The sequence below is a fragment of the Rossellomorea sp. ABR4_004 genome, assembly GCF_056159585.1.
Genome location: NZ_JBSWVM010000001.1, coordinates 457,383 through 918,755, shown reverse-complemented (window position 1 = coordinate 918,755; position 461,373 = coordinate 457,383). Strand labels below are relative to the sequence as shown.

The following is a 461,373-nucleotide window of genomic DNA, read 5'->3' as shown; positions in this document are numbered from 1 at the left end:
ATACCGGTGTTTCTCTTGGGGAAATCGAGGAAGCATTCAATGCCGAAGTGGCCATGCTTGTAGATGGGGTCACAAAACTTGGAAAGATTAAATACAAGTCACAGGAAGAGCAGCAGGCTGAAAATCACCGGAAAATGTTTGTGGCGATGGCTCAGGATATCCGTGTCATCCTGATTAAATTGGCAGATCGTCTGCATAATATGAGAACGTTGAAACATTTGCCACAGGAGAAGCAGCGAAGAATTGCCAATGAAACACTTGAAATCTTCGCTCCATTGGCACATCGATTAGGAATTTCGAAGATTAAGTGGGAATTAGAGGATACGTCGTTAAGGTATTTAAATCCTCAACAGTATTACCGTATAGTCAATCTTATGAAGAAAAAGCGTGCGGAGCGTGAAGAGTATTTAGAGGACGTCGTCAATGAGGTTAAGGATAAGTTAGGCGACGTGAAAATCGTGGCTGAAATATCCGGGCGACCTAAGCATATTTACAGCATTTATCGTAAAATGGCTCTTCAAAACAAGCAGTTTAATGAAATATATGACCTACTCGCAGTGCGTGTAGTAGTAGACAGCATTAAGGATTGCTATGCCGTTTTGGGTATCGTCCACACGTGCTGGAAGCCAATGCCTGGCAGGTTCAAAGATTATATTGCCATGCCTAAACCTAATATGTACCAATCTCTTCATACAACTGTCATCGGTCCAAAAGGGGATCCTCTTGAAGTGCAAATCAGAACACTTGAAATGCACCAAATCGCTGAGTACGGTGTGGCGGCACACTGGGCATATAAAGAAGGAAAAGAAGCGAACGAAACGGTATCCTTCGAAAAGAAGCTCTCATGGTTCAGGGAAATATTAGAGTTCCAAAACGAATCTGCCAATGCGGAAGAGTTCATGGAGTCTCTTAAGATTGATCTCTTCTCTGATATGGTCTTTGTGTTCACACCTAAAGGAGATGTACTTGAACTGCCATCGGGGTCTGTTCCAATTGACTTCTCTTATCGTATTCATTCAGAAATCGGTAACAAAACGATCGGTGCCAAGGTAAATGGGAAGATGGTCACTCTTGACTATAAGTTGAAAACGGGGGATATCATTGAAATTCTCACGTCCAAGCATTCATACGGCCCCAGTCAGGACTGGTTGAAGCTTGCCCAAACATCCCAAGCGAAGAATAAGATCAAGCAATTCTTCAAAAAGCAGCGAAGAGAAGAAAATATTGAAAAAGGCCGGGATTTAGTAGAAAAAGAAATCAAGAATCAAGATTTCGATGTGAAAGAAATCCTTACTCCTGAAAATATTAAACGTGTATCTGAGAAGTTTAACTTTTCAAACGAAGAAGATATGTATGCAGCCGTTGGCTATAACGGGATTACGGCAGCTCAAATCGCCAACCGCTTAACGGAGAGAGACCGGAAAAAACGTGAGCAGGAAGACAGCCTGGAAGAAACGATGAAGGAATTGAATGCCCAACCGGTTAAACGTAAAAAAGATGCCGGTGTCCAGGTAGAGGGCATTGACAATCTTCTTATCCGTTTATCCCGTTGCTGCAGCCCAGTTCCGGGGGATGAGATTGTAGGTTTTATCACGAAAGGCCGTGGGGTTTCTGTACATCGTTCTGACTGTACAAACGTAATGGCGGATGAAGTAGAGCAGCGTCTTATTCCAGTGTCATGGGAAAGTGATAGAAATGACCGTAAAGAATACAATGTGGATATTGAAATCTCCGGTTACGATCGCAGAGGCCTTTTGAACGAGGTGCTTCAGGCGGTAAACGAGACGAAGACGAATATTTCGGCCGTAAGTGGAAGATCCGATCGAAATAAAGTGGCAACCATCAATATGTCCATTTCGATTCACAATATATCCCACCTACACAAAGTCGTGGAAAGAATTAAACAGATTTCAGATATTTATGCTGTAAGAAGAATCATGAATTAAAGGAGATTTCTTTATGAAGGTTGTACTGCAAAGAAGTAAAGAAGCCTCCGTCACTGTTGATGGAGAAGTAAAGGGAGCCATTCGTTCAGGTGCTGTATTGCTCGTGGGGATCACCCATGAAGATACGGAAGAAGATGCTCGTTATGTTGCAGACAAAGTAGTGAACCTGCGTATTTTTGAAGACGAAGAGGGGAAGATGAATCATTCTTTGCTGGATGTAGGAGGCGAGATACTCTCCATCTCTCAATTCACACTTTACGGGGACTGCCGTAAGGGAAGAAGGCCAAACTTCATGAGTGCAGCGAAGCCCGATCACGCAGAGTCTGTTTACAATTACTTTAATAAGGTATTAAAAGAAAAAAGTATTAAAGTGGAAACGGGCGTATTTGGAGCCATGATGGACGTGAATTTAACGAATGATGGTCCTGTTACGTTAATGATAGAAAGTAAATAAAGAAAAGCTGATCCTGCAAATGTCAGGATCAGCTTTTCTTATATTTATTCCGATAGCATGTTATTCAGATCTCAGCATCAGTCGGAGAAATAATCCCCTAATCCATGATAGATAGCCGTTGCTGCCAGGTCTTGGAAATATTGTGTATTGACATTGGCTTCCTCTGCCGGATTACTTAAGAATCCCAGCTCCAAAAGGACAGCCGGCTGATTGTTTTCACGAACAACGTGATAATCTCCTACCCGTACACCGCGGTCTTTCGTCGGTAACCGATCTGCCAGGCTTCCATGAATTTCATCTGCAAGTTCCTTCTGGTGATCTTGGTAATAGTAGGTAGTATGCCCGACGATAGAGGAATCTAGAATGCTGTCAAAATGGAGGCTGATAAAGGCATCAGCCTGATAATAATGAGATAATGATACCCTTGATGGTAATGAAAGATATTCATCGTTTTTCCTTGTCAATACCACTTCGGCTCCAGCGCTCTTTAGTTTTTCGGCAAGGAGTTCCCCGGTTCTCATGGTAAGGAGCTTTTCCAATGTCCCGCTTGCTCCGGTCGTTCCGCTGTCCCTGCCTCCATGCCCCGGATCAATGACCACGACTTTATCTTGTAAGCCGCCGCTCCGCTTGCGTGAAGGAGTGGTGTTTTCCCCTGTGCTGGATCGGATGGACACTACCCAGCCGGCAACAAAACCTGCACTGCCGTCCTCTAATTTAATTTCATACCAATCTCCGTTTTTGCTGATAACGGGGAAGGTGTCACCACTGGAGCCCCGTTCGATGACGCTGGACCGGACGTTTGCTTCACTTCTGATATTGGTACCGTTGTAAAGGACTGTGACGTTCTCATTTTCTGAAGATGGTTCACTCTCATGAGCGGAGGCAGTTACGGTCTTTTGGACATACCAACCGGCAATCCAGCCTTTTTTCCCATTTGAGAGCTTAATCTGGTACCAATTGTTCTTCTCTTTTAATAAGGAATATTTCTCTCCTTTTGAGACCTTTCCAACGACACTCCCGTTTAAAGAGGTTTCATCACGGACATTTAAACCATGAACCGTAATGATTCCAATAAGATCTGTGGACGGGGAAGAATTCTCTTCTTCATCCGCCCTCGAAGAGAATTCTACATATGCATCATTCACCCAGGCCTTGTCACTGCCAAATTGAATCTCGTACCATCCGCTGACACTTCCTGTTACATCTACGTGATCACCCTTGTTTAATACTCCAAGGACTGAACTTTGAAGAGAAGGGGAGGTTCGAACATTAAGGGAGTTGTCGGTGATGATCCCTTGTTTATTCTCACTTTTTTTCGATGGGGAGGAAGTTGTGTTGTTTTCCGACACGTATTCCTCATGCACCCAGCCGCTGTCATTTCCCCATTCGATAAACAGCCAGTCCCCCTCTTCGTCGGAAACGGATACACTATCCCCTGTGTTTAGAACCGACACGACCCCTTCAGAGGTGCTTGGCCCTTTTCTGACGCGTAACCCATCTGTGATCACCCGGCCTTCCTGTTTGGGAGAAACGTTGGAAGCAGCAGATTTTACCGATACTAACCATTCGGCTACCCAGCCCTCACCACTATCGGTCCTGACCTTATACCAATCATTTTGTGTGTCTACTATACTGTACTCTTCCCCTCTATGTACCTTTGTCAGAACCGGGTAACTGAGTCCTGGACCTGTACGAACATTCAGAGTCGAAACACTGATCGTGGCTGTGCCTGTTTCTGCATGTGCATAATCAGCTTCGAGTGACTGAAAAGGAATGATCATGAGCACAATCAGTATCGATGCAATTATCTTCTTAATCATCTTCACCTCCTGTTAGAAATACCAACACCAATAGTAATATCGGACCTTTTCACTGAGATATTGATTGAAATTTAGAAAATTCATCGAAAAAATCCCTTATTGTTTTTAATACGATAAAAAAAATTAAATTCCTCTAAAACGAAATAAAAATAGGTAATTGGAAATGATAGAGTTAAGGATTGTTTTGAAAGGGTGAAGGAAATGAGGTCAAGTGAAAAAGGGTTTATGAATGCAAATGGTGATAACCAGCTGTTCGGTGTGGATTTTCATCAGTTTCTAGAACGTGAGAAAGATGCATTAAATGTGGAACTTGCTTCCGAGTTCGGGTTATCGTTGAAAGAAGTTAAGCTACTGAAAAAGAAAATGGAAAGATCGTAACGAAATTTTCTTTAACCTCTTGACATGAACTGACGGCATCCGTATCATTATAGAAATAAAATAACATTTACAAAAACCGTTGATCGAGCATAGTAGCTGACACCCACGTGTAAAGAGAGGAAATGCCTTGGCTGAGAGCATTTCTACAATGTGACTTAGTGAATGAACACTCAGGAGGTTTCTCTCTGAAAAAGTTTCTTTAGTAGGAGATGAACGTACCAGGCGTTAACTGGCTAAGTGGAGGTCTATATAGACTTCAATTAGGGTGGCACCACGGGAATAACAGCTCTCGTCCCTTGTATGATATACAAGGGATTGAGGGCTTTTTTTATTTACATAAATATCAATGTGCTTGATAAAAGGAGGAAATCAACTTGTCCATTCAGATTCCAAGAGGTACACAGGACATTCTACCAGGTGAAGTAGAAAAGTGGCAGTATGTAGAGGAAGTGGCGAAGAATCTTTGCCACGTCTATCAGTATAATGAAATCCGCACCCCTATCTTTGAGGCGAGCGAGTTGTTTACCAGAGGCGTAGGAGATACGACGGATATCGTTCAAAAAGAAATGTATATGTTTGAAGATCGCGGAGGCAGAAGCTTGGCGCTTCGACCTGAAGGAACCGCTTCTGTGGTTCGCTCCTTTGTAGGAAATAAGATGTTCGGGCATCCAAATCAACCAACGAAGCTCTTTTACTCAGGCCCTATGTTCAGGTACGAAAGACCTCAAGCCGGCCGCTATCGCCAATTTGTACAGTTCGGGGTTGAGGCATTGGGAAGTGAAGACCCTGCGATTGATGCAGAAGTGATTTCATTAGCGATGGGGATTTATAAGAAACTGGGACTTACTCAATTAAAGCTAGTCATTAATAGCCTTGGCGATTCGGGTAGTCGAAATGCTCACAGAGAGGCGCTCATCAATCACTTTAAACCAAGAATCGATGAATTCTGTGGAGACTGTCAGAATCGTTTAGAGAAGAATCCATTACGCATTCTGGATTGTAAAAAAGACCGTGACCATGAATTAATGTCTACAGCACCCTCGATTCTCGAGTACTTAAACGACGAATCGAAAGCCTATTTTGAAAAAGTCCAAACGTACCTAACAGGGATGGATGTTGATTTCGTAGTCGATCCGACTCTTGTTCGAGGCCTTGATTATTATAATCACACAGCTTTTGAAATCATGAGTGACGCAGAAGGTTTTGGAGCCATCACGACCCTTTGTGGTGGAGGACGTTACAATGGATTGGTGGAAATGATCGGTGGTCCGGAAACTCCAGGAATCGGTTTTGCCTTTAGTATTGAAAGACTCCTTTCCGCACTAGAAGCTGAAAACGTTGAACTTCCAATTGAACAAGGCGTCGATTGTTTTATCGTTTCAATGGGAGAAGAAGCGAAGGACTATTCAGTTAAGCTTCTTCACAATTTAAGGCAGGTTGGAATTTCTTCAGAGAAGGATTACTTGGATCGTAAGGTGAAAGGTCAATTTAAAGCGGCGGACCGTTATGAAGCGAAATATGTAGCCGTCATTGGCGACAATGAATTACAGGAAAATAAAATCAACCTGAAAGATATGTCCACTGGTGAGCAGGAAAAAGTAAGTCTTGATTCTTTTGTAGAGAATGTGAAAAGCAAACTTGGTAAATAGAACCCGTTGATTTTGACAAGGAGGAGAACATGATGACGAAAAGAACAGCATATTGTGGAGATATTACAGAATCATACATCGGTGAAAAAATAACGATTAAAGGCTGGGTACAAAAGAGAAGGGATCTGGGTGGATTAATCTTCATCGACCTTCGTGACAGAGAAGGAATCGTACAAGTCGTCTTTAATCCGGATTTATCAGAAGAAGCCCTCGCCCTTGCGGAGAAAATTCGTAATGAGTATGTACTTAGTGTGACAGGTACTGTCGTGGCAAGAGGAGAAGGAACCGTCAATCCTAACCTGAGAACGGGGAAAGTTGAAATTCATGTAGAAGAGGTTCAAATCATAAATGAAGCGAAGACCCCTCCTTTCATGGTTGATGATCAAATGGAAGTGTCGGAAGATGTCCGCTTGAAATATCGTTACGTAGACCTTCGCCGCCCAGCGATGATGGAAACGTTAAGAATGCGTCATAATGTGACGACATCGTTCCGTACCTTCTTAAACGAAAACGGATTCCTGGATGTGGAAACACCGATTTTAACAAAGAGTACGCCTGAAGGTGCCCGTGATTACTTAGTGCCAAGCCGTGTTCATCAAGGTGAATTTTACGCGCTGCCACAATCACCGCAAATCTTCAAACAATTGTTGATGGTTTCCGGCTTCGACCGTTATTATCAAATTGCCCGCTGTTTCCGTGACGAAGATCTTCGAGCAGATCGTCAACCGGAATTCACTCAGATTGATATGGAAATGAGCTTTATGGATACAGAACAAATCATTACCCTTGTAGAGGATATGATGAAGAAGCTGATGAACGATGTGAAGGATCACAATGTTCAATTACCATTCCAAAGAATGACGTATGATGATGCCATGAGTCGATACGGCTCTGACAAACCGGATACGCGTTTTGGAATGGAACTGATCGATGTATCGGAAATCGTGAAGGAGTCCGGATTTAAAGTATTCGCAGGCGCAGTAGCAAGCGGTGGTCAGGTGAAACTGATCAACGTAAAAGGCGGGGCTTCCCAGTATTCCCGTAAAGACATCGATGGGTTAACTGAGTTTGTTTCCCGTTACGGTGCAAAAGGACTTGCCTGGTTAAAGGTAGAAGAAGAAGGCTTAAAAGGACCTATTTCCAAGTTTGTAACAGAAGAAGATGCTTCCCAAATCTCTGCTTCAGCAAATGCAGAACCGGGAGACTTATTGCTTTTCGTGGCTGATAAAAAATCAGTAGTGGCAGATGCCCTTGGTGCTCTTCGCCTGAAATTAGGGAAAGAGTTGAAACTGATCGATGAAACAAAATTCAATTTCTTGTGGGTGACCGACTGGCCGTTGTTTGAATTTGATGAAGGCGAGAATCGTTATTATGCTGCCCACCATCCATTCACAATGCCGGTGAGAGAAGACCTGGAACGTTTCGATACGGACCCTTCTTCTGTCCGTGCCGAAGCATATGACCTTGTATTGAATGGGTACGAACTTGGAGGGGGATCCCTTCGAATTTATGAGCGTGATATTCAAGAAAAGATGTTTAAAGTACTTGGTTTCTCAAAAGAAGAAGCAGAAAAGCAGTTTGGGTTCCTATTAGAAGCCTTTGAATATGGAACACCTCCACATGGTGGGATTGCACTTGGTCTAGACCGTTTAGTTATGCTTCTTGCAGGGCGCACAAATCTTCGCGATACGATCGCCTTCCCTAAAACGGCGAGTGCAAGCTGTGTATTGACGGATGCTCCTGGTGAAGTGAGTGAAGCTCAGTTAAAAGAGTTATCCTTGTCGCTGGATGTAGAATAATGTAAATAAGTTCCGGGGGTCATTCGTTGAAATCCTCAAGGTGATATGATATTATTTAAACAATCACAAACGAGTCCTGATGTGTGCGACGTTTTTACCTAACAGTTTTGACCGAACACTTCAAACTTTGGGAGCTTGACGTTTCTGCTAGGCGTTCATGCCTCATGCCGAGGACTAACAAATAGTGGAATAAAGCACCCACCTGCCGAGAGCGGGTTCAAAACGAAGGAAATGATGGCGGCGGCACGATTGGGACTCGTCCCAATACGATTTTAATTGAAGATCCTATAGAATGAAGAGTCAGGCTGAAAGCAGCCTGGCTTTTTTTTTGAGTCTAAACCTTCTCTTAATAGGGTAAACGATAGAGGAGGGCAACATTTCATATTGATTTTCGTTTCTCTATCCTTTATTCTAATTCAGTATAAACCTAGTTGAATACTTATAATGGAGTTGATTATTTTGCTACACCAGTTTTCAAGAAATGAACTAGCGATCGGTAAGGAAGGTCTTCAAACCCTTAAGAATAGTACGGTGGCAGTACTCGGAATCGGGGGAGTGGGATCCTTTGCAGCTGAAGCTTTAGCCAGGTCAGGTGTAGGCCGTCTTGTATTAGTGGATAAAGATGATGTGGATATTACAAATGTGAACCGTCAAGTTCATGCATTGCTTTCTACAGTAGGTCAGCCGAAAGTCGATCTGATGAGAGACCGCATCATGGATATTAATCCGGACTGTGAAGTCATCGCCTTAAAGATGTTCTATACGGAAGAAACCTACGAAGAATTCTTCAATCAAGGATTGGATTACGTCATAGATGCTTCTGATACGATTTCGTATAAAATACACTTAATGAAAGAATGTTTAAAGCGCGATATACCATTGATTGCGAGCATGGGAGCGGCGAATAAAACCGATCCGACACGCTTCAAAATTGCCGATATCAGCAAGACGCATACGGATCCGATCGCAAAGGTGATCCGTACCCGCCTGAAGAAAGAGGGCATTAAAAAAGGTGTAACGGTTGTTTTCTCTGATGAGAGTCCCATCGTCATCCGTGAAGATATCAGAAAAGAAGTAGGGAAAGATGATGCAAAGATTCGTAAAGCCCAACTACCCCCTTCTTCAAACGCATTTGTCCCATCGGTTGCAGGTCTTATTGCAGCAAGTCATGTGATGAACCAGCTGTTGAAGCATATTGAAATCAAAAGAGTAAAAGACAAATGATGGTCATGTAATTGTAAGGACTGGATCCATTTTCGGATTCAGTCCTTTTTATGTAGCGAAGAATCAATGAATAATAAGAGACTTCCAATATTAGTTGATCTTCTTCTTCCTCAGTCCAAAGTCTTTTTTTCTTTCCATTTCCCATCCTCCTCTCTTCTTATCTTTACACACACCAGCAAAAAAATAATTCCATTAATTAGGTGAATAAGGTATTGACGGTATAATGTGTCATAGTGTACTATCTAACTAGAACACTAAAACACGTTATGAAGGAGTGCAAGTATGAACGCATTCAAAGGTCTTCTTTGGAAAGACTTCAAAACCTCCAAGGTTTGGTTCTATGGCTGGATTGGCATTGTTTTTCTGATTTACATCATAGGAATGGTGATCGGAAACTTTGTCAACGAACCTATAATCGTTCAAATATTCATTATCATGATCGGTGTGTTTCACTTTGCGTTTCTACCGGGCATTGTCTTGTCCATGCTTCGATTGGAAGGAAAGACGCAGCTTTGGCTCCATAGTCCTTATAGTGGATTCATTCTTTTATTACCGAAACTGATTATTGCCATTATCTATTCTACGGCTTCACTTCTATTAGTGGATCTTTTAGGTGTTATCACCTTGGCTGCCTTTCCTGAGGATTCTCTTTTTTCCTATTGGCCAATCAAAGAAGGAATCCTATTTAATTTGGGAGTAACAGTAGTTGGTCTATATTTTTCCGGATGGACGATATTCTTGTGGACCTTCTACCACTCACTTTCAAAGTTTCCATCCATCAAGAATATACGATGGATGTTTGTAGCTGGTTTTATCATTGTGTATCAAAGTGTTGTTGCATTTCTTATGAGCATTAAATGGGTGGAAAACATACTCTTCAATGCTTTTACAGTTGAAGTGAGTTCGGGTGTCTTTCTCTCGGTTGGTTCTAATGAGGCGAATGCCGGTTTTGACCCTGAAATGATCCAGCTGCCCTTGTTGCCGTTTGTATTCGAAGGAATGGTCATGATAATCGTATTTATCATTTCCTGCTGGCTATTAGATCGTAAGGTTGAGGTGTAATACATGACAGAAGAATATACAGCCTCCAAGCCGATATACCTGCAAATAGCTGATCGTATCATACGTGAGATTGTAAGAAAAGAATTATCTCCGGGTGACAAACTGCCTTCTGTACGGGAAATGGCCGTTCAATCCGGAGTGAATCCAAATACCATTCAGCGTACGTATAGCGAATTAGAGAGGATGGACATTGTGGAGACGAGGAGAGGGCAGGGAACATTTGTCACGGAAAAGGAAGAGGTTCTTTCGGTTTTGAACGAAAAGCTCCAAGAGGAAGTAATCGAGTTGTTCATTAAAAACATGAAAGAACTGGGGTTATCAAAAGAACAAATGATAAAAAGCGTCGAGAGATATCTTGCCGAAAGAGGGGGGGAATAGGGTTGGTTGTGAAATTTGAAGCTGTGACCAAGAAATACGGAAATGAATTGGCCTTGAAGAATACGTCGTTTCACTTCGAAAAGGGGAAGATTTATGGTCTTCTAGGCCCAAATGGCAGCGGGAAATCGACCACTTTAAAGATGATAGCGGGATTGGTTCTTCCAAGTGTTGGTTCAGTGACCATGAACGGTAAGCCGATTACCCGGAAACGAGCCGATGAAGTGGCGTATTTAACAGAGTTGGATATGTTTTATGAAGCATTTACTGTTGATGGGATGATCCGGTTTTACTCTTCTCAGTTTTCGGACTTTGATATACAGCGGGCACATGAGCTGGTGGAATTCATGGAACTGGACAGTGTGAAAAAAATCAAGCATTTATCAAAAGGGAATCGCGGCAGGCTGAAGCTTGTTCTTGCCCTGTCCAGAAATACCGAGGTCCTGCTCCTGGATGAACCATTTTCAGGATTGGATCCCATGGTAAGGGACTCCATCGTGAAAGGTCTCTTATCCTATATCGATTTCGGGAATCAGACAGTGATCATTGCAACCCATGAAATCGATGAAATTGAAGGGATTCTGGATGAGGCGTATATCATCATTGATGGTGAAATGAAAGGGCACTGTCAGGTAGAAGAGCTTAGAGAAATAGAAGGATTGTCTGTCCTGCAGTGGTTGAAGCAAACATCAACGAAAAAAGAAGGGAAGATGAAATGATGAAGACGGTTGTGCAATTACAGGGTGTCTCAAAAGTCATTAAAGGCAAGACTATTATCGATAATTTATCCTTTGATGTGTATGAAGGGGAAGTATTCGGTTTTCTTGGACCGAATGGAGCAGGAAAAACGACGACGATCCGAATGATAGTAGGATTAATGAATATTTCAAAAGGAGACGTCCTGATTTCTGGGAAAAGCATCAAAAAAGATTTCGAAGGTGCCATTAAGGATGTTGGTGCCATCGTTGAAAACCCGGAGCTTTATAAGTTCATGTCGGGATATCAAAACTTAAAACATTTTGCCCGCATGCAAAATGGAATCACCGAAGAAAGAATGAAGGAAGTCATCGAACTGGTCGGTTTAACCGACCGCATCAACGATAAAGTGAAAACCTATTCGCTTGGAATGAGACAGCGCTTGGGTCTGGCGCAATGCCTGCTCCATAAACCAAAGCTCCTCATACTCGATGAGCCTACAAATGGCTTGGATCCTGCCGGTATCCGCGAAATTCGTGCGTATATCAGAAAGCTTGCCCAGGAAGAGGGTATGGCGGTCATCGTATCTAGTCACTTATTATCCGAAATGGAAATGATGTGCGATCGAATCGGGATCATCCAATCCGGAAAGCTTGTGGATGTACAGCAGGTACGTGATTTCGTCGAAGGTTCCGAACAGGTTTACCATTTTGAGGTGAATGATGTAGATAAAATCAAAGCTGTACTCAAGAAGTTCGATCCGAAAATCAAATATGAAACGAAGGGTTCGGAAGTACAGGTCGCTTTAACGAAGGATCAAGTACCGAATGTCATACGGGCATTTGTGGAAGCAGATGTTCAAATCTATAGTGTCATGCCAATTGCCAAGACACTGGAAGATAGATTCTTGGAAATCACGAATGAAAAAGGAGAGGTCGTGCATGCTTAGTCTCATTAGAAATGAATGGACAAAAATATTCAAAAGGGTCGGAACATATGTCATGCTCGGATTGCTTATTCTCATTATTGGAGTGACGGCAGCTTTTACGAAGTATGATGACGGGAAAGCAAAGGAATCGGAAAACTGGAAGCAGGAACTCTCAGCACAAGTGGAAGCAGATAAACAAATGTTGTCGGAAAATCCAAATATGAACAAATTCATCGAGAAAGACACGGAACGAAGAATTGCGTTAAATGAATATCGCATTGAAAATGACATTCAGCCGAAAGTGAAAGAAACGGTTTGGACGTTTGTTGAAACGAATGCCTTTTCCGTACTTGTTGTAGGTCTATTTGCCATCATTGTGGCAGCGGGGATTGTCGCAAGTGAATTCAGCTGGGGTACGATCAAGCTTTTGCTCATTCGTCCCATCTCAAGGACAAAGATCCTTCTATCCAAGTACTTCACCGTCATCTTATACGGAATGAGCATGCTAATGGTATTATTCGTCGTATCATTCCTGATCGGGCTTCTATTATTTGGCGGAACAGATCAGTCCACCCACCTGGCGTATGTGGATGGAAAGGTAGTCGAACAGAACATTATCGGGTACTTGATCAAAACGTACTTATTGAAAACCATTGATGTCGTGATGATGGCTACAATGGCCTTCATGATTTCAACTGTGTTCAGAAGCAGCTCACTGGCTATCGGGATATCCTTGTTTCTATTATTTGTGGGAGCCAATGCAACGAGCCTGCTGGCCCTTCGATTCGACTGGGCGAAATTCAGTTTGTTCGCAAACACAGATCTGACTCAATACACAGGTTTCACTCCACCGCTAGTGGACGGAATGACCATGGGCTTCTCCATCACCATGCTCATCATCTACTTCATCATCTTCCAGCTTCTTGCATTCATCGTCTTTAATAAGAGAGATGTGGCGGCATAGAAAAGCGGAGGCGGCTTGGTCAGACCCGACAAGCATAAGGCGAACATCCCGGAAAGGTGCCCTTTGCCTTTTTGGGAAGTTTGACTTATGACCTCGAGGGTCTAGCCGCCGTAGCTGGACAAAGAAAAGCGGAGGCGGCTTGGTCAGACCCGACAAGCATAAGGCGAACATCCCGGAAAGGTGCCCTTTGCCTTTTTGGGAAGTTTGACTTATGACCTCGAGGGTCTAGCCGCCGTAGCTGGACAAAGAAAAGCGGAGGCGGCTTGGTCAGACCCGACAAGCATAAGGCGAACATCCCGGAAAGGTGCCCTTTGCCTTTTTGGGAAGTTTGACTTATGACCTCGAGGGTCTAGCCGCCGTAGCTGGACAAAGAAAAGCGGAGGCGGCTTGGTCAGACCCGACAAGCATAAGGCGAACATCCCGGAAAGGTGCCCTTTGCCTTTTTGGGAAGTTTGACTTATGACCTCGAGGGTCTAGCCGCCGTAGCTGGACAAAGAAAAGCGGAGGCGGCTTGGTCAGAACCGACAAGCATAAGGCGAAGTTCCCGGAAAGGCGTCCTTTGCCTTTTGGGGAAGTTTGACTTATGACCTCGAGGGTCTAGCCGCCAGAGCTGGACAACTAAAAAGCAATAAAAAGTGACGGACTCATCAGAGTGCGTCACTTTTATGCATACCGGTATAAATCTGAGAACTTCAAACGTGTGACTTGTTGAAGGAGAAAGGCTGATTCAGTGGCATCTTTTTTTCGAAGAGTATTTAAAGCTTCTATCATTTCATCATGAGTCATGATTCCCACACCGTGCCCAAAATACTGATCCTCTTCTAAAAACACAGCATTTTCCCCCATCCATATCGGATCGTCATAGTCAGGGTTAGAGAAATAGTATACATCCCCTGGAATATAGTCCACGCCTTCATAGGTGACCATACTCATATCATCGTCATAATTATGTCCCCAGACTAATAGGGGAGAGAACAACTGATTAAAATAAGAAGTCCTGATCGTATCAAGAATCGATTTATAGTATATGAGGACAATGCTGGTGACGCATTCGAAGCTATAGGCTGAGCTATTTGTGAATATATCTTCAATGGCCTCTGATGGACGCTTCGAGTCGCGAAGTCTATATCCGTATGGAGTCTTGATCCAAAAAGTAGAGTTAAAATAGGAGTGTTCAAAGGCAGCAAATTTAGCGTCGCCCTCACCCATGCTCCTTGCATTGACAATGAATCGTTCCCGCAACTTCAACTCAAATCTGAGCTCGCCCAAGTCACGGTAGCGATACTCCGTAGGGCTGCTATCCAGCGCTTTAACGATGCTTTCTTCTACAGGTGATAGATTCTTCAGCCCTTTGCTGGACAAACCATTTTCAATGATAATCAATCAATACACCTCCAGGCCTTTTTACTAATGTATGATGGGGTGGAGAGATATGGCATTGACACGTTAAAAAAAGAGCTTATCCCTAAAATAAACCTGCCGGAAAGTGAGAATCACTTTCCGGCAGGTTCGCCTTATGCTTGTCGCCTCTGGGCGAGCCACCTCAGCTTTTGTGTCATCCAGCTCCGGCGGCTAGAGGCTCGAGGTCATAAGTCAAACCTGCCAAAAAGGCAAAGAACGCGCCTTTCCGGCAGGTTCGCCTTATGCTTGTCGCCTCTGAACGAGCCGCCTCCGCTTTTGTTAGTTCATCTGCTTATTAATTTTCTCATACACCTGAGCAATCGCCTGTTCAAACTTGCCTGTCGATTTAGGAGTGTAGTATTGGGCGTTCTTAAGTTTATCTGGTAAATAGGTTTGGGGTACCCACCCTGATTCATAGTTGTGTGGATACTTGTATTCGATCCCTCTACCAAGTTCTTTTGCCCCTTGATAATGGGCGTCTTTCAAGTGATCCGGAACCTCACCGCTTTTTCCCTTACGGATATCACTGAGTGCAAGGTCGATGGCCGTGATCGCCGAGTTCGATTTAGGTGAGAGACAAAGCTCTATGATCGCGTTGGCTAAAGGAATTCTCGCTTCTGGAAACCCGATTTTCTCAGCTGTTTCTACTGCTGCCAGTGTTCTTGGTCCCGCTTGGGGGTTGGCAAGTCCGATATCCTCATAGGCAATCACCAATAGTCTGCGGGCGATGCTCGGAAGGTCCCCGGCTTCAACGAGTCTGCCTAAATAATGAAGAGCGGCATTCACGTCACTCCCGCGGATCGATTTCTGAAACGCGCTTACGACATCGTAATGAGCGTCTCCATCTTTATCGTGTGAAAAACTTTTCTTTTGCAGACACTCTTCCGCGATGCTGACATCAATATGAATCACACCGTCCTCATCCGGTGAAGTGGACATGACCGCCAGTTCCAATGCATTCAGCGAACTCCTCACATCTCCGAAGCTGCTGCTTGCAAAGTGGTCAATCGCTTCGCAGGTTACATCAAGTGAATATCCACCTAAACCACGCTCTTCATCTCCAATGGCCCGCTGCAAGGCGATTTTCATTTCATCGATCGTCAGCGGCTTTAACTCGAAAATTTGGCATCTGCTTCTGATCGCTGGATTAATGGCATGGTAGGGGTTGCTCGTCGTTGCACCTATCAATGTGATCATACCGTTCTCCAAATAAGGAAGGAGAAAATCCTGCTTCCCTTTATCCAAGCGATGGACCTCATCCAAAAGAAGGATCACTTTCCCGGACATTTTGGCTTCTTCTGCTACAATTTGAATATCTTTTTTATTATTGGTTACGGCATTCAGTGTTTTAAATCGGTATTTCGTACTTCCGGCAATGGCGCTCGCGATGGATGTCTTTCCGATACCCGGTGGACCGTATAAGATCATGGATGACAGCTGCTTCGCTTTTACCATCCTGTCTATGATTTTTCCTTCTCCAACTAAATGCTGCTGCCCGATGATCTCATCAATAGTCTTCGGTCTCATCTTAAAGGCAAGTGGTTTAATCGACATGAAACATCTCTCCAAACTGACGTTCTAGTTAAATTCACTTTATCATAGGAGGTTCTCTTAAGGAAATATTGTGGCTGGAAAAAGGGGGGAAGTGTATGAAGCCGCCCCTTTCACAGTGAGAGGACGGATATGCTATAATAACAAAAGTCAATATAGTAGAAAAATACGTCCCGATAAACGAGAGGTTATTAAATATAGTAGAGGTGCTGGACATGAAGATATCAACTAAAGGCCGATACGGTTTAACGATTATGATTGAATTAGCAAAACGCCATGGTGAAGGGCCGACTTCACTGAAAACAATCGCACAGCAGCATGAGCTGTCGGAACATTATCTTGAACAACTGGTCGCCCCACTGCGTAATGGCGGTCTTGTTAGAAGTATCCGGGGGGCTTACGGGGGGTATGTGTTGGGACATGATCCATCTGAAATCACAGCGGGAGATATTATTCGGATCCTTGAAGGGCCAATTAGTCCTGTAGAAGGAATTGAAGATGAAGAACCGGCAAAACGTGAGCTATGGATCCGGATCCGGGATGCCGTTAAAGAAGTACTCGACAATACAACGATCGAAGATTTAGCCAGTCATTCAGATGACGGTGAATCAGATGCATACATGTTCTATATCTAGGAGGTAACGAAAAATGGAAAGAGTGTACCTGGATCATGCTGCAACGTCTCCCATGCATCATGAAGTAATTGAAGAAATGACTTCAGTGATGAAGGAGTCCTTTGGTAATCCATCGAGCATTCATTCATTTGGCCGTGCATCACGTCATCTTGTCGACCGTGCACGTACCATTATCGCTCAAAGCATTCATGCAGATTACAATGGCATCATTTTTACAAGCGGAGGAACTGAAGCGGATAATTTAGCCATTATCGGTTCAGCCCGGGCGAATAAAGGAAAAGGAAATCACATCATTACGACACAAACCGAGCATCATGCGGTTTTACATGCGTGTGAATTTCTCGAATCTCAAGGATTTGATGTGACCTATCTACCGGTTGACCGTACTGGCAGGATATCAGTGGAGGAACTGCAAAGGGAACTTCGAGATGATACGATACTTGTTACAATTATGTTTGGGAATAATGAGGTAGGAACGATTCAGCCGATTAAAGAAATTGGACAGCTCCTTCGAAATCATCAGGCTTATTTTCACACAGATGCTGTACAAGCGTTTGGCTTGACACACATTGACGTGAAGGAGCTTGGGATCGATATGCTTTCGGTTTCGGGTCATAAAATAAATGGTCCTAAAGGAATAGGCTTTCTTTATTCACACAAAAATGTGGAACTTCAGCCTGGATTACATGGTGGAGAACAGGAAAGAAAGCGCCGAGCAGGTACAGAAAACGTCCCGGCCATTGTGGGTCTTGGAAAGGCTGTAGAAATTGCTCGAAAAACCATTGAAGAGAAGAATTCTCAATACCCTCGTTTCAAGGCTTTACTGAAAGGGACCTTAGCCGGAGAAGGCATTGATTTTGAGGAGAACGGATCTCTTGAGCATGGATTGCCCCATGTGCTAAACTTAAGCTTTCCCGGCACGGATGTAGAGTCCATGCTGGTGAATTTAGATATGTCAGGTATCGCTGTATCAAGCGGTTCTGCTTGTACGGCTGGATCTATAGAGCCTTCACATGTATTGGTCGCGATGTTTGGCAAACAGTCAGGGAATTCAAGGAACTCCATCCGTTTCAGCTTTGGTCAGGGGAACACGGATGAGCAGATTGTCTGGACTGCCCATGAAGTCGCAAAAATCGTGAAGCGATTAACATCATAAGATTGTTGTCCGCAACGGACAAATGACGAATAAGGAGGTGGCGTTAGTGAAAAAAGAACCAAAGGATACAAGAGTGGTCGTTGGGATGTCTGGTGGAGTAGATTCTTCTGTGGCCGCATTATTATTAAAGCAACAAGGCTATGAAGTCATCGGGATTTTCATGAAAAACTGGGATGATACCGATGAAAATGGAGTTTGTACCGCAACAGAAGATTACAACGATGTGATTCGGGTATGTAACCAAATTGGTATTCCTTACTACGCTGTGAATTTTGAAAAACAATACTGGGATAAAGTGTTTACGTATTTCCTTGACGAATATAAAGCAGGAAGAACACCAAACCCGGATGTGATGTGTAATAAAGAAATTAAGTTCAAAGCATTCCTTGATCATGCACTGAAGCTTGGTGCAGATTATCTGGCAACCGGCCACTATGCACAGGTTGAATACCGTGATGGAGAATACAAGATGCTCCGCGGTGTCGACAACAATAAGGATCAAACGTACTTCCTCAATCAGTTAGGCCAGGAGCAACTTGAAAAAGTGATGTTCCCACTAGGAGGCATCGACAAGAAAAAGGTTAGGGAAATTGCTAAGGAAGCGGGCCTTGCGACTGCTGCCAAGAAAGACAGTACGGGGATTTGCTTCATCGGTGAACGCAACTTCAAAGATTTCTTAAGCAATTACTTACCTGCCCAACCGGGAACGATGGAAACATTAGATGGTAAAGTGATGGGAAAACACGATGGATTGATGTACTATACGATTGGCCAACGTCATGGACTGGGTATAGGTGGAGCAGGTGAACCCTGGTTCGCCATCGGTAAGGACCTGGAAAGGAACGTGCTCTATGTAGGTCAAAGCTTTGAGCATCCTGCCCTCTATTCAGATTCCATTCTCGCAACGGATGTCCACTGGACTTCAAATGGAGAGAAACCAGCTGAATTCGCCTGTACGGCAAAATTCCGTTACCGTCAGGATGATAACAACGTAACGGTCATTCCTTTAGAAGATGGTAAGGTGAAGGTCATCTTTGACGAGCCTATACGTGCTGTTACACCAGGACAAGCCGTTGTTTTCTACAACGGTGATGAGTGTCTGGGTGGAGGAACGATCGATACCATTTATAAAGATGAGAAAAAACTTACGTATGTAGGTTAAGATAATCCACAAAAAGGACTGAGAAGAAGAGATGTACAACCTCTCTTCTCTCAGTCCTTTTTTTATCATTGATGGATATCAATATTGAGAGTACCTTATGTTATACTAGAAGCGATACGCGGGAAAGAACCTTACTCAACTTGCATACATAAATCATAACAATATAGAGGTGTTTGAATTGGATAAGAACTTAAAAGGAATTGAGTTATTACAAGAAGGAAAAGTAGAAGAGGCAGTGAAGCTTTTTACAGAAGCCATCGAAGAAAACCCTAAGGATCCTGTCGGATATATTAATTTCGGGAACGTGTTAATGTCAGTTGGAGACAATGAAAAGGCAAAGAAGTTTTTCGAACGGGCGATCTCGATCGACGACAATGCAGGGGCAGCATACTATTCCCTGGGGAACCTGTACTTTAATGAAAATAACTTTGATGAAGCAAAGGATCAGTTTGAAAAAGCTGTTTCAAAAGGTATGGAAAATGCCGACGTTTACTTCATGCTTGGAGTCAGTTTGTTCCAATTAGAGCAGCCGAGACTCGCACTTCCTTACTTACAACGAAGTGTCGAACTGAATGAAGAGGACATAGAGGCACGCTTCCAGTTAGGTCTATGCTTAGCGAAGGTTGAAGCATACGAAGAAGCGATTGCGCAATTATCTCAAGTAGTGGAAGCAGATCCAACACATGCCGATGCTTACTACAACTTAGGGGTTGCCTATGCTGGTCATAAGGATGATGCAAATACGGCACTGATGTATTTTAATAAAGCAATCGAAGTTCAACCAGATCATATGCTGGCGGGTTATGGCATCAAGATGATCGAAAAGCTTAAAAATGAACAAAGTGAATAGTTAGGAGGTTCACTGATTTGAGCCAGCAAGATTCTTTAAAGCTGTTTGGTGAGGAAGAAATCTATATAAAAGGAAGGCACCTTGTCACGATTTTTCATAATGAGGAAAATCTCTATACCGTCGTTCGGATCCGGGTGGACGAAACGAATGATTCTTATGAAGACAAAGAAGCGGTCGTAACCGGGAATTTTCCCAAGATACATGAAGATGAGACCTACGTGTTTTACGGGAGGTTTCAAGATCATCCAAAGTTTGGCATGCAGTTTCTTGCAAAGCATTTCAAAAAAGAAATCCCACAAACCACACAAGGTGTCGTCCATTACTTATCAAGTGATTTATTTAAAGGGATCGGGAAGAAAACAGCTGAGAAAATTGTGGAGCATATCGGGGAAAATGCCATCACGAAAATACTCGAAAATCCAAGCCTCCTTGATGAAATTCCAAAGCTTCCAAAGGAAAAGGCGAAAAGTATTTATGATACGCTTTCCGAGCATCAAGGCTTGGAGCGGGTCATGATCATGTTGAATGATCTGGGGTTTGGGCCCCAAATCTCCATGAAGGTCTATCAAGCCTATAAAGAGCAGGCTCTTGAGATCATTCAAAATAACCCCTATAAGCTCGTGGAAGATATTGAAGGAATCGGCTTTACACGGGCCGATGAGATTGGTTCAAAGATTGGTTTGACAGGCAGTCATCCCGACCGGATCAAAGCAGGCTGTTTGTACACCCTTGAACAAACATGTGTAAAGCAGGGCCATGTCTATCTCGAGGCAGAAGAACTCATTGTAACGGTGAAGGAGCTCCTTGAGAAAAGTCAGCCCGAAAAGGTCGATTACACTGAAATATCCAGTCAACTGGTTTCCTTGGAGGAAGAGGGGAAAGTCATTGGAGAAGGCACAAAAGTGTACGTTCCTTCTCTTTACTTCTCTGAAAAAGGGATCGTGACAAACATTGAAAAGATTTTGTCTCAAACCCAATATGAAGATCAATTTCCTCAATCCGAATTTCTACTGTCACTTGGAGCACTTGAGGACCGTCTGGGAGTGCAATACGCACCTTCCCAAAAACAAGCCATCGAAACAGCATTGATGTCCCCCATGCTCCTGTTGACCGGAGGACCCGGAACAGGTAAGACGACCGTCATTCAGGGGATTGTCGAGCTGTTTGCTGATCTCCATGGCTGCTCCTTGGATCCAAAGGATTACAAAGATGAACCCTTCCCTGTCTTACTGACAGCCCCGACTGGTCGAGCGGCGAAGCGAATGACAGAATCCACGGGGCTACCTGCCATGACGATTCACCGTCTTTTAGGCTGGAACGGTCAAGAAGGATTTCAGAGTGATGAAGAACGTGCGATTGAAGGGAAGCTGTTAATTGTGGATGAAGTGTCCATGGTCGACACATGGCTTGCCCATCAATTATTGAAGGCCCTGCCTGAGGATATTCAAGTGATATTTGTCGGAGATGAGGATCAATTACCGTCTGTAGGTCCCGGGCAGGTACTAAAGGACCTTTTGAAATCGGAAGTGGTACCGACAGTCAGGTTAACGGATATTTATAGACAGGAAGAGGGATCTTCCATTATTGAACTTGCTCACTATATGAAAAGGGGACAGGTTCCTGCAGATCTGACCAAACAGCAAAAGGATCGATCCTTCTTTCCATGCAGAACCAATCAGATATCCGAAGTCGTTCAAAAAGTCGTTGAGAACGCCAAGAAAAAAGGGTACTCCCCGAAAGATATACAGGTCCTTGCTCCTATGTATCGAGGCCCTGCAGGTATTGATCGATTGAATGAACTCCTTCAAGAAATCTTCAATAGCAATGACGGTACCCGCAAAGAGATCGCCTTCGGAGATGTGAAATATCGTATTGGGGATAAAGTTCTTCAACTGGTGAATCAACCTGAAAACAATGTTTTCAACGGAGACATCGGTGAAATCGTCTCGATCTTTTATGCGAAAGAAAACACCGAAAAGCAAGATATGATCATTGTTTCATATGAAGGAAATGAGGTCACCTATACGAGGCAGGATCTCATGCAAATTACCCATGCGTATTGCTGCTCGATTCATAAGTCACAAGGAAGTGAGTTTCCCATTGTGATTTTACCTGTCGTGAAAAGCTATTATCGAATGCTGAGAAGGAATCTTCTTTACACTGCCATTACCAGGAGCAAGCAATTCCTCATTCTTTGTGGAGAGCTTGATGCTTTTAAGCTTGGAGTGGAGAGGGAAGATGATTTTCTCCGCAAAACATCTCTAAGCGAAAAACTGAACGGTTTAACCGCTGGAGAAGAGAATACGGCAATCTCTTCTGAAGAAGGTTTATCCATTGAAGAAATCTTGCTGAATGAGGATCCAATGATTGGAATGGAAGGGATCAGCCCCTATGATTTCATGAAAGCATAAGGTCAACGAATGAAAATTTCTCCTGCAGAAATGAGTCATTCGTTGACCTTTTCTATTGGTTTACTGTCTCGCCCACTGGTTTTGCACATCTTTCAAATAAGTGAATTTGTGTTTTAGATGAAGGTGGGAACATAACGAGGACCGTTCCTTTCCGCTCCAGGCACTTGCTTTCCGCGGGGAGGAAGTCAAGCCTCCTCGGGCTTTGCCCTGCGGGGTCTCGACCTTTCCTCTATCTCCCGCAGGAGTCAAGTGCCTTCCGCTGCAATCCACTCTGTGCTACTACCTTGTTTCTGCTTGTATGTATAGATAAACAAATTTTCTACGAAAGAGTACAAAAAAATGTGTGTTAACTCATAATTAGGAAAAGCATATTGAACTAACTTTCAAATGGATCAGACAATTCATTTGGTCTATATTTGGTAGCAAATGTTAACTGCATAAATAGCTATATCTTTTCCTTGAATGACAAAAAATAGTTCGAAAATCAAAAATCACTCTTTTCTGTAGATAATCTTTTTTGCTCCGCGGTAAATAACCTTTAGTGAAGAGTAGTGGTCGATCTTCAATAGTGTACTGAAATTCTGTTTTCTATAGTTTGTTTTTGTCACTTTTAATCTCTGTCAGGCGAATTTCTTATAGATGGTGAGGGGAACTGCATAGACTCCTGCGGAAGTACGGGCGTGCCGAGACCCCGTTCGGCTAAGCTGAGGAGGCTCGGCCGAACGTCCGCGGAAAGCGAAGCGGTTCCCCTCACCATCCAGCACACACTAATGGACAGAGCCTAAGCAGATCTTCAGTTTATAAATATAAACAATCATTGCGAAATGAGCCTATTGATAACAATAATTGTTAACGTAAAAATAAATTAAGTTGACATATATTCAAGGAAAGCGATATCCTTATCTTGTAGAAAAAAGACAGATGGGGGAAGACAGATGAATAGAAAGTTAAGGACAATCGATCTTACACTGGCAGGGATGTTTGTTGCACTTATGGCGATAGGTGCCAACATCACGACATTCGTACCTTTTATGGTAGTGGGCGGTGTTCCCATTACGTTACAAACGTTCTTCGCCATTTTAGCAGGAGCGATCCTTGGAAGCAGGGTCGGGGCGATTTCCATGACAGTATACGCACTGGTAGGACTAGTGGGTGTTCCGGTATTTGCACGATTTGGAGCAGGGTTATCCTCTATTGTGAGCCCGACATTCGGATTTATCGTTTCGTTTATTTTCACAGCATACATTACCGGTAAAATCGTAGAAAAACATAAAGGGATCAAGGTCTACATTTTTGCGGCACTAGTCGGGATGACTGTTAATTATGTGGTCGGTACGAACTGGATGTATGCAGCATACAAGCTTTGGGCTGCAGCCCCTGAAGGGTTTACATATAAACTTGCATGGGCCTGGATGGTGGTTCCTTTACCGAAGGATATCATATTAGCCGTATGTGCTGGAATAATGGCTCATCGCCTGGAGAAATCGGTCTTATCAAAGAGTACATTCAAGAATATAAAAAGAGCGGCATAAAAGGGGAGGAATTTCACATGAAAACGTGGAAGGAACTGGCACTTGGAGTGATCGAGGGAGAAGAAATCACAAATGAAGAGGCTTTATCGATTTTACAAAGTCGGGATGATGAGCTTCTGGAATTATTGCATAGCGCTTACCTGATTCGAAAACATTATTATGGGAACAAAGTGAAATTAAATATGATCATCAATACGAAATCAGGTTTATGCCCTGAAAACTGCGGCTATTGTTCGCAGTCCATTGTTTCGAATGCTCCGATCGAGAAATATCGCATGGTGGATAAAGAGACGATATTAAAAGGGGCCAAAAATGCTCACCAGCTTAATGTGGGAACGTATTGTATTGTGGCGAGTGGAAGGGGACCGAGCAATCGTGAAGTCGATCATGTGGTTTCGGCAGTAAAGGAAATCAAAGAGCAGTATAACTTAAAAGTATGTGCATGTTTAGGCTTATTAAAAGGCGATCAGGCGAAACGGTTAAAGGAAGCAGGGGTGGACCGTTATAACCATAACATCAATACTTCAGAGAACCATCATGAAAACATCACCACTTCCCATACCTATGAAGACAGGGTGAATACCGTTGAACAAGCGAAAGCACAAGGGATTTCTCCCTGTTCCGGAATCATTGTAGGCATGAAAGAGACATTGCAGGATGTGGTTGATATGTCCCGCAGTTTAAAGGTGCTGGATGCCGACTCCATTCCAGTGAACTTTTTACATGCTATAGATGGTACACCTCTTGAAGGAACAAACGACCTCGATCCGAGATATTGTTTGAAGGTTCTTTGTTTGATGCGCTTCATCAACCCGACAAAAGAGATCCGTATTTCAGGGGGACGGGAAGTGAATCTTCGCAGCTTACAGCCACTGGGACTTTATCCAGCCAACTCGATTTTCGTTGGTGATTACTTAACGACAGCCGGCCAGGAAGGGACAGCCGATCACCAAATGCTTGAAGATCTGGGGTTTGAGGTTGATTATGTGAAGGAAGTAAGTGAGCAGGCAACCTAATAAATAAATTTAGGTGGGTGCTTTGGAAAAGGTTACTCTTTATAAAATCAAGAAAATATCCCACACTATATAAGAACGGTGATTAAACATCGTTTGGGCGGATATTCTCATTGAACAAGTATAAAACGAGCTCGGATTGGTCATGATGGTAGGGAATACACACCAGGTTTGGTGTAATAGAGGTGAACCTTACCGATGAAGTGTCCAAATTGTCAGAGCAAAGATATCGGAAAGATCGGCATCAACCAATATTATTGTTGGGGTTGCTATATAGAGCTTTCCTTGTCCAAGGGAGTCATTCATACTCATCAAGTGGAAGAGGATGGATCACTGAGCTCCTTAGACGACTTGTTTGATGAGGAAGAACGCCGACTAAGCTAGGAAGAGGTGTCTTTCTTGAACAAAACATTTGCATCCATCGTTGGTTTTGGAGCAGGAATCGCTGCTTCTATCTATTCTCAAAGATCCAATATGATGAACCAAAGACAAATGAAACGAATTCGTAAACAAGTAAAGAAACTTTTTTAACAGCTAAAAAGGCTGACTCTCGGGTCAGTCTTTTTTTATGTTAACCTAAATGAATAAAACACCCTTCCATCATCCAACAATATAGAAGAGAAGGGAGTGTTGATGATGGAAAAGAGACCCTATGCCAAATGGTTGTACCGACTTTCAATAGCTCTTATTCTTTCTTTATTCCTATATATTCTGTACTTATTAAAGCCTGTATGGCATCCGGTTCTGGAGGTTTTGTTCTTTTCGCTCCTACCCTTCTTGATAGGGGGGTTCATTGCCTATTTACTTCATCCAATAGTAGAGAAAATCCATGAGGCGGGTATTCATAGAGGAATAGCCATCATGCTCATCTACATCCTTTTCTTCGGAGGATTAGGATACGCGGTATATAAAGGAACACCAATCATCATACATCAGCTGAAGGATTTATCTGAGAATGCGCCACTTTTTACAAAACAATATCAGAGATGGCTGGACTATGTGCAAAGCGAGACTTCCACTTGGCCTGACGGAATACAATCTCAATTAGAGGAAAGAATTGACGGGATCGAAGCCTGGTTGACTGGACTTGTCGCAGTCGTTCTGGCCACTGTGATGAAGTTTATGAACAGCTTGCTGCTTGTTGCGATCATTCCCTTTGTATCCTTTTATTTATTAAAGGATATGACGAAAGTGAAAAAATTTCTGTGGCAGCTTACCCCCAAAAAATGGAGGAATAGCGCGATTTCATTTTCAAAGGATGTGGATGAATCGTTGGGAGGCTATATCCGGGGACAGCTTTTAGTTTGTTTGATCATTGGAGGACTTTCCGCATTAACACTCTGGTTGGTTGGTATGAAGTATCCCTTGATCCTCGGTTTGATCATTGGAGTAACCAATGTCATACCCTATTTCGGACCGATTATCGGAGCGGTTCCAGCTGCCATTGTGGCAAGTACGATCTCCGTCAATATGATGATATATGTCGTCATCATGGTCGTAGTTCTCCAATTCCTGGAGGGCAATATCTTATCGCCCCTCATTGTCGGAAAAAGCCTTCATATGCATCCACTTTTTATTATGGCTGCCCTTATCATTGGTGGTGAAGTAGGTGGTGTGATCGGCATGATTGTTGCAGTCCCTTTTTTAGCTGTGGTAAAAGTAGCGATTTTACACGGACGAACCCATTTCATTCATGCAGCAGGGAAAGATTAACTGAAAAAATAAGAATCAACATTGACAAATACAGTGAATATTTCTATAATCCAACATATACAAGTATTCGTATAAAATAAAAGCAATGAAGGATCGAGTACGTTATAGCCCATCTACCAGAGAGGAATCCCCCAGGCTGTAAGGGATTTTAGATGAAGGATAACCGAATGCTAATCCTGAGTGCAGGTAAAGCCTGCCGTCTATCCGCGTTAAGGTGTTTTGAGGGATGAATATAAGAAAAGCGGAAGTGCTTTCCTTTATTCATAACCAGGGTGGTACCGCGAGAAACAGCTCTCGTCCCTGTTTTAGGGATGAGGGCTTTTTTGTATTCTTTTTTAACCATACATATAAAGGAGGAAGCTTGACATGAACAAATTAACAGGCGCAGAAATTCGTCAGAAGTTTTTAGATTTCTTTCAGGAAAAAGGACACGGGGTGGAACCAAGTGCATCATTGGTTCCGCATGAGGATCCGTCCCTTTTATGGATCAATAGTGGGGTAGCGACATTAAAGAAATATTTTGACGGACGTGTCATCCCTCAAAATCCAAGAATCGTGAATGCCCAAAAGTCAATTCGTACAAATGATATTGAAAATGTAGGGAAAACAGCACGCCATCACACGTTTTTCGAAATGCTTGGAAACTTCTCGATCGGAGAATATTTTAAAGTAGAAGCAATTGAATGGGCTTGGGAATTTTTGACCGACGCGAAATGGGTCGGATTTGACCCCGAGAAGCTTTCCGTTACCATTCACCCCGAAGATCATGAAGCATTTGACATCTGGAACAAAAAAGTAGGCGTACCAGCTGAACGAATCATCCGCATTGAAGGGAACTTCTGGGATATCGGGGAAGGTCCAAGTGGCCCGAATACAGAAATTTTCTACGATCGCGGGCCGGAATATGGGGACAATCCTGAAGACCCTGAATTATATCCGGGTGGAGAAAATGATCGTTACCTTGAGGTATGGAATCTTGTGTTTTCACAATTCAATCATAACCCTGACGGAACGTACACTCCGCTTCCTAAGAAAAATATCGATACCGGAATGGGACTTGAACGTATGGCATGTGTTGTACAAGAAGTACCTACAAACTTTGATACCGATTTATTCATTCCGATCATAAAGGCGACAGAAGAGATTTCCGGTAAGTCTTACGGAAAAGACAGTGACATCGACGTAGCGTTCAAAGTCATCGCTGATCATATCAGAACGGTTTCCTTCGCCATCGGTGACGGAGCTCTTCCTTCCAATGAGGGCCGCGGCTATGTATTAAGAAGACTGCTTCGCCGTGCAGTTCGATTTGCGAAACAAATTGAAATCAATCGTCCATTCATGTATGAATTGGTCCCGGTTGTTTCTGAAATCATGGTTGATTTCTATCCTGAAGTGAAGCAAAAGGCGGAATTCATCCAAAAAGTAGTGAAAAATGAAGAAGATCGCTTCCACGAAACATTGAACGAGGGGCTAGCTATTCTTTCTTCCATCATCAAGGTACAAAAATCTGAAGGTAACAAGATCGTTCCTGGTGAGGATGTCTTCCGTTTGTATGATACGTACGGATTCCCGGTTGAATTAACGGAAGAATATGCAGAAGAAGAAGGATTAACAGTTGATCATGATGGTTTTGAGAAAGAAATGGAAGCTCAGCGTGAAAGAGCGAGGTCGGCTCGCCAGGATGTAGGAAGCATGCAAGTGCAGGGTGGAGTCCTTAGTGATATCACGGTAGAAAGTCGCTTTGTAGGGTATGATACTTTAGAAACGACTGCTACTATACTTGAACTGTTGGTTGACAATGAGCGCCAGCCGAAAGTAGATAAAGGACAGGAATGCCAATTCATCCTTGACCAGACACCTTTCTACGCAGAGAGCGGCGGACAAATCGGCGATAAAGGATACATTGAAGCTATGGGTGTGAAAGTTTTGGTGACAAACGTCAAGAAAGCGCCTAATGGCCAAAACCTTCACTCTGCCATCGTTGAAGAAGGTACATTAGAGCAACATGCACAGGTGCTTGCTAAAGTATCCCGTGAATCCAGAACAAGAGTCGAGAAAAATCACACAGCTACACACATCCTTCATCAGGCATTGAAAGATGTTCTTGGAGATCATGTAAACCAGGCAGGTTCATTAGTGGAACCAGATCGCCTGCGATTCGACTTCTCTCATTTCGGTTCTGTTTCCCAGGAAGAGATTGAGAAAATCGAAACCATTGTCAATGAAAAGGTTTGGAAGGCTATTTCAGTGAACACAGCCCTGAAATCATTATCAGAGGCAAAAGGGATGGGGGCTATGGCTTTATTCGGTGAAAAATACGGCGAAGAAGTTCGCGTCGTATCGATTGGAGAATATAGCTTAGAACTTTGTGGTGGCTGTCATGTATCGAACACGTCTGAAATCGGATTATTTAAGATTCTCTCTGAAAGTGGAATCGGAGCAGGCACGAGAAGGATTGAAGCTGTTACAGCAGAGAATGCTTATAAAGTGTTAAATGATCAGGTTTCTCAACTGAAGGATGTAGCAGGCAAACTTAAAGCGAATCCTAAAGAAGTCGTCAACCGCGTGGACTCTTTATTAGTAGAAATGAAAGAGCTTCAGAGAGAAAATGAATCATTATCCGCAAAGTTGTCTAACATAGAAGCAGGTAGCTTAACGGATCAAGTCAAAGTCATTGACGGGGTGAATGTTCTTTCCGCGAAAGTGGCTGCTGGAGATAGCAATGGATTACGTACAATGATGGATGATCTTAAACTGAAATTGGGCTCCGGGGTTATTGTGCTGGCAACAACTGGAGACGACAAAGTTACGATCATTGCAGGAGTTACGAAGGATTTAGTCGAAAAAGGATATCATGCTGGAAAACTTGTTAAAGAAGTGGCTTCACGCTGTGGTGGAGGAGGCGGTGGCCGTCCGGACATGGCTCAAGCCGGGGGGAAACACCCGGAAAAAGTAGAAGAAGCCCTGCAAATTGTAGAAGAATGGGTCAAATCCATTTAACTCCGTGTTAAAGTGGTGTACAATGTAGGTAACGATTAACAATTCGGTTGTCAAAAAGACAAGCCTAAAGAGAGGTGCTAAAAATGAGTTCTTTTGACAAAACGATGCGATTTGATTTTTCAGAGGAGCCGTTCGAACATGACGTGAAGGAAGTACTCCTGCAGGTTCATGATGCTCTTCAAGAAAAAGGGTACAACCCGATCAATCAAATCGTAGGGTACTTATTATCTGGAGATCCTGCTTACATTCCTAGACATCAAGATGCCAGAAATATCATCCGACGTTTAGAACGTGATGAGATCATCGAAGAATTAGTCAAATCGTATTTGAAACAGCACAAAGAGGGATAATACATGCGTGTAATGGGTTTAGACGTCGGATCTAAGACAGTGGGAGTCGCAATTAGCGATGAGCTTGGTTGGACCGCTCAAGGAATTGAAACGATTAAGATTGACGAAGATCAAGGGATGTTCCGGATCGACAGATTAAAGGAACTTGCCGAAGAGTACCAGGTGGATACAGTTGTAGTCGGATTGCCTAAAAACATGAATAACTCAATTGGTCCCCGGGGAGAAGCGTCTAAAGCTTATGGAGAATTGATTCAGCAAGAGTTATCCCTTCCCGTTAAGTACTGGGATGAACGACTGAGTACAATGGCTGCGGAACGAGTCCTTTTAGAAGCCGATGTAAGTAGGAAGAAACGTAAGAAAGTAATTGATAAAATGGCGGCAATGATGATCCTCCAAGGATATCTTGACAGCCAAAAATAATGAGGTGAATGTTCATGGAACACGGAGAAAAACAAATTACAGTAGTTGACGAACAAGGAAATGAACAATTATGCGAGGTTCTTTTCACGTTTGAATCAGATAAATTCAATAAATCATATGTCCTTTATTATCCACTGGGAGCAGATGAAAACGACGAAGAAGAAATTGAAATTCACGCTTCTGCTTTCCTTCCGGGAGACGAAGGTCAAGAAGGCGAATTAAAGCCGATTGAAACTGAGGAAGAGTGGGACATGATCGAAGAAATGTTAAACACTTTCCTAGACGAAGAAGAAGACGCAGAATAAGCATTAAGCTATAGTTTCATAAGAAACAGGGACCGCAAAAAGGGACAAAAAATTCACCTTTTTGCAGGTCCCTGTTTCACTTTGTGCAAAATATTGTATAATAGTGGAGATGATGTCGAATTACCTTTAACGGATATCCCGCTTTTTTGCTCGAAAGGGGGAAATATAGCTTTGGAAAAGAACAAAAATATAAAAGAGACACTTATGAAAAAACTGCTGGAAAGACAAGAGGAGGCAAAGGTCATTAGAAAAATAGTAGGACTTGTCATTCTTTGTCTTGTCATCATTATTGGAGGAACGGCCATTGGTGGGTACCTTTACGTGAATTCAGCATTAAAACCCGTCGATCCGGACAATACGAAACCAGTAAAAGTCGAAATACCTATAGGCTCCGGAGTGACATCCATCGGGAACATTCTGGAGGAAGAAGGAATCGTTAAGAATTCAACAATCTTTAAATACTATGTGAAATTTAACAATGAATCAGGTTTTCAAGCAGGTTCTTACGACTTGACACCTTCCATGACATTAAATGAAATTGTTAATAGCTTAAAAACTGGTAAGGTAATGAGAAAAGCAGAATTTAAGATTACCATACCTGAGGGACTGCAATTAGATCAAATCGCTGAGCTTATTGCGGAAAAGTCCCCATACAAAAAAGAAGAAATTGTTGATAAATTAAATGATAAGAAATGGCTCGAGCAATTAAAACAGGAATATCCGGCATTGATAACTGATGAAATATTGAAGAAAGAAATTAAACGTCCTTTGGAAGGATATCTATATCCTGCCACGTACCCTTTCTATGAGAAAAATCCTTCATTAGAAGCGATATTAACGAAGATGATTGCTCAAACGAACGAAGTCCTCGCTCAATATGAGGGAGCAATGGCAGATAGGGAATACACAGCCCATGAACTTCTTACGTTATCTTCGCTCATTGAAGAAGAAGCAACAGAAAAAGCAGACAGAGGGAAAATCTCAAGTGTCTTCTATAATCGTATTGAGGAAGGCATGCCTCTCCAAACCGATCCCACAGTGCTTTATGCATTAGGTAAGCATAAAAAAAGAACCGTCTACAAAGATCTTGAAGTGGATTCACCTTATAACACTTATAAAGTGAAGGGGTTACCACCAGGTCCGATCGCGAATGCAGGTGTGTCTTCGATTGAAGCGGCTTTAGAACCGGAGGATACAGAGTATTACTATTTCCTGGCTTCTGCCAATGGATCCGTCTATTATTCTGAAACATTAGAAGAGCACAACGAGAAAAAGGCGAAGTACATTACAAACAAAGAAGAATAGAGCGGTGAGAAGAGGAAAGAAATATTCGCTTTCCTCTTCTCTATGTGATAAAATAGTACAAGTTATTTTTATATACGGGCGATATCTTTATGAAGATGTGTGTGAAGTAGAAAGCTCATTGTAGCTTTCTTCTTTTCATGTTGTCTGAGAATGGATCCGTTCCCCGAGACCACTTATGAACATGATCGTGAGGCTTATTTATGAACGAACAGGTTATTCACTATATAGAATCAATCGTGAAAGAACGTTCCCCTTTACTTGCTGAGATGGAACAGTACGCAGAAGCTCATAACGTTCCGATTATGGAGCTGGTAGGGATTGAAGCATTGCTGGGGATGTTACGTATACAACAACCGAAACGCATCTTGGAAATTGGGACTGCCATTGGGTATTCCGCTCTCAGAATGGCGGAGGCTCTTCCTCACACGACAATTGTTACCCTTGAACGTGACGAAGAAAGATTCGATGCAGCTCACAGTTTTCTCTCTCGTTCAGAGAATGGAAAGAGGGTCGTAACTTTATTCGGTGATGCCTTGGAGCTCGGCGATGAAGTGGAAAAGCACGGGCCTTTTGATGCCATATTTATAGATGCCGCCAAGGGTCAATACCTTAAATTCTTTGAACTCTATTCTGAAATGCTTTCAGAAGAAGGGGTCGTCTATTCGGATAATGTCCTGTTTAAGGGACTTGTCGCCCAAGAAGAGGTAGAACAGAAAAGAATTCGAAACATGGTCAAAAAATTAAAGAATTATAATGAATGGCTCATGAATCATGGGCAATTTGATACGAGTATTTTACCCGTTGGAGACGGCATTGCCATCAGTAAAAAAAGAGGTGATCGCTCATGAAAAAACCAGAATTACTCGTGACTCCTGTCTCTGTTTCTGATATTGAACCGTTAGCATTGGCGGGAGCGGACGCGTTTATGATTGGCGAACAAAGGTATGGTTTAAGACTTGCAGGAGAGTTTTCAAGAGAAGCTGTAGCAAAAGCAATCAAAGTTGCACACAAACACGGTAAAAAAGTGTATGTAGCCATGAACGCGCTCTTCCATAATGATAAAATTTCAGAACTTGACGACTATATTGCATTTCTTCAAGGAGCCGGCGCGGATGCGATTGTGTTCGGGGATCCTGCTGTGTTGATGGCTGCACGTGAAGTGGCACCTGAAATGTCTCTTCATTGGAACACGGAAACGACTGCCACCAATTGGTATACATGTAATTATTGGGGCAGAAAAGGGGCGAAACGCGCTGTTCTGGCCAGGGAATTAAGCCTGGATACCATCGTGGAGATGAAAGAGAATGCAGAAGTTGAAATCGAGGTCCAGGTCCACGGAATGACCTGCATGTTCCAGTCAAAACGCTCTTTACTTGGTAACTATTTTGAGTATAGAGGCAAGGCGATGGAGATTGAAAACCGTAAAGAACAACGTAATATGTTCCTTCACGATGAAGAACGTCATAATAAATACCCAATCTATGAAGATGAGAATGGAACTCATATTATGAGTCCGAATGATATGTGTATTGTCGATGAACTGGGTGAGATGATCGAGGCCGGTATTGATTCCTTCAAAATCGATGGTGTCCAGAAATCCTCAGACTATATACTTGGAGTGACGAAACTATATCGAAAAGCCATTGATCTATGCATAGAAGACGAAGATCAATATGACGAGCAGAAAGACGGGTTTTTAGAAGAAGCGAAGGAACTTCAACCTGAAAATCGTCCATTGGATACGGGATTTTTCTTTAAAGAAACGGTGTATTAGAACGAAATGAAGATTGATCAGAACGGAGGAGTGACGATGACCACGGTTGTAAAAAAACCAATATCCAAGATAGTAGATGGAAGACGTGTCATTGTGAAGAAACCTGAGTTACTGGCTCCTGCCGGTAATCTGGAGAAATTGAAAATAGCTGTCCATTACGGTGCAGATGCAGTTTATATTGGTGGACAGGAATACGGTCTGCGCTCAAACGCCGAGAATTTCACCTTCGAACAAATGAAAGAAGGCGTGGATTTTGCGAGAAGTTATGGCGCAAAGATTTATGTAACAACCAACATCTATGCCCATAATGAGAATATGGACGGCCTTGAAGACTACTTACGTGGACTTCAGGAGGCGGGAGTCGCTGGGATTATTGTCGCTGATCCACTCATCATAGAAACATGCAGAAGAGTCGCACCAAATGTGGAAGTCCATTTAAGTACACAGCAGTCCCTTTCAAACTGGAAAGCAGTCCAGTTCTGGAAGGAAGAAGGACTTAATCGAGTGGTATTGGCGCGTGAAGCAAGCGGCGACGAAATCCGTGAAATGAAAGAAAAGGTAGATATTGAAATCGAGACCTTTATCCATGGGGCCATGTGTATTGCCTACTCAGGCAGATGTACTTTAAGTAACCATATGACGGCCCGTGACTCAAATCGTGGCGGTTGCTGTCAATCATGCCGTTGGGATTACGATTTATATGAAATCGACGGAGAAAATGAAAATCCTCTATACGGCAATGGTGATGCACCATTTGCCATGAGCCCGAAAGATTTAAAGCTGGTTGAATCAATACCGAGAATGATTGAATTGGGCATTGACAGCTTGAAAATCGAGGGACGTATGAAGTCCATTCACTACGTAGCCACTGTCGTAAGCGTATACCGTAAAGTGATTGACGAATACTGTAAAGATCCCGATAACTTTACGATTCAGCAAGAATGGCTGAAAGAGCTTGATAAATGTGCAAATCGTGAAACAGCTCCAGCGTTTTTTGAGGGAGTTCCAGGCTTCAAGGAGCAAATGTTTGGTGTTCATAATAAGAAAAACACAAATTATGAATTTGTCGGACTCGTGTTAGATTACGACGAAGAAACGAAAATCGTCACCCTGCAACAAAGAAACCATTTTAAAATAGGACAAGAAGTAGAATTTTTCGGTCCTGAGATCTCAAACTTTACGCAAGTTGTGGAGATGATGTGGGATGAAAAAGGAAATGAGCTTGATGTTGCACGTCACCCATTACAAATTGTGAAATTCAAGGTTCATCAGAGAGTATATCCTGATAACATGATGCGAAAGGAGAACACCTAATACTTATGAAGCATAAACCCGTTGTGATTGGTGTAGCAGGAGGATCCGGCTCAGGTAAAACTAGTGTTACCAAAGCCATATATGAACAATTTCAAGGTCATTCGATTTTAATGCTGCAACAGGATTATTATTATAAAGATCAATCGAATCTACCTTTTGAGGAACGTCTAAAAACGAATTATGATCATCCATTGGCATTTGATAATGATCTATTAATTCAACATTTGCACGGTCTACTAGATCATCAGCCCGTAAATAAACCGGTCTATGATTATAAAATGCACACCCGTTCTGAGGATACGATTCTCGTTGAACCGAAAGATGTTATTATTTTAGAAGGAATTTTAGTATTAGAAGATGAAAGATTGCGTAACTTAATGGATATTAAGCTATATGTAGATACAGATGCGGATCTTCGTATCATCAGAAGAATGCTGCGCGATATTAAAGAGCGCGGTCGTTCCATCGATTCCGTCATCGATCAATACATCACAGTCGTTCGTCCTATGCATAATCAATTCATTGAACCAACAAAGCGATATGCCGATGTGATCATTCCAGAAGGCGGGCATAATCACGTGGCAATTGATTTAATGGTAACAAAAATTCAAACAATTCTTGAACAAAAGTCATTTTTGTAATACGATAGCATAGATAAAGACATATAGGTAGATTTTACATTTTCCCACATTGTAAAGAAGCAGGGAATGGAGAGAGAATGAATTCTCTCTCCATTCCCTACCTTTACATAACTAGCAAATGAACATTTACATAAAGAGTATGGGGAAACTCTTAGATAGCAGAAGGAGTGAAGAGGGTCATGAGTACAGATAAAGTATTTCCGATGACAACAGAAGGTAAAGAGAAGTTAGAAAAAGAACTGGAGAATTTGAAAACGGTTAAACGGAAAGAAGTGGTTGAGCGTATTAAAATCGCCCGCAGCTTTGGAGATTTATCCGAGAACTCAGAGTACGACGCAGCGAAAGATGAACAAGCATTTGTTGAAGGTCGTATATCTACTTTAGAAAACATGATTCGCAATGCGAAAATCATTCAAGAAGATGATATGAATTCAGATACAGTACAATTAGGTAAAAAAGTAACGTTCGTTGAACTGCCGGACGGAGACAAAGAAACATACACAATCGTTGGTAGTGCAGAAGCGGATCCGTTTGAAGGTAAAATTTCAAATGATTCACCAATCGCGAAAAGCCTTCTTGGTCATAAAGTAGGCGCGGAAGTAAGCGTTCAAACTCCAGGTGGAGAAATGAATGTGAAGATTGTGGAAGTAAGCTGATCATGTAGGAGGGGCTCATTAGCGAGTCCCTTCTTTTTTTATGCTGTGAATAAGATTATTTCACATGAATCTCGTCAACAATGGGGACGAGGTGACAAAATGAAACGAAAACGAATCAGGTTACTCAGTATCTTTTTATTACTTGCTCTTTTTGCGCTAGCAGCTAGACTGATGCAATTGCAATTATTCCAAACAGAATCTTATTCGAAACATCAAATCAATCTTCTCGAAGAAAGTGTCTCTCAACGAACGCAGCAATTGGTGATTGATGAAGGCAGGGGAGAATTTCTCGATCGGAACGGGGAGCCACTTACGTATACGGAGAAAAATGTTCTTGTTCTTTTTCCTTTCCTGAAGAAAATGGACTGGCCTGCAGAAAAAGTGGCGGATATTCTCCATGTACCACCTCAAACAATCCTATCAAAGCTTGAGGAAGCGAAAGGACCGATCATCTTTGGCGGAAAAGAACCGTTACAGCTGACGGAAAGCCAAATGGGTGACATTAATGCCCTTGAAATTCAGGGAGTGTTCGCACTCACTAAAAAGTTCAAAAGCACCGAAGTCCCTGCGTCTCAGTTGATCGGCGTAACAGGAGAAAATACAGAGGTGTTTCATGAGCGTTATCCTGATAAAGTAAAAGGAGCGAATCAGAAAATTGGTGTGTCAGGTCTTCAAGAAAGCTTTGACGAGTGGCTGGTCGCAGAGGAAGAAGCAAAGCTGATCTATCATGTGGATGCCATCGGTGGTCCCCTATTCGGTGTAGACGTGAAATATCTGGCCCCAGCCAATCCCTTCTACCCCCTTAATGTGAAAACGACAATCGATGCCAGCATGCAGCAAGCATTGGAGGAAGTAGCCGATACGTATAACATTCAAAAGGGAGGCTTACTGCTCCTTGATATCGAAAAAAGTGAAATCGTTGCCAGTGTATCAAGACCTTCCATGAGCAGTAAGGACCCGTTTAGTGGCGGGGCAACGAATTACATGCTGAAAGCGTTGATCCCAGGCTCCGTGTTTAAGACCGTTGTCGCCGCTGCAGCCATGGACGAAGGCATTGTGGATGAAAGCAGGCTGTTTGCATGTGATGAAGGTATCAGAGGGGCTCCAGCCGAAAAGCCACACGGTAATATCAATATTAAGACGAGTCTTGCCGTCAGCTGTAACCGTACGTTTGCCGATTTGGCCAATCAGCTGACGGAGAAGGATGCTCATATTCTGGATGAATATGCTGAAAAGATTGGGCTGCTCGGGGATATAACATGGAAAGGGAACGTCTTTCATTATGAAAGTTTTCCTCAGCTTCAAGTAAGCGATGGAAGAATCTTTTCCTCAGAGAAAGATAGAGAGGATAAAAATCTAGTTTCATTAACAGGTATCGGACAAAAAGAAGTTCGAGTAACCCCCCTTGGTATGGCCAATATGATGGCCACTATCGCCAGGGGAGGGGAAAAATATCAAGTTAGTGCCGTATCCGCAGTCGAGTACCAAAACGGAACAAGGATGTTTTCCTTCCCCAAACAGGAGGCTAAGGGTGAGACAATCACTCCATATACAGCCATGAAGCTTCAGCAGTATTTAAGGGGAGTGGTGAACTCCCCTGAAGGAACAGCTCCATACCTGCAGACAGCTGCCTACACGATTGCCGGGAAAACGGGAACGGCTCAAACAGGGAATTATCGGGGAGAAGAAACGAAGGAAAATGAATTATACAATAAATGGTTCGCCGGATATTTTCCCTTTGAAAATCCTAAATACTCCCTCGTTGCCGTCAACATGGATGTGAAGATCGATGAGGGCGGGATCTACCCGATTTTCAAAGATAGCGTAGACGCCATTTATAATCTTGAAAATAATCAGCCATGATGTACATTGGTCCTGCGACCTTTTTCCCTTTCTTATGAAAGGAACCAAAACCAGCTGAGATGGATAATGTTTCGCTTTATTCTTTTCCTCTAATCATGTTAAAATGTTTAGGATAATAGGGAGGGAACGTAATGGCGAAATACCAATCTCGATTAGATAAACGATCCAAGAAGAATTCTAATAAAATTTTGAACATAATGATCGCAGTCGTACTTTTATTAATTGTCGTTGTCGGAGCAACAATAGTGATGGGAGACGGCGATGAGAAGGCATCATCTAACGTTGCTGATACAGAAACGAAAGGCTCAAGCAATAAGGATGCTGAAAAAGACGACAAATCTGTTTCTTTAGATGAGGATAAAAAATCTGAGGAAAAAGATAATGAAGATAAAAAAGAAGAACAAAAGAAGAGCGATGAAGAGAAACAAAAAGACAAAGCTTCTGATGAAGAGGACACTGTTGCATTAGAGGGTGAAGACCAAAGCGAATTAAAAGTGGAAGAAAGTGACGAACCCAATGTGAAGAAAACAATGGTGCATCCTGACTGGAAGCCGGTTGGAACTGAGCAAACAGGTGAACACGTGTCTGTTTATGATGAAGGCACAGTAGACTGGCAGGAAAAAATCAAGGCTACTTCTTATGCGACAGGCATTCCGGAAGACAACATGACCGTTTGGTGGATGGAAGGGAATGGCGGACCTCAGAAATCCATGGCTACGGTAACGGCTAAAGATACAAAAACCCCGTACAGAGTGTATCTCCAATGGGTGGACGGCAAAGGATGGCAGCCAACCAAAGTACAGGAATTAGTGGAAAATGATAAAGATTAATTTGTGATGAATAAGGCTCTCCTTTTAATAGGGAGAGCCTTTTTTGAATCATTTCTTCACTTTAAAATGAACCGCCGCGCTATACAATCTTCTCCCATTTTCATCAATGGAAACGGCATGATTTACATGATGAACGCTCAGCATGATCGCTTTATTATGCTGGATTTGTTCATCCACCTTCTTTTCCAATGTTCGTAAACTATCTGCTTCAAAAAACTCTACTTTATCTTCTATTAAGTCAAATGAAATATTCATATGTTTATCCTCCTCTTTTACTGTGATCCCCTTACAGACAGGTTATCTCCCCTTATTTTAGAGCCGGAAAACGGATTTTACAATTATTAATTGTTGAATTCATTCAAAGAATATGATAATTTAATAACAGTTTTTATTTTAATTCATAGTATGTTTATAGGAATTATAAACTTAATGTAGCTGAGGTGCTTAACCATGGGTAGAGAATTTTTGGATTTGTTCCAGGATTGGGCAGATTCTTATGACGATACAGTAACGGGGAAAGACGTTGAATATCAAGCGGTTTTCGAGGACTATGAATCCATTCTTGACGAAGTAGTTTCGCGGTCAAAGGGAAGAGTCGTTGAATTTGGTCCCGGGACAGGGAATCTGACCAGAAGATTACTGGACGGAGGACTTGAAGTGGTACCATTTGAACCTTCCCCTGAAATGAGGGCCATTGGAATGCAGAAGCTTGGAAAAGAGGTAACGTTCATGGATGGAGATTTTCTCGACTTTTCTTTAGAAGGAAAGGCAGATTCCATCGTGAGCTCCTATGCATTCCATCACTTAACAGATGAAGAAAAGGGAAAAGCTTTTCGCATATATGGAAAGCTCCTAGCACATGGTGGTAAAATAGTATTTGCAGATACGATGTTTGAAACGGATCAGCACTATCAAGCCGCCATATCCCAAGCAATCAAAAAAGAGTATTACAACCTTGCTGAAGATTTAAAACGGGAATATTACACGACCTTGGATGTTCTAAAGGAATTATTGGACCAAAATGGGTTTTCAGTCACTTTTAAGCAAGTAAATACCTTTGTGTGGATTATGGAGGCGACTAAACAGTAGAAAGAGGTTTTAGTAATGAAAATCGCCATCATTGGAGCAATGGAAGAAGAAGTAGCCTTACTGAGAGAAAATATTTCAAACCCGACAGTGGAAACAATCGCAGGGTGTGAATATACAAGTGGAACGATGAAAGACAAAGAAGTGATCTTACTTCGCTCGGGAATCGGAAAGGTGAATGCAGCGATGTCAACAGCCGTCCTTCTGCAACACTTTAAACCGGATTGTATCATCAATACAGGGTCAGCCGGAGGATTCGATCCTTCGCTAGATGTTGGTGATGTTGTCATCTCAACAGAAGTAAGACATCACGATGTGGATGTGACGGCTTTTGGATATGAATACGGTCAGGTACCGCAGCTTCCTGCCGCATTTACAGCAGACAAGAAATTAATGCAGACAGCCATTGATAGCGTGAAGGAACTAGGAGATGCACAAGTGGTGTCAGGGTTGATCGCCACGGGAGATTCATTTATGAATGATCCTAAGCGTGTAGAAGCGATCCGTGACAAATTCACCGGTTTACAGGCAGTTGAAATGGAAGCAGCCGCGATTGCGCAAGTGGCTCATCAATTCAACGTACCATTTGTCATCATTCGCTCACTTTCTGATATTGCAGGTAAGGAATCAGATGTTTCCTTCGAACAATATTTAGAAAAGGCAGCCCTCCACTCTGCCAAAATGGTTATGAGCATTGTAAAGTCTGTTTAATACGAGGAAAATAAAGCTGACCCGGGTACCAATTTTCTCATCAAAACATACGGAACGGATGTGTTCAGGCGAGCCCTCCAATCGTATGTATTTGAGGGTAGGAGAGGTGCATGGAGTCAGCTTTTGTGATGAAGGGGGACTGAATACATGGACGTGTATAATAGCGTACATGACCTGATTGGGAATACACCGATTGTCGAGCTTACAAACTTCCCATTAAAGAAGGGAGTTCGCCTCTTTGCTAAGCTGGAATTTTTCAATCCTGGAGGTAGTGTGAAGGATCGTCTGGGCAGGGAATTATTAGAAGATGCCATCCGTAACGGTAAAATAGAACCGGGAGGCACTATAATCGAACCGACTGCAGGGAACACGGGAATCGGTCTGGCTCTTGCAGCTGTGAATTCCGGATACAATGTCATGTTCTGCGTACCAGAAAAATTCAGCTTAGAAAAGCAGGAGCTTATGAAAGCATTAGGCGCCAAAATCATTCATACCCCAACCGAGGAAGGAATGAAGGGGGCCATTGCAAAAGCAAATGAACTGGTAAAGGAAATCCCGAACTCTTATTCTCCGCAGCAATTTGGGAATGCGGCCAATCCGGAAACATATTACAAAACATTGGGACCTGAACTATGGAATCAGATGGATGGCAACATTCAGACATTTGTTGCAGGAGCAGGGACAGGGGGTACCTTCATGGGGACTGCTCAGTACCTGAAGGAAAGAAATAGCGACATCAAAACAGTCATTGTTGAACCTGAAGGCTCCATCTTGAACGGTGGACCATCAGGACCTCATAAAACAGAGGGGATCGGCATGGAATTCTTACCTCACTATATGGATCCAAGCTATTTCAATAGCATCCATACCGTGACGGACGACAATGCTTTCAAACGAGTAAAAGAGCTTGCGCTGATGGAAGGCTTGTTGGTCGGAAGTTCTTCTGGTGCAGCGCTGCATGCAGCATTACAGGAAGCGGAAGCAGCTGAGCCGGGAAGCCATATCGTCACGATTTTCCCGGACTCCAGTGAGCGCTATTTAAGTAAGAAAATATATGAAGGAGGACTCTAATCATGAAAAAGAAAACACAACTAATTCACGGCGGTATCCCTACAGATCCTCAAACAGGTGCTGTATCCACTCCAATCTATCAGGTGAGTACGTATAAGCAGGATGAAGTAGGAAAGCATAAAGGCTTTGAATATTCACGTTCAGGGAACCCGACAAGACATGCCCTTGAAGAGTTGATTAAAGATCTGGAAGGCGGAGAAAAAGGCTTTGCCTTTGGATCGGGAATGGCAGCTATTACGGCAGTTATGATGATGTTCAATAGCGGAGATCATATTGTCATGACAGACGACGTGTATGGCGGAACGTATCGTGTCATGACCAAGGTCTTAAACCGAATCGGCATTGAATCCACTTTCGTTGATTCAAGTGATATCGGCAATATTGAACGTGCCATTCAGCCGAATACAAAGGCTGTCTACATTGAAACACCAACGAATCCACTGCTGAAAATTACCGATATTGAGGCAGCGGCTTCCTTAGCCAAGAAGCACAATCTATTGACCATTGTAGATAATACATTCAGCACGCCTTATTGGCAAAACCCGATCAGCCTGGGAGCAGACATCGTTCTTCACAGTGCAACGAAATACATCGGCGGACACAGTGACGTGGTTGCAGGACTGGTCGTTGTGAATTCCGAAGAGCTTGCTGAAGAGTTATTCTTTGTACAGAATTCAACGGGTGGGGTTCTTGGACCACAGGATTCATGGTTACTGATTCGAGGCATAAAAACCTTAGGGCTGAGAATGGAAGAGCATGAAGAAAACACGAAGAAAATAGTCGAGTATCTTACATCACACCCGAAAGTATCGAAGGTTTACTATCCAGGATTAGAAACGCATCCGAACCATGACATTGCCAAGAAACAGGCATCCGGCTTTGGGGGAATGGTTTCATTTGATGTAGGAAGTGAAGAAAATGCCGATCGTCTGCTTACGAACACCAAATACTTCACATTGGCAGAAAGTCTTGGGGCTGTAGAAAGTTTAATCTCGGTACCTGCGCGCATGACTCACGCGTCCATTCCGGCAGATCGCCGAAATGAGTTAGGGATCACCGATGGTTTGGTACGTATCTCTGTCGGCCTTGAAGACGTAGAGGACCTGATTGAAGATATTGACAATGCCCTTTCCAAGTAATACGACTACTGGCAGAACTGGTATCAATTACATGGTAGCTGATATGCTTCAGTATGTTACCATAGAATGAGAGTTTACTAGTTCTAAAGTAGGTGAATGCACATGAAGAACGCAAAAAAAAGAACCATTCAACAAAAAATGAACGACTTCAAACGATTTGGTTTTACGTTACTTGCACTTAGTGTCTTTATGTATTTAGGGGTCATTATTCCAACAGAAACCGTCACACCAAGTAAAACGATCACCCTCATGACAGGCACCGTTGTTTTACTCGGATTGTCACTTTTATTTTTTACAAAAGCGATCAAATACAAAAAAGATATGCAATCTATAGATGAGTAAATATGTAAAGCGGGTTCTCTTTGAGGACCCGCTTTCTTTTTGTTCAAAACTGCCTTATAGACGAATTCGTTTATTATGTGGAAATTTGTAGAAAAAATAGTGAGGAAAGTGGTTTACTTTCCTGTGAAAATTGGATATACTAACCAATGTAAGAAAAAAATCACAAAAGGGAGGTCGAAGAACATGTTCGTGCTTAATGGAAAAAAAGACACAACTTCATATTGTTTTCATCATTCGACCACTTGTGGGATGCTTTACGCTTAATTTTAAATCCATTAAATGATAGCCACAGGGAGAATGAAAGTTCCTGTGGCTTTTTTGTGCCACAAGGATCGGTCTCTTTGTGGCTTTTTAGTATGCCTTGCAACTCACGAGGCACTTTGAAAGGGGTGATACGTATGACACTTAATCTTTTATTTATAACGGTAACGTTCAATAAGAAACAAGAAACATTTGAAGAAGCTACACACAATGAAACGGTTTTAAAATCTTATGAAGAAACGAAAACCAAGAACCAATACATGTCGCAATGGTTCTAAGGATATCTGAAAATGGAGAGGAGAATGAAAGATGATATATGTACAGGAGAAAATGCTTAATGCGCTATGGGTAGAGAAGGATACTGCCTAACGAAACAAAAGGTGGGTGGAACGATGTTTTTAAATATTGTTTTTTGGTCGGCTTTCTTCCATAAAAAGAAGAAGCAGGATAAGAAGTAGAATGAATAAGGAGGATGCCTTTTTTTGAGGGTGTCCTCCCTTGTTTTTATTGGGGATAAGAGGGAGTTAAGACAGACACAGTTCTGTCAATATTTAGTAATAAGTTGTTCACGAATGACAGGGGAAAATCAGGCTTTTCGTGATACATTAATAATAAGAAGAGCAGGTACTAATGACTGCAAAAGAGGGAGTGAGATTACGATGTTTTCAATGATAATGGGTCTTGTCGTAACATCTGTGATTGGTCTGATTATTGCCGCTGAAGTCAGTGTAGAATAGAGAATGAAAAAAAGCGATCCGAGTCTGGATCGCTTTTTCATGATTTATTCCTTTTTTCTTTTTCCTCACGATAAAATTCATGAAACATCTTCATGAGAGCCCTTTTCTCGATTCGTGATACATAGCTTCTTGAGATTCCTAATTCCTTGGCAATTTCCCGTTGGGTTTTTTCCTCTTTCAGGTCTAAACCGAATCGTCCGACGATCACTTCTTTCTCCCTCTCGTCGAGCACGCAAATGTATTTTCTTACCTTTTCAAGTTCCATGCTTAATTGAATCGTATCGATGACATCATCACTCTCAGACTTTAAGATATCAATTAAGCTGATTTCATTTCCTTCTTTATCTTGACCGATAGGATCGTGGAGAGAGACATCTTTTTTCGTTTTCTTGAGTGCACGAAGATGCATAAGGATCTCATTCTCGATACAACGTGCCGCATAGGTTGCAAGTTTCGTGCCTTTTCCTTCTGAATAACTTTCAATTGCCTTTATCAATCCGATGGTCCCGATGGAAATTAGATCTTCTGGATCTTCCCCTGTGTTTTCGAATTTCTTGACGATGTGAGCAACCAATCGCAGGTTATGTTCAATGAGCATATTACGGGCATGCTCATCTCCTTCTGCCATCAGCCTTAAATATTTTCGTTCATCTGCTGCAGATAGAGGTTGAGGGAATGCATTGTTCTTTACGTAAGAAACGAGGAAAATTAACTCTTTAAAGAAATACCCCAGTGCCGTTAGAACTCCAGACATATTCACACCTCCATGAGGACTTAAGCCTATACTCATTCATATGATAAGAAAGGGATGTCCTTGCATGTCCCTGGAAAGTAATCAAAGAAAACGTAAACTTTCTTTCCAAGGGATTCAGGTAATAATGTTGGAAACTGCCTATACGCTATTTCCCTATGTACATATACTAGTAGTAAAAGTAGGTGAGGAGGTATTGCAATGCCGTATGGATACCCTTGTTATGGACCAGTCTATCCAGGTTATTATGGTGGTGGCGGATTCTACTTCGCTCTAGTCGTTGTATTACTAATCTTACTTTTCCTATTTGGTGGATGGTGGTACTACAATAACTGTTAGCCTGACAAGCACAACATTTATAACCTGAGAGAGCCCTGTTCACCTTGTGAACAGGGCTCTCTCATACCTCTTACATCTTCTTCAACGTAAAAGGACTTACCATTAATACAGCTAGAGTGATTGTCATACATAAAATCAGCACACCTGATACAAACGGGATAGCCAGGTAGCACAGAGTCAGTAAGCATCCGGCTACGGTGATCGGCAATCCTGTAAAGTAGCCATCGTTTTCTTGAATATTGAAGCGGGCTAACCGAAAAGCTCCACATCCAATATAAAATATGGTGAAAAACATCCCAGGAAAGTCATACTGATTTAGAACGGCTATATACAGGAGCAGGGCAGGAGCTATGCCGAATGAAATAATATCACTCATGGAATCCAGCTGTTTTCCTAACTCTGACTCAATATGCATTTTCCTTGCAACCATCCCATCGAAGCGGTCTGTTAAGGCAGCGATGAAAATCAATAACAAGCTTAGGTTTAATTGATTATGAAGTATGGAAATAATAGCAAATCCACCTAATGATAAGTTGGACAAAGTAATGAGGTTGGCCGTTTGACTTTTAAGCTTTTTAAATGTTTGGTCGACGACTTCGGAGAGAAACAATCATCACTCACTCCCTTTGAATAAGTTTGTTCACTACTGAACATGTTTTCTGGCTAACCTTTTCGCTTACATACGTTTGCAGACACAGTTGGAATGGTAACAACAATATATGTTACATCCCACAGTGAAAAAAGATTCTTTTAAATATAGTATATAATAATATTTTATTATATACTTATTAAACTGTTAAAGTTAATCGTTTTTTTTAAAATTTGTGAGGGATATTAATGAAGCAATCTATATATCGTCTATTTATCGAACTAACAAATAAAAGATGGTCCTCTTATATGATCAGGAAATTTGTACAGTCTCCGTTGAGTCGTCCGTTTATTTCATCATTTATTAAAACGTACAAAATAAATGTGGATGAAATAGAAGGCCAAGTGGCTGATTATAAAACGCTGCATGATTTCTTTATCAGAAATCTGAAAGAAGATGCAAGGATAGTGAACTATAGTGAGGAACAAGCGGTCAGTCCAGTTGATGGATTATTGGCCGATACCGGCAGCATATCCGATGACCTTGTCATTGAAGTGAAAGGAAAGCCCTACTCCATTCTTGATATGCTTGGCAGTGAAGGGAAAGCTTCTGATTATAGTGGAGGGGAATTCGCAGTATTTTATTTGAGCCCTGCGAATTATCACCGGATTCACAGCCCAGTATCAGGTACGATTCTAAGCAGGTGGTCACTGGGACAGCACTCCTACCCGGTCAATGAACTTGGATTGATGTACGGAAAAGAAGCCCTTTCAAAAAACTTCCGCTCTATTACAGAGCTGAAGCATGTAAAAGGGAAAGTAGCTGTCGTAAAAGTAGGTGCCATGTTTGTCAACAGCATTGATTATGTTCATGAGGAAAAAGAATGGACACAAGGCGAAGAGGTCGCATACTTCAGTTTCGGCTCCACCGTCATTCTCCTTTTTGAAAAAAGTACGTTCCGATTCTCGCCGAATAAAGAAGTACCTAGAAATGTGACAGTTGGGGAAACGGTTGGAGATTTCATTAAATAACACTGCTTTCTAAAAATAAAGCGGAAATCGACCACTACTTGCTTAGTCACATCGTTACGAAAACATCCTTATATAAAAAAGAGGACGGATTTTAAACAAATCCGTCCCATTTCATGTTAGTATTCTACGATGAAGCTTTTATTTTATTAGTAAGAGATCGACGGTGAATTTCCATTTCGATGAGGCGAATGAATTCTGTATTGAGTTTCAACTCCAACGCTTTGAAATAAGAATCAATCAACAGTTCGTCCGATAATTTCCTCATTAATGCCACCTCCAATAACCATCATCTTTTTGTATTTCGATACATAATGTCAGTACGTTTTTAAGTAGTAATTAAACTTTACCAAAATTGTTTTTTCAGAACAAGCGTTCCGTTATCCACAGTTCACGGTGGATAAGTTGTGACTAACTTGTATATAACTGGTAAATAGGCGATGTTTATGTCTTGTATAATGTGAATAAGGTTATCCACAACCATGAAAGCATCTGGAAATTTGTCGAAAAATATTTATTCTCCTTGGGAATATTTATGGATTTCCAGGAATATATGTGATTTATTTTGAATCTGCAGGAAAAATTGGTTATCATTAATCTGTTATAGGTTAAAAGATACTATAGAGAGAATCGGCATCCGCAGAAACAATGGACGTTTGACTATACGACTAAGAAGAAAAGTAAACATTAAAGTATATAAATGATAATGAAATTTGAGGTGCTGCAAGTGATAAAGCAATTTTTACCCGATGAACAGGTTCAGGATATTTTCAGTATCAGACCGGAGTATTTAAAAGAAAAAGGAATTAAAGCGATCATAACAGATTTAGATAATACGTTAGTGGAATGGGATCGTCCCAATGCCACCCCTAAGTTAATCCATTGGTTTAAAGAAATGCAGGAGCAAGGAATCCTTGTGACCATTGTGTCCAATAATAACAAAAACCGGGTAGGGGCATTTGCAGAGCCTTTGGGCGTTCCATTTATATTCCAGGCCCGTAAGCCAATGGGACGTGCTTTTAAAAGGGCGATTCAGGAAATGGGTGTGAAGAAGGAAGAGTCGGTAGTTATTGGAGACCAGCTGTTGACAGATGTTTTAGGCGGAAATCGAAACGGCTTCCATACGATATTGGTTGTTCCCGTTGCACAATCAGATGGGTTCATCACAAAGTTCAATCGTCGTGTAGAACGAAGAATAATGAAGTTTTTCAAGCGTAAAGGCATGCTTGAGTGGGAGGATAAGAAGTGAGTCAAGTTGTATGTATAGGATGTGGCGTTGAAATCCAGACGGAGAATAAGGAAGGAATGGGGTATGCACCACCTTCAGCTCTTCAAAAAGAAGAGATTATTTGCCAACGTTGCTTTAGATTAAAGCATTATAATGAAGTCCAGGATGTCCCCTTAACGGATGATGACTTCTTGAAAATATTAAATGAACTTGGGAATTCAGAAGGGTTGATTGTCAAGATAGTCGATATATTTGATTTCAATGGGAGCTGGCTGCCTGGTTTGCATCGTTTCGTAGGATCTAACCCGATTCTGCTCATAGGTAACAAGGTGGATCTGCTTCCTAAGTCTGTGAAACCGTCCAAGCTGATTCATTGGATGAAACATGAAGCAAGTCAATTAGGGTTAAAGCCTATTGATGTTCAGTTAGTGAGTGCCGCAAAAGGTCAGGGAATTACTGATGCAATTGAAGCGATTGAACATTTTAGAAATGGAAAAGACGTGTATGTAGTAGGGTGTACAAACGTAGGAAAATCAACGTTTATAAACCGTATTATCAAGCATGTATCAGGTGAACAAGATGTCATTACGACGTCTCACTTCCCTGGCACGACTCTCGATATGATTCAAATTCCACTTGATGACGAAGAGTCATTAATAGATACGCCGGGAATTATTAATCATCATCAGATGGCCCATTTTGTTGATAAGCAGGATTTGAAAATCATTACTCCTAAGAAAGAGATCAAGCCGAGAACCTTCCAGTTGAATCCAGAACAAACCCTTTTCTTCGGTGGTTTGGCACGTTTTGACTTCATGGCTGGTGATCGTCAGGCATTTACCTGTTATTTCTCAAATGAGCTATCCATTCATCGCACAAAGATTGAGAAAGCCGATGAGCTCTATAAGAATCATGCAGGAGAACTGTTGCAGCCGCCAAGAAAAGATGATATGGACACATTCCCTCCACTTGTGAGGCATGAATTCAGAATTAAAGAAGCAAAAACGGATATCGTCTTCTCAGGTTTAGGATGGATTACAGTGAATGACAGAGGGGCTACCATTGCTGCCCATGTTCCTAAAGGCGTTAGTGTTTTCTTGAGAAAATCATTAATCTAGGAGGGATACTGTGGCTCTGTATGGTGTTATAGGAGATCCGATTGCCCATTCTATGTCTCCCGAGATGCATAAAGCTGCGTTCCAGGAATGTGGAATGGATTCTGCTTACATGAAATTTCACGTGAGAAAAGAGCACCTTTCCAAAGCCATTGATGGAATAAAGGCGTTGGGAATTCAAGGAGTGAATGTGACTGTTCCCCATAAGGAAGATGTCATGCCTCTTTTAGATGAAATTGATCCATTGGCAGAAGCAATCGGGGCAGTAAATACGATTGTCAATGAAAATGGCAAGCTGATCGGTTATAATACTGACGGTCTTGGCTTTGTGGAAGGCTTGAAAAATATAGCGGATGAACAACTTGAAGATAAATCGATGCTGATTATCGGTGCCGGTGGTGCTGCGAAAGCCATTTATTATTCCCTTGCTTCTCTTGGAGTGAAGAGAATAGATGTGACCAACCGGACGGCACTGAGAGCTGAAAAGATGATTGAAGCGTGCCCTTTCGATTTGAACTCAGGCTGCCTAACTCTAGAGGCTGCTGAAAACACATTGGACCAATATGATGTGATCATCCATACAACATCTATAGGAATGTTTCCTCATATAGAAGACAGTCCATTGACGATCAAAGAGTTAAAAGAGGGATGCATCGTTAGTGACATTATCTATAATCCTTTGGAAACAACATTATTGAAACAAGCGAATCAGAAAGGTGCCCGTACTCAAAATGGTCTTGATATGTTCGTGTACCAGGGAGCCCTTTCCTTTGAAAAGTGGACGGGAATCTTTCCACCATATTCGATTATGAAAAACACCGTTTTACAACAACTAGGAGGTCAACATGTTAACAGGTAAACAAAAAAGATATTTACGTTCAGAAGCTCATCATTTAAATCCGGTTTTTCAAGTAGGAAAAGGCGGAGTCAATGAAAATATGATCAAAACAATCGGAGAAGCGATTGAAGTAAGAGAATTGATGAAAATCAGTATTCTTCAAAACTGTGATATGGATAAGTCCGAGGTTGCTGACGAATTGTCCAAAGGTGTAGGGGCGGAAATCGTTCAAATCATTGGAAATACAATTGTCCTGTACAAGGAATCGAAAGAGAACAAGCAATTAATCCTCCCACGATAAGGATTGATAAAATGAAGAAAAAGGTTGGACTCCTGGGAGGGACATTCAATCCTCCTCATATGGGCCATTTGGTTATTGCGGAGCAAGTTTTAGAGAAGGCGAATTTGGATGAAATACGATTTCTACCGAATCACGTTCCTCCTCATAAACAGGCGGATAAAAGTGTATCAGTAGAACAGCGTCTCTTCATGCTGCAACAAGCGATTAAGAGCAACCCTCACTTTTCCATCGAACGGATTGAACTTGAAAGAGAGGGTGCCTCATACACTTACGACACCATTAAGCTATTAACCGAGAGGGAAGAGGACACCGAGTTTTCATTTATAATAGGCGGGGATATGATCGAATATCTCCCGAGGTGGTACCGGATAGAGGAACTTCAGGAAATGGTCAGGTTCATTGGTGTTAATCGCCCTTCCTATTCACATGATACTACGTTTAATGTTCAATTGGTTGAAGTACCTGCCATTGATATTTCTTCTTCCTACATTCGCAACACAGTGAAACAGGGGCAATCGGTACGCTACTTAGTCCCCGAGGATGTGTATCGATTCATAAAGGAGGAGAAATTGTATGAATAGGGAAAAAGCCTTGGAAATCGTGAAAGAACATTTAACGGAACATCGCTATATACACACTTGTGGAGTCATGGAAACAAGTATAGAGCTTGCAAAGCGATATGGAGCTGATGAGAAAAAGGCAGAAATAGCCGCGATTTTCCATGACTATGCGAAGTTCCGGGATAAAGAGGAAATGAAAACAATCATTGTAGAAGAGAAGCTGGCTCAGGATCTCTTGATGTACAATAGCGAGCTTTGGCATGCACCGGTAGGAGCGTTACTTGTTCAGCGTGAAGTGGGTATACAGGATGAAGAAATATTAAATGCCATCCGATCCCATACTTCGGGTAAGGAAGGGATGACCATCCTGGACAAAGTGATTTATTTAGCTGATTATATCGAACCGAATCGACAATTTCCCGGGGTGGAAGAAGTAAGGGAACTCGCAAAAGAGTCATTGGATCAAGGCTTGTTGAAGGCACTTCAAAATACGATGACGTTTCTAATGAAAAAAAACCAAGCCATCTACCCAGATACATTTCGCTTTTATAACGGATTAATTTTAAACAAGAGGAGATGAAGGAATGGAACAAAATTTAGTAAAATTAGCGTATAATGCCGCTGATGATAAACGTGCTGAAGATATTGTTGTATTAGATATGAAAGGTGTTTCTTTAATTGCGGATTATTTTCTGATCTGTCATGGTAACTCAGACAAACAGGTGCAGGCCATTGCACGAGAATTAAAGGACAGAGCAGAAGAAAATGGCTATACAGTCAAACGGTTGGAAGGCTTTGATCAAGCACGCTGGATCTTAGTTGACTTAGGTGATGTCGTCGCTCACGTGTTCCATAAAGAGGAAAGAGGCTACTATAATCTAGAGCGTTTATGGGGAGATGCATCATTCGTCGAAGTTGGACAAGGTGAGAGTCACTAAATGAGTTATGAACGTTTTGCTTATGTGTACGATTATTTAATGCAGGACGTCCCATATGACGGCTGGTTGGAGTTTGTCAATAAACAAGCTAAAGCTTATTCAATCCAAGGGGGGAAAGTCCTTGACATCGCTTGTGGCACCGGGGAATTATCACTTCGCCTTGTCCGGGACGGCTACGATGTGACCGGTGTCGATCTCTCTCAGGATATGCTGTTGGTAGCACAGGAAAAGGCTTTGGAAATGAACGTAAAGCTTAATCTGTTTCAACAGGATATGTCAAAGCTTGATTCCCTTGGTGAATACGATCTTATTACGATTTTTTGTGATTCCCTGAATTACCTGGAAGACGAAAAAGATGTGAAAAATACGTTCAAAAGTGTATATGCTCATCTTAAGCATGATGGCTTATTCTTATTTGATGTGCATTCCATTTATAAAATGACGCAAATATTTATTAACCAGACATTTACCCTTTCAGATGAGCATGTCTCGTACATTTGGGATTGCTTCCCTGGAGAAGTTCCCAATAGTGTAGAGCATGAACTGACTTTTTTCGTGAAAGATAAGGGAACGAATCAGTACGAAAGAGTAGAAGAGCTTCACAAACAGCGCACATACCCTATCCTTACCGTAAAAGAGTGGTTGAAGGATGCAGGGTTCGAAGTGTTGAACGTTTCCGCAGACTTCACACAAGAAGCGCCTACAGACCAAAGCGAAAGAATTTTCTTTACGTGTAAGAAAAAATGATTAAAGCCGGATCGTCTATTAGAAAGAGATTGATCCGGCTTTTTTATGACTTTATAAAAGATTTACTTAAAAAGAAGGGAATTATCAATTTGTGTCGAAATATAAAAAAGGAGCCTGTCTAGACTCCAAATTGTGATTTCGTACCTTCAATATCATCCACGAACTTTTCCTGTGTGGCTTCAAATAATTTCTCGAAAACATCTCCCAGCTCTCTTTCCATTACGGATATCCCTATTCCGGTCACTCCGCCTTTCACACAAACTTTTTCTTGAAGTGTCGGTAATGTATAAATATTTTTCTTCAATAAGTCCCCAAGACCAACAAGCATTTCAGATGCCAAAACAGTAGCTGTTTCCCTATCTATTTCTGTCACTTCTGCAGCAGCGTTGATAAATCTTTGAGTAACATAACTGAAAAAAGCAGGTCCACAGCTCACAATGTCAGAAGCCACTCGTGTCACATTTTCATCAATGACTACCGGTGTGGAGATATGGTCAACCAGTTTCTTTAAATCCTGCCTCCATTTATCTGAACAATGACTTCCATACGTTAAAAGTGACACTCCGCTTAATGCACGATTCGTAATGCTTGGAATGAATCTGGCACAGGAACTGGTCAGGATCGATTCTAATTGTTCCACGCTTACTGGACTGGTTATTGAAACCACACATTTATCCCTGGTAAAACTTTTTTTATTCTCCTGAATCACATCATACACATCATGAGGTTTCACACAAATGAAGATTAAGTCAGATGACTTGATCACTTCTTCATTTGAATGGCTTACATTCACATTATTCCATTTTTCTTTTATATCATCTGCTTTTTCTAATGAACGATTCGTAATATGAAGATGTGAAGGAGAAATCGCCTTTGATTCAATGAGAGCTTCAATAATGATCTTCCCCATGTTCCCCGTTCCAATGATACCCACTTTCATGTGCAGCCCTCCTTCTATCACACTCTCTCCTAAAACTTATGAATTCCTTTCAACGAATATTCCATCAGAGGTGATTTCCCGTGCAATCCTTTTTTGAAAAATATAGAACGGTTCTTGTGATTCTTGCGATTTGTGCCATTGTCCTGATTGCATATATATTAAAAAATGCTACCGCCCCTCCTGTGAAAGAGGCTTCTTTTGCTGCCGCTCCCGTTAAAAAAGAAACGGAGCCTGAAGAATTGAAAATGGTCGAAAAAGTATTTGTAGACATAAAGGGAGAGGTGGTGAAACCTGGATTGTATGAGGTCAGACAGGGTGACAGGTTGAAGTTTGTGATCGATCGAGCCGGTGGGTTTACAGCAGAAGCAGATAAAAAAGTGATCAATTTAGCGGTAAAGGTATCAGACGAAATGATGATTTATGTCCCGAAGATCGGAGAAACAGAACCGCCGCTGCTGACTTCTCCAATGCCCGGGCACGATTCGGGAAAGGATCGTATTAACATTAATACAGCCACTCAACAGGAATTCGAAACACTGCCCGGAATTGGACCTGCGAAAGCGTCAACCTTTATCCAATATCGCGAAGAACATGGTTCGTTTGAGACAATAGAAGAGATTCAAAACATCTCTGGGGTCGGAGAAAAAACGTTTGAGAAATTAAAAGAATATATTTATGTCCAATGAATTGACGAAACATAGGAAGTCTTTATACACTTAAACAAGCAAATGAAAATGCACCTAAAAACATAGAAGGGGGAATGGTGATGGAAAGAATCGCTTGGCATCAATATTTTATGGCCCAAAGTCAACTCCTTGCCCTGCGCAGCACGTGTACAAGACTGGCGGTGGGGGCAACCATCGTTCGTGAAAAACGAATCATTGCAGGAGGCTATAACGGCTCTATTGCAGGAGGGGATCATTGTATAGATGAAGGGTGCTATGTGATTGACAATCACTGTGTGAGGACCATTCATGCCGAAATGAATGCCCTGCTGCAATGTTCAAAGTTCGGGGTCGGAACGGAAAATGCGGATATTTATGTTACTCACTTTCCCTGTCTTCAATGCTGTAAGGCACTTATCCAGGCAGGAATCAAAACGGTTTATTATGCAAAAGATTATAAAAATCATCCTTATGCCATTGAACTATTCCAAAAGGCAAACGTCCATGTAGAGAAGGTGCCCTTTCAAGAGAGCAGCATCGACGTAAAACACAATGAAAAAGCCTCCATGATGCTTCAATTAATCGATGACTTGAGAAATCAAGGTGCTGAAGACCAGAAGCTCGCTTACTATGAACAAGAATACATAAAACTATTCAATGAATAGGGGAATCTGCCTTTACCTGGCCTTTTCAGTTCTTTCGGGGACGCTACTTGCACTTCAATTCCATTGGGGTGCAGTCGTTCTTGCTCTTCTCCTTCTATCCCTTTTCCTCAGAAAAAAGACCTCCACCATCTTTTTTATCTGCCTCCTATTTCTCTTTATTTCCTTTCTTAACACCACTATTCAAGAAAAGAGACAGAAAACCGTTCTGTCATCAGAACCTGAGCCGGTCGACTTACAAATTATGATCAATGACATTCCATCCATCGATGGGAATGCCTTTGTTTCCCTCGTTCAAATAAAGAATGAGAAGGTTCTCATGCGCTATTATTTCTCTTCAGAGGAAGAGAAACGAAAATTCCAACATATGAAACCTGGTTTCCTGTGTGAAGTGAAGGGGGAGTTAACAGAACCCAAACCGAATAAAAATCCAAACTTATTTCATTATAAGAATTATTTGGCTCATCGGGGAGTTTATTGGATACTTGACGTTCAAACTTATAAGGGATGCGTGGATCAAAGCGAATGGAAACACGCCCTCATACATCTAAGGTTTGATGGATTGAAGAAAATCGAAAGGGAATTCCCGTCTACAACAGTAGGCGTGACCCAAGCGTTACTGTTTGGAGAAACAGGGATGATCGCGGAAGACACGATGAAGGCGTTCAGAGAGCTGGGTGTCGTTCATTTACTGGCAATTTCAGGCCTGCACGTTGGGTTGATCTTTGCGATTCTTTACTATTTCCTATTAAGGATCGGCGTCACAAAAGAATCGGTGACATGGATAGGTATTGTTTTTCTTCTGTGTTATATCGTACTGACGGGCGCATCTCCTTCCGTGATGAGGGCAGCTGCCATGCTGATCGTGATTCTGCTCAGTAGGAAAGTGGCAAGTAAGTTAAGTACAATCGACAGTTTGTCCCTTGTATTTGTAGTGTTCGTTTTATATGATCCATATTTTGTATTCAATGTTGGATTTCAACTGTCATTTTTGGTGAGTTTTTCTCTTGTAGTATCTTCAGCAAGTATTCTAAATACTTCTTCATCCATTGCACAATTGGTGAAAGTAACAATTGTTGCCCAGTTGTCTTCGTTACCAATCATCATCTATCATTTTTATGAATTTTCTTTGATGGGCTTTCTCACGAATCTTCTTTATGTACCCCTATTCTCAGGCATTGTTCTTCCCTTGACCATCATCGTCTATATTCTGTCAGTTGAGTGGTTGATTCTGCTCCATGAATATCTTATGGATGGAATACATTGGGTATCTACCATTATCGCTTCTTTTCCATTCAGCACAATTGTGATGGGAAAGCCTCCATTTCTGATCTTGATTGGTTACCTTATCGCTATATATGTTGTGTTTGTTTGGTATGAAAAGAAAAAGTATATACTTTCCATGCTGCTCTTGATTGTCTGGGCATCCATTCACATGCTAGTCAACACTTATAATCCTTATGGAGAGATTGTATTCATGGATGTTGGGCAAGGGGATGCTACATTGATCAAGCTTCCGTACAATCGGGGAACTTATCTTATCGATACAGGTGGGGAAGTCCAGTTTCCGAAAGAAGAATGGGAAGAAAGAAAGAATCGTTTTTCTGTAGGGGACGACATCGTCGTTCCTTTTTTGAAAAGTAAAGGTATCAGGTCCATTGACGCCCTGATCTTAACACACGGAGATCTCGATCATATTGGCGGATCAGAGGCGGTTCTTGAGGAGATGAAAGTGAAGGAAATCCTGATTAGCCCTAACAGCGAAGAGAAAGGAGAAATGAGGAAAATCATGAAAATCGCCCGACAAAAGAGAATTCCTGTTAAAGAAGCCCATTATCCATACAGCTGGAACGGTGATAATGATGGATTGCATATTGTTTCCCCCCAGGATGAAGAGTATGAAGGAAATAATGACTCCATTGTATTATATGGAGAAATCGGGTCATTGAAATGGTTATTTACTGGAGATTTAGAAGAGCAGGGGGAGAAAGAGTTCATCCGAAACTTCGATCTGCCGATTGATGTGTTAAAGGTAGGTCATCATGGTAGTAATACGAGTACAACTGAGGAGTTCCTCGTTGAAACGAATCCGTCTGTGGCGGTGATCTCTGCGGGTGAAACCAATCGTTTTGGGCATCCGCATCCTGAAGTAGTGGAACGATTGAAGAGAAGAGGAATAACTATATATAGCACGGGGGAAAATGGGGCGATCACCTATCGTTTTTGGGATAAAACAGGAACGTTTTCAGCCCACCTGCCATAGGATGTATGACAAAACAAATTAAGCGCTAATGAAAAAGGGGCAGACCTATCACAAGGAGTCAGGCACCTTCAAGCCATCTGTATGATACACCAGTACCATATGTGGAAGTTGAAGAAACCGGAATCTTTAAGGTCTGCCTCCTATATTCATTAAGAGCCGATTAACTGAATAACAGTTGCAATAACGAACATTGTCGCAAAGAATCCAAAAGAAACAATAAATCCAACGCCTGAATCTACTGCATCATTTCTTTTTGATTGTACATTCTTTTCAAATTGGTTCACAACTACCCCTCCTATTTCTATTCTAGTATAGAACATCGCTAATGAAAAATCTATACTTCCCTTTACTTTTTCCTTTACTGACAAGAGTTGTCACCTATAAGTTTCCCGAGCACAGGTGACACTAATCAATACAAAGGAAATACCGCTTGATGGAGATGGTTCCTAGGTCTTCTCCGTTAACGTTAATATAGATATAGGGGGTGTCCTATATGAGGGATGTCCCCTTTACCCCTTGCCAAAACCAAAAAGCTTTTTTACCATAGAGTAGAGAAAAGACTTAATGGAGAGTGCTGACTTGGTTATTGATATCTGGAAAAAAATAGAGAAATCTCAATTCGGAGCTATGTATTTAGTTTACGGAAATGAGTCATTTATTATTAATGAAACAAAACAAAGAATTGTTTCAAGCGCCCTTTCAGAAGAAGAAATGGATTTTAATTTTTCCAGTTATGATCTGGAAGAAACTCCTGTGGAAGTGGCGATAGAAGATGCAGAAACCTTTCCATTTATGGGGGAGAGAAGGGTCGTCATCCTACAAAACCCTGTTTTTTTGACAGCTGAAAAAACAAAAGAGAAGGTAGAGCACAACATTAAACGACTGGAACAATACATACAATCTCCTGCTCCCTATACGATTTTGGTCATTACAGCGAATTACGAAAAACTGGACGAACGTAAGAAAATTACAAAGTCCTTGAAGAAACTGGCAGAAGTGGTAGAGGCCAAAAAGCTGAACGAGCATGAATTAAAGTCCTGGGTAAGAGAACGTGCTGCCTCTAATAGTGTTCAGATAGATGAAGATGCGATTGAACTTTTACTGACTCTCGCTGGCACAAATTTAATGATGCTCACACAAGAGCTGGACAAACTTTCTTTATATGCAAGCGATACAAACAGAATCGATGTAGAAGTGGTGGAACGATTAACAGCCCGGTCCCTGGAACAAAATATTTTCACATTAGTGGACAAGGTCGTTCACAGAAGAATCGATGAGGCATTGAGAATTTATTACGACCTTCTCAAACAAAATGAAGAACCGTTGAAGATTCTATCAATCCTGGCAGGGCAGTTCAGATTGATATATGGAACGAAGGAACTATCACGAAGAGGATACGGTCAGCAAAAGATTGCTTCCTACCTAAAAGTACACCCTTTCAGAGTGAAACTTGCAGCAGGACAGGCAAAGCACTTCAATGATAAACAACTCGCCCATATCATCGAATTGCTATCTCAAGGAGATTATGAAATCAAAACAGGGAGAATCAAAAAGGAATTAATGATAGAAATGTTCCTTTTTAAACTTCATGATCAGAGCTTTACGTGATTTTGGGGTCATGACGATAAAAATAATGAGGAAAAGAAAAACCACCTGGCCATGGGCAAGGTGGTTTTTTTCAATTAGTTCGCTTTTTTCATAAGGCGAGACTTTTGACGATCCGCAGCGTTTTTGTGGATAAGACCTTTTTGAGCTGCTTTGTCTAATTGACGAACCGCTTCTGTTGCTAATTCTTTAGCGTTATCTGCGCTGTTTGCAGCTGCAGCTTCTGCTTTCTTGATAGCAGTACGCATTGTAGATTTCACGGCAGCGTTTTGAGCGTTACGCTCGTTGCTAGTTTTTACACGCTTGATAGCTGATTTGATATTTGGCATTCCTGTCACCTCCTATAAAAGGATCGAGATTCTATGTGACTCGATTTAAATTCCTAAACAATAAGAACAAATGATATTTTATCAAACGAACAGTGATATTGCAATACTATGTAGTGAAATTAAACGAGTGAATGAACCCATACGAAAAAGGTAAACATAAAAAAATAGTAGATATCATCCCAAGCCTGGAGGTAGAGTCGAAATGAAAAAAGAAGAAATTGATTACAGTAAATATTCCATTCGTACCGATCTTGCCGTTGAAGCAAGAGAAATGGTCGTCACTGATAAAGCGGAAGATACGTCATCCATTCAAGGAGTCATGATCAAAGAGAAAGAAGAGGATGGGGTAAAAGTTTCCCTTGTCACCGTTACACCAGAAGGAGAAGAGAAAATCGGTAAAAAACCTGGTAATTACTTAACCATCGAGGCTCATGGAATTCGCCAGGAAGATGCAGAACTGCAACAAAGAGTTGAAAAAGTATTTGCAAATGAATTTAATCAATTTTTAATTAATAATAAAATCAGTAAAAATGCAAGCTGCTTAATTGTTGGACTCGGTAACTGGAATGTAACCCCCGATTCATTAGGGCCGCGCGTCTGTGAAGACATCATTGTGACGAGACATCTATTTGAACTGCAGCCGGAATCTGTGGAGGAGGGCTATCGACCGGTCAGTGCCCTCGTGCCTGGTGTGATGGGGCTCACGGGTATTGAAACGAGCGATATCATTTTCGGAGTAGTGGAGAAATCCAAACCCGACTTCATCATCGCCATCGATGCCCTGGCATCCCGTTCCATCGAGCGTGTCAATTCAACCATCCAGATTTCGGATACAGGCATCCATCCTGGGTCGGGAGTAGGGAACAAGCGAAAAGGCTTGGATCAGGAAACGTTAGGGGTTCCGGTTATTGCCATCGGCGTTCCGACCGTACTCGATGCTGTCACGATCGTAAGTGATACAGTCGATTTTCTTTTAAAGCATTTTGGGAAAGAAATGAGAGAAGGGGACCGTCTATCCAGATCCCTTGCCCCGGCAGGATTGAGCTTCGGTGAGAGGAGGAAATTAACAGAAGAAGATCTTCCGGAAGAACAACATCGTCAAGCCTACATGGGAATTGTCGGAACACTCGAGGATCATGAAAAACGAAAATTGATTCATGAAGTATTGGCTCCCATCGGGCATAATCTGATGGTCACACCTAAAGAGGTCGACGTGTTCATGGAAGATATGGCCAACCTTATCGCAAGCGGCTTGAATGCTGCACTGCATGATGCGGTTGATCAGGAGAATACTGGATATCAGACGAGATAGATTGAAGCTGATGATAACGCCTTGAGGAGACGAAACTCAAGGCGTTATTCTTCATTCTAGAGAAATTTGTCATATTACGAAAATATATCATCACATCCCCTAATACAATTGGATTTTCCGTATTTCACTCTACCTCCTTGTCCCTATTAAATCCGACTTCTATCTCCATCCCCTTCCAGACCACACTAAAAATAATAGATTCTCCCGTTTAACTTTTCACCAATAACCTCATAATGACTACTAAATATAGTTCTACTATCTCTAGTAATGACATACGTTGTACTAGAGTAGATGAATGGAAAGGGTGGGAGAATGAGGTCGTATAAAGCGCCTAATTATGTAGTAGCGATTAATATGACAACGATACTGAAAGGGATGTTGATCTTCATTGTAGGGTTGCTCTCGATTTTTTCGATAACGGGCATCCTCACTTCCTTGAACCCTGAGTATAGAATTACATCGAATTCATTGAATCAAGCGGCTTCCAATGTGAAGGGTGATGCATTATATAAGATCTTGGCATTAGAAAACCGATCTTTTAATCAAATTTTGACTGAAGAAGAGCAGGCTTTACCGAATGTGTCATCCCTCCTTTTTCAGGTGGCTACCAATGTGAGCTTTGATGATCCCCGAAGTTTCCTGGGGAGAGAGCTTCCGGGATTCTCGATTTTCGACGGGGATATCCTTGTGGCCGGGGAAGGAACGGATTTTACGAATATGCCGATTGAGTCGGTCCCTCCTCCTGAAGCACTGGAAGCAGGAAATGAGGCACCACTTAAGAATGTTGAGAATCTTAAAGCCCCGAATCAAAAGAGTGGGGATGTGGCACCTCCATTGTCCACAGGGAATAAAAAAACCGTTCATCTTTATTTCACTCATACCCGTGAATCCTATCTCCCTTATTTGGACGGTGTGACCAATCCGGATGCAGCTATGCACTCAGAAGTCAATGTCACAAAGGTGGGAGACATGGTGAAGAGGAACTTAGAGGACCAGGGTATTGGAACGAGCATTGATAAAACCGATGTGATTCAGACCTTAAACAAAAAAGGATTGGATTATTGGGCTGCTTACCAGGAGTCGAGACCTTTGGTGCAGGCTGCCATGACAAGTAATAAAGACTTGCTGTATCTTATTGACATTCATCGAGATTCTCAAAGAAGAGGTGTCACGACAGGAACGATCGAAGGAAAATCGTATGCCAAGCTCGCATTTGTCGTTGGGGAAGAGCATCCGAATTACGATCAGAATTTAAAGGTGGCCACAGAGCTTCATAAGTTATTGGAAGCGAACTATAAAGGGATTTCACGTGGAGTGATTGCGAAGAAGGGAAGCGGGACCAATGGGAAGTTCAACCAGGATCTTTCAAGCAATGCCATGTTACTGGAGTTTGGTGGAGTCGATAATACATTCGAGGAATTAGAACGATCTGCACAGGCTTTCGCTGAAGTATTCGCTGAATATTATTGGCAGGCTGAAAAGGTGAATCATACACCTGTCACTCCTGCTTCAAGTCAGTAGTAAAAAGGATGAAGGAACCAATGACAAAATTCTTTTTTAAATGTGCATTACTTATATCTGCATTGTTTATCGGGGTACTGATCGGAATGCAGTATGCGAATGAAGGCATCGTAGAGATGAAAGGACATGAACAACAAAAATTCACTTCGCCGGTGGGAGTGAGTCAGGACGGGGAAGGAAACGTGGAAGCGTCTTTCCTTGGGAATGAAGTAGAATCGAAAACGTTAAGCGAGAAGAAAGAGAAATTAGAGGAAATGAAAGCCTTTAATGCGTTTTCCTCGATCGGAAAGGCGCTGGCGAATATAATTGAAAGTATCACCAATGAAATAGTGAACTTTATTGCTTCGTTAATTTAAGAGAGGGCTTATGGAAATGTTCCAGCCTTCTCTTTTTTTGTGGATTTGTCTCTAATAACTCTATTGATTCCTTTCTAAAATGGACAATTCCCGTATAGCCCTTTAGTTTACATTGAATAATATATAGTCTACTGCTATAATTCAAAATAGTGTACATGTGTGGAAATAACAGGAGTTGAACGTATAATGAACCGTGAAGAGAAATTAGAAAGACAATCGAGAATTAGAAACTTTTCAATTATTGCTCATATAGATCATGGGAAATCTACCCTTGCCGATCGTATTTTGGAGAAAACGAAAGCACTGACGGCGCGTGAAATGAAAGAGCAATTACTGGATTCAATGGATCTTGAGAGAGAACGTGGAATCACAATCAAATTAAATTCTGTGCAATTAAAGTATCAAGCGAAGGATGGAGAAGAATATATCTTTCATCTGATTGATACACCAGGGCACGTAGACTTTACATACGAAGTATCTCGTAGTTTAGCTGCTTGTGAAGGAGCCGTCCTTGTTGTGGATGCAGCTCAAGGGATTGAAGCACAAACATTGGCAAACGTGTATCTTGCCTTGGATAATGACCTGGAAATCCTGCCGGTCATCAACAAAATCGACCTTCCTGCAGCAGATCCTGAAAGGGTTCGACAGGAAGTGGAAGATGTCATCGGTTTGGATGCATCTGAAGCAGTCCTGGCATCAGCCAAAGCAGGTATCGGAATTGAAGAGATCCTCGAGCAGGTGGTTGAAAAAGTACCCGCTCCGCAGGGAGATCCAGATGCCCCGCTAAAAGCCCTTATCTTTGACTCTTTATATGACGCATATAGAGGTGTCGTTGCCTACATCCGTGTGATGGAAGGAAGTGTCAAAGTCGGAGATAAAGTCCGTATGATGGCAACAGGGAAAGAGTTTGAAGTAACGGAAATCGGTGTCTTCACTCCAAAACCGACGGGACAAAAAGAATTAACGGTCGGGGATGTTGGGTACTTAACAGCAGCGATCAAGAATGTTGGGGACACCCGGGTGGGGGATACCATCACTCTTGCGAAAAACCCTGCAGAAAAAGCATTACCAGGTTACCGCCGCTTAAACCCGATGGTATATTGCGGTTTATATCCAATCGATTCAAATCGCTACAACGATCTTAGGGAAGCACTTGAGAAGCTTGAATTGAATGATTCGGCACTTCAATATGAGCCCGAAACATCTCAAGCGTTAGGGTTCGGGTTCCGTTGTGGATTCCTTGGACTCCTTCATATGGAGATCATTCAGGAACGCATTGAGCGCGAATTTAAAATCGACCTTATTACGACTGCACCAAGTGTTATCTATCATGTCAAATTGACAGATGGTCAAGAAGTGAAGGTGGATAACCCGTCCATGATGCCTGATCCGCAAAAAGTGGATCATGTTGAAGAGCCTTATGTAAAAGCCACAATTATGGTTCCGAACGACTACGTTGGTGCCGTAATGGAGCTTTGCCAAGGAAAACGCGGAAACTTTATCGACATGCAGTATATGGATGATACACGAGTGAACATCGTCTATGAAATCCCGCTTGCTGAAATCGTGTATGACTTCTTCGATCAATTGAAGTCGAATACGAAAGGGTACGCTTCATTTGATTATGAGCTGATCGGATACAAGGAATCCAAACTTGTGAAGATGGATATCCTGTTGAACGCTGAAAATGTCGATGCCCTTAGCTTTATCGTTCATCGTGACTTCGCTTATGAACGCGGGAAGTTGATTGTTGAGAAATTGAAGGAACTAATTCCGAGACAACAATTCGAAGTACCCGTCCAGGCAGCGATTGGACAAAAGATTGTCGCAAGATCGACTATTAAAGCTATTCGGAAGAACGTTCTGGCAAAATGTTACGGTGGAGATATTTCACGTAAACGTAAACTTCTTGATAAACAAAAAGAAGGTAAAAAACGTATGAAGTCCGTAGGTAATGTAGAAGTTCCACAAGAAGCCTTCATGGCCGTCTTGAAAATGGATGACACGGATAAAAAATAATTGTCTTGATGATAAAGGGGGAAAGTGGCTTGTACAAAACAAGCACTGCTTACCCCCTTTTCTCTATGACTGCCCCAAAAGGAGGGATATTCTTGGTAAAATCAGCTTATATTCATATACCTTTCTGTGAACATATCTGTCACTATTGTGATTTCAATAAAGTATTTTTAGAAGGACAGCCTGTAAATGAATATTTAATCAGCCTGGGCGATGAAATGAAGCAAAGAGTCATGTCACCTGACAAGCTTGATACGATTTTTGTCGGTGGAGGCACTCCGACGTCATTGAATGCGAGCCAACTCGATACATTATGCGAATCGATCAACACTCACCTGCCTTTTGAGCAGGGGGAATTCACATTTGAAGCAAACCCCGGCGATTTGACGGAAGACAAACTTCGAGTGTTAAAGGACCACGGTGTGAATCGATTGAGTTTTGGTGTTCAGTCATTCAATGATGAGCTCCTAAAAGGAATCGGACGGACACATAGAAGCGAAGATGTGTACACGTCTGTGGAAACGGCTCAGAAAGTAGGATTCTCCAATATCAGCATTGATCTGATTTATAGCCTTCCTAAGCAAACAGAGGAAAATTTTCAAGATACATTGAAGAAAGCACTGGACCTTGACCTTCCTCATTACTCGGCTTATTCACTCATCGTAGAGCCGAAAACGGTCTTCTACAACCTGATGAGGAAAGGGAAGCTTTCATTGCCTTCTCAAGATCAGGAAGCGGCTATGTACGAAATTCTGATCGAAACGATGGAGAAATACGGGATCAATCAATATGAAATCAGTAACTTTGCTAAACAGGGATTCGAAAGCAAGCATAATCTCGTTTATTGGGACAATAATGAATATTATGGTTTAGGAGCCGGTGCTCACGGATATATAAACGGAGTACGTTATTCCAATTACGGTCCCCTGAAAAAATATATGGACCCGATTGCAGAAGGTTCACTGCCTACCATCCAGCAGCATGAAGTCACCAAAGCCGAAATGATGGAAGAGGAAATGTTCCTCGGATTACGTAAGGTAGATGGCGTGAGTAAATCCATATTCCAACAGAAATTTGATTGCAGCGTGGAGTCAGTCTTTGATACCTCCATTACGGAAATGGAGAAACGAGAACTGCTTTTAGTTAATGAAGAGCGTGTGGCACTTACGAAACAGGGCCGCTTTCTGGGAAACGAAGTATTTCAATCTTTCCTTGGTGTAATTTAATGGATGTATTCTACAGCAAGTAACTCATGCTTAGAAAGTTGATTGGAGGGGAAGATGCTCGACTCCTGCGGGAATAGCGGGAAAGTACTAAAAGCGGAGGCGGCTCGACCAGCTCCGACAAGCATAAGATGAATGGACCGGGAAGGCGTTTTTTGCCTTCTTGGGCCATTTAGCTTATGACCTCGAGGGGCTAGCCGCCGGAGCTAGACAGTTGAGACCCCACAGGGCAAAGCCCGAGGAGGCTCAACTCACGCCCCGCGGAAAGCGAGCACCTGGAGCGGAAATCAACCACTACTCGCTTTTTCAAAAACAACTGCCTTTACGAAAAGAGCCAATCTAATATATTGACATCCCTTTTCTGATTTGATAATTTATTAATTAGATTTAGCACTCATCTTGATAGAGTGCTAACAGGGGTGATGAATGTTGTTAACAGATCGACAACTTCTAATTCTTCAAGTGATTATTGATGATTTTATCCTGTCAGCTCAGCCTGTCGGTTCGAGGAGCTTGTCCAAGAAGGATGAAATTTCCTTCAGCTCGGCGACGATTCGAAATGAAATGGCTGATTTGGAGGATTTGGGTTTTATCGAAAAAACGCATACTTCTTCAGGACGTGTTCCATCTGAAAAGGGTTATCGTTATTATGTGGATCACTTGCTAAGTCCACAGAAATTAAAGAAGAATGACGTGCATGCAATTCGTTCCATCTTCACTGAACGTATATATGAGTTGGAGAAAGTGGTCCAGAAGTCGGCAAAGATTCTTTCCGAGCTGACGAATTACACGACCATCGTATTAGGTCCCGATTTGAAGGAAAATAAGCTGAAAAAGATTCAACTTATTCCTCTGAACAAAGATACAGCGATTGCCATCATCGTGACGGATAACGGACATGTTGAAAATAAACTGTTCCATATCCCTCCTACAATGGATGCTGCGGAGCTTGAGAAGCTTGTGCACATCTTGAATGAACGGTTATCGGGTGTTCCTATCAGTGAGTTAAATGATAAAATTTTCAAGGAAGTCGCTCTTTTACTAAGAGAGCATATTCAGAACTATGATTTTATCCTTCACTCGATTACGGATTCCTTTAATCCAACAGTCACGGATAAGCTGTTCTTTGGTGGGAAAACCAATATACTCAACCAACCTGAGTTTAATGACGTCCATAAAGTTCGCATGCTTCTTGAGATGATTGAACAAGAGGAGAGCGTCTACAACTTGATTCGTCCATCCGCTACTGGATTGAACATTAAAATCGGGAAAGAAAATGATCATCTTGCTATGGAGAATTGCAGTCTCATAACCGCTACTTATTCTATCGGTAAAGAACAATTAGGATCCATCGCGATTATCGGACCTACCCGAATGGAGTATTCCCGTGTCGTGAGTTTACTTAATTTCTTTTCAAATGATATGTCCAAGGTTCTTACGAAACTGTATCAAAGTGAAGATTAGTGGACATATTGTATAAAGGAAAATAGGGCCAGGAAGCAGGTTTAATGGCCTTCTGGCGCCTTGTAATGGTCGCAGATTTTTAAGGAGGTGAATGTTATGTCTGAAGAAACAAAACAAGAACAGCATGATGCGAAAGAAGAAAACAGCGATGTGGTAGAAGAAGTATTCGCTGAAGAACCTCAAGCAGAGGAAGTAGCAGAAGGACAACAAGAATCAGATGAGCTTTCACAATTGGAAGATAAGCTGAATGAGTCTGAGAATCGTTATCTCCGTTTAAGAGCTGATTTCGATAACTTCCGCCGCCGCGTCAATGTAGAAAACGAAGCGAAGGAGAAATATCGTGCTCAAGGACTGATCACTGAACTATTGCCGGCACTTGATAATTTCGAGCGTGCTTTAAATATAGATGCTGATAATGATCAAACAAAAACACTGCTTCAAGGAATGGAAATGGTTCATAGAAGTATTGTTGAAGCCCTTAAGAAAGAGGGAGTAGAGCCAATTGAAGCGGTAGGTCAAGAGTTTGATCCACATTTGCATCAAGCAGTTATGCAAACAGAAGATGAAAATTTCGACAGCAATGTAGTGGTTGAAGAATTCCAAAAGGGATACAAACTGAAAGACAGAGTGATTCGTCCTTCCATGGTGAAGGTCAATCAATAATAAAGACATTACATATACAAAATAGGGAGGTTTCTTACTATGAGTAAAATTATCGGTATTGACTTAGGTACAACTAACTCATGTGTATCAGTACTTGAAGGCGGAGAGCCAAAGGTTATTGCAAATGCAGAAGGAAACCGCACAACTCCATCAGTTGTTGCGTTCAAAAATGGAGAAAAGCAAGTTGGGGAAGTAGCGAAGCGTCAAGCGATCACAAACCCGAACACGATCATCTCAGTGAAACGTCATATGGGAACAGATCACAAAGTAGAAGCGGAAGGAAAAGAATACACTCCACAAGAGATTTCAGCTATGATTCTTCAACACTTAAAATCATACGCAGAAGACTATCTTGGTGAAAAAGTTGAAAAAGCAGTCATCACAGTACCTGCTTACTTCAATGATGCAGAACGTCAAGCAACAAAAGACGCTGGTAAAATCGCGGGTCTTGAAGTTGAGCGTATCATCAACGAACCAACTGCTGCGGCACTTGCATATGGTCTGGATAAAATGGATCAAGACCAAACCATCCTGGTATATGACCTTGGTGGCGGTACATTCGACGTATCCATCCTTGAACTTGGTGACGGGGTATTCGAAGTACGTTCTACTGCCGGCGACAACCGTCTGGGTGGAGACGACTTTGACCAAGTGATCATCGATTATCTTGTAGCTGAATTCAAAAAAGAGAACGGCATCGACCTTTCTAAAGATAAAATGGCTCTTCAACGTCTTAAAGACGCTGCTGAGAAAGCGAAAAAAGATCTTTCAGGAGTGACTTCAACTCAGATCTCACTTCCATTCATCACGGCTGGAGAAGCAGGTCCTCTTCACTTGGAAGTGACTCTTTCAAGAGCGAAATTCGATGAAATCTCTTCAGATCTTGTAGAGCGTACAATGGGACCAACTCGTCAAGCGATGAAAGATGCGGGTCTTTCTGCAAGTGAAATCGATAAAATCATTCTTGTTGGTGGATCAACTCGTATCCCGGCTGTACAAGAAGCGATCAGAAAAGAAACTGGTAAAGAGCCATCTAAAGGTGTTAACCCTGACGAAGTTGTAGCGATGGGTGCTGCGATTCAAGGTGGAGTTCTGACTGGAGACGTTAAAGATGTTGTCTTACTTGACGTTACACCACTTTCCCTTGGTATCGAAACAATGGGTGGCGTATCAACGAAGCTGATCGAGCGTAACACGACGATTCCAACATCCAAATCTCAAACATTCTCAACTGCCGCTGATAACCAGACAGCTGTTGATATCCACGTATTACAAGGTGAGCGCCCAATGGCTGCTGATAACAAAACGCTTGGTCGTTTCCAATTAGCTGACATCCCGCCGGCACCACGTGGAGTACCACAAATCGAAGTAAAATTCGATATTGATAAAAACGGTATCGTGAATGTAAGCGCGAAGGACCTTGGAACAGGTAAAGAGCAAAACATCACGATCAAATCTTCTACAGGTCTTTCAGATGATGAAGTAGAACGCATGGTGAAGGAAGCAGAAGAAAATGCCGAAGCGGATAAACAACGTAAAGAGGAAGTCGAACTCCGTAACGAAGCCGATCAACTAGTTTTCCAAACGGAAAAAACGTTAAAAGACCTTGAAGGCAAAGTTGAAGAAGATGAAGTGAAAAAAGCGGAAGATGCGAAAGCTGAATTAAAAGAAGCAATCGAGAAAGATGATTTAGCTCTTATCCGTGAAAAGAAAGATGCATTACAGGAAATCGTTCAAAGCTTAACAATGAAGCTTTATGAGCAGGCTCAAGCAGAAGCTCAAGCAGCTCAAGGAGCAGAAGGCGAAGCTTCGAAAGACGACGATGTAGTCGATGCTGAATACGAAGAAGTAAACGACGACAAGAAATAATTTAGTATGAACGAAAAAGTCAAAGTCAGGGCGGTTCTTGGCTTTGACTTTTTCTATGATTGAAAAGAGTGGAAGAAGATTCATTCATCTAACAGACACAATCAATTAGAAGGAATGTTGAGTTTTTATTGATAATAGTCGAAGCTCAATGTTAAAATAACCTTTATGCAAAGGATTCGGGAGTGGTGTTTTAATGAGTAAACGGGACTATTATGAGGTTCTTGGGGTCGGAAAAGATGCCTCAAAAGACGAAATGAAGAAAGCATACCGCAAGCTCTCCAAAAAATATCATCCGGATATTAATAAAGAAGCGGATGCGGATGAAAAATTTAAAGAAATATCAGAAGCCTATAAAGTATTGAGTGATGATCAGAAACGTGCACAATATGATCGTTTCGGACATACGGACCCTAACCAAGGTTTCGGCGGTGGTGCTGACTTTGGCGGCGGCGGTTTCGGTGGTTTCGAAGACATCTTCAATACATTCTTCGGTGGCGGCGGTGGCCGCAGAAGAGATCCGAATGCACCAAGACAAGGTGCCGATCTTCAGTACACGATGTCACTGACATTTGAAGAAGCAGTCTTTGGAAAAGACACAGAAATCGAGATTCCGAGAGAAGAAGAATGTGACACCTGCCATGGTTCAGGTGCAAAGCCGGGAACAAAAGTCAATACATGTTCTCACTGTAATGGATCGGGTCAACTAAATGTGGAACAGAATACACCATTCGGCCGCATCGTGAACAGACGCGTTTGTCACTACTGTAACGGTACAGGTAAACAAATCAAGGAAAAATGTTCAACTTGTGGCGGTGCCGGAAAAGTACAGAAGCGCCGGAAAATATCTGTTAAAATCCCTGCTGGTATCGATGATGGACAGCAGCTGCGTGTGACTGGTCAAGGTGAACCGGGTATAAATGGCGGACCTGCCGGTGACTTGTACGTTGTATTCCACGTTCGCTCACATGATTTCTTTGAGCGTAACGGAGATGATATCTATTGTGAAATGCCAGTGACGTTTGCACAAGCGGCATTAGGTGATGAAATTGAAGTGCCGACCCTGCACGGAAAAGTAAAGCTGAAAGTGCCTGCAGGAACTCAAACAAGCACGAGATTCCGTTTGAAAGGTAAAGGAGTACCGAATGTCCGTGGATACGGTACAGGTGATCAGCATGTTCAGGTGAAGGTGGTTACCCCTTCTAAATTAACGGATAAGCAAAAGCAATTATTAAGAGAATTTGCTGATATTAGCGGACAGGTTCCAGATGAACAGCATGAAAGCTTTTTTGATAAAGTAAAAAAAGCCTTTAAAGGCGAATAACTAAAGAACGGAGTTGGTAGATCAATGAAATGGTCAGAAATCAGTATTCTTACTACGAATGAAGCGATTGAACCTATTTCAAACATTCTTCATGAATCTGGAGCAAGCGGTGTGGTCATTGAAGACCCGGCCGAATTAATTAAGGAAAGAGAAGATATGTTTGGAGAGATCTACCAACTCAATCCTGATGATTATCCAAGTGAAGGTGTCTTAGTCAAAGCGTACTTACCCGTAAATAGCTTTCTTGGTGAAACCGTTGACGAGATCAAGCAGGGCATTACGAACCTGGTGACCTATGATATCGACATTGGTGAAAACAAAGTGGAGATTTCAGAAGTGAACGAGGAAGAATGGGCAACGGCCTGGAAGAAATACTACCACCCTGTTAAGATCTCCGATAAATTTACGATCGTACCTACTTGGGAAGACTACACACCGGTTCATAGTGACGAACTTATCATTGAGCTCGATCCAGGAATGGCATTCGGGACAGGGACGCATCCGACAACAGTCATGTGTATCCAGGCCCTTGAGCGAATTGTTCAAAAACACGATACGGTCATCGATGTAGGAACAGGTTCAGGTGTATTATCCATTGCTGCTGCACAGTTAGCTGCAGACAATGTAAGAGCATATGACCTAGATGAAGTGGCTGTTCGTTCAGCAAGACTGAATGTGAAGCTGAACAAAGTGCAGCAAACTGTAACGGTTGACGAAAATAATTTATTGAATGGTGTTACAGGGCAAGCGGATGTGATTGTAGCGAATATTTTGGCTGAAATCATTTTACGCTTTACACTTGATGCCTTCGAGCTTGTGAAACCGGGCGGATTTTTTATCACCTCTGGGATTATCCAGCCTAAGAAGCAAGAAGTACGTGATGCATTGGAGTCTGCCGGATTTATAATAGAAGAAATTATGGTCATGGAAGATTGGGTCGCAATTATTGCCAAGAAGCCTATGTGAATTTAAGTAAAAAGCGGTGGAGTTGAAACTGTATGCAACGATATTTTATCAATGACATATATCGAGAAAATGATCCGATTACGATAACAGGGGATGACTATCATCATATCGTTCGTGTGATGAGAATGAAGGAAGATGATGAAGTCTATGCTGTATTTAAGGATCAAGCATCAGCCATTGCCCGTATTGAAACGATTTCCAGTGACTCGGTAGAACTATCAATAGTAAAATGGGAAACAACGACGAAAGAATTACCAATTAAAGTAACCATTGCGAGCGGACTGCCGAAAGGGGATAAATTGGAGTTGATTTTCCAAAAGGGGACAGAGCTTGGAGCCACTCAATTTATCCCTTTTAATGCGGATCGCTCCATTGTGAAGTGGGACGATAAAAAAGCAAAGAAAAAGGTGGAACGATGGGAGAAAATCGTCAAGGAAGCAGCGGAACAGTCTCATAGACTCCTTGTTCCCGACGTATCTGCCCCCATTTCATTGAAACAATTAATACAAGCACAGTTTGATTACAAACTGATCGCATATGAAGAAGAAGCAAGAGCCGGAGAAAAAGGAAATCTATCAAAGGTGTTATCGACGATCGAAAATGGACAAAGTGTCCTTGTCGTATTCGGCCCTGAAGGTGGATTGACAGATAAAGAAGTAGAGATGTGTAAGAGCGAGGGCTTTATTCCATGTGGTCTGGGCCCAAGAATCTTACGTACGGAGACTGCTCCATTGTATGTCCTCTCAGCCATCAGCTATCAATTAGAACTTATGAGGTGATTGTAATGCCATCAGTAGCGTTTCACACTCTAGGGTGTAAAGTGAACCACTACGAAACAGAAGCCATCTGGCAACTTTTTAAAGAAGAAGGATATGAACGTGTAGAATATGACTCGATTGCAGATGTGTATGTCATTAACACGTGCACGGTAACGAATACAGGAGATAAGAAAAGCCGACAGGTCATTCGTCGTGCCATCCGTAAGAATCCTGACGGAGTCATTTGTGTAACAGGATGCTACGCTCAAACCTCCCCTGCTGAAATTATGGCGATACCGGGCGTTGACGTTGTGGTTGGGACGCAGGACCGAAGAAAAATGCTAACATACATTGAAGAATATAAACAAGAACGCCAACCAATCAATGGCGTTACAAACATTATGAAGAATCGTGTCTATGAAGAGCTGGATGTTCCGGCATTTACGGATCGTACCCGTGCCTCTCTTAAAATCCAGGAAGGGTGCAATAACTTCTGTACATTCTGCATTATTCCATGGGCCCGTGGACTGATGAGATCCCGTGATCCTGAAGAAGTCATTCATCAAGCTCAGCAGCTAGTGGATGCCGGCTATAAAGAGATTGTCCTGACAGGAATTCACACAGGTGGATACGGAGAGGACATGAAAGACTACAACCTTGCCATGCTTCTTAAAGACCTGGAGCAAAAAGTGAAGGGTCTGAAGAGAATCCGTATCTCTTCCATCGAAGCCAGTCAATTGACGGATGAAGTCATTGAAGTGATTGATCAATCAAATATTGTTGTCAGACACTTACACATTCCACTTCAATCAGGGTCCAATACGGTTCTTAAGAGAATGCGCAGAAAATATACGATGGAATTCTTTGCAGAGCGCTTGGAAAAGCTTAAAAAAGCTTTACCGGGACTTGCCGTTACATCTGATGTCATTGTCGGTTTCCCTGGTGAAACGGAAGAAGAATTTATGGAAACATTTAATTTCATCAATGAACATAAATTCTCGGAGCTTCACGTGTTCCCTTATTCAAAGCGAACAGGTACTCCTGCAGCACGTATGGACGATCAAATCGATGAAGATGTCAAGAACGAACGAGTTCATCGTTTAATTGAACTTTCTAACCAATTAGCGAAAGAATACGCTTCTCAATTTGAAAATGAAGTATTAGAAGTGATCCCTGAAGAAATTTACAAAGATGATCTTTATGTTGGATATACGGATAATTATTTGAAAGTGGTATTCCCTGCAACAGAAGACATGGTAGGAAAGCTTGTGAAAGTGAAGATCACAAAAGCAGGTTATCCCCTAAACGAAGGCCAATTCGTACGTGTCCTTGAAGAAACAGAAGAAAAAGCAGCAATTTAATAGATCAAGGCACCTGACAATGGTTGGGTGCCTTTTTGTTTTTGCACAATATTACTTTGTAAACACTTTCTTTTTTTGCTTAGAATCAATTTATCTATTGATAAGTGAAGAAGAAGGTTGTAAACTATTAATGTCAATATAATAAATGAAATAGGTCTTTTTTTTAAACTAATAGTGCAAACGATTGCATTAAATGTAAGCGTTTGTATCTTACTATACTTTAATGAGGTGTTACAATGAAAAAGGCATGGCGTAAAGAAGCGGTAGGCTATCAAATCTATCCGAGGAGTTTTCAGGATTCAAACGGCGACGGAATTGGTGACTTGCAGGGCGTGATTCAACGGTTGGATTATATTAAAGAATTAGGTATCGATGTGATTTGGATTTGTCCAATGTATAAATCACCTAATGATGATAATGGATATGATATTTCTGATTATCAGGATATTATGGAAGACTTCGGTACGATGGAGGACTTCGATCAATTACTCAATGAGGTTCACAAGAGAGAGATGAAACTGATCATTGACCTTGTACTTAATCATACAAGTGATGAGCACCCTTGGTTCATTGAGTCTAAGAGCTCTAAAGAAAATCCAAAACGTGACTGGTATATTTGGAGAGATGGCGTAAAAGGCAAGGAGCCGAATAACTGGGAAAGCATCTTTGGAGGATCGGCATGGGAGTATGACGAAGAAACAGATCAATATTTCCTTCACGTATTCTCTACGAAGCAGCCGGATTTGAACTGGGAAAATGAAGAAGTCCGCGACGCTCTTTATGACACAGTCAACTGGTGGCTTGATAAAGGAATTGATGGCTTCAGAATCGATGCCATCAGCCATATTAAGAAACGTGCCGGTCTGCCTGATATGCCAAATCCGAAAAAGGAAAAGTATGTTTCTTCTTTCGATATGCATATGAATCAAAAAGGGATTCATACGTTCTTGCAAGAATTCAAGGATCGGACGTATGCTAACTATGATGTCATGTCCGTTGGGGAAGCCAATGGTGTAAAAGCCGATGAAGCGGAATTGTGGGTTGGAAAAGAAAATGGAAAGATGGATATGATTTTTCAATTCGAACATCTTGGTCTCTGGGACGCCGAAACCAACCCGGACCTTGATATTGTCGAATTGAAAAAAGTGCTCACTCGCTGGCAGAAAGACCTTGAAGGCAACGGGTGGAATGCCCTATTCATCGAAAACCATGATAAACCACGAGTTGTATCTACTTGGGGGAATGATGAACAATACTGGAGAGAAAGTGCCACAGCCATGGCGACCATGTACTTCTTAATGCAGGGGACTCCATTTATTTATCAAGGGCAGGAAATCGGTATGACAAATGTCCAATTTCCATCCATTGAAGATTATGATGATGTAGCGGTCAAGAATCTATATCGTCTGAAGCGTGAAGAAGGAGTGCCTCACCAAGACATCATGGACATCATCTGGGCTTCTTCCCGTGACAACAGCAGAACACCGATGCAATGGACTGACGAGGTAAACAGTGGATTCACAAACGGCAAGCCTTGGATGAAAGTGAATCCGAACTATAAAACAATTAATGTAAAAGCTCAGGAGAAGGATGAAAGCTCCATTCTGAACTTCTATAAAAAAATGATTCAACTTAAGAAACAAGAAGATGTCTTCACCTACGGGATCTATGATCTGCTTCTTGAAAAAGATAAGCAAATCTATGCGTATACCCGCACAGGAGAAAATCAATCCATGATCGTGATCACAAACCTTTCCACTGAGGATGCCGTTTGTGACCTTGGTGAATTGGAAGTCTCCTCGTCTAATCTTTTGTTGAATAATTATTCTGTAGACAGCCATGGAATTCTAAGCAAGATAACCCTTAAGCCATACGAGGCGAGAGTGTACCGTTTAAAATGATAATTTCCCACCCCTGGCAAATATTGCCGGGGGTGTTTTTATTTTCTTATAAAATATGAAAAGGTTTTCTTTTTTTGGAGATGCTAATAAGAAATGCTCGTCTTTTTCTCTTTGTTTTGTTATGATAAGAGAGGTACGGACAACTGTTGAAGGAGAGATAATGAATGACTACGAACATTGCAAGTATGATTGATCATACTTTACTTAAACCTGAATCAACGAAAGACCAAGTAGAAGTACTTTGCCAGGAAGCGAAAGAATTTACGTTTGCTTCTGTATGCGTTAATCCGACATGGGTACAATATTCAAGCGAATTATTAAGCGGCACTGAAGTGAAAGTGTGTACGGTTATCGGATTCCCACTGGGAGCTTCTACGCCAGAAACGAAAGCATTCGAAACAAAGGATGCAATCGAAAAAGGTGCTACAGAAGTAGATATGGTCATCAATATCGGCGCTTTGAAAAGTGGCGATCATGAGTTGGTTAAACGCGACATTGAAGCTGTTGTGGCAGCATCTAAAGGTAAAGCACTTTCAAAAGTGATTATTGAAACGTGTCTGCTGACAGATGAAGAAAAAGTGAAGGCTTGCCAATTAGCTGTAGAAGCTGGAGCAGACTATGTAAAAACATCTACAGGATTCTCTACTGGGGGAGCGACTGTGGAAGATATCGCTCTTATGAGAAAAACAGTCGGACCTGATATCGGTGTGAAAGCTTCAGGAGGCGTTCGTTCTTCTGAAGATGCTCAAGCAATGATTGATGCTGGAGCTACTCGCTTGGGAGCAAGCTCAGGTGTAAAAATCGTACAAGGTTTGACAAGCGACTCTGATTATTAATAAGAAAAAAGCTGAACGGGTATCTCGATCCTTGTTCAGCTTTTTTTTGGCTGGTGAATTCTTTCAATAAATCGGGCGAATTGATTCGCAAATGGCAACACAAAAATCGAGCATAAAATGTTAAATATGACACTGGCATGTGCCAATTGTAAATCGGGGGAGCCTGCCAAAGATCGAACCACCAATCCGAGAAGTGGAATGAGGGGGATGAAAAGAGCGACCCCAATAACGTTAAGCCATATATGAGCGTACGCCGTCAGTTTCGCTTGAATTCCTCCACCGATGCTTGCAATAAAGGCAGTAATACACGTCCCGACGTTTGCGCCAAGCATAATGGCGATTCCTGCATGAAGGTCGATGGAACCTGCTGCCAGAAATCCCATCGTAACCCCTGTCACAACGGTGCTGGACTGGATGATCGCCGTTAATACACAACCAATAAGTAGGGCGAGTACGACATGCTCGTTCACTTCTATGATATACGTGCGCAAGGATTCGTGAGTCGTTAATGGGGTAGCTAACCACTGAATCGCGCGGATCGACGTAAAGATTAACCCAAACCCGATAAATATCATTCCAGCACTTCTGATGGAAGGAGAGCGGAAAAAATATAGGATGCATCCGATGACCATGGATGGGACAATAAGGTAATTCATATCCAGTGTGAACATTTCAAGAGTGAACGTTGTCCCGATATTCGATCCAAGCATGATTCCGATAGTCTGTCTGAACGGTATCAAGCCGGATGAGGCCAGTCCCACTGTGAGGACCATAACGGCAGAACTGCTATGGATAAGTGCTGTCACGATCGTTCCTGTAAGAACACCCTTAGCGGGAGTGCTCGTTAAATAATGAAGCCATTTCTTTATTTTCTGATTGGCAATATTAAAGAGCCCTGACCTCAGCCAAGTCATCCCCAGTAAAAAACAAAAAATAAAAAAAATAAAGGCGATTCCATGTAAAATCATTCCATTCCTCCCACACACAGCCTGCTTTATATAAATGTATGGAAGAAAAGAGTGAGACATGCCTATTTATGTGACCAGTTTTATGATAAATTGTTGACCTATTACATATCATATATTATAATGGCAAAGTACATGGATTTCTTTATGTTAATAAAGAATTCATCCAAGAAAGACATACACTTTCTGTCCCCTTGTGACAATGATCCAAGGGCAAAGCCATAACCTATTGGTGAAGTAAAGGACGCTAGAAAAATCTGCGTCTTAAGAAAATGGTACAAACCATTTCTTGACTTGAACATGTAAGTGTAGTGTGTTCGGAGGGAGGGAAAGAGAGATGTCAAAAACAGTTGTTCGTAAAAACGAATCGCTTGAAGATGCTCTTCGTCGCTTCAAACGCTCAGTTTCTAAAACAGGAACTTTACAAGAGTTTAGAAAGCGCGAATTTTATGAAAAGCCAAGCGTAAAACGCAAAAAGAAATCAGAAGCTGCAAGAAAGCGTAAGTTCTAAGAGAGGGTGTAAGCATGAGTCTTCTCAATCGTTTAAATGATGATATGAAACAAGCGATGAAAAATAAAGAAAAAGAGAAACTTTCTGTCATTCGCATGCTTAAAGCCTCACTTCAAAATGAAGCGATTAAACATGGGAAACAGGAACTCTCTGAAGACGAAGAGTTGACTGTCCTTTCTCGAGAAGTGAAGCAACGGAAAGACTCCCTCCAGGAATTTCAAAACGCTGGTCGTGAAGACCTCGTTGAGAAAATTCAAACAGAACTGACTTACGTCGAAATATATATGCCGAAGCAGCTTTCAGAAGAAGAGGTCTCTGCTATTGTTCAACAGACGGTAGCGGAGGTAGGTGCTACTTCTAAAGCCGACATGGGCAAAGTGATGGGAGCAATCATGCCTAAATTAAAAGGGAAAGCCGATGGAGCTCTCGTCAACAAACTTGTTCTTCAACATTTATCATAAGATTAAAGAAACCGGAAAGCCATAATGCTTTCCGGTTTTTTTATTCGCGTCATAAAGGGTGTGCTCCATGAGGGGGAGGTTTGAAATTAAGTTGGGGAAAGGTAAAATTAAGGGTTGAAGGTTGAAAATAAACTTGAGCAAGTTGATAATGAAAAGGAAAGAATGGTTAAAAATAAGATCAGCCCATCAAAAAACATCCTTCCTTATTGAATTTTTTTACTATATTAATAAATTCCACGCCAACAACATAATATTCTTAAAAAAGTTGAAACTATTTTAATAGGTCAATCGTACATAGAGTATCAAGGAATATTACCTGAAACGAGGGGGTTGCGTTGAAAAAAGGTCTACTTATATTTTTCATGATGATTCTTGGGTTCAGTTTTCTACAGCCCTTGTTAAGCTCTGCTGAGAGTACAAAAAAAGTATACGTTATTCCTATTCACAAAGAAGTTGAAAAAGGTCTTCATGCTTTTCTGGAGAGAGCGATAAGTGATGCAGAGGAAAACAATGCCGAACTGATTGTTTTTGATATTGATACACCTGGAGGTCTGGTCACTGCAGCTGGTGATATTGGTCAGCTCCTTGACAGTGTAGAAACAAAAACGGTTGCCTTTGTGAATAATCATGCTTTATCGGCAGGTGCTTTCATCTCCCTTCATGCAGATGAAATCTATATGGTTCCAAATGGTCAAATCGGTTCTGCGGCTGTGATCGATCAAGCAGGAAATGCCGCTGATAAGAAAGCTCAGAGCTACTGGCTTTCTGCCATGAAGAGTGCCGCTGAATCAAATGGGAGAGATCCTCAAGTTGCTTTAGCCATGGCGGATGAATCGGAAGTAATCGAAGAATTGGGGATTGAAAAAGGGGAATTATTAACCCTGGGTTCAAAAGAAGCCAAGCAAGTCGGCTACTCTGAAGGCACCGTCGCGGATCTGGATGAGTTATACGAAACCCTTGGTGTCGATGAATCTTCTGTTGTAAATGTTGAAGAGACATTTGCAGAGAAACTGGCACGATTTATAACAAATCCGGTCGTGGTGCCAATCCTTCTTTCGTTGGCAAGCCTTGGATTGATTGTCGAATTGTATTCACCAGGATTTGGCATTGCCGGTTCTATCGGGTTGATTTCACTTGTATTATTCTTTTATGGACACCTGGTGGCGGGACTTGCCGGATACGAAACGATCATCCTCTTTATCATCGGAGTCGCTCTTGTCGTTGCGGAATTTTTCCTCCCTGGGGGCATTGCAGGCGGACTTGGCATCGGGGCGATACTCGCAAGTATTATGCTGGCAGGGGGCGATGTAGTGCAAATGGGAATTTCTCTTCTTATCGCTTTACTTATAGCCGTTGCGACAATGATTATATTTGTAAAGGTGTTTGGTAAAAAAATGAAATTTTTTAACAAAATCATTTTAAAAGATTCAACAAGCACAGAAAGTGGATATGTATCAAACATCAATCGATTAGAGTTGATCGGTAAAGAAGGGGTAACGAAAACTCCTTTAAGACCTTCCGGTACCGTAATTGTTGATGATGAAAGAATTGATGCAGTGACAGAGGGCGGCTTTATTAAAGCTGGCGAAAGAGTTAAGATTGTGAAAGTAGAAGGTTCAAGGATTGTTGTAAGAGACATTTCATAATTACTTAGGAGGAAAAGAATATGGTTATAGGACCAAGTACGATTTTATTGCTCGTTGCCATTGTGGTGGGAGTGATTGTATTAGCAGTTTTATTTACATTTGTACCAGTCATGCTGTGGATTTCAGCGATTGCAGCTGGAGTAAGAATCAGTATTTTCACACTAGTGGGAATGAGGTTGAGACGTGTTATCCCGAGTCGTGTGATCAATCCTTTGATTAAAGCCCATAAAGCAGGAATTACAGTAACGATCAATCAGCTGGAGAGTCACTATTTAGCTGGTGGTAACGTAGACAGAGTGGTCAATGCACTGATTGCAGCTCATCGTGCGAATATTGAACTGACCTTTGAGCGTTGTGCGGCCATTGACCTTGCTGGACGTGACGTACTTGAAGCGGTTCAAATGAGTGTTAACCCTAAAGTAATCGAAACACCTTTCATTGCCGGTGTTGCAATGGATGGAATTGAAGTGAAAGCCAAAGCACGTATTACGGTCCGTGCGAATATTGACCGCCTTGTCGGGGGGGCCGGGGAAGAGACGATCGTTGCCCGTGTAGGGGAAGGGATTGTATCCACAATCGGTTCATCCGACAATCACAAGAAAGTATTGGAGAATCCAGATCTGATATCTCAAACGGTCCTTTCAAAAGGCCTGGATGCAGGTACGGCCTTTGAAATTCTCTCGATTGATATTGCGGACGTTGATATCGGCAAGAATATCGGGGCAGAACTGCAAACAGAACAAGCGGAAGCTGATAAGAACATTGCTCAAGCGAAAGCGGAAGAAAGAAGAGCGATGGCCGTTGCCAATGAGCAGGAAATGAAAGCAAGGGTAGAAGAGATGAGAGCGAAGGTTGTGGAAGCAGAAGCAGAAGTACCGCTTGCTATGGCTGAAGCGCTTCGATCAGGCAATATCGGTGTGATGGACTATATGAACTTAAAGAATATCGACGCTGATACGGAAATGAGAGACTCGATCGGGAAACTAACCGGGGATAAAAATGATCCGAAAAATTCTAAAGATAAGTAATATCCCCTTGTGAGAAAGGAGTTTTCTCCATGGAACCTTTAATCATTGCCATACTGATCGGACTTATCACGTCGATTTTCAATAAAGTGAAAGAGTCGCCTTCAAATAAACCGGTAAGGCAAAAACCGATTCAAACGGCATCTCCCCCTCCATCCGAACCTCATGCAAGAGAGAGAGAAAGGGAGAGAGAGAGACCGGCACGGAGCAGAGTGCCGAGAGAATATAAAGAACCATTGAAAGACGCAGCCTCTTCCATTCAAAGCCGATTTGAAGAAAAGAAGAAGGAAGCGGAATCAACTTATGCAGACTTGCAAAAGAAAGAGGAGCGATATTCCCGCAGACTTGAAGCTCATCAAACAAGGGCAAATAAGATACGGGAAAAAAGTTCAACACTCAACCTTGATTTCAACAAGGAAGATGATATCATAAAAGGATTTATTTTTTCAGAGGTATTCGGACCTCCGAGATCAAAAAAACGGCATCATCAAAAATAAGAGTGATGAAACCCCTTTTCATTTCATACATATGAGATGAAAGGGGGTTCTTTTTTATGGCAAAAAGCTTTTTACAACACATGCGTAAATGGATGACCCAGAAAATGGATTTACCTGAAGATGTCATGATGGACCTTCCTCGCGTCACAATGATTGGACAAATTCATATCTATATAGAAAACCATCGTGGTCTGTTAACGTTCACAGATCGAGAGGTGCGACTTCTGCTAAAACAAGGTCAACTTTTAATAAAAGGTGAACAATTTGTCATCAAGATGATTCTTCCGGAAGAAATTCTTCTTCAGGGGAAGATCGTAGAAGTGATCTATTTAGAACAATAGGGGGGACGGATTTGAAGAATCAATGGTTCACCTTTCTAAGGGGAAAGGTATTTGTGAAAATGGAAGGCAGACTAGTGGAGAGGGTCATCAATCAATTGCTTCGGGCGGGTATCACGATTTGGAATGTGAAGAGAGCTGGAACAGAGACCATCACATTTTACTTATCCTTAGAGGATGTACATAACTTCAGAAGAGCTGTTCGGACATCCGAGTGTAAAGTGACATTTCTAAGAGGTCAGGGAGTTCCCTTTTTGTTTAAGCGCTCCCTGAAGAACTCAGGGTTCATGATTGGTGGACTTGCTTTTTTCATCATCGTGTTTTTGCTCTCCAATATGGTGTGGGACATCCAAATTAAGGGGGCGTCACCGCAAACGGAGCACAGTATAAGAAAAGAGTTGGAAGAAATGGGAGTATCTAAAGGGAAACTGCAATTCTCACTCCCGGATGTAGAAAATATTCAAAGAGAGCTATCCTACAGGATGAACAATATTACATGGGTAGGGGTGGAATTGCAAGGGACAACCTTTCACTTTCAAGTGGTTGAGAAGAACGCCCCTGAGCCTTCTGAATCTTCTGGTCTGCAGCATATTGTAGCGAAGAAGAAAGCGATCATCACTCAAATGTTCGTAGAAGAAGGAGATCCTCAGGTGAACGTCAATGATTATGTGAATAAAGGTCAGCTCCTTGTATCCGGTTTGATCGGAAATGAAAAAGATCCTAAAGGGGTCCCGGCCAAGGCGAAAATCCTGGGGGAAACATGGTATAAATCAAACGTTAATCTACCTTTGAAATCCCAGTTTGTGGTTTTTAGCGGCGATGAAAAGAGAAAGCATTATGTCGGAGTCGGCTCTTTCAATATTCCGGTTTGGGGATTCGGTAAAGTTGAGTATAAAGAGTCTATCGTGGAAGAGAACAAAAAGAACCTTCGTTTCTTGAAGTGGGAGCTGCCTATATATTACATTGATAAAAGCTTTAAAGAGAAAGAAGATGTAGAGAGAACTTATACGAAATCAGAAGCCATCGATGCGGCGAAGAAGCTGGCCAAGAGTAATTTGGAGTCCGCCCTACCAGAGGATGCAGAAGTCATAGGTGAAAAAATTTTGCAAGAAAAGGTTGAGAATGGTAAAGTTAGGGTAACAATTCACTTCAAAGTATTAGAAAATATTGCAGTAGGACAACCAATTATTCAAGGAGACTAACGAATGTCAGATGAAATCTTAATGAAATTACAACTTGAAAACCCTAATGAAGCCATCGCTTTGTTTGGTGTTTCAGATTCTCACCTTAAATTAATAGAACAGGAATTATACGTTTCGATCGTAACAAGAGGCGAAGAATTGCTGGTTTCAGGTAAGGAAGAAGATGTAAGTCTCGCTCTAGATGTTTCAGATCGACTCGTAGCTGTAATACGTAAAGGAATCAATATTGGCCAAAGAGATGTCCATTATGCACTGGAAATGGGCAAGCAAGGGACACTTGAATACTTTACAGACTTGTACAATGAAGAAATAACGAAAAATGCAAAAGGTAAATCCATCAGGGTGAAAACCCTTGGGCAGCGCCAATACATTCAGGCTATCAAAAAACACGATATGGTGTTTGGGATTGGTCCGGCAGGTACGGGGAAAACCTATCTTGCTGTGGTGATGGCGGTACATGCGTTGAAGAATGGGCAAGTAAAGAAAATAATTCTCACAAGGCCTGCTGTTGAAGCGGGAGAGAGTCTTGGCTTCCTTCCGGGTGACCTGAAGGAAAAAGTGGACCCTTATCTACGTCCCTTATATGATGCTTTGCATGATGTGTTTGGGGCTGAGCACACAGCTCGGTTGATAGAACGAGGAACCATTGAAATCGCTCCTCTTGCTTATATGAGAGGCCGTACACTGGATGATGCGTTTGTCATCCTCGATGAGGCTCAAAACACAACGAAAGCACAAATGAAAATGTTTTTAACCAGACTTGGCTTTGATTCGAAGATGATTATTACAGGAGATCGGTCTCAAGTGGACTTACCGAGGGGAAGCGAGTCAGGGCTGATTTCTTCTGAAAAAATATTAAAAGATGTAAAAGGCGTATCGTTTATTTATCTTGATCAAGCGGATGTGGTTCGTCACCCATTAGTCGCTAAAATCATCAATGCCTATGAAACAATTGAAAAGTAAAACACTAAAGAGATTGATCCAATGTGTTCGTCCCACCTGTTAATACAGGTGGGGAATTCAGGGATCAATCTTTTTTTATCGGGTTCAACATGGATAATTAAGAGAAAAACTGTTATCATTTTACATAATTGCTAGATTGTTTTTTCTTATGCTTTCTGTGAGCTCTTTATACCTTGATCTGGTTGAAATTGTACTTACATAACAGGGGGTTCTTTATGCAAACGCACCCATTTTCACTCAAAATAAGGAGCTTTCTTAGCTACCGACTCTTTACTAATCTCTTATTTGTGTTACTTGGCATTATTGTTTTTGGGGTTTTATTTGGAAATGTAAAACCGAAAACCCTGGATATCAATCTGTATGAAGAAGCTCCTACTACGATAAGGGCTCCTAAGAAATTCGTTGATGATGAGGCTACCGAGAAGAAGAAGGAAGAAGCAAAGGCTGAAGTAGCGAATGTTTATACCACGAAAGAAGGAGCGATAGACAACTCCATCTCCCTTCTTCGCTCATTGATTGAAAGTGTAAATGAAGTGAAGAAAGAATCTTCACCACAGGCAGGTGAAGAAGATGATCTAAAGCCTTCCCAAAATACCGCTATCGATGATCAGCTGAAACTTCTGAAAGCAAAATTGCCTAAGGATAAAAATAATAATATAACCAACAGTTTAAGTGATGACGTGTTAAAGATACTACTTGTGGCTTCAGAGGATGACTTGTCGCGGCTAGAAACCATCGTTTCCACACAGATGAAAATCATCATGGAAAACGGGGTGAAAGAGGAAGAACTAAACGAAGCAAAATTGAACTTAGAACAGCGGATCACCAACTACACTTTCGAAGGTGATTTATCCACTGCTGCCGTCAAATTGGGGAAAGTCGCTTTGGAGCCGACACTTTACTATGATGCTGAAAAAACGGATGAGTTAAAAAAACTTGCCGAGGCGAATGTACAAAAGGTCGAAATTATCGAAGGCGGCGTCATCGTGGAAGATGGGGAAATGATCACCTCTAAAAAATACAGTATCCTGAAGTCGTTGGGTATGGTGGAAAATACGTTCTCCTTCCGCCCATACATTGGATTGGCGCTCTTTGTGCTTGTGGTGATCAGTTCATTGTATTATTTCTTCTACACATTGGAAGTAACCGAGGAACGAAAACAAAATTATTTAATCCTCACGAGCATCGTGTTTGTGATCTCACTCTTAATCATGAAGATTGTGGGACTCATAGAGCAGTTGGAAATCAATGATATAGCCTTTATATTCCCTGCAGCGTTCACCGGGATGATACTGAGGATCTTACTGAATGAGCGGATCGCTATGATGATGGTGTTTATCCTTTCTGCGTGCTCGAGTATCGTATTTCATCAGCAGTTTTCAGGATCAATCGATATTGAAATTGCGATATATACGCTATTTAGTGGCGTATCCGGAATTCTTTTCCTGGTGAACCGTAATCAGCGCTCCAATATATTAAGAGCGGGGATTTACGTAGCGCTTGTGAATATTTTGATCCTCGGGTTCTTGATTCTATTAAGCGGAACCTCATATTCGAACAGTGAATATGTGTATTATCTCGTGTTTGCCCTGGTATCGGGAATCAGTTCCTCTATATTAACAATCGGTTTTCTGCCGTTTTTCGAGGCAGGGTTTGGCATACTTTCTTCCATGAGGCTGGTAGAACTTTCAAGCCCTACACAACCATTATTGAAGAAGCTGCTGACTGACGCACCTGGTACATATCATCACAGTGTCATGGTAGCGAATCTTGCAGAATCTGCATGTGAATCCATTGGTGCAAACGGACTATTAGCGAGAGTCGGCTGCTACTATCATGATGTCGGAAAGTCAAAAAGGCCACACTTTTTTATAGAAAATCAGCTTAATATGGAAAATCCTCATGATCGGGTCTCGCCTGAGACGAGCAGGGATGTTATTATAAGTCATGCTTCAGATGGTGCAGACATGCTGCGGAAGCATAAGCTGCCAAAGGAAATCGTCGATATTGCCGAGCAGCATCATGGGACAACCTTGTTGAAATTCTTTTATTATAAGGCTAAGGAACAAGGGAAAGATGTTAAAGAAGAAGATTATCGATATCCCGGTCCCAAACCACAAACAAGGGAAGCGGCCATTATTAGCATTGCGGATAGTGTAGAAGCGGCTGTCAGATCGAAGAAATCACCCACGCAGGGAGAGATTCAACAGCTTGTTCATTCCATCGTACAAGACCGCCTGCAAGACGGTCAGTTTAACGAATGCGATATTTCATTGAAGCAATTAGAAACAGTCAAGAAGTCTCTTTGTGAGACTCTGAATGGAATCTTTCATCCGAGAATAGAATATCCGGAACTTAAAGCAAAAGGAGAAGAAGCATGACATTATTGATCGACTTTATTGATGAAACTGAAAAATTATCCGAAGAGGAAACAAGTTTGGTGCAAAACATCTTGAACTTTGCGGCAAAAAAAGAAGAGGTCGAAGATGACAGCGAAGTGTCGGTTACGTTTGTGACGAACGAAAGGATTCAGGAAATTAACCGTGAATACCGCCATAAGGACCAGCCGACGGATGTCATTTCCTTTGCTCTTGAAGAACTGGGAGAGGACGAAGTCGAAATAGTAGGTGGTCAAATTCCCCGGGTACTCGGTGATATCATCATATCCATCGATCGAGCCAAAGAGCAGGCTGAAGAATACAATCATTCATTTTCCCGTGAACTGGGTTTTCTTGCTCTTCACGGATTCCTGCATTTATTAGGCTATGATCATATGGAAGAAATGGATGAAAAGAAAATGTTTCAGAGACAAAAGGATATTCTAGATGAGTATGGACTCAAAAGGGACTAAGTTCGGCCTATTCAGGTTCTTGAAGTCTTTTGGATATGCGGCAGATGGGATTAAATCTGTATGGTCCACGGAGCAGAATTTCAGGATTCACTCATGTGTAGGGATCATTGTTTTTATCTTAGGGTATCTGCTTTCCGTATCTACCATGGAATGGATCATCCTGATCATATTGGTGTTTTCCGTACTGGCACTTGAAACCATGAATACGGCTATCGAAAAGGCAGTGGATCTCTCAATTTCAGACTACCACCCCTTGGCGAAAGCGGCAAAGGACCTTGCTTCGGCGGCTGTCTTACTCTTTGCCGTTTGTACAGCGATTGTGGGTGCCATTATATTCATCCCAAAGCTGCTTGGACTTATCACTGCTCTTTAATGAGACTCAGAGAAGATAAGAATACCTTAAAAACAAAGGCTGTAGGAGAGAAATTGAACGATTTCTTTCCCGCAGCCTTTAATTCATTTGAAAACGTTCTTATACTTGTATAGAATAAGTGGAGCAAAGGACAAAATCGATAAATAGTTTGAATTATCTAACTATTTTATTACAAAATGATAACAGCCCATTTTCTTTTATGAAAATTGTAGTAAAATGAATTTGTAAGGGTTAAAAGGAGAGTTAAACGAATGAATGCAGAACAATTGATACAAGAAGCTAAACTAGCGAGAGAAAAAGCATACGTACCATATAGTAAATTTAAGGTTGGAGCGGCCCTTCTGTCTAAGGATGGTAAGGTATATCACGGTTGTAATATCGAGAATGCAGCCTACAGTATGTGTAATTGTGCTGAAAGAACAGCCCTATTCAAAGCATACTCAGAAGGCGATACAGACTATTCAATGATTGCGGTTGTAGCAGACACGGCAAGACCGGTGCCGCCATGTGGAGCCTGTCGTCAGGTCATTTCAGAGTTATGTCCGAAAGAGATGAAAGTCGTACTGACAAACCTTAAAGGCGATGTGGAAGAACTAACCGTTGCAGAACTATTACCAGGAGCTTTTTCACCGGAGGATTTAAATGAGTAATATAGGCAGTAATACAGAATACAAATCAGGCTTTATTTCCATCATCGGACGGCCGAACGTAGGGAAGTCCACTTTCCTGAACCGTGTAATCGGTCAAAAGATTGCGATTATGAGTGATAAGCCTCAAACAACACGAAACAAAGTTCAGGGAGTTTTCACCACAGATGATGCACAAATGATATTCATCGATACTCCAGGGATACACAAACCGAAACATAAACTGGGAGACTTCATGATGAAGATTGCTCAGAACACTTTAAAAGAAGTGGACGTCATTTTGTTTATGGTCAACGTAGAAGAAGGTTTGGGAAAAGGAGATCACTTCATCATCGAGAAGTTAAAAGGGGTCAAAACGCCTGTTTTCCTTATTCTTAATAAGATTGATCAAATTCACCCTGATGCGCTATTGCCGATGATTCAACAATATAATGACCTGTTTCCTTTCGCGGCGACTGTTCCGATTTCAGCACTTGAAGGAAATAATGTAGATAACCTTCTACAATTATTAAAGGATCAACTGCCAGAAGGACCTCAATTTTATCCTGCTGATCAAATTACAGACCATCCTGAACGTTTTATCGTTTCAGAACTCATACGTGAGAAGGTCCTGCACCTGACAAGGGAAGAGATTCCCCACAGCATTGCAGTCGTGATCGATAAAATGGAGCGAAAGCAAGAGAAGGACCTTATTGACGTGATCGCAACCATTATTGTGGAGAGAGACTCGCAAAAAGGGATTGTCATAGGAAAACAGGGATCGATGCTAAAGGAAGTAGGAAAGCGCTCCCGTGTCGACATTGAGAACCTGTTGGGATCAAAGGTTTATCTTGAGCTATGGGTGAAGGTACAGAAGGATTGGAGAAACCGATCTTCTACCCTGCGTGACTTTGGATTCAGCGACGAGGAATATTGATAGCCGAATTAACAATATTTAGGCCGCATCTTTTAGAGAGAAAATGCTCATTCTAATCACAAGAAAGCTTATGAAGTCTTGCTAGTTTAAATCCAGAAAGGTGGGTTTTTTATGTTAGACTTAACATGGAAATTTTTTTCGCAGACAGGAAGTATAGACACCTATTTACTTTTTAAGGAGCTTGAAAAGGAGACGGTAGAGGATCCTTACAGCTTTGAAGAAGAAACAGCGGAAGTTGATTTTCCTTTAACGTGATAAGCTTGTCATCACCCGGATGGATTGATGTCGGGAGGTGGCTATATGCTGCAGAAGTGTGAAGGAATCGTTATCAGAACGAATCATTACGGTGAGTCGAACAAGATTGTTACCATATACACACGAGAATTCGGAAAGATAGGATTGATGGCTAGAGGGGCAAAGAAACCTAATAGCCGTCTATCCGCCATTTCACAATTGTTTACATATGGTTATTTCCTTTTTATTAAAGGAAGTGGGCTGGGTACACTCCAACAGGGAGAGATGGTTGAATCGTTAAGGCATGTGCGGGAAGATCTGTTTAAGACGGCTTATGCCACTTACATCGTCGACCTTCTGGACAAAGCGACAGAAGACCGGAAACCGAACCCATTTCTATTTGAATTGCTTTATAAGACCATTCACTATTTAAATGAAGACTATGATCCCGAAATTCTTATGCACATATTTGAAATGAAGATGCTCCCTGTATTAGGGTTGTATCCTCATTTGAATGGATGTAGTGTATGCGGGGAGGCGGATGGTGAGTTCGCTTTCTCATTTAAAGAAAATGGATTCATCTGTCATCGTTGTTTAAGTGAAGATCCTCATCATTTTCCGATCTCGCAGAGCACTGTGAAGCTTCTGAGGGTATTTTACTATTTCGATATCAATCGATTGGGAAATATATCGGTGAAAGATGAAACAAAGAGTCAATTGAAGCGGGTAATCAGGACTTATTACGATGAAAATTCAGGTCTGACATTAAAATCCAGGAGGTTCCTAGACCAAATGGATAACCTTAAGGACTTATTCTAGCTTATAATGCTGTTTGTGATTATATAGAAAGGGCCCATTCACCATGGTGAATGGGCCTGTTTTTTATGGGGTTTTGTTTCCGCTTTAGGTGTCTGCTAGCTCCGGGGCTTAGAGGCTCGAGGTCATAAGTCAAACATACCAAAAAGGCAAAGAACGCCTTTCCGGTATGTTCGTCTTATGCTTGTCGCCTCTAGGCAAAGCCCCTCCGCTTTAGGTGTCTGTTAGCTCCGGGGCTTAGAGGCTAGAGGTCATAAGTCAAACATACCAAAAAGGCAAAGAACGCCTTTCCGGTATGTTCGTCTTATGCTTGTCGCCTCTAGGCAAAGCCCCTCCGCTTTAGGTGTCTGCTAGCTCCGGGGCTTAGAGGCTCGAGGTCATAAGTCAACCCTGCCAAAAAGGCAAAGAACGCCTTTCAGGCAGGGCTATCTTATGCTTGTCGCCTCTGAACGAGCCGTCTCGCTTTAGGTTTTAGAATTTAATCTTCTCTTGCAAGAACGCCTTTACTTCGCTGATCGGCATTCTTACCTGATCCATTGTGTCACGGTCACGTACGGTCACTTGGCCATCTTCAACCGAGTCAAAGTCAAATGTGATACAGAATGGTGTACCGATTTCATCTTGACGTCGGTAGCGTTTACCGATTGATGCTGTTTCGTCGAAGTCAATCATAAGATCCTGTGATAATTCTTCATACACCTTGATTGCATCATCAGATAACTTTTTCGAAAGGGGCAGGACCGCTGCTTTAAATGGAGCCAGTGCCGGATGGAAGCGGAGCACTGTACGTGAATCATTTTCAAGCTCCTCTTCTTCAAAGGCGTCACATAGGAATGCAAGAGTGACACGGTCTGCACCTAGGGATGGTTCAATACAGTATGGTACATACTTTTCATTTGTTTGAGGATCCATGTAGTGGAAGTCCTCATTCGAATGTTCCATATGACGCTTCAGGTCAAAGTCAGTTCGATCTGCTACACCCCAAAGCTCTCCCCAACCAAATGGGAATTTGTACTCAATATCCGTAGTTGCATTACTGTAATGTGATAATTCATCTTGATCATGATCGCGTAAACGCATGTTATCTTCGTTCATTCCGAGGTTAAGCAACCAATTTTTACAGAACTCACGCCAGTAAGAGAACCATTCGAGGTCTTCTCCCGGTTTACAGAAGAATTCCAGTTCCATTTGTTCAAATTCACGTGTTCTGAATGTGAAGTTACCAGGTGTAATTTCATTTCGGAAGCTTTTTCCGACTTGAGCAATACCGAAAGGCATTTTCTTACGCATGGAGCGCTGAACATTCTTGAAGTTAACAAATATACCTTGTGCTGTTTCTGGGCGTAAATAGATTTCATTTGTAGAAGATTCTGTCACACCTTGATGAGTCTTAAACATTAAATCGAATTGACGGATATCGGTGAAATCCTGGCTTCCGCAATCAGGGCACACGATACTGTGCTCTTTGATGATTTCTTCCATTTTTTCAAATGAAAGTCCATCCACTATCATCTCGATGCCTTTTTCTTCAAGGGCATTTTCGATGATTTTGTCTGCACGATGGCGTGTTTTACATTGCTTACAGTCGATCATTGGATCGTTAAAGTTCCCAACGTGACCAGAAGCTACCCAAGTTTGCGGATTCATTAAGATACTTGCATCAAGACCCACATTGTAAGGGGATTCCTGAACGAATTTTTTCCACCATGCTTTTTTAATATTGTTTTTTAACTCTACACCTAGTGGACCGTAATCCCACGTGTTAGCAAGTCCACCGTAAATTTCAGAACCCGGGAAAACAAATCCGCGATGCTTCGCTAAATTTACTACTTGTTCCATTGACATAAAAGTCACTCCTTTTCATCTTGTATGTAATAAAATAAAAAAGCTCGTCCCTAGGCTTATAGCCTAGGGACGAGCTTGATACTCGCGGTTCCACCCTAGTTGATATACGTCATGTATACCCACTTTTAAATGTAAAATAGCTCGGGATTGCCGTTTCCCTGCTTTCCAGGCTTTCACCGTCCCTGGTCGCTTGAATGCAGCAAGTACTTATTGATCCGTCATAGCATGATTGAATATAAGATGAAGACATTTTATCATGATAAAGAAATAAAAACAACTACTGATCAGTAGAAGGGAAAAGATTTGAAGTTTGTATCAAAAAAAGATAATCTGTGTTAGGTGAAATTTAAAATATAGTGTTGACACAATTGAATGATAATATGCTCTTTTCATTTTCTTTAAATAGTATATAATATTTCATATAAAGTATAACATAAATCGTTTGTCCGTTAGGTGGTGAGTAACAATCGAACTTAATAAGCGTCAAGAACACATCTTACAAATAGTTAAAGACAACGGACCTATCACTGGTGAACAAATCGCGGATCAATTAAACTTGACCAGGGCGACTCTCAGACCTGATCTAGCCATTCTAACCATGGCGGGTTACCTCGATGCCCGTCCCAGAGTGGGATATTTCTATACAGGGAAAACTGGAACGCAGCTGTTGACAGAAAACCTTAACAAAATATATGTTAAAGATTATCAATCGATTCCTGTAGTGGTGAACGAAAATGTTTCTGTGTATGATGCCATTGTTACAATGTTCCTTGAGGACGTAGGAACATTGTTTGTAGTGGATGCCAATACGTACTTAGTTGGCGTTCTGTCCCGTAAGGATCTATTAAGGGCGAGCATCGGGAAGCAGGAACTAAGTACCTTGCCGGTGAATATCATTATGACGAGAATGCCTAATATCACGGTCTGTGAAAAGGATGACCAGCTAATAGGTGTGGCCAAGGACTTGATTCATAAGCAAATCGACTCTGTACCGGTGATTAAGAAAACAGAGAAAGGCGATTTAGAGGTCATAGGCAGAATTACAAAAACCAATATCACGAAAGCATTTGTAGCGTTAGCAGATGAATATTAGAAGGTGGTGAACGATCGTGAAAGAACCGATCATCTATGTTGTATCCGACTCGGTGGGTGAAACTGCTGAACTAGTCACAAAAGCGGCAATTAGCCAATTCAATGGTTCCAATACGGTCATTAAGCGCTTTCCGTATGTAGAGGACTTAGAGCATATCGATGAAGTGATTTCCCTGGCGAAATTAAACCAGGGCCTGATCGTGTACACTCTCGTAAAGCCGGATATGCGTGCTTATATTAAAAAAGAAGCTGAAAGAGAAGAATTGTATGCATTTGATATTATCGGTCCATTAATGGATAAATATCAATCAGCTTACCAAAAGGAACCGTTGTTCGAACCGGGAACGGTAAGAAAGCTGGATGATGATTATTTCAAGAAAGTGGAAGCGATAGAGTTTGCCGTCAAGTACGATGATGGCCGAGACCCCCGCGGCATCCTTAGAGCGGATATTGTACTTGTAGGTGTCTCCAGAACTTCAAAGACGCCGTTATCACAATATCTTGCCCTGAAGAGAATTAAGGTTGCCAATGTACCACTAGTACCTGAAGTCGATCCACCAGAGGAATTATTTATGGTTTCTCCGAAGAAGTGCTTCGGATTAAAGATTAGTCCTGAGAAGTTGAATACGATTCGCCGGGAAAGATTAAAGTCATTAGGGTTGAATGATCAGGCGAGCTATGCAAACATCCAACGCATTGAAGATGAGCTGAAATATTTCGAGAAAATAACGAATCGCATCGGTTGCCATGTGATTGACGTAACGAATAAAGCTGTAGAAGAAACAGCCAATGTCATTACGAATATATACCAGCACTCAAGCAATTAACTTGTAAAAAAGAATGATCCTCTCCCTGAACTGAAAGGGAAAGGATCATTCTTTTTTGGTGGATCCAAAAGGAAACAATCAAAGGTTTTATAAATTGAGTTTTTATAGTGGTCAAACTTGTCCGATTATACTATAATAAAAAATTGTGATAAAAATATTTAAAATAGGTTTAGACTAAACTCTTAAGGAATAAACTAATTATTGTGATATGTCAAGTCTCGTCTTAATTAAAATTCGACAATTTTTATCAATTCTCTAGGAATATTCATAAACAGAGAAGGATAATACGGAGTGATGTAGAATAGTTAGTATTAGCGAACATAAGTCTACCGTATATGTAGATGCAGATGCTTGCCCGGTAAAACAGGAAATCATTAAAATTACCAGAGGATATGGCTTTGAAGTTGTTTTTGTTGCTTCTCATGCCCATAGAAAGAACACACCTGATCAAGGTAGATGGGTATATGTCGATAGTTCCAAAGAAGCGGCGGACTTATACATCATGAACCATGTTAAATCACATGACGTACTGGTTACCCAGGATATTGGATTGGCGTCATTGGTTTTACCCAAAAAAGTTTATGCCATCTCTCCCAGGGGAAAAGCCTACAGGGAAGAGAGTATAGTCACGGCACTCGATTATCGATACGTTGCAGCAAAAGAACGCCGTAGAGGCAACTATGGGAAAGGTCCTAAACCTTTTACAAATGAAGACAGAGAAACTTTTTGTATTCGCTTCGATAAAATCTTGTCGGAAATTGCAGGAGAATCGGAATAAGTACAGAATGGATTAAGAGGGTAAATAAAAACAGGTGATAAATCGTGTCTGAAAGAATCCCTGAAGATAAGTTAAATAAAATATTATCGTCAACCGATATCGTAGATGTCGTCAGTGATTATGTACAACTGAAAAAGCAGGGACGCAATTATTTCGGTTTGTGTCCGTTTCATGGAGAGAATACTCCATCTTTTTCTGTTTCCCCTGACAAACAAATATTTCACTGTTTCGGATGTGGGGCCGGGGGAAATGCGTTTACGTTTCTAATGGATGTTGATGGTTTAAGCTTCCTGGAAGCAGCGCAAAAGCTTGGATCTAAAGTAGGAGAAGAAATCTCCATACAGACATCTTCGTCTGAAAGGGAGCTTCCCCCTCAAGAAGATGAAAAACAAATGATGGAAGCTCATGGATTATTAAGTAAATTTTACCATCATCTCCTTCTAAATACAAAAGAAGGTCAGGAAGCTCTCGAATATTTATTGGCTCGGGGGTTTACGACTGAAAGCATTACTAAATTTCAGATTGGATGGTCGCTTCCAAGCTGGGATTTCACGGTTAAGTTTCTTCAGAAGAGAGGCTATTCCCTGGAACTGATGGAAGCGGCGGGTTTACTCGTTAGAAGGGAAAGAGACAATTCCTTCTTGGATCGCTTCAGGGGAAGAATCATGTTCCCTATAGTTGATACGAAAGGGAATACGGTCGCTTTTTCAGGAAGAAGCATCGATGTGAATGATGAACCGAAGTACTTAAACAGTCCTGAAACGAAAATTTTTAACAAAAGCAGCATTCTTTATAACTATCACGGCGCACGTTCAATGATTAGAAGAAAACAGCAGGCCATTCTGTTTGAAGGATTTGCCGACGTCATATCAGCCAGTGAAGCAGAGGTGGAAAATGGCGTAGCCACTATGGGTACATCATTAACAGAGCAGCAAATCGGACTGCTTAAACGCCTGACTGATTCCGTGATCATATGTTATGACGGTGATTCTGCTGGAGTGGAAGCCGCATTCCGTGCTGGAAATCTTCTGCACAATCATCAGCTGAACATTCGTGTCGCAACAATACCGGAACAATTAGACCCTGATGACTACATTTCAAAATATGGTCCAACAAAGTTTCAACAAGATGTAATAGGGGCAAGCTTAACGTTCATGGCATTTAAACTTCGGTACTATAAGCTGAATAAAAACTTAAATGATGAAGGAGATCGCCTTAAGTATATAGAAGACATACTTAAGGAAATTACCCAACTGAGTAAAGCGGTTGAAAAGGATTATTATTTAAGGTATTTAGCAGATGAGTTCCAATTATCTCTTGATGCTCTTCAACAGCAGCTCTTTGAACTGGAAGGCCCTGACAAACGGAATTCCAAACCGCCTAAACAGGTAGGTATGCAAGGCAATTTCTCGAGGAAGACTCAGTCAAAACTATTACCCGCTTATCAAACGGCTGAGAGAAGATTGATTGCCTATATGCTTAAGGACCCGAACATCGCTTATAAGATTCAGGAGTGGCTTGCAGGTACTAACCTTAATATTGATGAACATCAGGCTATTATTACTTATTTATTGGGTTATTATGAAGAAGGTCTGCCTCCAAGTGCCAGTGCCTTTATCGGGTATCTTCCCGATGAGAGGTTAAGAAGGATCGTAACGGACATTGAAATGATGTCAATAAGCGAAGAAAGTACGGACCAGGAATTAGTAGATTATGTCAATCAGGTGTTAAAACATCAAAAGATGTTGAGAATAAAAGAAAAAGAAGTGGAAAGAAAAGAAGCAGAACGACTAAAGGATTACCGAAAAGAAGCACAAATAGCAATGGAAATCTTACAGCTGCGTAAGTCTCTATAAAGTTTTGTAAGGAAGTTGGAAGGAGGGGAACAAATGGCTGAAAAGTCAGCGCGTTCCAAACAAATAGCATCAGAATTAACAGTTGATCAGGTGAAAGAATTTTTAGTTAACCAAGGTAAGAAAAGAGGAGTCCTCACATACGAAGATATTGCTGATAAATTATCAGGGTTTGAGTTAGATTCCGATCAAATGGATGAATTCTACGAACACTTAGGTGAACAAGGTGTAGAAATTATCAATGAAAATGACGAAGATGATGATCCGGGTGCTACAGAGTTAGAGAAAGAAGAGGAAGAAGAATTCAATCTGAATGATTTAAGCGTTCCTCCAGGAGTTAAAATAAATGATCCTGTCCGTATGTATCTGAAGGAAATTGGAAGAGTTGATCTCTTATCTGCAGAGGAAGAGATTAATCTCGCCAAGAGGATTGAAGAAGGCGATGAGGAAGCTAAGCGACGTCTTGCTGAAGCGAACCTGCGACTTGTTGTAAGTATTGCCAAGCGTTACGTTGGTCGAGGTATGCTATTCCTAGATCTTATCCAAGAAGGAAATATGGGTCTGATTAAAGCGGTAGAAAAGTTCGATTACCGTAAAGGGTACAAATTCAGTACGTATGCAACCTGGTGGATTCGTCAAGCCATTACCCGTGCGATCGCTGACCAGGCCAGAACGATTCGTATCCCGGTTCATATGGTGGAAACCATTAACAAGCTTATTCGTGTACAAAGGCAGTTATTGCAAGATCTAGGGCGTGAACCGGCACCGGAAGAAATAGCAGAAGAAATGGATCTGACACCTGAAAAGGTTCGGGAAATCCTTAAGATCGCTCAAGAGCCTGTATCCCTTGAAACGCCAATTGGTGAAGAAGACGATTCTCATCTTGGTGATTTCATTGAAGATGCAGAAGCTCAATCTCCATCAGAACATGCTGCCTACGAACTATTAAAAGAACAGCTTGAAGATGTTCTGGATACTTTAACAGATCGTGAAGAAAATGTTCTTCGATTACGCTTTGGTCTGGACGATGGAAGAACCCGCACACTAGAAGAAGTAGGGAAAGTCTTCGGTGTAACAAGGGAACGTATTCGTCAAATTGAAGCAAAAGCTTTAAGAAAACTGCGTCATCCAAGCAGAAGCAAACGATTAAAGGACTTTTTAGAATAGAAACCCTATTTACTGCCTCTATTGTATAGAGGTGGTTTTTTTTGCTCTAAATAAAGGGTTTTTCAACACCTTTGACGAATGTAGCTAAAAGATTTAAGAGTTAAAGGTGTGACAACAACTGTGAAAAGAGTAAAAAAATCAAGAAAAGAATTGATTGTGAATGAAATACAACTTTGGAAGCAAGCTAATATGCTGCCAGAGCACTATTGTGACTATCTCCTTGCATTATATACCGAAGGAGATGGTATGGAACACAGTACTCATAAGACTGCCAAAAAGAAGATATTGCTCAAAGACTTCTTAAATTCTATTTGTGCGATATTGATTTCATTATTTGTCATTTATTTTACTGAATTGTCAATCGTTTTGCAAACAACGATTTTGGCAAGTTTTGTCGGATTATTAGTAGCGACAGGAATTTATTATACTAAAAAACAATTTTCTCCTTTGCTCTTGTATATGACTGCCGCTTGTATACTTCTTCTGTCCTCCATAGAAATAACAGAAGAGTTATTCGGCAGGAGTTCTGTCGGAATGTACATAACCCTATTTCTGAACTGTTTCCTATGGATAAGTGCAGGTTTGAAATGGAAGCTGGGTTATCTTTCCCTTTCCGGTATGGCAGGGGGAGTTCTACTAATTATTTTTATATCACTATAACTTCTGAAAATTTAAAAGTTTTTTAAAGTTGAGAAAATTCACTATTCCCTTTTATAATAAGAATGAGAGCGCATTCATAGAGTGCAGTGATTATGTTTGAAAGCGCTATTATGGAAATGGAGTTAGGGCTTTCAGTCATCAAAGTTAGACAAGGGGGATAAGGATGAATTTCGACTTAACACAAGAACAAACAATGATTAAAAAGACAATCAGGGAATTTGCTGAGGAAGAAGTGGCTCCCGGTGCATTGGATCGGGACCGCACTAAGGAGTTTCCTAAAGAAATTTTCAAGAAGCTTTCTGATCTGGGGATGATGGGTCTTCCGTTTCCCGAGGAATATGGAGGGGCAGGCGCCGACACGGTCAGTTTCGCAATTGTAACCGAAGAGCTTAGCAGAGCATGTGCATCGACAGGTATTACGTACTCTGCTCATATTTCTCTCGGTGGAGCACCCATTAACTTATTTGGATCTCATGAACAAAAGCAGGAATACTTAACGCCGATCTGTACAGGGGAATCATTTGGTGCTTTCGGCCTGACAGAACCTAATGCAGGTTCCGATGCAGGCGGCACCCAAACCACTGCAGAAGATAAAGGGGATAAATGGGTCATTAACGGTAATAAATGCTATATTACCAATGCAAGCTATGCGAATCATCTCGCTTTAACAGCGATTACTGGTAGAAACAATGGGAACAAAGAAATTAGTGCGATTATCGTTCCGACTAAAGCAAAAGGATTTACGGTAATCGATAATTATGAAAAAATGGGCCTTCATTCATCAAACACGACTGAGTTGGTTCTTGAAGATGTGGAAGTACCTAAAGAAAACCTGTTAGGAAAGCAAGGAGAAGGTTTCAAGCAGTTCCTTGTCACCCTGGACGGTGGAAGGATTGGAATCGGTGCTATGGCTGTTGGTGTGGCTCAGGCTGCTTTTGATAAAGCACTGCAGTATTCCAAGGAAAGAAAGCAATTTGGCAAAACCTTATCACAGTTTCAAGTCACGCAATTTAAGCTTGCTGACATGGCAATGAAGATCGAACTGGCAAGGAATATGGTTCATAAGGCAGCGTGGCTGAAAGATCAAGGTAGACCATTTTCGAAGGAAGCATCCATGTGTAAGCTTTACGCTTCGGAAATCAGTATGGAAGTAGCGGATGAAGCCATTCAGATTCATGGTGGATACGGTTACATGAAAGAATATCACGTGGAAAGATATCTACGGGATGCCAAGCTCCTTGAAATCGGTGAAGGGACCTCAGAAGTTCAGAGAATGGTCATTTCAAGGCTGATAGGATGTCAATAAGGTGAAAACATCATAATAGCAATCAGGAGCTCTATTGGTCCGTTCTTGGGGCAGTAGGGCTCTCCTTCTTTTACTGAAAACTTTCCTTTTTTCACACGAAATGTGTCTAATTTGTGAGAAAGATGGAAAAGTTAATTGATAGTACTTTTACTTTGTCGTTTTTTACAGTAAAATATAAAGTGTTGAAAAGAGCACTATTTTTGGATGTTGTACATAAAGGAGGTTAAAATCATGAATCGTAATCCAATTATTCCATTCGTACTTATCATGGCTCTTGGAATTGGTCTTGTTTTCTTCTTATCTTTAGAAGGCCTTAATAACGCTGATGAAAAAGCAAAAGAAGAAGGTCACGGAGAAATGGAAGGTAAAGAAGGCGAACAGGCTTCAAGCGGAGAATTCGATCCGGAAGCTAAGTACAAAGAGTCTTGCGTATCTTGTCATGGTGGAAACTATGAAGGTGGCGCCGGTCCTGCTCTAAAAGGAACAAAGCTATCTAAAGACGAGATTAAAGAAACGATCAAAAACGGTAAAGGTATGATGCCGGCTGGTCTAGTAGAAGAAGGAAATCTGGATGCTATGGCAGACTGGATTAAATCACTTAAATAATCAATGATTGAAAAAGGTTCTTTGTCTTTTGGGCAAAGGACTTTTTTTATTGTGTAAAGTTGGTTAGAATGATTATCGTATATGATTTACCCAATAAAAATGATTAAAGGTGAACGAATGAATATTCAACAGTTATCAAAACGACTAGAAACAGTTGTTTCATACATACCCAAGCAATCGAAAATCGCTGATATCGGTTCGGATCATGCATACTTACCGTGCTACGCTGTCAATAAAGGCATTGCATCCTCTGCCATCGCAGGAGAAGTAGTGAAAGGGCCATATCTTTCTGCCAAGAAACAAGTGGAAGATGCCAAATTAACTCAAAAGGTCGAAGTAAGATTAGGGAATGGGCTGGAAGTGATTTCTCCAGGTGAAGTGGATTGTATTACGATCGCCGGAATGGGGGGGACATTGATTGCCTCTATCCTGGAGGCGGGTAAAGCAAAGCTAACCAATCAACCCAGGTTAATTCTTCAGCCCAATGTGAGTGCAAGGTCCATCCGGACGTGGCTTATGGATAATGAATGGGACTTAATAGGGGAAGAAATTCTTGAAGAAGATGATAAGGTGTATGAAATTCTAGTGGCGGAAAAAGGAAAGCCGAGACGTCACTACTCTGGTGAGCTTGAAAAAGAGTTGCTGCTCGGTCCATTTTTGATGAAGGAGCGTAACGATGCATTTTTGAAAAAATGGAATCAGGAGCTTCATCAATGGAAGAATATATTGAATAACATGGAAAAAGCAGAAAAAACGGATGCGTTGGAAGAACGAAAACGGGAACTCATTCAAAAAATAAAAATGGTGGAGGAGGTTCTGATCCTATGAAAACAGTAAACGGCCATGAGATCATTCAGCTGTTTGAGCAATTTTCACCAAAACATTTAGCAGAAGATGGGGATCCCATTGGTCTTCAAATTGGTAAGTTGAACGAAAAGGTTGAAAATGTGATGATCACCTTGGATGTATTGGAGAATGTGGTGGATGAAGCAATCAAAAACAATGTGAAATTAATCATTGCACACCACCCACCGCTTTTTCGTCCACTAAAGTCACTGCAAACGGATACGTATCAGGGACGGATGATCGAGAAGTTAATCAAGCATGATATTGCGGTGTATGCGGCTCACACGAATCTTGATGTGGCGACAGGGGGAGTGAATGACCTTCTGTCCGACATGTTACATTTGCAGGATACGTCTGTACTCGTCCCTACCCACCATGAGGAGCTCCGTAAATTGGTCGTTTATGTGCCAACAGAAAATGCAATGGAACTCCGGACTGCCCTCGGTAATGCGGGAGCAGGACATATCGGAAACTATTCACATTGCAGCTTTTCGACTGAAGGAAAGGGGAGATTCCTTCCTGAGGAGGGCACGAACCCTCATATCGGGAAGCAAGGCACCCTTGAGGAAGTAGCAGAAGAAAAAGTGGAGACGGTTTACCCTGTTTCTTCAGAGAAAAAAGTGTTGAAAGCCATGTTTACCCATCATCCTTATGAAGAAGTTGCCTATGATATCTATTCCCTTAAAAACGGATCACCCGCTTTAGGCTTAGGTAGAATCGGACACCTACAAAATGAGATGAGTCTTAAGGAATTTGCTTTAGTTGTAAAAGAAACATTTGGTATGGACGGAATCAGAGTCATCGGTGATGGGGAAGCAAAAGTGAAGAAAGTAGCGGTGCTTGGCGGAGATGGAAATAAGTTTATCGGAAAAGCGAAAAGACAGGGGGCGGATGTATTCGTCTCAGGAGATATCTATTACCATACCGCCCACGACGCCATGATGATGGGTCTGAATGTCGTAGATGCAGGTCATCACATCGAAAAGGTCATGAAGGATGGAGTGGCCAGTTATTTAGCGAAAAAATCCTCGGAAAAAGGGTATATCGTCAATATATTCGCGTCAAAAGCTGAAACCAACCCATTTACTTATATGTAAAGATGAAGGCCCCTTAGAAATTCTAAGGGGCCTTTCACTTATTTTGTTCCCAATTTAGCTTTTCGTACCTTAGGGAGAATCTTATTTAATGGAACATTACGCTCTCTTGTCCAAGTGGATTCATCATTTGGATTAAAAGCTTCAAGGAATTTAATGACTTCTTTTACGATTGGAGTAGGTGTGGATGCACCGGCTGTTACAGCAACGACGCCCGCATCTTTTATCCATTCTATATCCAATTCACTAATGTCTGAAATGCGATGTGCAGGAGTACCTGCGATATCCTTTGATACCTGAGCAAGGCGGTTGGAGTTATTACTCTTAGGATCTCCTACGACGATGAGAACATCTGCATCACCAGCTTGTTCAGCAACTGCTTCCTGACGAACCTGGGTAGCCAGGCATATTTCTTTATGCAGTTCAACGTGAGGATACATTTCCTTCACTTTATCCATCGTATCCAATACATCCCATTGACTCATGGTCGTTTGGTTTGTCACAATGATTTTTTCGTTTTCAATAGAAAGTTTTTCTACATCTTCAGCTGTTTCCACGAGATGCACGATATCGGGTGCAACCCCGACAGCTCCTTCAGGCTCTGGATGTCCTTTTTTACCGATATAGATCACGTCGTAACCTTCCGCTTCTTTAGCGCGAATCAGATCATGTGTTTTCGTTACATCGGGACACGTTGCGTCAAGTGTGACAAGTCCTTTTTGTTTGGCTATTTCTTTCACTTCAGGAGAGACTCCATGAGCGGTGAAGATAACAGTTCCTTCGTTAACTTGCTCGATGATTTCTTTTCTGTTGCTGCCATCCAGGGTAATGATCCCGTCTTCTTCGAATGCGTCAGTCACGTGCTTGTTGTGAACGATCATGCCTAAAATATAAATTGGACGAGGAAGCGATTTGTCTAATGCAGCGTTTCTTGCAATGACCATTGCATCTACAACACCGTAACAATAGCCTCTCGGAGTAATCTTAATAATTTCCATCTATGAATATCCTCCTACATGAGAAAAGGTTTTGTCTTCATTATAAAGGAGAACAGTCCTCCTGACAAAGAGAACGATAATAATGTGATCCTTTCCTTATCGAAATGCCTTTGATTGGGCGTTAAAAAAATCCCTAAATAGGTGATTCAGTACCTTTAGGGATCCCGGTCTTAAATATACAGTTTGGGCTTTGATCCTGATTTAGACTGTGATGGTGCCTGGTTATCATCAGGATCTTCACTTTTCTCTGAATTTTCTACTGATGGTTTCTTTTTCTTTTTTCTCTTAACGGTGGATTCAACTTCAGGGATGTCGATATCCTCTTTCTTGTCTTCGTTTTTCCCGTCGTCGGACGCATCATCGGCAGACATATCTTTGAATCCACGATATAACTTCCATAGTGACGGGATATTTTTCACCATAGGTCCATATTGTTGGAACATCGGCCCCAGTTGTTGAGCGGTCTGGAGCATTTGCTGTGTATTGGATAAAAAGGAATTCACATTACCGGGGTTCAATAAGCTCTGGAGGATTCCGCCGGCTGCCTGTGGAGATCGTTCAAAGCCAGTCGTGTTGGAAGGTGAATCCCCTCTGGAAAATTGTTGTAATAATCCTCCGCCTGTATTCTGGTTATCCCCCTTTTTAAGAAGCTTAGACAATAAACCACCTTTACCTGTACCCCGGCTTTTTCCTCTCTGGTTCATCCCCATATTGAATCCTTGATTTTGGCGTTGTCCTCCAAACTGAAACGGAGGTGGCTGCGTCTGCCCCTGCGTCTGCCCCAGTCCAAAGCCATTCCTTTTAGGCTGCTGCATTCCGAACCCGTTGAATCCCCGCTGCTGTCTCATCCCGAAAGGATTTCGCATATCCTGGCCCTGATTCCTCATTCTTCTAGGCGGCATTATGACAGCCTCCTTTCATTCGAATAAATTCCTCGTCAGTATAGAGTATGCAATAGGTGAAAAAAGGGTATTCATACAATATCATCTCAAATTAAAATAAGTATGAACTAGATGTTTTGCCAAAAAAATATTATAATGGTTAGATGTTCTTTAAATATGACGCTTGCTAACGTTAAGATAAAATCACTCGTGGTGATAAAGTGATCCGTAAATTTTATATATATCTATGGTGATTGATGTGTTCGACTTTGCATCCATCCCGATGACAGCGTAAATAAAAGGATATTTTGATAAAAGGAGATGTAAAGAATGAAAAAGAATTTATTTCTACAATTCGGTTTCCAGTCTTTCATTAATGAAGCTGTAGAAGAACTGGGTTTCTACGAACCAACAGAAATTCAAAAGAAAATGATCCCACTGATTTTAAAAGGGCAAAGTGCGATTGGTCAATCCCAGACAGGAACGGGAAAAACACATTCATATCTATTGCCGATCATTGAGAAGGTGAATTCAGATTCTGAACAGGTACAAGCAGTGATTACTGCTCCAACCCGTGAACTTGCACAACAGATTTATCAAGAAATACTAAAGATCACGAAGGATAGCAACATTGTTTCCCGCTGCTTTATTGGTGGAACGGACAAGCAGAGAACGATTGAGAAATTAAAACATCAGCCTCATATTGTGGTTGGGACTCCCGGCCGGATCAATGATTTAGTGAAAGATCAAGCCTTATTTGTTCATACTGCCAGTTTACTGGTTATTGATGAAGCGGATCTGATGCTTGATATGGGATTCATTGAAGACGTGGATCAGATTGCAGCTAAGATGCCTGAAAAATTACAAATGCTTGTATTCTCTGCGACGATTCCAGAGAAACTGAAGCCATTCTTGAAAAAGTATATGGAAAATCCACAATATGCACATGTAGAGCCCGAACAGCTATCTGCAAAGAATATCCAACATGTGATCGTCCCTCTTAAGAGTCGCGATAAAATTAACCTATTATACAATATTTTAGTGGATATTAATCCATATTTAGGTATCGTTTTCACCAATACTAAACAAAAAGCAGATGAAGTGGCAGATGCTTTGATCGCTAAAGGATTAAAGGTTGGACGGATTCACGGTGACCTTTCTCCACGTGAGCGTAAGAAAATGATGAAGCAAACGAGAAACTTGGATTATCAGTACATCGTAGCGACTGATTTAGCAGCAAGAGGGATCGACATTGAAGGTGTAAGTCATATCATTAACTTTGAGCTGCCACAAGATCTCGATTTCTATGTTCACCGTTCCGGCCGTACAGCGCGTGCAGGTAATACAGGGATTGCCTATACCATTTATACACCTTCGGATGAAGATGCATTGAATCGTCTGGAGAAGCTCGGAATCAGCTTTGCTCATCAAGACATTAAGAAAGGGGAATGGTCTGAGTTACCACCTCTGAACAAACGTAAGAACCGTCAAAAAACGAATGTTGATGAGATTGATGAAAAAGCGAAATCAATGGTTCGAAAACCGAAAACAGTCAAGCCGGGCTATAAAAAGAAAATGAAATACAAAATGGATCAAATCAAGAAACGTGAGAGAAGAAAGAAAAACAGAAGTAAATAAGTGTTTTAACGTGATTCATTTGTACACATTCGATACAATATAGAGAGATTTTCTTAGGAGTTGAGAAGAATGGTTAAGATTGGATCCCATGTTTCAATGAGTGGTAAAAAAATGCTATTAGCCTCCAGTGAAGAAGCCGTTTCTTATGGAGCGAATACTTTTATGATTTATACTGGTGCTCCTCAAAATACGAGAAGAAAAAAAATCGAAGACTTAAATATTGAAGCGGGAATCGCTCACATGAAAGAAAATGGGATAGAGGACATCGTTGTTCATGCTCCCTATATCATCAACATAGGAAATACCACGAACCCTGCTACATTTGAATTAGGTGTCAATTTCCTCCGTTCTGAAATAGAGCGCACAGAAGCTCTGGGAGCGGGGCAGATTGTGCTTCACCCGGGTGCTCACGTAGGTGCAGGAGCAGATAAGGGAATCGATAAGATTATAGAAGGTTTGAATGAAGTGTTAACAAAAGATCATAAAGTGCAAATTGCATTGGAAACAATGGCAGGGAAGGGTTCTGAATGTGGAAGGTCTTTTGAGGAATTAGCTCAGATCATCAATGGAGTAGAACTGAATGATCGCCTTTCTGTTTGCTTCGATACTTGTCACACCCATGATGCAGGATATAATATTGTGGAAGATTTCGATGGAGTCTTGGAAGAATTCGATAAGATTGTCGGGATTGATCGCTTAAAGGTTCTGCACATTAACGATAGTAAGAATGAACGTGGAGCCAGTAAAGATCGCCATGAAAATCTAGGATTCGGACATATCGGATTTAAAGCACTGAACTATATTGTTCACCATCCACAGCTGAAAGAAGTACCTAAGATTCTGGAAACACCATATGTAGGGGAAGATAAGAAAAATAAAAAACCTCCTTACAAGTTCGAAATTGATATGCTTCAGAGTCAAACATTCGATGAAGATGTATTAACGAAAATACTGAATCAATAAAAAAGGTAATAGAGGAGGTCATCTCTCATCAATAGGGACGCCTCCTCTTCTTTTACTATCTGATAAGCTGCAAAAAGAGTTGGTTGATTTCCTTTGCCTTGGAAGGACCTATGATCCTGGCTAAGTCCTTCACCAATTTACTGCGTCTCTTGTCATCAAAAATATTGATGTTCTTTCCTTTAACACTAGCGACGATGCTTGTTGCCTGCTGGGACGTCAATGAAATGTTATATTGATTGGCGTACTTTAATAATTCTTCATTTGTGATATTGTTGATTTTGTGATTAATCACGTTTTGTAATAGCTTCATGTTTATCACTCCTCAAAAGATACATATGTAACTCGTGATCAGAAAGTGACATTTTTATAAGAAAATAAAGTGAAAGGAAAGGAATTGCCGATGACCCAAAGAGTGCATAAAAAAGAAAGTCCCCTTCATTTTATTTACCGATTGATCTTTATTACGATCGGAGCAGCCTTAGCTGCTATATCCATTGAGTTGTTCCTTGTTCCAAATAATATCATCGATGGTGGAATTATTGGTGTTTCGCTGATATTGGATTATTTAGTTTCAGACACCATTCCATTTGTAAACTTTGCAACCCTGCTCGTTCTCCTTAATCTCCCTTTCATGTATTACGGGTATAAACATATCGGGAAAACCTTTGTCGTTTCTTCTTTGTTTGCCATTATCGCACTGGCAGGTATCGAAAGCCTTTTACACCATATTGATCCGTTTGTAACAGAGAAAGTGTTAGCCACTGTTTTCGGAGGATTGACTCTTGGAGTTGGGGTCGGCCTGGTGATACGCCATGGTGGATCTCTGGATGGAACTGAAATCCTTGGTATCCTTTTAACGAAGAAGCTTCCGTTTTCAGTGGGGGAGTTTGTTATGTTCATCAATATTTTCATTTTCGGCTGGGCAGCATTTGTCTTCGGACTTGAAGAAGCGATGTATTCCGTTATGACCTACTATATAGCCTTTAAAACGATTGATACGGTGATTCAGGGAATGGATGAAACGAAGGCAGTTATCATTGTTTCTGACCATTACCTTGATGTATCCGACGCAATACTTAAGAGACTTGGCAGGGGAACAACGATGTTAAAGGGTCGTGGAGGATACACAGATAATGATAAAGAGGTCATTTATGTCGTGGTCACCAGACTTGAAGTAACAAAGTTGAAATCCATCGTTTCTGATGTGGATCCCAATGCCTTCATTACGATTATGAGTACACAGGAAACGAAGGGTGCACGATTTAAGTCTGCGATTCATTGATTTAGCATACAAATAAAGGACTGCTCACTCAAATTGAGCAGTCCTTTTATATGGTATTAGGGCCTGAATGATTTACAATTGTGCACTCATCATGTATACTACCCTATGTACTTTTAAATCGTAATGATTCTTATAAAGAGAGATGATTAAAATGGATACTACAAATCCTATTATAAAATTAGAAGATGTGAATTTCAGATATGAGCGGGAAAGAGTGCTCGAAGATATAAACCTAAGTATTCCGAGAGGGGCATTCCTTGGGATCGTCGGACCTAATGGTTCAGGAAAATCGACATTACTAAAGCTTGTCCTTGGCCTTTTACGAGTAAAACAAGGCAATATTGAGCTATTTGGGATCCCCCAGCATAAATTCAAACAATGGGATCGCATTGGATTTGTTTCCCAGAAGGCTAATAGCTTCAATACAGGCTTTCCAGCCACGGTATATGAGGTGGTGGCGAGCGGGTTAGCGAAAAAAGCTGGCTTGTTCAAGAGGATTTCATCTAAATATAAACAAGATGTTTACGGTGCCATAGAATCGGTTGGGATGAGTCAATTTACTAAACGTAACATTGGAGAATTATCAGGTGGACAACAGCAAAGGGTGTTCATTGCCCGGGCCCTCGTCAGCCAGCCTGATGTACTGATCCTTGATGAACCGACAGTTGGTGTGGACAGTCAAAACGTCCAAAACTTCTATGATATGTTAGAAACCTTAAATAAAGATTTAGGGATAACTCTCGTTCTTGTCACTCATGATATAGGATCGATTTCGAACAAAGTGACTCATGTCGCTTGTTTAAATAAACATTTACATTTCCATGGCAAAACAGAAGAGTTTGAGAAGCTAAAGGAAAATCAGCTTTCCTCTTTTTATGGTCATGATGTACATTTTTTAAATCATGAACATGAACATCATCATTCATGATCGATTGGAGGGAAGACAATGCTACAAGCTATTTTTCAATATGAATTTCTACAAAATGCTTTTCTAACGGGGATTCTCATTGGAATCATCGCCCCCTTATTAGGAGCATTCATTGTCGTAAGGAGGCTTTCTTTAATTGCTGATGCCTTGAGTCACGTCACTCTGTCAGGTATTGCAGCGAGCCTGTATTTAAGTAAAACAATGCCTGCTTTTTCGGGATTGAATCCACTCTACTTTGGAATGGTATTCTCTGTCATGGGCTCATTGTTCATAGAACGTTTGCGTATGTTATACAAGCATTATCAGGAGCTTGCGATACCAATCATCCTATCAGGGGGAATCGGGATAGGGGTCATCTTCATTTCGCTGGCAGACGGTTTTAATACAGATTTATTTAGTTATTTGTTTGGAAGTGTCAGCGCAGTCAGCAGAGGAGATTTGTATCTGATTGGAGGAATCAGCGTTCTTGTCATAGCCGTGATTTTCCTGCTTTATAAAGAATTGTTTCTTCTATCCTTTGATGAAGACCATGCAAAGGCGTCAGGTATCCCTGCTAAGGCGATCCACTTTATCTTTATGGTCATGGTGGCACTTGTGATTGCCGCTTCCATGCGCATCGTCGGGATCCTGCTCGTTTCGTCTCTTATGACATTACCGGTTGCTGCAAGTATAAGAATTGCCAATGGATTTAAACAAACGATAGGGTTTTCACTGTTATTCGGTGAAATCTCTGTTATTGTTGGATTGATCAGTGCCTTCTATTTGAATCTTGCACCAGGTGGTACGATTGTCATGACGGCTATTTTAATCCTTCTCATTACAATTGTGATAAAAAAAATAAGAACGTCGAGTCATTCTTCTAGAGTTGAGGTGTAGAAAATGAATGTTACGGAAGCAATGGACCTGTTAAAATCAAAAGGTTATAAGCATACAGGAAAACGCGAGCAATTATTAGAGTTGTTTTCCAGTTCTAACAAATATTTGACGGCTAGGGATGTTTTGGAAAATATGAAAGCTGATTACCCGGGGCTCAGTTTTGATACAATCTACCGTAATTTGAGCTTGTTTGTTGAACTTGAAATCTTGGAAGAGACTGAGCTATCAGGTGAAAGACATTTTCGATTTACATGCGAAAGTCATCACCATCATCATCACTTCATTTGTATGGATTGTGGGAAAACGAAAGAAATTCACACATGCCCAATGGAAGCATTAAAAGAAAATTTAACGGACACAGGGTATGATATATCCGGCCATAAATTCGAAATTTACGGCAAATGCCCTCAATGTCAGTAGAGAGATCCTTTTTAGGGTCTCTTTTTTCTTTTACAGAAACGTCCAAAGTTTAAGTAAAGGAAAAAGAGGGAAAAAATGCATTTATATATGAAAGAAACTGAGAGGAGATGCAGCCATGGAAACAGTGCCTTTTACTCACTGCCCGACGAATAAAAAAAACTGTGTGAGCACAATTGATCTCACATTATATCATCGGATAGCACCACTTCCCATCAGTGGAAGCATAGAGGATACGAAGGAGAGCATCCGTAGTACCCTAAGCAAGTTCGATCATGTAGAGATCAAGGAAGAGAAGTCACATTATGTGCATGCGGTTTTCACATCAAAATGGTTGAAATTCAAGGATGATCTCGAACTCTATATTGATGAAAGTACACATCTTCTACATATCAAGTCGGGTTCACGTCTCGGATATTATGATTTTAAAGTGAATCGGAAACGGGTGGAACAATTTAAAGATTTATTTAATAAGTAATGGAAAAAGCCTCCTACGATCAGAGGCTTTTTCTTATGATTCATTTTGAAGCCAGGTTTGAACCCAGGAGTTCGCTTCCTGCCAGTCATTTACGCGAATGACTCCATTAGGGATCGGTTGTTGATTGTAAGGTGTGTTAAATAACAGAACGGGAATCGATAGTTCTTCAGAAATCGCTACTGCATTATCATGTTTATCCTCAAAGAAAATATCGACACCGTGTTTTTTTGCTGTTGAAATTTTGTCATGTGAACCGATTAATTCGATGTGATGATACATCAAGTCCTGGGTATTGAACCATTCTTTGGTTAATTGGATGAGATCGGATCTTCTTGCACTTATGAAATAAAGCTCATGTATTTCTTTCCATTGATCCAATATTTTCTTTGCGCCAGGAGCAAGGGGGGATTCTTTGTAAATGGTTGGTTCCGCTTCCTTGAACCATTTCCCGAACGTTTGAGGTGAAATATTCAGAACTTCAGTCAGCTCGTATTGAGTGATGTCTTGTAAGGTTAAATTCAACTTAAAATAATCATTTATGTGAGGCAGTAAAGATTCAGGTGACGTAACTGTCCCATCAATATCGATTCCAAAACGTTTCATTCTTTATCATGCTCCTCTTTATAAAAACTCCTTCAAGTTTATCACATTTCTGACCAGTAGATAAACGATGTTTTCAAAAAGCAATGAATGGTTTAAAAAGTGAAAGTAAGCTAACAAAAATGACAAACATTAGCATAGTAAATATAGTGAATTGACACACAATAAGAAGGCTCCCAAACACAGAAAGTGAGGGATTGCTGTATGAATGATGAACGACGCGAATTAAACAGCGTTGATCGAAATCTACAAGATATCGACGTGTATTACGACAATCCGGAAACAGATGTGAGTAGAGAATACCGTGAAGAAACAGCAGCAGAAATTGCTGCTCCAATGAGTGTAAGCCGCGACTTTGAAGAGGATACCGCCGAAGATACGACAACATCAGGTCGTGTATTGGGTTACTCTGCACTAGCTCTATCCATTCTTTCCTTATTTATTCTCCCGGTTATCATGGGGGCTGCAGGGATTGTTCTTGGATTTGTGGCAAGAAGAAGAGGAGCAGAAATGCTCGGTGCCTGGGCAATCGGAATTGGGGCCGTATCGATAATTATCGGATTATTTGTACTGCCGTTCTTTTAAGAATCATGCTTTTTCTTGAAATTGGGAGCATTTCAAGAAATAAAAAAAGAGGACTGATCTAAGATCAGTCCTCTTTACATGCATTTATACTTCTTGTTCTTTCTTCTCTGCTTCTTGCTGTGCAAAATATTCTTCTGCGATCTTGTCGATTTCTTTCTTTAATTCCTCAACCATCGTCTCTTCAGGAACTTTCCGGACAGTCTTTCCTTTTCGGAATAAAAGTCCTTCACCACGAGCCCCGGCAATGCCGATATCCGCTTCTCTGGCTTCACCTGGTCCATTAACTGCACATCCAAGGACAGCGACTTTGATAGGTGCTTTTATGGTGGAGATGTATTCTTCCACTTCATTGGCTATTGAAATTAAGTCGATTTCGATACGTCCGCATGTCGGACATGAAATTAAGGTAGCTGCATTGGAAGCTAATCCAAACGACTTTAATAGTTCTCTGGCTACCTTCACTTCTTCAACAGGGTCAGCACTTAACGAAATACGCAGTGTATTTCCAATGCCAAGACTTAGAATCGCCCCTAGACCTGCCGCACTCTTAACTGTTCCTGCAAATAATGTACCTGATTCAGTGATTCCAAGGTGAAGCGGGTAATCAAATGCTTTAGCTGCTTTCGTGTATGCTTCGATGGCCAAGTTTACATCAGATGCTTTCATGGAAACGATTATGTCATGAAAATCTAAATCTTCCAGGATCTTGATGTGGTGAAGGGCACTTTCTACCATACCGTCAGCCGTTGGGTATCCGTACTTTTCAAGGATTTTTCTTTCCAAGCTTCCGGCATTTACCCCTATTCGAATGGGAATCCCTTTTTCTTTCGCTGCTTTGACAACTGCTTCCACTTTTTCACGGCGACCGATATTTCCTGGATTGATCCGGATTTTATCGGCTCCGCCTTCAATGGCTTTTAAGGCTAGTTTATAGTCAAAATGTATATCGACAACAAGTGGAATATTGATTTGTTTCTTAATATCAGCTATCGCGTCTGCTGCACGTTCATCTGGACAAGCTACCCGGACAACCTGACAACCTGCTTCTTCGAGACGGTGAATCTCTTTAACCGTTGCTTCAACATCATGTGTCTTTGTAGTAGTCATACTTTGAATAACAAGTTCATTGTTACCGCCAATAGTTAAATCTCCGACTTTGACCGGACGTGTCTTTGAACGATGTATAATTTCACTCAAGTGTAATTCGCTCCTTTAGAAAGGTTCTAAAACCATTCATTATAAAGTAATACGAAGTTATTGTAACAGTGTTTTGTGTAAAATGACAAGAAATAGGTGTATTTTGCATGTCTGAATTATTGATAATTCGGGATTTTGTATGTTTTTCCAATTTGAATCTTTGCAGGGGGCACATCATTTAATTCTTCGAAATCGGTAATCACACGTTCGATGGGAACAGGTATAGACCCATCAAGAAGATCTTCTACAAGACTTAAGACTGTATCGCCGGGCTTTACCTCCATTTCCACGTAAGGCATGGAGGAGGGATCTTCCTCTGCCGTTTCCTGTGGCACGGTTGGAGACGCCTGATTAACCTGTGGCTGGGCTGTTGCGACAGTGGATTCTTTATAAAGCAGCCTTAAGGTTCCTTTATTTAAGTCATAATAGATACTATAAAGAAGAATGATAATACCAAAGAAAATAGCCATTCTTTTCATATATACTTTCCTCCCGGGTTTTTTAGAATGAATATGACTATGAAGGGGTTACGAATCATGACGAATAGGCTTCTCCAACTGGTAATCGGATTACTGCCCATATTAATGGTACTGGGAAATTCTATGCTTATTCCCATTCTCCCGAGTATTGAGGCAGATTTACATTTGAATAGCAGCTGGTCCGGTTTTATCTTAAGCTCATTCACGATACCTGCAGCAGTGGTGATTCCGTTTGTGGGGATGTTGTCGGATCGTTTCGGTCGTAAACGAGTAATCATTGTTTCACTATGGATAATGATTCTGGGAAGTGTACTTTGTGTTGTGAGCGGAACAGCAAATGAAACGGTTAGTCTCTTCATGATTGGCCGAGGTTTACAGGGTGTAGGGGCCGCTGGAACGACACCTCTGGCCATGGCATTGATCGGTGACATCTTTCAGGGACGGGAACGCTCAAGGATGTTAGGCTCTTTAGAAGTGTTTAATGGGGTAGGCAAGGTTGTCGCACCCCTTGCCGGTGCCACACTGGCTATCCTTGTCCATTGGAATCATGCATTTTGGGTGTTTCCTGTCTTGTGCCTGGTGATTTTAATTGGAATCAGAAAAACGGTTGAAACGAAAGAGGGTTATCACAAGGCTGACAAAAAGGACCTGTACTCCATCCTTATTTCAAAGGGACGCTTATTATTTCCACTATATGCGATTGGGGGGATAGGCTTATTTTTATTATTCGGCATTCTCTTCTTCCTTTCCTACCACATTGAAGATACTTTTCATATTGATGGTTTTTTCAAGGGATTTACATTTATCTTTCCACTTGGTGCGATGACCATTTGCTCTTACTGGTGTGGGGGGAGGATAAAGACGGATGAGGAACTAGGGTGGACGTATATGAAATGTGGGTTGTTCATGATGTCGTTCCCTTTAGGCTTTCTGATCTTTTTTTCATCATTGGGATTTTTGATGTTCTTTATTACGGTCAGCTTTGGTGGATTGGGCTTAATGCTGCCGGTCATTAATACCTTTATTACGGGGAGTGTTTCGGAGCATGAAAGGGGATTTATTGTCAGTATTTATGGAGCTGTTAGGTTCGGTGGGGTTGCCCTTGGACCTATTGCTTACAGCCTTTGGAAACACGATGTGTTGCAAATGTATTTGATCACCTTTGCATTTTCCCTTCTTAACTTCATGTTATTTATGCTTCTGTCAAACCGTAAGCAGGGGGTCTTTCGTCCTAAAATTCAATAAACCTTTACACAAGCTTTACATTTCCTTCATCTTTCTTTGAGAAAATGAAATGTGGAAAGATTAGGGAAGGGTGTATGAATTTGTCGAAAATATTGAACTTCTTAAGAAAACGGCCTCAGCGGATTAAAAGGGTTCTAAAATGGAAAATGACTGTTCCATTTTCCAAGAGTTTGACATTAAAGCATCGATTATTGGTAGTCATTTTACTCCTGGTTGTCATTACTGGCTCAACAATTGGAGGGATATCTTATTTAAAGTCGAAACAGGCTACGATTCATCTTATGGAACAGCGTTTGGATCGAGAAGTGACCTCGATGAGTGATATCGCACAAAGCTTGATGCTCATTTATGTCGGTAAACAGGACCAGTTTGAGAAAAAACTGAATGATGTGATCAAGAAACAGGATACAGCATTGATCCAAGATAATATTGAAGCACAATTCTATTTTATTAAAGATTCTGTAGCTGTACCATTTTCAGTTAGTAAAGGTTCTGAATTGCAATTTGGGAAACCTCTAATAGATGAAATCGAAGAACTTGAAAAAGGGACTATCGAAACAACCATCGAGGGAGAAACCTATACGATGGCTTTTCATTCGATTCAAGAGCTGCAAGGTGAATACGTGATCGTTGTACCTCAGGAAGAGTATATGCAGGACATTCGGTCGATGGCTGTCTATACACTGGTTATGATTGGTCTTAGCGTTGGGATTGCCTTTATCATTGTTTTATTTTTTGTGAACCGGTTGACCTTACCGATCGCTCAATTGCGTGAATCGATGAAGAAAATAAGGGATGGTGATCTGGCTGCCAACATCCCTGTCGAAACGACGATGCCGGAAATCGTTTCCCTTCAAAAGAGTTTTGATTCGATGACACTGAAAATGAAAGACTTGATACATAATATTCATCAAACAACAGACAGCCTAGCATCCACAGGGATACAGCTTCAAACCTCTTCATCTGAATTATTGAAAGAAAATGAGTATATGGTAGAAACGGTAAGAATGGTGAAAGGGGGGGCAGAAGAAACGGCAGGTACTTCCGAAGTAAGTGTCAACCACTTCCAAGAAATGAATATGACCGTAAAATCCATATTTATGAAAATGAATTCTGTCTTTGAGAAAACAAAGGATATGAATGATTCTGCGGGTGACGGGGAGTACAAGGTTGATAAAATGGTTGGGGGGTTGAACAGGGTATCCGGAGACTTCAAGCAAATGAATAAGATCATTAAAGAAGTCCATGATCAATCGTCCTCCATTGTCACAGTGATTTCATTGATTAATCAAATTGCTGAACAAACGAAACTCCTCGCCCTCAATGCCACGATTGAAGCCGCAAGGGCGGGTGAATCCGGTCGTGGATTTGCGGTTGTCGCCAATGAAGTGAAGAAGCTTGCAGATCAATCATCAGTTGCTACCAAGAATATTAGTGAAACCATTCATACTATGGAGTCAATAACCTTAAATGCTTGCAGTCAATTCGATCAATTTTTCAAAGAATTTCAGTACTACGTATCAGAAGCTACTGAGACACGGGAATCGTTTGATCAGTTGAAAAATGAAATAGATGGTGTTACGACGGATCTGCAAAATATGAAGGCGGACTTGAGCTATTTAGAAATATCTCTCCCAAAGGTGGAGGCTTCAACAGAGGCGTTTTCTTCCGTTTCACAAGAAACGTTAGCGGGAACGGAGCAGATGCTTGCTGCCTTTGAAGAGCAACACGAAAAGGTTAGGAATACACATGAAGTAGGAGAAAAGCTATTGAATGCTTCTAACCAACTAAAGGAATTAAGCAGGCGATTCAAGTTATAGGATGTAACCGAATGGTTCCTATAAAAATGAAGTAAAAGGGTAATCCCTGTCTCCGGGTGAGACAGGGATTCTTATTATGCCCGGATCCTCTTTTGAGGGATCTCTTTCACGACTAAGTAAAGAATGACGGTGATTACAAACCAATCCAATATCGGGGCTGCAGGAATATAGGTTTGCAGCATTTCCATTAGGGTAAAAAATAACGTGGAAACCGTCGCGGAATAGGCGGTGATGCGAAAGCTTTGCCGGTAGTTAACATTTCGTTTAAGAACATTGGCAAACGTAACACCGATTATGGCGAAGAGAGTGATCTTCAAGAACGTCATTCCGGAAGTGAATAAGTATAGAAAAAATAACGCTACGGGAAGGAGAATCCATTTCATATCTATTAACGAATCCAATAGATCAATTAAGCCATCCTTTGTAAGAGCTGTATCGCCAAATAAACTATAGGAAGAAGATTGGACATTCCCTTGATTGATGACTACGAAACTCTTTTCCAAAAAGGCTATCGTATCATCGTTTGCGTCAAGTTTTTCTTCTTTGAGTTCGCCTGAACTGTCAAAGATGATCGTGATGCCTTCCTTTTCTAATGTGATCGGTTCTGATTGATCGGAAGATAACGAACCATTTTCGATTGTAAATGGTGGAAATTCAGCTTCCACTGATTCTCTTACATTGTCGATGGCACTAATCGCAAACGATATAAACTGTACAGCCACTGGTAAAATAGATATTAGTGCCAGTAAGAAAACGTAACGGATCGTCTTGCCAATTCCCTGAAAGCGGAATGTTGCAATGTCTTTTGGGGAATAGATACTTTTATACAATTGTTGAAATACATTCATTTATACTCTTTCTCCTTTCGTGCATACCCTTTCTATTTTATGCTTGTCTTTCATTTGCATCAAGTATGGAGAATATAAACAATTTGGAATGATTATACTTTGTAACATAATTGTAATAAAAGTCGAGTTTTATTAACCTATTGTAAATTTAGAGTAAAAAGTATTTACCTTTTCTATAGAATATATTAAAAATGATATGGGGTTTTTGTTGTTTAATGTCGAAAATTTATGTAGGGGTTGAAAAAATGGAATTAAATTGGCAAGAGATGTTGTTTCAGTTCTTTGGAGGATTAGGGATTTTCCTCTTCGGGATAAAGTATATGGGGGACGGACTACAAAAGTCTGCAGGTGAACGCCTGAAAGAAATTCTTGATAAGTTCACGACCAACCCATTCATGGGCGTATTGGCAGGTATTTTTGTTACAGTCTTAATACAGTCCAGTAGTGGAACAACGGTTATCGTAGTCGGATTGGTAAGTGCAGGCTTCATGACACTCAGACAAGCGATCGGTGTCATCATGGGTGCGAATATCGGTACAACGGTAACAGCGTTTATCATCGGGATCGATATTGGTGAATATGCATTACCAATTATTGCAGTAGGAACAATTATGTTATTCTTCTTTAAGAATAAAAAAGTACACAATTTTGGACAAATGATTTTTGGTTTCGGTGCATTATTCTATGGATTGGAATTAATGGGTGGAGGAATGAAGCCACTGCGTTCACTTGAAGCCTTTCATGACTTAACTGTAAGTATGAGTACAAATCCAATTCTTGGAGTGGTAATTGGAACTCTATTTACTGTAATTGTACAAAGTTCATCTGCAACAATCGGTATTTTACAAGAGCTATACAGTTCAGATTTAGTGGATATCCAGGCAGCACTTCCTATTTTATTCGGGGATAATATCGGAACGACCATTACGGCAGTTCTGGCAGCCTTGGGTGCTTCAGTCGCTGCAAGAAGAGCTGCAGCAGTCCATGTGCTCTTTAATCTGATTGGCTCGACAATCTTTTTAATCATATTGCCATTTTTCACAAAGTTTGTTCTGTTTTTACAATCTTCATTTAACCTGAATGAACCGATGACAATCGCTTTTGCTCACGGCTCATTTAATATAACGAATACGATTATTCAGTTTCCGTTCATCGCCCTATTAGCAGTGATCGTAACGAAATTGATCCCAGGGCAGGATTCACTTGTTGATTACAACTCTAAACATTTAGATCCAATGTTTATTGAACAATCACCTTCCATCGCTTTAGGTCAAGCGAAGGAAGAGGTACTGCGAATGGGTAAATTCGCTGTCAAGGGATTAGAAGAAACCAATGAGTTCTTAAAGTCAAAGAGCTCTAAAAATGCTGAAGCAGCTTATCAAATTGAAGGTGCCATTAATAATCTTGATAAGAAAATCACGAATTACCTGGTTGATTTATCTTCAGCTTCTTTATCTGAAAACGAATCAGAAAGACACTCTATCCTAATGGATACCGTTCGCGACATCGAACGTGTAGGAGATCACTTTGAGAATATCGTTGAACTGATTGAATACCAACAAACCAACAAGGTTAAAATTACAGATGATGCAATGAACGACCTTGAAGTAATGTTTAATCTAACCATTGAAACAGTGGAAAAAGCGTTGAAATCTTTAGACTTAACCGATACTGATATTGCAAGGGAAGTTGCTGAAAAAGAAGATCAGATCGATAAAATGGAAAGAAAGCTTCGCAAACAGCATATTCTGCGTATGAACGAAGGAAAATGCTCGGGACAAGCAGGAATCGTGTTTGTTGATATCGTCAGTAACCTAGAACGTATCGGGGATCATGCAGTCAACATTGCCGAAGCGGTTTTAGAAGTAGAGTAATACAATGTGCTGACTCATTTGATGTTTGTCAAATGGGTCAGTATTTTTTATACTTTATAGGAGGTGTTAAAAGATGGAAATTGTTTATTGGAGTATTATCATCGTATTAATGATTTTAGCCTTTGTAGGATTGATATATCCGATCTTGCCGAGTGTCGTCTTTCTGATTGGAAGCTTTATTTTATATTGTGTGTTATTCAGCTTTGAACCCTTTAGCTGGTTATTCTGGACTGTGCAAGTATTGTTTGTGATGCTTCTATTCGGTGCAGATTATATGGCGAACCTCATAGGGGTAAAGAAATTTGGTGGCACGAAAGCCGGAATCTGGGGAAGTACGATCGGTTTGCTTGTCGGCCCTTTTGTCATTCCTGTCATCGGAATTTTGATCGGCCCGTTTTTAGGTGCGATCATAGGGGAATGGGTCGTGCATAGATCCAATCTAAAGACCGCCGTAAAAGTGGGGGTTGGATCAGTCGTTGGATTCATTTCCAGTGTAGTGACAAAAGGAATCATCCAGATTGTCATGACTGTATATTTCTTTTTGGTTATTTGAGGGGAAAAATATTCTTATGACTAGTAATGAAAATATAGGGGATTTTATTCTTGTATGAGAAAAAGTGAGAAATAGAAGGCAAAATATTTGAACAGATATAGTAGTTTTGGTAATCTTATACTGAAACGGCCTGAATTCATTGTTCAGGAAACTATACATAGGGAGGAATTTATAATGGCTTACGAATTACCGCAATTACCTTACGCATATGATGCATTAGAACCTCATATCGACAAGGAAACAATGAACATTCACCACACGAAACACCATAACGCATATGTTACGAAAGTGAATGATGCACTTCAAGGTCACGATGATTTACTAAGCAAATCCATTGAAGATCTTGTTTCTAACTTAGACGCTGTTCCTGAAGGTGCTCGTACTGCAGTACGCAACAATGGTGGCGGCCACGCTAATCACTCTCTATTCTGGACAGTATTATCTCCGAATGGTGGAGGCGCTCCATCTGGAGAGCTGGCAGATGCCATCTCTTCCAAGTTCGGTAGCTTCGATTCATTTAAAGAAGAATTTGCTAACGCTGCTGCTACCCGCTTTGGCTCAGGTTGGGCTTGGCTAGTGGTAAACAACGGTGAATTAGAAGTAACAAGCACACCAAACCAGGATAGCCCTCTAATGGAAGGTAAAACTCCTGTTTTAGGTCTTGACGTTTGGGAGCATGCTTACTACCTGAATTATCAAAACCGTCGCCCTGACTACATCGGTGCGTTCTGGAACGTTGTAAACTGGGATGAAGTAGCGAAGCGCTATTCAGCTGCTAAATAATTTAATCGTACGAGGAGAGAGGTTCTTTCAAGAACCTCTCTTTTTTTTGTATAACTTCCCTCCCTTTTTCACAAGATAGGGGTACGTTAAAGGGGAGTTTTTCAAATGAGTAGCTATAAAAAGTTATTAGGCGATATTGATTTAACAAGAGATCTTACTCTGCTGCTGTTGATTGGCGGACTATATTCTTTGAGTATTGCGCTCTCAAACACATTTGTAAACATCTACTTGTGGAAGCAATCAGGTGAATTTATTGATTTAGGCATCTATAATTTAACCGTTGTCATCTTTCAGCCATTAACTTTTATATTAGCTGGAAGGTTGGCAAAGAAAGTAGACCGGGTGATTGTATTACGCTTCGGGGTTATTTTTTTGGCTCTATTTTACATATCTGTACTCTCGTTCGGGGAGTCGGCCGAAAGTTACCTGGTTGTGTTAGGGGCGTTGCTCGGTATCGGCTACGGCTTCTATTGGTTAGCGTTTAATGTACTGACCTTTGAAATTACGGAACCTGAAACGAGAGATTTCTTCAATGGTTTCCTCGGTACATTAACGTCAGCTGGAGGAATGATTGGCCCGATCCTCGCAGGTTTTATCATCTCCAGATTTGCTTCGTATAAGGGCTATACCATTGTATTCGGTTTATCTCTCCTGCTATTTGCCATAGCCGTTCTTTTAAGCTTCTTTCTAAAAAGACGACCTGCGTCGGGGCGATATCTATTCCTCAGAATTCTGGAAGAAAGGAAAAACAATGCTAACTGGCGCTTCATTACAAACGCCCACTTCTTCCAGGGGTTGAGAGAAGGAACGTTTATCTTCATTATTTCTGTGTTTGTGTTCATCAGTACAGGAAGTGAATTTGCCATCGGTACATTCGGACTCATAAACTCAGGGATCGCATTCGTAGGCTATTACATTGCATCGCGGGTCATTAAAAAAAAGTTTCGAAAAAAGGCCATATTATTAGGTGGAATCCTTCTCTACCTGGCAATATTCTTGATTGTGTTTGATGTCACTTACACGAAGTTGTTGCTCTATGCCGGGGTGATTGCCATTGCATATCCCATCCTTTTGGTGCCTTATATTTCAATGACATATGATGTAATCGGAACCGGATGGAACGCCGCTGAAATGAGAATCGAGTATATTGTCGTGAGGGAGATTTTCTTGAATTCAGGAAGGATTGTGTCAGTCCTGGCTTTTATCATTGCCGTCACATTTTTTAACCACGAAGAGAGTATCCCCATCCTCCTATTAATGCTTGGAGCGGGCCATACCCTCATATATTTCTTCGTGCGAAAAGTGGACTTACCCATTTAGGATATGTAAGCAAAGGGAGGGAAAGATTTCCTCCCTTTGCTTATGTCTAGATTATCCTTGTATTTTTCTATAAAATAAGAAGGGATGGTAACGATATAAAGATATTTTTACATAGAGGAAGGGTTGGAAAAGGTTGAAAAGAAATAAGAGAAAAAGAAAGACGCATGTTCCCGTTCGGATGAATCTGCTGTTTTTTGCCGTATTCTTATTATTCTCTCTTCTGGTTCTTAGACTGGGACTCGTTCAAATAGTGAACGGAGAAAGCTACAAGAAGGAAGTAGAAAGAACAGAGGATGTTGTCGTCAATACAGGTGTGCCAAGAGGGAAAATGTATGACCGTTATGGTAATGTGATCGTTGATAATGTACCGTTAAATGCGATTACGTATACACGTGCAAACAACACCAAGGTCGAAGAAATGATGGAGGTTGCAGCCAAGCTTTCTGAGTACATTGAAAAAGATACCAAAGAAGTGACAGAAAGAGACAAGAAAGATTATTGGTTATTAAACAATAAAGAACAAGCAGACAAAAAGGTGTCAGAGAAGGAAATTAAAAAGCTTCAAGGCAATGAAGAGTTATCTGAAGACGATGTGAACGCGAAAGTGTACCAAATGAGACTAGATCGGATCACAGAAGACGAGTTAGCGTCACTGACTGAAAAAGATTTAGAAATCATTGCGATTTATCGAGAATTCTCCAGCGGATATGCATTAAATCCACAAGTTGTGAAGAACGAAGGGGTCACCCCGGAAGAATTCGCCGTCGTCAGTGAACATCTTAGTGAACTTCCCGGCATCAATACCACTACAGACTGGAAGCGGTCCTACGTATTCGATGATACATTGAGGACGATCCTTGGGAACGTTTCTTCCTCAAGAGAAGGTTTGCCGAAGAACCTGGTAGATTCCTATTTAGCGAAAGACTACAACCGGAATGATCGTGTAGGGAAGAGTTACGTTGAGTTAGAATATGAAGATGTCCTGCAAGGCCAAAAGGAACAAATCAAAAACGTCACTAAAGGCGGTAGCGTATTGGAATCTGTGCTCGTTCAAGAAGGTCAACGAGGAAAAGATATTGTTCTGACAATCGATATGGAGCTTCAACGTGAAGTCGAAAAAATTATAGAAGAAGAATTACAAAAACAGATTGTGAATCGAGGTGAGTCTCCTAACCTGGATCGTGCTTACGTGGTCATGATTGACCCGAATACTGGGGAAATATTAGCCATGGCCGGAAAACAGTATGTGAAAAACTCTGAAACAGGCAAGTACGAGATGAGAGATGCTGCATTAGGGACCTTTACCTCTTCTTATGAAGTTGGATCTGTGGTTAAGGGTGCCACCGTATTAACCGGTTATATGACCGGGAATTTAAAACCTGGAGAAGTGTTGATCGATGAACCATTAAAAATCAAAGGGACAAAGCCCAAGTCATCATGGTTCAATAGATACCAACGAATTCCCATGTCAGACTTGTTTGCTCTGGAGAAGTCTTCTAATTCATACATGTGGAAGGTTGCCCTTAAAGTAGCAGGGGGTCAGTATGTACCGAATGAGCCGATTGTGAATAATCCGGAAGCCTTTGACATTTTTCGGAACCACTACGCTCAATTCGGATTAGGTGTGCCGACTGGAATCGACTTACCTGGTGAGTCTTCCGGATTGACAGGTACAGACACCACTCCTGGTTTCTTGCTGGATTTAGCGATTGGGCAGTTCGATACGTATACAACGATGCAATTAGCGCAGTACATTTCTACGATTGCCAATGATGGTTATCGTGTGCAACCACACATCATGAAAGAAATAAGAGAGCCGACAAATGATCAAGAAAGCCTGGGACCGATCCTGTTTGAAAAGGAAACGAATGTGCTGAATCGTATCGATGCAACACAAGCCCAGATTGAGCACGTCCAACAAGGATTCTATCGTGTGTACCACTATCCGGATGGTACGGCGTATGATCAATTCAAGGATGCACCATATAATGCGGCAGGTAAATCGGGTACCGCTGAGACGTATGTGGATGGAGAGCTGAACTACAACACGACTCTTATCGGATACGCCCCATTTGATAACCCTGAAGTGGCGTATGCCACGATGGTTCCAGCTTCTCATATCCAAGCAAGCGGAGTAGCCGATCCTTACGTGAATAAATACATTTCCAAACGTGTGATGGATACGTACTTTGAACTAAAGAAGAAACGAGCAGAAGAAGTGAAAGATCCCACTTCAGTTAACAAGAAGGTAGAAAACGCTGAAGAGGCAGAAGAACAAATGCAAGAGGAAAGAGAACAGAATAACTAAACAAACGTTAGCTGATTTCCACGAAATAACTTTCTGGGGATCAGTTTTTTTATTGTGGTATTTAAGTCTTTTTACTTAAAATCAAAGGATCATTTTTATAATAAAAATGAGAATCAAGGTCAAATCGATAGATATTTGACCTTTTTTAATGGAAGCTACATAATTTGCAAATCATTGTCTAATACTATGTTTAATAAGGGTTTGACGAGATTTTTCAGGTTATGGGAAGGTCTAAAGATGAAGAAAAATGTCGAATTTACAAAACCTTTACAAACGGTTAAAACCTCATTAACACTCATCTATTAATCTATTACTCGTAGGACAAAACAACCAAGTTTCTTAGGGGGAATTTAGGAATGAAAAGCTTTAAGTATCTGGCAATGTCAGCAATGATCGGATCAGCTCTTGTATTAGGAGCATGTGGTGCTCAAGGTGGAGCAGAAGGCGGCAATGGTGAAAATGCGGAGCAGTTATCCGGAAATGTAAAAATGGATGGTTCATCAACAGTAGCTCCAATCATGGAAGCTGTTAACGAAGAATACGCAGCTACACAGCCTGATGTGAAAGTATCTATCGGTGTTTCCGGTTCTGGTGGTGGATTTGAAAAGTTCATCGCAGGTGAAACTGATCTTTCAAACGCTTCCCGTCCAATCAAAGACGAAGAAAAGCAAAAGCTGGAAGAAGCTGGTATAGATTTCACTGAATTCGAAGTGGCTAAAGATGGTCTTACAATCGTTGTTAACAAAGAAAATGACTGGGCAGAAGACATGACAGTTGAAGATCTTCAAAAGCTTTGGGTAGAAGATGGAAAGACAAAAAAATGGTCTGATATCAACCCGGAATGGCCCGATGAAGAAGTGAAATTCTATTCTCCTGGTACTGACTCGGGAACATATGATTATTTCAACGAAGTCATTTTAGAAGAAAAAGATATGGTTAAACAAAACATTCAGCTTTCTGAAGACGATAATGTTCTTGTACAAGGTGTAACGGGTGATAAAAACGCAATCGGATTCTTCGGTTATGCTTATTACCTTGCAAATAAAGAAGAACTTAAAGCAGTGAAAATCGGCGGAGTTGAGCCGAATAACGAAACAATCGAGAGCGGGGAATACACTCCACTATCACGTCCATTGTTTGTTTATGCTAAAAACGCTTCTGTTAAAGATAATGAAGCTGTATATGATTTCATGAAATTCACTCTTGATAACTCTGCTGAAATGGCAGAAGCAGTTGGATATGTAAGTCTTCCTGAAGATAAAATCAAAGAAGCTACTGAAAAATTAGAAGGTCTTAAATAAGTATTAATCGTTGTTAAAGTCAAAATGAACGGATGAGAAGCGATTACTTGCTTCTCATCTTGTCATGTGGATGAAAGGGGTTTGCATTATATGGCTACAAATTCAAAAGGATCATCATACTCTGTTTCAGAGATGATTGCACAAAAAAGTGGTAAAGGCATAAATCGTTCTGTTGAAAAGTCTATACCATGGATCTTGTTTGCAATAGCCGGGGTTTCAGTATTAACAACCATAGGTATCGTATTTACTCTTATCTTTGAAACATTTACATTCTTTTCAAGAGTATCCGTATTTGAGTTCATAACAGGAACAGAATGGTTTCCTTTTTCCATTCAGAATCCAAGTTACGGAATCATTCCTTTAATCTCGGGCACATTGAAGATTACCGGAATAGCTGTAGTGGTAGCAGTACCGATAGGACTTGCTTCCGCCATTTATTTGAGTGAGTACGCAACGGATCGTTCAAGACGGTTCATCAAACCGATATTAGAAGTGTTAGCGGGGATTCCAACGATTGTATTTGGATTCTTTGCTCTAACATTTGTTACTCCTTTATTGAAGTCATTTATACCTGGATTAAGTATATTTAATGCATTAAGTCCTGGAATTGTAGTGGGGATCATGATTATTCCCATGATTGCTTCTCTATCTGAAGACGCGATGTCGTCTGTTCCGAATTCCATACGTGAAGGTGCACAGGCATTAGGGGCAACTAAATTAGAAGTGGCACTTAAGGTTGTTTTGCCCGCTGCTGTATCAGGCATCGTTGCATCGATTGTTCTTGCCATCTCCCGTGCAATTGGAGAAACCATGATTGTAACGGTTGCTGCAGGAGCTTCTCCAAACCTTTCTTGGAATGTTACTGATTCCATCCAAACGATGACAGCGTACATCGTTCAGGTAAGTACAGGAGATGCAGGGTATGGAACGACGATTTACTATAGTATTTATGCAGTAGGTTTCACATTATTCTTATTCACGCTTGGTATGAACCTGCTTGCCCAATACATCTCTAAGCGATTCAGAGAGGAGTATTAATCATGAAGTATATCAATCATGAAAATGTCTTAAAGAAGATGTCTTCCAGACTAATGGTGAATAGCGTCTTTAAAGGGCTTTTCTTCCTGGCGACTTTATTTGGCTTAGTCGTGTTAGCTGTACTTTTATATCGGGTATTCACTCAAGGAATTGGATACTTGGATCTGCAATTTTTACAAAATGTGGGATCGAGGTTCCCCGAAAAAGCAGGGATTTATGCAGCCTTTATGGGAACGATCTGGCTGATGTTCGTTGTTGTCATCGTTTCATTCATATTAGCAGTGGGAACGGCCATTTATTTAGAAGAATATGCTAAACAAAACAAAATCAATAAATTTATCAAAGTTAATATTTCTAACCTTGCAGGTGTTCCTTCCGTTGTATTTGGTCTTTTAGGTTTAACGATCTTTGCCCGGGCTTTTGCCCTTGGTCAAAGTGTACTGGCAGCCGGTTTGACGATGAGTTTGCTTATTCTGCCTGTCATTATTGTTGCAGCACAAGAAGCGATTCGTTCTGTACCAAGAGAGTTAAGGGACGCATCGTATGGTATGGGAGCTACAAAGTGGCAGACTATTACTAGAGTCGTATTACCAGCCGCAATTCCCGGAATTCTGACAGGAAGCATTTTAGCGTTTTCCCGTGCAATCGGAGAAACAGCTCCACTCGTCGTTATTGGGGTACCAACGATTTTACTATTTACACCAGGTTCCATCTTGGATACATTTACAGCACTTCCAATGCAAATTTACGATTGGACGAAACGGCCACAAGCAGATTTCCATGATGTAGCAGCAGCAGGTATTATTATCCTGTTAGGCTTACTGTTACTAATGAACTCGATCGCAGTGTTGATTCGTAATAAATTTCAAAAAAGATATTAATATCTCTTATTTATTGGTTTTTAATGGATGAAGGAGGCTTTCAATTATGGAAACAACAATGGTGAACAACAATAATAAAGGAAAGATCAATAGTTCGGTAAGTAAAGAGCCCGTTTATCAGACAAAGCAGCTTAACTTATGGTACGGTACGAATCACGCGTTAAAAAATATTGATTTAGATATTATGGAAAATGAAGTGACGGCCATCATCGGTCCATCCGGTTGTGGGAAATCCACTTATATTAAAACATTAAATCGTATGATCGAGCTGATTCCAAGCGTAAAAACTTCAGGCGATATCTTTTATCGTGAGCGTAATATTTTTGATCGTAATTATCGTGTCGAGGAATTAAGAACAAAGGTGGGAATGGTCTTCCAAAAACCTAATCCGTTCCCTAAGTCGATTTATGACAACATTGCGTACGGTCCCCGTATCCATGGAATTAAAAACAAAAAAATGCTGGATGAAATTGTGGAAAAAAGCTTAAGGGGAGCAGCGATTTGGGATGAAGTCAAAGATCGCCTGAATCAAAATGCATATGGTCTATCGGGTGGACAACAGCAGCGTATCTGTATAGCAAGATGCCTTGCTATTGAGCCGGACGTCATTCTGATGGATGAACCTACGTCTGCTCTGGATCCGATTTCTACATTAAAGATTGAAGAACTGGTTCAAGAGTTAAAAACAGAATATAGCATTATTATTGTTACTCATAATATGCAACAGGCTGCACGTATTTCAGACCGCACAGCTTTCTTCCTGAACGGGGAAGTAATTGAATTTGACAAAACAGATAAAATCTTCTCTACTCCATCTGATAAGCGTACAGAAGACTATATCTCCGGTCGTTTCGGTTAATTCACATTTGAAGAAGGATAAATATCACTGGATGTTTAATTCCTACTATTGAGAAGCTTAAGTGTTGAAAGAGGAAGGGGTATAATCATGGCAGTAAGAGGACAATTTGATGCGAATTTGAAAGAGCTGCAAACCAAACTAATGGATTTGGGTAATATTGCGAAGATTGCACTTGAGAGAAGTATCGTGGCGTTAGAAGAAAAGGATGTTGATACGGCGCTTGCCATTATCGAAGGAGACCAGAAAGCCGATGATCTGGAAGAGGAAATCAATGATTTAGCCATTCTGACTATAGCTAAGCAACAACCGGTGGCAACTGATTTAAGAAGAATCATCGTGGCTATCAAAATTGCTTCAGACTTGGAAAGAATCGCAGATTTCGCTGTGAACGTAGCGAAATCAACGATCCGTATTGGTAATGAACCTCTGATCAAACCGATTCATCATATTAAAGAAATGCATGCCATCACATCTGAAATGATTCAGCTTACATTAGAGTCATTTGTCGAAGAAGATGTGGCGAAAGCAAAGAAAATCGCTGATATGGATGATAAGGTGGATGACTTATATGGTGAAACGATTGTAGAGCTTCTGACTCTCAATAAAGAAAAGCCTGAATTCACGGCTCAGATTACCCAACTTTCATTCATCTGCCGCTATCTTGAAAGAGCTGCTGATCATTCAACGAACATTGCAGAAGGTGTATTCTATTTAGTGAAAGGCCGTCGTTACGACTTGAATGAATAGACACTTTTAAAAAAAAGCTGTCCCACAAGGACAGCTTTTTCTATGCATTCTATTGAGTATCATGTTAGTCAGTGAATGTAAGGTTCATTCATGACCATCTTTTTATAGCTTCGAAATAAGTTGCTGAACTTCATATTTAGAAAGTGCAGATTGCTTTGCGATTTGTTCGACAGGTATCCCTTGTTGATACAGTGCAATGACTTGATTTTTCACAACCTCATGAATGGGTTTCCTGACAGGTGATGTTCGTTGTAAAGGAGCATCGCCATTCACCATCAACTCTTCTTCCAGTACCCTTATTCTCTTCTTTAATTGATAATGCTCTTGAAGAACATTCATTGACAATTCTTCTATGTCTTTTTCAATATCACGATACCGATCCCGTTGGAAAAACGAAATGACAAGTAATAGGATAGAGAAGCTTACTAATCCAATGAATAGTAAATCCACTATATCACCTCATGCAGTATTATTCTCCTTTAGTTATAGCATAGATAATGGCTTATCTCTATAAGATAGAAGGATAAATTTGTGGAAAGAACCAATATTTTGTCGAATCCCACTGGTCAATTATGAAAGAATCTTGTCGTTCAGATAATGTAATCGCTTTAATATCATTCCAGCATAATAATTTGTAAAAAAAATGCATGATAAACCCCACTATCTCCACGTATAACAAGATACGACAAAATGCGTTTATTGTAGGTTTTTGAATAGGGTGTTACGATGAAATTATAGATAATTGTCATAATTTTTAGATTGAAAATATATAATATTTGGTTACTCTTTAGGAGGAATTGTTTTGATCACAGAAATCATTCGGTTAAAAGAACAAGGAGTGTCATTCAGGAAAATTGCCAAAGAGCTGAATACTACCGTCGGTAAAGTTCAGTATCAATGGGTGAAGTACCAGAAGGCTCAGGGAAACTCTACTGCAAATGAGGTTGCCCCTGTAGAAGTGATTGAGCCGAAAATACCCAAAAAACGGGTTGGGAGAGCTTCCTTTGGAAGAAAGATGCCTAAGCCCCGTGCGAAAAACCCACGAGCCACTGAATTATCGATCATGTTCTCTACGTCATCCAGAATCTACTGCTATTGGAACATTACTCAAGAATGGATTCGCCATGTGAAAAGCCATTTTAAAATGAATGCTGACCCTCAACCATTTGTCCTTCGTTTATATGATATTACATCGATTTCTTTTAACGGACATAATCATCACACATACTCCGATTCATATGTTCCCCATACGGAGAGTGATTGGTTTGTAAATGGCCTAAAGGAAAACAGAAGCTACTGTATGGAAATTGGATTACGCATACCATCAGGTGACTTTGTTGCATTCACCCGGTCCAATGTACTCCACACCCCTAGAACGTCCCATCAGCAGGAGTATCATAGTATGAAAGAGTTATTTGAATATGAGCAAGGATTAATTAAAGAACCGAAATGGGTGGAGCATGTGAGCACCTATTCGTATTATGTAATGAATCAGGAGGAAAAGGCATGAAAGGACTTTCCGCAGTGATGATTTATCCACAATTTAACGAACTGGCTTTTTCACAATGGAACGAACGGGAAGACATACTCACTTCTATCCTTCTCGAAAATAGTGCATTGGTAGATCTTCTGCAGCGTAACGGAGCATCCTCAATACCAGTCGTGATGAACCCTATCCTCTTCTCACTTTTTATGAGTGAAGAGTTTAAGGAGAAAGCTCACTCAATCATTCAATCCAACCTTCTACAAGCAAAGCCGCATGAAAAGAGTAAATGGCAGCTGGTCTATTCACAGTGGTCGACCCATGACATGAATTTCGTACAAGCCTATAAGAGTCTGGTGGTAGAAGGTAAAGCTACCGTGATTCCTACGACTGTAAGCTCATTTCCACTGACACATTACAGGACTCCGAGGGCGATTGAATCTCAGGTGCGCATGAGTACATTATTGTATAAGCAGTATTTCCAAATGATTCCGAAGTTTTTTTGGTTACCACGTGCAGCGTATGTTCCTGGAATTGACCTATACCTTACTAAACAAGGAATCGAATTCACATTTATTTCCTCATACTCGTATGAACATAGTGAAAAAGAGAAGGACAGCGGTGTCATTAGAACACCTAGGGGGTTAAAGTTAATACCGGTTTCAGAAGGAAGAATCGGGGCATTAGAAGAGAACGGTCATTCACTCTCCGTTGTTTTCATCGAGGATCATTCAAGCTATGATGAATGGATAAAAGGGGAGTCCACACACTCATTAGAGGAGAAGATGGATTCTTCCACTGCTCTTTCCAGAGTAGGTTTCGGATATCTTGGGATGGAGAAGCAAACCCCTATTCTTTCTGACACGGCCATGAAGAATATTCGAATCATTCATCGTATGGAAGAGAAACTTGACGATCTGTATTCATCTGCAGGACAGACAGAGGTCGCACATCAACTAATGAGGGAATGGATCGCTAGCCTGGAAGGGACGAATATCGAGTCTAGCCTGACGACTATTCATTTTGACAGCTTACTTGATATGGTAACGGAAGGTCTGGTTGATGAACACTTATTCCTTCATCGTAAGAGGGTCGTTCCATTTCCATCTGATGAAGTCCTTGAAAAGCTTTTCGCAGGCAATGTAGAAGAAAAAGGAATGAAACAGGATTCCGTTCTGATCCTCTCATGGGAATACCCGCCGAATATCGTGGGGGGACTCTCGAGGCATGTGTATGATCTGGCAAATAATCTTGTGAAAAAAGGGAAACAGGTGCATGTACTTACAACGAAAGCCAATGATGCCCTGGCTATTGAAAGAATGGAAGGTGTGACGATTCACCGGGTGCACCCCCTGCATCCATATGAAGAAGACTTCTTTAAATGGGTATTTGATTTAAATCAGGCGTTCATTCATTACGCTCATGATCTAATAAGAGATGAAAGAATCACTCATATTCACGCCCATGATTGGATTGTCTCCACTTCAGCAATGAAACTGAAAGAGTACTATAGGGTTCCTCTCATCACAACCATTCATGCTACAGAACATGGACGCAATCAAGGAATATATACCGATTTGCAACACAAGATTCACCGGGAAGAGCAGCTTCTCATTCGTGCATCTGACCACCTTATTGTGTGCAGTGAGCATATGAAGGACGAAATCAAGAGCTTATTTACAATCGAAGCACCAGTCGCTGTAATACCAAATGGCGTGGAGTTAGAGAAGCTCTATCAATCTTCTCCTTATAGCATTGAACGGCCATCCACCCCGTATTTCTTTTCGATCGGGCGGATGGTTCATGAGAAAGGGTTCGACACGATAATCAGGGTAGCCTCACAGTTAAAGAGAGAAGGATTCAACATCTCTTTTGTCATAGCAGGAAAAGGACCGATGTTAGAGCATTATCGACAAATGGTAGCCCATGAAGACCTGAGTGATTGTGTGTCCTTCATCGGATACATTTCTGATAGGGAGCGGAATGACTATTTGAAAAATTGTTTAGCGGTCATTTTCCCAAGCCTGTATGAGCCATTCGGCATTGTTGCCCTGGAGGCGATGGCTTTCCGTAAAGGAGTGGTAGCATCCAATACAGGAGGACTAAAATCAATCGTGAAACATGAACAAACCGGCTTATTATTTGAGCCCAATCATGAACAAAGCCTTTATGGACAATTGGTCTCATTAATTGAAAACCCTTCAAAATCGGAGCAATTAGGGAATCTCGGTTTCAAAATGGCTGAATCCATGTTTAGTTGGGATCGGATCGCTGAACAAACCATCCACGTATACGATGATGTACTGCTTCAATCAAAAGTAGAAGGCATAAAAAGATGAAGGCCGTGATATTGGCAGGTGGAGAAGGCAAGCGGTTAAGGCCCTATACAATGTCGATTGCAAAGCCGATGGTTCCGATTTTGAATAAGCCAATTCTGGAATACAGCATCAACCTCCTCAGGTCCTATGGCATTAAAGATATTCTCATCACGACCTGTTACAAAAGTGAAACGATTAAAGACTATTTTGGTGATGGGAAGCGTTTCAATGTAAACATTACCTACCTTGAGGAAAAATCCCCACTTGGAACAGCAGGAGGGATCTTCCTCGCCAGGCACAGACTTCGTGAACCGTTCCTGGTGTTAAGTGGAGATGCATTCACGAATATTCCAATAGATAAAGTCATTGAATTCCATTACGAGAAAAGAGCGGTAATGACCGTTGTCTCAAAAGAAGTTGAGAACCCAAAAGAATATGGGATTTGTCATACAGACGAAAATCGTAAATTGGTTAACTTTACTGAAAAGCCGGAAGAGTGGGTAGGAAATGAGGTGAATACGGGGGTATATATGTTAGATCCACGATTGCTCGATCGCTATGCTCATTTAGGAGCGAGGGATTTCGGTCAGGATTTCATTCCTCAGCTTCTTACGAACAATGAGGAGGTCTATGTTTTTAAAACAAATGCTTATTGGAGAGATATCGGAAACCCGGAAGAATATAAATGCGCCCGTGATGACCTCATGAGGGGACAATATTCTCCCCCCTCCTTAAAAAAAGGCCTCCACCATTCTAAAGACTTTATTGAGCCTTTCATCACCAGACTTCAAGTAGCGTGTCCAAATGGTAAAAAGCCCATCGTCCTTGCTAAATTACTGGAAACCGTTCCGTCTTCCTCCAGTCAGAAAGAGATCGTTTTTGACCATAGAGATGGCGGCCGAACGAAAATCATCAGTGATCCAAAAAGAGGATTCATCATTTATTCCAAAGCTGACAGACGAAATCTGGCAAGGGAGCTTGCCAGATATTATGGAAAAAAAATAAAAATCTGGCAAAAGGTGTAGAGGCTAATGAAGGAGAATCCGAATGGAAAATTCCATATACAAGGAATAGCCTGGACCAGGAATAATGAATATGTACCCCTTTACTCAGAGAAACTAACCTCTCTTACCGGCATAAGTGTGAACATTCATGAACATATTGAAGGATGGGGGGAATCCTTGGCCTTTGAAATGGAAAATACCACAAAGGAAAGCAGGCATCTAAAGGTTTTCTTTCTAATTGAATGGCTCGCCTGTAAAGAAGATGGAGTTGGGGTATTATCACTATCCAAGGATACGTTCTGGAATTACAGTGGTAAACTTGTTGCCATCACGAACATTGTTTCCTGCGCGGGCTCTGTTAAGAAATCCATCTATCCCCTCAACTTGAAAGGCTTACAATTATGGAAGAAATCCCTGAGTAACGGAAGCCTTTACTACTATCCGATCACCAATGGCCTTAATATGATGGTCTATATGTTAGACTTCTCATTCAAGCCTTTTGAAGTGAAACAAGGCAAAGTGTATGCCATTGAAGGAGCATTGGAGGAAGAGGTTTCAAATTTAAGCGATAGAATAAAAAACGGACTAGCATTTCCGAAAGAAAAGTGATATTATAGAAAAGTCGTATGAATAGTAGAAGATGTATATGTTTGGAGGGAAACAATAATGCGTGTAAACATTACTTTGGCTTGCACAGAAACTGGTGAGCGTAACTATATTACTACAAAGAACAAGCGTAACAACCCAGACCGTCTTGAGCTAAAAAAATATTGCCCGAAATTAAAGCGTGTGACTCTTCACCGCGAAACGAAATAAGCAGCCGGATTTTATCCGCTGCTTTTTTTTATGCTCATAACTGTTACAACATCGCAATTACATAGAGAATCCATTAAAATAATATCTGTATAGTAGTATGGAGGGATAGTATGTCTAAAAAAGAACTACGGAATCTTCAGCTTCAATCATTAAAATCAATCAATCATATCGCGTTTCAACAAAAGTGTTTTAGAATAGAACAATTACTCTTTGAATCTCCTGAGTGGAAGAAGTGCAACACCGTAGCGGTGACCATTTCAAAGCCTCCGGAAATCAATACGTGGACTATTATCAAACGGGGTTGGGAGGAAGGGAAAACGATAGTAGTCCCTAAATGTTTTCCAAAAAACCGTGAATTAGTCTTCTTTGAGCTTCATGATTTCCACCAGCTCGAACAATCCTATTTTGATTTGTATGAACCGAATCCCGACAAGTCAACCATTGTACATAATGATGTTATTGAATTGATGATCGTTCCAGGTTTAGCTTATACAGAAAAGGGCTATCGTCTGGGGTTTGGCGGCGGATATTATGACAGGTTACTCTCAAGTTATTCAGGTCTGACGATGTCTCTTGCCTTTGTGGAGCAAATGGTCGATACATTGCCAATCGAATCTTTCGACATTCCCGTAGGAACGATCTTGACGGAAAAGGGACGAATCGATTGTGATGAATGAGTATTTCTTTCTTCTCCTTATTATTTTCACTATCGCCATAGCAGGATGGAAAACCAGTAATTTAAGTCTTTCAGGCGCTGTAATGGCCATAATGGTAGGCCTGGCTATTGGATGGTCATATGGGTTTAGTGGGCTGTTTATATTAGGCGTATTCTTCCTGTCATCGAGTATATGGTCTCGCCTTTTTAAGAAAAGCAAGCTAGGAATCGAGGAGCGCTTAGCGAAAACGTCCATTAGGGACTGGCAGCAAGTGTTGGCGAATGGTGGACCTGCAGCCCTCTTTGCCATATTATTCAGTGTAACGGGAAACGAAGTCTGGACACTCGCCTTCATTGCGTCAATCGCGGGGGCAAACGCTGATACATGGGCCTCTGAAATCGGTCCTCTCAGTCATAAAATGCCGTTTTCCATAAGAACGTTCACGAGAGTTCCCAAAGGCACATCGGGTGCTGTTTCCGGCCTTGGTACAGCAGCGGCTATCTTTGGAGCAGCCCTTATCTCACTAGCATCATTGATTTTGTTGAATGTCATGGATGTATCGCTCTTTTTGCTTCTTCTCCTTTCAGGCTTTTTAGGAAATATCCTGGATACACTACTTGGCGCGTTCGCACAGCTTGAGTACCGGTGTAAGGTCTGCGCACTTCGAACAGAGTCATCCGTACATTGTGACCATCACACAGAAAGGACGAAAGGGTTCCCGCTCATGAACAATGAGACAGTGAATGCGCTTTCGAGTCTTTTTGCAGGAGCACTTATGCTCATATTCTATTGACGGTAACGAAAGAAAGTATCGTTTCCTTGTAATTTAGTGGGATAAGCTTCTCTATATTGATCCAAACTACTAGCAGGAGGGATCATCATGAACGGATGGACAAAATGGTTAGTGCTGGGCGGTTTGGTTCTTTTTCTGATTCCGAATCGATATCGACTGTTGAATGTACTTCTAGGGAACTTTCTGATCAGAAAATTTGCTGTGAAAGCAGCGATGGGCATACCTGGTATCCGCTCTAAATTCATTCAAGGTGCATTCAGAGGATAACAGTCAAAAAGACTGTAAGGGGGGAAATCCCTCTTACAGTCTTTTTGTTTTACAGTTTAAGAAAAGGTTCGGTATAGTAGGGGGAGAATAGGATTCCTTAAAAAAGAAAGTAGTGGATGATGTGGATTTACGTTATCATTATTTGTTTTGGAAGATAGCTTACCATTTGGTTGAGAATAAACGCTATAGAATTCTTAATCTCTCACCCAATCAGGATGAAATATGGCTTGAGAACACCGGAGAGAAAGAAGCGAATGTCATTCGAATGGTCCTGAAAGATCTGGATTGGGGAAACTGGGTCAAGAGGGATATGGAATTGACGTCGGTGAATGGGGAGAAAATCAGAAAATCCCTTGGAAAAAGGCAGCTTCAAATGAAGAATATCTATGTCTCTACTTATCCGCCTGTAGATGCAAATCCGGATTTATTCCAGGAATCCCTGAACTATCAAAAGACATCCGTTCAGCCACTTCTTCTTCATGGTGATCACAGTATAGAAACGCTTAGGAATGACCCATTTTTCAATGAAGGGGAATGGGAGCTCCCCCCTGAAGTATTGGATGCCAATGTAGAGTGGATTAAAAGCATGACCATGACTTCTTCTTCCAAACAGATACAAAAGGAAAGGCAGCTGTTTGAAAAAGGAAAGCCGCTTTTTACCTATTTCTTCATTGCACTCCAATTGATCATGTTCTTAATTCTTGAACTAAATGGTGGAAGCAAGGACCCACAAACACTGATTGAGTTCGGTGCGAAGTACAACCCCCTCATGATTGAAGGGGAGTGGTGGCGCCTTGTAACCCCGATCTTTCTCCATATAGGAATACTTCATTTACTTATGAACACACTTGCACTATTTTATTTGGGAATGGCAGTGGAGAAAATGTTCGGACGTCTCAGATTCATCTTCATTTATATGCTATCGGGAATCACGGGATCTCTGGCCAGCTTCCTTTTCACTTCCAATCTCTCTGCAGGAGCCAGTGGAGCAATCTTCGGCTGTTTCGGTGCACTGCTGTATTTCGGTGTATTATATCCGAAGGTTTTCTTTAGAACGATCGGTACCAATATTATTGCGGTCATCCTGTTGAATTTAGTCCTGGGGTTTACTATCCCGGGAATTGATAATGCCGGCCATATCGGAGGGTTGGTGGGAGGTTTTCTAGCAGCAGGAATTGTCAGCTTGCCGAATAGTCACCGCCCACTGCGTCAATTGCTTTTTCTGGTGGGAAGTATCCTGCTTGTTGGAGTTCTTGTATCGAGGGGTATTGGTGCAGATCCAACCTCTTGGGACGTTAATACCGTGAATGGCGTGGCTCAAGAAAAGATTTCCAATCAACAGTGGGAGGAAGCGGAAACGATCCTTCTCCCGGTGGTTGAAGAAGGAGCGCCAAATGCACAGACATATTTCTACTTATCATACGCTGAAATCAAGCTGAACAAATTAGCACTAGCAAAAGATCATTTGAGAGCTGCGATCGAAGAAAATGGTGAGTTTCATGAAGCTCACTACAATCTTGCGTTAATTCTCATCGACTCAGGTGACAGAAAGGAAGCTCTTGTTCATGCAAAAAAAGCCTATGAATTAAATAGGCAGGATGAAAATTATGAAAAACTTTATAAAGAGTTACAGGAGAGCACTTAAATGGAAATCTGTTGTTTAAGTAAAGAAGCTTCTCCGTTTTTATCAATCAGTAACACGAGAACTTCCTTTCGATCTTTTTTCACTAATATAAGTGGGATGGCACTGTCTATCGACTCAATGACAGAGCCGTCCTCTTTTTTAATTCCTAAATAATAGTTTTTATAAAGTCCTTCCCATAGGTTTCCTATTACACGTTCCCATTCTTGCTCCGTGAATCCTTCCAAAGGTTGATTTTCTAATGTAGGGAGTTGAGTTAACGGAAAGGATGTATAGTCTTCCATAGGGATTTGCATGGAAGCAATTGCCTTTTCCCAAAGATAGTCTAGTTGTTGAGAGGTCACTTTGTCCAGTATCTTCTTCCATTCTATTTCTGCATCTGTACCGGGTTGTCGGAAGGCGTTTAAAGGGCTGAAATTAGAGTCAATTACGTACAATGTATCTTCAGACATTTTCTGGGCACTCGTAAAATCTGTTTCCGTTTCATGAATTTCAGAATAATGGAAAGACACAGCTTGAAGGAGGCTGCTTTCTTTTCCCTTTATGGTTGACTCCTCAACAATTTGATCGGTGTCCTGTTCCCATTCGTTCATGAGCCCTTTTAGTCTTCCGTTCATAAATAAAAAGCCGACATCCTGACGTAAATAGGCAGGTGTATCAAGCTTTGAAGATACCTTCCAGTTTACCTCATAATGATCATTTTTCTTCTCGGGTTGAAGCATCAGAATGGTAGTGGCAGATTCATAGGAAACATGTTCATTTATCGGGAAAAAAATAATGCTTTCCTCCGTTTGGGGCTTGTAAACAAATTGAATCCCAAGAGCAACAATGCACATGATGACAAGAAAGGGCATGGCTTCTTTTAGTCGTTGTTTCATTTCGTTCACTCCAGTAGTATGTCCATTTAGTAAATAGTATGAAGCTCATGATATCAATATGATAGGATGTATGTTTTCTAGCTGCTTTGTCTAGGATGGTAAAGATGGAAATTCATGTAAAGGTATTGGGAGTGAAGGCTAATGACAAATCAAAAGAAAAAGCCTGTGTCTACTCAGATTGAAGAAAACACCAATTATCTAAGGGATACCTTAGCAGTAGACAAAAGCTTTGATGTCATTCAATTGGATTTGGAGTATGCTGAGAGAAAAATGGCGATGTTTTTAGTGGATGGCTTTGTTAAAGATGATATTATGCATTATCTGATGAAGCTTTTGTCGGGACTTAGTCCTGAACAATTAGAAGAAGATACGTTAGAAAAATTATTGAAGACGTACATTCCTTACATAGAGATCGAGCAAGTGGATGATCTGAACCAAGTGATTGATTTAGTATTGGCAGGTCCGACAGCCCTTGTGGTGGATGGTATTGACAAGGTCATTATGATTGATGCAAGAACGTATCCAGTCAGAGGACCTCAGGAACCCGATATCGAACGGGTGGTGAGAGGTTCAAGGGACGGGTATGTCGAGACGATAGTGTTTAATACCGCTTTGACAAGAAGGAGAGTTCGTGATCCTTCGCTTCGAATGGAATATATGCAAATTGGGAGAAGATCCAAAACCGATATAGTCGTCAGCTATATAGAAGATATTGCCGATCCAAATTTGGTCCATAAAATCAAAGATGCCCTATCGAAGATCGACACAGATGGACTTCCCATGGGAGAGAAGACACTGGAAGAGTTTATTGCCGGGCGCCACTGGAATCCATATCCCATGGTCCGTTATACGGAAAGGCCGGATACAGCTGCAGCACACTTATATGAAGGACACGTCATTATTATGGTGGACGGCTCACCGAGTGTCTTGATTACGCCGACAACTTTTTGGCATCACCTCCAGCATGCAGAGGAATATAGGAACAAGCCCTCAGTTGGAGCCTACTTGCGTTTTGTCAGATTTATCGCTGTGTGGTGTTCGATTTTCTTACTGCCGTTTTATTATTTATTTGCGATTCATCCCGAGCTATTGCCGGAAGCATTGAGTTATGTGGGGCCAAATGATGTAGGGGAAGTACCATTATTCCTTCAATTTTTAATCATTGAAGTCGGAATCGATATATTAAGGATGGCTGCCATTCATACCCCTTCTTCGTTAGCTACGGCTCTTGGTCTCGTTGCTGCGTTAATGATTGGTCAAGTGGCGGTGGAAGTTGGTCTCTTAATTAACGAAGTCATTCTTTACCTCGCCATTGCAGCAATCGGTACCTTTGCAACGCCAAGCTATGAGATGAGCTTAGCCAACCGGTTGGTCAGGATTTTCTTATTGATCTGCACTGCATTATTTGGAGTGTACGGATTTGTTGTGGGTATACTGCTATGGATTATTATGCTTTCAAGAATGAACTCCTTTGATATTCCCTATATGTGGCCATTCATTCCGTTTAACCTGAGAGCATTCCGCGACGTCTTCCTGCGTTCGCCAATGCCCTTAAAAAACAGACGACCACGATTCCTACACCCGAAAGATCCCGATCGTTAATATAAGTTGAAGAGATTTCCTTATTGAAGATTCCATTAAGGAGGTCTTTTTTTGTTTGTTAGATAGGCTATGCTCTGTTCATGAATTTTTTCTTGTATCAGTTTTTTGCGAACAAAAAATTGACCGTTCCTTTCCGCTCCAGGCACTTCCTTTCCGCGGGGAGGAAGTCGAGCCTCCTCGACGTTCCGTCTGTGGGGTCTCGACCTTTCCTCTATCTCCCGCAGGAGTCAAGTGCCTTCCGCTACAATCCACTCTGTGCTATTACATTCAAACTGCCTATAAATATAGATAAGAGATCACAAAAATAGCTCATATTGTAGAAAGTTTGTTCATAAAAAGAAACTTCCTACTAGAATACAAAAACACTACTACAAGGTGGGATTTAACCAGAAATGAAAACGCACATAAATAATGTGGTGGAACATTGGACGACTATTCTCTCGATTGCTAATCATGCCCCAGTGTTTTGAAAGTCGTAACCAAATTCTTAGAAAGGCTGTTATCATTTTAATTGTTTTTCTCACTATTAAACTCTGTTATGAAAAACTATTAAAGATGGTGAGGGGAACTGCGTAGACTCCTGCGGAAGTACGGGCGTGCCGAGACCCCGTTCGGCTAAGCTGAGGAGGCTTCGCCGCACGCTAGCTGCAAGCGGAGCAGTTCCCCTCACTATCCAGCACACTCTGGTTGACAGAGTCATATCTCCCTTTGTTATTTAACAACAACCTTCGTGAAAAGAACCTAGAAGGGATATTTGACAGCTGCGTATTGAGAAGAAAGGGATTTTCACTTATACTTTAATGTGAATGATAGAAAGCAGGGTGTATGTTATGAAAACGATTTATGATATCCAACAGTTATTAAAAAGTTATGGAACCATTATCTACGTTGGGCATCGTCTTTCCGACCTGCAACTAATGGAAGGCGAACTTATAGAACTTTATCAATCCCAGCTGATCGACACGCGGGATTTTCAAACAGCATTGTTTTTGTTGCGACATGAAATAGAAATTGAAAAAGAAAAACAGGACAGGTGATAAAGATGACAGAAAAATGGTTGGTCGGTGTAGATTTAGGAGGGACGACGACAAAAATTGCGTTCTTGAATAAATACGGTGAGCTCTTACATAAATGGGAAATCCCTACTGATAAATCAGAAAATGGTAAAAATATTATTGTAGATATTGCTAAAGCGATTGATAAGAAGCTTGAAGACCTGGATCAGTCAAAAGATAAGCTGGTCGGAATCGGAATGGGTGCGCCGGGACCTGTCGATATGGCGAAAGGGATTATTTACGAAGCCGTTAATTTAGGATGGGACAAAAATACGCCATTAAAAGATTTACTTGAAATGGAAACAGGATTATCAGCCGTTATTGACAATGATGCAAACTGCGCGGCACTGGGTGAAATGTGGAAAGGTGCAGGAGACGGAGCGAAGGATATTGTCTGTGTGACACTTGGAACAGGTGTTGGCGGGGGAGTCATAACAAATGGAGATATCGTGCACGGGGTGAAAGGTGCAGGTGGTGAAATCGGGCATATTACCGTTGTTCCTGAAGGTGGATTCCAGTGTAACTGTGGAAAGACAGGTTGTTTGGAAACGGTTGCTTCTGCGACTGGAGTCGTTCGTCTTGCAAATGAAAAACTGGATGCGACCACGAAAACGTCTGTCCTGCGTGAAATAAGAGAATCTCATGGAACAGTCAGTGCAAAGGATATTTTTGATGCAGCCAGAGAACATGATGAACTTGCCCTGGAAGTCATTGATCAATTATCCTTCTATTTAGGGTTGTCCCTCGCAAATTTAGGGAATGCACTGAATCCTGAAAAGATCGTCATTGGTGGAGGAGTATCCAAAGCGGGTGAGATCTTATTAACCCCTGTCGTGAAATATTTCAAGCAATTTTCATTCCCTACCGTCCGTACTTCAACAAACTTGAGTATTGCTACACTTGGAAATGACGCAGGTGTGATCGGTGCAGCCTGGTTAGTTAAGAATAAAATCTGATTAGATAAGTTGCATAATTATTTTTTAGAAAGAGCTTTCCTGTAAGGGAGGGTTCTTTTTTCTTGGATTCTACTAAAAGTCAAAACTGGTCTTTTTGGCATAGGGACGAAGGAACCGTTTTAATAAAATATAGTTATTTTGAAACTTTCAACGGTTTCAATCGTCTAATAGTATGGGTAAGAGAATAAGACTTAAATATTTATTGTACATGATCAATGTGAAATGGAGTTTGACGTTTTGTAAAAAAAGTATTAAGATAGGTCAAGGTTGCACGTCTGATTTTACCTGATTTTACCATTACAAATATTACATGAATTTGTTACATACGAATGAACCGTTTGTAGCAAGGAGGTTGATTAAATGAAATTAAAAAAGACACCAAAGGCTTCTCTTATTATCATCGCTGCATTGCTCCTTTGGGTTAAAACGTACATTGTCTATAAAACTAGTTTTGATATAAAGATAGAAAATACACTCCAAGAACTTATACTCTTCATCAATCCACTAAGTTTCTTACTATTTATCTTCGGAGTAGGATTACTTCTTAAGAAGGATAAGTCTCGCACCCGCTATATTATCGCTGCAAGCTTCGTCCTTTCGTTTATCCTTTACGGAAACGTTGTTTTCTATCGATTCTTTGATGACTTTTTGACACTCCCAGTCCTGTTTCAAACAAGCAATTTCTCTGATTTAGGTACAAGTGCCAGCGCAATTATGAGCTGGAAGGATTTGTTCTATTTTACAGATGTCATTGTGTTAATTCTGATCATCAAGTTAAAACCAACATGGTTCTCTCTGCAAAACTATAGCAGAGCCAATCGACGTGCGTATTTCCTGGTTGCCACGGCCCTTGTTTTCTTTAACCTTGGCTTGGCAGAATCGGAACGACCACAGCTGCTGACAAGAACGTTCGATCGTGAAATGTTAGTAAAGAATATTGGAACGTATAATTACCATGTGTATGATATTTTCTTACAATCAAAGTCTTCCGCTCAACGAGCAATGGCAGACGGCAGTGAATTAGCGGATATTGATAATTATGTTCGCGCAAGTTATATCGAACCTGATAAAGAAATGTTTGGTGTAGCAAAGGATAAGAACTTGATCATGGTATCACTTGAATCACTACAGAATTTTGTCATTAACAGCGAAATGAACGGTCAGGAAATTACACCTTTTCTGAATGACTTTATTGGAGAAAGCTATTACTTCGATAATTTCTACCATCAAACTCAGCAAGGGAAAACGTCAGACTCAGAGTTTTTACTCGATAATTCTCTTTACCCATTGAACAGGGGAGCAGTATTCTTCACTCATTCAGGAAATGAGTTTGAATCCATGACTGAAAAGCTAGGTGAAAATGGATACTATACAACCGCTATGCATGCTAACAATAAAAGCTTCTGGAATCGTGACATTATGTATGATTCCCTAGGATACGAACGTTTCTATTCTTTACCTGACTATGAGGTAACGGAAGAGAATTCTGTTAACTGGGGTATGAAGGATATTCCGTTCTTTGAGCAATCAGTTGAGCATATGAAAGAGATGCCTCAACCTTTCAGTACGAAGATGATCACACTGACGAACCACTATCCCTTCACATTAGATGAAGAAGATAAGCTTATCGATCCTTACACATCCAATGACGGTACGGTCAATCGTTATTTCCAAACTGTCCGTTACATGGATGAAGCTGTAAAGAACTTCATTACAGACTTAAAGGAGTCAGGTTTATATGAGAACTCTGTTATCGTGATGTACGGAGATCACTACGGCATTTCCGAAAATCATAATAAGGCCATGAGTCAATATCTTGGCAAGGAAGTTACACCAGTTGTAAGTACACAGCTTCAAGAGGTTCCTTTAATCATCCATGTTCCTGGACAGGAAGGGAAGACCATTTCTAAGGTTTCCGGGCAAATCGACTTAAAACCAACGATTATGCATCTGTTAGGAATCGATACCAAGGAAGATATCCAGTTTGGGTCTGATATATTCTCCAGTCAGCATGAAGATCTGGCCATTCTGCGTGACGGTCGATTCATCACAGAAGACTATGTTTTTGCAGGTGAAAAGTGCTGGAATAAAGAATCCGAAGAAACAACGGATATGAAATACTGTGAGCCTTACAAAGAGCGTGTAAATGAGGAGCTGGAATACTCCGATAAGATCATTAATGGAGACCTCCTTCGCTTTTATGGTGAAAATGAAGAAGATGATGAATAAGTAAGGAAGAGCTTGCGAAGAGATTCGCAAGCTTTTTTTGTCATGAATTATAGAACCATTCATACATGTAAATAAAGACGTATGTATAGGGAGGTTCCTTCATGAAAGTGAAAGTTCGTAGTGGCGATTCTCTTTGGTACTATAGCCAGTTGTTTTATATTCCAATCCAATTAATCATTGATTCGAACCCCTCTGTTGATCCGAATGGATTGAAGATTGGTACAGAGATAGAACTTCCTGGATTCAAAAAAGAAAGCCATACAATTAAAAGAGGCGATTCCTTTTGGACGCTTGCCGAACAGTGGAATATTGGAGTGGATTCCTTACTCCTGCTGAACGAAGGAGTTAATCCTAACCGTTTACAAATAGGGTCAAGCATTTTTCTGCCATCAAGAGTGGTATATCCGGTAGTCAATGGGAAACAAGCCTATAGCTCCGAAACATTCGAAGAAGATGTAAAAAAATTAAAAGAAATCTATCCGTTCATTAAGTTAAACTCGGTCGGCGAAAGTGTCCTTGGAAAAGATCTCATTGAAATGAGAGTCGGAACTGGAATGAAAAAGGTTCACATAGATGCTTCTTTTCATGCAAATGAATGGATTACCACTTCCATCTTAATGACGTTCATCAATGACTATTTAATATCGTTAACGAATGGAAATCTCATGAGAGGAATTCAAACCCTCCCTCTATATGAAGTCGTGACCATATCGTTTGTACCTATGGTTAATCCGGATGGAGTGGATCTCGTCTTGAATGGTCCGCCGAAAGACAAACGAAAAGAGTTGATCGAAATCAACCGGGGAAGTTCCGACTTTACAGGCTGGAAGGCAAATATAAGAGGAGTAGACCTGAATAACCAATTCCCTGCCAAGTGGGAGCTTGAAAAAGAAAGAAAGGAAGAAAAAGCTCCTGCTCCGAGAGATTTCCCAGGATATAAGCCTCTCTCAGAACCTGAAACAGTTGCTATGGCAAAACTGGCCAGACAGGAAAAGTTCGACCGGCTGCTTGCCCTCCACACTCAAGGGAAGGAATTCTATTGGGGCTATGAGGGTTTAGAGCCGCCGGAAGCTTCGAAGCTTGCAGAAGATTTTAACAGAGTAAGCGGATATGAATCTGTCAGATATATTGATAGTTACGCGGGTTACAAGGATTGGTTCATTAAAGAATTCAAGCAAGCAGGGTTTACGATAGAGCTAGGAAAAGGAATAAATCCTCTTCCCCTCTCTCAATTCAACGAAATTTACCAAGACATGCTCGGAATCTTCCTCGTATCCATCTACCGCTGGTACTAACAAAAGCGCAGGCGACTTGTTCAGCCCCGACAAGCATAAGATGAATTGGCCAGGAAGGCGTCCTTTGCCTTCTTGGCCAATTTAGCTTATGACCTCGAGGGGCTAGCCGCCGGAGCTGGACGAAACAAAAGCGCAGGCGGCTCGATCAGCCCCGACAAGCATAAGACGAACCTGCCGGGGAGGCGTTCTTTGCCTTCTTGGCAGGTTTGACTTATGTCCTCGAGGGGCTAGCCGCCGGAGCTGGATGAAACAAAAGTTCAGGTGGCTTGTTCAGCCCCGACAACACTGTATGAATTTCGACTTCATACAAAAAATGACTCGAAAAATCTTTTGACAGGTTCCATAAATAACTATTGTAGAAAGTGAAAATCAGGAGTAAAATAAATCATCATCCTATTTAAAGAATAACCGATCGTGGTGACCCAAATGGTGTGTGAGTGAACATCTGGTCATCACTTTTTTGAATTTTTGTAATGTTTTTTTAATAATTTTGAAACATTTTCTGCTTTGAAACGTACTAATTATCATGGAGTAAATTGAGGGAGGGAGAAGGATTTTGAATAAGAAAAAGGTAAGTGTTTTGCTGTTATTGCTATTAAGTATACTATGGCTGTCAGCTTGTCAATCCGAACAAACTCAAACTTCTTCCCCCGAGAAAGAGAAGACTGAAAACAAGGAAGTTGTTTCAGGAATTCTTGCTCAAGACAGTTTTGTAGAAAACATAGGCTGGCTTTCAGATTCAGAGATTCTATCCGTACAAAATGATGGTGATCTATCCTCTTTATATATATATAATCTCTATGATGGAAGCACTAAGAAGATCTATGATATTCCTTCGTCATTTGTGAGTGCAAGCATTTCACCCGATAAGAATAAAATACTCATCCACTCTGCACCAGCGTCTTATTCAGCCCGGGTGACGATTATAGACAGAGCAGGAGAGGTGCTATTTCAAGAAGACATCCCATCCTACGAACTGACTCATTCCTGGAACAAGTTTGATGACAATGCATTGCTTATGACTAGCTTCAGCGAAGATTGGAGCTTTCAAGTCTTTCATATTGATGTAGAAGAGGGAACAATGGACCCTATTGAAGTAGAGCAGCCATTTGTGCAATGGCAATCGAAATCTTCCATTCTTTTTCAAGATTGGAATACGGAAGAAATAAGCATTGAGGCTCCACTCATATCCCAGAATATTCAGGGTGGCGGGAAGGAAATGATCGTGGATACAAGCGTCCACTTCAATCAATTTAACAATTCTCTTTTATCTATCTTTCCTCGTGAAGAAGAAGGTCCTTTTTCGTATCAATTCATTACTTCAAATGGTGAGATTCAGTCAGAATTTACAGTAGATCTGTTAAGTCGTTATTCTGATTGGTTAATTCCTCATTATGATATGATAGAAGGGAAGGGGCAGTTGATTACTTTCGTGGCAAATGAACCAGGTTCCTTTGATACTTACTCTGGTACATTCTCATTAGAAAAATGGGACACGGTTTCAGGAAAAGACAGTGTTCTTTTTGAAGATCTTCCTTTGGAACCTATTCAGTGTTCACCAAATGGGAATTATTGTTTATATGGAAATCAACTTGAGAAAGTAATCGATATGACAAACCCAACCATCATTCAACTACTGAAAGAAGGGGCAGATTTATAATGGCAATCGTTGATGTTACAGTCATTCCAATCGGTACGGAATCACCAAGTGTAAGTTCCTATGTAGCGGACTTACATAGAATACTTAAAGAATATGAGGAAAAAGGGAAAATCCGTTTTCAACTAACTCCGATGAATACCATCATCGAGGGGGATCTTCCTGTTTTGTTTCAGGTCATACAAGACATTCATGAATCTCCTTTCCAACAGGGGATCAAACGGGTAGCAACAAATATTCGAATTGATGATCGCCGTGATAAGGAGACGACATTGGAAGGAAAGCTATCTTCTGTACAGCGTCGACTCGAACAATAAGCAACTAACAAGGGGTGAGTATCTTATAGATACTCACCCCATTAGTTTCCTGGACTATGCTTCCTCACTATCCACCAATACTTCGCTTTTGTCAGAATAGGTTTTCTCAATATGCTGTTCTCCCCATTCACATAACATATCTAAAGGTCCTTTTAACGACCATCCATACTCAGTTAATTCGTATTCTACTTTTGGGGGAACTTGATTGTAAATAATTCTATTGATGACTCCATCTGCTTCGAGCTCTCTTAGCTGCTGCGTCAGCATTTTCTGAGTGATTCCAGGCATTAGTTTCTTCAATTCACTTGTTCGTCGTTTGCTTTTAATCAAATGACAGAGAATCACAACTTTCCACTTGCCCCCGATGACTTCTAAGGAGGCCTCCACAGGTATATTATATTTTTTCACGGGTAAACCTCCGTTCCAGAACGATTATTTCCATATAGGATGGACTGCTACACTGGCTATTATCCTGATCGGCTAAATATATTTCCATTATAACGTACCCATTGTAAAGGTCTATAGGGTACTTTTTAGTGCCTACATAACTAATAATTTATTTATCATCAGTGGTAGTGTGAAAACATGGACCGTTCCTTTCCGCTTCAGGCACTTGCTTTCCGCGGGGAGGAAGTCGAGCCTCCTCGGGCTTTGCCCTGTGGGGTCTCGACCTTTCCTCTATCTCCCGCAGGAGTCAAGTGCCTTCCGCTACAATCCACTCTGAGCTACTATATTTTAACTTTATAATGATGGATAGACATTCACAAAAAAGCTCCTATTGTAGAAAGTTTTTTAGTGGTTTCCTCTTGTACTAGAAACTATTTTTATTTTCTATAGATTTTTTGTCCCGCTCTGTCACGAAGATTACTTATAAATGGTGAGGGGAACTGCGTAGACTCCTGCGGAAGTACGGGCGTGCCGAGACCCCGGAAGCGAAGCTGAGGAGGCTCGGCCGAACGTCCGCGGAAAGCGGAGCGGTTCCCCTCACCATTTAGCACACACTGTTTGACAGAGCGCTTGCAGATCTTATTTATAAAACCGAATGTTTACTAATAGAGCCAAAGTAAAAAAGCCGTCCGTTATGAAACGGATGGCTTTTTTATGATGATTCATTTGTTTAATTAATGCCCACCTGGGTAACCAGAGTGAAGGACAGTCATAATTGTAAACCAACCAAAAACACCTAATGTTGCCAGGGAGAAAAGAATTCCCATAGCGTTCTTGTTTTTGAAAGTGCTTACTACCGCAAACAAAGCTAATAATGTAACCAATGCTGTAATAATTACAAAGCCCATTTATATGACCCCTTTCATTAAGATGCGTTTTACTACCACCATATGTACATAAATGCACTCATTAACATTTTATATTTTTTTCCTCTGTTTGTCGAGGTCAAAAATTTGACACTTCTATGGCGCTCTTGCCACCATGTTTTTATGATGTGATAAGTTCTGCTACAATAATAGTATCACATTTGGAGGTGGATAACGTTGCAGTGGAAACAAATTCCTTTAGGTCCCTTACAAACCAACTGCTATATTCTATGGAACACAAAAAATGAATGCCTGATCGTGGATCCGGGTGGAGAAGGGGAGAAGCTGATTCAGTGGTTAGAGAATCATTCGTTAACCCCGTTAGCCATTCTCCTTACTCATGCCCATTTTGACCATATTGGAGCAGTTGATCAAGTTCGCGACAACTATAGCATACCAGTATATATTCACGAGAAAGAAGCTAAGTGGTTACTGGATCCTGCTCTAAACGGATCTCAATTATTCATGATGGGTGATCTGATCCGACTTAAGCCTGCTGATTACATATTAACAAATGAAAAACAACTGACCATTGGCGATTTTCAGCTAGAACTATTTGAAACGCCTGGTCATTCACCAGGTAGTATTTCTTATTATGTACAAGAAAGTGGAATCGTATTAGCAGGAGATACGTTATTTATGGGTAGTATCGGGCGATCCGATTTACCTGGAGGAAATCATAAAGAGCTCTTGGCGAGCATTCATGAAAAGTTGTTATCGCTGCCTGAGGCCACGACGGTCCTACCTGGTCACGGACCGGAAACATCGATCGAAGGAGAGATGGATTCCAATCCATTTTTAAATGGATTTTAATTCAAAAAAAAATTCCCTTTAGCCATAAGCTAAAGGGAATTTTTTTAGTGTCCTCCTGCACCCGGAGTCATCATAAAGGTCGTCCAATAGGTAAATCCAGCAAAGAACACTGTTAAGTAAGCACCAAAAATGTAAATATACATACGTTCGGACAGTTTTAAATAGCTAAGCATAATGAAGAATCCTGTTTGGCCTAAAAAGATTAATGATGTCGTGGTCATATCACCAAGATAGAACATTACAGCAAAAATACCAGTCCAAAATCCAAGAACTCTAAACATACGATCCATATGTAACCCTCCTTTGCACCCTAAGTCCATCATTCAATATTATAAATGAATACTACCATAAAAGTAAATATCCGTTTGCTTTTAGTTTGTGACGATTACGTGATATCTACACGTGGAACAGTCATTTATCATATTTTCTTCTTGTTTAAATTCTTCCACTGAGTATAGAGTTTCAAACATTCCTTTTAATAATGCATTGTGTAAACCACATATGAACACCGGTTCCAGCTGAGCATTCTCAAAAAAAGGGCAATGATCATAGTGGAACTTGATTTGATCTGAATCACTGATTGCCTCATCTAAAGTAAAGCCGATCGATTTGGCGATTTCTGATAATACATGCAGCTTTTCAGCATGAGTTAACCCAACTAAGGATAGGTTACGGCTTTCAAGGTAGTGGTCCACCAAACTTTTACCGTACTCATATCCTGTCTCCACCAGAACCCTAAAACCTTCTTCTCCCAGCTTGGCTAGTGAGGCAATGGTGAGGTCGCTAAGTAAACGGAAGTCTCGAGGAGGAAATGATAACTGGACGAGTTCTGCAGATGGAATATATCGTTTGCCTGGCCTGCCACCTTTGCCGGTCTTAACATATTCTGATTGCAACACTCCAATTTCCTCAAGCTTTGATAGGTGTAGACGGGCAACATTCGGATGAATATGAAACGTCTCGGCGATGTCTTGAACTGAAAGCTCATGTTTTCTCTCATTAATGTACAAATAAATGGAATACCGGGTCGGGTCTGAAAGTACGCTTGTAACCTTCAGTGTCATATCCATTAATAAAACACCTCAATATTGTAGTTAATAACTCTATTATAAGCCTCACGAAAAAGAATGGATATGAAGGGAAAGCCTATTATAGCTTGCTTCATTCATTGTTTATAAAAAGTTCACAAATCTCCAAGGGATATTACTATACAAATGTTATACAACTGATGTACAATATGTTTAATATATCGTAAACATGCAAGCTCAAATTTAAGGAGGTCATGAAAGTGAATAACCTGACATTTTTTACTTATCCAAGCTGTACCTCTTGCCGAAAAGCCAAAAAATGGCTAACTGCCCATTCCGTTGATTTTGATGAAAGACATCTATTCAGAGAGACACCTACCCATAGAGAGCTAATGGAGCTACTATCTCTCACCACCGATGGACTTGATGAAATATTGGCTACAAGAAGCCAAACCTTCAAAGACTTAGGCAAAGATGTGAACGATTTACCTCTATCAGAAGTGATCAAATTAATTATTGATGAGCCAAAACTTCTTCGCAGGCCTTTATTAACAGACGGTAAAAAGCTGGTGGTCGGATACAATCCAGAGGGTTTACAAAGCCTTGCGAACAAGAACAGATCGTTGAAGAAAAGCAGCTGAATGTAATAATAAAAAAGGTTTGATTGAAAACGGCAGGCACTTTTCACAAAGTGCCTGCCGTTTTCAATGTAGAAGTGGGGCTGAACGAGCCGCCTCCGCTTTTAGATTGTCCAGCTCCGGCGGCTAGTCCCTCGAGGTCACAACTGAGAAATCCCATAAGGCAAAGAACGCCTTTTGGGATTTCCCAGTTGTGCTTGTCGGGCCTGAACAAGCCGCCTCCGCTTTTAGATTGTCCAGCTCCGGCGGCTAGCCCCTCGAGGTCATAAGTCAAAGCTGCCAAAAAGGCAAAAAGCCGCCTTTTCAGCAGCTTCGCCTTATGCTTGTCGGGCCTGAACGAGCCGCCTCCGCTTTTCTAACTGGGCTAGCTGGATTCGAACCAACGCATGTCGCAGTCAAAGTGCGATGCCTTACCGCTTGGCTATAGCCCATTGTCGTCTTTACAAAATATAGTATGGTTGTATTTTGCCATTCTATTCATTCGTATTTTAAAAAAGTTCCTCCAGGTTTTTAAAAGGTTTTTGGAATGCACTGACGATAATAACAAGGGTTTGGCTGATATTGATAATGGTAAGGGGAATAGGCGAAATGGGATTGTCGTTGAGGTACATGCCTTTCTGGTTCTAAGCAGCCAGGACCGATGTAAGTACTTGGTTTCACTTTTTCTGTCGTTTTGATCCACTCGGATTCATCCATACAATAATTGTAAGCCATGACGCTTGAAGGGGTGAATTTTAAGATGTCAGAGCCCAATATCACCTCAGGGGTAGATGCATTAAATATGGCTAAAAGGTGAGTTTGATCTTTCGTTGCTTCTTCATAATGCCACCAGCCTTGTGGAACATTTGCCACCTGTCCAGGTGAAACACGGAAATTCAAGACTTCCTTAGTATATGGATTGAGCATGGAAACAACAGCTCCACCAGAAATGCAATAAACCAGTTCAGCTGCGTTCTGATGGTAGTGTGGTTCCACAAAATTATGTTTACTTAAATAGATATCAAGCAGGGAAGAGTTATCCAACGTATTCAACTGATTTACCCCTAAGATATTGATTAAATTTTGATTGTCTTTTTTAAACAAGGGATTTTTATTAACATCAAAAAAAAATTGAGCTTCCGGAGAGGTGTAATCCATGTATTTACTCATGGGATATTGTCACCACTTTCGATTTTATGATTTTTATTCTTTTTATGTATATGGGCGAGGGGGGAATGTGTGAATGACTGAATGACTGAATGACTGGGGTTGGGTTTAGTCGTGGAAGAAATGATTTCAATTATCCTTGAGTATGTGGCGAGAAAAATTCAAAAGAAAAAGAAGGATTTTGTAAGTTAATGTCGTATACCTTAAGTTAAGAAAACAGAAAGGTGGTGCACATGTATATTTCACTCAGTAGAATCCCTATCGGAAGTAATGATTGGAGAAGCTTTCGGCGTTGATGCGACAGATGTTCATGTCATACCGAGAACGAAAGATTACTTGATTCAGTTTAGAAAGCTCGGGGTATTAGTACCGTTTCAGACCATTGATTCGGATCAGGCAGAACGATTAATAGCCCATTTAAAGTTCATGGCTTCCATGGACATTGGAGAAAAACGAAAACCTCAAAGTGGCTCCTTCAGTCTTACCGTTCGAAGTACACCTCTATCACTCAGAATTTCTACCTTACCAACCACTCATTTAAAAGAAAGTCTCGTCATTCGAATACTCCCTAAAAAGTATCAAATACCAATCGATAAAATGTCCCTGTATCCTTCATCTGCAAAAAAATTACTCGCTCTACTTATGTATTCTCATGGCCTCATCATATTCACAGGTCCAACTGGTAACGTGACGTAAATACTAATAAAACAAAACATTAGAAATAACGATCAAATCCTTACCCTTAAGGTGTTTATCCGGTCTTTTTGGAGGCTGAGGGATTAAGTTGAATTCAATCTTTTTCATGAATCGTGATATGAATTCTTTTTTTTCATCGTTTGTGAGTAAAAAGAAAGTCTGATTAAAAGTGAACACTATGTCTTGAATTGCCTTTGTGTCTAACAACACAGGGGCTTTTATTTTTTTTAGTTTCTCTTTAATAAAGTTGTAGGATTCCATCGTTTCCTTCATACGTTCCTCAAACTCATTATCAGTAATTAAATCATTTGCCCATGCTTTCTGGAACTTTTCTCTTTTCTTCTCGATAATTTGCTGCTGCTTAATAAGGTCATCACGTTCATCGTCTTTGCTTTGTGGTGCTTCTATATCCGTAATTACTACATCCTTCATGTAATCCTTAAGAGCATCTAATACACGGTTCTCACCAATGGAGACCATCTTCAAACCTTTCTTCCAACATGCCTGGCACTTATACAGCGCACTTTGATAGGAGGTGTCATCTTTCTTTTTTTTCAAATATCGATTGACTGATAATGGCCGGTCACACTCCGGGCATGCCAAAATTCCTTGAAATAAATAAGTATTCTTCACTTCCCGGCGGTGGTGAACAGTACGATCGGCAAGAATGTCTTGAATCTTATTAAACTCCTGTTTAGATATCAATCCCTCATGAGTATCTTCAAACACCTTATCATTCCATCGGGTTGCACCGTAAATAGCTGGATTTCTGAAAATTCGAAGGACCCCTTGAGCATGCCATCTTCGGTGATCGTAACGAAGGTTCAAATGATCAGCTATTCTTTTTGCTGACATACCTGATTTCAATAAATCAATCATTTCTAATACGATTGGAGATTGTTCATTCTTTACCAGTTTTTCATCTTCAGATAAATCGAAACCAAATGGTACATTACCAACGCGCTCTCCATCGGATACTTTCTCTTCAAGTGCCATTTTGACACGCTCAGAGAGATTCTCACGCTCCCATTGAGCCAGTAAGGCAACCAAACCTATAAACATCCTACCCATAGCATTAGAGGTGTCATAGAGCTCTGTTGCAGATTTAAAGGCACACTGGTGCTTATCTAAAAAGTCGAGAAGGGTATAAAGGTCCATAACTGATCGAGTAAACCGGTCTAGTCTATATACCAGAATCGTTGCAATCGTTCCGGCCTTCACATGGTCCAGGAGTAATTGTAATTGTGGGCGGTCGGTATTCTTAGCTGATATCCCTTCATCCACATAGAACTTGTATTCAGTCCACCCCTGGGCGGCGCAGTATGCAGTCAGTCTTTCTCTTTGTGCAGCGATTGAATATCCTTCTTTAGCTTGCTCTTGTGTACTTACTCTTATATAAATTCCTACAGTCATGATAAAACCTCCCTAGTTTGTGTTAATTGTTACTTTTATGTAAAAAAGCGGTAGATAAAAGGGTATAGCAAGTTTATAATTAAAAACACGTTCGTATTTGTTGCGAACATGCACTTGGCGGTCGGGACGGTGCAAAGAAATCTTCCCGTCCTATCCTCTGGCAGACTTATTAGTGGTCTTTTTTCCACTCATACAGATCTTCCATGTAACACCCAAAAACAGCAGCTATATTTTTTAGATTTTTCAAATCAGGCCTACTCACTTCTTGCTCATATTTTGAGATGTTAGAACGATCAACACCTGATTTGTTTGCTAAGTCACTTTGGGTCATATCGAACTGTAGTCGCCAGTCACGGATTTTACACCGACCGACCGTATACAACCTTATCACCACCTTACAAAACATAAAATGGGGGATAAACACTATGAAAAACCTTTCAACAAACACCTTACATAAGATGATTAAATTAATCGCAAAAAGCGAAAACTTGAAAGAAAATAAAAACCACTCTAAGGTTCAAAAATAACTTTTACTACTTTACCTATAATTCTTGAAGTTTTTTTGAAAGGGATAGGTGCGTATTTTTCGTTTGTAGAAACAAGCCATACTGACCCATCTTCATATTTCTTTACTTTTTTGAGAGTGGCATCTTCGCCATTCACATTGATAACAGCAATTTCACCGTTTTCCACTTCAGGTTGCATCTTTACTAATACCTTATCTCCAGGATATATTCGGCTCCCTCTCATTGAGTCACCTTTGACGATTAACATAAAATGATCTTTATTAAATTCTCCTGGTACCTCTTCATAATCAATAATATGTTCATCTGCAAATATAGGTTGACCAGCTGCAATATAACCTAATATAGGTACTCTTACACTGCTCTCAGTTAGTTCAACATCATTCTTTGTATAATAATTTTCTTTGCTTTCAGCTTTATAAAAATTTTCATTTTGAGGTTGATAAATTGAACTAATATTTACATCTTTTTTTAACAGTAAAAGAAACTCTAATTTTTCTTGAAAAGTTAAGTTGTTAAATAACTCTTCCCAAAAACTTCTCTTTTTCATATTTTCTTCGCTAAAATACTCTTGTAAATTTGAATCCATTCCAGATACATTGCCTAGAAATGAATCTCTGAATGCCTTGATTACTTCTCCATTATCAGATATACCGTTGAAAAATTGTTCAAATGCATATTTAAATACTTCTTCTATATCCTCTAATTTCAATAACTCTAAAGCTTCATCGTTAATATCTTCTGTAATATAACCAGCCATTCTCATCAATTCTGTATATGTAACACCAAGATGCGGAGCTAACTTCTTAATAATCTCTGGAGATGGTTTACCTCGTTTGCCGTTTTCTAATTGAGATAAGTATGCATTGGAAACACTAGATAGAGATTCAAGTTCTCTAATCTTCAATCCTTTGTTCTGTCTCAGTTCTTTTAACTTTTCTCCAAACTTCTTTTCATCAAATACTTCTATACTACTCACTAAATTCTCACCTCACTGAAAACATTATAACGTAATGAATTAACTATTGTTAGCATTATGAACAAAAAATTATAAAATTATGCTTGCATTTGTAAATTAGTGGTGGTAAATTGATTACAGAAGCAAGATAACAATTGCAAGCAACGGATTGAAAGGAGGTTTCAACATCATTGAAAGTTAAATTGAAAGATCCACACGAGTTACGGAAATTGATTTTACAGAACGGCCATTCACAAAGATCTTTCGCTGAACACATAAAGATTTCTAATCCTTACTTAAGCCAAATAGTAAATGAAGAAAGGTTCTGTAGTGGAAAGATTGCTAAGCAAATATCAGATGGATTAGGAGTAAATTTTGCAGATATTTTTTTTATCGAAGATGCTTGCAATTGTAATCAAGAAGATTCACCAGTTAGGAACTCGATAACTTACTAACATTTGGATGGTGACATAAATGGGGGAAAAACTTAAAGAAAACGTAACACCACCAAGAATAAGCAAAGAAACGATGAAAGAAATGGCAGCGTTTTTTGCAAGAACTTCAATTCCTAGAATTATTGAAAATATGGAAGCTGAGGAGAAGAATAAGTGATCAAATTCGATGACCTTCCACAAAAGAACCAGATGGAAATTATCCAGTTACTATTGTCTCTAAGTGATTTAGAAGTCGTGAATATTGAGGAGGATGAAAGATGAATAATGAGATCGTTCACCGTATTCATTATTACACCAGGAAAGTGGCCGAACGTAGTTCATTTAATCGATCAGAGAAGTTGCCCAGATGGTACACATCTCGCCACCAACGGCTAATGAAATATAAGAAGCTAATGCATGACCAAATCAATATAACAGGTTTAAGTTTAAAAAACTGAGCTGGAAGCAGCTCCTTCTTTTTCGACATCGTTGCGAAAAATGTTGTCGAAGATAAGTGAAACGTAAGTGAATTAGTAGTTTCCAAAATTAGTTGTCGAACGATGAAATTGATAACCAGTTCAGAAGTATAAGTGGTTCATAACCAAATAAGAAGCAGAGGAGATTGATTAGTATGAACGGCGTGTTTACCGCAAGCAGAATGATGAAAGCGAGTAAGGTCCTTCAGATGTGTAGGGAAGCAAAAAAGAATCCGGCATTACTTATCGCTGTGGAATTAGAAGCGAAAGAAAAGTTATTCAAAATGAAAATAGCAACTAAACCCCACAACGTTCAATCAGCTTAATCGGCAGCTGAAACCTTGAAAGGGGGTGAGAAGAGTGAAGGAGCTTAAAGATTGCAATGTGAACTTTGAAAATGATCATCCAGTAGAGGACATTATGGGAGATGAGATTCAGGTAGACGATGTGTATTACAAGATTGGTAACGATATCGTTCTTGAAGAAAATCTAAAAGTGTATTTGATTAGTAACCATAAAGTCGAATGTTACCAGGCACAAAAATAGACCCGTGCGCCAACACGAGTCACTAAAAATAAAAAATCAATTAAAGGTATTGTAACAGAAAAGTGTGGAGGAGGAAATAGATGCCTTACTTTGACACGAAGAACGGCTTAGTTCATGCACCGGATAACCAGAGTTTGAACGGTCTGTATGAATTGATAAAGAAACATCAAGACACTCTGGGGAACAGCAGGTTTTATGAAGACTTAATCGATGTGTATGAAACATTAGATCTTGATCTTAAGGAGGATAAATAATGGCAAACGTAAAAATTGAGCTGGAACTTGATTGGCTAAATGAAGATGAAACACTTGATGAATCAATTAGGAGACAGGTTATCTGTAATCTCCAAAATAGATTAATCAAAAATGCTGAGAATCAAATCGCTGATAAATTAAACGCTCAGCTAAAGGAAATTGCTGATCGTGTAGCATCTAGCTTCATTGAAAAAACTCTAGAGTCAAAAATTGAAGATTTAAAAATCCCACATAAGACTAGCAGCTGGGGTTCAGAGGTTGAATATATTCCGATTAGTCAATATATCGGAATGAAATATGAACAACATCTAAATAAAAAATCTCTTGATGAACACGGAAGGGAAGCGAAATACAGTAGTGATCAAAAGCTTTCAATTAGCGAGTACTTCATTAAGAATTACCTTGCTAAAGAGCTAACTGGAAAAGTAAGCACAATGATTCAAACGGCTCGTAAAGATGCAGAGGAAACCATTGTTAAAGCACTCGAAAACAACCTGAAAGAACAGTTGTCAGTGGATATTATCGAAAGACTTAACATTCCTAAAATGTTAGAAAGTCTGCAAAATAAAGCTACTGAATTAGGAACAGATAATAAGGAGGAGAACTAATGAATCAATTACAGCAAAATGAACTTATTGAAGTTGAAGAAATGGATGAAGTCGCACATCAGCGTTTTGAAATTAAGGATATGGACAGTTTGAACTGGGCTTTTCGCAAGATCTCAGCTCTAAAAGCTAAAGAGAAGGAAATCAATATTTTAGCTGATTCAGAACGTCAAAGGATCTCAGAATGGGAGAATAGTGAATTGGCTCCCATCCACAATAGTATCAGCAATTTTGAAACTTTGATTGCTCATTATCATTCTAAGCAGCTGGCCGAAGATCCGAAGGCTAAAACAATCAGTACACCTTATGGTAAGTCGAAAACCCGAAGCACTAAGGAAACACCAGACAAAGAAAATGAGGACCAGATCCTGCAACATGTACTTGAATCTGAATTGTTCGAGTTTGTAAAGCAATCACTTAAATGGGGAGATTTCAAGAAGGGTCTAAAAATAGTGGAAGTCTCAGGTGAAAAAGTTGTTGTAAATGAAGATGGTCAGATCGTACCGGGCGTAAATGTCAAACCTGCATCCATTAACTACAGTGTGGAAGTTAAATAAAGCAAACTTAGAAAGGAGGGTTAATTTTGGAACTAACAAATGGTAATGAAATCACAAAGAGTACAAAGGCAAAAATCATCATTTACTCTAAGCCTGGCGATGGGAAAACAACCGTTGCTGGATTACTTCCAGGTAAAACATTGGTCCTTGATATCGACGGGACAAGCCAGGTGTTACAAGGGTATTCAAATATTGATGTTGCAAAAATCGATGGGACGGATCCACATGACAGTATCCTTAAATTCTTTGCACTAGCAAAAGCGAACATCGGTAAATATGACAATATCTTTATCGATAATCTAACACACTATCAAAAGTTGTGGTTGATGAATAAAGGTGAAAAAACAAAGAGTGGCATGCCAGAATTGAAAGATTATGCTCTATTCGATAATCACCTACTAAAGGTTGTAGAAACTTTTAATGGCTTGGATGCCAATATTATCTACACTGCATGGGAAACCACTCGAAATATCATTCATGATGATGGCCAACAGTACAATCAGTTCATTCCAGATATTCGAGATAAAATCGTCAATCATGTTATGGGTATCGTACATGTCGTTGCTCGTCTAATCAGAAAGGCAGATGGTACAAGAGGCTTTATGCTTGAGGGAAATCAAAGTATCTTTGCGAAAAACCATTTGGATGATCGCAAAGGTTGTGTGCAAGAAGAGTTAATCGTGTCATCAACAAAATAATAAACTGGGGGAAATAATAAATGTCATTCTTTAAATTTGATGAAGAAAACGCAAGTGCTGGATTTGAATTAGTTGCAGAAGGTAAATATGAAGCCGTAATTGTAAATGCTGAGGCAGGCTTAACGCAAAACAAAAAACCTAAAATGCAAATCGATTTTGAAATTCGTAGTGATGTACCTCAAAATCACCAGGGAGCAAAGGTCCTATATAACACATTCACCTTTGAACATGAAGTAGCAGTCAGGATCGTTAACTCATTGTTAAAAGCATGTGGGTTCCCTAACAATCAATCGTTTAGTTCGCCGGAGGATATGGCCAAACAGCTTATCAATAAAAATTTGAAAATCACTGTTAAGCATGAAGAGTATGAAAAACTGGTTGACGGTGAAAAACAGAAACGAACTGCTGCCAAAGCAAAATATTATGATCCATCAGATGTGAACCCGATTTCCCAAGGTGGAGGGATCAATATCGGGGATGACGATCTACCGTTTTAATTAACTGAATAGAGGAGTTGGTTTTACCCAGCTTCTCTTTTTTATACCCAAATTAGGTAAATATAGCTTCATTGGAGGGCGAAATGAAAGAACATCCGTACAATTTCAACGAAATCCCTGCCGAATTAAAAGCCCTTCCTCAATGGATTTTGTGGAGATCGGAGAAACGTAATAATAAGCCGACAAAAGTACCTTACCAAGTAAATGGGGAAATGGCTCAAGCGAACAATAGACGTACCTGGTCAACATTTGCTACGGCAGTCAAATTCTACTTAGAGGGTGACTATGACGGCATAGGGTTTGTTTTTAGCAGACAAGACAACTATATCGGAATCGATATTGATAAATGTGTAACAGATGAAAAACCCAATTCTTTTGCAACTGAAATCATTGACTCATTAGACAGTTATACAGAGTTTTCTCCATCTGGAAAAGGTATTCACATCATCATCAAGGGGGACCTTCCACAAACTGTTTTAGGTACCGGTAGAAAGAATACCAAACACGGCTTAGAGATTTATTCATATGGTCGGTACTTTAGCTTTACCGGGAACAGAGAAAACTCAAATGATGTTTATGATCGTACTGATGAGTTAGCTGAAGTGTTTGAGAAATACTTTGATGATAGTGACATACAAGGACGAGTTAACCTTGCTGAGTTTGAGAAAGACGAAATAAAGATATCAAACGAAGCTTTATGGGAAAGAATATTTCGTTCTAAAAACGGTGATGAAATACGGTCATTATTTAATGGCCAGTTAATCAACAATGATCATTCTGCAAGTGATTTGGCTTTATGTAATCACTTAGCATTTTGGACAGGTAAATCATCAACTCGAATGGATACAATGTTTCGTGAATCTGGTCTCATGCGTGATAAATGGGACGTTATCCATTTCAGAGAAACGAATGAAACCTATGGAGAGAGAACTATTGCAACTGCCATTTCTTCAACTTCTACAACCATCTTGGACAACAAAGAGCAGTTCCAGGAGTTCTCTTATGATTTTCATTTCGGTGATGCAGCTGCTGTTGTGGAGGAAAAGCCGAAAAAGAAATTCCGTTTAACCGAGCTCGGAAACGCTGAACGAATCGCATACGAATATGGTCCAGTTATTAAGTATGTTAGTGATATGGGTTGGTTAATATGGGACGGCAAGCGTTGGAAATTTGATAACAAAAAAGAAATTGAGCGCATAACGGCCAAAGTACTGCGAGGGCTTTATAAATCAGAAGAAGAGTCTGAAACTAAATGGGCCAGAATGTGCGAAAGAAGAAACATAAGAATGAATAGCATTAAGGATCTCATGCCACTGGTACCAGGAGAACGCGAAGATTTTGACCAACATAAATACTTACTAAATGTTGAGAATGGAATATTGGACTTGAAAACTGGTCAGCTGAAACTTCATGATCGGGACTTACATTTAACTAAGATCACAAACATTGAATTTGATGAGAAAGCTAAGTGTCCTGAATGGCTTAACTTCCTAGATCAAATATTCCAGGGTGATAAAGAGCTTATCGATTACATGCAAAGATTAATCGGCTATTCGCTCACTGGTGAAATATCAGAACAGATCATGGTCTTTTTAATCGGTGGTGGATCCAATGGTAAATCTACATTTATCAATACAATTAAGGACCTCATGGGCGAATATGGAAAGCAAGCTAAGTCGGACACTTTTATCAAGAAAAAAGAAACTGGTGCAAATAACGATATTGCAAGATTGGTAGGTGCTCGCTTCGTATCGGCCATTGAAAGTGAAGAAGGTGAGCAACTATCTGAATCATTCGTTAAACAAATTACTGGTGGAGAGCCCGTGCTTGCTCGGTTTTTAAGACAAGAATATTTTGAGTTTGTTCCAGAGTTTAAAGTTTTCTTTACAACAAACCATAAGCCGGTCATTAAAGGTGTTGATGAAGGTATCTGGAGACGTATCCGATTAGTTCCTTTTAATCTTCAACTTCCAAAAGAGAAACGGGATAAGAAGCTTCCAGAAAAATTAAGCCTAGAAATGTCCGGGATTCTGAATTGGGCTCTTGATGGCTGCATGAAGTGGCAGAGGTCGGGACTTAAGGATCCAGCGATCGTAATGAAAGCTACTGGAGATTATAAAGAGGAAATGGATATCTTGGGACCCTTCATGTTCGAATGTTGTTTCAAACGTCCTGATGTACAAATTGAAGCAAAAGAATTGTATGAAGTGTATTCCAACTGGTGCTTCAAAAATGGTGAACACCAACTAAAAAATCGTGCATTTTATAGAGTTCTAGAATCCCAGGGCTTTAAAAGAGAACGAGGCAATCGAAATAAGTATTTCATCAAAGGTGTTACTTTAGCAGAGCGAAAAAATACTTTTTCTCAGCAAAAGTTACTGAATAATGATGAAAATAGCGAAAATGTTACTAAAAGTAACACGTTTAAATTCTCTTAAAATCCTTATGTACCAAGGCTTTAACTTACTTTTTATACCTTTTTTGTTACTTTTGTTACTAACTGAGTATATAAACAAAAAAATAATATAAATATATATATTCTATTAGGAGCAACAAACGACTCAGACGGTAACACCAGTAACACGAAGTGGGTTAATCGCTTGGGGCTGTAGGGATTGTAACGTGTTACTAAATTAAAAATCACTGGATTTTAGGTTGTTTTTTAGATAAAAACCAGTCATTTCCGTAACACATCTAGTATCGGAGGTGGAATTTATTTGGAAAAATTTATTGAAGAAAATTTAGAACGAGATATTAGTTCATTTGAAATAACGGATGATTTATACGAAAGGTATTTAATGTTTTGTGAGTTTCATAAAGTTGACCCTTTTTCTAGAATAAAGTTCGCTCATAGTTTGGGAAAACTGAATGTAGGTGTTACCGACAAAAGGTTAAGAAAAGGCAAAGTGGTCAGATGGGGAGTGAGGTTACTTCCATGCAAGTATTAATGATACTTAGTCAAATTTGGAAATCTGGCGCGGATATCTTTCTTGATGAAACCGATGATCGGCTGGCGATTAAGAATCAAAACTTAATCCCAGCACCGGTTATGGAATCTGCTGAACATAACTTTCAACAAATTGATGATTGGTTCCAATCCTGGAAGAAAGAAACAGGAGAAAAAATCACACTAATGAAAATGATTCATCATATTTGTGGGTGGCAGCATAATGAGAAATTGGAAAAATGGCTATGTAATGAAGTTGATTCACTGATGCTATTTGATGATTGGATGATCGTGCTTTCTAAGAATGGATGGAAAGACATTTATGACGATTATCGGCAGTTTGAAAATGATGAGTCTAATAAAATGGCGAAAGAACTATACATCCGTGCAGTTACATACGCCAAGAAAGGATCGTGAGTAAGTGATTCATTTTAGTTACACGGACACCGAATTAAATAAAATACTTAAAACACTCACGATTGTAATCGATACACGCGAACAGGTAAACGGCCATATACTTGATTATTTACGGCAAAAAGATATTCCCATTAAGATTCAAAAATTAGACACCGGTGACTATGCCTGCATGATTCCTAGGAATGAAGAGTTGGGGCTATCCCGGGATATATTTTTAAAAAGTCGGGTGGAAAGAAAAGCTCACATGGATGAAATCACAGGGAATTTGCAAAAGGATACTCAGACAGCTTTTGAAAATGAATTGATAAGGTCCAAGGATATTCCCTTCACTTTGATTGTGGAAGATTTACAAGGTTATGAAAAGATGCTGAAAGGTGATTATCGGTCCAAATATAATCCATTGGCTTTGCTTGGCAGGCTCAATACCTTTAAAGCCAAATATAACTTCGAAATCGTGTATTTAAACCAGAAATACACCGGGAATTGGATATATCACCATTTTTATTATCAAGCCAAATATTATCTTAAAACAGGGGCTTTTTAAATGAAAACGGAAGGGCGAATTAATATGATTACCAAGGTCCATTATGGACAATTGCGAAAAGGAATCGAAATTCAAAAAGATTTCTTCAAAAGTGAATTACTGAAAATGAATTACTTTAAAACTCCATGCGGGAAACAATTATTCGAGTTGACTCTAACAGAACTAGAGCAAATTTATGAAAATGAAAAATGTAGGAGGAACCAGAAATGACAAAAGTACAACTTAATCAAAAAGAACAACATTATGCAGATACTCGTGAAGAAGCAGAGGAGATTGTATCGGCAGCAAAGGAAAATGATTATCTACAAATGCACAAAATTGCTGAAAAATACAACAAACATGGTCAGTATTTTCTGATCGATCTAACCTACTCCTATGAAACTCCAAAAGAAGTAATGGAAAGTCGTCCAAAAGATGAAAATGTACCGGAAGGACAAATGAGTATAGATGAACATGAAGGCATTGAGTATTCTGTAGATAGCGATGGTAATGTCGATGTCCCAAAGGACCAAATGAGCATTGATAATGTGGACGATGAAAAAACTGACGACCAGGAAGGTAATAATTCGCTTGAAGAAAAGGAAATACATTAATTCATATGCACATACACTTCTGGAACTTCTCAGGGATTGCATCCTTGGGGTTCCGGAAGCCCTTGAAGAATATGAGAGAAGGTTTAAAACTCCACATATAACGAAAAAAAAGGAACCGGAAAAACATACCGATTCCTGTAGATGAGTTTAAAATTGGTGAAGTAAACAACGAAAGGAACAAACAATGTCTCCACTATTAACTTATGTAATCATTACTTTTTTGCTTGTGTGTTTGCGGACTTCACTAATTTAGTGCAATTGTTTTCAATACAAAATAAAAGAGACTATCTAAGATTGGCCATTTAGAAGAGCAAGAGGAAAGTTTGAAGGCTTTTGAAAAAGAAGGTTTTTAGCATTTCCCAATAGTATTGTATGCAAACAGATATCAAGTGATTGGGTGAATCAAAGTAGACTTATATTGCGACACTAAAATATTTAGCATACACTAAGTATTCTCTGGAACAGGAGTATTATCAGCGCTTCTAACTAATCCAATAAAAGTACGGGAAATGAGAAAAGTCAGGCTCAAAGATAAAAAACTATGGTAAATATTCCAACCATTTTTAAATTTAATGAGACTTGTATGCTTTTCAAAAAAGTTTTCGAGAAGAGTCATTGGCACACTGAAGTAAAATGTTCTGACAATAATCAAGAAAAGATTTGAGGACTTAGTGATTTGGTTATAGTAAACACACACAACTGGAAAAAGTAAGTAATCAAAAATAAAGCTAATATCAAACCATTTAACTAATTTAACAGGATACACTATTTTATTTTTAGTGACTGCTGTTTTATCGAGTATGGATGAGATATATCCTTTAAATAGGAAAATCAAAAGCCAATCTTTAGCCGGAGGTTTCCTAATTAAATTTGCAAACATAACTACTCCGAGAACCAATAGAAATCTTAGAGTGTATCTTTCAAAACGCTGAGTCATTATTCGAGCCTCACTTTTATTTATGGAAGTAGAATTAGATAAGATAATAACTATGGTTTCCTTAATGAATTTTATTATGTATGCTGCTCAATACTACTATGAAATGAAGGAGGCTAATACCTAAAGGTTACCAGCTATTCGATCTTCTCATCTACATTCTAATTGAATATGTAAAGGAATTAATGAAGCCACAATGATTACAGTAAACTTGAAACTTGTAGAACTTGTCACTCACTTTCTTGATTAAGTCGGCATCTGTAATGTCTTCATTTAACTTATAGGGTGAAAATGATGGGGAAACATCATGGCTAGGAGATAGGCAGTATTGCCATTTGATTTTTCGATTGCATTTTTCACATTTGATAAAACTTTTTATTAAACGAGTCATAATTAGCAGACACCCTTTATTGTTTTAAAACAAGTGTATCGAAAAACATCCTGAAATTTCCATAGTTATTAACAGGTTAATATTTTTTCTGAATCGCGCCTGATTAGTTATGAGAAGGGTGATATTTGGAGGTTAACGAGAGAATAGCTCCTGTGATAGCGAGAAAAATAAGCATTACAGAAGCAAATGTTGCTGTTATGTGATTAAATAGTTCACGTTTTGAAATTAGGAACAAAAGGAGAGGTAGTATGGAAGAGTACAAAATCACATTAGAATCAATTAAGGATCGTGTTAAAAACGGCCGCATCACTGTAGAAGAAATAGAATGGTTGATTGCTAAAGTTGAAGAAAACAATAAAAAATAGACCGAGATTCCTCCCGATCTACAAAATATTTTCGCTGTGAATATTTTACCATAACGGGAGGGGTCAATGGTGGGAAATCAATTAACATTTAAGCTTCCTGAGATAGACAGAAAAGAGACTCAGCAAAAAGTAGAAGATGCGCTTGAAATGTATCGCATGTACTTGCTAACTGTTCCAGAAGAAAGACTCCCTAAAGTAACGGCTACTTATTCCTTAGTTCCTCCATCTAATACTAATCAGTTTCATTCATCTACTGAAGATGCAGCAATAAATAAGGCAGACTTCGAGAAGGAACGAGATGCATACATTGAACGGATCAGGAGAGCAGTGAATCGTTTGACGGTTAGAGAAAGGGAAATGGTAATTCGGAAATACTTCGGGGAAGAAGAACTCTTTGATTATGAGATATACAACGAGCTGGGAATGGGAGAGACATTCTACAATCAGAAGTTCAAGCCAAGGGTCTATTACAAATTAGCGTTCATCTTAAGAATTGAGGTTTATAAAAGTGAGGTCGATAAAGAAACCGTAAAGTAAAGATAACAAAAGTGTAAAAGATGAACGATGAGCATTTCTTCCCAGAGGTGCTAATATGGTATTAACGAAATATTTCAAAGAGGGCTCCTTTCAGACGAAGGGAGCCTTTTTGGTACTAAGACATTCGAATGGTCTGCAAAATTGAAACTGAGCCAATCTGAGAAGAATTTGAGGGTGATTGAAATGAGGATAGTAGATCATCTGAGCGAAGGTCAACTTGAGAAGTTAAATTACAAAAAGAAGAAACAACCTGAGCAAAAGAAGAAAGTTCATCATGAGCATGTGGATTGGGAAGAGGTTATGGGGATGAACAGGGATACTTACCGGAGGAAGAGAGGGGCGATTAGGAGAAGATAAAGCAGGAAAAAAATCTCCTTATGTATAAGTAGATATACAGGAGGGGGATTAAAATGGATAAAAATAAGTTGAGAAATAGAATGTTTCCTCGTGAAGATAACGATTCAAGTTTTGAATCTTATGTATCTGAATTACTTGAGATGAAACGAATTGAAGGTGCAGCTGTAACTGGAATTGCGAAACAAATAGTAACAAGAGGCGTAGAGAGTTTAAGTGAACCTCAAATTAAAACCTTTATTGAGTTTGGTTTGAGTAAAGAGAATTATGTGGAGTATTGTGATAGATGTGCGGAAGAAGTGCCTTGGTCTGAAATGTTCTTTGCGCTAGATGATGAATATTGTTCGTACTGCAGACACTTAATTGAGAAAGATGAATAATTGTAAAGCACTCTCATAAAGGGAGTGCTTTTTATATGTAAAAAGGAGATGAATGAAATGAATGTCGAAATGAGAAAGACGGCACAGGGCACTGAGTATTGGGACACTAAGGAAAAGAGGATTCGTTTTGTACCTGCAGGCAAGGAGCCGGGCTTTGAAGTGACAAAGGAGCCTAAGAGTATGTTGCCGGAGAAGGATGAAAAGAAGGAAGATAATGAAAATGAGATTGACCTGGATTCAATGAATGCTGATCAGCTCAAAGTCTTTGCCAAGCAGAATGACATCGAGGTACCAGGCAACATGAAGAAAGAGGAGACTATTCGCGCTCACATCCTCGATTCATTAACTGCAGCTGATGAGTAATGAAGTACTGTGATTTCAATGGCTGCGGAAATAAAATAGACCGCGGTTATTACTGTGAGGACCACAAAAGGTCCCGTAAATCGGTCCTGAGGAAGCGTAAGAAGAAAGACATCTACCACCATGACAACAAGCAGTTCTATAATTCGAAGCCTTGGAAAAACATGAGGTCATTCGTTTATCAAAGAGAACGAGGCTGTTGTCAGAAGTGTGGACGGTTCATCTTCGGCAGGCAGGCACATGTTCATCATGAGATACCAATCAAAGAAGATCCAACATTAAAGCTTGATGAAAACAATCTAAAATTATTATGTCCGAAGTGTCACACTGAAGAAGAGAACAAGGATGACAAAGGAAAAATATTTCCGAGTTATTTTGGATAACCCCCCCTACCCAATCTCGATTTTTTACCATTAGGGAAGATAGGTAGCAAGGGAGTCTTTTCTATCGTTAGACAATATTTTAAAAAACAAAGGGGGGGTGTAAATGTTGTCTACAAGAAAACAGCGTGAAAAAATGGTTGCTGAAAAAACAGAATCGGAGAAACAAAGGATTCTGGAAATCATGAGAGACGCTGAAATTTACACCCTTACACTCGATCCGTTGATTGAATCTTACTTGGATATCTTTGAGGTGTATATGACCATGTACATCCAGTGGAAGGAGAAGGGATTCCCGGCCACTCAACGTCACACTAACAAAGCCGGGGCAACCAATAACTCCAAGCATCCTCTTGCTCAGCAGGTTGAAACATGGGCTGACAAGAAGACAAAAGCACTGGATTTACTGGGACTCACCAATAAGTCGAAACCGGGTAAGATTGTAACCGGTGGATCAACAGTTAGAAAAGATGAAGAAATGAAAAAGCCGAAGCCGGTGGAGGATGAACTATCGGCTCATAGGAAAAAGTGGCGGAGTTCAAAATGATTGAACGCGGGATAAATTATGCAGAAATATTTGCAAGGAAAGTAAGGAAGAGTCCTAAGAAGTACCCGGATACAATCAAGCATATGGTGGACCGTTACTTCCGATGGAAGAAGCGGAAAGACCTTTGGTTTGATGTGGATCGCGCTAATGAAATGATGGACTGGGTGGAAACATTTGTCCGGCATACAAAAGGTGATCTTGCCGGCCAGCCTTTCATTTTGGAAGAATGGGAGAAATTCGCGTATTCGTGGATCTATGGCTGGGTTCATAAGAATGAAAAGGGAAAAGTGGTCCGGGTGACCCGGGAATGTTATATCCAGGTACCAAAGAAAAATGGTAAAACGTTGATTGCGGTGGGTGCCCTCGGCTATTCGATGTTTGGTGAAGGAGTCCTCAGTGCCGATTGCTACTGTTGTGCCAGTGATTTTAATCAGGCTCAATATGCTGCAAAGCCATTCGCGGCCACAATCATGAACCATGATGCCTTGATGAACGCTTCCCATATATACAAGGGCCCAAAAGGTACCGTTTCATCTGTAACCTACGACTACATTCATAATGACCTGGCATATACTAACCAATTCATCGTAATGAGTAAGAATATTGATTCCATTGAGGGTTCCAATCCACACTTTGTCCTCAATGACGAGCTGCACAAGCAGGAGAACATGGATCAATATGATAACTTCAAGTCTGCCCAGGTTGCCCGGGACGAACCGATCATGTTCAACATCAGTACAGCTGGTAAAGGTTCCTCAAGTGTGGGTATGCGGGTGTACCGGGAAGCCAAGGAAGTCCTGAAGAATGACGATAACGATTCAAACTTTGTCATGATCTACGAGCCTAATAAGAACTATGACTGGACAGACCGGAAAGTATGGGCGATGGTCAACCCGAACATCGGTATCTCGGTAACAATGAGCGCACTTGAATCGGAATTCATCACGGCTAACCGGTCAGCCCATAAGAAAGCGGAGTTCCTTTCCAAACACTTAAATGTATTTGTAAATGGTGCAGATAACTTCTTCGAGCAGGACCAGGTTGAACATATTCTTGTGGATGATTTCGGGGATCTGCAGGGAGAAACGTGTTATCTCGGACTGGACTTATCAAAGACCACGGACTTAACCTGTGTGAATTTAAATTTCCCTACACATGATGAGGAAGGACGCTCCATTCTTAAGGTCAAACAGATGTACTTCATTCCTAACGCAGATATTGAATCGAGGGAGAAGGAAGACAACGTGCCTTATACCGACTTGGTGGAGCGGGGATTTGTTCAATTCTGTGATGGAAAGATGATTGACCAGGATCAAGTGATGAATTACATCTCGGAATGCATGGATTTGTATGATGTGCAGCAGTTGAATTATGACCCGGCCATGTCCCAAAAGCTTATTGAGAAGTGTGAAAACTTGGGACTTGAATGTATCGTGGTCAATCAATACCCAAATGTTATGAATGCCATGATCGATGACGCTGAAAGGCTAATTTATGAAAAGAGAATAATGACCGACAATCCATTGTTTATCTACTGTGCTCTTAATCTGGTAGTAGTGACAAATATTAATGGAATGAAGGGTCCGTCAAAGCGACAGTCCAAAAAGAAGATTGATGGATTTGTTGCTTTTTTAGTTGCTCATAAAGAGACGATGATGCTTATGGATGACATTGATCAAGATGGAATGGATGACTTGATCAGTGAAATTTATAGATAAAAAAACATGGAGGTAACAACGCTAACTCCATGTTTTTGTGATGTGTTTTATTCAGGGATTTCTACAGCCTTAAGTTTTAAAAGATTAGCTAAATCATTATAAGCTTCTACCAATTCACTATAGTACCCAAACGTCCACTGCATACTGTGGTTTATTTCTCTGCTAGATACAAATTCTCTACTAAATTGTTCAAACTTTTCAATGAAGCTATCAAACTCACAATGTGATAACTCATTGTTTTGTAAGTAGTAAGACTTCATTGTCATGAATGCAGAAAAAGCCATTGAATGATACCCATAAAGAGCTTGTTCATTTATCTGTTCTCGGTCCAATTCATCAGATAACAACCGAAACATCCGTTGGCAATTAAACATGGCAACAGTAGCGAAATCTTTAATGTTTTCTTGATGTTCTTCAAATCTATCCATATTTTTACACCTCCTTCCAAGTTGATTTTAACAAATCTGGAAAGGGAGTGTAATAAATTTTTTGTTAATTAAGGAGGTGAGACATTGGGATTAAGAAATCGATTCTCAAATTATCTATACAACCAATTGGAAAAGCGTGGCTGGTTCGAAGACATCTACTCGAATACAATCCGGTATGGGGGTAGGTACGTCAATGATGACAACATCCTTGAATCTAGTGATGTATATGAGCTCCTGCAGGATATCAGTAACCAGATGATGTTGGCCGAGATTGTCGTGGAGGACAGGGACGGAAATGAAATAAAAAACCATTCAGTTCTTAAATCCTTGAAAAACCCGAACAATTATCTGACCGGATCCGAATTTATAAAGTTGATGACTAATACTTATCTTCTTCAAGGTGAGGTTTTCCCTGTGCTGGACGGTAACCGGCTCCACTTAGCATCAAATGTTTATACAGAGATTGATGATCATCTGATAGAGCATTTTAAAATTAGCGGGGAAGAGATTCCTTCGTTCATGATCCGGCACGTCAAGAATATGGGAACAAACCACTTGCAGGGGGTAGGGTTGCTCCATTTAGGGAAGAACACTTTGGAGGGTGTCATGAGTGCTGAGAAGGTCCTCACAGACAAATACTCTAAAGGTGGGCTTCTGGCTTTCCTTTTGAAATTAGACGCTCACATCAACCCGCAAAATGCTGCACAATCCAAATTGATTAAAGCAATTCTCGATCAGTTGGAAGCAATAGATGAATCGCGGTCTGTGAAAATGATACCGATGGGGAAGGGGTACAGCATTGATACTCTAAAGAGTCCAATAGATGATGAAAAGATACTTTCATACTTGAGTATCTACAAGAAGGACTTGGGCAAGTTCCTGGGCATCAACGTGGACACATATACATCATTGACAAAATCGGATCTGGAGAAAGCCATGATGTACCTGCATAACAAAGCAGTTCGACCTATAATGAAAAACTTCGAAGACCATTTAAGTCTTCTTTTTTTTGGTCGCGATTCCGACAAGCGTATCAAGTTCAAGATTAATATTCTTGACTTTGTTCCATACAGCACCAAAACAAATATCGGTTACAACATTGTTCGTACTGGGATCACGGCACCGGACAACGTTGCTGACATGCTTGGGTTCCCTAAACAAAATACACCGGAAACACAGGCTGTCTATATCTCAAACGACTTATCAAAAATTGGAGAAAAGAAAGCCACTGATGATTCATTGAAGGGAGGTGATGAAAGTGACAAAGAAGAAGGAAATGCGGATCGTTGACATCACCAACCTTCAGACCCGGGACGGCACCGGGAATGAACCTGTGATCATAAGTGGGTATGCTGCCGTTTTTAATTCAAAGACATCGATCGGAGATTTTTTTGAAGAAGTGATTTCGCCTGGTGCCTTTGCCCGGACCATTTCAGAAAACGGAGATATACGGGCCTTATTCAATCATAACTGGGATCATGTGCTTGGCCGGACAAGAAACGGGACCTTGAAGGTAGAGGAAGACAACCGGGGTCTTAAGTTCGAGGTAGAGCTGCCGAACACATCGCTTGCCCGGGACTTAGCTGAGTCCATGAAACGTGGTGATATCAACCAATGTTCATTTGGATTTTGGGCAACCTGTGAGGCATGGGATTACTCAGTTGAGCCCGCCGTCCGGACCTTGAATGAGGTTGAACTTTATGAGATATCGGTGGTGTCAATACCCGCATACGAGGACACTGAGGTGTCTTTGAGAAGTAAAGAAATAGATGAACAGGTAGAGAAAAGAATAAAAATTTTAAATCAAATAAAGGGAGTTTTGGAGAATGAATAAAAAACAATTGCTTGCTATGCAAAAACGTAATAAGGCTCGTTTAACTGAACTGCGCGGCCGTCTTGAAAAGAATGAAGTGCGTGCTGAAGACCTTGAAGGTGTTCAAACAGAAGTACAGGAGCTTGCTGACGAGGCTCAAGCAATCGCTGATGCCCTGGCTAACATTGAGGGTGGAGATGGCGAAGGAGAGGACACAGGATCTGCTGAAGGTTCTGAAGAAGGGCGTTCTGGTGATGAGTCAGGAGAAGGTGAAGAAGGCGGGGGATCCGGTTCTGAAGATGATGACGAAGAACGTGGTGAAGGTTCTGGTGAAGGAGAGCAGCGTTCAGGTATTCCAGCAGAACAACGTGACGGTATCATGAAAAAGATTGGTGCAAGCCTTTCAACTCGTGGACACAAGTCTACTAAAACTAAAGAAAAAGAAGTCCGCACAGCATTCGCTAAGTTTGTGGTCGGTCAAATTGATGAAACAGAGGCACGTTCTTTAGGGGTTGTAACGGGTAATGGATCAGTAACGATTCCAGAAGTCATTGCTTCTGAAATTATTACTTATGCTCAGGAAGAAAACCTCCTTCGTAAATATGGTACTCGTCATAAAACTAAAGGCGATGTGAAATATCCAGTTTTAGTTAAGAAAGCGGCTGCCAATGTAACAAAAACAGAACGTGATACAGGAACTGAAATTCCTGAAACAGATATTGAATTCGATGAAATTCTTCTTGACCCAGCTGAGTTCGATGCATTGGCAACTGTTACGAAAAAGCTTATCAAGATGAGCGGTGTTAATGTGGAAGACATCGTTATTGAAGAGCTGAAGAAAGCGTATGTTCGTAAAGAAACGAACTACATGTTTAATGGGAATGACTTAGGAAATGAAAACCCGGGTGCCCTTGCTAAGAAAGCTGTTGCTTACTATGAATCTACTCCTGTGGATATTACTGCAGCGGGATACTCTCAAAAGCTTTATTCTCAACTGGTCAAGCTTAAAGGACAACCTGTTACAGAGGTCCTTAAGAAGTCCATGTGGATTGTTAACCGTGCGGCTCTTACTGTGCTTGAAGATATGACAGATACTACTGGCCGTCCATTGTTGCATGCTGCAGCAGATGGGGTTGGGTATAAACTGCTTGGTCATAAATTAGATTTCACCGATTCAGCTGATGGAACGGATTCAACTAAACCAGTATTCTACTTTGGTGATTTTAAAGCCTTCCACATTCAAGATGTTATTGGAGCTATGGAGCTTCAGAAGCTTATTGAGAAATATTCTGGTGTGAATAAGATCGGATTCCAAATCTACAATCTTTTGGACGGTCAATTAATCTACTCTCCATTCGAGCCGGCCGTGTACCGGTACGAAGTAGGAGCGGTAGAAACTCCGTAATAGGAGGGATGATTCATGACTGAAGAAGAATACCTTGCAAAGTTAAAAAGTCATATTCACTGGGAAGAGGGCATGGATGAAACCATGCTCCCTTTTTATATAAAAAGTGCTCAAAAATATGTTCAGACAGCTACCGGTAAGCAAGACGACTATCTTGTGCTTATGGTGGCCGGAATTATGAATGATTATAGAGTCTCTGAAAAGGAATTGGAACAGGCACTCGATGCTTTGACTCCTTTCTTTGTCCAGGAGGTATTCAACGATGCCGAAACGACAAACGAATAATCTTAGGTGGAAAGCTGAACTATTGAAGCTTGGTGAAACTGTGGACCCTGAAACAGATAGAGTCGTGATGGGATATCCTAAAGAACGGAACTTGAAATATAACAATATTGGAGTAACGGCAGCGGATAAATTCACTTTCAAAGATGCCCAGGAGATCATGAAGAAAATCGAAACTCGCCTTGACCGGGAAGTTGAAAATAACCATAAGGAATACCGAGTTAAAATCAATGAACGGATCTACGATATCGAAAGAATTTATGTGCGTGAAGATGAACGCATAATGGAGTTGAGTTTGTCTTATGCAGATTAACTTCCAGCAGTTAAGGACGATCATGAAAGAATCCGGCATCCCGGTGTTCCGGGGCAGTGCACCGACATCAGCAACCTATCCTTACATCGAATATGAATTTGTGAATGAGCAACATAAAAGAGCATCTTCAAAAGTACTGAAATCTATGCCCCTTTATCAAATAGCCGTGGTCACGAAAGGAACCGAATCAGACTATGAACCATTAACGGATGTGTTCAATGCTCATGGTGTACCTTATAGCCAATTTGAAGGGTTTCCTTATGACGAGAACGATGCCACCATAACGCAGTTCATTACGATGGTGAGGTGCGTTAATTAATGGCTTCCAATAACAATGGATTTGCTGATGCACTTAATGAAATCAATACATTGATCAAAGTGAATAAAAAAGTTGAGCTAGATGTTCTGGAACAAGCAGCTGAATACTTTGTGAAAAAATTAAGACCTAGGATTCCGAAATCAAGTCAGAGTGGTAAACACTTACGTGATGCCTTAAAGGTTGTAGTGCACAATGATCACGTAAGTGTTGAATTTGAAGACTGGGCATATTATTGGCACCTTGTAGAACACGGCCATAAAAAAGCAAGCGGACGCGGGAAAATTAAAGGTCGTCACTTTGTCCAAAACACCTTTGATGCTGAAGGGGAAAAAATAGCGGATATTATGGCTAATAAGATATTAGACACAATGGGAGGATGAATCATAAATGACAAAAGCACAAGAATTGTTATATGTAGTGAGTATTGAATCATTATACTTGGCATTCATGACCGGTGGTAAGGATAGTCGTGATGCTATTCCGACATATGATCCAGAGATTTATCAACTAGATAACATCACAGAATTGGGTATCGCAGGTAACACAACAACTGTAGTTAAATGGGCATCTGGAAAAATGTTTGTAAATGCCTCTAAAAACTCAAAGTTTACATTGAGTTTGACTCACGTTTCTTTACCACAAGAAGTACAAGATAAGATTGATGGAGTGACACCGGTTAAGGGTATAACGTTTAGTAACTCGAATGTTAAAGAATACCCAATGTTTGCAATGGGTTTTACTGCAAAGTTGAATGACGGATCACGCGTTGCGAGATGGTACCCTCGAGTTCAAAAGCTTCCATCTGAAGAGACATTTGCAACTTCTAATGATGAACCAGAAGTTAGAGATGTGTCAGCTACTTTTGAGGCCACCCCACTATTATTCAACGACAATACTGAGGTGAAATTTTCTGAAACACGTGATAGTGCTACAGGTGTTAAAGCCGCGGATTTTATGGCACAAGTTGTTGCTGACGAATCTCAAATCGAAACATTATTCCCAACAGTTTAATTTTAGGAGGAACATAGATGGCTAGATTAAGTGATTTAGTAAATGTTGATATTAACCGGAGTACGATCAAGATACAAGGGGTCGAGATTCCGGTTATTTTTACCTTCAAATCCTTTCCGTACGTTGAAGAAGCATTTGGGAAGTCCTATGGTGCATTTGAAAAAGAAATGAACCGGATGATGAGCCAAGGAAAAATAACCTTAGGCAAAAAAGAAATAAAATTAATGCATTCACTTATTTATGCCATGATAAAATCTGGGGGAACAGATTGTACAGTAAATGAAATTGAAAATGCTATCCCCCTCACAGATCTTCCTGCCATCTTCCAAGTTGCAATTGAACTATTCAATGATCAAAATTTCCAAAAGACTGATATGGATAAACTGAAAACTGAAAAAAAAAATTAATTAGTTCGAACGATGAGTCTCAGTCTACAGAGTTAGATTGGGACTTTTATTTTTATGTAGGGAATACTCTTCTCGGATTGAGTATGGAAGACTTTTTCAATATCACTCCTAATCATTTACTAAAGCAATATATCATGCATGTAAGGTATCACAATCCGGATGCTCTTGTGGAAGAGAAGACATCTCAAGTCTATACACTAGATCAAACTCCTTTCTTATAAGTGAGGTGAGGACATGACAAATAAAGAGAAAAACGTCGTTCTGAATTTTAAAATGGACGGTCAGGTGAAATATGCAGATACTCTTCGAGAAATAAATGCTGTTATGAATACGGCAGCCAAAGAGTATAAGAATCATATTGTTGCAATGGGTAAGGACGCTAAGGCAACAGACAAATTAGCTGCTGAAAAGAAGAAGCTTGAGATACAAATGCAAGCAGCTGAGAAACGCACCGGCATGCTGAGAGCTCAATACGAAGCAATGAGCAAAGACACGAAAACCACTACAGGACAACTTACACAAATGTATAGCAAGCTCCTTGATGCTGAACGAGCAGAGACTTCTCTCCAAAAGGCAATGGAGCGTGTGAATGAAGGGTTAACAGACCAGGCACAGGAGTCTAGAGATGCAGAAGAAAAGCTTAAGAGTTTGAAAGATGAAAGTGCAAGACTTGAAGAAGAACAGAAGAAGTTGACTAGTTCATTCAAGCTTCAAGCTTCTCAACTTGGAGAGAATGCCAGTGAATCTGAGAAGTTCGAATTGTCTCAGCGCCAAGTTAAAAATCAAATGGCACTTACTGAACGAGCAGTTCAGAATTTGGAAAAACAACTTGAGCAAACAAAAAAGGTTTATGGAGAGAATTCAGTAGAAGTTTTAAAGATGGAGACTCGACTAAATGAAGCCCGGACGACAGTTAATAAATTCAAAAGATCGATAGAACAGGTGGAAGATAGTAGTGAAAAAGCTACAAAGTCCATTAAAGGCCTTGGAAGTGGAATGCAAGCTTTAGCAGGAGCGGCACCTGCAGCAGCCATCGGTGGTCTTGTTTCAAGTATGCAAGAGTATAACGAAGTTCTAGCGAGACTCAGAACCAATGCGGCAACATCAGGGAGAGACTTAGGGGTTGTGGAAGAGGCATTTACTAAAATTACAGCCGTCACGGGGGAAGCCGATGCAGCTGGAGAGACATTAGCCAACTTACTTGCCAGTGGATTCAGTGATAATCAATTAGCTGAAGCAATTGATCTTGTGAATGGGGCATACATTAAATTCAGTGACACACTCAAAACTGAAGGTATTGCAGACGGGATCCAAGAGACATTGGCAGCCGGAGAAGCAGTCGGTCCCTTTGCTGAGTTATTAGAGCGAAGTGGAGTTAAACTTGATGATTTTAACAGTACGCTAGCCTCAATGATCACAATCGGAGAAGGGTATAATTACATTCTTAAGACATTATCACAAGAGGGATTTAGTGAAGTGTACAACAAATATCAAGAGTTAAACCCTGAGGTTCAAGCAAATGCAGAGGCAAATGCACAGATGCAGAAATCTCTAGCGGAACTGGCACTCATATTAACTCCCTTAGTTACCCAAGTAGCAGATTTTACAACCAGGGTAATCGAATGGGCAAACGAAAACCCTAACCTCACTGCAACAATTGGGGCAGGAGCGGCAGCAATTGGAGGATTGGTTACGATCTTAACCATAGCGGCACCGATCATCACTGCTGTCACAGTTGCTGCCGGAGCAATGGGGATAAGTATTACGGCTGCAACATGGCCGATCTTAGCAATTATCGCGGCAATAGCGGCTGTCATTGCAATAGGTGTACTACTTTATAAGAACTGGGACACTATTAAATCGAAAGCGGCATCTCTAATGGATAGAATCGGACCGGTGAAAACGGTTCTGCTTGGTCTCACTAACCCTATCGGTGCTCTTATAGCTTCTGGTGTGGCTCTCTATAAAAACTGGGATACCATCAGAGGGAAGGCAAGTCGGCTAAGAGAAAAAATTAAAAACCTATTTACAGGAATAAAGTGGGTGCTTCCTAGAGTGAAGTTACCTCATTTCAGCATAAAAGGAAAATTTGATTTAATGCCACCAGGAATAAGTGTCCCTACGGTTGGAGTTGATTGGCGGGCAAAAGGAGCCATTTTCACTCAACCAACCATCTTTGGTCAATATGGAGGGAAATTACAAGGTGCCGGGGATGCAGGTCCAGAAGCAGCTTTACCATTAAATAAGGAAACGCTAGGTATGATAGGTGATGGAATTGCAAAAACAATGAGCTTGAAGCAACCATTGATTGTCCAAGTTATGACTCCGAATATGCGTGTATTGGCAGAAGAAATTGTTGATGATATTACAGGAATTCAAGAATTTAATAAGACAAGGTTTTAATCATAAGAGGAAAGGAGGACGATTATGTCTTATTCCTTTACATTTAATCAACAAAGAAAAGAATTCGTCTATTGTGAAGAAGGTAAACGCCGATCAGTATTTGCACCGATTACAAGAAATTTATTAAACATTCCAGGTCGCGCTGGTGCTTTATTAGACAGCTCTCAAACCAATGTTCGTATCATCGAGCAACCAATTTTTTTCAAAGGAATCAATAATGAAGATCTGCGATTGCTAGAAGAAGAAATCTCTGGTTGGTTAGTAACTGATACCCCAGCCCCGTTAATCTTTGATGATGAACCACATAGGACCTACTATGCTATCGTAGATGGCAGATTGGATTTGGAAGAAGCACTATTTGTGGAAGAAGGTGTCATTACTTTTCTCTGTTTGGATCCTTATAAATATGGAGAACTACATGACGAAACCTTTAGGGGTTCGGAATTGAGTGCCCCTATTAACTTAGTAAATTACGGGTCTGCCCCTGCCTTTCCTCACATCACTATTACTCTATCAGGTCCGACTACCTTGCTGGATATCATTGGTGATGAGGACTATATGAGAATTGGTAAACCACTGACGGTGGATGAAGCCCCTTTTGAAAAGTATGAAACCGTTTGGACTGATGATGGGAATACAACAGTTAGTTGGGCGAGTGCCGGCTATGTACCGGATGGAGGAGTTAACTCCGGTACCATGACAACAGCCAATGGAGAGTTTTATGCCTCCAGTTACGGAAGCGGAACAAGTTGGCACGGTCCTGCCCTTGCAAAATCAATTGGTTCAGTATTAAGTGATTATGTGGCTAGAGCTTACTTGGATGTTTCATCATCCAATGGAAGTCAAAGAGGACGGGCGGAAGTGTATTTACTCGATACCTCAAATAGAATAATAGGAAAAGTGGCAGCTGTCATTAGAAAGTCTACGGGTGAGGTTGAAGTGGAAATCGCGCTTAGGAATGGATCCATTAAGCATTATGTAACATCAATGGACTGGACTTACAAGAATTTTTACGGATATCTGGACATCATCAAAGAGGGAACATCTTTCATCGTTTCAGTTGCTCAACAAGGGAATGACGGGACAAAGGTCTATACGCGCCACAAGCAACAATTTCCTTACTTAGACATTAACAATGGATTTCAAAGTGATTTAGCAGCCATCGGGATTCATACGGCTACACATGGGAGTGCTTCGCCAAGTAAGGCAGCCATCAGAAAAATTGAAGTCCAAAAGATCAATCAAAAAACCAACGGAGTCCCATACATTGGCGATACTGGGGACGTGTTTGAGTTCATCATGGAAAAAGCCCTTATATTGAAAAACGGAGAACCGTTTATGAAAAAAGATTTTGGATCTCGATTTTTCCCATTAAAGCCAGGCAATAACTTTTTCGTACTCAACAACCCAAGCGTTATTGCAGAATTTAATGCGAAATGGAGGGATCCATATAAATGAGTATGATTCATATTCTTGATTATCAAACAGATGAAGTGGTTGGATGGATATCGAATGTCATCACAGATACCCACAGACATGCAATGACGAATGAAGAAACCTATGATTTTATCCTTCCCACCTCAGAGTTAGGGGCTGACAAGCTAACAAAGAAGCGTAAGATTCTAATTCCTTCAGAAGAGGGGGGTTATCGGGAGTTCATTGTCCAACAAGCTGGGACGTATACAACGGAAAAAGAAATGGACATCAAGACCTCCGGATCGTTCTTGGAATTGAAAAAACTAAAGTGGATCCCTCCTCAAGTTCTTGAAGGTCAAACAGTTGAAAGCTCCGGGGCATTTATACTGGAAGGTTTACCGTGGGACCTTGGCATTGTTGAATATAACGGAATTCGGAAATGGACCATCGATAAGGATATCAATGCTTATGATGCATTAAAAGCGATCGCCTCTTTATTTGACTGTGAAATTCGTTTCCGCGTGGAAGTGAAAGACGGAGAAGTCATAGGACGGTACGTGGACTTTATCAAGAAAGTCGGGCAGGACCGTGGGAAAGAAATTACGGCTGGTAAGGATCTTATCGGAATTAAAAGAAAAGTGAATTATGATCGGGTGGTAACAGCCCTTATTTGCCTGGGACCTGAGCAAGAAGATGGAACGAAGTTAAGAGTAACAGTAACAGACGACGCAGCGTTCCAAAACTGGAATTATCAAGGGTTGCACCTCATTGAGTTATACGAACCCGAAACTTCTGATCAAGAGATGACCGAGGAGAGGTTGGCCCAACTAGGGAACACAGAACTGAAGAAGAGGATTTCAGCAGCGGTTGAATATGAAGTAGAAGGTGCCTCTCTGGAACATATCCTAGGTTATGAACACGAAAAAATCACTCTAGGTGATTCTAGTAGAGTGAAAGATGAACTATTTGACCCTCCGATGTATCTCGATTCGAGGGTTATTCTTGTTGAACGATCTGTTTTTGATAAGACGAAAAAGCGTTTTCTCTTAGGAGAGGTCATTGAGTACAAGAAAGAAGACGTCTTCCGTGTCTGGAAAGACCTTCAGGCGTTGTATGCCATTCAGGTTATCAAGTCACCTGATCCACCAAAAGGTAGAAGCAATATCATTTGGATCCAAACAGGTGGAAAAGTTGAAATTGCTCACACCTGGGATCCCGAAATAAGAGAATGGGTACCGACCGGAGGCAGTCTATACACTTGGGTCATGTATGCAGATAATCAAAATGGTGAAGGAATATCATCCTCTCCAGTAGGGAAATCATATGTTGGTTTTTCCTACAATAAAACAGAAGAGACTCCTTCTACGAATCCAGCGGAATATGAATGGATGTTGCTGAAGGGAGATCAAGGGGAACGAGGACTTCAAGGTTTACAAGGTCCTCAAGGAGACCAAGGAATCCCTGGAGTAAAGGGAGAAGCTGGAGACTCCTCTTACACCCACATAGCCTACGCTACTAACAGTACAGGAACAAGCGGATTCTCCGTAAGTGACCCTGTAAACAAGACTTACATTGGAATTTATGTAGATCAGACATCTACCGATTCAAATGACCCTTCAAAGTACAAATGGACACTCATAAAAGGAGCAAAAGGAGAACAAGGAACGCCTGGACCAACTGGTGAGGATGGTTTAACGCCTTACCTTCATATTGCCTATGCCACAAATAGCACCGGGACGAGTGGGTTCTCTGTTAGTGATTCTACAGGAAAAACCTATATCGGTACCTACACGGATTATGTACAAAATGATTCTGTGGATCCGAGTGATTATAATTGGACTCTAATTAAAGGAGAAAAAGGTGATAAAGGGGATCCCGGAGAACGTGGTTTGCAAGGGATTCAAGGTCCAAAAGGGGACCAGGGTATTCAAGGACCGACTGGTCCAGATGGTAAAACGAGTTACACGCACATAGCTTATGCTACCAATTCCACAGGTACCACAGGCTTTTCGACCAGTGATCCAACGAACAAAACCTATATTGGGATGTACACGGATTTCACGGCTGCAGATTCCACTACTCCGAGTAAGTACAAGTGGACCCTGATTAAAGGTGCCGACGGTAATCAGGGAATTCCAGGACCTACCGGATCTGATGGTAAAACCAGTTATCTTCATTTGGCCTATGCAAACAACAGCACGGGGACTTCTGGGTTTTCTACTACTGTGTCAACTGGAAAGACGTATATCGGTCAATATACGGACTTCACTTCTGCTGATTCAACTGATCCTACTAGATATAAGTGGACGTTGATAAAAGGGGATAAAGGAGACACAGGTGATCGCGGCCCAACGGGTCCAACAGGACCCGGAGGGCCACAAGGGGAACCAGGATTCAAATTGAATTGGGTAACTTCAGGGTATGGTAAAGTCGATGCTCAAGGAAGGATTTACAAAGACGGCGGAACGTCCTGGTATGAAGGTGCATACTCAATCGAGAGTTATATTGGCGGGTGCTTTCTAAGTTTTAAGCCTGCTCAAACCAATAATTCAATTATGTTTGGGATTGATTCTTCACCAGATAATGCAAATTATTACTATTACAACATGGATCATATGTTTTATCTGAAAAATGGAGGAACATTTGAGACCAGATATAATGGTGGAAATTCCATTGATCATGGGGCTTACTCGGCAGGAGACAGTTTCGTGATTATTTATGATGGAGAAACCGTTAAATATTATCATAATGGAACCCTTAAAAGAACTATAAATAAGAGTCCAGATATTAGTTTCTCAGCGATGTTTTCTGGTTCCTCAAGTAAATCAAGTTATCAGATATATGATATATACTTTTCCCCTTCTGGTTCAAGAGGTCCTAATGTGGTGGATGAACACACAACGTTTGGTGTCGACTGGCTAGAAGCAAATATGATCAAATCTTTAAATGGTTTGAACATTAATAATCAGTTTGAGGTTGATGGTTCTGGGAATGTATCATTTTCAGGACACCTTAACGGGGCAACTGGTAGCTTCTCCGGAAAGCTAAACTCCTCCCAGATGGAGGTTGGCCCACCAAACAATGAGTCAGGTTCACCTACAATTTTTGGGCTTCAGTATAATAACACAGCTGATGGCGGAAATACCTTCTACACGGACGGTATTATGGCTTTTGAAGGATGGGCTGGAGGGTTAACTGTATATCACCGGAAAGACGGTGGAGGATCAGATTATTTAACACGGTTTAATGTAAGTGCTCGGTCAATGAATTTTAAAGGGGGTCCATTTTCTGCTGACAGTATAAATTCTAGAGGAAATATTGAGGCGTCAGAAAGGATTGTATCGGGGAGTGATATCTACTTTAATAACAATGCGTTAATTGCTTCAGGAAGTGGTACAAACACTGATCACTTATGGCACGATGATGGAGCTAACGCCTGGCATTTTGTATCTGACTCATCATATAAAGCGACAGGGAACTCCAAATTAGTTGCTGGATCATTGTTACTAGGTGGAGGAATCGAAATAGACCCCTCTGGTGGTCATATGAGAATGAAAGCCGGGAATGGTCATTATATTTATCAGAACGGGGATGCAACAGGTAATAGAAGAGGTTCAATGTATTTCTATTTTGACGACATCATTGGTGTTGAGATTTATAAGAAATTTGAAGATTATGGCCACATGGCTTTTGTGCTTGGTGAAACGACCATCCAAGGCTTAAACGGTTCAACACCTGCAGCACAGATACGAAATAGAGCAAACACGGCATACGCACGTATTGACGCTTCGGATTTTAGGACTGTATCAGATGAGCGACTGAAAGAGAACATGATTGAGTTTGAGAAGAATGAGATTCTTCAAGAGTTCTTAAACATTACTCCAAAACAATATAGTCTCATCACAGACGAAACCCAGACAATGAGAATTGGCTTATCTGCCCAAGAAGCTCCAGAAGAACTCAGAAGTGACTTCGGGGACGAACTGGGCATAGACTTGTATGCCATGAATACCTACCTTTGGAAAGTCCTGCAGGAAGCCGTAAAAGAAATCAATATGTTAAAACAAGGGTGGCACAGCCACATGAATTAGAAAGGGGAGTTTTTATGGAACAAAAGCCATTAAGTTTAGAAGAAAAAGTGATTCTTCAATTGCAAAGTAAGATTGGTCAATTAGAAGGGAACTTAGCTTTTGCTAGAGCTGAACTACAAGAGTTTCATCAAAAAAACGCTGACTTATCCCATGAGGTTGCTAAGTATCAAAAAAATCCACCAAAGTCAGAAATTAACCCACAAGATTAAAGTCTTTTCAAGAAGGCTTTTTATTTTGCCTGAGAGGAGGTGATCCCACTCATGTTAAAAAGAGAAGGGGGCAATTGCTATGTCAAATACGGTGGAGGGACATCATGAAATGAATCATTATGAGAAAGACATTGTGGAAATGAAGAGTGACATTAAAATCCTCGAAAAAGAAGTAAGTGACCTGAAAAGCACGACAACCCGGCATGAGGAACAGATCACCACACTCAACAAGACACTTAATAAGATTGATGAAAATACAACGTGGATTAAACGAAAAATAACCGGCGCGATTATTACGGCAATTAGCTCTGGAGTAATAGGAGGAGCAATTGCTATTTTTTATGGGTTTATTCAGAAATAGAAGGGAGATTTATAAATGAAAAAAGACATTTTTACATTGCTCGGAGGTTTTTTAACTTCCGTATTTTTATTTCTCGGTACGATTGGTGTAAGTTTTGACTGGTTCAATCAGGTTAGTATCGACGCGTTTGTATTTATGGCAGCTGCAGCTGTTACCTTTGTGGTAAATCTATATGCGATTTGGAAGAACACACATGTGCGAGATCGATTAAAAGAGAATGCATTGAAGAAACAAAAATTGATGAGGAAATAAGAGCTGCCTTTAGGGTAGCTCTTTTCATTTGAAAGGAGAGATTTGAATGACGGTCAAACTTAATTACCAGAAGAAGCATATACGAAAAAACGAGTTCAGTAGACCAGGTTATAAGCTTTTACGGGTACAAGCCGTAATGGACCATTACACGGCTAATGCAGGAGCAGATGTTGAAGATCATTACAATTACTTTGATAAAACAGTTATACAGATTAAACGATACGCTGGAGCTCATATCTTTGTCGATCGATATAAGGCACTTGAACTGATTCCTTTAGACGAAGGAACATTCGGAGGGAACGATGGGGGCAATGCAGCTCTTAAGTTACCAGCACTCAGAGCCAGGGATTCTCGTTATCCGACTCGTACTGGAGACGGGAATGCTAACCTTTTATGTATTCATGTGGAGATGTGCTTAGAGCCTGATGGAACTATCCATCCGGATACAATCAAACGTACTGCCCTGGTTCACCAGTACCTTCAGAAGCTGTTCCCCCAATTGAAAGACACATACAATCGATTCGTACGTCATTGGGACGTTACTGGAAAATTGTGCCCTGCACCTATGGTAAAGGATCCTTCTCTATATAAATATTTACTTGATATGACAGCAGGAAAAATTGAAATTAATCCAACAGTAAAACCGGCAGTAAAACCAAAGGAGGAAGAAGAAGTGATTAAAATGGCAGTAGTAGTGTATTCTGATGCAGATTTAAGTGTGGGGTATGATTTGGCAAGCGAAAAGAAGTGCGGTCTCTATAACCGTAAGTCCTTGGCAAATGAAGCACTGAAGATCAACGAGCTCATGGTAGTCGGTGGACCGACTGAGGGGCTGGAGAAGAAGACGAACCGTGTCATTGATCTTTCTGGTACTGATCGTTGGGATACTCGCAAAAAAGTTATCAACTATTTAGGGAAGTAATGTGATTAAAAATAAATTGTATGGCAAATAATAGCTGTACAAAATAATTTAACTTCTATTTAAAAGAGTCCTTCTCAATCGAGAGGGGCTTTTTGTTTTGTGAGAAGTATGTAATTACCCAACCATTTAATAAAATGCAATTTGACTAAGATAATAAAGAGGTTACTCCAGGCATTGGAAAATGCAAGGCGGTTCCCTCTTTTAATGTTTACTTAAGGTTGTGGTGTTACATTAATACTATTGCATGTTAACTTAATGACCATCAAATCCATTAGGATATTCACTTGATATCTACCTTGGTATTTACTTTTTGTTTCTTTATCTAATTCAATTACGCTGATGTCTTGAATTGAAAAAGGACTCATACCATTCTCCCAATGTTTAGGAGATGTTTCTTCCTCGTTTGAAACATGATAGTTCTCTAGGTTTAGATTATTACACCCGGTGAATTGGAAAGAGCCTTCATCACATTTCAATGTTATTTCATCTGCAAAATAATTAATGTCTAGGCTAAGTAGGGGTGAATCCCAGTAATGAATAGAGTTTATTAATGCTTGAATATCCATTATTACCACCTTATATATGGGATGTGTTTTGCTTTAAAATTATGCCTAAAAGAATAATACATTTAAGTTAGCTTGTGATAAAATACCTAAGGATCGACAAATCCCTTTAGCATACATAGTGCTGCCCTCTCGAATGAGAGGGGCTTTTTTGTGTCTGTGATTAATTTTTTGGCGCTAATATTGAAACCTCATTCCATTCCACTTCATCCCAATTATAGTCTTTTAAACTATCTTCTCCAATGAATGAATATTCATCAACAATATCACCTTTCCCATTAATGAATTTAACGGTAAATTCTTTTAAACCTTTCTCTTCACTCGCTACTTTCATAGCCTTTTTCATTTGAGGGAAAATGTCCTGGTGACCGACTTCATTCTTCACTCTTACTTCTATGCTCGTTTGGTTATACTTTTCTACAAAATAATGGTCTGTCACGGCATTTTCTTTTAATTTCAATTCTGAGAATGCTTGATTAAAAATACATTTCATATCATCTTCCAATGATACATCTTCACATGAGATATCTTTTGCTGCTATATCGTCGTTTGAAATATCCACAATTAATAAAGTCATGACGATTAAAAAGAACGTACCAAAGGATATCCCTATCCATTTTAAAATTTTTTTCACCATCTTTTCCCCCTTCATATGTATTTAATTTTATAGTACTTAAAGGGGGAATTTATTACAATGATTTTCCTTTTTAACCTTAAGCTCCTGTATTTTTATGGTATTATATATAGTTGTATTTTCCAATTTTTTAGGTGAGAGGAGATATTTTATGGAAACCCTTCTAAATTACAGTGATATTTACGATAAACATAATGACTACTTATTATTCGGAAACGGCTTATCGATCTCGATTTGGGATGAGTTTAAATATCATTCACTATACGAGATTTGTTCTAATGATCACATGGAAGAAGGATCTCTTTTGTCAAGGGATGCTATTGAGTTATTTGAATCATTTAATACTACAAATTTTGAATGGGTATTATATGCTCTTAATATAGCTACAAAAATTAATACTACATTAGGTGTTGAACCTGAAAAAGTTATTGATATCTATGAGAATATTAAAAACGCCTTGATAAGTGCTGTACATAAAACCCATATTTCCTTTGAAGATTTGCCTTTAGATAAACTCGAAACTCTAAATAAATTGTTTAGAGGATATAGTAAGGGAATATTTACAACTAACTATGACTTAATATCATATTGGGCGTTAATGACAGAGAGGAAAGGGCTGAGTGATTTATTCTTTAGAGATCAAACTTTTGATATAAAGGATCCCATACCTAATAATTCAAAGGTTCCTTTGTTTTATCTTCATGGTGCCCTTCACTTATATAAAGAAGACGGTAAAACAAAAAAACTGGTGAGAAATTCAAAACGACTTCTTGATGTAATTGAAATGACAATGTCTGATGGTAACACTCCTATTTTTGTTTCGGAAGGTACTTCCTCACAAAAATTGAAGACGATTACTACAAATGATTATCTTAATCACTGTTTCAAACAAATAAGCAATATAAGTGGTGGGATAACGATCTTTGGTAGTTCTTTAGGTCGTGAAGATGATCATATTGTTGATGCGATCAGGAGTTCTGGGATAAAAAGAATTGCTTATTCAATATATATAAATTCAAGTACAACTGAACACGCGATTAATAAAGCAACTGCTAAAATTAAAAGTAAATTTGAAGGTGTCGAGGTTAAGTTTTTCAAACATAATTCACTCTTCAATGGTGTTTAATAAACGAAGCGAATACGGCTTCGTTTATTTTTATATTCAGATTAATATACGATTTGTGATGTCCTTATTGTTAACCGTTACTTTCTCAATGACCATCTCTCTATAACCGTATTGCTTGTGAACCTCAAATATCCACTCCTGAATGCGCTCAATTAATTTATACTTACCTCTATACTCATTAAACTGAGTTACACCTATACCTTCCACTTTTACTCGTAACTCTATAGTGTATATCATCTTTTTTCTAATCTAAGCACTTCGTCGATTACTTCTATGTCACTTACGACATCAACAACCGCGTTCCAAAAGTCATTTTTGCTGGCCTTTTCATCATCAGTCATTAATCCGAGTTCTAATATTTTCTTTTTCACATCACCTAAATGTGATTTTACTGTTAATAAAGTGATATCATCCATATTATTTCACTCCCGATATTTTTGTACTATATCCTTTCTAACCATCATAAGTATTTATTAAGTGGTTCACAAGTGGGCCATAAACTTACGGTAAGGGAGAGGTCAAGATGAACATCAAAAGAATAACACTTTGCTTAAATGTGGATGATCCGGAGCAGAAAGATTTATTTGAGTTTGTTTCTAAGCTTCCAAATGGAAATAAGCGAAATGGAAGCTCATTCCTAAAGACATTGGTCGATCGTGAGTATCAGAAAACACTCCAAAAAAAAGAGGTAATTAGGTCGGCAGGGGGAGGCATTACTCTAAGGTTATGACCTCCTCCCACCCTTCATATTTGTTACATTGTTACATGGTTGACACTGTCAATTGTCATGACATTTGGAAGGAGGTGTCTTCATGATAGAAGGGAAGGGGCTAGGGAATAAGAAAGTGAACAGGGTGAACATCTCGCTTACAAACAAGATGAGTACAAAACTAAATAAGTTGTCCATAGCTTGCAATATGAAGCCAACCACTCTCGCATGTCTCCTGGTAGAAACGTGTTTAAACAATTCTGAGTTGGTGTTTAAACTGCAGCAAGAACATAGTGTACATTCTGCCTATAGAGTTGTACCGATTAAGGACTTCAATAGTGGCGAAATAGAATATGTTCTAAGTGAGAGGGGATGAATATGTGGTTTCATTTATAGCTGGGATAATATGTTCTACAATGCTTTTCGCTCTAATTAAGGATAATGTGGAAGAATGGGAAGAGATTGAGGAAGTACCCGGGGATCCAGGTGGAGTTGAAATTAATGACCATTCAATACGGCATGTAACATTATCCTGCCAGACATGCAGGAAGCTGAAACGTCATAAGGAAATTAAACAAAATTTGTTTCAATGTGTGAAATGTATGAGACACGTTGATATTCGTGCCTCATAGACATAGTAAAATCATGTTTGAATTTTGTTGTATTTACATAACACGTTCTACTGGCAGTGGGAAAACGACAACTTTGTATTCCCTTGTCCACCATTGTTCCGTTGCCCTGAACCGTAATGTGATCACTCTTGAAGATCCCGTAGAGAAGCATCATGAAGAAATGGTGCAGATTCAAGTGAATGAAAAAGCGGGGATTACGTATTCCGCTGGATTAAAAGCGATTTTGAGGCATGATCCGGATATTATTATGGTAGGGGAGATACGGGATCGGGAAACAGCGGAAATTGCGGTGAGGGCTGCTTTAACTGGTCACCCAGTCATATTAATAGAACCATGCAAATATTCAATGTTTAAATATCTATATACTACTATAATTTATCTTTTACTAAAGAGCAGGTCTATTGAACAGTTATAGATTGGAGAAAAAGGAGATTATTAGTGAATTCTAAAGCAATCATTAATACAATTGTATTCATCCTAAATTTGCTTTTTACAACAATTATTGCATTATCTGCTTTGTGGAGTCCGTTGCCACAGTGGATTTATTTTTTATGGTTATTTATTGGAGTAATTAGTACATTCTATTTTTCTTTTTGGTTCAAGAGATTTTTAAACTGGAACGAATTTATATATATAAGCCTGTTACACGGGGGATTCACTTATTTTGTTATTGTTATTTTTATTGCAATACATTCAATTATTCATTCTTTAATAAAACTTATCAATCAAATTTAAGTTCGGTTCTCCTTCAATAATCTAGGCTTTAATGTAAGAAGGAAATAACAAAGCACCTAGAATTTCCTAGGTGCTTTTAGCATTTAAATTTAATAAAATTCAACCTCTTTAATCTCTAAACAATCAGGTTTCAACTGGTTACTAACCCGATCGACCACAATCTTTTTTGTGAACATCTGAAGCAATAATTTTTTCTCTAAAGCGTCAAGTTGGTTCCAATTAGATTTTATATCCAAGAGAATATCAGAAAGATCTTCCGTGTTCATTTTTTCCCCGGAAGGCTGAAGAGAAGAGAGCTGCTTATTTACATCCTCTTCTTTACTTTTTTCCTCATTCATTCGAACAGAGAAATCTTCATCATTTATCAAGTCATTTACCCAGGCGTACTGCCACTTTTTTCTACGTTTATCTATTTCCTTTAGTTCTTTATGAAGTATATCAAGTCTATCTTTAGATTCATCAATTTCATCTATTTGAGTAAGGTCTTCAACGATGTCTGGATTAATATCAAATGTATCCAAGTACTTAATAAACTGAGTTTCTAAATAACGCTCTGACATATTTCTCTGATCGCATTGACCCAATCTACTACTAGAACAATAATAGGCTCTAGGCTTATAGACGTTTTCTCCTCTTTTAGAATATCCATATTTGCCAGCGAGAGGACTGCCACATCGTGCACATCTCGCGGTTCCTGAGAAGATAAATTTACTTGTAGCTGCTCTTGGATGATCAACAGACCTTCTTTCCCGAATTCTTTGTACATTGTCATAAGTTTCTTTAGAGATAATTGGAAGATGCGTATTTTCTACTTCAAAGTAATTTTCCTTGTTCACTCTAAAGTTATATCTCATGTTCCCAATATAGGTAGGGTTAGTGAGGATGTATCTTACTTTGAAATCATTCCATGTGGCATTTGTTTTTGTGCGAATTTGCAATCGATTTAATTCTACAGCAATACTATTTACTCCCTTCCCTTCGAGGTAGTATTCAAAAATTCTTTTTACAGCAAGAGCTTCCTCTTCATTTATTTTTAGTGTCTTGTTTTCTTTATCTAATTCGTACCCATAGGGAGCCTGGTTAATTACCCAATTCCCCTCACGAGCTTTTTGCTCCATTCCCATACGTATTCGTTCACCGGTATTTTCTCGTTCCCATTGGGCTAATGCAGCCACTATGGTTATGAACATTCTACCCATTGCAGTGGTCGTATCATAAACCTCGGTAGCTGATTTAAACTTGCAATCATTTTTATCAAACGTTTCCAAAATGTTATATAGATCTCGTACGGATCTAGTCAAACGATCCAGGCGATAAACCAAGACACAATCAATCAAGTTTTGCTCAATATGTTTCATCATTCTTTCCAGATTTGGCCTGTTGGTGTCTTTTGCGCTATAACCATCATCAATATAGATTTCGAATATATCCCATCCCTGGGACACACAGTAAGCTTTTAAACGGTCTGTCTGTGCTCGAATAGAGTAGCCCTCGGAGGCTTGTTCAGTGGTACTAACACGGACATACACTGCTGCTTTCATTCAATCACTTCCTTTGAAACTAAAATACTATTAAATTAAGAACAAAAAAATAGAGAACTTGGTAATTTAATAAACGCTCCTTTGATAATGATTTCTTCGAATGATTTGTTCCAATCGTTCTTCACATAGTTCTGGAGATACCAAGAACATATCAGACATTTGTTTAATCACATCTCGATCATTGATAGGAATGTATTTAATCATGTGATAGGGGATAGCTGCATACTGAGTAAAATGATGTGCATCCCATTCCTGGAGCTCTCTAAACGAAGCAGGCATAATTGTTTGAACGCCTGAATGTCTAAGGATATGGCATAACTCATGAAAGAATATCTCTCTGTGTTTTTCTATCGGTTCTCTACTATCAATTACAATGTCTTGGTATCTACCAATCACGTGAAAGCTACTTGGTATTGGTTTCTTCTTCACATAGATACCCAGGAACCTTGATATTCGTTCCTCACTTATTAAATTAGGGTTTATTATTCCAAGCTTCAAATAGAATCTTGAAACCCAATCTTCTAATCCGGTGGTTCTGTATGCTAACTGGTACATTTTGTTCACCTCGGAAACATTATACAAACATATGTTCGTTTTATCAACAGAACGAATTAATAATGATATCACACCAGTTATTAATAATAGCGTGGTTCATCAGATTAATTTGAGTTTTTAGAAAAGATTTACTTCTAATTTTTCTACATTTTTTTACATAATGTTTAAATTATGGTGTTATAATCAATTTTTGAAATAATGATTTGAAAGGCTCGTAAAAAGTCATTTTATGTAATTTTAAGAGGTAATAAGTTTGTGTTTCAAAAGGGGAAATTTCTAAAAACAACCAAGGGGGAACAATTATGTTGAAAAGTTTGCAAAGTAAGTTTGGAAAAAGGGAAGGGTCCAAAACTGCTTTTTCATTCAATAGCCTACGGATGAAGATGATTTTGATTTTTTCATCAGTATTTACCATCATTCTAATTGGATTAGCTGTTTTTCTATACTCTCAACAGAGTGAGAAAATAAAAGACGATGTACAGAATAAATCAGAATCGATTGTGAAACAAATCGACTTTGGTATTAATATGTTTCTTGAAAAATATGATTCAAATATCGATATTTTAAGTAATCAAGCTCTTATAGCTGATTATTTAAAGGGTTCAGTAAATAAGAAAGAAGAAAATTCCTTTGAATCTAAACTACTGCAAACAAGAGTTTCAAATGAATTTGCATCCTTTATTAGAAATAATCCAGCAGTAACAAATATCTATGTAACCGGTATGAATAAAAAGATATTAATAGAGCCACATGCAACTCTCCCTTCTGATTTTAATCCATTAGAAGCACCTTGGTTTAAGGGAGCTAGTGCGAGTCTAGATGAAGCCTTTTGGAGTGAACCTTATGAAGATAAATCTTCTGGTGAATTTATTGTGACTTTATCAAAAGTAGTTAAGGAACAAAATTCAAACAAGGTTTTAGGGGTAATTGCCTTCGATATAAAAATCGATCAGCTAAATGAATTAGTGAAATCAATTAATGTTGATTACAGTGGTTATGCGTTTCTCTTTGATCAGAATGCGGTTGCGATGGTTCATCCAACAGAAAAAGGGAAAAACCTAATGAATCTTGATTTCATTAAAAAAATGTATGATTCCAATGAAGAAAGTGGAAGACTAGATTACGTTTTTGATAAACAAGAAAGAGTATTATTTTACGACACAATTGACGAAACAAACTGGAAAGTTGGAACTGTATACATAGAGAAAAATATGTTAGCGGAAGCAACAGACCTTAGAAACACTTTACTTGTTATTACGATAGCTATCATTTTGTTAATCTCTTTAATTACTACTCTAGTTGCAAGAAATATTACGAAACCTCTAATCGAATTAAACAAACAAGTAAGTAAAGTAGCTAATGGCGATTTAACAGTGTCTGTACAATCAACTTCAGATGACGAAGTGGGACAACTTACAAAGAATTTTAATTCTATGGTTGTTAGTATGAGAGAAATAATTCATTCTGTACAAAACTCAGTGACTCAGGTAAAAGAATCAACTGAGAACCTAAGTGCGATATCAGAGGAAACTACTGCTTCAAGTGAAGAAATAGCAAGAGCTATGGATGAGGTTGCGAATGGTGCAACTCAGGCTGCCTCAGATGCGGAAGTAGGGAATCAAAGAACCATTGATTTATCTACTCAAATTGAAGAAGTGGACGAAGCCTCAAATCAATTAATTTCACTTTCAAATAACGCGTCCGTGACAAGTGAAAATGGATTGAAACAGATGACAAATTTAAAAGAGAAGGCAACTCGGTCAAATGAGGTTCTGCACTCAGTTGAGTCAGTTATTGAAAACCTAACAAAGAAAATTAATGAAATCGATTCAGTTATTCATTCCATCAATGAAATTTCTGATCAAACTAATTTGCTTGCACTTAATGCAAGTATTGAGGCTGCGAGAGCAGGAGAACACGGTAAAGGTTTTGCAGTAGTAGCTGAAGAGGTTAGAAAATTAGCAGAGCAATCAGCCAAGGCAACTGATCAGGTACGACATACCATCAAAGATATACAAAATGAATCTGATCACGCTAAAAACGAGATGAAAACCACCAGATCAATCGCTGATGAACAAAATGTAGTGGTTATAGAAACAGAAAAAGCGTTCAATTCAATTTCATTAATGATCGATAATATGGTCTCATCTATACAAGGAATTTCCCAAAAGGTTGAATTTATGACAAGTCATAAAGATGATGTTGTGGGAGCTATTCAAAGTATTTCTGCAGCTGCGCAACAATCAGCAGCGGCTAGTGAAGAGGTCAGCGCATCAACTGAACAGCAACTAATGGCACTAAACTCAATTAATGAGTCAGCATCCATATTAAATGAGGCAAGTACAAATTTAGCTAAGATAAGTAACAAATTTAAAGTTTAATATACGTTAGAAGGAAAAGGTGTAATAGTAAAATGAGCTCTGAAGAATACAAAATATATTGTTATTGTGTTGAATTCCATTCCGAGTTAAGAAGAAGGTTTTCAATGAAAGAAACAGCTATTCAACTTTTTAGGGTGCTCTCGAAAAAGTTAATGTGTTCTCAAATTCAACAAGTGATTCAAGACATTGAACTAATCAAGAGAAGAAATGGGAGCGTGTTGAACTATTTTATCACTTTACTTTATCCCATTTTTAATGCTTCCCATAGCAATCCTCAAAATATATAGTAAAGAACCTCTTCTTTTATTAGAAGAGGTTCTTCTTTATTTTCTGAGAAGAAATATTCTTAACTTCTCTAAAATAAATACTTCATTGCCAGTTGATCATCTTCATAAAAATCAGGATAAGGATTAACACACTCAGTCATTTTAGAATCTTTAATATTAAATTTTACTTTATTCCGTAATTACAAAGGAGAACCTTAGTGAATTATGGAATGGTAAGTATAAGAGTCTAAATATTAATGCTTAATCTAAAAATATTTTTGATTAATTTAATTACTAAATAAGGTTGTGAGTTATTGAATATTACAGGATTTGTTGGAAAGAAAATCAGATATTATAGGAAAAATAAGGGGAAAACATTAGAGGAATTAAGCAGCATTTCTGGTCTAACGGTGAACTATTTATCTTTGATTGAGAAGGGAAAGGCTAATGCTACGCTCATGAAGCTGGAGCCTATTATTTATGCTTTAGAGATTACTTGGACTGATATTATTCCAATAAAACATGATGAGGAAAAAAGATAAGATTCTATTTGTTTTTATTGAACTATGATTATTCTTATTTAGTAGATTATTGGCATTCATCCCATAATACACTGATTCAAAGTAATAAGGTTTGGTCAGTAAATATCTTAAACCTCACTCATTCTTTAGGGAGGTTTCTTTGTTTTTCTGTAAATTCACCTATATTTTTACAGGAAAATATTAGATTAGTAGTTATTTTGTGCTATATTTAAATTAGAAAAATTAATAAGGTGATGATAAAATGGAGGATTTTAAAATAGAGCAAGATTTATTAAAAGCGATTGAAAATGATAACTTAGTCATTTTTGTTGGCTCTGGTCTTTCTAAAGAATACCACTTTCCAGACTGGAAAAGCCTAATCTTTAATATGTTAGATGAGTTAGCTGCTGATGATGATCATTATAACGTTTTGAAGTATACATTGGAAAATAATGTATTAGATGAAATAGATGTTTTAGATAAAATGCTTGATCACAATCCGCAAATCAAAAGAAATATTTACCAATCTCTTGAAAAAGCTATTGATGTGGAGCTACCGAAAAATGATTCTATTATTCATAAAAAACTTGGTGATTTATCTTCAAATATCATAACTAGTAATTATGATAGAGTTTTAGAGAGCGCATTGCCCAGTTTCAAAAAGATCAGTAATGATAAACATCATATTGCCAATTTAAATGAATATGAACAGTACATATTTAAAATTCATGGTTGTATAGACTCGCCAACTGAGTGTGTACTTTTTCGAAAAGATTATGAAGATCTTTATTATGATTCTGCTAAACTAGCGAGATTTCAATCAATAATTACTGACAAGACTATATTATTTATCGGATTCAGTTTTCAAGATAGATATGTAAGAAATACATTTAAGTATATTCAAAAATTATTCTCGAATTTAAGTAGAAAACATTATATTATTACCACAAATGAAGAGAGTTTAACCGAGTACGGAATAAGTCCGGTCAGGATAAATTCTTGGGAAGAGCTTCCATTACTTTTAGATGAATTAATTACATATAAAAATTATTCTTTCAACAAACCTGCGCCAGTAATTGCACATGCAGAAGGCTTAAATGATGAGAAAAATTTATTTAAGGTGGGAATTTTATATGCGAACCCTATAGATGTTGAGCAATTTTATAACATTGATAGCATTCTCAAGTATTTTGGTAAATATAAAATTGAAATAGAAATATTTAGATTGTCTGAAGAGAGTTTAAATGATTTGGATGATATTGATTATTTATTTTTATTTACTAAAACAATTAATGGAAAGGTAATAATTGAAGATAGGTACTTCAAGAGAAAACTTATCAGTATAAATGAATTTGAAGATTATTTGTATCTTCCAGAAGTAAGAGGGATTTTTATATTTATAGACCAAGATATTTTAATAGATAAAATAGAACAAATAGACTTTCCATTAATAGCATTAGAGTATGAAGAAAATTTAAATAGTACTTTATTTAAATTATTTAAGAAGGCAGATATCAATGCAGTAAATTATTTTAAAATAATTAATAAAAATGAATTTAATTTGTCGCCCCTTTCCAAAGGAAGTCCAACTATTAATAAAGAAGAGAATAAAAATCTTCCCGATAAGATAGAAAAGAAAAACCTAATTAATTTTGTAGGGCGAAGAACAGATATAAGTGATGTTATTAGGAAAATAAAAGATGCAAACGGAAAGATTATTACAATTAAAGGTTCTGGAGGAATCGGAAAAACAACATTAATAAAAAAGGTAGCTGTTGAATTTGCAGAAAGAAGTTATTTTAAAGACGGGATAGAGTTTCTTGATTGCGAATCCATTAATGAGTACGAGACTTTCGAAAAAAATATTGCACGTTCTTTTAATCTAGAAAATTCTTTCGAATTCATTGAGTATATTAAAGAACATCAAACTAAACTTAATTCGCTAATTATTCTAGATAATTTTGAATCAATTTTGGCCATAGAAGATGTAGATAGAATTAAAGATTTGGTTACTTTTATTAGTAATTATGTAACTATAGTTGTAACATCACGTCAATGGATTGGTTTTGATTTTGAAGAGAAACATGAACTAAGAAATTTTACCACAGATGAAGCGTATAATTTATTCAAAAAGAACTATAATTCTAGAATAAATCCTAAAGATGAAAAAATTTTAAAAGAGGAGATACTAGAAAAGTTATTGAATAATAATCCCTTAGCAATAAAAATTATCACAAAAAACCTGCCTAAATCTTCTGACTTTATTGCATTAAAAAATGAACTTAGTGAGGATTTTTTTCGGACAACAGATAATGGGAGTGTTGATATTTATGATAATGAGACAGATAGAAATATTGAGAGATCAGAGTCATTATATCACTCAATTAACTATTCTTATGTTCGATTAAATAGTAAGGAAAGACTTGTCTTTGAAATATTATCTTTATTCCCAAACGGTATTCCTTTAGAAGCGTTTAAAAAATTTTTTAGAACAGAAGAATTTAGAAAAGATTTATACAAAATTACAAATAAGGATATAAAATCTTTGGAGGATAAATCTTTAATTGAAATTAACGGAGGATTTATTAACTTACAATCAATTATAGGAAGGTTTGCTGATGCTCAATTATCTAAACGAGATAAGAGTGAAAAGAAAAGATACTATAACAGAGCATATGAATTTAATTCATATATCCTTACTCTAATAGAAGAGATTAAGCAATCAAATCGTGTAAAAGCTTTAAGGGTAATGGATAATACAGAGGATAATTTCATCAAAAGTTTAGAGTATTTATCACATGTGGAAGAAGAAATTGAAACTTTAATTTTTTACATTATTAAAATAAGTCAATATTTCAATGATATAGGGCAAGAAAGGAAGTTTGCTCGTAATCTAGTCAAGAGTAATGAGATATTTGAGCAAGAATTAAATGGAAATAAGTTACAAGATGCATTATATTTTTCATTAATTTATTTTGATGGTGATTTTGAAAATTCCTTTGAATATATTAGTAAGAACTTAAACTTGGCAATAATAGATAATTTAGAAGAAGAAACTATAGACGTTGTAAAAGAGTACTTAACCTTAACAATTATTAATATTTATTGCCTTGAGGGATACGAGTTTGAAGTACTAAGATTTTTAAAAGAGAATAAAGTATATTATTTAGAAATTCATGATATTCTATTTAGATTAGGCTATTTTGAATTTATTACAGATGAAACAGAAATGAAGGAAGATTTTTTCTACTATGATTTATTATATAACATTGGTAAAGTCTCAATTGAAAAATTGAGTGATTATCTAAATAATAGGGTTTATAATAAAGAGTATATTGAAATAGTACAAACAAATTATGTTAAAACGAAAATGGGCTTTAATAGTAAAGAGGATATTGAACCTCTTGTAGTTACAAATCCTTTTACAGTGGGCCTGAAAAATTTAATGCTTGCTTTAGTGGAAGAAAATCGAGATAAAAAAAGTATCCTGTTTGAAAGTTCAATTGAGAAACTATATCATATAAAGTATTATTATGTAGAAGCGATACTTTATTACTGTGAATACTTATATTCAATAAATTCTAATGATTTTTCTTTGTGGTACGAACTAGGTAGGGGATTAAGTGTAAATCATAAATACGGCTTTTTAACATTTAAATTTGAGTCAATAGTTAAGAATGAAATTATGTTCTATGAGGAAGAGAAATATATAGATCCCAATGACCGTGACATTATTGCAGAGTTTAAAAAAGAAATAAAAGTAAATGTCTAATTTGATAAAAAATAGACCCATCGATATTGGGTCTATTTTTTATTCCTTTGATTTGCCTGAAACACCACATACTCAAAATGCTTCTTAATCTCCTCAATATCCTCAGAAGAAAGATCCTTCCATTTTTCAATATCAAAGAAACCAAATTGTTCTATGCCGTACTCCTTAACGAGTTTGTTTATTTCAGATAGAGAATCTGAATTTTCATTATCATTTTTCGGCTTTTCATTAATTAGTACGTCAGTAGATACCTCAAGAACATTAGCTAACCGGGCAATATCACTTGAATCAGGAGTAGTGTATTCTCTCTCCCAATTTGAAATTACTTGAGAGGATACTTTAACTCTTTCTGCTAATTGTTTCTGAGTATAGTTTTTTCTTTTTCTTAATTCTTTTATTCGGCGACCAATAGTCATATTGCTTCACCCTAGTATCAGTTTATTTTAATTAATAATAACAGGAACTAACGTATTTCGATAGAAAACTAACGGAAATTGAGAATTTTTTTATAAAAGCGGTTGACACTAACGGAATTGGTTAGTATATTGTTAGTAACGGATAACGTTAGTTGTTGGGAGGTGATGAATTGATTCATACAAATGTTGAAAAGATTCGTATTGCTAAAGGAGTAACCAAAACTTTTTTAGCTAACAAAATTGAACTTTCACTACAAGGTTATAGACACATAGCAGCAGGTTCAGTAAGACTCGATGTAGAACGCCTTAAAACAATTGGTAATGTATTGAATGTAGATCCAAGTATTTTTTTTGATGATAAACTAACGGAATCCGTTATTTATAAATTGAATAATGACCATACAAGAAAGGAGGTGATCTAATTGAACCAACCATCAGATGAAACAATCAAAAAAATCCTAAGTTACTTCCTAAAAACATCTGTCCCAAGAATCATTGAAGAACGTGAACGGAAACAAAAATCTGAAAAAGTAAGTTAACTTCATTTTATGAACTATGCCCGAACATTGAAATCCATATATAGGTAAAGGAAGGAGCAACCCTTATGAAAGTCATGGAAGGGGAGGAGCTTGCTAGTGCGAGAAAGCGCAAGAGCATAACACAACAACAATTATCACTAAAGCTTCCGATTTCAAGAGAAAGCATTGCAAAGTACGAAACGGGGAGACAGCGTTTTCCTAAAGATTTAAGAGCGTTAACAGCTGAGGCAATCGACGATGAAGAATATTACTTCGTTAGATGGAACGAGTCAGCTGGTGATGTATCAATACCCTATTTAAACGGAGAATTCATCGAACACCATCCAACATCCATGATGCTACTGGTCAAAAAAGAATCACTTGAAGCATTAGAACATCTTGAAAAAGCATGTTGGTTTAAGCCAGTAAGATCTCAAAGCGATACAGAGCGAGAGGAAATGAAAAAGGTTGCATTTGAAGTATTAGATGCTGCAGCAAGTATGATCAACCTTGTCGCTCTAATATCCAAAGAATATCAATTCTCCATGATACAGATTTTCAAACAATGGAGATTAACCCTAAAAGCACGGAGGTTACAAAAGTGATCACTCAAACATTTAAGAAAGAAGATTTACGTAAGGCAGTTCAACATCAAAGAGGTTCCTGGAATTCGATTCAGGCGATTGAGGAAAGAATGGAAGAAGGAAAATATAAAGATGCCATGTTATCAACGGTTGATCTACTTAATTCGATTAAAGAGCTTGATAGATTGGCAGAGAAAAAAGTAAAGCAGGATGAATTACATCATATTACTCAAACATTTGTGAACGTCATGATGAATCGAAGCTAGAAGGGGTGAAGGTGAAGGCCTTGAAGATCAAAGCAGGTGAATGGTTAAAGCTTTCTTCATTTGAAAAGACTCTTTTACTTAGAAAGAAAACAAAAAAAGCAGCAAGCTAAGGCTGGCACCAAAGCTTACTGCATCTCACTATTTTATGCGCAAAAAGAATTATATAACGTGAATGAGTATGAATGCAAATTTCATGCATTAACAATTTAAGGAGGTGAAATAAATGCTTGAACATCCGGATATCACAAGGTTAGAGAGATATGGATACACCAATATGGTCTCTCAGCCGGAACATAACGGAATTGATTATTTCGGGAACGAGATTTTGGCTGGAGATTCAATTATAACGGATCCAGATAATGGGGAAGTCATCTTGGAAGAAAATTTAGAGGATTACTTGATTGAAAAATGTAAGTTTCATTTCTCAATAGCAGAATAAAGACCTGTGCTGGCACACAGGTCTCGTTGGAAAGAGGGGTCAACCCTCAAAGAAAAAGTTTCATTCATTCTATAGTACTTTGAAAAATAAATCAATCGGAGGGGAATTTATGCCAGCGATATTAGCAACCACAAATAATATGGATCGTAATGAATGGTTAGAAATGAGAAGAAAAGGAATTGGAGGATCAGACGCTTCCATCATCCTCGGACTTAATAAATATAAAACACCTTTTGAATTATGGCTTGAGAAAACAGGTCAGGTACTCATTGAAGAATCATCCAGTGAAGCTGCCTACTTTGGAAATCTTTTTGAGGATATGGTCGCAAAAGAATTTGAAGTGCGGATGGGGAAGAAGGTACGAAAGAGGAATGCTATTCTTCAACATCCTGATCATGAGAACATTATCGCTAACATTGACCGGAAGGTTGTTGGTGAAGAAGCGTTACTCGAATGTAAAACAGCTAATCAGTTTCTTGCGAAAGATTGGGAGAGCGAAGAAATACCTGAATCGTATTTGGTACAGGTGCAGCATTACTTAGGGGTACTCGGATACCCCAAGGCATACATCGCGGTCTTAATAGGTGGTAACAAGTTTATTTGTAAAGAAGTGGACCGTGACGAAGAATTGATCAAAATTATTTTTGAAGCTGAAAAGCATTTTTGGGAATACCACGTAATGGGAGGGAATCCCCCGGCCCTGGACGGATCGAGTGCTGCTGAAAAGTATCTAAAAGAAAAGTATGCCAAAGCTGAAAAAGGAAAGTCCATCGAGTTACAGAGTGCCAATAAAGATCGAATACTTGAATACTTCGATTTGAAGAAGACCATTAGCGAATTAGAAAAACAGAAAAAACATATTCAGCATGACCTGCAGCATGAATTAAAAGAAGCTGAATTAGGCTTCTGCTCAAACTATGAAGTAGCCTGGAAACCGATTGAATCAAATAGAGTAGATTCAAAGCTATTAAAAGAGAAGTTTCCGAATATATATAAAGAAGTAACCAAAAAGAGTGCTTATAGACGATTTGATATCAAGGAGGCTAAATAATGGCCACCAATCAATCTCTTAAAACTCAATTAGCTAACAAGAATGGACAAGCTCCTTCTACTCAAGGTTCCACTATGAAAGGGTTACTAGCTAGTCCTAGTGTGATTAAGCGCTTTGAAGAGGTATTAGGTAAACGAGCAACACAGTTTACCGCCTCTATCCTTAGCCTTTACAACAATGAAAAGATGCTTCAAAAAGCTGAACCAATGTCAGTTATCTCTTCAGCGATGATTGCAGCAACATTAGATCTTCCAGTAGATAAGAATTTAGGGTATGCATGGATTGTCCCATATGGAGGCAAGGCACAATTTCAACTTGGATATAAAGGTTATATTCAATTAGCCCTTAGAACCGGACAGTACCGGTATATAAACGTCACACCGATCCATGAAGGGGAATTGATTAAATGGAATCCCCTAACAGAGGAAATCGATATCGATTTTGAGAAAAGAGAATCAGAAGCCGTCATTGGATACGCAGCTTATTTTGAACTACTGAATGGATTTAGAAAAACTGTCTACTGGACCCGAGAGCAAGTAGAAAAGCATCGGAAGAAATTCAGTAAATCAGATTTTGGTTGGAAGAATGACTGGGATGCTATGGCCATGAAAACGGTACTGAAGAATCTCTTATCTAAATGGGGCATTCTATCAGTCGAAATGCAAAAGGCTGTTATTGAAGATAACGAAGATCGTGAAATGAAAGATATTACACCTGAAGAAGATGACAACACAATCGAATATGAGGTCCAGGAAGAACAAACGGAAGAACCGGCAAAAGAACCTAAATCAAAGAAAAGCAATAAAGAATCAGCACAAGACACGATGGACATGAAGTTTGATTAACAATGAAGTACCTTACAGAGTCCTTCTTCCAAAATGGATTTGGGAGAAGGCTCAGAGTAAGGAAGAGCTGAAATGTCTCGTATTGGACTATATGAAGCGATATCCCTATTATCACGTAAAAGGTGTTAAAGAGGGGAAAGCGATATGTGAAAGGAAGGAAGAGGAATTATGAAAGCAACTGGAATCGTGAGGAAGATCGATGAATTAGGTAGAGTGGTTATCCCAAAGGAGATTAGAAGAACGCAAGGTTTGAATAGTGGCACCCCATTAGAAATGTTCCTAGATCATGGAGGGGTTGTCTTCAGACCTTATCAAACGGATGTAACGAAGAACAATACACTTACATGGCTTGAGAATGCTTTGTCAGACGCAACGAATCAGGAAGACAGGGAATCTATTTCAGCAGCTATTTCATACGTAAGACAAGCATAGAGGTGATGACTTGAATTATCTAAAGGAACTCAAAGCTTTTAAGGATTGGTTGCTACTGAACGATCTTAATACCAGCGCAATTGCGTTATGGCACACACTGATGGCTATAAACAATATGGCTGGCTGGAAAGAACGATTCAATGCGCCCAACTCCACAGTAGAGAAATTAACTGGCCTTTCTAAACAAGGGCTGGTTAATGCTCGAATAAAGCTTATCGAAAATGAATTGATTGAGTACGAAAAAGGCAAGAAGGGGAAGGCTCCCATCTATAAGGTAAAGTCATTGGTCAACTCAGTTGACCAATCGCTATACCAATCCGATACCCAATCCGTATACCAATATGGATACCAATCCGATGACCAACAGTTGACCATACCTAAACATAAACAAAACAAAACGAAACTAAAAGAAGATGTAGTAGATGATGCACCTGCATCGCTCAATCCGTTTCAGTTTTACGAGCAAGAGGGGTTTGGGATCTTGGGAGGTTATATACCGCAAAAGATTGTGTCTTGGTGTGATGATCTCTGTGAGGAATTGGTACTGGAGGCCATGAAGATTGCTGTAGAGCAAGGAACGAAGAAATGGGGATACGTTGAAGCCATTCTTAAGAATTGGTCTCAGAAGGGGATTAGAACTCTGGAGCAGTCTCGAGCTGAGCAACAGCAGTTTAAGGAGGAGAGAACTAAGCGGACGCCTGCGAGGAATGGTAAGGTTCGGCCAATTCGTACTGAGAGATTACCAGAGTGGTTTGAGGAGAATAAGACTTCCACACAGAATCAACGCAGCGAGTCTAGTGACTATGACTTTGAGAAAGAAAAGGCAAAGCTTGAAGCAGAGCTTTTAGCATTTAAAAGGGGGTAATGAAATGGGTGTATTATTTGATTCTATTAAGGTTAGTCAGGAAGCGAAGTCACAAGGGATGATCAGTGAGCTCCTTACCTTAGATGTTACTAAAACGAAGAGTGGTACAAGCATTTATGACCTGAATTATTATGAACTAAGGCAAGAATTAGCCATTGCTAAATTTAGAAACAGGAATGTTGAGAGTTCTGAGAATGGGTGGTTTTGAGTAATGAAGATGATTCAATTTACGGTCTATGGAACTCCCGTAGCCCAGGGGAGACCAAGGTTTAGCTCTCAAGGAGGATTTGCCAGGGCTTATGATCCTAAGAAATCTAAGGACTTTAAGAAGTATGTAAAGTTGGTTGCTGCTGAGCATCGACCGAAGAAACTGCTTGAAGGACTACTACAGTTGTTTATCAGGGTATATAAGCCAACTTTGAAGAACTTCAGCAAAAAGAAGTTAGCTGCAGCTGAGAGTGGCGAATTAAGACCAGTAACAAAACCTGATGTAGACAACTATGTGAAAGGAATTAAAGACGCTTGTAACCAGATCCTCTGGAAGGATGATAGCCAGGTGGTAGAGTTATTAGCTAGTAAGTGGTATAGCGAGAAGCCAAGGATTGAGATTATGGTGGTACCCATTGATCAATAAAAAACAGGAGAAACGACTAAGTGCAGCGTTTCTCCTGTTAATAGAATTAGAATTTCTAAGTAATGATTAGTTAAGGAACGTATTCATTTCTTTTATATCTATTTTGAGTTGAAGTGCATCTTCAATCAGTCTTATGAAGTCTATGGAAGTTCCAACTCTTTTTGAGTCTACTAGTATATCCTGAAGTTTTTCTTCTGATAAAACAATTAATGAGTTCAATAAAATCATCCTTTCGGCTGCCGAAATAACTGCTTAGGATTATTTTACTGTTATTTACAGAATAATGGAATAGATTTGGATAATATTATTTGTGACTAAATTGTGAAAATATCATTATTTTAACTTTTTGATTTCTGTTTTATGTACCAGTTCTATATTTGAGTAACCTTGAGCTATTTCAATGTACTCACTGTCATAAATCCAAAGTATGTTATATTCCTTATCTTGGTATAAAACCTTGTCCCTTAAATTATATTCCATGTTAATACCTCGCTGTTTTAGTAGGTAAATACTATCACATTAGAAGAATTAAAGATTTATGCACTAGGTACATTCCGTGGAATTGTAACTGGCTATTTCGTGTAAAAACTCTTGGTTTTATTGAAAAATATTAATATATGTATATTTTCTGGTTTCTTAAATTAATCGTTACGAGGATGGATCTTTTCACTTAAGATTTTGATTTCCTTATCTATTTTTTCTCTGATTTTAGGAGAGTTGCAAGCTTTGAATTCTTTAAATAGTGATCCTAATCTCTTTATGGCCAATAAAATCTCGCATTCTTTCAAATATATCACCCCATACCATTATAGTTGGAAAAGGCATGGGTAGTAAATTTTTAACAAAAGATAATTAATTTAGAATTAAATGAAAAAAGCCAGGAATTCTCCCGGCCAGCTAACTTAATTATAACATAGGAGGAGTTCTGGTGAGGTTATCAGATGTAGAAATTAATCCTAGTACTTTAAAACTAGAAATTGATATAATGGATAAAGAAGGAAGTTTTGCTGTGGTGGTTTGTGATGGGAAGGCGAAAGTCGCTGAGTTGCCCAAACATGGAGAAACAAAGATTGTTACTCACCAAGGCAAAGTGAAAAGGGTTAAGTTTGATGAGGGGGAAGAGTTTTAGCTAAGTAGCTAATTAGTAGTATGGAGAATTTATATAGTTATTTGTTATTACAGACCAACGATACAATAAAGTATTTAAAGAAGTTAGAGAAAAAGACAGGAAAATTGAAAAGTTTTAATGACATCGAATATTTTAAAGAGTTTCTGAAAGAAAATCATTCTAAATCTCTGATTAATTATTTTATTGAGGATTTAGAAATAACTAATGGTAGTATTATTAATTATTCTAACCAGCTATTGGGATGGATAATTTCATTTGTAGGAATCATGATAACTATTTCAATGGGGATATTTGTTTTTATTGGTAATACAGGAGCTAAATACATTGATAGTAAGGAAGGTGGAATTAATCTTATAAAAAGTGCAAAATTATTTTTTTATGAAATAATGGATGTTGCAATTTTGACATTCTTATTTGTTGTAATACTAATTTTTTTAACTAATTATTTGTTTAATAGAAATAGACATAAATATATTAAATTGCTAAAAAGTATTGATTTTGATAAATAGATTAAATTTAATTTATTTAATCAAAGCACCTCAACATTTTTAATAGTTCTACCAGCCAACTGGAGGACACTGATCTAACACATGTAATGGTGTTGATTGGTGTCCTTTTTTATATTTCTTATAAGGGGTTGTTAGCTATGAAGAAAGAGCAAGTAGCTTTAATATTAAAAGATTATCACTGGATGATAAACTCTATAAGGGTTATCAGGGAATCGCTTTCTGATGCTGGTGAGGGAATTACAGCACAATATGGAGAAGAGGCAGGGCAACCGAAAGCTAAGGGAACTACCAGTGATCCAATTTATAAAGAAGTGTTGAGAAGAGAAAAGCGCCACCGAGTTATAGATAAATACAAAGCTAAGATATCGATTATCCAGGACAAGTTACATCTTATCAATGATGACCGCGAGATTGAAGTGCTTCACTGGTTGTTGGAAGGAAAAAGTTATCGGTGGATTGGAATGCATATGGGGCTTTCCTACTCTCACATTAAAAGAATAAGAGACTCTATCGTTGAACAATTGGTTTGCGAAACAAATGGCACGAAGGACACTAAATTGTTTTGATAAATATTGTTGAATATAATAAAAGGAGACAATACAGTTAATAAAAGGATTAACACTTTTTAATTCAGAGACTAATTAAACTGAAAGAAAATCAACCTTATTTCTTCATAAAATTTTCCTCTTTCCGATAATATTGAAAGAGGAGGTGTAGAAATGAAAGGTAAAGTAATTAAATTTTTCACAGAAAAAGGTTTTGGGTTTATTACAGACACAGAAAGAAATAACAGATTTTTTCATATATCAAATATAGTAAATGCAGAAAATCCTAAAGTTGGGTCCATGGTAGAATTTAAACCTTCAACAAATGATAAAGGATTAATTGCACTAGACATAAAATTTATTGATACTGTTAGTGTGCCTACATTTCTCGTTTGTGGGAATACACGTATTAAATTGAGCAACATCAAGAACTATGGTCTAGATTCTGAAACCGAGACTAATACAAGTTATATAAAGAAAAAATACACTCAGGATCAGAAAAGAAAGAGAAGGAAGGAAGCATTACCTAATGCACTAATTAATTCATTTAAACATCCACTTATGGGTGTAGCATCTTTTGCTGATAGTATGTTGGAAAGTTATTACGAAGAAAAGGTTATTACCAAGAAAGAATTTAATATTTTGTACATAACAACTTATCAGGGAGATAATTATAGATTCCATGAAAAGTATGAAAGTTTTGACGTTATAAAGAAGTTGAAGGAATTAGATGATTATTTTTCTTGAGAAAAGCATCCTTTGGGATGCTTTTTTAGATATACAACTTTATTAATTGGAGGTGGCAGGTGAGATGATATGGAATTAACAGAAAAACAAAGACGATTTGCAGATGAATACGTAAGAACTGGGAACATTTCATCTTCATATAAAATTGCATACCCAAGTGTGAAAAAGGATTCTGCTGCAAGGGCATCTGGAAGTAGGCTGCTAACAAAAGCTAACGTGAAATCTTATATTGAAGAACGTTTGGAGCAATTGAAAAAAGAGTCAATCGCCAAACAAGATGAGATTCTTCAGTTTTTGACGGCCGTCATGAGGGGAGAACATACAGAACAAATCCCGGTAGGTATTGGTGAAGGTGCTCAACAGCTAGAAGACAAGGATCCTTTTCTGAAAGATCGTGTTAAAGCAGCAGAGCTCTTAGGTAAGAGATATGTCATGTGGACCGATAAGCAGCAGGTAGAGACGATAACCCCTGTATTTGTAGAGGATGTACCAGATGAAGACTAAGCAACATAAAATCTCCATCAAAAAGAAGATTGGTGGAGGGTACAACCGGTTTTGGAACAACAAGCAGTTCTACCGGGTAGTAAAAGGTTCACGTGGTAGTAAGAAATCAAAGAACACCGCATTAAATTTCATTCACAGAATCATGAAATACTCATGGGCGAATCTATTAGTAGTCCGGCGATATTCAAACACCAACAAACAATCCACTTATACTGATTTAAAATGGGCAGCCACGCAATTAGGGGTTGCCCATTTATTTAAGTTCAATGAATCAATGCCAGAGATAACGTACATGCCTACTGGCCAGAAGATCCTGTTTAGAGGTCTTGATGATGAATTGAAGATTACATCAATAACCGTTGATGTTGGGATATTGAGCTGGGCATGGTTTGAAGAAGCTTATCAAATTGAGACTGAAGCTAAATTTAGAACTGTTGTTGAATCAATCCGGGGTAAATATGATGATCCGAACTTTTTTAAACAGATTACAGTTACGTTTAATCCTTGGTCTGAACGACACTGGCTTAAGAAAGTCTTCTTTGATGAAGAGACCAGGGAAAAAGATACGTTTGCTATTACAACGACCTTTCGAGTTAATGAGTGGCTAGACGACGTAGACCGAGCCAGATATGAAGACTTATATAGAACCAACCCTAGACGTGCCAGGATTGTTTGTGATGGTGAATGGGGAGTAGCTGAAGGGCTGGTATTTGATAACTTCCATGTCAGGGATTTCGATATTCAGCAGAAAATCAAAGAGATTCAGGAAACGGCACATGGTATGGACTTTGGTTTTACAAACGATCCTACTACCTTACCAAGTTCAGTAGTGGACCTGAAAAATAAAGAGCTTTGGATATATGATGAGCATTATGAGAAAGCGATGTTAACGGAAGAGATATACAAGATGATTGTGAGTAAAGGACTTCTTAAATCAGTCATCACAGCTGACTCTGCAGAACGACGATTGATTCAGGAATTAATCAATAAAGGTGTTAGAAGGATGAGAGCTTCAGTCAAAGGGAAAGGCAGCGTAAATCAAGGAATATTGTTCATTCAAGGATTCAAGGTATACATTCATCCCACATGTGAACATACCATTGAAGAATTTAATACGTACACGTTTGATCAGGATAAAGACGGTAAGTGGTTGAATACACCGATAGATGCAAATAACCATATTATCGATGCATTGAGATATAGCCTAGAACAATACCATTTGGGAGTGACTAAGAAAGACGATACTTATAATGCTATAAAAGGATTAGGTTTATAGGAGGTGGAACATGAATCACGTTAATAATTTTGAGCTTGGTGAAGATAAGTACAGCAGGACGAAGAAAAGGCGGTTCAGTAAAGAGGCAAATATTCAATATACGTTTGAATCAGCTAAATCGCTGGTCCAAAATACAAGTGACCTTTCTGCCATTCTAAAACATCATATTGAACACCAGCGTCCAAGGCTCAATGTCTTGGACGATTATTATCTTGGGGAGAACACGACAATCTCAGTCTCCAAACGGCGCAAAGAAGACGATAAGGCAGATCACCGGGCCAAGCATAATTATGCTAAGTATGTATCAAACTTCATGCAAGGATTCTTTGTTGGTATGCCTGTTTCAGTCCGTCATAAGGATGAAACCACTCAAGAGAAAATTAATGAAATCAACGAGACGATCGAAGATGCAGCGCTTAATGCAGATATAGTCCTTGATTTATCAATCTACGGTCGGGCATATGAACTGATACACCGGAATCAACTGGATCAGACCAAGGTATATTTGTCTTCGCCATTAGAAACCTTCTTAATCTATGACACTACTATAGAGAAAAACGTTATTGCTGGGGTTCGATACTTCTCAGTTGGTTATGGCGGACAACGAAAGATTAAAGTCATCCTTTATACAGACAAGAAGATCTACACGTATTTCACTTCGAATATGGGTGACTATAATTTGACGATTGATAGTGAGGTTGATCATCCGTTTGCGGAAGTCCCGATTAATGAACACAGTAACAATCGATTCCGTCAGGGGGATTTTGAGAATGTACTGGACTTGATTGATTTATATGATGCAGCACAATCTGATACGGCAAACTATATGACTGATTTGAATGATGCCATGCTGAAGATACTCGGTAATGTGGAGTTGGATGCGACCGAAGCGAAGAAGATGAAAGAGGCAAATATTATCTTTCTGAAGCCGTCACAAAATGCAGATGGCAGAGAGGGCAATATTGAAGCTGATTATATTTATAAACAATACGATGTATCTGGAAGTGAAGCGTATAAAGGAAGGCTTCAAACGGATATTCATAAGTTCACAAATACACCGGACCTGAATGACGATAACTTCGCCGGCCAGCAAACTGGTGAAGCTATGAAGTACAAGTTATTTGGTCTGGAACAAATACGAATTAACAAAGAACGATTATTCAAAAGGTCTCTCAATCGACGTTATAAGCTGATAAACAATGTCATGCACCTGGCGAGCGAAGCGGGCAAAGGGGAGTTTGAAGGGTTAGCCTATAAATTCACTCCAAACCTTCCGAAGAGCACGAAAGAGGCAGTGGATATGTTCAATGCACTTGGAGGTGAGTTGTCGCAGGATACGAAGCTGAAGATTATTCCAATGATTGTAGAAAACCCAGAAGAGGAAGAAAAAAAGATATCAGGTGAAAGGACCGAACAAAGACAATCGATGTCCTCCGAGTATATGGGGAATTGAGGTGTGGTAGATGGCTGTTGAAGAATCCTACTGGATAAAGCGTGAAAGAGACAATATCAAGCGTGAGCAAATGAAAGATGAAGAGGTATCAAGAAAATTAAAAGAGATAATTGATCATGCTCTTCGCGAGGTAGAAAAAGAAATCAATGCTTTTTATTCGAGGTACGCAGAAAAAAATACGATAACGTTAGCTGAAGCTAAGAAGAGAGTTTCAGAATTCGATGTTCAATCATTCGAAAGAACAGCAGCACGATATGTGAGGGAAAAAGATTTCTCTCCGAAAGCGAATAAGGAGCTCTACACCTACAATACAAAAATGAGGATAAACCGGCAGGAGCTCCTTATGATGTATTTGAATGCTCACTTGGTATCGATGACGAATGAGCAAGATAAGACCTTTCAAGAGTACCTGGAACAGGCAGGAATATCTGAAGTGTTAAGGCAAGCCGGGATTTTAGGAGTCAACATGGCAATCACCACTCCAACTCTTAAATCAATTGTAGGAGCCTCGTTTTACGGAGCCAAGTGGTCTTCAAGGATATGGGGGGATATGAAAGCCCTCAGAGAAGAATTGGACGGTATTATCAATAGTGCAATCGTTCGTGGTGTACATCCTAGTAAGTATTTAAAAAAGATTCGAGAGCGATTTGAAGTCAGTTCATTTGAAGCAAAAAGGTTATTAATCACTGAAACTGTCAGAGTCCAAGTGGAAGCACAAAAGTTATCGTATCAGGTGGTTTCTAATGATGAAGAAGCTGAATATGAGTATGTTGCTGTAATGGACGGGAAGACCACTAAGAGATGTAAACTTTTGAATAAGAAAAAATTCAAAGTGAAGGAAATGAAGCCAGGGATCAATGCTCCTCCCATGCATCCATTTTGTAGGAGTTCAACGGCACTTGTTTTGGGAGACTGGAGAAAGGATTTTTTCGCAAGTATGAAAGAGAAATATACCTTATAAGAATTTGTTCGAGCGCGTCTTTGAGCACCAGACGTTATAAACAGGCTTATTTGTTTTGTTAATAAACGTGTGAGGACGTTAATGATGGGCATCTGCGTGTTGTTGCGTGTTCATGGGTTAGGAGGAAATGAAAGTGAAAAAACCAATAAATGTGTTTAATCCAGCAGCCTTTAAGAAACAGTTTGAACCTTTAAAACTAGATCTGCAGTATTTTTCCGAGCCGAATGACCCGCCTGCGGATCCACCGAATCCCGATGATCCACCAAACGATCCACCGGAAAAGGTTGAGCTTTCGGCAGAGGAGCTTCAAAAGAAGATTGAAGCTGAGTCAGATCGGAAGCTTGCAAAAGCTCTTGAGAAGAAGCAGAAGGAATGGGAGTCTCAGCTTGATCAAAGAATTGCTGATGCTAAAAAGGATGCAGAACAATACGCAAAAATGACTCAAAAAGAAAGGAAAGATGCTGAGTACAAGAAACGCCTCGAAGAACTTGATAAGCGAGAGCGTGAATTAAATACTAAGCAACTTCGTTCCGATGTGGAAGCTGATCTGAAGGATAAGGGTCTACCTACTGCTTTTTCAGAGTCTCTTATTAAGCTTGAAGATAACGAGAAAATCAAAGAAGCGGTGACCAGTATCAAAAAGGAATTCGATGTTGCAGTTAATAACGCAGTGAAGGAAAAGCTTCGTCAGGATCCCCCTGAAACGGGCGGTTCAAAACTAAACAACAGCAGCCATACGACAAAAGCAGAAATGGCAAGGAAGAATAGAATCATTAAATAAGAGGAGAGAAATCATATGGGAACAAATCTATTAAAACTTGATCTACAGTACTTTGCACAAACATTTAGCCCAGATAACGTAATGGTTCACGAAGCGAAAGATGGTACAATTCCGGATAAATACAACACAATGATCTTGAATGATGTAATGGAAAACTCCAAGATCATGCAGCTGGGTGTTTATGAGGAAATGACGGATAAAGAAAAGACATTTGAATACTTTGCCGAAGGACCTGGGGCTTACTGGGTAGGAGAGACTGAGAAGATCCAAACTTCAAAACCAACCTTGCTGCAAGTAAAGATGATGGCCAAGAAGCTGGCTGTCATTCTACCAGTTTCCCGTGAGTATCTACAATACAGGGTTTCGAATTTCTTTGAATTGATGCGGCCGAAGATTGCAGAGGCATTCTACAAAAAGTTTGATGAAGCAGGAATTCTGAATGTTGCTAACCCATTCACTCAATCTATTGAACAATCAGTAACAGCTGCAGAAAATATAGTTTATGACGGGATCACTTACGACAATATCCTGGCTGTAGAAGATGAGCTTTTCGAGAATGATGTGGAGCCGAACGCATGGATTTCAAAAGTGCAAAATCATTCTGCCTTACGCAATGCTCAAAAAGCTGAAAATGGAACATTACAATCATTGTATGATCGTTCAAACAATACTATTGATGGATTGCCAGCAGTAGATTTAAAAACTGCAAATCTTGCAAAGGGAACTCTTTATACTGGTGATTTTGATCAATTGCGTTACGGTATTCCTTTTAATATTGATTATGCAATTTCAGAGGAAGCACAACTGTCTACTATTACAAATGCAGACGGGTCACCTATAAACTTGTTTGAGCAAGAAATGGTTGCCCTGCGTGCCACAATGGATGTAGGTCTTATGATCATTAAAGATGAAGCGTTCGCTAAGTTAACGCCTGACGCTCCACCGGTAGGATAAATAATATAAATGTTAGGAGGAATCTTAATTGAAATATACAGTATTACGTTCATTTACAGATAAGGACACCAAGAAAGCATACTACAAAGGGAATTCTTATCCAGGTGAAAAAGTGTCTAAGGAACGATTAGAGGAGCTCACAACTAAGAACAATACGCAAAAGAAAGTGTTGATTGAAGTAGTGGGACCTTCTAACAAAGCAGATGTAGAAAATTCCTATGGCGAGCCAGCAGATCATGATGGTCAAGACGGAGAATTCCCAAAGCATACAGGCGGTCCTTGGTATGTATTGTCTAATGGAGAAAAGATTCAGGGTAAAGAAGAAGCTCTTGCTGCAGAAGCAGAATTGAAGTGATTGAATGACCATCAAAGATAATGTCAAAATCATTGTGGGAATTCAAGATGATCTTCAAGACAGCCAGATTGATAGACTAATCACAAATGTAGAAGCTAGATTGAGAGTCTGGTTTATGCAAAATGCTGGGCTGCCAGGAATACCTGAAGAGTTAATGTTCATTGTTGAGGAGTTGGTGGTGAACCGGTATAACAAAATCGGTAGTGAAGGGATGAAGTCAGAATCCATCGAAGGCAGGTCTGTTACATTTACAGAAGACGATTTTAAGCCCTATCATTCCATCTTAGAAACGTATATTCCTAAAACAGAGAATTCAGGAAAGGTAATGTTCTTTTGATGAGGTACTCCGATCGGATCACACTCCATAAAGTTATAGGCAGGGCATATGATCCTTCTGTAAGTAAGACAGTTGTTAGGGTGGATGATGGTGTCACACTTCCCTGCGACACGTCCCCTATCAGCTTGGAAAGAGTGAAGGTGTTATTCGGTTCCTTAGACAAGCAAATCACCACAGTTAGACTACAGCGACCATATAGAAGCAAAGTAGATAAAGCTATCATCAACGGAAAGAAATATAACGTTCTCCGCCATGTTCCATACAGGTCGGAGAGCGTTTTGTTTTTGGAAGGGGTGAGCGAGTGGACTTAGATGGACTAGATGCCCTGCTTGCAAAGCTTGACCGAATGAATAGGGATATTGAAGATGATGTCGGAAAAATCGTGAAGAACAATACCATTGAAATGACCGAAAAGGTAGTAAAGAATGCTGAATTTACCCAAGGTTACCAAACGGGCTATACAAAAAGAAATATTGAAACGAACATGGTAAGTAAACTTGCTGGAAAGACAATCAGTAAATCCGAACACTCTGGTTACCTTGAATTCGGAACACGGTTCATGGATGCTCAACCATTCATCTTTCCTGGATTCTACAACCAGAAAAAGCAGTTCCTCGATGACCTAAATAGACTTGTAAAGTAGGTGAGTAGATGAAATCACCAAAGATCCAATTGTTTAATGAAGTATTCAATAAATCTATTTCATTGGGATACGACACATACGATTATCTTCCAGGAAAAGATGAGGGAATTTCTTATCCGTTTGTTCATTTAGCAGGTTCGATAGGATCTGATGTCATTAACAACAAAGAAGTGATTACCGGTAATCTATCACAAACCATTCATGTTTGGGAGATTGCAAATAACCGATCGCATTTTGCCGAAATGATCTATAATCTCGAAATGGCATTGCGAAGGCTAACGAATCTTGATAATTACTACGTGAGACTGGTTTCACTTGATTCAAATGAAATCTATGATAATACAACAACGGACAATCTGCTTCATGGAGTTATCCAAGCAGAATACAGAATAACTTAGGAGGTTAGTAGTATGGCCAACATTGCCAAAGGGGTACATAAGGTACTCTATTTTCGAAAGCTCGGTGAGGCTGCAGAAGGAGCAAAGCTAGTATTTCAAACTGAACACTCAAAGTCCTATTCCCGTGATAGAGAATCAACTGAGACCAAGGATGGAAGTGTTTCAGGCTCAGGGGCACTTGAGGATGAAGTAAGCATTTCAGCCCTCCAGGCAGAAACAGACCCAACATTTACAATGCTCAGTGATTCTATTGTTGATGATTATCCAGTAGAGATGTGGGAAGTGGACTTAGCTGATAGAGAAGAAACAGGGACCGAACCTGATACAATTACAACCTTTGCTGCAGAATACCGACAGGGTTATATAACAGAATGGGAGACTACGAATCCATCAGAAGACGATCCTGAGGTGAGTGGGACCTTTATAACTCAATTTAAACGGCAAAAAGGAAGAGTGACACTGCCTTCAAATGATATCGAAACATTAGGTTATGTATTTCATGACGTTTTAGCAACGGATCCAGCCGACGACGGACTTGGAACACCACCAGAAGCATAATAGGAATTCGGAGGGGGCTAACCCCTCTTTAATTTTGATTTTTTTAGGAGGAAAATAATTTGCATATTAACTTTAACGGTAGAGATATTGAACTTTCATTTGGACTTCGAACCCTTACGACAATTGACCGATCCTTGGGTTTAGAAGTGGAGAGTGTGAGCTTGGGTCAAGGGTTAGAAACCATGTTGGTTCCAGGTCTTCAATCAGGTAATGTCATTTGTCTTTATAAGCTGATTCAAGCAGCAACTGCTCATGATAAGAAAAAGCCAACTACTGATGAAGACTTTGAAGCAATCTTGAATGATATCGCAGACAGTGAAGGCCTAGATGAATTTGCTCAACGCGTCATGTATGAACTGGGAAAGCAACCTATGACCCGAAAGCTGGTTCCAGAAAAGTATCAAGCAGTGAAAAAAGTGAGCAAAACGACAGAGGGCTAACCTATAACGAAGTAGTTATATATGCACTTCGAAAACTTGGTATAGAGCGATTAGTTGATGTTGAAGAGATGACATTAAGTGAGTTCCATTTTAAAAGGTATGCCCAGGAGTATAAGGAAATAGATGACGAATACAAACTGCATAAGCTTGCTTTTCTCATTCGGAACGCTGAAGCGAAAGTCAATAAAGGGACCGAGAAGAAACCAAAAGAGGAATATGCATTCAAAGATTTCAACGACTTTTTTGACTATGAGGAAGCATTAAAAACTGTTGATCAAGGATTTATTGTACAAAGTACCAATAAGCCTACAAAGAAATTATCTCCTGCACAAATTGCTCTTCAACGAAATTCTAGAAAGGGGTGAATACATGTCTAACTACTCTGTAGAAGCTGAATTGAAAGCGAATGTTACGAAGTTCAGGAAGGCTATTCAGAAGGCAAGAGACATAACGGAAAAGTTCAAAAGAGATTCAGAGAGTGTAGAAGATACCACATTAGATGCTGATATTAAGCCACTGAAACGTAACATAAAAAATGCAAAGAAAATGATGGATAGATTCACTAAAGGCAAAGTGAAAAAAGAAGTGGACGCGAATACAGTTAGCTTCTTTAAGAAGATCAGCAATTTACAGGCAAAGGCAAAAGCGATTGCTCGAGATAAAATCATCATCCGAGTGGAGGCTCGAGTGGATAAATTTCAACAGAGGATAGATCGTATAGCCAAGACGATTAATTCTGTTGGAACTGTTACAGGTAATTTCTTTAGAGGTGGATCTCTAGCTGCACTTCCTGCATTAGTACCTATAATTACAAGTTTGGCTGGTGCTCTCGGAGGTTTGACTACATCATTTGCTGCAGCTGGAACGGGTGCTATTTTATTTGGGACTGTGGCTACCTCAGCTTTAAATGATGTGTTTGAAGCAAACAAAACGATTAAAGATTTACGAAACGAGCTAGCAAACACCACTGATTTAGAAAAAAGAGCCGAAATACTAAAAGAGATTGAGAGTGCTCAGGCGAGTTTATCAAAAGAGCAACAAAGAGGGTTAAAAGCACTCCAATCATTTAGTAAGTTTTGGGGGAAGTTTATAAAGCAATTTGAAAAGCCTGTAATGGACATTTTTATCCGGAGCTTAAATCAAGTACAGTCGTTACTTCAAGAATTAAAGCCTGCATTTTACGGAGCCATTAGCGCAGTGGACATATTATCTAAAAGTCTGGGGCAATCAATAGAAGCAAAAGAGTTTAAGGAATTCATTAGCTTTTTAAACAAAAATGCAGGTCCAGCGATGGTAGCTCTAGGAAAATCATTCGGGAATACTATGCAAGGAATTATGAATCTAATGGTTGCATTTACACCATTATCTATTGATATGCAGGGTGGACTGGTCGGCTTAACAGAGAAGTTTGCTACCTGGTCTGCTACATTAGATGAGTCAAAAGGATTTCAGAATTTTATTAAGTATGTCAGAGAAAACGGACCCAAGTTAATGGCACTAATAGGTAATATCACTAACTTTCTAGTGCAACTGGGAATTGGTATGGCTCCTCTAGGTTCAAAAATACTTGATATAGTTAATGGATTTTTAAGTTGGTCTTCAGAAATGATGAAGGCTAATCCATTGATTGCTAAAGTCATTACCATGATTTTGTCACTAAGTGGAGTTTTGTTATCTTTAACACCTCTTATCATACTAGTTAGAACAGCTTTCGGTGGTATGGCTACCTTTATATGGCTTAAAACAGGAATGATGCGAGCCGGTTTAGTTACTGGCATTCAGATGATGATAAAGTCTTTAGCTCAATTCATTTTATCAGTAGTCACTACTGTCGCTCAGTTTATTGTTCAATCAGCTATCTTTATTGCTAGGTGGACTCTGATGGGTGCACAGGCACTGATACAAGGTGCTAGAATAGCAGCAGCTTGGCTACTTGCAACAGGTAAAAACATGGTGATTGCATTGTCTAAGATGGTAGCAACTTCAGCAATCTTCGTTGCAAAGTGGGCCTGGATGGGAATTCAAGCATTATTTCATGCTGCTAGGATGGCTGCAGCCTGGTTTATTGCATTGGGACCTGTCGGATGGGTAATCGCTGCGGTGGTCGGGTTAGTAGTGTTAATCATTGCAAACTGGGATAAAGTCAAAAAATGGACAGTGAAAATCTGGTCTGCTGTTTGGAATTGGATTAAAGACATAGCAAGTAAAATCAAAAATTGGGTGTCGGATAAGTTTGGTGCTTTGAAAAATGCAGTGAATGAAAAAATGTCTGCAACTTGGATGATTATTAAAGCAATTTGGAGTAACATATTAAGCTATTTTAATAGCATCGACCTCTATGAATCTGGTAAAGCAATCATTCAAAGTGCTATAGATGGCTTGTCAGCAATGAAGGGAAAGATCCTGGGAACAGTTGAAAATATAGTTGGTGCCGTCCGTGATTTCTGGCCATTTTCTCCTGCAAAAAGAGGACCTTTGAGTGATATTCATAGAATGGATTTTAATGGGCCCATTAAAACATCCATTGAAAAAGCGAAAGCTCCACTTGTAAGAGCAACGACAAAACTTGCAGGTGGTGTGAAAGAAGCTTTTAACCCAAGTCTATCTGTCAATCGTTCACAAATCAGGACAGGTTTAAGAGGACTGAAAAAGAATAGCACTACTCAGGTGAAAAGTGCAATAAATGCAGAAGTTCAAGTCACAAATAAACAACCTGCCCAAATAAACCTTCAGTTAGGTAGGAAAGCATTCAAAGCTTTTGTAGAAGATATTACAGAAGTACAAGATAGAAACGTACATTTTCAAAGTTAAAGGAGGTACTTTATGTATGAGTTTGTAGATTTTTCAGAGCCTGGTACTTTAAGTACCTCTCTATCCATCCAGACTATTTTTAATGGAACCAATCTTGATGAAGCTCTATCTGATCATTTAGGTAATTTTACAACTCTAACAGTCTCGGGAAGAAGTAACCTGAGTAATCGGATCAATGCGTTCGAAATTCCCGGAAGAGAAGGGCTTATGGAATCGAGTGACGTGACTAGTAAAGAAAAAGAAATCACGATTAAATATAAAATTTCTGACAGGACAAATGAAGGATTCCGTCAAAGATATAACCGATTAAATGCCTTGTTAAAAGGTTCAAAAAAAGAGCTAATATTTACAGATGAAGGTGCTACTTTCAATGCAACCCTATCTCTAACGATGTACCAGAAGAGGATTCAAATATATTAATTGGGAGTATCACTTTCTTCTGCTCAGATCCAAATAAATATGGCAGATTAAAAAATCCCATTTTCACAAACTTAGCCAGTCCGATTACGCTGCATAATGGGGGTACAGTGCCTACTCCACCAACATTCCGATTTGTTCTTTCTCAGTCAACAACATACCTTGACATCATTGGAGATGAAAACTACATGCGGATTGGTCGTCCGGTGAGTGTGGATCAAACACCATTTCAAAAGTACACTAAGATCTTAAAAGCAAATGGCGAAAACATGACAGGCTGGGCCAATGCATTGTTTGCACCTGACGGAGGAACCAATTCAGGCACCATGACTGCGGACGGTCTTGATTATTACGCTTCAACATATGGATCAGGTACTTCTTGGCATGGACCGACCAAGTCTCGTTCCACACAAGAAACAGCTTCTGATTATCTGATCAGGGCATTTTTTAATGTGGGTAATAATCCTTCCCAGCGAGCACGTACGGAAGTCTATTTACTGAATGCTTCCAGTCAGGTGATAGGAAAGGTATCGGTCGTCCTTAGGAAGTCCACTGGCGGTGTTGATGTGGAAATCAACCTACGGAATGGGTCAAACTCAAAATACATCGTCTCAATGGATTGGACCTATTCAGACTTCTTTGGATATATGGACTTAGAGAAAGAGGGAACCGAGTTTAAATTCTCTATAGCGCAACAAGGGTTACGTGGAGACGGTTCAAATTACACCAGGCATAAACAAACATTCAGCTTTAACGATTTAAACAACGAGTTTCAGCAGGACTTAGCTGCGGTTGGAATGCACATAGGAACACATAGTAATTTTCCTGCACCGTCAAAAGCAAGAATTCGCTTAATTGAAGTGTACAAGATTAATACTGAGCCTGAAGGAATCCCATACATTGGAGAAGGTGGGGATGTATTTGAGTTTAATCATAAAGAATCAAAGATTTATAAAAATGGTGATCCGTTCACAGGTAAAGATTTTGGAGCGCGTTTCTTTCACCTTCAAGAAGGTGATAACGTTTTTGTGATTAATCCTTCTAATGTGGTTTCGGAAGTCCAGGCAATATGGAGGGATGCATTTCAATGAGTATCATACACATACTCAATCATCAAAACAGTGAGATTGTGGGCTGGATTACTAGTGTCTCCTATGACAGCCATCAGAGTTCACTTGATAATGATGAGAAATACGACTTTATTGCACCGGTAACAGAAGAAGATCTCGATAAGATACAAGGGAGATCCCGACTCCTCATCCCGGCTGACGAAGGGGATTACAGAGAATTCATTGTATACGAGAAAATCGACTTAACCATTACTTCGGAGGTTGAAGTGTATTCAGAGGCTTCATATTACGATCTTCGAAAGCTAAAAACCATCCATCCTCAAGTAAGAGACGGTCAAACTGTAGAATCTGCAGGTGAATTTGTCCTCGAGGGAATAAGGGGGTGGGAGATAGGAATCACCGAATACAGTGGCATTCGTAAGTGGATCATTGATAAAGACTTGGATGCTTACGATGCGTTAAAAGCCATTGCTTCTTTATTTGATTGTGAGATTCGGTTTAGGGTCACGATATCAGGAAATAAGGTAACAGGTCGATATGTAGATATTGTTAAAAGGGTTGGCCAAGACTCTGGAAAAGAAATCGTGGAGGGTAAAGACCTTCTTGGAATTAAACGTAGACTATTGGCCAAGCGAGTAGTTACTGCGCTGATTTGCTTAGGACCTGAAAGGGAAGACGGCACCCGATTAAAGGTTACTGTCACTGATGCGGCAGCCTTTCAGAACTGGAATTGGCAGGGGCAGCATCTTGTAGAAGTATATGAACCTCATTCTACTGACACAGAAATGACGGAGGAACGTCTTACGCAACTCGGGGAAGCGGAACTTAAAAAGAGAATCACTGCAGCTGTCGAGTATGAAGCAGAAGGAGCTTCCCTGGATCATATTTTTGGTTACGATCATGAAGTGGTCCATTTAGGGGATTCAGCCAAAATTAAAGATGAGAAGTTCAACCCTCCGATGTATTTAGATTCAAGGGTTATTTTTGTTGAGCGGTCTATCTTTGATAAATCCAAGAAGAAATACAAATTGGGTGAAGTCATTGAGTATAAAAAAGAAGATGTGTTCCGAGTTTGGAAAGACCTCCAAGCTTTGTATGCCACTAAAGTTATTAAATCACCTACACCTCCAGAAGGAAAACCAAATATTATATGGATCCAAACCGGGGGAAAAGTCGATGTTGCACATACCTGGAATGAAACCACACGAAAGTGGGAGAAAATTACCCCAACTAAGGCAGATGAAGTCGGATCTTATTCACAACCAGAGATCGATAACAAAGATCAAGGCACCTTTGAAGCAGGAACAATTTATGCTGATCAAGTAGCACAAAAAGCCGAGGATAATGCGAAGCAGCATACAGAAACCTATTCGATTGACAAGTCCACATACACGCAGAAGATTCAGGACATCGAAAATGAGCTTACCGAAAAAGTGAGTACGTTGTTATATGACAACAATCTCTTTACCCTTCAGCGGGATATCGCGGCTAAAGCGGGACTTGAATATGTGAATGGTCAGTTGGTCTCCAAGGCGGATAAGAACAACACATACACAAAAACGGAAGTGGAGAATCAGTTAAACAGTAAAGTCTCCACCACTAAGTATACGACTGATCAGGACGGTGTCGTCACACAGTTGACGAACCATGAGAGTAGGATTAATCAGACTGAGGATGGATTAACTTCTAAAGTTTCACAGACAACCTATAATCAAAAGGTTTCTTCATTAGAAACTCAAATTAGTCAGGCACACACGTTGATTCAACAGAACAGTCAACAGATACAATTGAAAGCTTCCCAATCTGAAGTGGATACTTTGAAAGGTAGGGTGTCTAGTACAGAATCATCGCTATCCGTCCAGGCAGGATTGATTGAGAGTAAGGTGTCGCAGGTTGAGTTTGATGGTTTAGAGATTGGTGGAAGGAATTTAGCAGAAAGTACATCTTCTGATTACAAAGAGGCGAATATGGGGGCGTATAACTCCACTGTACAAGTGAATAAACCTTTAGAAGAAATGGGTTTGAATGTCGGGGACCAATTAACATTTAAAGCCTACATTAAAAATCCTCCAGAAGGAATAGATAACATTTACCCGAGATTTTCGTTCTATCGTGCAGACGGTTCTTACTCTATAGCTACAGGAGGGGAGAAAATAGCCCCGGGAAGCGAAGGGTTTTCAACTTATACAGTTACTGTTCCTCAAAGCGCCACGGGTGTCGCGTTATATTTTCAGAGGGATAACGCTTCATCGAGTTCTACTGCTTTTCCGTTTCAGTATAAACTCTTGAAAGTTGAAAAAGGAAATAAGGCAACAGCATGGACTCAAGCGCCGGAAGACACGCAAGGACAAATCGATACCATCACTGGGCGAATAAGTAGCGCTGAAACAAAAATAACTCAAAACACAAATGCTATTGCCCTAAAAGCCTCTCAGTCCACCGTAGATTCATTATCAGGGAGAGTTTCAAATGCAGAATCTCAACTAACAGTCCAAGCAGGTCAAATTACAAGTAAGGTGTCTCAAACATCATTTAACTCATTAAGTGGTCGGGTTTCTTCTGCCGAGTCTACCATTAATCAACAAGCAGGAATAATTGAACAAAAGGTTTCAAAGAATGGTGTTATGTCTGCTATCAGTCAAACCTCTGAAACTATTAAAATTGCCGCATCCAAGATTCAATTTGAAGGTGCGATTTTTGGACAAAATGCGAGGTTTGCAGGATCAATTGTTTCTACAGACGGCAGCAACACATTAAAGATTGATGGTGACTCAATATCAATAAATGGCCGTGATATCTTCGATTCGGAGAGTACATTGCCGAGTATGTATGATGGAAACCTCGCTTATCCGATGGTTTCATCATACGGAAAGATGTACTTGCAAGAAATTACATTTCCGATACCTTCTGGAACACACTCTCCGGGATTCTATATAGAGAAGACGTTAAACATATCCAATTACACGAGAGTGGCCATTCCGGAAGTCTTAGGGTTCTTTTGCCATGCTGTAGCAAAGGAATGGTATGCATATGAAAATGACAGTACTCGCGTTTACGGGGGAACAGACCTCATGAGAACCAAAATCCGCATTTCCCCTCATTACAAATATACGAGCGGAGGATCCAGTGTAAAGGTCTATATCATGATTGTCGGATACAGATAGGGTGGTGAATAGAATGAGAAACCAAAATATTGACTTGTTGTTGAAAAGCTTGAAAGAAACCGTGGGAAAGCTTGCTGAAGAGAAAGCCATCTATGAGGCCATGGCTATAGAAAAAACGTCATTGATTCAACAACTCCAAGAACAAATCAGTCAGCTAAAGAGTCGCATAATTGAATTGGAAGATTCTATAGTGATCGAGGAAGCCGAATAAGGCTTTTTTATTTTTTTCAACATCAAAGGAGAGATTTAAATGAACTTTCGAATTTCTAACGTTCAAATCAAATATTCTGAGGATGGTCAATTGGAAGCTGTACAAGTTTACTTTATTGGGAATGAGCAGGATAACTCAATCAACATGAGTGGAAACATTCCCCTCACTGCTGAGGAGTATGCAGGAAACGAAAGTGTAGCTTCACTGGCAGCCCTTATTAGACAAAGAGTCATTGAACGTCTGCAAGCTTAATTAAAATAATACCGACAGGGTGAGAGAATTGGAGGAAACATCATTGTTCTTAGATTTTGAAACGTTAGATCTAGCAAAAACCTATTTATTCGGAAATGTAAAATTCTTAGACTTATTAGTGTTATTGAGTGTTGCTGATATTTTCACCGGAGTAATTAAAGCGTGGAAGGAAAAACGATTACGCAGCCGTGAAGCATGGTTTGGGTACGTGAGAAAAATGTTAAGTTTTCTTGTTGTCATCGTGGCAAATGTAATAGATCAAATTCTCGGATTGAACGGCGTTCTTACTTTCGGAACCGTTCTTTTTTATATTGCAAATGAAGGGCTATCAATTGCTGAAAACCTTGCTCAAATTGGAGTCAAGATTCCAAAAGCCATTACGGATCGATTGCAGGTCATTGAAAATCAAAGTGAAGAGAAGAAATAAGAGCTGCCTTTAAGGTAGCTCTTTTCATTTGAAAGGGGAGATTTGAATGGCGGTCAAACTTAATTACCATAAGAAACATATTAGAAAAAATGAGTTCAGTAGACCGGGGTATAAACTTTTACGCGTACAGGCTGTAATAGATCATTACACTGCTAACCCAGGTGCGGATGCAGAAGATCATTATAATTACTTTAATAAAACTGTGTTACAAATTAAGCGTTATGCAGGAGCTCATATCTTTGTCGATCGATATAAGGCACTTGAACTAATTCCTTTAAACGAAGGAACATTTGGAGGAAACGACGGGGGCAACGCTGCTCTTAAGTTACCAACACTTAGAGCAAAGGCCCCTCGTTATCCAACACGTACAGGAGATGGAAATGCAAATCTATTGTGTATACATGTTGAAATGTGCTTGGAGCCTAATGGCACTATTCATCCAGACACAATCAAGAGGACTGCATTGGTTCACCAGATGTTACAGAGAAGATTTCCTCAGTTAAAAGACACTTACAATCGATTCGTACGTCATTTTGATGTAACAGGAAAGAATTGTCCGGCACCAATGGTAAAGGATCCTTCTCTGTATAAATACTTACTTGATATGACACATGGAAAAATTGAAATAAATCCGACAGTAACACCAGCAGAGGAGGAAGAAGAAATGATTAAAATGGCAGTAGTAGTATATTCAGATGCAGATTTAAGTGTGGGGTATGATCTGGCGAATGAGAAGAAATGCGGACTCTACAACAGAAAGTCCTTGGAAAATGAAGCGCTAAAGATCAATGAGCTCATGGTGGTCGGTGGACCGACTGATGGACTGGAGAAGAAAACGAATCGTGTCATCGATCTTTCTGGAACTGATCGATGGGATACTCGTAAGAAAGTTATTCACTATCTGGGTAAGTAATGTGAATAATAGAGAAGTACTGAGTGAATAATAAAATTACACCATCAAGAAATAGCATGGCTCATAAGATTTACCCTCTTCCCTCTGAAGAGGGTAATTTTATCCTCTTGGATATTATCCTCATACCACTCAAATTTTCACTAACTACTCCAACTCGCCTATAACCATATGATTCAAATGTACTTCCCCTGAATCTGCCAGTATGGTAGAATTATATAGTATTTTCCATTTTAAGGAGGTATCATATGAAAAAAGTATCGTTTGTTTTATTTTCTATTATTTTAGTGATTAGTAGTATTATTGTTTATCCGTTTTCTAGTGAAGCAGCAAGTGATTACACAAGACTTTCTGGAAGCACTAGGTTAGACACAGCTATTGAAGTATCAAAAGAAGGGTGGCCAAATGGACTTACCTCTTCTGAAAAAGCGGTTGTGTTAGCAAGAGCTGACAATCCTGCTGATGCATTAGCTTCAGCGAGTTTAGCTGGAGTGAAGGATGCTTCCATTCTACTTACATATCCAACAAAATTAGATCAATCTGTAGTAGACGAATTAAAACGTTTAGGTACTAAAAAGGTATATTTGCTTGGTGGAGCTGCTGCTATCTCTGCTAATGTAGAAAACTCTCTAAGATCAAAGGGATATAATGTACAACGTGTAGCAGGAAAAAGTAGATTTGAAACTGCTTCTGAGATAAATAAAGTGGCAGGTACTTCGAAAGGTTCCAAAGCAATTCTCGCTAATGGATACACTGTTGCCGATGCCCTATCTGCTTCTGCAGCGTCCTCTATTAATCAAGTACCTATTTACCTAACAGAAAAAAATCAACTTAGTATGAATTTGCCTTCTTCTATTAAACAAGTAGATGTATATGGAGGAGTAGGTGTTATTTCAACTAATGTTGAAAAAGAGTTGAAGGCTAAAGGGATTTCAGTAAAACGAATTTCAGGAATCAATCGTTACGCAACAAGCGTAGCTGCAGCAAAAAATTTGAACATTAATTCAGATAACATAATTTTAGTTCGTGGAACGTCTTCATCTACTACAAAACAAGATTATCCTGATGCGGTTGCTGCTTCTGGTTTAGCTAATAAAATGAATGCAAGAATACTCTTGATTCACCCTGAACATTCAGCCAGTGAAACAAAACAATATTTAAGTGATAAAACTCTTAATACATATGTATTAGGAGGAGAAAATGCAATTTCAACCAATGCCTTAAATCAATTAGGATATGATTCTCCAGCGAGATTATTGGTACATTTCATTGATGTAGGACAAGGTGATAGTATCTTCATTGAAATGCCTAATGGTAAGACGATGCTTGTTGATGGAGGTAAGAAATCAGCAGGTGATGAGGTTGTTAGTCACCTAAAGTCACAAGGAGTTAAAAAGATTGATGTTATGGTCGCGACTCACCCAGACGCTGATCACATCGGAGGATTAATCGATGTTCTTAATGAGTTTCCAGTAGGTAAAGTAATCGATAGTGGAAAACCGCATACTTCAGAGACTTATCTAGAATATTTATCATTAATTGATCAGAAGAATATTCCATTCGAGGTTGCAGAAGAAGGCGACTTTATTGAATTAGATCAGGCAGTAAACGTAGAAGTGCTGAATAGTGGTGCTAATAATACGGATAACAACGATGCTAGTGTCGTACTAATGGTTTCTCATGAAGAAGTTGATTACTTGTTAACCGGAGATGCGGGAGTAGACGTAGAAGAACGTTTAATTCAAGAATATGACTTGGATGCTGAAGTACTTAAAGTAGGTCATCATGGCTCTTACACAAGCACATCGCAAGCCTTTGTCGAAGCAGTAGATCCTACTTTTGGAATTCTTTCTTACGGTGAAGGGAATCAGTACGGTCACCCACACAGTGAAGTTTACAATAGATTAATGGATTATGGTGTAGATTTAATCTCTACTGTTAATGGTACAATAGAAATGTCTGATGATGGGGATTATATTTATATTGGTCAACAACCAACCAACCCTGATCCAGAGCCAACTCCAGAACCAACTGCTAATGTTTCACTAACAGGTGTTAATCTAAACACAGAGGTTGTAACAGTGAAAAATAATGGCAGCAATGACACTAACATGACAGGATGGACTTTAGTAAGTGTTGAAGGGAATCAAACCTTTAAATTTCCAGCAAACTTCATCCTTAAATCAGGAAGTACAGTGAATATTACTTCTGGAGCTAATGCAATTAACAATCCTCCAACCTACTTAAAATGGACTGGAGCTTATATCTGGAATAATAATGGGGATACTGCTCAACTATACAATTCTCAAGGAGAGTTAGTTAGTGAATATTAAAAAATACACATTGGATCAAATAGAAGGAAACAAAGCAACACTTCTTTTAAGATCAAATGAATCTGAGGAATTAATCGTTGATAAGGATATAGTACTTCCTGCAGTAGAAGGGGATATTCTTGAGGTTACTTTTTCAGAGACTAACGAAATACTGTCAACTAAGGTGTTAGCTAAGGAAACTACAGCTGCTAAGCAAAAAGCTAATGATTTACTACAAAAACTTATCAATAAGAGTAAATAAACAAGAGCCCAACTCAATTGAGTTGGGCCCTTTACATTTCATTTATATGTTCTCCAAGCTAAAACTCGACAATGATTCTCAATAGAAACCTTAGTCAAGCAAACTGTCACTAAAAAAAGAATACTTTTTTACGATTTCTTCAAAGGTTCCTTCATCAACTATTGGAAGGTTCTCATTGTCTGGGCAATCAAAGTGTAAAATGCTGTTGGCATAATTTAGAGCGACTTGATCTTGTGGTTGATAATATTCCTTACAGTGCACACATCTAATTTTATTCTTCAACATACTTCCTCCTTTACATTGTTAATAAAATATTCAAGAAAGCGATACTATTTTCCTGCATAAATTACAAATATATATGTAAAGTTACTATTTTATGTGTAGAAGCATTAAAAAGAACATCACACAAAGTGATGTTCAGGTTTTAATCTTATTCTGAAGCAATAGGAGAAGGTTGTTTTTCCCAATTAGTTGGGCCCTCGTTTGGTTCGATGAATTTTCTCCAATACTCACCAGTTTGTTTATCATAAAGAATGATATTTTGTTCGTTTACTGGAACTAGTTCATATCTAGATTCGTCTTTTGCAACAGAATCTTTCTGTAATGAATTCGAAATTAGCCAGGAACCTAAAAGGATACAAACTCCTAAAAAACAAATAGATAAATACATTAGATTCTTACTCATGGTTGCCCTCCAAGAAATAAATGTGATGTAAAAAAATGCACTTTAGTAAGAATAACAAATTCTAAACTGCTAATTTTTCTAAATCTTACATGAATTTTTTAAGTATTACAATAATTATTCTCGTAAGAATAATTATTCTTTTAGGAATATTTATACAATTCAAGAAACTAATGGATTATAATCGCTTTAGAGACTATTTAGGCCTAAATACCTCTATGTGAATTTATTTTTGATTAAATTTACGCAATTTTATTTCATATATGAAGTAAAGTAAATCTTTTATTAGAATTTGAGCGAATATAATACTATCAGTGAAAGGATGTTCATTTTGAAATCATCGAAAATATTATTATCACTAGGTCTTGCATTATCACTTTCAAGTTTCTCATTAAGCTCGGTAAGTGCACAAAAAAACCCGGATCTAAAAATTTCTGATCAACCCAACGCTTGTCCGGAGGTAGGTTCATATACTACTTCTTATAAAAGTAAAACTACTTCAAATAAAACAGATTTTACACATTATGCATATAATGGTAGTTCTAGTAATGATTCAGTCAGTCATTCAGTAGCGATTTCCCATCAGGCAACAGTATCACTAGGTGGAGAGGCATCCTTTGATGCTTTGGTAGCAGGAGCTAAAATAAATGCAAACGTTGGATATGGATATAACAATACAAAAACAATAACTAAAACTTGGTCAATTCCTAAAGGGAATTGGAAGTTAACTGCTGGAAGTAGATGGGTTAAATCTACTGGGACGCGTTACTACATCGCTCCACCATGTAACTTAACTAATGGAAAAACAACCACTGCAAACTATACTTATGCCACATGGAGTTCTAAAACTGAGCAATAAGAAAATAAATTTAGAAAACTCGATGAAGAAATTCTTTCATTGGGTTTTCTTTTTAAACGAAATGATCATTTTAGGCTCGGGTTATTAAGAACTAAATTAAATACATATATAAATCTTTAAAATAACGGGGGAAATACAAAAATGCTAAAAAACACTAAAATGTTTGTGGTTATTATTTTGGTCATGTTTTCCTTACTAGGATGTTCAACTATAGAGAAATCTTCATCTTCTGATAACGAAAACAAAAACGAAACGACAGCCACACATCAAGATAAAGCAGTTAGTCAACAAGAAGCACAGCCAAAACAGGATTTAGCTCAAGCTCATCTGGATAACAGGTATACATTAGAAAAAAAACTGTTGCCACCTAAATTTGTCATTACGAATTTTGAGATTACTTATGATTCTTCAAAAAAAGAAGTGAAATACCTTGTAGATTATTTAATGGATTTAGACATTTATGAAAGCTTGACTAAAGGGAAGCAAGAAATGTATTTTTCATTAGAATATCCTGAGAATGTGCATGAAATTTATGAAACACCATTTTCTACATTAGTAAAGTCAGAAGAACCGATCAATAATAAAATGAATTACCAGGTCATAATTAAACAAAAAGTTGGATCAGATATAAGTACACAAGAGATAAATGATATTACGAATAATTTAGAGAAATATAATTTACATATTGCAGATAAAGATAAAGACACAATAGCGATATTTGATGACATCATTGGTTTTATGGATTATGAACCTGGAGTTTCAAAATCTGAGCACATTGATGACACGAATTAATAAATGTTAATAAATTTCTAAGATCAATAAAAGGTCTTGAGTGGTTGGCAGTATTTCAGCAGACACAGTAGTACCCCTTCTTATATTGAAGGGGTATTTTTTTAGTATGGTCCTACTATTATTACTGGTCATTTAGTGATCACGACCATGCATACGAGGGATGCAAAAGGTGCGGTTTACCGTTTAATGGAATTAGGAATTGAATGGCATGATATTCAACAAACACTGTTAGCCGTATCAGCACAGAGATTACTAAAGTTAGTTTGTCCGATCTGCAAAACGGAGTGTGGGGGGAATTGTCTTCGAGGTAAAAAGGTTAATAGAGCTTCTGTCTATGAAATTATTACAGGAAGTGCTTTGAAAGAAGTAATAAAGGAGGCGAAGGGGGAGTCGGTCCAATATCAATATCCTACACTCCAAACCTTGATCAATAAGGGGGTGGCACTAGGATTTGTTTCAGAACTTGAATATAGGAAATGGATACATGAAGAGAAACGATGATCAAGGCAAGTTTCTTAAAAGACTTGGAGACCTCCTCCAAAAGGGTTATAGTTTTTCAGAAGCCATCGATTTTCTCCTGCTCCCTAAAGAAAAAAATACGCTCAAATTAAAAAAGAGAATGATTATATCGTTGCAAAAAGGAGAGTCCGTCTCTTCGGTCATCAACAAACAGCTGAACATCCCTAGCCACGTCAGTGCACAAATTTATTTTGCCGAGCATCATGGCCAAATGGGCCAGACTCTGTCAGAGGCGGGAAGCTATCTGATAAAAAGAAGAAAAAATCAGCAGAAAATCCAACAGGTCATTCAGTATCCATTAATACTCATCGTTGTATCGATAGTAACGATGGTCTTGCTACAAAAAGTGCTTTTCCCAAGATTTCAATCTTTGTATACTTCTATCGGATATGAACCTTCAGCGAATTTAAAGTACCTCTTACACTTCATTGAAAGCTTCCCATTTATTTTCAGTATATTTTTACTATCACTCATTCTCTGCACCATAGTATTCTCCCTGTTCCAAAAAAGAATTTCTCCAATTAAAGTCTCAGTTACACTATGCAAAATCCCTTATCTGTCAAATTATTTAAGGCTTGGTCACTCACACTTTTTTGCGAGAGAACTAAGCTTCCTTCTCACAAGCGGGGTATCCATCACAGAGTCCCTCCTCATCATTGAAAGTCAATCCTTCCGACCAACATTACAATACGTTTCAAAAAAATTGATTAAAGGATTAAAAGAAGGGAAACCATTTCATGACTGTTTCTCATCTCTTCCGTTTTTTCAAAAAGAGTTACCTTTTGTTGTCCATCACGGGCAATCCAATGGACGATTAGCAGAAGAACTGGGACTTTATAGTGAAATATGTTTCCAAGAATTAGAAGAGAATACTAATGCATTACTTAAATATATTCAGCCGATGATCTTTACTTTTGTAGGTTTATTCATCATGGTGATCTACTTCTCCATTATGATGCCGTTATTTCAGATGATGCAGGGTATTTAGAAAATTAGCAATGCCTCTACACAACAGCAAATGAAATGAATTTCGTCGTGTCACCACATTCTCATCAGAAACAAATTCACAAAACCGAAGGAGGAACACCATGCTCAAAAACGAAAAAGGCTTCACCCTAATCGAAATGATGATTGTTCTATTAGTCATATCTGTATTGCTTTTTATTACGATACCCAACGTCACTAACCAAAGCAATTCAATTAATTCCAAAGGCTGCGAAGCATTTGTTCACATGGTGGAAGGCCAGGTTGAGGCCTACAAAATGGATGGGAATGCGCTTCCGGTCACAATAGATACCCTCGTCACAGACGGGTATTTAAATGAGAATTATAAAGCCTGCCCCGACGGAAGTGCCATCACCATTGATGCCGAAGGGAAGGTATCCTCTAATTAATGAAGTAAGATATGGGGAAGCTGGGTATACACTTATTGAGATGCTTGTCGTCTTATTGATTTTCACGACCCTTATGTCTTGGGTCAGCTTTTCCATCCTTCCTATGAAAGAAGTGAATGAAAAGGACTTATTTCTTTCACAGCTACAATCAGACCTCTACCAGATCCAAAGCTACAGCATTAGACATCAAGTTCCCATCACAGTGACCTTTTACCCTGGAACAAATAAGTACGTTGCGAAAACCGCTACTAGACAAACGATTGTCTCAAGAGAGATATCGTCTTCCATTCAGATTACATCAATAAACAGCTTATCAGACATCACATTCTATCCGGATGGAAATACAAATCGATTCGGCAAGCTGAACTTTAAAATGGGAGATACCATGATTCAGCTCATGTTTCAAATTGGGCAAGGGAGGTTTTATGTACAAGAATACTAAAGGTTTCTCACTTCCGGAAACCCTTATTGCCTTCAGTTGCATCTTTATGATAGCAGGCGTATTTATACCTTTTCTGATCCAATATGCTTCTCAACTTCAACGACTTCAGTATGAAGTGGAGGCTTTGAAATTTCTTGAAGAAGGGGTGAAAAAGGCAATCGTCACTCACGAGTATGTGAATCATTCAAGAATGTATAAAGGTGTCAGATATGAACTCGATTGGAAAGGGGGAGTCAATGAAGAAGCGTGTGTCCACTATCATAAAAGAGGCGCGGATCCCCATGAAGTCTGTATCTCAAAGGCTGAATAACAAAGGGTTTACATTAATCGAGGCTCTGTTAAGCTTTACAGTATTTTGCATGATTTCACTATGCATTCCACTCATCATGAAGGGCTTCTCTTCGATAAAAAATGATATGGTTCCGCCACATTATTATGAATGGAATCTATTCAATGAAAGTTTGAGAAATGAACTATGGAGAGGGGAAAGTGTAGTGATCACGCCTGATAAGGTTTCTTTTCTGGTGAGTGGTGAATCCATTTCGTATGAAAAGTATAATCAATCTATTCGAAGGAGGGTAAATAATCAAGGGCATGAAGTGGTTCTACAGTCAGTGGATTCATTTAGCTTTGCATCCATTATTCAGGGAGTGCATATGGATTTGGAGTTTGTGGGTGGAGAAAAAGTGGAGGGGGAGTTCTTTTACTTTTCAACCGAAGCAGGAGAAGGAATGCATTAACAATAAGGGGTTTATATTGCCATACACTTTATTCCTTCTGATGATTGTTTTATCTGTAGGGTTTGCTGCAAAGGATCTCTTTATAAGTAAATATCTATACTTAACAAATATGAAAAACATTTATGAAAGAAATGTAAGTGTATCCCATGCGGTCCTGTTGGAGATGGAGAGTGGGATGCTTACTTCCAAACAATTGAAAGGAAATTATGGTGAAATCGTGACCAGCAGCGATATGGTCACCCCGGATGAAATACGATTGGAAGTGACGTTCAAACGGGATGATAAGCTTTTTCTTCCAACGACGGTTGTGTATAATAGGGAAACAAAACACATAATAAGTTGGGAGTAGAATATGAAACCGATTTTTTTTATTGGATTTATGGGGGTAGGAAAAACGACGATTGGGAAACATCTTGGGGAATTACTGAATCTACCGGTCATTGATATGGACAGTTACATTGAAAACAAAGAGAAAAAGCCTATTAAAGAGATGTTCAATCAGCAGGGGGAACAACATTTCAGAGATCTGGAAAACAAAGTGCTCCTTGAGTTAGCCAACAAGCAAGCGATTATCACTACGGGTGGTGGAGTGATTGAAAGGGAAGAAAACCGGGAGATCTTGCGACAACAGGAATTTGTATTCCACCTGACTTGTCCTTTTGCTTCATTATGGTCCCGTTTAGAAGGCGATGAAAATCGTCCACTCGTACAAAAATATTCAAAGGAACGGTTATCGAGTTTATTCACCCTTCGCTTCCCACTGTATGAGAGTGGAAGCTCCATAACGATTCATACAGACAATAAAACCATAGAAGAGGTTATTGAAGAAATACTGCCTTATCTAGATCGGCAAGCTGAATAAAATTTCTTATAGCCGGTTATACTGATAAAAGCAGGAGGTGGTGCTTTTATGTCAGTGAATGATTATGTTAAATTCATAACACAAACATTTGTCCAACATTATGAAAAATCACCTCATGAGCGTAAAAGTTTAAAGAAGCAACGAAAAAATGAGCGAGAACCATTCCTTTTTCGCTGGTTCGGGATCATCCCATATGCTTTCATGATCATGTTTAAGAAAAATAAATAGGTAACGGCTGCCCTTTTGGCAGTCTTTTTTTTGGATTTAAACGGAGTAAGCGTCTGAAGAACTTACTCCGTTTAATCATTAATTGTTGTTCTGCAAATAAAAGATCCCGCCGTTAATAATATCAATGAAAATCTTAGGTTCATATTGTTCTTTTAAGGCTTGTTGTTCCAGGAAATAGGATTCGGGCTTTTCCTCTTGATCTCCATAAAAGTGATTCAATAATTGTAAATCTTCCTCCCACGTCTTTCGTGCCTGCTCAGCCCATTCAACAGGTTCCTTTTTGATCTCTTCATACAGGTACGTTTGAATGCGGTTCACTCCGCTTTTCGGTTTGATGATCGGAGTCAATGTGAACGAGAAATCAGGAATCTTAGGTGTCAGATTTCTTGACATCAATGACGAATGAAAGTTTTCCTGAAGTACGCCATTGATCAGATTTAATCCGATACTTCGAATGCTGTCTTTCTTTCGGTTGGATTGATACGAAATTTTGATATTCAGTCCGAGCCAGGGATGAAGAGGGGTTTGCTGACCACTCGGTGTGAGCCGGTTTTCGTATAAGCGAATATACCCTGCTAAATTTCGTGTTGAATGGAAGATTTGGTGTAACCTTGGAGAACCAAAGTGAATAGGTTCCCCTTTTAATTCTTCAGGTGCTTTATCCGGATTCGTTATTAGGGACAATGTCATCGGATTTGGAATACCTCCCGTTTTCTCAAGGTAGTGCCAATAGAAAGGGCGGTTCATCAGCTCCTTATCCAAATCAATCGTGAGCTGGACGGTCATATGACCGTTTCCGTTCGCAACCAGGTCACATCCATTAGCCACGAAGTATCTCTCAAGAAATTGATGAATTTCGTGCTGCTGCATTTGATTTCTCCTCCTTTAATTGTTCGGCAAATTGAATCATACTCGTTAAATTCTCCATTTTAATCTTCATTTCCCCTTCCGTTCTGGATGAAGAAAGAATATCGGTTACATGCTCTTCAAAGTCCCGGAAATCCAGGCGGGTAAGGATTTCATCCAATTGTCCGATCACTCGTTCAAAGAGATTGATCTTCTCATAAAGAAGTTTTAATATATGTTCTTCGACCGTGTCTCTTGTAGCGAAATTGTAAATATGAACATCTTCTGTCTGTCCTAGACGATGGACACGACCGATTCGCTGCTCTAACCTCATAGGATTCCAGGGCAGGTCAAAGTTGATCACATGATGGCAGAATTGGAGGTTGATTCCTTCCCCTCCTGCCTCAGTAGCAATTAGCACCTGTGCGTGCTTTTGAAAGAGTTCACGCATCCAGTCCTTTTTCCCCCGTTTAAATCCACCTCGGAAAGGTACGGAGCTTATTCCGTGCTGTTTTAAGAACCATTGCAGATAGAGCTGTGTTGCCCGGTACTCTGTAAAAATGATCACTTTATCATTGATCGATTGAACGATTTCCAATGCTTTCTGAGCCTTGGAGTTCATTGTCACGTTTTCTACTTTTTTCATCAGGGTGCCAATCGTATCCTCAAAACCAGCAGTCGGAGCTTCCTTCTTCTCAAGCATGTTTTTAAGAGTATAAAATACTGCTTCACGAGAGCTGCATGCTTCTCTTTGAAGTGTCAACAGGGAGAAGGAACTTGAATTTGCCCAGTCATCATAGTTCCCCCTGAGTAAATCGATACTGTTATATAGATCTCTTTCGGCGTCGTTAAAATCGATTAAAACAGTCTTTACATGCCGTTTTGTCCATTCAATACCCGTATCGCTGCGTCTGTTACGAATCATCACTTTGTTAATGAGACTTTTTAAATGTTCGTCCTCTTGAAGAGTACGGTCCCCTTTTTTATATCTGTCAGAAAACCCGGATTCATTTCCGAGATGTCCAGGCTTAAGGAGAGAAACCAGATGAAAAATCTCTTCGACACGATTTTGGATAGGTGTTGCTGTCAGAAGAAGGCAGAATTTCTTCTTTAGGTTCTGGACAAATTCATAGTTTTTGGTTTTATGATTTTTTAGTTTGTGAGCTTCATCGATAATCACCAAATCATAGTCCTGTTCATAGACTTTTTCCCGATGTGGGCTCCGCTTAGCCGTATCCATGGATGAAACGACTATATCGCACTGATCCCATACGTAACTTTTTCGTTGGGGAACAGCAGGAATGAAAAACTTACTGTTTAATTCATAGGCCCATTGAGAGACCAGGGAAGCAGGAACCAATATTAATACTTTCTTCACTAATCCTCTAATCATGTATTCTTTTAATATCAATCCGGCTTCAATGGTTTTACCTAATCCAACCTCATCTGCAAGGATCGCTTTTCCGTTCATCGTTTCGACAACCTGCTTTGCTGCTTCAAGCTGATGGGGGAGCGGAGTGACATTTGCCAAATGTTTTGGTGCTTGCAGGCCTTCAAAGTTCGGAATTGCAAGATGATGTTCAAATTCGATGGCCAGCTTATAAAGCTCCCAATTTCCCCATGGGCCATCGTTATCAATTAAATTTTCGAGACCCTCGCCCCATTCTTCATCAAATAAAACCTCAACATTCATCTGAAAAACATCTCCTTAATTCTAATAAAAATGATTGCTCAATCCTCGTATTTAATGGTAGGATGAAAATAGATTTTCTAATGTTAAAAAAACTCGAAAATCCGAACATTCACATTTACTACATTTCTTCTGTATATTTCTAGTATGACCAAATGTTTCAAGGAATATTGGCGAATGATAACAAGGGGAGAGACTGTGCATTCAGCGCCGAAGGAGCAAGCACATTTAAGTGTGAATCTCTCAGGCAAAAAGACTCTTGTTGGACGCAACTCTGGAGAGTGTTTCCGTACGGGAAACCACCAAAGGGGAAAGCCGTTCTTCGGTAAACTTTCAGGTGCAAGGACAGAGAAAACTTCTTTATGAAAAGGGGTTTTTCTGTCCTTTTTTCATGGGATAAAACTTGGTTAAGGATTATGCATGTAAGGAAGATAAAGGGGGAAAAGTCATGTCAGAGTTAAAACAAACACCTTTATACGAAGTGTACAAAGAGTATGGAGGAAAGACCATCGACTTCGGTGGCTGGGCTTTACCAGTACAATTCTCAAGCATTAAAGAAGAACATGAAGCGGTACGATCCCGGGCTGGACTATTCGACGTTTCTCATATGGGAGAAATTGAAGTGAAGGGTGAAGGGGCTCTTGACTACTTACAAAGAATGATGACCAATGATGTCTCCAAAGTAAAAGATGGAGGAGCGCAGTATACGGCTATGTGCTACGAAAACGGTGGGACGGTCGATGACTTATTAGTTTATAAAATAAAAGATAATGATTATTTGCTCGTTGTTAATGCGGCAAATATAGATAAAGATTTTCAGTGGCTGAAGGAACATGAAGTCGACGGCGTGGAAATCAACAACATCTCTGAACATATGGCTCAATTGGCACTTCAAGGTCCACTTGCTGAACGGGTTTTACAAATACTTACAAACGAACATTCACTAAGCGATATCGGATTCTTTAAATTCCAGACCGAAGTGAATATAGATGGTAAGCATGCACTTGTTTCACGTACCGGTTACACAGGGGAAGACGGATTTGAGATTTACTGTGATGCAGGTGATGCGGCTGCAATATGGAAAGCGATCCTGGATGCAGGAAAAGAACATGGTGTACTTCCATGCGGACTTGGTGCACGTGATACCTTGCGTTTTGAAGCGAACCTTGCCCTTTACGGTCAAGAATTATCTCAATCGATCACGCCGATCGAAGCAGGGATTGGATTCGCCGTAAAAGTGAATAAAGAGGTTCCATTCAATGGTCAGGAAGTGCTGAAACAACAAAAGGATGAAGGCGCCCCAAGAAAAATCGTCGGGATTGAAATGATCGATCGCGGAATTCCACGCCATGGATATAAGGTGTATTCCGGTGAAGAAGAAATAGGGGAAGTCACAACCGGTACACAATCGCCAACATTAAAGAAAAATGTAGGATTAGCATTACTTGATAAAGAGTTTACTTCTTTAGATACGGAAGTGCTGGTTGAAATCAGAGGGAAAAAGTTAAAAGCGAAAGTAGTAGCCACACCATTCTATAAAAGACCAAAGAAATAGGGGAGGAATGACGGTCATGAAGCATCGTTATTTACCGATGACAGAGCAGGATCAAAGGGAAATGCTAGACAGCATAGGAGTAGACAGCGTTAACGATCTATTTGAAGATATTCCTGAGAAGGTTCGTTTCAAAGGGGATTACAAAATCAAAGAAGCGAAGTCAGAAACGGAATTGGTAAAGGAACTGACCAAAATGGCAGCGAAGAATGCTGACCTGAAAAGTCATTCATCCTTTTTGGGGGCAGGAGTATACGACCACTACATGCCGATCATCGTGGATCATGTGTTATCACGCTCTGAATTTTATACAGCTTATACACCATATCAGCCGGAAATCTCGCAAGGAGAACTTCAAGCCATTTTTGAATTCCAAACGATGATTTGTGAGCTGACCGGCATGGATGTAGCCAATTCTTCCATGTACGATGGAGGAACGGCTCTTGCAGAAGCAGCTATGCTTAGTGCAGGGCAGACCCGTCGAAAAAAGGTACTGGTTTCAAGCACTGTGCATCCGGAATCACGTGATGTCCTGAGATCTTATGCAAAAGGCCAATATATAGAAGTCGTAGAAATCCCACACAATAACGGTGTTACGGATGTGGAAGAACTTAAGAAATTAATGAGTAGTGAAATTGCAGCGGTAGTCGTTCAATATCCTAACTTCTTCGGCCGGGTAGAAGAACTAAAAGCCATCGAAGAAGTGACTCATGCTGAAAAAGCGATGTTCGTGGTTTCTTCAAACCCGCTTGCATTAGGGGCACTTACTCCTCCTGGACAATTAGGAGCCGATATCGTCATTGGTGATGCACAGCCATTTGGTATTCCAAGTGCATTCGGTGGACCGCACTGTGGATACTTCGCCGTTAACAAAAAGCTAATGCGTAAAGTTCCAGGCCGTCTTGTTGGTCAAACAGTTGATGAAGATGGAATCAGAGGGTTTGTTTTGACTCTTCAAGCACGTGAACAGCATATCCGTCGAGATAAAGCCACGTCGAATATTTGTTCAAACCAGGCATTAAATGCACTCGCTGCATCTGTAGCCATGACGGCACTTGGAAAACAAGGCGTTAAAGAGATGGCACTTCAAAATATCCAAAAAGCACATTATGCAAAAGAAGCCTTTAAAGCAAGAGGGTTCTCCATTGCATTTGAAGGACCATCATTCAATGAATTTGTCGTAAAGGTAAATATGCCGGTTAATGAAATCAATCAAAAGCTCTTAGGAAAAGAAATGATTGGTGGATACGATTTAGGATTAATGGATGACAGCTTATCACAGCACATGCTCGTGGCTGTTACTGAACTTCGCAGCAAAGAAGAAATTGACGCATTCGTAGCAGAATTGGGGGATTGTCATGAATAAGCAAGATCAACCTCTTATTTTTGAATTATCTAAAGAAGGCCGTGTCGGGTATAGCTTACCTGAAATGGATGTACCACAGGTGGAATTATCGGATCTCATCCCATCGGATTATATCCGTTCGGAAAATCCAGAGCTTCCAGAAGTATCCGAACTGGATATCATGCGCCATTATACGGCCTTATCAAAACGTAATCATGGTGTGGATTCCGGTTTCTATCCACTAGGGTCTTGTACGATGAAGTACAATCCGAAGGTGAATGAAAACGTTGCACGCTTAAATGGATTCGCTCATATCAATCCTCTTCAAGAAGCGGAAAGCGTTCAAGGTGCCCTTGAATTGATGTATGATCTTCAGGAGCATTTGAAAGAGATCACTGGCATGGATGAAGTGACCCTTCAACCTGCTGCAGGTGCTCATGGAGAATGGACGGGTCTTATGATGATCCGTGCTTATCATGAAGCAAATGGCGACACTCACCGTACGAAGGTCATCGTACCGGATTCTGCTCATGGAACAAATCCTGCCAGTGCGACTGTAGCAGGTTTTGAAACGGTAACGGTCAAATCAAACGAGAATGGATTAGTTGATTTGGAAGATCTGAAGCGTGTTGTAGGAGATGATACAGCGGCCCTGATGCTGACCAATCCGAACACACTTGGATTATTTGAAGAAAACATTCTGGAAATGGCTGCTATCATTCATGAAGCAGGCGGTAAGCTGTATTATGATGGTGCCAATTTAAATGCCGTATTATCAAAAGCCAGACCGGGGGACATGGGATTTGATGTCGTGCATTTAAATCTTCATAAAACCTTTACGGGTCCTCACGGAGGCGGTGGTCCGGGAAGCGGTCCTGTCGGAGTGAAGGAAGACTTGATTAAATACCTCCCAAAACCGGTCCTGGTGAAAAATGGAGATAAATTCGAATTCGATTACAACCGCCCTGATTCCATTGGACGTGTAAAACCTTATTATGGGAACTTTGGAATCAATGTTCGTGCCTATACGTACATCAGAACGATGGGTCCAGACGGGCTGAGAGCCGTTACGGAAAACGCGGTCCTGAATGCAAATTACATGATGCGCCGACTGGCTCCTCACTTTGACCTTCCATACGATCGTCATTGTAAGCATGAATTTGTCATCAGCGGAAAACGTCAGAAGAAGCTCGGCGTCCGTACATTGGATATTGCGAAGCGACTACTCGACTTCGGATATCATCCACCAACGATTTACTTCCCATTAAATGTGGAAGAATGCATGATGATCGAGCCAACTGAAACAGAATCTAAAGAAACACTCGATTCCTTCATTGATGCCATGATCCAGATTGCCAAAGAAGCAGAAGAAACGCCGGAAATCGTCCAGGAAGCACCTCATACAACCATCGTCAAACGTATGGACGAAACACTCGCAGCAAGAAAACCGGTACTGCGTTATACAAAAGAAAACTAAAGAATATAAAATTGGAAATCCCCGCAGCCAATCGCTGCGGGGGTTTTTTTGAGGGACGGACCTTCAAGGAGGTGGGGGGAGAACCACCAACGCCAATCCACCCGGCTATTTCCACCAATTAAAAAAGGATCGCCTTAAAGGCAATCCTTTCACATTATTTTTTATGTTTTACTTTACCTGTCCACTTTTTAAAGCCGCCCTGCAACTGGTGAAGATCTCGGTACCCTTTGCGGTGAAGCATTTGAGCTGCTCTTCCACTGCGGAGTCCGCTTTGGCAATAAAGGTAAACGGGCTGATCGGCACGGATTTCCTTTTGTCTCATTTTAATTTGAGAGAGGGGGATATTTCGTGCGCCAAGTACGTGACCGTTATCAAATTCATTCGCTTCACGAACATCTATCAACTGAGCTTTCCGATATCCTGCTCTAAATTCTTCTTCAGTCAAAGTATTCACAATTCTCTTTTGATAGAAGAACGTAAAGAGTGAATAAACAATGATTCCACCAAGTACGACTAAAAGAATATATAATCCTTCCATCATTCATGCTCCTTTCTACAAATGCGCTAACTTCTATTATATTCATGAAAGCCCTGAGAATCAAAACAAATTTATTATTTTACAGCAAACACTTTCCAATCTGTTTTTCTTTGTTTTTTCTTTTGGATTTGATAGACTAGTAACGGACTTAAATGAAGTTGATGTTTTACATAACAAAATAATATTAAAGAGAAGACGTAAATGAGGTATGATGCATGAAAAAAGAAACATGGAGATTCATTGACTCAGGGAATTGTTCCCCTTCTTATAATATGGCACTTGATGAGGCGCTATTGGATTGGCATAGCGAGGGGAAGATTCCTCCCACGATCAGGTTTTATGGCTGGGATCCCGCGACGCTCTCGATCGGATACTTTCAAAAGGTAGAAAAGGAAATCAATCTTGATGCAGTGAAAGAGCACGGACTGGGCTTTGTCAGAAGACCGACGGGAGGCAGAGGGGTTCTGCATGAGCATGAATTGACGTACAGTGTCATTGTTTCCGAAGAACACCCTGAGATGCCTAAAACGGTTACGGAAGCATATCGAGTGATTTCTGAAGGGATCTTAAAAGGATTTCAAGGACTTGGACTCGAAGCCTACTTTGCTGTTCCGAAAACAGCAGAAGAGAGGGAAGGATTAAAAAATCCACGTTCGGCCGTTTGTTTTGATGCTCCAAGCTGGTACGAGTTAGTCGTTGAAGGCAGAAAAGTGGCTGGAAGTGCCCAGACGCGGCAGAAAGGCGTCATCCTTCAACACGGTTCCATTCTATTGGATCTTGACGAGGATAAGTTGTTCAGCCTGTTTAATTATCCATCGGACAGGGTGAAAGAGCGTATGCAGCGGGCATTTAAAAGCAAGGCAGTCGCGATGAACGAAATCAGTTCTGAAACGGTCACCATGGATATGGCGAAGGAAGCGTTCAAAAAAGGTTTTGAAGAAGGATTGAATATCCACCTGGAACCATATGAACTTTCTGAAGAGGAAACACAATATGTTGTGGACCTTGCCAGGACCCGATACGAATCAGATGACTGGAATTTTAAGCGATAAAAATTTTTTTGTAGAAAAAAAGCGATGCTTGTCGCTTTTTTCCTATTTTACCAACTATTACGCGGCTTGGATTTATATCAAGTTCTAAATTAATAGAAATGGTCGGAGGTTTATATGATTTTCTATAATTTCCTCCTGTTTTCTATTTTTATTGGCTTATTATCCGTTTGACAAACAATTGACCTATTGACCTGAAACACAATATGTGGTGTGTCGAATAATTTTTAACACACTATATATTGTGTTTATTTATTGCTTTTCTAATAGAGCTATGATATCGTATTACTTGATATTAGACATCAAAGTAATCAACATACAATTGAAAGATTTGAGATAGAAGGAGTTGTCTTTATGACTGTTGCGTCGAAAAACACAATGAAATTAAACATCGAAAGATTAAATCAGGATATCGGATTATTTCCTCAAGTACATCCCATAACCCCAGATATGAATACTACACACAAAGGTGTATCCCGTCTTGTCATGATTGATCGCTATTCTTTCAAAGACACGGAAAAAATCACTCTTTCTGAAGGGGATTTCGTGGTCCTCACCATCAAAGAAGATCCTAAATTCCCTGCAAGAGGATTAGGGTACATTTCGAGCATCGACTGGGAAACGAAGAAAGCAGATGTTTGGATTGAAGAAGAGTACAGAAGTGCCATCGACAAGCCGGAAGAAATGGAAACCGGTATCGTCTCACGAACACTCGATGTAATCGAAAAGCCACTGGAAGTCTACTATGAACAAATTGCGAAGCGTAACGCAACAGGCTTGGCAGAAGTGGAAGAAACTCCTGAAAAGAGACAAGTTTGGTTTGAAAAATTCTATCATGAGTTAGTGAACCTTCATTTTGTTCCTGCTGGCCGGGTACTTTACGGGGCTGGTGCCGGAACGGACGTAACGTACTTTAACTGCTACGTGATGCCTTTCGTACAGGATTCTCGTGAAGGAATTTCGGAACACCGCAAGCAGGTGATGGAAATCATGAGCCGAGGCGGAGGGGTCGGAACGAACGGATCGACTCTTCGTCCGCGAAATACTCTGGCTAAAGGTGTAAACGGTAAATCCTCCGGGTCGGTTTCCTGGCTGGATGACATCGCTAAATTGACTCATTTGGTTGAGCAGGGTGGATCAAGACGTGGAGCACAAATGATCATGCTTTCAGATTGGCATCCCGATATTATCGAATTCATCATATCTAAAATGCAAAACCCGCGTATCCTACGTTATCTTCTTGAAAATACAGAAGATGAAACCATTAAAAAAGCAGCACAGGATAAGTTGAAATTCACACCTCTGACAGAACAAGAGGAAGCGATGTATCAAGGAATCCTTAATTATAGACAAATCCCTGGCTACGGTGGATTTGATGCGAAAATCCTTAAGAATGCAGAAGAAAAGCTTCGTACAGGCGGAACGTACAGCGTCCATAATTCAGAATTCCTGACAGGTGCGAATATCTCGGTTTGCCTGACAAGCGACTTTATGGAAGCTGTTGAAAACGATCGTGAATATGAACTGCGCTTCCCTGATGTGGAAACTTATAACGAAGAGCAAATGAAGTACTATAATGAAGAATGGCACAACGTAGGTGATGTCCGTGAGTGGGAAAAGCTGGGCTACAAAGTGCGCACTTACCGTAAGATCAAGGCAAAAGAGCTTTGGAATCTTATCAACGTTTGTGCAACTTACTCAGCGGAACCTGGAATCTTCTTCATTGATAACGCGAATGACATGACGAATGCGAAGGCATATGGTCAAAAGGTAGTTGCTACGAACCCATGTGGTGAACAGCCTCTTGCTCCATATTCCGTGTGTAACCTGGCAGCTGTCAACCTTGCTCAGTTTGCCAATAAAGAGACGAAATCTGTTGATTTTGAAAAATTGAAGCGTACCGTTGAAGTGGGTGTGCGCATGCAGGACAATGTCATCGATGCGACTCCGTACTTCCTTGAAGAAAACAAAAAGCAGGCACTTGGAGAGCGCCGTGTAGGTCTTGGGGTAATGGGTCTTGCAGATTTGTTGATCTATTGCGAAAAAGAATATGGTTCTGAAGAAGGCAACAGACTTGTGGATGAAGTATTTGAAGTCATCGCAACAACCGCCTATCGTGCATCTGTTGAATTATCCAAGGAAAAGGGAAGCTTCCCATTCCTTACAGGAAGTACCGACGATGAAACGAAGGCTTTACGTAAAGCGTTTGTAGAAACAGGTTTTATGAAGAAAATGCCTGAGGATGTTCGGAAAGACATTCAACAGTTCGGGATTCGAAACTCTCATCTATTGACCGTTGCCCCAACAGGTTCAACAGGTACGATGGTTGGAGTATCTACTGGTCTTGAACCTTATTTCTCATTCACATATTACAGAAGTGGACGTCTTGGTAAGTTCATTGAAGTGAAAGCGGATATTGTAGAGGATTACTTGAACAGAAATCCGGATGCAGATGCTGACAATCTTCCTGAATGGTTTGTTTCTTCCATGAGCCTGGCGCCACAAGCACATGCCGATGTCCAATGTGTGATTCAGAATTGGATCGACAGCTCAATTTCAAAAACGGTTAATGCCCCTCGTGGATATACGGTCGAGCAAGTAGAGAAAGTGTATGAGCGACTTTATAAAGGGGGAGCAAAAGGTGGAACCGTCTACGTTGACGGAAGCCGTGATTCACAAGTTCTTACCCTCAAGGCAGAAGAAAACAGCTTTGATGACGAGGACGAACAGGAACAAAAAGACATTCCTACCTCGAAAAAGCCGATCGTATTACTTGATACGATTCAGGACGTACGTTCAACTGACGTGACCATAGGTTCTGAAGTCGGGAATACGTGTCCGGTCTGCCGTAAAGGGACGGTAAAAGATATGGGTGGCTGTAATACTTGTACAAACTGCGGCGCACAGCTGAAATGCGGTCTATAATAAATGAAGAAAAATAGGAGGGGACTTGTTCCCTTCCTATTTTTTTAGTCTAAAACCCTTCATTGTGAATTAAAGATGTAGTAATAGACATTGAAGGAGTGGGGCCTTTGGACATCGATGGTGTTTTTTCAGGTGGAGGCATAAAGGGGCTCGCGTTAATCGGAGCATATCAAGCATTAGAGGAGAAGGGCTACAAATTTAAAAGGCTCGCAGGAACAAGTGCCGGAGCGGTAATTGCAGCATTTATTGCTGCAGGTTATTCGAGCAGGGAGCTCCTCAAAATTATGGATGATATAGAAATTAGTAAATTGCTGGACTCAAACGCGATCATCTCTCTCCCTATTATAAAATGGTTTAGGGTTTACTATCGTTTAGGTTTATATAAAGGAGTGGCGCTTGAAAGCTGGGTAGAAGAGAAGCTGAAAGCAAGAGGGATTTATACGTTTGCCGATTTACCACCCCATTCACTCCGGGTCATCGCTTCGGATTTATCGAATGGCAGATTATTGGTTCTTCCAGATGATCTGGAGAAGTACGGCATAGCGAAAGAAACCTTTCCTGTGGCCAGGGCGATACGAATGAGTGCGAGTCTTCCTTACTTCTTTGAACCTGTAAAGCTGCGATCTTTAGAAGGAATAAGTTTCATGGTTGATGGTGGGGTGCTCAGTAACTTCCCAATGTGGTTGTTCGATAGGGAAAATGTGAAAAAGGTAAGACCGGTCATCGGGGTGAAGTTGAGTCACGATCTAGTCGGAAAGCCAAAAAAACAAATTAAAAATGCGATTGATATGTATGAAGCACTCTTTACTACAATGAAAGATGCACATGATTCAAGATACATTTCCAGAAAACTTGAAAAAAACATCATCTTTATTCCGACTGAAGGTGTGCTCACAACCGAATTCGGATTAACACCGGAAAAAAGAGCAGAACTCATTCAGTACGGAAAATCAAAAGCAGAAGCATTTCTTCAAAAATGGCCGTATTAATAAAACAATCGAGCTCCTAAAATGAGGCTCGATTGTTTTTCTTATTCTTTTTTCCTTCAATTACGGTAAGGTTGGCATTGGATTTCTTTCGTATCGAACGTTTCTTTGAGGCGTTTGATACTTGAGGCTTACTTGGAGATTTTTTCTTATGCCGCCTCTTTGATTGTTTGGCTGCTTTAAGAAACGCTCTCTGTTCATTACTATTACCAGACCGCCTTCCGCTGAACCATCTTCGGTAAATGAAGTAGATAATTCCGATTACAGCTGCAGTAACAAATAATTGTTTAACCAACCCTAAAGGATTTCCGAATAGGGAAGTTAAGAGCCCTACAATAGCTAACAATATTAATGTGAAAACAAAGATATTACGAGCGTTCAACAAAGCCACCTCCTTACATACAATCCATTATACATATCTATACTATTATTCTAGACAATTTCCTTGTTATTTAACCATATTAGTTATCGATTTTCTGTAAATATTACTGGGCCTATTTTTTTGAAACTTGGAAAGATACTATCTATTTTACTAAAAAATCAAACAAAGGACTAGAGATAGGATTTTATCATCCATATTTCCTCACCATTCACAGATGAAAAATAAGTAAAACCATGCAAATGTTTAAACGAATGGGACATACTACGAATGGAGGTGTTACAGATGGCTGAACAAAAGGGACAGCATGAAAAGGTTCAGGATGGAACAGAAGAAAGCAAAGAGAATCCGCGTTTAGAGCAGAATCAGGGTGAAAAACCATTATCGTTCATGGCGATGGTCGTAGTGACGGGCTTTATAGGTGGGATGTTATGGAGTTCAATTGCCTACATTTGTTACTTTTTTTCCTTTACGAAAATCGAGCCAAATATTATTTTTGAGCCGTGGGCGGTTGGTGACTGGGTGGACAAATGGATCGGGATCGTTCTTTCCATTGTGGCATATGGAGTGATTTCTATAGGTGTGGCCCTCATATATTATGGTTTATTACGAAAATTCAAGTCAATGTGGGTAGGGGCTGCCTACGGTGTAGCATTATACTTAGCGTTCTTTTTCCTGCTTAATCCGCTCTTCCCGAGCATTGAATCTTTTACTTCCATTGATTATCATACTTTGATCACAACCTTCTGCCTGTATATTTTGTATGGCGTATTTATCGGCTATTCGATTTCTTATGAAGAAAATGAATTGAGACATCAGAATGAAAAAGAAAAATCAGGGGAAGTTTCACACTAACAAATCCTCATTATCAGACAATTATGTAGGTATAGGTATAAGGTTTGTGTTAGAATGTTCATGATGAACATTCTATTTTTTTAGGGGTTTACATATGATGAAAATCTTGCTTTTAAATGGTCCTAACTTAAATAGGCTCGGAAAACGTGAACCAGAGATTTATGGCTACGTCACCTTGCCGCAACTTGAGGTGAAGCTTTCGAAACAAGCAGAAGGTGAAGGCTTTCAACTCGTTTCAGCTCAATCGAACCATGAAGGGGAACTGATTGATTACATACACAAGGCAGAGGATGAAGGGTATGGGGGAGTCATCCTGAATCCCGGTGCTTTCACACATTACAGCTATGCGATAAGAGATGCAGTGGCTTCGGTTTCAGTACCGGTAGTGGAAGTGCATATATCTAATATACATGCCCGTGAAACGTTTAGGCATCAATCTGTCGTGGCCGCTGAAACGATTGGTCAGATCGTCGGATTGGGACTGTTTGGTTACGAGCTGGCTTTACAAGCGATCATAAAGAACATTAAGGGAGTGGAATACGATGAAAATTGAACGATTAAGAGAGACTTTTTCAGAAAACGAACTTGACGGGATCTTACTTACAAGTACCTACAACCGTCGGTACATGACAAACTTTACGGGTTCATCAGGAGTTGTTCTGATTTCTAAAGAGAAAGCGTTATTCATAACAGATTTCCGCTATATCGAGCAAGCAACCGAGCAGGCTGCCGATTTTGAAATCGTCCAGCATACTGGACCCATCCATGAGGAAGTAGCGAAACAAGTGAAAAACCTGGGGATTAATAAATTGGGCTTCGAGAAGAACTACATGACTTATAGTGCGTATGATAGCTATCGTGAAGTGTTGGAAGCAGAACTTGTACCGGTATCAGGGCTGGTAGAAAAGTTACGCTTGATTAAGACACCTGAAGAGCTTAAGATAATTAAGGATGCGGCGGATATTGCCGATGCAGCATTTAAGCATATATTAGATTTTATTAAACCGGGTGTGACAGAGTTAGAAGTTTCCAATGAATTAGAATTCTTCATGAGAAAAGCGGGAGCGACATCTTCATCTTTTGATATCATCGTTGCTTCAGGTAATCGTTCTGCACTTCCTCATGGGGTTGCCAGTGATAAAGTCATTGAAAAAGGTGATTTTGTAACGTTGGATTATGGTGCATACTATAAAGGATATTGCTCCGATATGACACGTACCTTATCTGTAGGAGAACCAAGTGAAAAATTGAAAGAGATCTATGATGTCGTTCTACAATCACAACTTCTGGCTATGGAAAAAATCAAGCCTGGTATGACAGGTAAAGAAGCGGATGCTATTGCACGTGATTACATAACAGAAAAGGGTTATGGAGAGTATTTCGGACATTCATTGGGACATGGAATCGGCCTTGAAGTCCATGAAGGACCAGGATTGTCCTCCCGTTCCGATGTGGTACTGGAGCCTGGAATGATCGTAACGGTCGAACCGGGCGTCTATGTTCCAGGTGTTGGCGGTGTTCGTATTGAAGATGATACACTCATAACAGAAGATTCCAATGAAACACTGACACATTCTACAAAAGATCTAATCATTCTACCATTGTAGGCCTAAATACAGGTCTACTAGACTATAGGAGGAAATAATTATGATTTCAGTAAATGATTTTCGTACAGGTTTGACAATTGAAGTCGACAACGGGATTTGGCGAGTAATCGACTTCCAACATGTTAAACCGGGTAAAGGGGCAGCATTCGTCCGCTCCAAGCTTCGTAACCTGCGCACAGGTGCCATCCAGGAAAAAACGTTCCGTGCAGGAGAAAAAGTAGGAAAAGCTCAAATCGATAACCGTAAAATGCAATACTTGTATGCGAATGGTGACATGCATGTATTCATGGACAATGAGAGCTACGATCAAATCGAACTTCCTGCTTCTTCCATCGAATATGAATTGAAATACCTGAAAGAAAACATGGAAGTGTCCATTATGATGTACGGTGGAGAAACTCTTGGAGTAGAACTTCCAAACTCGGTTGAATTGAAAGTAACTGAAACAGAACCGGGCATCAAAGGCGATACGGCTTCCGGTGGTTCAAAGCCTGCTACAGTGGAAACAGGATTAGTGGTTAACGTACCGTTCTTTGTCAATGAAGGAGACACATTGATCATTAATACAACAGACGGATCATACGTATCACGTGGATAAATAATGTGAAAAGCCTGACGGGATTACTCCCGTTCAGGCTTTTTTTAATTGGCAATGAGGGCTTTGTCGCCCTGAGTATTGGTTTATCTTCGACATTTTCATTTTATCTCCCGAATTCCCCGTTCCCCTTCATCTCCCTCACTCCAAACCAAATCTCTCAATCCCCACCACAAATCTCCCAACTCTACTGTCATAATCTCATGCCACTAGAATACATTGTATTATCGGGAAGCATGTACGAAGGTTCGTTATGTCTTCATACAATCCGAAGTGGAACAAGATTAGGAGGTACCTATATGAAAGAAGTTCTAGCCTTACTACCCAGCACTATTTCTGACAAAGTCCTGACCCTTCCACAAGATCTAATTGACCGAATTGAAGAGATTAGGGTTCGTACAAACCGTGTGTTGGAGGTCACGGCCAGGGGGAAACCATATTTTCTTTCTTATACCGTAACCGAGGAAGATAGCGAACAGCTTATTAACAAACTATCCCGGCATTCATTTTATACATTGGAAGAAGAACTGAAGAGAGGGTATATCACGATTGAAGGCGGACATCGGGTCGGTCTTGCTGGAAAAGTCATTTTAGAGGGTGGTGTGGTGAAAGGAATTCGGAATCTGTCTTCCTTTAACATCAGGATCGCGAGACAAAAGCTTGGCATAGCTCATTCAATTTTCCCATATGTTTATGAAAGTGGCTGGAAGCATACGATGATTATCGGCTCGCCTCAGACAGGTAAGACGACATTGCTTAGAGATCTTGCACGCATGATATCGACGGGTATCCCTGAAAAAAATATCCCCCCTTTTAAAGTAGGGATTGTCGATGAACGCTCCGAAATTGCCGGCTGTGTAAACGGAATTCCTCAGCTGATGTTTGGACCGAGAGTGGACGTGCTGGATGCATGCCCGAAGGCTGAAGGGATGATGATGTTGATCCGCTCGATGAGTCCCGACGTCCTGATTGTGGATGAGATTGGTCGTGTAGAAGATGGTCAAGCTATCCAGGAAGCCGTTAATGCCGGTATTACCCTTGTGATGACGACTCATGGATCTTCATTTAGTGAAGTTGCGAAGAGACCAGTCATCAAGGACATTGTGAATCTCCAAACCATTGAGCGGTTTGTTGAACTAAGGAGAGGGGATGAGCCTGGTAAGGTTCATGAAGTGTGGAATGAACATGGTCAATCTCTTCTGAAAAAAGTGAGTGTGACATAAATGATTAAACTAATCGGTGCTGTTTTCATCCTGCTTTCTACTTCCTGGGCTGGTTTCGAAGCGTCTAAATATTTAACGGAAAGACCGAGGCAGCTTCGGTTATTGAAGGTGGCCCTCCAGTCATTGGAAGCAGAAATCACTTACAGTCATACCCCTTTGCATGAAGCGACCAGAAAGATTTCCAAGCAACTGCAAAAACCTGTTTCATGGTTCTTCGAAACGTTTTCAAAGAAATTAACGGAGCAGGAGATTTCAGTGAAGAAAGCGTGGGAAGAAAGTCTGAATGATATATGGAAATTAACGGCTTTTAAAACAGGTGAGTACGAGATCCTGAAACAATTTGGAGAAAACCTGGGCAAACACGACATGATGACTCAGCAAAAACATATACAGTTAGCGTTAAAACACTTGGAAAGAGAAGAATCAGAGGCGATAGAAAAGCAGAGAAAATATGAAAAGATGACGAAGAGCTTGGGTTTTTTATCAGGTTTATTACTGATCATCCTATTACTATAACGATGCATTAAAGGTCAATACTTCTAAACATGCCAATCGCTTGCGAGAACAGCTTTTACAAACCGGGAGGGAAATGAATATGGGAATTGATGTGGATATTATTTTCAAGATCGCAGGGGTGGGGATTGTAGTGGCCTTTTTGCATACGATTTTAGATCAGGTCGGGAAGAAAGAATATGCACAGTGGGTTACATTGTTTGGGTTCATCTATATTCTTTTCATGGTGGCCTCGATTGTCGATGATCTGTTCCAGAAGATTAAATCAGTCTTCTTATATCAAGGTTAGAGGGGGCGTCCGCGATTGAAATCATTCAAATTGTTGGTATAGCACTGGTTGCGACCTTTCTGGCTTTGATTGTGAAAGAGCAGAAACCGAATTTTGCTTTTTTGCTTATTGTGTTTGTAGGATGTTCGATCTTTTTATTTCTGATCGATCAGATTTACTCCATCATTCATATGATTGAGAAGCTTGCTGCGAATGCAAATGTGAATATGGTGTATGTAGAAACCATTCTCAAAATTATCGGCATCGCCTACATAGCGGAATTCGCTTCTCACATTACAAAGGATGCCGGCCAAGGAGCACTTGCAGCGAAAGTAGAGCTTGCAGGTAAAATCTTGATTTTAGCAATGGCGGTACCTATTCTAACAGTGATTATCGAAACGATTATCAACATGATCCCAACTGGATAAGCGAAACGTTAAGAGGTGGAAAAAATTGTTGCAAATATATCGAATACTCGTCATAGCACTCGTGATTTTTTTCGTAGGAGCCTCCAGTGGACAAGCTGAAGAAGGAGAGGGACAGAGTCTGCCCGATTCGACAATTCAACAGCAAATGATCGATCAGCAATTAGATCAATTAGGAATCGAAGAATTAAAAGGATTCTGGAACAGTATCGTGGATCAATACGGTGGCTATCTTCCCGAAAGTCAAAAGGGGAGTTTGGTTGATTTTATCAAAGGGGAAAAAGAGTTTTCTTTTAAAGCATGGTTTAGTGGAATCTTCAAGTTCGCCTTCCAGGAGCTTGTGATGAATGGGAAGCTATTAGGAACACTGATTATGCTAACGATTTTCAGTATGTTCCTACAATCCCTGCAGAATGCATTTGAAGGAGGGAGTGTCAGCAAGGTTGCATACAGCATTGTGTTCATGGTCCTGATCATCATCGCCCTAAATAGTTTTCACGTGGCGATTGATTACACCCGGGATGCCATCTCCACCATGATCCACTTCATCATTGCCCTCATACCCCTGATGTTAGCGCTTATTGCCGCTTCCGGGGGAGTTGTATCCGCAGCATTTTTTCATCCTGTGATTATCTTTTTAATGAACACAAGCGGTTTGCTGATCCAAAATGTCGTGCTTCCCCTGTTATTTCTGGCGGCATTATTAAGTATCGTAAGTACCCTTTCCACTCATTATAAAGTGACGCAGCTAGCCCAGTTATTGCGGACATGGAGTATCGGGTTATTAGGAGCCTTTATGACCGTTTTCCTTGGTGTTATCTCCGTGCAGGGAGCCACGGCAGCGGTGACAGATGGGATTACGATTCGAACAGCGAAATTTGTTACAGGGAATTTTGTACCTGTGATCGGAAGGATGTTCACGGATGCGACGGATACAGTGATAAGCGCTTCCGTTCTTTTAAAGAACACGGTGGGAATCGCTGGCGTGGCCATTGTTCTGATCATTGCAGCTTTTCCCGCAATCAAGATCCTCATGATTGCGTTTATTTATAAATTAGCAGCGGCTCTCCTGCAACCACTCGGTGGCGGACCGGTGATTGAATGTCTCGATATCATTGCCAAAAGTGTGATTTATGTCTTTGCTGCCCTTGCCATTGTGTCCTTTATGTTCTTTTTGAGTCTTACCGTCATCATTGCGGCAGGAAATATCACGATGATGATGCGATAAAGAGGAAGGAGTACCGTCATGTCATTTCTCACCGATTGGATTACAAATATCATAATCTTTGTTCTCTTAGCCACCGTCATTGACATGCTTCTTCCCAGTTCCAACATGCAAAAATATGCGAAAATCGTGACTGGCTTATTGTTGATCACCATTATCCTTACACCTTTGTTTAAATTAATGGCCACCGACTTTGATAAGGTGATGGAGTCAATTGATATAAATGGAGATTCTCAGAATAATTCTGTAGAAAATTTAATAGAAATGAAGAAAAAAGAAATACAAGCCTCTCAACGTGCATATATTTTAGAACAGATGGCTGTCCAAATGAAACAACAAGCTGAAAAGGAGATGATGGATGAACACGGTAAGGTCATTGAGAGGGTTGTAGTGAAAGCAGATGATTTGGAGAATGTCCCGGATAGTATCACAGAAGTGACAGTGGTAGTTAAAGAAAAACAGGAAAACACTACGATTGAAACTGTTCAAAACGTGGAGATCGATACGGGAGCTGAGCCGAGAAAGAAAACGCCTGAAGAAAGTACGTCCCTAATGGCCTCCTTACTTGCCGAGCAATGGAATCTTACACCAGACAAAATAATCATTACTGTTGAAGGGGGGACTGGGGAAGCCAATGAACTTTAATAAAGGTCCGCTTAACGCATTGAAGGAATGGCTGTCAAAGGAGAATGCAAATTCACCGCCAAAGGATAAAAAAGGGAATAAGTTTCAATACTTTCTCATTGTGCTGTTGATAGGTGTCGCCTTTATGCTGATCAGTGATCTTTGGAGCAGGGATAGCAGCATGGAAGTATCTAATTCAGTAGACCAAGAAGCTCCTGAAGAGGTCGCAACATTCGGCTCCGGCCATAAGGAATCGGATGGCTCCATGAGAGGGTACGAAGATCAATACGAAAACCAGCTGAAAGAAGCCCTGGATCAGATTGTCGGGGTGAGTGAAGTGCATGTTGTTGTCAATGTAGAGGCAACAGAGTCAAAAGTGTATGAAAAGAATGAATCCACACAGTCACAAACAACCTCTGAAGAAGATAAGCAAGGTGGAAAACGATCGATAGAAGATAAATCACAAGAGGAAGAAATGGTCATCGTCAGGGATGGAGAGAAAGAAGTTCCCATTGTGAAAGAAACTAAAAAACCTAAAGTCAGCGGTGTCCTTGTTGTAGCAAAAGGGGCCGATAATATACAAATCAAAAAATGGATCATAGAAGCTGTTACCCGTGGATTAGACGTACCAAGTCACAGGGTTTCGGTTCTGCCCAAAAAATAAGGGGGAAATGATAGATGTTACTTAAAAAACAAACAGTTTGGTTATTAACGATGTTGAGTCTTGTGATCGTGCTTTCAGTTTATTACATTACTTCTCCAACACAGCAAGTGACAGATATGGCATATGAGGAAAAGGACGGAAAGGAGCAAGCGAAAGAAGATGGGAAGGAAACTATGTCTGACATGGAAGTTGTAACAGACGCAGCTGGTAATGAAATGTTCGAAGCTTTAAGAATTGAAGTATTGGACCAACGCGAACAGCTTCGCGAAGAACTGGAAGCGAAAGTAGCGAACGCCGATGTATCAGCAGAGGAAAAAAGCGCTGCCTATGAAGAGATGGAGAACTTAAGAGAGTTGGCCATGACAGAATCAGTATTGGAAACAATGATTAAAACAATGGGTTATGAAGATGCGTTAGTCAGAGCTAATGGTGAAAATATCCGTATCACAGTGAAATCCGACAAGGAGCACTCAACAGCCGATGCGAATGAGATCATCCGCCTCGTGATGAGTGAAGTCGGGCAGATGAAACCGGTAGCAGTAGAATTCCAACCAACAAATTAATGTGAAAACCAGTGCCGCCGAAGGGGAACCTTCAGGTGGCTATTTTTTGTTTGAAAAAGGAACTGCAATGACTTGCAGCACACATAAAAGAACCAACAGATATCAAAAAAATTCTTCTATTATTTTATTTTTTTTCTAAAAAGGTCTAGAATAGAGGATAGGGTTGTATGCGCTTTACAGATTGGTAGGAATCGCATATTGAATTTATACGAGGTATTATCGTATGATATTAGTAGCTAGTCATAATTTTTTAAACTATAAGAGGGGTGTCAACCGTGTTAAAAATTCAAGAAATTCGTGAAATAATCAAACTCGTAGATCATTCTAGTGTTGATGAGTTTACATACGAGCATGATGGTTCGAAAATTAAACTTAAAAAGAATAATGGTGTAACAGTTTCCGGACAACCACAAGTCGTTCAGGCAGTAGAGGAAGTGAAACCTGCAGCTCAAGCAGTACAGCAGGCTCCTGCGCCTGTTCAGGAAGCAGCTCCTTCTGTCAATACAGAAGAAAAAGAAGCTCCACAAGCAAAAGCTGAAGATTCAAACTTACATAAAATCACGTCTCCAATGGTAGGGACGTTCTATCAATCTTCTTCCCCGGAAGCAGGTCCATATGTGAAGGTTGGAGATAAAGTCGAAGAAAGCTCTGTCGTATGTATCGTAGAAGCGATGAAATTATTTAATGAGATTGAATCGGAAGTAAAAGGTGAAATTACAGAAATCTTAGTAAAAGACGGTCAATTGGTTGAATATGGACAGCCGTTATTCTTGGTCAAACCTGAATAAGGAGCGAAAATAGATATGATAAAAAAGGTATTAATCGCCAATCGAGGAGAAATTGCGGTACGTATTATTCGTGCATGCCGAGATTTAGGCATCGAAAGTGTAGCCGTTTATTCGGAAGCAGATAAAGAAGCACTCCATGTTCAATTAGCTGATGAAGCTTATTGCATCGGACCGACTGCATCGAAAGACAGCTACCTGAATTTCACAAACATCATTAGCGTGGCAAAACTGACAGATTGTGATGCGATTCACCCGGGTTACGGATTTTTAGCCGAGAACTCTGACTTTGCAGACCTGTGCCGCGATTGCAACATCATCTTCATAGGTCCTTCACCAGAAGCGATCTCGAAGATGGGTACGAAAGACGTGGCCCGTGAAACCATGAGAGAAGCAGGCGTTCCGATTGTACCGGGTTCAAAGGGTATCGTGAAGGACGCAGAAGATGCGGTTCAGCTTGCAGAATCCATGGGTTATCCTGTCATCATCAAAGCCACTGCAGGTGGTGGAGGAAAAGGGATACGTGTTGCGAAAAGCCGGGAAGAGCTTGTTAAAGGGGTGACGATCACTCAGCAAGAAGCCATGACTGCATTCGGTAACCCTGGTGTTTACATTGAGAAGTTCATCGAGGACTTCAGACATGTGGAAATCCAGGTACTGGCTGATAATTTTGGGAACGTGATCCATCTTGGAGAACGTGACTGTACGATTCAGCGCCGTCTTCAAAAATTGATCGAAGAAACGCCATCTCCTGCTTTAACAGAAGAAATTCGTGTTAAAATGGGGGAAGCAGCAGTAAAAGCAGCCAAAGCGGTTGATTATACTGGTGCCGGCACGGTAGAATTTATATATGACTACGTTAATCAATCCTTCTACTTTATGGAAATGAATACCCGTATTCAAGTAGAGCACCCAGTAACGGAACAGGTAACAGGAGTCGATTTGATTAAAGAACAAATTCTCGTGGCATCAGGAGAAAAGCTTTCCCTTACACAGGAAGAAGTAACATTCACTGGTTGGGCAATTGAATGTCGTATTAATGCAGAGAATCCTGAGAAGAATTTCATGCCGTCAGCAGGACGAATAGAAATGTATCTTCCACCAGGCGGCATTGGCGTAAGAATCGATTCTGCCGCATATCCTGGTTATATGATCCCTCCATACTACGATAGTATGATTGCCAAAGTGATCACTTATGGAGCGAATCGTGAAGAAGCGATCTCAAGAATGAAGCGTGCTTTGAGTGAATTTGTGGTTGAGGGTATACACACAACCATTCCGTTCCATTTGAAACTATTAGAACATGAAACCTTTGTTGGTGGAGAATTTAATACGAAGTTCTTGGAGAAATACGAAGTAATGAAATCCTAGTGTGAATTCAGGAGGTGCCTTACATGGCGGAAAATCAAAACCTTTTACAAATGTCTCACGGTAAAGACGGCCTTGGGAAGATTGAAATCGCACCTGAAGTGATTGAAGTAATTGCAGGTATCGCTGCTTCAGAAGTAGAAGGTGTATCACAAATGCGTGGTAACTTCGCAACAGGTGTCGTAGAGCGTCTTGGAAAGAAAAACCACGGTAAAGGTGTCAAAGTGGAGCTTGCAGAGGAAGGAATCATCGTGGATGTTTACTGCATCATGAAATTCGGTGTAGCCATCCCGACAGTGGCTCAAAAAATCCAGGATAACATTCGTCAAGCCCTGCTTAACATGACTGCTCTTGAAGCAGATGAAGTAAATGTTCATATCGTAGGCATTCAATTTGAGAATCAGAAATTTGAAGCTGAAATTGAAGACGAAATGTAAGAGAGGGACGGTCCTTAAGGGGGCCGTTCTTTTTTTTGTGTGTGTTTGTGTCTGAATTGGTGTTTTTTGTAAAGAGGGTGGATTATTGCGGGATTTGGCCGGATTCTTCAAATGTGAGGGCCGCAACCCGCCTCCGCTTTTCTACTTGTCCAGCTCCGCCTCCTTGTCCCTCGAGGTCATAAGCTAAATGGTCCATGATGGCAAAGAACGCCTTCCCGGCCCATTCATCTTATGCTTGTCGGGCCAGCCCAGTCGGCTCCGCTTTTCTGATTGTCCAGCTCTGGCGGGTAGTCCCTCGAGGTCATTTCTTGAGAATCCCCAAAGGCAAAGAACGCCTTCAGGGATTCTCAAGAAATGCTTGTCGGGCCTGACTAACCAGCCTCCGCTTTTATTTCAGAATATTGATTTTTTTACATAGACGTGCGTATTGCCCTTAGTTTGTGCTATTATCAAAGGTATGAAAATTGATGGATTAAAAGGAGTAAATATAAGATGAAGAGAAGAGTTGCTCGTGAAAAGGCCTTACAAGCGTTATTTCAAATAGATATGAGTGGAATTGAGCCGGATGTTGCGTTAACCAATGTGCTGGAAGAAGAGGAGATGATGGATGCGTATCTTCAACAGCTTGTTCTTGGGTTTATCGAGAATCAGGAACGTATCGATGGGCACATTCGTGAAAACCTAGAGAAATGGTCATTTGACCGCCTGGCAAAAGTAGATCGTAACATTTTGCGTTTAGGAGTGTATGAACTCCTGTTTGTGACAGATGTTCCAAATAAAGTAGTCATTAACGAAGCAGTTGAAATTGCAAAGATCTTTGGAGATGATCAATCAAGCAAGTTTATCAATGGTGTTCTATCAAAGGTGAGTCAATCTTAACAATGGTAGGGGGCAAATGGAATGTCAGCTTCTATATTTGATGGCAAACTCATTGCAGGTCATTATCGTGAACAATTAAAAAGTCAGATCGAGGGGCTTAAGGAAAAGGATGTCATTCCCGGCTTGGCTGTCATCCTGGTAGGAGATAACCATGCTTCTCATTCATATGTCAAAATGAAGAGAAAAGCGTGCAGTAATCTTGGCATTCATTCGGAGCTTTATCAATATGAATCCAGTTTGACTCAAGATGAACTGCTGAATAAAATTGAAGAATTAAATGACCAGAGTCATATTCATGGCATTCTGGTTCAACTGCCTCTCCCTGAGCATATTAATCCAATAACCGTGATTGAAACGATTTCTCCATCTAAAGATGTGGACGGGTTTCATCCCGTGTCGATAGGAAAAATGGTGACTAATCAAGATACCTTCTATTCCTGTACGCCGCTTGGAATTATGAAGATGCTTGAATATGAAAACATTTCAGTAGAAGGTAAACACGTCGTGATTTTAGGAAGAAGTAATATTGTCGGAAAGCCGGCGGGACACTTATTCTTGAATCGAAATGCGACGGTTACGTATTGCCATTCGAAAACGAAGAATATGTCTTCCTACACAAAGCATGCAGATATTATTGTTTCTGCGGTAGGGAAAGCGAATTTAATCGGAGCGGAAGATATTAAACCGGGAGCCGTAGTCATTGACGTCGGAATGAATCGTGATGAAAACGGTGCACTTTGTGGGGATGTGAATTTCTTAGAAGTGAAGGAAAAAGCAGGGAAAATCACACCGGTTCCTGGTGGGGTCGGCCCTATGACCATTACGATGTTACTGTACAATACAGTGAAATCTGCAGAATGGGCTCTTGCTAATCGCCAAAACGGTTAAAAAATAGTACACTATAGGTAACATAAAACGGAAAGGGACAGCCAATCGCTGGTCCCTTTCCGTATTCCTACATATAAAAGCCTTTACAAATTGCAAGAAACAAAGGAGTCACTTGAGCATGGAACTCGATCAATCACGTTATTTAACGGTACAAGCTCTGACAAAATACATAAAGCGCAAATTCGATAGAGATCCCCATTTATCCAATCTATTCGTACGGGGGGAAATTTCTAATTTCAAAAGGCATTCAAGCGGTCATATGTACTTTACCTTGAAAGACGAAAAAGCACGTATCTTGTCTGTCATGTTTTCAAGTAACAATCAATCACTGAAATTCAGACCTGAAAATGGAATGAATGTGTTGATTCGGGGAGATATTACCGTTTACGAATCAGGCGGTCAATATCAGATCTATGTAAAAGAAATGCAGCCTGACGGAATCGGTGAGCTGTATTTGGCCTATGAGCAGTTGAAAGAGAAGCTCGAAAAAGCAGGCTATTTCGATCAAAGCCGGAAACGTGTGATTCCTAAGTTTCCGAAGCGGATTGCCGTTGTGACATCTCCAACAGGTGCTGCAATCAGAGACATTATTACAACCATTAAAAGGCGATATCCAATAGGGGAAATCCTTATTTTCCCTGCTTTGGTTCAAGGGGAGCAGGCGGCAGGATCGATTGCCGGGGCAATGAAGAAGGTAAATGATCTAGGCGATATTGATATATTGATTATCGGCCGTGGCGGTGGTTCGATTGAAGAATTATGGGCGTTTAACGAAGAAATCGTGGCCAAAGCCATCGTTGAGTCTAAAGTTCCAGTCATTTCTGCTGTGGGACATGAAACAGACTTTACGATCGCAGACTTTGTAGCCGATCTAAGAGCCCCTACACCGACAGCTGCGGGAGAATTAGCGGTTCCTCACATTGATGATTTGCTGGAAAGAATCATGAATCGTAAATTACGACTGATCAAAGCGTTCAAGACTAAGCTTCAAAGCGAGCGGAGCCGCTTAAATAGTTTAACTAAGTCCTACGCTTTAAGAAACCCGCGTAATCTGTATCAACAAAAAATTGAAACCGTCGACCGTTTGACCGACCAGCTGCAGAAAAACATAAGCTTGCATGTGAGACAAAACCGTGACCAATTAACCCGGCTTCACTCAAGACTTCAACGTGTGCATCCTTCACAACTCATCACCATTCAAAGCGAGAGAGTCTTATTTATGAAGTCGAGGGTAGAGAAGCAATTTAAGCAGGTACTGAAAGAAAAGAACAACCGTTTCAGTTCTTCCCTGTCTACCTTGCATGCCCTCAGTCCTTTAAAGATTATGGACAGGGGGTACAGTCTGGTTTATCAGGATGATGATACATTGATCAAATCATCCAAGCAAGTCAAAGCTGGAGACCGTCTCGAGATCAATGTCAGGGATGGAAAAATACATTGCGAAGTTGAATCCGTTGAGGAGCGTGAAAATAATGGCAAAGTCTAAAGAAGAACTATCGTTTGAAACAGCTATGGAACAATTGGAAGAAATTGTTGAGAAATTAGAAGAGGGAGAAGTTCCTTTGGAGAAGGCGTTAGAGTTCTATCAAAAAGGAATGGATCTTTCGAAATACTGTCATGATACGTTGCAAAAAGCAGAAAACCAATTAACAAAAATGATGACGGATGAAGGGGAAAAAGCCTTCGATCTGAATGAGGAGGAATAAAGGGTGAATCCTCACGTTGATCTGAAAGAATTTCAACAACAGCATGGAGAAATGATCACCAACCAAATGGTCGAGACGGTAGAAGGCCTTTCTGTGCCCTCAAACTTGAAGAGGGCTATGATCTATTCGTTGCAAGCTGGTGGAAAGAGAATACGCCCCATCCTCCTTTTAGCAACGATCAAAGCCTTTAACAAGGATCCTTTACTCGGGATTAATACTGCGTCTGCCCTCGAAATGATTCATACCTATTCCTTGATTCATGACGACCTTCCTGCCATGGATGATGATGATTTGAGAAGAGGGAAGCCGACCAATCATAAAATGTTTGGTGAAGCGATGGCGATTTTAGCCGGTGACGCTTTATTGACCTACAGTTTTCAAATGATCGCAGAGGATAAGGGCCTTACAAGTGATCACAAGGTGAGGCTCATCGGTCTCTTGGCAAAGTGCGCGGGACCCGAAGGCATGGTTGGTGGACAAGTAGCGGATATTGAAGGGGAAAATAAGAAGCTTACTGTAAAAGGACTCGAAAGCATTCATGAGCATAAAACAGGTAAGTTACTGACGTTTAGTGTATTGGCAGGCGGAATTATCTCCGATGCGTCGGAAGAGCAGCTTGAATTATTAAAGCAATTTGCTTATCATATTGGCCTTGCCTTTCAAATTCAGGATGACATTCTTGATATTGAAGGCTCCGAAGAAATTATTGGAAAGCCTGTAGGGAGCGACGAATCGAAACATAAGAGTACATATCCAAGTCTTTTGACGATAGGAGGAGCTAAGGAAAAGCTTCACTTCCATTTGAATGAAGCGTTATCCTCACTGGATCAAATGACCATCGATTCCAGTCTCCTTACCGAAATTGCCCAATTAATCGTTGCACGGAATCATTAAAACCATTCTATGTTTGAGCAAATTATTTAACATATGTTATACTATCTCTAGAATGAAAATTTGGGTGGTGCAGTATTCTAGTCAGTCCACCAATCCTGAAGGTGGGCCTAAAAATCCACTAAAGGGCACATCGATGAAGTTCCTGGAATTGGCTTGAGGCGCCCAGCCTTGGGTCATATCTGGGAGTAAGGCTTGAGGGCGATCCACAATGGCATGTGGGCGTTGACCCGCAAGCCGCGGAGGCTTTGTTTCTTATGCTGGCATAAGCATATGCAATAAGAACAAAGTATGAACCTGCGATGTGATGATTCACTAGCAGCGTAGCCTGCCTTGAGTGAAGAGAGAGGGGATTATGGTTACAAGGTACACATCAGTTGGCCATTGATATGTGCTTTTTCGCCCATATGAAATCCTCTTTGCAAAAGAGGCTAAGGATTGCGTTAAGGACTGTTGAGGAAAACTCCTAGACTGTTCATATTCGGACATATAAAGAGGATTATAGTGCGGACTAAGTGGTAATCCAGTCTAGCTTGTGGTGACGCGGCTAAGTCGGGTTTAAAGGGAAACCGCCGGTATGGCAACATCCGGTATCCGATTGGGAAAACCTACTGGACCTAAGCTGCAATTTTTACTCTTTATATGGCCATCCAATTACATAGTATTGATAATATTTACACAATAGAAACGGTGTGTTTAAACGATAATGAATGAAACAATGAAAAACTCAATAAAATGGAGTGTCAGCATTGCCGTTATCACATTTGTGTTAGCGGCTATTTTTTCAGTTACATCCAATATGGTTTTAAATGGAGTCGCATGGTACACAGGACTGGTTGTTGTGTTAATCATCGTCTTTATCGGAATCTTCTTTGATATGCTGGGGATTGCTGCAACGGCCGCTGATGAAACTCCATTTCATGCTATGGCGGCTAAAAAAGTGTACGGTGCACGTTATTCCATCAAAATCGTCCGGAACGCAGACCGGTTCGCTAGCTTCTGTAACGACGTGATCGGCGATATTTCAGGGATCATAAGTGGTACTGCGTCTGCGATTGTCATTATACAATTAGCTTTATCTTTTCAGCTTGAAGGCGGCTCCTTGAGAGAATATATTGTAAGCGTAACATTGACAAGTATCATAGCTTCCTTGACCGTTGGAGGCAAAGCGCTTGGAAAAACGTTTGCTATCACCTATTCTAAGGATATAATATTTAGAGTTGGTAAAGTTCTACAATTTTTTGAAGATCGATTTCACATAGTAGTGATTAAAGATAAAAAAGACAAAAAAGATAAAAACAAGAAAAAACGTTACAAGCGTGCGAAACAAAATATTTAGTGATGAAAGTGAGTGGACCCCATGGATTTATTATCAATAAAGGAGCCTTCTTTTCTTAAAAATATGTCAAATGAACAATTAGAAGAGCTCAGTCAAGAGATACGCCATTTCTTAATAAAGAATCTATCTAAGACTGGCGGTCATATTGGTCCAAACTTAGGGGTGGTTGAATTAACAGTTGCCCTTCATAAGCATTTCTCAAGTCCAAAAGATAAAATCCTTTGGGATGTTGGTCATCAGTCGTATGTACATAAGATTTTGACTGGCCGTGCTTGTCAATTTGATACGTTGCGACAATACAAAGGGTTATGTGGTTTCCCTAAACGCAATGAAAGCGAGCATGATGTATGGGAAACGGGTCATAGCTCTACTTCACTATCCGCAGCCATGGGTATGGCAATCGCAAGGGATGTCAAAAAAGAAGATTCATTCATCATCCCTGTGATCGGGGATGGTGCCTTAACTGGCGGTATGGCACTCGAGGCACTTAACCACATCGGTCATGAAAAGAAAGATATGATCGTCGTTTTAAATGATAATGAAATGTCCATTGCCCCAAACGTTGGAGCCCTTCACAGTGTCCTTGGCCGACTGCGCACTGCCGGGAAGTATAACTGGGTTAAAGATGAAATGGAATACATTCTTAAACGAATCCCTGCTGTCGGTGGAAAATTAGCAAGTACGGCTGAGCGGGTGAAAGATAGTTTAAAGTATCTTTTCGTTTCAGGTATGTTCTTTGAAGAATTAGGATTTACCTATCTTGGTCCAATCGATGGCCATGATTATAATGATTTATCTGAAAATATCCAGTATGCGAAGAAAACAAAAGGTCCTGTCCTTTTACACGTCATTACGAAAAAAGGAAAAGGGTTTCATCCTGCTGAATCAGACAAGCAGGGCACATGGCATGGAACAGGTCCATACAAGATTGACACAGGAGACCTGATAAAACCTATAAATGCACCACCTTCCTGGAGTGGGCTTGTAAGTGAAACCGTCAGAAAGATTGCCCGTGAGGATGAACGAATTGTCGCAATCACTCCAGCCATGCCGGTAGGGTCCAAACTGCTTGGATTTGCTGAAGAATTCCCCGATCGAATGTTTGATGTAGGGATTGCCGAGCAGCATGCCACAACTGTTGCAGCGGGTCTTGCTACCCAGGATATGAAGCCATTCCTGGCCATTTATTCAACATTCCTGCAAAGAGCGTACGATCAAGTGGTTCACGACATTTGTCGACAAAACTTAAATGTCTTCATCGGGATTGACCGTGCCGGCTTAGTCGGTGCCGATGGTGAAACGCATCAAGGTGTATTTGACATCGCCTTTTTAAGGCATTTACCGAATATGGTGATCATGATGCCGAAGGACGAAAATGAAGGTCAACACCTTGTCAATACGGCTCTACAGTATAATGATGGTCCGATAGCGTTACGCTATCCTCGTGGAAACGGATATGGAGTGCCGATGGATTCAGAGCTGAAAAACATTCCAATCGGAACATGGGAAGTGTTAAAGCAGGGGAAAGATGCTGCTATCCTGACGTTTGGTACCACAATCCCAATGGCGATGGAAGCTGCGGCAGAGCTTGAGAAACAAGGGCTTTCCGTCCGGGTCGTGAATGCGAGATTCATTAAACCAATGGACGAAGCGATGTTAAAGAGTATCCTTGGAGAAGAAATGCCTATTTTAACGATAGAAGAGGCGGTTCTTCAAGGCGGGTTCGGAAGTGGTGTTCTTGAGTTCGCACAAGAGCAGGGTTACCATAACGCCGTGATTGACCGCATAGGAATTCCTGATTACTTCATCGAGCACGGCAGCGTGAAGGAATTGCTGAACGAAATCGGCATGACTAAAGATAATGTCGTAGACCGTATTTTAACCATAACACCAAAAAAACAAAAAAGGGCTTAATGATGAAAGTAAAAAAACAACGCGTAGATGTACTCCTGGTAGAACGAGGATTAATCGATACAAGAGAAAAAGCAAAACGAGCTGTCATGGCAGGACTTGTTTACTCCAATGAAGTGAGACTGGACAAGCCTGGGGAAAAAGTAAGTGAAGATATTCCCCTGACGATGAAAGGGAAAGTGATCCCATATGTCAGCCGGGGAGGCTTGAAGCTTGAGAAAGCTTTACAAGTCTTTGATGTAGACGTCAACGATAAAGTGATGATTGATATCGGGGCGTCTACTGGAGGATTTACCGACTGTGCTTTGCAAAACGGGGCGAAGATGTCCTATGCCCTTGATGTAGGGTATAATCAGCTTGCCTGGAAGCTTAGACAGGATGATAGGGTCGTCGTGATGGAAAGAACCAACTTCCGCTACGTAACGCCGGCGGATTTACAAGGTGAAATGCCGAGTTTTGCATCCATTGATGTGTCCTTTATTTCCCTTTCTCTCATATTACCCGTCCTTAAAACCCTATTGGTGCCTGGTGGGGACTGTATCGCTTTAATTAAGCCACAGTTCGAAGCAGGTAAGAATCAAGTCGGGAAAAAAGGAATTGTAAGGGATCCGGCCGTGCACAAAATGGTCATCGAGAAGATTATGGCCCTGGCTACTAAAGAAGGCTATCACATTGCAGGTTTGTCCTATTCTCCTATTACAGGAGGAGATGGGAATATTGAATTCCTTATCCATCTGAAATGGTCCGGGGATGCAGATAGTGGCGAATCTTTCTTAAGCAATACACCGGATGAGGTTATTGAGGAAGCTCATAATCAGTTAAAAGCGAATACGCAATAAGGAATGGGCTGCTCTTCATGGAAGAGCGGCTTTTCTTTTTTATTGTACTTCCATTCAAAATAGGCTAACATAAGCGTAGAGGTATATTTATACAGGTTTTAATCAAATGTAAGAGGTGTATGTTCTATGATGAACAAAGGGCAAAGACATATAAAGATCAGAGAAATCATTACGAATAGAGATGTGGAAACACAGGATGAGCTAGTGGAAAGTCTTAAAAATGCTGGCTTTAATGTGACCCAGGCTACCGTGTCTAGGGATATTAAAGAATTGCATTTAGTTAAAGTGCCGTTGATGGATGGGAGATACAAATATAGTTTGCCTGCTGATCAGCGCTTTAATCCTCTGCAAAAACTTAAACGTACCCTGACGGATGCGTTCGTCAAAGTGGACCAGGCCGGGCATATGCTGGTCATGAAGACTCTACCTGGTAATGCCAATGCTATCGGTGCTTTAATTGATAACTTGGACTGGGAAGAGATACTGGGAACGATTTGTGGAGATGACACATGTTTGATCATCTGCCGCACTGAAGAAGAGACGAAGATTGTTTCAGAACGTTTTTTAGACATGCTATAAATTGTAGGATCAATGATTCTAATCTAATTGGGCTGGTTTTTTGCAGCCCTTCATACAAAATCCAATAGGAAGCTTTTCTTTTAATTTGTTTGAGGGAAAAGTTCCTTTTTATTTGAGGTGGATGTTTTGCTACAAGAACTATCAATCAAAAATTTCGCCATAATTGAATCCCTCTCTCTTTCTTTTGAAGAAGGTCTGACCGTTCTCTCAGGGGAGACTGGAGCTGGGAAGTCGATTATCATTGATGCCATTCACCTATTGGTTGGTGGAAGAGGATCTTCGGAATACGTTCGGCATGGGGAGAAGAAGGCTGAAATTGAAGGGTTATTTATTCTTGATAATGAAACGCATCCTTGCTTTCTGAAAGCGGCGAGCTTCGGGATAGAGATCGAAGAAGGCATGATCATCCTTCGAAGAGATATCTCGAGTACAGGGAAAAGTGTTTGCAGGATCAACGGTAAGCTCGTGACGATTGCGATCATGAGGGAAATCGGGGCTTCACTTATTGATATTCATGGACAGCATGAGCATCAAGAGCTGATGAATGAAAGCCTGCATCTTTCCTTATTGGATCAATTCGGCGGAAAAGAGATCGCTTCAGGTCTCTCGAGTTACGGGGAAGTATACAAAGAGTACCTTTCCATTTATAAGCAACTAAACAGGCTTAATGAAAACGAGCAGGAGATGGCTCATCGATTGGATCTCATTCAGTTTCAGCTGAAAGAAATTCATGATGCCGATCTGCAATTAAACGAAGATGATGAGCTTATGGAAGAGAAGCGGAAGCTTATGAACTTTGAAAAGCTTTTTGAAGCGCTTCAGACTTCTTATGACAGCATTCAAGGCGAGAGAAAAGGGCTGGACTGGACAGGCCTTGCCATGAGTCATCTCGAGACAGCTGCAGAGGTGGATTCTCAATATGATAAGACCCTGGAATCTGTTTCGAATGCTTTTTATATGCTTGAAGATGCTGCTCAACAAGTAAGAGGGGAGTTAGATCAACTTGAATTTGAACCGAATCGTTTGGATCTCATCGAGACGAGACTGAATGAAATTAACGGTTTAAAGAGAAAGTATGGATCCTCTGTGGAAGAAATTCTCGCATACAGTTCAAAGATTGAAGAAGAAATTGAAACCATCATGAACAAAGATTCTCATGTCGAACATTTACAAAGTAAATTACAATCACTTGAGAAAGACTTATCATTAGAGGCGAGAAATCTGTCGCAAACGAGAAAGCAGTGGGCGAAAAAGTTAACTGCAAGTATACATGAGCAATTAAAGCAACTTTACATGGATAAAACGAAATTTGAAGTTCGTTTTGTGAAAAGTGGGGAAAATGAATCGTTTTCCTTCCATCATTTTAAAAAAGATGGCTGGGATACAGTGGAGTTTTACATATCCACCAATCCAGGTGAGCCTTTAAAGCCGCTATCCAAAGTGGCTTCAGGTGGAGAACTCTCCCGGATTATGTTAGCCATGAAGACGATCTTTTCCAAGCACCAGGGAATTACCTCCATCATTTTTGATGAGGTGGATACGGGAGTAAGTGGTAGAGTGGCACAAGCCATCGCTGAAAAAATTTACCAAGTGGCCATTCATTCCCAGGTGATGTGTATATCTCACTTACCACAAGTAGCTGCGATGGCGGATTGTCATTTGTTTATTTCGAAAAAACTTTCAGGCGGCAGAACGAGCACAATGGTTAAACGCCTTCAAGAGGAGGAAAAGATTAAAGAAATCTCCAGAATGATTTCCGGAGTGGAAATTACAGATTTAACATTGGAACATGCAAAGGAATTGTTGCAGTTAGCAGGTTCCATTAAAGAAACATGAAAAGCTATCCAATTCGGGTAGCTTTTTTTTCATGATTACCAGTTATAAATGTGGCTGTTAAAGGCAAAATTAAAACTGTAGCCAATAGTTAGTGTGTGTGGATTAGAAGCGAGGAGAGTGAATATATTGAGTTTAGATTGGTTAAGAAAATGTATAGGTGGAATTCTCCTTGTTTCGCTTTGCCTTATTGGTTTCTACAAACCGGTTCAACAGTTTATCAATACTCCGAACTCTGTAAGGGTGATGGAAGGGGATCAAGTTGCTCTCCCTAAGGCTGCATCCGTTACGACGATGGGTTCGTCTGATAATCAACATGTTCAATTGAAAGAAGAGGAAGGTCAGCTCTCAATCCAAGGAAGTTCTGTAGGCAAGGATGAAGTGGTATTTGAGTTAGCTGGGTTACCCATTAAAAAAGTCGATGTAGAAGTACTGAAAGATTTCAAGGTGATCCCGGGTGGTCAATCCATCGGGGTGAAATTAAATACTGTCGGGGTGTTAGTCGTAGGTCATCATCTGGTTGAAACAGATGCAGGTAAGATGTCTCCAGGTGAAAAAGCCGGAATTCAAGTAGGGGATATGATCACAGAAATAAACGGAACCAAAATTGAAGAACTTGCGGATGTTGCTCCTTTTGTTCAGAAGGCAGGAGAAGAATCCCGTTCTTTAGACGTTGTGATCAAACGTGAACAGAAGACCGTAAAAACTCAATTGCTCCCGTTAAAAGAAAAAGGGGAAAAAAACTATAAATTAGGGTTGTATATTCGTGATTCTGCAGCTGGAATCGGAACAATGACGTTCTTTGATCCGAAGTCCAAGAAGTATGGCGCGCTTGGCCATGTCATTTCTGATATGGATACAAAAAAACCGATTGTCGTTGAAAACGGTGAAATTGTTCATTCAGAAGTAACGTCCATTCAAAAAGGGACGGACGGAAAACCAGGTGAAAAACTAGCCCGTTTTTCTTCTGATCGCAATGTAATTGGAAATATTACCAGGAATAGTCCATTCGGGATTTTTGGTGAATTAAATCAATCCATCGATAACGATCTCATGGATAAACCAATGCCCATCGCACTTTCCCACCAAGTGAAAGAAGGACCTGCCCAGATATTGACTGTAGTGGATGGAAAAGATGTAGAAATGTACGATATTGAAATCGTCAGCACCATCCCACAGAAATATCCGGCAACAAAAGGAATGGTTTTGAAAGTAACAGATCCAAAGCTGTTGGATAAAACCGGTGGAATTGTCCAAGGAATGAGCGGAAGTCCGATTATTCAAAATGGCAAGGTCATCGGAGCCGTCACACATGTGTTTGTAAATGATCCTACAAGTGGCTATGGCGTTCATATTGAATGGATGCTGAGTGAAGCGGGAATCGATATTTACAAGAAAAATCATGACCGAGCAAGCTAAAAGTGGAAAACCCTTACTAAAGTCCCGATCGTGGGTGCTTATAAGGGTTCTTTTTTATCTTAACAATTGGTTTTGAAAATTTAACCATTAGGAGTATGTGTGAGATATGATTAATAAGAACAATTTAAAAAATAAGGAAGGAAGGAAGGAAGGAAGGTTTGCCAAACTCACGTTAAACTTGTTAAAATAAAGAATATTCGACAAAACGATGAGTGAATATCGAATAGGGTCGAAATATAAAGAAATCTTTAGAAAATCAAAGAAAATATAATATTTTTCAAGTTTTTTTCAAAAATAAAAGGAATTTAGGTTGCATTGTCGAAAAAGTAATTTAGAATAAAATTACAGATAAGAATTAATTAGGATTGAGGAGGAAACCTGTAGTGAAATCGATTAAAGTATGTGTTGTGGATGATAACCGTGAACTTACGTCATTATTGGAAGACTACATTGCTTCACAAAATGATATGGAAGTAGTAGGGATTGCTCATAATGGCCAAGATTGTTTAGATTTGTTAGAAGAAGTTGATCCTGATGTCCTGGTATTGGATATTATTATGCCTCATTTGGACGGGCTCGCTGTGCTCGAACGACTTCGTGAAAAGAAGAGCATTCCTAATGTCATTATGCTGACAGCTTTCGGTCAAGAAGATGTTACGAAGAAAGCCGTCGACCTTGGAGCTTCTTACTTTATCCTAAAGCCATTTGATATGGAAAATCTAGTGAGTCACATTAGACAAGTAAGCGGTAAATCAAACCCAATCATCAAAAAACCTTCCTCATCCAGAATGCATACAGAGCAGAAACCCAGAAACTTAGATGCAAGTATTACAAGCATCATCCACGAGATTGGCGTTCCGGCACATATTAAAGGTTACTTATATTTAAGAGAAGCGATTTCTATGGTTTATAACGATATCGAATTACTTGGTTCAATTACAAAGGTCCTTTACCCTGATATTGCAAAAAAATACAACACTACAGCATCGAGAGTAGAACGTGCCATTCGACATGCGATTGAAGTTGCGTGGAGCAGAGGGAATATCGATTCCATTTCTTCATTATTTGGATACACAGTGAGTATGTCGAAAGCAAAGCCGACAAACTCAGAGTTCATTGCGATGGTCGCTGATAAGCTTCGTCTGGAACATATGGCTTCATGAAAGGGTAAGGAATAGTACGATCATTTCTTAACTGAATAGAACGATTTAAAACCCTATGAGCCCAGGTGGATTCGTGGGGTTTTTTGGTTTGAAGAAATCTATACATATCCGTGTTTTCTAATGTAGAAATCGCCTCTTTTTTCAAAAGTAGGAGTACGCCCTTACGGCTTGTCCATTCTTACATAAGATACAATGTAATACAAAATCAACTAAAGGGAGGTGAGACAATGGGATGCTTCCGTGATAGAGATGATGTTGCTGGTGCTTTTGACAGAGACAGAGACGACTTTAGAGTTCCTGTGAGAGCTTTTATTAGAGGTGAGGATTTCTGCAGAGCTGTACGCCGTTGTGACAGAGACGATGTAAGAGGTATTGAAGACCGTCGCCGCAGAAGAAGATGCTGCTGGTTTTAATTAGTTGAATTGAAACAAAAAAATCCTGAGATTCTCAGGATTTTTTTATAAAGGTTTCATCCTTTGAGAAGATTTAAAATAAGTATATACTATGAATAGACAAACATTCATAAAGCTCGATATAGAATGTACATACAGGGTTAGATTAACTTAAGAAAAGGGAGTGCGCTCATGACGCTAATCTTTGCACACCGTGGCTCAGCCGGGACTCACCCGGAAAATACGATGGACGCTTTCTTTGAAGCTGAAAGAGTAGGGGCGGACGGGATTGAATTAGATGTTCAGCTGACAAAAGATGGAGAAATCGTCGTGATTCATGATGAAACGGTTGATCGCACAACTAATGGGAAAGGGTTTGTCAAAGACTATACGCTGAAGGAAATTCAAAAGCTGCAGGCAAATTTCAAATTTAAAAGTAAAATATTTAAAAAAAATCGTGTGCCTTCATTGAGAGAGGTATTTCAGTGGTTAAACGGCAATAATATGATTTGTAATATTGAGCTGAAAAACAGCATCATGGACTATCAGGGCTTGGAAGAAAAAGTGATCGGATTGATTAGGGAGTTTGGGTTTGAGGATCGAATCATCATTTCTTCATTTAATCACTATTCGATCGTGGCCTGTTACCGATTGGAGCCCGCAGTTGAAATTGCTCCGCTCTACTCATCGGGTCTATATATGCCATGGATTTATGCCAGGTCCATCAGGGCGAAAGCGATACACCCCAATTTAAAGGCTGCACCCGATAAGATCATTGTGGAGGCCATGAAAAACGGGATAGCTGTCAGACCTTATACAGTAAATAAGATAGACCAGATGGAGAGACTTCTGAGAATTGGCTGTTCAGCAATCGTGACGGACTTCCCTGAAAGAGCATTGAAGTTAAGAAATCATAAAAAAAGCTAGCGTAGAAAATTACGCTAGCTTTTTTTGGTGAATCGGGACTGTACTTTATTCCGTTTTCGGTCACGGTGCAGAACAAATCCCGCAATAAAACCGAGACCGCATACAAAGAATAGCAATCCGATGACGAACTGCAGCCATAAAAAAGGAATGGGGGGCTGCAGAATACCAAATAACATATCTCTCATTAATTTAATCCCAAGTGCAGCAAGTGCGCCAGGAATCAACATTATAATAAGGGCAATTAATCGGACCATGAGGTACATAACTCCTTTTTCGCTTCCATACTAAAATTCTAACTCCAACTAGAAAATTGTCAAGTTTAGAAAAGTAGTGTAACATTAGGTTTGTGAAAAAAATTGCAGGTATTGATAGTCGGGGTGAAAAATGTTGCAAGAGGTTCTAATTGTCGGTGGGGGTAAAGGCGGGACAGCCATATTAAGAATCCTCCACGAAGCTTCCGTCATGAAAGTGATTGCAGTTGTAGACCTAAATGAAAACGCTTCAGGTATTTTGTTGGCTAAAGAACTTGGGATACCGGTTGGTACTGATTGGCGACAATTCCTGAATGATTCTGTTGATATCGTCATTGAAGTGACCGGTGAACAAAAAGTGTTTGAAAATATAAGAGATAAACGGGGGAAGAACACAGTCATTATTCCAGGCAGTGTCGCCTTTCTTATCTCGAAGCTTCTGGAAGAAAAGGAAGATCTCATCCATCAGTTAACAAGTGAGTCGTTTAAAAGGGATCTTATATTTAACTCGACTGATGATGGTATGGTCGGGATCGATGATCAAGGTAATGTGATGCTCTATAATAAAAGTGCAGAGCGGATGATTGGGAAGGAACAGGAAGCCGTTATCGGGATGCATATCTCTGATGTGATTCCTGAGAGTAAGTTAACTACCACGTTGGAAACACGGCGTACTGAAACCAATCAAGAAGTGGTGTTAGATAATGGGCTGAAGATCATCTCCAATCGTATTCCGATGATTACTGACAATGATGAAATAATCGGTGCTTTTTCTGTGTTTAAAGACATCACGGAGGTCGTGAATCTTGCAGAGGAAATAACGAACCTCAAAGAAATCCAGACCATGCTTGAAGCGATCATTCATTCCAGCGATGATGCAATTTCTGTAGTCGACGAAGAGGGGAAAGGGATACTGATAAACCCTGCCTACACAAGAATTACAGGACTCACCCAAGAAGAAGTAATCGGAAAACCGGCAACTGCAGATATTTCCGAAGGTGAGAGTATTCACTTGAAAGTCCTGCAGACAAGAAGAGCCATCAGGGGAACACGAATGCGGGTTGGTCCGAAACGTAAAGAGGTTATCGTTAACGTAGCCCCAATCATTGTGAATAATAAGCTCAAGGGTAGTGTCGGTGTCATCCATGATATGTCTGAGATTCAGTCACTCACCCAGGAGTTAGATCGTGCGAGAAGAATCATTCGTACCCTTGAAGCGAAGTATATGTTTGAGGACATCATCGGGGACTCAGAGGAAATGATGATTGCCGTAGAACAAGCTAAATTAGGGGCGAAAACGCCTGCCACTGTTCTTCTTCGGGGAGAATCCGGTACGGGAAAAGAATTATTTGCACATGCGATACATAATGCGAGTGATCGAAAGTTCAACAAATTCCTGCGGGTCAATTGTGCTGCATTATCGGAGAATCTATTGGAAAGTGAATTATTCGGATATGAAGAAGGTGCCTTTTCTGGAGCAAAGCGAGGAGGTAAACGAGGGTTATTTGAAGAAGCCAATAATGGAAGTATATTCCTGGATGAAATTGGAGAGTTAAGCGCCAACACTCAAGCCAAGTTACTGAGGGTCCTGCAGGAGAACGAAATTGTTCGAGTTGGAGGGACGAAATCCATTCAGATTAATGTCCGGGTCATCGCGGCTACGAACGTAAACTTGGAAAAAGGAATTGCCGACGGATCTTTCAGAGAAGATCTTTACTACCGGCTCAACCGAATGCCCATTCAAATACCTCCTCTGCGGCATCGTAAGTCAGATATTCCGCTCATTTCAGAAACCTTGATTACCAAGATCAACCAGGATTACGGTAGAAATGTTGAAGGGGTTACAGAGGAAGCGATGTATAAATTAATGAATTACCATTGGCCGGGGAATGTCAGAGAGCTCGAGAATGTATTGGGAAGAGCGATTATCTTTATGAACTACAACGAAGTAAAGATAGATAGCAATCATTTACCACAACTGGAGAATACATCTAAGAGCCATGTCATAGAAGTTGCTGCTGATGCACCAGGAATCCACAAAGATTTGGCTACCCAAGTAGAACAATATGAAAAAAATATAATTCAGAAGGTTTTAGAGCAGAATAATGGTAACAAAACAGCAGCAGCCAAAGCATTAAGTGTTTCAGTGCGAAATTTATATTACAAAATTGAAAAATATGACATTGAAATAACTAGCATGAAATAATTTGCATGCTGTGAAAATAATTGCATGGTCAAATGTATGAAAATGAAGCGTTTTCAACACTTTAAAAGTTGGCACGGTTCTTGCATGTAGTTTAATGGGAGCAAAATAACAGAAAAAAGGGGTTGAAACGACATACATGAATCTACAATCTTTGGTGGAAAAAGCAACCCAGATAGAAAATTCTACTGTAGCGGTTGCAGCTGCAGAAGATAAAGAAGTCCTTGGGGCTGTCGCAATGGCAGTTGAAAAAAATATGGCCAAATTTTTATTGTTTGGTGATAAAGAAGAAATTATCTCTCTTTTAGAAGAGGTTGCGCCACAGCTTCGATCACATGGCAACATCAAAATCAAGCATGCTTTTTCTCCGCAGAAAGCAGCGGAACTTGCTGTGAAGGCTGTAAAGGAAAATGAAGCAAGTGCTTTAATGAAAGGGAATGTTCCTACTGCTGTTATTTTAAAGGCAGTGTTAAATAAAGAGTGGGGACTCCGCACAGGAAATGTATTATCACATGTTGCAGCTTTTGAGGTGGCTGGTTTCGATAGATTGACATTTATTACGGATGCAGCTATGAACATTGCACCTGACCTGCAGCAAAAAGCGCAAATTATTGAAAATGCCGTTTGGGTTGCCCGATCAATCGGTGTTAACCATCCGAAAGTTGCCCCGATAGCAGCGGTGGAAGTAGTGAATCCGGCCATGCAGGCAACAGTGGATGCCGCTTCCCTTACGATGATGAATCAAAGAGGTCAGATTCGTCATTGTGCCGTCGATGGACCATTAGCACTTGATAATGCAGTTTCTCAGCATGCTGCGGAGCATAAAGGGATTGAAAGTGACGTCGCAGGACAAGCAGATATCCTGCTCGTTCCGAATATCGAAACGGGTAATGCCCTTTACAAGTCCCTGATCTACTTTGCGAAAGCGAAAGTTGGGGCTGTGATTGCGGGAGCAAAAGCACCAATCGTGTTAACATCCAGGGCAGACAGTGCAGAAAGTAAATTATACTCACTGGCACTGGCTATATGCTCTGCTTCCAATAAATAATTTTTACATCAAACATAATTAGACTTTAGGGGGAAATAAAAATGAAAATTTTCAGCTATATGGAACAATATGATTATGAGCAATTGGTATTTTGTCAAGATGAAGCATCAGGGTTGAAAGCGATCATCGCGATTCATGATACAACTCTTGGACCTGCACTTGGAGGAACTCGTATGTGGACATATGAATCTGAAGAAGCAGCGATTGAAGATGCTCTCCGTCTTGCAAAGGGTATGACGTACAAGAATGCAGCTGCCGGCCTTAACTTAGGTGGAGGGAAAACAGTTATCATCGGAGACCCTCGCAAAGATAAGAATGAAGAAATGTTCCGTGCGTTTGGTCGCTACATCCAAGGATTAAACGGTCGTTATATTACGGCAGAAGATGTTGGTACTACAGTTGCTGATATGGACTTGATTCATGAAGAAACAGATTATGTTACAGGTATTTCGCCAGCCTTTGGTTCTTCTGGTAACCCATCTCCTGTTACGGCTTATGGAGTATACCGTGGAATTAAAGCTGCAGCGAAAGAAGCCTTTGGAACAGATTCACTGGAAGGGAAAACAATCGCCGTTCAAGGAATCGGGAATGTTGCCTACAATATGTGCCGCCATCTTCACGAAGAAGGAGCAAATCTGATCGTTACAGATATCAATAAAGAAGCTGTTCAGCGTGCTGTAGATGAATTCGGGGCAAAAGCTGTTGATATCAACGAAATTTATGGAGTTGACTGTGACATCTTTGCGCCATGTGCTCTAGGAGCGATCATCAACGACGAAACCATTCCTCAACTAAAAGCAAAAGTCATTGCAGGGGCTGCGAATAACCAATTAAAAGAAACCCGCCATGGTGACGCGATTCATGAAATGGGTATCGTTTATGCACCTGACTATGTTATCAATGCAGGTGGAGTCATCAACGTAGCGGATGAATTATACGGGTACAATAGTGAAAGAGCGATGAAAAAAGTGGAGCAAGTGTACAACAACGTTGAGCGGGTTATTGAAATCGCTAAACGTGATAATGTTCCAACTTACGTAGCTGCTGATCGTATGGCGGAAGAAAGAATCGAGAAAATGCGCCGTTCAAGAAGCCAGTTCTTACAAAACGGTCAACATATTTTAAGCAGACGTGGATAATTAGAAGAAAAAACGCTTTACCTCTAACAAGAGTAGAGCGTTTCTTCCCTGTTAATGCAGAAATCGAACAGATTAAGGGGTTATCTATCATAGGGGAAAAATTCTACGTACAAACATTACAATAATAGCTACCCAAATGGAGGTAACAACAGTGCAAGAAAACAAACATCGAATATTAGTCATTAACCCTGGATCGACATCAACCAAAATTGGTGTTTTCGATGATGATCGATCTATCTTCGAAAAGACAATTCGTCATGATACAGAAAAGATTAATGAATTTCCAACCATCATTGATCAGTATGAATTCAGAAAGGATACCATTCTTCAAACGTTAGATGAAGAAGGGATCAATATTTCAAAACTAAGTGCTGTTTGTGGCCGTGGTGGCCTTCTTAGACCGATAGAAGGCGGCACTTACTTAGTGAATGATGACATGCTGAAGGATCTGAAAGAAGGGTTCTCAGGTCAGCATGCTTCAAACCTTGGTGGGATTCTGGCATTTGAAATTGCCTCTGGATTAAACATTCCGTCTTATATTGTCGACCCTGTTGTAGTGGACGAGCTACAACCACTTGCCCGGGTTTCAGGGTTTTCACTCATTGAAAGAAAGAGTATTTTCCATGCGTTAAATCAGAAAGCGGTAGCAAGAAGAGTCGCAAAGGAACTCGGAAAGAAATATGAGGACCTAAACCTGATCATCACTCATATGGGTGGTGGAATTACCGTCGGTGCCCACCGCAATGGGAAAGTGGTAGATGTGAATAATGGTTTACATGGCGATGGCCCATTCAGTCCTGAAAGAGCAGGTACTGTTCCAGCGGGTGATTTAGTTGACCTATGCTTCTCAGGTGATTATTACCGTGATGAAATCATGAAAAAACTCGTTGGTCAAGGTGGCTTAGTCGGTTATCTTGGAACAAACGATGCGGTAAAAGTAGAGAAGATGATTGAAAATGGCGATGAAAATGCCAAAGCCGTCTACGATGCGATGGCGTATCAAATTGCGAAAGAGATCGGGTCAGCAAGTGCCGTCCTTAATGGTAAAGTAGACGCCATCGTGTTAACGGGTGGTCTTGCTTACGGTAAAGAGTTTGTAAAAGCGATAAGCAATCGAATCAATTGGATAGCAGATGTCGTGATTCAACCAGGAGAAAATGAACTGCAAGCTCTTGCGGAAGGGGCATTAAGGGTCTTACGAAGTGAAGAAGACTATAAGGTGTACCCTGGAAATGTAAAAGAAGAAGCAAGAGTATAAGAGCAAGGAGGACTCAAGATTGGCAGAAGAATATGATTTAGTCGTTCTAGGGGGAGGCACAGGTGGCTATGTAGCCGCCATTCGTGCTTCTCAACTTGGATTAAAAACAGCAATCGTTGAAAAGGGAAAACTGGGGGGGACATGCTTACACAAAGGATGTATACCTAGTAAAGCTCTTCTTCGCAGTGCTGAAGTATATGCTACAGCTAAACATAGTGAAGATTTTGGTGTGAAAATCAATGGAGTAGAGTTAGATTTCACAAAAGTTCAATCTAGAAAAGACGGGATCGTTGAACAGCTTCATAAAGGAGTTCAACACTTGATGAAACAAGGAAAGATCGATGTCTTTGAAGGACTTGGACGTATTTTAGGACCTTCTATTTTCTCCCCGATGCCTGGGACGATTTCGGTTGAAATGAACAATGGGGAAGATAATGCTATGTTGATCCCTAAGAATGTGATCATTGCAACAGGTTCCAGACCTCGTTCATTACCGGGACTTGATATTGATGGAGAATACGTATTATCATCTGATGAAGCGCTTTCACTTGAAGCTCTTCCTAAATCGATCATCATCGTCGGCGGAGGGGTCATCGGTATTGAGTGGGCTTCCATGCTTTCTGACTTTGATGTAGAAGTAACCGTGGTGGAATACGCTGATAAAATCGTACCAACCGAGGACCATGAGATTTCTAAAGAAATGCAGCGCTTAATGAAGAAAAAAGGCGTCAAAATCGTGACAAGCGCAAAGGTACTTCCTGAATCCTTGGAAAAAGGAGAAGGAGAGGTCACCATTAAAGCTGAGCATAAAGGAGAAGAAAAAGCCTTTACAGCAGAGAAAATCCTTGTATCTGTAGGCAGACAAGCGAACGTCGAAGGCATTGGCTTAGAGAACACAGATATTAAAGTGGAAAAAGGCTTTATTGAAGTGAATGATTTCTTCCAAACAAAGGAATCTCATATTTACGCGATCGGAGATGTCATCGGTGGACTTCAATTAGCTCATGTTGCATCTCATGAAGGAATTACAGCAGTGGAACATATGGCGAATGAAAAGCCTCATCCTATTGACTATTCCCTCATTTCAAAATGCATCTATAGTAATCCTGAAATTGCTAGCGTAGGGATTACAGAGCAGGAAGCGAAAGAAAAGGGATATAACCTGAAGACCGGAAAATTCAGTTTCAGAGCGATCGGTAAAGCACTTGTTTATGGTGAATCGGATGGATTCGTTAAGATCATTGCAGATAAAGATACCGATGACATTCTGGGTGTGCACATGATTGGTCCGCATGTAACCGACATGATTTCAGAAGCGGGACTTGCTAAAGTATTAGACGCAACCCCATGGGAAATCGCGCACACAATCCACCCTCATCCATCCCTTTCAGAAGCAATTGGTGAGGCAGCACTTGCTGTAGATGGAAAGGCAATTCACTCATAGAAACGCGTAGCCTACTGTTTTTGGGCTACAAGTAGACAATTAATTTTAAATAGGTAAGGTAGAGATCTTCTCTACCTTACCAACCATTAGATAGTGTAGGAGGTAAATAAAATGGCAGAGAATCGTCATGAAGAGTTAGGACTTTCCAATGAGAAAGTATTAGAAATGTATGAAACAATGCTGCTTGCCAGAAAAATCGATGAGCGCATGTGGTTACTGAACCGTTCGGGTAAAATCCCATTTGTTATTTCATGTCAAGGTCAAGAAGCGGCTCAAGTTGGTGCTGCCTTTGCTTTAGACCGTGAAAAGGATTATGTACTCCCGTACTATCGTGACATGGGTGTTGTATTAACATTCGGGATGACCGCCCAGGAATTAATGCTATCAGGTTTTGCAAAAGCAGAAGATCCAAACTCAGGTGGACGTCAAATGCCTGGTCACTTTGGTCAAAAGAAAAATAATATCGTAACGGGTTCATCTCCTGTAACCACTCAAGTGCCACATGCAGTTGGTATCGCTCTAGCCGGTAAAATGGAGAAGAAGGATGTTGTGACGTTTGTGACGTTCGGTGAGGGGTCTTCCAACCAGGGAGATTTCCATGAAGGCGCAAACTTTGCAGGTGTACATAAACTTCCTGTCATTTTCATGTGTGAAAACAACAAATATGCGATTTCAGTTCCGATTGAAAAACAATTAGCGTGTGAGAAAGTGTCCGATCGTGCCATTGGTTATGGAATGCCTGGAATCACAGTTGATGGAAATGACCCAATCGAAGTATATAAAGCGGTCAAAGAAGCAGCGGATCGTGGCCGTCGTGGGGAAGGTCCGACCCTTGTTGAAACAGTTTCGTATCGATTAACTCCTCACTCCTCTGATGATGATGATCGAAGCTATCGCTCTCCTGACGAAGTGGCAAAAGCGAAAACAAACGATCCAATCATCACGTTTGGTGCTTACCTGAAAGAGACAGGCGTTATGAACGATGACATTGAAAAAGAAATCAATGATCGCATTATGAAGCTCGTGAACGAAGCAACGGATTATGCAGAAAACGCTCCATATGCTGAAGCAGAATCAGCGATGAAGCATGTTTATGCAGAAGAGAAGTAAGGGGGAATTCAATTATGCCAGTAATTTCATATATTGATGCCGTAACAATGGCCATTAGAGAAGAAATGGAACGTGATGAGAAAGTATTTGTTCTTGGAGAAGATGTAGGGAAAAAAGGTGGAGTATTCAAAGCGACTCACGGATTGTATGATCAATTTGGAGAAGATCGTGTCCTTGATACACCACTTGCAGAATCAGCTATTGCAGGAGTTGGAATCGGAGCTGCCATGTATGGTATGAGACCGATTGCAGAAATGCAGTTCGCTGATTTTATCATGCCTGCTGTGAACCAAATCATTTCTGAAGCATCACGTATTCGTTATCGTTCGAATAATGATTGGACCTGTCCGATGGTTATTCGTGCACCATACGGCGGTGGAGTTCACGGAGCACTTTATCACTCTCAATCCGTTGAGGCGGTTTTCGCTAATCAGCCAGGATTGAAAATAGTCATGCCTTCTACTCCTTATGATGTGAAAGGCTTGCTGAAAGCGGCGATCCGTGACGAAGATCCAGTATTATTCTTCGAACACAAACGTGCTTACCGTCTAATTAAAGGAGAAGTACCTGAGGATGATTATACTCTTCCAATCGGAAAAGCAGACGTGAAGCGCGAAGGGGAGGACATCACAGTCATCACTTACGGTTTGTGTGTTCACTTTGCCCTACAAGCAGCAGAAAAGCTTGCCCAAGACGGAATTGAGGCGCACATCCTTGATTTACGTACGATCTATCCATTAGATAAAGAAGCGATCATTGAAGCAGCTTCTAAAACCGGTAAGGTTCTGCTCGTGACAGAAGACAATAAAGAAGGAAGCATCATGGGTGAGGTTTCTGCAATTATCGCTGAAAATTGTTTATTCGAGCTTGATGCTCCAATCAAACGTCTTGCCGGTCCTGACGTTCCTTCAATGCCATATGCACCAACAATGGAAAAATACTTTATGATTAACCCGGACAAAGTAGAAAAAGCAATGCGTGAACTCGCAGAATTTTAATCAAAATAACCAATTAAACTCAACAGTAAGGAGGGTTCCTCATTGGGTATAGAAAATATGAAAATGCCTCAGCTAGGGGAAAGTGTTACAGAAGGTACAATAAGTAAATGGTTGGTTTCACCTGGTGATACCGTCAATAAATATGATCCGATTGCGGAAGTTCAAACGGATAAAGTAAACGCAGAGGTACCATCATCCTTTACGGGTACCATTAAAGATTTGATTGCTGATGAAGGAGACACTCTTGAAGTCGGAGAAATCATTTGTTCGATTGAGGTAGAAGGTGAAGGTTCTGCATCTGTTGAAGAAACTCCGAAAGAAGCGCCTAAGAAAGAAGCGGATGAAACGCCTCAATCAGCACCTAAAACGAAGGCTCCAAGTAAAGATAGTGGGAATAAAGCAAGATATTCCCCTGCCGTGTTAAAGCTATCTCAAGAGCATGATATTGATCTGAATCAAGTGGAAGGCACTGGAAACGGCGGTCGTATCACTCGTAAAGATCTCAAGAAGATCATTGAGTCAGGTAATATTCCAAAAGCAGGAGATGCTCCGGCGCCTATGGCTGAAGCTCCGGCGCCTCAGCAAGCGCCAGTGAAAGAACAAGCAGTTCAACAACCGGCCAAGCAATCCGCACCTGCAGCGAACGTTCCTGTTTTACCTGGTGATATTGAAATCCCGGTTTCGGGAATTCGTAAAGCCATCGCATCCAACATGGTTCGCAGCAAGCATGAAGCTCCTCACGCATGGACGATGATGGAAGTGGATGTTACAAACCTTGTTGATTATAGAAACTCACTAAAAACGGAATTCAAGCAGCGTGAAGGTTTTAATCTGACATTCTTCGCATTCTTTGTGAAAGCTGTAGCGCAAGCCCTTAAAGAGTATCCGCAAATCAACTCTATGTGGGCAGGGGACAAGATTGTTCAAAAGAAAGACATCAATCTTTCCATTGCAGTGGCCACAGATGATGCACTATATGTGCCTGTGATCAAAAATGCAGACGAAAAGACGATCAAAGGAATTGCAAGAGAAATTACTGAGCTTGCCGGAAAAGTCCGCAGTGGTAAATTAACTTCTCAAGATATGCAGGGAGGCACATTTACAGTCAACAATACCGGTTCATTTGGTTCAGTACAATCGATGGGTATCATTAATTATCCTCAAGCAGCGATTCTTCAAGTGGAGTCGATTGTGAAGCGTCCAGTTGTCATGAACAACGGGATGATCGCAGTTCGTGATATGGTGAACCTGTGTATGTCACTTGATCACCGTGTTCTTGACGGATTGGTATGCGGAAGATTCTTGCAGCGGGTGAAAGAAATCTTAGAAAATACATCAAAAGAAAATACATCTGTCTATTAATTAGTGACAAGGACTGACCCTGGGTGGTTGGTCCTTGTTTTTTTTTGCTTCTGGATAGAAAGGATTATTAAAACTAAAGGGTAAGCCCAAGGAATCAGGAAAAAAAGGAAAATTATAACTGGAAGAATATCCTGACGATAATGATTTTACTATTTATAGGTCGTTTTCCGAGTGCTTTCAAGATTGAATATCCTCCTAAGTCTTCTCTCTCATTTATTTCCTGCTTCATACAAAATGGTAGGGGTGCTTCATCCTTTTAACCTATGAGATGTGCATCGAAATCCAAAATATTCCTGTAGTTATATTATCTGTGTGACTATATGCATACATGAAATATGCGAGAAGGTGACTTTTCTATTAATTTCCGAATATTCAGATTTAATCCGACATAATTTTACAACATTTTACATTGTTATTTGGGTATCTTTGGTTCAACACCTACTTTTTACCAAGTAGTGAATCAGGGAGGTGTCGGGTTTACTGAAGGAATCAAAAATTACTGGGAGGGAATTAGATGACAGGTAGAAAGCGAAAGGCAAGATGGTTATCCATTGTACTCACCTTAGTAATGTTTGTCCCATTATTATTTCCATTCAATGCTGGGGCAGCGAATACCTCACAATCAGCTTTGGCTAAAGAAAAACCATCCACTTCGGCAAGCGAAAGCGCAAAGGTAAGTCCACAATCAAAGATCACATCGAAACTACATGATCAATTCAAGAAAGATAAGCACGTCACATACTTAGTGAAGTTCAAGGAGCAGCTTGATACGAAGGCTGTAGCTAAGAAGGCGGCTGAAAAAGCGAAAAAGCAGAAGCTGTCTGCTAACAGCAAAAAATTACTGAAACGAAATGTGGTCGTTTCCGAGCTTCGTGCCACGGCCCTTGAATCTCAAGCAGAAGTGAAAGAATACTTAACGAAACAAAAGAAGTCCGGTGCAGTAAAAGAAATAAAAGACTTCTACGTTGTAAACGGAATGGCCGTTACTTCCACAAAAGAGGTAATGGATAAAATTTCAACCTTTGCTGATGTTGAGAAAATCTTGCCGAATGAAACGCGTCAGCTTATTCAACCGGCAAAAGTTGAAGATTCAGCTAGCGTTGCAGAAAAAGAAGTCCAAAACAGTCCGGCGTCGATTGAATGGAATATTGACAGAGTCGGTGCACCGGCGGTTTGGGATATGGGAATTGATGGAGCTGGAACTGTTGTAGCATCGATTGATACAGGTGTTCAATGGAATCATCCGGCTTTACAGGGGAAATACAGAGGATATGACCCTCAAAATCCTGATGCCCCTGATCATGAATTCAGCTGGTTTGATGCAACAGCTGGGCAAAGTGCACCTTATGATGATCAAGGACACGGTACACATGTTACAGGAACAATGGTTGGTTCAGAACCTGACGGCAGCAATCAGATCGGCGTCGCTCCGGGAGCAAAGTGGATTGCTGTAAAAGCATTCACGGCAGATGGAGGAACAGATGTTGATTTGTTAGAAGCGGGAGAATGGATTCTTGCTCCTAAGGATGCTGAGGGCAACCCGCATCCGGAGATGGCTCCAGATGTTGTCAATAACTCATGGGGTGGCGGTCCCGGTCTTGATGAGTGGTACCGGGATATGGTGAACGCATGGAGAGCGGCCGAAATATTCCCTGAGTTCTCTGCTGGTAATACAACCTTATTTAATCCAGGTGGCCCGGGTTCAATTGCAACACCTGCAAATTATCCTGAGTCATTTGCAACGGGCGCAACGGATATTAATGACAATCTTGGAAGTTTCTCACTACAGGGTCCTTCTCCATACGAGGAAGTTAAACCTGAAATTTCCGCCCCGGGAGTGAATATTCGCTCTTCAGTACCGGGAAGTAACTACGAAGGCGGATGGAATGGTACATCAATGGCTGGTCCTCACGTCTCTGCAGTTGCAACATTATTGAGACAAGTGGATGCAAGCTTGACGGTTGATGAAATGGAAGAAATCTTAATGTCAACGGCCGTTCCATTGACAGACGGTACCTTCCCTGAAACACCTAATAATGGATATGGTCATGGCTTGGTTAACGCATTCGATGCCGTTTCATCCGTGATGAGCGGTATTGGAAAAGTAGAAGGGCAAGTTTCAAAAGAAGGGGATGACTCTGAAGCTCCAGTAATCAGTCATGAAGCCCCTGGTGAAGCATTTGAAGGAATGAATCTACCACTCCAAGCGGAAGCAAATGATAATGTGAGTGTAACAAATGTTTCATTACATTATCAAAATCAGGATGGTGCTTGGGAATCTGTTGAAGCAACAAGATCTGCAGGTGACTATACATCAGGAACATATGAGGCTACCATTCCTGGAGAAGCACTGACAGGAGAAAGTGTTACGTATAAATGGTCCGCAATGGACTTTGGCGGAAATGAAGTAGAAACGGATGCCTATTCTGTCACTCTTCTTCCGGGAATCACAGTCGGATATGAGCAGGACTTTGAGTCTTCTCCAAGTGGCTGGAATTCTTATGGACCAGGAAACAGCTGGGAGTGGGGTGTACCGGTAAATGGTCCTGGAGCAGCCACTTCAGGAGAAAAGGTATATGCAACAAGTCTGGATGGTACGTATGACAACAGTGCCAACATGTCATTACAAATGCCTCCGATTGATTTACCTGAAGGAAATAGCTTCTTACAATTCAAGCAGTGGCATGAGCTAGAAAGAAACTATGATTATGGTCATGTGTTTGTTTCCACGGACGGTGAAGAGTGGACGCAGGCGCTTCGGGTAAATGGGGATACGGATGGCTGGATCGACGGGGAAGTGGATCTAAGTCAATATGCTGGTCAGCGAATCTACATCGCTTTCAATGTTACATCAGATGGAAGTGTTGTGAAACAGGGCTGGTACGTCGACGATGTGAAACTAAGTGCTGAATCGATTCTTCCAGCTAAAAAGATGAACCTTGGATTGAAATCGAAGGATGAAAAGTCATCATCCGTTTCAAAGAAACCGAGTGTAAATCCGAATAAAATCAAAATGGCTAAACATGTAAGCAAAGAAACTCCGGTAGAAGGAAACGTACCAGGGCCAGTGCTGCTTCCACTGCAAGCGGAAGTAAGCGTGCTGGAAACAGGACGTTCGGTGTATACGAACCCTGCCAATGGATCGTATGAAATGACTCATGCAGCCGGAGAGTTTACGCTGCAAGCATCAACCTATGGATTCAGATCAGAAACACAAAGTGTAACCATAGAAGCCGATCAAACATCTAACGCCAATTTTACACTTGAAGAAATTCCTCAAGGAAATATTACGGGAACAGTCACAAATGAAATTTCTGGAGAACCGGTTGAGGGAGCTACTGTCTTCGTACTTGAAGATGCTGTTGTGGAGCCGGTAGAAACGAATGAAAATGGTGAATATGAACTGGAGGCATATGAAGGTGAGTACACCCTTAAGGTAGTTGCACCTTACTACTATAGTAAGGAAATGACCGTAACAGTTGAAGGTGGAGAAGTCACAAATGCCGATGTTTCATTAGAGCCTTTCATCGGGTATCCTGGTGAAATTGGTTACGATGATGGAACAGCTGAAAACGCACGTGCATTCTATGATGCGGGTAATGGATGGGCTGTGAAAATGTCTCTTGAAGAAGGAAATGAAACTGCATTGGTTACAGGTGGGTTATTCCGCTTCTGGGATACAGAATGGCCAGTACCAGGCGGTACAGAATTCCAAGTTGCCGTTTATGATGCATCTGGTCCTGATGGCGCTCCTGGTAAGAAAGTAGCTGGTCCGTTTGATGGAACTGCTTTACGTAACGGGGAATGGACACATGTAGATCTAAGCGAGCATGGCATCATGGTAGAAGGAGATTTCTACATGGTTTACATTCAATCAGCTCCAAATCCGAATGCACCAGGACTTGGGACAGATGAAGATGGCGAATATGCCGCAAGAAGCTGGCAATTCGTCGGAGGTGCATGGTCACAAGCACCAGAAGAGGAAGGGAACTATATGATTCGTGCAACAGTGAATTATGAAGTCACTGCACCGGTCATCACATCACCGAAAGATGGATCATTTACAAATAAGGAGTCGGTTACCGTTGAAGGGACTTCTGCCCCGACCACAACCGTCCACCTCTTAAATGGTGACGAAGAAGTGGCAACAGCAGAAACGATGGAAGATGGTACCTTCTCAGCGGATGTTCCATTACAAGATGGAGAGAATTCGATTACAGCGAAAGCAGCAACCGAGCAAGGGATGACAGGACCATCTGAGCCTGTAACCATCACCCTTGATCAAGTGAAGCCAGAGCTTGCCATCACATCTCCGAAAGAAGGCATGAAAACGAATCGTGAAGCCATCACGGTAGAAGGAACGATTGTCGATGAAAACCTCGCCTGGGTAAAAGTAAACGGCGAGAAAGCTTCTGTAAGTGATGGACAGTTCAGTCATAGACTGCTTCTGAATGAAGGAGAAAATGTCATCCAGGTAGTAGCGAAAGATAAAGCTGGAAACAAGAAGAAACAAAGAGTGACAGTCTTTGCTAAATTTGGTGACATCGCTGTTGAAAATCTTCTTCCTGCTGAAGATAAAGAGCTGAAGAAGGGTGAATCGGTTAAAATCGAATTTGACAGTGAGCCTGGTTTAGATGCCACATTCGTCATCCAAATGCCACTGACAAATGCGCGATCCCAAGTAACAAACGCAAATGAGCTTCCAATGATGGAAACATCAGAAGGTCACTACGTCGGTTATTATACAGCCACGTCCAATGTAAAGGCACCTGGAGCACTTATTGAAGTGAAGATTTCCGATGATTATGGAAATGTCACAACGAAACGTGCAGAAGGTAAATTGTATATCAATACAAAGAAATAAAGCTTAAGGGAAGAAGAGTCGACCCCGTCGACTCTTCTTTCTTTTTTGATTCATTTACCAGAGAGATTGAAGAAATACGTTTTCTTTTATATACTAAAATAGTATTAGTATAAACATTTCGAATGTTCTATGTGCATTCATGCTAGTTAAGTGAGATTCTTCAGATGTAAATGTAAACGATTACAATCATGCAGGTCGAAAGAGGGGTACTATGAAGCTTAGTGATATGAAAGAGCAATCATTCAGTCGACGAACACTTACAGAATGGCAAGAAGCAGCTGAAATAGCGTTAAAGGGGAAAGGGATTCGTTCCTTACATACGAAAACCTATGAAAATATTGAACTTAAACCGTTATACACGAAAGAAGATTTACCAGGAGTGGATAGGGTGAATGCTTATATCCCTAATGTTCAAGGGAAATTGGAGAGGACTCCAAAATGGTTCATCGCTCAACCGGTCAAAAGGGGCTCTTGGGAGGAACTCACTTCTGCAATGAAGGAAGCATTATCCCGGGGGCAGAACTGTGTTTCATTTCAAGTAGGTGACTTAGACATAAGAGAAGGCTTCCATCAATTTATAAAAGAAGTCGTTGAGTTAGAGACTCCTGTCTTTTCCATTGAAAAAAAGACAGCACTCTCTATTCAGCGAATGATGGAAATTCCTGAACTGAGGGACATCAAAGGTGTAATGGGCTTTGATCCAATAAATGAAAATCGGGAGTTGTTTGAAGATTGGTTGGAGGTTGTCAAAGATGTAGATAAGCATCTGCCTAATCTGAAGACCATAATCATTAATTCTGCCCAGTATCATAATAGTGGAGGAAGTGCCACGCAGGAATTGGCATACGGCCTGAGTGAAGGGGTCGCTTATATTGAAACACTTCAGGAAAAAGGATGGACTATAGAAAAGATTGCTGGAAAAATGCATTTTCACTTTTCAGTAGGTAGCCATTTCTTTATGGAAATAGCCAAAATCAGAGCCTTTAAGAAATTGTGGCAAGAAGTATTATCGTCTTATGGACTTTCAGAACAAGCGATCGCTCATTCGGTCAGCTGCAGTGCGGAAACGTCTCAGTTGAACAAATCCACACTCGATCCGTATGTCAATATGCTCCGCGGGGGAGGAGAAGCGTTTTCTGCCATTCTTGCTGGGGTGGATTATCTTCTTGTTGCTCCATTCAATGAAGTGAGTGGGGAAGTGAACGCGTTTTCTGAGAGAATTGCCCGGAATACGCAACTGATCCTTGGGGAAGAAGCTCATTTGGATAAAGTGGTCGACCCTGGAGGCGGTTCATATTATGTGGAATGGTTATCAGAAGAGGTAGGTAAGCTTGCATGGAAGGAATTTCAACAGGTCCATGGAGATGGGGGAATTTTTGTCTGTCTGAAAAATGGTTCCATTCATGAAAAAATAAATAGAGTGAGAGAGTCACGTATTCATGATTTAGCCACAAGAAAAAACTCAATGATCGGGACGAATATCTATTCAAATCTTGAGGAGACATTTCAAACTCCATCATCTAATAATGTGGGTGAGCGATTGTCGCTTCCTTTTGAAAGATTAAGAGAAAGGACACACGAGCTGACAAGTAAACCGGTGGCAGGTTTAATAGGGTTAGGAAAGCTAAAAACCCATAAGCCTCGGGCTGATTTTGTAAAAGGATTTTTAGCGACGGGTGGCATTCATGCAAATCAAAGTAAAGAGTGCTTCTCTAAGGAAGATATACTTCAATTTGTGGAAGAAACCCGTTATCCATACTATGTGGTTTGTGGAACAGAGGAAGAATATCAAGACAAACTGCCTATGCTGATTGAGTCGATTCATCATATTGATTCGACCATTGTGATTGACGCAGCGGGGAAAATACCTGATGAGCATGAGTGGGTTCGTTTAGGACTGAATGGATCCATTTACAATAAGCAAAACATACTGAAAAAAGTAGATGAGCTATTAACCATCTGGGAGGAGGGAACTGACAATGACAAAGCCTGATTGGCAAGAAATCAACCCTTATTCGAAAGAAGCGAGAATGAATGATGGTTCTCTAACAGGCAGCACCTATGAGACAAATGAGAAGATCGTCATTAAATCTCTTTATTCAGAAGAAGACTCAAAGGATATATCCCATGGAGAAGACCTCCCAGGCTTGGCACCTTATACAAGGGGACCGTACCCGACGATGTATGTGAATCGTCCTTGGACGGTAAGGCAGTATGCAGGATTTTCAACAGCAGAAGAAAGCAATGCCTTTTATAGAAGAAACTTAAGCATGGGGCAGAAAGGTCTGTCTGTCGCTTTTGATTTAGCTACTCATCGTGGCTATGATTCCGATCATCCACGGGTGGTAGGGGATGTAGGAAAAGCGGGAGTGGCCATCGATTCGATTCTGGATATGAAGATTCTGTTTGATGGAATACCTCTTGATCAAATGTCTGTTTCCATGACGATGAACGGAGCGGTGCTGCCTATCCTTGCCTTTTATATCGTCACCGCAGAAGAACAGGGCGTTTCGCAGGAGAAGCTGTCCGGTACGATTCAAAATGATATTTTAAAAGAGTATATGGTGCGGAACACCTATATTTATCCTCCTGAAACATCCATGAAGATAATTGCAGACATCTTTGAGTATACGTCCAAACATATGCCGAAGTTTAATAGCATTAGTATTTCCGGGTATCATATGCAAGAAGCGGGAGCGCCTGCCGATATTGAGCTGGCTTATACGCTGGCAGATGGTCTTGAGTATGTGCGGACAGGTCTCCAGGCAGGGATCGATATCGACTCCTTTGCACCAAGACTTTCATTCTTCTGGGCGATTGGCATGAATTATTTCATGGAAGTGGCCAAAATGAGGGCGGCGAGGAGAATCTGGGCGAAAATGATGAAAACATTCAGTCCTGATAATCCGAAATCGTTGGCGCTCAGAACCCACTCCCAAACGTCCGGATGGAGCTTAACGGAGCAGGATCCGTATAATAATGTCATTCGTACACTACTTGAGGCGCATGCGGCTGCTATGGGTCATACGCAATCTCTTCATACCAATGCATTGGACGAAGCGATTGCCCTGCCGACAGACTTTTCTGCCCGGATCGCACGTAACACACAGCTATACCTTCAAGAGGAAACCGCTATTACGAAAGTGATTGATCCATGGGCCGGTTCACATTATGTTGAATCCTTGACTGATCAGTTGATGGAGAAGGCCTGGGAGCATATCGAAGAAATCGAAGAGCTTGGCGGCATGACCAAGGCGATTGAAACCGGATTGCCGAAGATGCGGATCGAGGAAGCGGCTGCAAGAAGACAGGCAATGATTGATTCCGGGGATGAAGCGATAGTCGGGGTAAATAAGTATCGCCTGGACAAGGAAGATCCGATTGAAACGCTGGACATTGATAATACAGTTGTAAGACAAAAGCAAATTGAGCGAATTCAAATGCTTAAAGAAGAACGAAATGAGAATAGAGTAACCGAAACGCTCGAGGCATTGTCGCTTGTAGCAGAAACAGGAGAAGGGAATCTCCTTGAAAAAGCGGTAGAGGCAGCGAGAGCCCGGGCGACACTCGGAGAAATATCTGATGCCATTGAAAAAGTATCAGGACGACATAAAGCAACGATCCGGAGTATAAGCGGGGTGTACAGCTCGAACTTTTCAAATGAACAAGAAATCAACGTCGTGAAAGAGATGACAGAAGAATTCTTGGAAAACGAAGGAAGAAGACCGCGTATCCTGATTGCAAAGATGGGACAGGACGGGCATGACAGAGGTGCTAAGGTGATCAGCACAGCGTTCGCAGACCTTGGCTTTGATGTGGATATCGGACCATTATTCCAGACGCCGGAAGAAACGGCTCTGCAAGCAGTCGAAAATGACGTGCATGTCATCGGTGTAAGTTCACTTGCCGCAGGACATAAAACACTCTTGCCTCAACTGGTAGCAGAACTAAAGAAATTAGGAAGAGAAGACATTCTCGTTGTCATTGGTGGAGTGATTCCGGCTAAGGATTATGACTTCCTATTGAATAACGGAGCCTCTGCCGTTTTTGGACCAGGGACGATCATTCCCGTTGCTGCACAAAAAGTCATCAAAGAAATTTATGAAGTGCTGGGCTATGAGGAAGTGGCTGAATAATGGCAGAGCATGAATCAGGGCGAAAGAAGCGGTTTGTGAAGAAGAAAAAGGATTCTGTATCGATTACCGATTTAAAGGACGGGGTCTTGAATGGTGACCGTAGCTCCTTGGCCAAGGCCATCACGCTGATTGAAAGCAATGCAGAACAGCATTATGTCAAGGGACAGGAACTGTTGCAGGAGCTCCTGCCCTATACGGGAAAAAGCTTTCGGATCGGCATTACAGGTGTGCCGGGAGCCGGTAAAAGTACATTTATAGAAGCGTTCGGGGAAATGTTATGTGAGCAGGGCCACCGGGTTGCCGTCCTTGCAATTGATCCCAGCTCATCCATTTCTGGTGGCAGTATTCTGGGGGATAAAACAAGGATGGAACAATTATCGAAAAACCCCCGTGCTTTTGTAAGACCTTCCCCTACTGCAGGTACACTTGGTGGAGTACACCGGAAAACCAGTGAAACACTTCTCTTATGCGAAGCGGCCGGATATGATCTGATGATCATTGAAACCGTTGGAGTCGGTCAAAGTGAAGTGATGGTGAGGCAAATGGTGGATTTCTTCCTCCTGCTCGTCATCACTGGAGCCGGGGACGAGCTTCAAGGAATGAAAAAGGGGATCATGGAGCTCGCCGATGCATTACTTGTCAACAAAGCGGATGGAGAAAATAAACCTCTCGCAGAGAAAACAAGAAGAGAGCTGAACCAAATCCTCCACTTCTTGACTCCCGCAACTAAAGGTTGGAGCTCAAAGGCTTATACCTGTTCTGCATTGAAAAATGAGGGATTAAAAGAGATGTGGAATGTGATTCAACAGTTTGAGAAGCAATCAAAAGAACAGGGAGTATTTGAAGAAAGGCGACTTCTCCAAAAGCAGGAATGGTTTCATACGATGTTGAAAGAAAGAGTCTTGTCAGATTTCTTTTTCCATAAGGATATAAAGTCTGCCCTTCCACACATGGAAGGGCGTGTGAAGGAAGGGGACTACACGACTACTCAGGCAGTAGAAGAATTGCTAAAGCGATATAAGGGTGCAATTCATTAACGGGTTTAGTTAATTTTAATTGAAACATAGGGTTTGAAATTGTTATGATAGGGGTACATCAAAATTCCTGCTCTTATGGAGAATGATTAAGTCAGCGATTAAAAGGAGAGTTCAAGCATGGATATAGATTTCAATTTATTTATGAATGATGTTGTTCGCCAGGCTCGACAAGAAATTGAACAAGCCGGTTATGCTCAGTTAACAACAGAAGAAGAAGTAGATCAAGCTTTCGCTAAAGAAGGTACAACACTCGTGATGATTAACTCCGTTTGTGGTTGCGCCGGTGGAATTGCACGTCCAGCAGCAGCTCATTCCATTCATTATGATAAACGACCAGATCAATTGGTAACGGTTTTCGCCGGCCAGGATAAAGAAGCCACTGCGAAAGCGCGCAGCTACTTTACCGGCTATCCGCCATCTTCTCCGTCATTTGCTCTATTAAAAGACGGTAAGTTATTGACAATGGTAGAAAGACATGAAATTGAAGGTCATGACCCAATGTCGGTTGTGAACAAAATTCAATCGTACTTCGATCAGTATTGTGAAGAAGTGTAAGTAAGATGAAAATAGCCCGTCAGGTTTCTCACAAGTAGAGTGAGAAGCTTGACGGGTTTTTTATGTTGGTTGGAAGTTGGGAATTGATATATTCTTTTTTTTACTAAATTACGCAATTAAAATGATCCCTCTTACCGGATCCATACTCAATTCCTCTCAATTATTTGTGAAACTTACCTCAATTGTGACAGCCAGAAGTTTCGACGACGCTCAATTCCACTAATAATGAATATTATTTGAATAATATTCATCCTTCTCTATTTCCTCTAACTAAAAAAACCTAATAAAAATCACTTTAATTTTCAGAAAATATAAACATTTATCTATAATTATTAAAACTATTGCATAAATATTTATCTCTGCTACAATACGAATATAGTAATTAATATACATTATATATTATATTTATACATTTTGATCGAGGAGGAATTACAATGAAAAAGGTATTATCTCTTATATTCGTATTAATCGTTTCTACTACTCTTGCTGCGTGTGGTGCAGGAGAAGAGAATGCAGGAACCGCTTCAGGTGAATCAAAGAAACTGATTATGGGTACGTCGGCTGACTATAAACCATTCGAATATGTCGATACGGCAAACAGTGATGAATTTATCGGGTACGACATTGACTTGGCTCATTTGCTGGCAGATGAACTTGGATATGAAATCGAGATCAAAGATATGGAGTTCAGCGGATTAATTTCAGCGCTTAAAACAGGCCAGGTGGACTTTGTGCTTTCAGCTATGACCCCTACGCCGGAACGACAAAAGAACGTTGACTTCAGTGATGTCTACTACACCGCAAAAGATATGATCATCTCAACTAAAGAGAGCGGAATTCAAAGCGAAAAAGACCTTGATGGGAAAACGGTTGGGGTTCAGTTAGGTTCCATCCAACAGGATGCTGCAGAAGAACTTTCCACATCCATCCCATTAAAAGTAGAGACCCGTGACCGTATTCCTGAGCTGATCCAGGATTTGCAAAATGGACGTTTTGATGCCATTATCATCGAAAATACAGTAGCAAATGGTTATTTGGATAAAAATAAAGAACTTCAAGGAAATACAATGGACGTGAACGAAGAAGAGGCCGGTTCTGCCGTTGCACTTCCAAAGGATAGTGAGCTTACAAGCGAATTCAACGATGCATTGAAAAAGCTCAAGGAAAATGGAGAATTGGATAAACTGGCTGAAAAGTGGTTTAACGGAGAACAGTAGATTGATAGAAGGGCTAACCCATCATCGGTTAGCCCTTCCTATTTAACAGCACGATTGGAGGAGAATACAATGCCACTTGATTTTCAACAACTGATCCCTTCGATTCCTTTTATTTTGGAAGGATTGAAGGTCACTCTTAAAATTGTCGGGCTAGCAGGAATAATTGGATTTGCCTTCGGTATTCTGCTTGCTCTTTGTAAAATAAGTTCCATCAAACCTTTAACATTCCTTGCAGATATTTATACATCGGTTTTTCGGGGGACTCCTTTAGTTCTGCAATTAATGATCATCTTTTATGGCTCGCCTCAGCTTTTTGGAACTCAGATCGAACCGTATACAGCAGCGATCCTTTCTTTTTCCTTAATTCAGCTGCCTATATTTCCGAAATCATCCGTGCGGGAATCAATGCAGTGGATAAAGGGCAGAAGGAAGCGGCCGTGGCCCTTGGGGTTCCATATCGTTTGATGATGAAAGATGTGATCCTGCCTCAGGCCATTAAAAACATTTTGCCTGCCTTAATGAACGAATTTATCACCCTTACGAAGGAATCTGCCATCGTCACTGTTATCGGAGCCGCAGATGTGATGAGACGCTCGTATATGGTAGGTAGTGATTTGTATTCCTTTTTCGAACCACTCTTATTTGCAGGACTGATTTATTATGTTCTTGTCATGATTCTAACCTTATTAGGGAAAGCACTGGAAGGGAGACTACGTGGGAATGATTAAAGCAAAAAAAATCACCAAGTCGTTCGGTAAGCTTCAAGTATTGAAAGGGATAGATTTCTCCGTAGAAAAAGGGGAGGTTGTCGCATTGATCGGTCCTTCGGGTTCCGGGAAATCCACTCTGCTCCGCTGCCTCAATTATTTAGAGGAACCAACTTCAGGATCGCTATACTTTGAAGAAGCTGTTGTGAAAGGCAAAAATATTAGCAAATTGAGACAAGATATAGGTATGGTATTTCAACACTTTCACCTCTTTCCGCATATGACGGCGTTGGAAAACGTGATCTACGCTCCACTGAAAGTGAAGGGGCTAAACAGAACAGATGCAAAAAAATTAGGGACGGACCTTCTAACAAAAGTCGGTTTGAAAGAAAAAAGTGATGAGTACCCAAACCGATTATCAGGAGGCCAAAAACAGCGTGTAGCGATTGCAAGGGCACTGGCCATGGAACCGAAAGTGATGCTTTTTGACGAACCGACATCTGCACTGGATCCGGAAATGGTCAAAGAGGTGCTGGAAGTCATGAAATCACTTGCTCATTCAGGGATGACGATGATCATTGTAACCCATGAAATGGGCTTTGCCAGAGAAGTGGCAGACAGAGTCTTATTCATGGATGATGGTAAGATTGTCGAAGAAGGAGAGCCTCTTCCTTTTTTCTCGAACCCGCAAAGCGAACGTGGAAAAGAATTCTTAGAGAAAATACTTTAAACGATGGAAGGATTAGCGACAGTTTCGTTAATCCTCCTTTTTATGTTCAAGGGGAAATATGGTATTCTAAAGTAGCTAAAAAAAGAAAGAGTTAGGAGAAAAATGAATGTTTCGAATCGGGTATCGAACACTTAAGACTGGGATCGGCACAGCGGTTGCGATCAGCATTGCACAGTGGTTTCAGCTGGATAACTTTGTATCAGCAGGGATTTTGACGATACTGTGCATTCAGAACACGAAGAAGAAGTCGGTTAACGCTTCATGGAGCCGGTTCCTGGCCTGTGTGATTGCCATGGTGATTTCGGCTGCGTTCTTTGAGTTCATTGCCTATCATCCTGCCGTAATCGGCTTGTTATTACTTGTGTTCATTCCGATAACGGTAGCCTTGAATATCAAAGAAGGAATCGTCACCAGTTCCGTTATCATTTTACATATTTATTCGGCAGGAAAGGTGACCCTCGGACTATTCGAGAATGAATTAGGCATCATTGTCATCGGGATCGGGATCGCTCTTGTTATGAATTTGTATATGCCAAGCGTTGATAAAAAGATGATCGAATATCAAGAAAAGATCGAAGCCAATTTCTATAAAATCTTTTGTGAAATGATCAACTACCTGAGAACAAATGATAGCCAATGGGATGGAAAAGAAATCACTGAAACAGAACAATTGCTTAAAGAAGCGAAGACGATCGCATTCAAGGATGTTGAAAATCACTTTCTACGACATGAGAACTTATATTATTTGTACTTTAAAATGAGGGAAAAACAGTTCGAAATCCTACAACGTATCTTACCGATTGCGACATCGATCTCATTGACGATAGAGCAGGGACATCGGATTGCAGAATTTCTGGATGAGCTGAGTGATCACATACACCCGGGAAACACGGCCCTGTTTTATTTAAAAAAATTGTACGATATGAAAGTGGAGTTTGAACAGATGGATTTACCGAAGACGAGGGAAGAATTTGAAACACGCGCCGCTCTCTATCAATTTGTTCAAGAGATGGAGCAGTACCTTCTTCTGAAAAGCTCGTTTAAAGGAATAAAGAAGGATGAAAATGATCAAAAGGAAGTAAACTACACCTAAAACACGAAAAAGGTGATAGGATGCGTATACTTCTTGCCATTATCTTGTTCGCTTCTCCCATATGGCCGCTTGGAAGGAATCCACTGCCCGGGGATCCATTTATTATCGTGAACAAGGAAAGTAATCAACTAGCCTACATCGACGACGGGAAGGTTCAGCGCACATTCCCGGTAGCAACAGGGAAAACGACGACCCTCACCCCGGAGGGACTATTTAATGTAACAGTTAAAGCCAAGAACCCATATTACCGTAAGAAGAATATTCCCGGTGGAGACCCGCGGAATCCATTGAGTTCAAGGTGGATCGGATTTGACGCAAAGGGGACAGATGGAAGGATCTATGGAATCCATGGAACGAATCAACCTTCAAGCATAGGCAAATATATCTCAAATGGATGCATAAGAATGCATAATAAACATGTCGAATATCTCTTTGATCAGGTGCCGGTCGGAACAAAGGTTCTAGTCGTCAAAACGAACAAAAGCTTCTATCAGCTGGGAAAAGAACACGGTTCGATAAAATAAAAAGGATCTGCTAATCGACCGGGTCGAAAAGCAGATCCTTTGTTTTCTATTATAATAAGAAAGTCAGTCCCGCCATGATTGTCGATGCAATCATCGCAAACAACATGACAAATACAATTATTTTTTGTAATTTTTTATTACCCATTGTATCTCTCCATTCTTCATCTCGCCTTAAAGAGGCGATTTTCAACTCTATTTTATCGTGAATAGTCAGAGAAAACAACCATTGGCAAAAAAGAAAACGCTTTAATTATTCGTCGGATTAGGAGGGAATTCGACAACGTTTATCGAATACTATACGGGTGGAGCATGTAAACAACAAGGGGATGATAGGGATGAAAAAGGTAGACCATATCGGAATAGCAGTATCATCAATAGACAATGTTCTTCCATTTTACGAAGATACTCTTGGGCTTTCACTCGTCAAGGTCGAAGAAGTGGGAAATCAAGGTGTGAAAGTAGCATTTATTGATGGTGGAAATATTAAGCTTGAATTACTTGAACCACTACATAAAGAAAGTCCGATTGCCAAGTTCATTGAGAAAAAGGGAGAAGGTATTCACCATATCGCCTTTGGTGTCGAAGGAATTGAAAAGCGGATCAAGGAACTGCAAGTGAGTGGAGTGCGGATGATCAACGAAACACCGAAAACGGGGGCTGGCGGAGCTGCAGTTGCCTTCATGCATCCAAAGTCAGCGCACGGTGTACTATATGAACTATGTGATAAATCAAACATCAAGGGGGAGTAACATAATGGATATCTATGAAAAGATTAATGAATTGTACGATCGCAGAAGAGAAGTAGAATTAGGCGGCGGAGATAAAAAAATAGATAAGCAGCACGAAAAAGGAAAATTGACTGCCAGAGAACGAATCGATATATTAGTGGATCCGGGCAGCTTTGTTGAGCTTAATCCATTCATTGAGCATCGCTGTTCAGACTTTGGACTGGACGGGGTTCAAGGCCCCGGAGATGGAGTCGTCACAGGTTATGGAAAAGTAAATGGAAAACCCATCTACTTATTTTCTCAGGATTTCACGGTATTTGGCGGCGCATTGGGGGAAATGCATGCGAAGAAGATATCACATGTCATGGATCTGGCAGTCAAAAATGGTGCACCTTTCATTGGATTAAATGATTCAGGGGGAGCAAGAATTCAAGAAGGCGTCGTTTCTTTAGATGGATACGGACATATCTTCTATCGAAACTCCATTTATTCCGGAGTGATTCCACAAATCTCCGTGATCATGGGACCTTGTGCAGGAGGAGCGGTTTATTCCCCTGCCATCACGGATTTTGTGTTTATGGTGGATGATACAAGTCAAATGTTCATCACAGGACCGAAAGTAATTGAAACAGTCACCGGTGAGAAAATCAGTTCAGAAGATTTAGGCGGTGCGAAGGTCCATAACTCCATCAGCGGGAATGCTCATTTCAGAGGAAAAACGGAAGAAGAGGTCCTTCTCGAGGTTCGAAGACTATTAGCGTATTTACCACAAAATAATGAGGAGAAGCCACCTCGTTTGGAAGTGGATGAAGAAGATGATTATCGTGGAAATTTAACGGATCTGATTCCATTCGATGCTATCCGACCTTATGACGTCCGCACGGTCATCAATGAAATTGTGGATGAAGACAGCTTTATGGAGGTCCAGAAAGAATTTGCCAAAAATATCGTCGTTGGACTGGCCCGTATCAAAGGAGAAGTCGTTGGCCTTGTCTGTAATCAGCCAAAATTCATGGCAGGAGGGCTCGACATTGATTCCTCTGACAAAGCAGCCCGCTTTATCCGTTTCTGTGATTCCTTCAATATCCCATTGATTACCTTTGAAGATGTTACGGGCTTCTTCCCTGGAATCAAGCAGGAACATGGCGGGATCATCCGTCACGGTGCGAAAATCCTCTATGCCTATTCAGAAGCTACGGTCCCAAAAATGACGGTGATTTTACGAAAAGCCTATGGAGGTGCTTATGTTGCACTAAACAGTAAGTCCATCGGTGCAGATTTGGTTTTTGCATGGCCAAATGCAGAAATTGCCGTCATGGGTCCTCAGGGAGCAGCAAATATTATTTTTGCAAGGGAAATTGCAGGAAGTGACAATCCTGAAGAGCTTCGGGAACAGAAGATTGAAGAGTACCGTGAGAAATTCGCTAATCCATATGTAGCAGCCTCCCGTGGAATGGTTGATGACGTCATAGATCCGCGTGAAACCCGGATCAAATTGATTCAAGGATTGGAAATGATGAGAAATAAACGGGAAGAGAGACCGAAGAAAAAGCACGGAAATATTCCATTGTAGAAGCGATACTATTTGTTGAACCGGCCTGTTCACGCTATACTATAGAAGTGAATACATAATTGTGGAGGTCGACTAAATGATTAATCATGAACGTTTATTGAATGAATTCCTGGAATTGGTCCAAATCGATTCCGAAACGAGAGAAGAAGCGGAAATCGCCAAAGTATTAACAAGAAAATTCTCTGATCTTGGCGTAGAGGTATTTGAAGATGATACGATGGGTGAAACGGGCCATGGTGCCGGAAACCTGATCTGTACGCTGAAAGGGAATAAAGAAGGCGTAGATACCATCTACTTCACTTCTCATATGGATACAGTTGTCCCTGCAAAAGGGGTTAAGCCTACGCTCAAAGATGACGGCTATATTTACTCTGACGGCACGACCATTCTTGGAGCCGATGATAAAGCGGGACTTGCAACGATGCTTGAATCTGTTCGAGTACTTAAAGAGAACAATATCTCTCACGGTGATATTCAGTTCATCATTACGGTAGGGGAAGAATCAGGATTAGTCGGAGCGAAAGCACTGGATTCTTCTCTAGTAAAAGCAAAATACGGTTTCGCCCTTGATAGTGATGGGAAGGTCGGTAATATCATCGTTGCCGCTCCTACACAAGCGAAAGTGAGAGCAACGATATATGGGAAAACAGCACATGCCGGTGTAGCTCCTGAAAAAGGCGTATCTGCTATCACGATTGCCGCTAAAGCCATTTCCAAAATGCCACTCGGCCGCATCGATGAAGAAACGACAGCAAACATCGGACGCTTCGAAGGTGGGAAAGCAACGAACATCGTCTGTGAACAAGCGGATATTCTTGCAGAGGCACGCTCACTCGTCCCTGAAAAAATGGAAGCCCAAGTAGAGAAGATGAAATCTGCATTCGAATCCGTAGCAGAAGAAATGGGTGGAAAAGCAGAAGTTGAAGTACAGGTGATGTATCCAGGCTTCAAGTTCAAAGACGGTGACGAAGTAGTCGAAGTGGCAAAACGCGCTGCGAAGAAAATCGGTCGTCCAAGCGAACTTCTTACAAGCGGAGGCGGAAGTGACGCCAACGTCATCGCAGGTTTCGGAGTGCCAACAGTCAACTTGGCAGTAGGTTACGAAGAAATCCATACAAAGAGCGAAAGAATGCCTGTTGAAGAACTGAACAAGCTCTCTGAAATGGTAGTAGCGATCATTCAGGAAGTAGCTGGAGAATAGAAAAGCGTAGGCGGCTTGCTCAGGCCCGACAAGCATAAGTTGAATCTGGCGGAAAGGCGTACTGTGCCTTTTGGCCAGATTTAGCTTATGACCTCGAGGGCCTAGGCGTCGGAGCTGGACAAATAGAAAAGCGTAGGCGGCTTGCTCAGGCCCGACAAGCATAAGATGAATCTGGCTGAAAAGGCGTACTGTGCCTTTTGGCCAGATTTAGCTTATGACCTCGAAGGCCAAGCCGCCGGAGCTACAGATCTTCTAATCATCCAAATGTCCATGAACCGAAGTTCATCCTTCGTTCGTGGACATTTTCTTCTTTCAAAACCAGCACCTAACCTTTCTAAAATATGGTACATTAGGAGTATACATATCAGAAGATTAAGAGGGGACGTTATAAAATGCCGAAAGTAGTCGTTTTTCATGCTGGAAAAGAAGAATATGCACTACCGATTGAGAACGTAGTATCGATTGAAAAAGTGGAAGAAGTGAGACCCATCCCTCATCTGCCTTCATTTGTCCAGGGACTTGTAAAGGTAAGGGGAGAGCTGATCCCTGTCCTTGATTTAGCGAATATCCTTTATAACACGAATGCAGACGCAGAAACAGGAATGTTTCTTCTCGTCGTTCACACAGAAACAATGCAGATCGGTTTGGTCGTCAAGGAAGCGAAAGAAATACTCGAAGTACCGGGTGACTCTTTTACAAACGTAGGTTTACTCTCGTATTCAAAAACAAACTATTTCTCAGGAATCATCAATCTTGAAGATTCCCTCATCACCCAGATCGACCCCGATGTTTTAGTAGCGAGTTTAGAAGGTATGAGAGAGATAAAGGATTACGTGAACGAGCAAAAATCCCATCAAAATTAGACAAAGAAAGCCGCGATATAAATGAACTCACATTATCCAAAAAACGGACGAGTGATCCTTCATGTTGATATGAATAGCTTCTATGCCTCTGTTGAAATGGCTTTTGACCCAACATTGAGGGGCAAACCATTAGCTATTGCCGGGAATCCCCAAGAGAGACGAGGCATTATCGTGACATGCAGCTACGAAGCGAGAAGCTTCGGAGTGAAAACGACAATGCCTCTTTGGGAAGCCAAAAAGCTGTGCCCTGGACTCATTATCATGACGCCTAACTTTGACCGTTACCGCGCAGCCTCCAAAGGAATATTTGATATCCTCAGACAATATTCAGAATTAGTGGAACCGGTCTCGATTGATGAGGGATATCTGGATATCACGGACTCCTATGAAAAAGGCACCCCTTTACAAATTGCCTCAGACATTCAATCCCAAATTAAAAGTCAACTCGACCTTCCCTGCAGCATAGGGGTGGCCCCCAACAAATTCCTGGCCAAAACCGCCTCAGATATGAAAAAGCCTATGGGAATCACCGTATTAAGAAAGCGTGATATCCACGAAAAGCTCTGGCCACTTCCTGTCATCGAAATGCACGGCATTGGACAGAAGACCGCAGAAAAGCTCAATTCGTTTGGAATTCATACCTGCCATGATCTCGCCCATGCCAATGATATACAGTTGAAATCACTGCTTGGAATCAATGGTCTTCGTCTCAAAGAACGCGCCAACGGGGTCGATAGGCGAAGCGTGGACCCTGATTCCATCTATGATTATAAAAGCGTTGGAAACTCCACTACTTTACCAAAGGATACAACGAACCAACACGAGCTATTAATGGTTGTAGAGAAACTATGTGCAAAAGTGTCATCACGCCTGCAGCAGAAAGACGTTCTGGGGATGACCATCCAGCTCATGATCAGGGATAAATTCAGAAAAACCATTACAAGAAGCAAGAAACTGGAAAATCCGATATATAAAAAAGAAGATCTATTTCATTATGCTAAGGAACTAATGTTGAAGCACTGGGATGGAGATCCCGTAAGACTTTTGGGTGTCACCGCCCAGGATATTGTAGAAAAAAGTGAAGCGACCGAACAGCTGGACCTGTTCTCTTATAAAAAGGTTGCAGAAAAGGAACCACTTTACAACGTTTTATCACAGCTTCAGGAAAAGTTCGGGAAAGATTCCATCTCCCAGGGAATAAAAGGGAAGAACAAGAAGAAAACCTTTGACTCAAAACAGGACACAAGCTTCAACAAAGATTTTCTGAGGGAATGACCCAGGAAGAAAGAGGACACCTTAAGGTAGATAGTGAACACTTCAAACGGATTATTTGCATCACCACACTATTCTTGTTAGATTGAAATAGAGTGCGAAAACAGGTTTTTAAAAACTGGTCAGCTGGAGTTTCCCTACATAATGCTGATCGTTTAAAAAGAAAAAACCAGTATTCTATAAACGAAAGGATGAATGGCATGTCTCAAGAAATTGGTGTTATCGGTCTAGCCGTAATGGGTAAAAACTTAGCTTGGAATATTGAGAGCAGAGGGTACTCTGTTTCTGTATATAATCGTTCCCGTGAAAAAACGGATGAAATGATAAGCGAATCTAAAGGAAAGAATGTCGTTCCTACATATACGATTGAAGAATTCGTTAATTCTTTAGAAAAGCCTAGAAAGATCCTCTTGATGGTAAAAGCAGGAAACCCAACTGATGCAACCATTGAACAATTAAAGCCGTTCCTGGAAAAAGGGGACATTCTGATTGACGGAGGAAATACGTTCTTCGAAGATACGCGCCGCCGCAATCACGAATTAAGCGAATTAGGCATTCATTTCATCGGAACGGGTGTCTCCGGTGGGGAAGAAGGTGCTCTTACTGGGCCTTCCATCATGCCTGGTGGACAGAAGGAAGCGTACGACCTTGTCGCCCCTATCCTGAAAGACATTGCTGCGAAAGTCGATGGAGACCCTTGTACGACGTATATTGGTCCTGATGGCGCGGGTCACTATGTGAAAATGGTGCACAACGGAATCGAGTACGGGGATATGCAGCTGATTGCAGAATCGTACTTCCTGATGAAAAATGTCCTGGGCTTAAGTGCCGAGGAATTGCATGAAGTGTTTGCCGACTGGAATAAAGGCGAGCTTGATAGCTATCTCATCGAAATCACAGCAGATATCTTCACGAAGAAGGACGAAGAAACAGGAAAGCCTATGGTGGATGTCATCCTGGACAAAGCAGGACAAAAGGGTACAGGAAAATGGACAAGCAAGAGTGCGTTAGATCTTGGAGTTTCCTTACCGATCATCACTGAGTCGGTCTTTGCCCGTTTTATTTCATCCATTAAAGATGAGCGAGTGAAAGCAAGCAAAATGCTAAAAGGACCTGACACGAAACCATTCCAAGGCGATAAAAAAGCGTTGGTTGAATCTATCCGTAAAGCTCTTTACATGAGCAAGATTTGTTCTTATGCTCAAGGCTTCGCGCAAATGCGCTCTGCTTCTGATGAGTATAAATGGGATCTTCAATACGGGGATATCGCAATGATCTTCCGAGGAGGATGCATCATCCGCGCTCAATTCCTTCAAAAGATCAAAGAAGCTTACGACCTTGAGTCAAATCTTTCAAACCTTCTATTAGATCCTTATTTCAAAGAGATCGTAGAAAGTTACCAATACGCACTTCGCGAAGTCATCAGCGTAGCCGTGCAAAATGGTGTACCGGTACCAGGCTTCTCTGCGGCACTGTCTTACTACGATAGCTACCGTACAGAAACCCTGCCTGCAAACCTGATCCAGGCTCAGCGTGATTACTTCGGTGCCCATACGTACGAGCGCGTGGACAAAGAAGGAACCTTCCATACTGAGTGGATGAAATAATCGAATGAGTAAAGCCCCTTTCCTTTTAGGAGAGGGGTTTTTATTTTTGAAAAAATAAATTATCAGAATTTTATCGTGTGCAAGAGATAGAATGTGTTACCATAATATTGCATAAACGATAGGCTTGGAAAACGCTTAAGATATAAAAGAAAACATAGGAATGAATTTTAGGTTAGTCAAGGAGTGATTTCCAGTGCCCGCCATTGAAATAAGAAGACCACGCATAGAAGACCAAGAAGAACTGAATCAATTTTTTTCTAAAGTCATTAAACATACCTTTTCCAAAGAAGGTTTAGAAGAGCTGCTTGATGACATCCAAAATGAAATAGAGAGCAAGAAACAATACTTAAAAAGTGATTTGGACACCAATGGGTCGAACCGATACTTTCTAATCGCTTTAGACAAGAAAAATGCTCTCATCATCGGATCGATTGAATACGGTCCAGCCAGTGAACTGATTACCACCTGCACAGATGGAGCGATAAAAGAGATGTATGAGGTCGGAACGGTGTTTGTGCATCCCGATTATCAAGGACGTGGCGTAGGTACATTCCTTTTAAACGTCATGTTCCTTACTCTCCTAAACAGGGGGATCCAGGAGTTCTGTTTGGACAGCGGGTACGCCAATGCCCAGAAGATATGGAAGCGGAAATTTGGTGAACCTGATTATTGGCTGAAGGATTATTGGGGTGATGGGGCTGATCATATGATCTGGAAGAAATCATTGAACGATATGCCCATCATCTTTAAAGAGTGAGTTTACTTCATATAAGATCATTACTATGGAGAACAATTGGGGGGTAAGATGAAACCACTAGAAATCAATATTGAAAAGCATATGGAAGAGTATCGTGTAACGGGATTAAGCATGGCAACCATTGATGGTGGCAGTATCAGAAGTACAGAATGCTTCGGATTACTTGAAGCAGGAACGGATAAACGGGTGGACAGTGATTCGGTATTCAGTGCTTGTTCAATCAGTAAATTTCTAACCTCCGTATTGGTGCTGACATTGACGGAACAAGGCATTCTGGATATTGATGAGGATGTAAATAATAAGCTTACATCATGGAAGGTCCCCCTCCATGGATATTATGGAAGAGTTACCTTAAGACATTTACTCAGTCACCAATCGGGGATAGTCGATCCTGAAGGAAGCTTCAATGAACTTAATTCGAAGTTTGATACGCCGACGGTGGTTGATCTGTTACAAGGTAAAACCGCTTATTGTAAGGTCCCAATTGAATTGAAATATGAACCAGGAAGCGACTTTCACTATTCCGATGCAGGCTTCTGTATCATACAACTGTTGATAGAAGATGTTACTGGAAATCCTTTTTCGGAAGTCATGAGCGAACATCTTTTTCAGCCGTTACATATGAAAAATAGCACATTTGATCCTCCGTCTCAAAATGTCTCATGCGGTCATACGAATGAAGGAAAAGTTGTGAATAATAAACATCCAATTTATCCGTATCCTGCTGCTTCGGGACTGTGGACAACCCCTTCAGATCTAGCCCTTGTAGTGGTTGAGCTCATGCATGCGTTAAAAGGGGAAAGCAAACTCAAGCTCTCGTCAAGTAAAGCAGCCGAAATGATTCATCCACAAGGGGGTAAGGCGTGGACCGGACTGGGGGTTTTCCTGGATCAAAACGAAGGTATTGAAATATCATCGCTTGGGTGGGGCGTCGGTTTTCAATGTATGATGGTGGCCTATCCCCAATTGAAAAGGGGGCTGGTCGTCATGACCAATACAGACTCAGGTGTTCATCAATTAAAAGGGATCATTGGTGACGTGTACAAGGCTTTTTTAATGATTGATTAATGAGGGGATTTAACTTTTATAGGGAAAGTAGGAATAAGGGACACTGAGCTACACAAAAGGGGGAATCAAATTGAAGTTTGTTCTCAGAGAAGCAACCTTAGACGATTACGAAAAAATAAAACCAATCCATAAAGAGGTTCACGATCTCCACGTTTCAGGAAGGCCTGATCGATACAAACCGACTGTACATACGTTGGACATGGGTTACTATAAGGGGTTGATTATGAACGATGATGCGGGAGTGTTTGTGATCGATCTTTGCGATGAAATCATCGCCTTTACATTTTTAAGGAAGAACGAGACCCCAGACCGAGAAACTATAGTGAAAAAAGAATATGTCTTCATAGAGGACTTCGGAGTAACAGAAAAATATAAACAAAAAGGATTAGGAAAACAATTGTTTACTAAAGCAGTAGAATTTACAAAGGAGACAGGAGCCGAAAGCCTGGAGCTCGGTGTCTGGGAATTTAATGATACGGCTATTGAGTTTTATGAAGCAATGGGAATGAGGACACAGGCAAGGAAAATGGAAATCAGGGTACATGGATTAGGTACGTGAAAATTACCGAGAGTGGGCTCTCTTAAAAATGGGAGCCTTCCATATGGAATCTAAGCATTGAGTTTAAACTATGAATTGGAGGTTCATTCATGACAAGACTAGTAATCATGACAGTTGGTAAAACCCATAGCGGAAAATCAACCTTCGCCAGGAGCCTGGAAGAGCAATTGTTGAATTCCGTTGTGATCGACCAGGATATCCATGCTGAATTCATCAACACCTTTTATAGAAGTCTGCTTCCAATGGAAGGACCAAATACCCTCAAATATGCCGTCAGTCAAACCATTGTTGACTATGCCATGAATGAGACTTCATTTCACCTCATTCTTTGTAATTCAAATCTTAGCCGCAGTGGACGGTTGAAGCTGTTGGATTACTTCAAAGGGAAGGAGTTTACCACCATCCTAGTCCATTTGGATATCCCCGACCGGATTCTTCAATCCAGAGTGGTAAACAGTGAGAGGAGTACAGCCATCTTCAGGAATGCCACTACCTTTGAAGAAGTCCTGAACCGGCAACAGACTGACGCTTACTTCAAGGATGTAGCGGCACCTGTTGAGGGAGAAGCTGATGATTTATATATCATCAGACATTCGGATGAAGTGCAGAATGTCATCGAGGAAATTATGGATACTCATTTGGAATAAAACGACATTTTTACCGATTTCGTTTCTGCACTTGTATATTATTTTATTACATCTTTAGGTATGTTTTTATTTTTAGTAACGTTATTGGGTTTCATTTTTTGGAGGTGCTTTCTCACTTTTTTATTTCGTCTGTCCGGTATTGACCAATTTCATCTTTATATCCAGATTGATATCCAATGTTGGATAAACATCATCCCAATTGATCTTCTCCCACTGCTCAAAAGTAAGCTTGTTTCTTACGTAGCTTCCGAGGCCGATCGGGTCAACTTTTAATTCCTTGGTCAGATCTATCAACACATTGGATTTTTTCATTAAATATTCATTGATTTTTTTTTCTATCTTCTTTTGTGCGTTCTCTGTATCTGTATGTTCTTCTCTGGTATATTCCAAAACACTTCCTTCTAATTCGATAGAAATGTCTATAGCAATCGGCTCATGATCCTTTACCTTTACATCCACCTTGTATTTTGTTTTTTTGTAATCAAACATTAATTGGTCAGGGAATACATGTTCATCATCAGGTGGAGCGATTTCAAAGCTAAATGTCCCTTTGGGTGTGTCTTTTCGTAAGGCAAACAGCACTCCTGAAAGAGTGGGGGAAAGATGATGAATAAAGTGATCATCTTTAAAGAGAGCGTACCCATCGATAGCGATACTTTGTTCCCTAATCTTATAATAAGGCATGATCGGATCGATTCCATCATCATAATAATCTCTGATAAATTGGTATGTGTTATAGTTTACCCGTTCATTTTCACTATCCAATTTTTCTAGAAACGTACGCAAGTAAAGGGAACTGTTTGTTCCTTCCTTCGGTTCATATTCCAACAATTCTCTGGCCGTCCCTTCTGCTACTGCAAAATATACTCTCGGTCCTAAGCTTGGGTCCCGCATATAGGTATCCAATATATTTTTTATACCGACTTTTGCTAAATTTTCTCCAAACAATCCTACTGTAATCTGACCGCTTACGAACTTCAAATTCGATCGATGATTCAAGCGAATTCTGGAATCCTTGCTGGATTTTGCATTGACTGTTAGTATCTTGTTTTGATATACTCCCTGCTTTGTTACATTTGGATAGTTGACAGTAACCATAAGAGGGTTTTCTCTTTCCTCAGAAAGGTCGTAGCCTACAGCATCCAACATAGCTAGTTTATCTATAATGTTCTTCTCGCACCCTGAAAGAAAAAAAACAAGGGCGACCAGTCCATACACAAACTTCATAGCGTCACCTTTTTCTGCTTAACCTTATGAAGACCTATGAACGCAATTAACACAATCGGCAGTAAAAAAGCGATTCCAATATCGATATAAGTCAACCATTTTAGCCATTGGTCTACTTCCCTGGTAATATCAGGTATGAATGAAATAAGTGTTCCAACCGTTAGCAGGGACAAACTGATGAAGTCGGATTTGAGTTTTGGGAACGAGTGTGAGACTAATTCTTTACTCGCCCACAAGTACATAACCACAGTAATTAATACTTTTAAAGCGAATAGAGTGAAAATGAGGTTTTCCACACGTTCCACAAATGGAAACTTTACATATTCAATTAAGGTGATTACAGGATAAAGATCATTGAGTAAGTATTCAAAGCTGAAGAACCCAAAGCAAACAAAACTGACTGAGATGTAAATGAATGAAGTAATGATATTTCCAAAGAATACTCCTTTTATGAAGTTTTTCTGAACGTACGGAATGAGAAACAGACTTAGTTCAAATCCGAGAAAAGCAGCAAAAACATTTAATCCACCCTTTAGGAGATCCTTTTCTCCTTCCATTATGAATGTTGTCATTCGTGTGAAGCTGAATTCCGAAAGGTGAAAAGTGAGTAAAAGCATCGTCCAAATGGTTAAGAAAAAAAGAAGTACTGTTGCCTTTCCGATTTCGTAAATACATCCTCTCAGTAAAAAGAAACTTAGAAGGAAAAACATGCCTACAAAAATGATGGAGGGTGTATCCCGGAAAAATAGCATCTTTAATATTAAAATATACTTTTTAGTCACTAAGGTAGCGAGGAGGGTAAATACAGCGCAAATAAAAAGATAGAAAGGTACGAAGAGCCACTTTGGAAAAACATTCTCTATGATCTTAAAGATGGATTGTCCATGACCATATTTATATACCAGCCCAATCAATAATATGTTGAGCGTGACGATTCCAACTAATATGAACAGACCAATCCATCCGTTGGTGCCAAAGGCTTCCGCAGATAATCTCGGGATACTGAACAGAGTTACGCCTGATTGTATCATGTAAATGAGTAATGCTATTTGAAAGGGATGGAGTTTTTCATTCATGTACAATCGCCTACTTTTTCATCTTATTTATTTCCTCATTACTTGTTCTCACCTGAGCCGGGCGGTTCTTGATGAACATAAAGGGTGCCCTGATCATTGTGTCGAGCCAATCGCTAAAATAAGTTGGAGAGAATGGGATCATATATGGGGTCTTTAAGGATGTTAGAGAGGTCAAGTGTATGATTAATACCCCAAGTCCAAACACCAATCCCATATTTCCCCACAAACCTGCCAATATAATGAATGAAAATCGTACTATACGAATGGAAGCACTCATCACGTAGCTAGGGATGACAAAGGATGATATAGCAGAAACAGCAACAGCTATAATTAATATATTACTTGTTATCCCAGCTTCCACTGCAGCCTGTCCAATTACAATCCCCCCTACAATCCCAATTGTTTGACCAATTTTAGTAGGTAGCCGTGCACCTGCTTCCCTTAGAAGTTCAATAACCAATTCCAGAAAAATGGCTTCTAGCAATGGCGGAAATGGTACCTTGCTTCTAGATTCAATCAAGCTCGGTAGCAACTCCTGGGGAACCATTTCATAATGAAAGGTTGTGATGGATACATAAAGTGCAGTTAATGCAACCGTTATGACAAAAGCAAACATCCTCAATAATCGGATAAACGTTCCCGTTATCCACCTTTGACTGTAATCATCAGCTGATTGGAAGAAATCAAAGAAACTGACCGGGGCACAAAAAACATAAGGACTTCCGTCAACAATACCGATTATTCTGCCAGCCAGTAGTTTAGAGGCCACCACATCCGGCCTTTCTGTCGTGAAAAATTGAGGAAAGGGAGAGAGAGGTTGATCATCAATCAATTGCACAAGCATGTTGGTGTCAAGAATATCTCTGTATTCTATATCATCAATGCGTTCCTTTAAGAGTTCCAACTCCTCTTGTGGAGCTATATCTTCAAGATACATTAACGTAATAGATGTTTTGGTGATTTCACCAGCGCTCAAGTTGACGGCTTTTAAATGAGAACTTTTCACTCTCTTTCGAATGAGCGAAATATTCACATCGGTGGATTCAATAAATGCCTCGTGTGGCCCTAATATGATCGACTCTGTTTCAGATTCCTCGATACTGCGGCTTTCCCCGCCATTAGCTTTTAAAGAATAAACTCGACTTTCAAAACTAAGGACAACATCTCCATTTAAAACAGAAATCACTGCTTGTTTATTTGAAGATACTTCTTTTAACTGCGAAGATTCTATTTCTCGATGTACCTCACAAGTTTCTCCTTTATTTAGCCAATTTAATAATTCTTCCTTAAGAATTTGTTTATCTACAAGGTAGTCAAAATATATAAATTGGATACCAAGCTCTTTAAATTGGCGATGTTGTATATCTTCACAGTCCTGAAATTGTTCAAAAATATGCTTGAAATCCAGTGGATGTTCATCAAGGCCCGGGTGGGGTTTTGGATGCTTCTTTTGTGCTGGAATTTCCTCTTTCAATGTCAGTTTTTTCAATAATGTTCGTAAGCGCATAATAAGTCCTCATTTGATAACAGTTTGTGCTATTTTTTCCAAAACAGACATTTTTATTCTAAGCATGAACGTCCCATTAACTTAATAAAGTTAAGTAAAGGGAGAAAGGGGTAGGTTCTATGGGATTTGAGAAGATTACACCCTGGCAGGAACATGAGTTTTGGTTGGGGATATTAAAAGATCATGCCTATTTTATCCGTGATTATTTAAGCCCCACAGAAGATAAATGGGTCAAGCAGGCGGAATATTACATTGAGTGGTTCGGAAATGTTGAGGAGGAAATGAAGAAAGTCCCAAGGAATTTGCCTCCTTCAGCTTCTGAAATGATTCAGCTTTCAGAATGGGCACAGGATGTCTCCTACCAATATTATACGTTTGAAGGCCATCTTTTACATTTACGGCTATTCAATCAGGTGAATTTAAATTTGTCTCCGAGCTACTTGAATGGGACATTGGCAGAGAATAGGGAATATTTACGTATTTTGAAGAGCTACATGAAAGGGAATGAGTATGAGGCTCTTTCCCTGGTGAATTTATTGGATTTGTGGCTTGACGATCAACGGGGACATGCGGCTTTACTAGTTGATATACTGGATAGCGTCGAAATTGATCTTATTGAAAGGGCAAGTGCTTTAATGGTCCAATTTTCACAATTCATGGTGAAAAATGATATGTTCAAAGGTTATTTGCACTTTACTCAACCTGGTTTCCCGGCTCAAATCCGATTTGCTGAAGATGTTTCAATACAGGTTGTAGCTTTCACTAAGCTGGTCGAGGACGTTCTGCAAATGTATGTGAAGGACGAAGTGCTGAATAATTCTACACTCCGGTTTCTTGAGCATCATTTCCCTGAAGCATGTTACTTCATGAAGAAGCTCTCGTATTATGCTCCTTCCATTCACTATCCGGATTGTAAGCTCACCAAACCTACATTACGGAATAACACAAAAGCTTGAGGGATGAATCCTCAAGCTTTTAGATTTCATTATTAGAATGAAAAGGCTGTTGTAGGACTTACGTTAGAAAAGTTTAGAGATGACCGTTCTATACTCGAAATGGATGATTCTTAGTGTGGGATGGGTAGCCCCCCTAAACATGAAAAAACGACTCACCGGGAAACCAGAGAGTCGTTTTAAGATTTCATTTCACCCAATCAATTCATCGAACAACAACACACGAGCAGGTGATGCATCGGTGTTTTCAATCTTTAGTGGGGCGGCAACCATGAAGTATTGGCCGGCTTCAATGTCTTTCAGTTGAAGTCCCTCCATGATGATGACTCCGCTTCCCATTAAACTGCGGTGAGTAGGGTGTCCTTCCTGGGCTCTTTCAATCCCAAGTGCATCGATTCCAACCCCTGAGATTTTTTTGTCTGCAAGGTACGCTGCTGCATCTTCTGCTACATAGACGAATTCAAAGTTGAATTCGGTATCCCATGAATTTTTTGTTTTAAAGAGGATGAAATCATTTTCTTCAATTTCTAATCCGTCGATATCTTTCAGGCTGATTTTCTCATCTGCTTTTGTCAGATCAAATACTTTAACGGGGCGGACGAGCTGTTCGATATCGATGGTTTCGATGGTTTCACCTTCGTTGATCATGTGAAGTGGAGCATCAACATGTGTTCCTGTATGAACATCCATTGAGATGCGGGACTCTGTTACATGACCATTCGTTTTTGTGTCGATCGTAGGTTGTTTTTCCGGTTTATTCTTATATACAGGCATTCCATTAAAGATTGGAGCTGTTACATCATAAATTTTCATTGTTTCCACACCTTCCTCAGCATTGGTCTACGTCTAGATTCGCAATTGGCCACCAGTAAAAGCCATCTTTAGCCAGCAGGTTGTCGGCTGCTTTCGGACCCATTGATCCTGCTTCGTAGTTCGGGAATTCTCCGTCACGTGTATGTTCCCATACTTCAGAAATCTTATCGACGAATGCCCAGGATAGCTTCACTTCATCCCAATGAGTGAAGTTGGTTGCATCCCCGCGCAGGCAATCGAATAGAAGCTTTTCGTATGCTTCCGGCGTGTTCATCCCGTCTACACTGGTGTTAGCAAAGTTTAGTTTCACTGGAGTCGTTTCAATGTTTTGTCCGGATTTTTTCACGTTTAAGTGAAGGGTAATTCCTTCTTCAGGCTGAATGTGAATCACCAATAAATTCGGTGCAAGCGGCTTATCCGGATTGTAATACAGGTTCATTGGAATATCTTTGAATTGGATGACGATTTTCGTTGACTTTGTTTCCATTCTCTTTCCTGTGCGGATATAGAATGGAACCCCAGCCCAACGGAAGTTATCGATCATCAGTTTTCCTGCAACATAAGTCTCGGTATTGGATTGATCATCAACGTTGTCTGCTTCACGATAACCTGGCAGGTCCTGATTACCGGATGTTCCAGATCCATATTGACCTCTCACGAAATAATCTTTCACTTCTTCATGTTCAAACGGACGCAGGGATCGTAATACACGGACTTTCTCACTGCGGATTTCGTCTGTCGTCAATTTGATTGGTGGCTCCATGGCAAGCAGCGCAACCATTTGAAGCAGATGGTTTTGAACCATATCGCGAAGAGCTCCACTTTTTTCGTAATAGCGTCCACGATCTTCGACACCCAGCTCTTCAGAGGAAGTGACCTGGATATTGGAGATGTAACGGTTGTTCCATAGGGGTTCAAACATCGCATTGGCGAAGCGGATGACTTCGATGTTTTGAACCATTTCTTTCCCAAGATAGTGGTCGATACGGTAAATTTGATCCTCAGAGAACGATTCGCGGATCTGGCTATTCAGTTTTTCGGCTGAAGGCAGGTCGTGACCGAATGGTTTTTCGATGACAAGTCTTTGGAAACCGTTTGTATCGGTTACACCTTGATTCTTTAACTGCTCTGTAATCGTTCCGAAGAATTCAGGAGCCATCGCCAGGTAGAAAATGCGATTTCCTTCTAACTCATATGTTGCATCCAGTTCATCAGAAAGGTTTTTCAACGCTTTATACGAGTCACTGTTTGAAACATCATTCGGCTGATAGTAGAAATGAGAGACGAACTCATCTATGTTTTCGTTACTGCCTAACGCTTTATGTACAGATGTTTTGACGTGTTCCTGGAACTCTTCATTCGACCATTCACGGCGTGCTACCCCTACAACGGCAAAACGCTTCGAAATTTTCCCTTTACGGAACAAGTGATAAAGAGATGGATAAAGCTTTCTTTTTGCTAAATCACCAGTGGCTCCAAAAATCGTAATGAGAGATGATGGTGCAGTTGAATTATTCAATGTCATGACCTCACTTTATCTTGTTGCTAGATTGTTTAATGTATGTCTTCTTATTTAATATCCCTATACAATTACTTAATTTTAAAGACTTATGGTTCAATTAGCAAATTATATGCTGATGACTTTCTTCATTAAAAACATGAAAACGTTTTTTCAAAATCTCTACGTCATTATATTGGCTCTAATTCACGTTCTTATTACTCATTTGTATTTTAGGGGGAGATAACGCGTTATGAACGATGGGAGAGAAAGGTAAATGATCGTTGGATGTGCTAAAATAATGGCAGTAGGGCTCATCATAGGAGTGAATAAGTTGGAAATATTATTTTTAGGAACCGGGGCAGGGGTACCCGCAAAACTGCGGAATGTGACCAGTATTGCTTTAAAATTATTAGAAGAACGGGGTGCGGTTTGGCTTTTTGATTGTGGGGAAGCAACGCAGCATCAAATTTTACATACTAGCTTGAAACCGAGAAGAATAGAGAAGATTTTCATCACCCACTTACACGGGGATCATATTTATGGGTTGCCAGGATTATTAGGCAGCCGCTCCTTTCAAGGTGGAGAGTCAAAGCTTACAGTATATGGACCTAAGGGCATCAAAGAGTATATTCACGTGTCTCTATCAGTCAGCCGTACGCATCTTCAATATCCCCTGGAAGTGATCGAGATCGAAGAAGGGGCCATTTTTGAAGATGAAGGATTTATTGTAGAGGCGAGGGAGCTGGATCATGCTCTGCCTACCTTCGGATACCGTGTGGTGGAAAAGGATAAACCGGGTGTCCTTCAAGTTGATCAATTACAGGAAAGAGGGATTCAACCTGGACCCGTCTACAGGCAATTGAAATTAGGTGAATCCGTCAAGCTGGAAGACGGCACTGAACTTAATGGAGAGGATTTTCTTGGACCTTCGATTCCAGGACGGGTTGTCACGATTCTTGGAGACACCAGGGTTTGTTCGAGTGCTGTCGATTTAGGTAGGTCAGCAGATGTACTCATTCATGAAGCGACCTTCAATCGTGATCAGGAGGAAATGGCTCGGGAGTATTTCCATTCGACGACAAAGCAAGCCGGAGAGACCGCTTTAAAAGCAGGGGCTAAATTGCTGTTTTTAACCCATATTTCCTCTCGATATGCAAAAGAGTCATGGGAAGAATTGGAGGGGGAAGCAAGGGACGTATTTCCAGAATCATATATCGCAAAAGACTTCATGGAGTATGTAATACCTGTAAAGAAGTGAGGGGAAGCAAATGAAGACAATTTATTTGGTGCGTCATGCGAAAGCCGAGGGGCAGCCTTTTCATTCGCCGTTAACAGAGGTGGGGAAACAGCAAGCAGTCGAACTGGCTGCATTTCTGGAAAACCGATCGATTGAGGCGATCTATTCCAGTCCTTTTGTAAGAGCCATAGATACGATAGCACCCTTTGCCAAAATGTCCGGATTAACGATTCAAGAAGACGATCGCTTGGGAGAAAGAGTGTTAAGTGATCGGGAACTTCCTGATTGGATGGAAAAGTTAAAGGAGAGCTTTGATGACTTTTCACTTGTTTTACCTGGTGGAGAATCGAATGAGCAGGCAATGTGGAGAGCAAGGTCCTTTATAGAAGACATATTAGAAAGAGAAGAAGATCATGTGGTGTGTGTGAGTCATGGAAATTTAACGACGCTGCTTTTAAGATTGTTTGATGGGAAATACGGATATGATGAGCTTTTTGCCCTTTCCAATCCTGATGTATTTGTAGTAAAAGTCGAAGAAGACGCTGTATCTGTTCAACGGGTCTGGGAGTAAGTTCATAGAGGAAAAGGGGAGTACGAATGAAGGAAATCACATTTGACCATATTTACAATCCAGGACATGAAATAAGTGAGAATGATCACTATAAACATATTCATTTTCCAGAAATGTTAACAAGGTATGATAGTAACTTTCTTGAATTCAAAAAACATCCAACCCTGGCTGAATTTAAAGAGGCTGCTCACTTTTTAAGAGAATTTCATCTATCAAAAGGGCAAAAGCATGTGAAATTTTATTTTCCCCAGGATACAAAACTATCAGAGGAATTGATGGATCATTTTTCACGTGAAGGGTATGAATCAGGTTTTAATGAATTATACAGTATAGAACCTGGTCAATTTCCTTCTATAGACGATCATTCTGATATTGAAGTGAAAGTGGTGACCGACAGGGAGTTGGATGCGTACCTGGATTTTCAATATAGGCAGGATTTAGAGTACGGTGAAGCCTTTGCAAATCAAAAGGTCGGCATGCATAAGAAGAATTTTCAAAATCCCCGTTTGATGCAGGTCCTCGCTTTCTATAAGGGGACCCCGGCGGGATCCGTGGATGTGATCGTTGAAGACGGGACAGCAGAAATCGATGGACTCATGGTTCATGAATCGTTTCAAATGAAGGGGATCGGCAGCAGGCTGCAACAGTTCGTCATGAGACAATTCCCTGAAAAAACCGTGATACTGGTAGCGGATGGAGACGATACCCCGAGATTGATGTATCAAAAACAAAATTACCGTTGTTTAGGGTTCAGGTATGAAGCCCAAAAAGTATATGAGTAAAAAAGAGAGTTGCATGTCTGTTGACATGCAACTCTCTTTAAGTCTCTGACAAAACATTTCTTACCAGGCGCGATCATACTGCTTAGGCGCCTCGATCTCTACACCCAGCTCTTTGGCCGCCGTTCTTGGCCAGTAGGGGTCACGAAGTAATTCACGTGCGAGTAAGACGAGGTCGGCACGTTCGTTTCGCAGAATTTCTTCTGCTTGTATACCAGTCGTAATCAGCCCGACTGCACCAGTATCGATCTTCGCTTCTTTTTTAATGGTTTCAGCAAGCTTCACCTGATAACCGGGGAACACCGGAATCCGTGCAGGTACGACGGCACCGGAGCTTACATCGATCAAATCGACTCCTTGTTCCTTCATCCATTGGGCGAACACCACATAGTCTTCAATGTCCAATCCTTCTTCGGTATAGTCTTTCGCAGAAACACGAACAAGGAGAGGTCCTTCCCATACTTGTTGAATTCCATCAATGACTTCACGAAGGAATTGGTAGCGGTTCTCAGCAGATCCGCCATATTCGTCTGTACGTTTATTGGAAAGCGGGGACAGGAATTCGTTGATTAGATACCCATGTGCCCCGTGAATTTCAATCACATCAAAGCCCGCTTTCTTCGCTCTTTCGGCTCCTTTGATGAAGGCAGTGATGGTCTCTTTAATATCATTCGCCGTCATTTCGACAGGTGTTTTCATCTCATCGTTGAACGGGATTGCAGATGGAGCAAGAATGTCCCCTTCGAGAACGGCCTTTCTTCCTGCATGAGCAAGTTGAATGCCTGTCTTCGCACCGTGTTCTTTGATTAATCCCACTAACTCTCTTAATCCCTCAATATGACCGTCATCCCAAATCCCTAAATCTTGCGGGGAGATTCTTCCTTGGGGAGTGACAGCTGTAGCTTCCTGAATGATAAGCCCGACGCCACCCACTGCACGGCTTGTATAGTGAGTACGATGCCAGTTCTCGACTTTTCCATCTTCGTTATGAGAAGAATACATGCACATAGGTGCCATTACAATTCTGTTCTTCAATTCTACATCTTTAAGTGCATATGGTTGAAATAGCTTTGCGTTCATTTCCGATCACCTTCCATGACGTTGTATTTATTTCGGGTTGCTAAATAGTACTGCACATGAATTATAACAACACCTTTTTTGTTAGAAAAGAAATGTGCTTTACTTTCTTTTCGGCTTCAGTTCCTTATATGAATAAACCGTTCCACGCCACTCGATTCCGCCTCGTTTAAAGGTTAAAAACGTAGCTCGTCCGATGGAATAGATAAATAGTAGGGCTGTTACGGGTAATGCAAGAAAAAGAAGAGGAGACTCATTCGTCATCTGCTTTATGACTTTGAAATACGTGATGCCAATGAATAAAATGATCAACAGACTCACGATTCGAATTGAAAGTGACGCTGAAAAAATCGTGATGAAAGGAAGTACGGTAGAGCAGAAGACTCCAAACATGGCAAACACAACGAGAAGTATGGAATAATGCAGGCCTGCAAATGTATTTTTTTCCAATCCGTTGAAGGCTTCTTTCAAGGATCGGTACCATTCCACTTCCAGAGACTGAAGGGCCGTGAGGAAGAATTGTTTTTTATGGTGTTTCTTTATCTGGACCCCCAGCTGCAGATCATCATCGGGCATATGCTTAATTGCTTCGTGAGTACCGATTTCCTCATAAGCCGGACGGGTGATGAGGTTGAAGGCTCCAATGCCCATGCCTGTCTTAGAGGAGGGGTCGTTCGCTTTCCAGGGTCTTTTATAAAAAGAGAAACCGAATAAGAAAAAAGCCACAAAGCATTTTAGCCAAAAGGATCCCGATCGAATATAAGGAGCCAGGGTAACGTGGTCCAGGTTCTGTGATTGAAGAAAGGACACCGCCCTGGATAAGATGGCGGGGTCTGTAAAGATGACGTCGGCATCGGTGAAAAGGATCAGGTCTCCTTTTGCCATTTGATACCCTTTATATAATGCCTGATTTTTCCCCAGCCATCCCTGTTCCAGTGAGTCGATATGAAGGACACTGATTCGTTTATCCAGTTCGACCAAAGCTTCAAGCTTTTCAGGAGTTCCATCTGTTGAACGATCATTGACTACGATCCATTCAATGTGGTGATAGTCCTGTTTCAGCTGCGACAGGATGCTATCTGTTATCGTTTCTTCTTCGTTTTTCGCCGGTACGATGACAGACAGCGGCGGCCCTTGATCTGTATGGGAGAAGTCTTGAATGGAAGAGAGCTTTGATACCCCCCTCCACACATCTATGGTAAGAACCAGCCAGACCACAAGTACAGTGTATAGTAGAATGAGTAGGAAAATCATTGTGCCGACCTTCTTTTTTGCTTTGATTGTATCAATGGAAATATAAATTTGCGAATGATGATGGGTTTTCACCTTATTTCTTTAAAGATTGTTTTTTTAATTCCTTCCCAAGAACTTCAGAACGGCTTTTCGCAGAGGAGATACATTGGAAAAACGCATCTCTAACCTGGTAATCTTCCAATGTGGTGATTCCCGCCTCAGTCGTTCCACCTGGACTGGTCACGTTTCTCCTTAATTCCCGGGCTTCCAAACCGGATTCTTCAAGCATTACACTTGCCCCTGCAATCGTTTGGGTAACGAGGCTTTTAGCGAGTTCCTCCTGCAGACCTAACTCTACTGCCGCGTTCTTAAGTAATTCAGCTACATAATAAATATAAGCAGGGCCGCTGCCCGATAAAGCCGTTATAAGGTCTAATTTTTCTTCCTCTACTTCCACTGCTGTTCCGACGGATTGAAATAGTGTCGTCGTCCATTCTTTCTGGGAGTCAGAAAGGTTCCGGTTGAACGATACTGCCGTAGCTGATTTTCCCACGGCCGCACTTGTATTGGGCATGGCTCTTGCAATGGCTCCGTTAAAGGCGAGTTTGTCGCTAATATGCTCCATGGTGATCCCTGCTAAAACAGAAATGACCAACGTATTCCTTGAAAGGTGGGTCTTAATAGAATCTGCTGCTTCATGAAAGTCTTTTGGCTTCATGGCCAGAATGACGACGTCGTATGGGGAATCATGTTCCACATGACGCACACCGAACTTGTGCACGATTTCATTTAAGCGCTCTTGGTTGCACCGATTGGTTACATGCACGTTTTCATTCTTCAGGACCCCGGCCTTCAGTGCTCCACTCATTAAAGCGTAAGCCATCGACCCTGCTCCAATAAACAATGTCTTCATTTGTTCATTCCTCCTCCATTTTTTCGAAAAAAATAGCAGACCCTCTCATCCATAAAGGACGAAAGGGTCTGCTTCCGTGGTACCACCTTGTTTTGTTCATTCCTCAATGGTTGAAATGAACACACTTCACTTCCAAGTAACGCTGGAAAAACGTTCTGCTTTAAGACGCTCAAAAGGCAGGTTCACAAATAGAGGGGATGACGGTGCCTTTCAGCCGGTGAGCACCGATCTCTAACATCATCTATTCATTACTATTCTTTATCATCGCTTTTTTAATTATTGTTATGTAAGGTGACTTTTTAATAGTAAACGTATATTATAGGTGATTATCATAGAAAGACAGCTTATCTGTCAAGTGTTTATTTCAGTATATTCAATCATTTTAAAAATGACATTTGTTAGGAAAAAATGTACACTATTAAATGAAGAGTCATTCATTTTTTGTTAACATCAAAGAAATGAATGCTTGAAAGGGAAGGGCATGTCGTTTTGACTGCCTACCCTTTTATTATGAAGAATGTGGTGAATTTATGACAACCTTAGTGAATGATATTGCAAAAATTACTCTATCAACTCCATTTGCCGTTGGAGATGTGAATGTTTATTTGGTGAAAGGGGACTCCTTGACGTTGGTGGACGCAGGGCCGCTTACAGACACGGCCTGGGTACAGTTGACCGATCAATTATCCCTTTTGGGGTATACACCTCAAGATATAGAACAAATCGTTCTGACCCATCATCATCCCGATCACGCAGGGTTGCTTGATCGGTTCTCTTCGACGGTCAAAATATATGGGCATTCCTATAACAAGTTTTGGTTGGATCGCAATGACCATTTTCATGAAGTGTATGATCGCTTTTTCCTTCAATTAGGCATTGAATCCGGTTTACCTCAAGAGTATCTTCGAGTAATCCATAAGTTCAAGAGTCCCTTGAAATTTATGGGGAACCGAAAACTGGATATTCAAATTAAGGAAGGGGACGTCATTCCCGGGATGGAAGACTGGACGATCATTGAAACATTAGGGCATGCTCAGAGTCACTTGTCTTTTTACAGGGAGAGTGATGGTGTTCTGATAGCCGGAGATCATATACTTGCGACTATTTCTCCTAATCCTCTCATTGAACCACCTTTTGAAGGGGAGTTTGAACGTTCAAAGCCATTGCTGCAATACAATGCGTCTTTGAAAAAGTTATTGGACTTTCCCATTTCCCTTGCCTACACCGGTCATGGGGACGACATTACGGATGTTCATGGATTAATTCCCAGGAGATTAGGGAAACAGGATGAAAGAGCACGTGGTGTACTCGAAATGATCAAAGGTAATCGTCTGACCGTATTTGACATCTGTAAGGCATTATTTCCTTCCGTCTATCAAAAGGAACTTGGCCTGACACTCTCTGAAACAATCGGACAATTGGATTATCTTGAATCCCTTCATTACATAAAGAAAGAAATGAATGAAGGAATCTATTATTATTTTGCCTAGAAAGATGGGACCAGACATGAACAGAAGAATACAAGGGAAAACCATCGTCATTACCGGTGCCTCTGGAGGGATCGGGGAACAAATGGCCATTAAAGTAGCAGAAAACGGCGGCAATCTTGCCTTGATTGCACGTCGTGTACATCTGCTTGAAGCATTAAAAGAAAAGCTCATGACCGAATACAACTGTAAGGTGGAAGTGTATCCGTTAAATGTCACGGATTACGGCGAAATCCCACGAACCTTCCACACCATCCTGGATGACTTCGGAGCGATTCATGCATTGATCAATAATGCAGGCTATGGAATATTCCAGGAAGCACATGAAACGTCTTTCCAGGATGTAAAGGGAATGATGGATGTGAATGTTCTTGGGCTTATGGCATGTACGGGGGAAGCTCTTCCTTATATGCGTCAACAAGGTTCTGGTCATATCATCAACATTGCCTCTCAGGCAGGTAAGTTTGCTTCGCCAAAATCGAGTGCGTACTCTGCCTCTAAGCATGCTGTACTGGGGTATACGAACAGTTTAAGGATGGAAGCGAAAAGGTACGGTGTGGGGGTGACTGCAGTGAATCCCGGGCCGATTGCCACAGATTTTTTCTCCATTGCCGATGAATCAGGGACGTATGTGAAGAATGTAGAAAAGTTTATGCTTGATCCTGCATATGTCGCTCAAAAAGTCGTGGAAGCCCTTTTTACAAATAGGAGGGAAATCAATCTGCCGCGATGGATGAATGTGGGGAGCGTCATCTATCAATTATTCCCATCTTTTGTAGAAAAAGTAGGAAATAACCTTTTTTTCAAAAAATAGTGAAACCAAATCATGCTCTCATTCGTCTAATCTAATAAGGGGGGAGTCTATGAAGAAGTGTTTGACTGTTCTGATCCTTTGTTTCTGTTTTCTGTTTACCGGTTGTGGACCTTCAACCTCTGTAAATTCATCAAAAGCCAGCGCAAATTTCATAGGCTTTGTGACCCAGCTTGAAGGCAATCAAGTGCTTATTAATGATGTTTGGTTTTCGTTCAGTGACCAAACCGTCATGAAGACAGATAAAGAAAAAAAATTGCATAAAGATGATATAAAGATGGGCAAAAAAGTGAATGTGACGTTTGACGGTGAGCTCAAGGAGTCCTACCCTCGCAGGGCTGCCGCTGATCAATTGGTTTTTCTGACGGATCAACAAAGTAAAACCGAGGAAAGCGTCGTCAGATTAGTTGTGAAAGACCCCCGGTTTTCACAGGTCGTCATCCAATCCATCGAAAAAAATCCCACCGGCTTATATTCATTACGATTCAAGGATCTTTCCATCGACAGAGATGTACACGTCATTGTGAATGTCGAGAATGAGCGAGTGATTGTGCCGATACATACCTCTACAAAATGAGAAATAAGAAAGCGTTGATGATAAACCAGCGCTTTCTTATTTTTGTTTTGAGTACCTCTAATTTCTCCATTTTGATTAAGGACGAAATGCCATATTGTATTCGTTTGTCCATGTGCTACTTTCTTCGCATGCTGATGATCCATATTTCCACCTCACCCAAGTGATTATACCGGACAAAATGAGGGTATGCATCAGAGAGTGGAAAAAATAGTGGTTCTCCTGTCATGAATGGCTAGAATGTTCGTTTCAGAGGAAAACTATGATTATTGTTGGAAAAAAGGATGTGGACGTATGATAGGGATTCTTTTAGCCCTGATCCCCGCAGTAGCATGGGGAAGCCTTGTGTTTGTAAGTGTAAAGCTTGGAGGGAATGCCTACAGTCAAACGGTTGGGATCACCATTGGGTCACTGTTGTTTGCGATGGGCGTATTCTTCATCAAATCCCCGGAATTGACGTTATTTGTGTGGGGAATCGGCTTTATTTCCGGCATTTTCTGGGCTGTCGGACAAGTGAACCAATTAGCGAGTGTGAAATACATAGGTGTTTCGAAAACCGTTCCGATTTCAACGGGAATGCAGCTGATCGGAACGACTCTCTTTGGCGTTTTAGTGTTTAAGGAATGGAAAACGACAGAAACGATCCTCCTCGGTAGCGGAGCCGTTTTCGCTCTGATTATCGGTGTGGTGTTAACATCATTCACACAAAAATCCGACGGAGACAAAGGGGCTCAACTGAAAAAGGGTCTACTCACTTTACTGTTATCCAGTTGCGGATACATAGCCTATGTCGTCATTTTAAGATGGTTTGATATTGACGGATGGGAAGCGATTTTGCCTCAGGCGATTGGAATGTTTATCGGGGCGGTTGTCATTACGTTCAGGCATAAGCCCTTTACAAAATATACGGTACGAAATATCTTGACCGGTCTGATGTGGGCATCGGGGAATCTGGGCTTGCTGCTCGCTCTTCCACGCATCGGGGTGGCAACGAGCTTTTCCCTATCTCAAACAGGGATTGTTATTTCTACCCTTGGAGGTTTGTTTTTCTTAGGTGAAAAGAAATCCAGGAAGCAGATTCTTCTCGTCATTGCAGGATGTATTCTTATCATTATCGGCGGTGTTCTATTAGGCTTTACGAAGGATTAAGGAGGAATGGCTATGTATTCGGATTTAACAGGTAAGGTTGTCGTTATAACAGGAGCAGCTACTGGAATAGGAAAGGCGATTGCGAAACGATTTGCCAGTGAAGGCTGTAAAGTGGTCATTAATTATTTCAAAGAAGAAGAAAATCCTGAAGAACTAGTAAGGGAAATCGAAGAAGCAGGGGGAACAGCCTCCATTATTCAAGGGGATGTGTCAAAAGAAGCAGACGTTCAGAGCTTTGTCCATTTTGCGCACGAGACGTATGGCCGCCTCGACATATATGTCAATAACGCCGGGATTGAAAATGAAGTCCCTTCTGAAAACCTTCCCATTGAAGATTGGCAAAGAGTCATCAACACCAATCTGACCGGTACATTTCTCGGGTGCCGCGAAGCAGCGAAATACATGCTTGATCATAAAGTCAAGGGCTCGATCATCAACGTTTCGTCTGTACATGAAATCATTCCCTGGCCTCACTTTGCTCATTATGCGGCCAGTAAGGGCGGGGTGAAATTATTAATGGAAAGTCTTGCATTAGAATTCGCACCCGATGGAATCCGGGTAAACAACATTGCTCCCGGAGCCATTGATACTCCCATCAATGCCGAAAAATTTTCCGATCCCGAAAAGAAAAAAGGTGTGGAAAAGCTCATTCCAATGGGCTATATCGGGGAACCGGAGCAAATTGCATCCTGTGCAGCCTTTTTGGCTTCAGAGCAGGCAAGTTATGTTACAGGGACCACCCTCATCGCTGATGGGGGCATGACGAAATATCCAGGATTCCAAGCCGGGAGAGGCTGATGGAAAAAGGCCAAAATCAAAATGTGATTTTGGCCTTTTCTGTTTTTCACAGAATAAGTATTCTTAATCGACTATGGTGATAATCGGTGGCTTTTCTAAGTACTTCATGAAGTTCGGAACGTCGTCTTCAACCGCTTTCCATTCTTCTGAAGCAAACGCTTCTTTCATATCCGTTTTGTTTTCAAACTCGATTTCCGTTATTAGGTAGAGTGACAAATCCGTATTCTGATTGGATACCACCCTTTGTACGTTCGCATTTTTTACATGGGGGACCTTTCCTGCAATCGGCATATGGGTGTTAAAGTAATACTCCTCGAATCCCTCTTGATCCTTGGGCTTTTCATACATCACAATCACTTTCGCCATGTTACTCCTCCTCGTCCTGACAATTTGTATTCATTTGAATTTTAGCAATTATAGGAAAATATGACTATGCATTTCGTATCAAAAATCTCGACAGTATTTGACTTTGGCTATCTTTGAAATGGTTGTCGGGCCTGACCAAGCCGCCTTCGCTTTTCTTTTGTCCAGCTCCAGGGCTTAGAGGCTCGAGGTCATAAGTCAAACCTGCCAAAAAGGCAAAAACCCGCCTTTTCAGCAGGTTCGCCTTATGCTTGTCGCCTCTGGGCAAAGCCCTTCCGCTTTTCTTGATGTCCAGCTCCAGGGGCTTGGGGCTCGAGGTCATAAGCCAAGTGACCCAAAAAGGCAAAGAGCGCCTTTCCGGGTCACTCGTCTTATGCTTGTCGCCCCAGGGCGAGCCCCTTCCGCTTTTCTTGTTGTCCAGCTCCGGCGGCTAGTCCCTCGAGGTCACAACTGAAAAATCCCATAAGGCAAAAAGCGCCTTTTGGGATTTTTCAGTTGTGCTTGTCGGGCCTGATCAAGCCGCCTCCGCTTTTCTATTGTCCAGCTCCAGGGGCTTGGGGCTCGAGGTCATAAGCCAAGTGACCCAAAAAGGCAAAGAGCGCCTTTCCGGGTCACTCGTCTTATGCTTGTCGCCCCAGGGCGAGCCCCTTCCGCTTTTCTTGTTGTCCAGCTCCGGCGGCTAGTCCCTCGAGGTCACAACTGAAAAATCCCATAAGGAAAAGCGCCTTTTGGGATTTTTCAGTTGTGCTTGTCGGGCCTGACCAAGCCGCCTCCGCTTTTCTTGTTATTCTCTCTATTTCCATTAATTTTTGTTGAAAGGGAACGTATATTCGGTTAGAATCATAACTATACTATATAAGAACGTTTGTTCTATTTTGGGTAAAATGGAGGACGAATATATGACTGTCGATTACAGTGTGCTGCCACACCATAAGATTCTGTGCATCGATATGAAGAGCTTTTATGCTAGCTGTTCGGCTGTCATGCTGGGTCTCGATCCCCTTGAATGCCATTTGGCCGTAGTAGGGGACAGGGACCGCCAAGGAAGCATTGTGTTAGCGGCATCACCCAGGCTGAAGAAGGACTTTGGGATCAAAACGGGCTCACGGATGTTTGAAATCCCAAAGGACCCGCGCATCCGTCTTGTAGAGCCCAAAATGGCTACGTACGTCAGGATCTCAACCGAGTTGACGCGATTGTTCCATCGCTACGTACCGAAAGATGCCATTCATACGTATAGCGTGGACGAAAGTTTTATCAAGATTGATGGAGCGACGAATCTCTGGGGGGATGCCACGACCATTGCCCGCAAAATCAAGGATGATATGGAAAGGGAGTTTCAGCTGCCGTGCGCCATAGGGATCGGTCCCAATATGCTGTTATCTAAGCTTTGCCTGGATCTCGAAGCAAAGAAAGAGGGGATCGCCGAATGGACCTATGAAGACGTTCCGGAAAAGCTGTGGCCGTTATCGCCTTTACGTGAAATGTGGGGGATTGGCGGACGCTTGGAAAAAACGCTCAATCGCATGGGTATTTTCTCTGTCGGGCAATTGGCGCAGTATGACCTGGAGAAGCTCGAGGCCAAGTTCGGCGTTATGGGAAATCAGCTTTATTACCACGCATGGGGAGTTGATTTATCTGAAATAGGAGCTCCGATCATGGATGGTCAAATCAGCTTTGGCAAGGGGCAGATCCTGCTGCGCGATTATAAGGAGAAAGAGGAAATCAAACGTGTCATTTTAGAAATGTGTGAAGAAGTCGCCAGACGCGCCCGTACCCATCGCAAGGCGGGGAGAACAATAAGTTTTGGCGTCGGTTACAGTCACGAAGAATTTGGTGGAGGGTTTCACCGGTCGCGGACCATCGAGGAGCCGACCAATATCACCATGGATTTATATCGTGTATGCCTGGAGTTGTTTGAAGAGAATTACAACGGGAGAACTGTACGGAAAATCAACATCGCTCTTTCAAATATTGTAGATGATGGGGCCTTGCAGATTTCTTTGTTCGAGCCGAATCGATGGGAGAAGCGGGAGCTGGGGTATGTAGTGGACCGCATCCGAAATAAATATGGATCAGCAGCCCTTCTCCGGGCCGTATCCTATACAGAAGCAGGAACAGCAAGGCATCGTGCCCGCCTGGTGGGTGGACATAAATCGTAAATATAGGAGGTGAGAGAATTGATCCGCGACCGAGGAAGAATCAAATGGACATCTATGATGTTGCCGGAGCACGTGAAATTACTGAGGGATTGGGCAAAGGAAGATACGCACGAGAAGAGGATCGAACTTGACGAGCAGGAACTGGACAGGATGAATGAAGTCGTCGCAGAGGCGATGGAATTTGGTAAATTGGTGTCGATTACTCACTATGTAAAGCACCGTCATCAATTATCGATTGGAACCGTTCATCATGTCGACTCACTGGAAGGGAAGCTGCACGTCGTAGACAGGTTTGAAGACGTACACTATATTCCACTTGCTAGCATTGTCGACATTCGCTTTTTCGATTGACAGCTCAATGAAAAGAGAGACTTCATCCTGGTGAAGTCTCTCTTTTCATTCCATTTACTCTTCGTCCAATACTTTTTCTGCGCGCACACATGATTCGAATTTTCCTTTATGAGACGCGTCACAAAACGGCATGTTTGTAGATAAACCACAACGGCAAAGAGTAAACACTTGTTTCGTTGGAAATACATTTCCGTCAGCATCAATCAGTTCAACGTCGCCACTTACACGAAAAGAACCATTATCGTTCACTTTAATTTGAGCTTTTGCCATGAAAAACCACCCTTTCTAGAAAATACAAAAGAATCCCCCTTATCGATAGTAAAGTGAAAACAGGAAAAATGCAATATTCTAAAGGAAACAAATGAAATGTGATAGGATAAGGGATAGAGGAGGTCGTCGTCGGATGAAAATTGAACTAACCAACGAAGCAACCAAAAAGATTCAAGATAAAATCGGAACCCAGAATGGTCACCTTAAATTGAAATACGATACAGAAGGCTGCGGCTGTGTTGTCAGCGGTATTCCTACCTTATGGTTTGTCCATCACCCTGTTGAAGGTGAAGATATAAAGATAGAAACGAACAGCTATCCGATTCTGGTAGAAAAATCAAAAAGGGTATTCCTAGACGAAGAGTTAAAAATTGATTTTTCTTCACAAAGCAATACGTTTCAGCTAAAGAGTCCTGGCCAGATCATAAATGGGAGAATGAACTTTTTGATGTTTCCGGGAGAATGAAAATAAAAGCCTCAGATCTGAGAACATCGAAGATCCGAGGCTTTTTATAATATAAAACAATTTATGATAAAGCAGCGGTAATTGGTTCTATAGATACTAATCTAGTTCATTCACCAATTCCTCAAACAGGAGGGCCACTGAAACACCAGTCTTCCACCCGTCCATCCCGTCCTCTATCGACCAGTATGCAGATAAAACCGAATGACAGAACCCGTAAAGAATCAACCGTTCATAAGAGAGGGAAAGTAGAGAGGTCATTGTTTGAATTCTGTATCGAAGTAGTTCTATGGGAGCATCCCATTTCTTCCACTCATTTAGCATGAATTGAATACAATCATACTCTCTCTCTCCGATAAGCCCTTTGGGATCAATGGCCGTCCAGCTGGAAGATTCGGAGTAAAGAATGTTTCCGTGATGCAGGTCACCGTGTAGAAGAAAGAGCTCTGTCGAGGTGTTGAGTAACTCAGGAAAGAGGGTTTCAGCTTTTAAGACAAGCTCTTCAGGAATGGGACCGCTTCCACCATTGAATCTTTCCCGCAACCGCCCAATTCCCTTTGACCAGGAGTGAACCGTAGGGTAGGTATGAGAACTGACAGGCTTATGCCATAGTCGTTGGGCTACACGGGTGAAGATATGGAGGACTTCTTCTTCGTGCTCAATAGAATGAAGGGAAAATCCAGGAAACAGACGATCTAAAAGAATCCATCCCTCCTCCTTATTGAAATCGAGAACTTCCACCATGCCCCTTCCTTGAAAATCTTGAAGAGCATGAAACTCATTTGAGAAGTCGTTGTTCGGATACCCGATCTTTAGAACTGCATCCCGTTCATGATCAATTCGGACAGGAACCACAAAATTGTAGCTTAATGAAAAGGGCTCGCCGTAGGTTAAGCACAGCCTTTCTTCCAAAATCACCATAAGCTCTTCCACGTTTGAAATCCATCCTTCACCCGATTCTCCGTACATGGTTTGCATTTTTGACCTGAAATCAGTTGGAATCAAGAAACATCATCCCTTTCATTTAATACAAATTGGTGAAGAAACCGTTGAATCAATTGTTCATATTCCTCAGGGTTGTCATTATACGATTGAGCATGAGTGCCACGGAAATCGAGAAACAGCTCTTTTGGTCCCTGTTTTTTTTCATATAAATCTCTCGTCATTTGAGGCAGGATAAAGTCATCATTTGTACTGTGGATAAATAACACGGGTTTCCTGATATTTTGAACAACCGATATAGGTGATAAATCCTTTAATGTGTACCCTTGTCGCAGCTTTAGTGTGCCACCTACGAGGGGAAGGAGAAATTTTGCCGGCATTTTCACTTCTACACTCATACGATAGGCGAGCTGTTCGCCAAAGTCGGAAAAAGGGCAATCGGCAATATAAAAATTGGCCCGGTCTTCCACACTGCCGGCGTATAAAAGGAGAGTCGCAGCCCCCATGGATTCACCATGGATTCCAAAGAACACGTCGTCCCCTTCACGACGGATCAACTCATCCACAACAGCCTTTAAATCATACTTTTCAAAATATCCGTAACTTGTCGTCTTCCCACCGGACTCCCCATGCCGACGATGATCATAAATCACGGCATTGAATCCCTGTTTGATGAAAAGGTTCATATACTTGATCGAGTTCCATTTGTTTTCTGTAACCCCGTGGGAAAAGATCATGAATTTTTTATGGGGGTGAGGCTTCACAAAAATCGCTTTAATGTTATATCCGTATTGGGAAGGGATCAACACCTCTTCTTTAGGAAGTGAGTCATAATCCTCTTCAATCAGCCTGGTCGATCCTGTTTCACGAGAACGGATAAAGTCATCTCCCTTTTTGGGTAAGTACATAAAACGATTCGTAATATAAATCCCAAGCAGACCTATGGACGAAAGGGTACCGCCAAGGATAGCGAGTTTCTTTTTCATCTTCAACACCTCAAGCAATATCATTCTTACTCATATTGTAGCAAAAGGAGGAAAAAAGAGGAATTTTTGAACAGGGGAATACAAAGAAAAAGTGTCCCTTAAAAAGGGACACTTTCCTGAATGGATATTTAAGATTTAGCATTTTGCCCTTTAGTAGGATGAATGGCTTTTTCAAGTTCTTCCTTAGCCATCGGATTAGAAACCGTATCTGAGTTAGGTTTGCCCTTTTGGCTGAAGCCTTTATCACGTTTTTGACTCATTGAACTCATCTCCTTCTAGTTTTATCTAGATTAGAATGCTCGAAGGAGAAGGAAGGTATTCATGATTGATTTAATTCATACAGGCGGTAGTAACCGCTTTCAATGGGGCGGCTGACATGGGGCTTCACCAGCTCGATGGCATGGGCCAGTTTCCCTAAATCAATTTCGGTGGAGACTCCCATTTCTTCTAACATATATACAACATCCTCAGTTGCTACGTTCCCTGTTGCCCCAGGGGCGAAAGGACAGCCTCCCAGTCCGCCGGCAGAGGTGTCAAAGCGGTCAACTCCCGCTTGAAGCGACGCAAGGATATTAGCAAGTGCCATCTTACGTGTGTCATGGAAATGCGCTGTCAGTAAAGTGTGGGGCAATTCCTGTTTCAGTAACGCAAAGAGATGATATGCTTCAGATGGGTTAGCCCTTCCTATCGTGTCAGCGACGCTCAATTCATCCACACCCAATGAAACAAATTCCTGACAAAGAGAAAGAGTATTCTCTGGTAAGACCTTCCCTTCATATGGGCAGTAGAAAGCAGTGGAGATACAAGCTCTCACGAAGTACCCCCGCTCTTTTAACTCTGAAATCAGAGGGGACAGGCCTTTAAGAGCTTCATCTGTCGTTTTATTAATGTTTTTCTGATTAAACGTATTGCTTACCCCAACAAAAACGGCCACTGATCGACAGCCCGTTTCATATACCCGCTCGATTCCCTTTTTATTGGGTGCGAGAACGATATCTCTTGAATCAATTGTCATGCAGGAGTCGACAATATCACTCGCATCCCTCATCTGGGGAACCCATTTGGGAGACACAAACGAAGTCAGCTCCATTTCCCTGATTCCTGATTGCTTCAGCCGAAGGATAAACTCTTTTTTTACATCAGTCGGAACAAAGTTCTTCTCGTTTTGTAATCCGTCTCTCGGACCTACTTCAATAATCGTTGCTTTTTTAGGTAAATTCATAATTTCCCTCCCTCTTTCATTTTAAGAAAATTTCGACATATAAATCAATATAAAAATTTTTTGACAAATTTAGAGGGATTTAACCGCTTACATAGAATGAGTTAAAGTGGAACTGTTTATAAATGTTAGTCATAGGCAAACCAATCAGTCAGAAGAGAAAGGGAGGAAGAAAGATGTCGAATGAAGTCGTCATTGTGAGCGCCGTGCGCACAGCCATCGGAAGCTTTAACGGAACTTTAAAAGGCATTTCAGCTCCGGAACTTGGAGCGATTGTCATTAAAGATGCCTTAGAGAAGGCTGGATTAAATGCAAGTGATGTAGATGAAGTGATCATGGGGAATGTATTGCAGGCAGGATTAGGTCAAAATCCGGCCCGCCAAGCATCCATCAAAGCGGGACTGCCTGAGCATGTACCTGCCATGACGATAAATAAAGTGTGTGGATCAGGATTAAAAACGGTTCATCTCGCAACGCAGGCCATCCTTGCCGGGGATGCAGATATCATCGTTGCAGGTGGAATGGAAAATATGAGTCAGGCTCCATATTTATTAAAAGGAGCAAGAGAAGGATACAAAATGGGAGACCAGAAGGTGGTCGACAGCATGATTTCCGACGGCTTATGGTGTGCCTTTAATGATTATCATATGGGAGTAACGGCAGAGAATCTATGCGACCGCTATTCCCTTACACGTGAAGAGCAGGACGAATTTGCGGCCTGGAGCCAGCAAAAGGCCGCTGCTGCAATTGAATCCGGCCGATTTGAAGATGAAATCGTACCGGTACATATCCCTCAGCGAAAAGGAGACCCAGTTGTATTCAAGCAGGATGAATTCCCTCGTAAAGGGTCGACTGCCGAGAAGTTATCCGGTCTCCGGGCTGCATTCAAAAAAGATGGCAGTGTAACAGCAGGAAATGCATCCGGTATCAATGATGGAGCCGCTGCCGTTGTCGTCATGTCGAAGAAGAAAGCAGACGAACTGGGCATCACACCTCTAGTGACGATTAAAGGGAACGCCAATGCCGGCGTTGATCCAAGCGTTATGGGGATCGGCCCTGTTGCTGCCGTTAAAAAAGTATTGGAAAAAACAAAGCTGACGATTGAAGATATGGAATTAATTGAAGCAAATGAAGCGTTTGCCGCTCAATCATTAGCGGTGGATAAAGAACTTCAATTCAAAAAGGATGCTCTAAACGTAAACGGTGGAGCCATTGCATTAGGTCACCCGATTGGAGCCAGTGGAACGCGGATTCTGGTGACACTGATTCATGAGATGAAGAAAAGAGGCGTACAAAACGGACTGGCTACCCTTTGTATCGGTGGTGGACAGGGAGTAGCAACAGTCGTTGAACTTCATAAATAAGCAATAGAAAAGATCCAGATTCAAGGAGGGAATACAATGAAAGAAGTATACACTTCATATGACGAAGCGGTGGCAGACATCCACGATGGAGCCACTTTAATGGTTGGAGGATTCGGTCTGTGCGGGATCCCTGAAAAGCTCATTCTTGCCCTTGTAGAAAAAGGTGTGAAAAACCTGACCGTCATTTCAAATAATTGTGGTGTAGACGACTGGGGCTTAGGTTTATTATTGAAAAATAAGCAGATTGATAAAATGATAGGCTCCTATGTCGGGGAAAACAAAGAATTTGAAAGACAGGTCTTATCTGGTGAACTGGAAGTGGAGTTGGTTCCACAAGGTACGCTTGCAGAGAAAATCCGCGCAGGTGGAGCAGGGATTCCTGCATTCTACACGCCGGCAGGAGTCGGGACACCGGTAGCGGAAGGAAAAGAGACCCGCACATTTAATGGAAAAGAATATTTATTAGAAGAAGCCTATACGGCAGACTTCTCACTTGTACGGGCGTGGAAGGCGGACAAGATGGGAAATCTGATTTATAACAAAACGGCTCAAAACTTTAACCCGATGATCGCGGCAGCAGGGAAAGTGACGATCGCTGAAGTAGAAGAGCTTGTTGAAATCGGGGACATAAACCCGAATGAAGTGCATACCCCAAGCATCTACGTGCAGCGACTGATTCAGTCAGATCAGGAAAAACGCATTGAAAGAAGAACTGTGAAACAAGCATAGAGGGGAGAGTGGAACGTGATGGATCGTGCCAAAATGCGTGAAAGAATCGCAAGAAGAGCGGAAAAGGAAATAGAAGATGGTTTCTATGTCAACTTAGGAATCGGGATGCCTACACTGGTAGCCAACTATATTACAGAAAACAAACAGGTTGTTCTTCAATCTGAAAATGGATTACTCGGAATCGGACCATATCCGGCAGAAGATGAAGTCGATGCAGACCTCATCAACGCCGGGAAAGAAACCGTTACGGCGATTCCAGGCTCCTCTTACTTTGATAGCTCGGAATCATTCGGGATGATCCGTGGAGGCCACATCAATATTGCCATCCTGGGTGGGATGGAAGTAGCCGAAAATGGTGATCTTGCCAACTGGATGATACCTGGAAAGATGATCAAAGGTATGGGTGGAGCGATGGATCTCGTCCACGGAGCCCAGCGCATCATCGTCATCATGGAGCACGTGAATAAAGCCGGTGAGAGCAAAATCCTGAAAGAATGCACCTTGCCTCTGACAGGGAAAGGCGTCGTACACCGGATCATCACCGATCGAGCCGTGATGGATGTGACGGATGAAGGCTTGCTGCTTCGTGAAGTTGCCAACGGCTTCTCTGTGGAGGATATCCAATCATCCACAGATGCGACGTTGATTGTAGGAGAAGATGTGAAATTGGAAGCCTATTGATGGAAAGAGTCGGTTATAAGGGGCGTGTCCCCTTTTGACCGGCTTTTTTTGAGCCTGACTTTTGACTAAAACCCAAAAAAGATTTATAACTATGACAGATAGGGGGAATCAGCACATGTCTAAGAAAAAGAAACAGGAAGCAGAAATGACGTTAAAGAATTCGATCAACCAGGATCTATTCGAACAATTAAAGCAGAAAAAGAAAGAGCTTGAAAAAGTAGAGTCTGTGAAAAAGGAAGAAGAGCGTCTAAAAAAAATAGAAGAGAAAAAGCAGCGGGAAAAGAATAAGAGCTTTGAAGAGCTGCTGAATGAAAGCAGCATGGATTGGAAAAGTTACAAGGATTGATGAGGGATGTAAAAGTAGTACCACATCAAGCAGAATGGAAAGAAAAATTCGAAACAGAAAAGCGTTTACTCGAAAAGATTCTCCCGGATGCAACCATCCATCATATCGGCTCGACGTCGGTGCCAGGATTGGCCGCCAAACCGATTATCGATATTCTTATAGAAGTACCTGACCTTGAAAGTATTGATGACCGGACAGAAGAATTCAGCAAACTGGATTTTGTAGGGAAAGGGGAGAATGGTATCCCGAACCGTCGCTACTTCTATAAGGGAGAAGGTAATGAGAGGGCCGTACATCTTCATGTTTTCCCTTATGGAATCAATCATGTGATCAGGCACTTAGCGTTTCGTGATTATTTAAAGGAATATAGTGCGGAAGCAGAGAGATATGGTGAACTGAAATCAAGGCTTGCAAAGAAATTCCCACGTGATATGGAAGGCTACATTCAAGGGAAAGACCAATTTGTGAAGGATTTGGAGAAAAAGGCGGTAAATTGGTATGAAAAAAATAAGCGGGAAGGGAAGTAAGAACCCTGCCCCGCTTATTTTTTTGTACACTCAATCCCTATGTTGCTCATACCGTGATAATTTAGTTAAGTGTTTAAGCATATCCAACGCCTCAGTAGATAATGGCCTTGCATTGACCGCATCAATATTCTCCTGAAGCTGCTGAACGGAACTTGCTCCCGGAACCACGGCTGCAACCGGTTGGTGGGAAAGAATATATTGGAGGGCAAGCTCATTCATTTTGTGCTGGTCGCCCATTTCGCTATGAATGGACTCGATCGTTTCTTGAAGCTCTTGGTAAGAATAGTCCAGATACCCACTCTCTTTCATTTTCGCAGAAGCTTTGGAAAGCATTTTATCAGAAAGAATTCCTTTTGCCAAAGGCCCCCGGGCCACGATACTCACCTTATGCTCATCCAATAGGTCCATCCATTCTTCCGGGCGGCGATCCAGTAAGCTGTACTGCATCATCACGCTCTCTATGGAAGAACTCTTCAGGAATCTCTTAATGACATTCGGCCGGATGGAGGAGATTCCATAATGGCGGATCAAACCTTCACTCTTTAATTCTTCAAATGCCTCGATCGTTTCTTCAAAATGATCTTCAATCGTCCCGCCATGAAGCTGATAAAGATCGATATAGTCGACATTCAGGCGAGATAAGCTATCCTTGACGGCAGACTTGATATAGGATTTGGAAGGATCCCAGCGCCAGCCATCTTCCACGTCATCCCAACGATTTCCTACCTTTGTGGCAAGAATAATGTCATCTCGGACCTCACGGATAGCGTTACCCACTATTTCTTCATTTTGACCAAAGTCATATAAATCAGCGGTATCAAGATAATTGATCCCATTCTCTAAAGCGTGTTGTACAATTTCCTTGGCAGCTTTCTCTTCAGTTCCAAGTGACATACAACCGAGTCCCATCTTTGATACAAGTAAATCGGAACTCCCTATTTGTCTTTTTTCCATTGTATCCGTCCTTTCGACTTTAGCACTCTCTATTATATTAACGAAAGTCGGGACGAATAAACAAAAGATACGGCTGGTTTCAACGATTGGCTTCGATCCATTCCTTCACCGTAGCGTAGGTTTGATTATATTGCTTCAGCTTCTCCCTGATTTCCCATGCCTTACCTACCAGGATGATCCGGTCTTTTTCAGCAATCACCTTCAAGGGGTTTCACCTCGATCCTCGAATGGGATATGGTAAAATGTATGAGGACAAGGTCAATGACAGAACAAGGAGAGTTGAGCGGATGAAAAAATTTGAAGAAAAGACGATTAAAACAGAAACCATCTATCAAGGGAAAATCATTGATCTTCAGGTGGATGAAGTAGAGCTTCCCAATGGAAAGACTTCCAAGAGAGAACTGATTAAGCATCCTGGGGCTGTTGCTGTTATTGCGTTAACACCCGAGGGGAAACTTGTCATGGTGGAACAATATCGCAAAGCGTTGGAGAAATCCATCATCGAAATTCCTGCAGGGAAGCTCGAACCCGGGGAAGAGCCCGGTAAAACAGCCCTTCGCGAATTGGAAGAAGAAACGGGCTACGGATGTGGGAACCTGGAGCATTTGATTTCGTTTTACACGTCTCCCGGATTTGCAGATGAGCTAGTTCATTTGTATATCGCTCACGATCTTTATCCCATTCAGGAATCGAAAGAAACGGATGAAGATGAATTTGTAGAGTTGATTGAAGTAACAGTCGAGGAAGCGGTGCAACTAATAAAGGAACAGCGGATTTACGATGCAAAAACGGCTTATGCCGTTCAATATCTGCAACTGCAGATGCTTACTAATTAAGAGATATATTTGAAAGAAAGCTGGACTCCTTAGGAATAGGAGTTCAGCTTTCTTGCTCTTGGTAAATAATGGTTTATATTGAAGAATTGACGCAATTAAGACTAATTTTGACGCAATAAACGCCAGAATGACGCAATCGGGGCTTCACTTTCCCGTATTCGAAGCGCCCAGCCCCTGTTTTGAGAGCGTATTCTCCCTCAATGAAGTCATTTTTCAGCTGAAAAACTCAAAAGGTAATGGCTTTAACTCTAAATGGACTAAAATGTTCATGGATTCACAATCTTTGTAACCCAATCAATTCCCACGAATATCAAATGATTGAGTCCCCTGGTATCAGAGAATAAACACATGTATTTTGTGCAGCTTTCCCATTTTCGTCAAGATGATCATGACGAATGATGCCTTCAAGAGTAAATCCCAGTTTTTCAGGTACTCTTTTGGAACCTGCATTTCTCTCATCGCAGCGAATTTCCACCCGCTGGCAGCGAAGGTCATTTAAGGCGAAATGTGTTAACGCATTCACGGCTTCAACGATATATCCTTTTTTAGTGTGCTTCGTGTGAAGCCAATATCCTATTTCCACTTTTGGCACGTTCCAATCGATGCGGTGCAAACCTGTAGATCCAATAAATTCATCTGTTTCTTTCAGATAAATATGGAGTCGGATGTCGGTCTTTTTTATAAATTCTGCATAGGAATCCCGTACTCCCGCCTCCACTTCTTCCAGGGATTGTTCTTTACGGGCGAAGGGAAGCCAGGGTTTTAATTCATTTCTTGATTCAGAGATGGCAATAAAGACTTCAGATCCGTCTCCGGGCATGCACGGTCTAATATAAAGGCGGGGTGTTTCAATCTTATCGGGAAACTCGATTAAACTTGGATTGCTCATAATATGTTCCTCCACTTCCACCATAAGGTTTCTATGATTATACGGTTATCCCCATGGAAGTTCAATAGAATAGAAGAGAGAAGAATAAACCTGTCCCGGCCTACATATAGATTAGTAATCGATATCTAGGAGGAGCACTGTGATGCGCAAAAAAATATCAAATTCAAATCCACTCGTTCAACATGTACAAGCACATTCCTCGATCTATTTATTTATCATTACGCTATTTTTAATGGGGATCATTTTTGGGGCAATCGTAGTCAATTCATTGTCTTTTGCCCAAAAGGAAGACCTTTATTTCTATTTAAGTAAATTCTTCAGCGAAATGGAAGATGGCAGTATGACCTCAGCAGAAGAGTTGTTCCGTCAGAGCTTTCTTCATAATGTAAAGTATCTTGGATTGATGTGGTTACTGGGAATCTCGATTATTGGACTTCCCCTCATCTTCGTTCTATTATTTATGAAGGGTGTAGTGGTTGGATTTTCAGTAGGTTTCCTGGTGAATCAAATGGGATGGAGCGGGTTTTTATTATCATTTGTCAGCGTCCTACCGCAAAATATCATCATTATTCCGGCGTTTATTTTCATCGGAGCGATCAGCGCCAGTTTCTCTCTTACGCTGATTCGAAAGATATTCATGAGGCAGACTTCATCCATGCAGTTTCAGATGATTCCGTTCTTATCCAGGTACGTGATTTTCTTGGTGGTGGCTATAGGGATCGTCACGATTGCAGCCAGTATAGAAGCGTATCTTTCTCCTAACTTAATGGAAGCGGTAATTTCAAAAATAAAATAAAACGATTCTTATATAAGAATCGTTTTATTTGTTTAATTATAATTATTTTATTTTGCTTATTCCTCCCTTTTTGATATAATAGTAAGGACATTGACGAGGGAGGAGAGGACTATGGAAAGCCGTATTGAAAGAATCAAAAAGCAACTTCATTCTGCCAGCTACAAGCTTACGCCGCAGCGCGAAGCAACGGTACGCGTTTTATTGGAACATGAAGAAGATCACCTCAGCGCCGAAGATGTATACCTCCTCGTTAAGGAAAAATCTCCGGAAATTGGACTGGCAACCGTATATCGTACGTTGGAATTGTTATCTGAACTGAAAATTGTGGATAAAATCAATTTTGGCGATGGTGTATCGCGTTATGATCTCAGACAAGAAGGGGCAGCCCACTTTCATCATCATTTAGTATGTATTGAATGTGGAGCGGTTGATGAAATACAAGAAGATCTCTTAGAAGACGTGGAAGCGATAGTTGAACGAGATTGGAAATTTAAAATAAAAGATCACCGCCTTACCTTTCATGGTATTTGTTCCAGATGCCAGGATAAAGAAGAGGACCCAGAAGAATAAATATGATGCCGAAAAGCCCTTAAAGATTCCTGTCGTTGTTTCTTATTTGAAACATCCCATACATACTCTTTAAGGCTTTTTTATATACACGGACAGAAATTTTCACCGTTTTAACTCCATAAGGTATAAAACAGATTAAAAACGTCATAGCTTGTATTAATAAGCGTTAGTACCGAATATGGAGGACGACAGGATGATAAAAGGAATTCAAATGGTATGGCAAACCATTAAAGTGTTTATTTTGTTTACCGGATCAACGATTTTGTTTTACTATGGTATTATGTGGATCAGTGAAGAATACGAAGGCTATCACAGATATGATGAACCCGAAGGAGCAGCAGTCAAGGTTTATTCTTCTGTGACGGATGAAGAAAGCCATTGGTATGATAGGCTATTATTTTTTTATATGAACGGGGAGTAATGCAGTGTGGAAGACCATATTCAAGATTTCATGCACTTTTTAATAGTAGAAAAAGGACTGGCCAAAAATACGATAGAGTCGTACCAGCGTGACTTAAAGAATTATGCACTATACTTAGCGAAAGTGGAAGAAATATCGGAACTGAACGCCGTTTCGAGAATGAACATAGTCCAATTTCTCGGTCACTTAAAGAGTCAGGGGAAATCTTCAAAGACAGTTGCACGTCATGTTGCATCTATCCGTTCTTTCCATCAATTTTTGCTAAGAGAAAAAGCGACGGAACAAGATCCGACTGTGCATATCGAGACACCAAAAACGGAGCGGACGCTTCCGAAGATTTTAAGCATAGCTGAAGTGGAAGCTTTACTCGAAGCCCCAGAGGAATCTACGCCACTTGGGATGAGAGATAAAGCGATGCTTGAAATCCTTTATGCGACAGGTATCAGGGTAAGTGAACTCATTCAACTAAAACTGGATGATGTCCACTTGACCATGGGATTTGTCCGATGTATAGGAAAAGGGAATAAAGAACGGATTATCCCCATCGGACAAACGGCCATGAATGTTCTTGAGAAATACTTAGAAGATGCCCGGTTGAAATTAAGAAGCAAGAAGCATCGGGATGATCACCTGTTTTTAAATCATCATGGTAAAGGGCTGACAAGACAAGGATTCTGGAAAAATTTAAAATCTCTTGCAAAAAAAGCTAATATCGAAAAAGATCTGACTCCTCATACACTCAGGCACTCATTCGCAACCCACTTATTGGAGAATGGGGCAGACCTCCGGGCAGTACAGGAAATGCTCGGTCATGCAGACATTTCCACCACCCAAATTTACACACATGTAACGAAAACACGCTTAAAGGATGTATATTCACAATTTCATCCGCGGGCTTAAAAGGCGAAGAGAGATGTCTTAAAGAAAATAGTATTCTTTAAGGGATCTCTCTTGTTTTTTTAGAAAGGAAAAAGTAGAATGTAGATGTCAGACTTCTGACGTTAAATCCTGTCGATTGCTATAATGCAGTTAAGGGTAAGATACGATTAAAGATTTAAAATGTAACCGCTTTTTTTAAATAAGAAGCTACATATAGGAGGTTTATTTGAATGAGTAACTATACATACAAAAGAGTTCATCTGATCGTCATGGACTCAGTGGGCATCGGTGAGGCGCCTGATGCAGACCTATTCAATGATGTAGGATCGGATACGATTGGTCACATTGCTGAACATATGAATGGACTGAACATGCCCAATATCGGAGAGCTTGGACTTTCGAATATTAAAGAAGTGAAGGGAATTGAAAAAGCTGACAAGCCGTTAGCATACTTCACCAAAATGCAGGAAGCGTCAGTTGGGAAAGACACGATGACTGGTCATTGGGAAATAATGGGCCTTAATATTGATAAACCGTTCAAAACGTATCCAGACGGTTTCCCTGAAAAATTAATTCAAAAACTTGAAGCTGAGACAGGCAGAAAGATCATTGGAAATAAGCCTGCAAGCGGAACTGAGATTATTGAAGAATTAGGAAAAGAACATATGGAAACAGGAGCTCTTATTGTTTATACTTCTGCAGATCCTGTCCTTCAAATTGCAGCTCATGAAGACATCATTCCAATTGATGAGCAGTACAAAATTTGTGAGATCGCCCGTGAAATCACGAAAGAAGAGGAATATCTCGTAGGTCGTGTGATTGCTCGTCCATTCGTTGGCGAACCAGGCGAGTTCAAACGAACATCCAATCGTCATGACTATGCGTTAAAACCTTTTAACCGTACCGTGATGAATGAACTGAAGGATTCGGGGTTTGACGTGATCGCCATTGGTAAAATTTCAGATATTTTTAATGGCGAAGGAGTGACTGAATCGATTCGTACGAAGCATAATATGCACGGAATGGACGGACTCATTCAATCATTCGATCAAGACTTTACAGGATTGAGCTTCCTGAATCTTGTCGACTTCGATGCTTTATTCGGACATCGTCGCGATCCAGAAGGATATGGAAAGGCATTAGAAGAATTTGATGCACGCCTTCCTGAAGTGTTCGAGAAAATGACGGAAGATGATCTTCTTATCATTACAGCCGATCACGGGAACGACCCGACCGCCCCAGGAACAGACCATACAAGAGAATATGTTCCACTTCTCGTTTATTCAAAACGCTTTGACGGAGGGAAAGAGCTGCCTATCTCTGAAACATTTGCAGATATCGGTGCTACCGTGGCAGACAACTTTAATGTGACCATGCCGAAGTTTGGTCGAAGTTTCTTATCACAATTGAAATAAGTATTTCTGAATAAAATTGAAAGGGAGAGGGATGAAGGTGCGGTTACGACGGCCCATTTCCTCCTCTTTACGTTGAATGATAAAAAAGGGAGTAATGAATATGAATTACGAAAACATCCAAAATGCAGCAAACCATCTGAAAAATCAATACACAGGCCAACCGAAGATCGGACTCATCCTTGGTTCAGGGTTGGGTGTGTTAGCTGATGAAATCCAAAATTCAGTAAAAATACCTTATAAAGAAATCCCTGATTTTCCTGTTTCGACAGTGGCAGGACACGCAGGACAGCTTGTATTCGGTCAATTGGCGGGTAAGGAAGTCGTGGCCATGCAAGGTCGCTTTCATTACTACGAAGGGTACGGTTTCGATAAAGTGACATTTCCAGTCCGTGTTATGAAAGAACTAGGAGTCGAAGTTTTAATCGTGACAAATGCAGCCGGTGGAGTGAATGAAAGCTTTAAAGCTGGGGACTTGATGCTGATCACGGATCATATTAATAATATGGGTGGCAATCCACTAATTGGGGCAAACGATTCTCGCTTAGGACCTAGATTCCCGGATATGTCAGAAGCATATTGTAAAGAACTGCGTCAAAAAGCGAAAGAAATCGCAGAGAAGCTTTCAATTGAAGTGCAAGAAGGTGTATATGTAGGGAATACAGGTCCTGTATACGAAACTCCAGCTGAAGTTCGTCTTGCCCGTACACTTGGAGGAGATGCAGTAGGAATGTCGACTGTACCTGAAGTAATCGTAGCCCGCCACGGGGGAATGAAAGTGCTTGGAATCTCATGCATCTCAAATATGGCTGCTGGTATCCTTGATCAACCCCTTTCCCATGATGAAGTGATTGAAACAACCGAAATGGTTCGTGCAAACTTCCTGGCATATGTAAAAGAAATCGTCAAATCAATCTAAGAGTTGTACGATTTAATTTGAAAACTACACTAAAGGGGCTTCCCTTTGACAATACTAGAAGAGCGGGTGAATACAATGAGAATGGTTGACTTAATAGAGAAGAAGCGTGAAGGTAAAGAACTCTCTACAGAAGAAATAAAATTTATCGTTGAAGGATATACAGATGGAAGCATACCTGATTATCAGGTAAGTGCCCTGACAATGGCCATCTTCTTCAAAGACATGAGCGATAGAGAAAGAGCGGACCTGACGATGGCAATGGTCGAATCAGGAGATCAAATCGATCTGTCTGCAATTGAAGGAATTAAAGTAGACAAGCACTCTACAGGCGGTGTTGGTGATACAACGACCCTTGTTCTTGGACCACTGGTTGCTTCCGTTGGAGTACCTGTAGCGAAGATGAGTGGAAGAGGACTTGGACACACTGGAGGAACCATCGATAAGCTTGAATCCGTCGAAGGTTTCCATGTGGAAATTGAAAACGATGAATTTATCCGATTGGTGAACAAGAATAAGTTAGCCGTTATCGGACAAAGTGGAAATTTAACACCGGCTGATAAAAAGCTTTATTCATTACGTGATGTGACGGCAACGGTCAATAGCATTCCACTGATCGCAAGTTCTATCATGAGTAAAAAAATAGCAGCTGGTGCGGATGCTATCGTACTTGACGTGAAAACGGGTGCCGGAGCTTTCATGAAAACATTGGACGATTCAAAAGATCTTGCCAAAGCAATGGTGAACATCGGAAACAACGTCGGCAGAAAAACAATGGCGGTCATTTCGGATATGAGTCAGCCACTGGGCTTCGCGATCGGAAACGCACTTGAAGTGAAAGAAGCGATCGATACATTAAAAGGTGAAGGACCAGAAGACTTAACGGAATTATGCTTAACGTTAGGAAGTCATATGGTCTATCTCGCTGAAAAAGCAACAACATTGGAAGAAGCGAGAGAGCTATTACAAAAAGCGATTGAAGATGGGTCGGCTCTTGAGAACTTTAAAGTATTCCTGGAATCACAAGGTGGAGATCCATCCGTTGTGGATGATCCATCAAAACTTCCACAGGCGCAATATAAGGTTGAGCTTGAAGCGAAAGAAGATGGCTATGTATCAGAAATCGTGGCCGATGCAGTAGGAACGGCTGCCATGTGGTTAGGAGCAGGCCGTGCAACGAAAGATTCTGTTATCGATTTAGCGGTAGGTCTTGAGCTGCGCAAGAAAATCGGTGATTCTGTCAAAGCGGGAGATTCTCTTGTGACGATCTATAGCAATGAAGAAAATATCGACAATGTAAAAGACAAATTGTACGAAAGCATCAAAGTAACATCTGAACATGTGAAAGCACCTACGTTGATTCATACTGAAATCACGGGTTGATTTTTAATTTTGATCGGGGCCTTTGCCAAGAGGATTATCTCTTTGGCAGGGGCCTTTTTTATCATTTTGTCGGGTAATGCGAATACCTTATTATGGAAAAATAAGCAATTCCAGACGTGGATGACGCAATTAACGTTCAAATTGACGCAATTCACCACAAAACAGACGCAATAAATTGAATTTTGACGCAATTACTTCTGAAAATGACGCAATGAAATCCTTCAATAGCACTCTCTCACACTCAAAAGAGCTGATTTCACCTTACAAAATGCTGCATCTCAGTAATCTTGATGAAAAACACATCGTTTCATCCCATATTTAAAGAATCCCCTTTAAATCTAGCCATCTTTCAACCCACTTACAATCTATCATCCATGAACTAACCTCACTTTTTTACCAATGTTTGTATAAAAATGATGCAGTTGGAAAAAATGGGTCTATGAGTATTGATTTAAAACGAGATTTGATTGGAGGACAGTTGGATGAAACGTTTTGCGTATATAGTGATTACATTTGTTTTAGCAGCTTTTTTGTTTCCTTCAATGGGGTTTGCCCAGGAGAAGAAATCGGAATTAGCTGAAGTAGCGAAATCGGCTGTTTTGATTGAGCGGGATACTGGAACGGTATTATATGAGAAGAATAGCCATGAAAAGCTGGCACCAGCATCCATGACTAAGATTATGACAATGTTGTTGATCATGGAAGCCCTTGAAAAAGGTCAAATAAAGTGGGAAGACAGTGTTCGAGCGAGTGAATATGCCGCATCGATGGGTGGATCACAAATCTTCCTGGAGCCCGGTGAAAGCATGACGGTTGAAGAAATGCTCAAGGGGATTGCGATTGGGTCGGCCAATGATGCATCAGTAGCCATGGCAGAACATATATCAGGAAGTGAAGAAGCGTTTGTTGAAAAAATGAACAAAAAGGTAGAAGAGCTTGGGTTAAATGACACTCGATTCAAAAACCCGACAGGCTTACCGTCCAAAGATCATTATAGTTCGGCACATGACATGTCCATGATGGCCAAGGAACTTCTAAAATATGAAGGAATCACCAAGTTCACAGGCAGCTATGAATCTTACTTACGTGAAGATACAGAAAAAAAATTCTGGTTGGTAAATACAAACAAATTGGTTCGTTTCTATGACGGCGTGGATGGACTGAAAACCGGATTCACCAACGAAGCGAAATACTGCTTAACGGCAACAGCGAAGAAAGATAATATGAGAGTCATTGCTGTCGTGTTCGGGGCACCGACTCCTAAAGAGCGAAACAACGAGGTAAGTAAAATGCTGGATTATGCCTTCAATCAGTATTCAACGAAACCTCTCTTCAAAAAGGGAGACTCCCTGGCACAGGTGAAAGTATCGAAAGGGAAACAAAACAGAGTGGATGCAGTGACGGAAGAGCCCATCTCCCTGTTGACTCAAAAAGGTGAAAAACTGGATAAAATAGAACAGAAGATAACACTCTCTGAAGACTTGAAGGCTCCTATCAAAAAAGGAGATAAAGTCGGGACCCTTGTTATCATGAACAAAGGAGAAAAAGTGTTGGAAAGCACCCTGGTCGCTAAGAAAAATGTAAATGACGCAAGCTGGTGGGAGCTGTACAAAAAATCCTTTGGACTTTTCACGAAAGTTGGAAAGTAATCTGACTTTACGATTTATCATAAAAATAACCTCTAATTATGACGAATTCCTTCTAGTTTTGTCATGGAGAAGGAATTTACTAAAAGAATAGCGAAATGACTCACTATACGACAGAGAAGGAGGCTTTCTGATAGTGAGTCTTGCTATTAACTTAGAAGTCAAAAAAGATGTTTTGTGTATTCGTTTAAGTGGTGAGTTGGATCATCATACTGCTGATGAGCTTAGGGAAAAAGCTTCGAATCTGATTGAAAGTGAGAATGTGAAGCATATCATTTTGAATTTAGAGGAACTAAGCTTTATGGATAGTTCAGGATTAGGTGTGATTTTGGGTCGATACAAGCAGATTAAACAAAAGCATGGAGAAATGGTTGTGTGTGCGATTTCCCCTTCTGTAAACCGATTATTTGAAATGTCCGGATTGTTTAAGATTATCCGTCTTGAGCCGTCTGAAGAAAACGCATTACAAAGATTGGGGGTCGCCTGACATGAGAAATGAAATGAACATTCAATTCAGTTCTTTAAGCCAAAATGAGTCCTTTGCCAGAGTTACCGTTGCTTCATTTATTGCACAGCTGGATCCGACGATGGATGAGTTGACTGAAATCAAGACTGTCGTATCTGAAGCCGTTACAAATGCCATCATTCACGGATATGACAACAGGCCGAATGGTATCGTCTATATTTCTGTCATCATGGAAGAGGATGGGTATATCGATATGACCATCCGCGATGAAGGAGTGGGGATTGGTGATGTAGAGGAAGCCCGCCAACCGTTGTTCACGTCCAAGCCTGAGCTTGAGCGTTCTGGCATGGGCTTTACCATTATGGAGAATTTCATGGACGAAATAGAAGTGTCATCACACCCAGGTACAGGCACCACGGTAAGACTAAAGAAGCACTTGACCAATAGTAAAGCGCTATGCAATTAAGGAGTCGTGCCCATGGATGTCGAAGTTAAGAAAGAAAAGGAACAGACCTTTCTGAAGGATCATGAGGTGAAAGAGCTCATAAAGCAGAGCCAGGACGGTGACCAAAGTGCACGGGACTTGATCGTCCAGAAGAACATGCGTTTAGTATGGTCCGTCGTCCAGCGCTTCCTCAATCGGGGATATGAGCCTGATGATCTCTTTCAGATAGGCAGTATCGGGTTGCTGAAATCAGTCGATAAGTTTGATTTAAGCTACGACGTCAAGTTTTCAACATATGCAGTTCCGATGATCATTGGTGAAATCCAGCGGTTCATCCGCGATGACGGAACAGTAAAAGTAAGTCGTTCCCTTAAGGAGATGGGAAACAAGATTCGTAAAGCCAAGGATGAACTTTCCAAGAAATTTGGGAGGGTTCCGACGGTGAGTGAGCTTGCTGAACATCTGGAGTATTCGGTTGAAGAGGTGATCATGGCACAGGAAGCAAGTCGTGCCCCTTCTTCCATTCATGAAACCGTTTATGAAAATGATGGAGATCCCATTACCCTTTTGGATCAAATTGCGGATAATAGCGATAATAAATGGTTTGACAAAATTGCCTTAAAAGAAGCCATTAGGGAACTGGATGACCGGGAACGGTTGATTGTGTATTTAAGGTATTACAAAGACCAAACCCAATCGGAAGTAGCGGATCGACTGGGTATATCCCAGGTCCAGGTATCGAGACTGGAAAAGAAGATATTACAAACAATGAAAGATCATATGCATACAGAGTCTTAGGCAAAATAACCTTGTTGTTTCAACGAATCATGCTGAAACGACAAGGTTATTTTTAATTTGTGAAATCAATTCAACAGGTGATTATATATTGACCCCGCATTCTCCCTTTGAAATTGTTGCCATTTTTAAAAGCTCCAAACCTTCAGGATCTATACTATTTCTCACTTCCTTCTCCAAGCATCCCAAACCACCACATCGGTCATTACATAAATTATTTCCGTTAATCCATACTATTGGTACGAAGGGAAAATCATGTTTTCAGGAAGTGAACTGCATGGAAGGAATTTTGTATATACGCTTACGTCACCGAGTGCAGGTAAAGGAAGAGAGTAAAGTCAAGCTTGGACAGCTTGCTCAAATCATAGCACCTGAAAATATTCTTGATGAATTAAGGCAAATCCCGATTCATCAAGTGACAGCATCTGATAAGAATATCATTGTGGTCGATGTGATGAGGGTGATAAAAGAAATATGCAAGAACTTCTCGGATCTTGATATCCAAACGATTGGACCCACACAAAGTATTATTGAAGTGATCTATGAGAAAAAGAAAGTCTCTCTTCCGCTCTTCATTGGCGTTTGGTTACTATTATTCATCGGTGCAGCCCTGGCAATTATGAATTTTCATGAAGATGTAAGTATGAGGGAAGTTCATCAAAGGCTGTATCATTTTGTAACTGGGGATGAGGATCCTCATCCATTACTGTTTCAAGTTCCCTATTCATTCGGTTTAGGCCTTGGGATGATCTTATTTTTCAACCATGTGTTTCGAAAGAGACTTAATGAAGAGCCGAGTCCACTAGAAGTAGAAATGTTCAATTACCAGCAGGATTTAGATCAATATGTCATCATGCATGAAAATAAAGAAAGTCAGAAAAAAATAGATGACCATTAGCGTATTGATTACAGTATTTATTGGATTTGCTGGTGGACTGGCAGTCGGTTCCGGGTTTGTAGCTTTTCTAACCGTATTAGGAATCATCCCAAGGTTAACTCAGTTAACAAAAACAATGAAAATGATTCACCACTATGAACTTGCTGTCATTACGGGTGCACTGGCAGGAGGATTTGTCAGCTTAAATAATTATACGCTGCACTTTTCCCCATTCGTTCTTATGCCCATTGGTTTAGCGAGCGGAGTGTTCATCGGGCTGTTGGCGGCTGCATTAACAGAGGTATTGAATGTGTTCCCGATCCTCGCAAAGCGGATTGGGATTGAAGGTCAAATCGTCATTCTCATTATGGCGATTGTATTTGGGAAAATTGTCGGCTCACTTTTTCATTGGCTCTACTTGGTTCATCAATAAACAGCAAGAGGCAGGGGTTCATATGGACGACAAAAGAAAAGTGATCCTGATTACAGATGGAGACGAATATGCCAAGCGGGCAATCGAGTGCGTGGCAAAAGAATATGGAGGACGATGTATCTCAAGCTCCAAAGGAAATCCTTCATTATTATCAGGACCAGAGATTGTGAAATTAATCAGAAGTGCAAAGAATGACCCCGTCTTTGTAATGTTTGATGATAGTGGATTTATTGGAGAAGGTGCAGGCGAAAGGGCACTAAAGTATGTTGCGAACCACCCTGGCATAGACGTGCTCGGCATCATTGCGGTAGCAAGTAAAACGAGGCAGGCAGAATGGACAAGAGTGGATGTGTGTATTGATAAATTTGGTGAATTGACTCCATATGGGGTAGATAAATTTGGTGTACCTGAAATGGATTTGGGAAGATTAACGGGTGATACGGTTTATTGCCTTGATGAGCTGGACGTTCCCGTTATTGTCGGAATTGGTGACATTGGTAAGATGGCCAAAAGGGATCACTACTCACAAGGTTCGCCCATTACGAAAAAGGCTGTTGAAATCATCTTGGAAAGGAGCGGATATCATGCCTGAGAAAACGAAAGAAACACCAATATCAAAAGATTTAGCTGTTATAGAAGAGTACATGAAGAATCATGTCGGATTAAACAAAAGCTTTGATTTAGGTGTACGTAAACTCATGATTTTGAAAAAAGGAGTGCACTTCTATTATATTAACGGGTTGACAGATGCTTCCTACATTATACAAATAGTGGAGGAACTCGTTGAGATCAATGATCATGAACGTGCAACGAGCCGATTATATGAGATTGTACATAATCGCCTTGTTCATCAATCGGTTGAGCCAGTTAAAACGATTGAAGAAGCAGTTGACGAAGTCCTGTCAGGATTAATAGCAGTCTTTGTCGAAGGCTACCAAGAAGCAATCATTGTTGATGTTCGTAGTTATCCCGGGCGACAGCCTTCAGAGCCTGATACTGAAAAGGTAGTACGCGGTTCCCGAGATGGTTATGTAGAGAATATTATTGTGAATACTGCTTTAACAAGACGAAGAATTCGGGATCCACGATTGAGGTTTGAAATATTTCGTATAGGAGAGCGATCTAAAACTGACATTTCCATAGCCTATATTAATGATGTAGCAAATCCGAGCTTAATTGAAGTCATCAAGAAAGAATTGAAGAGTATTAAGATAGACGGATTAACGATGGCGGATAAAACGGTTGAAGAGTTCCTTGTGAAGCAAGGGTATAATCCATATCCTCTCGTTCGATACACAGAAAGAGCAGACGTCGCAGCCACTCACTTATTAGAAGGACATGTTCTTATTTTTGTTGATACTTCGCCGAGTGTCATCATTACACCAACGACATATTTCCATCACCTTCAGCATGCGGAGGAATATAGACAATCACCGGCTGTGGGGACCTTTGTCAGATGGACTAGATTCCTTGGGATATTAGCATCGCTATTTTTACTCCCGTTATGGTATCTATTTGTGTTGGATCCATCCCTCTTACCTGAGGTTATTAAATTCGTAGGACCAAATGAACAGACGAATATTCCCGTAATTGTTCAGTTGTTCATAGCGGATTTCGGGGTTGAAATGTTCAGGGTGGCAGCCATTCATACTCCAACCCCATTATCCACAGCAATGGGTCTGATAGCGGCAGTCTTAATTGGACAAATAGCCATTGATGTAGGGTTATTTCAACCGGAAGTCATCCTGTATGTAGCCGTTGCATCCATAGGGACATTCGCTACACCAAGCTATGAATTGAGTGCCGCGAACAAGATGGCCAGACTGTTTCTCCTTATTGCAGTAGCCCTCTTCCATATTCCTGGACTGATGGTGGGAACCACACTTTTTATCTTATTCGTTACAAATATAAAGTCTTTAAATACCCCTTACCTATGGCCGTTAATGCCATTCAGTCCTATAGCATTCATGCAGATTCTGATCCGTCGCTCTATGCCGGGAGCCAAAATCAGACCTAGCATTGTGCAGCCGAGAAATAAGTATAAGCAGCCGGCGAAATCTTAGAAATATTGCAACAACTCTCATTCTGTGGTAAATTACGTTTAATTAGCAGAGCATTTAAGAGGGGAATGAGACGTTTCATGCATCTTCATGGATCAGCAGAAATAAAAAATGGTCATTTAAAGATAGGAGGGGTCAGTACCTTAGAACTGGCAAAACAGTACGGTACACCCCTTTATGTTTATGACGTTGCACTCATTAGAGAACGGGCAAGAGACTTTAAAGAAACATTTGATTCCCTTGGAGTGAAAGCGGAAGTTGCCTATGCCAGTAAGGCATTTTCATGTATCGCGGTCTTTCAATTGATGAAAGAAGAGGGATTATCACTGGATGTGGTTTCAGGAGGGGAGTTGTACACTGCCTTAAAAGCAGGATTCCCCCCTGAACGCATCCATTTTAATGGGAATAATAAATCTGAAGAAGAACTGATGATGGCTATTGAAAACAACATAGGCTGCATTGTCGTCGATAATTTCTACGAGCTGAAACTTGTGAATGCCGTCTCACAATCCACTGAAAAAGTGACGAAGGTTTTATTAAGAGTGACGCCTGGGATAGAAGCCCATACTCATGATTATATTTTAACCGGACAAGAGGATTCCAAATTCGGATTCGATTTGGAGAATGGTCAAGCCCGGGATGCCATGAAAATGGCGATGAGCTATGACGGTATTGAATGGTTAGGTCTTCATTGCCATATAGGCTCTCAAATATTCGAGACGACAGGCTTCATTCTTGCAGCAAAAAAGATTATTGAGAAGGTGGCAAAATGGAAATCTCAATATGATTATGATCCGAGAGTGATCAACTTAGGCGGTGGATTTGGGATTCGATATACCAAAGATGATGACCCGATTCCGCCTGCACAATATGTGAAGGAAATGATTGCGGCTGTAAAACAGGAAGTGGAGAGATACAATCTTGAAATGCCGGAGATTTGGATCGAGCCGGGCCGTTCCCTTGTTGGTGATGCAGGGACCAGCCTGTATACATTGGGGTCAAGAAAAGAAGTGCCCAACATCCGAAAGTACTTAGCCATTGATGGGGGAATGAGTGATAATATAAGACCGGCACTATACAAGGCAAAATATGAAGCGGTGATTGCGAATAAAGCAGATCATCCCCCTGAAGAAACCGTGTCAATCGCTGGTAAATGTTGTGAATCCGGAGATATGTTGATTTGGGATTTACCCCTCCCTCAATCAGAAGCTGGTGACACTCTTGCTGTGTTCTGCACTGGTGCATATGGGTATTCAATGGCGAATAACTACAATCGTATTCCCCGTCCCGCTGTCGTATTTGTCGAGAATGGAGAAGCAAGATTAGCTGTTCAAAGAGAGACATACGAGGATATGATTTCACTCGATCTAACGTTTAAATAAGCCGGAAACATAGTCTTTAAGTATATCGTACTTAAAGACTACTTTTTTTGCATATTTAATTACATACTTTAACAAATAGTGATTTTACTATACAATAACAATGACATATATAGATGAATATAGTGTAGACAAAGGAGTCATTTATGAAGATCAGCAATAAGGGATTGTTCTTGCTTTTGTTGGTATCTGGCATAGTATGGGGAGTCATCTACTGGCTGTTCCTGGCTGGAAACTGATTGGTTAAAGTTGATTAATAAAAGTAAATTTAGTAAGATAAATAAACGTTCATATCAATTAAATTTCTAGTTTTTGTCTATAATAGGAAATAGATAGATTAGACATAAAACATAACGAGGGGTAAATATGTTAATTCGGTATAAAAAGGCGTTTGAAAAGATCGCAATGGGATTATTATCTTTCATGCCAAATGAAAAGGATTTGAAGAAGCTTCAACAGACGATGAAGCAATACGAAACTGAAGATAATTGGCAGCTCTTTTTATGGAAAGAAGAGGACATAGTAGGTTTAATTGGAGTATTCAGGACAGATAGTACGTTAGAAATTCAGCATATATCCGTTAATCCATCCCATCGGCACGAAGGAATTGGGAAATCAATGGTGAAGCATCTTAGAGACATGCACTCTGAACATGAAGTGAAGCCGAATTCAGAGACCGCTTCATTTTTTGAGAAGTGTGATGATATCGACCAAGAGAACGTATTAGGCGAAGAACAATAAAGAGGACGGCCACCGGATCAGCAGGTGGTCAGCCTCTTTTTTTTCGTTGTAACGCATTTTTTCGTTCTAAAATCACTTCTGAACGGTCACGCAGCGAATGACGATGAATGAGCTCGATATTGTTTAAATCACTTGGAGAACACCAGGAGTACCCATTGTCCTCACACAGTGATTGGACCTGCTTTTGTAGAGTCGAATCTGTCAGGGGGATATTGATGCTCTCATAGGGCTGATTGGTACTTAGTCCATGACTGATATTAACGAGCTTTTCCTGAAGTTTACCAGGGTGGATCCCTAATCGGGAAAGTTCATCCTGATTCAGTTCGGTATTTTGAACGGCTTTCTTAAGTGTCCGGGCTGCTCCTGAAAGATTACCCCTTCTGTAATGATACAAACCCACAGCAATCTGGATTAAACCCACCCAATGGGAAGAACGGTTCTTAGGATCCACATGTTTCCAATATTCTTCCAACACTTCATGGCACTCGAAGTAATCACGATTTCCATGGAAATACATTAAGAATTCTAAGTAAGGTCTAGGATAAACCATGTGAGTCCCTCCTTTATTATGAAATAACGTTTGAGTACTTAAAGTGTAGCATATTCTCCATCTTTGCCAAAACGACATGTACATCCTCTTTATGCAAAAACTTTCTATTGGAGAATAGTGGTCAATCTACTATACTATTAAGTAGCGATCAGGAATGACTGTAATTAGAAATTTGGTGATAAAGTGGAATACAATGTGAAGATTGACGCTTTTGAAGGTCCGTTAGATCTTCTTTTGCATCTGATTAATTCGTTGGAAATTGATATATATGATATTCCTATGGCTCAAATTACTGAGCAGTATATGTTATATGTACATACGATGAAGAATTTGCAACTTGATGTTGCCAGTGAGTACTTAGTGATGGCCGCTACATTATTGGCGATTAAAAGTAAAATGCTCCTCCCTAAACATGATGACGGCCTTTTAAATGATGAAATTGAATTCGAAGAGGAAGATCCCCGTGATGAATTGGTTGAGCGATTGATTGAGTATCGCAAGTTTAAAGAAGCTGCCAATGAGCTGAAGCACCGTGAGGAAGAACGGGGACAGGTGTATACGAAACCTCCTAGTGACCTTTCGGAATTTACGGAAGAGGCGGATTTAAAGAATAGCGAAGTTCAAGTATCTCTATATGATATGTTAGGAGCTTTTCATAAATTATTGAGGCGCAAGAAACTGCAAAGGCCAGTGCAAACCAGAATAACCAGACAGGAAATATCCATTGAGAAAAGAATGAGTGATATTCTTCATAGTCTGCGAAATATCAAAGAGCGTACACCCTTTACTAGTCTTTTCCCGTCTGATAATAAAGAACATCTCGTTGTTACTTTCCTTGCCGTGCTTGAATTGATGAAGAGAAAGCAGATCATTGTCAATCAAGAAAAAAACTTCACGGAAATATTTGTTGAAGCAGGAGAGGAGGTAGGTCTAGTTGAACAGTAGTAATTGGAAAGGGATCCTCGAAAGCTTATTGTTTGCAGCCGGTGATGAAGGTCTTTCACTTAAGCAAGTTTGTTCTGTGTTGGAAATCGGTGATCAGGAAGCGATGGATGTGATTGAGGAGCTAAAGTCGGATTACGAAAAGGATCCCAATCGGGGGATTTATATGATTGAGATAGCAGACACCTTTCAATTGGTGACAAAAAAAAGCAACGCCGATTACTTAAAGAAATTGGTTGAGTCACCAAATGTCAGTTTTTTATCGCAAGCAGCTCTTGAAACACTTGCGATTGTCGCTTATAAGCAACCCATCACGAGGATGGAGATTGAACAAATCAGAGGTGTCAAAACCGAGCGTCCCATTCAGACCCTTACATCAAAAGGGCTCGTGAAGGAAGTTGGAAGAGCAGAAGGGACAGGTCGTGCCTACTTATTTGGTACGACAAAAGAATTTCTGGACTATTTTGGTTTAAAAAGAATAGAAGAACTCCCTCCCCTCCCTGAAAATATCGAGGATGAATTCATGCAGGATGAAGCGGACTTGTTTTTTGAGAAATTTCAAGAAACGATGGAATCGAAAGAGTAGGGCAAAAAGAAATATAAATGGACTGGCTTGGGACCGGTCCAAAAAGAATAGAATCACGAAAAAGACACAGCAGAGGTTCTCTGCTGTGTCTTTTTCGTGGGTTAATTGCCAGTAATTGAACCTAAGCGTGAATTCCGGATTTTCATTCATATTACCCCTTGTCCTGCATAAACTTGTACAAACACGTTAGAATTAAAGGAGTAGATGGGTGTGAAGCGAAAGAGAGTGAAATATTACATATATTATATTCTTATCCTCACCTTGCTATTTGTAGTGGTTTCCAATGAAGTTCAGGCCGCACCTTCTGTTAGTTCACAGCGGGCGATTTTAATGGATCAGGAGACGGGGCGGATTCTGTATGAAAAGGATGCCCATAGCCAAAGTCGGATTGCAAGCATCACAAAAATCATGACGGCGATTCTTGCGGTTGAATCCGGAATGATGGATAAAGAAGTAACGGTATCTTCGAATGCAGCGGGAACGGAAGGTTCGTCCCTTTACTTAAAAGCGGGAGAGAAAATCAAGTTGGAAGATCTCGTTTACGGGCTTATGTTGAGATCCGGGAATGATGCAGCAGTCGCTATCGCAGAATCTGTTGGAGGAAGTCTTGATGGGTTTGCTTATATGATGAATGAAAAGGCGAATGAAATCGGTATGAAAAATACGCATTTCTCCAATCCCCATGGTCTCGATGATCATGAAGACCACTATTCCACTGCTTACGATATGGCAGTTCTGACAAGATATTCAATGGAGAATGAAGTATACAAGGAAATTTCAGGAACGAAAGTGCATACAGCTCCAAACCCGGAAGAAAAATGGGATCGTAAGTGGAAGAACAAAAATAGATTATTAACAGAATTGTATAAACATAGTACGGGTGGGAAAACGGGATATACAAAACTAGCCAAAAGAACGCTTGTGTCCACTGCTTCCAAGGATGGGGAGAACCTGATAGCCGTTACACTCAATGGGCCCGATGATTGGAATGATCATATCGGAATGTTTGAATACGGGTTTAAGCAATATGATTATAAGATCGTCCTGGAAGAAGGTACGATTGAAAAAATGGATGACGATATTTACAAGGATCATGCCTATCTTAAACGGGAGTCCGTTCTAACCCTTAAAGATGATGAAGTGGATGATGTGAAGGTAGAGTACAAAATGTTAAAGCCTAAAGAGGAATGGTTAAAGAATAAAAATGTACCTGAAGTAGTAGGGAAGGCTGTCGTGTATTTAGAAGACCAAGAAGTAGATACTCTTCCGGTTTTCTTTAAAACAACGGATGAAGCTGAAAAAGAAAAGAGCTGGTGGAAATTCTGGGCCTATTCCTTTGAGTCCTTGATAGGAGTCAGGGATCATGGTTAATCTCATTTGGGTGGGGATGACCATCATCGGTTTAGTGTTCGCTATAATCAATGGCAAGATGAAGGAAGTAAACGAAGCCATTTTCACTTCTGCAAATGAAGCCGTTACCCTCTGTATAGGGTTGGTCAGTGTATTGGTGTTTTGGTTGGGAATCATGAGGATTGCCCAGGAAGCGGGACTATTGGATAAGCTGGCCAGGCTGTTCAGGCCCTTTGTCACCCGGTTGTTTCCAGAGGTGCCTGATAATCATCCAGCGATGGGGTATATATTATCGAATATGATGGCCAATATGTTTGGTCTTGGAAATGCAGCAACACCTCTTGGGATTAAAGCGATGGAGCAATTAAAGGAGTTGAATGGTGGAAGAGACTATGCCAGCAGGTCGATGATTACCTTCTTAGCCATTAATACGTCGAGCCTTACCATCATACCAACAACGGTCATTGCAATCAGGATGAAATATGATTCTGCTTCCCCGACTGAAATTGTGGGACCAACCTTGATCGCGACCATGCTCTCGACCATAGGAGCCATATTGATAGACCGGTATTTTCATTATAGACGTACACGTAGAGAGGTGAAGTAGATGCAATGGATATCCACGATTTCATTATGGTTGATCCCCATTATGATCGGCTTCATTTTAATCTATGGAACACTCAAAAAGGTACCTACGTATGAAGTGTTCGTCGATGGGGGAAAAGAAGGCATTAAAATTGCCGTGTCCATCATTCCATTTCTCATTGGGATGCTTGTAGCCATAACTATTTTTAGAGAATCAGGGGCACTTGAGTTCTTCGTGAACCTCATCCGTCCGGGATTGCTTGCACTCGGTATTCCACCTGAAATTGTGCCACTTGCCATTATCAGGCCAATTTCAGGAACAGCTGCCCTGGGTATGATGAGCGATATAGTGGCTACCCACGGGCCAGATTCCTTTATCGGAAGACTTGCATCAACCTTACAGGGAAGTACCGATACGACACTTTACGTACTGACCGTGTACTTCGGGGCAGTAGGGATCCGGAAGATGGGAGACGCCCTCAAAGTTGGATTACTAGCAGACGTCGTAGGAATCGTGGCTGCCATCTTCATCGTTACGGTTATGTTTTAAGGGTTGGTTTATATTAAAAAGGCGCTTTTCGAATAGTTTGTTGCTATTTCTAGAGAATAAAGTAGTGGATGACTTCCGCTCCAGGTTGCCATGGTGTTGCGGAGAGTCTCTTCAGTTGAGGAACTGGGGTCTCACCCGGTGGATTTAGGAACAATAGATCAAAAAATAATATTGTTGTTTTTCTATCTTTGGAATTCATATAAATTTTATCATTCTCTTAACCTGCTTCTTTCTTTTCATAACGATGAAAGTGGCAAGGTTTATGGAGATCTTATGCATGCCTTTCAAAGTCCTTTTTGGGTTATATTCCAAGGCATCCCTGACTTCGAGCCTCGCAACAATGTGAATTAGCTCAGAGTGGATTGTAGCGGAAGGCACTTGACTCCTGCGGGAAATAGAGGAAAGGTCGAGACCCCACAGGGCAAAGCCCGAGGAGGCTCGACTTCCTCCCCGGGGAATCTTGTGCCTGGAGCGGAAAGGAACGGTCCATATTTCAACACTACCACTTATGTAAAAAACAAAATCAGCGGAGCGGTTCCCCTCACCAACTAGCACACACTGATTGAAAGAGCACAGGCAGAAGATAAGTTAAAAACAACTTTCTTGTAAAAAATCTATTATAATGGAAACAATAAGGTATAAAGAAATCGACTGAAAAGGTCGATTTTTCTTTATACCTTTCTATTTTGTCTGGATTGTGTAATAATTCATGAAGACAAATGTATTGAAAATTAAAAGAGGTGAAATACCGTGGAACGATTACAAAAGGTTATTGCTCATAGTGGTGTAGCGTCACGACGAAAAGCGGAGCAATTAATTATAGAAGGTAAAGTAAAGGTCAATGGTGTAGTAGTGAAAGAATTAGGAACAAAGGTTTCCAATTCCGATAGAGTTGAAGTGACAGGGATTCAGATTGAAAGAGAAAATAAAGTATATTATATGCTCTATAAACCAAGAGGGGTCATTTCAGCTGTGACTGACGATAAAGACCGTCAAGTCGTTACGGATTTCTTCCCTGAAATACAAGAAAGAATCTATCCGGTAGGAAGACTGGATTATGAAACGTCAGGTATACTTCTTCTAACCAACGATGGGGATTTCGCTAACTCCCTGATGCATCCAAGTAACGAAATTGAAAAAACGTATGTAGCGAGATTAAAAGGAATCCCACCTAAGTTCAAAATTAGAGAACTTGAAAAAGGGGTTAAACTGGAAGACGGCATGACGGCTCCAGCAAAAGTGAAAGTATTAAGCATTGATAAGAAACAAGGAAAATCCATCGTCGAAATTACCATTCATGAGGGCAGAAACCGCCAAGTGCGCAGAATGTTCGAAGCCCTTGGATATCCGGTTCAAAAGCTGAAACGAGAAAGATATGCATTCCTGACTCTGCATGGTTTGAACGCAGGAGAAGGAAGGGAACTTACTCCACATGAAGTGAAACAGCTAAGAACACTTGCTGAAACGGGAACCATTCGATAAAGAATAACATGGAAAGTGTCACATATCCTTCATATAATTTACACTATCTATAAAGTGATAAATGATATAATGAGAAAGGAATTTTACCTTGAAATATAAGGGATATTTCCCTGCTTATTATGAAGGAATGGAACATTACATTATGGCAGGGACTGGTCTCATAAGTGAATTCTTATGACATCAGGCCCTTTGCTACTGTAAAGAGAGAAAAAACTTTTCCATTTTTTGAGAACGATTTCAATATGGGAGGCACACGTACATGGATAAGAAAAAACGCAGATTACTCATCCGGACCATCATCCTCATTGTACTGACTTCTGCGGTTGCATATACCTTATATGCAAACTTTACGAAGGATGAAAGAGGGAAGTTGAAGGTAGGGGATCAAGCGCCTGACTTTGTTTTGGAGGATATGGAAGGGAATAAACATCGTTTGTCCGACTATGAGGGCCAAGGGGTATTCCTGAATTTCTGGGGAACATGGTGCAAACCATGTGAAAGAGAAATGCCTTATATGAATAACCAATATGCGAAATATAAAGATCAAGGTGTACAGATATTGGCTGTTAATGTGGGGGAATCGGATTTTCTTATCAATCGTTTCGTATCGAAACACGGTTTAGAGTTCCCTATTGTAGTGGACGAGGAAGAAGAAGTTCAAAATGCATACGGCATTGATCCGTTACCAACGACCTTCCTCATTAACCCTCAAGGGAACATCGAAAAGATCATTACAGGAACGATGTCAGAAAACGATATCATTGAAGATTTAGAGAGCATTAAGCCTTAGTTCAGCAGTTTAACTTGATATAAGGAGTTTTAACATGAAAGAGATCAAATGTGTATGCGGTCATGTAAACCCGAATGGTACCGTTCTCTGCGAATCTTGTGGACGTGCTTTAACGGATGAAGCGAAGAACGAGAAGCTTCATGACATGCGATACGAGGGTAGTGCTAGACGTTCCCAAACGTATAACAAATCGATAGTCGATAAGATTTGGAATTTCTTTTCATCTGTTAAGGTTGGTGTATGGTTAATTGTCATCACACTTATCGCCTCTGCAGTCGGTACGATTTTGCCCCAGGAACAGTATATTCCGAATGGACAGCCGGCAAATGAATACTATGAAGATGTATACGGCTTTTTTGGAGAGTTATATTATACGTTAGGGTTCCATGATTTATATAGTTCATGGTGGTATCTATTATTAATCGCATCAATTGGAGTTTCCCTCGTGATCTGCAGTCTGGACCGGGTGATTCCCCTCTATCGTGCCCTCAAGAATCAACGTGTTTCCAGACATGTTGGTTTCCTGAAGCGTCAACGAATCTATGGGAAAACAGAAATGGTAGAGGTCAATGATTCTATAAGTAAGATCAGGGAAAAGTTAACTCAAAAAAAATACAAGATCCGGGAAGAAGACGGAAACATTCTTGCAGAGAAAAATCGTTTCTCGAGATGGGGTCCATATGTCAATCATATTGGTCTTATCATTTTCCTTTTCGGGGGCATGCTGCGATTCGTCCCCGGTATGTATATTGATGAAACCGTGTGGATCCGTGAAGGTGAAACAAGGGCGGTTCCTGGTACGAAACAGGAATATTACTTAGAAAATAAAGGGTTTACGTTAGAGACATACGACAAAGATAAAGACAAAGAAGTATTTGGGGAAGCCATTGATAAGAATGGAACCATCGCAAAGAATTTCCAGTCTGACGTAGTACTGTATAAAGAATCCGGAGATAAACTTCCAGGACAAACGGCTGACCGGGAAGTGGAAAAAGAAGATTCCATTAAAGTGAATCATCCCCTTAAATTCGGGAATTTCGCTGTCTATCAAACCAGTTACAAGTTAGACGAATTTAAAGCAATGTCCTTTACACTCAATAATAAAGAGTCAGGGGACAGCTTTGGTAAATTTACCGTCGACCTATTTGATCCTCAGAATACCTATGCATTTGAAGAAGGTTATAAAGTAGAATTGATGGGATATTATCCTGATTTCTCTGGATTTAATGAACAAGGAGAGCCGCAAACCAAGTCTCCTTTACCGAATAATCCTGCATTCCTTTTTAAATTGTTCTCTCCTGAAAAACCCGATGGTGAAGTGAGCTTTGTAGGAATCCAGCAAAACCTGGAACCACTTGGTGACAATCAATATAAATTGTCATTTGCGGGTGTTGAGACGAGAGATGTATCTGCTTTAACCGTTCATAAGGATCTCACTCTTTGGATATTGGCCGTTGGTGGAGCCATCTTTATGATAGGTGTCGTACAAGGGGCTTATTGGCACCACCGAAGAATCTGGATCAGGCGAAGTGAAGATGGAGTCATCGTAGCCGGTCATACGAATAAAAACTGGCATGGATTAAAAAATGAAATCAACTTCGTTTTGGAAGGTACCGGAATTCAGGAGCCTGAAGATCAACAACAAAAAGACGAAGTAAGGAGGAATGAGGATGTCAACGATAACAATGGCAGAGTGGAGTAGTAATTTACTCTATGTATCCTTCATGATGTATTTGATTGCTACGTTGTTTTTTGGTGGCAGTATCCGCCAAAAAAATACAACTGAAACGAATCAGCAAAAATGGGGCTTGATTGGAATTGTTTTAACCCTTATCGGATTTACCTCTCAATTAGGTTACTTCTTTTTAAGATGGGGAGCAGCAGGACACGCTCCAGTAAGTAATTTATTTGAATTCACAACCTTTTTCGGAATGACGCTTGTAGGAGCATTTATCATTCTTTACTTTATGTATAAGACAACGATACTGGGTGTTATCGCATTACCGTTTGCACTATTGGTGATCGCCTATGCCAGTATGTTTCCTAAAGACATTAGTCCATTGATTCCTGCTCTTCAAAGTGATTGGTTGAAAATCCACGTCACAACTGTTTCAGCAGGAGAAGCGATTTTATCCATCAGTTTTGTGGCAGGGTTAATCTATTTATTGAAATCAGTACAGCATACAAAAGGAAGCAGGCAATCGTTTTGGCTTGAAACCGTCATGTATTCTTTAGTTGTCGTATTAGGGTTTATTGTGGCATCAACGGCCTTTACCCTGGGGAATTACGAAGCGAACTTTCAATATGTCAATCAAGAAGGGGCCGAAGCGATTTCTGAATACACACTCCCGGCTCTTGTCGGACCCAATGAAGGCCAATTATTAACCGACAACGTAATGAAGCCACTGGTTGAAATGCCCGCCCTTATTAACGCTAAGAAACTTAATACCGTTATTTGGTCGTTTCTGATAGGAACTGGAATTTATCTTCTATTACGCTTAATCTTCAGAAAGCGAATAGCTGCGAAATTACAGCCTTTGGTGAAAAATGTGAATCTGGACCTGATGGACGAAATCGGTTACCGCTCGGTATTAATCGGCTTTCCGGTCTTTACATTGGGAGGGCTTATCTTCGCAATGATCTGGGCTCAGATTGCCTGGACTCGATTCTGGGGATGGGACCCCAAAGAAGTATGGGCATTAATTACATTCTTATTCTATGCAGCATTTTTGCATCTGCGCCTCTCTAAAGGGTGGCACGGTGAGAAGTCTGCATGGTTAGCCGTCATCGGGGTTGCCATTATTCTATTCAACCTGGTGGCTGTTAACCTCATCATCGCAGGACTGCATTCATATGCTTAAATAACGAACGGGAGGGAGCTGACTATAACGAGAGTGATATTCTCTTTGAGTCAGCTTCTTTTTTCATATAAAATATAGGATAATATGGTTTAATTAGACAAAAGGGGGATGTACCCATGGAGGAAAATATTCGAATTTTAGTTGTAGATGATGAAGACCGGATTCGCAGACTATTAAAGATGTATCTTGAAAGAGAAAACTATGAAATTGATGAAGCGGAAAATGGAGAAGAAGCCTTGGCGCTTGCTCTGGAGAATAATTACGACTGTATCTTACTGGATATCATGATGCCGGGAATGGATGGAATCGAAGTATGTAAGTACCTTCGTGAAAAGAAAGCGACACCCGTGATCATGCTTACTGCCAAGGGAGAAGAAGTGAACAGAGTGCAAGGGTTCGAAGTGGGAACCGATGATTACATAGTGAAACCTTTTTCCCCTCGCGAAGTGGTACTGAGAGTGAAAGCGTTATTAAGACGCTCTTCAAAGACAAGCTTTATTCAAACAGATGCCAAGGCAAAGGACCTGATTGTCTATCCTCATCTTACGATTGATAATGATGCCCATCGGGTAACCGCTGACGGTAAAGATGTGAACTTAACACCAAAAGAATACGAGCTCCTATATTTCCTTGCAAAAGCTCCTGACAAAGTGTTTGACCGCGAGCACCTGCTTAAGGAAGTGTGGCATTATGAATTCTTCGGCGACCTGCGTACGGTCGATACCCATGTGAAACGATTAAGAGAAAAACTGAATAAAGTATCCGAGATGGCTGCAAAGATGATTGTTACCGTATGGGGAGTAGGCTACAAGTTCGAGGTAACAAATGAATGAGGCTATGGCGTAGTGTTGTAGGGAAGCTGTGGCTAACGATTCTGCTCTTGGTTTCCTTTGTGTTATTCATCCTTACGATTCTTTTATTGGAATTCTTTCAAAACTATCACGTTGATGTGGTCGAAAAGGAATTAACCCAAACAGCTGAAAAAGTGGCGAGAGTCATTGAGAATCATAAAGACCTGGAGCTGGGGATGGAACTGGGGAAAGAAATCATCGATGATCCAGTCAATATCATTATTTCATTAGAACAAAATGAATCACTATATTCCCAGGATTCTTCTGCGTTTCAAAAGAATATTCATGAGTATATTTCAAGTGATAAACAACTTCAATCGGTGAAAACAAAAGAGATCACCATTAAGAAAGAGATTGAATTATCCTCGGAAATGTCATCGAACAGATATGAAAATGTCATCATTGTAGGGACTCCTCTTCATATTGATGAAGAAGATGGAGCGGTTTATCTCTATCAGTCTCTTGGTGTTATTAAAGATACAACCCGTCAAACAACGAAACTGATCTTGCTTGCTGCCGGGATTGCCATCATTCTAACGACTATCTTTGCTTTTTTCCTTTCCACACGTATCACTGCACCACTAAGGAAAATGCGGGAAGCAGCCTTTGAGGTAGCAAAGGGTAAGTTTGATACAAAGGTTCCGATTTTGACGAAGGATGAAATAGGTGAACTCGCAACAGGTTTTAACCAAATGGGCAGGCAGCTTAAGTTTCACATAAACGCATTAAGCCAGGAGAAGGAGCAGCTCTCCTCTATTTTGAGCAGTATGGCTGATGGAGTGATCACCTTTAATCGGGACGGCACGATCTTGATCACTAATCCACCTGCCGATCGATTCCTGCAGCATTGGTATTATGAGCAAAGTGAAAACAGTGAGGAAGCCATCCCTACTACTGTAAAAGAATTATTGCAGAGCGTGGTCGTTACAGAAATGGAGCAGACAGGTGAATTGAGTCTGCAGGGGCGTTCGTATGTGGTGATTATCAGTCCTCTCTACAATAACAACAACATCAGGGGAGCCGTGGCGGTGGTGCGCGATATGACAGAAGAGAGAAGGCTGGATAAGCTTCGGAAAGACTTTATCGCCAATGTCTCTCATGAACTCCGTACGCCAATCTCTATGCTTCAAGGATATAGTGAAGCGATCGTTGATGATATTGCGGAAACAGAAGAAGAAAAGAAAGAGATAGCACGAATTATTTATGATGAGTCATTGCGAATGGGGCGTCTGGTCAATGACCTTCTGGATTTGGCCCGTATGGAAGCGGGGCATATCACGTTAAATAAAGATGTCATCGGTGTCATGCCTTTCACCGAAAGAGTAACGAATAAATTTATTGGACTGGCCAAAGAAAAAAAGGTATCCGTATACTTTGAAAGTGACGTAGGAATCAAAAATGAAATTCACATGGATCCGGACCGAATTGAACAAGTATTAACCAATCTTATTGATAATGCATTAAGACATACTCCTACTGATGGAGAAGTAACCGTTTCCCTGACGGAAAGCAAGGGTGGTTATTTATTCAACGTAAAAGACACGGGTTCCGGGATTCCTGAAGAAGATCTTCCTTTCGTATTCGAGCGATTCTATAAAGCGGATAAAGCCAGAACAAGAGGGAAGTCCGGTACTGGTCTTGGCCTCGCGATCGCAAAGAACATCATTGAGTCCCATAAAGGTCATATCCAAGTACAAAGTAAAGTCGATCAAGGGACAACCTTCACTTTCTTTCTTCCCATTTAGCCAAGAATCGATGATATCCTTAGAAACTTGGCGATTTTTCTTGTTACATGGGAAACATTCTTTATTTTTTCACTGCGAGTAGAAAATGATGTTGAAAAAATGATGAAAATATGAGAAGTCAACAGGGGATAAGTACCTTGTTGACTTTTTGTTTGAAGTAATTTTGAGGGGAAACCTGTATTCAATATAAGTCTTTCCTTTTTCCCAGAAAAATACTATATTGATAGTGTGTAACTTTTTTACAGAAAAAACGACTAATAAATTGACGGGGAGGGACGCAAGTGGACTCCGTTTTTGAGAAATTATACACTGAGTATCATCAGGATGTCTTTCAGTTCCTTATATACATGGTGCAGAATAAGCAGCAGGCTGAAGATCTGGTGCAGGAAGTATATATCAGGGTGCTTAAATCGCATGAGCGTTTTGAAGGTAAAAGCTCAGAAAAAACGTGGCTTTTTTCGATCGCAAAAAATGTAGCCATCGATCATTTTAGAAAACAGAAGAACTGGAAGCATCGGATATTGGATAAATTCGATTGGAGCCGGAACGATGTGACAGACGATGGCGCACTCCCGGAAGAAATTACTGTAGCCAAGGAAGAAGTTCAGGTATTGTACGAATGTTTGAAAAACTGTTCGACGGATTATCGGATGGTCATTATTATGCGTTACTTACAAGAACTTTCAATTGTTGAAACATCTGAAGTCCTCGGCTGGTCTGAAAGTAAAGTGAAAACGACCCAGCATAGAGCCATAAAGTGGTTAAGAATTGAAATGAATCAACGGCTACCAAAGGAGGAAAGAGACATTGAAGCAGTCAGAATGGAAAGATCGTGATATAGAGGATCTCGTCAAAAAGCTTCCTCAAATCAAAGATGATCGAACTCCTCAATCAATCTATGCAAAAATAGAACGTCAGAACAAAAAGAAGTTTATTGCTTTTAACCGTTTTATTCCTACAGTAGCAGCGCTGGCAGCCATTTTCATCATGGTCATGCTTGCTCCAACCGTATTAAATCAATTCAATGAAAATAGTATGGAAAATTCAGAAATGAAATCAACGGAGTCTTCAAATGGAGAGTCAACAACGAATTCAGCACAAGGATCCTTGGCGAAATCAGATGATAAATCAGAAATGATATATGATGACGCCGATAAAGACCAAATGACAGTTGAAAAGGAGCCTAGTTCGGCTGAGACTGAAAAAGACCTTCAACCAGCTACGGCAGAAAGATTATCTTTATATGAAGAAGACTTGGAAGGGCAGGACTACTATTCTTATGGACTCGTTTCACCGGAAGCGGTACCTGTTCCTATTTCAATTGTCGATCGCCCGGTAAATGGGGAAGAAGGCTGGTTGACCCGTCATGAAGAAATTGCAGGTGAACTACCCGAAGGTGAGTGGGGGATGGAAGAATTTCTCCCGTTAAAAGGCAAATTTACATTGGGTGAAAACAAAGTCATTTTCACTTTGGATCCTGAGCATTCATATAGTGGCGGTAGTGCAGTGGAATACGCTTTTTACCATACTCTATTATATTCATTTCAGCATAAGGGGTTAGATGAAGTGGTTCTTCAAGAACAAGATGGCTCAGTTCCGGAATTTAGCTCCACCGGGGAATTCTCAAAAATCGATCTTAATGAAGATGCTCATACGGCTTATTACCTTTACTCGCCAAATGGAAGGGAACGCTTCCTCGTACCGGATAATATAAATAGAGGAAATGTCAAGGAGTCCATTCAGGCAATGAAAAGCTCAGAAACGAGCCTTTTCCAAAGTGTAATTCCTAAAAATATCAATATCAGTGTAACGGAATCAGATGAATATTTAATCATCAATTTCTTAAATGAACTGGACATAGAAACAATAGACAATGAAACAGCCATGGAAATGATTGAAGGTATTTTACTGACAAGCAAAAGCTCCGGGTATGAAAGAGTTCAATTTGAAAACATTAAACAGGAAAGCTGGAATGGATTCATGTTCAACGAGCCCATTGAGACTCCTATCAGCCCGAATAAGAAAACATTCGAAAATTAGTTATCAAAGAAAGACAGGAAGCGGAAAAGGAATCCGTTTCCGGTCTTTTTTTTTGTGTGGGGCATGCTAGTCGGGTCTGAACGAGCCGCCTCCGCTTTTGGGTGTCTAGCTGCGCCTCCTAGTCCCTCGAGGTCACTTTGGAAAAATGGCATAAGGCAAAGAACGCCTTTTGCCATTTTCCCAAAGTGCTTGTCGGGCCTGACCAGTCGGCTCCACATTTCCTATCATCCAGCTCCGGCGGCTAGCCCCTCGAGGTCATAAGCTAAATTGGCCAAGAAGGCAAAGAACGCCTTCTCGGCCAATTCATCTTATGCTTGTCGGGGCTGAACGAGCCGCCTCCGCTTTTGGGTGTCATCCAGCTCCGGCGGCTAGAGGCTCGAGGTCATAAGTCAAACATGCCAAAAAGGCAAAGTACGCCTTTTCGGCATGTTCGTCATATGCTTGTCGCCTCTGAACGAGCCGCCTCCGCTTTTGTGTCATCCAGCTCCGGCGGCTAGAGGCTCGAGGTCATAAGTCAAACAGGCCAAAAAGGCAAAGAACGCCTTTCCGGCCTGTTCGTCTTATGCTTGTCGCCTCTGAACGAGCCGCCTCCGCTTTTGTGTCATCCAGCTCCGGCGGCTAGAGGCTCGAGGTCATAGGTCAAACAGGCCAAAAAGGCAAAGAACGCCTTTCCGGCCTGTTCGTCTTATGCTTGTCGCCTCTGAACGAGCCGCCTCCGCTTTTGTGTCATCCAGCTCCGGCGGCTAGCCCCTCGAGGTCATAAGCTAAATTGGCCAAGAAGGCAAAGAACGCCTTCTCGGCCAATTCATCTTATGCTTGTCGGGTCTGAACGAGCCGCCTCCGCTTTTGGGTGTATATTTATCTCAGACTTAGACAAACTACTCAAAGGAAAATTATCTCATTCACTTGTGAATATTGAATGGAGGGTCTACATATAGTGGGGAGTGCATGAAATGATGGTGAGAAGGTAAGAATGGGTTAATAGACGAAAAGGCAGCGGACGTGAAGTTTCAGTAGGGAAGGAATAAGGTATTGCGTTAAATGGGTAAGGAGGACAAGCATGATTTTGGATTATGTAAGAAGGCTTTTAATCGTATTCCTGTTAGCATTGTGTGTGAGCATTATGTTCTTTACAGGAAAGATAGCGAAAGCGGAGACGAATAAGATCGTGGAGGAAACGGTATCCTGGACATTTCCTGTTGAAGGGATGATAACGGATTCATATGGTACAAGGTCTGGTACTCATAAAGGGATGGACATAGGAGGAGACATAGGCTCTCCTGTTTATTCTGTTGCCAAAGGTAAGGTGATTAGATCATATCTATCTCCAAGCTACGGACATGTGGTATTCATTAGGCATGAAAATGGGTATGAAACCGTTTATGCTCATCTTGAGAACCGCCTTGTTGAAGAAAATCAAGAAGTTGGCCAAGGTCAACAGCTTGGAAATTTAGGAAATACAGGCAGATCGACAGGAGCTCACCTGCATTTTGAGGTGCACAGGGGAGAATGGACGATTGATAAGATAAATGCAATCGATCCCTATATGGTATTTGGACAAGGTGAGGTCGGGCAGCTTGTATTTGCTCAGGAAAGGGATCCCTATCAGGCCGTGGGTGTTTCTGGAACAGCTGATATCACTCGTGATGTAAGTACGGAAGAAATTCATAATCATGAAAACATGGTAAATCATGTCGTACATAAGGGAGAAACCCTCTGGGGGATTTCTCAACAATACAATATATCAGTAGAGGATATTAAAAGTGCCAATGGATTAGATGAAACCAATTTGGAAATTAATCAAACGTTAGCCATCCCTCTGTCCGGTATTGGATATGTAGTGAAACAAGGGGACACCTTATACTCCATTTCAGTCGCACAAGGAGTCGATGTGAATGACTTGGTGGCTTGGAATGGATTGGATCTTAAGACACCTATATATCCTCAACAAGTATTAAACATACAATAATGGAAGCGTAAACCTGAATAGACCATGAGTAAACAAAAATATTTCGAATTCGAACTGTTTTCCTTCACATAACCACTGTCATTATGTATAATGAAAATGTATAAAAAAATAAAGATTCGTCTTCGGGGCAGGGTGAAATTCCCTACCGGCGGTGATGGGACATTTGTCTCTAAGCCCGCGAGCCTTCAGGGGCAGGATTTGGTGCGATTCCAAAGCCGACAGTATAGTCTGGATGGGAGAAGATGAAGGTTTATGCCAGAACGTTTAGAAATGGGAAGCTGAACGTTTATTAGGGTATGCCTTTACATTCTCCTAGATATACGTATCTAGGGGTTTTTTAATGCTACCTTTGGCTTGAGCTATCTTCGATATGAGATGAATCTCCTAAAGGAGAGAGGTTTATGAGAAAAATGAATACACGCACGTTTGTAACGGTTGGTATGTTAAGTGCCATATCCTATGTGTTAATGCTTTTTAACTTCCCAATACCACCATTTCCAAAGTTTTTAATGGTAGATTTCAGTGATGTGCCTGCATTGATTGCGACAGTGACATTAGGTCCTCTTGCAGGAATATTAGTTGAATTATTCAAGAACGTGATTGATTACATCATGACAGGAAGCGATACCGGCGTTCCGATTGGCCATGTTGCAAATTTTATGGCAGGAGTGCTTTTGATTCTTCCGACATATTATATTTATTCACGTTCACAATCTAAAAAAGGCTTGTTGATCGGACTTATCACAGGTACTGTGGTCATGAGTATCAGTATGGGAATTCTTAATTATTTTGTATTCCTTCCCGCATATAAATACTTCATGAATTTTGAACTGCCTGCTGAGGTTATCATTACAGGAATTGTTCCTTTCAACATCTTAAAAGGAATCCTTGTAACATCAGTCTTCATCTTACTATTTGTTCGTCTTCAAGGCTGGTTGGCAAGACAGACAGCCCTAAAGAAAGCGGCATAGTGCAAATATAAATAATAACCCCCTCAATTTCATTTGAGGGGGTTTTCTAATGTCATCAGCACAAAAAGAAAAAGCTAAGGGGAAATTCCCTTAGCTTCGGAACTGCTATTCAAATTTAAGTGCATCCCCGTCGAATGGCTCGTCAGCTACTTTAATGGAATCTGTAGGACAACCTTCGAATGCATCAACCATATCATCTTCTAATACGTCAGGAACTTCGACCGTCCCCTGGTTATCATCTAATGTTACAAATGCAATACCTTCATCATCATAGTCATAAATATCTGGAGCAGCAGCTCCACACGCTCCACATGCAATGCATGTATCCTTGTCGACGATTGTATATTTTGGCAAAGAAAAAACCTCCCGAATAAATAATTCTATATAATTCATCATTATACACAATGTAAGTTTGTGAAAAATCACTTAATGTTTATTTTATAGAGGATTGTATAACTTTTCAATAGTTAGGTGGTTTCTTTTTATTTTTATCCTATATATGAAAAACAAAACATGGTTAAACAACAAATTCATGGTACAATATTTGACAATAACCTACATGTTAAGGAGTAGAGAATTGACCTATCTTAATTATGTGATTTTAAATTGCTTCATACAAATAAATGGAGAGCGATCGATTTACTCTGTTTTTCATATCTTAAAAGGAAAAAAGTCTTCCCAGTCGATTCAGGATGCTCACCTCTTTTATTTGCAGCCGTTTTTCCTTTCTTTACCTAAGCTTAAACGAGCGTACTTTAACCAGAAGGTAAAGGAATTGGAGAAATTGGGGTATGTCATTGTCGATGATAGTGGGAAAGCGATTGTGACAACTGCTGGTACTGAATCTGTAAAAAAAGATTTTCAAGGTGACTCCTTTCCATCCAATATGAATGGTCTTGTCTACGGTGATCAAACGTTTCTGTTTTGGAAAAGATTAAGCCTCCTTGTTCAGGTTCTATCAAACGGGAAACAGCAGGAAACGCTCTATTTTCCTGTACAACGTAACAAGAGCATACAAGATTGGGTAAAGAGCTGTTTACGGGCGAACACTAATATTGAAAAAATGGCTTCCGATTTGTATAAGGAGCTGTATACTCTGTTGACCAGTCTACCACAATCCTTGAATCCAGACGTTCTCGTATTCCGCTTAACGGGCTACAAGGATTATGGATGGACGGAATTGCAAGTTGCTGAAAAATTGGATATGCATGAAGAAGAATTCCGCTTTCAGTTTCTTGATTTAATCCACGGGATATTATCTGAATTAGAAAGAGATCCTTCAACTTATCCCTTATTATATTCAATCAGCTTAAAAAATGATCAGCTGCAAAATCTGACCATTTCAACAAGCAAAACATATGAGTTGTATCAAAAGGGTCATTCAATCGAAGAAATCGCGCGTATACGTGATTTAAAAATAAATACTATTGAAGACCATGTGATTGAACTAATCTTAACACAGGAAGAATTTGCAATAGACCCGTTCATGTCTCAAGAGGAATATGAGAATGTGCTTATAGTTATGAACGACGCTCAAACTAAAAGGCTAAAACCGATAAAAGAGAAGATTCCTCATTTATCTTATTTTCAAATTAGAGTAGCGATTGCGAAGGCAGGTGAGAACCGTGAATTTGCAACAAGAACTTAAAGAGAGATTTGGCTATTCATCCTTCAGGGAAGGTCAGGAGGATATCATTCAATCCGTTCTAAATCAACGGGATACGGTGGCGATGCTCCCTACAGGAACCGGTAAGTCGCTGTGCTATCAATTACCCGGGTATCTAAAGAAAGGACAAGTATTAATCGTTTCTCCACTTCTCTCTTTGATGCAGGATCAAGTGGAGCAGATGAAAGTAATGGGTGAAAAACGGGTGATTGCGCTGAATTCGTTTTTACCTTATATGGAAAGAAGAGCGGCCCTTGAGCAATTACACGATTATAAATTTATATTCATATCACCGGAAATGTTAATGAGTCCGGTGATTATTCCCTTACTACAAACTTTACACATTTCATTATTTGTCATTGATGAAGCACATTGTATATCTCAGTGGGGTCCTGACTTCAGACCTGATTACTTAAAACTTGGGGAACTTAAAGAGAAGATTGGCAATCCGACGACCTTGGCATTAACGGCGACTGCCACAGGTGAAGTGAGGAAAGATATTAAACGAGTGCTCCAAATGGAAGGTGCTGTGGAAAAAGTCTATTCAATTAATCGTGAGAATATTGGTCTGTTCGTTGAGAAAGTCACGAATCATGGCGATAAACTGGATAAGCTTTTACAGTATGTGACAACATGGGGAGGGCCGGGCATTATCTATTTCTCAAGTAAACGTATGGCAGAAGAGGTTTCGTTATGGCTTGGGGAAAATGGTGTATCAGGAGTTGCTCACTATCATGGGGGAATGGAGCAAGAGGATAGGATACTGATTCAACAACAATTTCTATCCAATAAGCTAAGAATCATATGTGCCACTTCTGCATTTGGCATGGGGGTAAACAAGGAAAATATTCGATTTGTCGTTCATTTTCATTTCTCTTCAAACATAGAAGCATTCTCACAAGAAATCGGAAGAGCGGGACGAGATGGGGAAAGCAGCGTGTCTGTCGTGTTATACTCAGAACAAGACCTTTCGATCCCACTGCAGCTTATTCAAAGTGAATTGCCTGAAGATGTACAAATACAAAGGTATGTAAAGGAAGGCAGGCAGGCTCAGGCGAAGGAAATAATCGACCTGTTGCAACTGTCGGAGATTCAATATCGATTTCTTACGTATTATTCAGGTGAGCTGACTCGAAGGCGGACACTTAGTCAAGATAGATTAATAGAAAAGATGAAACAAATTCGCAACAATCGTTTACAATACAAGAAGGACAAACTGCTCTCTATGATAGAGTGGTTACAGGTTGATTCCTGTAGGAGAGAGAAGCTCCTTCACTATTTTGATGAAGTGCTTGAACAGGAGAATAGCTTCTGTTGTGATCAATGCGGTTATTGCCTTAAGGATTTCAAGTGTCGGCCAACCGACACTCAAAACCCGATTGAAACAAGATGGGAAAAAAGGTTGGAAAAATTATTATTAGGATAAGTGGTATTCATGCAGAAACAAGGGGAAGTCATACAACAGCTTTCTAAGAACCAGCTAACATTTCATTTGTATTTCACTCAATTCTTACTATTAACGATTGCCTTAGGATTAGGTATCTTTTTATTTGACACATGGTCCGGTTTTTGGAAACAGTTTTACATTTCCCCGACTATTTTGACCATTGGATTAACAAGCGGTTTGATGATTGTGCTCATCGACATCGTATTAATGAAGCGTTTACCCAATAAATACTATGACGATGGTGGGGTGAATGCACGGATATTTACGGAAAGAAGCATTGGTGAAATTGCACTGCTTGCATTGATCATCAGCATCAGCGAAGAAATATTATTTAGAGGTGTGTTGCAATTTCACTTTGGTATAATCATTTCAAGTATTATATTTGCTCTGATACATTTTAGATACTGGGCTCACTGGTTTTTAATTGTCAATATTGTTCTGCTTAGCTTTTGGATCGGTTTCATTTATGAACAAACAGAGAATTTATTGGTAACAATCATCATGCACTTTGTCATCGATTTCTTACTGGGGATACATATGCGTAAGAAGGGAAGACAAGGAAGTAAAGAAGGGATGTCTCATGAGTAAAGACCCATATCGAGATCAAGCAGCGAAATTAAAGCAAAAGATTGAACGAGTCCCAGAGAAAGCATCAATTAAAAAAAGAGAGCCTCTTCCAGCGCGAAGTGAGGTACATAGAGAGAAAAAGAAGAAAAATAAATGGAGAATGAAATATCCATTGATCAGTATGCTGCTCTTATTTTTTATTCTTTTGCCCTTGACGGTTTTTAGCATTTATTCGTATTTTGATAGCAGGAATGGTCCCCTGGTGGTCATGTCAGAAGATGTGGACGATGTGGAAGAAGTTCGCTACGACCAATCCGATAATGATAATGAGGAGAGCATTGGAGAGGCTGATTCCAAAGAAGAAGAAGCCGGGAATGACAAAAGTGAAGAATCCTTGAATGAAGTTTCTCCCTCAATGACTGGTAAGGAACAACCAGCATCCACTGAACCGGCTTCTCCATCACCTGAACAGGAATCAGCAGAGGAAAAGCCGAAAGAAGAGGTAAATGACGAACCAGTGGAAGACCAGCCAACAAACAAGATTGTGTATCACACGGTCGCACCAAAAGAAACCCTTTACAGGATTGCTATGAAATACTACAATTCCCAATCAGGGGTTGAACGAATCAAGGAATGGAATAATATTCAAAATAATGAAATTCAGTCAGGACAAGTACTGGAAATCCCATTAGATTAATAAAAGGCACTCCCCCAAGTCGATTTGGGGCGGGTGCTATTTTTTTACAAAAATTTGCGATAAAATTTACATTTATTTATAAGAAGCATTACAAACCTAAAATATAATGGAGGTGACAGAGCTAAAGGAAAAGGAGTTGGTTTCATGGACAGAATGCTTACGCGCTTTCGAGAAGTGGATGACCTTTTGTTTTACAGAATCAATGGAAGTAAGCAGCTGTATCGTTCATTCTTCGGCTATGTTACTCATTTGGGTGGAGCGAGGATTACTGTAGCCTCCGTCCTGATCTTGTTTTTCTTGAGTCAATATTATTCACAGATGAAAAGAACGGTATTCGCCGCCATGATAACGTTATGTATCAGTCATATTATTATGTCGATCACAAAGAAATTGGTTAAACGTATCCGACCTTATCTAACTTTACCCGATGCAATGATACACGGCTATCAATTTAAGGACCATTCATTTCCGTCTGGTCACTCAACCGCCATTTTTTCCATAACGATTCCTTTTATGATTCAGTTTCCATACACGATGCTTATCCTTTTTCCTTTAAGTTGGTCAGTGGGATACTCCAGAGTGGTGCTCGGAGTCCATTATCCTTCAGATGTACTGGCGGGAGCATTTCTTGCATTTGCTACAACTTTAATGGTCCTTTTGTTTATGGGTTAAACGTATAAAATTTACGAATTGAAAGGCAATCAAAAGGGGGAAGAGTACATGCGAGTGGCATTGTTTTCGGATACTTACTATCCTCAAGTGAACGGGGTCGCAAGAACGTTAAAAAGATTGACGAATCACTATGAGAAAAGGGGAATTGAGTACAAAGTATTTACACCTGATCTACAAGAGAAAAAAGAGCCCTATCCAAATGTACATTCCTTTACAAGTTTTCCCTTTTTCTTCTATCCTGAATGCAGAACGGCAATTGCCAACCCGAAAACGATTGAAAAACAGCTGAAAGATTTTTCACCTACACTGATTCATGTAACCACACCTCTTACAATGGGACTATATGGGATTCGCGGTGCAAAGAAAATGAATATACCATTGGTTGCCTCTTACCACACCCATTTTGATCTGTATTTGAATTATTACAAAATGATGTGGGTGGCACCATTATTATGGAAATACATGAAATGGTTTTATTCACAGGCAGATCGAATTTTTGTCCCCTCGATTGAAACGAAACTTCACTTAGAAAACCAGGGTTTTACCGACTTATCCATATGGAGCAGGGGAGTGGATTGTCAATGCTATTCTCCGGAAAAACGCTGTCCTGAACTAAGGAGGAAATTCAATAAAAACAAGAAATACACTCTTCTTTATGTGGGGCGTTTAGCACCTGAAAAGGACTTGGACACACTCGAAAAGGCGATAAAATATCTTCCTCAAACATTAAAAGATCAAGTTCAATGGGTGATCGTCGGAGATGGACCGATGAGGAATGAACTAATGGAAAAAACCAAAAACGAAGATGTAATCTTTACGGGTTATGTAACAGGAAACGAATTAGCGGAAGTATATGCATCCTCAGACCTATTCGTCTTCCCCTCTGCCTCAGAGACGTTTGGAAATGTAGTATTAGAAGCATTTGCCTCCGGTTTGCCAGCGGTAGTGGCTGATAAAGGCGGTGTAACGAACATCGTAGAGCATAATCAAACAGGAAGGATAGCGAAAGCTCATCAATATTCTTCGTTTATTCATCAAATTGAAGAGATAATAAATGGAAACCTCCTAGCAGAAATGAAAAAAAATGCTCTTCAAATGGCTGAAAAACAATCGTGGGATTGTATCTTTGATCAACTCATAACAGAATTTCATGAAGTTAGTTTTCTTCACAATCGGAATCAGATGTCAGGGTAGAAAACTTAACCCGCCTTCCTGATGTTCTAAAGGACTGAAAGAGGTCCTTTTTTTATTCTACTATTCTAACTTTATGGACAAGTTCATAAACTATAAAGGAAGGAAAGGAGCGGGTGGGGATGAACTTTGGAGAATGGACAGATCAAGCAACGGGACAGATGCTACATAATTTAATAGACAAAAAACAAAAGTTTGATAAAGCCAAAACGGTACACCTCTATACCTTGTGGGCAACCATGTTTGCTTCCTTCTTTTTTCTCTATTATGTGACGAAATTTGTCCTTGGACCATATTCTTATTCTTTTGCAGCGATGTTTTCTGTATTTGTATCCAGCTCTTTTCATCTATTTATCACTATGCTTCTTGTCGGACTTTTCGGTGCTACAAGAATCTTATATGAGAAAAAGGAGAAAAAGGAAAAAGAATATCATGCATTAAGGTGTGAGATCATTGATCGCAGTAAAGATTTATGGAAAGAAGAAGCCTGGAAAAAGAGACATCATGTGTATGAAAAAATGAAAAAAGAATGGGATATTAATTTATTTCATGGTAGTAAGTGAGACTAAACGTATGTACTAAAAAGCAAGCCCGTATTAATAAAATAGTAAAATAATAGGCCCATTTCTTTTTTAGGAAGAAATGAGCCAAGTTTCCATGCATTAAAAGAATACCTTTTTATCTCTCTCATCCTTAAGTATTTCAACTGCTTCACGGAAGCGTTGGGAGTGGATGATTTCACGCTCCCTTAAAAACCGCAAACCATCATTCAGATCAGGATCGTCACTCATATTTATGATCCACTGATAGGTAGCCCTTGCTTTCTCTTCAGCGGCTATATCCTCATATAAATCAGCAATCGGATCACCTTTAGCCGCTATATACGCTGTAGTAAACGGCACACCTGCAGCATTGTGATAGAAGATCGCTCCATCATGATTAACATAATGAGGGTCAAGTCCAGCGTCCTTCATCTGTTGGGGAGTTGCATCTTTAATTAATTTATAAACCATTGTCGCGATCATTTCCAAGTGAGCAAACTCCTCCGTGCCAATATCCGTTAACAATCCGATGACTTTGTCAGGGATGGTATAGCGTTGATTGAGATACCTTAGGGCAGCGGCAAGTTCTCCGTCAGCACCGCCGTATTGTTCAATCAAAAATTTTGCCAGTTTAGGATTGCATGTACTTACTCTGACCGGATATTGAAGTTTTTTCTCGTACACCCACATTGTCATGCACCTCCCAAAATATTAAACTTGCCATGGCCATGGAGCATCTTTCCAATCCCAAGGGTAATTGGAGTAGCTATATCCAAAGTTTGTCAAAGGACCAAATTCCTTTTCGAATTTCTTCTTAATTTGTTTTCGCGTTTTGATATACATATTATATTGAGAGATTGCATCATAATCTTCAGGGTGTGTATCAAGGTAAAGGGTAAGGTCAAGAATCACGAAATCTACAGCCTGTAACTCTTCCAGCACTTCATAGTAATGGGGGGGAAGCTGTTTCATGTCAGTCTATTCTCCCTTCATCTTTTCATACGGGCTATAGTAGGGATCATAAAACACTTTCCAAAGAGTACCTTTTTGTAACGCTTCTTTTGGTGAATATTGCTCCAGGTTGGGAGGTTGAAACCCTAAATAAAGATTAGGGGGCGTAGAATAGACTTTCCGGGTAATCGGCTTACACGGATCGAATGGGCTTACATATGGGTAATAAGCTTTGTAAAATTCGTGCACGATAATCCCTCCTTTAAAGAAAATCCTTCGTAACAACATATGAAAAGGATAAATAGAACATGTTAATTAATTTAAATTCATAAATATGAAGGGAAACTTTGTGAAAATGTTGAATACTAAAGATGTAGGATATTAATGATGAGGTGGTCAAATGTTTGTAAAAAGTGCCATGATACCGAAACACAAATGCTATGTGGTTGATGAAAATGACTCGATTGAAAAGACCCTTAACGTTCTGGAGCACCATAAAATTGATGGAGTGCCGGTCCTCTCGAATGAAGAATATAGAGGGGTGGCAACACGCTACAATATTTATCAGAGCTTCTTCCTTTCAGGAATGGATAAAGAAGCCTTTCTCAAGGAGAAAAAAGTTCGTGATATTATTGCCGATACCGACAAATATATAACCGATAAAGATGTATTTGAAAATGCACTGGTCGAATTGAAGGATTCTCCGATTCTTCCAGTCGTAGGGCCAGATAAGAAGTTCCTTGGTTTGATTACCCGCTTTGATGTACTTGATCAATTCAGAAGTGCATTCGGTATGGATCAAAAGGGAGTGCGAATCGCCTTTTCTTCTGTGGAAACAGAAGGACGGATTGCCCGACTTGGAGATATCGTCCAGCAGTACTCGGAATCGGTCATCTCCCTGGTTACCTTTGATGAAACCGATAAATTATTGCGACGTATCGTACTAAAGGTCGAAAAGAAGGACAATATGGATAAATTCCTCAATAAGCTGGAGAAATCAGGATTCCGCATTCTTGATATTCATGAAGATGAATAATTGACTGAAACCCTGTATGAAAAAAAATCCCTCTCATAAGATTTATGGGAGGGATTTTTTTGATCAATCATACGGTTAAATTGCTTATCACGTTTCTATTAGGGTATCTATTCATTAAATGGTTTCCGGCGGCGGAATTGCTGAACAGCTCTGAGTTCATTGTGGAGTTAGTCTTAAATCCCGTGCCATTCTTTGCGGCAATGATGGCCTTTATGATCGGGTTAATGGTTCAAGGGAATTTATTGAAATTCGAATTGTTTTCTATTCTAAGATTAATGAATGGTAAACTACATAAAGAATTAGTCTTCATTCCATTTCATATAGGCATCATCTATTTGTTGAGCACTTTCGGAATGTGGCAAACAATGATTTTTTCCTTCTTATCCATCTTTTATGGTATTATTTCTATAGATTTCCACCGACAAGGAGGCCACAATGCTTGAATTTAGTATATTTTTATTAGTAGGGGGAGTCAGTCTCCTCTTATTTATGTTATATGAAGCACGTAGAAATGTTGTGAAATTGGAGAAGGTAAAGCTTCCTGCCCTTCCTTATCATATGAGCGAGATTTCGATCTTTTTTATATCTGATATACATAAGCGGGAAGTGTCAGACGGAATTATTGATGAAGTGAAGGGAAAAGTCGATTTTGTCATCATTGGCGGGGATCTTTTGGAAAAAGGAGTGCCATACTCAAGAGTTGAGCAAAATTTAGATAAACTATTGACACTGGGAACGGTTTATTTCGTATGGGGCAATAATGATCATGAAGTGAATACGATCAGGCTGAAGGATATTTTTAAACAGAAGGGAATCATTGAAATCGTAAATGATTCAGTAAGTGTGCCTATTCATAAAGGGAAGATTAACCTGATCGGAGTGGACGATGCGAGTACGCAGAGAGCTTCTTACTTTTCTTCCCTAAATAAAACAATGCCGTATGAATTTAATATTTTGATCAGTCATGACCCGAGGCTTGTGAGGCAGGTACGTAAAGAAGAGGGGATTGACTTGATGTTGAGTGGCCATACACACGGTGGACAAATTCGATTGTTTGGGTGGGGATTGTATAAAAAAGGAAGACTTGAAAAGCTCCCACAGACCACCCTATTAGTAAGTAACGGCTATGGGACAACTGCGCTCCCATTACGCTTGGGAGCTCCGGCAGAGACCCATTTACTGAAAATCGAAAAGGAATAAAATGAACATTTGTTGTTCAATACCTGTACAAATTTTACACAGTGCAGTTTCTCGATTATAATTTTAGAGAGAAGAGAATTACTTTGGGGGACTATTTATGAGCAATGACAAGAAGTTAGAAGGTAAATACAATATAAAGGCTGTGTCCACAATCTTAGGAATACAACCAGGTACATTAAGGGCATGGGAGAGAAGATATCAGATAATTGCTCCTGTACGTAATGAATCAGGTCATCGTTTGTACACAGAACAACATTTAAATATATTAAAATGGCTGGTTGAAAAGGTCGATCAGGGATTCACCATTAGTCAGGCTGTGGCGTTACTTGATAAACAAGAGCTGGAAGAAAATGAAATTGCATCCTCTGAACGAAAGGACCGCACCCAGAGCATTTCGGATGATTTGTTGAAAGCACTCTTAAGCTTTGATGAAACAAAAGCCCATGAATTAATCAACCAGTCGTTTGCTGTTTACACAATTGATAAAGTGGTGATTGATATTCTGGGGAGCTTGCTGGTTAAAATTGGAGACCTGTGGGAGAACGGAAAAATCACGACGGCTCACGAGCATTTTGCAACCTCGATACTTAGATCCCGTATCGGTATCATCATGCACTCTTTTCCACACAACGGAATCTTGCCTAAAGTAGTAGCAGTTTGCGGCCCGGAAGAATGGCATGAATTGGGCTTGTTAATCTTTACGCTTTATGTAAGAAGAAAGGGATTTGAAGTAATCTATTTAGGCTCCAGCATTAAAGAAAAGGATATCGACATCGTTCTTGACGAAGTCGATCCTAAGTTTCTATTCTTCTCCTGCACCTTAAGGGAAAATGTAGACAATCTGTTGTCACTCGTTACTTCGTTAAAGGATGAGCGGGAAGGCCTGGAAATTGGAATAGGCGGTTTTGCTGTAGACCATCTCCCAAATGACAAGAAAGAGGAATTTAAGGAACACATTGTCGGACAATCCAAATCTGATTGGGAACTATGGCTGAAAAGTAAATTATAATTGGATTATGCACTGTTTTCTGCCCCTTACATAGTATGGTGATAAATCGTCACACTCTAGGGGGTACGAAGATGAAGCTTGAAAGAATTTCTGACAACAAAATAAAATTTTCCATTAGTGTGGAAGAGTTAGAGCAAAAAGGCTTATTTGAACAAGACCAATGGAAAGATTCCTATATGTGGCATGATCTTTTTGAAGATATGTTAGATGAAGTTCAGGGCAAGTTCGGCATTGAAACACAAATGGAAATCACCGTTGAGATTGAGTCATTTGATGATCAGGAAATCTGCATGATCCTCACATTAGAGTCAGAAGATGACTTTTCTGATTGGGAAGACGAAAGTGGAATCATGAAGTCCATGAATGATTTTGATGTACTCGTTTATTTTGATGATTTCGAGGATGTACTGGGCCTCCTTAAACGTATCAACGAATTGAACAAAGTGAACAATCGCCTGATACAAATAAGCATTTATTATTATGAACAAAACTATTACTTACTTATTGAAAACCTATTGGAATACGATAGCTTGGTCATGGAGGCTATTTGCGCTGAATACGGTCAGCAATCAAAGATTACGAAACATATCCTGATGGAGTATGGCCGTGCTGTTTTAATAAAGGATTCCATTGATAAAATTCTGTTTTATTTCTGATCGTGTTATAAGGAACCGAATCTTCACCCCCCCTTTAGATATATGTTTTACTATGATTTATAGAAATATAGATCTTATTTTGCACTTTTAGGGTGATTCCTGAAAGTGTTTTTTGTTATGGTGAAGGTTGTTGTGATTTTTTGAATTGCCTGGCAAAGCCCTTCCGCTTTTCGCGATGTCCAGCTCCAGGGCTTAGAGGCTCGAGGTCATAAGTCAGTCCCACCAAAAAGGCAAAGAACGCCATTCCGGTGGTCTCGCCTTATGCTTGTCGGGCCTGCCCAAGCCGCCTCCGCTTTTCGTTTATGATAGCGTTTTCAAAAAAATACACTATTTTTGATTTTCCTTCTTTGCAAGAAGAATTCAAACGTGTATACTATGTCATGAAAGCGGACGAGGTTCCGTTAAACAGTGAAATATACTGGGAGGTTTACATAAATGGTAGCCGATAAGGGGAAAGAAAATCACCAAGCATCTGATCGACACGATGTATTGAAATCTACACAAACGGTTATTCATCTTGCACTTGATAAATTGGGGTATTCACAAGAAGTTTATGAATTATTAAAAGAACCTGTACGGATGTTAACGGTTAAAATACCAGTCCGGATGGATGATGGGAAAGTAAAAGTTTTCACGGGATACCGTGCTCAACATAATGATGCAGTTGGACCTACAAAAGGCGGGATTCGATTTCACCCGAATGTAACTGAAAAAGAAGTTAAAGCGCTTTCCATATGGATGAGCTTGAAATGTGGAATTGTAGACCTTCCGTACGGTGGAGGGAAAGGGGGTATCATTTGTGATCCCCGGGACATGTCATTTAGAGAGCTTGAGCGGTTAAGTCGTGGTTATGTACGCGCAATCAGCCAAATTGTCGGGCCATCGAAAGATATTCCAGCCCCCGATGTTTTTACAAACTCGCAAATCATGGCGTGGATGATGGACGAATACAGCCGAATTGATGAGTATAATTCTCCAGGATTTATTACAGGGAAGCCATTGGTGCTCGGGGGTTCCCATGGTCGTGAAACAGCAACGGCGAAGGGTGTCACGATATGTATTCATGAAGCAGCCAAGAAAAAAGGAATAAAGCTTAAAGGAGCGAGAGTAGTCGTTCAGGGCTTTGGTAATGCCGGTAGCTTCCTTGCAAAGTTTATGCATGATGCAGGAGCAAAGGTGATCGGGATTTCTGATGCCTACGGTGGACTTCATGACGAAGATGGGCTGGATATTGATTATTTGCTAGATCGTCGGGATAGTTTTGGAACGGTGACGAAATTATTTAATAATACGATAACAAACGAAGAACTATTAGAGCTGGACTGTGACATACTTGTGCCTGCAGCCATCGAAAATCAGATCACAGAGAAGAATGCTCACAACATAAGAGCAAGCATTGTAGTAGAGGCAGCGAACGGACCGACAACGTTGGAAGCAACGAAAATCCTCACAGAGCGTGGGATCTTACTGGTTCCTGATGTGTTAGCCTCATCGGGCGGAGTAACGGTTTCTTACTTTGAATGGGTACAAAATAATCAGGGTTATTACTGGTCTGAAGAAGAAGTGGAAGAAAAATTGGAGAAGATTCTGATCAGCTCCTTTAATAATGTATACGAAACTTCCCAGTCCAGGAGAGTCGATATGAGACTTGCCGCCTATATGGTAGGAGTAAGAAAAATGGCAGAAGCATGCAGGTTCAGAGGTTGGATTTAATTCCACTCAAGGATGAGATGAATGACATCTCATCCTTTTTCTATTCTTATCGATGGCGCATTTCAATAATTTCAGCTGAAATTAGAAATCATATTACTGACGGGATCATGGGGTTCGAGTGCTTCCTTTTGACCAAATCGTAATCTTATAACATAATAATTGGGTAGAAGATATTTTAACATCTGAAGTGAACGAACGTAAATGACCATTCAGATAGAGGAATTGAAGGAGTGTCTGAATTTGAAAATGGAAGAATGCATTATTGTAGGTGGGGGACCGTGTGGGTTGTCAGCTGCTATTAGTTTAAAAGAAAAGGGAATCGATCCTTTAATCATTGAAAAAGGGAATATTGTGAATGCCATATACCACTATCCCACTCATCAAACGTTTTTTTCATCAAGTGAAAAGCTCGAAATTGGTGACGTTCCTTTTGTTATTGAAGAACACAAACCAAGGCGGAATCAAGCACTCGTGTATTATCGTGAAGTAGCGAAGCGGAAAGAATTAAGAATCAATCGTTTCGAGACAGTTCATAAGGTGGAGAAGCAAGATGGCCGTTTTTCCGTTGCCACCTCAAAGGGAACGTATGAAAGTAAATACATCGTCATTGCCACCGGTTACTATGATCATCCCAATTATTTAGAGATCCCAGGAGAGGAATTAGAGAAAGTGTTTCATTATTTTAAAGAAGCACATCCCTTTTTTGACACAGATGTGGTGGTGATTGGAGGGAAGAACTCAGCGGTTGATGCAGCACTTGAATTGAATAAAGCGGGAGCAAGAGTCACCGTTATATACCGGGGAAGCGAGTACTCGAAAAGTGTTAAGCCCTGGATACTCCCTAACTTTGATGCGCTTGTCAGAAATAGTGAGGTAGCAATGGAATTCAATGCGTGTGTAGAGGAGATCACAGAGGACTCTGTCATCTACAAGGTAAATGGTGAGAAGAAAGAAATCAAAAATGACTTTGTGTTTGCAATGACAGGTTATCATCCGGATCATAGCTTCCTGACGAAAATGGGAATAGATATTGATAAGGAAACAGGTAGGCCTGCTTTTCATCAAGAAACGATGGAAACGAATGTAGAAGGTGTGTATATTGCAGGTGTTATTGCTGCGGGAAACAATGCGAATGAGATCTTTATTGAAAATGGTCGTTTGCATGGCGGGTTGATCGCTGAATCCATTACACAAAATAATAAATGATAAAAGAAAGAGGCTCTGACGGTGGTTAACCCCAAAAGTTAGAGTTTTGTTATGCAGCTGATTGGATGGACTGATTTCGGTATTCGACTGGACTTAGTCCATCCAATTTTTCTTTTGAACGTTCATGATTGTACCAGTGGATATATTCTTCAATCAGGCTTCTTAAATCCTCAAAGGTAACTAATTTTTCTCCATAATACATTTCCTGCTTCAAAACACCAAAAAAGTTTTCCATTACAGCGTTGTCTGCGCATGTAGCTTTCCGTGACATGCTTTGGAATACATTATTCTTCTTTAATGTCTTCACCCATTGATTGTGCTGGTAATGCCAGCCTTGATCAGAATGTAAGGTGGTTCGATAGATTGCGTGATTTCTTATTATTTCTATCGTTTCATGTAAAGGTTCCATGACTAGACCTAACGTTGGACGTTTCCTGATTCCGTACGCTATGATTTCTCCGTTATAGAGGTCAAGAATGGGATTTAAATATAACTTCTCTTCGTTTAGACATTTAAATTCTGTAATGTCAGTTACTAATTTTTGTAGAGGGACATGCGTGTTAAAACGGCGTGATAACCGGTTCTTCGCTACCTTTCCAACGTTCCCCTTATACGAATTGTATTTACGGGATTTCCGCATGAATTTTACACATTTCAATCCGAGGTCTCGCATAATACGATATACTTTTTTATGATTGATATGATGACCTAATTTCTTTAATTCCTTCGTAATCCTTTTATATCCATAACGTTCATGAAATTTTTTAAATAAGGAAGTAATGAGTTCTTTTAATTCTGTATTCGAATCCTCTTTGTCAAAACCCTTCACATGATAGTGATAGGTTGCTTCGGGGATCCCCACTACTTGGAAAATATCTTTTAATCGGAATCCTTCTTCTTTAAGTTCGAATGCGAGCTTGGCTTGTGCTTTTCGCGGAAGGCATTCGGATTCTCCCGAAAAGCTCTCAACTTTTTTAGGTACGCATTTTCCAGTCGCAGTAATTCATTCTCGCGTTCTAATTCCTCTTCGCGTGTTACCTTTTTCTCTTCCTTCTTCTCCGATTTACTAGGTTTCTTAGACATAGAAGGTCTCCCCTTTAATTTAGGTTTCAGGCCATCTACTCCTTGTTCATTAAATATTTTCGTCCAAGAATGAATTAATGAAGGATTGTTCAGCTTAAATTGTTCCGCCGTTTCCTGATAAGAAGCGCCTGTCTCTAACATAAATAGTATCGTATCTAATTTAAATTGAACAGAGTACGCTTTGTTTATTTCTCTTCGCTTTATACCTTCTATTCCTTGTGTTTTATAAGCTCGTACCCAATCTTGTAGTGGTGTCTTAGAGGGGAGGTTATATTTTTTCGCCAATGATTTATATCCAAGATGGCCATCCAGATACTCGGTGACAAGTTTTAGTTTAAATTCCTCACTATATTTAGCCATAAAAACACCCCCAAAAGTTAGTTTTCTACTCTAACTTTTGGGGGTCGATACCGACGTGAGCCTCTTTCTTTTATGATGCTTACTTAGGATTCTGTTGGTGAGACAACCTTAATTTTTAAAAATCGTTTCTAATTCTTTAATGTCATCGGTTTGGGACAAAGCCACCATTAACTTGATCCTTGCCTTTTGACCATTAAGACCATTCGAGAAGATCACTCCTTTTTCTTTCAGCTGTTTTCCTCCTCCTGAATAGCCGTAAATATCCTGAACGATCCCATTAAAGCATCTCGAAACCAATACAACCGGGATATTAGCAGCTAACAGTTCATTAATCCCATCTACCGTATCTGGAGGTAGATTTCCTTGCCCTAATGCTTCGATTACAACTCCATCGTACTGTAAATCTCTTATGGCAACTAATAAGCCTGAGTCCATCCCGGCATATGCTTTGATCAGGGTAACCCTCTTGGATATGTCACAAACCTGATAATGCTCATTTGATGTAGGCTGATGATGAAATAGAACGCCTCTTTTAGTTACAATCCCGATTGGTCCATATTGTGGACTTTGAAAGGTAGAAACATTGCTTGTGTGAGTTTTGGTCACGTTCTTAGCAGAGTGAATTTCGTCATTCAGAACGACTAAAACCCCTTTGTTCTTGGATTTGTCATCAGCAGCTACCCGAACGGATGAAATGAGGTTATAAAGACCGTCCGCTCCAATCTCATTACTTGATCTCATTGCCCCTGTAACGACAAGGGAGACTGGAAGAGAAAGGGTTAAATCCAGGAAGTAGGCAGTTTCTTCTAGCGTATCTGTTCCGTGGGTAATCACGACTCCGTCAAATGATTTTTCCTTATATTTTGTTTCGATTATCTCTTTTAATTGCTGCATATGCTCTGGCGTAATATGGGGGGAAGGCAGATGAAATGCTTCTATGACCGTTAGATTTGCTAAATTCGATACGATAGATGTTTGTACCGAAAGGGGATTTTCCTTCCCGGGAGTGACTGCTCCAGTCTGTTCGTCTTCCATCATAGAGATGGTACCCCCTGTATGTATGACCAAAATATCTTTCTTCATCGTTCATTCCTCCAACCAAATAAATTCCTGTTTCCATTCCTACATTAACATGATACGATTAAGAAAACAGAAAGAAAAGAGGACTTTTTTATGCTGGTGATTTTATCAGCGGGTATAGCACCAGGATTAGCACTGCTAAGTTACTTTTATTTGCGGGATGAATATGAGGCAGAACCTATTACGCTAGTATTCAAAACCTTTATGTATGGGGCCCTAATCACATTTCCTATTATGTTTTTACAATATGTATTAGAAGTTGAAGGAATCATTGATTCTAATTGGTCGACGGCTTTCATTTCTTCCGGGCTTTTAGAAGAATTCTTTAAATGGTTTATTTTAATGTTTGCGATTTTCCAACATGTTGATTTTAATGATCCATACGACGGCATTATTTATGGAGCAAGTGTGTCACTTGGATTCGCGACTATTGAAAATATTTTGTATTTGGTTGCAAACGGTGTAGAACATGCATTTGGAAGAGCGATCCTTCCCGTTTCAAGTCATGCGTTGTTCGGTGTCATTATGGGATATTACTTAGGAAAAGCAAAGTTTTCCTCCAGTGAAGAAAGGCATAAGTGGCTTTTTATTGCGATTTCTGTGCCCCTACTGTTACACGGAACATATAATTACATCTTTTTAGCCGAGAAAAACTGGATCTATTATATGGTGCCGTTTATGTTTTTCTTATGGTGGCTTGGTTTGAAGAAAGTGAAAAGTGCCCATCGATTAACAGAAAAGAAATACACCGGTACTGATTTCGAAAAAGAAATTATTTAAAAGGACGCTTTCTATGTAAAGCGTCCTTTTTGCATTTTCAGATCCCGTATAATCTCCCGTAAAAAAAACCGCCTAGGGAAAGGCGGTTTAATAAAATATCTACTTATACGCAGCCGCAAGGTCGGTTTTAGGAGCCTCTTTCCGTTTCACTTCATCAATTTTATTCACGAACATTTGAAACACTTTTCTTTTTTCGTCCAATTCGCGTATGTATTCCTTCAGTTCATTGTACTTTTCTTCAAAAGGCTTATGATACATTTCCCTGATATTTTCGATGATTTCCTCATTCACGGTTGATTGAATGACTTGCTTTGTAATGCCGTACTTATAGGAATATACCTTCAGTTCTTTCTTTATCTCTTCATAGTCAGTATTAATTTGATCCAACACCTCTGAAATATCTTCTTTCCACTCATCTAATGACTTCGCTAAATAGTCTTCCATCATGACCTCCCCCTCTTATTGCGGATTTGTTTGAAGTAATCCTCATTCTATTTTAACTCAGATTGTTTACATGGCTTTTGCTGGGACATTACAGAGTCATATCAATGTTGTTTTCTAAATTTTATTATTCACTTGTATAAAATGGGAGCCTCTACAAAAACTAGAGTTAATGTTAATTGAAGATATGGAGGTTAAAGCATTATGAATAGTCGTTTCAAATTGATTTCTACTTCAGTCGTCATGGTGCTTATGTGTTCTCTTTTTATGATTTCGTCTGAAGGAGAGAAGGCAGACGCTTTTACGAATCAAGTGATACAACATGGCGCAACAGGTGAGGATGTAATCGAGCTTCAGTCCAGACTTCAATATATCGGGTACTATAACGGTGATATTGATGGAGTATTCGGCTGGGGCACATATTGGGCTCTTAGAAACTTTCAATATGAGTTCGGACTTCCCATTGATGGGTTGGCAGGGGCGAAAACGAAACAAAAATTGGTGAAAGCCTCAAAGTATAACAAGCAATTTGTTAAAGAGCAAATTGAAAAAGGCAACAATTTCAGTCATTATGGCGGAACAGATTTGAATAAACAAAAAGGTCCTGGAGGTGGCGGGGCGAAAGGCGGAACATCCGGTGGAAAAGCAGCTCCTCAAAAGAAACCTGCTCCAAAGCAAGCGCCAACTCCATCCAAACCAACGGCAGTGAACACGCCTAATGGTTTTTCACAGAACGACATTCAACTTATGGCAAATGCCGTATATGGAGAAGCCCGTGGTGAACCTTATGAGGGACAAGTTGCAGTAGCAGCTGTCATTCTCAATCGGATAGACAGCTCAGCATTCCCGAATACAGCCGCAGGTGTCATTTTCGAACCTGGTGCCTTTACAGCGGTAGCAGACGGCCAGATATGGTTAACACCAAATGAAAAAGCGAAAGAAGCGGTTTTGGATGCCATAAACGGCTGGGATCCTTCTTCAAGTGCTCTCTATTACTTTAACCCTGTGACAGCAACAAGCAAGTGGATTTGGTCACGTCCACAAATCAAGAAAATAGGAAAGCACATATTCTGTAGTTAAAGAGGTGAAGTAAATTGCTACGTGTCATTTTAATAACGGTGCTCGTCCTTGGTGTTGCAGGAACCGCATTCTGGGGATACCAAGAGCATCAGGAAAAAAATGCGATATTAATCAATGCTGAAAATAACTATCAAAGGGCGTTTCATGAGTTAACTTATCAAGTGGATCTGCTTCACGATAAGATTGGTTCAACTCTTGCCATGAATTCAAGAAAATCATTGTCTCCGGCACTTGCCGATGTGTGGAGATTAACTTCTCAGGCACACAGCGATGTAGGACAGCTTCCGTTGACACTTCTGCCATTTAATAAAACAGAAGAGTTCTTAAGTAATATTGGAGATTTCAGCTACCGAGTGGCTGTAAGGGATTTAGACAAGAATCCATTAACGGATAAAGAATATAAATCACTTGAAAATTTATATGAGCAAAGTGCAGATATTCAGAATCAGTTAAGAAAGGTTCAACATCTAGTGATGGAGAACAATCTGAGATGGATGGATGTTGAGCTCGCATTGGCGTCAGGGAATGAACAGGCTGATAACACCATTATCGATGGCTTTAAAACCGTTGAAAAGAATGTATCTGGATATGATGAAGCAAACTTTGGTTCTACAACATTTGTGAATACTGAGAAGAAAGACCAAAATTTTCAGAAGATTAAAGGGAAAGAGATCTCAAAGGATGAGGCTGTTTCAATCTTAAGAAAATATTCCGGGATAAGTGAAAAGGTTGATGCAAAAGTAACAAAGAGCGGAAAAGGCTCTGACTATAAATTTTATAGTGTTACGGTTGAAAAAGGTAAAACACATGCAAGTATGGATATTACTCAAAAAGGTGGATATCCAATCTGGTATATTAACAATCGGGAAGTCCAGAAAGCAAAAATCAGCTTAAATAAAGCCGCAGAGAAAGCGACTGCCTTCCTGAAGGATAACGAATTTGAGAAGTTAGAACTATTCGAAAGTGCTCAGTATGACAACATTGGTATTTTTACCTATGTAACAGCATTGGATGGTGTAAGGATTTATCCAGACTCTGTTAAAATAAAGGTAGCATTGGATAATGGACAAATCGTCGGATTTGCTGCCGAGGAATATTTGAAGAATAATCATGACAGAGAAATCGGACAACCGTCCATTACTCAAGCAGAAGCTAAAGAAACGACTAACCCTAATCTAAAAGTAATGGAAGAACGTAAAGCGGTAATCGTGAATGATCTTAATGAAGAAGTGCTCTGCTACGAATTCCTAGGGATGCTGGGTAAGGATACCTTTAGAATATTTATCAATGCAAACACTGGAGAAGAAGAAAAAGTAGAGAAGCTCAGAAAAGCAGAACCGATTTATGAAGAAGTCGTCTAAGCTTTTAGAGGGACGGACCTCCGATATGGAGGTCCGTCCTATTCTTTAGATGTAGAAAAATTCAGAATAGAGATTCAAAAATGTATGGAAAGGTGAGGAATGTCATGCCATAATATAGATACATAAAATGGGAAAGTGGGAGTATTGTACTATGATAAAAGCAGGTACCACATTACAGTTGGAACCCATACATAATGATACATTTGAACGGTATAGGTGCCGGGTCGTTGAGATCGGGGAAGAAGGGCTCTTTATCGATTATCCTATTCATACAAAAACAGAGAAAACCGTTTTCTTAATAGATGGTAAACAACTTAAAGCAAGCTTCATCGTTAATGAACAGACGGTGCTTATGTTTGAAACAGAAGTGAAGGGCCGTAAACTATCGAAAATACCTATGATCCACATCCATTATCCAGGTGAGGAAGGTTTAGAAAAGGTTCAAAGAAGACAATTTGTGCGAGTAGAAGCGAACACAGATATTTCAATAAAAATAAACGAGAATTATTTTCCTACGATTACAGAGGATATCAGTGCAGGAGGATGCGCGGTATTGGTGAGAGATGGGATGGAAATGAAAAGTGGTTCTAGAATATCTACGACCATCGTTCTGCCTATGCAAACGGGTGAGAACCAGTATGTAGAAATAGAAGGTAAAGTGATCCGCGTCTGGGAAAAAGATCACAAAAAAGTTGCCAGTATTGAATTTGTTCATTTAACTGAAAATCACCGCCAGCTTATTTTAAGATATTGCTTTGAAAGACAGTTGAATTTAAGAAAAAAAGGGTTACTTGAATAAAATTCCATAATTTACACATACTTTTTCTATAATTATGAATAGGAAAAGGGTGAATACAATTAAATCCGTTGAGCGAATATTAATCAAATTAGTCATTATACATTTCATGTTATTAATAGCAGTCCAATTTGTCATCCATGAATTAAATATCCTTCCCGAGCTCAATAAGATCGTTTTTTATGAAGGCGTCGAAAAAATGGAGTACAGCGAAATAGTCGAAACCTTATCCGGTAAAGCAGGTAATTGATTGCCTGCTCTTTTTATTGAATAAAGATTCTTTCAACGTGGTGTGAGATTTATGTTAAAATAGGTAAGAAAATTATTAGGAAATTAAGTAGGTGGATTAGTTGAAGAAATTAAGAATTGCGATCGATGGTCCTGCAGCTGCGGGGAAAAGTACAGTGGCGAAAATTGTAGCAGGGAAATTATCTTATCTTTATATTGATACTGGGGCGATGTACCGCTCATTAACATATAAAGCTTTGAAATTGAATATAGACTTGCATGATGATAATGAGTTGAAGGAATTATTAGCTCAAACAATAATCACCCTTGAACCGACTGAAGATGGACAAATTGTATATGTAGACGGGGAAAATGTGACAGATGAAATTCGTCAAGCCACAGTTACCAATTCAGTATCTCATGTGGCCGTTCATCCTCAAGTTAGAGAAGAAATGGTGAGCAGGCAGCAGCAGTTGGCTAAACAAGGGGCTGTCGTGATGGATGGAAGAGATATCGGGACCCATGTTATTCCCGACGCTGAAATAAAAGTATTTTTACTGGCAAGTGTAAATGAAAGAGCCCAAAGAAGACATGAAGAAAACATTTCTAAAGGGTTCCCTTCTGATCTGGAACAATTAAAAGTAGAAATTGCCCGCCGTGACAAAATCGATTCAGAAAGAGAAGTGGCTCCTCTTAAGAAAGCGGACGACGCAACTGAAATAGATACAACTTCACTATCCATCCCTGAAGTAGTGGATCAAATTATGCTGTTAGTAGAAAGGAAAGGTTAATGTGAACTTGTATTCATTTGCTAAAGGTCTCGTGAAATCGATTCTTTCCCCTCTCTATCGCATTGAGGTCAAAGGTTTGGAGCATTTCCCTGAAGAGGGGGGAGTCTTATTATGCACCAACCATATTGATAACTTAGATCCCCCGGTGGTGGGGATTTCAGCTCCCAGACCTGTTTCTTTCATGGCTAAAGAAGAGCTTTTCAGTGTCCCGGTATTGGGTAAGCTATTACCCGATTTACGGGCATTCCCGGTGAAAAGGGGAATGAGTGACCGGGAGGCACTAAGGAAAGGTTTGCAGGTCCTCAAACAAGGAGATGTTTTAGGACTATTCCCAGAGGGTACTAGAAGTAAGACAGGTAAAATAGGTAAGGGATTGGCTGGAGCGGGTTTCTTTGCCCTTCGATCCGATGCTTACGTTGTACCTTGTGCAATCATTGGACCCTATAAGCCTTTCAGGAAATTAAAGGTCGTATTCGGACCGCCTATTGCGATGGAGGGCATTCGAGAACAAAAACTGAATGCTGAGAAAACAACTGAAATTATTATGCAGCACATCGAAAAACTAATACATGAGCATGAATAATATGAGCTTTCTCGCTTGACAAAAAGTAGTATTTATTAGAAGTTAGTAGAAAGAATATTTAAATTGTGAAGTCTCGCAATTATCAAAAATCTTTGCAGTCATGGATTAAGGAGGAGTACATAATGGAAGACATGAATGGAATTGAAGTGAAAAATCTTGAAATCGGTGAAAAAGTTAAAGGAACAGTCACTAAGGTTGAAGAGAAACAGGTCTTAGTCGACGTTCAAGATAGCAAAGTGGATGGCATCATTCCAATTAGTGAACTCTCAAGCCTTCATATCGAAAAAGCTTCTGATGTAGTCAGTGAAGGGGATGTACTTGAGTTAATCGTGACAAAAGTTGAAGAAGAACTTCTTGTTCTTTCTAAACGAAAAGTAGATGCTGAAAAAGCATGGGAAGAAATGAAGGTTCGCTTTGAAAATGGCGACATCTTTGAAGCGGAAGTCAAAGATGTGGTGAAGGGCGGACTTGTAGTTGATCTTGGTGTCAGAGGATTTGTTCCTGCATCATTAGTCGAGGACTATTATGTCGAGGATTTCTCGGACTATAAGGACAAAACATTGACGTTCAAGATTGTTGAATTGGATCAGGAAAAAAATCGTCTGATCCTATCACACCGGGCTGTTGTAGAAGCGGAAAAGCAACACCAGAAAAAGCAGCTCCTTACGGATATTGAATCTGGTGCTGTTCTTGAAGGTACAGTTCAACGTATCACAGATTTCGGAGCGTTCGTAGACATTGGTGGAGTAGATGGATTGGTGCATATCTCCCAACTTTCTCACGAACACGTTGAAAAGCCTTCAGACGTAGTAACTGAGGGACAAAAAGTACAGGTCAAAGTTCTAAGCGTCGATCGTGACAACGAACGTATTTCTTTATCCATTAAAGAAACCCTGCCAGGACCTTGGAGTGATATTTCTGAGAAGGCACCTAAAGGCAGTGTTCTGGACGGAGTGGTTAAACGCCTAGTATCATATGGAGCATTTGTAGAAGTGTTACCTGGTGTTGAAGGTCTTGTTCACATTTCTCAAATTTCACATAAACATATCGGTACACCTCACGAAGTCCTTCAGGAGAACCAAGAAGTACAAGTGAAGGTATTGGATGTAAATGAGAATGATCAACGCTTATCTTTAAGCATCAAATCTCTTGAAGAAAAAGAGGAAGAAGTGACTGATTACGAAATGCCTGAAGAAAATACCGGCTTCCAATTAGGTGAAATGATTGGTGACAAATTAAAAGATCTTAAGTAATGGTGATGAATAGTGACAAGAGCTCAAAGAAAGCAAGACCACATTAATTATGCTTTATCGACAGGCCAACAACGAAGAACAGGTTTTGATGAAGTTGCTTTTGTCCACCAAAGCTTACCGAATATAGCGGTAGATGAAGTTCATCTACAGGCAGAGATTGGCGAACTTAATTGGAGTTCGCCAATTTTTATAAATGCTATGACAGGCGGCGGTGGTGAATCAACTTCTAAAATCAATGAAGAATTAACGATTCTTGCACGGGAAACAGGTCTGGCCATCGCTGTCGGATCTCAAATGTCCGCACTAAAAGACCCTTCTGAAAGAAATACGTATGAGATCGTTCGTAAACATAATCCGAATGGAATCGTTCTTGGGAATTTGGGAAGTGAGGCAACCGTTCAACAGGCAAAAGATGCCGTAGAGATGATTAGTGCCAATGCGTTGCAAATTCACTTAAATGTCATACAAGAATTAACCATGCCCGAAGGTGACAGGGACTTCAAAGGGGCCATGGACAGAATACAGGAGATTGCTGCGAGTATTCAAGTACCAGTCATAGTGAAAGAAACGGGTTTTGGTATTAGTAAAGAGACTGCAGAATCCTTGTCCCAATCCAACATTTCAGCCATTGATGTCGGGGGATTCGGTGGTACCAACTTCTCTAAAATCGAAAATCAACGCAGAGAACGAATGTTGGAATTTTTCGATGATTGGGGTATACCCACTGCCATTTCGATTGCTGAAAGTCATGCAACATCGAGGAAGCCCATTCTTGCTTCTGGTGGTGTCCAAAATAGCTTAGACATCGTTAAGTCGCTAGGTTTAGGAGCATCTGCTGTAGGAATGGCCGGCATCATTCTTAAGCAGCTATTAGACTCGGGTCTTAAGGACACCATTGAAGAAGTGAATCAAATTCATACGGATATTAAATTCCTGATGAGTGCGCTGGGGTGCAGGCGTCTAGAAGATCTTCACAATGTTCCACTGGTGCTATCAGGCGACGTGTTTCATTGGCTGGACGTTAGAGGATTGAATCCTGCAAATTATAGCAATAGAATGTTTAATAAGTAAAAAGAACGAATTCTCTTATGAGAATTCGTTCTTTTTTTGTTGCTTGATATTAGTTTCGGATATATTGGGTATTTTTGTGAAGTGGCTGAATTAACACATAAAACGGCTGGATTTTTGTTGAATTCCGCCGGATTATCATTCAAAACGGCCGAATTACTTAGGATTTTGGCTGAATTCTTTCTTTGGAATACTAAACATCCAGCCAAGTATGCTTGTCGCCTCTACCAAGCCGCCTCCGCTTTTCTTGTTACCTCTGTATCTTTTTAGCTTCTTCGGGTCCTTGCAGGCTTGTTGCTCCGTTGTAGTGCAGGCCCTGGTCTCTGTCTGATTCGACTCGTTTGCTTTGTTTTAGTTTCTTTTCTTGACGATCTTTACCCATCATAAACACCTCCCTTTCTTATTTTTTCTTTGAAAAAATGATTCATACATGAATGAGATACATAAAGATTTTCCATAATGTAGATAATAGGAGGGAGTGAGTATTGTGGATGGGATTCTGTATTTATGGCTGATTTGGGGAATTTGGATTTTTACGACGTTTATGATGAATAAGGCACACCCATATCGTTTCCATTATTCCTTCGTTTGTTTAGTGTTATTATGCGTCTTTCCGTATGGCTTGAAAGTAGGTTCTGTGGAGGTTGCGGTACCGGTTTTTGTTTTTGGACTTATTTGTATCCATTACATAAGAATTTTTAGTTTGAAAGAAAAATTATATATGCTTGTAGCCATTCTAACGATGGGGATGCTTTATGCGGGTATAGGGTTAGTGGCCATTTATGATCCTGTTCTAATGTTCATTGATCGAAACCTAATAATGGCTCTATCGCTTGCTTTCCTGAGTATTTTCTTCTATAACTCGTCTTCGTATATGTTCCGGATGGTCGCTGTTGCCGGGAGCAGTATAGTAGGGGAAGTGTTTATGAGTATCCCATTAAAGAATGTAGGATTTTTATATCCCATCGGTGGACCTGTTTACCTCGATGTCCTGGCTATTTCCGTCGGAATTCTATTAGCTGTTAAGTTATTTGAAGAAATAAATCAGTTATTTAACATCAAAGTACAAACAAACAAAGGGGAAATGAAAAACCTATGAATGAGTATGTGTATCCTGTCATCTTCGGAGTAGTGGTTGGGACATTAACCAGAATCTATATGCTGCGTACAGACTATCGCCAATATCCCACTTATTTGCATGGGAAGATTATACATATTGCTCTTGGATTTATTGCTGCTGGTTTAGGCACCATCGCGATTCCTGCTTTACTAGAAGAGAACTTTACGGCGATTACGTTCTTAACCGTTGCTGCGTCTCAATTTCGGGATGTGCGAAATATGGAGAGGAACACATTGACAGAGCTAGATGCATATGAACTTGTCCCCAGAGGGGCTACATACATCGAAGGGATTGCCGTAGCCTTTGAAAGCCGAAATTATTTGGTCATTTTCACTTCTCTCTTAGCCACATTAGCTTATATTGTCTTTAACTTCTATGTAGCGCTGGTGATCAGTTCAATATGTATGGTGATGGCACATAAACTAATGGCTGGAGGCAGATTGAAGGATATCGTAACGATTGAATATGTGAAGCCTCATTTTGATGGGGCCGGACTTTACGTTGATAATATTTACATCATGAATATTGGATTAAAGGTAAGACAAGAAGAAATTTTAAAGTATGGAATGGGGTTTGTCCTTTCTCCCAAATCATTCGATGCCAGATCAACGGTAGCGAACCTTGGTCAAAGGCAGGCCATTCTTCATGATATGTCTACTTCGTTGGGGATATTTAAAGATTCAGGGACTCCGGCATTAACGCCACTGGCCAAGAGGGATTTAGACGATGGTCGAATAGGTGTCTTCGTCCTTCCGCAGCGAAAGGATGTAGAGAAAGCCATTGCCATTCTTGGACAGGTGCCGACATTGGAAAATGCGATAAGAATGCCGTCAGAATCGAAAGCGAATCAGGAGGGTGGTAAATTAGAATGAGTACAACGATCCAAAAGTTTATTCTCGCGACGGTTACGACATCACCTGAAAAAGTTCCAAGTGGAACAAGCGTCTTTTATTGTAAAACAGATGAGGAGTTGCAAAAGATCTGTGCAAATTTAGAGGCGATTCTCGATGGCATTGCCCATGAACTGGATGAAGGACTATTTATCATTGTAAAACATTGATTGCTAGTTTATTCTTTTATTGATAAAATAGTTAAGTTAGGGGGGACTGTCCCATAAGGAAACAATACCTTAAGGGCCGGTCCTTCTTATGCATAACTCCGATTGATGATTGAAAAGGTATAATAAGAGGAAATGTAAGAATAGGACAACCTTCTTACAGAAAGGGTGAATAACGTGACAAAACCAGTAGTAGCAATCGTAGGGCGTCCAAACGTTGGGAAGTCCACGATCTTTAATAGAATAGTTGGTGAAAGAATCTCCATTGTTGAAGATGTGCCTGGTGTAACAAGAGACCGTATATATAGTTCTGCAGAGTGGCTGACTCATGAATTTAATATTATAGATACAGGTGGGATTGAACTGGGGAATGAACCATTCCTTGATCAAATCAGGCAGCAGGCTGAAATTGCCATTGATGAAGCGGATGTGATTGTCTTTTTGACGAATGGCCGTGAAGGTGTGACAGCTGCAGATGAAATTGTGGCCAAAATCCTTTATCGCTCTAAGAAACCTGTCGTACTGGGGATTAATAAAATTGATAACCCCGAAATGAGGGAAATGATTTATGATTTTTACTCCCTTGGATTTGGAGAGCCGTATCCAATTTCAGGTTCTCATGGTCTTGGGTTAGGAGATCTTCTTGATGATGTGGTGAAAAACTTTAAACAAGAAGAAGAAGAGGACTATGCAGAAGATGTGATCAAATTTTCATTAATTGGTCGACCGAATGTCGGGAAATCCTCCCTGGTTAACGCCTTATTAGGCGAAGAGCGTGTAATTGTGAGTAATGTTGCAGGAACGACGCGGGATGCCATTGATTCTTCTTACACGTATGATGGACAGGATTATGTCATTATTGATACTGCGGGTATGAGGAAAAAAGGGAAAGTGTATGAAACGACCGAAAAATACAGTGTGTTAAGAGCTCTTAGAGCGATTGAACGTTCCGATGTCGTCTTATCTGTCATTGATGGAGAAGAAGGGATTATCGAGCAAGATAAAAAAATTGCCGGGTATGCTCATGATGCAGGTCGAGCAATGGTAATCGTCGTGAACAAATGGGATGCCGTTGAGAAAGACGAGAAAACCATGAACAAATGGGAAAAGAATATCCGCGAACATTTTCAATTCCTTGATTATGCTCCAATCGTTTTTCTATCTGCCAAAACAAAGAAGCGCATTCATACATTACTGCCGATCATCAATATGGCAAGTGAAAATCATGCCCTACGAGTACAATCGAGCGTGTTGAATGAAGTGGTGATGGATGCAGTAGCAATGAATCCGACTCCTACAGATAATGGGAAGCGACTCAGAATCTACTACGCGACTCAAGTAGCTGTGAAGCCGCCAACATTCGTGGTATTTGTGAATGATCCGGAATTAATGCACTTCTCATACGAACGATTCTTGGAAAATAGAATACGTGATGCATTTGGATTTGAAGGAACTCCTATTCGTATTATTGCTCGCGCAAGAAAATAATAAGGTGGGTGTAAAAATGAAAAGTTCAAAGAATATAACGGTTATTGGCGCAGGGAGCTGGGGGACGGCACTTGCGATGGTCCTGGCTGATAATGGACTGGAAGTAAGACTATGGGGACACAAAAAAGAGCAGATTGATGAAATTAACACTCGACATACCAACGAAAAGTACTTGAAAGATGTCAAGCTCCCGGAATCCATCAAGGGTTATCATGATCTTGGTGAGTCTTTAGATGGCGTTGATACAATCATTCTGGCTGTACCGACGAAAGCGATCCGAGGAGTATTGGGTCAAATTCAAGAGGTTCAACGTGCACCATTAACCGTTGTTCATGTGAGTAAGGGGATTGAGCCTGATTCACTTCTAAGAATTTCAGAAATGATTGAAGATGAAATGAACCCTGATAACTTACATACAGTGGTGGTATTGTCAGGACCTAGTCACGCTGAAGAAGTGAGTCTGAGGCACCCAACGACTGTGACCGTATCCTCCAAGGATATGAAGGCTGCTGAAGAGATTCAGGACTTATTCATGAACATGAATTTCCGTGTATATACGAATCCCGATATGCTGGGGGTTGAGATCGGTGGAGCCTTAAAGAATATCATAGCCCTTGCAGCCGGAATTACAGACGGCTTGGGTTATGGAGATAATGCAAAAGCCGCTCTTATTACGAGGGGACTTGCAGAAATTGCACGTTTGGGAACAAAGATGGGGGCAAACCCATTAACATTTTCTGGTTTGACTGGAATCGGTGATCTGATCGTTACATGTACAAGTGTACATTCAAGAAACTGGAGAGCTGGAAATATGCTTGGTAAAGGTCATAACCTTGATGAGGTCCTGGACAATATGGGGATGGTCGTTGAGGGAGTACGTACAACGAAAGCTGCTCATCAGTTAGCAGACAAGTATGAAGTAAATATGCCCATTACCAACGCTTTGTATGATGTGCTATTCAATAAAGTAGAAGCGAAAGAAGCGGTAGACCATTTAATGGGACGTGTAAAGACAAATGAGATGGAAGACCTTGTGAACATTCTCGGTGAGCGATTAAATTAAGTTGATTCTTTTACGGTAGAATGCATGAGAACTTTCACTAATGAATCTTTCGAAACAATGAATTAATATTGGAAGAATAGGCATTCGAGGATGCGAAGTGCGCCCCTGTTGCATACACTGTCATGAATATATACAGCTTTGCCTATGGATGGGTAGGTCTCGCTTTGTTTAGAGCAGCTCAAGTATTTTGACATCATTCAAATGATGCTTAAATACTTGGGAAGCTCTTTTTTTTTGGCTCTTTTCGTAAAGTTTGTTGCTAATGTAGAGGAGAAAGTAATAGTTGATTTCCGCTACAGGATGCTCGCTTTCCGCGGGGCTGGCGGTGAGCCTCCTCGGCTGCGCCTCCGGGGTCTCACCTGTCCAGCTATTCCCGCAGGAGTCGAGCCTCCTTCCGCTCCAATCAACTTTCCGAGCATGAATTTTTAATTGAAAACAATTAAAACAAGAATTTTAGCAAACAATCTCATTTAAGGTAAGTAGAGATTGATTTTCCTTTTAAGGAAGAAGAATTATTTTTTCTAGTTACACTGTTTTCTTACACACTTTGAAGCTCTGTCATGAAATACTGTTAAAGATGGTGAGGGGAACTGCGTAGACTCCTGCTGAAGTACGGTCGTGCCGAGACCCCGGAAGCGAAGCTGAGGAGGCTCGGCCGAACGCTAGCTGCAAGCGAAGCAGTTCCCCTCACCATCCAAAATAAACCTGGTTCACAGAGCAATGGCAGATTCTATGCTAGAAAACAACAATCTTTGCCAAAAGAGCCTTTTTTATGATCATCTCTGCCCGGGATCGTCAGTATAGGTACTATTGAGGTTTGTAACAGATTATTGAACAACGATTCTTTTCTATTCTTTTGTAAAAATCTTATGATATAATACATTCGATAACAGGAGGGATGTATGTTGGATTCAATGATGAAGATGTGGATTTCGTTTGCATCGATGGGATTCATGTTTTTTGCCATATTAACGATCTATTTTAGCAGGTATAAGATCAAACAGAAATTTTTGCGGTTTATTACAGCATTCATGGCATATATAATGATGATTGCCGGTGGACTCATGATGATCTATATTGTATTTAGTGGACCGACCAATTAGGTTGCTGTCCGATTGAAAGGACGTTTTTAGATTGAAACGCTTCGGTTTAATTGCATTTCTTCTTATTATAGCTATGAGTATTCTTTCTGGATGTATGTACCCTGAGGAAAAGCTTAGTCAGAATCAGATCCCTTATGAAACGCAGGTGAAAGCTGTACAAGATGCGGTCGTAACCTATCAGAAGGACAATAATGGGTTGCTTCCAATTAAGACCCGAGACCAGGATACACCTATTTATCAGAAGTATCCGATTGATTTCAGAAAGCTTTCACCTCAGTACTTAGCAGAGATCCCAGGGAATGCTTTTGAAAATGGTGGTATTTTTCAATATGTTTTGACTGACGTGGAGGAAGATCCTCAAGTAAAGATTTTTGATCTTCGGCTGGCGGAACAAATAAGGGAATTGAAAATCAGAATAGAAGCTCAAGGTTACCCGCCATTTAAAGAGGAAGTAGCCAATAATGTATATACTTTAAATTATAAAGAACTGGGGTATGATGATGATGTGTACGTAAATAGCCCATACTCCAACAAGAACCTTCCCCTTGTCATTAATGGTGATGGTGACATATTTGTAGATTACTCAATGGACTTATTTGAACAAATTAAAAAGGCTGATAACGAACTGGAAACCGGTGCAGATATCCGGAATTTACTTGTCGAGGACACTTTATTTGTTCCAGCTTATTCTTTACCTTATACGGTAGATGAAAATAACGATCCTGTCTTTATGACAAAATAGGCATAACCCTTTCCTTGCAAAATATATTGTAAGGGAAGGGTTATTATTTTTATGTCATCCTTTATAGGGAAATTTCATCAAACTAATGATCATAAATGCTAAAGACATAATAAATTTTTATACTTTTAATCATAAGGGGGGAAAAAAAGCATATTAATAGTCATAAGTCATTGGGACAACATCATAAATATAGAATGTGAGACAGAATACACGGATGAAACATCCCTGGAATATAAGATGGGAGGGAATCTCTTGGAAAGAGTCGATCTATTTAAGGACATTGCCGAAAGAACAGGCGGAGATATCTATTTAGGTGTGGTAGGAGCAGTTAGAACAGGAAAATCAACATTCATCAAGAAGTTCATGGAACTTGTCGTCCTTCCTAATATCGCAAGTGAATCAGAACGAGCAAGAGCGCAGGATGAGTTACCTCAAAGTGCGGCAGGCAGGACCATCATGACGACTGAACCGAAGTTCGTTCCGAATCAAGCCATCTCTGTTCATGTCGATGAAGGTCTCGAAGTGAATATTAGATTGGTAGATTGTGTGGGATATACGGTACCGGGTGCTAAAGGATATGAAGATGAAAATGGGCCTAGAATGATCAATACACCATGGTATGAAGAGCCTATTCCATTCCATGAAGCGGCCGAGATCGGTACGCGTAAAGTCATCCAGGAACACTCCACGATCGGAGTTGTCGTGACAACCGACGGTTCCATCGGGGAAATTGGCAGAGGCGATTACATCCAGGCGGAAGAGAGAGTCATCGAGGAATTGAAAGAAGTAGGTAAACCATTTATCATGGTCATCAACTCGGCGAGACCTCATGCTCCTGAGACAGAAGACCTAAGAGTAAAACTTCAAGATAAGTATGACATTCCAGTTCTCGCCATGAGTGTAGAGAGCATGAGAGACTCAGACGTCCTCAACGTGCTGAGAGAAGCACTATTCGAATTCCCGGTACTTGAAGTGAATGTGAATCTCCCAAGCTGGGTAATGGTTCTGAAAGAAGAGCACTGGCTAAGACAGAACTATCAGGAAGCCGTGAAAGAAACTGTTAAGGATATTAAACGACTGCGGGATGTGGATCGTGTTGTTCATTACTTCAGTGAATTTGACCATATTGAACGGGCAGGACTTGCCGGCATTGATATGGGGCAAGGGATAGCGGAAATTGACCTGTACGCCCCTGACGAACTGTATGATGAAGTACTGAAGGAGATTGTAGGGGTGGAAATTCGCGGGAAAGATCATCTCCTGGAATTAATGCAGGACTTCGCTCATGCAAAAGCGGAATACGACCAGATTTCAGATGCATTGAGAATGGTGAAGCAGACGGGGTATGGCATTGCAGCACCTTCGTTAAATGATATGAGTCTCGATGAACCGGAAATCATCAGACAGGGTTCCAGATTCGGAGTCAGTTTGAAAGCAGTGGCGCCATCTATCCACATGATCAAAGTGGATGTACAGTCCAAGTTCGAACCAATTATCGGTACAGAAAAACAGAGCGAAGAACTAGTGCGCTATTTAATGCAGGATTTCGAAGATGACCCGCTCTCCATCTGGAATTCCGATATCTTCGGCAGAAGCTTAAGTTCCATTGTAAGAGAGGGAATCCAAGCGAAACTTTCCTTAATGCCTGAGAATGCAAGATATAAACTCAAAGATACGTTGGAAAGAATCATCAACGAGGGATCAGGTGGATTGATCGCCATCATATTATAAATGTCTATGGACCTTCTTAGGAGGGTCTTTTTTTGTTTGGCTTATTTAAAATCTCTTATTTCTATTTTATAGATCTGAATTTTTCTTTAAGAAATCCCTACTTTATTTTGCAGATTTCCCTATTGTATATTTATAAATTTATAGCTGGGGCGAAAAGATTTTGAAAATACTATGGAAGGCTATGAAGCCTTGATATATATAGGTTTCTGTAATAGGGACCTATAGAGGGATACATCACCATGGATATTCATCACAGATGAAAATAGGGGTGTCGATGTTTAAGGAATTCCAAGGTTGGGAAGTAAGATAGAGTACCTGACGACGGAGGTATAAGTTGCAGTCATCGAAAAGAAGTGATAGGTTGAATAGAGTGCAAGAATAAAGGGCTTTGAGGGGATTCTATTACATTTGTGTTTCAAATAAGAAAAGATTCCCATTATTTCTTGATTTGTTCTTGCTAAGGTTAATCTATTGTGATAATCTTTTAACAGAATTGTTGTTGAATATTGATTCAGCAACGTTTTCAAGCGTTTTTTCTACACTTTATGTATAGAATTCGCTAAAGTTGTTTACTAATGATATTAAAGTAAATGAATCATGACTGAGACATTTCCTTGGGAGGAGGTGAATGGCATGAATAAGACAGAACTAATCAATGCTGTTGCAGAAGCTGCTGAGCTATCTAAGAAGGACGCTACTAAAGCGGTTGACGCTGTTTTCGATACAATTCAAAATTCACTTGCAAACGGTGATAAAGTACAATTAATCGGATTCGGTAACTTCGAAGTACGTGAGCGTGCAGCCCGTAAAGGTCGCAACCCACAAACAGGTGAAGAGATCGAAATCTCAGCTAGCAAAGTACCTGCTTTCAAACCAGGTAAAGCGCTTAAAGAAGCTGTAAAATAATTACATACTTTGAGCGTAAAGAAAAGGTCGCATATTTATGCGGCCTTTTTTGCTATTCATTTATAGTATGGTTATTTCTCCTTAAAATATGTACGAAGGTTTATTCCTTTAAAGGAAGTTTTATATTATTATAAAACTTCTAAAGCACTAGTCTTTGATGACATTATAGGCTTGTGCTAATATTAACAATGTTACTATTTCTTTAAGATATTTTAGGAGGACAACATAATGGCACAAGTCAATCATGGCCAAATAGAAGAAGCAGTTCGATTAATATTAGAAGCTATTGGAGAGAATCCTAATAGAGAAGGTTTATTAGACACACCAAAACGTGTGGCGAAGATGTATGCAGAAGTATTTTCGGGGATTGGTCACGATCCGAAAGAATACTTTGAAACAATATTCAGTGAAGAGCATGAGGAACTGGTGCTTGTGAAGGATATTCCTTTTTATTCAATGTGTGAACACCACTTGGTACCTTTCTACGGAAAAGCTCATGTAGCATATATTCCTAGAAACGGAAGAGTGGCTGGACTTAGTAAACTGGCAAGGGCAGTTGAATCTGTTGCTAAACGGCCACAGCTGCAAGAAAGAATCACTTCGACAGTGGCTGATACGATCATGGAAACCCTTGAGCCTTATGGTGCAATGGTAGTGGTTGAAGCTGAGCATATGTGCATGACAATGAGAGGTGTAAAGAAGCCTGGTTCAAGTACAGTGACAACTGCGGTAAGGGGCTCGTTTAAAGAAGACTCTCAAGCACGGAGTGAAGTTCTTTCTTTTATAAAGAATTAGGAGTGAGCCGAGGATGAATTCAAATGATTATATTGTGATTAAGGCGATTGAAGATGGCGTGAACGTGATCGGTCTGACAAGAGGGACAGATACCCGATTTCATCATTCAGAAAAGCTCGATAAAGGTGAAGTCATGATTGCTCAGTTTACAGACCATACCTCTGCGATTAAAGTTAGAGGAAAAGCAACAATCGTTACAAGTTACGGTGAAGTCGAAAGTGATAATAAGAAATAGTACTCTGAGCATTTACGTTCCAGAGAAGATTCAGGTGGGACTGACTATGAGTAGTTGAACTTCGTAGTCGTCCCCTTTGTTATACTAATGCAAAGTATGGGGCAAGACGGATTCCCTATTGCTGAGGATTTTATGATATAATATCTATTGCTGAAATTTTTAGACTGATACATAGTAGAAATGGGGATTAAAGGGTATGAAATTCATTGATTGTAACCATCAAGCGAATATCATTCATCAATACATAGAAGAGCAGTTGCATCACTCTTATTTAAAGGAATATATCGATCAGCCTTATATCGATCGGGATCGGATTTATTTCCTGCTCCTTCCTTTTGTCAATGAGGGACGGACCTTGAACAAAGAAGTTGTACAGTGGATTTCGACTGCCATGTTATTGCAGATAGCCCTTGATACCCATGAAAAGGTTACAATTTCTGAGCTTGATCCATTGAAAGAGAGGCAGCTTACGGTACTTGCAGGAGTATACTTCAGCAGCCTTTACTATAAAATCCTAGCCGACACAGATGATGTGGAACTTATAGCAGTATTAGCCAAGGCGATTAAAGAAATCAATGAAAGCAAAATATCCATTTATAAAGAGGAACATCAAAACCTGGATGGACTAATGTCAAGCTTGAAGACAAGAGAATCAGCGATCGTATCAAAATTCTTTCGTTTTTTTGAAGATGACAAATGGATTCGGATTGTTGAGCAAGCCCTTTTATACAAAAAGCTCGTTCAAGAGAGAATTTGTATTGAGCACTCACAGAGTACGAGCTTTATAAAAGCGTTGTCGACTTTAACGCTCGAATCGGCCAGTGAAACACCATCTTTAAAGCTAACGAAAGAAGAGTCCAGACATTTGCTTTCAAAGGTGGATAAATTAATTTCCTCAACGAAGAAAACCATACAAACTCAGTTAGAGAACATAGAACCGGTAACACCATATTTTAAAAAGCTGATTGTAGAGCTATTACCTTATGCTGAGCCTGAACCTATGACCAAACTATATGCGGAAGAAGGGTAAATCGAAATGCAGCAGTCCAAAGAACAAAAAGTCCACGGAGTATTTGAAAAAATATACTCGAATTATGATAAGATGAATTCCGTAATCAGTTTCCAACAGCATAAAAAGTGGAGAAAAGATACCATGAAGCATATGGACGTGAAGACAGGCTCAAAAGCGCTGGACGTTTGCTGCGGAACTGCGGATTGGACGTTAGCAATAGGAGAAAAAGTCGGAGAAACGGGCCATGTAGTGGGGCTGGATTTCAGCCAAAATATGTTGTCAATTGGTGAAGAGAAAGTAAAAAAATCCCCCTTGAACAACATTGAGCTGATTCATGGAAATGCAATGGAGCTGCCTTTTGACGATAATACCTTTGATTATGTCACGATTGGCTTCGGTTTACGGAATGTTCCTGACTACCTCCACGTCTTAAAGGAAATGAATCGTGTGGTGAAACCAGGAGGGATGGCTGTTTGCCTTGAAACCTCCCAACCAACCATGCTCGGATTCAAGCAAATGTATTATGCATACTTTCGTTTCGTGATGCCCCTGTTCGGAAAGATCTTTGCCAAGAGCTTTAATGAGTATTCATGGCTTCAGGAATCAGCTAGAGATTTCCCGGGGATGAAGGAGCTTGCGAAGATGTTTGAAGAAGCCGGCTTTAAAGATATACATGTGAAACCATATAGTGGCGGAGTGGCTGCCATGCATTCAGGCAGAAAGTAAGAAATTCGTAAATTAGGTGGAAAAACTATGAAGCTAAACAGGATGTATTCGTTTTTAAAAACGGATATTGATGAAATTGAAAAGGAATTGGAAGTTGCGATTGAGTCAGAATCACAACTTTTACAAGAGGCGTCCCTTCACCTACTACAAGCGGGTGGTAAAAGAATCCGACCTGTTTTTGTCTTGCTCTCTGCAAAATTCGGACATTATGATATTAACATTGTGAAAAACGTAGCAGTGGCTTTGGAGTTAATTCATATGGCATCCCTTGTTCACGATGACGTGATCGATGATGCAGAGTTAAGAAGGGGAAAGCCAACGATTAAAGCTCAATGGGACAATCGAATTGCCATGTACACCGGAGATTACATCTTTGCACGAGCTCTCGAGTATATGACGAATATTAAAGCGCCTGAAGCACATCAAATACTTTCTCACACCATTGTTGAAGTATGTAAGGGTGAAATCGCTCAAATAAAAGATAAATATCGATTTGACCAAAATCTGAGGGATTATCTTCTTAGAATCAAGCGAAAGACAGCCTTGCTGATTGCTGTAAGCTGCCAGATCGGTGCCATTTCTTCCGGGGCTCCTGATGAAATACATCGACGCTTATACAGGTTTGGTTATAATGTGGGGATGAGCTTTCAAATTACAGATGATATATTAGATCTGACAGCAAGTGAGGAAGAACTGGGTAAGCCTGCCGGCAGTGACTTGTGGCAAGGTAATATCACCCTTCCGATTTTATATGCAATGGAAAACCCTGCTCTTAAATCGAAGATAGAAAGAGTGACTGAATATACTTCTCCCGAAGAGATGAAAGATATCATTTCGTCCATCTTGGCGACCGATGCCATAGAAAGATCCCACCAGCTTAGCAGAATGTATTTAGACAGAGCGCTGGAAGATCTGAATCATCTCCCATACAACCGCGTGAAGAAAACATTGAAGAATATCGCAAACTTTATTGGTAAGAGAAAATATTAAGAAAATTTAAAATGGAAACGTTGCCAAAAACCCCAATCAGTGTTACTATTTTCGTGGGATGTCCTTAGGACTTCTATACATACATATTTAGGAGTGGGGAAAATGGAAAAGACATTTTTAATGGTAAAGCCGGACGGAGTACAAAGAGGGTTAATCGGTGATATCGTATCACGTTTTGAAAAAAAGGGCTTTCAATTAGTAGGGGCAAAGCTAATGAGCATCTCCAATGAGCTTGCTGAAGAACATTACGGCGAGCACAAGGAAAGACCATTCTTTGGAGAACTTGTTGACTTTATCACTTCTGGGCCTGTATTTGCAATGGTTTGGCAAGGTGAAAACGTCATCACGACAGCTCGTGGAATGATGGGAGCAACAAACCCTAAGGATGCTGCCCTTGGAACAATCCGCGGTGATTTCGGCTTGACAGTCGGAAAGAATATCATCCATGGATCTGACTCTGCTGAAAGCGCTGTTAGAGAAATCGGATTATTTTTCAAAGAGGAAGAAGTGGTAGAGTATTCTAAATTAATGAACGAGTGGGTTTATTAATATCTGATAAATGATAAGGTTTTTTAGGGCAAGTCGTGTTAAGGCGACTTGCCTTTTTTTATGGAATAGGGTTTAACTTTTCTGAATGACGTTCGATATAATACATATAGTCTTATACCTTTTATGTAGCAAAGTGAGTGGGTCCTTATGTCAAATGATTATCTTGAATTTATTCAAGGGATAAAAAGAAAAACAGGTATCGATCTTTCCCTTTACAAAGAGGCTCAAATGAAAAGGAGATTAACGGCCCTGTATGAAAAAAAAGGCTGCGGGAGCTTTCAAGAGTTTTTCAGTAAGCTGAACCGTGACACTGAAGAAATGGAAGAGTTTCTTGATCGAATGACGATCAATGTTTCAGAGTTTTATCGAAACTACAAACGGTGGGAAGTTCTCGAGACAAAAATCCTTCCCAGACTCCTTCAGGAAAACAAATCGCTTAAAGTGTGGAGTGCAGCTTGTTCTACGGGGGAAGAGCCGTACACGATCGCCATGATGCTGTCGGAACATATGACTCTTTCAGGACGGACCATCACCGCGACTGATATCGATAAAAATGCCATTCAACGTGCAAGGAATGGTCTCTACCCTGAACGGTCGCTGAATGAGGTCCCCTCCGTAATGAGAGCCCGTTATTTCACTCGGGAAGGCGCCTTGTTCAAATTGAATGAAGAGATAAGGAGAAACGTGACTTTCAAGCAGCAGAATCTGCTGTCAGACCCGTTTGAGGGGAACTACGACTTGATTGTTTGCAGAAATGTGTTAATTTACTTCACGGAGGAAGCGAAGAACCTATTATATAAAAAATTCAATGCATCACTGAGACCCGGTGGTGTACTCTTTGTCGGGAGTACCGAACAAATCTTCAACCCATCTCAATACGGGTTCGAGACAGAAGACACATTTTTCTATAAAAAGATTTAGAATTTACGATGTCGATCCTGTATTTACTGGACGGCTGTACGCTTGCTTTTGGGTAACGCTACAGTTTAAAAGTCAAATATGTTGGGTTACATCGTTTTTTTCTGTGAAAGAGAGTTTTTTAGAAAATTTTTTAAACTTAAGGGCTAGGAAATGATCTGAATTCTATGTTATATTGGTACATAATTCTTTAACGAGTTGAAGGGGGAAAGTGAAATGAGGTACTTAACATCTGGAGAATCACATGGACCACAATTAACGACCATCATTGAAGGGCTGCCTGCAGGAATGCCATTAGAAGCAGTGGATATCAATGATAACCTGGCAAGAAGACAAAAAGGCTATGGCCGTGGCCGGAGGATGCAAATCGAGAAAGATCAGGCATCGATCGTTGGAGGAGTGAGACATGGATATACTCTGGGATCTCCTTTAGGATTGGTTGTGGAGAATAGAGACTGGACTCACTGGACGAAAGTGATGGGCATCGAACCTTTGGAGCCTGGAGAAGAGGATGAGGTAAAGAGAAAGATTTCAAGGCCAAGACCGGGACATGCAGACCTTGTTGGTGGTATGAAATATGGACATAGGGACCTGAGGAATGTGTTGGAAAGGTCATCAGCCAGAGAAACCACTGTAAGAGTGGCTGCGGGTGCCGTTGCGAAGAAGTTATTAAAGCTGTTGGGTATCGAGGTTGTCGGTCATGTTCTTGAAATTGGTGGAATTAAAGCAGAGAACCTACACTATGATTCTATAAATGATCTAAGAGATATTACCGAAGATTCTCCGGTCCGATGCCTGGATAAAGAAGCCGCACAGAAAATGATGGACTTAATAGATGAAGCGAAGAAAAATGGGGATTCCATTGGTGGTGTGGTTGAGGTCATCGTTGAGGGGATGCCTTCAGGAGTCGGGAGCTATGTTCATTATGACCGTAAGCTTGATGCAAAGATAGCCATGGCCGTCATGAGTATTAATGCATTCAAGGGGGTCGAATTTGGCTTAGGATTTGAAATGGCGCGAAAGCCGGGTAGTGAAGTTCACGATGAGATTGCCTGGAGTGAAGAACAGGGATATTACCGTAAAACGAATCGTTTAGGCGGCTTTGAAGGCGGTATGACGACAGGTATGCCCATTCGGGTTAAAGGGGTCATGAAGCCTATTCCCACCCTGTATAAACCATTACAGAGTGTGGATATCGAAACAAAGGAACCGTTTAAAGCAAGTATCGAGAGGTCCGATAGCTGTGCCGTACCTGCTGCAAGCGTAGTGGCAGAGGCTGTTGTTGCGTGGGAGCTTGCTTCTGCTATCGTGGAACAATTTCATAGTGATCAATTCGATAAGCTCCAGGAAGATATCAACAGACAACGTCAAGAGTCCAAGGAGTATTAATGAATGAAACAGATAACCATTCAAACTGCTTCCAAAACGTATGACGTGAAAATTGGAGTGGAAATGACGAATGAAATTGTTTCTTTTATAAAAAAGACCTTTCCACAAGTATCTAAATTGTGGATCATCGCTGATAACGAGGTATTCAACCTTCATGGAACAGCTTTTTCAGAGGTTTTAAGTCGAACATATGAGGTAACGACTTATCTTGCTCCCAAAGGAGAGCAGGCCAAAAGTTTCGCTATTTATGAAGATGCCATCACCCACGGTCTTGCAAATCATGTCGATCGCAGAGCCCTGGTGATAGCCTTCGGAGGCGGAGCCATCGGAGATCTTGCAGGTTTCGTGGCTTCCACCTATATGCGGGGGATCCCCTTCATAGGTGTCCCTACAACGATTCTCGCTCATGATAGTGCTGTTGGAGGAAAGGTGGCGATTAACCACCCCCTTGGCAAAAACATGGTAGGGCAATTTTATCAGCCTGAAGGTGTGTTTTTTGATTTGGATTATATGACGACTTTACCGAAAACGGAAGTTCTATCCGGATTCTCAGAAGTGATCAAGCATGCCTTTTTATCCGATCGAGCTTTTTTACAGGAGTTGATGGATAATTTTCATTCCCCGGAACAGTTGGATCATGTATTTCTAACGGATTGTCTGATGAAAGGTATCCGTGTTAAAGGGAATATTGTTGCGAAGGACGAGAGGGAATCGAATATCCGAGCGTTCTTAAATTTTGGGCATACGTATGGCCATGCCGTTGAAAGTGCCAGCGGATACGGAAATCGAACGCATGGTGAATCGGTGATGATCGGGATGATTTTTGCTCTGCATCTTAGTGAGCAATACTGCGAACTTGCATTCGATCTACAAGGATTTATTGATTGGGTCGCTTCACTTGGGTACAATCTGACCATTCCATCTCATATCACTTTTGACTACTTATATGAAGGAATGAAACTTGATAAGAAATCCCAGCATGGAAATCCTGTTTTTGTTTTATTGAAGGATATTGGGAAACCATTGATGGTGAAAGTATCTGTAGAGGACTTAAGACGGGCTGATCAATTTATTAGAGAGAGATCCGGTCTTAATGAATCACAAAAGTAAAAATAGAGCTCATTAGCCGGAGAAAAGGGAGAGTGGAAGAATGATCAGGGGAGTTCGAGGCGCCACTACAACGGATTGTGACAATGAAAAGGATGTTCTCCTTTCAACTGAAAATCTCTTAAGGGAAATGATTTTACATAATGATATCTTGGCAGAGGATGTTGCATCTGTATTTATTTCTGCCACCAGTGACATCAGGAGTGTATTTCCGGCAAAAGCATTAAGAAGGATTGAAGAGTGGAAATATGTTCCCGTCATGTGTATGCAGGAGTTGGATCTCCCTGATGCATTGCCGAATTGTATTAGAGTGATGATTCATTTAAATACATCTACACCTCAGAAAGACATCCAACATATTTATATGAAAAATGCAGTCAGCCTACGTCCTGACTTGAAAGATACCCCACCTATTACGAATGAAAACGATTGAAAGGAAGGTAAGCATGAAGTGGAGATCTCAGATTCTAAATCTTAAAGCATACCAGCCCGGGAAAACAATGGATGATGTGAAAGAACTATTCAATCTCGAGAAGGTAGTGAAGCTTGCTTCGAATGAAAATCCATTCGGCTGTTCAAAGAACGTTGAAACCTTCCTCAAGACAAACGCTGTATCACATGCGATTTATCCCGACGGCTATGCGAAGGAACTGCGAATGAAGGTGGCAGAGCAGCTATCTGTGGACCCTGGACAATTACTTTTTGGGAATGGATCAGATGAAGTGATTCAGATGATTTCAAGAGCATTACTGGACGGTGAAAAGAGCACGGTTATGGCTACGCCGACTTTCCCTCAGTACAAGCACAATGCCATTGTTGAAGGAGCAGAAATAAGAGAAGTTCCCCTTGACTCATCTGGTAGACATCAATTAACCAAGATGCTTGCTGAAATTGATGAAACGACCTCAGTCGTTTGGCTTTGTTCACCGAATAATCCAACAGGGGAATATATTCGCAGTGAGGAACTCATCACCTTCCTGGATGCTGTTCCAGCGCATGTATTAGTCGTATTGGATGAAGCTTATTATGAATATGTGGTGGCCGGGGACTATTATAATTCATTGGAATTATTAAAATCATACCCTCAATTATTGATTACACGCACTTTTTCAAAGGCATACGGATTAGCCGGCTTTCGAGTAGGGATTGGTATTGCAAATGAAGATGTGATAGGGAAATTAGAACCACTCCGGGAACCGTTCAATAATAATGCTTTAGGTCAGGGAGTCGCAGCCGCAGCAATTGAAGACCAGACGTTCATTAGAGAATGCAGGGAGCATAATCGCAAAGGGCTGGAGCAGTATTATCAGTTCTGCGAAGAAAACGGACTGCATTATTTTCCATCACAAGCAAACTTTGTATTAATCGATTTCGGTGTAAGCGGTGATGATGTGTTTCATTATTTAATGAGTAAGGGATTCATTGTACGGTCCGGAGAGGCTCTGGGATATCCTCATTCTGTTCGGGTAACGGTAGGCTCTCATGAACAAAATGAAGAGGTTATTGAGAAAATGAAGGAATTTCTAGTGCTTCAAAAACATGTGTGAAAAGGAATGGATGGTCGGAACGGCTTGGAATTTTGAGCCTTTTCCGACTTTTTTTCAAATCAAATGAGGGGGACAATCATGAAAGGGACGGTATTGGTCATTGGGATGGGATTAATCGGAGGCTCATTGGCACTCTGTATAAAGAGCGAACATCCCGATGCTAAAATCATTGGACATGATATTAATCATAAAGAATTAAGGTTGGCGAGATCACTCGGAATTATCGATGAAATGTCACTATCTTTACAGTCTGCTGCTGAAAGAGCCGATCTTATCATCATATCCACACCAGTTTTTCAAACCGAAAAGATTATTGCCCAGTTTCAATCATTCGCTTTAAAAGAAACGGCGATAATCACTGACACGGGGAGCACAAAAGAACAAATTATGAAGTGTTCCGAGGAACTGACTTCTAAAGGGATTCAGTTCATTGGTGGACACCCGATGGCAGGTTCTCATAAAAGTGGTGTTGCAGCAGCTAAAAAAATCTTATTTGAAAATGCTTTCTATATGCTGACTCCAGGTTCTGGTGCTACTGGTCAAAAAGTAGAAGAACTTCAAGAATGGCTGAAAGGAACACATGCCAAATTTCTGATCGTAGAACCCAGGGAGCACGATGAACTAACAGGTACGATCAGTCATTTTCCACATATTGTAGCGGCATCTCTTGTTCACCAAGCGAAAGAATCATCTGTACACCATCCTTATTTGCGGAGGCTCGCTGCTGGCGGTTTCCGTGACATCACGCGGATAGCCTCTTCTAACCCGACGATGTGGAAGGATATCACGCTTCAGAACAGAACGGTTTTGCTTTCACTTCTCAAACAGTGGAAATCAGAAATGGATGAAGTCATCACCATTATTGAAGAGAAGGACTCACAGGGGATCTTTGATTACTTCACAGAAGCGAAAACTTTTCGCGATGATCTTCCAATCCTTGAAAAAGGGGCCATTCCTTCTTTCTATGACTTATTTGTTGATGTTCCTGATTATCCAGGGGTGATTTCTGAAGTTACTGCTTACCTTGCCGGGGAAAACATAAGTTTAACCAACATAAGAATCCTGGAAACAAGAGAAGATATTTACGGAGTATTAGTCATCAGCTTTCAGACACTCGAAGATAGGGAAAGAGCTTTAAACTGCTTAAAAGAAAATACGGACTATGAATTATTCTTAGGGTAAAGGGTGATAAGGATGGAAGGAAAAAAGAAATTAATAAATCCCCAAAAGGGTCTAAATGGAGAACTGCATGTTCCCGGGGATAAATCGATCTCACACCGGGCTGTTATGTTTGGTTCAGTTGCGGAAGGGAAAACCGTTATACATAATTTTCTTATGGGTGAGGATTGTTTAAGCACAATCGAATGCTTCCGTAAGTTAGGTGTTGATATCCTAGTAAAAGATGGGGAAGTGATCGTTTCAGGTGGAGGCTGGAATCATTTAAAAGAACCACAGGACATACTCGATGTTGGTAATTCGGGTACCACTACTCGTCTTATAATGGGGATATTGGCAGGAAGGCCTTTTCATTCAATCCTTATTGGAGATGACTCGATTGCTAAACGCCCAATGAAAAGAGTGACAGAACCATTAAAAAGGTTTGGGACTAAAATAGACGGTCGTTCAAAAGGTAACTATACTCCTTTATCAATCCGCGGGGGTGACCTGAAAGGAATTACATACACGTTGCCTGTAGCGAGTGCACAGGTGAAGTCTGCTCTCTTGTTGGCAGGACTTCAGGCAGAAGGTACTACTGAAATTCAAGAACCTGAAAAGACAAGAAATCACACTGAAAAAATGATTATCGAATTTGGTGGTCATATCGAAAGACATGGAGATACAATTAAGGTAAAGGGCGGTCAGGTATTAAAAGGAACTGAAGTCTATGTCCCCGGGGATATTTCCTCAGCAGCCTTCTTCATGGTAGCTGCTGCGATTGTGCCGAATAGTAGAGTGCTCCTGAAAAATGTCGGCCTTAATGAAACCCGTGTGGGAATTGTTGAAGTGATGAAGAAGATGGGGGCATCCATAGAAATAATGGAGAGTTCAAAAGGTGGAGAACCGATAGGTGACATACTGGTGGAGTCTTCAAATCTCACAGGAATAGAAATTGGTGGAGAACTAATCCCATCGTTAATTGATGAAATCCCCGTTATCGCCCTGTTGGCTTCCCAGGCAAAGGGTAGGACCATCATTAAAGATGCAGAAGAGTTAAAGGTCAAGGAAACAAATCGAATCGATGCCATCGTACAAGAGCTTGGACATCTTGGTGCTGACATTCAAGGTACCGAGGATGGCATGATCATTCAAGGGAAAACGCCTTTACACGGTGGTGAGGTTCACTCCTGGGGAGACCATCGGATTGGGATGACATTGGCTGTCGCTTCTTTAATAACAGATTCTGACGTCTATCTTGAAGGTGCGGATGCAGTGAACATTTCGTATCCAACTTTCTTTGAGCATATAAACAAACTTTTACAGAAATAATAATTCCTTTTGGAAGGTGTAAGGACGATAGTTTAGTCCTTACACCTCTCCTTTTATATGAATGCATAGCATGATTTCATCCCTTCTTTCATAGCTTGTCTATAAAGGAAGGTGATGGTGATTTGAGTACGTATATTATAGAAAATGCGAATTGGATTAAAGATTCCAAAGTCACTCAAACTTCTTTACTCGTTAAAGACGATAAAATATCGGCCATAAGAGACAGGTTTTCTTATTATCGATACATGAGGATGGATGTTTCATCTTTCATGATGACCCCCGGACATGTAATGTGTGACTTAGAGGTGCCTGAAGGAACTGATTTTCTTTCAATAAAGAATTATTACCTGGATGAATTTATCCACAAAGGTTGTACTACTGTCCTGACGGCATTTACATTAGGGTTCGAATACGAATTCTTAGCTAAATTGAATGAACGCAAAACCTCCTTGTTAAATAGTCCTCTTGATTACACGATAGGGTTAAAAACCTCTGCAAATCTTATTACTCCTTCAGTCATTCGGTCGTGTAAAAGACAAAAGGTTCCCGTTGTCTGGATTGACATTGATGAAATAGATCGATTCAAGGAAATTCGCTGGGGATGGATCAAAGGATTTTTATATGATTATCCTATTACTTTTGTCCCTTTTTTTACGACAAATATAGACATGAAAACAAAAATAAAGCATCTTAAAATATGGCAAAATACGATGAAAAACGAGAAAATTCCTCATCTTTCAAATGAAATCCCGCAAAAAGAACCATTGAGGCTAAAAGAACTGAAGAAAATTGGGATATATCCCCTTAGAGGAAATTTTTTGGTGGGTGGAGAAATAAGTTATAACCTCTATATGAATATCGACGGTGAAACTGGTGCTGAGCCCTCTGCATTTAAAACGGACCAACATGTGCTAAAATGTACAATGAATAAAGGAAAATGTTATTACTTAAATAATAGAGGCTATTATTATCCTGGTGCTGGTGAAGAACTTATCATTCAAACACCCGGGTACTTTATTTAAAGACAATTTAGCTTTTTTATAGAAAGGGATTGACCATGTCATACGCTGAACGAATGTTATCTTCATTAGAAGAAGGAAAATTGGACGAAGCAAAGAAACAGTATAAGCAAGCATTGAAGTTTGGAAGTCATGAAGAAAAATTCAGCCTGGCTGAAGAATTGCACCATTTAGGGTTCCTGGAGGAAGCAAAAGAGTTGTATGAAAATCTTCTGGAGTATTACCCGGGAGAGGGAGAGCTTCTGATTGAGCTCGCAGAGGTGATGGTGGAGATGGATAATGAAGAAGAAGCGATAGACAAACTCGCAGAATTGGATGAAGAAGACCCCACCTATCCAAGAGCATTGCTGCTTTTGGCAGATCTGTATCAAATGCAAGGTTTATTTGAAGTTAGTGAACAGAAGCTTTTACAAGCCAAGAAGCTATTACCAGATGAGCCTGTCATTGATTTCGGACTTGGGGAATTATACTCTGAAACAGGCAGGTTCCTGGAAGCGATAAGGCATTATCATACCCTTATTCAGAGAGGTACGACCGAACTGGGTGGAACCAATGTTCATCAAAGGTTAGCCGAAGCTTATAGTGTAGGGGGAGCCTTTGAAGAAGCATTGACACATTACGAAAAGGCCCTTCTAGATCACCTGGAAATCAATACACTATTCGGATATGCTGTTACTGCATATCAGGCTGGATTCTATGAAAAAGCCATTGAAAAGCTTATCTCGGTTAAAGAGCTGGATCCGGAATATCATTCGGTGTATTTATTATTAGCCAGGTCATATGAACATGAAGAAAAGCTGCAGGAAAGCCTGGAAACCATTCAAGAGGGCGTAAAACAGGATGAATACAACAAGGAGCTGAATTTGTTTGGTGGGAAAGTTTCCTTAAAGCTTGGGCTGGAAAAAGAGGCAGAGACATTTTTTAGGGAAGCTTTAGCCTTAGATCCAGGTTATGTCGAAGCAGCTTTAGTCATAAATAAATTGTTTTTCACGCAAGATCGATTTGAGGATGTATTGGAGATCGCCCAGATGCTTACGGTTGAAGGGGAAGAAGAGCCGCAAATCAACTGGGATCTTGCAAAGGCCTATGAGGGGCTTGAACAATTTAATCATGCATTAAAACAATACCGTATTGCATATACTTACTTTAAGAATCATCAAGAGTTTTTACTAGAGTACGGACAATTTCTAGTAGAAGAAGGACTCAGAGGTGAAGCGGTAGAAGTATATAAACACCTGATTGAAATGGATCCTTCAAATGACGAGTGGCAGGACCTGATTGAAAGATTACAAGACTAAACGACGTCGGTGGTACAAAGGGATTTGACTGGTGTGTAAACATGAGAACACCTTGGAGTTGTTAACGTTTTTGAGCTGTAAGTCAAAAGGAAAACGGACCTAAACTAAAAAAGATTCTGCAGAGGAGGGAAAACCATGACCACCCCTGTTTCTGTCAACGAGAAGAAAGAATTTATTCGCTGGTTTTTAAATCGATATCAATTAAAGAGAAGAGAATGTGTGTGGATACTGAATTACCTGATGAGTCATGATCAATTGATGAAAAAAGTTCATTTTGTTGAAGAATCTCAGTACTGTCCAAGAGGTCTTGTGATGTCCACACATTGTGTTGAGGATGTGCCATTCCGATTCTATAAAGAGAACATCATGACAACTGATGCGGAGAAGTCATTTCACGATATTCGTTTAAATAAGGACGAAGATATTTATATTCAATTGAACTTCAGTAAGGCAAATTCAAGTTATCAATTCGCAGCAGTACTTGAAGAAAACCCTTTTATGCCGAAGTATTTATTGATTAATGAAAAAGACAGGATTGTTGCAGAACAATTCCTCAAAGACAGTTTGCAAACCTTTCAACGTGATCGATTGCTAAAGGCCATAGATCAGGCTCTTGATACCGGTGACGAAAAATCTTTCAAGAAATTAACCAAAGAATTGAATAGCTTAAGCTAAAAGCTCGAATGAAGAGAAAGGTACATCTCTTCATTCGAGCTTTTTTATTCGGTTGCGGGGTCTCAACCAATGACTTTGCAAACTTCAAAAAATTATTTTTATCATAAGTGTTAGTGTGAAAACAGGGATCGTTCCCTTTCACTCCAAGCACAATGAGCCCCATTCTATAGGTTCAGTTAAATAGGAATAAGGTTTATGGAGCATACTATTAAAAAAGTGAAATCGCTTTTAAACGAGTGTTATAAAGTGATATGATGGGAAGTGAAAATGAAAGAAGAAACGAGGTTTTACAATGAATTGGAACGTAAAAGATATTGAAGTCTTTGAATCTGAAAAAGAATACATAGATACTGCCGTCATTCCGATTGTTCCTGTTGATTTCCTAAAGGATATCAAAACGTCCGCAGCACAATCCGAATTCATCACGCTGCTTACCTTTCACCTTGAAAGACAATTTAAAGGCAGGATGATCATGACACCTCCATTTACGTATACTATGTCTGCTTCAAGAGAGAATGAGGTTTCAAGATTAACCCAATGGGCCGGGGAATTAAGTACCAGCGGAGTGAAGCATACGTTCTTTCTTACATCGGACAGCGAATGGAAAAAGGTAGAGGGTGAATTGCATGACCGCTTGATCTGGGTGCCCTCCATACCGCTTGAGCATTTAGATGAACAGTACAAACATTCCATCATGGAAGATCAAGTGAAGCAGCTCTTAAATGTGATTGTACAAAAATGGCAAAAAAATTCATAAAAACTTCACATTGTGTCCATCATTTAGATTAGAGAGTTATTGACCTTGTATAGAGTTTAATATATCATAGTTATGTCCTAGTTTTATATTTGTGCGAAATATGTCCGATGGACTTACCTTACGATAGAGGGGGGAAAAGGATGAGCAAACATCGTGTATCTAGACGTCAATTCCTTAACTATACACTTACGGGTGTAGGCGGTTTCATGGCGGCAGGAATGTTAATGCCGATGGTTCGATTTGCTGTAGATCCAGTATTAAAAACTTCAGCTGCTGGAGAATTTAAAGCGACAAAGCAAAAAGTTTCAGAATTAACAAATGAACCAGTACGTGTCGATTTCTCTTATGAACAAAAAGATGCGTGGTACACATCAGAAGTAACACAAACTGCATGGGTTTATAAGAACAAAGAGGGGAATGTTGTTGCTCTTTCACCAGTATGTAAGCATCTTGGATGTACGGTTAACTGGGCGGGCGACAAGAGTAACCCAAACAAGTTCTATTGCCCTTGTCATGGTGGTCTGTATGAGAAAAACGGGAAAAATGTTCCTGGTACACCACCGACAGCACCGTTGGATGTATATCCAACAAAAGAAAAAGACGGTATTTTATACCTTGGACAACCTGAACCAAATAAATATGTTAAGTAAGGGGGCGTAATCTGTGCTGAACAAAATCTATGATTGGGTTGACGAGCGTTTGGACATTACGCCTTTGTGGCGCGATATTGCGGATCACGAAGTACCTGAACATGTAAACCCGGCGCATCACTTTTCAGCGTTTGTTTACTGCTTTGGTGGATTAACATTCTTCGTTACCGTAATTCAAATTTTATCTGGAATGTTCCTGACAATGTACTATGTTCCGGATATTAAAAACGCTTGGGAATCTGTGTATTACCTGCAAAATGAAGTTGCATTTGGACAAATTGTCCGTGGAATGCATCACTGGGGAGCTAGTTTGGTTATCGTAATGATGTTCTTACATACACTACGTGTCTTCTTCCAAGGTGCATACAAAAAACCTCGTGAATTGAACTGGGTTGTTGGAGTACTTATTTTCTTCGTAATGTTAGGACTTGGTTTCACTGGTTACTTATTACCGTGGGATATGAAAGCGCTATTCGCTACGAAGGTTGGTATTGAAATCGCAGCTGCTACACCATTTATCGGTGAGCAAGTGAAGATCTTACTCGCAGGAGATTCTACTATCATTGGTGCACAAACACTAACGAGATTCTTCGCTATTCATGTATTCTTCCTGCCTGCAGCATTGCTTGGACTAATGGGGGCTCACTTCCTGATGATCCGTAAGCAAGGTATTTCAGGACCACTATAAGATACGAACATAAATTAATAAACCTTAAATTAGAAGGAGGGGGACGCTATGCATCGAGGAAAAGGGATGAAGTTTGTAGGGGACTCACGTGTACCTGCAGACAGAAAGCCGAATATTCCTAAAGATTATTCGGAGTTCCCTGGAAAAACAGAGGCTTTCTGGCCAAACTTCTTACTAAAAGAATGGTTAGTTGGAGCTGTTTTCCTAATCGGTTATCTATGTTTAACGGTTGCTCATCCATCACCGTTAGAGCGTGTTGCCGATCCAACAGATACTGGATATATTCCATTACCTGACTGGTATTTCTTATTCTTATACCAATTACTTAAATACACATATGCATCTGGACCTTATAATGTTATTGGAGCATTCGTTATTCCTGGAATCGCATTTGGAGCGCTTTTACTTGCTCCATTTATCGACGTAGGACCTGAACGTCGCCCTACTAAACGTCCATTTGCAGTAGGATTCATGTTATTGGCACTTGCAGCAACATATTTCTTGACTTGGGAATCAGTTGTGACTCATGACTGGGAAGCAGCGAAGGAACAAGGTAAGATTCAGGCTGAAGTGGATATCGATAAAGAATCTGAAGGATATAAAATCTATGCAGACCAGAAAAATGGTTGTATTAACTGTCATGGTGAAAATCTGCAAGGTGGAGCAGGACCTTCTTTAGTTGCAACTGGCCTCTCACCTGAAGAAGTAGCGGATATTGCTAAAAACGGTAAACCACCAGGCATGCCTGCAGGTTTATTTAAAGGATCAGACGAAGAGCTGGACAAACTGGCTGAATTCATCTCTGGTTTAAAAGAATAAATAATGAAAAAGGGCCGGCTTACGTTGGCTCTTTTTTTTCTACTTGAAAGAGAGGATTAAATATATGCTCTGGATCATGTCCATCCTGAAGAATAAAACGTTTATATGGTTGCTTCTCATTGTAAATTTGTTTGGCACGATATACGGTTATATATGGTATATCCCTCAACTACAAAATACTCCCTCGCAATTTTTAGTGTTTGTTCCCGACAGCCCGACAGCCAGTCTGTTTTTTTGTTTCGTTCTCATAGCATTTTTACTGAATCGCAATTGGCCACTATTTGAAGTGTTAGCCATTATCACGCTGTTTAAATATGGGGTTTGGGCCGTGGTTATGAATTTGTTGACACTGTGGGTTTCAGGTGATTTACCTTGGGAAGGATATATGCTCATGGCGTCACATGGAGCAATGGCTATACAAGGGATATTGTATTCTTCCTTTTACCGGGTAAGGATTTGGCACCTTATAGTCGGTGCCGTATGGACTGTACATAATGACATCATTGATTACGTATATATGCAGTTTCCCGTTTACTCAAGCTTGTATATGTACATACAACATATTGGATACTTCACTTTCTGGTTAAGTATTGTCTCGATTGTTATCGCATATTTCTTCACACAAAGAACGAAACGATTAGATATTCAACTCTTGCCATAGTCTTTTTTTGGTCTACTCTTGTCCACCCTTTCATAAACTTTACTAGTAGTTTTAGGGGGGACAAGTATGAAATTTATCCAATTCTTTATCGCGCTTTTCTTTTTTCTCATTTTAATACCTCACCCATTAAATGCAGTAGAGTCGACGTCTCCGATGAACGAGCTTGATGAAGTTGCAGACCAGGCCTTGCAAATGACAAAGGCTGGAAGATATGAAGAAGCGAAACATCTACTGGTTTATTTCTCTGATGAATTTGCGTCTTTGAGTGCCCAACGGTCTTTTTCAATGGATGAGCTTAGAATTCTCACCATCTCACATAATCTGGCAGTAGAGAGTATCAACCAGACCTCTGCTGACATGGAGCAGAAGGTGAACGCCGTTACAAAGTTCCGCCTTGTGATGGATGCTTTAAGCAGTCAATATCAGCCTTTGTGGGTAGAAATGGAAGACCCGATTATGGAAGCATTTAATGGAGTGAAGTCGGCAGCGGAAAATGGAAATGTAGATGAATACCATACCACATTGAATATGTTTTTATCGAAATATAATATTATTCAACCGAGTATTAAATTAGATATTCCGGTCGAACGTTCTCAAGCACTGGACGCAAGAATTTCTTACTTGGATCATTACCGGCAGGACGTGTTGGAAAGTACGGAAACCATGGCCGAATTAACATCCTTGGAAACTGATCTAGAGAAGCTGTTTGAGAATAAACAAGAGGATGAAGCAGATCCTTCCCTTTGGTGGGTGATCATATCAACCGGCAGTATCATTGTCTCTACATTATCTTATGTAGGTTGGAGAAAATATAAGGGACAAGGGGAAGCAAAGAAGTCAGAGCGTCAAAAAAATTGACAGAATCTTTATAGCACTATAAAATTTAGGTATCTAAACATCTGGAGGTTATTACGATAATGGCAGGATTTATCATTTACTTTTTACTCATTGCTCTTATTCCAATCGGAGCTCAAATGCGTGTAAAGAGTACGTTTAAGAAATATTCAAGAGTGGCCACTACCTCAGGTATGACCGGCAGGGAGATGGCTAGAAGGATTCTCGACGACAATGGATTACACAACGTGAAGGTTGTGGAAGGCAGAGGGTTTCTAAGTGACCACTACAACCCGATTACCAAAACGGTTGCATTGTCACCTGATAACTATCACGGACATTCTGTAGCGGGAGCAGCTGTGGCGGCCCATGAAGTCGGACATGCGATTCAAGATGCTGAAAGCTATGCATTTTTACGATTCCGCCATGCTTTGGTTCCGGTTGCGAACATAGGCTCCAATATGTCCTGGATCTTCTTACTGATCGGAATGTTCACTCAAATGACTGGAATGTTCCTGCTTGGTATCATTCTGATGGCAGCAGGGGTTGTATTCCAATTAATCACCCTTCCTGTAGAATTCAACGCTTCTTCCCGGGCGATGAATCAGATCGTTTCACTTGGTCTGATTCGGAATGAAGAAGAACGACATGCACGTAAAGTATTGAACGCCGCAGCGATGACATATGTAGCTGCTGCTGCAGTTGCGGTTATAGAATTACTAAGACTTGTATTAATCTTTACTGGGATGAATGGTGACGATTGATTCAAAATAAAGAAGAAGCTGGACTCTAGTTTTGAGCCCAGCTTCTTTTTGTATATTGAAGATCCATGTTAGTCATGTAAAGGATTCTTGTCTGCGTCTAATGTAAATCCTTCGCCAAGTACGTCATGTACGACGGTGACGGAGACGAATGCATGTGGATCGACGCTTGTGATAATATTTTTCAGCCGGACGATTTCATTTTTCCCGACCACACAGTAGAGCACTTCCCTGTTTTGTTTCGTGAACGAACCATGTCCTCTCAGCACGGTTACTCCCCGATCCATTTTTTCGTTGATCACACTCGCTATTTCTTCATGGCTGTCGGAAATGATCATAGCTCCTCTGGCTGAGTATGCCCCTTCCTGCATAAAGTCAATGACCCTTGCAGCAACGAATACAGCTACCAGTGTATACATGGCTTCCCTGTATTCGAGGTACGTGATGAGAGAGACCCCAATGACGACGGCGTCAAACATAAACATCGTTTTCCCCATGCTCCATCCAATGTACTTATGGGCGAGTCGAGCGATGATATCAACTCCCCCTGTCGTACCGCCATATCTGAAAATAATCCCGAGTCCAACCCCGATAAAAGCCCCTGCAAATAATGCTGCAAGAAACAGATCGCCTTCCAGGTTGATCGTCATTTGATATCTTTGGAAAATCCATAGAAATACAGAGAGGCTGACGGTTCCGAGTACAGTATAGTAAAAAGCTTTCTTTCCGAGAAGCTTCCATCCTAAGAAAAATAGGGGGATATTTAAGGCGAGGTTGGAGTAAGACGGATCAATGTCAAATAAAAAATAAAGGATAAGTGTTATTCCGGTAAATCCGCCTTCAGCCAATTTATTTTGGATATTAAAATGGACAAGGCCAAATGCGAAGATAGCTGACCCCAACAGGATGAATAATATATTCTTTAAACGTAATCCCAACATATGTGTTTCCCTCCTTCTATTCGTATTATCTCGTTGACAGAGACATTATATAAGAAGAGAAACAAACTGGCAATGAAGAGTTAATAAAACAAACGTAATATTTGTCAAACGGGAAGGATTTAGCTAACATGATAGGAGATACTGAAGGAGTGTGGCTTCTTATGGATAATAAAAAAACGATGGATCAATTACAAAAAGAAGTAGACCAATACATAAGTCAATTTAAAGAAGGATATTTCAGTCCATTGGCAATGGTTGCGAGGCTCACGGAGGAACTTGGTGAACTGGCACGAGAAGTGAATCATTATTATGGAGAAAAACCTAAGAAGAATTCAGAGGAAGAGAAAACGATTGAGGAAGAGCTCGGGGATTTATTGTTTGTGGTCATTTGCCTTGCGAACTCCCTGGATATCAGCCTGGAAGAGGCACACGATCGTGTGATGCATAAATTTAATACAAGAGATAAAGATCGCTGGACAAGAATTGAAAGTGGGGATGAAGATGGAGCAAATTAACGTCACTATTGCTGGACCAAGAGGAAGAATGGGGAGAGAAGCGGTTCAGTTAGTAAAGGATACTGAACATTTTACGCTTATTAGTGTGATTGATTATAAGAAAGAAATAGATATAGATGTACCGGCGTACGCGGATATTGAATCATGCTTTCAAGATCAAACCCCAGATGTGCTTATTGATTTAACAACTCCGGAAGTGGGGTATCACCATACGAAAACGGCCCTTGAATATGGTGTAAGACCGGTTGTGGGAACGACAGGTTTCTCTACAGATGAATTAAATGAACTTAAGACCCTTGCAGAATCAAAGTCATTGGGATGTATCATTGCCCCCAATTTTGCGATTGGTGCAGTACTTATGATGAAATTTTCCCAGATGGCAGCTAAGTATTTCAATGATGTCGAAATCATTGAATTACATCACGATCAAAAACTGGATGCACCTTCAGGGACTGCCGTTAAGACAGCCGAAATGATCAGGGAAGTCAGAGGATCGAAGCAGCAGGGGCACCCTGATGAAAAGGAAACGCATACTGGTGCAAGGGGGGCGATTGTTGATGGCATGCATATCCATAGTGTCCGCCTGCCTGGATTAATTGCTCATCAACAGGTGATGTTAGGGGCGGAAGGTCAGGCATTAACGATCCGTCATGACTCTTTTAACCGGGGAAGCTTCATGTCTGGAGTGAAAGTTTCCGTTGATACGGTCATGAAGCTGGATACACTTGTGTACGGGCTGGAAAATATTCTAGATTAAAGGGTGAGTGTTATGAATATCGCATTAATAGCTCATGATAAGAAAAAAGATGATCTTATTCGTTTCGTATTGGCATATAAGTCAATAATTGAAGAGCACGCTCTTTTTGCCACTGGAACTACGGGAAAGAGGATCGCGGAAGAAACGGGATTATCTATCCATCGCTTCCGTTCAGGTCCACTGGGGGGAGACCAGGAGATAGGTTCTTATATCGCCAATAATAATATGGATCTTGTCCTGTTTTTTAGAGACCCTTTAACAGCTCAGCCACATGAACCTGATGTATCTGCACTAATCAGACTATGTGATGTGTATCAAGTCCCATTAGCTACCAATATGGGAACAGCAGAAGTATTGGTGAAAGGGCTTGAAAGAGGAGATATCGAGTGGCGGAGTGTGGTAAAGGATAAGGAGGAGTAAAGTGGATCAACGAATAGACATCCTCGCATTTGGGGCACATGCCGATGACGTGGAGATCGGTATGGGGGGCACCCTTGCAAAATATGCAGCCGAAGGAAAGAAAATTGTGATTTGTGATCTCACAGAAGCAGAGCTTTCTTCAAATGGAACCGTTTCTTTGCGTAAAGAAGAAGCATTGTCAGCTGCATCTATAGTAGGTGCTTTCAAGAGGGAGACCTTGGATATTCCTGATAGAGGAATTTACATAACAGATGAAAACATTCAGAAAGTGGTTAATGTGATCAGAATGCACAAGCCCAAAGTGATATTCGCTCCCTACGATCAGGATCGTCATCCTGATCACGGGAATGCTTCACGATTGGTCAAAGAAGCTTTTTTCTCAGCTGGAATTCGAAAATTTCATTCCGCAACCCCGGCACATAAAGCGGATAATCTGTATTTTTATATAATCAACGGCTTTCACAAACCTCAATTTGTAGTGAATGTTGAGGCCTATATGCATACGAAGATTCGAAGCTTAGAGGCATATACGAGCCAATTTACTCAAGGGGCTGAAGGAGTGTCTACTCCTTTAACGGAAGGATACATAGAAGCGATTGAAGCAAGGGAGCGAATGATGGGGAAAGAAGCAGGCTTACGTTATGCAGAAGGATTCTTTTCGTATAACACCCTAATACTGCATCAAGATTTGTTAGGAGATTAATGGTATGAAAATGAAAATAGGTATTACCTGCTACCCGACTGTTGGAGGTTCTGGCGTAGTAGCTACAGAACTGGGAAAATTATTAGCAGAGAGAGGCCATGAAATTCACTTTATTACCTCGAGTATTCCATTTCGGTTAAATAAAATGTATCACAACATTTATTTTCATCAAGTGGAAGTGAGTCAATATTCAGTGTTTCAATACCCGCCTTACGATATAGCACTGGCGAATAAGATGGCAGAAATCACTGAACGTGAAAACCTGGACATTCTTCATGTACATTATGCGATCCCACATGCAGTCTGTGCCATTTTGGGTAAACAAATGTCTGGTAAAGATGTAAAGATTGTCACCACCTTGCACGGCACAGATATTACCGTACTAGGTTATGATCCTTCTTTAACAGGAGCGATTCGATTTGGGATCGAAAAGTCAGACGTGGTGACCGCGGTTTCTTCCGCATTAGTGAAACAAACCAATGATTTGATACAGCCGGATAAGGACATTCATACAGTCTATAATTTCATAGACGAAAGAGTTTACAAAGCAGTAGATTCTCAGCATCTTAGAAATGAATATGGAATTAAGGATAATGAAAAGGTCATTATTCATGTTTCCAACTTTCGTGGGGTGAAAAGAGTAACAGACGTTGTAGCTGCATTCCATCTTATACAAAACGAGATCCCTGCAAAGCTCCTTCTTGTCGGGGACGGACCTGAAATGACGGTTATTTGCAGGCAGGTGGGAGAACTCGGATTAGAAGATAAAGTATTGTTCCTTGGAAAACAGGATAACTTGGAGGAGCTTTATTCGCTTAGTGACATTAAACTGCTGCTTTCAGAAAAAGAAAGTTTCGGTTTAGTTGCCCTGGAGGCTATGGCATGCGGTGTGCCGAGCATCGGTACTAATGTAGGGGGCATTCCTGAAGTCATTGAGGATGGATACAACGGCTTTATTTGTGAAGTCGGAAACGTTTCTCAAGTTGCCGAAAAATCTCTGCTATTGCTTAAAGATGAAACACTTCACAAAGAACTTTCGGGAAATGCCCTACAAACGGCCCGAATAAAGTTTCACTCCAGCAAAATTGTAGAGGAGTATGAACGGATCTACAAAGAGCTTCTATCATGATACAGTTGGAAGGTAAAGATCCGAGTAAAGCAGGTGTTAAATATGTTACCGAGTATATTCCAACAAGCCATACCCGTTTTAAAGAAGATTGAAAGGGCTGGATTCGTTGCCTATTTCGTGGGTGGATCTGTCAGAGATCACTTCCTAAGCCGTTCGATTAATGACGTAGATATCGCAACGTCAGCCTATCCACAAGAATTAAAGGGGATATTTCCAAAAACAATTGATATCGGCATCGAACACGGGACTATCCTGGTAATAGATGAGGGAAGAGAATATGAAATCACGACATTTAGAACTGAATCTGGATATGCGGACTTTAGAAGGCCGGATAAGGTAGAATTCATCCGCTCCTTAGAAGGGGATCTGGAGCGCCGTGACTTTACGATGAATAGTATGGCCATGGATGCTGATGGAAAAGTGTATGATCCCTTTAAGGGCATGGATGACATACATAATAGAGTGATTCGGACAGTTGGATCACCGGACCTGCGGTTTGAAGAGGATGCTCTTCGTATGATGAGGGGAGTGCGCTTTGTCAGTCAATTAGGCTTCAAGGTGGACCCTGATACATTGAATGCGTTAGAAGAGCACTCAAGGCTTCTTGAGCATATAGCCGTAGAAAGAAAAACGATGGAGTTCGAGAAGATTTTAGGAGGTAAATGGAAACGAGAGGCACTTGCCCTTCTTATCAGTACTAACCTATATCGTGAACTTCCTCATTTAACTCAACAGAAAAAAGCTCTTCAAGATGTAGCGAATCTTCTTCGATTAGAAAATACAAATAAAGACCAAACATGGTTACTTCTATTAGCATATATCGAGAATGTTGATACAGAGGAGTTTCTAAGGGGCTGGAGGCTCCCGACGAAAACAATACGGGAACGATCGAAGGAGCTTGGAATCTTAAAGGAAAGAAGGAAGTCCGGATGGTCTAAGCCCTTGCTTTACCGTGCTGGCCTGGAAGCAGCCATTAATATTGAGAAAGTCTATGAATGCTTAGAATCCAAACCTGTTTCTTCTGTAGAAACCGTGAAGGAAGAATATCATTCTTTAGCGATTACATCGAGACAACAACTGGATGTAACAGGAAATGACTTAATGACATGGGCGAACAAAAAGGGTGGTCCATGGATGAAGGAACTTTTGGCTGAAATTGAATGTGCAATTGTAACCGATACAATCAATAATGATAAAGAAACGATAAGGAGGTGGCTACAGACATGCAATCGACTATAAAGAAGAAACTGCTTCACGCTTTATCTGAATCGAATCAGGAATTTTTATCGGGACAATCACTGGCTGATATAGCAGGCTGTTCAAGAACGGCTATTTGGAAGCATATTGAAGAACTTCGCAAAGAAGGTTTTGTGTTAGAAGCCGTAAGAAAAAAAGGATATCGAATTGTTGAAACCCCTGATAGTGTGACAGAAAGTAAGATCCGCTTAGGATTACAAACGAAAAAGTTAGGCAGGGTGATCCACTATGAGGAGTCGGTTCAAAGTACACAACGCATTGCTCATGTACTGGCCGGCGACGGCGCATCAGAAGGTACATTGGTCATTGCAGATGAACAAACTGCAGGAAGAGGCAGGTTAATGAGAGAGTGGCACTCATCAAAGGGAACGGGAATTTGGATGAGTCTGATCTTAAAGCCCCTTCTTCCCCCCCAAAAGGCCCCGCAGTTTACACTCATTACTGCAGTTGCCGTCGTTCAAGCGATCGAGGAAGTGACAGACCTTCATCCGCAGATCAAATGGCCGAATGATATTCTTATTGACGGAAAGAAAGTGACTGGGATTTTGACGGAGCTGCAAGCTGAATCTGATAAGATAAATTCCATTATTATCGGGATCGGTATGAATGTAAATCATTCGAAGGAACACTTTCCTGATGAACTTCAGAAGATTGCAACCTCACTCGCCATTGAACAAGGAGAACCTTTATCAAGATCGGAAATTGTCCAAAAGGTGTTAGAACGAATCGAAGCCCTATATTCTATGTATATGAAGGAAGGCTTTACTCCGGTCAAGCTGTTATGGGAGAGTTACGCAATCAGTATAGGTAAGAAAATCCGTGCACGTACGATCAATGGAACGATTGAAGGAAGGGCACTCGGAATAACCGATGAAGGCGTTCTGAAGATCGAAGACTCAGCAGGGACCATTCATCAGATTTATTCTGCAGATATTGAAGTGAATATTTAAGTGAAACCGGGATGGAGGCTATTCGAATGCTTCCATACCGGTTTTTTTATGGTATAATCTCATTGGGCAGTATCCTTGGAACTGCACCCCTATGCGTTCAGCTTTTAAAACTATAATACAATTTCTGCCTTGATCCATTGTGGACTGGGACAGAGGGTCGAAACAATGATACTAAACACTTATGATCCTTCTGTCATTTATTCAGAAGGTTTTTTATTTCTGTAATGAAAGTGCTTTCATTTCGTTTCGTCACCTCTGACTGAAAAGAAGGAGGATACTATGAAACAAACAACAGATTTTATTAAGATGAAGAATAAGAGAGAAAAGATTTCGATGCTTACGGCGTATGATTTCCCAAGTGCAAAGATAGCGGAAGAAGCGGGAATTGATGTGCTCCTTGTAGGTGACAGCCTTGGAATGGTTGTATTGGGTTATGACTCAACGGTACCTGTTACAGTTGAAGATATGATCCATCATACGAAAGCCGTAAAAAGAGGGGCGATAGATACCTTTATCGTCACTGATATGCCGTTTATGTCCTACCATTTGTCAAGGGATGAAACTCTTAAAACAGCGGCTCAGATTCTTCAACAGGGAGGGGCTCACGCTGTGAAGGTTGAGGGGGGAGATCATGTGATTGATCGTATCCATTCCCTTACAAGTGCCGGGATACCCGTTATGGCTCATTTAGGTTTAACCCCTCAATCCGTCGGTGTCCTTGGAGGATATAAAGTACAAGGGAAAACAGCCGACTCAGCCAAAAAGTTGATCGATGATGCCATAAAATGTGAACAGGCAGGTGCCTTTGCACTTGTGTTAGAGTGTGTGCCAAAACAAATAGCAAAAGAGATTTCAGAAGCATTAACGATTCCGACGATTGGTATTGGTGCAGGCAGTGAAGCAGATGGCCAGGTGTTAGTGTTCCACGACCTTGTAACATATGGGGTGAATCGTGTGCCTAAGTTTGTTAAACAATACAGCAATGTATCAGACGCCATTCATATCAGCATAAAAAACTATATAGAAGAAGTTAAAGGGGGTAGCTTCCCATCAGATGATCATTCCTTTACGATGCGGGATGAAGAATTGGATGCTCTCTATGGTGGAATGAAAAAATGAAAGTGATAACGAACATACAAGATCTGAAAGCTTCGATACAACAAGTTAAGAATTCAGGGTCCTCTATCGGGTTTGTCCCTACAATGGGTTACCTTCATGAAGGGCACATGACTCTAGCGGAGGAAGCGGGGAAAAACAACGATGTTATCGTGATGAGTATTTTTGTAAACCCCCTGCAGTTCGGTCCGAATGAAGACTTCGACCGCTACCCTCGTGATGTTGAAAGAGATACAGTGTTAGCAAGGAATGTTGGGGTTGATATACTCTTTATTCCTGAAGTAGTAGAAATGTATGATGGGAAACAGTCTGTAACCTTGAGTGTGATAGAGCGGGTAGAAGTACTGTGCGGACGAAAACGGGAAGGTCATTTTGACGGAGTGGTAACCGTACTGACTAAATTGTTTCACCTTATTCAGCCGACCAGAGCGTATTTCGGGTTGAAGGATGCCCAGCAGATTGCAGTAGTGGAAGGGTTAGTAAGCGATTATTTCTTTCCGGTGGAAATCGTGAGGGTTACTACCGTCAGGGAAGAGGATGGATTGGCGAAAAGCTCAAGAAATGTCTATCTTTCAAAAGAAGAAAAAATGGAAGCTCCTTCACTTTATCAAAGTCTGATAGAAGCAAAAAATCGTATTGATGCCGGGGAGAGAGACCCCGATTCGATTATTTCCATGATTTCAATGAACCTTCAAGAAAACACCTCAGGAAAAATCGATTATGTGGAAGTGTACTCTTATCCTGAGCTAACGGAACTGTCCAGATTACAGGGGGAGATCATTGTCGCTCTGGCAGTTCAATTTCAACGGGCCAGATTAATTGATAATATAATCATCAGTGTAGAACCAGAGGAGGATTTAAATGTTTAGAACAATGATGAGTGGTAAAATCCACAGAGCGACTGTAACAGAAGCGAACTTGGATTATGTAGGAAGCATTACCATCGATCAGGATATTTTAGATGCAGTCGGAATGATGGCGAATGAAAAGGTTCAGATTGTAAATAACAACAATGGAGCCCGCCTCGAGACTTACATTATACCAGGTGAAAGAGGAAGCGGCGTCATTTGTTTGAACGGAGCTGCTGCAAGACTTGTGCAAAAAGGTGATATTGTCATCATCATATCGTATAAACTGGTAGCTGAAGATATGGTCCATGATCATATTCCGAAAGTAGCTATCATGGGAGAAAACAACCGCATCATTGACATGATCGGTACAGAACCTGAAGCGACTATACTATAAAAGAAATCGGCAAGTCTTCTAATTTTTGAATAGGAGACTTGCTTTTTTGTTTATGGTACACTTATTTAGAAATCTTAAGAGTATCAAGTAGGATCTATATAAAGGCAGTGAAGAACATGTACCCATTTAAACTCGTTGTTATCGATCTTGAAACAACAGGAAATTCTCCTAAAAAGGGAGAAAAAATCATCCAACTATCAGCGGTTATTATAGAAAACGGAAAGATCATTGACCAATACACTTCATTTGTGTCACCTGGAAAACCGATTCCTGCGTTTATTGAGGAATTGACGGGGATCAATGATGAAATGGTCAAGGACGCTCCGGCTTTTCATGAAATTGCACCGAAAATACTTGAGCTTCTGGATCATGGCGTTTTTGTTGCTCATAACGTCCAATTCGATCTATCATTCCTTCAAGCAGAACTGGAAGATGCAGGCTATAATCCATTTACGGGTCCTGCCTTCGATACAGTAGAATTAGCTAAAGTGGCCTTACCATCAGCAGATAGTTTTAAACTGACGGAATTGTCCAATTCTTTGGAATTAAGCCACGTAAGGCCACACCAGGCAGACAGTGATGCCTATGTGACAGCCGAAATTCTTCTTTATTTTATGGAAGAATTGTCTAAGCTTCCCTTAGTCACACTTGAAAATCTTCACAAGCTTTCAAATCATTTGAAAAGTGATCTTTCCTTAATGTTTGACAGTATTGTGAGTGAGAAACAAAAACATGTAGAGGATCTTCCACCACAGTTAGAGGTGTATCGAGGACTGGCTCTTCGTAAGAAATATACTTCAAAGAAAGATGTTACACCGATGGAAGAGCTCCATGTTGATGAACCTGATATAGAAGAACACTTGGAACAATATGTCCCCTTCTATGAGAAAAGGGAGCAGCAAATGGAGATGATGGATGAGGTTCAACATGCTTTTCATGAATCCCGCCATGTGGTCATAGAAGCGGGAACAGGTGTTGGAAAGTCACTGGGCTACTTATGGCCTGCGGTTATGTTTGCCAAAGGATCCCATGAAAAAGTGGTCATCAGTACTTACACAATCCAATTACAAGAGCAATTACTTCATAAAGAAATTAAATTGTTGGAAAAAATAAGCCCTACACCATTCAGAACTGTACTGCTAAAAGGGAAAAATCATTACATAAACCTGTTTAAGTTTGAACAGTCTCTTAGGGAAGATGAGTCTCAATATGACGTAGTTCTGACAAAGATGCAAATTCTGGTATGGCTTACCCGAACAGAGTCCGGTGATATGGATGAACTTAACCTTACTTCTGGGGGGCAGTTGTTCTGGAATCGTCTAAAACATGACGGCTGGCACTTACCCCATACGAAAGATCCCTGGGTCGGGAAAGACTTTTATCTTTTCGCTAGAAAGAGTGCTCAAGAAGCAGATATCATCATTACCAATCACTCAATGCTACTGACTGATATCGCGAAGGAAAGCAGCATGCTTCCACCGTACGAATACTTAGTGATAGATGAAGCTCATCATCTGGAGAAGTCTGCAAGACAGCATCTTGGAGTTGTAATGGATTATCTCTCGATTAAGTTTAGTACGTCCCAGTTAGGAACCCTGGACCAAAAACAGTTGTTCTATCGACTTGATCAGCTTATTTCCAAACACTCAGTTCAAATGAATACTCACTCATTTGAATTGAATTCTCGTATCAGTCAGTTTTACGTTGATTTAGAAGAGGCCATCGGAGTGTTAACGAGCGTCTTCTATAAGAAAGCCAAAAAGAGGACCGGGGTACAAAAAATACAGCTGAGAATTACGGACGAAATGAAGAGGAGCAGCTACTTTCAACCTGTACTCATGTCCATGGAACGGGTTATTTCAGGAATGAAGTTTGTGGAAAGAGAGTTTCAGCAGGTTCTGGCGGCAATAAAGGATAAGAAAATCAAGCTTGAGGATAAAGAAAAAGCCCTGATTGAAGAATTCCACAGCTTTTTAGTGGATTGGGCAGAGTTGAGAATGAATTTTCAAACGGTCTTTTTAAGAAATATGAACAACCATGTTCTCTGGTTAGATGGAGATACAAGATCATTACCGAATAGTCTTTCTATCCAAGCTCAACCAGTTACCGTCAATCGTAATCTTCAAGATGAGATCTTTGCCAAAAAGAAAAGTGTCGTCCTTACTTCAGCTACCCTGACCGTCAGCGGGTCTTTCACTTACTTCTTAAACGAGGTTGGACTCATTGATGAGGGGGTAAAACAGATACAGCTTACTTCTCCTTTTGACTACAATGAAGTGTCAAGATTATTCGTCCCAACAGACGTCCCTGAAATTCAGCAAGTCCAAAGTGAAGAATACATTGAAGCAATAAGCTCGCATTTAATAGGAGTGGCTCAAGCGACGAAAGGCCGAATGCTCATCTTATTTACGTCTTACGATATGTTAAGGAAAACGTATGAACTGATGAAAGAAAGTGGTTTATTAGAGGAATATGTATTGATGGCACAAGGAATCACCTCTGGAAGTCGTACACGGCTGACAAAGAACTTCCAGCGATTTGACAAGGCTATATTATTTGGAACGAGTAGTTTCTGGGAAGGTGTAGACATCCCCGGAGAAGACCTGTCTTGTCTTGCCATGGTCAGACTCCCATTCTCTCCACCTGACGAGCCTGTCAATCAGGCAAAATCAGATATCCTTAAAGCTCAAGGGAAGAATCCGTTTTCTTCTCACTCTTTACCCGAAGCGATTATTCGATTCAAGCAAGGGGTAGGAAGGCTGATTAGAAGAAGCAGTGATCGTGGAATCGTGATTGTATATGACCGCAGAGTGATGACGACAAGGTACGGTAAGGCTTTCTTGCAGTCAATTCCTTCAATGGAAGTAAAAGAAGGCGATTTATTTGATTTGGTTACATGGATTGAAGATTGGCTCTAATACAGATTAAACTTCAGTGATAAATTTCACTCTTTAACACAACCTAAAGAGTAGATGTTAAACTGGAGGATTGAAAATGAAAGTGATCTTTTCGGTAATGCTGACTTTTTTCCTTGTCATTTCAAATGCTTATGGAATGAAAGTGCCTCAGGTGGATCTGCATGTATCACATGAGGAGTATGCGATTAGTTTTCTTCCTGTTTTAAAAGGGGAGGTAGCCGTTCTTCAATTAGCTTCCGGGAAAAATTATTTAATTAATACAGGACCCCTTCAGGAAAGGAAACAATTATATTATTATTTGAATCAAATCCATATTGACAATATAGTGGGAATCATCCTCACGGAAAAAAGAGAAGTGCATGAGGATATGATTACTGAACTTGATAAGAAGTACTCCATTAAAGAAATAATAACGGGTAAATCCCTGACTGAAGTAATACAGAAAAAAGATTCCTTTACGATACACACGATTACAGAAGATCAATCATACCCGCTTTCAAAAGAGTTAGCATTAAATGTGATGCATGAAGGCAATGAGAAAGGTGAAGGACTGGACTTTTCCATAACTTTCTTCCATCATCGCTTTTTGTGGCTGAGCTCACAATCATCGCATTCTGAAGAGGTTTTACTTACAAAACCCCTTAGGAACGTCAATATTGTCAAAATACCTCTTCACTCTAAATCGGAAAGTATGTCCCATAGTCTCCTGAAGCATATCGATCCTCAGACGGCTTTACTTTATCGTTCTAAGGAAAGGCTTCTTAATGGTGAAATGCTTGAAGCAATCAACGAGGCGTGGATTGATCTGTATTTAACCGGGCAACATGGTTTGATTGCCATCAAATTTAATAAGCGGAATTATGAAGTGCTTACCTTTGATCAAGAAGATGGAGTGTTTAAAGAAGAGGGCGGAAATCACTAATGCCGAGAGAAATTAAAGTCAGGCTGACAAATCTGTCAGCCTGAACTGAGTGTGGATTTGAAAAAAGTTTTTTTCGGATACGCTCTACCATAATAGTCATTAATGTTGTTATAATGTGTGTAGCGTTTCTTACTCATAATGTGAGGTTAGCAGTGACATCATGAGTGGAAAAAAATGATTTTTAATAGAGGAATATCTTAAGTAAGCGGGTAAAAGGAGGAACACCATGGAGAGCCGAATTGAAATTCTTTCCACCGTTCGTATCGAATATACGGATAACTTATATAAAGTGGTTGATACATTAAATAGAACCTTAAAAAAAGATGATTATATGTTTGGTTTAGCCTTAGATCCGGAAGATCAGAATCAAGCAGTATTAACAATATATCGTACATAAAGAGTGATTGTAATGAAGAAATGGATAACGATTATTTCTCTATTGTTCATCGTCCTTGGGATAGCGGCTACAGTCGTACTATATCAAGTTCCAAGGAACCCATTGGATAATCAGGCAGAGAAGGCGCTAAATAGAGTAAAAAACGAAACGGCTATTGTGGAAGTTGAAAACACGAGCTTCTATAACGGTTCTAAGTCATATGTTGTGGTGACAGGTAAGGATGATCAAAATGAGAAGCTCGTCGCTTGGGTACCCAATAAAAAAGGGAAAATAATTGAGAAAAAATGGGCAGATGGTATTTCAAAAGAACAGGCAATCAATAAACTAAATGATGAAAAGCAACCGAAAGAATTATTATCGGTCCGTTTAGGATATGAATCTGTAGGGCCTGTATGGGAAATTACCTATTTAGATCAACAAGACAATTTAAATTATTTTTATCTGCTGTTTTCTACTGGAGAATGGTGGAAGAAAATTGAAAATTTATAATCAACTCTAGGGGGAATACGTCCATGAAATTTACGTTAGCTGACAGAGTAAGTGCTTTAACACCATCAACAACTTTAGCGATCACTGCAAAAGCAAAGGAAATGAAGTCACAGGGGATTGATGTTATCGGTTTAGGTGCTGGTGAACCTGACTTTAATACTCCTGAACATATCATCAATGCTGCGTATGCGTCCATGACTGAGGGTCACACAAAATATACTCCATCTGGTGGTATGGCCAAATTAAAAGAAGCAATCATCCATAAGTTTGAAACAGATCAGAAACTGACGTATAAACCATCTGAAATCATCGTGACAAGTGGAGCAAAGCATGCTCTTTATACATTGTTTCAAGTTCTTTTAAACGAAAATGATGAAGTCATCATTCCTACGCCATACTGGGTGAGCTATCCTGAACAAGTGAAGCTTGCCGGGGGAATTCCCGTTATCGTTGAAGGGAAAGAAGAGAACGAGTACAAAGTGACTCCACATCAGTTAAAAGAGACGATAACGGCCAAAACGAAAGCAGTCATTCTTAACACACCTAGTAACCCTACAGGAATGTTATACACCCACGAAGAGTTACAAGCGATTGGAGAAGTATGCTTAGAGAACGACATTCTGATCGTTTCAGACGAGATTTATGAAAAGCTTGTATACGACGGGAATTCACACACGTCCATTGCTGAATTGTCTCCAGAACTTAAAGAGCAAACCATCGTGATTAACGGGGTGTCGAAATCTCATTCGATGACGGGATGGAGAATTGGATATGCGGCAGGGAACGAGACAATCATTAAAGCAATGACCAACCTTGCCAGTCATTCAACCTCTAACCCAACGACAACTTCACAATATGGGACGGTTGCTGCCTATTTAGGAGATCAACAGCCTGTAGAGGAAATGAGACAAGCGTTTGAAGAGCGCTTAAACATTGTTTTTGATAAATTGAACAGTATTCCAGGGTTTCATTGTTTGAAGCCTCAAGGTGCTTTCTATCTATTCCCGAATGTGTCAGAAGCGGCAAAGAAAACAGGCTACAACAATGTCGACGAATTTACTAAAGCTTTGCTGGAAGAGGCAAAGGTAGCGGTTATTCCAGGTTCTGGTTTCGGATCGGACAATAATATCCGTCTTTCTTATGCCACAAGTCTTGATGCACTCGAAAAAGCAATTGAGAGAATGCACGAATTTGTTGTTAGGAAGAGTAAATAATACAAGGTTTGCAGACCGTGTTCGTTTCGGTCTGCTTTTTCCTTAAAATCATCTCGTTTTGCTGTATCTATTGCGGCGGGATAACGGTAAATGTATAATAAATAACGATACATAAGCGTCTTAAGTTTTTTTGGAGGGAAAAAATCGTGAAAACTACTATATCTCAAGTAAGTAAGTTTGTTGGAGAAGAAGTAACTATTGGTGCTTGGCTTGCCAACAAACGTTCAAGTGGAAAAATCGCCTTTCTTCAGCTTCGTGACGGAACTGGATTCATTCAAGGGGTTGTCGTAAAAAGTGAAGTGGAAGAAGAAATCTTTCAAAAAGCAAAATCATTAACTCAAGAAACATCTCTATATGTTACAGGAACGGTTTCAGAAGATTCCCGTTCTCCTTTTGGTTACGAACTGCAAGTGAAAAGCGTAGAAGTGATACATGAAGCGGTGGATTATCCCATTACACCGAAGGAACACGGTACAGAATTCCTGATGGATCATCGTCACCTTTGGCTTCGTTCCCGTAAACAGCATGCCGTGATGAAAGTACGTAACGAAATCATTCGTGCAACATATGAGTTCTTTAATCAAGAAGGATTTGTAAAGGTAGATCCCCCTATCCTGACTGGCAGTGCTCCGGAAGGAACGACCGAGTTATTTGCCACTAAATATTTTGAAGAAGATGCCTATCTTTCTCAGAGTGGTCAGCTGTACATGGAAGCAGCAGCCATGGCGTTAGGGAAAGTATTCTCTTTCGGACCGACTTTCAGAGCCGAGAAATCGAAAACCCGTCGTCATTTAATCGAATTCTGGATGATCGAGCCTGAAATGGCATTCTATGATTTTGAAGATAATCTGGAAGTGCAGGAGCAATATGTTTCTTATATCGTTCAATCGGTTCTGGAAAACTGCAAGCTTGAATTAGACCGATTAGGAAGAGATACATCAAAATTAGAGCAGATCAAAGCTCCTTTCCCGCGCATCACTTATGATGATGCTCTTAAGTTATTACATGAAAAAGGGTTCGATGATATCGAGTGGGGAGACGATTTCGGAGCTCCGCATGAAACAGCCATTGCTGAAAGTTACGATAAGCCGGTATTTATCACGCATTACCCGACGTCGTTGAAACCATTCTATATGCAACCTGATCCAGACCGTGATGATGTCGTATTATGTGCCGACCTGATCGCACCGGAAGGATATGGAGAGATTATCGGTGGCTCAGAGCGTATCCACGATGCGGAACTTATGAAACGTCGCATTGAAGAGCACGAACTTGCGACAGATGCATACAAGTGGTACTTGGAACTAAGAGAATATGGATCCGTTCCTCATTCAGGGTTCGGTCTTGGACTTGAAAGAACAGTGGCTTGGATCAGTGGAGTAGAACACGTAAGAGAAACCATCCCATTCCCACGTCTGCTAAACCGTTTATATCCATAATACAAACATCGTACAAAGAACCGCCTGGTTTGCTTAAAAAGCAATCCGGCCGGTTCTTTTATTTTGGCTTATTTTTGTTGAGATTGTGGCTACTTTATAGATGAAAGTAGGAATTCATTTCTGATATAGTATGCTCACTTACCGCGGGGATGGTGCTTGTTTACCTCCAAGAAAGTGAGTTTATTATAAGTGGTAGTTTGAAAACAGGGACCGTTCCTTTTCGCTCCAGGCACTTGCTTTCCTCTATCTCCCGCAGGAGTCAAGTGCCTTCCGCTACAATCCACTCTGTGAATCCATATTTTGACTGCAAAATGACTGAAAGAAAATACAAATTATTGTAGATTTATTGATTCTTTGTTCCTAAAAACAAATGATGTACAAAGTAGCATAAGAAATTTTCCTTTTAGATTGTTTTTACACTATTAAGCTCTGTCACGAAAATCTCTTAAAGATGGTGAGGGGAACTGCGTAGACTCCTGCGGAAGTACGGTCGTGCCGAGACCCCGGAAGCAAAGCTGAGGAGGCTCGGCCGAACGCTAGCTGCAAGCGGAGCGGTTCCCCTCACCATCCAGCACAAGCTTGTTGACAGAGCTTCTTGCAGATCCATTGTTACAAAACAATATCCTTGTGAAAACAGCATTTTTGTCCAGTTCCCCTAATGTTCCTTAAAGGCTTGTTGGTCCTGAAAAGTCGGCAAATCTTTTCTTATTTCCATCTTTCTTCTAATTCATAACCATGTCCTCATATACTGAACCATGATATACTAGTGAGTGAGGTGTGCCGAATATGGATTATAAACGTTTAATGGTGTCCTGGATCGAACAGGGGACACTTAACATTCCGCAATTATTATTATCAAATTACAATACCCTGGGTTTAAATGAGTCAGAGTTTGTTCTGTTACTACAAATTTACGGTCATCTGGAAAAGGGAAATTATTTCCCTACACCAGAAGAGCTTTCAGAACCTATGAGTATTTCTACTGAATACTGTTCATCACTATTAAGAAAATTAATGCAACAACAGTTTCTATCGATCGAAGAGGGATCTTCACCTGATGGAATCCTGTTTGAAAAGTATTCTCTCAATCCTTTATGGGAGAAGATGGCTGAGTTCGTAATACAGGATTCTAAAATGAAGCAGATGGAGAAATCCATGGAAGAAGAAGCAGATATATACACGACATTCGAACAGGAATTTGGTCGTCCACTTTCACCGTTAGAATGTGAAACCTTGGCCATGTGGTTGGATCAGGATGATCATAATGCTATTATTATTAAAGCAGCATTGAGAGAAGCTGTCATATCCGGCAAGCTGAATTTCAGATATATCGATCGGATTCTATTTGAATGGAAGAAAAACGGTGTGAAGACCATTGAAGATGCGCGTAACCAAAGCCAGCGCTTCCGTTCTCATCAAAACCCTGCAGCTTCAAGTGATTCCGCTGCTTCGCCTAAACGAAAAACAGTACCATTTTATAATTGGCTTGAACAATAAGACGATTAAAGGGGCTGACTCTCAAATGCTTGAGGGTTGGTCTATTTTATTGTAGATAATCTAGTTGATTTATAAGACAAGATGGAGGGATTAGGATACATGTTAAATAAAAAACAAATACACATTTGCTTAGATGAAATGAGAGAGATGTTTCCAGACGCTCACTGTGAGCTGCGTCATGAAAATCCTTTTGAGCTAGTCATTGCGGTCCTTCTATCTGCTCAATGTACTGACGCACTCGTGAATAAAGTCACAAAAGGCTTATTTGAAAAATATAAGCAACCTGAAGATTATCTGAATGTTTCATTGGAAGAACTTCAACAGGATATACGCTCCATCGGGTTGTACCGAAACAAAGCGAAAAACATTCGTAAACTATGTGAAATCATTCTGACGGTGCATGGGGGAAATGTTCCTGAAAGTCATGAGGAATTAGTGAAGCTGCCGGGCGTAGGAAGGAAAACTGCAAATGTAGTAGTATCGGTTGCATTTGGAGTGCCGGCTCTTGCAGTAGATACACATGTTGAACGTGTAAGTAAAAGATTAGGGATATGCCGTTGGAAAGATAGTGTATTAGAAGTAGAGAAAACGTTAATGAAAAAAATCCCGAAGGAAGAATGGTCCGAAACTCATCACCGCTTGATTTTCTTTGGAAGGTATCATTGTAAAGCCCAATCACCCCAATGTGATGTATGCCCGCTGGTCGATTTATGCAGAGAAGGTCAGAAGAGACTAAAGAAAAAAGCTAACATATGAAAGATTTGACTTTGACTATTCCATTACAACTAAATGATCCCTTTTTCTTCCCTGAGTCAAAAGTTAGAGTGGATGATTCCCGTATCATACCCGATGACCCATTTTTTGCTTATGAAATTCTCTATTACAATGAGAAGGCTACAGGTTCGCTTCCCTGGGAGGATCATGAACTTTTCATAGGTATCATACTTAACAGCTGGAGAGAGGGGGAGGAATGTCTAAAAACGTTATTTACAAAACGTTCTAAGGATACATTGCCCCTAATGAAAAAGAGTATTGCGCAAGTTTATATGTTTTTATACTGGAGTAATTCAATGCCGGTACTATTAAATTCTGACAATGCTCAAATTGATAGCCTTTCCATTAAACCAGTCAACGTGGGGGAGAGAATGTCGTTTATCAGGAACAATCCAACCCTTTTCCATTCATTCATACAGTTATCTCAGCTATTCGAGGAACAACATAAACAATTTGCTAAATCTCTGGCTTTAAAACGAGCCAGAGAAAATTAAAAAGGCAACGAGAACATGTTCTCGTTGCCTTTTTATCTTACTCTTGTTCTCTTCGGGAGTCTGATTGGGTAGCAGGAGCACCGTTCGTGGCGCCATCTCCAGCTCCTGAGCCGTCGCCAGTGCCGTCACCAGTTCCATCTCCGGTTCCAGTGCCATCCCCAGTTCCGTCATCTGTATCTCCCTCACCAGAACCATCTCCTTCAGGTGGAGGAGTAGTGCCATCATCGCCACCTGTGTCTTCACCTTCATTACCTGAATCATCTTCATTTCCATTTCCTTGACCGTTACCATTGTTATCTCCATTGTTGTTACCATTATTATCCTGATTTTCATCGTTGTTTTCATCTTGATTTTCTTCATCTTCACCATCAGTAGCCTTAACATCAACATTGACCGTTGCAGGATTACTGCGCTGATCTCCGGATATCGCTACAACCTCAAAGGTGAATGTTCCTTGGGATTGAATGTTCTCGACATTTAATCCTTTCTTATCAGTGGTCGTCAATACTTGTTTTGCTTCACCATTAATCGAAACCGCCACTTCAAACTGAACGTCCTTCTCTTTGCCATAGTCCCAGGCAAGAGTGATGGTTTGATCCTTCTTGTTGAATTTACCTTTCAGATTTGAAGGTGCATCAATCTTGTCGAATTCTTTTGAAACCTTGGAAGGTTCTGTTCCACGGACGAATAGTTCAGTGATCACTCTGTCATCTGGAGTGTATTCACTTGGCAGTCTAGCAGGGTTGCTTCCTAATTCAACCTTGGATTCAACTACACTGTCCGGTTTATTAAAATCAGGTGTGTCAACGCCATCATGCACATAGCTCATCAGGTCACTGACGATGTATTGGGACACCCTTCTATCCGTAGGGGATAGTGGGATGGAACGAGTCTTATATCCAGTCCAAACCGCGGCTGTGTAGTTTGTGGTATAGCCTACAAACCATGAATCAGGAGCGCCTGTTTTAGCAATTCCGTATTTCTCGCGTTCTTCTTGAGTATAGTTCGTGGTACCTGATTTCCCGGCCATCGGTAATCCTGGTACCTTAGCATAAAGGCCGGTTCCTCTCGGATGATCGATGACGCTCTGCAGCATATCAGAAATCATATAAGCTGTATATTCCTTCATTGCAGGCTTTGGTTTATTATCATTCTTAATCTCTGTTTCACCATCGCGCAACACCACTTTTGTAACCGTATGTGGTGTGTTGTAAATACCTTCATTACCAAATGCGGCATAAGCTCCGGCCATCTGTACGGAGTTTACACCGGGTGAAACACCACCGATTGAAGCAGATTCATAATAATGATCGAACTTTAATCCGAGACCATTCACAAATTCCTCTGCTTTCTCTGGACCGACTTCCTGAAACGCTTTTAGGGCAGTAATATTTCGGGAATCCCAGAGACCTTCGCGTATCGTGATGGGTCCCTTGAATTGACCGTCATAGTTATTGAGTTCCGTTCCGTCTGAATATTTATAAGGCTCATCTTTTAAAATATGATACGTCGACCATTTTAAATGCTCAATGGCAGGTGCGTAGTCAATTAATGGCTTAATCGTAGATCCGGGCTGACGCTTTGTATCGATCGCAAAGTTAAATCCACGCTGAACGTTTGGATCCTGTTCTCTACCGCCACCAATCGCCCTGATTTCTCCCGTTTTCGTATCCATCAGGGTTACCCCTGCCTGCATTGGCTCATCTGGATTCTCTGGATAACTGAAGCTGGTATTTTCACCTGCTAAAATTTCTTCCAAACGTTTTTGAGCATCCGGATCAACAGTTGTATAAACCTTTAAACCATCCGAAAACAGATTATAGTCACCCATTTTTTGTACTTCATCAATAACTGCATCCACAAATGCTGGATATTTGTTTCCGTTTTTCTTTTCGACTTCTTCAGCTGAAACCAATCCTTCAGTGATCGGGATGGCCTGTGCTTCCTTCTTTTTTTCTTCAGTTATTTTACCGTGCTGTTCCATTAAAGAAAGAACGATATTTCGTCGCTTTTCCGCTTTTTCAGGGTATTTAAAAGGGTTGTAATTGTTTGGACTTTGAGGCAGTCCGGCAATCAGTGCTGCTTCATGAAGCTCAATGTCTTTAATGTCTTTACCGTAATAATAGTCTGCAGCAGTAGCCATACCGTTAATCCCGGCGGACATATACACTTTATTGAAATACATTTCAAAGATTTCTTCTTTTGTATATTCCTGCTCAAGCTTAAGGGCCAGCCATGCTTCTTGTGCTTTTCTTTTTAACGTTTTCTCAGGGCTTAAAAAAGATCCCTTGATCACTTGCTGGGTAATCGTCGAGGCACCTTCTGATCCGAATCCGCCTGTCACATTGGCTATGACAGCGCCCCCCAGTCGAATCAAGTCGATCCCGTTATGCTTATAGAATCGGTTGTCTTCTGTGGCAAGGACCGCGTCCTGCATGATCTTAGGGATGTCATCGAAGTTTGCGTATTCCCGTTTTTCTTTACCAACGGTCGTGATCAGTTCCCCGTTCATATCATAAATTTCTGATGCAATCGGATCTTTGAGTAATTTTTCATCTAGCTTAGGTGCACTGGAAGCATAATAAGCAAATAACCCAGCGCCTGCAAGCATCCCGATAATACCGATGATAAATAATGATATAATGACGCGTTTAACCATAGAGCCTTTCTTCTTGCTCTTTGTGGATTTTGACTTTTGTTGGGCCAGACGCTTTTCTTCCCTTGACTTATATTGACCAGCCATATTTGTTTCCTCACTTTCAATCTTCAGTGTTTTTAGTATTGTCTAAGATTTAAAATATACTACTGATATTGAGATAAATTATAGATTAACTCATTTTTCATAAACTAAAAATATAACTGATGGACTATTTTTAAATAATCGACCCTGGGATGCAGTCCTAAAGGAATGATGACTCCTTTTTCCTCCAGTTCTTCCCGTTTGATTGATTTTCTTCCTCCACTTATCATGCGGTCCCAATAAATTCGTAGAGATTTGTAGGGAAGTAAGAATACTTCTTCGGAAGCAGAAAACCTTACTAGTACAAAGGTAATGCCGTCTTGATTATGGACGTTTTCCATATGCTGAATTTGATGCTCGTGAAAATTTTGAAGTGGAAAGGACGTTTTATTCTTTGTTTCTTTCGCTTCAAAGTCGATATATCTTCCATTGTACACACCATTATAATCCGTCGTGGAGGGCTGCTTAAAGTATGCTTCCTTAATGACTGCGGCACTTCTCGATGGATAATGGACATCCACTATTTGAACGGGTGTCGGTTTTTTGTGAATGACTGCTTTATGAAACGTTAAATAATATTGGTTCGTCTCATTAATGTCTTCTTCAAGGGTCATACCTCTGTTGCTATAAGATAGTTGTTTCGGTTTTGCCTTCGCTTTTTTTGAGGGTAACGACGCTTCCACATATTTCTTCCCATTAGGATAATGGAATTTCATGGTAATTCACCTCGCAGACTAATCTATATCATAACAGAAACCACTCCAATTTGTGTGAATAATTGTTTACAAATCTCCTCAATCTATGGCTATAGGAGGGAGGGGGATAAAAGGGATGGATGAAATGAGCAATACTTATCGCTTTTTACCCTATATACCTGAACCTAAACGTACAAATGAATGGATTCATGAAATCAACCATTTAGTTACTATGCACAATCAAGATAATATATCAAGAACGATGGCTTATCAAAAATTTTTCCTTCTTCATCCTGAAATAAAATGGTCTTTCCTGGCTTCAATGGTATCAAGAAATGCCGGATGGAATATGACCGACTTAACGGGTGATATCTTCCCACGTCTTTTACATCCCTCTACTCGTGATGTTCTATTTATGACGTACGAAAGAGCGAACTGGAGTATTTTTCAGGATGCCTTTCCCCAACTCCTTCTTTATCATTATTCGACGAGGTATAAGAAGAAAATGTTTCATTTATTTAAAGAATTTCATATTTCAAGCTTCATGGAAGAGGAGTGGAATCGTTACTGGGAGGAGAGGGATGAGAGCAGATTAGTCCATTCTCTTGTAATAAATGAGCAGCACCTCATTCAAGAACCAGTCATTGACCATGAGGTATATAAGAAGAGGGTGTTTGGCTCATCTCTATTTTTCATAGAAGATCATCTGCATTTCAGCTCCGTACTATTTCCTACATTAGAAGGTGAGCTTTTAGGTGCGAGTGTCCATGGATTCAGAAAAATCGAAAATAGAATCCAGTTAGGAAATCGATTATTTATGATTTTATTTCATCCTGATTACCATTTTTCCTTTTTGAATTTTGCTTTACAAGTAGAGCATACAGGATCCAGAAGAGACTACGAACAGTTTTGTAAAAGTGAGCCCAAAACGAATACGCCAATGCTCCATCAGGCTTATGACGAAGTTCCACATCATTGGAGGTCTCATACGGACTGGTCGATTAAAAAGAAAATTAAAAACGGTTGGTACAAAGAGCAGGAACTCCCTCATGAAATTGAATTAACAAACTGGTTTTTTCATAAGCAAAGGCAGCTTGAGAAGGTCGCGAATGTAAAAGAGGGGTTAAAAAAGATCTGGACGAGGGATAGAAAGAAGAAGAGACCAACACTCTAAGGTTGTGTTGGTCTCTTCTTTGTCATGCTTGTCTGATCTGAACGAGCCGCCTCCGCTTACTTATTAGTCCAGCTACAGGGCTTAGAGGCTCGAGGTCATAAGTCAAGAACACCAAAAAGGCAAAATGCGCCTTTCCGGTGTTCTCGCCTTATGCTTGTCGCCTCTGGGCAAAGCCCTTCCGCTTTCTTATTAGTCCAGCTACAGGGCTTAGAGGCTCGAGGTCATAAGTCAAGAACACCAAAAAGGCAAAATGCGCCTTTCCGGTGTTCTCGCCTTATGCTTGTCGCCTCTGGGCAAAGCCCTTCCGCTTTCTTACTAGTCCAGCTCCGGCGGCTAGACCCTCGAGGTCATAAGTCAAACCACCCAAAAAGGCAAAGAGCGCCTTTCCGGGTGGTTCGTCTTATGCTTGTCGGGTCTGAACGAGCCGCCTCCGCTTTCTTATGTCGAAGGTCGGTTTTCCCCTTCAAGTTTAGGGTTGCCTTTTGAGGCTTTGGTTTGGGCTGAATTTGTTGTTTGTTGTTTGTTTTGTTTGTTTTTCTGATTTTTCATTGGGTAACACCTCCACCTATATTATTTTCAAGTTGCCGCTTCTTTTATTCAGTAAGTGTCGAAACACAATTAACGGAATGTCCTTTTAACACTTTCTTTGGCGAAACCCTTCTAGTTTTGTCAGGGGGGAAGGGAACGGGTCATAAAGAGAGAATTACAGTATTAATCCAAAAAAAAAGGTGGGAGGATTCACAATGCTTCCAAAACAAGATATTATGTTGAAATTAGCTGAAATTGAGGAAAGTTTGAATCAATTAGAACAAAGTCTGCATGATCGAATCTCAGTTGAAGAGCAAGAAGGAATGAATTCGTTATCGAATCAGATACAGAAGATCGACAGTAAATTGAGCTCAGTGGAGAGAAAAGCGGAATCTAAAACTGTTCTTATGAAAAATAGAGAAAAGTCCTTTGTCTTACAAAAACTTGAATTATCCTATAAGACGTCTTAAACTGAATTTATAAGAAAGTAGCCTTGTGCTACTTTTTATTTTTGTCAACATTTTTACGGAGGGCTTTTTTTGAAACAATTGAAGCAAGTAACGGGAGAATTGATCATCCTTGTTGAGCAGATGATGAAAGAATATAAAGGCAGACGTGAATCAGGTGAAAAAGGAGATTTTTACACCGAAGTAAAACCTTTTGCTGATAAAGTAAAAGGGGAGAATGATGCGTGGAAAGAACTGTCCTTGATTTGGATCAAGGAACAAAGGCCAAAACACTTACATTTCCCTCAAATTTTAAACACGTTCGATAATATTGAAATGCTATCGGTTCACTGTTTCTTTCCAGAGTCCAGTTACAACCGGTTTATCAGTCATTATCAATCTGTCTCATATGTACTGCAAACCCAGTTGGATGAATTGAATGAAAAATAAGAGGCTGCCAACCGGCAGCCTCTTTACATTATGGAGTCGAAATTGCTTTTTCTTCTATTGTAATGATTTGCTTAGACAGTTCTTTATAATGATGCAATGAAATCTCATTAGAAATATAAAGTTTTTTGGCCATTGTAAGAAGTTCTTGTTGATCCGTTGCTTGATAATGTTTACTACTTTCGTATCTCTTCAGCAGTTCACTCAGGTTCATCTTGATTCCTCCCAATACTTATATTTCGTTGCGTTGCATCTACAATTATCCTATCATAGAAAACCCTTTCTTTAAGTTGTAAGAATAGTGTAACTTCCGACATTCTTCTTGAGTTTGTCGAAATATCTTTATGGGTCTTTTCACCATTTATCCAGTTAAAACATAAAGTATAGTAACCATTATTAAGTAAGGGGGCTAAGTATGAATTCTTTACCTCATTCGAGACAGATGCGTAACTATCATCCAAGTTATCATTCGCAATCACCGTATATGGGACCAGTGATGAACTATCAAGGACAGGGTATGAGACCTCCAGAATTTGGATCTTTCCAACCTAATTATTATCCTCAACCAGAAGCCCAATATCATGGACCGGGATTTCATATGAACCAATATCAACAGATGAACCAGCATCAAATGAATCCATATTTTGAAAATCCTCTACAGCAGAAAGAATACAATCCGTACCAAAAGAAAGCAATGGAGCAGCAGGCTTATGCAAATCCATATCCGAAAGCCTCGTTCATGGCTAAACCTTCGTCAGGTGGAGTAAGTTCAATCATGAATTCATTCAAGTCACAGGATGGATCTTTAGATTTCAATAAAATGATGAATACAACAGGACAAATGATGGGGGCAATTAATCAAGTTTCTTCTCTTGTAAAAGGCTTAGGAGGGATATTTAAATTTTAAAAAAAGGAGCTGCCGATTTGGCAACTCCTTTTTTAAAATGGTTTTTGGTCACTTATTCGATAGGTATTCGTTTACCGGATTCTTTGTCTACCTTCACAGTAAGTAATCCATCTTTATGAGATGCCTTTACATTCTTTTCATTAACCACCCTTGGAAATGGGATTGTCCTGCTGCTCTTTTTCATGGATTGCTTTCTTCTGATCATTTGATTTTGATCATTTTCCTCTGAAAACTCTTCTTTATTGGTTACAGAAATCGTAATGTATTGAGGAAACACGTCAAGTTGAATCTGATCTTTCTTAATACCTGGAAGTTGTGCAGTCACGATATAATGATTGGCTGTTTCAGTTAATTCAACCGGGAAGGAACCAAATGGGTTAGATGATGATGTGAAAAATTCATCAATGCTTTGAAGCATTCCTTTCATAGGTCTTTCATGAAAAAACTCGTTCATTGAATGCATCAGATCACCAAAACCTTTTTTCTCGTTCGACATGGGTATGCTCCTTTCACGCAAAAGTATTCATACTAGTGTATGAATGCAAGCTGAATATGTGCATTTGTCCCATATTTCTATATAAACCGATTTTGCCACCTTTTCCTTCTAATTAAATCATTGAGGAAAAGATATCCTGGTTTTTTTTCTTTAGTTTCGAACATAGATTCGGTAAAATGAATAGAAGAGGTGATACGTGTGTTTAAGAAAAACAACCTTCAACAGTTGATTGAACATTTTAAAAGAGACGATGATTTTAATAAGCAGATTGTTCACTGGCATACTTTAGCTGAAAAACCCGCTCAATTGGTAGATATGCCACAGGAGATAAATGAAAAAATAAAAAATGCGCTGCAAAAAAGAGGCATCGAAAAGCTATATACCCATCAACATTCCGCTTTTCAGCTGGCAATGGAAGGAAAGAGCTTTACCGCAGTAACACCTACAGCCTCGGGAAAGACTCTTTGTTATAATCTTCCTGTATTACAAACAATCATAGACAACCCGGATGCACGGGCGTTATATATTTTCCCAACTAAAGCACTCGCACAAGATCAGAAAAGTGAGTTGAACGAAATCATCTCAGAAGCTGAAGCTTCTATTAATAGCTATACATATGATGGAGATACCTCCGCCAATATCCGGCAAAAAGTAAGGAAAGCTGGGCATATTGTCATAACGAATCCTGATATGCTCCACTCAGCCATCCTTCCTCATCATACAAAGTGGGTGTCTCTTTTTGAGAATCTTAAATACGTAATAATTGATGAACTTCATATATATAGGGGAGTTTTTGGTTCCCACGTAAGCAATGTGGTCAGGAGATTGAAACGAATTTGCGAGTTTTATGGAGCTTCTCCCATTTTCATCTGTACATCGGCAACGATTGCAAACCCGAAAGAACTGGCAGAGCATTTAACCGGGAATGAAATGAATTTAATAGATAATAACGGTGCACCAAGTGCCAAAAAGCATTTCGTATTCTACAATCCCCCTATTGTAAATAAACCGTTGAATATACGTAGAAGTGCGACCCTGGAGGTCAGGAGAATTGCTGGTGAATTGTTGAAGAATAAGGTGCAAACGATCATATTCGCCAGAAGCAGGGTAAGGGTGGAAATTATCCTTACCTACTTGCAAGAATTAGTGAAGAGTCAATTAGGAACGAAATCAATCAGAGGGTACAGGGGAGGATATCTGCCGACTCAACGCCGTGAGATTGAAAAAGGCTTGAGATCTGGTGAAATCTACGGAGTTGTCAGTACAAACGCCCTTGAATTAGGGGTAGATATTGGTCAATTACAAGTGTGCATCATGACGGGCTATCCCGGTACGATCGCAAGTGCCTGGCAGCAAGCGGGTAGAGCCGGTAGAAGGCATGGGGAATCTCTGGTCATCATGGTAGCAAGCTCAAGCCCATTAGATCAGTTCATTATTGAGCATCCGGATTACTTCTTTGAGCAAACCCCGGAAACGGCGAGAATCAACCCTGACAATTTGATTATTCTTATTGATCATATTAAGTGCGCTGCCTATGAGCTCCCCTTCAAGGAAGGGGAACAATTTGGCAGGCACGACATTGATGATATTCTAGAATTTTTAGTGGAAGAACGTGTGGTTCATAAGAACGGTGAAAAATGGTATTGGATGAATGATGTGTTTCCTGCCCATAACATCAGCCTTCGTTCAGCTTCCCAGGAAAATGTCATTATTATTGATCAAACAGACATCTCAGCCGTGAAAGTAATAGGGGAAATGGATCGTTTCTCTGCTATGACCTTATTGCATGATGAAGCGATTTATTTACATCAAGGAGTTCAATTTCAAGTAGAGGAACTTGATTGGGAAGAAAAGAAAGCGTATGTAAGGGAAGTGGACGTGGATTATTTCACCGATGCCAATCTGGCTGTACAATTAAGAGTATTGGAAACAGACAAGATTCGCACGGGGGAAAGGTATGACGTAGCTTACGGGGATGTAACTGTTCAAGCAATGGCAACGATTTTCAAGAAAATTAAATTTGATACACACGAAAATATTGGATCAGGACCAATCCATCTTCCTGAAGAAGAATTGCACACGAGCTCCAGCTGGATTTCTTTAAGAGAAGCTGCTTCATTTAGTCAGGAGCGTTTGGAAGAAGGCCTCATCGGGGCAGCACAAAGCTTGAAATCGATTATTCCTTTATTTGTGATGTGTGACCCCAGCGATATTTTTGTGGTGCCACAAATAAAAGCTGCACACAATGAACAGCCTACGATCTTTATCTACGATCGGTACCCTGGGGGGATCGGGTTAAGTGAAAAGGTGTATGAACAGATGGAGAAAATACTCCTTGAGGCATCTGCAATGATAGAGCGATGTCCGTGTAAAACTGGTTGTCCATCATGTATTGGAATGGATCATTCACTGGACACAGCCAAAGTGGATACATTAAAGCTTCTTCATCTTTTCCTTCAATAAAAGAAGGAGGGAATCAATATGTCACTTAAAAATAAATTATCAAGAATGAAAAAACATCTTATTAGAGAAGAAGACGCTGAAGAGAAGAAAGGTCAGCCCCCCATATTGAAGCAGGAATCGGCAGACATGCCATTTCTTGATTTATGGAAACAAAATGGTGCCACTGTGTACGATATTGACGGTGATTTCTGTCTGGTGAGAGAGAAGCGATATCCAATCGATCATCGACATGGGGACTACACGTTTAAAGATTTTATTAGCGCGGTGGATGCTTGGCAGGACTTTGCAGGTGTCCATCCCTTGTCTTCAAAAGGGCATACTCATGATCAAATGTTTTTCTTTGATACGGAAACGACGGGTTTAGGTGGGGGGGTTGGAAATACAATCTTCTTATTGGGACATGGGAGGGTGACGGAAACAGAGGTGATTGTGACCCAGCATTTTTTGCCTCAACCGGGAAGTGAAATACCTCTCTATCACAGTTTTTTAAGCCATGTGGATTATAACACGCTCGTGACATATAACGGAAAAGCGTTTGATTGGCCTCAAGTTAAGACAAGGCATACACTCATTAAAGATCATGTCCCCAAATTGCCCGCATTTGGGCATTTTGACCTTTATCACGGATCCAGAAGACTCTTCAAGCACAAGTTAGAGTCTGTAAAATTAATAAATGTAGAGCGAAAGATTCTTGGATTTAATAGAGTAGACGATGTTCCAGGATATTTAGCCCCTATGATTTATTTTGATTATATTGAGCGCAAGGATCCAGAAGGTATATTCAAGGTTATGACCCATAATGAGCTGGATATATTGTCATTGATCACTCTATATACGCATTTAACGTTTCAACTATTGAATGTCCATAAAAAAGCCACTGACCAAGAGCGCTTCGAGGTCGGGAGATGGCTTGAATACACAGGTAACAGAGAGATTGCAAAAAAACGTTACCAAGAGATTATTGGAGAAGATGATAGAACAAATTATGAGGCGATGCACCTCCTCGCTCTTCAATACAAGAAAGACAAAGAAGATTGGAAAGCGATAGAGTTATGGGAACGATTGTGGAAAGAAGCCCCTATTGCCATTAGAAAAGTCGTACTGTTGGAACTGGCTAAATTGTATGAGCACAAAACGAAGAATTTACAGTTAGCATTAGAAAGATGTGAGCAACTCGAATCACTGCTGATTGAAACGGAAGAAGCAAACAGTCAAAAGCACGAGGTCTTTATAGGGAAACTTCATCATCGAAAGAGCCGGTTAACAAGAAAATTGAATAAGAATACAGACCATCCATCCTAGATTCACAAGATATTATAAATTATCCTAAAAAAGTGGTTCAAACTCCTTATTTTTATATTGAGAATTTTCAAAAGTAGATGTAAAATAGTTAATTGTGTTGAAAATATTTAATATTTAGATGGGATGATGAAAATGAACCGAGCGATCTTAATTTTGTTCTTTGTCGTCATTGGTTTAACGGCTTTTGTTTTTACCAATTATCCGGAAAGTTTATATAGCTTTATGTAAGCCTGCAAAATGTTTTCCTAAAAATAGGTATTTGCATTAGTACATGTACCCTCTTCGTTTCATAGGCTATTAGTGTAACAACTAAGAGATGAAAGGAGAGCGTTTCTATGTATAAAAGACCAAGACCTAATCAAGTACTTCCTGCAGTCATGCACCCGACAAAATGTTGTGTGAATCAGTCATGCAACACCTATGAGGTGCCACACATTCACCCTACTCACACGACAAATGTAAATAATGTTATGTATCAACATAAACATTATTTCCCACAAACACAATCACAAGTAGACAGTGTTTCACACCAACATTTCAACTGTGGCGGTGGACCGGGTGGACCAGGAGGACCTCAAGGCCCAGGAGGCCCAGGAGGACCGGGGTTTGGCCCAGGATTTGGACCCGGACCGCGTCCAAGACCACCATTCGGACCATACGGTATGGGACGATAATTTTCTGAGTGAAGACTTCCGAGGGATGCCTCTAAGAGGTTAGTTTCAATTGCAGAGTGATACACTGTGTCACTCTGCAAAAAGTGACTAATAACGATTAGAGTCATCTCTTCTTTATGATGGTGAATTAGTATAGAATAGACTGATATCTTGACATCGCAATTCGTAAAATATGTTACAATAGAGTGTAAAGGATTGGGACACACTAAGCTTTAAAGAGAAACAGTCTGTGTCCTGAAAGTTTAATGAAGGAGTTTTGCATTTGAGTAATGTTGCATGCATAACCGGATATAAATCCTTTGAACTAGGAATTTTCAAGCAAGATGACCAATCAATTTACTACATAAAGCAGGCTCTAAAGAAAGAATTAGTTTCTCTTTTGGATGAAGATTTAGAATGGGTACTCATTAGTGGGCAACTTGGGGTTGAGCTTTGGGGGGCAGAAGTGGTTTTTGAGCTTCAGGAAGATTATCCTGATCTTAAACTGGCTATATTAACTCCTTTTCTCTCCCAAGAAGAAAATTGGAACGATGTGAATAAAGAGTACTATGAGCTCATTCTTTCTCAAGCTGATTTTGTCGAATCAATCTCAAAAGAACCTTACAAGAGTCCACAGCAATTCCGAAACAAAAATCAGTTATTCTTGCAAAAAAGCCAAGCATTAGTGATACTGTACGATGAAGAAAAAGAAGGCTCACCCAAGTACTTCTATCAAGAAGCGAAGAAGAAGAAAGAAAGTGATCCTTCCTTTGAAATTAGGGCGATCACATTCCATGATCTGCAATGGGTCGTCGAAGAAGAGCAGTGGAAGATTGAGTAGAGGTTGTTTTATCACTCATTAACACTTTCGGAATTGTATAGCCCCGAAAACAATTATAATTGACAAACTGATGGTTATTTGAAAAAATGATAGTGATAAATATAGAGGTGAATATAATGATCTCAGATAAAGTGAAATTAACCGCAAAGGATATCCTCGAAAAAGAATTCAAAAGTGGTATGCGGGGATATAAACCAGAAGACGTAGATAAATTTTTAGATTTGATTATTAAAGATTATGAAACCTTCCATCAAGAAATAGAAGATCTGCAACAAGAGAACCTGCGATTAAAGAAACAAGTGGAAGGAGCAAGTAAACAACGCTCCGCTGCTCCTGCTCAACAGACAGGTACAACGAATTTCGATATTCTTAAGCGCTTGTCTAATTTAGAGAAACATGTATTTGGAAACAAATTGTATGACTGATATTTCCAGTTGAATACTTGGAAGAACTACTGTATAGTTAGTTATTGCTGATCCTTAATGG

The 461,373-nt window shown here is 40.6% G+C and carries 493 protein-coding genes, 1 tRNA gene, 2 other RNA genes, 3 pseudogenes, 3 riboswitches and 3 other annotated features (2 of these 505 running past the window's edge); of the genes and pseudogenes, 421 read left to right on the top strand and 78 right to left on the bottom strand.

Translation table 11 applies throughout. From position 1 onward, the window contains the following. Both ACXAF2_RS05045 and dtd read left to right on the top strand, forming a co-directional pair. A protein-coding gene (locus tag ACXAF2_RS05045) for a RelA/SpoT family protein (RefSeq protein WP_475137625.1) crosses the window boundary here: on the top strand, positions 1-1,946 show its 3' portion. It extends 244 nt beyond the left edge of the window; 1,946 of the gene's 2,190 nt are visible here — the last part of the coding sequence; its start codon lies off the left edge, out of view; the stop codon is at positions 1,944-1,946. A 13-nt stretch (positions 1,947-1,959) separates the two neighbouring features. After that, complete coding sequence (gene dtd / locus ACXAF2_RS05040; RefSeq protein WP_475137624.1) at positions 1,960-2,400, top strand: D-aminoacyl-tRNA deacylase; 441 nt, start codon at positions 1,960-1,962, stop codon at positions 2,398-2,400. Between the two features lie 77 nt (positions 2,401-2,477). Here the strand turns inward: dtd and ACXAF2_RS05035 are convergent, their stop codons facing one another. Beyond that, the gene (locus ACXAF2_RS05035) at positions 2,478-4,220 is read right to left on the bottom strand and encodes an SH3 domain-containing protein (RefSeq protein ID WP_475137623.1); all 1,743 of its coding nucleotides are present in this window, start codon (positions 4,218-4,220) and stop codon (positions 2,478-2,480) included. Between the two features lie 201 nt (positions 4,221-4,421). Between ACXAF2_RS05035 and ACXAF2_RS05030 the strand changes: the two genes are divergently transcribed. From ACXAF2_RS05030 to ACXAF2_RS04985, 10 genes are all read left to right on the top strand, one after another. Continuing rightward, entirely contained in the window at positions 4,422-4,598 is a 177-nt protein-coding gene (locus ACXAF2_RS05030) for an RNA polymerase subunit sigma-70 (protein WP_113971304.1), read from the top strand. Positions 4,599-4,668: 70 nt separating this feature from the next. Beyond that, positions 4,669-4,898: a binding site (T-box leader), on the top strand. A 74-nt stretch (positions 4,899-4,972) separates the two neighbouring features. Further along, entirely contained in the window at positions 4,973-6,247 is a 1,275-nt protein-coding gene (gene hisS / locus ACXAF2_RS05025; RefSeq protein WP_475137622.1) for a histidine--tRNA ligase, read from the top strand. A 29-nt stretch (positions 6,248-6,276) separates the two neighbouring features. Beyond that, a complete protein-coding gene (gene aspS / locus ACXAF2_RS05020) occupies positions 6,277-8,046 on the top strand; it encodes an aspartate--tRNA ligase (RefSeq protein ID WP_475137621.1) in 1,770 nt (589 codons plus the stop codon). Between the two features lie 70 nt (positions 8,047-8,116). Then, a non-coding RNA gene (gene ssrS, locus ACXAF2_RS05015) (6S RNA) lies at positions 8,117-8,306 on the top strand. Between the two features lie 199 nt (positions 8,307-8,505). After that, positions 8,506-9,270 carry a tRNA threonylcarbamoyladenosine dehydratase gene (locus ACXAF2_RS05010; RefSeq protein WP_148995806.1) on the top strand — a complete coding sequence of 255 codons (765 nt, stop codon included), beginning with the start codon at positions 8,506-8,508 and terminating at the stop codon, positions 9,268-9,270. Positions 9,271-9,552: 282 nt separating this feature from the next. Then, positions 9,553-10,332 (top strand): hypothetical protein, encoded by a 780-nt coding sequence (locus ACXAF2_RS05005; protein WP_475137620.1) that lies wholly within the window; start codon positions 9,553-9,555, stop codon positions 10,330-10,332. A 3-nt stretch (positions 10,333-10,335) separates the two neighbouring features. Then, positions 10,336-10,710: a GntR family transcriptional regulator gene (locus ACXAF2_RS05000; RefSeq protein ID WP_148969779.1), complete on the top strand. Its 375-nt coding sequence runs from the start codon at positions 10,336-10,338 to the stop codon at positions 10,708-10,710. Positions 10,711-10,712: 2 nt separating this feature from the next. Beyond that, on the top strand, positions 10,713-11,426 hold the full coding sequence (locus tag ACXAF2_RS04995) for an ABC transporter ATP-binding protein (protein ID WP_475137619.1): 714 nt from the start codon (positions 10,713-10,715) through the stop codon (positions 11,424-11,426). Next, positions 11,426-12,352, top strand: a complete 927-nt coding sequence (locus ACXAF2_RS04990) for an ABC transporter ATP-binding protein (protein ID WP_475139113.1) — start codon at positions 11,426-11,428, stop codon at positions 12,350-12,352. The genes ACXAF2_RS04995 and ACXAF2_RS04990 overlap by 1 nt, the downstream gene beginning before the upstream one ends. Then, positions 12,345-13,295, top strand: coding sequence for an ABC transporter permease (locus ACXAF2_RS04985; protein WP_475137618.1), 951 nt, complete (start codon positions 12,345-12,347; stop codon positions 13,293-13,295). The genes ACXAF2_RS04990 and ACXAF2_RS04985 overlap by 8 nt, the downstream gene beginning before the upstream one ends. A 663-nt stretch (positions 13,296-13,958) precedes the next feature. On the opposite strand, the gene ACXAF2_RS04980 is transcribed toward ACXAF2_RS04985, so the two are convergent. Both ACXAF2_RS04980 and ACXAF2_RS04975 read right to left on the bottom strand, forming a co-directional pair. Further along, positions 13,959-14,678 (bottom strand): protein-glutamine gamma-glutamyltransferase, encoded by a 720-nt coding sequence (locus ACXAF2_RS04980; protein ID WP_475137617.1) that lies wholly within the window; start codon positions 14,676-14,678, stop codon positions 13,959-13,961. Positions 14,679-14,975: 297 nt separating this feature from the next. After that, the gene (locus ACXAF2_RS04975; RefSeq protein ID WP_475137616.1) at positions 14,976-16,250 is read right to left on the bottom strand and encodes a replication-associated recombination protein A; all 1,275 of its coding nucleotides are present in this window, start codon (positions 16,248-16,250) and stop codon (positions 14,976-14,978) included. A gap of 212 nt (positions 16,251-16,462) precedes the next feature. On the opposite strand from ACXAF2_RS04975, the gene cymR reads away from it, so the two are divergent. From cymR to ACXAF2_RS04865, 22 genes are all read left to right on the top strand, one after another. Beyond that, positions 16,463-16,882 carry a cysteine metabolism transcriptional regulator CymR gene (gene cymR, locus ACXAF2_RS04970; RefSeq protein WP_475137615.1) on the top strand — a complete coding sequence of 140 codons (420 nt, stop codon included), beginning with the start codon at positions 16,463-16,465 and terminating at the stop codon, positions 16,880-16,882. 13 nt (positions 16,883-16,895) lie between these two features. Continuing rightward, on the top strand, positions 16,896-18,038 hold the full coding sequence (locus tag ACXAF2_RS04965; protein ID WP_475137614.1) for a cysteine desulfurase family protein: 1,143 nt from the start codon (positions 16,896-16,898) through the stop codon (positions 18,036-18,038). A gap of 46 nt (positions 18,039-18,084) precedes the next feature. After that, positions 18,085-19,200 carry a tRNA 2-thiouridine(34) synthase MnmA gene (gene mnmA, locus ACXAF2_RS04960; RefSeq protein ID WP_299738639.1) on the top strand — a complete coding sequence of 372 codons (1,116 nt, stop codon included), beginning with the start codon at positions 18,085-18,087 and terminating at the stop codon, positions 19,198-19,200. Positions 19,201-19,378: 178 nt separating this feature from the next. Beyond that, positions 19,379-20,050: a tetratricopeptide repeat protein gene (locus ACXAF2_RS04955; RefSeq protein WP_475137613.1), complete on the top strand. Its 672-nt coding sequence runs from the start codon at positions 19,379-19,381 to the stop codon at positions 20,048-20,050. A 17-nt stretch (positions 20,051-20,067) separates the two neighbouring features. After that, a complete protein-coding gene (recD2, locus tag ACXAF2_RS04950; RefSeq protein ID WP_475137611.1) occupies positions 20,068-22,461 on the top strand; it encodes an SF1B family DNA helicase RecD2 in 2,394 nt (797 codons plus the stop codon). 935 nt (positions 22,462-23,396) lie between these two features. Next, positions 23,397-23,993, top strand: a complete 597-nt coding sequence (locus ACXAF2_RS04945) for a biotin transporter BioY (RefSeq protein ID WP_148995798.1) — start codon at positions 23,397-23,399, stop codon at positions 23,991-23,993. A 17-nt stretch (positions 23,994-24,010) separates the two neighbouring features. Further along, complete coding sequence (bioB, locus tag ACXAF2_RS04940; RefSeq protein WP_475137610.1) at positions 24,011-25,009, top strand: biotin synthase BioB; 999 nt, start codon at positions 24,011-24,013, stop codon at positions 25,007-25,009. Between the two features lie 195 nt (positions 25,010-25,204). Then, a complete protein-coding gene (locus tag ACXAF2_RS04935; RefSeq protein WP_034757353.1) occupies positions 25,205-25,390 on the top strand; it encodes a hypothetical protein in 186 nt (61 codons plus the stop codon). 15 nt (positions 25,391-25,405) lie between these two features. Beyond that, positions 25,406-25,537, top strand: a complete 132-nt coding sequence (locus ACXAF2_RS04930) for a YrzQ family protein (protein WP_082051298.1) — start codon at positions 25,406-25,408, stop codon at positions 25,535-25,537. Positions 25,538-25,642: 105 nt separating this feature from the next. Beyond that, on the top strand, positions 25,643-26,719 hold the full coding sequence (locus ACXAF2_RS04925) for an AI-2E family transporter (RefSeq protein ID WP_475137609.1): 1,077 nt from the start codon (positions 25,643-25,645) through the stop codon (positions 26,717-26,719). 76 nt (positions 26,720-26,795) lie between these two features. Beyond that, positions 26,796-27,024: a binding site (T-box leader), on the top strand. A 61-nt stretch (positions 27,025-27,085) separates the two neighbouring features. After that, positions 27,086-29,719 (top strand): alanine--tRNA ligase, encoded by a 2,634-nt coding sequence (gene alaS / locus ACXAF2_RS04920; protein WP_475137608.1) that lies wholly within the window; start codon positions 27,086-27,088, stop codon positions 29,717-29,719. Between the two features lie 83 nt (positions 29,720-29,802). Further along, positions 29,803-30,069: an IreB family regulatory phosphoprotein gene (locus ACXAF2_RS04915; protein ID WP_034757362.1), complete on the top strand. Its 267-nt coding sequence runs from the start codon at positions 29,803-29,805 to the stop codon at positions 30,067-30,069. Between the two features lie 3 nt (positions 30,070-30,072). Continuing rightward, positions 30,073-30,489 carry a Holliday junction resolvase RuvX gene (gene ruvX, locus ACXAF2_RS04910; protein ID WP_475137607.1) on the top strand — a complete coding sequence of 139 codons (417 nt, stop codon included), beginning with the start codon at positions 30,073-30,075 and terminating at the stop codon, positions 30,487-30,489. Positions 30,490-30,503: 14 nt separating this feature from the next. Then, a complete protein-coding gene (locus ACXAF2_RS04905; RefSeq protein WP_044339564.1) occupies positions 30,504-30,794 on the top strand; it encodes a DUF1292 domain-containing protein in 291 nt (96 codons plus the stop codon). A gap of 165 nt (positions 30,795-30,959) precedes the next feature. Next, positions 30,960-32,099: an endolytic transglycosylase MltG gene (mltG, locus tag ACXAF2_RS04900; RefSeq protein ID WP_475139111.1), complete on the top strand. Its 1,140-nt coding sequence runs from the start codon at positions 30,960-30,962 to the stop codon at positions 32,097-32,099. Positions 32,100-32,299: 200 nt separating this feature from the next. Further along, complete coding sequence (locus ACXAF2_RS04895) at positions 32,300-32,947, top strand: O-methyltransferase (protein ID WP_475137606.1); 648 nt, start codon at positions 32,300-32,302, stop codon at positions 32,945-32,947. Beyond that, positions 32,944-33,873 carry a peptidase U32 family protein gene (locus ACXAF2_RS04890; protein ID WP_475137605.1) on the top strand — a complete coding sequence of 310 codons (930 nt, stop codon included), beginning with the start codon at positions 32,944-32,946 and terminating at the stop codon, positions 33,871-33,873. The genes ACXAF2_RS04895 and ACXAF2_RS04890 overlap by 4 nt, the downstream gene beginning before the upstream one ends. Positions 33,874-33,909: 36 nt before the next feature. After that, positions 33,910-35,187: a peptidase U32 family protein gene (locus tag ACXAF2_RS04885; protein ID WP_475137604.1), complete on the top strand. Its 1,278-nt coding sequence runs from the start codon at positions 33,910-33,912 to the stop codon at positions 35,185-35,187. A gap of 5 nt (positions 35,188-35,192) precedes the next feature. Next, positions 35,193-35,828, top strand: coding sequence for a uridine kinase (udk, locus tag ACXAF2_RS04880; RefSeq protein WP_206850170.1), 636 nt, complete (start codon positions 35,193-35,195; stop codon positions 35,826-35,828). 179 nt (positions 35,829-36,007) lie between these two features. Beyond that, complete coding sequence (gene greA, locus ACXAF2_RS04875; protein WP_475137603.1) at positions 36,008-36,484, top strand: transcription elongation factor GreA; 477 nt, start codon at positions 36,008-36,010, stop codon at positions 36,482-36,484. A gap of 99 nt (positions 36,485-36,583) precedes the next feature. Next, the gene (locus tag ACXAF2_RS04870; protein ID WP_475137602.1) at positions 36,584-38,347 is read left to right on the top strand and encodes a peptidoglycan D,D-transpeptidase FtsI family protein; all 1,764 of its coding nucleotides are present in this window, start codon (positions 36,584-36,586) and stop codon (positions 38,345-38,347) included. Between the two features lie 131 nt (positions 38,348-38,478). Further along, positions 38,479-39,177 (top strand): YrrS family protein, encoded by a 699-nt coding sequence (locus ACXAF2_RS04865; protein WP_475137601.1) that lies wholly within the window; start codon positions 38,479-38,481, stop codon positions 39,175-39,177. A gap of 48 nt (positions 39,178-39,225) precedes the next feature. Here ACXAF2_RS04865 and ACXAF2_RS04860 read toward each other — a convergent pair whose 3' ends face one another. Beyond that, positions 39,226-39,432, bottom strand: a complete 207-nt coding sequence (locus ACXAF2_RS04860; RefSeq protein ID WP_113971303.1) for a DUF2536 family protein — start codon at positions 39,430-39,432, stop codon at positions 39,226-39,228. 195 nt (positions 39,433-39,627) lie between these two features. On the opposite strand from ACXAF2_RS04860, the gene ACXAF2_RS04855 reads away from it, so the two are divergent. The 6 genes from ACXAF2_RS04855 (at position 39,628) to ACXAF2_RS04830 (ending at position 44,065) form a co-directional block, all read left to right on the top strand. Beyond that, positions 39,628-40,266: a class I SAM-dependent methyltransferase gene (locus tag ACXAF2_RS04855; RefSeq protein ID WP_475137600.1), complete on the top strand. Its 639-nt coding sequence runs from the start codon at positions 39,628-39,630 to the stop codon at positions 40,264-40,266. A 15-nt stretch (positions 40,267-40,281) separates the two neighbouring features. Further along, positions 40,282-40,974: a 5'-methylthioadenosine/S-adenosylhomocysteine nucleosidase gene (mtnN, locus tag ACXAF2_RS04850; protein ID WP_475137599.1), complete on the top strand. Its 693-nt coding sequence runs from the start codon at positions 40,282-40,284 to the stop codon at positions 40,972-40,974. 147 nt (positions 40,975-41,121) lie between these two features. Further along, entirely contained in the window at positions 41,122-42,045 is a 924-nt protein-coding gene (locus ACXAF2_RS04845) for a PLP-dependent cysteine synthase family protein (protein ID WP_475137598.1), read from the top strand. A gap of 2 nt (positions 42,046-42,047) precedes the next feature. Then, positions 42,048-43,184 (top strand): bifunctional cystathionine gamma-lyase/homocysteine desulfhydrase, encoded by a 1,137-nt coding sequence (locus ACXAF2_RS04840; RefSeq protein ID WP_475137597.1) that lies wholly within the window; start codon positions 42,048-42,050, stop codon positions 43,182-43,184. Positions 43,185-43,286: 102 nt separating this feature from the next. Further along, a complete protein-coding gene (locus tag ACXAF2_RS04835) occupies positions 43,287-43,526 on the top strand; it encodes a YrhC family protein (RefSeq protein WP_475137596.1) in 240 nt (79 codons plus the stop codon). Between the two features lie 398 nt (positions 43,527-43,924). Continuing rightward, entirely contained in the window at positions 43,925-44,065 is a 141-nt protein-coding gene (locus ACXAF2_RS04830) for a YrzI family small protein (protein ID WP_475137595.1), read from the top strand. Between the two features lie 496 nt (positions 44,066-44,561). Here ACXAF2_RS04830 and sigK read toward each other — a convergent pair whose 3' ends face one another. Continuing rightward, entirely contained in the window at positions 44,562-45,278 is a 717-nt protein-coding gene (sigK, locus tag ACXAF2_RS04825; protein ID WP_044339577.1) for an RNA polymerase sporulation sigma factor SigK, read from the bottom strand. A gap of 198 nt (positions 45,279-45,476) precedes the next feature. Between sigK and ACXAF2_RS04820 the strand changes: the two genes are divergently transcribed. After that, complete coding sequence (locus ACXAF2_RS04820; RefSeq protein ID WP_172655779.1) at positions 45,477-45,614, top strand: hypothetical protein; 138 nt, start codon at positions 45,477-45,479, stop codon at positions 45,612-45,614. Between the two features lie 70 nt (positions 45,615-45,684). Here ACXAF2_RS04820 and pssA read toward each other — a convergent pair whose 3' ends face one another. Further along, positions 45,685-46,224 (bottom strand): CDP-diacylglycerol--serine O-phosphatidyltransferase, encoded by a 540-nt coding sequence (gene pssA, locus ACXAF2_RS04815; protein WP_475137594.1) that lies wholly within the window; start codon positions 46,222-46,224, stop codon positions 45,685-45,687. Positions 46,225-46,451: 227 nt separating this feature from the next. On the opposite strand from pssA, the gene ACXAF2_RS04810 reads away from it, so the two are divergent. Next, on the top strand, positions 46,452-47,234 hold the full coding sequence (locus ACXAF2_RS04810) for a phosphatidylserine decarboxylase (protein WP_475137593.1): 783 nt from the start codon (positions 46,452-46,454) through the stop codon (positions 47,232-47,234). Positions 47,235-47,358: 124 nt separating this feature from the next. Here the strand turns inward: ACXAF2_RS04810 and sda are convergent, their stop codons facing one another. Beyond that, positions 47,359-47,499: a sporulation histidine kinase inhibitor Sda gene (gene sda / locus ACXAF2_RS04805; RefSeq protein WP_113970654.1), complete on the bottom strand. Its 141-nt coding sequence runs from the start codon at positions 47,497-47,499 to the stop codon at positions 47,359-47,361. 459 nt (positions 47,500-47,958) lie between these two features. Between sda and ACXAF2_RS04800 the strand changes: the two genes are divergently transcribed. Genes ACXAF2_RS04800 through ACXAF2_RS04765 form a run of 8 tightly spaced genes read left to right on the top strand, consistent with a single transcriptional unit; the run spans position 47,959 to position 52,958 of the window. Further along, positions 47,959-48,480 carry a YqeG family HAD IIIA-type phosphatase gene (locus ACXAF2_RS04800; RefSeq protein WP_475137592.1) on the top strand — a complete coding sequence of 174 codons (522 nt, stop codon included), beginning with the start codon at positions 47,959-47,961 and terminating at the stop codon, positions 48,478-48,480. Continuing rightward, on the top strand, positions 48,477-49,577 hold the full coding sequence (yqeH, locus tag ACXAF2_RS04795; protein WP_475137591.1) for a ribosome biogenesis GTPase YqeH: 1,101 nt from the start codon (positions 48,477-48,479) through the stop codon (positions 49,575-49,577). Before ACXAF2_RS04800 ends, yqeH begins: the two co-directional genes overlap by 4 nt. Before the next feature lie 10 nt (positions 49,578-49,587). Further along, positions 49,588-50,433 (top strand): shikimate dehydrogenase, encoded by an 846-nt coding sequence (aroE, locus tag ACXAF2_RS04790; RefSeq protein ID WP_475137590.1) that lies wholly within the window; start codon positions 49,588-49,590, stop codon positions 50,431-50,433. After that, on the top strand, positions 50,420-50,713 hold the full coding sequence (yhbY, locus tag ACXAF2_RS04785; RefSeq protein ID WP_148969748.1) for a ribosome assembly RNA-binding protein YhbY: 294 nt from the start codon (positions 50,420-50,422) through the stop codon (positions 50,711-50,713). The genes aroE and yhbY overlap by 14 nt, the downstream gene beginning before the upstream one ends. Before the next feature lie 11 nt (positions 50,714-50,724). Then, entirely contained in the window at positions 50,725-51,294 is a 570-nt protein-coding gene (locus ACXAF2_RS04780; protein ID WP_475137589.1) for a nicotinate-nucleotide adenylyltransferase, read from the top strand. Continuing rightward, positions 51,287-51,853, top strand: a complete 567-nt coding sequence (gene yqeK / locus ACXAF2_RS04775) for a bis(5'-nucleosyl)-tetraphosphatase (symmetrical) YqeK (protein WP_475137588.1) — start codon at positions 51,287-51,289, stop codon at positions 51,851-51,853. Before ACXAF2_RS04780 ends, yqeK begins: the two co-directional genes overlap by 8 nt. Positions 51,854-51,857: 4 nt before the next feature. Next, on the top strand, positions 51,858-52,211 hold the full coding sequence (gene rsfS / locus ACXAF2_RS04770) for a ribosome silencing factor (protein WP_475137587.1): 354 nt from the start codon (positions 51,858-51,860) through the stop codon (positions 52,209-52,211). Next, complete coding sequence (locus ACXAF2_RS04765; RefSeq protein ID WP_475137586.1) at positions 52,212-52,958, top strand: class I SAM-dependent DNA methyltransferase; 747 nt, start codon at positions 52,212-52,214, stop codon at positions 52,956-52,958. It begins immediately after the preceding gene. A 118-nt stretch (positions 52,959-53,076) separates the two neighbouring features. On the opposite strand, the gene comER is transcribed toward ACXAF2_RS04765, so the two are convergent. Further along, entirely contained in the window at positions 53,077-53,898 is an 822-nt protein-coding gene (comER, locus tag ACXAF2_RS04760) for a late competence protein ComER (protein ID WP_475137585.1), read from the bottom strand. An 80-nt stretch (positions 53,899-53,978) separates the two neighbouring features. Here comER and ACXAF2_RS04755 point away from each other — a divergent pair, with 80 nt between their 5' ends. From ACXAF2_RS04755 to ACXAF2_RS04745, 3 genes are all read left to right on the top strand, one after another. After that, complete coding sequence (locus tag ACXAF2_RS04755; RefSeq protein WP_475137584.1) at positions 53,979-54,584, top strand: helix-hairpin-helix domain-containing protein; 606 nt, start codon at positions 53,979-53,981, stop codon at positions 54,582-54,584. A gap of 80 nt (positions 54,585-54,664) precedes the next feature. Then, positions 54,665-55,228: a ComE operon protein 2 gene (locus tag ACXAF2_RS04750; protein WP_475137583.1), complete on the top strand. Its 564-nt coding sequence runs from the start codon at positions 54,665-54,667 to the stop codon at positions 55,226-55,228. Continuing rightward, positions 55,221-57,488 carry a DNA internalization-related competence protein ComEC/Rec2 gene (locus ACXAF2_RS04745; RefSeq protein ID WP_475137582.1) on the top strand — a complete coding sequence of 756 codons (2,268 nt, stop codon included), beginning with the start codon at positions 55,221-55,223 and terminating at the stop codon, positions 57,486-57,488. The genes ACXAF2_RS04750 and ACXAF2_RS04745 overlap by 8 nt, the downstream gene beginning before the upstream one ends. A 149-nt stretch (positions 57,489-57,637) precedes the next feature. Here ACXAF2_RS04745 and ACXAF2_RS04740 read toward each other — a convergent pair whose 3' ends face one another. Further along, entirely contained in the window at positions 57,638-57,772 is a 135-nt protein-coding gene (locus tag ACXAF2_RS04740) for a YqzM family protein (RefSeq protein WP_172251312.1), read from the bottom strand. 295 nt (positions 57,773-58,067) lie between these two features. Between ACXAF2_RS04740 and holA the strand changes: the two genes are divergently transcribed. Further along, positions 58,068-59,096 (top strand): DNA polymerase III subunit delta, encoded by a 1,029-nt coding sequence (holA, locus tag ACXAF2_RS04735; RefSeq protein ID WP_475137581.1) that lies wholly within the window; start codon positions 58,068-58,070, stop codon positions 59,094-59,096. Between the two features lie 74 nt (positions 59,097-59,170). Here the strand turns inward: holA and rpsT are convergent, their stop codons facing one another. Further along, positions 59,171-59,422: a 30S ribosomal protein S20 gene (rpsT, locus tag ACXAF2_RS04730; protein ID WP_044339591.1), complete on the bottom strand. Its 252-nt coding sequence runs from the start codon at positions 59,420-59,422 to the stop codon at positions 59,171-59,173. A gap of 202 nt (positions 59,423-59,624) precedes the next feature. Here rpsT and gpr point away from each other — a divergent pair, with 202 nt between their 5' ends. From gpr to deoC, 14 genes are all read left to right on the top strand, one after another. Continuing rightward, positions 59,625-60,734, top strand: coding sequence for a GPR endopeptidase (gene gpr, locus ACXAF2_RS04725; RefSeq protein ID WP_475137580.1), 1,110 nt, complete (start codon positions 59,625-59,627; stop codon positions 60,732-60,734). Between the two features lie 312 nt (positions 60,735-61,046). After that, the gene (gene spoIIP, locus ACXAF2_RS04720; protein ID WP_475137579.1) at positions 61,047-62,255 is read left to right on the top strand and encodes a stage II sporulation protein P; all 1,209 of its coding nucleotides are present in this window, start codon (positions 61,047-61,049) and stop codon (positions 62,253-62,255) included. A gap of 20 nt (positions 62,256-62,275) precedes the next feature. Continuing rightward, entirely contained in the window at positions 62,276-62,611 is a 336-nt protein-coding gene (locus ACXAF2_RS04715) for a DUF3679 domain-containing protein (RefSeq protein WP_475137578.1), read from the top strand. Positions 62,612-62,797: 186 nt separating this feature from the next. Next, positions 62,798-64,630 (top strand): translation elongation factor 4, encoded by a 1,833-nt coding sequence (gene lepA / locus ACXAF2_RS04710; protein WP_397541022.1) that lies wholly within the window; start codon positions 62,798-62,800, stop codon positions 64,628-64,630. A gap of 65 nt (positions 64,631-64,695) precedes the next feature. Beyond that, positions 64,696-65,853 (top strand): radical SAM family heme chaperone HemW, encoded by a 1,158-nt coding sequence (gene hemW / locus ACXAF2_RS04705; RefSeq protein WP_475139109.1) that lies wholly within the window; start codon positions 64,696-64,698, stop codon positions 65,851-65,853. A gap of 426 nt (positions 65,854-66,279) precedes the next feature. Next, entirely contained in the window at positions 66,280-67,314 is a 1,035-nt protein-coding gene (gene hrcA / locus ACXAF2_RS04700; protein ID WP_475137577.1) for a heat-inducible transcriptional repressor HrcA, read from the top strand. Between the two features lie 96 nt (positions 67,315-67,410). Next, positions 67,411-67,977, top strand: a complete 567-nt coding sequence (gene grpE, locus ACXAF2_RS04695; RefSeq protein WP_475137576.1) for a nucleotide exchange factor GrpE — start codon at positions 67,411-67,413, stop codon at positions 67,975-67,977. A 39-nt stretch (positions 67,978-68,016) separates the two neighbouring features. Continuing rightward, positions 68,017-69,846, top strand: coding sequence for a molecular chaperone DnaK (dnaK, locus tag ACXAF2_RS04690; RefSeq protein ID WP_475137575.1), 1,830 nt, complete (start codon positions 68,017-68,019; stop codon positions 69,844-69,846). Between the two features lie 193 nt (positions 69,847-70,039). Then, entirely contained in the window at positions 70,040-71,167 is a 1,128-nt protein-coding gene (gene dnaJ / locus ACXAF2_RS04685; protein WP_475137574.1) for a molecular chaperone DnaJ, read from the top strand. Positions 71,168-71,191: 24 nt separating this feature from the next. Beyond that, positions 71,192-72,133, top strand: coding sequence for a 50S ribosomal protein L11 methyltransferase (prmA, locus tag ACXAF2_RS04680; protein ID WP_475137573.1), 942 nt, complete (start codon positions 71,192-71,194; stop codon positions 72,131-72,133). A gap of 32 nt (positions 72,134-72,165) precedes the next feature. Further along, the gene (locus tag ACXAF2_RS04675) at positions 72,166-72,912 is read left to right on the top strand and encodes a 16S rRNA (uracil(1498)-N(3))-methyltransferase (RefSeq protein ID WP_475137572.1); all 747 of its coding nucleotides are present in this window, start codon (positions 72,166-72,168) and stop codon (positions 72,910-72,912) included. A 5-nt stretch (positions 72,913-72,917) separates the two neighbouring features. Then, complete coding sequence (gene mtaB / locus ACXAF2_RS04670; RefSeq protein WP_475137571.1) at positions 72,918-74,252, top strand: tRNA (N(6)-L-threonylcarbamoyladenosine(37)-C(2))-methylthiotransferase MtaB; 1,335 nt, start codon at positions 72,918-72,920, stop codon at positions 74,250-74,252. Positions 74,253-74,488: 236 nt separating this feature from the next. Further along, positions 74,489-76,153: a glycoside hydrolase family 13 protein gene (locus tag ACXAF2_RS04665; protein WP_475137570.1), complete on the top strand. Its 1,665-nt coding sequence runs from the start codon at positions 74,489-74,491 to the stop codon at positions 76,151-76,153. A gap of 164 nt (positions 76,154-76,317) precedes the next feature. Further along, a complete protein-coding gene (gene deoC / locus ACXAF2_RS04660; RefSeq protein WP_475137569.1) occupies positions 76,318-76,989 on the top strand; it encodes a deoxyribose-phosphate aldolase in 672 nt (223 codons plus the stop codon). A 35-nt stretch (positions 76,990-77,024) separates the two neighbouring features. Here the strand turns inward: deoC and ACXAF2_RS04655 are convergent, their stop codons facing one another. Continuing rightward, positions 77,025-77,957, bottom strand: coding sequence for a Na/Pi symporter (locus tag ACXAF2_RS04655; RefSeq protein WP_475137568.1), 933 nt, complete (start codon positions 77,955-77,957; stop codon positions 77,025-77,027). A 334-nt stretch (positions 77,958-78,291) separates the two neighbouring features. Here ACXAF2_RS04655 and rpsU point away from each other — a divergent pair, with 334 nt between their 5' ends. From rpsU to recO, 15 genes are all read left to right on the top strand, one after another. Next, positions 78,292-78,465, top strand: a complete 174-nt coding sequence (rpsU, locus tag ACXAF2_RS04650) for a 30S ribosomal protein S21 (RefSeq protein ID WP_032087602.1) — start codon at positions 78,292-78,294, stop codon at positions 78,463-78,465. A gap of 14 nt (positions 78,466-78,479) precedes the next feature. Continuing rightward, positions 78,480-78,926 (top strand): GatB/YqeY domain-containing protein, encoded by a 447-nt coding sequence (locus ACXAF2_RS04645; protein WP_148995755.1) that lies wholly within the window; start codon positions 78,480-78,482, stop codon positions 78,924-78,926. Between the two features lie 335 nt (positions 78,927-79,261). Beyond that, complete coding sequence (locus tag ACXAF2_RS04640) at positions 79,262-80,572, top strand: NfeD family protein (protein WP_475137567.1); 1,311 nt, start codon at positions 79,262-79,264, stop codon at positions 80,570-80,572. A 26-nt stretch (positions 80,573-80,598) separates the two neighbouring features. After that, positions 80,599-81,600, top strand: a complete 1,002-nt coding sequence (gene floA / locus ACXAF2_RS04635; RefSeq protein WP_149158058.1) for a flotillin-like protein FloA — start codon at positions 80,599-80,601, stop codon at positions 81,598-81,600. 29 nt (positions 81,601-81,629) lie between these two features. After that, positions 81,630-82,094, top strand: coding sequence for a hypothetical protein (locus ACXAF2_RS04630; RefSeq protein WP_475137566.1), 465 nt, complete (start codon positions 81,630-81,632; stop codon positions 82,092-82,094). Positions 82,095-82,150: 56 nt separating this feature from the next. Then, positions 82,151-82,435 (top strand): sporulation protein YqfC, encoded by a 285-nt coding sequence (gene yqfC, locus ACXAF2_RS04625; protein WP_148969724.1) that lies wholly within the window; start codon positions 82,151-82,153, stop codon positions 82,433-82,435. A gap of 11 nt (positions 82,436-82,446) precedes the next feature. Continuing rightward, the gene (yqfD, locus tag ACXAF2_RS04620; protein ID WP_475137565.1) at positions 82,447-83,634 is read left to right on the top strand and encodes a sporulation protein YqfD; all 1,188 of its coding nucleotides are present in this window, start codon (positions 82,447-82,449) and stop codon (positions 83,632-83,634) included. Positions 83,635-83,637: 3 nt separating this feature from the next. Beyond that, entirely contained in the window at positions 83,638-84,597 is a 960-nt protein-coding gene (locus tag ACXAF2_RS04615) for a PhoH family protein (protein WP_475137564.1), read from the top strand. Between the two features lie 215 nt (positions 84,598-84,812). Continuing rightward, positions 84,813-86,978 (top strand): HD family phosphohydrolase, encoded by a 2,166-nt coding sequence (locus ACXAF2_RS04610; protein WP_475137563.1) that lies wholly within the window; start codon positions 84,813-84,815, stop codon positions 86,976-86,978. Then, a complete protein-coding gene (ybeY, locus tag ACXAF2_RS04605; RefSeq protein ID WP_475137562.1) occupies positions 86,975-87,448 on the top strand; it encodes an rRNA maturation RNase YbeY in 474 nt (157 codons plus the stop codon). The genes ACXAF2_RS04610 and ybeY overlap by 4 nt, the downstream gene beginning before the upstream one ends. Next, entirely contained in the window at positions 87,423-87,821 is a 399-nt protein-coding gene (locus tag ACXAF2_RS04600) for a diacylglycerol kinase (protein ID WP_475137561.1), read from the top strand. Before ybeY ends, ACXAF2_RS04600 begins: the two co-directional genes overlap by 26 nt. A 251-nt stretch (positions 87,822-88,072) precedes the next feature. Beyond that, complete coding sequence (locus ACXAF2_RS04595) at positions 88,073-88,471, top strand: cytidine deaminase (RefSeq protein WP_034757514.1); 399 nt, start codon at positions 88,073-88,075, stop codon at positions 88,469-88,471. Beyond that, positions 88,464-89,384 carry a GTPase Era gene (gene era / locus ACXAF2_RS04590; protein WP_475137560.1) on the top strand — a complete coding sequence of 307 codons (921 nt, stop codon included), beginning with the start codon at positions 88,464-88,466 and terminating at the stop codon, positions 89,382-89,384. Before ACXAF2_RS04595 ends, era begins: the two co-directional genes overlap by 8 nt. A 111-nt stretch (positions 89,385-89,495) precedes the next feature. Next, complete coding sequence (locus tag ACXAF2_RS04585) at positions 89,496-89,639, top strand: YqzL family protein (RefSeq protein ID WP_341356603.1); 144 nt, start codon at positions 89,496-89,498, stop codon at positions 89,637-89,639. A gap of 45 nt (positions 89,640-89,684) precedes the next feature. After that, a complete protein-coding gene (recO, locus tag ACXAF2_RS04580) occupies positions 89,685-90,437 on the top strand; it encodes a DNA repair protein RecO (protein ID WP_475137559.1) in 753 nt (250 codons plus the stop codon). A 468-nt stretch (positions 90,438-90,905) separates the two neighbouring features. Here recO and ACXAF2_RS04575 read toward each other — a convergent pair whose 3' ends face one another. After that, positions 90,906-92,279 (bottom strand): glycine--tRNA ligase, encoded by a 1,374-nt coding sequence (locus ACXAF2_RS04575; RefSeq protein WP_475137558.1) that lies wholly within the window; start codon positions 92,277-92,279, stop codon positions 90,906-90,908. Between the two features lie 466 nt (positions 92,280-92,745). Here ACXAF2_RS04575 and ccpN point away from each other — a divergent pair, with 466 nt between their 5' ends. The 10 genes from ccpN (at position 92,746) to ACXAF2_RS04525 (ending at position 102,511) form a co-directional block, all read left to right on the top strand. After that, positions 92,746-93,372 carry a transcriptional regulator CcpN gene (ccpN, locus tag ACXAF2_RS04570; RefSeq protein ID WP_044339617.1) on the top strand — a complete coding sequence of 209 codons (627 nt, stop codon included), beginning with the start codon at positions 92,746-92,748 and terminating at the stop codon, positions 93,370-93,372. A gap of 13 nt (positions 93,373-93,385) precedes the next feature. After that, the gene (locus ACXAF2_RS04565; RefSeq protein ID WP_113970612.1) at positions 93,386-94,198 is read left to right on the top strand and encodes a pyruvate, water dikinase regulatory protein; all 813 of its coding nucleotides are present in this window, start codon (positions 93,386-93,388) and stop codon (positions 94,196-94,198) included. 310 nt (positions 94,199-94,508) lie between these two features. Continuing rightward, the gene (locus ACXAF2_RS04560; protein WP_475139106.1) at positions 94,509-94,976 is read left to right on the top strand and encodes a YaiI/YqxD family protein; all 468 of its coding nucleotides are present in this window, start codon (positions 94,509-94,511) and stop codon (positions 94,974-94,976) included. A 44-nt stretch (positions 94,977-95,020) separates the two neighbouring features. Then, on the top strand, positions 95,021-96,832 hold the full coding sequence (gene dnaG, locus ACXAF2_RS04555; RefSeq protein ID WP_475137557.1) for a DNA primase: 1,812 nt from the start codon (positions 95,021-95,023) through the stop codon (positions 96,830-96,832). A 33-nt stretch (positions 96,833-96,865) separates the two neighbouring features. Next, positions 96,866-97,996 (top strand): RNA polymerase sigma factor RpoD, encoded by a 1,131-nt coding sequence (rpoD, locus tag ACXAF2_RS04550; protein WP_148969711.1) that lies wholly within the window; start codon positions 96,866-96,868, stop codon positions 97,994-97,996. Positions 97,997-98,104: 108 nt separating this feature from the next. Beyond that, complete coding sequence (locus tag ACXAF2_RS04545) at positions 98,105-98,656, top strand: hypothetical protein (protein ID WP_475137556.1); 552 nt, start codon at positions 98,105-98,107, stop codon at positions 98,654-98,656. 163 nt (positions 98,657-98,819) lie between these two features. Next, a complete protein-coding gene (locus ACXAF2_RS04540) occupies positions 98,820-99,962 on the top strand; it encodes an acyl-CoA dehydrogenase (protein ID WP_148995746.1) in 1,143 nt (380 codons plus the stop codon). A 231-nt stretch (positions 99,963-100,193) separates the two neighbouring features. Continuing rightward, the gene (gene cccA / locus ACXAF2_RS04535) at positions 100,194-100,568 is read left to right on the top strand and encodes a cytochrome c550 (protein ID WP_148969708.1); all 375 of its coding nucleotides are present in this window, start codon (positions 100,194-100,196) and stop codon (positions 100,566-100,568) included. A 117-nt stretch (positions 100,569-100,685) separates the two neighbouring features. Beyond that, positions 100,686-101,396 carry a tRNA (adenine(22)-N(1))-methyltransferase gene (locus ACXAF2_RS04530; RefSeq protein ID WP_475137555.1) on the top strand — a complete coding sequence of 237 codons (711 nt, stop codon included), beginning with the start codon at positions 100,686-100,688 and terminating at the stop codon, positions 101,394-101,396. After that, a complete protein-coding gene (locus ACXAF2_RS04525; RefSeq protein WP_475137554.1) occupies positions 101,393-102,511 on the top strand; it encodes a Nif3-like dinuclear metal center hexameric protein in 1,119 nt (372 codons plus the stop codon). The genes ACXAF2_RS04530 and ACXAF2_RS04525 overlap by 4 nt, the downstream gene beginning before the upstream one ends. Positions 102,512-102,549: 38 nt before the next feature. On the opposite strand, the gene ACXAF2_RS04520 is transcribed toward ACXAF2_RS04525, so the two are convergent. Further along, on the bottom strand, positions 102,550-103,506 hold the full coding sequence (locus tag ACXAF2_RS04520) for a 4-hydroxy-3-methylbut-2-enyl diphosphate reductase (protein WP_475137553.1): 957 nt from the start codon (positions 103,504-103,506) through the stop codon (positions 102,550-102,552). A 170-nt stretch (positions 103,507-103,676) separates the two neighbouring features. Beyond that, a complete protein-coding gene (vrrA, locus tag ACXAF2_RS04515) occupies positions 103,677-104,408 on the bottom strand; it encodes a VrrA/YqfQ family protein (RefSeq protein WP_475137552.1) in 732 nt (243 codons plus the stop codon). A gap of 309 nt (positions 104,409-104,717) precedes the next feature. Here vrrA and ACXAF2_RS04510 point away from each other — a divergent pair, with 309 nt between their 5' ends. Together ACXAF2_RS04510 and ACXAF2_RS04505 are read left to right on the top strand one after the other, a co-directional pair. Continuing rightward, entirely contained in the window at positions 104,718-106,025 is a 1,308-nt protein-coding gene (locus ACXAF2_RS04510) for a DEAD/DEAH box helicase (RefSeq protein WP_475137551.1), read from the top strand. A 69-nt stretch (positions 106,026-106,094) separates the two neighbouring features. After that, on the top strand, positions 106,095-106,988 hold the full coding sequence (locus tag ACXAF2_RS04505) for a deoxyribonuclease IV (RefSeq protein WP_475137550.1): 894 nt from the start codon (positions 106,095-106,097) through the stop codon (positions 106,986-106,988). 55 nt (positions 106,989-107,043) lie between these two features. Here the strand turns inward: ACXAF2_RS04505 and ACXAF2_RS04500 are convergent, their stop codons facing one another. After that, complete coding sequence (locus tag ACXAF2_RS04500) at positions 107,044-107,298, bottom strand: DUF2624 domain-containing protein (protein ID WP_475137549.1); 255 nt, start codon at positions 107,296-107,298, stop codon at positions 107,044-107,046. Positions 107,299-107,388: 90 nt separating this feature from the next. On the opposite strand from ACXAF2_RS04500, the gene ACXAF2_RS04495 reads away from it, so the two are divergent. From ACXAF2_RS04495 to ACXAF2_RS04475, 5 genes are all read left to right on the top strand, one after another. Continuing rightward, positions 107,389-108,270, top strand: a complete 882-nt coding sequence (locus ACXAF2_RS04495; protein ID WP_148995741.1) for a YitT family protein — start codon at positions 107,389-107,391, stop codon at positions 108,268-108,270. 151 nt (positions 108,271-108,421) lie between these two features. Further along, positions 108,422-109,198 (top strand): metal ABC transporter ATP-binding protein, encoded by a 777-nt coding sequence (locus ACXAF2_RS04490; protein WP_475137548.1) that lies wholly within the window; start codon positions 108,422-108,424, stop codon positions 109,196-109,198. A gap of 18 nt (positions 109,199-109,216) precedes the next feature. Further along, a complete protein-coding gene (locus tag ACXAF2_RS04485; RefSeq protein ID WP_475137547.1) occupies positions 109,217-110,074 on the top strand; it encodes a metal ABC transporter permease in 858 nt (285 codons plus the stop codon). A gap of 3 nt (positions 110,075-110,077) precedes the next feature. Further along, the gene (locus ACXAF2_RS04480; protein ID WP_044339634.1) at positions 110,078-110,494 is read left to right on the top strand and encodes a Fur family transcriptional regulator; all 417 of its coding nucleotides are present in this window, start codon (positions 110,078-110,080) and stop codon (positions 110,492-110,494) included. Between the two features lie 115 nt (positions 110,495-110,609). Continuing rightward, positions 110,610-110,969: a DUF1499 domain-containing protein gene (locus ACXAF2_RS04475; RefSeq protein WP_475137546.1), complete on the top strand. Its 360-nt coding sequence runs from the start codon at positions 110,610-110,612 to the stop codon at positions 110,967-110,969. 33 nt (positions 110,970-111,002) lie between these two features. On the opposite strand, the gene ACXAF2_RS04470 is transcribed toward ACXAF2_RS04475, so the two are convergent. After that, positions 111,003-111,572, bottom strand: a complete 570-nt coding sequence (locus ACXAF2_RS04470) for a hypothetical protein (protein WP_475137545.1) — start codon at positions 111,570-111,572, stop codon at positions 111,003-111,005. A gap of 201 nt (positions 111,573-111,773) precedes the next feature. Between ACXAF2_RS04470 and ACXAF2_RS04465 the strand changes: the two genes are divergently transcribed. Beyond that, positions 111,774-112,154 (top strand): DUF4190 domain-containing protein, encoded by a 381-nt coding sequence (locus ACXAF2_RS04465; protein ID WP_475137544.1) that lies wholly within the window; start codon positions 111,774-111,776, stop codon positions 112,152-112,154. An 84-nt stretch (positions 112,155-112,238) separates the two neighbouring features. On the opposite strand, the gene ispG is transcribed toward ACXAF2_RS04465, so the two are convergent. Together ispG and ACXAF2_RS04455 are read right to left on the bottom strand one after the other, a co-directional pair. Beyond that, positions 112,239-113,342 (bottom strand): flavodoxin-dependent (E)-4-hydroxy-3-methylbut-2-enyl-diphosphate synthase, encoded by a 1,104-nt coding sequence (gene ispG / locus ACXAF2_RS04460; RefSeq protein WP_187443688.1) that lies wholly within the window; start codon positions 113,340-113,342, stop codon positions 112,239-112,241. Between the two features lie 125 nt (positions 113,343-113,467). Continuing rightward, positions 113,468-113,830 (bottom strand): hypothetical protein, encoded by a 363-nt coding sequence (locus ACXAF2_RS04455; protein ID WP_475137543.1) that lies wholly within the window; start codon positions 113,828-113,830, stop codon positions 113,468-113,470. Between the two features lie 57 nt (positions 113,831-113,887). Between ACXAF2_RS04455 and ACXAF2_RS04450 the strand changes: the two genes are divergently transcribed. Next, a complete protein-coding gene (locus ACXAF2_RS04450) occupies positions 113,888-115,075 on the top strand; it encodes an MFS transporter (RefSeq protein WP_475137542.1) in 1,188 nt (395 codons plus the stop codon). Positions 115,076-115,155: 80 nt separating this feature from the next. Then, positions 115,156-116,895 carry a methyl-accepting chemotaxis protein gene (locus ACXAF2_RS04445; RefSeq protein ID WP_475137541.1) on the top strand — a complete coding sequence of 580 codons (1,740 nt, stop codon included), beginning with the start codon at positions 115,156-115,158 and terminating at the stop codon, positions 116,893-116,895. Between the two features lie 74 nt (positions 116,896-116,969). Here ACXAF2_RS04445 and ACXAF2_RS04440 read toward each other — a convergent pair whose 3' ends face one another. Continuing rightward, entirely contained in the window at positions 116,970-117,743 is a 774-nt protein-coding gene (locus ACXAF2_RS04440; RefSeq protein WP_475137540.1) for a DUF1189 domain-containing protein, read from the bottom strand. A gap of 245 nt (positions 117,744-117,988) precedes the next feature. On the opposite strand from ACXAF2_RS04440, the gene ACXAF2_RS04435 reads away from it, so the two are divergent. The 10 genes from ACXAF2_RS04435 to phoU all read left to right on the top strand — a co-directional run bounded on the left by ACXAF2_RS04435 (position 117,989) and on the right by phoU (position 129,407). Next, positions 117,989-119,617 (top strand): Na/Pi cotransporter family protein, encoded by a 1,629-nt coding sequence (locus ACXAF2_RS04435; protein WP_475137539.1) that lies wholly within the window; start codon positions 117,989-117,991, stop codon positions 119,615-119,617. Positions 119,618-119,690: 73 nt separating this feature from the next. Further along, entirely contained in the window at positions 119,691-120,170 is a 480-nt protein-coding gene (locus ACXAF2_RS04430) for a DUF456 domain-containing protein (protein WP_475137538.1), read from the top strand. A gap of 174 nt (positions 120,171-120,344) precedes the next feature. Then, positions 120,345-120,953, top strand: coding sequence for a superoxide dismutase (locus tag ACXAF2_RS04425; protein ID WP_148969687.1), 609 nt, complete (start codon positions 120,345-120,347; stop codon positions 120,951-120,953). A 105-nt stretch (positions 120,954-121,058) separates the two neighbouring features. After that, positions 121,059-122,273: an MFS transporter gene (locus ACXAF2_RS04420; RefSeq protein WP_475137537.1), complete on the top strand. Its 1,215-nt coding sequence runs from the start codon at positions 121,059-121,061 to the stop codon at positions 122,271-122,273. Between the two features lie 178 nt (positions 122,274-122,451). Further along, a complete protein-coding gene (locus ACXAF2_RS04415; protein ID WP_475139104.1) occupies positions 122,452-124,581 on the top strand; it encodes a peptidoglycan D,D-transpeptidase FtsI family protein in 2,130 nt (709 codons plus the stop codon). A 356-nt stretch (positions 124,582-124,937) separates the two neighbouring features. Further along, the gene (locus ACXAF2_RS04410; RefSeq protein WP_475137536.1) at positions 124,938-125,882 is read left to right on the top strand and encodes a PstS family phosphate ABC transporter substrate-binding protein; all 945 of its coding nucleotides are present in this window, start codon (positions 124,938-124,940) and stop codon (positions 125,880-125,882) included. A gap of 132 nt (positions 125,883-126,014) precedes the next feature. Further along, positions 126,015-126,920, top strand: a complete 906-nt coding sequence (gene pstC, locus ACXAF2_RS04405) for a phosphate ABC transporter permease subunit PstC (protein WP_475139102.1) — start codon at positions 126,015-126,017, stop codon at positions 126,918-126,920. Between the two features lie 2 nt (positions 126,921-126,922). Continuing rightward, positions 126,923-127,801, top strand: a complete 879-nt coding sequence (pstA, locus tag ACXAF2_RS04400) for a phosphate ABC transporter permease PstA (RefSeq protein ID WP_427596534.1) — start codon at positions 126,923-126,925, stop codon at positions 127,799-127,801. Between the two features lie 58 nt (positions 127,802-127,859). Further along, the gene (pstB, locus tag ACXAF2_RS04395) at positions 127,860-128,660 is read left to right on the top strand and encodes a phosphate ABC transporter ATP-binding protein PstB (protein ID WP_475139100.1); all 801 of its coding nucleotides are present in this window, start codon (positions 127,860-127,862) and stop codon (positions 128,658-128,660) included. An 87-nt stretch (positions 128,661-128,747) separates the two neighbouring features. Beyond that, positions 128,748-129,407, top strand: coding sequence for a phosphate signaling complex protein PhoU (gene phoU, locus ACXAF2_RS04390; RefSeq protein ID WP_475137535.1), 660 nt, complete (start codon positions 128,748-128,750; stop codon positions 129,405-129,407). 102 nt (positions 129,408-129,509) lie between these two features. Here phoU and ACXAF2_RS04385 read toward each other — a convergent pair whose 3' ends face one another. Continuing rightward, complete coding sequence (locus tag ACXAF2_RS04385) at positions 129,510-129,857, bottom strand: helix-turn-helix domain-containing protein (protein ID WP_475137534.1); 348 nt, start codon at positions 129,855-129,857, stop codon at positions 129,510-129,512. A 352-nt stretch (positions 129,858-130,209) separates the two neighbouring features. Between ACXAF2_RS04385 and ACXAF2_RS04380 the strand changes: the two genes are divergently transcribed. The 9 genes from ACXAF2_RS04380 (at position 130,210) to ACXAF2_RS04340 (ending at position 138,389) form a co-directional block, all read left to right on the top strand. Next, complete coding sequence (locus ACXAF2_RS04380; RefSeq protein WP_475137533.1) at positions 130,210-130,917, top strand: DUF4912 domain-containing protein; 708 nt, start codon at positions 130,210-130,212, stop codon at positions 130,915-130,917. After that, positions 130,914-133,229, top strand: a complete 2,316-nt coding sequence (locus ACXAF2_RS04375; RefSeq protein ID WP_475137532.1) for a glycosyltransferase family 4 protein — start codon at positions 130,914-130,916, stop codon at positions 133,227-133,229. The genes ACXAF2_RS04380 and ACXAF2_RS04375 overlap by 4 nt, the downstream gene beginning before the upstream one ends. Then, a complete protein-coding gene (locus ACXAF2_RS04370) occupies positions 133,226-134,233 on the top strand; it encodes a nucleotidyltransferase family protein (RefSeq protein WP_475137531.1) in 1,008 nt (335 codons plus the stop codon). Before ACXAF2_RS04375 ends, ACXAF2_RS04370 begins: the two co-directional genes overlap by 4 nt. 6 nt (positions 134,234-134,239) lie before the next feature. After that, complete coding sequence (locus ACXAF2_RS04365; RefSeq protein WP_475137530.1) at positions 134,240-134,821, top strand: hypothetical protein; 582 nt, start codon at positions 134,240-134,242, stop codon at positions 134,819-134,821. 57 nt (positions 134,822-134,878) lie between these two features. Further along, positions 134,879-135,028: a 50S ribosomal protein L33 gene (gene rpmG / locus ACXAF2_RS04360; protein ID WP_064091498.1), complete on the top strand. Its 150-nt coding sequence runs from the start codon at positions 134,879-134,881 to the stop codon at positions 135,026-135,028. 110 nt (positions 135,029-135,138) lie between these two features. Continuing rightward, on the top strand, positions 135,139-135,705 hold the full coding sequence (locus ACXAF2_RS04355) for a 5-formyltetrahydrofolate cyclo-ligase (RefSeq protein WP_475137529.1): 567 nt from the start codon (positions 135,139-135,141) through the stop codon (positions 135,703-135,705). Further along, on the top strand, positions 135,698-136,477 hold the full coding sequence (locus ACXAF2_RS04350) for a DUF92 domain-containing protein (RefSeq protein WP_475139098.1): 780 nt from the start codon (positions 135,698-135,700) through the stop codon (positions 136,475-136,477). Before ACXAF2_RS04355 ends, ACXAF2_RS04350 begins: the two co-directional genes overlap by 8 nt. Before the next feature lie 87 nt (positions 136,478-136,564). Next, entirely contained in the window at positions 136,565-136,744 is a 180-nt protein-coding gene (locus ACXAF2_RS04345) for a hypothetical protein (protein ID WP_148969675.1), read from the top strand. Positions 136,745-136,865: 121 nt separating this feature from the next. Continuing rightward, on the top strand, positions 136,866-138,389 hold the full coding sequence (locus ACXAF2_RS04340; protein WP_475137528.1) for a rhomboid family intramembrane serine protease: 1,524 nt from the start codon (positions 136,866-136,868) through the stop codon (positions 138,387-138,389). On the opposite strand, the gene ACXAF2_RS04335 is transcribed toward ACXAF2_RS04340, so the two are convergent. Further along, positions 138,386-139,264: a hypothetical protein gene (locus ACXAF2_RS04335; RefSeq protein ID WP_475137527.1), complete on the bottom strand. Its 879-nt coding sequence runs from the start codon at positions 139,262-139,264 to the stop codon at positions 138,386-138,388. The genes ACXAF2_RS04340 and ACXAF2_RS04335 overlap by 4 nt on opposite strands. 141 nt (positions 139,265-139,405) lie before the next feature. Between ACXAF2_RS04335 and ACXAF2_RS04330 the strand changes: the two genes are divergently transcribed. From ACXAF2_RS04330 to ACXAF2_RS04300, 7 genes are all read left to right on the top strand, one after another. Next, positions 139,406-140,866 (top strand): spore germination protein, encoded by a 1,461-nt coding sequence (locus ACXAF2_RS04330; RefSeq protein ID WP_148969672.1) that lies wholly within the window; start codon positions 139,406-139,408, stop codon positions 140,864-140,866. 830 nt (positions 140,867-141,696) lie between these two features. Then, positions 141,697-141,903 carry a YqgQ family protein gene (locus ACXAF2_RS04325; RefSeq protein WP_148969671.1) on the top strand — a complete coding sequence of 69 codons (207 nt, stop codon included), beginning with the start codon at positions 141,697-141,699 and terminating at the stop codon, positions 141,901-141,903. A 5-nt stretch (positions 141,904-141,908) separates the two neighbouring features. Then, positions 141,909-142,877: an ROK family glucokinase gene (locus ACXAF2_RS04320; protein ID WP_475137526.1), complete on the top strand. Its 969-nt coding sequence runs from the start codon at positions 141,909-141,911 to the stop codon at positions 142,875-142,877. A gap of 360 nt (positions 142,878-143,237) precedes the next feature. Beyond that, positions 143,238-145,106, top strand: coding sequence for an LTA synthase family protein (locus ACXAF2_RS04315; protein ID WP_148995717.1), 1,869 nt, complete (start codon positions 143,238-143,240; stop codon positions 145,104-145,106). A gap of 101 nt (positions 145,107-145,207) precedes the next feature. After that, positions 145,208-146,401: a M14 family metallopeptidase gene (locus ACXAF2_RS04310; protein ID WP_475137525.1), complete on the top strand. Its 1,194-nt coding sequence runs from the start codon at positions 145,208-145,210 to the stop codon at positions 146,399-146,401. A gap of 556 nt (positions 146,402-146,957) precedes the next feature. Continuing rightward, positions 146,958-148,061, top strand: a complete 1,104-nt coding sequence (locus tag ACXAF2_RS04305) for a YqgU-like beta propeller domain-containing protein (protein WP_475137524.1) — start codon at positions 146,958-146,960, stop codon at positions 148,059-148,061. After that, the gene (locus ACXAF2_RS04300) at positions 148,061-148,375 is read left to right on the top strand and encodes an MTH1187 family thiamine-binding protein (protein ID WP_475137523.1); all 315 of its coding nucleotides are present in this window, start codon (positions 148,061-148,063) and stop codon (positions 148,373-148,375) included. The genes ACXAF2_RS04305 and ACXAF2_RS04300 overlap by 1 nt, the downstream gene beginning before the upstream one ends. Positions 148,376-148,429: 54 nt before the next feature. Here ACXAF2_RS04300 and ACXAF2_RS04295 read toward each other — a convergent pair whose 3' ends face one another. Both ACXAF2_RS04295 and ACXAF2_RS04290 read right to left on the bottom strand, forming a co-directional pair. Further along, positions 148,430-148,783, bottom strand: a complete 354-nt coding sequence (locus ACXAF2_RS04295; protein WP_475137522.1) for a winged helix-turn-helix transcriptional regulator — start codon at positions 148,781-148,783, stop codon at positions 148,430-148,432. A 713-nt stretch (positions 148,784-149,496) separates the two neighbouring features. Continuing rightward, on the bottom strand, positions 149,497-149,670 hold the full coding sequence (locus ACXAF2_RS04290) for a DUF2759 domain-containing protein (RefSeq protein ID WP_397553398.1): 174 nt from the start codon (positions 149,668-149,670) through the stop codon (positions 149,497-149,499). A 195-nt stretch (positions 149,671-149,865) separates the two neighbouring features. Between ACXAF2_RS04290 and ACXAF2_RS04285 the strand changes: the two genes are divergently transcribed. Next, a complete protein-coding gene (locus ACXAF2_RS04285; RefSeq protein ID WP_475137521.1) occupies positions 149,866-150,501 on the top strand; it encodes an MBL fold metallo-hydrolase in 636 nt (211 codons plus the stop codon). 44 nt (positions 150,502-150,545) lie between these two features. Here ACXAF2_RS04285 and ACXAF2_RS04280 read toward each other — a convergent pair whose 3' ends face one another. Together ACXAF2_RS04280 and ACXAF2_RS04275 are read right to left on the bottom strand one after the other, a co-directional pair. Then, positions 150,546-150,791: a DUF2626 domain-containing protein gene (locus ACXAF2_RS04280; protein ID WP_113970494.1), complete on the bottom strand. Its 246-nt coding sequence runs from the start codon at positions 150,789-150,791 to the stop codon at positions 150,546-150,548. Between the two features lie 81 nt (positions 150,792-150,872). Further along, positions 150,873-151,571, bottom strand: coding sequence for a helix-turn-helix transcriptional regulator (locus tag ACXAF2_RS04275; protein ID WP_475137520.1), 699 nt, complete (start codon positions 151,569-151,571; stop codon positions 150,873-150,875). A 218-nt stretch (positions 151,572-151,789) separates the two neighbouring features. On the opposite strand from ACXAF2_RS04275, the gene ACXAF2_RS04270 reads away from it, so the two are divergent. Then, the gene (locus ACXAF2_RS04270) at positions 151,790-152,170 is read left to right on the top strand and encodes a Spx/MgsR family RNA polymerase-binding regulatory protein (RefSeq protein ID WP_475137519.1); all 381 of its coding nucleotides are present in this window, start codon (positions 151,790-151,792) and stop codon (positions 152,168-152,170) included. A gap of 356 nt (positions 152,171-152,526) precedes the next feature. Here the strand turns inward: ACXAF2_RS04270 and ACXAF2_RS04265 are convergent. Continuing rightward, positions 152,527-152,598: transfer RNA gene (locus ACXAF2_RS04265), tRNA-Gln, on the bottom strand. Between the two features lie 79 nt (positions 152,599-152,677). Continuing rightward, positions 152,678-153,316: a cupin domain-containing protein gene (locus tag ACXAF2_RS04260; protein WP_475137518.1), complete on the bottom strand. Its 639-nt coding sequence runs from the start codon at positions 153,314-153,316 to the stop codon at positions 152,678-152,680. A 234-nt stretch (positions 153,317-153,550) separates the two neighbouring features. Between ACXAF2_RS04260 and ACXAF2_RS04255 the strand changes: the two genes are divergently transcribed. Beyond that, positions 153,551-154,009, top strand: a complete 459-nt coding sequence (locus ACXAF2_RS04255) for an ATPase, T2SS/T4P/T4SS family (RefSeq protein ID WP_475139096.1) — start codon at positions 153,551-153,553, stop codon at positions 154,007-154,009. 3 nt (positions 154,010-154,012) lie between these two features. Here the strand turns inward: ACXAF2_RS04255 and ACXAF2_RS04250 are convergent, their stop codons facing one another. The 3 genes from ACXAF2_RS04250 to ACXAF2_RS04240 all read right to left on the bottom strand — a co-directional run bounded on the left by ACXAF2_RS04250 (position 154,013) and on the right by ACXAF2_RS04240 (position 156,925). Beyond that, complete coding sequence (locus ACXAF2_RS04250; protein ID WP_475137517.1) at positions 154,013-155,422, bottom strand: recombinase family protein; 1,410 nt, start codon at positions 155,420-155,422, stop codon at positions 154,013-154,015. Between the two features lie 169 nt (positions 155,423-155,591). Continuing rightward, positions 155,592-155,828 (bottom strand): helix-turn-helix domain-containing protein, encoded by a 237-nt coding sequence (locus ACXAF2_RS04245; protein WP_138777822.1) that lies wholly within the window; start codon positions 155,826-155,828, stop codon positions 155,592-155,594. Positions 155,829-155,932: 104 nt separating this feature from the next. Further along, a complete protein-coding gene (locus ACXAF2_RS04240; RefSeq protein ID WP_475137516.1) occupies positions 155,933-156,925 on the bottom strand; it encodes a helix-turn-helix domain-containing protein in 993 nt (330 codons plus the stop codon). A 170-nt stretch (positions 156,926-157,095) separates the two neighbouring features. Between ACXAF2_RS04240 and ACXAF2_RS04235 the strand changes: the two genes are divergently transcribed. The 15 genes from ACXAF2_RS04235 (at position 157,096) to ACXAF2_RS04165 (ending at position 165,472) form a co-directional block, all read left to right on the top strand. Further along, positions 157,096-157,359 carry a helix-turn-helix transcriptional regulator gene (locus ACXAF2_RS04235; RefSeq protein ID WP_475137515.1) on the top strand — a complete coding sequence of 88 codons (264 nt, stop codon included), beginning with the start codon at positions 157,096-157,098 and terminating at the stop codon, positions 157,357-157,359. A gap of 19 nt (positions 157,360-157,378) precedes the next feature. After that, positions 157,379-157,516, top strand: a complete 138-nt coding sequence (locus tag ACXAF2_RS04230; RefSeq protein ID WP_475137514.1) for a hypothetical protein — start codon at positions 157,379-157,381, stop codon at positions 157,514-157,516. Positions 157,517-157,969: 453 nt separating this feature from the next. Continuing rightward, entirely contained in the window at positions 157,970-158,140 is a 171-nt protein-coding gene (locus tag ACXAF2_RS04225; RefSeq protein WP_475137513.1) for a hypothetical protein, read from the top strand. Between the two features lie 34 nt (positions 158,141-158,174). Continuing rightward, entirely contained in the window at positions 158,175-158,360 is a 186-nt protein-coding gene (locus ACXAF2_RS04220) for a YqaI family protein (protein WP_475137512.1), read from the top strand. 80 nt (positions 158,361-158,440) lie between these two features. Next, positions 158,441-158,614: a hypothetical protein gene (locus tag ACXAF2_RS04215; RefSeq protein ID WP_475137511.1), complete on the top strand. Its 174-nt coding sequence runs from the start codon at positions 158,441-158,443 to the stop codon at positions 158,612-158,614. Then, positions 158,614-159,222 (top strand): hypothetical protein, encoded by a 609-nt coding sequence (locus tag ACXAF2_RS04210; RefSeq protein WP_475137510.1) that lies wholly within the window; start codon positions 158,614-158,616, stop codon positions 159,220-159,222. The genes ACXAF2_RS04215 and ACXAF2_RS04210 overlap by 1 nt, the downstream gene beginning before the upstream one ends. Beyond that, positions 159,222-159,776 carry a host-nuclease inhibitor Gam family protein gene (locus tag ACXAF2_RS04205; RefSeq protein ID WP_475137509.1) on the top strand — a complete coding sequence of 185 codons (555 nt, stop codon included), beginning with the start codon at positions 159,222-159,224 and terminating at the stop codon, positions 159,774-159,776. The genes ACXAF2_RS04210 and ACXAF2_RS04205 overlap by 1 nt, the downstream gene beginning before the upstream one ends. A gap of 26 nt (positions 159,777-159,802) precedes the next feature. Beyond that, complete coding sequence (locus ACXAF2_RS04200) at positions 159,803-160,474, top strand: AAA family ATPase (protein WP_475137508.1); 672 nt, start codon at positions 159,803-159,805, stop codon at positions 160,472-160,474. A gap of 20 nt (positions 160,475-160,494) precedes the next feature. After that, positions 160,495-160,971, top strand: coding sequence for a DUF669 domain-containing protein (locus ACXAF2_RS04195; protein ID WP_475137507.1), 477 nt, complete (start codon positions 160,495-160,497; stop codon positions 160,969-160,971). 83 nt (positions 160,972-161,054) lie between these two features. Further along, positions 161,055-163,409 (top strand): phage/plasmid primase, P4 family, encoded by a 2,355-nt coding sequence (locus ACXAF2_RS04190; protein WP_475137506.1) that lies wholly within the window; start codon positions 161,055-161,057, stop codon positions 163,407-163,409. A 279-nt stretch (positions 163,410-163,688) separates the two neighbouring features. Then, positions 163,689-163,919 (top strand): primase-like DNA-binding domain-containing protein, encoded by a 231-nt coding sequence (locus tag ACXAF2_RS04185; RefSeq protein WP_475137505.1) that lies wholly within the window; start codon positions 163,689-163,691, stop codon positions 163,917-163,919. After that, on the top strand, positions 163,907-164,335 hold the full coding sequence (locus ACXAF2_RS04180) for a hypothetical protein (RefSeq protein WP_475137504.1): 429 nt from the start codon (positions 163,907-163,909) through the stop codon (positions 164,333-164,335). The genes ACXAF2_RS04185 and ACXAF2_RS04180 overlap by 13 nt, the downstream gene beginning before the upstream one ends. Before the next feature lie 4 nt (positions 164,336-164,339). Further along, on the top strand, positions 164,340-164,879 hold the full coding sequence (locus ACXAF2_RS04175) for an ERCC4 domain-containing protein (protein WP_475137503.1): 540 nt from the start codon (positions 164,340-164,342) through the stop codon (positions 164,877-164,879). Beyond that, positions 164,880-165,089: a Fur-regulated basic protein FbpA gene (locus ACXAF2_RS04170; protein ID WP_475137502.1), complete on the top strand. Its 210-nt coding sequence runs from the start codon at positions 164,880-164,882 to the stop codon at positions 165,087-165,089. Beyond that, positions 165,086-165,472 carry an organic solvent tolerance protein OstA gene (locus ACXAF2_RS04165; RefSeq protein WP_475137501.1) on the top strand — a complete coding sequence of 129 codons (387 nt, stop codon included), beginning with the start codon at positions 165,086-165,088 and terminating at the stop codon, positions 165,470-165,472. The genes ACXAF2_RS04170 and ACXAF2_RS04165 overlap by 4 nt, the downstream gene beginning before the upstream one ends. Before the next feature lie 445 nt (positions 165,473-165,917). On the opposite strand, the gene ACXAF2_RS04160 is transcribed toward ACXAF2_RS04165, so the two are convergent. Next, positions 165,918-166,409 (bottom strand): CBO0543 family protein, encoded by a 492-nt coding sequence (locus ACXAF2_RS04160; RefSeq protein ID WP_475137500.1) that lies wholly within the window; start codon positions 166,407-166,409, stop codon positions 165,918-165,920. 822 nt (positions 166,410-167,231) lie between these two features. Between ACXAF2_RS04160 and ACXAF2_RS04155 the strand changes: the two genes are divergently transcribed. From ACXAF2_RS04155 to ACXAF2_RS04125, 7 genes are all read left to right on the top strand, one after another. Continuing rightward, positions 167,232-167,699: an ArpU family phage packaging/lysis transcriptional regulator gene (locus tag ACXAF2_RS04155; protein ID WP_475137499.1), complete on the top strand. Its 468-nt coding sequence runs from the start codon at positions 167,232-167,234 to the stop codon at positions 167,697-167,699. 183 nt (positions 167,700-167,882) lie between these two features. Further along, positions 167,883-168,056, top strand: a complete 174-nt coding sequence (locus tag ACXAF2_RS04150) for a hypothetical protein (protein ID WP_475137498.1) — start codon at positions 167,883-167,885, stop codon at positions 168,054-168,056. 53 nt (positions 168,057-168,109) lie between these two features. Continuing rightward, the gene (locus ACXAF2_RS04145) at positions 168,110-168,433 is read left to right on the top strand and encodes a hypothetical protein (protein WP_475137497.1); all 324 of its coding nucleotides are present in this window, start codon (positions 168,110-168,112) and stop codon (positions 168,431-168,433) included. A gap of 57 nt (positions 168,434-168,490) precedes the next feature. Then, positions 168,491-168,796 carry a hypothetical protein gene (locus tag ACXAF2_RS04140; protein WP_475137496.1) on the top strand — a complete coding sequence of 102 codons (306 nt, stop codon included), beginning with the start codon at positions 168,491-168,493 and terminating at the stop codon, positions 168,794-168,796. Next, on the top strand, positions 168,796-169,176 hold the full coding sequence (locus ACXAF2_RS04135) for an HNH endonuclease (protein WP_475137495.1): 381 nt from the start codon (positions 168,796-168,798) through the stop codon (positions 169,174-169,176). The genes ACXAF2_RS04140 and ACXAF2_RS04135 overlap by 1 nt, the downstream gene beginning before the upstream one ends. 106 nt (positions 169,177-169,282) lie before the next feature. Further along, positions 169,283-169,720 carry a P27 family phage terminase small subunit gene (locus ACXAF2_RS04130; RefSeq protein ID WP_475137494.1) on the top strand — a complete coding sequence of 146 codons (438 nt, stop codon included), beginning with the start codon at positions 169,283-169,285 and terminating at the stop codon, positions 169,718-169,720. Then, complete coding sequence (locus ACXAF2_RS04125) at positions 169,717-171,438, top strand: terminase large subunit (RefSeq protein ID WP_475137493.1); 1,722 nt, start codon at positions 169,717-169,719, stop codon at positions 171,436-171,438. Before ACXAF2_RS04130 ends, ACXAF2_RS04125 begins: the two co-directional genes overlap by 4 nt. A 47-nt stretch (positions 171,439-171,485) precedes the next feature. Here the strand turns inward: ACXAF2_RS04125 and ACXAF2_RS04120 are convergent, their stop codons facing one another. Next, positions 171,486-171,866, bottom strand: a complete 381-nt coding sequence (locus tag ACXAF2_RS04120; RefSeq protein WP_475137492.1) for a hypothetical protein — start codon at positions 171,864-171,866, stop codon at positions 171,486-171,488. An 84-nt stretch (positions 171,867-171,950) separates the two neighbouring features. On the opposite strand from ACXAF2_RS04120, the gene ACXAF2_RS04115 reads away from it, so the two are divergent. From ACXAF2_RS04115 to ACXAF2_RS04040, 16 genes and pseudogenes are all read left to right on the top strand, one after another. Beyond that, positions 171,951-173,156, top strand: coding sequence for a phage portal protein (locus ACXAF2_RS04115; protein WP_475137491.1), 1,206 nt, complete (start codon positions 171,951-171,953; stop codon positions 173,154-173,156). Beyond that, the gene (locus ACXAF2_RS04110; RefSeq protein WP_475137490.1) at positions 173,125-173,700 is read left to right on the top strand and encodes an HK97 family phage prohead protease; all 576 of its coding nucleotides are present in this window, start codon (positions 173,125-173,127) and stop codon (positions 173,698-173,700) included. Before ACXAF2_RS04115 ends, ACXAF2_RS04110 begins: the two co-directional genes overlap by 32 nt. Beyond that, a complete protein-coding gene (locus ACXAF2_RS04105) occupies positions 173,693-175,084 on the top strand; it encodes a phage major capsid protein (RefSeq protein WP_475137489.1) in 1,392 nt (463 codons plus the stop codon). The genes ACXAF2_RS04110 and ACXAF2_RS04105 overlap by 8 nt, the downstream gene beginning before the upstream one ends. A 15-nt stretch (positions 175,085-175,099) precedes the next feature. Next, positions 175,100-175,369 carry a phage gp6-like head-tail connector protein gene (locus ACXAF2_RS04100; protein WP_475137488.1) on the top strand — a complete coding sequence of 90 codons (270 nt, stop codon included), beginning with the start codon at positions 175,100-175,102 and terminating at the stop codon, positions 175,367-175,369. Next, entirely contained in the window at positions 175,347-175,679 is a 333-nt protein-coding gene (locus ACXAF2_RS04095) for a hypothetical protein (protein WP_475137487.1), read from the top strand. The genes ACXAF2_RS04100 and ACXAF2_RS04095 overlap by 23 nt, the downstream gene beginning before the upstream one ends. Next, positions 175,669-175,998, top strand: a complete 330-nt coding sequence (locus ACXAF2_RS04090) for a hypothetical protein (RefSeq protein WP_475137486.1) — start codon at positions 175,669-175,671, stop codon at positions 175,996-175,998. Before ACXAF2_RS04095 ends, ACXAF2_RS04090 begins: the two co-directional genes overlap by 11 nt. Continuing rightward, a complete protein-coding gene (locus ACXAF2_RS04085; protein ID WP_475137485.1) occupies positions 175,998-176,378 on the top strand; it encodes an HK97-gp10 family putative phage morphogenesis protein in 381 nt (126 codons plus the stop codon). Before ACXAF2_RS04090 ends, ACXAF2_RS04085 begins: the two co-directional genes overlap by 1 nt. 7 nt (positions 176,379-176,385) lie before the next feature. Then, complete coding sequence (locus tag ACXAF2_RS04080; RefSeq protein ID WP_475137484.1) at positions 176,386-177,009, top strand: major tail protein; 624 nt, start codon at positions 176,386-176,388, stop codon at positions 177,007-177,009. Positions 177,010-177,026: 17 nt separating this feature from the next. Next, positions 177,027-177,416: a hypothetical protein gene (locus ACXAF2_RS04075; RefSeq protein WP_475137483.1), complete on the top strand. Its 390-nt coding sequence runs from the start codon at positions 177,027-177,029 to the stop codon at positions 177,414-177,416. A 234-nt stretch (positions 177,417-177,650) separates the two neighbouring features. Then, a pseudogene (locus tag ACXAF2_RS04070) lies at positions 177,651-178,382 on the top strand (phage tail tape measure protein); the annotation flags it as partial. Between the two features lie 1,461 nt (positions 178,383-179,843). Further along, positions 179,844-181,277: a distal tail protein Dit gene (locus ACXAF2_RS04065; RefSeq protein ID WP_475137482.1), complete on the top strand. Its 1,434-nt coding sequence runs from the start codon at positions 179,844-179,846 to the stop codon at positions 181,275-181,277. Continuing rightward, positions 181,274-185,326 (top strand): phage tail spike protein, encoded by a 4,053-nt coding sequence (locus ACXAF2_RS04060; RefSeq protein ID WP_475137481.1) that lies wholly within the window; start codon positions 181,274-181,276, stop codon positions 185,324-185,326. The genes ACXAF2_RS04065 and ACXAF2_RS04060 overlap by 4 nt, the downstream gene beginning before the upstream one ends. A gap of 14 nt (positions 185,327-185,340) precedes the next feature. Then, positions 185,341-185,535, top strand: a complete 195-nt coding sequence (locus ACXAF2_RS04055) for a hypothetical protein (RefSeq protein WP_475137480.1) — start codon at positions 185,341-185,343, stop codon at positions 185,533-185,535. Between the two features lie 79 nt (positions 185,536-185,614). Further along, the gene (locus ACXAF2_RS04050) at positions 185,615-185,896 is read left to right on the top strand and encodes a hemolysin XhlA family protein (RefSeq protein ID WP_475137479.1); all 282 of its coding nucleotides are present in this window, start codon (positions 185,615-185,617) and stop codon (positions 185,894-185,896) included. A 15-nt stretch (positions 185,897-185,911) separates the two neighbouring features. Further along, positions 185,912-186,148 carry a hypothetical protein gene (locus tag ACXAF2_RS04045; protein ID WP_475137478.1) on the top strand — a complete coding sequence of 79 codons (237 nt, stop codon included), beginning with the start codon at positions 185,912-185,914 and terminating at the stop codon, positions 186,146-186,148. Positions 186,149-186,194: 46 nt separating this feature from the next. Further along, positions 186,195-187,070: a peptidoglycan recognition protein family protein gene (locus ACXAF2_RS04040; RefSeq protein ID WP_475137477.1), complete on the top strand. Its 876-nt coding sequence runs from the start codon at positions 186,195-186,197 to the stop codon at positions 187,068-187,070. Between the two features lie 212 nt (positions 187,071-187,282). Here the strand turns inward: ACXAF2_RS04040 and ACXAF2_RS04035 are convergent, their stop codons facing one another. Both ACXAF2_RS04035 and ACXAF2_RS04030 read right to left on the bottom strand, forming a co-directional pair. Next, a complete protein-coding gene (locus tag ACXAF2_RS04035) occupies positions 187,283-187,636 on the bottom strand; it encodes a hypothetical protein (protein WP_475137476.1) in 354 nt (117 codons plus the stop codon). 160 nt (positions 187,637-187,796) lie between these two features. Next, entirely contained in the window at positions 187,797-188,267 is a 471-nt protein-coding gene (locus ACXAF2_RS04030) for a hypothetical protein (protein ID WP_475137475.1), read from the bottom strand. Positions 188,268-188,418: 151 nt separating this feature from the next. On the opposite strand from ACXAF2_RS04030, the gene ACXAF2_RS04025 reads away from it, so the two are divergent. Beyond that, complete coding sequence (locus ACXAF2_RS04025) at positions 188,419-189,393, top strand: DUF4917 family protein (RefSeq protein ID WP_475137474.1); 975 nt, start codon at positions 188,419-188,421, stop codon at positions 189,391-189,393. Positions 189,394-189,626: 233 nt separating this feature from the next. On the opposite strand, the gene ACXAF2_RS04020 is transcribed toward ACXAF2_RS04025, so the two are convergent. Further along, positions 189,627-189,809, bottom strand: a complete 183-nt coding sequence (locus tag ACXAF2_RS04020) for a hypothetical protein (protein WP_475137473.1) — start codon at positions 189,807-189,809, stop codon at positions 189,627-189,629. A gap of 107 nt (positions 189,810-189,916) precedes the next feature. Here ACXAF2_RS04020 and ACXAF2_RS04015 point away from each other — a divergent pair, with 107 nt between their 5' ends. The 3 genes and pseudogenes from ACXAF2_RS04015 to ACXAF2_RS04005 all read left to right on the top strand — a co-directional run. Beyond that, positions 189,917-190,123, top strand: coding sequence for a hypothetical protein (locus ACXAF2_RS04015; protein ID WP_475137472.1), 207 nt, complete (start codon positions 189,917-189,919; stop codon positions 190,121-190,123). Between the two features lie 82 nt (positions 190,124-190,205). Next, positions 190,206-190,478: a hypothetical protein gene (locus ACXAF2_RS04010; RefSeq protein WP_475137471.1), complete on the top strand. Its 273-nt coding sequence runs from the start codon at positions 190,206-190,208 to the stop codon at positions 190,476-190,478. A gap of 287 nt (positions 190,479-190,765) precedes the next feature. After that, positions 190,766-191,056 (top strand): annotated as a pseudogene (locus tag ACXAF2_RS04005) (ATPase, T2SS/T4P/T4SS family); the annotation flags it as partial. A 502-nt stretch (positions 191,057-191,558) separates the two neighbouring features. On the opposite strand, the gene ACXAF2_RS04000 reads toward ACXAF2_RS04005, so the two are convergent. Together ACXAF2_RS04000 and ACXAF2_RS03995 are read right to left on the bottom strand one after the other, a co-directional pair. After that, positions 191,559-193,010 (bottom strand): recombinase family protein, encoded by a 1,452-nt coding sequence (locus ACXAF2_RS04000; RefSeq protein ID WP_475137470.1) that lies wholly within the window; start codon positions 193,008-193,010, stop codon positions 191,559-191,561. Positions 193,011-193,076: 66 nt separating this feature from the next. Continuing rightward, positions 193,077-193,565, bottom strand: coding sequence for an ImmA/IrrE family metallo-endopeptidase (locus ACXAF2_RS03995; RefSeq protein WP_475137469.1), 489 nt, complete (start codon positions 193,563-193,565; stop codon positions 193,077-193,079). A gap of 302 nt (positions 193,566-193,867) precedes the next feature. Between ACXAF2_RS03995 and ACXAF2_RS03990 the strand changes: the two genes are divergently transcribed. From ACXAF2_RS03990 to ACXAF2_RS03980, 3 genes are all read left to right on the top strand, one after another. Next, positions 193,868-195,946 carry a methyl-accepting chemotaxis protein gene (locus ACXAF2_RS03990; protein ID WP_475137468.1) on the top strand — a complete coding sequence of 693 codons (2,079 nt, stop codon included), beginning with the start codon at positions 193,868-193,870 and terminating at the stop codon, positions 195,944-195,946. Between the two features lie 580 nt (positions 195,947-196,526). Continuing rightward, positions 196,527-196,754 carry a helix-turn-helix domain-containing protein gene (locus ACXAF2_RS03985; RefSeq protein ID WP_475137467.1) on the top strand — a complete coding sequence of 76 codons (228 nt, stop codon included), beginning with the start codon at positions 196,527-196,529 and terminating at the stop codon, positions 196,752-196,754. 241 nt (positions 196,755-196,995) lie between these two features. Further along, a complete protein-coding gene (locus ACXAF2_RS03980; RefSeq protein ID WP_475137466.1) occupies positions 196,996-200,505 on the top strand; it encodes an SIR2 family protein in 3,510 nt (1,169 codons plus the stop codon). A 32-nt stretch (positions 200,506-200,537) separates the two neighbouring features. On the opposite strand, the gene ACXAF2_RS03975 is transcribed toward ACXAF2_RS03980, so the two are convergent. Then, positions 200,538-200,921 (bottom strand): helix-turn-helix domain-containing protein, encoded by a 384-nt coding sequence (locus ACXAF2_RS03975; protein WP_475137465.1) that lies wholly within the window; start codon positions 200,919-200,921, stop codon positions 200,538-200,540. Positions 200,922-201,091: 170 nt separating this feature from the next. Here ACXAF2_RS03975 and ACXAF2_RS03970 point away from each other — a divergent pair, with 170 nt between their 5' ends. The 37 genes from ACXAF2_RS03970 to ACXAF2_RS03790 all read left to right on the top strand — a co-directional run bounded on the left by ACXAF2_RS03970 (position 201,092) and on the right by ACXAF2_RS03790 (position 229,981). Next, complete coding sequence (locus tag ACXAF2_RS03970) at positions 201,092-201,343, top strand: helix-turn-helix domain-containing protein (RefSeq protein WP_475137464.1); 252 nt, start codon at positions 201,092-201,094, stop codon at positions 201,341-201,343. Between the two features lie 182 nt (positions 201,344-201,525). Continuing rightward, positions 201,526-202,044: a helix-turn-helix transcriptional regulator gene (locus tag ACXAF2_RS03965; RefSeq protein ID WP_475137463.1), complete on the top strand. Its 519-nt coding sequence runs from the start codon at positions 201,526-201,528 to the stop codon at positions 202,042-202,044. Next, a complete protein-coding gene (locus ACXAF2_RS03960; protein ID WP_475137462.1) occupies positions 202,041-202,289 on the top strand; it encodes a hypothetical protein in 249 nt (82 codons plus the stop codon). The genes ACXAF2_RS03965 and ACXAF2_RS03960 overlap by 4 nt, the downstream gene beginning before the upstream one ends. Before the next feature lie 223 nt (positions 202,290-202,512). Further along, positions 202,513-202,728, top strand: coding sequence for a YqaI family protein (locus tag ACXAF2_RS03955; RefSeq protein WP_475137461.1), 216 nt, complete (start codon positions 202,513-202,515; stop codon positions 202,726-202,728). A 109-nt stretch (positions 202,729-202,837) separates the two neighbouring features. Further along, on the top strand, positions 202,838-203,779 hold the full coding sequence (locus ACXAF2_RS03950) for a YqaJ viral recombinase family nuclease (RefSeq protein ID WP_475137460.1): 942 nt from the start codon (positions 202,838-202,840) through the stop codon (positions 203,777-203,779). Further along, the gene (locus tag ACXAF2_RS03945; protein ID WP_475137459.1) at positions 203,779-204,624 is read left to right on the top strand and encodes a recombinase RecT; all 846 of its coding nucleotides are present in this window, start codon (positions 203,779-203,781) and stop codon (positions 204,622-204,624) included. The genes ACXAF2_RS03950 and ACXAF2_RS03945 overlap by 1 nt, the downstream gene beginning before the upstream one ends. Before the next feature lie 168 nt (positions 204,625-204,792). After that, complete coding sequence (locus ACXAF2_RS03940) at positions 204,793-205,056, top strand: AbrB/MazE/SpoVT family DNA-binding domain-containing protein (protein ID WP_475137458.1); 264 nt, start codon at positions 204,793-204,795, stop codon at positions 205,054-205,056. A 10-nt stretch (positions 205,057-205,066) separates the two neighbouring features. Next, positions 205,067-205,921, top strand: coding sequence for a DnaD domain-containing protein (locus tag ACXAF2_RS03935; protein WP_475137457.1), 855 nt, complete (start codon positions 205,067-205,069; stop codon positions 205,919-205,921). Positions 205,922-205,925: 4 nt separating this feature from the next. Then, positions 205,926-206,129, top strand: a complete 204-nt coding sequence (locus ACXAF2_RS03930) for a hypothetical protein (protein ID WP_475137456.1) — start codon at positions 205,926-205,928, stop codon at positions 206,127-206,129. A 9-nt stretch (positions 206,130-206,138) separates the two neighbouring features. Then, positions 206,139-206,555: a RusA family crossover junction endodeoxyribonuclease gene (locus ACXAF2_RS03925; RefSeq protein ID WP_475139094.1), complete on the top strand. Its 417-nt coding sequence runs from the start codon at positions 206,139-206,141 to the stop codon at positions 206,553-206,555. Between the two features lie 928 nt (positions 206,556-207,483). Continuing rightward, a complete protein-coding gene (locus tag ACXAF2_RS03920; protein ID WP_475137455.1) occupies positions 207,484-207,684 on the top strand; it encodes an XtrA/YqaO family protein in 201 nt (66 codons plus the stop codon). Between the two features lie 20 nt (positions 207,685-207,704). Beyond that, a complete protein-coding gene (locus tag ACXAF2_RS03915; protein WP_475137454.1) occupies positions 207,705-208,193 on the top strand; it encodes a hypothetical protein in 489 nt (162 codons plus the stop codon). 137 nt (positions 208,194-208,330) lie between these two features. Continuing rightward, on the top strand, positions 208,331-208,759 hold the full coding sequence (locus ACXAF2_RS03910) for a helix-turn-helix transcriptional regulator (protein ID WP_475137453.1): 429 nt from the start codon (positions 208,331-208,333) through the stop codon (positions 208,757-208,759). A gap of 153 nt (positions 208,760-208,912) precedes the next feature. Continuing rightward, the gene (locus ACXAF2_RS03905; protein WP_475137452.1) at positions 208,913-209,485 is read left to right on the top strand and encodes a cold shock domain-containing protein; all 573 of its coding nucleotides are present in this window, start codon (positions 208,913-208,915) and stop codon (positions 209,483-209,485) included. Positions 209,486-209,554: 69 nt separating this feature from the next. Next, a complete protein-coding gene (locus tag ACXAF2_RS03900; protein ID WP_475137451.1) occupies positions 209,555-209,989 on the top strand; it encodes a terminase small subunit in 435 nt (144 codons plus the stop codon). Next, positions 209,979-211,265 (top strand): PBSX family phage terminase large subunit, encoded by a 1,287-nt coding sequence (locus tag ACXAF2_RS03895; protein ID WP_475137450.1) that lies wholly within the window; start codon positions 209,979-209,981, stop codon positions 211,263-211,265. The genes ACXAF2_RS03900 and ACXAF2_RS03895 overlap by 11 nt, the downstream gene beginning before the upstream one ends. Positions 211,266-211,275: 10 nt before the next feature. Continuing rightward, the gene (locus tag ACXAF2_RS03890) at positions 211,276-212,718 is read left to right on the top strand and encodes a phage portal protein (protein ID WP_475137449.1); all 1,443 of its coding nucleotides are present in this window, start codon (positions 211,276-211,278) and stop codon (positions 212,716-212,718) included. Positions 212,719-212,728: 10 nt separating this feature from the next. Then, positions 212,729-213,679 carry a minor capsid protein gene (locus tag ACXAF2_RS03885; protein WP_475137448.1) on the top strand — a complete coding sequence of 317 codons (951 nt, stop codon included), beginning with the start codon at positions 212,729-212,731 and terminating at the stop codon, positions 213,677-213,679. Positions 213,680-213,812: 133 nt separating this feature from the next. Next, complete coding sequence (locus ACXAF2_RS03880; RefSeq protein ID WP_475137447.1) at positions 213,813-214,460, top strand: capsid assembly scaffolding protein Gp46 family protein; 648 nt, start codon at positions 213,813-213,815, stop codon at positions 214,458-214,460. A gap of 15 nt (positions 214,461-214,475) precedes the next feature. After that, positions 214,476-215,414: a phage major capsid protein gene (locus tag ACXAF2_RS03875; protein WP_475137446.1), complete on the top strand. Its 939-nt coding sequence runs from the start codon at positions 214,476-214,478 to the stop codon at positions 215,412-215,414. Between the two features lie 28 nt (positions 215,415-215,442). Next, positions 215,443-215,769 (top strand): hypothetical protein, encoded by a 327-nt coding sequence (locus ACXAF2_RS03870; RefSeq protein ID WP_475137445.1) that lies wholly within the window; start codon positions 215,443-215,445, stop codon positions 215,767-215,769. 4 nt (positions 215,770-215,773) lie between these two features. After that, entirely contained in the window at positions 215,774-216,106 is a 333-nt protein-coding gene (locus tag ACXAF2_RS03865) for a phage head-tail connector protein (RefSeq protein ID WP_475137444.1), read from the top strand. A 301-nt stretch (positions 216,107-216,407) separates the two neighbouring features. Then, the gene (locus ACXAF2_RS03860; RefSeq protein WP_475137443.1) at positions 216,408-216,749 is read left to right on the top strand and encodes an HK97-gp10 family putative phage morphogenesis protein; all 342 of its coding nucleotides are present in this window, start codon (positions 216,408-216,410) and stop codon (positions 216,747-216,749) included. An 8-nt stretch (positions 216,750-216,757) separates the two neighbouring features. After that, the gene (locus ACXAF2_RS03855; protein WP_475137442.1) at positions 216,758-217,147 is read left to right on the top strand and encodes a hypothetical protein; all 390 of its coding nucleotides are present in this window, start codon (positions 216,758-216,760) and stop codon (positions 217,145-217,147) included. Between the two features lie 12 nt (positions 217,148-217,159). Further along, positions 217,160-217,705 carry a phage major tail protein, TP901-1 family gene (locus tag ACXAF2_RS03850; RefSeq protein ID WP_475137441.1) on the top strand — a complete coding sequence of 182 codons (546 nt, stop codon included), beginning with the start codon at positions 217,160-217,162 and terminating at the stop codon, positions 217,703-217,705. Between the two features lie 59 nt (positions 217,706-217,764). Continuing rightward, positions 217,765-218,145 (top strand): tail assembly chaperone, encoded by a 381-nt coding sequence (locus tag ACXAF2_RS03845; RefSeq protein ID WP_475137440.1) that lies wholly within the window; start codon positions 217,765-217,767, stop codon positions 218,143-218,145. Between the two features lie 68 nt (positions 218,146-218,213). Further along, positions 218,214-218,510 (top strand): hypothetical protein, encoded by a 297-nt coding sequence (locus tag ACXAF2_RS03840; protein WP_475137439.1) that lies wholly within the window; start codon positions 218,214-218,216, stop codon positions 218,508-218,510. A 4-nt stretch (positions 218,511-218,514) separates the two neighbouring features. Then, positions 218,515-220,956, top strand: coding sequence for a phage tail protein (locus ACXAF2_RS03835; RefSeq protein WP_475137438.1), 2,442 nt, complete (start codon positions 218,515-218,517; stop codon positions 220,954-220,956). Between the two features lie 12 nt (positions 220,957-220,968). Continuing rightward, entirely contained in the window at positions 220,969-221,376 is a 408-nt protein-coding gene (locus ACXAF2_RS03830; protein ID WP_475137437.1) for a distal tail protein Dit, read from the top strand. Positions 221,377-221,483: 107 nt separating this feature from the next. Next, positions 221,484-222,464, top strand: coding sequence for a hypothetical protein (locus ACXAF2_RS03825; RefSeq protein WP_475137436.1), 981 nt, complete (start codon positions 221,484-221,486; stop codon positions 222,462-222,464). Next, positions 222,461-225,607 carry a phage tail spike protein gene (locus ACXAF2_RS03820; RefSeq protein ID WP_475137435.1) on the top strand — a complete coding sequence of 1,049 codons (3,147 nt, stop codon included), beginning with the start codon at positions 222,461-222,463 and terminating at the stop codon, positions 225,605-225,607. The genes ACXAF2_RS03825 and ACXAF2_RS03820 overlap by 4 nt, the downstream gene beginning before the upstream one ends. A gap of 13 nt (positions 225,608-225,620) precedes the next feature. Beyond that, on the top strand, positions 225,621-225,818 hold the full coding sequence (locus ACXAF2_RS03815; protein WP_475137434.1) for a hypothetical protein: 198 nt from the start codon (positions 225,621-225,623) through the stop codon (positions 225,816-225,818). A 39-nt stretch (positions 225,819-225,857) separates the two neighbouring features. Next, complete coding sequence (locus ACXAF2_RS03810) at positions 225,858-226,070, top strand: hypothetical protein (protein WP_475137433.1); 213 nt, start codon at positions 225,858-225,860, stop codon at positions 226,068-226,070. 28 nt (positions 226,071-226,098) lie between these two features. Further along, positions 226,099-226,497, top strand: coding sequence for a phage holin family protein (locus tag ACXAF2_RS03805; RefSeq protein WP_475137432.1), 399 nt, complete (start codon positions 226,099-226,101; stop codon positions 226,495-226,497). A gap of 46 nt (positions 226,498-226,543) precedes the next feature. Continuing rightward, positions 226,544-227,410, top strand: coding sequence for a peptidoglycan recognition protein family protein (locus ACXAF2_RS03800; protein WP_475137431.1), 867 nt, complete (start codon positions 226,544-226,546; stop codon positions 227,408-227,410). A gap of 245 nt (positions 227,411-227,655) precedes the next feature. After that, on the top strand, positions 227,656-229,740 hold the full coding sequence (locus ACXAF2_RS03795; protein WP_475137430.1) for a cell wall-binding repeat-containing protein: 2,085 nt from the start codon (positions 227,656-227,658) through the stop codon (positions 229,738-229,740). After that, positions 229,730-229,981, top strand: a complete 252-nt coding sequence (locus ACXAF2_RS03790; RefSeq protein ID WP_475137429.1) for a DUF3006 family protein — start codon at positions 229,730-229,732, stop codon at positions 229,979-229,981. Before ACXAF2_RS03795 ends, ACXAF2_RS03790 begins: the two co-directional genes overlap by 11 nt. Positions 229,982-230,071: 90 nt before the next feature. On the opposite strand, the gene ACXAF2_RS03785 is transcribed toward ACXAF2_RS03790, so the two are convergent. Both ACXAF2_RS03785 and ACXAF2_RS03780 read right to left on the bottom strand, forming a co-directional pair. Then, positions 230,072-230,263: a hypothetical protein gene (locus ACXAF2_RS03785; protein WP_475137428.1), complete on the bottom strand. Its 192-nt coding sequence runs from the start codon at positions 230,261-230,263 to the stop codon at positions 230,072-230,074. 148 nt (positions 230,264-230,411) lie between these two features. Continuing rightward, on the bottom strand, positions 230,412-230,666 hold the full coding sequence (locus ACXAF2_RS03780; RefSeq protein ID WP_148995665.1) for a hypothetical protein: 255 nt from the start codon (positions 230,664-230,666) through the stop codon (positions 230,412-230,414). Positions 230,667-230,994: 328 nt separating this feature from the next. On the opposite strand from ACXAF2_RS03780, the gene ACXAF2_RS03775 reads away from it, so the two are divergent. From ACXAF2_RS03775 to ACXAF2_RS03725, 11 genes are all read left to right on the top strand, one after another. After that, entirely contained in the window at positions 230,995-231,522 is a 528-nt protein-coding gene (locus ACXAF2_RS03775; RefSeq protein ID WP_475137427.1) for a hypothetical protein, read from the top strand. Positions 231,523-231,663: 141 nt separating this feature from the next. Beyond that, a complete protein-coding gene (locus ACXAF2_RS03770; RefSeq protein ID WP_475137426.1) occupies positions 231,664-232,314 on the top strand; it encodes a hypothetical protein in 651 nt (216 codons plus the stop codon). A gap of 117 nt (positions 232,315-232,431) precedes the next feature. Beyond that, a complete protein-coding gene (locus ACXAF2_RS03765; protein ID WP_475139092.1) occupies positions 232,432-232,815 on the top strand; it encodes an ATPase, T2SS/T4P/T4SS family in 384 nt (127 codons plus the stop codon). Further along, positions 232,799-233,821, top strand: a complete 1,023-nt coding sequence (gene comGB / locus ACXAF2_RS03760; protein ID WP_475137425.1) for a competence type IV pilus assembly protein ComGB — start codon at positions 232,799-232,801, stop codon at positions 233,819-233,821. The genes ACXAF2_RS03765 and comGB overlap by 17 nt, the downstream gene beginning before the upstream one ends. Positions 233,822-233,921: 100 nt before the next feature. Beyond that, positions 233,922-234,227, top strand: a complete 306-nt coding sequence (gene comGC / locus ACXAF2_RS03755) for a competence type IV pilus major pilin ComGC (protein ID WP_475137424.1) — start codon at positions 233,922-233,924, stop codon at positions 234,225-234,227. Next, entirely contained in the window at positions 234,154-234,669 is a 516-nt protein-coding gene (gene comGD / locus ACXAF2_RS03750; protein ID WP_475137423.1) for a competence type IV pilus minor pilin ComGD, read from the top strand. The genes comGC and comGD overlap by 74 nt, the downstream gene beginning before the upstream one ends. Beyond that, complete coding sequence (locus ACXAF2_RS03745) at positions 234,653-234,979, top strand: hypothetical protein (protein ID WP_475137422.1); 327 nt, start codon at positions 234,653-234,655, stop codon at positions 234,977-234,979. Before comGD ends, ACXAF2_RS03745 begins: the two co-directional genes overlap by 17 nt. Continuing rightward, positions 234,951-235,409, top strand: coding sequence for a competence type IV pilus minor pilin ComGF (gene comGF, locus ACXAF2_RS03740; RefSeq protein ID WP_475137421.1), 459 nt, complete (start codon positions 234,951-234,953; stop codon positions 235,407-235,409). The genes ACXAF2_RS03745 and comGF overlap by 29 nt, the downstream gene beginning before the upstream one ends. Positions 235,410-235,425: 16 nt before the next feature. Next, the gene (locus ACXAF2_RS03735; protein ID WP_475137420.1) at positions 235,426-235,758 is read left to right on the top strand and encodes a hypothetical protein; all 333 of its coding nucleotides are present in this window, start codon (positions 235,426-235,428) and stop codon (positions 235,756-235,758) included. A gap of 3 nt (positions 235,759-235,761) precedes the next feature. Beyond that, the gene (locus ACXAF2_RS03730; protein WP_475137419.1) at positions 235,762-236,271 is read left to right on the top strand and encodes a shikimate kinase; all 510 of its coding nucleotides are present in this window, start codon (positions 235,762-235,764) and stop codon (positions 236,269-236,271) included. Positions 236,272-236,319: 48 nt separating this feature from the next. Next, positions 236,320-236,499 (top strand): YqzE family protein, encoded by a 180-nt coding sequence (locus ACXAF2_RS03725; RefSeq protein WP_475137418.1) that lies wholly within the window; start codon positions 236,320-236,322, stop codon positions 236,497-236,499. A 78-nt stretch (positions 236,500-236,577) separates the two neighbouring features. Here ACXAF2_RS03725 and ACXAF2_RS03720 read toward each other — a convergent pair whose 3' ends face one another. Both ACXAF2_RS03720 and ACXAF2_RS03715 read right to left on the bottom strand, forming a co-directional pair. Further along, entirely contained in the window at positions 236,578-237,369 is a 792-nt protein-coding gene (locus ACXAF2_RS03720) for a YqhG family protein (protein ID WP_475137417.1), read from the bottom strand. Further along, positions 237,338-239,038, bottom strand: coding sequence for a DEAD/DEAH box helicase (locus ACXAF2_RS03715; RefSeq protein WP_475137416.1), 1,701 nt, complete (start codon positions 239,036-239,038; stop codon positions 237,338-237,340). The genes ACXAF2_RS03720 and ACXAF2_RS03715 overlap by 32 nt, the downstream gene beginning before the upstream one ends. 174 nt (positions 239,039-239,212) lie before the next feature. Beyond that, a riboswitch (glycine riboswitch) is annotated at positions 239,213-239,304 on the top strand. A 3-nt stretch (positions 239,305-239,307) separates the two neighbouring features. Next, a riboswitch (glycine riboswitch) is annotated at positions 239,308-239,386 on the top strand. 97 nt (positions 239,387-239,483) lie between these two features. Between ACXAF2_RS03715 and gcvT the strand changes: the two genes are divergently transcribed. The 3 genes from gcvT to gcvPB are packed head-to-tail and all read left to right on the top strand — an operon-like array spanning position 239,484 to position 243,409. Further along, on the top strand, positions 239,484-240,590 hold the full coding sequence (gene gcvT / locus ACXAF2_RS03710; protein WP_475137415.1) for a glycine cleavage system aminomethyltransferase GcvT: 1,107 nt from the start codon (positions 239,484-239,486) through the stop codon (positions 240,588-240,590). Between the two features lie 16 nt (positions 240,591-240,606). Further along, entirely contained in the window at positions 240,607-241,953 is a 1,347-nt protein-coding gene (gene gcvPA, locus ACXAF2_RS03705) for an aminomethyl-transferring glycine dehydrogenase subunit GcvPA (protein ID WP_475137414.1), read from the top strand. Next, the gene (gcvPB, locus tag ACXAF2_RS03700; RefSeq protein WP_475137413.1) at positions 241,946-243,409 is read left to right on the top strand and encodes an aminomethyl-transferring glycine dehydrogenase subunit GcvPB; all 1,464 of its coding nucleotides are present in this window, start codon (positions 241,946-241,948) and stop codon (positions 243,407-243,409) included. Before gcvPA ends, gcvPB begins: the two co-directional genes overlap by 8 nt. 154 nt (positions 243,410-243,563) lie before the next feature. Here the strand turns inward: gcvPB and ACXAF2_RS03695 are convergent, their stop codons facing one another. Further along, positions 243,564-243,947, bottom strand: a complete 384-nt coding sequence (locus ACXAF2_RS03695) for a rhodanese-like domain-containing protein (protein ID WP_113970477.1) — start codon at positions 243,945-243,947, stop codon at positions 243,564-243,566. Between the two features lie 215 nt (positions 243,948-244,162). Between ACXAF2_RS03695 and ACXAF2_RS03690 the strand changes: the two genes are divergently transcribed. The 3 genes from ACXAF2_RS03690 to ACXAF2_RS03680 all read left to right on the top strand — a co-directional run bounded on the left by ACXAF2_RS03690 (position 244,163) and on the right by ACXAF2_RS03680 (position 248,910). Beyond that, positions 244,163-244,999: a lipoate--protein ligase family protein gene (locus tag ACXAF2_RS03690; RefSeq protein WP_475137412.1), complete on the top strand. Its 837-nt coding sequence runs from the start codon at positions 244,163-244,165 to the stop codon at positions 244,997-244,999. A 351-nt stretch (positions 245,000-245,350) separates the two neighbouring features. Further along, positions 245,351-247,921 carry a vitamin B12-dependent ribonucleotide reductase gene (locus ACXAF2_RS03685; RefSeq protein ID WP_475137411.1) on the top strand — a complete coding sequence of 857 codons (2,571 nt, stop codon included), beginning with the start codon at positions 245,351-245,353 and terminating at the stop codon, positions 247,919-247,921. 107 nt (positions 247,922-248,028) lie between these two features. After that, the gene (locus tag ACXAF2_RS03680; protein ID WP_475137410.1) at positions 248,029-248,910 is read left to right on the top strand and encodes a patatin-like phospholipase family protein; all 882 of its coding nucleotides are present in this window, start codon (positions 248,029-248,031) and stop codon (positions 248,908-248,910) included. 16 nt (positions 248,911-248,926) lie between these two features. Here ACXAF2_RS03680 and ACXAF2_RS03675 read toward each other — a convergent pair whose 3' ends face one another. After that, a complete protein-coding gene (locus tag ACXAF2_RS03675; protein WP_475137409.1) occupies positions 248,927-249,289 on the bottom strand; it encodes an SA1362 family protein in 363 nt (120 codons plus the stop codon). Between the two features lie 282 nt (positions 249,290-249,571). Between ACXAF2_RS03675 and ACXAF2_RS03670 the strand changes: the two genes are divergently transcribed. From ACXAF2_RS03670 to ACXAF2_RS03535, 28 genes are all read left to right on the top strand, one after another. Beyond that, on the top strand, positions 249,572-250,141 hold the full coding sequence (locus ACXAF2_RS03670; protein ID WP_475137408.1) for a YqhR family membrane protein: 570 nt from the start codon (positions 249,572-249,574) through the stop codon (positions 250,139-250,141). 94 nt (positions 250,142-250,235) lie between these two features. Then, on the top strand, positions 250,236-250,694 hold the full coding sequence (gene aroQ / locus ACXAF2_RS03665) for a type II 3-dehydroquinate dehydratase (RefSeq protein ID WP_475137407.1): 459 nt from the start codon (positions 250,236-250,238) through the stop codon (positions 250,692-250,694). Beyond that, positions 250,684-251,748 (top strand): M24 family metallopeptidase, encoded by a 1,065-nt coding sequence (locus tag ACXAF2_RS03660; protein WP_475137406.1) that lies wholly within the window; start codon positions 250,684-250,686, stop codon positions 251,746-251,748. Before aroQ ends, ACXAF2_RS03660 begins: the two co-directional genes overlap by 11 nt. A 40-nt stretch (positions 251,749-251,788) precedes the next feature. Further along, entirely contained in the window at positions 251,789-252,346 is a 558-nt protein-coding gene (gene efp, locus ACXAF2_RS03655) for an elongation factor P (protein WP_034757996.1), read from the top strand. 296 nt (positions 252,347-252,642) lie between these two features. Continuing rightward, positions 252,643-253,566, top strand: a complete 924-nt coding sequence (gene spoIIIAA / locus ACXAF2_RS03650) for a stage III sporulation protein AA (protein WP_475137405.1) — start codon at positions 252,643-252,645, stop codon at positions 253,564-253,566. Next, positions 253,567-254,082, top strand: a complete 516-nt coding sequence (gene spoIIIAB / locus ACXAF2_RS03645) for a stage III sporulation protein SpoIIIAB (protein ID WP_148969590.1) — start codon at positions 253,567-253,569, stop codon at positions 254,080-254,082. It begins immediately after the preceding gene. A gap of 79 nt (positions 254,083-254,161) precedes the next feature. Then, positions 254,162-254,368 (top strand): stage III sporulation protein AC, encoded by a 207-nt coding sequence (spoIIIAC, locus tag ACXAF2_RS03640; RefSeq protein WP_034758004.1) that lies wholly within the window; start codon positions 254,162-254,164, stop codon positions 254,366-254,368. 14 nt (positions 254,369-254,382) lie between these two features. Further along, the gene (gene spoIIIAD / locus ACXAF2_RS03635; RefSeq protein ID WP_172655798.1) at positions 254,383-254,775 is read left to right on the top strand and encodes a stage III sporulation protein AD; all 393 of its coding nucleotides are present in this window, start codon (positions 254,383-254,385) and stop codon (positions 254,773-254,775) included. A 34-nt stretch (positions 254,776-254,809) separates the two neighbouring features. After that, positions 254,810-256,000, top strand: a complete 1,191-nt coding sequence (gene spoIIIAE / locus ACXAF2_RS03630) for a stage III sporulation protein AE (protein ID WP_475139090.1) — start codon at positions 254,810-254,812, stop codon at positions 255,998-256,000. Positions 256,001-256,018: 18 nt separating this feature from the next. After that, entirely contained in the window at positions 256,019-256,642 is a 624-nt protein-coding gene (gene spoIIIAF / locus ACXAF2_RS03625; RefSeq protein ID WP_475137404.1) for a stage III sporulation protein AF, read from the top strand. Further along, on the top strand, positions 256,632-257,285 hold the full coding sequence (gene spoIIIAG, locus ACXAF2_RS03620; RefSeq protein ID WP_475137403.1) for a stage III sporulation protein AG: 654 nt from the start codon (positions 256,632-256,634) through the stop codon (positions 257,283-257,285). Before spoIIIAF ends, spoIIIAG begins: the two co-directional genes overlap by 11 nt. Positions 257,286-257,299: 14 nt before the next feature. Beyond that, on the top strand, positions 257,300-257,848 hold the full coding sequence (locus ACXAF2_RS03615) for a SpoIIIAH-like family protein (protein ID WP_044340042.1): 549 nt from the start codon (positions 257,300-257,302) through the stop codon (positions 257,846-257,848). Positions 257,849-258,123: 275 nt separating this feature from the next. Then, entirely contained in the window at positions 258,124-258,636 is a 513-nt protein-coding gene (gene accB, locus ACXAF2_RS03610; RefSeq protein WP_475137402.1) for an acetyl-CoA carboxylase biotin carboxyl carrier protein, read from the top strand. A 15-nt stretch (positions 258,637-258,651) separates the two neighbouring features. Then, positions 258,652-260,004 carry an acetyl-CoA carboxylase biotin carboxylase subunit gene (gene accC, locus ACXAF2_RS03605; RefSeq protein WP_475137401.1) on the top strand — a complete coding sequence of 451 codons (1,353 nt, stop codon included), beginning with the start codon at positions 258,652-258,654 and terminating at the stop codon, positions 260,002-260,004. A 23-nt stretch (positions 260,005-260,027) separates the two neighbouring features. After that, positions 260,028-260,438 carry an Asp23/Gls24 family envelope stress response protein gene (locus tag ACXAF2_RS03600; RefSeq protein WP_113970461.1) on the top strand — a complete coding sequence of 137 codons (411 nt, stop codon included), beginning with the start codon at positions 260,028-260,030 and terminating at the stop codon, positions 260,436-260,438. Positions 260,439-260,930: 492 nt separating this feature from the next. Further along, positions 260,931-261,317, top strand: coding sequence for a transcription antitermination factor NusB (nusB, locus tag ACXAF2_RS03595; protein ID WP_475137400.1), 387 nt, complete (start codon positions 260,931-260,933; stop codon positions 261,315-261,317). Positions 261,318-261,338: 21 nt separating this feature from the next. Further along, the gene (folD, locus tag ACXAF2_RS03590) at positions 261,339-262,205 is read left to right on the top strand and encodes a bifunctional methylenetetrahydrofolate dehydrogenase/methenyltetrahydrofolate cyclohydrolase FolD (protein ID WP_475137399.1); all 867 of its coding nucleotides are present in this window, start codon (positions 261,339-261,341) and stop codon (positions 262,203-262,205) included. Between the two features lie 118 nt (positions 262,206-262,323). Beyond that, positions 262,324-263,691 (top strand): exodeoxyribonuclease VII large subunit, encoded by a 1,368-nt coding sequence (gene xseA / locus ACXAF2_RS03585; protein WP_475137398.1) that lies wholly within the window; start codon positions 262,324-262,326, stop codon positions 263,689-263,691. Continuing rightward, complete coding sequence (gene xseB, locus ACXAF2_RS03580; RefSeq protein WP_475137397.1) at positions 263,678-263,911, top strand: exodeoxyribonuclease VII small subunit; 234 nt, start codon at positions 263,678-263,680, stop codon at positions 263,909-263,911. The genes xseA and xseB overlap by 14 nt, the downstream gene beginning before the upstream one ends. Before the next feature lie 21 nt (positions 263,912-263,932). Beyond that, a complete protein-coding gene (locus ACXAF2_RS03575; protein WP_475139089.1) occupies positions 263,933-264,805 on the top strand; it encodes a polyprenyl synthetase family protein in 873 nt (290 codons plus the stop codon). 703 nt (positions 264,806-265,508) lie between these two features. Beyond that, entirely contained in the window at positions 265,509-266,141 is a 633-nt protein-coding gene (locus ACXAF2_RS03570) for a hypothetical protein (RefSeq protein ID WP_475137396.1), read from the top strand. Positions 266,142-266,162: 21 nt separating this feature from the next. Beyond that, complete coding sequence (gene dxs, locus ACXAF2_RS03565) at positions 266,163-268,055, top strand: 1-deoxy-D-xylulose-5-phosphate synthase (RefSeq protein WP_475137395.1); 1,893 nt, start codon at positions 266,163-266,165, stop codon at positions 268,053-268,055. Positions 268,056-268,057: 2 nt separating this feature from the next. Next, on the top strand, positions 268,058-268,891 hold the full coding sequence (locus ACXAF2_RS03560; protein WP_475137394.1) for a TlyA family RNA methyltransferase: 834 nt from the start codon (positions 268,058-268,060) through the stop codon (positions 268,889-268,891). Positions 268,892-269,020: 129 nt separating this feature from the next. After that, positions 269,021-269,470 carry a transcriptional regulator AhrC/ArgR gene (ahrC, locus tag ACXAF2_RS03555; RefSeq protein ID WP_044340153.1) on the top strand — a complete coding sequence of 150 codons (450 nt, stop codon included), beginning with the start codon at positions 269,021-269,023 and terminating at the stop codon, positions 269,468-269,470. 126 nt (positions 269,471-269,596) lie between these two features. Further along, entirely contained in the window at positions 269,597-271,306 is a 1,710-nt protein-coding gene (gene recN / locus ACXAF2_RS03550) for a DNA repair protein RecN (protein ID WP_475137393.1), read from the top strand. A gap of 126 nt (positions 271,307-271,432) precedes the next feature. Further along, entirely contained in the window at positions 271,433-272,722 is a 1,290-nt protein-coding gene (gene spoIVB, locus ACXAF2_RS03545; RefSeq protein WP_148969576.1) for a SpoIVB peptidase, read from the top strand. A 383-nt stretch (positions 272,723-273,105) separates the two neighbouring features. Beyond that, positions 273,106-273,885 carry a sporulation transcription factor Spo0A gene (gene spo0A, locus ACXAF2_RS03540; RefSeq protein ID WP_044340055.1) on the top strand — a complete coding sequence of 260 codons (780 nt, stop codon included), beginning with the start codon at positions 273,106-273,108 and terminating at the stop codon, positions 273,883-273,885. Positions 273,886-274,469: 584 nt separating this feature from the next. After that, on the top strand, positions 274,470-275,204 hold the full coding sequence (locus ACXAF2_RS03535) for a glycerophosphodiester phosphodiesterase (protein WP_475137392.1): 735 nt from the start codon (positions 274,470-274,472) through the stop codon (positions 275,202-275,204). A 14-nt stretch (positions 275,205-275,218) separates the two neighbouring features. Here ACXAF2_RS03535 and ACXAF2_RS03530 read toward each other — a convergent pair whose 3' ends face one another. Beyond that, positions 275,219-275,458, bottom strand: a complete 240-nt coding sequence (locus tag ACXAF2_RS03530; protein ID WP_475137391.1) for a DUF2627 domain-containing protein — start codon at positions 275,456-275,458, stop codon at positions 275,219-275,221. A gap of 133 nt (positions 275,459-275,591) precedes the next feature. Between ACXAF2_RS03530 and ACXAF2_RS03525 the strand changes: the two genes are divergently transcribed. The 18 genes and pseudogenes from ACXAF2_RS03525 (at position 275,592) to ACXAF2_RS03440 (ending at position 300,880) form a co-directional block, all read left to right on the top strand. Next, positions 275,592-277,661 (top strand): sigma 54-interacting transcriptional regulator, encoded by a 2,070-nt coding sequence (locus ACXAF2_RS03525; RefSeq protein WP_475137390.1) that lies wholly within the window; start codon positions 275,592-275,594, stop codon positions 277,659-277,661. Positions 277,662-277,797: 136 nt separating this feature from the next. Continuing rightward, on the top strand, positions 277,798-278,706 hold the full coding sequence (gene yqiS / locus ACXAF2_RS03520) for a phosphate butyryltransferase (protein ID WP_475137389.1): 909 nt from the start codon (positions 277,798-277,800) through the stop codon (positions 278,704-278,706). 41 nt (positions 278,707-278,747) lie between these two features. Then, positions 278,748-279,845, top strand: coding sequence for a branched-chain amino acid dehydrogenase (bcd, locus tag ACXAF2_RS03515; RefSeq protein WP_148969571.1), 1,098 nt, complete (start codon positions 278,748-278,750; stop codon positions 279,843-279,845). Positions 279,846-279,981: 136 nt separating this feature from the next. Beyond that, positions 279,982-281,103 carry a butyrate kinase gene (buk, locus tag ACXAF2_RS03510; protein ID WP_475137388.1) on the top strand — a complete coding sequence of 374 codons (1,122 nt, stop codon included), beginning with the start codon at positions 279,982-279,984 and terminating at the stop codon, positions 281,101-281,103. 19 nt (positions 281,104-281,122) lie between these two features. Then, on the top strand, positions 281,123-282,547 hold the full coding sequence (gene lpdA, locus ACXAF2_RS03505; RefSeq protein ID WP_475137387.1) for a dihydrolipoyl dehydrogenase: 1,425 nt from the start codon (positions 281,123-281,125) through the stop codon (positions 282,545-282,547). Positions 282,548-282,658: 111 nt separating this feature from the next. Beyond that, entirely contained in the window at positions 282,659-283,657 is a 999-nt protein-coding gene (locus tag ACXAF2_RS03500; protein WP_475137386.1) for a thiamine pyrophosphate-dependent dehydrogenase E1 component subunit alpha, read from the top strand. Positions 283,658-283,671: 14 nt separating this feature from the next. Next, a complete protein-coding gene (locus ACXAF2_RS03495; protein WP_475137385.1) occupies positions 283,672-284,655 on the top strand; it encodes an alpha-ketoacid dehydrogenase subunit beta in 984 nt (327 codons plus the stop codon). 42 nt (positions 284,656-284,697) lie between these two features. Continuing rightward, the gene (locus tag ACXAF2_RS03490; RefSeq protein WP_475137384.1) at positions 284,698-286,017 is read left to right on the top strand and encodes a dihydrolipoamide acetyltransferase family protein; all 1,320 of its coding nucleotides are present in this window, start codon (positions 284,698-284,700) and stop codon (positions 286,015-286,017) included. A gap of 514 nt (positions 286,018-286,531) precedes the next feature. Beyond that, a complete protein-coding gene (locus ACXAF2_RS03485) occupies positions 286,532-290,881 on the top strand; it encodes a S8 family serine peptidase (RefSeq protein ID WP_475137383.1) in 4,350 nt (1,449 codons plus the stop codon). A gap of 211 nt (positions 290,882-291,092) precedes the next feature. Next, the gene (locus tag ACXAF2_RS03480) at positions 291,093-292,874 is read left to right on the top strand and encodes a methylmalonyl-CoA mutase family protein (protein ID WP_475137382.1); all 1,782 of its coding nucleotides are present in this window, start codon (positions 291,093-291,095) and stop codon (positions 292,872-292,874) included. A gap of 37 nt (positions 292,875-292,911) precedes the next feature. Continuing rightward, positions 292,912-295,017, top strand: a complete 2,106-nt coding sequence (gene scpA / locus ACXAF2_RS03475; RefSeq protein ID WP_475139087.1) for a methylmalonyl-CoA mutase — start codon at positions 292,912-292,914, stop codon at positions 295,015-295,017. Then, positions 295,017-296,054, top strand: coding sequence for a methylmalonyl Co-A mutase-associated GTPase MeaB (meaB, locus tag ACXAF2_RS03470; protein ID WP_475137381.1), 1,038 nt, complete (start codon positions 295,017-295,019; stop codon positions 296,052-296,054). Before scpA ends, meaB begins: the two co-directional genes overlap by 1 nt. A 117-nt stretch (positions 296,055-296,171) precedes the next feature. After that, positions 296,172-296,609, top strand: coding sequence for a BrxA/BrxB family bacilliredoxin (locus ACXAF2_RS03465; RefSeq protein ID WP_475137380.1), 438 nt, complete (start codon positions 296,172-296,174; stop codon positions 296,607-296,609). 434 nt (positions 296,610-297,043) lie between these two features. Further along, positions 297,044-297,826 (top strand): transporter substrate-binding domain-containing protein, encoded by a 783-nt coding sequence (locus ACXAF2_RS03460; RefSeq protein WP_475137379.1) that lies wholly within the window; start codon positions 297,044-297,046, stop codon positions 297,824-297,826. 69 nt (positions 297,827-297,895) lie between these two features. Then, positions 297,896-298,554, top strand: a pseudogene (locus ACXAF2_RS03455) (amino acid ABC transporter permease). Then, on the top strand, positions 298,547-299,263 hold the full coding sequence (locus ACXAF2_RS03450) for an amino acid ABC transporter ATP-binding protein (RefSeq protein ID WP_475137378.1): 717 nt from the start codon (positions 298,547-298,549) through the stop codon (positions 299,261-299,263). The pseudogene ACXAF2_RS03455 and the gene ACXAF2_RS03450 overlap by 8 nt, the downstream one beginning before the upstream one ends. A 106-nt stretch (positions 299,264-299,369) precedes the next feature. After that, positions 299,370-300,356, top strand: a complete 987-nt coding sequence (locus ACXAF2_RS03445) for an aromatic acid exporter family protein (RefSeq protein ID WP_475137377.1) — start codon at positions 299,370-299,372, stop codon at positions 300,354-300,356. A gap of 20 nt (positions 300,357-300,376) precedes the next feature. Beyond that, a complete protein-coding gene (locus ACXAF2_RS03440; protein WP_475137376.1) occupies positions 300,377-300,880 on the top strand; it encodes a L,D-transpeptidase in 504 nt (167 codons plus the stop codon). 49 nt (positions 300,881-300,929) lie between these two features. Here the strand turns inward: ACXAF2_RS03440 and prli42 are convergent, their stop codons facing one another. Beyond that, positions 300,930-301,025: a stressosome-associated protein Prli42 gene (prli42, locus tag ACXAF2_RS03435; RefSeq protein ID WP_148969555.1), complete on the bottom strand. Its 96-nt coding sequence runs from the start codon at positions 301,023-301,025 to the stop codon at positions 300,930-300,932. Positions 301,026-301,215: 190 nt separating this feature from the next. Between prli42 and mce the strand changes: the two genes are divergently transcribed. From mce to ACXAF2_RS03385, 10 genes are all read left to right on the top strand, one after another. Then, positions 301,216-301,629: a methylmalonyl-CoA epimerase gene (gene mce / locus ACXAF2_RS03430; protein ID WP_148969554.1), complete on the top strand. Its 414-nt coding sequence runs from the start codon at positions 301,216-301,218 to the stop codon at positions 301,627-301,629. 4 nt (positions 301,630-301,633) lie between these two features. Continuing rightward, positions 301,634-303,181, top strand: coding sequence for an acyl-CoA carboxylase subunit beta (locus ACXAF2_RS03425; RefSeq protein WP_475137375.1), 1,548 nt, complete (start codon positions 301,634-301,636; stop codon positions 303,179-303,181). Positions 303,182-303,257: 76 nt separating this feature from the next. Further along, on the top strand, positions 303,258-304,382 hold the full coding sequence (locus tag ACXAF2_RS03420; protein ID WP_475137374.1) for a tripeptidase T: 1,125 nt from the start codon (positions 303,258-303,260) through the stop codon (positions 304,380-304,382). Positions 304,383-304,774: 392 nt separating this feature from the next. After that, entirely contained in the window at positions 304,775-305,245 is a 471-nt protein-coding gene (locus ACXAF2_RS03415; RefSeq protein WP_475137373.1) for a chemotaxis protein CheW, read from the top strand. 21 nt (positions 305,246-305,266) lie between these two features. Beyond that, complete coding sequence (locus ACXAF2_RS03410; RefSeq protein WP_475137372.1) at positions 305,267-306,520, top strand: DNA polymerase IV; 1,254 nt, start codon at positions 305,267-305,269, stop codon at positions 306,518-306,520. Between the two features lie 197 nt (positions 306,521-306,717). Beyond that, positions 306,718-308,124 (top strand): NADP-dependent phosphogluconate dehydrogenase, encoded by a 1,407-nt coding sequence (gene gndA, locus ACXAF2_RS03405; protein WP_475137371.1) that lies wholly within the window; start codon positions 306,718-306,720, stop codon positions 308,122-308,124. 193 nt (positions 308,125-308,317) lie between these two features. Beyond that, complete coding sequence (locus ACXAF2_RS03400; RefSeq protein ID WP_475137370.1) at positions 308,318-308,881, top strand: GNAT family N-acetyltransferase; 564 nt, start codon at positions 308,318-308,320, stop codon at positions 308,879-308,881. 48 nt (positions 308,882-308,929) lie between these two features. Then, positions 308,930-309,949 carry a serine hydrolase domain-containing protein gene (locus ACXAF2_RS03395; RefSeq protein ID WP_475137369.1) on the top strand — a complete coding sequence of 340 codons (1,020 nt, stop codon included), beginning with the start codon at positions 308,930-308,932 and terminating at the stop codon, positions 309,947-309,949. Positions 309,950-310,019: 70 nt separating this feature from the next. Next, the gene (locus ACXAF2_RS03390; RefSeq protein ID WP_475137368.1) at positions 310,020-310,508 is read left to right on the top strand and encodes an N-acetyltransferase family protein; all 489 of its coding nucleotides are present in this window, start codon (positions 310,020-310,022) and stop codon (positions 310,506-310,508) included. A gap of 89 nt (positions 310,509-310,597) precedes the next feature. Next, positions 310,598-311,155 carry an ATP-binding protein gene (locus ACXAF2_RS03385; RefSeq protein WP_475137367.1) on the top strand — a complete coding sequence of 186 codons (558 nt, stop codon included), beginning with the start codon at positions 310,598-310,600 and terminating at the stop codon, positions 311,153-311,155. A gap of 120 nt (positions 311,156-311,275) precedes the next feature. Here ACXAF2_RS03385 and ACXAF2_RS03380 read toward each other — a convergent pair whose 3' ends face one another. Genes ACXAF2_RS03380 through ACXAF2_RS03370 form a run of 3 tightly spaced genes read right to left on the bottom strand, consistent with a single transcriptional unit; the run spans position 311,276 to position 314,965 of the window. Beyond that, positions 311,276-312,382 (bottom strand): Ger(x)C family spore germination protein, encoded by a 1,107-nt coding sequence (locus ACXAF2_RS03380; RefSeq protein WP_475137366.1) that lies wholly within the window; start codon positions 312,380-312,382, stop codon positions 311,276-311,278. Beyond that, positions 312,379-313,458, bottom strand: coding sequence for a GerAB/ArcD/ProY family transporter (locus ACXAF2_RS03375; RefSeq protein WP_475137365.1), 1,080 nt, complete (start codon positions 313,456-313,458; stop codon positions 312,379-312,381). The genes ACXAF2_RS03380 and ACXAF2_RS03375 overlap by 4 nt, the downstream gene beginning before the upstream one ends. Before the next feature lie 10 nt (positions 313,459-313,468). After that, positions 313,469-314,965 (bottom strand): spore germination protein, encoded by a 1,497-nt coding sequence (locus ACXAF2_RS03370; protein WP_475137364.1) that lies wholly within the window; start codon positions 314,963-314,965, stop codon positions 313,469-313,471. 119 nt (positions 314,966-315,084) lie between these two features. Between ACXAF2_RS03370 and ACXAF2_RS03365 the strand changes: the two genes are divergently transcribed. Beyond that, positions 315,085-315,921 (top strand): DUF2935 domain-containing protein, encoded by an 837-nt coding sequence (locus tag ACXAF2_RS03365; protein WP_475137363.1) that lies wholly within the window; start codon positions 315,085-315,087, stop codon positions 315,919-315,921. 189 nt (positions 315,922-316,110) lie between these two features. Here the strand turns inward: ACXAF2_RS03365 and ACXAF2_RS03360 are convergent, their stop codons facing one another. Then, positions 316,111-316,731 (bottom strand): cyclase family protein, encoded by a 621-nt coding sequence (locus ACXAF2_RS03360; RefSeq protein WP_475137362.1) that lies wholly within the window; start codon positions 316,729-316,731, stop codon positions 316,111-316,113. A 16-nt stretch (positions 316,732-316,747) separates the two neighbouring features. Further along, on the bottom strand, positions 316,748-318,256 hold the full coding sequence (gene zwf / locus ACXAF2_RS03355; protein WP_475137361.1) for a glucose-6-phosphate dehydrogenase: 1,509 nt from the start codon (positions 318,254-318,256) through the stop codon (positions 316,748-316,750). Between the two features lie 307 nt (positions 318,257-318,563). Between zwf and rnz the strand changes: the two genes are divergently transcribed. From rnz to ACXAF2_RS03340, 3 genes are read left to right on the top strand one after another with little or no spacing between them, the layout of a single operon-like run. After that, positions 318,564-319,490 (top strand): ribonuclease Z, encoded by a 927-nt coding sequence (gene rnz, locus ACXAF2_RS03350; protein ID WP_475139086.1) that lies wholly within the window; start codon positions 318,564-318,566, stop codon positions 319,488-319,490. Between the two features lie 10 nt (positions 319,491-319,500). Next, a complete protein-coding gene (locus tag ACXAF2_RS03345) occupies positions 319,501-320,040 on the top strand; it encodes a histidine phosphatase family protein (RefSeq protein ID WP_475137360.1) in 540 nt (179 codons plus the stop codon). Between the two features lie 26 nt (positions 320,041-320,066). Continuing rightward, complete coding sequence (locus tag ACXAF2_RS03340; RefSeq protein ID WP_475137359.1) at positions 320,067-320,822, top strand: GNAT family N-acetyltransferase; 756 nt, start codon at positions 320,067-320,069, stop codon at positions 320,820-320,822. Between the two features lie 60 nt (positions 320,823-320,882). Here ACXAF2_RS03340 and namA read toward each other — a convergent pair whose 3' ends face one another. The 3 genes from namA to proC form a co-directional block, all read right to left on the bottom strand. Further along, a complete protein-coding gene (namA, locus tag ACXAF2_RS03335) occupies positions 320,883-321,899 on the bottom strand; it encodes an NADPH dehydrogenase NamA (protein ID WP_475137358.1) in 1,017 nt (338 codons plus the stop codon). A gap of 99 nt (positions 321,900-321,998) precedes the next feature. Then, positions 321,999-323,150 (bottom strand): glycosyltransferase family 2 protein, encoded by a 1,152-nt coding sequence (locus tag ACXAF2_RS03330; RefSeq protein ID WP_475137357.1) that lies wholly within the window; start codon positions 323,148-323,150, stop codon positions 321,999-322,001. Positions 323,151-323,223: 73 nt separating this feature from the next. Then, the gene (gene proC, locus ACXAF2_RS03325; RefSeq protein ID WP_475137356.1) at positions 323,224-324,042 is read right to left on the bottom strand and encodes a pyrroline-5-carboxylate reductase; all 819 of its coding nucleotides are present in this window, start codon (positions 324,040-324,042) and stop codon (positions 323,224-323,226) included. Between the two features lie 51 nt (positions 324,043-324,093). Then, positions 324,094-324,316 (bottom strand) — a binding site (T-box leader). A 256-nt stretch (positions 324,317-324,572) separates the two neighbouring features. Between proC and ACXAF2_RS03320 the strand changes: the two genes are divergently transcribed. From ACXAF2_RS03320 to ACXAF2_RS03300, 5 genes are all read left to right on the top strand, one after another. Further along, positions 324,573-325,532, top strand: coding sequence for an MBL fold metallo-hydrolase (locus ACXAF2_RS03320; RefSeq protein WP_475137355.1), 960 nt, complete (start codon positions 324,573-324,575; stop codon positions 325,530-325,532). 16 nt (positions 325,533-325,548) lie between these two features. Further along, positions 325,549-326,343: an SDR family NAD(P)-dependent oxidoreductase gene (locus tag ACXAF2_RS03315; RefSeq protein ID WP_475137354.1), complete on the top strand. Its 795-nt coding sequence runs from the start codon at positions 325,549-325,551 to the stop codon at positions 326,341-326,343. A gap of 49 nt (positions 326,344-326,392) precedes the next feature. Continuing rightward, positions 326,393-326,917 carry a DUF3221 domain-containing protein gene (locus ACXAF2_RS03310; RefSeq protein ID WP_475137353.1) on the top strand — a complete coding sequence of 175 codons (525 nt, stop codon included), beginning with the start codon at positions 326,393-326,395 and terminating at the stop codon, positions 326,915-326,917. Positions 326,918-327,211: 294 nt separating this feature from the next. Continuing rightward, a complete protein-coding gene (locus ACXAF2_RS03305; RefSeq protein WP_475139085.1) occupies positions 327,212-328,063 on the top strand; it encodes a GRP family sugar transporter in 852 nt (283 codons plus the stop codon). Positions 328,064-328,075: 12 nt separating this feature from the next. Then, on the top strand, positions 328,076-328,861 hold the full coding sequence (locus ACXAF2_RS03300) for a glucose-1-dehydrogenase (protein ID WP_475137352.1): 786 nt from the start codon (positions 328,076-328,078) through the stop codon (positions 328,859-328,861). A gap of 63 nt (positions 328,862-328,924) precedes the next feature. On the opposite strand, the gene ACXAF2_RS03295 is transcribed toward ACXAF2_RS03300, so the two are convergent. After that, a complete protein-coding gene (locus tag ACXAF2_RS03295) occupies positions 328,925-329,227 on the bottom strand; it encodes an EthD family reductase (protein WP_475137351.1) in 303 nt (100 codons plus the stop codon). Positions 329,228-330,123: 896 nt separating this feature from the next. Here ACXAF2_RS03295 and ACXAF2_RS03290 point away from each other — a divergent pair. Next, positions 330,124-331,386: a Y-family DNA polymerase gene (locus tag ACXAF2_RS03290; protein WP_475137350.1), complete on the top strand. Its 1,263-nt coding sequence runs from the start codon at positions 330,124-330,126 to the stop codon at positions 331,384-331,386. A gap of 18 nt (positions 331,387-331,404) precedes the next feature. Beyond that, positions 331,405-331,737: a YolD-like family protein gene (locus tag ACXAF2_RS03285; RefSeq protein ID WP_427596623.1), complete on the top strand. Its 333-nt coding sequence runs from the start codon at positions 331,405-331,407 to the stop codon at positions 331,735-331,737. A 54-nt stretch (positions 331,738-331,791) separates the two neighbouring features. Here the strand turns inward: ACXAF2_RS03285 and ACXAF2_RS03280 are convergent, their stop codons facing one another. Next, positions 331,792-332,007, bottom strand: coding sequence for a CDGSH iron-sulfur domain-containing protein (locus ACXAF2_RS03280; RefSeq protein ID WP_113967576.1), 216 nt, complete (start codon positions 332,005-332,007; stop codon positions 331,792-331,794). 133 nt (positions 332,008-332,140) lie between these two features. Between ACXAF2_RS03280 and ACXAF2_RS03275 the strand changes: the two genes are divergently transcribed. Further along, the gene (locus ACXAF2_RS03275; RefSeq protein ID WP_475137349.1) at positions 332,141-332,473 is read left to right on the top strand and encodes an iron-sulfur cluster biosynthesis family protein; all 333 of its coding nucleotides are present in this window, start codon (positions 332,141-332,143) and stop codon (positions 332,471-332,473) included. A 96-nt stretch (positions 332,474-332,569) separates the two neighbouring features. On the opposite strand, the gene ACXAF2_RS03270 is transcribed toward ACXAF2_RS03275, so the two are convergent. From ACXAF2_RS03270 to ACXAF2_RS03255, 4 genes are all read right to left on the bottom strand, one after another. Continuing rightward, positions 332,570-333,475: an aminoglycoside phosphotransferase family protein gene (locus ACXAF2_RS03270; RefSeq protein WP_475137348.1), complete on the bottom strand. Its 906-nt coding sequence runs from the start codon at positions 333,473-333,475 to the stop codon at positions 332,570-332,572. Then, positions 333,472-334,398 (bottom strand): alpha/beta hydrolase, encoded by a 927-nt coding sequence (locus tag ACXAF2_RS03265; RefSeq protein WP_475137347.1) that lies wholly within the window; start codon positions 334,396-334,398, stop codon positions 333,472-333,474. Before ACXAF2_RS03265 ends, ACXAF2_RS03270 begins: the two co-directional genes overlap by 4 nt. Positions 334,399-334,526: 128 nt before the next feature. After that, positions 334,527-334,658, bottom strand: coding sequence for a hypothetical protein (locus ACXAF2_RS03260; protein WP_258549516.1), 132 nt, complete (start codon positions 334,656-334,658; stop codon positions 334,527-334,529). Between the two features lie 59 nt (positions 334,659-334,717). Next, positions 334,718-335,620, bottom strand: coding sequence for a hydroxymethylglutaryl-CoA lyase (locus ACXAF2_RS03255; RefSeq protein ID WP_475137346.1), 903 nt, complete (start codon positions 335,618-335,620; stop codon positions 334,718-334,720). Between the two features lie 173 nt (positions 335,621-335,793). Between ACXAF2_RS03255 and ACXAF2_RS03250 the strand changes: the two genes are divergently transcribed. The 5 genes from ACXAF2_RS03250 (at position 335,794) to ACXAF2_RS03230 (ending at position 339,264) form a co-directional block, all read left to right on the top strand. Next, positions 335,794-336,981, top strand: a complete 1,188-nt coding sequence (locus ACXAF2_RS03250; protein ID WP_475137345.1) for an acetyl-CoA C-acetyltransferase — start codon at positions 335,794-335,796, stop codon at positions 336,979-336,981. A 36-nt stretch (positions 336,982-337,017) separates the two neighbouring features. Continuing rightward, positions 337,018-337,710 carry a CoA transferase subunit A gene (locus tag ACXAF2_RS03245; protein WP_475137344.1) on the top strand — a complete coding sequence of 231 codons (693 nt, stop codon included), beginning with the start codon at positions 337,018-337,020 and terminating at the stop codon, positions 337,708-337,710. Positions 337,711-337,728: 18 nt separating this feature from the next. Then, the gene (locus ACXAF2_RS03240; RefSeq protein ID WP_475139083.1) at positions 337,729-338,391 is read left to right on the top strand and encodes a CoA transferase subunit B; all 663 of its coding nucleotides are present in this window, start codon (positions 337,729-337,731) and stop codon (positions 338,389-338,391) included. A 115-nt stretch (positions 338,392-338,506) separates the two neighbouring features. Then, positions 338,507-338,737 carry a YqkE family protein gene (locus ACXAF2_RS03235; RefSeq protein ID WP_149157685.1) on the top strand — a complete coding sequence of 77 codons (231 nt, stop codon included), beginning with the start codon at positions 338,507-338,509 and terminating at the stop codon, positions 338,735-338,737. Next, positions 338,716-339,264 (top strand): GrpB family protein, encoded by a 549-nt coding sequence (locus ACXAF2_RS03230; protein ID WP_475137343.1) that lies wholly within the window; start codon positions 338,716-338,718, stop codon positions 339,262-339,264. The genes ACXAF2_RS03235 and ACXAF2_RS03230 overlap by 22 nt, the downstream gene beginning before the upstream one ends. 30 nt (positions 339,265-339,294) lie before the next feature. Here ACXAF2_RS03230 and ACXAF2_RS03225 read toward each other — a convergent pair whose 3' ends face one another. Both ACXAF2_RS03225 and mciZ read right to left on the bottom strand, forming a co-directional pair. Next, the gene (locus ACXAF2_RS03225; RefSeq protein WP_475137342.1) at positions 339,295-340,218 is read right to left on the bottom strand and encodes an aldo/keto reductase; all 924 of its coding nucleotides are present in this window, start codon (positions 340,216-340,218) and stop codon (positions 339,295-339,297) included. A 79-nt stretch (positions 340,219-340,297) separates the two neighbouring features. Next, positions 340,298-340,423, bottom strand: coding sequence for a Z-ring formation inhibitor MciZ (gene mciZ / locus ACXAF2_RS03220; protein ID WP_427596633.1), 126 nt, complete (start codon positions 340,421-340,423; stop codon positions 340,298-340,300). Between the two features lie 82 nt (positions 340,424-340,505). Here mciZ and ACXAF2_RS03215 point away from each other — a divergent pair, with 82 nt between their 5' ends. Further along, complete coding sequence (locus ACXAF2_RS03215; protein ID WP_475137341.1) at positions 340,506-341,054, top strand: NUDIX hydrolase; 549 nt, start codon at positions 340,506-340,508, stop codon at positions 341,052-341,054. Positions 341,055-341,364: 310 nt separating this feature from the next. Here the strand turns inward: ACXAF2_RS03215 and ACXAF2_RS03210 are convergent, their stop codons facing one another. After that, positions 341,365-341,943 (bottom strand): GNAT family N-acetyltransferase, encoded by a 579-nt coding sequence (locus tag ACXAF2_RS03210; protein ID WP_475137340.1) that lies wholly within the window; start codon positions 341,941-341,943, stop codon positions 341,365-341,367. Between the two features lie 142 nt (positions 341,944-342,085). Here ACXAF2_RS03210 and spoIIM point away from each other — a divergent pair, with 142 nt between their 5' ends. The 17 genes from spoIIM to ACXAF2_RS03125 all read left to right on the top strand — a co-directional run bounded on the left by spoIIM (position 342,086) and on the right by ACXAF2_RS03125 (position 357,162). After that, the gene (gene spoIIM, locus ACXAF2_RS03205; RefSeq protein ID WP_113967595.1) at positions 342,086-342,739 is read left to right on the top strand and encodes a stage II sporulation protein M; all 654 of its coding nucleotides are present in this window, start codon (positions 342,086-342,088) and stop codon (positions 342,737-342,739) included. 111 nt (positions 342,740-342,850) lie between these two features. Further along, the gene (fur, locus tag ACXAF2_RS03200) at positions 342,851-343,309 is read left to right on the top strand and encodes a ferric iron uptake transcriptional regulator (protein WP_113967597.1); all 459 of its coding nucleotides are present in this window, start codon (positions 342,851-342,853) and stop codon (positions 343,307-343,309) included. A gap of 193 nt (positions 343,310-343,502) precedes the next feature. Beyond that, positions 343,503-343,730, top strand: coding sequence for a YqzK family protein (locus ACXAF2_RS03195; RefSeq protein WP_113967599.1), 228 nt, complete (start codon positions 343,503-343,505; stop codon positions 343,728-343,730). 6 nt (positions 343,731-343,736) lie between these two features. Beyond that, the gene (gene xerD / locus ACXAF2_RS03190; protein ID WP_475137339.1) at positions 343,737-344,630 is read left to right on the top strand and encodes a site-specific tyrosine recombinase XerD; all 894 of its coding nucleotides are present in this window, start codon (positions 343,737-343,739) and stop codon (positions 344,628-344,630) included. Between the two features lie 209 nt (positions 344,631-344,839). Continuing rightward, positions 344,840-346,024, top strand: a complete 1,185-nt coding sequence (deoB, locus tag ACXAF2_RS03185) for a phosphopentomutase (RefSeq protein ID WP_475137338.1) — start codon at positions 344,840-344,842, stop codon at positions 346,022-346,024. A 100-nt stretch (positions 346,025-346,124) separates the two neighbouring features. Further along, positions 346,125-346,940, top strand: a complete 816-nt coding sequence (locus tag ACXAF2_RS03180) for a purine-nucleoside phosphorylase (protein WP_475137337.1) — start codon at positions 346,125-346,127, stop codon at positions 346,938-346,940. Between the two features lie 75 nt (positions 346,941-347,015). Then, complete coding sequence (locus ACXAF2_RS03175; protein ID WP_475139082.1) at positions 347,016-348,320, top strand: pyrimidine-nucleoside phosphorylase; 1,305 nt, start codon at positions 347,016-347,018, stop codon at positions 348,318-348,320. A gap of 482 nt (positions 348,321-348,802) precedes the next feature. Next, entirely contained in the window at positions 348,803-349,969 is a 1,167-nt protein-coding gene (locus ACXAF2_RS03170) for a D-alanyl-D-alanine carboxypeptidase family protein (protein WP_475137336.1), read from the top strand. A gap of 133 nt (positions 349,970-350,102) precedes the next feature. Further along, positions 350,103-350,453: an anti-sigma F factor antagonist gene (gene spoIIAA / locus ACXAF2_RS03165; RefSeq protein ID WP_113967610.1), complete on the top strand. Its 351-nt coding sequence runs from the start codon at positions 350,103-350,105 to the stop codon at positions 350,451-350,453. 1 nt (position 350,454) lies between these two features. Then, positions 350,455-350,898, top strand: coding sequence for an anti-sigma F factor (gene spoIIAB, locus ACXAF2_RS03160; RefSeq protein WP_148969515.1), 444 nt, complete (start codon positions 350,455-350,457; stop codon positions 350,896-350,898). A gap of 12 nt (positions 350,899-350,910) precedes the next feature. Then, complete coding sequence (gene sigF / locus ACXAF2_RS03155; RefSeq protein WP_113967614.1) at positions 350,911-351,675, top strand: RNA polymerase sporulation sigma factor SigF; 765 nt, start codon at positions 350,911-350,913, stop codon at positions 351,673-351,675. 274 nt (positions 351,676-351,949) lie between these two features. Continuing rightward, a complete protein-coding gene (locus ACXAF2_RS03150; RefSeq protein WP_475137335.1) occupies positions 351,950-352,570 on the top strand; it encodes a stage V sporulation protein AA in 621 nt (206 codons plus the stop codon). Continuing rightward, entirely contained in the window at positions 352,560-352,982 is a 423-nt protein-coding gene (locus ACXAF2_RS03145; protein WP_299738113.1) for a stage V sporulation protein AB, read from the top strand. The genes ACXAF2_RS03150 and ACXAF2_RS03145 overlap by 11 nt, the downstream gene beginning before the upstream one ends. Positions 352,983-353,004: 22 nt before the next feature. Next, entirely contained in the window at positions 353,005-353,574 is a 570-nt protein-coding gene (gene spoVAEA, locus ACXAF2_RS03140) for a stage V sporulation protein SpoVABEA (protein ID WP_475137334.1), read from the top strand. Then, positions 353,567-355,045: a spore germination protein gene (locus ACXAF2_RS03135; protein ID WP_475137333.1), complete on the top strand. Its 1,479-nt coding sequence runs from the start codon at positions 353,567-353,569 to the stop codon at positions 355,043-355,045. Before spoVAEA ends, ACXAF2_RS03135 begins: the two co-directional genes overlap by 8 nt. A gap of 77 nt (positions 355,046-355,122) precedes the next feature. Next, entirely contained in the window at positions 355,123-356,424 is a 1,302-nt protein-coding gene (lysA, locus tag ACXAF2_RS03130; RefSeq protein WP_475139081.1) for a diaminopimelate decarboxylase, read from the top strand. Positions 356,425-356,787: 363 nt separating this feature from the next. Beyond that, positions 356,788-357,162, top strand: coding sequence for a GNAT family N-acetyltransferase (locus tag ACXAF2_RS03125; RefSeq protein WP_475137332.1), 375 nt, complete (start codon positions 356,788-356,790; stop codon positions 357,160-357,162). Between the two features lie 28 nt (positions 357,163-357,190). On the opposite strand, the gene ACXAF2_RS03120 is transcribed toward ACXAF2_RS03125, so the two are convergent. Next, positions 357,191-357,712 (bottom strand): DUF309 domain-containing protein, encoded by a 522-nt coding sequence (locus ACXAF2_RS03120; protein WP_475137331.1) that lies wholly within the window; start codon positions 357,710-357,712, stop codon positions 357,191-357,193. 183 nt (positions 357,713-357,895) lie between these two features. On the opposite strand from ACXAF2_RS03120, the gene ACXAF2_RS03115 reads away from it, so the two are divergent. The 15 genes from ACXAF2_RS03115 to ACXAF2_RS03045 all read left to right on the top strand — a co-directional run bounded on the left by ACXAF2_RS03115 (position 357,896) and on the right by ACXAF2_RS03045 (position 374,434). Further along, positions 357,896-358,657, top strand: a complete 762-nt coding sequence (locus ACXAF2_RS03115; RefSeq protein WP_475137330.1) for a segregation/condensation protein A — start codon at positions 357,896-357,898, stop codon at positions 358,655-358,657. Next, entirely contained in the window at positions 358,647-359,240 is a 594-nt protein-coding gene (gene scpB / locus ACXAF2_RS03110) for an SMC-Scp complex subunit ScpB (RefSeq protein WP_475137329.1), read from the top strand. The genes ACXAF2_RS03115 and scpB overlap by 11 nt, the downstream gene beginning before the upstream one ends. Before the next feature lie 210 nt (positions 359,241-359,450). After that, positions 359,451-360,611 (top strand): D-alanyl-D-alanine carboxypeptidase family protein, encoded by a 1,161-nt coding sequence (locus tag ACXAF2_RS03105; RefSeq protein WP_475137328.1) that lies wholly within the window; start codon positions 359,451-359,453, stop codon positions 360,609-360,611. Beyond that, complete coding sequence (locus tag ACXAF2_RS03100; protein WP_148969506.1) at positions 360,604-361,197, top strand: nucleoside recognition domain-containing protein; 594 nt, start codon at positions 360,604-360,606, stop codon at positions 361,195-361,197. Before ACXAF2_RS03105 ends, ACXAF2_RS03100 begins: the two co-directional genes overlap by 8 nt. After that, entirely contained in the window at positions 361,198-361,725 is a 528-nt protein-coding gene (locus ACXAF2_RS03095) for a spore maturation protein (protein WP_044340130.1), read from the top strand. 750 nt (positions 361,726-362,475) lie between these two features. Continuing rightward, complete coding sequence (locus tag ACXAF2_RS03090; RefSeq protein ID WP_475137327.1) at positions 362,476-363,207, top strand: pseudouridine synthase; 732 nt, start codon at positions 362,476-362,478, stop codon at positions 363,205-363,207. A gap of 259 nt (positions 363,208-363,466) precedes the next feature. Further along, positions 363,467-363,997: a thiol-disulfide oxidoreductase ResA gene (gene resA, locus ACXAF2_RS03085; RefSeq protein WP_475137326.1), complete on the top strand. Its 531-nt coding sequence runs from the start codon at positions 363,467-363,469 to the stop codon at positions 363,995-363,997. Positions 363,998-364,031: 34 nt separating this feature from the next. Next, positions 364,032-365,699 carry a cytochrome c biogenesis protein ResB gene (resB, locus tag ACXAF2_RS03080; RefSeq protein ID WP_475137325.1) on the top strand — a complete coding sequence of 556 codons (1,668 nt, stop codon included), beginning with the start codon at positions 364,032-364,034 and terminating at the stop codon, positions 365,697-365,699. Next, complete coding sequence (ccsB, locus tag ACXAF2_RS03075) at positions 365,683-366,858, top strand: c-type cytochrome biogenesis protein CcsB (protein WP_475139079.1); 1,176 nt, start codon at positions 365,683-365,685, stop codon at positions 366,856-366,858. Before resB ends, ccsB begins: the two co-directional genes overlap by 17 nt. A 116-nt stretch (positions 366,859-366,974) precedes the next feature. Next, the gene (locus ACXAF2_RS03070) at positions 366,975-367,691 is read left to right on the top strand and encodes a response regulator transcription factor (RefSeq protein WP_113967631.1); all 717 of its coding nucleotides are present in this window, start codon (positions 366,975-366,977) and stop codon (positions 367,689-367,691) included. After that, complete coding sequence (locus tag ACXAF2_RS03065; RefSeq protein WP_475137324.1) at positions 367,688-369,454, top strand: ATP-binding protein; 1,767 nt, start codon at positions 367,688-367,690, stop codon at positions 369,452-369,454. Before ACXAF2_RS03070 ends, ACXAF2_RS03065 begins: the two co-directional genes overlap by 4 nt. Positions 369,455-369,735: 281 nt before the next feature. Then, on the top strand, positions 369,736-370,290 hold the full coding sequence (gene sigX / locus ACXAF2_RS03060; RefSeq protein ID WP_475137323.1) for an RNA polymerase sigma factor SigX: 555 nt from the start codon (positions 369,736-369,738) through the stop codon (positions 370,288-370,290). Beyond that, positions 370,262-371,494, top strand: coding sequence for a hypothetical protein (locus ACXAF2_RS03055; RefSeq protein ID WP_475137322.1), 1,233 nt, complete (start codon positions 370,262-370,264; stop codon positions 371,492-371,494). The genes sigX and ACXAF2_RS03055 overlap by 29 nt, the downstream gene beginning before the upstream one ends. Before the next feature lie 1,060 nt (positions 371,495-372,554). Beyond that, positions 372,555-373,463, top strand: a complete 909-nt coding sequence (locus ACXAF2_RS03050) for a M23 family metallopeptidase (protein WP_475137321.1) — start codon at positions 372,555-372,557, stop codon at positions 373,461-373,463. A 114-nt stretch (positions 373,464-373,577) separates the two neighbouring features. Then, positions 373,578-373,711, top strand: a riboswitch (FMN riboswitch). 153 nt (positions 373,712-373,864) lie between these two features. Continuing rightward, positions 373,865-374,434: an ECF transporter S component gene (locus tag ACXAF2_RS03045; RefSeq protein WP_475137320.1), complete on the top strand. Its 570-nt coding sequence runs from the start codon at positions 373,865-373,867 to the stop codon at positions 374,432-374,434. A gap of 105 nt (positions 374,435-374,539) precedes the next feature. Here the strand turns inward: ACXAF2_RS03045 and ACXAF2_RS03040 are convergent, their stop codons facing one another. Further along, the gene (locus ACXAF2_RS03040; RefSeq protein WP_048005917.1) at positions 374,540-374,788 is read right to left on the bottom strand and encodes a ferredoxin; all 249 of its coding nucleotides are present in this window, start codon (positions 374,786-374,788) and stop codon (positions 374,540-374,542) included. A gap of 223 nt (positions 374,789-375,011) precedes the next feature. Between ACXAF2_RS03040 and ACXAF2_RS03035 the strand changes: the two genes are divergently transcribed. From ACXAF2_RS03035 to ACXAF2_RS03005, 7 genes are all read left to right on the top strand, one after another. Continuing rightward, positions 375,012-376,082: a YpbB family protein gene (locus ACXAF2_RS03035; protein WP_475137319.1), complete on the top strand. Its 1,071-nt coding sequence runs from the start codon at positions 375,012-375,014 to the stop codon at positions 376,080-376,082. Then, positions 376,060-377,526, top strand: a complete 1,467-nt coding sequence (locus tag ACXAF2_RS03030; RefSeq protein ID WP_475137318.1) for a RecQ family ATP-dependent DNA helicase — start codon at positions 376,060-376,062, stop codon at positions 377,524-377,526. The genes ACXAF2_RS03035 and ACXAF2_RS03030 overlap by 23 nt, the downstream gene beginning before the upstream one ends. Before the next feature lie 9 nt (positions 377,527-377,535). Next, entirely contained in the window at positions 377,536-378,135 is a 600-nt protein-coding gene (locus ACXAF2_RS03025; protein WP_475137317.1) for a lysostaphin resistance A-like protein, read from the top strand. Continuing rightward, positions 378,128-378,811, top strand: coding sequence for a LysM peptidoglycan-binding domain-containing protein (locus ACXAF2_RS03020; protein WP_475137316.1), 684 nt, complete (start codon positions 378,128-378,130; stop codon positions 378,809-378,811). The genes ACXAF2_RS03025 and ACXAF2_RS03020 overlap by 8 nt, the downstream gene beginning before the upstream one ends. 144 nt (positions 378,812-378,955) lie before the next feature. Continuing rightward, positions 378,956-379,483: a phosphatase PAP2 family protein gene (locus tag ACXAF2_RS03015; protein WP_475137315.1), complete on the top strand. Its 528-nt coding sequence runs from the start codon at positions 378,956-378,958 to the stop codon at positions 379,481-379,483. 48 nt (positions 379,484-379,531) lie between these two features. After that, positions 379,532-380,677, top strand: a complete 1,146-nt coding sequence (locus tag ACXAF2_RS03010) for a glycosyltransferase family 4 protein (protein ID WP_475137314.1) — start codon at positions 379,532-379,534, stop codon at positions 380,675-380,677. Positions 380,678-380,796: 119 nt separating this feature from the next. Beyond that, positions 380,797-381,237 (top strand): DUF2663 family protein, encoded by a 441-nt coding sequence (locus ACXAF2_RS03005; RefSeq protein WP_475137313.1) that lies wholly within the window; start codon positions 380,797-380,799, stop codon positions 381,235-381,237. Between the two features lie 99 nt (positions 381,238-381,336). Here the strand turns inward: ACXAF2_RS03005 and ACXAF2_RS03000 are convergent, their stop codons facing one another. The 3 genes from ACXAF2_RS03000 to ACXAF2_RS02990 are packed head-to-tail and all read right to left on the bottom strand — an operon-like array spanning position 381,337 to position 382,416. Next, positions 381,337-381,906 carry a manganese catalase family protein gene (locus ACXAF2_RS03000; RefSeq protein WP_427597773.1) on the bottom strand — a complete coding sequence of 190 codons (570 nt, stop codon included), beginning with the start codon at positions 381,904-381,906 and terminating at the stop codon, positions 381,337-381,339. A gap of 21 nt (positions 381,907-381,927) precedes the next feature. After that, on the bottom strand, positions 381,928-382,188 hold the full coding sequence (locus ACXAF2_RS02995) for a spore coat protein CotJB (protein WP_113967646.1): 261 nt from the start codon (positions 382,186-382,188) through the stop codon (positions 381,928-381,930). Positions 382,189-382,194: 6 nt separating this feature from the next. Beyond that, positions 382,195-382,416 carry a spore coat associated protein CotJA gene (locus ACXAF2_RS02990; protein ID WP_044340146.1) on the bottom strand — a complete coding sequence of 74 codons (222 nt, stop codon included), beginning with the start codon at positions 382,414-382,416 and terminating at the stop codon, positions 382,195-382,197. A 151-nt stretch (positions 382,417-382,567) separates the two neighbouring features. On the opposite strand from ACXAF2_RS02990, the gene ACXAF2_RS02985 reads away from it, so the two are divergent. The 7 genes from ACXAF2_RS02985 (at position 382,568) to ACXAF2_RS02955 (ending at position 388,987) form a co-directional block, all read left to right on the top strand. After that, positions 382,568-383,203 (top strand): CBS domain-containing protein, encoded by a 636-nt coding sequence (locus tag ACXAF2_RS02985; RefSeq protein WP_475137312.1) that lies wholly within the window; start codon positions 382,568-382,570, stop codon positions 383,201-383,203. Between the two features lie 59 nt (positions 383,204-383,262). Further along, on the top strand, positions 383,263-383,646 hold the full coding sequence (locus tag ACXAF2_RS02980) for a hypothetical protein (RefSeq protein WP_475137311.1): 384 nt from the start codon (positions 383,263-383,265) through the stop codon (positions 383,644-383,646). Next, positions 383,639-384,403: a metallophosphoesterase gene (locus ACXAF2_RS02975; protein WP_475137310.1), complete on the top strand. Its 765-nt coding sequence runs from the start codon at positions 383,639-383,641 to the stop codon at positions 384,401-384,403. Before ACXAF2_RS02980 ends, ACXAF2_RS02975 begins: the two co-directional genes overlap by 8 nt. 97 nt (positions 384,404-384,500) lie before the next feature. Next, positions 384,501-385,412 carry a MerR family transcriptional regulator gene (locus ACXAF2_RS02970; RefSeq protein ID WP_475137309.1) on the top strand — a complete coding sequence of 304 codons (912 nt, stop codon included), beginning with the start codon at positions 384,501-384,503 and terminating at the stop codon, positions 385,410-385,412. Between the two features lie 71 nt (positions 385,413-385,483). Beyond that, positions 385,484-386,068 (top strand): adaptor protein MecA, encoded by a 585-nt coding sequence (locus tag ACXAF2_RS02965; protein ID WP_475137308.1) that lies wholly within the window; start codon positions 385,484-385,486, stop codon positions 386,066-386,068. A gap of 435 nt (positions 386,069-386,503) precedes the next feature. Then, a complete protein-coding gene (locus ACXAF2_RS02960; protein ID WP_475137307.1) occupies positions 386,504-387,781 on the top strand; it encodes a Glu/Leu/Phe/Val family dehydrogenase in 1,278 nt (425 codons plus the stop codon). Positions 387,782-388,021: 240 nt separating this feature from the next. Continuing rightward, positions 388,022-388,987, top strand: a complete 966-nt coding sequence (locus tag ACXAF2_RS02955; RefSeq protein WP_475137306.1) for a YpdA family putative bacillithiol disulfide reductase — start codon at positions 388,022-388,024, stop codon at positions 388,985-388,987. 49 nt (positions 388,988-389,036) lie between these two features. On the opposite strand, the gene ACXAF2_RS02950 is transcribed toward ACXAF2_RS02955, so the two are convergent. The 3 genes from ACXAF2_RS02950 to ACXAF2_RS02940 form a co-directional block, all read right to left on the bottom strand. Next, positions 389,037-389,861, bottom strand: a complete 825-nt coding sequence (locus ACXAF2_RS02950) for an IS3 family transposase (protein ID WP_475139075.1) — start codon at positions 389,859-389,861, stop codon at positions 389,037-389,039. Positions 389,862-389,866: 5 nt separating this feature from the next. Continuing rightward, complete coding sequence (locus tag ACXAF2_RS02945) at positions 389,867-390,430, bottom strand: transposase (protein WP_475137305.1); 564 nt, start codon at positions 390,428-390,430, stop codon at positions 389,867-389,869. Between the two features lie 108 nt (positions 390,431-390,538). After that, positions 390,539-391,513, bottom strand: coding sequence for an asparaginase (locus tag ACXAF2_RS02940; RefSeq protein WP_475137304.1), 975 nt, complete (start codon positions 391,511-391,513; stop codon positions 390,539-390,541). 90 nt (positions 391,514-391,603) lie between these two features. Between ACXAF2_RS02940 and prsW the strand changes: the two genes are divergently transcribed. After that, the gene (gene prsW / locus ACXAF2_RS02935) at positions 391,604-392,290 is read left to right on the top strand and encodes a glutamic-type intramembrane protease PrsW (protein ID WP_324744363.1); all 687 of its coding nucleotides are present in this window, start codon (positions 391,604-391,606) and stop codon (positions 392,288-392,290) included. A 99-nt stretch (positions 392,291-392,389) separates the two neighbouring features. Here prsW and ACXAF2_RS02930 read toward each other — a convergent pair whose 3' ends face one another. Next, on the bottom strand, positions 392,390-392,734 hold the full coding sequence (locus ACXAF2_RS02930) for a hypothetical protein (protein WP_148970017.1): 345 nt from the start codon (positions 392,732-392,734) through the stop codon (positions 392,390-392,392). 240 nt (positions 392,735-392,974) lie between these two features. Here ACXAF2_RS02930 and sleB point away from each other — a divergent pair, with 240 nt between their 5' ends. The 8 genes from sleB (at position 392,975) to fni (ending at position 399,894) form a co-directional block, all read left to right on the top strand. Beyond that, complete coding sequence (gene sleB, locus ACXAF2_RS02925) at positions 392,975-393,811, top strand: spore cortex-lytic enzyme (protein WP_475139073.1); 837 nt, start codon at positions 392,975-392,977, stop codon at positions 393,809-393,811. 14 nt (positions 393,812-393,825) lie between these two features. Next, positions 393,826-395,172 (top strand): germination protein YpeB, encoded by a 1,347-nt coding sequence (gene ypeB / locus ACXAF2_RS02920; protein ID WP_475137303.1) that lies wholly within the window; start codon positions 393,826-393,828, stop codon positions 395,170-395,172. A gap of 151 nt (positions 395,173-395,323) precedes the next feature. Further along, positions 395,324-395,971 carry a flagellar brake protein gene (locus ACXAF2_RS02915; protein WP_475137302.1) on the top strand — a complete coding sequence of 216 codons (648 nt, stop codon included), beginning with the start codon at positions 395,324-395,326 and terminating at the stop codon, positions 395,969-395,971. 34 nt (positions 395,972-396,005) lie between these two features. Continuing rightward, positions 396,006-396,218, top strand: coding sequence for a YpfB family protein (locus ACXAF2_RS02910; protein ID WP_475137301.1), 213 nt, complete (start codon positions 396,006-396,008; stop codon positions 396,216-396,218). Positions 396,219-396,318: 100 nt separating this feature from the next. Continuing rightward, on the top strand, positions 396,319-396,987 hold the full coding sequence (gene cmk, locus ACXAF2_RS02905; protein ID WP_475137300.1) for a (d)CMP kinase: 669 nt from the start codon (positions 396,319-396,321) through the stop codon (positions 396,985-396,987). Between the two features lies 1 nt (position 396,988). Continuing rightward, positions 396,989-397,570 (top strand): lysophospholipid acyltransferase family protein, encoded by a 582-nt coding sequence (locus ACXAF2_RS02900; RefSeq protein WP_475137299.1) that lies wholly within the window; start codon positions 396,989-396,991, stop codon positions 397,568-397,570. A 119-nt stretch (positions 397,571-397,689) separates the two neighbouring features. Beyond that, a complete protein-coding gene (gene rpsA, locus ACXAF2_RS02895; RefSeq protein ID WP_427597777.1) occupies positions 397,690-398,823 on the top strand; it encodes a 30S ribosomal protein S1 in 1,134 nt (377 codons plus the stop codon). Positions 398,824-398,835: 12 nt separating this feature from the next. After that, the gene (gene fni, locus ACXAF2_RS02890; RefSeq protein WP_475137298.1) at positions 398,836-399,894 is read left to right on the top strand and encodes a type 2 isopentenyl-diphosphate Delta-isomerase; all 1,059 of its coding nucleotides are present in this window, start codon (positions 398,836-398,838) and stop codon (positions 399,892-399,894) included. A gap of 247 nt (positions 399,895-400,141) precedes the next feature. On the opposite strand, the gene ACXAF2_RS02885 is transcribed toward fni, so the two are convergent. Continuing rightward, complete coding sequence (locus ACXAF2_RS02885; protein WP_475137297.1) at positions 400,142-400,273, bottom strand: YpzI family protein; 132 nt, start codon at positions 400,271-400,273, stop codon at positions 400,142-400,144. Positions 400,274-400,369: 96 nt separating this feature from the next. Between ACXAF2_RS02885 and ACXAF2_RS02880 the strand changes: the two genes are divergently transcribed. The 32 genes from ACXAF2_RS02880 (at position 400,370) to ACXAF2_RS02725 (ending at position 429,021) form a co-directional block, all read left to right on the top strand. Then, on the top strand, positions 400,370-400,990 hold the full coding sequence (locus tag ACXAF2_RS02880; protein WP_475137296.1) for a YphA family membrane protein: 621 nt from the start codon (positions 400,370-400,372) through the stop codon (positions 400,988-400,990). Continuing rightward, on the top strand, positions 400,987-401,883 hold the full coding sequence (locus tag ACXAF2_RS02875) for a YIEGIA family protein (RefSeq protein WP_475137295.1): 897 nt from the start codon (positions 400,987-400,989) through the stop codon (positions 401,881-401,883). The genes ACXAF2_RS02880 and ACXAF2_RS02875 overlap by 4 nt, the downstream gene beginning before the upstream one ends. Then, the gene (locus tag ACXAF2_RS02870; protein WP_113970716.1) at positions 401,880-402,071 is read left to right on the top strand and encodes a capping complex subunit for YIEGIA; all 192 of its coding nucleotides are present in this window, start codon (positions 401,880-401,882) and stop codon (positions 402,069-402,071) included. The genes ACXAF2_RS02875 and ACXAF2_RS02870 overlap by 4 nt, the downstream gene beginning before the upstream one ends. Positions 402,072-402,245: 174 nt before the next feature. Continuing rightward, positions 402,246-403,556 (top strand): ribosome biogenesis GTPase Der, encoded by a 1,311-nt coding sequence (der, locus tag ACXAF2_RS02865; protein WP_475137294.1) that lies wholly within the window; start codon positions 402,246-402,248, stop codon positions 403,554-403,556. Positions 403,557-403,572: 16 nt separating this feature from the next. Further along, positions 403,573-404,619, top strand: coding sequence for an NAD(P)H-dependent glycerol-3-phosphate dehydrogenase (locus tag ACXAF2_RS02860; protein ID WP_475137293.1), 1,047 nt, complete (start codon positions 403,573-403,575; stop codon positions 404,617-404,619). Between the two features lie 902 nt (positions 404,620-405,521). Continuing rightward, positions 405,522-405,722 carry a DUF2768 domain-containing protein gene (locus ACXAF2_RS02855; protein ID WP_148969471.1) on the top strand — a complete coding sequence of 67 codons (201 nt, stop codon included), beginning with the start codon at positions 405,522-405,524 and terminating at the stop codon, positions 405,720-405,722. A 31-nt stretch (positions 405,723-405,753) separates the two neighbouring features. Further along, the gene (locus tag ACXAF2_RS02850) at positions 405,754-406,464 is read left to right on the top strand and encodes a hypothetical protein (RefSeq protein WP_475137292.1); all 711 of its coding nucleotides are present in this window, start codon (positions 405,754-405,756) and stop codon (positions 406,462-406,464) included. A gap of 252 nt (positions 406,465-406,716) precedes the next feature. Continuing rightward, positions 406,717-408,195 carry a stage IV sporulation protein A gene (spoIVA, locus tag ACXAF2_RS02845; RefSeq protein ID WP_148969470.1) on the top strand — a complete coding sequence of 493 codons (1,479 nt, stop codon included), beginning with the start codon at positions 406,717-406,719 and terminating at the stop codon, positions 408,193-408,195. 633 nt (positions 408,196-408,828) lie between these two features. Next, the gene (locus ACXAF2_RS02840; protein ID WP_034758336.1) at positions 408,829-409,101 is read left to right on the top strand and encodes an HU family DNA-binding protein; all 273 of its coding nucleotides are present in this window, start codon (positions 408,829-408,831) and stop codon (positions 409,099-409,101) included. A 228-nt stretch (positions 409,102-409,329) separates the two neighbouring features. After that, complete coding sequence (gene folE / locus ACXAF2_RS02835; RefSeq protein WP_148969469.1) at positions 409,330-409,896, top strand: GTP cyclohydrolase I FolE; 567 nt, start codon at positions 409,330-409,332, stop codon at positions 409,894-409,896. A 13-nt stretch (positions 409,897-409,909) separates the two neighbouring features. Beyond that, positions 409,910-410,131, top strand: coding sequence for a trp RNA-binding attenuation protein MtrB (mtrB, locus tag ACXAF2_RS02830; RefSeq protein WP_034758340.1), 222 nt, complete (start codon positions 409,910-409,912; stop codon positions 410,129-410,131). A 196-nt stretch (positions 410,132-410,327) separates the two neighbouring features. Further along, complete coding sequence (locus ACXAF2_RS02825; RefSeq protein WP_475137291.1) at positions 410,328-411,161, top strand: heptaprenyl diphosphate synthase component 1; 834 nt, start codon at positions 410,328-410,330, stop codon at positions 411,159-411,161. 6 nt (positions 411,162-411,167) lie between these two features. After that, a complete protein-coding gene (locus ACXAF2_RS02820; RefSeq protein ID WP_475137290.1) occupies positions 411,168-411,869 on the top strand; it encodes a demethylmenaquinone methyltransferase in 702 nt (233 codons plus the stop codon). 27 nt (positions 411,870-411,896) lie between these two features. After that, positions 411,897-412,859, top strand: coding sequence for a heptaprenyl diphosphate synthase component II (gene hepT, locus ACXAF2_RS02815; protein WP_475137289.1), 963 nt, complete (start codon positions 411,897-411,899; stop codon positions 412,857-412,859). Between the two features lie 102 nt (positions 412,860-412,961). Then, the gene (gene ndk / locus ACXAF2_RS02810) at positions 412,962-413,408 is read left to right on the top strand and encodes a nucleoside-diphosphate kinase (protein WP_475137288.1); all 447 of its coding nucleotides are present in this window, start codon (positions 412,962-412,964) and stop codon (positions 413,406-413,408) included. Positions 413,409-413,555: 147 nt separating this feature from the next. Then, positions 413,556-414,329 (top strand): CheR family methyltransferase, encoded by a 774-nt coding sequence (locus ACXAF2_RS02805; protein WP_475137287.1) that lies wholly within the window; start codon positions 413,556-413,558, stop codon positions 414,327-414,329. A gap of 213 nt (positions 414,330-414,542) precedes the next feature. After that, positions 414,543-415,715: a chorismate synthase gene (aroC, locus tag ACXAF2_RS02800; RefSeq protein ID WP_475137286.1), complete on the top strand. Its 1,173-nt coding sequence runs from the start codon at positions 414,543-414,545 to the stop codon at positions 415,713-415,715. Positions 415,716-415,718: 3 nt separating this feature from the next. Then, entirely contained in the window at positions 415,719-416,825 is a 1,107-nt protein-coding gene (gene aroB / locus ACXAF2_RS02795; protein WP_475137285.1) for a 3-dehydroquinate synthase, read from the top strand. A gap of 40 nt (positions 416,826-416,865) precedes the next feature. Then, positions 416,866-417,255 carry a chorismate mutase gene (aroH, locus tag ACXAF2_RS02790; protein ID WP_475137284.1) on the top strand — a complete coding sequence of 130 codons (390 nt, stop codon included), beginning with the start codon at positions 416,866-416,868 and terminating at the stop codon, positions 417,253-417,255. Between the two features lie 13 nt (positions 417,256-417,268). After that, a complete protein-coding gene (hisC, locus tag ACXAF2_RS02785; RefSeq protein WP_475137283.1) occupies positions 417,269-418,369 on the top strand; it encodes a histidinol-phosphate transaminase in 1,101 nt (366 codons plus the stop codon). 78 nt (positions 418,370-418,447) lie between these two features. After that, positions 418,448-419,551, top strand: coding sequence for a prephenate dehydrogenase (locus ACXAF2_RS02780; RefSeq protein ID WP_475137282.1), 1,104 nt, complete (start codon positions 418,448-418,450; stop codon positions 419,549-419,551). A gap of 12 nt (positions 419,552-419,563) precedes the next feature. Next, positions 419,564-420,856: a 3-phosphoshikimate 1-carboxyvinyltransferase gene (aroA, locus tag ACXAF2_RS02775; protein ID WP_475137281.1), complete on the top strand. Its 1,293-nt coding sequence runs from the start codon at positions 419,564-419,566 to the stop codon at positions 420,854-420,856. Positions 420,857-420,978: 122 nt separating this feature from the next. Then, positions 420,979-421,878 (top strand): hypothetical protein, encoded by a 900-nt coding sequence (locus ACXAF2_RS02770; protein WP_475137280.1) that lies wholly within the window; start codon positions 420,979-420,981, stop codon positions 421,876-421,878. 35 nt (positions 421,879-421,913) lie between these two features. After that, on the top strand, positions 421,914-423,173 hold the full coding sequence (locus ACXAF2_RS02765; RefSeq protein ID WP_475137279.1) for a tetratricopeptide repeat protein: 1,260 nt from the start codon (positions 421,914-421,916) through the stop codon (positions 423,171-423,173). A 135-nt stretch (positions 423,174-423,308) separates the two neighbouring features. Next, the gene (locus tag ACXAF2_RS02760; protein ID WP_044336344.1) at positions 423,309-423,848 is read left to right on the top strand and encodes a ReoY family proteolytic degradation factor; all 540 of its coding nucleotides are present in this window, start codon (positions 423,309-423,311) and stop codon (positions 423,846-423,848) included. 292 nt (positions 423,849-424,140) lie between these two features. After that, positions 424,141-424,605: a YpiF family protein gene (locus tag ACXAF2_RS02755; RefSeq protein WP_475137278.1), complete on the top strand. Its 465-nt coding sequence runs from the start codon at positions 424,141-424,143 to the stop codon at positions 424,603-424,605. 140 nt (positions 424,606-424,745) lie between these two features. Continuing rightward, the gene (locus tag ACXAF2_RS02750) at positions 424,746-425,255 is read left to right on the top strand and encodes a QcrA and Rieske domain-containing protein (protein WP_044336348.1); all 510 of its coding nucleotides are present in this window, start codon (positions 424,746-424,748) and stop codon (positions 425,253-425,255) included. Positions 425,256-425,268: 13 nt separating this feature from the next. Next, positions 425,269-425,943 (top strand): menaquinol-cytochrome c reductase cytochrome b subunit, encoded by a 675-nt coding sequence (gene qcrB, locus ACXAF2_RS02745; RefSeq protein ID WP_169213720.1) that lies wholly within the window; start codon positions 425,269-425,271, stop codon positions 425,941-425,943. A gap of 48 nt (positions 425,944-425,991) precedes the next feature. Next, positions 425,992-426,762, top strand: coding sequence for a menaquinol-cytochrome c reductase cytochrome b/c subunit (locus tag ACXAF2_RS02740; RefSeq protein WP_113970697.1), 771 nt, complete (start codon positions 425,992-425,994; stop codon positions 426,760-426,762). A 64-nt stretch (positions 426,763-426,826) separates the two neighbouring features. After that, complete coding sequence (gene lhaT / locus ACXAF2_RS02735; protein WP_475137277.1) at positions 426,827-427,423, top strand: lipoprotein heptaprenylglyceryl N-acetyltransferase LhaT; 597 nt, start codon at positions 426,827-426,829, stop codon at positions 427,421-427,423. A gap of 66 nt (positions 427,424-427,489) precedes the next feature. Beyond that, positions 427,490-428,281: a sporulation protein YpjB gene (gene ypjB / locus ACXAF2_RS02730; RefSeq protein WP_475137276.1), complete on the top strand. Its 792-nt coding sequence runs from the start codon at positions 427,490-427,492 to the stop codon at positions 428,279-428,281. Positions 428,282-428,340: 59 nt separating this feature from the next. Beyond that, positions 428,341-429,021: a zinc metallopeptidase gene (locus ACXAF2_RS02725; RefSeq protein WP_475137275.1), complete on the top strand. Its 681-nt coding sequence runs from the start codon at positions 428,341-428,343 to the stop codon at positions 429,019-429,021. A 68-nt stretch (positions 429,022-429,089) separates the two neighbouring features. Here ACXAF2_RS02725 and ACXAF2_RS02720 read toward each other — a convergent pair whose 3' ends face one another. Further along, positions 429,090-429,959, bottom strand: coding sequence for a YitT family protein (locus ACXAF2_RS02720; protein WP_475137274.1), 870 nt, complete (start codon positions 429,957-429,959; stop codon positions 429,090-429,092). Positions 429,960-430,060: 101 nt separating this feature from the next. On the opposite strand from ACXAF2_RS02720, the gene ACXAF2_RS02715 reads away from it, so the two are divergent. The 19 genes from ACXAF2_RS02715 to ACXAF2_RS02625 all read left to right on the top strand — a co-directional run bounded on the left by ACXAF2_RS02715 (position 430,061) and on the right by ACXAF2_RS02625 (position 448,195). Then, complete coding sequence (locus ACXAF2_RS02715) at positions 430,061-430,474, top strand: nucleotide pyrophosphohydrolase (protein ID WP_475137273.1); 414 nt, start codon at positions 430,061-430,063, stop codon at positions 430,472-430,474. Beyond that, positions 430,461-431,231 carry a 4-hydroxy-tetrahydrodipicolinate reductase gene (gene dapB, locus ACXAF2_RS02710; RefSeq protein WP_475137272.1) on the top strand — a complete coding sequence of 257 codons (771 nt, stop codon included), beginning with the start codon at positions 430,461-430,463 and terminating at the stop codon, positions 431,229-431,231. Before ACXAF2_RS02715 ends, dapB begins: the two co-directional genes overlap by 14 nt. Positions 431,232-431,243: 12 nt before the next feature. Beyond that, on the top strand, positions 431,244-431,651 hold the full coding sequence (gene mgsA / locus ACXAF2_RS02705; RefSeq protein WP_475137271.1) for a methylglyoxal synthase: 408 nt from the start codon (positions 431,244-431,246) through the stop codon (positions 431,649-431,651). A gap of 1 nt (position 431,652) precedes the next feature. Further along, a complete protein-coding gene (gene bshB1 / locus ACXAF2_RS02700) occupies positions 431,653-432,354 on the top strand; it encodes a bacillithiol biosynthesis deacetylase BshB1 (protein WP_475137270.1) in 702 nt (233 codons plus the stop codon). A 4-nt stretch (positions 432,355-432,358) separates the two neighbouring features. Then, on the top strand, positions 432,359-433,483 hold the full coding sequence (gene bshA / locus ACXAF2_RS02695) for an N-acetyl-alpha-D-glucosaminyl L-malate synthase BshA (RefSeq protein ID WP_475137269.1): 1,125 nt from the start codon (positions 432,359-432,361) through the stop codon (positions 433,481-433,483). 42 nt (positions 433,484-433,525) lie between these two features. Further along, positions 433,526-434,722, top strand: coding sequence for a CCA tRNA nucleotidyltransferase (locus tag ACXAF2_RS02690; RefSeq protein WP_475137268.1), 1,197 nt, complete (start codon positions 433,526-433,528; stop codon positions 434,720-434,722). After that, positions 434,707-435,690 (top strand): biotin--[acetyl-CoA-carboxylase] ligase, encoded by a 984-nt coding sequence (locus tag ACXAF2_RS02685; RefSeq protein ID WP_475137267.1) that lies wholly within the window; start codon positions 434,707-434,709, stop codon positions 435,688-435,690. The genes ACXAF2_RS02690 and ACXAF2_RS02685 overlap by 16 nt, the downstream gene beginning before the upstream one ends. 279 nt (positions 435,691-435,969) lie before the next feature. Beyond that, complete coding sequence (panB, locus tag ACXAF2_RS02680; RefSeq protein WP_475137266.1) at positions 435,970-436,809, top strand: 3-methyl-2-oxobutanoate hydroxymethyltransferase; 840 nt, start codon at positions 435,970-435,972, stop codon at positions 436,807-436,809. Then, positions 436,806-437,675, top strand: a complete 870-nt coding sequence (panC, locus tag ACXAF2_RS02675) for a pantoate--beta-alanine ligase (RefSeq protein ID WP_475137265.1) — start codon at positions 436,806-436,808, stop codon at positions 437,673-437,675. The genes panB and panC overlap by 4 nt, the downstream gene beginning before the upstream one ends. Further along, on the top strand, positions 437,668-438,051 hold the full coding sequence (gene panD / locus ACXAF2_RS02670; RefSeq protein WP_475137264.1) for an aspartate 1-decarboxylase: 384 nt from the start codon (positions 437,668-437,670) through the stop codon (positions 438,049-438,051). The genes panC and panD overlap by 8 nt, the downstream gene beginning before the upstream one ends. A 116-nt stretch (positions 438,052-438,167) precedes the next feature. Then, on the top strand, positions 438,168-440,969 hold the full coding sequence (gene dinG / locus ACXAF2_RS02665) for an ATP-dependent DNA helicase DinG (protein ID WP_475137263.1): 2,802 nt from the start codon (positions 438,168-438,170) through the stop codon (positions 440,967-440,969). A 76-nt stretch (positions 440,970-441,045) separates the two neighbouring features. After that, a complete protein-coding gene (locus ACXAF2_RS02660; RefSeq protein WP_475137262.1) occupies positions 441,046-441,891 on the top strand; it encodes a hypothetical protein in 846 nt (281 codons plus the stop codon). A gap of 226 nt (positions 441,892-442,117) precedes the next feature. Next, on the top strand, positions 442,118-442,288 hold the full coding sequence (locus ACXAF2_RS02655) for a YpmA family protein (protein ID WP_082051082.1): 171 nt from the start codon (positions 442,118-442,120) through the stop codon (positions 442,286-442,288). Positions 442,289-442,300: 12 nt separating this feature from the next. Then, complete coding sequence (locus tag ACXAF2_RS02650; protein ID WP_475137261.1) at positions 442,301-442,777, top strand: cell wall elongation regulator TseB-like domain-containing protein; 477 nt, start codon at positions 442,301-442,303, stop codon at positions 442,775-442,777. Between the two features lie 23 nt (positions 442,778-442,800). Further along, the gene (locus ACXAF2_RS02645) at positions 442,801-443,991 is read left to right on the top strand and encodes a pyridoxal phosphate-dependent aminotransferase (RefSeq protein WP_475137260.1); all 1,191 of its coding nucleotides are present in this window, start codon (positions 442,801-442,803) and stop codon (positions 443,989-443,991) included. A 146-nt stretch (positions 443,992-444,137) separates the two neighbouring features. After that, the gene (asnS, locus tag ACXAF2_RS02640; RefSeq protein WP_475137259.1) at positions 444,138-445,430 is read left to right on the top strand and encodes an asparagine--tRNA ligase; all 1,293 of its coding nucleotides are present in this window, start codon (positions 444,138-444,140) and stop codon (positions 445,428-445,430) included. Positions 445,431-446,216: 786 nt separating this feature from the next. After that, a complete protein-coding gene (locus tag ACXAF2_RS02635) occupies positions 446,217-446,927 on the top strand; it encodes a DnaD domain-containing protein (RefSeq protein WP_475137258.1) in 711 nt (236 codons plus the stop codon). Between the two features lie 99 nt (positions 446,928-447,026). Next, positions 447,027-447,683: an endonuclease III gene (nth, locus tag ACXAF2_RS02630; RefSeq protein WP_475137257.1), complete on the top strand. Its 657-nt coding sequence runs from the start codon at positions 447,027-447,029 to the stop codon at positions 447,681-447,683. After that, entirely contained in the window at positions 447,680-448,195 is a 516-nt protein-coding gene (locus ACXAF2_RS02625) for a YpoC family protein (RefSeq protein WP_475137256.1), read from the top strand. The genes nth and ACXAF2_RS02625 overlap by 4 nt, the downstream gene beginning before the upstream one ends. 37 nt (positions 448,196-448,232) lie before the next feature. Here ACXAF2_RS02625 and ACXAF2_RS02620 read toward each other — a convergent pair whose 3' ends face one another. Beyond that, on the bottom strand, positions 448,233-450,938 hold the full coding sequence (locus ACXAF2_RS02620; RefSeq protein ID WP_475137255.1) for a transglycosylase domain-containing protein: 2,706 nt from the start codon (positions 450,936-450,938) through the stop codon (positions 448,233-448,235). Positions 450,939-451,042: 104 nt separating this feature from the next. Continuing rightward, positions 451,043-451,651 (bottom strand): Holliday junction resolvase RecU, encoded by a 609-nt coding sequence (recU, locus tag ACXAF2_RS02615; RefSeq protein WP_475137254.1) that lies wholly within the window; start codon positions 451,649-451,651, stop codon positions 451,043-451,045. Positions 451,652-451,766: 115 nt separating this feature from the next. Between recU and ACXAF2_RS02610 the strand changes: the two genes are divergently transcribed. The 3 genes from ACXAF2_RS02610 (at position 451,767) to ACXAF2_RS02600 (ending at position 454,228) form a co-directional block, all read left to right on the top strand. Beyond that, complete coding sequence (locus tag ACXAF2_RS02610) at positions 451,767-452,804, top strand: DUF2515 family protein (protein WP_475137253.1); 1,038 nt, start codon at positions 451,767-451,769, stop codon at positions 452,802-452,804. 743 nt (positions 452,805-453,547) lie between these two features. After that, entirely contained in the window at positions 453,548-453,802 is a 255-nt protein-coding gene (locus ACXAF2_RS02605; protein ID WP_475137252.1) for a hypothetical protein, read from the top strand. Positions 453,803-453,871: 69 nt separating this feature from the next. Beyond that, positions 453,872-454,228, top strand: a complete 357-nt coding sequence (locus ACXAF2_RS02600) for a YppE family protein (RefSeq protein WP_475137251.1) — start codon at positions 453,872-453,874, stop codon at positions 454,226-454,228. 28 nt (positions 454,229-454,256) lie between these two features. Here the strand turns inward: ACXAF2_RS02600 and yppF are convergent, their stop codons facing one another. Continuing rightward, positions 454,257-454,439: a YppF family protein gene (yppF, locus tag ACXAF2_RS02595; RefSeq protein ID WP_475137250.1), complete on the bottom strand. Its 183-nt coding sequence runs from the start codon at positions 454,437-454,439 to the stop codon at positions 454,257-454,259. 201 nt (positions 454,440-454,640) lie between these two features. Here yppF and ACXAF2_RS02590 point away from each other — a divergent pair, with 201 nt between their 5' ends. After that, positions 454,641-455,132, top strand: coding sequence for a YppG family protein (locus ACXAF2_RS02590; protein ID WP_475137249.1), 492 nt, complete (start codon positions 454,641-454,643; stop codon positions 455,130-455,132). A gap of 52 nt (positions 455,133-455,184) precedes the next feature. Here the strand turns inward: ACXAF2_RS02590 and ACXAF2_RS02585 are convergent, their stop codons facing one another. Next, positions 455,185-455,628 carry an Hsp20/alpha crystallin family protein gene (locus ACXAF2_RS02585; RefSeq protein ID WP_475137248.1) on the bottom strand — a complete coding sequence of 148 codons (444 nt, stop codon included), beginning with the start codon at positions 455,626-455,628 and terminating at the stop codon, positions 455,185-455,187. A gap of 225 nt (positions 455,629-455,853) precedes the next feature. On the opposite strand from ACXAF2_RS02585, the gene ACXAF2_RS02580 reads away from it, so the two are divergent. The 6 genes from ACXAF2_RS02580 to rnpB all read left to right on the top strand — a co-directional run. Further along, complete coding sequence (locus tag ACXAF2_RS02580) at positions 455,854-458,091, top strand: DEAD/DEAH box helicase (protein ID WP_475139071.1); 2,238 nt, start codon at positions 455,854-455,856, stop codon at positions 458,089-458,091. Positions 458,092-458,109: 18 nt separating this feature from the next. Further along, on the top strand, positions 458,110-459,393 hold the full coding sequence (locus tag ACXAF2_RS02575) for a ribonuclease H-like domain-containing protein (protein WP_475137247.1): 1,284 nt from the start codon (positions 458,110-458,112) through the stop codon (positions 459,391-459,393). A 335-nt stretch (positions 459,394-459,728) separates the two neighbouring features. Continuing rightward, positions 459,729-460,067: a CotD family spore coat protein gene (locus ACXAF2_RS02570; protein WP_148969429.1), complete on the top strand. Its 339-nt coding sequence runs from the start codon at positions 459,729-459,731 to the stop codon at positions 460,065-460,067. 262 nt (positions 460,068-460,329) lie between these two features. Then, positions 460,330-460,887 (top strand): SLOG family protein, encoded by a 558-nt coding sequence (locus ACXAF2_RS02565; protein WP_475137246.1) that lies wholly within the window; start codon positions 460,330-460,332, stop codon positions 460,885-460,887. Positions 460,888-461,003: 116 nt separating this feature from the next. Then, on the top strand, positions 461,004-461,312 hold the full coding sequence (gene gpsB, locus ACXAF2_RS02560) for a cell division regulator GpsB (protein ID WP_113970666.1): 309 nt from the start codon (positions 461,004-461,006) through the stop codon (positions 461,310-461,312). A gap of 60 nt (positions 461,313-461,372) precedes the next feature. Then, an RNA gene (gene rnpB, locus ACXAF2_RS02555) (RNase P RNA component class B) lies at position 461,373 on the top strand; it runs 385 nt beyond the window's last position.

Bases quoted from the DNA above. Each gene is read 5' to 3' on its own strand.
- dtd (WP_475137624.1), top strand. From the start codon at position 1,960: ATGAAGGTTGTACTGCAAAGAAGTAAAGAAGCCTCCGTCACTGTTGAT.
- ACXAF2_RS05035 (WP_475137623.1), bottom strand. From the start codon at position 4,220: ATGATTAAGAAGATAATTGCATCGATACTGATTGTGCTCATGATCATT.
- ACXAF2_RS05030 (WP_113971304.1), top strand. From the start codon at position 4,422: ATGAGGTCAAGTGAAAAAGGGTTTATGAATGCAAATGGTGATAACCAG.
- aspS (WP_475137621.1), top strand. From the start codon at position 6,277: ATGATGACGAAAAGAACAGCATATTGTGGAGATATTACAGAATCATAC.
- ACXAF2_RS05005 (WP_475137620.1), top strand. From the start codon at position 9,553: ATGAACGCATTCAAAGGTCTTCTTTGGAAAGACTTCAAAACCTCCAAG.
- ACXAF2_RS05000 (WP_148969779.1), top strand. From the start codon at position 10,336: ATGACAGAAGAATATACAGCCTCCAAGCCGATATACCTGCAAATAGCT.
- ACXAF2_RS04990 (WP_475139113.1), top strand. From the start codon at position 11,426: ATGAAGACGGTTGTGCAATTACAGGGTGTCTCAAAAGTCATTAAAGGC.
- ACXAF2_RS04985 (WP_475137618.1), top strand. From the start codon at position 12,345: ATGCTTAGTCTCATTAGAAATGAATGGACAAAAATATTCAAAAGGGTC.
- ACXAF2_RS04975 (WP_475137616.1), bottom strand. From the start codon at position 16,250: ATGTCGATTAAACCACTTGCCTTTAAGATGAGACCGAAGACTATTGAT.
- cymR (WP_475137615.1), top strand. From the start codon at position 16,463: ATGAAGATATCAACTAAAGGCCGATACGGTTTAACGATTATGATTGAA.
- ACXAF2_RS04965 (WP_475137614.1), top strand. From the start codon at position 16,896: ATGGAAAGAGTGTACCTGGATCATGCTGCAACGTCTCCCATGCATCAT.
- ACXAF2_RS04945 (WP_148995798.1), top strand. From the start codon at position 23,397: ATGAATAGAAAGTTAAGGACAATCGATCTTACACTGGCAGGGATGTTT.
- bioB (WP_475137610.1), top strand. From the start codon at position 24,011: ATGAAAACGTGGAAGGAACTGGCACTTGGAGTGATCGAGGGAGAAGAA.
- ACXAF2_RS04935 (WP_034757353.1), top strand. From the start codon at position 25,205: ATGAAGTGTCCAAATTGTCAGAGCAAAGATATCGGAAAGATCGGCATC.
- ACXAF2_RS04925 (WP_475137609.1), top strand. From the start codon at position 25,643: ATGGAAAAGAGACCCTATGCCAAATGGTTGTACCGACTTTCAATAGCT.
- alaS (WP_475137608.1), top strand. From the start codon at position 27,086: ATGAACAAATTAACAGGCGCAGAAATTCGTCAGAAGTTTTTAGATTTC.
- ACXAF2_RS04915 (WP_034757362.1), top strand. From the start codon at position 29,803: ATGAGTTCTTTTGACAAAACGATGCGATTTGATTTTTCAGAGGAGCCG.
- ruvX (WP_475137607.1), top strand. From the start codon at position 30,073: ATGCGTGTAATGGGTTTAGACGTCGGATCTAAGACAGTGGGAGTCGCA.
- ACXAF2_RS04905 (WP_044339564.1), top strand. From the start codon at position 30,504: ATGGAACACGGAGAAAAACAAATTACAGTAGTTGACGAACAAGGAAAT.
- ACXAF2_RS04895 (WP_475137606.1), top strand. From the start codon at position 32,300: ATGAACGAACAGGTTATTCACTATATAGAATCAATCGTGAAAGAACGT.
- ACXAF2_RS04890 (WP_475137605.1), top strand. From the start codon at position 32,944: ATGAAAAAACCAGAATTACTCGTGACTCCTGTCTCTGTTTCTGATATT.
- ACXAF2_RS04885 (WP_475137604.1), top strand. From the start codon at position 33,910: ATGACCACGGTTGTAAAAAAACCAATATCCAAGATAGTAGATGGAAGA.
- udk (WP_206850170.1), top strand. From the start codon at position 35,193: ATGAAGCATAAACCCGTTGTGATTGGTGTAGCAGGAGGATCCGGCTCA.
- greA (WP_475137603.1), top strand. From the start codon at position 36,008: ATGAGTACAGATAAAGTATTTCCGATGACAACAGAAGGTAAAGAGAAG.
- ACXAF2_RS04870 (WP_475137602.1), top strand. From the start codon at position 36,584: ATGAAACGAAAACGAATCAGGTTACTCAGTATCTTTTTATTACTTGCT.
- ACXAF2_RS04865 (WP_475137601.1), top strand. From the start codon at position 38,479: ATGGCGAAATACCAATCTCGATTAGATAAACGATCCAAGAAGAATTCT.
- ACXAF2_RS04860 (WP_113971303.1), bottom strand. From the start codon at position 39,432: ATGAATATTTCATTTGACTTAATAGAAGATAAAGTAGAGTTTTTTGAA.
- ACXAF2_RS04855 (WP_475137600.1), top strand. From the start codon at position 39,628: ATGGGTAGAGAATTTTTGGATTTGTTCCAGGATTGGGCAGATTCTTAT.
- mtnN (WP_475137599.1), top strand. From the start codon at position 40,282: ATGAAAATCGCCATCATTGGAGCAATGGAAGAAGAAGTAGCCTTACTG.
- ACXAF2_RS04845 (WP_475137598.1), top strand. From the start codon at position 41,122: ATGGACGTGTATAATAGCGTACATGACCTGATTGGGAATACACCGATT.
- ACXAF2_RS04840 (WP_475137597.1), top strand. From the start codon at position 42,048: ATGAAAAAGAAAACACAACTAATTCACGGCGGTATCCCTACAGATCCT.
- ACXAF2_RS04835 (WP_475137596.1), top strand. From the start codon at position 43,287: ATGAAGAACGCAAAAAAAAGAACCATTCAACAAAAAATGAACGACTTC.
- ACXAF2_RS04830 (WP_475137595.1), top strand. From the start codon at position 43,925: ATGACACTTAATCTTTTATTTATAACGGTAACGTTCAATAAGAAACAA.
- sigK (WP_044339577.1), bottom strand. From the start codon at position 45,278: ATGTCTGGAGTTCTAACGGCACTGGGGTATTTCTTTAAAGAGTTAATT.
- ACXAF2_RS04820 (WP_172655779.1), top strand. From the start codon at position 45,477: ATGCCGTATGGATACCCTTGTTATGGACCAGTCTATCCAGGTTATTAT.
- ACXAF2_RS04810 (WP_475137593.1), top strand. From the start codon at position 46,452: ATGAAGCAATCTATATATCGTCTATTTATCGAACTAACAAATAAAAGA.
- sda (WP_113970654.1), bottom strand. From the start codon at position 47,499: ATGAGGAAATTATCGGACGAACTGTTGATTGATTCTTATTTCAAAGCG.
- yhbY (WP_148969748.1), top strand. From the start codon at position 50,420: ATGTTAACAGGTAAACAAAAAAGATATTTACGTTCAGAAGCTCATCAT.
- ACXAF2_RS04780 (WP_475137589.1), top strand. From the start codon at position 50,725: ATGAAGAAAAAGGTTGGACTCCTGGGAGGGACATTCAATCCTCCTCAT.
- yqeK (WP_475137588.1), top strand. From the start codon at position 51,287: ATGAATAGGGAAAAAGCCTTGGAAATCGTGAAAGAACATTTAACGGAA.
- rsfS (WP_475137587.1), top strand. From the start codon at position 51,858: ATGGAACAAAATTTAGTAAAATTAGCGTATAATGCCGCTGATGATAAA.
- ACXAF2_RS04765 (WP_475137586.1), top strand. From the start codon at position 52,212: ATGAGTTATGAACGTTTTGCTTATGTGTACGATTATTTAATGCAGGAC.
- comER (WP_475137585.1), bottom strand. From the start codon at position 53,898: ATGAAAGTGGGTATCATTGGAACGGGGAACATGGGGAAGATCATTATT.
- ACXAF2_RS04750 (WP_475137583.1), top strand. From the start codon at position 54,665: ATGGAAAGAATCGCTTGGCATCAATATTTTATGGCCCAAAGTCAACTC.
- ACXAF2_RS04745 (WP_475137582.1), top strand. From the start codon at position 55,221: ATGAATAGGGGAATCTGCCTTTACCTGGCCTTTTCAGTTCTTTCGGGG.
- rpsT (WP_044339591.1), bottom strand. From the start codon at position 59,422: ATGCCAAATATCAAATCAGCTATCAAGCGTGTAAAAACTAGCAACGAG.
- gpr (WP_475137580.1), top strand. From the start codon at position 59,625: ATGAAAAAAGAAGAAATTGATTACAGTAAATATTCCATTCGTACCGAT.
- spoIIP (WP_475137579.1), top strand. From the start codon at position 61,047: ATGAGGTCGTATAAAGCGCCTAATTATGTAGTAGCGATTAATATGACA.
- ACXAF2_RS04715 (WP_475137578.1), top strand. From the start codon at position 62,276: ATGACAAAATTCTTTTTTAAATGTGCATTACTTATATCTGCATTGTTT.
- lepA (WP_397541022.1), top strand. From the start codon at position 62,798: ATGAACCGTGAAGAGAAATTAGAAAGACAATCGAGAATTAGAAACTTT.
- hemW (WP_475139109.1), top strand. From the start codon at position 64,696: ATGACTGCCCCAAAAGGAGGGATATTCTTGGTAAAATCAGCTTATATT.
- grpE (WP_475137576.1), top strand. From the start codon at position 67,411: ATGTCTGAAGAAACAAAACAAGAACAGCATGATGCGAAAGAAGAAAAC.
- dnaK (WP_475137575.1), top strand. From the start codon at position 68,017: ATGAGTAAAATTATCGGTATTGACTTAGGTACAACTAACTCATGTGTA.
- dnaJ (WP_475137574.1), top strand. From the start codon at position 70,040: ATGAGTAAACGGGACTATTATGAGGTTCTTGGGGTCGGAAAAGATGCC.
- prmA (WP_475137573.1), top strand. From the start codon at position 71,192: ATGAAATGGTCAGAAATCAGTATTCTTACTACGAATGAAGCGATTGAA.
- ACXAF2_RS04675 (WP_475137572.1), top strand. From the start codon at position 72,166: ATGCAACGATATTTTATCAATGACATATATCGAGAAAATGATCCGATT.
- mtaB (WP_475137571.1), top strand. From the start codon at position 72,918: ATGCCATCAGTAGCGTTTCACACTCTAGGGTGTAAAGTGAACCACTAC.
- ACXAF2_RS04665 (WP_475137570.1), top strand. From the start codon at position 74,489: ATGAAAAAGGCATGGCGTAAAGAAGCGGTAGGCTATCAAATCTATCCG.
- deoC (WP_475137569.1), top strand. From the start codon at position 76,318: ATGACTACGAACATTGCAAGTATGATTGATCATACTTTACTTAAACCT.
- ACXAF2_RS04655 (WP_475137568.1), bottom strand. From the start codon at position 77,957: ATGATTTTACATGGAATCGCCTTTATTTTTTTTATTTTTTGTTTTTTA.
- rpsU (WP_032087602.1), top strand. From the start codon at position 78,292: ATGTCAAAAACAGTTGTTCGTAAAAACGAATCGCTTGAAGATGCTCTT.
- ACXAF2_RS04645 (WP_148995755.1), top strand. From the start codon at position 78,480: ATGAGTCTTCTCAATCGTTTAAATGATGATATGAAACAAGCGATGAAA.
- ACXAF2_RS04630 (WP_475137566.1), top strand. From the start codon at position 81,630: ATGGAACCTTTAATCATTGCCATACTGATCGGACTTATCACGTCGATT.
- yqfC (WP_148969724.1), top strand. From the start codon at position 82,151: ATGGCAAAAAGCTTTTTACAACACATGCGTAAATGGATGACCCAGAAA.
- ACXAF2_RS04615 (WP_475137564.1), top strand. From the start codon at position 83,638: ATGTCAGATGAAATCTTAATGAAATTACAACTTGAAAACCCTAATGAA.
- ACXAF2_RS04610 (WP_475137563.1), top strand. From the start codon at position 84,813: ATGCAAACGCACCCATTTTCACTCAAAATAAGGAGCTTTCTTAGCTAC.
- ybeY (WP_475137562.1), top strand. From the start codon at position 86,975: ATGACATTATTGATCGACTTTATTGATGAAACTGAAAAATTATCCGAA.
- ACXAF2_RS04600 (WP_475137561.1), top strand. From the start codon at position 87,423: ATGAGTATGGACTCAAAAGGGACTAAGTTCGGCCTATTCAGGTTCTTG.
- ACXAF2_RS04595 (WP_034757514.1), top strand. From the start codon at position 88,073: ATGAATGCAGAACAATTGATACAAGAAGCTAAACTAGCGAGAGAAAAA.
- era (WP_475137560.1), top strand. From the start codon at position 88,464: ATGAGTAATATAGGCAGTAATACAGAATACAAATCAGGCTTTATTTCC.
- ACXAF2_RS04585 (WP_341356603.1), top strand. From the start codon at position 89,496: ATGTTAGACTTAACATGGAAATTTTTTTCGCAGACAGGAAGTATAGAC.
- recO (WP_475137559.1), top strand. From the start codon at position 89,685: ATGCTGCAGAAGTGTGAAGGAATCGTTATCAGAACGAATCATTACGGT.
- ACXAF2_RS04575 (WP_475137558.1), bottom strand. From the start codon at position 92,279: ATGTCAATGGAACAAGTAGTAAATTTAGCGAAGCATCGCGGATTTGTT.
- rpoD (WP_148969711.1), top strand. From the start codon at position 96,866: ATGGCTGAAAAGTCAGCGCGTTCCAAACAAATAGCATCAGAATTAACA.
- ACXAF2_RS04540 (WP_148995746.1), top strand. From the start codon at position 98,820: ATGAATTTCGACTTAACACAAGAACAAACAATGATTAAAAAGACAATC.
- cccA (WP_148969708.1), top strand. From the start codon at position 100,194: ATGAATCGTAATCCAATTATTCCATTCGTACTTATCATGGCTCTTGGA.
- ACXAF2_RS04530 (WP_475137555.1), top strand. From the start codon at position 100,686: ATGAATATTCAACAGTTATCAAAACGACTAGAAACAGTTGTTTCATAC.
- ACXAF2_RS04525 (WP_475137554.1), top strand. From the start codon at position 101,393: ATGAAAACAGTAAACGGCCATGAGATCATTCAGCTGTTTGAGCAATTT.
- ACXAF2_RS04520 (WP_475137553.1), bottom strand. From the start codon at position 103,506: ATGGAAATTATTAAGATTACTCCGAGAGGCTATTGTTACGGTGTTGTA.
- vrrA (WP_475137552.1), bottom strand. From the start codon at position 104,408: ATGCCGCCTAGAAGAATGAGGAATCAGGGCCAGGATATGCGAAATCCT.
- ACXAF2_RS04510 (WP_475137551.1), top strand. From the start codon at position 104,718: ATGAAAAAGAATTTATTTCTACAATTCGGTTTCCAGTCTTTCATTAAT.
- ACXAF2_RS04505 (WP_475137550.1), top strand. From the start codon at position 106,095: ATGGTTAAGATTGGATCCCATGTTTCAATGAGTGGTAAAAAAATGCTA.
- ACXAF2_RS04500 (WP_475137549.1), bottom strand. From the start codon at position 107,298: ATGAAGCTATTACAAAACGTGATTAATCACAAAATCAACAATATCACA.
- ACXAF2_RS04495 (WP_148995741.1), top strand. From the start codon at position 107,389: ATGACCCAAAGAGTGCATAAAAAAGAAAGTCCCCTTCATTTTATTTAC.
- ACXAF2_RS04490 (WP_475137548.1), top strand. From the start codon at position 108,422: ATGGATACTACAAATCCTATTATAAAATTAGAAGATGTGAATTTCAGA.
- ACXAF2_RS04485 (WP_475137547.1), top strand. From the start codon at position 109,217: ATGCTACAAGCTATTTTTCAATATGAATTTCTACAAAATGCTTTTCTA.
- ACXAF2_RS04480 (WP_044339634.1), top strand. From the start codon at position 110,078: ATGAATGTTACGGAAGCAATGGACCTGTTAAAATCAAAAGGTTATAAG.
- ACXAF2_RS04475 (WP_475137546.1), top strand. From the start codon at position 110,610: ATGGAAACAGTGCCTTTTACTCACTGCCCGACGAATAAAAAAAACTGT.
- ACXAF2_RS04470 (WP_475137545.1), bottom strand. From the start codon at position 111,572: ATGAAACGTTTTGGAATCGATATTGATGGGACAGTTACGTCACCTGAA.
- ACXAF2_RS04465 (WP_475137544.1), top strand. From the start codon at position 111,774: ATGAATGATGAACGACGCGAATTAAACAGCGTTGATCGAAATCTACAA.
- ACXAF2_RS04455 (WP_475137543.1), bottom strand. From the start codon at position 113,830: ATGAAAAGAATGGCTATTTTCTTTGGTATTATCATTCTTCTTTATAGT.
- ACXAF2_RS04450 (WP_475137542.1), top strand. From the start codon at position 113,888: ATGACGAATAGGCTTCTCCAACTGGTAATCGGATTACTGCCCATATTA.
- ACXAF2_RS04440 (WP_475137540.1), bottom strand. From the start codon at position 117,743: ATGAATGTATTTCAACAATTGTATAAAAGTATCTATTCCCCAAAAGAC.
- ACXAF2_RS04435 (WP_475137539.1), top strand. From the start codon at position 117,989: ATGGAATTAAATTGGCAAGAGATGTTGTTTCAGTTCTTTGGAGGATTA.
- ACXAF2_RS04430 (WP_475137538.1), top strand. From the start codon at position 119,691: ATGGAAATTGTTTATTGGAGTATTATCATCGTATTAATGATTTTAGCC.
- ACXAF2_RS04425 (WP_148969687.1), top strand. From the start codon at position 120,345: ATGGCTTACGAATTACCGCAATTACCTTACGCATATGATGCATTAGAA.
- ACXAF2_RS04420 (WP_475137537.1), top strand. From the start codon at position 121,059: ATGAGTAGCTATAAAAAGTTATTAGGCGATATTGATTTAACAAGAGAT.
- ACXAF2_RS04415 (WP_475139104.1), top strand. From the start codon at position 122,452: ATGAATCTGCTGTTTTTTGCCGTATTCTTATTATTCTCTCTTCTGGTT.
- ACXAF2_RS04410 (WP_475137536.1), top strand. From the start codon at position 124,938: ATGAAAAGCTTTAAGTATCTGGCAATGTCAGCAATGATCGGATCAGCT.
- pstC (WP_475139102.1), top strand. From the start codon at position 126,015: ATGATTGCACAAAAAAGTGGTAAAGGCATAAATCGTTCTGTTGAAAAG.
- pstA (WP_427596534.1), top strand. From the start codon at position 126,923: ATGAAGTATATCAATCATGAAAATGTCTTAAAGAAGATGTCTTCCAGA.
- pstB (WP_475139100.1), top strand. From the start codon at position 127,860: ATGGTGAACAACAATAATAAAGGAAAGATCAATAGTTCGGTAAGTAAA.
- phoU (WP_475137535.1), top strand. From the start codon at position 128,748: ATGGCAGTAAGAGGACAATTTGATGCGAATTTGAAAGAGCTGCAAACC.
- ACXAF2_RS04375 (WP_475137532.1), top strand. From the start codon at position 130,914: ATGAAAGGACTTTCCGCAGTGATGATTTATCCACAATTTAACGAACTG.
- ACXAF2_RS04370 (WP_475137531.1), top strand. From the start codon at position 133,226: ATGAAGGCCGTGATATTGGCAGGTGGAGAAGGCAAGCGGTTAAGGCCC.
- ACXAF2_RS04365 (WP_475137530.1), top strand. From the start codon at position 134,240: ATGAAGGAGAATCCGAATGGAAAATTCCATATACAAGGAATAGCCTGG.
- rpmG (WP_064091498.1), top strand. From the start codon at position 134,879: ATGCGTGTAAACATTACTTTGGCTTGCACAGAAACTGGTGAGCGTAAC.
- ACXAF2_RS04355 (WP_475137529.1), top strand. From the start codon at position 135,139: ATGTCTAAAAAAGAACTACGGAATCTTCAGCTTCAATCATTAAAATCA.
- ACXAF2_RS04350 (WP_475139098.1), top strand. From the start codon at position 135,698: ATGAATGAGTATTTCTTTCTTCTCCTTATTATTTTCACTATCGCCATA.
- ACXAF2_RS04345 (WP_148969675.1), top strand. From the start codon at position 136,565: ATGAACGGATGGACAAAATGGTTAGTGCTGGGCGGTTTGGTTCTTTTT.
- ACXAF2_RS04335 (WP_475137527.1), bottom strand. From the start codon at position 139,264: ATGAAACAACGACTAAAAGAAGCCATGCCCTTTCTTGTCATCATGTGC.
- ACXAF2_RS04330 (WP_148969672.1), top strand. From the start codon at position 139,406: ATGACAAATCAAAAGAAAAAGCCTGTGTCTACTCAGATTGAAGAAAAC.
- ACXAF2_RS04325 (WP_148969671.1), top strand. From the start codon at position 141,697: ATGAAAACGATTTATGATATCCAACAGTTATTAAAAAGTTATGGAACC.
- ACXAF2_RS04320 (WP_475137526.1), top strand. From the start codon at position 141,909: ATGACAGAAAAATGGTTGGTCGGTGTAGATTTAGGAGGGACGACGACA.
- ACXAF2_RS04315 (WP_148995717.1), top strand. From the start codon at position 143,238: ATGAAATTAAAAAAGACACCAAAGGCTTCTCTTATTATCATCGCTGCA.
- ACXAF2_RS04310 (WP_475137525.1), top strand. From the start codon at position 145,208: ATGAAAGTGAAAGTTCGTAGTGGCGATTCTCTTTGGTACTATAGCCAG.
- ACXAF2_RS04300 (WP_475137523.1), top strand. From the start codon at position 148,061: ATGGCAATCGTTGATGTTACAGTCATTCCAATCGGTACGGAATCACCA.
- ACXAF2_RS04290 (WP_397553398.1), bottom strand. From the start codon at position 149,670: ATGGGCTTTGTAATTATTACAGCATTGGTTACATTATTAGCTTTGTTT.
- ACXAF2_RS04280 (WP_113970494.1), bottom strand. From the start codon at position 150,791: ATGGATCGTATGTTTAGAGTTCTTGGATTTTGGACTGGTATTTTTGCT.
- ACXAF2_RS04275 (WP_475137520.1), bottom strand. From the start codon at position 151,571: ATGGATATGACACTGAAGGTTACAAGCGTACTTTCAGACCCGACCCGG.
- ACXAF2_RS04260 (WP_475137518.1), bottom strand. From the start codon at position 153,316: ATGAGTAAATACATGGATTACACCTCTCCGGAAGCTCAATTTTTTTTT.
- ACXAF2_RS04250 (WP_475137517.1), bottom strand. From the start codon at position 155,422: ATGACTGTAGGAATTTATATAAGAGTAAGTACACAAGAGCAAGCTAAA.
- ACXAF2_RS04245 (WP_138777822.1), bottom strand. From the start codon at position 155,828: ATGTTTTGTAAGGTGGTGATAAGGTTGTATACGGTCGGTCGGTGTAAA.
- ACXAF2_RS04230 (WP_475137514.1), top strand. From the start codon at position 157,379: ATGGGGGAAAAACTTAAAGAAAACGTAACACCACCAAGAATAAGCAAA.
- ACXAF2_RS04225 (WP_475137513.1), top strand. From the start codon at position 157,970: ATGAACGGCGTGTTTACCGCAAGCAGAATGATGAAAGCGAGTAAGGTC.
- ACXAF2_RS04215 (WP_475137511.1), top strand. From the start codon at position 158,441: ATGCCTTACTTTGACACGAAGAACGGCTTAGTTCATGCACCGGATAAC.
- ACXAF2_RS04210 (WP_475137510.1), top strand. From the start codon at position 158,614: ATGGCAAACGTAAAAATTGAGCTGGAACTTGATTGGCTAAATGAAGAT.
- ACXAF2_RS04205 (WP_475137509.1), top strand. From the start codon at position 159,222: ATGAATCAATTACAGCAAAATGAACTTATTGAAGTTGAAGAAATGGAT.
- ACXAF2_RS04195 (WP_475137507.1), top strand. From the start codon at position 160,495: ATGTCATTCTTTAAATTTGATGAAGAAAACGCAAGTGCTGGATTTGAA.
- ACXAF2_RS04190 (WP_475137506.1), top strand. From the start codon at position 161,055: ATGAAAGAACATCCGTACAATTTCAACGAAATCCCTGCCGAATTAAAA.
- ACXAF2_RS04180 (WP_475137504.1), top strand. From the start codon at position 163,907: ATGCAAGTATTAATGATACTTAGTCAAATTTGGAAATCTGGCGCGGAT.
- ACXAF2_RS04170 (WP_475137502.1), top strand. From the start codon at position 164,880: ATGAAAACGGAAGGGCGAATTAATATGATTACCAAGGTCCATTATGGA.
- ACXAF2_RS04165 (WP_475137501.1), top strand. From the start codon at position 165,086: ATGACAAAAGTACAACTTAATCAAAAAGAACAACATTATGCAGATACT.
- ACXAF2_RS04160 (WP_475137500.1), bottom strand. From the start codon at position 166,409: ATGACTCAGCGTTTTGAAAGATACACTCTAAGATTTCTATTGGTTCTC.
- ACXAF2_RS04150 (WP_475137498.1), top strand. From the start codon at position 167,883: ATGAGGATAGTAGATCATCTGAGCGAAGGTCAACTTGAGAAGTTAAAT.
- ACXAF2_RS04145 (WP_475137497.1), top strand. From the start codon at position 168,110: ATGGATAAAAATAAGTTGAGAAATAGAATGTTTCCTCGTGAAGATAAC.
- ACXAF2_RS04140 (WP_475137496.1), top strand. From the start codon at position 168,491: ATGAATGTCGAAATGAGAAAGACGGCACAGGGCACTGAGTATTGGGAC.
- ACXAF2_RS04135 (WP_475137495.1), top strand. From the start codon at position 168,796: ATGAAGTACTGTGATTTCAATGGCTGCGGAAATAAAATAGACCGCGGT.
- ACXAF2_RS04125 (WP_475137493.1), top strand. From the start codon at position 169,717: ATGATTGAACGCGGGATAAATTATGCAGAAATATTTGCAAGGAAAGTA.
- ACXAF2_RS04120 (WP_475137492.1), bottom strand. From the start codon at position 171,866: ATGGATAGATTTGAAGAACATCAAGAAAACATTAAAGATTTCGCTACT.
- ACXAF2_RS04105 (WP_475137489.1), top strand. From the start codon at position 173,693: ATGAATAAAAAACAATTGCTTGCTATGCAAAAACGTAATAAGGCTCGT.
- ACXAF2_RS04100 (WP_475137488.1), top strand. From the start codon at position 175,100: ATGACTGAAGAAGAATACCTTGCAAAGTTAAAAAGTCATATTCACTGG.
- ACXAF2_RS04095 (WP_475137487.1), top strand. From the start codon at position 175,347: ATGCCGAAACGACAAACGAATAATCTTAGGTGGAAAGCTGAACTATTG.
- ACXAF2_RS04090 (WP_475137486.1), top strand. From the start codon at position 175,669: ATGCAGATTAACTTCCAGCAGTTAAGGACGATCATGAAAGAATCCGGC.
- ACXAF2_RS04085 (WP_475137485.1), top strand. From the start codon at position 175,998: ATGGCTTCCAATAACAATGGATTTGCTGATGCACTTAATGAAATCAAT.
- ACXAF2_RS04080 (WP_475137484.1), top strand. From the start codon at position 176,386: ATGACAAAAGCACAAGAATTGTTATATGTAGTGAGTATTGAATCATTA.
- ACXAF2_RS04075 (WP_475137483.1), top strand. From the start codon at position 177,027: ATGGCTAGATTAAGTGATTTAGTAAATGTTGATATTAACCGGAGTACG.
- ACXAF2_RS04065 (WP_475137482.1), top strand. From the start codon at position 179,844: ATGTCTTATTCCTTTACATTTAATCAACAAAGAAAAGAATTCGTCTAT.
- ACXAF2_RS04060 (WP_475137481.1), top strand. From the start codon at position 181,274: ATGAGTATGATTCATATTCTTGATTATCAAACAGATGAAGTGGTTGGA.
- ACXAF2_RS04055 (WP_475137480.1), top strand. From the start codon at position 185,341: ATGGAACAAAAGCCATTAAGTTTAGAAGAAAAAGTGATTCTTCAATTG.
- ACXAF2_RS04050 (WP_475137479.1), top strand. From the start codon at position 185,615: ATGTCAAATACGGTGGAGGGACATCATGAAATGAATCATTATGAGAAA.
- ACXAF2_RS04045 (WP_475137478.1), top strand. From the start codon at position 185,912: ATGAAAAAAGACATTTTTACATTGCTCGGAGGTTTTTTAACTTCCGTA.
- ACXAF2_RS04040 (WP_475137477.1), top strand. From the start codon at position 186,195: ATGACGGTCAAACTTAATTACCAGAAGAAGCATATACGAAAAAACGAG.
- ACXAF2_RS04035 (WP_475137476.1), bottom strand. From the start codon at position 187,636: ATGGATATTCAAGCATTAATAAACTCTATTCATTACTGGGATTCACCC.
- ACXAF2_RS04025 (WP_475137474.1), top strand. From the start codon at position 188,419: ATGGAAACCCTTCTAAATTACAGTGATATTTACGATAAACATAATGAC.
- ACXAF2_RS04020 (WP_475137473.1), bottom strand. From the start codon at position 189,809: ATGGATGATATCACTTTATTAACAGTAAAATCACATTTAGGTGATGTG.
- ACXAF2_RS04015 (WP_475137472.1), top strand. From the start codon at position 189,917: ATGAACATCAAAAGAATAACACTTTGCTTAAATGTGGATGATCCGGAG.
- ACXAF2_RS04010 (WP_475137471.1), top strand. From the start codon at position 190,206: ATGATAGAAGGGAAGGGGCTAGGGAATAAGAAAGTGAACAGGGTGAAC.
- ACXAF2_RS04000 (WP_475137470.1), bottom strand. From the start codon at position 193,010: ATGAAAGCAGCAGTGTATGTCCGTGTTAGTACCACTGAACAAGCCTCC.
- ACXAF2_RS03995 (WP_475137469.1), bottom strand. From the start codon at position 193,565: ATGTACCAGTTAGCATACAGAACCACCGGATTAGAAGATTGGGTTTCA.
- ACXAF2_RS03990 (WP_475137468.1), top strand. From the start codon at position 193,868: ATGTTGAAAAGTTTGCAAAGTAAGTTTGGAAAAAGGGAAGGGTCCAAA.
- ACXAF2_RS03980 (WP_475137466.1), top strand. From the start codon at position 196,996: ATGGAGGATTTTAAAATAGAGCAAGATTTATTAAAAGCGATTGAAAAT.
- ACXAF2_RS03975 (WP_475137465.1), bottom strand. From the start codon at position 200,921: ATGACTATTGGTCGCCGAATAAAAGAATTAAGAAAAAGAAAAAACTAT.
- ACXAF2_RS03965 (WP_475137463.1), top strand. From the start codon at position 201,526: ATGAAAGTCATGGAAGGGGAGGAGCTTGCTAGTGCGAGAAAGCGCAAG.
- ACXAF2_RS03955 (WP_475137461.1), top strand. From the start codon at position 202,513: ATGCTTGAACATCCGGATATCACAAGGTTAGAGAGATATGGATACACC.
- ACXAF2_RS03950 (WP_475137460.1), top strand. From the start codon at position 202,838: ATGCCAGCGATATTAGCAACCACAAATAATATGGATCGTAATGAATGG.
- ACXAF2_RS03945 (WP_475137459.1), top strand. From the start codon at position 203,779: ATGGCCACCAATCAATCTCTTAAAACTCAATTAGCTAACAAGAATGGA.
- ACXAF2_RS03940 (WP_475137458.1), top strand. From the start codon at position 204,793: ATGAAAGCAACTGGAATCGTGAGGAAGATCGATGAATTAGGTAGAGTG.
- ACXAF2_RS03930 (WP_475137456.1), top strand. From the start codon at position 205,926: ATGGGTGTATTATTTGATTCTATTAAGGTTAGTCAGGAAGCGAAGTCA.
- ACXAF2_RS03925 (WP_475139094.1), top strand. From the start codon at position 206,139: ATGATTCAATTTACGGTCTATGGAACTCCCGTAGCCCAGGGGAGACCA.
- ACXAF2_RS03915 (WP_475137454.1), top strand. From the start codon at position 207,705: ATGGAGAATTTATATAGTTATTTGTTATTACAGACCAACGATACAATA.
- ACXAF2_RS03910 (WP_475137453.1), top strand. From the start codon at position 208,331: ATGAAGAAAGAGCAAGTAGCTTTAATATTAAAAGATTATCACTGGATG.
- ACXAF2_RS03905 (WP_475137452.1), top strand. From the start codon at position 208,913: ATGAAAGGTAAAGTAATTAAATTTTTCACAGAAAAAGGTTTTGGGTTT.
- ACXAF2_RS03900 (WP_475137451.1), top strand. From the start codon at position 209,555: ATGGAATTAACAGAAAAACAAAGACGATTTGCAGATGAATACGTAAGA.
- ACXAF2_RS03895 (WP_475137450.1), top strand. From the start codon at position 209,979: ATGAAGACTAAGCAACATAAAATCTCCATCAAAAAGAAGATTGGTGGA.
- ACXAF2_RS03890 (WP_475137449.1), top strand. From the start codon at position 211,276: ATGAATCACGTTAATAATTTTGAGCTTGGTGAAGATAAGTACAGCAGG.
- ACXAF2_RS03885 (WP_475137448.1), top strand. From the start codon at position 212,729: ATGGCTGTTGAAGAATCCTACTGGATAAAGCGTGAAAGAGACAATATC.
- ACXAF2_RS03875 (WP_475137446.1), top strand. From the start codon at position 214,476: ATGGGAACAAATCTATTAAAACTTGATCTACAGTACTTTGCACAAACA.
- ACXAF2_RS03865 (WP_475137444.1), top strand. From the start codon at position 215,774: ATGACCATCAAAGATAATGTCAAAATCATTGTGGGAATTCAAGATGAT.
- ACXAF2_RS03855 (WP_475137442.1), top strand. From the start codon at position 216,758: ATGAAATCACCAAAGATCCAATTGTTTAATGAAGTATTCAATAAATCT.
- ACXAF2_RS03850 (WP_475137441.1), top strand. From the start codon at position 217,160: ATGGCCAACATTGCCAAAGGGGTACATAAGGTACTCTATTTTCGAAAG.
- ACXAF2_RS03840 (WP_475137439.1), top strand. From the start codon at position 218,214: ATGACATTAAGTGAGTTCCATTTTAAAAGGTATGCCCAGGAGTATAAG.
- ACXAF2_RS03835 (WP_475137438.1), top strand. From the start codon at position 218,515: ATGTCTAACTACTCTGTAGAAGCTGAATTGAAAGCGAATGTTACGAAG.
- ACXAF2_RS03830 (WP_475137437.1), top strand. From the start codon at position 220,969: ATGTATGAGTTTGTAGATTTTTCAGAGCCTGGTACTTTAAGTACCTCT.
- ACXAF2_RS03820 (WP_475137435.1), top strand. From the start codon at position 222,461: ATGAGTATCATACACATACTCAATCATCAAAACAGTGAGATTGTGGGC.
- ACXAF2_RS03815 (WP_475137434.1), top strand. From the start codon at position 225,621: ATGAGAAACCAAAATATTGACTTGTTGTTGAAAAGCTTGAAAGAAACC.
- ACXAF2_RS03810 (WP_475137433.1), top strand. From the start codon at position 225,858: ATGAACTTTCGAATTTCTAACGTTCAAATCAAATATTCTGAGGATGGT.
- ACXAF2_RS03800 (WP_475137431.1), top strand. From the start codon at position 226,544: ATGGCGGTCAAACTTAATTACCATAAGAAACATATTAGAAAAAATGAG.
- ACXAF2_RS03795 (WP_475137430.1), top strand. From the start codon at position 227,656: ATGAAAAAAGTATCGTTTGTTTTATTTTCTATTATTTTAGTGATTAGT.
- ACXAF2_RS03780 (WP_148995665.1), bottom strand. From the start codon at position 230,666: ATGAGTAAGAATCTAATGTATTTATCTATTTGTTTTTTAGGAGTTTGT.
- ACXAF2_RS03770 (WP_475137426.1), top strand. From the start codon at position 231,664: ATGCTAAAAAACACTAAAATGTTTGTGGTTATTATTTTGGTCATGTTT.
- comGB (WP_475137425.1), top strand. From the start codon at position 232,799: ATGAAGAGAAACGATGATCAAGGCAAGTTTCTTAAAAGACTTGGAGAC.
- comGC (WP_475137424.1), top strand. From the start codon at position 233,922: ATGCTCAAAAACGAAAAAGGCTTCACCCTAATCGAAATGATGATTGTT.
- comGD (WP_475137423.1), top strand. From the start codon at position 234,154: ATGAGAATTATAAAGCCTGCCCCGACGGAAGTGCCATCACCATTGATG.
- ACXAF2_RS03745 (WP_475137422.1), top strand. From the start codon at position 234,653: ATGTACAAGAATACTAAAGGTTTCTCACTTCCGGAAACCCTTATTGCC.
- comGF (WP_475137421.1), top strand. From the start codon at position 234,951: ATGAAGTCTGTATCTCAAAGGCTGAATAACAAAGGGTTTACATTAATC.
- ACXAF2_RS03730 (WP_475137419.1), top strand. From the start codon at position 235,762: ATGAAACCGATTTTTTTTATTGGATTTATGGGGGTAGGAAAAACGACG.
- ACXAF2_RS03725 (WP_475137418.1), top strand. From the start codon at position 236,320: ATGTCAGTGAATGATTATGTTAAATTCATAACACAAACATTTGTCCAA.
- ACXAF2_RS03720 (WP_475137417.1), bottom strand. From the start codon at position 237,369: ATGCAGCAGCACGAAATTCATCAATTTCTTGAGAGATACTTCGTGGCT.
- ACXAF2_RS03715 (WP_475137416.1), bottom strand. From the start codon at position 239,038: ATGAATGTTGAGGTTTTATTTGATGAAGAATGGGGCGAGGGTCTCGAA.
- gcvT (WP_475137415.1), top strand. From the start codon at position 239,484: ATGTCAGAGTTAAAACAAACACCTTTATACGAAGTGTACAAAGAGTAT.
- gcvPA (WP_475137414.1), top strand. From the start codon at position 240,607: ATGAAGCATCGTTATTTACCGATGACAGAGCAGGATCAAAGGGAAATG.
- gcvPB (WP_475137413.1), top strand. From the start codon at position 241,946: ATGAATAAGCAAGATCAACCTCTTATTTTTGAATTATCTAAAGAAGGC.
- ACXAF2_RS03695 (WP_113970477.1), bottom strand. From the start codon at position 243,947: ATGGAAGGATTATATATTCTTTTAGTCGTACTTGGTGGAATCATTGTT.
- ACXAF2_RS03690 (WP_475137412.1), top strand. From the start codon at position 244,163: ATGAAAAAAGAAACATGGAGATTCATTGACTCAGGGAATTGTTCCCCT.
- ACXAF2_RS03685 (WP_475137411.1), top strand. From the start codon at position 245,351: ATGACTGTTGCGTCGAAAAACACAATGAAATTAAACATCGAAAGATTA.
- ACXAF2_RS03670 (WP_475137408.1), top strand. From the start codon at position 249,572: ATGGCTGAACAAAAGGGACAGCATGAAAAGGTTCAGGATGGAACAGAA.
- aroQ (WP_475137407.1), top strand. From the start codon at position 250,236: ATGATGAAAATCTTGCTTTTAAATGGTCCTAACTTAAATAGGCTCGGA.
- ACXAF2_RS03660 (WP_475137406.1), top strand. From the start codon at position 250,684: ATGAAAATTGAACGATTAAGAGAGACTTTTTCAGAAAACGAACTTGAC.
- efp (WP_034757996.1), top strand. From the start codon at position 251,789: ATGATTTCAGTAAATGATTTTCGTACAGGTTTGACAATTGAAGTCGAC.
- spoIIIAA (WP_475137405.1), top strand. From the start codon at position 252,643: ATGAAAGAAGTTCTAGCCTTACTACCCAGCACTATTTCTGACAAAGTC.
- spoIIIAB (WP_148969590.1), top strand. From the start codon at position 253,567: ATGATTAAACTAATCGGTGCTGTTTTCATCCTGCTTTCTACTTCCTGG.
- spoIIIAC (WP_034758004.1), top strand. From the start codon at position 254,162: ATGGGAATTGATGTGGATATTATTTTCAAGATCGCAGGGGTGGGGATT.
- spoIIIAF (WP_475137404.1), top strand. From the start codon at position 256,019: ATGTCATTTCTCACCGATTGGATTACAAATATCATAATCTTTGTTCTC.
- spoIIIAG (WP_475137403.1), top strand. From the start codon at position 256,632: ATGAACTTTAATAAAGGTCCGCTTAACGCATTGAAGGAATGGCTGTCA.
- ACXAF2_RS03615 (WP_044340042.1), top strand. From the start codon at position 257,300: ATGTTACTTAAAAAACAAACAGTTTGGTTATTAACGATGTTGAGTCTT.
- accC (WP_475137401.1), top strand. From the start codon at position 258,652: ATGATAAAAAAGGTATTAATCGCCAATCGAGGAGAAATTGCGGTACGT.
- ACXAF2_RS03600 (WP_113970461.1), top strand. From the start codon at position 260,028: ATGGCGGAAAATCAAAACCTTTTACAAATGTCTCACGGTAAAGACGGC.
- nusB (WP_475137400.1), top strand. From the start codon at position 260,931: ATGAAGAGAAGAGTTGCTCGTGAAAAGGCCTTACAAGCGTTATTTCAA.
- folD (WP_475137399.1), top strand. From the start codon at position 261,339: ATGTCAGCTTCTATATTTGATGGCAAACTCATTGCAGGTCATTATCGT.
- xseA (WP_475137398.1), top strand. From the start codon at position 262,324: ATGGAACTCGATCAATCACGTTATTTAACGGTACAAGCTCTGACAAAA.
- xseB (WP_475137397.1), top strand. From the start codon at position 263,678: ATGGCAAAGTCTAAAGAAGAACTATCGTTTGAAACAGCTATGGAACAA.
- ACXAF2_RS03570 (WP_475137396.1), top strand. From the start codon at position 265,509: ATGAATGAAACAATGAAAAACTCAATAAAATGGAGTGTCAGCATTGCC.
- dxs (WP_475137395.1), top strand. From the start codon at position 266,163: ATGGATTTATTATCAATAAAGGAGCCTTCTTTTCTTAAAAATATGTCA.
- ACXAF2_RS03560 (WP_475137394.1), top strand. From the start codon at position 268,058: ATGAAAGTAAAAAAACAACGCGTAGATGTACTCCTGGTAGAACGAGGA.
- ahrC (WP_044340153.1), top strand. From the start codon at position 269,021: ATGAACAAAGGGCAAAGACATATAAAGATCAGAGAAATCATTACGAAT.
- ACXAF2_RS03535 (WP_475137392.1), top strand. From the start codon at position 274,470: ATGACGCTAATCTTTGCACACCGTGGCTCAGCCGGGACTCACCCGGAA.
- ACXAF2_RS03530 (WP_475137391.1), bottom strand. From the start codon at position 275,458: ATGGTCCGATTAATTGCCCTTATTATAATGTTGATTCCTGGCGCACTT.
- yqiS (WP_475137389.1), top strand. From the start codon at position 277,798: ATGAATCTACAATCTTTGGTGGAAAAAGCAACCCAGATAGAAAATTCT.
- bcd (WP_148969571.1), top strand. From the start codon at position 278,748: ATGAAAATTTTCAGCTATATGGAACAATATGATTATGAGCAATTGGTA.
- buk (WP_475137388.1), top strand. From the start codon at position 279,982: ATGGAGGTAACAACAGTGCAAGAAAACAAACATCGAATATTAGTCATT.
- ACXAF2_RS03500 (WP_475137386.1), top strand. From the start codon at position 282,659: ATGGCAGAGAATCGTCATGAAGAGTTAGGACTTTCCAATGAGAAAGTA.
- ACXAF2_RS03495 (WP_475137385.1), top strand. From the start codon at position 283,672: ATGCCAGTAATTTCATATATTGATGCCGTAACAATGGCCATTAGAGAA.
- ACXAF2_RS03485 (WP_475137383.1), top strand. From the start codon at position 286,532: ATGACAGGTAGAAAGCGAAAGGCAAGATGGTTATCCATTGTACTCACC.
- ACXAF2_RS03480 (WP_475137382.1), top strand. From the start codon at position 291,093: ATGAAGCTTAGTGATATGAAAGAGCAATCATTCAGTCGACGAACACTT.
- scpA (WP_475139087.1), top strand. From the start codon at position 292,912: ATGAATGATGGTTCTCTAACAGGCAGCACCTATGAGACAAATGAGAAG.
- meaB (WP_475137381.1), top strand. From the start codon at position 295,017: ATGGCAGAGCATGAATCAGGGCGAAAGAAGCGGTTTGTGAAGAAGAAA.
- ACXAF2_RS03465 (WP_475137380.1), top strand. From the start codon at position 296,172: ATGGATATAGATTTCAATTTATTTATGAATGATGTTGTTCGCCAGGCT.
- ACXAF2_RS03460 (WP_475137379.1), top strand. From the start codon at position 297,044: ATGAAAAAGGTATTATCTCTTATATTCGTATTAATCGTTTCTACTACT.
- ACXAF2_RS03450 (WP_475137378.1), top strand. From the start codon at position 298,547: ATGATTAAAGCAAAAAAAATCACCAAGTCGTTCGGTAAGCTTCAAGTA.
- ACXAF2_RS03445 (WP_475137377.1), top strand. From the start codon at position 299,370: ATGTTTCGAATCGGGTATCGAACACTTAAGACTGGGATCGGCACAGCG.
- ACXAF2_RS03440 (WP_475137376.1), top strand. From the start codon at position 300,377: ATGCGTATACTTCTTGCCATTATCTTGTTCGCTTCTCCCATATGGCCG.
- prli42 (WP_148969555.1), bottom strand. From the start codon at position 301,025: ATGGGTAATAAAAAATTACAAAAAATAATTGTATTTGTCATGTTGTTT.
- mce (WP_148969554.1), top strand. From the start codon at position 301,216: ATGAAAAAGGTAGACCATATCGGAATAGCAGTATCATCAATAGACAAT.
- ACXAF2_RS03425 (WP_475137375.1), top strand. From the start codon at position 301,634: ATGGATATCTATGAAAAGATTAATGAATTGTACGATCGCAGAAGAGAA.
- ACXAF2_RS03420 (WP_475137374.1), top strand. From the start codon at position 303,258: ATGATTAATCATGAACGTTTATTGAATGAATTCCTGGAATTGGTCCAA.
- ACXAF2_RS03415 (WP_475137373.1), top strand. From the start codon at position 304,775: ATGCCGAAAGTAGTCGTTTTTCATGCTGGAAAAGAAGAATATGCACTA.
- ACXAF2_RS03410 (WP_475137372.1), top strand. From the start codon at position 305,267: ATGAACTCACATTATCCAAAAAACGGACGAGTGATCCTTCATGTTGAT.
- gndA (WP_475137371.1), top strand. From the start codon at position 306,718: ATGTCTCAAGAAATTGGTGTTATCGGTCTAGCCGTAATGGGTAAAAAC.
- ACXAF2_RS03395 (WP_475137369.1), top strand. From the start codon at position 308,930: ATGAAACCACTAGAAATCAATATTGAAAAGCATATGGAAGAGTATCGT.
- ACXAF2_RS03385 (WP_475137367.1), top strand. From the start codon at position 310,598: ATGACAAGACTAGTAATCATGACAGTTGGTAAAACCCATAGCGGAAAA.
- ACXAF2_RS03380 (WP_475137366.1), bottom strand. From the start codon at position 312,382: ATGAAGTTTGTGTATGGACTGGTCGCCCTTGTTTTTTTTCTTTCAGGG.
- ACXAF2_RS03375 (WP_475137365.1), bottom strand. From the start codon at position 313,458: ATGAATGAAAAACTCCATCCCTTTCAAATAGCATTACTCATTTACATG.
- ACXAF2_RS03370 (WP_475137364.1), bottom strand. From the start codon at position 314,965: ATGCGCTTACGAACATTATTGAAAAAACTGACATTGAAAGAGGAAATT.
- ACXAF2_RS03365 (WP_475137363.1), top strand. From the start codon at position 315,085: ATGGGATTTGAGAAGATTACACCCTGGCAGGAACATGAGTTTTGGTTG.
- ACXAF2_RS03360 (WP_475137362.1), bottom strand. From the start codon at position 316,731: ATGAAAATTTATGATGTAACAGCTCCAATCTTTAATGGAATGCCTGTA.
- zwf (WP_475137361.1), bottom strand. From the start codon at position 318,256: ATGACATTGAATAATTCAACTGCACCATCATCTCTCATTACGATTTTT.
- ACXAF2_RS03345 (WP_475137360.1), top strand. From the start codon at position 319,501: ATGAAGACAATTTATTTGGTGCGTCATGCGAAAGCCGAGGGGCAGCCT.
- ACXAF2_RS03340 (WP_475137359.1), top strand. From the start codon at position 320,067: ATGAAGGAAATCACATTTGACCATATTTACAATCCAGGACATGAAATA.
- namA (WP_475137358.1), bottom strand. From the start codon at position 321,899: ATGAACGCAAAGCTATTTCAACCATATGCACTTAAAGATGTAGAATTG.
- ACXAF2_RS03330 (WP_475137357.1), bottom strand. From the start codon at position 323,150: ATGATTTTCCTACTCATTCTACTATACACTGTACTTGTGGTCTGGCTG.
- proC (WP_475137356.1), bottom strand. From the start codon at position 324,042: ATGAAGACATTGTTTATTGGAGCAGGGTCGATGGCTTACGCTTTAATG.
- ACXAF2_RS03320 (WP_475137355.1), top strand. From the start codon at position 324,573: ATGACAACCTTAGTGAATGATATTGCAAAAATTACTCTATCAACTCCA.
- ACXAF2_RS03315 (WP_475137354.1), top strand. From the start codon at position 325,549: ATGAACAGAAGAATACAAGGGAAAACCATCGTCATTACCGGTGCCTCT.
- ACXAF2_RS03310 (WP_475137353.1), top strand. From the start codon at position 326,393: ATGAAGAAGTGTTTGACTGTTCTGATCCTTTGTTTCTGTTTTCTGTTT.
- ACXAF2_RS03300 (WP_475137352.1), top strand. From the start codon at position 328,076: ATGTATTCGGATTTAACAGGTAAGGTTGTCGTTATAACAGGAGCAGCT.
- ACXAF2_RS03295 (WP_475137351.1), bottom strand. From the start codon at position 329,227: ATGGCGAAAGTGATTGTGATGTATGAAAAGCCCAAGGATCAAGAGGGA.
- ACXAF2_RS03290 (WP_475137350.1), top strand. From the start codon at position 330,124: ATGACTGTCGATTACAGTGTGCTGCCACACCATAAGATTCTGTGCATC.
- ACXAF2_RS03280 (WP_113967576.1), bottom strand. From the start codon at position 332,007: ATGGCAAAAGCTCAAATTAAAGTGAACGATAATGGTTCTTTTCGTGTA.
- ACXAF2_RS03275 (WP_475137349.1), top strand. From the start codon at position 332,141: ATGAAAATTGAACTAACCAACGAAGCAACCAAAAAGATTCAAGATAAA.
- ACXAF2_RS03265 (WP_475137347.1), bottom strand. From the start codon at position 334,398: ATGAAAAAGAAACTCGCTATCCTTGGCGGTACCCTTTCGTCCATAGGT.
- ACXAF2_RS03260 (WP_258549516.1), bottom strand. From the start codon at position 334,658: ATGAGTCAAAAACGTGATAAAGGCTTCAGCCAAAAGGGCAAACCTAAC.
- ACXAF2_RS03255 (WP_475137346.1), bottom strand. From the start codon at position 335,620: ATGAATTTACCTAAAAAAGCAACGATTATTGAAGTAGGTCCGAGAGAC.
- ACXAF2_RS03250 (WP_475137345.1), top strand. From the start codon at position 335,794: ATGTCGAATGAAGTCGTCATTGTGAGCGCCGTGCGCACAGCCATCGGA.
- ACXAF2_RS03245 (WP_475137344.1), top strand. From the start codon at position 337,018: ATGAAAGAAGTATACACTTCATATGACGAAGCGGTGGCAGACATCCAC.
- ACXAF2_RS03240 (WP_475139083.1), top strand. From the start codon at position 337,729: ATGGATCGTGCCAAAATGCGTGAAAGAATCGCAAGAAGAGCGGAAAAG.
- ACXAF2_RS03235 (WP_149157685.1), top strand. From the start codon at position 338,507: ATGTCTAAGAAAAAGAAACAGGAAGCAGAAATGACGTTAAAGAATTCG.
- ACXAF2_RS03225 (WP_475137342.1), bottom strand. From the start codon at position 340,218: ATGGAAAAAAGACAAATAGGGAGTTCCGATTTACTTGTATCAAAGATG.
- ACXAF2_RS03215 (WP_475137341.1), top strand. From the start codon at position 340,506: ATGAAAAAATTTGAAGAAAAGACGATTAAAACAGAAACCATCTATCAA.
- ACXAF2_RS03210 (WP_475137340.1), bottom strand. From the start codon at position 341,943: ATGAGCAATCCAAGTTTAATCGAGTTTCCCGATAAGATTGAAACACCC.
- spoIIM (WP_113967595.1), top strand. From the start codon at position 342,086: ATGCGCAAAAAAATATCAAATTCAAATCCACTCGTTCAACATGTACAA.
- fur (WP_113967597.1), top strand. From the start codon at position 342,851: ATGGAAAGCCGTATTGAAAGAATCAAAAAGCAACTTCATTCTGCCAGC.
- ACXAF2_RS03195 (WP_113967599.1), top strand. From the start codon at position 343,503: ATGATAAAAGGAATTCAAATGGTATGGCAAACCATTAAAGTGTTTATT.
- deoB (WP_475137338.1), top strand. From the start codon at position 344,840: ATGAGTAACTATACATACAAAAGAGTTCATCTGATCGTCATGGACTCA.
- ACXAF2_RS03180 (WP_475137337.1), top strand. From the start codon at position 346,125: ATGAATTACGAAAACATCCAAAATGCAGCAAACCATCTGAAAAATCAA.
- ACXAF2_RS03175 (WP_475139082.1), top strand. From the start codon at position 347,016: ATGAGAATGGTTGACTTAATAGAGAAGAAGCGTGAAGGTAAAGAACTC.
- ACXAF2_RS03170 (WP_475137336.1), top strand. From the start codon at position 348,803: ATGAAACGTTTTGCGTATATAGTGATTACATTTGTTTTAGCAGCTTTT.
- spoIIAB (WP_148969515.1), top strand. From the start codon at position 350,455: ATGAGAAATGAAATGAACATTCAATTCAGTTCTTTAAGCCAAAATGAG.
- sigF (WP_113967614.1), top strand. From the start codon at position 350,911: ATGGATGTCGAAGTTAAGAAAGAAAAGGAACAGACCTTTCTGAAGGAT.
- ACXAF2_RS03150 (WP_475137335.1), top strand. From the start codon at position 351,950: ATGGAAGGAATTTTGTATATACGCTTACGTCACCGAGTGCAGGTAAAG.
- ACXAF2_RS03145 (WP_299738113.1), top strand. From the start codon at position 352,560: ATGACCATTAGCGTATTGATTACAGTATTTATTGGATTTGCTGGTGGA.
- spoVAEA (WP_475137334.1), top strand. From the start codon at position 353,005: ATGGACGACAAAAGAAAAGTGATCCTGATTACAGATGGAGACGAATAT.
- ACXAF2_RS03135 (WP_475137333.1), top strand. From the start codon at position 353,567: ATGCCTGAGAAAACGAAAGAAACACCAATATCAAAAGATTTAGCTGTT.
- lysA (WP_475139081.1), top strand. From the start codon at position 355,123: ATGCATCTTCATGGATCAGCAGAAATAAAAAATGGTCATTTAAAGATA.
- ACXAF2_RS03125 (WP_475137332.1), top strand. From the start codon at position 356,788: ATGTTAATTCGGTATAAAAAGGCGTTTGAAAAGATCGCAATGGGATTA.
- ACXAF2_RS03120 (WP_475137331.1), bottom strand. From the start codon at position 357,712: ATGGTTTATCCTAGACCTTACTTAGAATTCTTAATGTATTTCCATGGA.
- ACXAF2_RS03100 (WP_148969506.1), top strand. From the start codon at position 360,604: ATGGTTAATCTCATTTGGGTGGGGATGACCATCATCGGTTTAGTGTTC.
- ACXAF2_RS03095 (WP_044340130.1), top strand. From the start codon at position 361,198: ATGCAATGGATATCCACGATTTCATTATGGTTGATCCCCATTATGATC.
- resA (WP_475137326.1), top strand. From the start codon at position 363,467: ATGGATAAGAAAAAACGCAGATTACTCATCCGGACCATCATCCTCATT.
- resB (WP_475137325.1), top strand. From the start codon at position 364,032: ATGAAAGAGATCAAATGTGTATGCGGTCATGTAAACCCGAATGGTACC.
- ccsB (WP_475139079.1), top strand. From the start codon at position 365,683: ATGGCAGAGTGGAGTAGTAATTTACTCTATGTATCCTTCATGATGTAT.
- ACXAF2_RS03070 (WP_113967631.1), top strand. From the start codon at position 366,975: ATGGAGGAAAATATTCGAATTTTAGTTGTAGATGATGAAGACCGGATT.
- ACXAF2_RS03065 (WP_475137324.1), top strand. From the start codon at position 367,688: ATGAGGCTATGGCGTAGTGTTGTAGGGAAGCTGTGGCTAACGATTCTG.
- ACXAF2_RS03050 (WP_475137321.1), top strand. From the start codon at position 372,555: ATGATTTTGGATTATGTAAGAAGGCTTTTAATCGTATTCCTGTTAGCA.
- ACXAF2_RS03045 (WP_475137320.1), top strand. From the start codon at position 373,865: ATGAGAAAAATGAATACACGCACGTTTGTAACGGTTGGTATGTTAAGT.
- ACXAF2_RS03025 (WP_475137317.1), top strand. From the start codon at position 377,536: ATGCAGAAACAAGGGGAAGTCATACAACAGCTTTCTAAGAACCAGCTA.
- ACXAF2_RS03020 (WP_475137316.1), top strand. From the start codon at position 378,128: ATGAGTAAAGACCCATATCGAGATCAAGCAGCGAAATTAAAGCAAAAG.
- ACXAF2_RS03015 (WP_475137315.1), top strand. From the start codon at position 378,956: ATGGACAGAATGCTTACGCGCTTTCGAGAAGTGGATGACCTTTTGTTT.
- ACXAF2_RS03010 (WP_475137314.1), top strand. From the start codon at position 379,532: ATGCGAGTGGCATTGTTTTCGGATACTTACTATCCTCAAGTGAACGGG.
- ACXAF2_RS03005 (WP_475137313.1), top strand. From the start codon at position 380,797: ATGAACTTTGGAGAATGGACAGATCAAGCAACGGGACAGATGCTACAT.
- ACXAF2_RS03000 (WP_427597773.1), bottom strand. From the start codon at position 381,906: ATGTGGGTGTACGAGAAAAAACTTCAATATCCGGTCAGAGTAAGTACA.
- ACXAF2_RS02995 (WP_113967646.1), bottom strand. From the start codon at position 382,188: ATGAAACAGCTTCCCCCCCATTACTATGAAGTGCTGGAAGAGTTACAG.
- ACXAF2_RS02985 (WP_475137312.1), top strand. From the start codon at position 382,568: ATGTTTGTAAAAAGTGCCATGATACCGAAACACAAATGCTATGTGGTT.
- ACXAF2_RS02975 (WP_475137310.1), top strand. From the start codon at position 383,639: ATGCTTGAATTTAGTATATTTTTATTAGTAGGGGGAGTCAGTCTCCTC.
- ACXAF2_RS02970 (WP_475137309.1), top strand. From the start codon at position 384,501: ATGAGCAATGACAAGAAGTTAGAAGGTAAATACAATATAAAGGCTGTG.
- ACXAF2_RS02965 (WP_475137308.1), top strand. From the start codon at position 385,484: ATGAAGCTTGAAAGAATTTCTGACAACAAAATAAAATTTTCCATTAGT.
- ACXAF2_RS02960 (WP_475137307.1), top strand. From the start codon at position 386,504: ATGGTAGCCGATAAGGGGAAAGAAAATCACCAAGCATCTGATCGACAC.
- ACXAF2_RS02945 (WP_475137305.1), bottom strand. From the start codon at position 390,430: ATGGCTAAATATAGTGAGGAATTTAAACTAAAACTTGTCACCGAGTAT.
- ACXAF2_RS02940 (WP_475137304.1), bottom strand. From the start codon at position 391,513: ATGAAGAAAGATATTTTGGTCATACATACAGGGGGTACCATCTCTATG.
- prsW (WP_324744363.1), top strand. From the start codon at position 391,604: ATGCTGGTGATTTTATCAGCGGGTATAGCACCAGGATTAGCACTGCTA.
- ACXAF2_RS02930 (WP_148970017.1), bottom strand. From the start codon at position 392,734: ATGGAAGACTATTTAGCGAAGTCATTAGATGAGTGGAAAGAAGATATT.
- sleB (WP_475139073.1), top strand. From the start codon at position 392,975: ATGGTGCTTATGTGTTCTCTTTTTATGATTTCGTCTGAAGGAGAGAAG.
- ACXAF2_RS02915 (WP_475137302.1), top strand. From the start codon at position 395,324: ATGATAAAAGCAGGTACCACATTACAGTTGGAACCCATACATAATGAT.
- ACXAF2_RS02910 (WP_475137301.1), top strand. From the start codon at position 396,006: ATGAATAGGAAAAGGGTGAATACAATTAAATCCGTTGAGCGAATATTA.
- ACXAF2_RS02885 (WP_475137297.1), bottom strand. From the start codon at position 400,273: ATGGGTAAAGATCGTCAAGAAAAGAAACTAAAACAAAGCAAACGAGTC.
- ACXAF2_RS02875 (WP_475137295.1), top strand. From the start codon at position 400,987: ATGAATGAGTATGTGTATCCTGTCATCTTCGGAGTAGTGGTTGGGACA.
- ACXAF2_RS02870 (WP_113970716.1), top strand. From the start codon at position 401,880: ATGAGTACAACGATCCAAAAGTTTATTCTCGCGACGGTTACGACATCA.
- ACXAF2_RS02860 (WP_475137293.1), top strand. From the start codon at position 403,573: ATGAAAAGTTCAAAGAATATAACGGTTATTGGCGCAGGGAGCTGGGGG.
- ACXAF2_RS02855 (WP_148969471.1), top strand. From the start codon at position 405,522: ATGTTGGATTCAATGATGAAGATGTGGATTTCGTTTGCATCGATGGGA.
- ACXAF2_RS02840 (WP_034758336.1), top strand. From the start codon at position 408,829: ATGAATAAGACAGAACTAATCAATGCTGTTGCAGAAGCTGCTGAGCTA.
- folE (WP_148969469.1), top strand. From the start codon at position 409,330: ATGGCACAAGTCAATCATGGCCAAATAGAAGAAGCAGTTCGATTAATA.
- mtrB (WP_034758340.1), top strand. From the start codon at position 409,910: ATGAATTCAAATGATTATATTGTGATTAAGGCGATTGAAGATGGCGTG.
- ACXAF2_RS02825 (WP_475137291.1), top strand. From the start codon at position 410,328: ATGAAATTCATTGATTGTAACCATCAAGCGAATATCATTCATCAATAC.
- ACXAF2_RS02820 (WP_475137290.1), top strand. From the start codon at position 411,168: ATGCAGCAGTCCAAAGAACAAAAAGTCCACGGAGTATTTGAAAAAATA.
- hepT (WP_475137289.1), top strand. From the start codon at position 411,897: ATGAAGCTAAACAGGATGTATTCGTTTTTAAAAACGGATATTGATGAA.
- ndk (WP_475137288.1), top strand. From the start codon at position 412,962: ATGGAAAAGACATTTTTAATGGTAAAGCCGGACGGAGTACAAAGAGGG.
- ACXAF2_RS02805 (WP_475137287.1), top strand. From the start codon at position 413,556: ATGTCAAATGATTATCTTGAATTTATTCAAGGGATAAAAAGAAAAACA.
- aroC (WP_475137286.1), top strand. From the start codon at position 414,543: ATGAGGTACTTAACATCTGGAGAATCACATGGACCACAATTAACGACC.
- aroB (WP_475137285.1), top strand. From the start codon at position 415,719: ATGAAACAGATAACCATTCAAACTGCTTCCAAAACGTATGACGTGAAA.
- aroH (WP_475137284.1), top strand. From the start codon at position 416,866: ATGATCAGGGGAGTTCGAGGCGCCACTACAACGGATTGTGACAATGAA.
- hisC (WP_475137283.1), top strand. From the start codon at position 417,269: ATGAAGTGGAGATCTCAGATTCTAAATCTTAAAGCATACCAGCCCGGG.
- ACXAF2_RS02780 (WP_475137282.1), top strand. From the start codon at position 418,448: ATGAAAGGGACGGTATTGGTCATTGGGATGGGATTAATCGGAGGCTCA.
- aroA (WP_475137281.1), top strand. From the start codon at position 419,564: ATGGAAGGAAAAAAGAAATTAATAAATCCCCAAAAGGGTCTAAATGGA.
- ACXAF2_RS02765 (WP_475137279.1), top strand. From the start codon at position 421,914: ATGTCATACGCTGAACGAATGTTATCTTCATTAGAAGAAGGAAAATTG.
- ACXAF2_RS02760 (WP_044336344.1), top strand. From the start codon at position 423,309: ATGACCACCCCTGTTTCTGTCAACGAGAAGAAAGAATTTATTCGCTGG.
- ACXAF2_RS02755 (WP_475137278.1), top strand. From the start codon at position 424,141: ATGAATTGGAACGTAAAAGATATTGAAGTCTTTGAATCTGAAAAAGAA.
- ACXAF2_RS02750 (WP_044336348.1), top strand. From the start codon at position 424,746: ATGAGCAAACATCGTGTATCTAGACGTCAATTCCTTAACTATACACTT.
- ACXAF2_RS02740 (WP_113970697.1), top strand. From the start codon at position 425,992: ATGCATCGAGGAAAAGGGATGAAGTTTGTAGGGGACTCACGTGTACCT.
- lhaT (WP_475137277.1), top strand. From the start codon at position 426,827: ATGCTCTGGATCATGTCCATCCTGAAGAATAAAACGTTTATATGGTTG.
- ypjB (WP_475137276.1), top strand. From the start codon at position 427,490: ATGAAATTTATCCAATTCTTTATCGCGCTTTTCTTTTTTCTCATTTTA.
- ACXAF2_RS02725 (WP_475137275.1), top strand. From the start codon at position 428,341: ATGGCAGGATTTATCATTTACTTTTTACTCATTGCTCTTATTCCAATC.
- ACXAF2_RS02720 (WP_475137274.1), bottom strand. From the start codon at position 429,959: ATGTTGGGATTACGTTTAAAGAATATATTATTCATCCTGTTGGGGTCA.
- dapB (WP_475137272.1), top strand. From the start codon at position 430,461: ATGGAGCAAATTAACGTCACTATTGCTGGACCAAGAGGAAGAATGGGG.
- mgsA (WP_475137271.1), top strand. From the start codon at position 431,244: ATGAATATCGCATTAATAGCTCATGATAAGAAAAAAGATGATCTTATT.
- bshA (WP_475137269.1), top strand. From the start codon at position 432,359: ATGAAAATGAAAATAGGTATTACCTGCTACCCGACTGTTGGAGGTTCT.
- ACXAF2_RS02690 (WP_475137268.1), top strand. From the start codon at position 433,526: ATGTTACCGAGTATATTCCAACAAGCCATACCCGTTTTAAAGAAGATT.
- ACXAF2_RS02685 (WP_475137267.1), top strand. From the start codon at position 434,707: ATGCAATCGACTATAAAGAAGAAACTGCTTCACGCTTTATCTGAATCG.
- panB (WP_475137266.1), top strand. From the start codon at position 435,970: ATGAAACAAACAACAGATTTTATTAAGATGAAGAATAAGAGAGAAAAG.
- panC (WP_475137265.1), top strand. From the start codon at position 436,806: ATGAAAGTGATAACGAACATACAAGATCTGAAAGCTTCGATACAACAA.
- panD (WP_475137264.1), top strand. From the start codon at position 437,668: ATGTTTAGAACAATGATGAGTGGTAAAATCCACAGAGCGACTGTAACA.
- dinG (WP_475137263.1), top strand. From the start codon at position 438,168: ATGTACCCATTTAAACTCGTTGTTATCGATCTTGAAACAACAGGAAAT.
- ACXAF2_RS02660 (WP_475137262.1), top strand. From the start codon at position 441,046: ATGAAAGTGATCTTTTCGGTAATGCTGACTTTTTTCCTTGTCATTTCA.
- ACXAF2_RS02655 (WP_082051082.1), top strand. From the start codon at position 442,118: ATGGAGAGCCGAATTGAAATTCTTTCCACCGTTCGTATCGAATATACG.
- ACXAF2_RS02650 (WP_475137261.1), top strand. From the start codon at position 442,301: ATGAAGAAATGGATAACGATTATTTCTCTATTGTTCATCGTCCTTGGG.
- ACXAF2_RS02645 (WP_475137260.1), top strand. From the start codon at position 442,801: ATGAAATTTACGTTAGCTGACAGAGTAAGTGCTTTAACACCATCAACA.
- ACXAF2_RS02635 (WP_475137258.1), top strand. From the start codon at position 446,217: ATGGATTATAAACGTTTAATGGTGTCCTGGATCGAACAGGGGACACTT.
- nth (WP_475137257.1), top strand. From the start codon at position 447,027: ATGTTAAATAAAAAACAAATACACATTTGCTTAGATGAAATGAGAGAG.
- ACXAF2_RS02625 (WP_475137256.1), top strand. From the start codon at position 447,680: ATGAAAGATTTGACTTTGACTATTCCATTACAACTAAATGATCCCTTT.
- ACXAF2_RS02620 (WP_475137255.1), bottom strand. From the start codon at position 450,938: ATGGCTGGTCAATATAAGTCAAGGGAAGAAAAGCGTCTGGCCCAACAA.
- recU (WP_475137254.1), bottom strand. From the start codon at position 451,651: ATGAAATTCCATTATCCTAATGGGAAGAAATATGTGGAAGCGTCGTTA.
- ACXAF2_RS02610 (WP_475137253.1), top strand. From the start codon at position 451,767: ATGGATGAAATGAGCAATACTTATCGCTTTTTACCCTATATACCTGAA.
- ACXAF2_RS02605 (WP_475137252.1), top strand. From the start codon at position 453,548: ATGCTTCCAAAACAAGATATTATGTTGAAATTAGCTGAAATTGAGGAA.
- yppF (WP_475137250.1), bottom strand. From the start codon at position 454,439: ATGAACCTGAGTGAACTGCTGAAGAGATACGAAAGTAGTAAACATTAT.
- ACXAF2_RS02590 (WP_475137249.1), top strand. From the start codon at position 454,641: ATGAATTCTTTACCTCATTCGAGACAGATGCGTAACTATCATCCAAGT.
- ACXAF2_RS02585 (WP_475137248.1), bottom strand. From the start codon at position 455,628: ATGTCGAACGAGAAAAAAGGTTTTGGTGATCTGATGCATTCAATGAAC.
- ACXAF2_RS02575 (WP_475137247.1), top strand. From the start codon at position 458,110: ATGTCACTTAAAAATAAATTATCAAGAATGAAAAAACATCTTATTAGA.
- ACXAF2_RS02570 (WP_148969429.1), top strand. From the start codon at position 459,729: ATGTATAAAAGACCAAGACCTAATCAAGTACTTCCTGCAGTCATGCAC.
- gpsB (WP_113970666.1), top strand. From the start codon at position 461,004: ATGATCTCAGATAAAGTGAAATTAACCGCAAAGGATATCCTCGAAAAA.